Annotated in this window: 406 protein-coding genes, 8 tRNA genes, 4 pseudogenes and 1 CRISPR repeat array (1 of these 419 cut by a window edge); of the genes and pseudogenes, 214 read left to right on the plus strand and 204 right to left on the minus strand. The window is 62.7% G+C overall.

Annotated features, from left to right (window positions below):
• The 8 genes from RVAN_RS04095 to RVAN_RS04130 all read right to left on the minus strand — a co-directional run.
• Positions 1-386, minus strand: the start of a protein-coding gene (locus RVAN_RS04095) for a branched-chain amino acid ABC transporter substrate-binding protein (protein ID WP_013418499.1). 715 nt of this gene lie to the left of the window's left edge; the window shows 386 of its 1101 coding nt (coding positions 1-386); it begins with the start codon at positions 384-386; its stop codon lies off the left edge, out of view.
• Between the two features lie 51 nt (positions 387-437).
• A complete protein-coding gene (locus tag RVAN_RS04100; RefSeq protein WP_013418500.1) occupies positions 438-845 on the minus strand; it encodes a DUF6867 family protein in 408 nt (135 codons plus the stop codon).
• Between the two features lie 42 nt (positions 846-887).
• Positions 888-1619 (minus strand): ABC transporter ATP-binding protein, encoded by a 732-nt coding sequence (locus tag RVAN_RS04105; protein WP_013418501.1) that lies wholly within the window; start codon positions 1617-1619, stop codon positions 888-890.
• Positions 1616-2542 carry an ABC transporter ATP-binding protein gene (locus RVAN_RS04110; protein WP_013418502.1) on the minus strand — a complete coding sequence of 309 codons (927 nt, stop codon included), beginning with the start codon at positions 2540-2542 and terminating at the stop codon, positions 1616-1618. The genes RVAN_RS04105 and RVAN_RS04110 overlap by 4 nt, the downstream gene beginning before the upstream one ends.
• Positions 2542-4140 carry a high-affinity branched-chain amino acid ABC transporter permease LivM gene (gene livM / locus RVAN_RS19490; protein WP_013418503.1) on the minus strand — a complete coding sequence of 533 codons (1599 nt, stop codon included), beginning with the start codon at positions 4138-4140 and terminating at the stop codon, positions 2542-2544. Before livM ends, RVAN_RS04110 begins: the two co-directional genes overlap by 1 nt.
• 3 nt (positions 4141-4143) lie before the next feature.
• Entirely contained in the window at positions 4144-5058 is a 915-nt protein-coding gene (locus RVAN_RS04120; RefSeq protein WP_013418504.1) for an ABC transporter permease subunit, read from the minus strand.
• A 145-nt stretch (positions 5059-5203) separates the two neighbouring features.
• Positions 5204-5581, minus strand: a complete 378-nt coding sequence (locus RVAN_RS04125) for an ArsR/SmtB family transcription factor (RefSeq protein WP_013418505.1) — start codon at positions 5579-5581, stop codon at positions 5204-5206.
• Between the two features lie 123 nt (positions 5582-5704).
• A complete protein-coding gene (locus tag RVAN_RS04130; RefSeq protein WP_013418506.1) occupies positions 5705-7054 on the minus strand; it encodes a glutamate-1-semialdehyde 2,1-aminomutase in 1350 nt (449 codons plus the stop codon).
• Between the two features lie 396 nt (positions 7055-7450).
• Between RVAN_RS04130 and RVAN_RS04135 the strand changes: the two genes are divergently transcribed.
• Genes RVAN_RS04135 through RVAN_RS04145 form a run of 3 tightly spaced genes read left to right on the plus strand, consistent with a single transcriptional unit; the run spans position 7451 to position 11038 of the window.
• A complete protein-coding gene (locus tag RVAN_RS04135) occupies positions 7451-8641 on the plus strand; it encodes a GumC family protein (protein WP_013418507.1) in 1191 nt (396 codons plus the stop codon).
• On the plus strand, positions 8634-9935 hold the full coding sequence (locus RVAN_RS04140) for a lipopolysaccharide biosynthesis protein (RefSeq protein ID WP_041787270.1): 1302 nt from the start codon (positions 8634-8636) through the stop codon (positions 9933-9935). The genes RVAN_RS04135 and RVAN_RS04140 overlap by 8 nt, the downstream gene beginning before the upstream one ends.
• Complete coding sequence (locus tag RVAN_RS04145) at positions 9932-11038, plus strand: endo-1,4-beta-xylanase (RefSeq protein ID WP_013418509.1); 1107 nt, start codon at positions 9932-9934, stop codon at positions 11036-11038. The genes RVAN_RS04140 and RVAN_RS04145 overlap by 4 nt, the downstream gene beginning before the upstream one ends.
• Here the strand turns inward: RVAN_RS04145 and RVAN_RS04150 are convergent.
• Both RVAN_RS04150 and RVAN_RS04155 read right to left on the minus strand, forming a co-directional pair.
• Complete coding sequence (locus RVAN_RS04150; RefSeq protein ID WP_013418510.1) at positions 11035-12339, minus strand: O-antigen ligase family protein; 1305 nt, start codon at positions 12337-12339, stop codon at positions 11035-11037. The genes RVAN_RS04145 and RVAN_RS04150 overlap by 4 nt on opposite strands.
• Positions 12336-13499 carry a glycosyl transferase gene (locus RVAN_RS04155; protein WP_013418511.1) on the minus strand — a complete coding sequence of 388 codons (1164 nt, stop codon included), beginning with the start codon at positions 13497-13499 and terminating at the stop codon, positions 12336-12338. Before RVAN_RS04155 ends, RVAN_RS04150 begins: the two co-directional genes overlap by 4 nt.
• A 197-nt stretch (positions 13500-13696) precedes the next feature.
• Here RVAN_RS04155 and RVAN_RS04160 point away from each other — a divergent pair, with 197 nt between their 5' ends.
• Complete coding sequence (locus RVAN_RS04160; protein WP_013418512.1) at positions 13697-14737, plus strand: NAD-dependent epimerase/dehydratase family protein; 1041 nt, start codon at positions 13697-13699, stop codon at positions 14735-14737.
• A 2-nt stretch (positions 14738-14739) separates the two neighbouring features.
• Positions 14740-16062 (plus strand): DUF4910 domain-containing protein, encoded by a 1323-nt coding sequence (locus tag RVAN_RS04165; protein WP_013418513.1) that lies wholly within the window; start codon positions 14740-14742, stop codon positions 16060-16062.
• Between the two features lie 28 nt (positions 16063-16090).
• Here the strand turns inward: RVAN_RS04165 and RVAN_RS04170 are convergent, their stop codons facing one another.
• The 4 genes from RVAN_RS04170 to RVAN_RS04185 are packed head-to-tail and all read right to left on the minus strand — an operon-like array spanning position 16091 to position 19969.
• A complete protein-coding gene (locus RVAN_RS04170) occupies positions 16091-17140 on the minus strand; it encodes a hypothetical protein (RefSeq protein WP_013418514.1) in 1050 nt (349 codons plus the stop codon).
• A gap of 4 nt (positions 17141-17144) precedes the next feature.
• On the minus strand, positions 17145-18395 hold the full coding sequence (locus tag RVAN_RS04175) for a glycosyltransferase family 4 protein (protein ID WP_013418515.1): 1251 nt from the start codon (positions 18393-18395) through the stop codon (positions 17145-17147).
• A gap of 3 nt (positions 18396-18398) precedes the next feature.
• A complete protein-coding gene (locus RVAN_RS04180; protein ID WP_013418516.1) occupies positions 18399-19163 on the minus strand; it encodes a WecB/TagA/CpsF family glycosyltransferase in 765 nt (254 codons plus the stop codon).
• Positions 19160-19969, minus strand: coding sequence for a class I SAM-dependent methyltransferase (locus RVAN_RS04185; protein WP_013418517.1), 810 nt, complete (start codon positions 19967-19969; stop codon positions 19160-19162). The genes RVAN_RS04180 and RVAN_RS04185 overlap by 4 nt, the downstream gene beginning before the upstream one ends.
• Before the next feature lie 542 nt (positions 19970-20511).
• On the opposite strand from RVAN_RS04185, the gene RVAN_RS04195 reads away from it, so the two are divergent.
• From RVAN_RS04195 to RVAN_RS04205, 3 genes are all read left to right on the plus strand, one after another.
• A complete protein-coding gene (locus RVAN_RS04195) occupies positions 20512-21849 on the plus strand; it encodes a polysaccharide biosynthesis/export family protein (protein ID WP_155942343.1) in 1338 nt (445 codons plus the stop codon).
• Positions 21850-22102: 253 nt separating this feature from the next.
• Positions 22103-23479, plus strand: coding sequence for an undecaprenyl-phosphate glucose phosphotransferase (locus RVAN_RS04200; protein ID WP_169309515.1), 1377 nt, complete (start codon positions 22103-22105; stop codon positions 23477-23479).
• 25 nt (positions 23480-23504) lie between these two features.
• Positions 23505-24452 carry a glycosyltransferase family 2 protein gene (locus RVAN_RS04205; RefSeq protein WP_013418521.1) on the plus strand — a complete coding sequence of 316 codons (948 nt, stop codon included), beginning with the start codon at positions 23505-23507 and terminating at the stop codon, positions 24450-24452.
• A gap of 60 nt (positions 24453-24512) precedes the next feature.
• On the opposite strand, the gene RVAN_RS04210 is transcribed toward RVAN_RS04205, so the two are convergent.
• Genes RVAN_RS04210 through RVAN_RS04220 form a run of 3 tightly spaced genes read right to left on the minus strand, consistent with a single transcriptional unit; the run spans position 24513 to position 27251 of the window.
• Positions 24513-25169, minus strand: a complete 657-nt coding sequence (locus RVAN_RS04210) for a PIG-L deacetylase family protein (RefSeq protein ID WP_013418522.1) — start codon at positions 25167-25169, stop codon at positions 24513-24515.
• Positions 25162-25983, minus strand: coding sequence for a glucose-1-phosphate cytidylyltransferase (locus RVAN_RS04215; RefSeq protein ID WP_013418523.1), 822 nt, complete (start codon positions 25981-25983; stop codon positions 25162-25164). The genes RVAN_RS04210 and RVAN_RS04215 overlap by 8 nt, the downstream gene beginning before the upstream one ends.
• On the minus strand, positions 25983-27251 hold the full coding sequence (locus tag RVAN_RS04220) for a class I SAM-dependent methyltransferase (protein WP_013418524.1): 1269 nt from the start codon (positions 27249-27251) through the stop codon (positions 25983-25985). Before RVAN_RS04220 ends, RVAN_RS04215 begins: the two co-directional genes overlap by 1 nt.
• A gap of 140 nt (positions 27252-27391) precedes the next feature.
• Between RVAN_RS04220 and rfbC the strand changes: the two genes are divergently transcribed.
• Complete coding sequence (gene rfbC, locus RVAN_RS04225) at positions 27392-27943, plus strand: dTDP-4-dehydrorhamnose 3,5-epimerase (RefSeq protein ID WP_013418525.1); 552 nt, start codon at positions 27392-27394, stop codon at positions 27941-27943.
• Between the two features lie 31 nt (positions 27944-27974).
• Here rfbC and RVAN_RS04230 read toward each other — a convergent pair whose 3' ends face one another.
• Positions 27975-28373, minus strand: a complete 399-nt coding sequence (locus RVAN_RS04230; protein WP_013418526.1) for a metallopeptidase family protein — start codon at positions 28371-28373, stop codon at positions 27975-27977.
• Between the two features lie 323 nt (positions 28374-28696).
• Between RVAN_RS04230 and RVAN_RS04235 the strand changes: the two genes are divergently transcribed.
• From RVAN_RS04235 to ileS, 4 genes are all read left to right on the plus strand, one after another.
• Complete coding sequence (locus RVAN_RS04235) at positions 28697-31234, plus strand: acyl-CoA dehydrogenase (RefSeq protein ID WP_013418528.1); 2538 nt, start codon at positions 28697-28699, stop codon at positions 31232-31234.
• Positions 31235-31312: 78 nt separating this feature from the next.
• Entirely contained in the window at positions 31313-33331 is a 2019-nt protein-coding gene (locus RVAN_RS04240) for a 3-hydroxyacyl-CoA dehydrogenase NAD-binding domain-containing protein (protein ID WP_013418529.1), read from the plus strand.
• A 187-nt stretch (positions 33332-33518) separates the two neighbouring features.
• Positions 33519-34991 carry an acetyl-CoA C-acetyltransferase gene (locus RVAN_RS04245; protein ID WP_013418530.1) on the plus strand — a complete coding sequence of 491 codons (1473 nt, stop codon included), beginning with the start codon at positions 33519-33521 and terminating at the stop codon, positions 34989-34991.
• 171 nt (positions 34992-35162) lie between these two features.
• On the plus strand, positions 35163-38282 hold the full coding sequence (gene ileS, locus RVAN_RS04250) for an isoleucine--tRNA ligase (protein WP_013418531.1): 3120 nt from the start codon (positions 35163-35165) through the stop codon (positions 38280-38282).
• Positions 38283-38435: 153 nt separating this feature from the next.
• Here ileS and RVAN_RS04255 read toward each other — a convergent pair whose 3' ends face one another.
• From RVAN_RS04255 to rnd, 3 genes are all read right to left on the minus strand, one after another.
• Positions 38436-38678: a hypothetical protein gene (locus RVAN_RS04255; protein ID WP_013418532.1), complete on the minus strand. Its 243-nt coding sequence runs from the start codon at positions 38676-38678 to the stop codon at positions 38436-38438.
• A gap of 182 nt (positions 38679-38860) precedes the next feature.
• A complete protein-coding gene (gene ndk, locus RVAN_RS04260; RefSeq protein WP_013418533.1) occupies positions 38861-39283 on the minus strand; it encodes a nucleoside-diphosphate kinase in 423 nt (140 codons plus the stop codon).
• A gap of 110 nt (positions 39284-39393) precedes the next feature.
• On the minus strand, positions 39394-40545 hold the full coding sequence (rnd, locus tag RVAN_RS04265; protein ID WP_041788259.1) for a ribonuclease D: 1152 nt from the start codon (positions 40543-40545) through the stop codon (positions 39394-39396).
• A 329-nt stretch (positions 40546-40874) separates the two neighbouring features.
• Between rnd and aspS the strand changes: the two genes are divergently transcribed.
• From aspS to RVAN_RS04280, 3 genes are all read left to right on the plus strand, one after another.
• Complete coding sequence (gene aspS / locus RVAN_RS04270; protein ID WP_041788261.1) at positions 40875-42665, plus strand: aspartate--tRNA ligase; 1791 nt, start codon at positions 40875-40877, stop codon at positions 42663-42665.
• A 322-nt stretch (positions 42666-42987) separates the two neighbouring features.
• Positions 42988-44232 carry a DUF2254 domain-containing protein gene (locus tag RVAN_RS04275; protein WP_013418536.1) on the plus strand — a complete coding sequence of 415 codons (1245 nt, stop codon included), beginning with the start codon at positions 42988-42990 and terminating at the stop codon, positions 44230-44232.
• Positions 44233-44314: 82 nt separating this feature from the next.
• Positions 44315-45136 carry a TylF/MycF family methyltransferase gene (locus RVAN_RS04280; RefSeq protein WP_013418537.1) on the plus strand — a complete coding sequence of 274 codons (822 nt, stop codon included), beginning with the start codon at positions 44315-44317 and terminating at the stop codon, positions 45134-45136.
• A 38-nt stretch (positions 45137-45174) separates the two neighbouring features.
• Here RVAN_RS04280 and RVAN_RS04285 read toward each other — a convergent pair.
• Both RVAN_RS04285 and RVAN_RS04290 read right to left on the minus strand, forming a co-directional pair.
• Positions 45175-45260: transfer RNA gene (locus RVAN_RS04285), tRNA-Leu, on the minus strand.
• A 113-nt stretch (positions 45261-45373) separates the two neighbouring features.
• Positions 45374-46147, minus strand: a complete 774-nt coding sequence (locus RVAN_RS04290; RefSeq protein WP_013418538.1) for a ceramidase domain-containing protein — start codon at positions 46145-46147, stop codon at positions 45374-45376.
• Positions 46148-46430: 283 nt separating this feature from the next.
• Between RVAN_RS04290 and RVAN_RS18680 the strand changes: the two genes are divergently transcribed.
• Entirely contained in the window at positions 46431-46868 is a 438-nt protein-coding gene (locus RVAN_RS18680; RefSeq protein WP_013418539.1) for a hypothetical protein, read from the plus strand.
• 49 nt (positions 46869-46917) lie between these two features.
• Positions 46918-47145: a tautomerase family protein gene (locus tag RVAN_RS04300; RefSeq protein WP_245258031.1), complete on the plus strand. Its 228-nt coding sequence runs from the start codon at positions 46918-46920 to the stop codon at positions 47143-47145.
• A 71-nt stretch (positions 47146-47216) separates the two neighbouring features.
• On the opposite strand, the gene RVAN_RS04305 is transcribed toward RVAN_RS04300, so the two are convergent.
• The 5 genes from RVAN_RS04305 to RVAN_RS04330 all read right to left on the minus strand — a co-directional run bounded on the left by RVAN_RS04305 (position 47217) and on the right by RVAN_RS04330 (position 51178).
• Complete coding sequence (locus RVAN_RS04305; RefSeq protein WP_013418541.1) at positions 47217-47993, minus strand: sterol desaturase family protein; 777 nt, start codon at positions 47991-47993, stop codon at positions 47217-47219.
• Between the two features lie 338 nt (positions 47994-48331).
• Entirely contained in the window at positions 48332-48931 is a 600-nt protein-coding gene (locus RVAN_RS04315; RefSeq protein WP_013418542.1) for a thiamine phosphate synthase, read from the minus strand.
• A gap of 253 nt (positions 48932-49184) precedes the next feature.
• The gene (locus RVAN_RS04320; protein ID WP_013418543.1) at positions 49185-49988 is read right to left on the minus strand and encodes a thiazole synthase; all 804 of its coding nucleotides are present in this window, start codon (positions 49986-49988) and stop codon (positions 49185-49187) included.
• A gap of 4 nt (positions 49989-49992) precedes the next feature.
• Positions 49993-50181 carry a sulfur carrier protein ThiS gene (gene thiS, locus RVAN_RS04325; protein ID WP_013418544.1) on the minus strand — a complete coding sequence of 63 codons (189 nt, stop codon included), beginning with the start codon at positions 50179-50181 and terminating at the stop codon, positions 49993-49995.
• On the minus strand, positions 50168-51178 hold the full coding sequence (locus tag RVAN_RS04330) for an FAD-dependent oxidoreductase (protein WP_013418545.1): 1011 nt from the start codon (positions 51176-51178) through the stop codon (positions 50168-50170). The genes thiS and RVAN_RS04330 overlap by 14 nt, the downstream gene beginning before the upstream one ends.
• Positions 51179-51439: 261 nt before the next feature.
• Here RVAN_RS04330 and hemB point away from each other — a divergent pair, with 261 nt between their 5' ends.
• Together hemB and RVAN_RS04340 are read left to right on the plus strand one after the other, a co-directional pair.
• Entirely contained in the window at positions 51440-52486 is a 1047-nt protein-coding gene (hemB, locus tag RVAN_RS04335; protein WP_013418546.1) for a porphobilinogen synthase, read from the plus strand.
• A gap of 59 nt (positions 52487-52545) precedes the next feature.
• Entirely contained in the window at positions 52546-53817 is a 1272-nt protein-coding gene (locus tag RVAN_RS04340; protein WP_013418547.1) for a threonine ammonia-lyase, read from the plus strand.
• Positions 53818-53913: 96 nt separating this feature from the next.
• On the opposite strand, the gene RVAN_RS18685 is transcribed toward RVAN_RS04340, so the two are convergent.
• Positions 53914-54456, minus strand: a complete 543-nt coding sequence (locus RVAN_RS18685; RefSeq protein ID WP_013418548.1) for a hypothetical protein — start codon at positions 54454-54456, stop codon at positions 53914-53916.
• A gap of 301 nt (positions 54457-54757) precedes the next feature.
• Between RVAN_RS18685 and RVAN_RS04350 the strand changes: the two genes are divergently transcribed.
• Positions 54758-55210 carry a DUF2141 domain-containing protein gene (locus RVAN_RS04350; RefSeq protein WP_013418549.1) on the plus strand — a complete coding sequence of 151 codons (453 nt, stop codon included), beginning with the start codon at positions 54758-54760 and terminating at the stop codon, positions 55208-55210.
• Positions 55211-55293: 83 nt separating this feature from the next.
• Here the strand turns inward: RVAN_RS04350 and RVAN_RS04355 are convergent, their stop codons facing one another.
• From RVAN_RS04355 to RVAN_RS04365, 3 genes are all read right to left on the minus strand, one after another.
• Entirely contained in the window at positions 55294-56247 is a 954-nt protein-coding gene (locus RVAN_RS04355) for a TerC family protein (protein ID WP_013418550.1), read from the minus strand.
• Positions 56248-56540: 293 nt separating this feature from the next.
• Entirely contained in the window at positions 56541-57767 is a 1227-nt protein-coding gene (locus tag RVAN_RS04360) for a beta-ketoacyl-[acyl-carrier-protein] synthase family protein (protein WP_013418551.1), read from the minus strand.
• A gap of 73 nt (positions 57768-57840) precedes the next feature.
• Positions 57841-58110, minus strand: coding sequence for an acyl carrier protein (locus RVAN_RS04365; protein ID WP_013418552.1), 270 nt, complete (start codon positions 58108-58110; stop codon positions 57841-57843).
• A gap of 401 nt (positions 58111-58511) precedes the next feature.
• On the opposite strand from RVAN_RS04365, the gene RVAN_RS04370 reads away from it, so the two are divergent.
• Both RVAN_RS04370 and RVAN_RS04375 read left to right on the plus strand, forming a co-directional pair.
• Positions 58512-60251: a long-chain-fatty-acid--CoA ligase gene (locus RVAN_RS04370; RefSeq protein WP_155942344.1), complete on the plus strand. Its 1740-nt coding sequence runs from the start codon at positions 58512-58514 to the stop codon at positions 60249-60251.
• A 263-nt stretch (positions 60252-60514) separates the two neighbouring features.
• The gene (locus RVAN_RS04375; RefSeq protein ID WP_013418554.1) at positions 60515-61003 is read left to right on the plus strand and encodes a DUF421 domain-containing protein; all 489 of its coding nucleotides are present in this window, start codon (positions 60515-60517) and stop codon (positions 61001-61003) included.
• 239 nt (positions 61004-61242) lie between these two features.
• Here RVAN_RS04375 and mazG read toward each other — a convergent pair whose 3' ends face one another.
• Together mazG and RVAN_RS04385 are read right to left on the minus strand one after the other, a co-directional pair.
• Positions 61243-62109 carry a nucleoside triphosphate pyrophosphohydrolase gene (gene mazG, locus RVAN_RS04380; RefSeq protein ID WP_041788270.1) on the minus strand — a complete coding sequence of 289 codons (867 nt, stop codon included), beginning with the start codon at positions 62107-62109 and terminating at the stop codon, positions 61243-61245.
• 1387 nt (positions 62110-63496) lie between these two features.
• Positions 63497-65044, minus strand: coding sequence for a leucyl aminopeptidase (locus RVAN_RS04385; protein WP_013418556.1), 1548 nt, complete (start codon positions 65042-65044; stop codon positions 63497-63499).
• A gap of 239 nt (positions 65045-65283) precedes the next feature.
• Here RVAN_RS04385 and lptF point away from each other — a divergent pair, with 239 nt between their 5' ends.
• The 6 genes from lptF to rsmA all read left to right on the plus strand — a co-directional run bounded on the left by lptF (position 65284) and on the right by rsmA (position 73750).
• Positions 65284-66447 carry an LPS export ABC transporter permease LptF gene (gene lptF, locus RVAN_RS04390; protein ID WP_013418557.1) on the plus strand — a complete coding sequence of 388 codons (1164 nt, stop codon included), beginning with the start codon at positions 65284-65286 and terminating at the stop codon, positions 66445-66447.
• Positions 66448-66459: 12 nt separating this feature from the next.
• Entirely contained in the window at positions 66460-67551 is a 1092-nt protein-coding gene (gene lptG / locus RVAN_RS04395) for an LPS export ABC transporter permease LptG (RefSeq protein ID WP_013418558.1), read from the plus strand.
• Positions 67552-67723: 172 nt separating this feature from the next.
• On the plus strand, positions 67724-69919 hold the full coding sequence (locus tag RVAN_RS04400; protein ID WP_169309516.1) for an LPS-assembly protein LptD: 2196 nt from the start codon (positions 67724-67726) through the stop codon (positions 69917-69919).
• A gap of 337 nt (positions 69920-70256) precedes the next feature.
• On the plus strand, positions 70257-71354 hold the full coding sequence (locus tag RVAN_RS04405) for a SurA N-terminal domain-containing protein (RefSeq protein ID WP_013418560.1): 1098 nt from the start codon (positions 70257-70259) through the stop codon (positions 71352-71354).
• A gap of 483 nt (positions 71355-71837) precedes the next feature.
• Complete coding sequence (gene pdxA, locus RVAN_RS04410; protein WP_013418561.1) at positions 71838-72890, plus strand: 4-hydroxythreonine-4-phosphate dehydrogenase PdxA; 1053 nt, start codon at positions 71838-71840, stop codon at positions 72888-72890.
• Positions 72887-73750, plus strand: a complete 864-nt coding sequence (rsmA, locus tag RVAN_RS04415) for a 16S rRNA (adenine(1518)-N(6)/adenine(1519)-N(6))-dimethyltransferase RsmA (protein ID WP_013418562.1) — start codon at positions 72887-72889, stop codon at positions 73748-73750. Before pdxA ends, rsmA begins: the two co-directional genes overlap by 4 nt.
• Before the next feature lie 261 nt (positions 73751-74011).
• Here the strand turns inward: rsmA and RVAN_RS04420 are convergent, their stop codons facing one another.
• From RVAN_RS04420 to RVAN_RS04440, 5 genes are all read right to left on the minus strand, one after another.
• Positions 74012-74386 (minus strand): hypothetical protein, encoded by a 375-nt coding sequence (locus RVAN_RS04420; RefSeq protein WP_013418563.1) that lies wholly within the window; start codon positions 74384-74386, stop codon positions 74012-74014.
• A gap of 378 nt (positions 74387-74764) precedes the next feature.
• Positions 74765-74839: transfer RNA gene (locus RVAN_RS04425), tRNA-Gly, on the minus strand.
• Between the two features lie 505 nt (positions 74840-75344).
• Positions 75345-75419 (minus strand) — tRNA-Gly (locus tag RVAN_RS04430).
• Positions 75420-75599: 180 nt separating this feature from the next.
• Entirely contained in the window at positions 75600-75962 is a 363-nt protein-coding gene (locus tag RVAN_RS04435; RefSeq protein WP_013418564.1) for a rhodanese-like domain-containing protein, read from the minus strand.
• A gap of 28 nt (positions 75963-75990) precedes the next feature.
• A complete protein-coding gene (locus RVAN_RS04440) occupies positions 75991-76272 on the minus strand; it encodes an ArsR/SmtB family transcription factor (protein WP_013418565.1) in 282 nt (93 codons plus the stop codon).
• Positions 76273-76386: 114 nt separating this feature from the next.
• Here RVAN_RS04440 and RVAN_RS04445 point away from each other — a divergent pair, with 114 nt between their 5' ends.
• The 5 genes from RVAN_RS04445 (at position 76387) to RVAN_RS04470 (ending at position 82324) form a co-directional block, all read left to right on the plus strand.
• A complete protein-coding gene (locus tag RVAN_RS04445; RefSeq protein WP_013418566.1) occupies positions 76387-76740 on the plus strand; it encodes a carboxymuconolactone decarboxylase family protein in 354 nt (117 codons plus the stop codon).
• A gap of 654 nt (positions 76741-77394) precedes the next feature.
• Positions 77395-79068, plus strand: coding sequence for an L-lactate permease (gene lldP, locus RVAN_RS04455; RefSeq protein WP_013418568.1), 1674 nt, complete (start codon positions 77395-77397; stop codon positions 79066-79068).
• On the plus strand, positions 79068-79898 hold the full coding sequence (locus tag RVAN_RS04460; RefSeq protein ID WP_013418569.1) for an FCD domain-containing protein: 831 nt from the start codon (positions 79068-79070) through the stop codon (positions 79896-79898). Before lldP ends, RVAN_RS04460 begins: the two co-directional genes overlap by 1 nt.
• Before the next feature lie 10 nt (positions 79899-79908).
• Positions 79909-81042: an FMN-dependent L-lactate dehydrogenase LldD gene (lldD, locus tag RVAN_RS04465; RefSeq protein ID WP_013418570.1), complete on the plus strand. Its 1134-nt coding sequence runs from the start codon at positions 79909-79911 to the stop codon at positions 81040-81042.
• Positions 81043-81136: 94 nt separating this feature from the next.
• Positions 81137-82324 carry an NAD(P)/FAD-dependent oxidoreductase gene (locus RVAN_RS04470; protein ID WP_013418571.1) on the plus strand — a complete coding sequence of 396 codons (1188 nt, stop codon included), beginning with the start codon at positions 81137-81139 and terminating at the stop codon, positions 82322-82324.
• Positions 82325-82631: 307 nt separating this feature from the next.
• Here the strand turns inward: RVAN_RS04470 and RVAN_RS04475 are convergent.
• A tRNA-His gene (locus tag RVAN_RS04475) sits at positions 82632-82708 on the minus strand.
• A 298-nt stretch (positions 82709-83006) separates the two neighbouring features.
• Positions 83007-83387, minus strand: coding sequence for a phasin family protein (locus RVAN_RS04480; RefSeq protein WP_013418572.1), 381 nt, complete (start codon positions 83385-83387; stop codon positions 83007-83009).
• Positions 83388-83770: 383 nt separating this feature from the next.
• Here RVAN_RS04480 and RVAN_RS04485 point away from each other — a divergent pair, with 383 nt between their 5' ends.
• The 9 genes from RVAN_RS04485 (at position 83771) to RVAN_RS04525 (ending at position 93957) form a co-directional block, all read left to right on the plus strand.
• The gene (locus RVAN_RS04485) at positions 83771-84637 is read left to right on the plus strand and encodes a PAS domain S-box protein (protein WP_041787274.1); all 867 of its coding nucleotides are present in this window, start codon (positions 83771-83773) and stop codon (positions 84635-84637) included.
• An 84-nt stretch (positions 84638-84721) separates the two neighbouring features.
• A complete protein-coding gene (locus RVAN_RS04490; RefSeq protein ID WP_013418574.1) occupies positions 84722-85477 on the plus strand; it encodes an ABC transporter ATP-binding protein in 756 nt (251 codons plus the stop codon).
• The gene (locus RVAN_RS04495; RefSeq protein ID WP_013418575.1) at positions 85470-86231 is read left to right on the plus strand and encodes an ABC transporter ATP-binding protein; all 762 of its coding nucleotides are present in this window, start codon (positions 85470-85472) and stop codon (positions 86229-86231) included. Before RVAN_RS04490 ends, RVAN_RS04495 begins: the two co-directional genes overlap by 8 nt.
• 34 nt (positions 86232-86265) lie before the next feature.
• Positions 86266-87477, plus strand: coding sequence for an ABC transporter substrate-binding protein (locus tag RVAN_RS04500; protein ID WP_013418576.1), 1212 nt, complete (start codon positions 86266-86268; stop codon positions 87475-87477).
• 71 nt (positions 87478-87548) lie between these two features.
• Positions 87549-88667 carry a branched-chain amino acid ABC transporter permease gene (locus tag RVAN_RS20760; protein WP_013418577.1) on the plus strand — a complete coding sequence of 373 codons (1119 nt, stop codon included), beginning with the start codon at positions 87549-87551 and terminating at the stop codon, positions 88665-88667.
• Position 88668: 1 nt separating this feature from the next.
• Positions 88669-89718: a branched-chain amino acid ABC transporter permease gene (locus RVAN_RS04510; protein ID WP_013418578.1), complete on the plus strand. Its 1050-nt coding sequence runs from the start codon at positions 88669-88671 to the stop codon at positions 89716-89718.
• A gap of 911 nt (positions 89719-90629) precedes the next feature.
• Entirely contained in the window at positions 90630-91916 is a 1287-nt protein-coding gene (locus RVAN_RS04515; RefSeq protein ID WP_013418579.1) for a hemolysin family protein, read from the plus strand.
• 41 nt (positions 91917-91957) lie between these two features.
• On the plus strand, positions 91958-92827 hold the full coding sequence (locus RVAN_RS04520; protein ID WP_013418580.1) for an NAD(P)-dependent oxidoreductase: 870 nt from the start codon (positions 91958-91960) through the stop codon (positions 92825-92827).
• A 203-nt stretch (positions 92828-93030) separates the two neighbouring features.
• Positions 93031-93957, plus strand: coding sequence for a hypothetical protein (locus RVAN_RS04525; RefSeq protein ID WP_013418581.1), 927 nt, complete (start codon positions 93031-93033; stop codon positions 93955-93957).
• A gap of 36 nt (positions 93958-93993) precedes the next feature.
• Here RVAN_RS04525 and RVAN_RS04530 read toward each other — a convergent pair whose 3' ends face one another.
• On the minus strand, positions 93994-95241 hold the full coding sequence (locus tag RVAN_RS04530; protein WP_013418582.1) for a lytic murein transglycosylase: 1248 nt from the start codon (positions 95239-95241) through the stop codon (positions 93994-93996).
• A 280-nt stretch (positions 95242-95521) separates the two neighbouring features.
• On the opposite strand from RVAN_RS04530, the gene RVAN_RS04535 reads away from it, so the two are divergent.
• Complete coding sequence (locus RVAN_RS04535; RefSeq protein WP_013418583.1) at positions 95522-96907, plus strand: S41 family peptidase; 1386 nt, start codon at positions 95522-95524, stop codon at positions 96905-96907.
• A gap of 210 nt (positions 96908-97117) precedes the next feature.
• On the opposite strand, the gene RVAN_RS04540 is transcribed toward RVAN_RS04535, so the two are convergent.
• From RVAN_RS04540 to aroA, 11 genes are all read right to left on the minus strand, one after another.
• Positions 97118-98491 carry a bifunctional folylpolyglutamate synthase/dihydrofolate synthase gene (locus RVAN_RS04540; protein WP_013418584.1) on the minus strand — a complete coding sequence of 458 codons (1374 nt, stop codon included), beginning with the start codon at positions 98489-98491 and terminating at the stop codon, positions 97118-97120.
• The gene (accD, locus tag RVAN_RS04545; protein ID WP_013418585.1) at positions 98488-99510 is read right to left on the minus strand and encodes an acetyl-CoA carboxylase, carboxyltransferase subunit beta; all 1023 of its coding nucleotides are present in this window, start codon (positions 99508-99510) and stop codon (positions 98488-98490) included. The genes RVAN_RS04540 and accD overlap by 4 nt, the downstream gene beginning before the upstream one ends.
• A gap of 46 nt (positions 99511-99556) precedes the next feature.
• Positions 99557-100378: a tryptophan synthase subunit alpha gene (trpA, locus tag RVAN_RS04550; protein WP_169309585.1), complete on the minus strand. Its 822-nt coding sequence runs from the start codon at positions 100376-100378 to the stop codon at positions 99557-99559.
• A gap of 30 nt (positions 100379-100408) precedes the next feature.
• The gene (gene trpB, locus RVAN_RS04555; RefSeq protein ID WP_013418587.1) at positions 100409-101644 is read right to left on the minus strand and encodes a tryptophan synthase subunit beta; all 1236 of its coding nucleotides are present in this window, start codon (positions 101642-101644) and stop codon (positions 100409-100411) included.
• Positions 101628-102323: a phosphoribosylanthranilate isomerase gene (locus RVAN_RS04560; protein ID WP_013418588.1), complete on the minus strand. Its 696-nt coding sequence runs from the start codon at positions 102321-102323 to the stop codon at positions 101628-101630. Before RVAN_RS04560 ends, trpB begins: the two co-directional genes overlap by 17 nt.
• Before the next feature lie 327 nt (positions 102324-102650).
• Positions 102651-103013: a hypothetical protein gene (locus RVAN_RS04565; RefSeq protein WP_013418589.1), complete on the minus strand. Its 363-nt coding sequence runs from the start codon at positions 103011-103013 to the stop codon at positions 102651-102653.
• A 36-nt stretch (positions 103014-103049) separates the two neighbouring features.
• A complete protein-coding gene (gene ihfB, locus RVAN_RS04570) occupies positions 103050-103382 on the minus strand; it encodes an integration host factor subunit beta (RefSeq protein WP_013418590.1) in 333 nt (110 codons plus the stop codon).
• A gap of 4 nt (positions 103383-103386) precedes the next feature.
• Positions 103387-104373 carry a signal peptide peptidase SppA gene (gene sppA, locus RVAN_RS04575; RefSeq protein WP_013418591.1) on the minus strand — a complete coding sequence of 329 codons (987 nt, stop codon included), beginning with the start codon at positions 104371-104373 and terminating at the stop codon, positions 103387-103389.
• A gap of 77 nt (positions 104374-104450) precedes the next feature.
• Positions 104451-106181: a 30S ribosomal protein S1 gene (rpsA, locus tag RVAN_RS04580; protein WP_013418592.1), complete on the minus strand. Its 1731-nt coding sequence runs from the start codon at positions 106179-106181 to the stop codon at positions 104451-104453.
• Positions 106182-106371: 190 nt separating this feature from the next.
• Entirely contained in the window at positions 106372-107001 is a 630-nt protein-coding gene (cmk, locus tag RVAN_RS04585) for a (d)CMP kinase (RefSeq protein ID WP_013418593.1), read from the minus strand.
• Positions 106998-108377, minus strand: coding sequence for a 3-phosphoshikimate 1-carboxyvinyltransferase (aroA, locus tag RVAN_RS04590; RefSeq protein WP_013418594.1), 1380 nt, complete (start codon positions 108375-108377; stop codon positions 106998-107000). Before aroA ends, cmk begins: the two co-directional genes overlap by 4 nt.
• A gap of 208 nt (positions 108378-108585) precedes the next feature.
• Between aroA and RVAN_RS04595 the strand changes: the two genes are divergently transcribed.
• Entirely contained in the window at positions 108586-108978 is a 393-nt protein-coding gene (locus tag RVAN_RS04595) for a TIGR02300 family protein (RefSeq protein WP_037235386.1), read from the plus strand.
• A gap of 100 nt (positions 108979-109078) precedes the next feature.
• Here the strand turns inward: RVAN_RS04595 and RVAN_RS04600 are convergent, their stop codons facing one another.
• The gene (locus RVAN_RS04600) at positions 109079-110083 is read right to left on the minus strand and encodes a zinc-dependent alcohol dehydrogenase family protein (protein WP_013418596.1); all 1005 of its coding nucleotides are present in this window, start codon (positions 110081-110083) and stop codon (positions 109079-109081) included.
• 279 nt (positions 110084-110362) lie between these two features.
• Here RVAN_RS04600 and RVAN_RS04605 point away from each other — a divergent pair.
• Together RVAN_RS04605 and RVAN_RS04610 are read left to right on the plus strand one after the other, a co-directional pair.
• Positions 110363-110438: transfer RNA gene (locus RVAN_RS04605), tRNA-Ala, on the plus strand.
• 180 nt (positions 110439-110618) lie between these two features.
• Entirely contained in the window at positions 110619-110861 is a 243-nt protein-coding gene (locus RVAN_RS04610; RefSeq protein ID WP_013418597.1) for a DUF1150 family protein, read from the plus strand.
• Positions 110862-111279: 418 nt separating this feature from the next.
• Here the strand turns inward: RVAN_RS04610 and RVAN_RS04615 are convergent, their stop codons facing one another.
• The 3 genes from RVAN_RS04615 to RVAN_RS04625 are packed head-to-tail and all read right to left on the minus strand — an operon-like array spanning position 111280 to position 115215.
• Positions 111280-111492 (minus strand): SlyX family protein, encoded by a 213-nt coding sequence (locus tag RVAN_RS04615; protein ID WP_013418598.1) that lies wholly within the window; start codon positions 111490-111492, stop codon positions 111280-111282.
• Between the two features lie 4 nt (positions 111493-111496).
• Entirely contained in the window at positions 111497-113998 is a 2502-nt protein-coding gene (locus RVAN_RS04620; RefSeq protein ID WP_013418599.1) for a hypothetical protein, read from the minus strand.
• A 50-nt stretch (positions 113999-114048) separates the two neighbouring features.
• Entirely contained in the window at positions 114049-115215 is a 1167-nt protein-coding gene (locus RVAN_RS04625; RefSeq protein WP_013418600.1) for a TAXI family TRAP transporter solute-binding subunit, read from the minus strand.
• 222 nt (positions 115216-115437) lie between these two features.
• Between RVAN_RS04625 and RVAN_RS04630 the strand changes: the two genes are divergently transcribed.
• Positions 115438-116199, plus strand: coding sequence for a metallophosphoesterase family protein (locus tag RVAN_RS04630; RefSeq protein ID WP_013418601.1), 762 nt, complete (start codon positions 115438-115440; stop codon positions 116197-116199).
• Between the two features lie 27 nt (positions 116200-116226).
• Here RVAN_RS04630 and RVAN_RS04635 read toward each other — a convergent pair whose 3' ends face one another.
• From RVAN_RS04635 to cysQ, 3 genes are all read right to left on the minus strand, one after another.
• Positions 116227-117834, minus strand: coding sequence for a hypothetical protein (locus tag RVAN_RS04635; RefSeq protein WP_013418602.1), 1608 nt, complete (start codon positions 117832-117834; stop codon positions 116227-116229).
• Positions 117835-117996: 162 nt separating this feature from the next.
• Positions 117997-118953: a DUF1134 domain-containing protein gene (locus RVAN_RS18690; RefSeq protein WP_245258034.1), complete on the minus strand. Its 957-nt coding sequence runs from the start codon at positions 118951-118953 to the stop codon at positions 117997-117999.
• 163 nt (positions 118954-119116) lie between these two features.
• Positions 119117-119959, minus strand: coding sequence for a 3'(2'),5'-bisphosphate nucleotidase CysQ (cysQ, locus tag RVAN_RS04650; RefSeq protein WP_013418604.1), 843 nt, complete (start codon positions 119957-119959; stop codon positions 119117-119119).
• A gap of 199 nt (positions 119960-120158) precedes the next feature.
• Here cysQ and RVAN_RS04655 point away from each other — a divergent pair, with 199 nt between their 5' ends.
• Positions 120159-120812 carry a histidine phosphotransferase family protein gene (locus RVAN_RS04655; protein WP_013418605.1) on the plus strand — a complete coding sequence of 218 codons (654 nt, stop codon included), beginning with the start codon at positions 120159-120161 and terminating at the stop codon, positions 120810-120812.
• 93 nt (positions 120813-120905) lie between these two features.
• Here RVAN_RS04655 and RVAN_RS04660 read toward each other — a convergent pair whose 3' ends face one another.
• Complete coding sequence (locus RVAN_RS04660; RefSeq protein ID WP_037235330.1) at positions 120906-121307, minus strand: flagellar export protein FliJ; 402 nt, start codon at positions 121305-121307, stop codon at positions 120906-120908.
• 468 nt (positions 121308-121775) lie between these two features.
• Here RVAN_RS04660 and ctrA point away from each other — a divergent pair, with 468 nt between their 5' ends.
• The gene (ctrA, locus tag RVAN_RS04665) at positions 121776-122471 is read left to right on the plus strand and encodes a response regulator transcription factor CtrA (protein ID WP_013418607.1); all 696 of its coding nucleotides are present in this window, start codon (positions 121776-121778) and stop codon (positions 122469-122471) included.
• A gap of 339 nt (positions 122472-122810) precedes the next feature.
• On the opposite strand, the gene RVAN_RS04670 is transcribed toward ctrA, so the two are convergent.
• Both RVAN_RS04670 and RVAN_RS04675 read right to left on the minus strand, forming a co-directional pair.
• Positions 122811-123023 (minus strand): DUF1674 domain-containing protein, encoded by a 213-nt coding sequence (locus RVAN_RS04670; RefSeq protein ID WP_013418608.1) that lies wholly within the window; start codon positions 123021-123023, stop codon positions 122811-122813.
• A gap of 86 nt (positions 123024-123109) precedes the next feature.
• On the minus strand, positions 123110-124330 hold the full coding sequence (locus RVAN_RS04675) for a polyhydroxyalkanoate depolymerase (protein ID WP_013418609.1): 1221 nt from the start codon (positions 124328-124330) through the stop codon (positions 123110-123112).
• Positions 124331-124415: 85 nt separating this feature from the next.
• On the opposite strand from RVAN_RS04675, the gene RVAN_RS04680 reads away from it, so the two are divergent.
• Positions 124416-125069 (plus strand): glutathione S-transferase family protein, encoded by a 654-nt coding sequence (locus tag RVAN_RS04680; protein WP_013418610.1) that lies wholly within the window; start codon positions 124416-124418, stop codon positions 125067-125069.
• Between the two features lie 108 nt (positions 125070-125177).
• On the opposite strand, the gene RVAN_RS04685 is transcribed toward RVAN_RS04680, so the two are convergent.
• The 7 genes from RVAN_RS04685 to fabD all read right to left on the minus strand — a co-directional run bounded on the left by RVAN_RS04685 (position 125178) and on the right by fabD (position 131730).
• Positions 125178-125612 (minus strand): hypothetical protein, encoded by a 435-nt coding sequence (locus tag RVAN_RS04685; protein ID WP_013418611.1) that lies wholly within the window; start codon positions 125610-125612, stop codon positions 125178-125180.
• A 147-nt stretch (positions 125613-125759) separates the two neighbouring features.
• Positions 125760-126416: a guanylate kinase gene (gmk, locus tag RVAN_RS04690; protein WP_013418612.1), complete on the minus strand. Its 657-nt coding sequence runs from the start codon at positions 126414-126416 to the stop codon at positions 125760-125762.
• 343 nt (positions 126417-126759) lie between these two features.
• Positions 126760-128004 (minus strand): endolytic transglycosylase MltG, encoded by a 1245-nt coding sequence (gene mltG / locus RVAN_RS04695; RefSeq protein WP_013418613.1) that lies wholly within the window; start codon positions 128002-128004, stop codon positions 126760-126762.
• A 158-nt stretch (positions 128005-128162) separates the two neighbouring features.
• The gene (fabF, locus tag RVAN_RS04700) at positions 128163-129419 is read right to left on the minus strand and encodes a beta-ketoacyl-ACP synthase II (protein ID WP_013418614.1); all 1257 of its coding nucleotides are present in this window, start codon (positions 129417-129419) and stop codon (positions 128163-128165) included.
• Positions 129420-129541: 122 nt separating this feature from the next.
• Positions 129542-129784, minus strand: coding sequence for an acyl carrier protein (locus RVAN_RS04705; protein WP_013418615.1), 243 nt, complete (start codon positions 129782-129784; stop codon positions 129542-129544).
• 229 nt (positions 129785-130013) lie between these two features.
• Positions 130014-130751, minus strand: a complete 738-nt coding sequence (gene fabG, locus RVAN_RS04710; protein ID WP_013418616.1) for a 3-oxoacyl-[acyl-carrier-protein] reductase — start codon at positions 130749-130751, stop codon at positions 130014-130016.
• Between the two features lie 22 nt (positions 130752-130773).
• Positions 130774-131730 carry an ACP S-malonyltransferase gene (gene fabD / locus RVAN_RS04715; RefSeq protein ID WP_013418617.1) on the minus strand — a complete coding sequence of 319 codons (957 nt, stop codon included), beginning with the start codon at positions 131728-131730 and terminating at the stop codon, positions 130774-130776.
• 434 nt (positions 131731-132164) lie between these two features.
• Between fabD and rpsF the strand changes: the two genes are divergently transcribed.
• From rpsF to RVAN_RS04740, 5 genes are all read left to right on the plus strand, one after another.
• Entirely contained in the window at positions 132165-132689 is a 525-nt protein-coding gene (gene rpsF, locus RVAN_RS04720; RefSeq protein WP_013418618.1) for a 30S ribosomal protein S6, read from the plus strand.
• A complete protein-coding gene (gene rpsR, locus RVAN_RS04725) occupies positions 132686-132937 on the plus strand; it encodes a 30S ribosomal protein S18 (protein ID WP_013418619.1) in 252 nt (83 codons plus the stop codon). Before rpsF ends, rpsR begins: the two co-directional genes overlap by 4 nt.
• A 12-nt stretch (positions 132938-132949) precedes the next feature.
• A complete protein-coding gene (gene rplI / locus RVAN_RS04730) occupies positions 132950-133528 on the plus strand; it encodes a 50S ribosomal protein L9 (protein WP_013418620.1) in 579 nt (192 codons plus the stop codon).
• A gap of 282 nt (positions 133529-133810) precedes the next feature.
• On the plus strand, positions 133811-135328 hold the full coding sequence (locus tag RVAN_RS04735) for an acetyl-CoA hydrolase/transferase family protein (protein WP_174261947.1): 1518 nt from the start codon (positions 133811-133813) through the stop codon (positions 135326-135328).
• 219 nt (positions 135329-135547) lie between these two features.
• A complete protein-coding gene (locus RVAN_RS04740; RefSeq protein WP_013418622.1) occupies positions 135548-137401 on the plus strand; it encodes an SLC13 family permease in 1854 nt (617 codons plus the stop codon).
• Positions 137402-137521: 120 nt separating this feature from the next.
• On the opposite strand, the gene RVAN_RS04745 is transcribed toward RVAN_RS04740, so the two are convergent.
• Positions 137522-137953 carry a DUF2147 domain-containing protein gene (locus tag RVAN_RS04745; protein WP_013418623.1) on the minus strand — a complete coding sequence of 144 codons (432 nt, stop codon included), beginning with the start codon at positions 137951-137953 and terminating at the stop codon, positions 137522-137524.
• 268 nt (positions 137954-138221) lie between these two features.
• On the opposite strand from RVAN_RS04745, the gene RVAN_RS04750 reads away from it, so the two are divergent.
• The 7 genes from RVAN_RS04750 to speG all read left to right on the plus strand — a co-directional run bounded on the left by RVAN_RS04750 (position 138222) and on the right by speG (position 146076).
• Positions 138222-139742 (plus strand): replicative DNA helicase, encoded by a 1521-nt coding sequence (locus RVAN_RS04750; protein WP_013418624.1) that lies wholly within the window; start codon positions 138222-138224, stop codon positions 139740-139742.
• Positions 139743-139744: 2 nt separating this feature from the next.
• Positions 139745-140914 carry an alanine racemase gene (gene alr, locus RVAN_RS04755; protein ID WP_245258035.1) on the plus strand — a complete coding sequence of 390 codons (1170 nt, stop codon included), beginning with the start codon at positions 139745-139747 and terminating at the stop codon, positions 140912-140914.
• Positions 140907-142274: a DNA repair protein RadA gene (gene radA, locus RVAN_RS04760; RefSeq protein ID WP_013418626.1), complete on the plus strand. Its 1368-nt coding sequence runs from the start codon at positions 140907-140909 to the stop codon at positions 142272-142274. Before alr ends, radA begins: the two co-directional genes overlap by 8 nt.
• 56 nt (positions 142275-142330) lie before the next feature.
• Entirely contained in the window at positions 142331-142870 is a 540-nt protein-coding gene (locus RVAN_RS04765) for a CvpA family protein (protein WP_013418627.1), read from the plus strand.
• 60 nt (positions 142871-142930) lie between these two features.
• Positions 142931-144424: an amidophosphoribosyltransferase gene (gene purF / locus RVAN_RS04770; RefSeq protein WP_013418628.1), complete on the plus strand. Its 1494-nt coding sequence runs from the start codon at positions 142931-142933 to the stop codon at positions 144422-144424.
• Between the two features lie 98 nt (positions 144425-144522).
• Positions 144523-145266 (plus strand): SDR family NAD(P)-dependent oxidoreductase, encoded by a 744-nt coding sequence (locus tag RVAN_RS04775; protein ID WP_013418629.1) that lies wholly within the window; start codon positions 144523-144525, stop codon positions 145264-145266.
• A gap of 240 nt (positions 145267-145506) precedes the next feature.
• Positions 145507-146076: a spermidine N1-acetyltransferase gene (speG, locus tag RVAN_RS04780; protein WP_013418630.1), complete on the plus strand. Its 570-nt coding sequence runs from the start codon at positions 145507-145509 to the stop codon at positions 146074-146076.
• 168 nt (positions 146077-146244) lie between these two features.
• Here the strand turns inward: speG and RVAN_RS04785 are convergent, their stop codons facing one another.
• The 4 genes from RVAN_RS04785 to pepN all read right to left on the minus strand — a co-directional run bounded on the left by RVAN_RS04785 (position 146245) and on the right by pepN (position 153173).
• Positions 146245-147474 (minus strand): GNAT family N-acetyltransferase, encoded by a 1230-nt coding sequence (locus tag RVAN_RS04785; RefSeq protein ID WP_013418631.1) that lies wholly within the window; start codon positions 147472-147474, stop codon positions 146245-146247.
• A 342-nt stretch (positions 147475-147816) separates the two neighbouring features.
• The gene (locus tag RVAN_RS04790) at positions 147817-148467 is read right to left on the minus strand and encodes an exopolysaccharide biosynthesis protein (protein WP_013418632.1); all 651 of its coding nucleotides are present in this window, start codon (positions 148465-148467) and stop codon (positions 147817-147819) included.
• On the minus strand, positions 148464-150356 hold the full coding sequence (locus RVAN_RS04795) for a PAS domain-containing sensor histidine kinase (protein WP_013418633.1): 1893 nt from the start codon (positions 150354-150356) through the stop codon (positions 148464-148466). The genes RVAN_RS04790 and RVAN_RS04795 overlap by 4 nt, the downstream gene beginning before the upstream one ends.
• A 150-nt stretch (positions 150357-150506) precedes the next feature.
• On the minus strand, positions 150507-153173 hold the full coding sequence (pepN, locus tag RVAN_RS04800) for an aminopeptidase N (protein WP_013418634.1): 2667 nt from the start codon (positions 153171-153173) through the stop codon (positions 150507-150509).
• 198 nt (positions 153174-153371) lie between these two features.
• On the opposite strand from pepN, the gene ruvC reads away from it, so the two are divergent.
• On the plus strand, positions 153372-153893 hold the full coding sequence (gene ruvC, locus RVAN_RS04805) for a crossover junction endodeoxyribonuclease RuvC (RefSeq protein WP_013418635.1): 522 nt from the start codon (positions 153372-153374) through the stop codon (positions 153891-153893).
• On the opposite strand, the gene RVAN_RS04810 is transcribed toward ruvC, so the two are convergent.
• Complete coding sequence (locus RVAN_RS04810; protein ID WP_013418636.1) at positions 153859-154326, minus strand: cupin domain-containing protein; 468 nt, start codon at positions 154324-154326, stop codon at positions 153859-153861. The genes ruvC and RVAN_RS04810 overlap by 35 nt on opposite strands.
• Before the next feature lie 169 nt (positions 154327-154495).
• Here RVAN_RS04810 and ruvA point away from each other — a divergent pair, with 169 nt between their 5' ends.
• The 5 genes from ruvA (at position 154496) to RVAN_RS04835 (ending at position 159298) form a co-directional block, all read left to right on the plus strand.
• The gene (gene ruvA / locus RVAN_RS04815; RefSeq protein WP_013418637.1) at positions 154496-155125 is read left to right on the plus strand and encodes a Holliday junction branch migration protein RuvA; all 630 of its coding nucleotides are present in this window, start codon (positions 154496-154498) and stop codon (positions 155123-155125) included.
• 210 nt (positions 155126-155335) lie between these two features.
• Complete coding sequence (locus tag RVAN_RS04820; protein ID WP_013418638.1) at positions 155336-156463, plus strand: TRAP transporter substrate-binding protein; 1128 nt, start codon at positions 155336-155338, stop codon at positions 156461-156463.
• Between the two features lie 289 nt (positions 156464-156752).
• Positions 156753-157196 (plus strand): hypothetical protein, encoded by a 444-nt coding sequence (locus tag RVAN_RS04825; protein WP_013418639.1) that lies wholly within the window; start codon positions 156753-156755, stop codon positions 157194-157196.
• Between the two features lie 199 nt (positions 157197-157395).
• On the plus strand, positions 157396-157800 hold the full coding sequence (locus RVAN_RS19500) for a hypothetical protein (RefSeq protein ID WP_013418640.1): 405 nt from the start codon (positions 157396-157398) through the stop codon (positions 157798-157800).
• Between the two features lie 313 nt (positions 157801-158113).
• Positions 158114-159298 carry a DUF937 domain-containing protein gene (locus tag RVAN_RS04835; RefSeq protein ID WP_013418641.1) on the plus strand — a complete coding sequence of 395 codons (1185 nt, stop codon included), beginning with the start codon at positions 158114-158116 and terminating at the stop codon, positions 159296-159298.
• 74 nt (positions 159299-159372) lie between these two features.
• On the opposite strand, the gene RVAN_RS04840 is transcribed toward RVAN_RS04835, so the two are convergent.
• Positions 159373-159972 (minus strand): HdeD family acid-resistance protein, encoded by a 600-nt coding sequence (locus RVAN_RS04840; RefSeq protein ID WP_013418642.1) that lies wholly within the window; start codon positions 159970-159972, stop codon positions 159373-159375.
• Between the two features lie 153 nt (positions 159973-160125).
• Entirely contained in the window at positions 160126-160428 is a 303-nt protein-coding gene (locus RVAN_RS04845) for a hypothetical protein (protein WP_041787281.1), read from the minus strand.
• A 427-nt stretch (positions 160429-160855) separates the two neighbouring features.
• Between RVAN_RS04845 and RVAN_RS04850 the strand changes: the two genes are divergently transcribed.
• From RVAN_RS04850 to hypF, 20 genes are all read left to right on the plus strand, one after another.
• Positions 160856-161926, plus strand: coding sequence for a hydrogenase small subunit (locus tag RVAN_RS04850; RefSeq protein WP_013418644.1), 1071 nt, complete (start codon positions 160856-160858; stop codon positions 161924-161926).
• Positions 161926-163722 (plus strand): nickel-dependent hydrogenase large subunit, encoded by a 1797-nt coding sequence (locus tag RVAN_RS04855; RefSeq protein WP_013418645.1) that lies wholly within the window; start codon positions 161926-161928, stop codon positions 163720-163722. The genes RVAN_RS04850 and RVAN_RS04855 overlap by 1 nt, the downstream gene beginning before the upstream one ends.
• 95 nt (positions 163723-163817) lie before the next feature.
• A complete protein-coding gene (gene cybH, locus RVAN_RS04860) occupies positions 163818-164585 on the plus strand; it encodes a Ni/Fe-hydrogenase, b-type cytochrome subunit (RefSeq protein ID WP_013418647.1) in 768 nt (255 codons plus the stop codon).
• 569 nt (positions 164586-165154) lie between these two features.
• Positions 165155-165811: a HyaD/HybD family hydrogenase maturation endopeptidase gene (locus tag RVAN_RS04865; RefSeq protein WP_013418648.1), complete on the plus strand. Its 657-nt coding sequence runs from the start codon at positions 165155-165157 to the stop codon at positions 165809-165811.
• Entirely contained in the window at positions 165811-166140 is a 330-nt protein-coding gene (locus RVAN_RS04870; protein WP_013418649.1) for a HypC/HybG/HupF family hydrogenase formation chaperone, read from the plus strand. The genes RVAN_RS04865 and RVAN_RS04870 overlap by 1 nt, the downstream gene beginning before the upstream one ends.
• Positions 166140-166592 (plus strand): hydrogenase-1 expression HyaE, encoded by a 453-nt coding sequence (locus tag RVAN_RS04875; RefSeq protein ID WP_013418650.1) that lies wholly within the window; start codon positions 166140-166142, stop codon positions 166590-166592. Before RVAN_RS04870 ends, RVAN_RS04875 begins: the two co-directional genes overlap by 1 nt.
• Positions 166589-167431, plus strand: coding sequence for a hydrogenase expression/formation protein (locus RVAN_RS04880; RefSeq protein WP_013418651.1), 843 nt, complete (start codon positions 166589-166591; stop codon positions 167429-167431). Before RVAN_RS04875 ends, RVAN_RS04880 begins: the two co-directional genes overlap by 4 nt.
• Positions 167428-167658 carry a rubredoxin gene (locus tag RVAN_RS04885; RefSeq protein WP_041787282.1) on the plus strand — a complete coding sequence of 77 codons (231 nt, stop codon included), beginning with the start codon at positions 167428-167430 and terminating at the stop codon, positions 167656-167658. Before RVAN_RS04880 ends, RVAN_RS04885 begins: the two co-directional genes overlap by 4 nt.
• Entirely contained in the window at positions 167651-168184 is a 534-nt protein-coding gene (hybE, locus tag RVAN_RS04890) for a [NiFe]-hydrogenase assembly chaperone HybE (protein WP_041787283.1), read from the plus strand. The genes RVAN_RS04885 and hybE overlap by 8 nt, the downstream gene beginning before the upstream one ends.
• Positions 168181-169365, plus strand: a complete 1185-nt coding sequence (locus tag RVAN_RS18695; RefSeq protein ID WP_013418652.1) for a nickel-dependent hydrogenase large subunit — start codon at positions 168181-168183, stop codon at positions 169363-169365. The genes hybE and RVAN_RS18695 overlap by 4 nt, the downstream gene beginning before the upstream one ends.
• Complete coding sequence (hypA, locus tag RVAN_RS04900; protein WP_013418653.1) at positions 169365-169706, plus strand: hydrogenase maturation nickel metallochaperone HypA; 342 nt, start codon at positions 169365-169367, stop codon at positions 169704-169706. The genes RVAN_RS18695 and hypA overlap by 1 nt, the downstream gene beginning before the upstream one ends.
• Entirely contained in the window at positions 169706-170767 is a 1062-nt protein-coding gene (hypB, locus tag RVAN_RS04905) for a hydrogenase nickel incorporation protein HypB (protein WP_013418654.1), read from the plus strand. Before hypA ends, hypB begins: the two co-directional genes overlap by 1 nt.
• 3 nt (positions 170768-170770) lie before the next feature.
• Positions 170771-171025, plus strand: a complete 255-nt coding sequence (locus RVAN_RS04910; protein WP_013418655.1) for a HypC/HybG/HupF family hydrogenase formation chaperone — start codon at positions 170771-170773, stop codon at positions 171023-171025.
• Positions 171022-172134: a hydrogenase formation protein HypD gene (hypD, locus tag RVAN_RS04915; RefSeq protein WP_013418656.1), complete on the plus strand. Its 1113-nt coding sequence runs from the start codon at positions 171022-171024 to the stop codon at positions 172132-172134. Before RVAN_RS04910 ends, hypD begins: the two co-directional genes overlap by 4 nt.
• A 70-nt stretch (positions 172135-172204) precedes the next feature.
• Complete coding sequence (hypE, locus tag RVAN_RS04920; RefSeq protein WP_013418657.1) at positions 172205-173254, plus strand: hydrogenase expression/formation protein HypE; 1050 nt, start codon at positions 172205-172207, stop codon at positions 173252-173254.
• Positions 173255-173312: 58 nt separating this feature from the next.
• Positions 173313-174815, plus strand: a complete 1503-nt coding sequence (locus RVAN_RS04925; RefSeq protein ID WP_013418658.1) for a sigma-54-dependent transcriptional regulator — start codon at positions 173313-173315, stop codon at positions 174813-174815.
• Between the two features lie 68 nt (positions 174816-174883).
• Complete coding sequence (locus RVAN_RS04930; protein WP_041787284.1) at positions 174884-176263, plus strand: sensor histidine kinase; 1380 nt, start codon at positions 174884-174886, stop codon at positions 176261-176263.
• Complete coding sequence (locus tag RVAN_RS04935; protein WP_013418660.1) at positions 176253-177329, plus strand: hydrogenase small subunit; 1077 nt, start codon at positions 176253-176255, stop codon at positions 177327-177329. Before RVAN_RS04930 ends, RVAN_RS04935 begins: the two co-directional genes overlap by 11 nt.
• Positions 177326-178783 (plus strand): nickel-dependent hydrogenase large subunit, encoded by a 1458-nt coding sequence (locus RVAN_RS04940; protein ID WP_013418661.1) that lies wholly within the window; start codon positions 177326-177328, stop codon positions 178781-178783. Before RVAN_RS04935 ends, RVAN_RS04940 begins: the two co-directional genes overlap by 4 nt.
• A 1-nt stretch (position 178784) precedes the next feature.
• Entirely contained in the window at positions 178785-181256 is a 2472-nt protein-coding gene (gene hypF / locus RVAN_RS04945; protein ID WP_013418662.1) for a carbamoyltransferase HypF, read from the plus strand.
• On the opposite strand, the gene RVAN_RS04950 is transcribed toward hypF, so the two are convergent.
• Positions 181234-182190: an arginase family protein gene (locus RVAN_RS04950; RefSeq protein WP_013418663.1), complete on the minus strand. Its 957-nt coding sequence runs from the start codon at positions 182188-182190 to the stop codon at positions 181234-181236. The two genes, hypF and RVAN_RS04950, sit on opposite strands and share 23 nt — an antisense overlap.
• A 301-nt stretch (positions 182191-182491) precedes the next feature.
• Here RVAN_RS04950 and RVAN_RS04955 point away from each other — a divergent pair, with 301 nt between their 5' ends.
• Positions 182492-183115, plus strand: coding sequence for a DUF1013 domain-containing protein (locus tag RVAN_RS04955; protein ID WP_013418664.1), 624 nt, complete (start codon positions 182492-182494; stop codon positions 183113-183115).
• Between the two features lie 146 nt (positions 183116-183261).
• On the opposite strand, the gene mtnA is transcribed toward RVAN_RS04955, so the two are convergent.
• The 13 genes from mtnA to bchF form a co-directional block, all read right to left on the minus strand.
• A complete protein-coding gene (mtnA, locus tag RVAN_RS04960) occupies positions 183262-184359 on the minus strand; it encodes an S-methyl-5-thioribose-1-phosphate isomerase (RefSeq protein ID WP_013418665.1) in 1098 nt (365 codons plus the stop codon).
• Positions 184360-184505: 146 nt separating this feature from the next.
• Positions 184506-184688 (minus strand): DUF1192 domain-containing protein, encoded by a 183-nt coding sequence (locus RVAN_RS04965; protein ID WP_013418666.1) that lies wholly within the window; start codon positions 184686-184688, stop codon positions 184506-184508.
• A gap of 214 nt (positions 184689-184902) precedes the next feature.
• Complete coding sequence (gene puhE, locus RVAN_RS04970; protein ID WP_013418667.1) at positions 184903-185763, minus strand: putative photosynthetic complex assembly protein PuhE; 861 nt, start codon at positions 185761-185763, stop codon at positions 184903-184905.
• Positions 185764-185907: 144 nt separating this feature from the next.
• Positions 185908-186357 (minus strand): photosynthetic complex assembly protein PuhC, encoded by a 450-nt coding sequence (gene puhC / locus RVAN_RS18700; protein WP_013418668.1) that lies wholly within the window; start codon positions 186355-186357, stop codon positions 185908-185910.
• A gap of 21 nt (positions 186358-186378) precedes the next feature.
• Positions 186379-187065, minus strand: coding sequence for a photosynthetic complex putative assembly protein PuhB (puhB, locus tag RVAN_RS04980; protein WP_013418669.1), 687 nt, complete (start codon positions 187063-187065; stop codon positions 186379-186381).
• Complete coding sequence (gene puhA, locus RVAN_RS04985; RefSeq protein ID WP_013418670.1) at positions 187062-187829, minus strand: photosynthetic reaction center subunit H; 768 nt, start codon at positions 187827-187829, stop codon at positions 187062-187064. The genes puhB and puhA overlap by 4 nt, the downstream gene beginning before the upstream one ends.
• A gap of 22 nt (positions 187830-187851) precedes the next feature.
• Positions 187852-189252: a BCD family MFS transporter gene (locus tag RVAN_RS04990; protein WP_041788324.1), complete on the minus strand. Its 1401-nt coding sequence runs from the start codon at positions 189250-189252 to the stop codon at positions 187852-187854.
• Positions 189253-189503: 251 nt separating this feature from the next.
• Positions 189504-190202, minus strand: a complete 699-nt coding sequence (gene bchM, locus RVAN_RS04995; RefSeq protein WP_013418672.1) for a magnesium protoporphyrin IX methyltransferase — start codon at positions 190200-190202, stop codon at positions 189504-189506.
• The gene (bchL, locus tag RVAN_RS05000; protein WP_245258054.1) at positions 190202-191044 is read right to left on the minus strand and encodes a ferredoxin:protochlorophyllide reductase (ATP-dependent) iron-sulfur ATP-binding protein; all 843 of its coding nucleotides are present in this window, start codon (positions 191042-191044) and stop codon (positions 190202-190204) included. Before bchL ends, bchM begins: the two co-directional genes overlap by 1 nt.
• Positions 191045-191133: 89 nt before the next feature.
• Positions 191134-194910 (minus strand): magnesium chelatase subunit H, encoded by a 3777-nt coding sequence (locus tag RVAN_RS05005; RefSeq protein ID WP_013418674.1) that lies wholly within the window; start codon positions 194908-194910, stop codon positions 191134-191136.
• The gene (bchB, locus tag RVAN_RS05010; RefSeq protein ID WP_013418675.1) at positions 194885-196453 is read right to left on the minus strand and encodes a ferredoxin:protochlorophyllide reductase (ATP-dependent) subunit B; all 1569 of its coding nucleotides are present in this window, start codon (positions 196451-196453) and stop codon (positions 194885-194887) included. The genes RVAN_RS05005 and bchB overlap by 26 nt, the downstream gene beginning before the upstream one ends.
• A 3-nt stretch (positions 196454-196456) precedes the next feature.
• Positions 196457-197737 (minus strand): ferredoxin:protochlorophyllide reductase (ATP-dependent) subunit N, encoded by a 1281-nt coding sequence (locus RVAN_RS05015; protein ID WP_013418676.1) that lies wholly within the window; start codon positions 197735-197737, stop codon positions 196457-196459.
• Complete coding sequence (bchF, locus tag RVAN_RS05020) at positions 197734-198258, minus strand: 2-vinyl bacteriochlorophyllide hydratase (protein ID WP_013418677.1); 525 nt, start codon at positions 198256-198258, stop codon at positions 197734-197736. The genes RVAN_RS05015 and bchF overlap by 4 nt, the downstream gene beginning before the upstream one ends.
• A gap of 413 nt (positions 198259-198671) precedes the next feature.
• Between bchF and RVAN_RS05025 the strand changes: the two genes are divergently transcribed.
• The 7 genes from RVAN_RS05025 to RVAN_RS05055 all read left to right on the plus strand — a co-directional run bounded on the left by RVAN_RS05025 (position 198672) and on the right by RVAN_RS05055 (position 205272).
• Positions 198672-199346, plus strand: coding sequence for a cobalamin B12-binding domain-containing protein (locus RVAN_RS05025; protein ID WP_169309517.1), 675 nt, complete (start codon positions 198672-198674; stop codon positions 199344-199346).
• Between the two features lie 26 nt (positions 199347-199372).
• The gene (ppsR, locus tag RVAN_RS05030; protein WP_013418679.1) at positions 199373-200818 is read left to right on the plus strand and encodes a transcriptional regulator PpsR; all 1446 of its coding nucleotides are present in this window, start codon (positions 199373-199375) and stop codon (positions 200816-200818) included.
• A gap of 133 nt (positions 200819-200951) precedes the next feature.
• Positions 200952-201830 carry a chlorophyll synthase ChlG gene (chlG, locus tag RVAN_RS05035; protein WP_013418680.1) on the plus strand — a complete coding sequence of 293 codons (879 nt, stop codon included), beginning with the start codon at positions 200952-200954 and terminating at the stop codon, positions 201828-201830.
• Between the two features lie 6 nt (positions 201831-201836).
• Positions 201837-203195, plus strand: coding sequence for a BCD family MFS transporter (locus RVAN_RS05040; protein WP_013418681.1), 1359 nt, complete (start codon positions 201837-201839; stop codon positions 203193-203195).
• A 2-nt stretch (positions 203196-203197) separates the two neighbouring features.
• Entirely contained in the window at positions 203198-204391 is a 1194-nt protein-coding gene (locus tag RVAN_RS05045; protein ID WP_013418682.1) for a geranylgeranyl diphosphate reductase, read from the plus strand.
• Entirely contained in the window at positions 204388-204918 is a 531-nt protein-coding gene (locus RVAN_RS05050) for a TspO/MBR family protein (protein WP_013418683.1), read from the plus strand. Before RVAN_RS05045 ends, RVAN_RS05050 begins: the two co-directional genes overlap by 4 nt.
• 96 nt (positions 204919-205014) lie before the next feature.
• On the plus strand, positions 205015-205272 hold the full coding sequence (locus tag RVAN_RS05055) for a hypothetical protein (protein WP_013418684.1): 258 nt from the start codon (positions 205015-205017) through the stop codon (positions 205270-205272).
• A gap of 327 nt (positions 205273-205599) precedes the next feature.
• On the opposite strand, the gene RVAN_RS05060 is transcribed toward RVAN_RS05055, so the two are convergent.
• Positions 205600-205977 carry a c-type cytochrome gene (locus RVAN_RS05060; RefSeq protein WP_013418685.1) on the minus strand — a complete coding sequence of 126 codons (378 nt, stop codon included), beginning with the start codon at positions 205975-205977 and terminating at the stop codon, positions 205600-205602.
• A gap of 299 nt (positions 205978-206276) precedes the next feature.
• Here RVAN_RS05060 and RVAN_RS05065 point away from each other — a divergent pair, with 299 nt between their 5' ends.
• The 10 genes from RVAN_RS05065 (at position 206277) to RVAN_RS05110 (ending at position 217684) form a co-directional block, all read left to right on the plus strand.
• The gene (locus RVAN_RS05065) at positions 206277-207071 is read left to right on the plus strand and encodes a thymidylate synthase (RefSeq protein WP_013418686.1); all 795 of its coding nucleotides are present in this window, start codon (positions 206277-206279) and stop codon (positions 207069-207071) included.
• Positions 207068-207604 carry a dihydrofolate reductase gene (locus RVAN_RS05070; protein ID WP_013418687.1) on the plus strand — a complete coding sequence of 179 codons (537 nt, stop codon included), beginning with the start codon at positions 207068-207070 and terminating at the stop codon, positions 207602-207604. The genes RVAN_RS05065 and RVAN_RS05070 overlap by 4 nt, the downstream gene beginning before the upstream one ends.
• 198 nt (positions 207605-207802) lie before the next feature.
• Positions 207803-208930: an FtsH protease activity modulator HflK gene (hflK, locus tag RVAN_RS05075; protein ID WP_013418688.1), complete on the plus strand. Its 1128-nt coding sequence runs from the start codon at positions 207803-207805 to the stop codon at positions 208928-208930.
• Positions 208927-209874, plus strand: coding sequence for a protease modulator HflC (hflC, locus tag RVAN_RS05080; RefSeq protein ID WP_013418689.1), 948 nt, complete (start codon positions 208927-208929; stop codon positions 209872-209874). The genes hflK and hflC overlap by 4 nt, the downstream gene beginning before the upstream one ends.
• Before the next feature lie 216 nt (positions 209875-210090).
• Positions 210091-211521 carry a trypsin-like peptidase domain-containing protein gene (locus tag RVAN_RS05085; protein ID WP_013418690.1) on the plus strand — a complete coding sequence of 477 codons (1431 nt, stop codon included), beginning with the start codon at positions 210091-210093 and terminating at the stop codon, positions 211519-211521.
• Positions 211522-211525: 4 nt separating this feature from the next.
• Positions 211526-211852 carry a membrane protein insertion efficiency factor YidD gene (gene yidD / locus RVAN_RS05090; RefSeq protein ID WP_013418691.1) on the plus strand — a complete coding sequence of 109 codons (327 nt, stop codon included), beginning with the start codon at positions 211526-211528 and terminating at the stop codon, positions 211850-211852.
• Between the two features lie 183 nt (positions 211853-212035).
• Entirely contained in the window at positions 212036-212302 is a 267-nt protein-coding gene (locus tag RVAN_RS05095) for a hypothetical protein (protein ID WP_013418692.1), read from the plus strand.
• Positions 212303-212698: 396 nt separating this feature from the next.
• Positions 212699-214840, plus strand: coding sequence for an ATP-binding protein (locus RVAN_RS18705; protein ID WP_013418693.1), 2142 nt, complete (start codon positions 212699-212701; stop codon positions 214838-214840).
• Positions 214841-214850: 10 nt separating this feature from the next.
• Positions 214851-215231 (plus strand): hypothetical protein, encoded by a 381-nt coding sequence (locus tag RVAN_RS05105; RefSeq protein ID WP_013418694.1) that lies wholly within the window; start codon positions 214851-214853, stop codon positions 215229-215231.
• Between the two features lie 350 nt (positions 215232-215581).
• Complete coding sequence (locus RVAN_RS05110) at positions 215582-217684, plus strand: acyltransferase family protein (RefSeq protein WP_013418695.1); 2103 nt, start codon at positions 215582-215584, stop codon at positions 217682-217684.
• A 25-nt stretch (positions 217685-217709) separates the two neighbouring features.
• Here RVAN_RS05110 and RVAN_RS05115 read toward each other — a convergent pair whose 3' ends face one another.
• On the minus strand, positions 217710-218969 hold the full coding sequence (locus RVAN_RS05115) for a CPBP family glutamic-type intramembrane protease (RefSeq protein WP_013418696.1): 1260 nt from the start codon (positions 218967-218969) through the stop codon (positions 217710-217712).
• Positions 218970-219227: 258 nt separating this feature from the next.
• The gene (gene thrS, locus RVAN_RS05120; RefSeq protein WP_013418697.1) at positions 219228-221150 is read right to left on the minus strand and encodes a threonine--tRNA ligase; all 1923 of its coding nucleotides are present in this window, start codon (positions 221148-221150) and stop codon (positions 219228-219230) included.
• A 276-nt stretch (positions 221151-221426) separates the two neighbouring features.
• Here thrS and uvrA point away from each other — a divergent pair, with 276 nt between their 5' ends.
• Entirely contained in the window at positions 221427-224369 is a 2943-nt protein-coding gene (gene uvrA / locus RVAN_RS05125; protein ID WP_013418698.1) for an excinuclease ABC subunit UvrA, read from the plus strand.
• A gap of 12 nt (positions 224370-224381) precedes the next feature.
• Here the strand turns inward: uvrA and RVAN_RS05130 are convergent, their stop codons facing one another.
• The gene (locus RVAN_RS05130) at positions 224382-225344 is read right to left on the minus strand and encodes a hypothetical protein (protein ID WP_013418699.1); all 963 of its coding nucleotides are present in this window, start codon (positions 225342-225344) and stop codon (positions 224382-224384) included.
• Positions 225345-225578: 234 nt separating this feature from the next.
• On the opposite strand from RVAN_RS05130, the gene RVAN_RS05135 reads away from it, so the two are divergent.
• Together RVAN_RS05135 and RVAN_RS05140 are read left to right on the plus strand one after the other, a co-directional pair.
• Positions 225579-225884, plus strand: coding sequence for a nucleotidyltransferase family protein (locus tag RVAN_RS05135; RefSeq protein ID WP_041788338.1), 306 nt, complete (start codon positions 225579-225581; stop codon positions 225882-225884).
• Positions 225884-226228 carry a HepT-like ribonuclease domain-containing protein gene (locus RVAN_RS05140; RefSeq protein WP_013418701.1) on the plus strand — a complete coding sequence of 115 codons (345 nt, stop codon included), beginning with the start codon at positions 225884-225886 and terminating at the stop codon, positions 226226-226228. Before RVAN_RS05135 ends, RVAN_RS05140 begins: the two co-directional genes overlap by 1 nt.
• Before the next feature lie 6 nt (positions 226229-226234).
• On the opposite strand, the gene lgt is transcribed toward RVAN_RS05140, so the two are convergent.
• Complete coding sequence (gene lgt, locus RVAN_RS05145) at positions 226235-227083, minus strand: prolipoprotein diacylglyceryl transferase (RefSeq protein ID WP_013418702.1); 849 nt, start codon at positions 227081-227083, stop codon at positions 226235-226237.
• 321 nt (positions 227084-227404) lie between these two features.
• Between lgt and RVAN_RS05150 the strand changes: the two genes are divergently transcribed.
• Genes RVAN_RS05150 through RVAN_RS05160 form a run of 3 tightly spaced genes read left to right on the plus strand, consistent with a single transcriptional unit; the run spans position 227405 to position 230326 of the window.
• Positions 227405-228364, plus strand: a complete 960-nt coding sequence (locus RVAN_RS05150; RefSeq protein WP_013418703.1) for a hemin-degrading factor — start codon at positions 227405-227407, stop codon at positions 228362-228364.
• Between the two features lie 10 nt (positions 228365-228374).
• Positions 228375-229250 carry a heme/hemin ABC transporter substrate-binding protein gene (locus tag RVAN_RS05155; RefSeq protein ID WP_013418704.1) on the plus strand — a complete coding sequence of 292 codons (876 nt, stop codon included), beginning with the start codon at positions 228375-228377 and terminating at the stop codon, positions 229248-229250.
• Entirely contained in the window at positions 229247-230326 is a 1080-nt protein-coding gene (locus RVAN_RS05160; RefSeq protein WP_013418705.1) for a FecCD family ABC transporter permease, read from the plus strand. Before RVAN_RS05155 ends, RVAN_RS05160 begins: the two co-directional genes overlap by 4 nt.
• Here the strand turns inward: RVAN_RS05160 and RVAN_RS05165 are convergent.
• Positions 230318-232282 (minus strand): sigma-54-dependent Fis family transcriptional regulator, encoded by a 1965-nt coding sequence (locus tag RVAN_RS05165; RefSeq protein WP_210160454.1) that lies wholly within the window; start codon positions 232280-232282, stop codon positions 230318-230320. The two genes, RVAN_RS05160 and RVAN_RS05165, sit on opposite strands and share 9 nt — an antisense overlap.
• 332 nt (positions 232283-232614) lie before the next feature.
• Here RVAN_RS05165 and yiaY point away from each other — a divergent pair, with 332 nt between their 5' ends.
• On the plus strand, positions 232615-233766 hold the full coding sequence (gene yiaY / locus RVAN_RS05170) for an L-threonine dehydrogenase (RefSeq protein ID WP_013418707.1): 1152 nt from the start codon (positions 232615-232617) through the stop codon (positions 233764-233766).
• A gap of 99 nt (positions 233767-233865) precedes the next feature.
• Here yiaY and RVAN_RS05175 read toward each other — a convergent pair whose 3' ends face one another.
• Positions 233866-234804: a cation diffusion facilitator family transporter gene (locus RVAN_RS05175; protein ID WP_013418708.1), complete on the minus strand. Its 939-nt coding sequence runs from the start codon at positions 234802-234804 to the stop codon at positions 233866-233868.
• A 261-nt stretch (positions 234805-235065) separates the two neighbouring features.
• Between RVAN_RS05175 and RVAN_RS05180 the strand changes: the two genes are divergently transcribed.
• The 5 genes from RVAN_RS05180 (at position 235066) to RVAN_RS05205 (ending at position 238393) form a co-directional block, all read left to right on the plus strand.
• On the plus strand, positions 235066-235818 hold the full coding sequence (locus RVAN_RS05180) for an alpha/beta fold hydrolase (RefSeq protein ID WP_013418709.1): 753 nt from the start codon (positions 235066-235068) through the stop codon (positions 235816-235818).
• Positions 235819-235919: 101 nt separating this feature from the next.
• Complete coding sequence (gene cysE / locus RVAN_RS05185; RefSeq protein WP_013418710.1) at positions 235920-236783, plus strand: serine O-acetyltransferase; 864 nt, start codon at positions 235920-235922, stop codon at positions 236781-236783.
• A complete protein-coding gene (locus tag RVAN_RS05190) occupies positions 236780-236992 on the plus strand; it encodes a DUF3126 family protein (RefSeq protein WP_013418711.1) in 213 nt (70 codons plus the stop codon). Before cysE ends, RVAN_RS05190 begins: the two co-directional genes overlap by 4 nt.
• 12 nt (positions 236993-237004) lie before the next feature.
• Positions 237005-237538 (plus strand): gamma carbonic anhydrase family protein, encoded by a 534-nt coding sequence (locus RVAN_RS05195; RefSeq protein WP_013418712.1) that lies wholly within the window; start codon positions 237005-237007, stop codon positions 237536-237538.
• Between the two features lie 423 nt (positions 237539-237961).
• On the plus strand, positions 237962-238393 hold the full coding sequence (locus tag RVAN_RS05205; RefSeq protein WP_013418713.1) for a CBS domain-containing protein: 432 nt from the start codon (positions 237962-237964) through the stop codon (positions 238391-238393).
• A 214-nt stretch (positions 238394-238607) separates the two neighbouring features.
• Here the strand turns inward: RVAN_RS05205 and RVAN_RS05210 are convergent, their stop codons facing one another.
• The 3 genes from RVAN_RS05210 to folE all read right to left on the minus strand — a co-directional run bounded on the left by RVAN_RS05210 (position 238608) and on the right by folE (position 240837).
• Positions 238608-239555, minus strand: coding sequence for a patatin-like phospholipase family protein (locus RVAN_RS05210; protein WP_013418714.1), 948 nt, complete (start codon positions 239553-239555; stop codon positions 238608-238610).
• Positions 239556-239747: 192 nt separating this feature from the next.
• On the minus strand, positions 239748-240167 hold the full coding sequence (gene hisI / locus RVAN_RS05215; protein WP_013418715.1) for a phosphoribosyl-AMP cyclohydrolase: 420 nt from the start codon (positions 240165-240167) through the stop codon (positions 239748-239750).
• 7 nt (positions 240168-240174) lie between these two features.
• Entirely contained in the window at positions 240175-240837 is a 663-nt protein-coding gene (gene folE, locus RVAN_RS05220; RefSeq protein WP_013418716.1) for a GTP cyclohydrolase I FolE, read from the minus strand.
• Between the two features lie 193 nt (positions 240838-241030).
• Between folE and RVAN_RS05225 the strand changes: the two genes are divergently transcribed.
• Positions 241031-241474 (plus strand): iron-sulfur cluster assembly scaffold protein, encoded by a 444-nt coding sequence (locus RVAN_RS05225; RefSeq protein ID WP_013418717.1) that lies wholly within the window; start codon positions 241031-241033, stop codon positions 241472-241474.
• Between the two features lie 117 nt (positions 241475-241591).
• Positions 241592-244012: a phenylalanine--tRNA ligase subunit beta gene (gene pheT, locus RVAN_RS05230; RefSeq protein ID WP_013418718.1), complete on the plus strand. Its 2421-nt coding sequence runs from the start codon at positions 241592-241594 to the stop codon at positions 244010-244012.
• A gap of 54 nt (positions 244013-244066) precedes the next feature.
• Here pheT and RVAN_RS05235 read toward each other — a convergent pair whose 3' ends face one another.
• Both RVAN_RS05235 and RVAN_RS05240 read right to left on the minus strand, forming a co-directional pair.
• The gene (locus tag RVAN_RS05235) at positions 244067-245083 is read right to left on the minus strand and encodes a formylglycine-generating enzyme family protein (protein WP_013418719.1); all 1017 of its coding nucleotides are present in this window, start codon (positions 245081-245083) and stop codon (positions 244067-244069) included.
• Between the two features lie 152 nt (positions 245084-245235).
• Positions 245236-247341: a S9 family peptidase gene (locus RVAN_RS05240; protein ID WP_013418720.1), complete on the minus strand. Its 2106-nt coding sequence runs from the start codon at positions 247339-247341 to the stop codon at positions 245236-245238.
• A 192-nt stretch (positions 247342-247533) separates the two neighbouring features.
• Between RVAN_RS05240 and RVAN_RS05245 the strand changes: the two genes are divergently transcribed.
• The 5 genes from RVAN_RS05245 to RVAN_RS05260 all read left to right on the plus strand — a co-directional run bounded on the left by RVAN_RS05245 (position 247534) and on the right by RVAN_RS05260 (position 251460).
• Positions 247534-248169 carry a DsbA family protein gene (locus tag RVAN_RS05245; RefSeq protein WP_013418721.1) on the plus strand — a complete coding sequence of 212 codons (636 nt, stop codon included), beginning with the start codon at positions 247534-247536 and terminating at the stop codon, positions 248167-248169.
• Positions 248170-248381: 212 nt separating this feature from the next.
• Positions 248382-248504: a hypothetical protein gene (locus RVAN_RS20975; protein ID WP_280642119.1), complete on the plus strand. Its 123-nt coding sequence runs from the start codon at positions 248382-248384 to the stop codon at positions 248502-248504.
• 207 nt (positions 248505-248711) lie between these two features.
• Positions 248712-249626, plus strand: coding sequence for an alpha/beta fold hydrolase (locus tag RVAN_RS05250; protein WP_013418722.1), 915 nt, complete (start codon positions 248712-248714; stop codon positions 249624-249626).
• Positions 249627-249965: 339 nt separating this feature from the next.
• A tRNA-Ser gene (locus tag RVAN_RS05255) sits at positions 249966-250055 on the plus strand.
• Positions 250056-250185: 130 nt separating this feature from the next.
• A complete protein-coding gene (locus tag RVAN_RS05260; RefSeq protein ID WP_013418723.1) occupies positions 250186-251460 on the plus strand; it encodes a DUF6538 domain-containing protein in 1275 nt (424 codons plus the stop codon).
• Here the strand turns inward: RVAN_RS05260 and RVAN_RS19505 are convergent.
• The 4 genes from RVAN_RS19505 to RVAN_RS18710 form a co-directional block, all read right to left on the minus strand.
• Positions 251400-251612 (minus strand): hypothetical protein, encoded by a 213-nt coding sequence (locus RVAN_RS19505; protein WP_013418724.1) that lies wholly within the window; start codon positions 251610-251612, stop codon positions 251400-251402. The genes RVAN_RS05260 and RVAN_RS19505 overlap by 61 nt on opposite strands.
• Before the next feature lie 227 nt (positions 251613-251839).
• A complete protein-coding gene (locus RVAN_RS20030) occupies positions 251840-252205 on the minus strand; it encodes a hypothetical protein (RefSeq protein WP_041787287.1) in 366 nt (121 codons plus the stop codon).
• Positions 252206-252643: 438 nt separating this feature from the next.
• Positions 252644-253057, minus strand: a complete 414-nt coding sequence (locus RVAN_RS05270; protein WP_013418726.1) for a hypothetical protein — start codon at positions 253055-253057, stop codon at positions 252644-252646.
• A gap of 102 nt (positions 253058-253159) precedes the next feature.
• The gene (locus RVAN_RS18710; protein WP_013418727.1) at positions 253160-253759 is read right to left on the minus strand and encodes a helix-turn-helix domain-containing protein; all 600 of its coding nucleotides are present in this window, start codon (positions 253757-253759) and stop codon (positions 253160-253162) included.
• Positions 253760-253842: 83 nt separating this feature from the next.
• Here RVAN_RS18710 and RVAN_RS05280 point away from each other — a divergent pair, with 83 nt between their 5' ends.
• Entirely contained in the window at positions 253843-254160 is a 318-nt protein-coding gene (locus tag RVAN_RS05280; RefSeq protein WP_013418728.1) for a hypothetical protein, read from the plus strand.
• A gap of 67 nt (positions 254161-254227) precedes the next feature.
• A complete protein-coding gene (locus RVAN_RS05285) occupies positions 254228-257287 on the plus strand; it encodes a TOPRIM and DUF927 domain-containing protein (protein WP_013418729.1) in 3060 nt (1019 codons plus the stop codon).
• A gap of 427 nt (positions 257288-257714) precedes the next feature.
• Here the strand turns inward: RVAN_RS05285 and RVAN_RS05290 are convergent, their stop codons facing one another.
• The gene (locus tag RVAN_RS05290) at positions 257715-258680 is read right to left on the minus strand and encodes an IS481 family transposase (RefSeq protein ID WP_013418730.1); all 966 of its coding nucleotides are present in this window, start codon (positions 258678-258680) and stop codon (positions 257715-257717) included.
• Between the two features lie 199 nt (positions 258681-258879).
• Entirely contained in the window at positions 258880-259794 is a 915-nt protein-coding gene (locus RVAN_RS05295; RefSeq protein WP_013418731.1) for a LysR family transcriptional regulator, read from the minus strand.
• A gap of 138 nt (positions 259795-259932) precedes the next feature.
• On the opposite strand from RVAN_RS05295, the gene RVAN_RS05300 reads away from it, so the two are divergent.
• From RVAN_RS05300 to RVAN_RS05340, 9 genes are all read left to right on the plus strand, one after another.
• Positions 259933-260982 (plus strand): NAD(P)-dependent alcohol dehydrogenase, encoded by a 1050-nt coding sequence (locus RVAN_RS05300; protein ID WP_013418732.1) that lies wholly within the window; start codon positions 259933-259935, stop codon positions 260980-260982.
• 46 nt (positions 260983-261028) lie between these two features.
• Positions 261029-262258 (plus strand): NAD(P)-dependent alcohol dehydrogenase, encoded by a 1230-nt coding sequence (locus RVAN_RS05305; RefSeq protein WP_013418733.1) that lies wholly within the window; start codon positions 261029-261031, stop codon positions 262256-262258.
• Between the two features lie 82 nt (positions 262259-262340).
• Positions 262341-263147 (plus strand): SDR family oxidoreductase, encoded by an 807-nt coding sequence (locus tag RVAN_RS05310; protein ID WP_013418734.1) that lies wholly within the window; start codon positions 262341-262343, stop codon positions 263145-263147.
• A gap of 81 nt (positions 263148-263228) precedes the next feature.
• The gene (locus RVAN_RS05315; RefSeq protein ID WP_013418735.1) at positions 263229-264059 is read left to right on the plus strand and encodes an SDR family oxidoreductase; all 831 of its coding nucleotides are present in this window, start codon (positions 263229-263231) and stop codon (positions 264057-264059) included.
• 209 nt (positions 264060-264268) lie between these two features.
• Positions 264269-264670: a (R)-mandelonitrile lyase gene (locus RVAN_RS05320; RefSeq protein WP_013418736.1), complete on the plus strand. Its 402-nt coding sequence runs from the start codon at positions 264269-264271 to the stop codon at positions 264668-264670.
• A gap of 78 nt (positions 264671-264748) precedes the next feature.
• Positions 264749-265738, plus strand: coding sequence for an aldo/keto reductase (locus RVAN_RS05325; protein ID WP_013418737.1), 990 nt, complete (start codon positions 264749-264751; stop codon positions 265736-265738).
• Between the two features lie 57 nt (positions 265739-265795).
• Positions 265796-266536, plus strand: coding sequence for an SDR family oxidoreductase (locus tag RVAN_RS05330; RefSeq protein WP_013418738.1), 741 nt, complete (start codon positions 265796-265798; stop codon positions 266534-266536).
• Positions 266537-266538: 2 nt separating this feature from the next.
• Positions 266539-267819 carry a multidrug effflux MFS transporter gene (locus RVAN_RS05335; RefSeq protein WP_013418739.1) on the plus strand — a complete coding sequence of 427 codons (1281 nt, stop codon included), beginning with the start codon at positions 266539-266541 and terminating at the stop codon, positions 267817-267819.
• On the plus strand, positions 267816-269057 hold the full coding sequence (locus RVAN_RS05340) for a (R)-mandelonitrile lyase (RefSeq protein WP_013418740.1): 1242 nt from the start codon (positions 267816-267818) through the stop codon (positions 269055-269057). The genes RVAN_RS05335 and RVAN_RS05340 overlap by 4 nt, the downstream gene beginning before the upstream one ends.
• A 445-nt stretch (positions 269058-269502) precedes the next feature.
• On the opposite strand, the pseudogene RVAN_RS05345 reads toward RVAN_RS05340, so the two are convergent.
• Positions 269503-270941, minus strand: a pseudogene (locus RVAN_RS05345) (IS1182 family transposase).
• A 274-nt stretch (positions 270942-271215) separates the two neighbouring features.
• Between RVAN_RS05345 and RVAN_RS05350 the strand changes: the two are divergent.
• Positions 271216-271404 carry a hypothetical protein gene (locus RVAN_RS05350; RefSeq protein WP_245258037.1) on the plus strand — a complete coding sequence of 63 codons (189 nt, stop codon included), beginning with the start codon at positions 271216-271218 and terminating at the stop codon, positions 271402-271404.
• Positions 271405-271714: 310 nt separating this feature from the next.
• Complete coding sequence (locus RVAN_RS19515; protein ID WP_013418743.1) at positions 271715-272149, plus strand: helix-turn-helix domain-containing protein; 435 nt, start codon at positions 271715-271717, stop codon at positions 272147-272149.
• Between the two features lie 36 nt (positions 272150-272185).
• On the opposite strand, the gene RVAN_RS05365 is transcribed toward RVAN_RS19515, so the two are convergent.
• The 11 genes from RVAN_RS05365 to trbB form a co-directional block, all read right to left on the minus strand.
• Entirely contained in the window at positions 272186-273100 is a 915-nt protein-coding gene (locus RVAN_RS05365; protein WP_013418744.1) for a sulfite exporter TauE/SafE family protein, read from the minus strand.
• On the minus strand, positions 273087-274058 hold the full coding sequence (locus RVAN_RS05370) for a sulfite exporter TauE/SafE family protein (RefSeq protein WP_013418745.1): 972 nt from the start codon (positions 274056-274058) through the stop codon (positions 273087-273089). The genes RVAN_RS05365 and RVAN_RS05370 overlap by 14 nt, the downstream gene beginning before the upstream one ends.
• A 30-nt stretch (positions 274059-274088) precedes the next feature.
• Positions 274089-275381, minus strand: a complete 1293-nt coding sequence (locus RVAN_RS05375; protein WP_013418746.1) for a TrbI/VirB10 family protein — start codon at positions 275379-275381, stop codon at positions 274089-274091.
• A gap of 97 nt (positions 275382-275478) precedes the next feature.
• The gene (gene trbG / locus RVAN_RS05380; protein WP_013418747.1) at positions 275479-276402 is read right to left on the minus strand and encodes a P-type conjugative transfer protein TrbG; all 924 of its coding nucleotides are present in this window, start codon (positions 276400-276402) and stop codon (positions 275479-275481) included.
• A gap of 19 nt (positions 276403-276421) precedes the next feature.
• On the minus strand, positions 276422-277111 hold the full coding sequence (gene trbF / locus RVAN_RS05385; RefSeq protein ID WP_013418748.1) for a conjugal transfer protein TrbF: 690 nt from the start codon (positions 277109-277111) through the stop codon (positions 276422-276424).
• 66 nt (positions 277112-277177) lie between these two features.
• Complete coding sequence (gene trbL / locus RVAN_RS05390; RefSeq protein ID WP_013418749.1) at positions 277178-278506, minus strand: P-type conjugative transfer protein TrbL; 1329 nt, start codon at positions 278504-278506, stop codon at positions 277178-277180.
• A complete protein-coding gene (locus tag RVAN_RS05395; RefSeq protein WP_013418750.1) occupies positions 278506-279261 on the minus strand; it encodes a conjugal transfer protein TrbJ in 756 nt (251 codons plus the stop codon). The genes trbL and RVAN_RS05395 overlap by 1 nt, the downstream gene beginning before the upstream one ends.
• Entirely contained in the window at positions 279245-281749 is a 2505-nt protein-coding gene (locus RVAN_RS05400; protein WP_013418751.1) for a transporter, read from the minus strand. The genes RVAN_RS05395 and RVAN_RS05400 overlap by 17 nt, the downstream gene beginning before the upstream one ends.
• 8 nt (positions 281750-281757) lie before the next feature.
• Positions 281758-282045, minus strand: a complete 288-nt coding sequence (trbD, locus tag RVAN_RS05405) for a conjugal transfer protein TrbD (protein WP_013418752.1) — start codon at positions 282043-282045, stop codon at positions 281758-281760.
• Complete coding sequence (locus RVAN_RS05410) at positions 282045-282383, minus strand: TrbC/VirB2 family protein (protein WP_013418753.1); 339 nt, start codon at positions 282381-282383, stop codon at positions 282045-282047. Before RVAN_RS05410 ends, trbD begins: the two co-directional genes overlap by 1 nt.
• A 3-nt stretch (positions 282384-282386) precedes the next feature.
• The gene (gene trbB, locus RVAN_RS05415) at positions 282387-283352 is read right to left on the minus strand and encodes a P-type conjugative transfer ATPase TrbB (RefSeq protein ID WP_013418754.1); all 966 of its coding nucleotides are present in this window, start codon (positions 283350-283352) and stop codon (positions 282387-282389) included.
• A gap of 607 nt (positions 283353-283959) precedes the next feature.
• On the opposite strand from trbB, the gene RVAN_RS19520 reads away from it, so the two are divergent.
• The 3 genes from RVAN_RS19520 to RVAN_RS05425 all read left to right on the plus strand — a co-directional run bounded on the left by RVAN_RS19520 (position 283960) and on the right by RVAN_RS05425 (position 285030).
• Positions 283960-284202: a helix-turn-helix transcriptional regulator gene (locus RVAN_RS19520; protein ID WP_245258038.1), complete on the plus strand. Its 243-nt coding sequence runs from the start codon at positions 283960-283962 to the stop codon at positions 284200-284202.
• A gap of 38 nt (positions 284203-284240) precedes the next feature.
• Positions 284241-284513 carry a DUF1778 domain-containing protein gene (locus RVAN_RS05420; RefSeq protein WP_013418756.1) on the plus strand — a complete coding sequence of 91 codons (273 nt, stop codon included), beginning with the start codon at positions 284241-284243 and terminating at the stop codon, positions 284511-284513.
• A 121-nt stretch (positions 284514-284634) separates the two neighbouring features.
• Complete coding sequence (locus tag RVAN_RS05425) at positions 284635-285030, plus strand: GNAT family N-acetyltransferase (RefSeq protein ID WP_280642134.1); 396 nt, start codon at positions 284635-284637, stop codon at positions 285028-285030.
• Between the two features lie 42 nt (positions 285031-285072).
• On the opposite strand, the gene RVAN_RS21105 is transcribed toward RVAN_RS05425, so the two are convergent.
• The 5 genes from RVAN_RS21105 to RVAN_RS05450 all read right to left on the minus strand — a co-directional run bounded on the left by RVAN_RS21105 (position 285073) and on the right by RVAN_RS05450 (position 289101).
• Complete coding sequence (locus RVAN_RS21105) at positions 285073-285528, minus strand: S26 family signal peptidase (RefSeq protein WP_081449398.1); 456 nt, start codon at positions 285526-285528, stop codon at positions 285073-285075.
• Complete coding sequence (locus RVAN_RS05435; protein ID WP_245258040.1) at positions 285504-287414, minus strand: type IV secretory system conjugative DNA transfer family protein; 1911 nt, start codon at positions 287412-287414, stop codon at positions 285504-285506. The genes RVAN_RS21105 and RVAN_RS05435 overlap by 25 nt, the downstream gene beginning before the upstream one ends.
• 73 nt (positions 287415-287487) lie before the next feature.
• Positions 287488-288033: an LPD7 domain-containing protein gene (locus RVAN_RS05440; RefSeq protein WP_041787291.1), complete on the minus strand. Its 546-nt coding sequence runs from the start codon at positions 288031-288033 to the stop codon at positions 287488-287490.
• A gap of 10 nt (positions 288034-288043) precedes the next feature.
• Positions 288044-288622, minus strand: coding sequence for a relaxase/mobilization nuclease domain-containing protein (locus RVAN_RS21110; protein ID WP_081449399.1), 579 nt, complete (start codon positions 288620-288622; stop codon positions 288044-288046).
• Positions 288623-288720: 98 nt separating this feature from the next.
• Positions 288721-289101 (minus strand): hypothetical protein, encoded by a 381-nt coding sequence (locus RVAN_RS05450; RefSeq protein WP_013418760.1) that lies wholly within the window; start codon positions 289099-289101, stop codon positions 288721-288723.
• Positions 289102-289301: 200 nt separating this feature from the next.
• Between RVAN_RS05450 and RVAN_RS05455 the strand changes: the two genes are divergently transcribed.
• From RVAN_RS05455 to RVAN_RS05470, 3 genes are all read left to right on the plus strand, one after another.
• Entirely contained in the window at positions 289302-289577 is a 276-nt protein-coding gene (locus RVAN_RS05455) for a hypothetical protein (RefSeq protein WP_013418761.1), read from the plus strand.
• Between the two features lie 433 nt (positions 289578-290010).
• Positions 290011-290337, plus strand: coding sequence for a hypothetical protein (locus RVAN_RS05465; RefSeq protein WP_013418762.1), 327 nt, complete (start codon positions 290011-290013; stop codon positions 290335-290337).
• An 88-nt stretch (positions 290338-290425) separates the two neighbouring features.
• The gene (locus RVAN_RS05470) at positions 290426-290644 is read left to right on the plus strand and encodes a hypothetical protein (RefSeq protein ID WP_013418763.1); all 219 of its coding nucleotides are present in this window, start codon (positions 290426-290428) and stop codon (positions 290642-290644) included.
• Between the two features lie 336 nt (positions 290645-290980).
• Here RVAN_RS05470 and RVAN_RS05475 read toward each other — a convergent pair whose 3' ends face one another.
• From RVAN_RS05475 to RVAN_RS18715, 10 genes and pseudogenes are all read right to left on the minus strand, one after another.
• Positions 290981-292711, minus strand: coding sequence for a complex I subunit 5 family protein (locus RVAN_RS05475; protein WP_041787294.1), 1731 nt, complete (start codon positions 292709-292711; stop codon positions 290981-290983).
• Between the two features lie 8 nt (positions 292712-292719).
• Positions 292720-294219 carry a monovalent cation/H+ antiporter subunit D family protein gene (locus tag RVAN_RS05480; RefSeq protein ID WP_013418765.1) on the minus strand — a complete coding sequence of 500 codons (1500 nt, stop codon included), beginning with the start codon at positions 294217-294219 and terminating at the stop codon, positions 292720-292722.
• Positions 294220-294223: 4 nt separating this feature from the next.
• Positions 294224-295675, minus strand: coding sequence for a complex I subunit 5 family protein (locus RVAN_RS05485; protein WP_013418766.1), 1452 nt, complete (start codon positions 295673-295675; stop codon positions 294224-294226).
• Between the two features lie 5 nt (positions 295676-295680).
• Entirely contained in the window at positions 295681-295989 is a 309-nt protein-coding gene (locus RVAN_RS05490; protein WP_013418767.1) for a sodium:proton antiporter, read from the minus strand.
• Entirely contained in the window at positions 295986-296993 is a 1008-nt protein-coding gene (locus tag RVAN_RS05495; protein ID WP_013418768.1) for a hydrogenase subunit MbhD domain-containing protein, read from the minus strand. The genes RVAN_RS05490 and RVAN_RS05495 overlap by 4 nt, the downstream gene beginning before the upstream one ends.
• Positions 296981-297280 (minus strand): monovalent cation/H(+) antiporter subunit G, encoded by a 300-nt coding sequence (gene mnhG, locus RVAN_RS05500; protein WP_013418769.1) that lies wholly within the window; start codon positions 297278-297280, stop codon positions 296981-296983. The genes RVAN_RS05495 and mnhG overlap by 13 nt, the downstream gene beginning before the upstream one ends.
• Positions 297267-297545: a monovalent cation/H+ antiporter complex subunit F gene (locus tag RVAN_RS05505; RefSeq protein WP_013418770.1), complete on the minus strand. Its 279-nt coding sequence runs from the start codon at positions 297543-297545 to the stop codon at positions 297267-297269. The genes mnhG and RVAN_RS05505 overlap by 14 nt, the downstream gene beginning before the upstream one ends.
• A 6-nt stretch (positions 297546-297551) precedes the next feature.
• Positions 297552-298493, minus strand: a complete 942-nt coding sequence (locus RVAN_RS05510; RefSeq protein WP_013418771.1) for a universal stress protein — start codon at positions 298491-298493, stop codon at positions 297552-297554.
• A 10-nt stretch (positions 298494-298503) separates the two neighbouring features.
• Complete coding sequence (locus RVAN_RS05515) at positions 298504-299016, minus strand: Na+/H+ antiporter subunit E (RefSeq protein ID WP_169309518.1); 513 nt, start codon at positions 299014-299016, stop codon at positions 298504-298506.
• Between the two features lie 175 nt (positions 299017-299191).
• Positions 299192-300165 (minus strand): annotated as a pseudogene (locus RVAN_RS18715) (IS481 family transposase).
• Between the two features lie 556 nt (positions 300166-300721).
• Between RVAN_RS18715 and RVAN_RS05535 the strand changes: the two are divergent.
• Positions 300722-301680, plus strand: a pseudogene (locus tag RVAN_RS05535) (IS481 family transposase); the annotation flags it as partial.
• A gap of 3 nt (positions 301681-301683) precedes the next feature.
• Here RVAN_RS05535 and bluB read toward each other — a convergent pair.
• The 3 genes from bluB to RVAN_RS05550 form a co-directional block, all read right to left on the minus strand.
• Positions 301684-302337 (minus strand): 5,6-dimethylbenzimidazole synthase, encoded by a 654-nt coding sequence (gene bluB, locus RVAN_RS05540; protein ID WP_013418774.1) that lies wholly within the window; start codon positions 302335-302337, stop codon positions 301684-301686.
• Positions 302338-302342: 5 nt separating this feature from the next.
• Positions 302343-302864: a TIGR01244 family sulfur transferase gene (locus RVAN_RS05545; protein ID WP_013418775.1), complete on the minus strand. Its 522-nt coding sequence runs from the start codon at positions 302862-302864 to the stop codon at positions 302343-302345.
• A gap of 130 nt (positions 302865-302994) precedes the next feature.
• Positions 302995-303411 carry a TIGR01244 family sulfur transferase gene (locus RVAN_RS05550; RefSeq protein WP_013418776.1) on the minus strand — a complete coding sequence of 139 codons (417 nt, stop codon included), beginning with the start codon at positions 303409-303411 and terminating at the stop codon, positions 302995-302997.
• A 273-nt stretch (positions 303412-303684) separates the two neighbouring features.
• Between RVAN_RS05550 and guaB the strand changes: the two genes are divergently transcribed.
• The 3 genes from guaB to RVAN_RS05565 all read left to right on the plus strand — a co-directional run bounded on the left by guaB (position 303685) and on the right by RVAN_RS05565 (position 306701).
• Positions 303685-305181: an IMP dehydrogenase gene (gene guaB / locus RVAN_RS05555; RefSeq protein ID WP_013418777.1), complete on the plus strand. Its 1497-nt coding sequence runs from the start codon at positions 303685-303687 to the stop codon at positions 305179-305181.
• 313 nt (positions 305182-305494) lie between these two features.
• Positions 305495-305845, plus strand: coding sequence for a DMT family protein (locus RVAN_RS05560; protein ID WP_013418778.1), 351 nt, complete (start codon positions 305495-305497; stop codon positions 305843-305845).
• A 94-nt stretch (positions 305846-305939) separates the two neighbouring features.
• Positions 305940-306701 (plus strand): fused DSP-PTPase phosphatase/NAD kinase-like protein, encoded by a 762-nt coding sequence (locus tag RVAN_RS05565; protein ID WP_013418779.1) that lies wholly within the window; start codon positions 305940-305942, stop codon positions 306699-306701.
• 311 nt (positions 306702-307012) lie between these two features.
• On the opposite strand, the gene RVAN_RS05570 is transcribed toward RVAN_RS05565, so the two are convergent.
• Positions 307013-308860, minus strand: coding sequence for an ABC transporter ATP-binding protein (locus RVAN_RS05570; protein ID WP_013418780.1), 1848 nt, complete (start codon positions 308858-308860; stop codon positions 307013-307015).
• Positions 308861-309875: 1015 nt separating this feature from the next.
• Entirely contained in the window at positions 309876-310151 is a 276-nt protein-coding gene (locus RVAN_RS05575) for a hypothetical protein (protein ID WP_013418782.1), read from the minus strand.
• Positions 310152-310321: 170 nt separating this feature from the next.
• Here RVAN_RS05575 and RVAN_RS05580 point away from each other — a divergent pair, with 170 nt between their 5' ends.
• Positions 310322-311422: a hypothetical protein gene (locus RVAN_RS05580; protein ID WP_013418783.1), complete on the plus strand. Its 1101-nt coding sequence runs from the start codon at positions 310322-310324 to the stop codon at positions 311420-311422.
• A gap of 86 nt (positions 311423-311508) precedes the next feature.
• On the opposite strand, the gene eno is transcribed toward RVAN_RS05580, so the two are convergent.
• Positions 311509-312789, minus strand: coding sequence for a phosphopyruvate hydratase (gene eno / locus RVAN_RS05585; protein ID WP_037233320.1), 1281 nt, complete (start codon positions 312787-312789; stop codon positions 311509-311511).
• Between the two features lie 105 nt (positions 312790-312894).
• Here eno and queC point away from each other — a divergent pair, with 105 nt between their 5' ends.
• Together queC and queE are read left to right on the plus strand one after the other, a co-directional pair.
• Entirely contained in the window at positions 312895-313623 is a 729-nt protein-coding gene (gene queC / locus RVAN_RS05590; RefSeq protein WP_013418785.1) for a 7-cyano-7-deazaguanine synthase QueC, read from the plus strand.
• A gap of 6 nt (positions 313624-313629) precedes the next feature.
• Positions 313630-314271, plus strand: a complete 642-nt coding sequence (gene queE, locus RVAN_RS05595) for a 7-carboxy-7-deazaguanine synthase (RefSeq protein ID WP_013418786.1) — start codon at positions 313630-313632, stop codon at positions 314269-314271.
• A gap of 35 nt (positions 314272-314306) precedes the next feature.
• Here queE and RVAN_RS05600 read toward each other — a convergent pair whose 3' ends face one another.
• The gene (locus RVAN_RS05600; protein ID WP_013418787.1) at positions 314307-314690 is read right to left on the minus strand and encodes an ArsR/SmtB family transcription factor; all 384 of its coding nucleotides are present in this window, start codon (positions 314688-314690) and stop codon (positions 314307-314309) included.
• Between the two features lie 203 nt (positions 314691-314893).
• Here RVAN_RS05600 and RVAN_RS05605 point away from each other — a divergent pair, with 203 nt between their 5' ends.
• The 4 genes from RVAN_RS05605 to RVAN_RS05620 all read left to right on the plus strand — a co-directional run bounded on the left by RVAN_RS05605 (position 314894) and on the right by RVAN_RS05620 (position 318976).
• Positions 314894-316483: a lysine--tRNA ligase gene (locus RVAN_RS05605; protein ID WP_013418788.1), complete on the plus strand. Its 1590-nt coding sequence runs from the start codon at positions 314894-314896 to the stop codon at positions 316481-316483.
• 13 nt (positions 316484-316496) lie between these two features.
• The gene (locus RVAN_RS20035; protein ID WP_013418789.1) at positions 316497-316910 is read left to right on the plus strand and encodes a DUF952 domain-containing protein; all 414 of its coding nucleotides are present in this window, start codon (positions 316497-316499) and stop codon (positions 316908-316910) included.
• Positions 316907-317959: a quinone-dependent dihydroorotate dehydrogenase gene (locus RVAN_RS05615; RefSeq protein WP_013418790.1), complete on the plus strand. Its 1053-nt coding sequence runs from the start codon at positions 316907-316909 to the stop codon at positions 317957-317959. The genes RVAN_RS20035 and RVAN_RS05615 overlap by 4 nt, the downstream gene beginning before the upstream one ends.
• Positions 317960-318418: 459 nt before the next feature.
• A complete protein-coding gene (locus RVAN_RS05620) occupies positions 318419-318976 on the plus strand; it encodes a hypothetical protein (RefSeq protein ID WP_169309519.1) in 558 nt (185 codons plus the stop codon).
• 167 nt (positions 318977-319143) lie between these two features.
• On the opposite strand, the gene RVAN_RS05625 is transcribed toward RVAN_RS05620, so the two are convergent.
• From RVAN_RS05625 to RVAN_RS05680, 12 genes are all read right to left on the minus strand, one after another.
• On the minus strand, positions 319144-319680 hold the full coding sequence (locus tag RVAN_RS05625; protein WP_013418792.1) for a bifunctional adenosylcobinamide kinase/adenosylcobinamide-phosphate guanylyltransferase: 537 nt from the start codon (positions 319678-319680) through the stop codon (positions 319144-319146).
• Between the two features lie 7 nt (positions 319681-319687).
• A complete protein-coding gene (gene bioD / locus RVAN_RS05630; RefSeq protein ID WP_013418793.1) occupies positions 319688-320314 on the minus strand; it encodes a dethiobiotin synthase in 627 nt (208 codons plus the stop codon).
• Positions 320315-320526: 212 nt separating this feature from the next.
• Positions 320527-320946 carry a Rieske (2Fe-2S) protein gene (locus RVAN_RS05635; RefSeq protein ID WP_013418794.1) on the minus strand — a complete coding sequence of 140 codons (420 nt, stop codon included), beginning with the start codon at positions 320944-320946 and terminating at the stop codon, positions 320527-320529.
• 19 nt (positions 320947-320965) lie between these two features.
• Positions 320966-322807, minus strand: a complete 1842-nt coding sequence (gene nifA, locus RVAN_RS05640) for a nif-specific transcriptional activator NifA (RefSeq protein ID WP_013418795.1) — start codon at positions 322805-322807, stop codon at positions 320966-320968.
• 337 nt (positions 322808-323144) lie between these two features.
• Entirely contained in the window at positions 323145-323642 is a 498-nt protein-coding gene (locus RVAN_RS05645) for a ferritin-like domain-containing protein (protein ID WP_013418796.1), read from the minus strand.
• Between the two features lie 208 nt (positions 323643-323850).
• The gene (locus RVAN_RS05650; RefSeq protein WP_013418797.1) at positions 323851-324147 is read right to left on the minus strand and encodes a ferredoxin family protein; all 297 of its coding nucleotides are present in this window, start codon (positions 324145-324147) and stop codon (positions 323851-323853) included.
• 30 nt (positions 324148-324177) lie between these two features.
• On the minus strand, positions 324178-325482 hold the full coding sequence (locus RVAN_RS05655) for an FAD-dependent oxidoreductase (RefSeq protein WP_013418798.1): 1305 nt from the start codon (positions 325480-325482) through the stop codon (positions 324178-324180).
• A 31-nt stretch (positions 325483-325513) separates the two neighbouring features.
• On the minus strand, positions 325514-326623 hold the full coding sequence (locus RVAN_RS05660) for an electron transfer flavoprotein subunit alpha/FixB family protein (RefSeq protein ID WP_013418799.1): 1110 nt from the start codon (positions 326621-326623) through the stop codon (positions 325514-325516).
• A 30-nt stretch (positions 326624-326653) separates the two neighbouring features.
• The gene (locus tag RVAN_RS05665; RefSeq protein ID WP_013418800.1) at positions 326654-327505 is read right to left on the minus strand and encodes an electron transfer flavoprotein subunit beta/FixA family protein; all 852 of its coding nucleotides are present in this window, start codon (positions 327503-327505) and stop codon (positions 326654-326656) included.
• Positions 327506-327529: 24 nt separating this feature from the next.
• Positions 327530-327871 (minus strand): nitrogenase stabilizing/protective protein NifW, encoded by a 342-nt coding sequence (gene nifW / locus RVAN_RS05670; RefSeq protein WP_013418801.1) that lies wholly within the window; start codon positions 327869-327871, stop codon positions 327530-327532.
• 29 nt (positions 327872-327900) lie between these two features.
• Positions 327901-329184: a homocitrate synthase gene (nifV, locus tag RVAN_RS05675; RefSeq protein WP_013418802.1), complete on the minus strand. Its 1284-nt coding sequence runs from the start codon at positions 329182-329184 to the stop codon at positions 327901-327903.
• A 255-nt stretch (positions 329185-329439) separates the two neighbouring features.
• On the minus strand, positions 329440-330132 hold the full coding sequence (locus tag RVAN_RS05680) for a site-2 protease family protein (protein ID WP_013418803.1): 693 nt from the start codon (positions 330130-330132) through the stop codon (positions 329440-329442).
• A 251-nt stretch (positions 330133-330383) separates the two neighbouring features.
• Here RVAN_RS05680 and RVAN_RS05685 point away from each other — a divergent pair, with 251 nt between their 5' ends.
• The 6 genes from RVAN_RS05685 (at position 330384) to RVAN_RS05710 (ending at position 344088) form a co-directional block, all read left to right on the plus strand.
• Positions 330384-332885 carry a glycogen/starch/alpha-glucan phosphorylase gene (locus tag RVAN_RS05685; RefSeq protein ID WP_013418804.1) on the plus strand — a complete coding sequence of 834 codons (2502 nt, stop codon included), beginning with the start codon at positions 330384-330386 and terminating at the stop codon, positions 332883-332885.
• A gap of 124 nt (positions 332886-333009) precedes the next feature.
• Positions 333010-335208, plus strand: coding sequence for a 1,4-alpha-glucan branching protein GlgB (glgB, locus tag RVAN_RS05690; RefSeq protein WP_013418805.1), 2199 nt, complete (start codon positions 333010-333012; stop codon positions 335206-335208).
• A 206-nt stretch (positions 335209-335414) separates the two neighbouring features.
• The gene (gene glgC, locus RVAN_RS05695) at positions 335415-336677 is read left to right on the plus strand and encodes a glucose-1-phosphate adenylyltransferase (RefSeq protein WP_013418806.1); all 1263 of its coding nucleotides are present in this window, start codon (positions 335415-335417) and stop codon (positions 336675-336677) included.
• Positions 336674-338149: a glycogen synthase GlgA gene (glgA, locus tag RVAN_RS05700; RefSeq protein WP_013418807.1), complete on the plus strand. Its 1476-nt coding sequence runs from the start codon at positions 336674-336676 to the stop codon at positions 338147-338149. The genes glgC and glgA overlap by 4 nt, the downstream gene beginning before the upstream one ends.
• Complete coding sequence (gene glgX / locus RVAN_RS05705) at positions 338146-342297, plus strand: glycogen debranching protein GlgX (protein WP_013418808.1); 4152 nt, start codon at positions 338146-338148, stop codon at positions 342295-342297. Before glgA ends, glgX begins: the two co-directional genes overlap by 4 nt.
• 180 nt (positions 342298-342477) lie before the next feature.
• The gene (locus RVAN_RS05710; RefSeq protein WP_013418809.1) at positions 342478-344088 is read left to right on the plus strand and encodes an oleate hydratase; all 1611 of its coding nucleotides are present in this window, start codon (positions 342478-342480) and stop codon (positions 344086-344088) included.
• A gap of 237 nt (positions 344089-344325) precedes the next feature.
• Here the strand turns inward: RVAN_RS05710 and RVAN_RS05715 are convergent, their stop codons facing one another.
• From RVAN_RS05715 to RVAN_RS05760, 10 genes are all read right to left on the minus strand, one after another.
• Positions 344326-344685, minus strand: coding sequence for an ArsC family reductase (locus RVAN_RS05715; RefSeq protein ID WP_013418810.1), 360 nt, complete (start codon positions 344683-344685; stop codon positions 344326-344328).
• Entirely contained in the window at positions 344682-345614 is a 933-nt protein-coding gene (rlmB, locus tag RVAN_RS05720; RefSeq protein ID WP_013418811.1) for a 23S rRNA (guanosine(2251)-2'-O)-methyltransferase RlmB, read from the minus strand. The genes RVAN_RS05715 and rlmB overlap by 4 nt, the downstream gene beginning before the upstream one ends.
• Entirely contained in the window at positions 345611-346168 is a 558-nt protein-coding gene (locus RVAN_RS18720) for an NUDIX hydrolase (protein WP_013418812.1), read from the minus strand. Before RVAN_RS18720 ends, rlmB begins: the two co-directional genes overlap by 4 nt.
• Before the next feature lie 11 nt (positions 346169-346179).
• Positions 346180-348933: a [protein-PII] uridylyltransferase gene (locus RVAN_RS05730; RefSeq protein ID WP_013418813.1), complete on the minus strand. Its 2754-nt coding sequence runs from the start codon at positions 348931-348933 to the stop codon at positions 346180-346182.
• 108 nt (positions 348934-349041) lie between these two features.
• The gene (locus tag RVAN_RS05735; RefSeq protein ID WP_013418814.1) at positions 349042-352347 is read right to left on the minus strand and encodes a DUF2126 domain-containing protein; all 3306 of its coding nucleotides are present in this window, start codon (positions 352345-352347) and stop codon (positions 349042-349044) included.
• Positions 352348-352510: 163 nt separating this feature from the next.
• Entirely contained in the window at positions 352511-353416 is a 906-nt protein-coding gene (locus RVAN_RS05740) for a carbon-nitrogen hydrolase family protein (RefSeq protein WP_013418815.1), read from the minus strand.
• A complete protein-coding gene (locus tag RVAN_RS05745; RefSeq protein ID WP_013418816.1) occupies positions 353416-354000 on the minus strand; it encodes a GNAT family N-acetyltransferase in 585 nt (194 codons plus the stop codon). Before RVAN_RS05745 ends, RVAN_RS05740 begins: the two co-directional genes overlap by 1 nt.
• Positions 354001-354093: 93 nt before the next feature.
• On the minus strand, positions 354094-356115 hold the full coding sequence (locus tag RVAN_RS05750) for a protein meaA (RefSeq protein ID WP_013418817.1): 2022 nt from the start codon (positions 356113-356115) through the stop codon (positions 354094-354096).
• Positions 356116-356431: 316 nt separating this feature from the next.
• A complete protein-coding gene (locus RVAN_RS05755) occupies positions 356432-357367 on the minus strand; it encodes an outer membrane protein (protein ID WP_081449401.1) in 936 nt (311 codons plus the stop codon).
• A gap of 316 nt (positions 357368-357683) precedes the next feature.
• Complete coding sequence (locus tag RVAN_RS05760; protein ID WP_013418819.1) at positions 357684-357938, minus strand: GlsB/YeaQ/YmgE family stress response membrane protein; 255 nt, start codon at positions 357936-357938, stop codon at positions 357684-357686.
• A gap of 178 nt (positions 357939-358116) precedes the next feature.
• On the opposite strand from RVAN_RS05760, the gene RVAN_RS05765 reads away from it, so the two are divergent.
• A complete protein-coding gene (locus RVAN_RS05765; protein ID WP_013418820.1) occupies positions 358117-358467 on the plus strand; it encodes a DUF2613 domain-containing protein in 351 nt (116 codons plus the stop codon).
• 135 nt (positions 358468-358602) lie between these two features.
• On the opposite strand, the gene RVAN_RS05770 is transcribed toward RVAN_RS05765, so the two are convergent.
• The 3 genes from RVAN_RS05770 to RVAN_RS05780 form a co-directional block, all read right to left on the minus strand.
• Positions 358603-359136 carry a carboxymuconolactone decarboxylase family protein gene (locus RVAN_RS05770; protein ID WP_013418821.1) on the minus strand — a complete coding sequence of 178 codons (534 nt, stop codon included), beginning with the start codon at positions 359134-359136 and terminating at the stop codon, positions 358603-358605.
• Positions 359137-359261: 125 nt separating this feature from the next.
• Positions 359262-359816 carry a peroxiredoxin gene (locus tag RVAN_RS05775; protein WP_013418822.1) on the minus strand — a complete coding sequence of 185 codons (555 nt, stop codon included), beginning with the start codon at positions 359814-359816 and terminating at the stop codon, positions 359262-359264.
• A 280-nt stretch (positions 359817-360096) separates the two neighbouring features.
• A tRNA-Leu gene (locus RVAN_RS05780) sits at positions 360097-360180 on the minus strand.
• 163 nt (positions 360181-360343) lie between these two features.
• Here RVAN_RS05780 and RVAN_RS05785 point away from each other — a divergent pair.
• Complete coding sequence (locus RVAN_RS05785; RefSeq protein WP_013418823.1) at positions 360344-361876, plus strand: acyl-CoA carboxylase subunit beta; 1533 nt, start codon at positions 360344-360346, stop codon at positions 361874-361876.
• A gap of 171 nt (positions 361877-362047) precedes the next feature.
• On the opposite strand, the gene RVAN_RS05790 is transcribed toward RVAN_RS05785, so the two are convergent.
• The 5 genes from RVAN_RS05790 to ccmA are packed head-to-tail and all read right to left on the minus strand — an operon-like array spanning position 362048 to position 364984.
• Entirely contained in the window at positions 362048-362644 is a 597-nt protein-coding gene (locus RVAN_RS05790; RefSeq protein ID WP_013418824.1) for a DsbE family thiol:disulfide interchange protein, read from the minus strand.
• Positions 362641-362820, minus strand: coding sequence for a heme exporter protein CcmD (ccmD, locus tag RVAN_RS05795; protein WP_013418825.1), 180 nt, complete (start codon positions 362818-362820; stop codon positions 362641-362643). The genes RVAN_RS05790 and ccmD overlap by 4 nt, the downstream gene beginning before the upstream one ends.
• Positions 362813-363610: a heme ABC transporter permease gene (locus tag RVAN_RS05800; RefSeq protein WP_013418826.1), complete on the minus strand. Its 798-nt coding sequence runs from the start codon at positions 363608-363610 to the stop codon at positions 362813-362815. Before RVAN_RS05800 ends, ccmD begins: the two co-directional genes overlap by 8 nt.
• Before the next feature lie 34 nt (positions 363611-363644).
• A complete protein-coding gene (gene ccmB, locus RVAN_RS05805; RefSeq protein WP_013418827.1) occupies positions 363645-364304 on the minus strand; it encodes a heme exporter protein CcmB in 660 nt (219 codons plus the stop codon).
• A complete protein-coding gene (ccmA, locus tag RVAN_RS05810; RefSeq protein ID WP_245258041.1) occupies positions 364301-364984 on the minus strand; it encodes a heme ABC exporter ATP-binding protein CcmA in 684 nt (227 codons plus the stop codon). Before ccmA ends, ccmB begins: the two co-directional genes overlap by 4 nt.
• A 96-nt stretch (positions 364985-365080) precedes the next feature.
• Between ccmA and acnA the strand changes: the two genes are divergently transcribed.
• Positions 365081-367831 carry an aconitate hydratase AcnA gene (gene acnA, locus RVAN_RS05815; protein WP_013418829.1) on the plus strand — a complete coding sequence of 917 codons (2751 nt, stop codon included), beginning with the start codon at positions 365081-365083 and terminating at the stop codon, positions 367829-367831.
• A 328-nt stretch (positions 367832-368159) separates the two neighbouring features.
• A complete protein-coding gene (locus RVAN_RS05820; protein WP_013418830.1) occupies positions 368160-368414 on the plus strand; it encodes a hypothetical protein in 255 nt (84 codons plus the stop codon).
• Positions 368415-368481: 67 nt separating this feature from the next.
• Here RVAN_RS05820 and RVAN_RS05825 read toward each other — a convergent pair whose 3' ends face one another.
• Positions 368482-369603, minus strand: a complete 1122-nt coding sequence (locus tag RVAN_RS05825; RefSeq protein ID WP_013418831.1) for a site-specific DNA-methyltransferase — start codon at positions 369601-369603, stop codon at positions 368482-368484.
• A gap of 171 nt (positions 369604-369774) precedes the next feature.
• Here RVAN_RS05825 and RVAN_RS05830 point away from each other — a divergent pair, with 171 nt between their 5' ends.
• The gene (locus RVAN_RS05830; protein WP_013418832.1) at positions 369775-370449 is read left to right on the plus strand and encodes a DUF4145 domain-containing protein; all 675 of its coding nucleotides are present in this window, start codon (positions 369775-369777) and stop codon (positions 370447-370449) included.
• Positions 370450-370510: 61 nt separating this feature from the next.
• On the opposite strand, the gene rimK is transcribed toward RVAN_RS05830, so the two are convergent.
• Entirely contained in the window at positions 370511-371893 is a 1383-nt protein-coding gene (gene rimK / locus RVAN_RS05835) for a 30S ribosomal protein S6--L-glutamate ligase (RefSeq protein ID WP_013418833.1), read from the minus strand.
• A gap of 24 nt (positions 371894-371917) precedes the next feature.
• Between rimK and RVAN_RS20040 the strand changes: the two genes are divergently transcribed.
• The 7 genes from RVAN_RS20040 (at position 371918) to RVAN_RS05865 (ending at position 378295) form a co-directional block, all read left to right on the plus strand.
• A complete protein-coding gene (locus tag RVAN_RS20040; RefSeq protein WP_155942352.1) occupies positions 371918-372274 on the plus strand; it encodes a hypothetical protein in 357 nt (118 codons plus the stop codon).
• Positions 372275-372381: 107 nt separating this feature from the next.
• Complete coding sequence (locus tag RVAN_RS05840) at positions 372382-373101, plus strand: response regulator (protein ID WP_013418834.1); 720 nt, start codon at positions 372382-372384, stop codon at positions 373099-373101.
• On the plus strand, positions 373101-374546 hold the full coding sequence (locus RVAN_RS05845) for an ATP-binding protein (RefSeq protein ID WP_013418835.1): 1446 nt from the start codon (positions 373101-373103) through the stop codon (positions 374544-374546). The genes RVAN_RS05840 and RVAN_RS05845 overlap by 1 nt, the downstream gene beginning before the upstream one ends.
• A gap of 200 nt (positions 374547-374746) precedes the next feature.
• Entirely contained in the window at positions 374747-374989 is a 243-nt protein-coding gene (locus RVAN_RS05850; RefSeq protein ID WP_155942353.1) for a hypothetical protein, read from the plus strand.
• Positions 374986-375462 carry a hypothetical protein gene (locus tag RVAN_RS05855; RefSeq protein WP_013418837.1) on the plus strand — a complete coding sequence of 159 codons (477 nt, stop codon included), beginning with the start codon at positions 374986-374988 and terminating at the stop codon, positions 375460-375462. The genes RVAN_RS05850 and RVAN_RS05855 overlap by 4 nt, the downstream gene beginning before the upstream one ends.
• A gap of 272 nt (positions 375463-375734) precedes the next feature.
• Complete coding sequence (locus RVAN_RS05860) at positions 375735-377522, plus strand: adenylate/guanylate cyclase domain-containing protein (RefSeq protein ID WP_169309520.1); 1788 nt, start codon at positions 375735-375737, stop codon at positions 377520-377522.
• A 74-nt stretch (positions 377523-377596) separates the two neighbouring features.
• Positions 377597-378295 (plus strand): Crp/Fnr family transcriptional regulator, encoded by a 699-nt coding sequence (locus RVAN_RS05865; RefSeq protein ID WP_013418839.1) that lies wholly within the window; start codon positions 377597-377599, stop codon positions 378293-378295.
• Between the two features lie 160 nt (positions 378296-378455).
• On the opposite strand, the gene RVAN_RS05870 is transcribed toward RVAN_RS05865, so the two are convergent.
• Entirely contained in the window at positions 378456-379001 is a 546-nt protein-coding gene (locus tag RVAN_RS05870; RefSeq protein WP_013418840.1) for an adenine phosphoribosyltransferase, read from the minus strand.
• Between the two features lie 332 nt (positions 379002-379333).
• Between RVAN_RS05870 and RVAN_RS05880 the strand changes: the two genes are divergently transcribed.
• The 14 genes from RVAN_RS05880 to RVAN_RS05945 all read left to right on the plus strand — a co-directional run bounded on the left by RVAN_RS05880 (position 379334) and on the right by RVAN_RS05945 (position 391045).
• Positions 379334-379858: a TspO/MBR family protein gene (locus tag RVAN_RS05880; protein ID WP_013418841.1), complete on the plus strand. Its 525-nt coding sequence runs from the start codon at positions 379334-379336 to the stop codon at positions 379856-379858.
• 163 nt (positions 379859-380021) lie between these two features.
• Positions 380022-380813: an RNA methyltransferase gene (locus tag RVAN_RS05885; RefSeq protein WP_013418842.1), complete on the plus strand. Its 792-nt coding sequence runs from the start codon at positions 380022-380024 to the stop codon at positions 380811-380813.
• Between the two features lie 122 nt (positions 380814-380935).
• On the plus strand, positions 380936-381493 hold the full coding sequence (locus tag RVAN_RS05890; RefSeq protein ID WP_013418843.1) for a hypothetical protein: 558 nt from the start codon (positions 380936-380938) through the stop codon (positions 381491-381493).
• Positions 381494-381680: 187 nt separating this feature from the next.
• Positions 381681-382718 (plus strand): tryptophan--tRNA ligase, encoded by a 1038-nt coding sequence (gene trpS, locus RVAN_RS05895; protein ID WP_041788411.1) that lies wholly within the window; start codon positions 381681-381683, stop codon positions 382716-382718.
• Positions 382719-382904: 186 nt separating this feature from the next.
• Complete coding sequence (locus tag RVAN_RS05900) at positions 382905-383411, plus strand: universal stress protein (RefSeq protein WP_013418845.1); 507 nt, start codon at positions 382905-382907, stop codon at positions 383409-383411.
• A gap of 120 nt (positions 383412-383531) precedes the next feature.
• Positions 383532-384086: a NifU family protein gene (locus RVAN_RS05905; protein WP_013418846.1), complete on the plus strand. Its 555-nt coding sequence runs from the start codon at positions 383532-383534 to the stop codon at positions 384084-384086.
• Positions 384087-384153: 67 nt separating this feature from the next.
• Entirely contained in the window at positions 384154-384747 is a 594-nt protein-coding gene (locus RVAN_RS05910) for a malonic semialdehyde reductase (protein ID WP_013418847.1), read from the plus strand.
• A 71-nt stretch (positions 384748-384818) separates the two neighbouring features.
• On the plus strand, positions 384819-385502 hold the full coding sequence (gene tsaB, locus RVAN_RS05915; protein WP_280642120.1) for a tRNA (adenosine(37)-N6)-threonylcarbamoyltransferase complex dimerization subunit type 1 TsaB: 684 nt from the start codon (positions 384819-384821) through the stop codon (positions 385500-385502).
• Complete coding sequence (gene rimI, locus RVAN_RS18725; RefSeq protein ID WP_013418849.1) at positions 385495-385992, plus strand: ribosomal protein S18-alanine N-acetyltransferase; 498 nt, start codon at positions 385495-385497, stop codon at positions 385990-385992. Before tsaB ends, rimI begins: the two co-directional genes overlap by 8 nt.
• 38 nt (positions 385993-386030) lie before the next feature.
• Entirely contained in the window at positions 386031-386873 is an 843-nt protein-coding gene (locus RVAN_RS05925; protein ID WP_162173126.1) for a lysophospholipid acyltransferase family protein, read from the plus strand.
• A 3-nt stretch (positions 386874-386876) separates the two neighbouring features.
• The gene (gene miaB / locus RVAN_RS05930; RefSeq protein WP_013418851.1) at positions 386877-388286 is read left to right on the plus strand and encodes a tRNA (N6-isopentenyl adenosine(37)-C2)-methylthiotransferase MiaB; all 1410 of its coding nucleotides are present in this window, start codon (positions 386877-386879) and stop codon (positions 388284-388286) included.
• 84 nt (positions 388287-388370) lie between these two features.
• Positions 388371-389396 (plus strand): PhoH family protein, encoded by a 1026-nt coding sequence (locus RVAN_RS05935; protein WP_013418852.1) that lies wholly within the window; start codon positions 388371-388373, stop codon positions 389394-389396.
• A 24-nt stretch (positions 389397-389420) separates the two neighbouring features.
• Positions 389421-389990: an rRNA maturation RNase YbeY gene (ybeY, locus tag RVAN_RS05940; protein WP_169309521.1), complete on the plus strand. Its 570-nt coding sequence runs from the start codon at positions 389421-389423 to the stop codon at positions 389988-389990.
• A 95-nt stretch (positions 389991-390085) separates the two neighbouring features.
• Positions 390086-391045, plus strand: coding sequence for a hemolysin family protein (locus RVAN_RS05945; RefSeq protein WP_049779236.1), 960 nt, complete (start codon positions 390086-390088; stop codon positions 391043-391045).
• A gap of 104 nt (positions 391046-391149) precedes the next feature.
• Here the strand turns inward: RVAN_RS05945 and RVAN_RS05950 are convergent, their stop codons facing one another.
• Positions 391150-392253 carry a glycosyltransferase gene (locus tag RVAN_RS05950; RefSeq protein WP_013418855.1) on the minus strand — a complete coding sequence of 368 codons (1104 nt, stop codon included), beginning with the start codon at positions 392251-392253 and terminating at the stop codon, positions 391150-391152.
• 107 nt (positions 392254-392360) lie between these two features.
• On the opposite strand from RVAN_RS05950, the gene RVAN_RS18730 reads away from it, so the two are divergent.
• Entirely contained in the window at positions 392361-393182 is an 822-nt protein-coding gene (locus tag RVAN_RS18730; RefSeq protein WP_013418856.1) for a glycosyltransferase family 25 protein, read from the plus strand.
• A gap of 53 nt (positions 393183-393235) precedes the next feature.
• On the opposite strand, the gene RVAN_RS05960 is transcribed toward RVAN_RS18730, so the two are convergent.
• Genes RVAN_RS05960 through RVAN_RS05980 form a run of 5 tightly spaced genes read right to left on the minus strand, consistent with a single transcriptional unit; the run spans position 393236 to position 399020 of the window.
• Positions 393236-394345, minus strand: a complete 1110-nt coding sequence (locus RVAN_RS05960; protein WP_013418857.1) for an ABC transporter permease — start codon at positions 394343-394345, stop codon at positions 393236-393238.
• A gap of 1 nt (position 394346) precedes the next feature.
• The gene (locus tag RVAN_RS05965) at positions 394347-395549 is read right to left on the minus strand and encodes an ABC transporter permease (RefSeq protein WP_013418858.1); all 1203 of its coding nucleotides are present in this window, start codon (positions 395547-395549) and stop codon (positions 394347-394349) included.
• A complete protein-coding gene (locus RVAN_RS05970; RefSeq protein WP_013418859.1) occupies positions 395546-397342 on the minus strand; it encodes an ATP-binding cassette domain-containing protein in 1797 nt (598 codons plus the stop codon). The genes RVAN_RS05965 and RVAN_RS05970 overlap by 4 nt, the downstream gene beginning before the upstream one ends.
• On the minus strand, positions 397339-398349 hold the full coding sequence (gene hlyD, locus RVAN_RS05975; protein WP_013418860.1) for a secretion protein HlyD: 1011 nt from the start codon (positions 398347-398349) through the stop codon (positions 397339-397341). Before hlyD ends, RVAN_RS05970 begins: the two co-directional genes overlap by 4 nt.
• The gene (locus RVAN_RS05980; protein WP_013418861.1) at positions 398346-399020 is read right to left on the minus strand and encodes a TetR/AcrR family transcriptional regulator; all 675 of its coding nucleotides are present in this window, start codon (positions 399018-399020) and stop codon (positions 398346-398348) included. Before RVAN_RS05980 ends, hlyD begins: the two co-directional genes overlap by 4 nt.
• A gap of 153 nt (positions 399021-399173) precedes the next feature.
• On the opposite strand from RVAN_RS05980, the gene putA reads away from it, so the two are divergent.
• Both putA and RVAN_RS05990 read left to right on the plus strand, forming a co-directional pair.
• A complete protein-coding gene (gene putA / locus RVAN_RS05985; protein ID WP_013418862.1) occupies positions 399174-402791 on the plus strand; it encodes a bifunctional proline dehydrogenase/L-glutamate gamma-semialdehyde dehydrogenase PutA in 3618 nt (1205 codons plus the stop codon).
• A 95-nt stretch (positions 402792-402886) separates the two neighbouring features.
• On the plus strand, positions 402887-404062 hold the full coding sequence (locus tag RVAN_RS05990) for a linear amide C-N hydrolase (RefSeq protein WP_013418863.1): 1176 nt from the start codon (positions 402887-402889) through the stop codon (positions 404060-404062).
• A 47-nt stretch (positions 404063-404109) separates the two neighbouring features.
• Here the strand turns inward: RVAN_RS05990 and RVAN_RS05995 are convergent, their stop codons facing one another.
• Complete coding sequence (locus tag RVAN_RS05995) at positions 404110-404712, minus strand: hypothetical protein (protein WP_155942354.1); 603 nt, start codon at positions 404710-404712, stop codon at positions 404110-404112.
• Between the two features lie 191 nt (positions 404713-404903).
• Between RVAN_RS05995 and RVAN_RS06000 the strand changes: the two genes are divergently transcribed.
• From RVAN_RS06000 to RVAN_RS06020, 5 genes are all read left to right on the plus strand, one after another.
• Positions 404904-405698 carry a LysE family translocator gene (locus RVAN_RS06000; protein ID WP_013418865.1) on the plus strand — a complete coding sequence of 265 codons (795 nt, stop codon included), beginning with the start codon at positions 404904-404906 and terminating at the stop codon, positions 405696-405698.
• A 155-nt stretch (positions 405699-405853) separates the two neighbouring features.
• Positions 405854-407602 carry a heparinase II/III family protein gene (locus tag RVAN_RS06005; protein ID WP_013418866.1) on the plus strand — a complete coding sequence of 583 codons (1749 nt, stop codon included), beginning with the start codon at positions 405854-405856 and terminating at the stop codon, positions 407600-407602.
• A 36-nt stretch (positions 407603-407638) separates the two neighbouring features.
• Positions 407639-409246, plus strand: coding sequence for a bifunctional phosphoribosylaminoimidazolecarboxamide formyltransferase/IMP cyclohydrolase (gene purH / locus RVAN_RS06010; protein WP_013418867.1), 1608 nt, complete (start codon positions 407639-407641; stop codon positions 409244-409246).
• A gap of 311 nt (positions 409247-409557) precedes the next feature.
• Positions 409558-410187, plus strand: coding sequence for a helix-turn-helix transcriptional regulator (locus tag RVAN_RS06015; protein WP_169309522.1), 630 nt, complete (start codon positions 409558-409560; stop codon positions 410185-410187).
• Between the two features lie 253 nt (positions 410188-410440).
• The gene (locus tag RVAN_RS06020) at positions 410441-411325 is read left to right on the plus strand and encodes an outer membrane protein (protein WP_013418868.1); all 885 of its coding nucleotides are present in this window, start codon (positions 410441-410443) and stop codon (positions 411323-411325) included.
• Between the two features lie 143 nt (positions 411326-411468).
• On the opposite strand, the gene RVAN_RS06025 is transcribed toward RVAN_RS06020, so the two are convergent.
• Together RVAN_RS06025 and RVAN_RS06030 are read right to left on the minus strand one after the other, a co-directional pair.
• Positions 411469-411783 (minus strand): hypothetical protein, encoded by a 315-nt coding sequence (locus RVAN_RS06025; protein WP_041788441.1) that lies wholly within the window; start codon positions 411781-411783, stop codon positions 411469-411471.
• Between the two features lie 151 nt (positions 411784-411934).
• Positions 411935-412010: transfer RNA gene (locus tag RVAN_RS06030), tRNA-Ile, on the minus strand.
• Positions 412011-412144: 134 nt separating this feature from the next.
• Here RVAN_RS06030 and RVAN_RS06035 point away from each other — a divergent pair.
• Positions 412145-412873, plus strand: a complete 729-nt coding sequence (locus RVAN_RS06035) for an SIMPL domain-containing protein (protein ID WP_041788442.1) — start codon at positions 412145-412147, stop codon at positions 412871-412873.
• A gap of 29 nt (positions 412874-412902) precedes the next feature.
• Here RVAN_RS06035 and RVAN_RS06040 read toward each other — a convergent pair whose 3' ends face one another.
• Both RVAN_RS06040 and RVAN_RS06045 read right to left on the minus strand, forming a co-directional pair.
• Positions 412903-413625, minus strand: a complete 723-nt coding sequence (locus RVAN_RS06040) for an LrgB family protein (RefSeq protein WP_013418871.1) — start codon at positions 413623-413625, stop codon at positions 412903-412905.
• Positions 413622-414014: a CidA/LrgA family protein gene (locus tag RVAN_RS06045; RefSeq protein ID WP_013418872.1), complete on the minus strand. Its 393-nt coding sequence runs from the start codon at positions 414012-414014 to the stop codon at positions 413622-413624. The genes RVAN_RS06040 and RVAN_RS06045 overlap by 4 nt, the downstream gene beginning before the upstream one ends.
• A 188-nt stretch (positions 414015-414202) precedes the next feature.
• Here RVAN_RS06045 and RVAN_RS06050 point away from each other — a divergent pair, with 188 nt between their 5' ends.
• Positions 414203-416104, plus strand: coding sequence for a pentapeptide repeat-containing protein (locus RVAN_RS06050; protein WP_013418873.1), 1902 nt, complete (start codon positions 414203-414205; stop codon positions 416102-416104).
• A 75-nt stretch (positions 416105-416179) separates the two neighbouring features.
• Here RVAN_RS06050 and RVAN_RS06055 read toward each other — a convergent pair whose 3' ends face one another.
• The 4 genes from RVAN_RS06055 to RVAN_RS06070 form a co-directional block, all read right to left on the minus strand.
• Positions 416180-416827 carry a hypothetical protein gene (locus tag RVAN_RS06055; protein WP_013418874.1) on the minus strand — a complete coding sequence of 216 codons (648 nt, stop codon included), beginning with the start codon at positions 416825-416827 and terminating at the stop codon, positions 416180-416182.
• Between the two features lie 203 nt (positions 416828-417030).
• Positions 417031-418401, minus strand: coding sequence for a phosphoglucosamine mutase (gene glmM / locus RVAN_RS06060; protein ID WP_013418875.1), 1371 nt, complete (start codon positions 418399-418401; stop codon positions 417031-417033).
• Positions 418402-418608: 207 nt separating this feature from the next.
• On the minus strand, positions 418609-419670 hold the full coding sequence (folP, locus tag RVAN_RS06065) for a dihydropteroate synthase (protein ID WP_013418876.1): 1062 nt from the start codon (positions 419668-419670) through the stop codon (positions 418609-418611).
• Positions 419671-419936: 266 nt separating this feature from the next.
• Positions 419937-420107, minus strand: a complete 171-nt coding sequence (locus RVAN_RS06070; RefSeq protein WP_013418877.1) for a hypothetical protein — start codon at positions 420105-420107, stop codon at positions 419937-419939.
• A gap of 235 nt (positions 420108-420342) precedes the next feature.
• Here RVAN_RS06070 and RVAN_RS06075 point away from each other — a divergent pair, with 235 nt between their 5' ends.
• Complete coding sequence (locus RVAN_RS06075; protein WP_013418878.1) at positions 420343-420657, plus strand: hypothetical protein; 315 nt, start codon at positions 420343-420345, stop codon at positions 420655-420657.
• An 819-nt stretch (positions 420658-421476) separates the two neighbouring features.
• Complete coding sequence (locus RVAN_RS06080; protein ID WP_013418879.1) at positions 421477-422208, plus strand: outer membrane protein; 732 nt, start codon at positions 421477-421479, stop codon at positions 422206-422208.
• Positions 422209-422465: 257 nt separating this feature from the next.
• On the opposite strand, the gene panC is transcribed toward RVAN_RS06080, so the two are convergent.
• The 4 genes from panC to RVAN_RS06100 form a co-directional block, all read right to left on the minus strand.
• Positions 422466-423323, minus strand: coding sequence for a pantoate--beta-alanine ligase (panC, locus tag RVAN_RS06085; RefSeq protein WP_013418880.1), 858 nt, complete (start codon positions 423321-423323; stop codon positions 422466-422468).
• Between the two features lie 280 nt (positions 423324-423603).
• Positions 423604-423864 carry a 50S ribosomal protein L27 gene (gene rpmA, locus RVAN_RS06090; protein ID WP_013418881.1) on the minus strand — a complete coding sequence of 87 codons (261 nt, stop codon included), beginning with the start codon at positions 423862-423864 and terminating at the stop codon, positions 423604-423606.
• Positions 423865-423893: 29 nt separating this feature from the next.
• Positions 423894-424376, minus strand: a complete 483-nt coding sequence (gene rplU, locus RVAN_RS06095; protein ID WP_013418882.1) for a 50S ribosomal protein L21 — start codon at positions 424374-424376, stop codon at positions 423894-423896.
• A gap of 201 nt (positions 424377-424577) precedes the next feature.
• Entirely contained in the window at positions 424578-426389 is a 1812-nt protein-coding gene (locus tag RVAN_RS06100; RefSeq protein WP_013418883.1) for a glycoside hydrolase family 15 protein, read from the minus strand.
• Between the two features lie 342 nt (positions 426390-426731).
• Between RVAN_RS06100 and RVAN_RS18735 the strand changes: the two genes are divergently transcribed.
• The gene (locus RVAN_RS18735) at positions 426732-427091 is read left to right on the plus strand and encodes a hypothetical protein (protein WP_013418884.1); all 360 of its coding nucleotides are present in this window, start codon (positions 426732-426734) and stop codon (positions 427089-427091) included.
• Between the two features lie 382 nt (positions 427092-427473).
• Positions 427474-427971, plus strand: a complete 498-nt coding sequence (locus tag RVAN_RS06110) for a MarR family winged helix-turn-helix transcriptional regulator (protein ID WP_013418885.1) — start codon at positions 427474-427476, stop codon at positions 427969-427971.
• A 277-nt stretch (positions 427972-428248) separates the two neighbouring features.
• On the opposite strand, the gene RVAN_RS18740 is transcribed toward RVAN_RS06110, so the two are convergent.
• Positions 428249-428761, minus strand: coding sequence for a hypothetical protein (locus RVAN_RS18740; protein WP_155942355.1), 513 nt, complete (start codon positions 428759-428761; stop codon positions 428249-428251).
• Between the two features lie 586 nt (positions 428762-429347).
• On the opposite strand from RVAN_RS18740, the gene RVAN_RS06120 reads away from it, so the two are divergent.
• The 11 genes from RVAN_RS06120 to RVAN_RS06170 all read left to right on the plus strand — a co-directional run bounded on the left by RVAN_RS06120 (position 429348) and on the right by RVAN_RS06170 (position 448710).
• Positions 429348-431696, plus strand: coding sequence for a bifunctional DNA primase/polymerase (locus tag RVAN_RS06120; RefSeq protein ID WP_013418887.1), 2349 nt, complete (start codon positions 429348-429350; stop codon positions 431694-431696).
• Positions 431697-432716: 1020 nt separating this feature from the next.
• Positions 432717-434948 carry a CRISPR-associated endonuclease Cas3'' gene (locus RVAN_RS06125; RefSeq protein WP_013418888.1) on the plus strand — a complete coding sequence of 744 codons (2232 nt, stop codon included), beginning with the start codon at positions 432717-432719 and terminating at the stop codon, positions 434946-434948.
• 15 nt (positions 434949-434963) lie between these two features.
• Complete coding sequence (cas5c, locus tag RVAN_RS06130; protein ID WP_013418889.1) at positions 434964-435662, plus strand: type I-C CRISPR-associated protein Cas5c; 699 nt, start codon at positions 434964-434966, stop codon at positions 435660-435662.
• On the plus strand, positions 435659-437428 hold the full coding sequence (cas8c, locus tag RVAN_RS06135) for a type I-C CRISPR-associated protein Cas8c/Csd1 (protein ID WP_013418890.1): 1770 nt from the start codon (positions 435659-435661) through the stop codon (positions 437426-437428). Before cas5c ends, cas8c begins: the two co-directional genes overlap by 4 nt.
• The gene (gene cas7c / locus RVAN_RS06140) at positions 437425-438384 is read left to right on the plus strand and encodes a type I-C CRISPR-associated protein Cas7/Csd2 (protein WP_013418891.1); all 960 of its coding nucleotides are present in this window, start codon (positions 437425-437427) and stop codon (positions 438382-438384) included. The genes cas8c and cas7c overlap by 4 nt, the downstream gene beginning before the upstream one ends.
• A complete protein-coding gene (cas4, locus tag RVAN_RS06145; RefSeq protein WP_081449403.1) occupies positions 438312-439052 on the plus strand; it encodes a CRISPR-associated protein Cas4 in 741 nt (246 codons plus the stop codon). The genes cas7c and cas4 overlap by 73 nt, the downstream gene beginning before the upstream one ends.
• On the plus strand, positions 439049-440083 hold the full coding sequence (gene cas1c, locus RVAN_RS06150; protein ID WP_013418893.1) for a type I-C CRISPR-associated endonuclease Cas1c: 1035 nt from the start codon (positions 439049-439051) through the stop codon (positions 440081-440083). The genes cas4 and cas1c overlap by 4 nt, the downstream gene beginning before the upstream one ends.
• A gap of 9 nt (positions 440084-440092) precedes the next feature.
• Entirely contained in the window at positions 440093-440383 is a 291-nt protein-coding gene (cas2, locus tag RVAN_RS06155) for a CRISPR-associated endonuclease Cas2 (RefSeq protein ID WP_013418894.1), read from the plus strand.
• A gap of 225 nt (positions 440384-440608) precedes the next feature.
• Positions 440609-445548: direct repeats of the CRISPR family, unit length 32 nt; unit sequence GTCGCTCCCCGTGCGGGAGCGTGGATCGAAAC.
• Between the two features lie 302 nt (positions 445549-445850).
• Positions 445851-446645, plus strand: a complete 795-nt coding sequence (locus RVAN_RS06160; protein WP_013418895.1) for an ABC transporter ATP-binding protein — start codon at positions 445851-445853, stop codon at positions 446643-446645.
• Positions 446642-447655: a FecCD family ABC transporter permease gene (locus RVAN_RS06165; protein WP_013418896.1), complete on the plus strand. Its 1014-nt coding sequence runs from the start codon at positions 446642-446644 to the stop codon at positions 447653-447655. Before RVAN_RS06160 ends, RVAN_RS06165 begins: the two co-directional genes overlap by 4 nt.
• Positions 447652-448710, plus strand: a complete 1059-nt coding sequence (locus RVAN_RS06170) for a FecCD family ABC transporter permease (protein WP_013418897.1) — start codon at positions 447652-447654, stop codon at positions 448708-448710. The genes RVAN_RS06165 and RVAN_RS06170 overlap by 4 nt, the downstream gene beginning before the upstream one ends.
• Before the next feature lie 134 nt (positions 448711-448844).
• Here RVAN_RS06170 and RVAN_RS06175 read toward each other — a convergent pair whose 3' ends face one another.
• From RVAN_RS06175 to RVAN_RS06195, 6 genes and pseudogenes are all read right to left on the minus strand, one after another.
• Positions 448845-449795 (minus strand): ABC transporter substrate-binding protein, encoded by a 951-nt coding sequence (locus tag RVAN_RS06175; RefSeq protein WP_013418898.1) that lies wholly within the window; start codon positions 449793-449795, stop codon positions 448845-448847.
• Positions 449796-449913: 118 nt separating this feature from the next.
• Positions 449914-452001, minus strand: coding sequence for a TonB-dependent receptor (locus RVAN_RS06180; protein WP_013418899.1), 2088 nt, complete (start codon positions 451999-452001; stop codon positions 449914-449916).
• 356 nt (positions 452002-452357) lie between these two features.
• On the minus strand, positions 452358-453434 hold the full coding sequence (locus RVAN_RS06185) for a siderophore-interacting protein (RefSeq protein WP_169309523.1): 1077 nt from the start codon (positions 453432-453434) through the stop codon (positions 452358-452360).
• 186 nt (positions 453435-453620) lie between these two features.
• Positions 453621-453728: pseudogene (locus RVAN_RS21115) on the minus strand (IS481 family transposase); the annotation flags it as partial.
• 57 nt (positions 453729-453785) lie between these two features.
• A complete protein-coding gene (locus tag RVAN_RS06190; RefSeq protein ID WP_013418901.1) occupies positions 453786-454991 on the minus strand; it encodes a cytochrome-c peroxidase in 1206 nt (401 codons plus the stop codon).
• Positions 454992-455004: 13 nt separating this feature from the next.
• On the minus strand, positions 455005-457872 hold the full coding sequence (locus RVAN_RS06195; RefSeq protein WP_013418902.1) for a TonB-dependent receptor: 2868 nt from the start codon (positions 457870-457872) through the stop codon (positions 455005-455007).
• Positions 457873-458038: 166 nt separating this feature from the next.
• Between RVAN_RS06195 and RVAN_RS06200 the strand changes: the two genes are divergently transcribed.
• A complete protein-coding gene (locus tag RVAN_RS06200) occupies positions 458039-458860 on the plus strand; it encodes a HEPN domain-containing protein (RefSeq protein ID WP_013418903.1) in 822 nt (273 codons plus the stop codon).
• Here RVAN_RS06200 and RVAN_RS20045 read toward each other — a convergent pair.
• A complete protein-coding gene (locus tag RVAN_RS20045; RefSeq protein WP_013418904.1) occupies positions 458843-459004 on the minus strand; it encodes a hypothetical protein in 162 nt (53 codons plus the stop codon). The genes RVAN_RS06200 and RVAN_RS20045 overlap by 18 nt on opposite strands.
• Between the last annotated feature and the right edge of the window lie 201 nt (positions 459005-459205).

Here is a 459205-nt window from a genome sequence, read left to right on the forward strand (position 1 = left end):
TCGGTCAGCTTCGGGTTGGTTGAGCCGGGCGAGATCTGCACGATGCCCTGTTCATTATAGACGCTCGAAGCGGGGATCGATGAACTCGAACAGAAGTGGCCCGCTACGAACGCCACGCCGGAGGACGAGAGTTGCTCCGCCACCGCACGCGCCTGCTTCGGGTCGCACTGGTCGTCGCCCATTTCGAGCTTGAGCTGCTTGCCGAGAACGCCGCCCTTCGCGTTGATGTCGGCAACGGCTGCCTCGCCGCCCGCCTTGAACTGGGCGCCGAAGGTCGCTTCCTTGCCGGTCATCGGCCCGGCGATCGCGATCGAGATGTCGTCGGCCCAAGCCGGAGCGGCTGCTCCTAGACCGAGAAGCGTTAAACCTGCCAGAATTGCTCGCATTATGTCGTCCTCTCCAAGTGCTTTTTACTTATCGACTGCGGATGCGGAAGATCAGTCACGACGGGATTGCGGCGGGCTCTTGGCGTCGCGCAACGGTCGCCATGTCAGCGGGCTCGTTTCCACAGCGAGCCATCCATATTGCCGAAGCATTTGCACGGTGCGTTGCCGGGAAAACCCGATTGCCGCGAAAACGAGCAGTACAACTGCATCGACGAGATAGTAATGCAGCGATAGTAGCGAGCCTTGCGACTGACGCCAGCTTTCAAGCGTCGCACCCGCGAACAGTCCCCAATGCAGAAAGCGCACCGCCGCCGACAGCAGCATCACCTGAAGGAACGCCTGCCAGAACGGGTTCCAGCTGCGCGCCGCCGCCCGCCCGATCATGAAGGCCGCGCCGCCGCCCGCGAACACAGTCACGAACAGGAACGCCCAAGGCGATGTTTCCCAGATCACGCCCATGAAGCGGCCCCCGGAGTTTGCAGGCGGTATTCCGGCGATCCGTCAAGCATGAACGCCCCCTTCGAGATAGGCGGCCTTGATGTCGTCGCGCGCGAGAAGCTCGGCGGCGGGCCCCGACATCGTGATCTGGCCGTTGACCATCACATAGCCGCGATGGGCGAGCTTCAGCGCGTGGAAGGCGTTCTGCTCGACGAGGAACACGGTAAGACCCTGCCTGCGGTTCAGGTCGCGGATGACCGAAAAGATTTGCCGCACGATGAGCGGCGCGAGACCGAGCGACGGCTCATCCAGAAGGAGGAGTTTCGGTCGCCCCATGAGAGCGCGGCCAATCGCGAGCATCTGCTGTTCGCCGCCGGAAAGCGTGCCGCCGCGCTGGCCTTGTCTGCGTTCGAGCACGGGAAACAGGCCGAAGACGGTCGCGAGATCTTCCTTGATCGAGGCATCGTCGCCGGGGCCGAGCAGCGCACCCATGAGCAGGTTTTCGTAAACCGTCATGCGCGGGAAGATGCGGCGACCCTCCGGCGACTGCGCGATGGACAGGCGCATGATCTCGTGCGTCGGCATGGCGGTGATGTCGCGGCCGTCGAACACGATGCGGCCGGAGCGCGCGCGTGGATCGCCGCAGACGGTGTTCATGAGCGTCGTCTTGCCCGCGCCGTTCGAGCCGATCATCGTGACGATCTCGCCCTCGAACACGTCGATGTCCACGCCTTTCAGCGCGCGGATTGCGCCATAATAGGTCTCGACGCCGCGAACGGTGAGAAGCGGCTTCATGATTCCACCTCCGCGCCAACGCCTTCCACTTCATCGTCGGGCACGCCGAGATAGGCAGCGATCACGCGCGGATCGGCGCGGATTTCGTCAGGCGTGCCCTCGGCGATCTTCTTGCCGTAGTCGAGCACGGCGATGCGGTCGGAAATCTGCATGACGACGCCCATGTCGTGCTCGATGAGAAGGATGGACAGCGCATGCTCCTCGCGAATCTTGAGAAGCAGCGCGTTCAACTCGTGGCTTTCGCGCGGGTTGAGGCCGGCGGCCGGCTCATCGAGGCACAGGAGCACGGGATCGGTGCACATGGCGCGAGCAATTTCGAGCCGCCGTTGCGCGCCATAGGGGAGGTCGCCCGCCGGGTCGTCGGCGCGATCGACGAGACCGATCTCGCGGAGCCAGTACGCCGCCTTGTCGATGGCTGCGGCTTCGGCGCGCTTGAAACTCGCAAGGCCGAGCAACCCGCCGATGGTGTAACCCGAAGCGGCGTTCAACACCGTGTGTTGGGCGACAAGGAGGTTTTCGAGCAGCGTCATGCCCGCGAACAGGCGGATGTTCTGGAAGGTGCGCGCAACGCGGGCGAGCCGCGCGATTTCAAAGCCCGGCATGCGTTCGAGGAGGAAGACCGCGCCCGCGCCGTTCGCCTTCGTCCACTGCTTGCCCCGGAACGTCGCTGCGGGAAGCGCTTCGAACGCCGCTTCCGAACCGTGAGCGAGTGCGATGCGCCCCTCGGTCGGCTTGTAGAACCCGGTGACGCAGTTGAAGAAGGTGGTCTTGCCAGCGCCGTTCGGGCCGATGATGGCGGTGATATCGCCACGCCTGGCGGTGAAGGACAGCTTGTCGACGGCGACAAGGCCGCCGAAGCGCATGGTGAGATTCTCCACGCGCAGGAGATCGTCGCGAGTTGCGTCGCTTGCGCCGTCTGCCATCAGCCGCGCCCTTCCTTGACGAAGCTGCCCGATATGTTTTTCCTCGCATTGAGGAAGGCCGACGGCGTGCGCCCGGACATGAGCCCGCGCGGTCGCCAGATCATGACGAGCACCATGGAAAGGCCGAAAATCAGCATGCGGAAATCTTCGAGGTCGCGGAAGCGCTCGGCGCTACCGATGAGGATCACGGCCGCGATCACGACGCCGAGTTGCGAGCCGAGGCCGCCCAGCACAACGATGGCGAGCACAAGCGCCGACTCCATGAAGGTGAAGGACTCGGGGCTTATGAAGCCCTGACGCGCGGCGAAGAACGAGCCCGCGAAGCCACCGAACATGGCGCCGATGGCGAACGCGGTGAGCTTGGTCGTCACCGTGTTGATGCCGACCGACCGGCAGGCGATTTCGTCCTCGCGCAGCGCTTCCCAGGCCCGACCGATGGGAAGGCGGCGCAGACGCAATGTGATGAAGTTGGTGAGGAGCGCCAGCGCGAGGATGACATAATAGAGGAACAACATGCGGTGCAGCGGGTCGAACTTCAGCCCGAACACGCTCGCGAATGTGCCGTCGCCGGTGCGCTCGAAGGGCAGGCCGAAGAAGGTGAGCTTCGGAATCTTGTTGATGCCGTTCGGTCCGCCCGTCAGGCTCTGCCAGTTCAACAGCACGATACGAACGATCTCGCCGAAGGCCATCGTCACGATGGCGAGGTAGTCTCCGCGCAGGCGCAGCACAGGAAAGCCTAGCGTGATGCCCCACAGCGCCGCAAAAAATCCCGCGAGCGGCAGGCAGACCCAGAACGACCAGCCGAACTGCGTCGAAATCAGTGCGTAGGTGTATGCGCCGACCGCGTAGAACGCGACATAGCCGAGGTCGAGCAGCCCCGCGAGGCCGACGACGATATTCAGCCCCCAGCCGAGCATCACGTAAATCAGGATTTGCGTCGCCGTGTCGATGGCGTAGCGCTGCGATGGCCCCGCCGTGAGCATCGGCAGCGCGAGCGCGATCAGAAGCAGCGCGATGGGAAATTCGCGCCCGAAATCGGCCGTGAAGCGCCTGAGGATGCCATGCCCGACCGCTTCATCCGGCGTTTGCCCTATGACGAGGCGCGCCGCCCGCACGATGCTCATGGCCGCAATAACAAGGAAAGTGCTTTCGCATGCGAAGGTGATGAGGTCGGTTATTGCGCCGAGGGCAGGGTGGCCAGATCCCGCTCCCGCCACCAGCGAGGCGCGGAAGCCCGGAATGCTGTAGAGCGCCAGGCCGAACGTCACGCCGACCGCGCCCGCGACCTTCAAAACCGGCAGCGCCGACGGGATCAACGAAGCGAATGTGCGCCCATCCGTCAGGCGCCGCCAGATGAAGACGTCCAGCAGAAGGCGGCCCACGGCGACGGCGGTGGCAAGCGCCAGCGCCTTGCCGAATTGCGGAATGAGAACCAGCACGCCGTTCACGGTGTCGGTGCGCAGCCCCACGATGGAGCCGAACAGCAACAGCGCGATGACGAACGTGATGCCAGCGTCTTTCAGGACGTCGGCGGTGATGTGGCCCCGGGGAAGAGTTCGGGTGACGGGCGACGTTTCGGGCTGAAGCGTGTCCGTCATCGCCTAGACCTTCTCCACTTCGGGGCGGCCGAGAAGGCCCGATGGCATGAAAATGAGCACGATGGCGAGGATGGAGAAGGCAGCGACATCCTTGTATTGTGCGGTGAAGTAGCCCGCCCAGAACACTTCGATGAGGCCGATGAGGAGGCCGCCCAGCATCGCGCCCGGCAGCGAACCGATCCCGCCAAGCACGGCGGCCGTGAATGCCTTGATGCCCGCTACGAAGCCCACAAAGAAGTCGATCACGCCGTAATAGGCGAGGAACATCAGCCCCGCGACGGCGGCGAGCGCCGCGCCGATCACGAAGGTGAGCGAGATCGTGCGATCCACGTTCACGCCGCAGAGCGCCGCCATCTTGCGGTCCTGCTCGCAGGCGCGCTGCGCGCGCCCGAGCGACGTGCTGTTGATGAGGTACGAGAAGGCCGCCATCACCACCACCGTCGTCACGATGATGAGGATCTGCATGTAGGACAGGCTTACCGCGAAGCCATTGCCCTCGGACAGGGTGAAGCCACCCCGGATGACGGGCGGCAGCGGCTTCGAGCGCGCGCCCTGCGTCAGCGCCACGAAGGTTTGAAGCGCGATCGACATGCCGATGGCCGTGATGAGCGGCGCGAGGCGGAAGGAGTTGCGCAAGGGACGATAGGCGAGGCGCTCTATGGCCCAGCCCCAAAGCCCGGTTAGCGCCATGGCGATGACGAGCGCCAGAAGCAGCGCGAGCGGCACCGCCGTAACGCCGAGCGCGAACAGCGACAGGACGGCGATGAGCGCAATGAACGCGCCGATCATGAACACTTCGCCATGCGCGAAGTTGATCATGCCGACGATGCCATACACCATCGTATAGCCGATCGCTATGAGCCCGTAGATCGAGCCCAGCGTCAGACCGTTGATTAATTGTTGGGCGAAATAATCCATCGAGAGTTCCGCTCAGGTGCGGCCGGTTTTGTAAACCGACACGAACCCACAATGTAGTCTATTCCGGGGGGCTGCGACAACAATTACCGGCGGTGGGTCAGGGGCCAATACGCAGGATTCGTGCCGCATGGAACCGAACCGCTTGTCAGGCGCGGCTATCGAGAGCCTCCGCCGCCCTTCCGCGCCGCGTCGAACCCGGCGAGGCGGGCCTCTCGACGTCGAGAATGTCGAGGATTGCCCGCGCCCTCGCATTGCTGAGCGAGTAAAGGACGTGATGGCCTTGCCGTTCGGCCGCGACGATGCCATCGAGGCGCAGCCGCGCGAGATGCTGCGAGGCAAGGCTTTGCCGCAAACTCAGGCGCTCGCAAAGATCCATCACCGTATGCGGGGCCTGATCGAGAAGGCGCAGGATCTGAAGCCGGTGCGGATTGGCCAGGGCGCGCAACATGTTGGCAGCCTGCACCGGGCCGCGCCCCGCCGCGACATCCGTCTTCGGTCCGCCTGTCCTGTCGAGTTTTCCCATGTCCGCGCCCCGTAAATCCTTAACTTTGTCCGTTCTGAAACTTTCTCATTGGATGATACGGGGTTTCGAACATCGCCGGTTTCAGATGTTTGCCAGAACGGTTCAAATAAACGAGAGGCATATTCAGGCGCCCAAATCCTCGTCGAAAGCGCCGGGCACGTTGAAGCTTCGCTGCACGATTTGCGAAGGGCGCCCATGGAGGTGCCTTTCAAAGCCGTCATCGAGCGCGCGGGCGTAGACCGCAAGCGATGTATCCACTGCGTCAAGCGTCCGCGCGATATCGTTTGCGGTGTGCGAGTAGCAGACGGCGAGCGAAGGACAGATAATGCCGCCCCGAACCATCTCTTGCAGGAAAAGCGACCGGTATCCTTGCGAGGGTTTGCGGTCCCGGTCGAGCGTGGCGAAGACGAGGCAGCTATCGCGGCCAACGACGGAGACATAATCGCCGAGCCCGTGACGGCGGATCGCCTGTTCGAAGCCATCGCGGAGCGAAGCGCCAAGCCGGTGCAGCGTTTCGATGACCGGTTGTTGCTTGTAGGTCTCGATGGTGGCGATGGCTGCCGCGAGCGGCCCGGTCTCCCCTCCGTGGGTCGTGGAAAGCAGGAAGACGCGCGGCTTGTCGTAGTGGTGAAAGCCGCCGAGCCGCATAAATTCGTGTTTGCCGCATAGCGCCGACACGGAAAAGCCGTTGCCCAGCGCCTTGCCGAAAGTGCTCAGGTCGGGCTCAATGTCGTAATGCGCCTGCGCGCCGCCATTCGCCCACCTGAATCCCGTGATCATTTCATCGAGGACGAACAGCGCGCCATTGCGATGGCAGAGTTCCTTCAGCCGATGGAGGAAGTCGTCCTTCGGATCGGCGCCGCGCGACGGTTCGAGGATGATAGCGGCGATCTTGCCGGGATAGCGGTCGAAAAGCGCCGCCGCGCCGTCGATGTCGTCATAGCGGAACGTCAGCGTCAGGTCTTTCGTCGCCTGCGGCACGCCCGCGCCCATCAGCGTCGTGCCCATGAACCAGTCATCCACCGAAAAGAACGGGTGATCCGAGCAACAGGCGACGTAATCGCGCCCGGTGTAGGCCCGCGCAAGCTTCATCGCGCCGGAGGTGGCGTCTGAGCCGTCCTTGCAGAACTTCACCATGTCCGCGCCGATGAGGCTCAGGAACTGCTCGGCGCACTCGACCTCGATCGGGCTCGGCCGCGTGAAGTTGCAGCCCTTCGCGATCTCTTTCTGCACCGCTTCCACAACGGCGGGAAAGGCATGTCCGAGCGTGACGGCCCGATTGCCCATCCCATATTCGATGAACTCATTGCCATCGACGTCCCACACATGAGCACCGCGACCACGCGCGATGAAGCCGGGCGCAAGGACAGGATACTGATCGAGGCCCTTCGCGTAGGTGTGGCATCCTGCGGGGATGAGTTGCAGAGCTCTCGTCTGGAGCGCCTTCGATCTGGAGAAAGACTGAGCCGTCATATCCTGCCTCTTCCGCTGGCATCTGGTGCTAAAGAAAGTTGGTGTATCAATATAAATTAAAATTCTGCGGACATATTAACGATACCGCTTTCATTGCAGAGGTTAACTATAAGAATGCCGTTGATGAGATCCGCGCATAGTCACTGGAACGCAATGGAATGAGTGAGTGTGATATGCAAATGGTTTTATTTTATTTGGTTAAATGCCTTATCGCATATCCGTTGACTTGCAGTCGCTTGTGATTGTGCCTACAAGTGGACCTGCGCATACATCTGGTTTGGCCAGTTGTACGCGAAAATTGATAGATGGCTGTGTAGCGGCAAGACTCGACTGCGGCTTCAATGCCGGATCGGGGGACGATTTTGCTAGAGGCCGCGTTACTTTTTGAGTTGTCCGATGCATGACGTTGTCGCCCAGTCCGACGATCGCGAGATCAATTTCAGGAAAATTCTGGCCGCGCTTTTCGCTAACGTGCGTCTCGTCCTCGCTGCGGCGGGGACAGGCGTTGTGCTCGCCGTGCTTCTCATCTTGGTCTCGAACCCGGTCTACAAGGCGACGGCGAAAGTCCTCATCGACACACGGCAACAAAACATCCTTTCGAGCGAGGAACTGGTCAAGAGTGCCATCTTCGACACCTCCGCGATCGACACGCAGGTTGAACTTCTCACATCGGGAAGCGTGGCGCGCCGGGCGCTTGCCGACCTCTCGGAGAAATCGGCTCCCGGCGAGATGAAACGGCAAACCTTCACGGATAAGGAAATTCGCGCCTTTCTGGCCAATCTTTCGGTCGCGCGAAAAGGGCTGACCTACGTTCTCGACGTTACCTTCGCGGCGCGCAACGCCGCAGAGGCGGCCAACGCCGCCAACGTCATCGTGAAGGCCTATATCGATGAGGCTGCGAGCGCCGACATGAACGCCGCGCAAAAAGCCAACGCCTGGCTGCAAGGCCGGATCAAGACCCTCGAACCGGAGGTGATCCGGCTCGAAAAGCAAATTCAGGACTACAAGGCCGTGAACGGACTGGTCAGCCTGGGCGAGCAGACCGTCGAGGAGCGAAATCTCGTGGAGTACATCGGCCAGCTCGGCCTCGCGAAAGCCGCGCTCGCCGAGGCGCAGGCGAAGCGCGACCTCGACCAGTCGAAAAGCGCCATGTCGCTCCAGTCGCAGGACGCCTATTCGATCGCGCGAACGAAGGTCTCCCTGATGGAGCGGGGCCTCGAAACGCTGCGCGCCGAAGTCGTCAACCGCCGGGAAAAGGAACTCCAGCTTCAGGAAATGAACCGCGAGGCGACCGCCGCGAAAGAGCTCTATGCCTCGCTCCTGAAGCGGCAGCGCGAGATTGAAGCGCAGGAAAGCCGCAGCGCCGCCTATGCCCGCGTGGTGCAGGAGGCGCTTCCCCCTGCGTGGCCGTCCTGGCCGCCCAAAGCGCTGCTTCTTCTCGCGGGCGCGTTCATCGGTTTCGTGGCGGGCACGCTCCTCGTGGTGGCAAGGCTCGTTGCGCGCTTCAGAGGGATCACGCTGCGGTCGCTTCGCCTCGCTCTCGACGGCGGCACCCCTCATGCCCCCCCTGCGGGACGCAATGCGTAAGGCAGTCCTCTATTCCGTCATCGATCAGGCCGCGCTCAGCGCCTTCAACTTTGCGCTCGCCTTCGCGCTCATCCGTATCTGGAGCGACAATCCTGAGGTTTTCGGCGTCTATTCGATGGTATTCGCGGGCGCGCTCGCGCTGACGTCAGTGCAGAACGCGCTGATAAACGCCCAGTTCACAATCCTCCGCCCCAAGGCGACGAGCGACAACGACGAAGCCACTCTTCTTTCGATGTTCTGGACGGTGAACGTCGCGGTCGTGCTCGGCGCGATGATCCTGATGTTCGCCGCAATCCTCGCCACGGGCGGCCACCTCGCGCTGGCCGCATCGGCCGCAGCCTATGTCAGCGCAACGCTTCTGCGCGAATACACCCGCAGCCATCATTTCTCCAACATGAACGTACGAGCCGTGCTCGCCCTCGACGGTGTTTCGCTCGCGACAAGTATCGTTCTCCTCGGTGTCGCCTATGCGTTCGGGCCGCCGCTAGGCCTGCCGATCCTGTTCGCGATTTTAGCTGCGGGGCTGCTCATTGCTTCCGCGCTCGCGGCCGTCACTCAGCGCCAGCACTATCGCATTCTCTGCGACAGGAAGACCGCAGCCTTCTATCGCGATGTGTGGCGCAAGCATTCCTTTTGGGCGCTGATGGGCGTAATCACGTCGGAATTTCAGCAGCGAGGCTACGTTTTCGTGGTGGCGGCGGCGTTCGGTGCGGGAAGCGTGGCGCTAATTCAGGCGGCCGCCTTGCTGTTCCGCCCGATCCAACTCGTGACGCACGCCTGGGGCAAGCTCGCGCGCGCGGTTCTCGCCGACCATCTGGCCAACGGAGATATTGACCGCGCCCGCGCCTTCACGCTCGCAAGCTTCGCGGTGCTCGGCGGCCTCTTTCTCGCTTTCTCTGCGGCACTGGCGCTCGGCTGGCCCTTCATCAGCGAAAGCCTCTTTCGAGGGCGCTATACCGACCTCGGCGGGATCGTCGTGCTTTGGGGGATCGCGGCGGGCGTCATCATGGCGACGGGCATTTTCAGTCTCGAAGTGCAGACGCTCATGCGATTCAAGGCATTGAGCTTCGGCGCGGCGCTGGGCGCGCTCGTCTGCGCGCTGGTTCTAGCTGTCGTGGTGGTCCTCGGCGATTTCCGCGCATCGGTTCTTGCCGTGATCGCGGGCCAACTGGCGTTCTTCGCCGTGGTGCTGCGCCTCCTGCCGAAAACCGGCTCTGCGGCGGCGGTTCCGTCGGAAACCGCCCGTGACGCATCCATTCCCGCGCCTGTCGAAAAGGATGCGGCCACACCATGACGTTAACCCGCCGCGAAATCCTCCGTCTTGTCGCGCTCGGGGCCGTGAGCACCGCGCTCGATAGTGCAGGCGCCGAGGAGCAAAAGCCGAACTTGAGGCAGCTTGGTGCGGATAAAAGGCTCGCGATCGGCTCCGCGTTCTCGACGAACGAACTCAATCCCGATGACGAGAGCCTCTTCCGGCACGAACTTTCGCGGATCACGCCCGAAAACGAGCTGAAGATGACCGCCATCAGGCCGACGCGCGAGACATTCGACTTCGCACGGGCCGATGCAATCGCCGATTTCGCCCGGCGCGGCGGTCTGGAAATGCGCGGCCATGCGCTCATCTGGAACAATGACAGGCAGCCGGGTTGGCTTGCGACGCTCTCTGAAGCGGAGATGCGCTCGGCCATCGAGGAGCACATCGAACGCACCATGGGGCGCTATGAGGGCCGCATCGAGGTGTGGGATGTGATCAACGAGCCGGTCGGCACCGTCGCGTTCGGGGATTACATGCTGCGCGACGGCCCGTTCGTCCAGCGCCTCGGGCCGGACTACATCGCGCTCGCCTTCCGCGCCGCCCGCGCCGTCGCTCCCGCCGCAAAGCTCGTCCTGAACGAAACGCACACCGAACGTGACGACCGCTTCGGCCGGAACTATCGCAGACGCCTCCTTTATATCATCGACCGCCTCCAGGATACCGGCGTGCCGCTCGACGGAATCGGCCTGCAAGGCCATCTCCAACCCGACAAGCCCTTCGATCCGCACGGTTTCGGCGCATTCCTAGACGAGATCGCGCGGCGGAAGCTTTTCATCGAGATCACCGAACTCGATGTCAACGACGCGAGCTTTCCCGACGACATCGCGGCGCGCGATCAGGCCGTCGCCGCAACATATCGGCGCTTCCTTCGCACCGCGCTGGCAAATCCGGCGGTGAGGAGCCTCAGCTTCTGGCAACTCGGCGACGGCGCAAGCTGGTATTTCGCGCAGTCGGTGGACGAGAACCCGTTGGGCCAGCGGCGCCCGCGTCCGCTGCTTTACGATGCCGACATGCGGCCGAAACTCGCTTTCGATGCGGTGGCGGATGAATTGCGGCGAATGCCCGAGCGCCCTCGCGGCTAGCCGCCCGACGGTTCCTTGGGATCGCGCGAGGCAAGGCGCCGCGCCGTCATGAAACAAAGGGCAACCGTGATGATCCACGGCATGGCGAGGCCGCGCGCGAGCGACGATTCTGTGACGTTGTGCACGAGCAGAAAGATCAGCGTTGAAACGGCGAACAGGAAGAAAGCCTTGTCGCTGACCCGTAGGCGGTCGATAGCAAGGAGGACTTGCCACAGGAAGGCGAGCATGAGCGTAAGCCCCGCCGCGCCGACGGTCAGCGCAAGGTCGAGATATCCATTATGCGACTGCGTCAGCAGATGGATGAAGGACGGGCTCGCCTGAAGGTTCGGCGCATCGAAGCCTACGCCCCAGAACGACCCGTAGCCGAAGCCGAGAAGCCAATGCGCCTGCCATTGCTCGACGGAAAACGCCCAGATTTCGTCCCTCCCGGTGAAGGAAGCGTCCGGTAGTATCGTCCCGAGCGCTTCGGCCACGGTCATGTCGAGCACGACGGTCACGATAAGGAGCAGACACGCAATAAGCGCGCCCCCGAGCGCAAGGATCACGGGCATTTTGAGCCGTGTCTCCCTTGTCGCAAGGAGGATCAGCCAGGCGGCGGCGGGCGCGGCGACGACGAGCGCGGCAGCGGTCTTGTTTCCCGACAGGATGAGCAGCCCGACCCACGCCGCAAGATAAGCCGCGTTCATGGCGCGCGAGAACGATCCTGCAAGCCGCGTCCGCCACATCGCGCCGATGAAAAGCCCCGTCGTCGCGATTACACCGAGGAAGTTCTTGTCGCCGGACAGCCCCCGAAAAAGGCCGCGATAATCGAACGAGAACGGGAAGGCCATGCTTGCGAGATTGGCAACCAACGTGATCGCGAAGGCGAGATAGGCGACGCGGAGAATTTCATCCTCCGACCGGCAATAGGCGGTGGCGCCTGCGGCACAGTAAACGCCAATGATGAGCAAAAGAGTGCGGCGAAACGAGATGTCGGGATGCGTCGCCCATGCCGCCGAGATGAGGCAGAACGCGAGGAAAACCGGCAGGATCGAAAGTGGCGGCAGGAGGCGAAGCAGCCGCTCCGGCCCTTGCAACAGGACGACAAGCGTCACCAGACCCGCGATCGACAGCCAGACGAGCTGATTGGCGATGTCGCTGGTCGCCGTCGAAACGGCGAAGGCACCTTTCTGCAAATCCGTGAAATCGACCGGCGAGAGGTCGGGCGGAAGCATCTCGGCGACCCGAAGCAGGATGACGAGCCACAGGAATGCGGGCAGCCACGCAAGGGGCACCGGCGCGCGCGCGGTCGCTTCCGTCATGGCTTGCGAGCCTCGGCGACACGGAGACAGTCTCGGTACGCGGCTAGCGTGCGGGCGGAAATGCTCTCTGGGTCGTAGGTGTCGAGCGGGGCGTTCGCGCCCCGGCCGGGGCGTTCCGCGCGCGCGACGTTCAGAGTCTCGCGCAAGCCCTCCGCCGTGAGCGGCTGTGGCAACGGCACGAACCAGCGGCGGCCAAGCTCTTCGGAGAGCGCCTTGAGCGAGCCGAGTTGGGGCGCGAACACCGGCACGTCGTAGGACAGGGAAAGAAGCACGCTGCCTGAGTTCAGGATCTGTTTGAAATTGAACGCGCCGAGATCCGCAGCGGAATAAATCACCGCCACCTCGTCGTCGGAAAGGCGATGCGGGCGCACGATCACGCGCCCCGCGCTTCCGCTGGCGAGACCGGTGAGCGCCGCGAGATAGGCGGCATCATCGCATGCTCCCGCGATCAGGAGCCGTTCGTCGTCCCGCGCGATCTGGAGGAAAGCTTGCGCCAGTTCGAGGATGCCCTTGCCCGGCCGGATCGCCCCAACTGCCGCGAGAACGAAATCGGTCGCCGTCAAGCCGAGGGCGTCGCGCGCGCGGGCTGTGTCGATGCGCGGGGGATAAGCAGTGCGATAGTGCGGGTGCGGAATGACGATCCTGCGGGCGCCCGCGAGTTGGGGATACGCGTCGAGACAACGCCGCTCGGCTTCGGCGGTCAGGTTGATGACAAGATCGACCTTCGCCAAGAAGGCCGCCATGTAGGTCCGCCAGATGCGTTCGCGGCTGTCGCCAAGCGACTCGTGCGGCGCGATGTTGTGCGCCGTCCAGACGACGATACCGCCGCGCGCTCTCACCCGGTCCATCTGCTGCAACATGCGCGTCGCATAGAGTCGCGACAGAACGGGATGAATGCGCGAGATGCGCCCCCAGAAGATGCACTCGGGCCAATGGATGTGAAGAACGTTCGTATCGTCAGCGCACGCGCGGTAGAACGAAAACTCCGAGACGGAGCAGCCCTGGCTCGTCATGGGCTCATGGATCAGCCACGTATAGGGATTGACGGCGCGGTCGGCGAGGCCCGGGCAGGCGACGATGCGCAGCGCGCGGACGCAATCCCGTTTGACAAGGTGCGGCGGCGGAGCGAGTTCGAAAGCAGAATCAGGATTGAGTGGCACGGGTTCTCAATAAACGAATGGATGTTCCGTGAACCCTAGCATTCTAGTTCGCGCGGATCACATCGTTTATCCACTTCTGTTAAATATCTAAAATTAGACGATTAACCACGCCTCCAATACATCGGTCAGCGCCGGGTTGAGGCCGTTGCGATGCTCTGTAGCTTTGTCTAAACCGGGACGAAGACGGAGTTTGTAAGATGAAAATATTCTTGACCGGACATTTGGGCTACATCGGCACCATCATGGCACCCGTGCTCGCTGCTGCGGGCCACAGCGTTACCGGCTGCGACGCCGATCTATACGAGCGGTGCACCTACGCGGCGGGCGGACGCATCGGCGATTTCCCCACATTGCGAAAAGATGTCCGCGATGTTCAGGTGGAAGACCTCGAAGGCTTCGATGCCGTCATTCACCTCGCCGCGCTTTCCAACGATCCGCTGAGCGACCTCAATCCCGACATCACCTATGCGATCAATCATAAGGCGAGCGTCCGGCTCGCCGAGCTGGCGAAGAAGGCGGGCGTGAAGCGCTTCATCATGGCGTCTTCATGCAGCAACTATGGCCGCGCGGGTGAGGCCCTCATCGACGAGACAGGCGATCTCAATCCCGTCACGGCCTACGGACAATCCAAGGTCCGCTCCGAGCGCGACATCGGCCTCATCGCGGACGACGGTTTTTGCCCCGTCTTCCTCCGACCGGCGACGGCATACGGTGTTTCGCCGCGCATGCGTTTCGACATCGTGCTGAACAACCTCGTGGCCTGGGCGGTTACGAAGGGCGTCATCTACATGAAGTCGGACGGTACGCCGTGGCGGCCGGTGGTTCACATCCGCGACATTTCGCAGGCCTTCCTGCGCGCGCTCGAAGCGCCGCGCGATGTGGTCTTCAATCAGGCGTTCAACGTTGGCACCACGGAGCACAATTACCGCATCCGCGACCTGGCCGAGGTGGTCGCCGAGGTCGTGCCTGACTGCCGGATCGAATATGCCGCCGATGCTGGCCCCGACACACGCTCCTACCGCGTGAATTTCAGCAAGATTGAACGCGAACTTGGCTTCAAGGCGGAATGGGACGCTCGGAAAGGCGCGGAGGAACTCTACAAGTCCTATCGCGAGGCCGGGCTGACGCTCGAAGACTTCGAAGGACCGCGCTATCAGCGCATCGGCCACATCAAATCGCTGCTCGCGGCGGGCATCCTCGCATCCGATCTCAGACACGTGCCACGGGCGGCGGCCTGAGCGTGGGCGAGGCATCGAAACCGGCAGCGAACGCAGCGGGCGCTGAGGCCGATGCCGGCGCAACGATCCACGCGATTGCCGCCGAAATCTTTCCGCTTTGCCGCAGCATCACCGGAGACGGCGTAAGGGAGACCTTGCGCCGCCTCGGCCGTCACATTCCGCTGGATGTGGTCGAGGTGGAGTCCGGTTCGCCCGCCTGCGACTGGACGGTTCCGAACGAGTGGACCATTCGCGCGGCCTATATCGAAAATGCCGCCGGTGAGCGGATCGTCGATTTTCGCGCGAACCCGCTGCACGTGATGAGCTACAGCGTCGCCGTCGACGAGGTCATGCCGCTTGCCGAGTTGAAGCGGCTCATCTTCACGCTTCCCGATCAGCCGGACCTCATCCCCTACCGCACATCCTATTACGAGCCGCGCTGGGGTTTCTGCATGGCGCATCGCCAACTGGAGACGCTGCCGGACGGCCTTTATCGCGCCGTCATCGATGCCGATCTCGCGCCCGGCCATCTTACCTACGGCGAATGCTATCTAGCGGGTGAAACGTCGGACGAGGTGCTCCTTTCCGCGCATATTTGCCACCCCGGCATGGCGAACGACAATTGTTCCGGCCTGGCGCTGCTCACTTTCCTCGCGAGCCAGCTTGCGGGCGAAAGAAGGCGCTACAGCTACCGTTTCCTGTTCGCGCCGGGGACTATCGGTGCGCTGACATGGCTCGCTCGCAGCGGGGAGGCCGTTTCGCGCATCCGCCACGGGCTGGTGCTGTCCTGCGTCGGCGACGGCGGAGGGCCGTATTACAAGCGCAGCCGTCGCGGCAATGCGGCCATCGACCGCGCCATGGATCATGTGTTGAGGCTCAACAGCGCCGCGCCGGAAATCGTGGACTTCTTCCCCTATGGCTATGACGAGCGCCAGTTCTGCTCGCCCGGCTTCGATCTCCCGGTCGGGCTGTTCCAGCGGAGCCGCTATGCGAGCTTCCCAGAGTATCACACCTCCGCCGATGCGATGGACTTCATAGCGCCAGGACATCTCGCCGAGAGCTATGGGCTGGTGCGCGAAGCGCTTTTCGTGATCGAAAATGACCGCGTTTATCGCAATCTGTTTCCGAAGGGCGAGCCGCAGCTTGGTCGGCGCGGGCTTTACGATGCCCTCGGCGGCGATCCGAAGGGGGCCGACAAGAACCTGGCGATGCTTTGGGTGCTCAACCTTTCGGACGGAGTGCACTCGCTGCTCGATATCGCCGAACGCGCGAAGATGCCGTTCGCGACGATCTTCGCCACCGCGATGCTTCTGGAGAGGCACAAGCTGATTGCGCCCGTCGCCTGAAGGGCGCCGCCCAGTTCGACAGCGAAGCTCAAGCGGCTTCCCGGTGCTCGCCGTCGCGCTCCTCCAGCACCATCGGCTCGACGCGTTCAAGCCACGCCTCTCGCCACCAGCTGAAGATCTCGCGCGGGCAGAACATGCGCTGCCCGCTGTATTTCGACTGGCACACCACGCCATCGAGGATCACGGCGGGGGTTTTCAGCGTCCGCATCTCGCCGCAGGATTCATCGACGAAGCGTTCCACGCGCGTCATCACCCGGAAGACCTTGCCGCAATAGGGCACGAGTTCAGCATCGAACATGAGGCCACGGTGTGAGCCGTCCTTGCCGAGTGTCGCGAGGATTTCCTCGAAGGGCTTCACGCGCACGAATTCGCCGGGCTTGAGGTTCAAAACGGTCGTCGAAGCTGCGGATTTCTTCTGCGGAAACAGATCGGGACGGCGAGGGAAGGGGATACCGCCCCACACAAAGCGCGCCTTGTTGTACAGCCAGCGTGCGGGCGCACCTATTTTGGGACGATGCGCCCTCGTGCCGTAGGTGTAGCCGAGATAGGTCAGCCCTCGCAGAATTTGCGCGATGCTCCAGTTGCCGGACCGGTAGGCGTTCGCATATTGCCGGACATCCCACCACGCCATGGGCCGGGTGAATTCGAGGAGGCTAGTCGCCTGACAGCGATAGAGCTTCCGGCCGTCCACGTCGCGCGAAGTTGCGGCGAGTACGTCGGCTTCGGTGCAGCCGCGGGATGCGGATGCGGGAGACGACATGGGAACGTCACCCGCCTCATTCACCGGCTTCAGCCAAGCCGTCCGCCAGAAAAGCAGGCAGGCCGCCTGGCACCCGTCGAACGCCTTCCCATCGCAGCGAATGGGCAGGTGCACCGCGTCATCGACTTGAAGGCCGATGTATTTGCCGCTGACGGTATCGCAGGTTTTATACGCATTCTTGTAAACTGTGAAGCGTTTGCCACAGTATTCAAACATCTGTGGCATGAATGGCATGCCGTCGATCGTGGCGTTCTTGTCCAGAGACGCTAATATTTCCGCCTTGCTTCTGACTTCGACATATTCACCGGCCTTGATCATTTTCTTATCCACTTGAGGAATGGGGTTCATGGCATATGGAGAACACATCTTTGTTATACAAAGAAATATGGTTCTTCGTGCCGAAGCGAGCGATGAGTTCGTCGCGATTGCGGAGAAGCCAGTCGCGGCATTCTCGTTGATGCGCCGCCAGACGCACAATTCCGTCGCTGATGCTCGCGACCGAGCGCGGATCTACCGGAACCGCCGCCTCGATCCCGTCAACAAAACCGTCCACGCCGCATCCCTTCGAGTAAACGATAGGCACCCCAGCAAGCAGCGCCTCGATGAAGGACATGCCGAATGTCTCGTTCCGGCTGGGCAGGACGAAACCGGAATACTGGCCGAGGCGTCGGAGAAGCTCGGTGTGTTCGAGTGGCCCGACAAGACGGACGCTCTCGCCGAGCCCGGCTTTGTCGATGAGGCTCTGAATGTGAGCCAGCCGTTCAGGACTTCCCCGCCCGACCAGATCGAGCGTTATGCCGGGTTCCCTCTCAAGCGCGCGTTTGAACGCGGGCAAGAGCCGGTCCAACCCCTTGCGCTTGTAGACTTCGAAGCACAGCACGGAAACGAAGGCGTTCGGACGGCTCGCCGCATGCGGCTCGATGCCGTCGAGATCCACGAAATTGGGCAGCAGCCGCTGTTTCGCCTGGCTCGGTTGGAACGCCTTCTGGAGCGTGGGACGGTACCACGCCGAGACATAATAGAGGCGCGAGCTTCGCTCCACCACGCGTCTGTAAAGAAATCGGTAGTGCGGCTTGACTGCCAGAACCTTGCTTTCAACCTCGCCGCGCAGAGAACACACGAGTGGCTTTTCAAACCAGAGGGAAAGCCAGTACCCGGCAAGCCCCTCGAAAGTGAGCTTGTGGGCATGGATGACGTCGAAATCCTCGCCCCTCGTTTGCAGGATGCGCCGGGTCTGCCGAGCGACAAGATACATTGAGGCGGCGAGTTGAACACCGAACGGCAGGCCCCAATAGCGGATGGAGATCATGCGACTGTCGCCATTGCCACCGCCGGGCGTGACCCGCGCGCGCCATGGCAGGGACGTTCTGTCCAGCGTGACGATGATATGATCCGCCTCTGGATTGGCGTCGATGAAGTTCTTTACGGCGAGCGTGTTCAACGGCTTGTTGATGTTCGGGTAGTCTCCCGTCACATGAAGAATGCAGCGTCGTCGAGGGTGCGGCGCGGGCGCCGTTTCAGTTTTCGTGTCGCAACCGGCGGTCGAAGAAGCCGGGCTCGTCTCCACGTCCATGGTTCAAACTCCGGTGGGGGCTGAAGGAGCGGCCGCAGCGCTCGCGCGCTCCCGAGCGACACGGCCTAGGAATTTCCAGTTGCCGACGATGTAGCGGCCCCTGAGGCGACGCGGTTCGCGCGCGAGACGATAGAGCCATTCGACACGGCCGGCACGCACCCAACCCGGCGCACGTGGCAGCCGTCCCGATACAAAGTCGAACAGCGCCCCCACTCCCATCAAGACCGGGGCGGATGTCGCTTCGGCGTGTCGATCGATCCAGAGTTCCTGCAACGGGTTTCCCATCGCGACGAGCACGAGATCGGCCTGTGAGAGGCGAATGTCCGCGAGAACCCGATCCGCCGAACCGGCGTCGAAATAGCCGTGATGACAGCCCGCGATATCGTGGCGCGAGCCTGGGGGAACGAGCCTGTTGGCTGCCGCTTCGGCGACGCCGGGCGCACTGCCGAGAAAGAAAATACGCAAAGGATGGCGCGTCGTGCTCAGATAATGCGGCACGAAGTCCGTGCCGTTCAGGTTCTCCGGAAAAAATGCGCCGAATTTGATCCGGCTCGCGAGATCGACGCCGAGACCGTCGTTGAACACGAGAAACCGTGAAAGTGCGTTGCGAAAATCCTGCCGCTCGCTCGCGAGATTGAGCGTGTGCGCATTGGCGAACGCGAGCTTCAGCTGTTGGCGATCGACGAAGGCGCGGTCGATGCGAGCCACCGCTTCGTTCCGCGCGCAAACCTCGAAATCCACCCCGAGCAGGGTTCGGCTCTCGCTCATGCCAACCGCCAGAACATGGTCTTCAGCTGTTTGAGGAGCGGCCCGGCAGGTGAAGCGGCAACACGTCTTTTCAGCAAGCCGAACGTGCCATATCGGCGAACTCCCATGATGCTGACGGGGGAGCCGAAAAGCTCCGCATCCTTGTCGTGATACAGGCGGAGCCGATCGCGCAGGGTCGTGCGGTAGAATGCGTTGTAGTCCGGATCGCAAAGCAGGATCTTGTTAGGTGTCACGGCGAAGGGCTTGAGACGGCCGCCGCTGATAAAATACTGAACCGCGCCAACGCAGACTTCGGGCCAGACTTCGTTGAAGAAATCGTCGAGGACGACCACGCCGCCGGGGTGAAGCGTGGCCTCGGCGAGTTTCAGATCGTTCAGCGCGCATTCCGCCGTGTGTCCCCCGTCCACGGAGAAAACGGAAATTGGGCCGGCGGCCGAAAGGATCTCTTCCGGTGCGACTTCGAGCGATGATTTCTGGATGATCGCGACCCTCGACGGGTCGCCGCCCCACCGGACGAGATTTTCGAGAAATCTTTTCCTGTCGCCGCGACCGGACCTGTCGGTGTTCAGGTGCTGGTTGCCAAACACGTCGATCGCCACAGACAGATCTTCGCTCGCGAGGTGCAACAAGATGAACAGTCGACCATGGTGAACGCCGATTTCGGCGCAAGGGCCAAATCGTCCGCTTTCTCTTAACAGGAAGATGAGTTCCGCTATGTATCGCGCGCTGAAGGGGTCGAGCCAGCCTTCGACGCGTCTTTGGCCTACGCGCAAATAGCGGTTGAGCTGAGACGACCAATGTTGCATCCGGGTTGCATAAACCGATGCTGGCTTGACCGCCACCTTTTGGATTGCGAATACTTAACGGTGCGGGCTGATCATTTGACAATGGTTAACGCAGCCAAAATCAGTATGCGAATATCAGAGAGCCTATGAAAAGCCAGAAGACTACACCGGCGGCCGCGCAAAGGGTCCAAGCCAGCCACGTTGCAAGTCGGCTCGGCCTGATTTCGGCACTATCCGTGTCGAGAGGTTGATCGGTATCGACCTCGACCTGAGCCATAGAGTCGCTGCCGCGCCTTTTTAGGGCAGCCTCATCCGACGGTTCGCGTGAGAAATGCGTCGTGTTTCCAGAATGAATCATGGGCTTCGCATCCGCCAGATGCCGCATTTGGCGTCTCCTAGGGCCTGTCCAGCTTGAATAAAGGCTAGCAGATTTGATCAAAAAATAAAAAGAACATTTTCAATTCGCGTGATGTGGTTTCGAATTAGTGAGTTGACTGAGTGTCATCTGGATTGTAGCAGTAAAAGCGATATGCGCTCGTTAACCTTGCACAGGACTTGCTCCCGTGCGGTTGATCTACGACAAATTTTATTCAAGGAAACGTAGAATGTATCGGAAAGGGGCATTATTATTCACCGCTCTTTTTGCCCTGTGCTGCCAAAAGCTGGCTGTATTAGCAGCGGATGCGGCGAGGCCCCTCGGTGACGCCTCAATTCAGGCATCGAGAGCAGGTCCGCGCGATGAGCTGGGTATCGGCGACAAGCTGAAGGTCAGCTTTTTTGGCAATATCGACCTCTCCGGTGAAGTGAATATCCAGTCGGACGGCACCATTACCTTGCCGGTGCTCGGCACTTTTCAATCTGCCGGAAAAACCGTTGGCGAGCTGACGAAAAGCATCTCCGAACGCTTTTCGCAGGATCCCACCAAAGCTGCCGACAACGTAGTCGTGAGCGTTATCGAATGGCGCCCCGTCTTCGTCACCGGCGACGTAACCACATCCGGTTCCTATCCCTATACACCCGGCATGACCGTGCTCCACGCAATTTCGGTGGCTGGGGGCTTCTTCAGGCTGGGGAATTCCGATCCTGCAACCTTCGTCAATGTCGCGCAGAATACATCGCGGATGCGCGAGATACAGGAGCAGACGAAGTACCAGATTGTGCGCCGCGCGTCGCTTCTCGCCGAAAAGGCAGGCGAAACGTCGATCAAGCCGCCGCTGGATTCTGGCATGGTTGACGAACGGACCGCTCGAAAGCTTGTCGAGGACGAGACGCGAAGCCTGAGCCTGCGGCGTAAGGCGCTACGGGACGAAATCGAGATGCGCCAGCGCCAGGTCACCCTGACGCGTCAGGAAATCAACGATCACACAACACAGTTGAAGCGCTTCGACGAAGAATTGAGGTCAAAGAAAGCACATCTCGCGGAGTTGAACGGTCTTCTGTCCAAGGGCGTGGCCAAGCGCCCAGACATACTGAGCGTGGACAGCTATATCGCCACGCTCGAAAGCAATCGGCGTGAGCTATTCGCCTCGATCTCGCGCGCTCAGCGGGATCTCGCCCAACTCGAACAGGTGCTCACGGACTTGCCATTGCGCCGGCAGATCCAGATTGAAGAGGAACTCACCGCTCTCGATGAGAGAATCCAGTCGAACAAGGCGCTTTACGAAGCGGCACGGCAGATCGTCGAGCAGTTCAGAGGGCCGGAGAACGAGTATCGCACGATATCGGCGGAGGCGCCGAAGCGCTCGCTTCAGATCATGCGCAAAACCGAAGGCGGACAGATTTTCATCGCGGCCGATTATGAAACGAGCGTGAGGCCGGGCGATGTGGTCGTCGTCGGAGGGCAGGTGAAGCAAGCCGCCGAGTTACTAGCCTCGTGGCGTCCGACCGATCCGGTTCGTTAAGCTTCGAACCAATATATTTCCGACAATAACAGCAATTTTAAATATTAATAATACTTTCAATTCTCAGTTACTGCCCTGCTTAAGAAGATCGCTTTTATGAATCCTTGTGCTAAAACATATTTGTAAAGCTAACGATTGATTAATAAAGGCGGCAATAAGAGGTATGCGCAGCAAAGTGGTCGATGTTTCGGAAATCGTCGTCTCTGGCGGGCATGACCAAGCTATCACGCCGAGGATGTTCGAAGACATCGCAATGGTTGTCGATGTTGCCCTTGTGGTAGCGTCCGCCGTTTTAATAAAATATCTTTATATTTCAATATATCTCGATGCGGAAGCTTCTTCCTCCTACGCGAGTTGCATATTGATCGTCACCGTTTCTCTTCTCGCGGGGCTTCGGCGACAGAACTATTACGAGGACATCCTGAAGCCGGGCGTTTGGCGCGGCTATTTCAGCCTGTTTCTGATCGTCGCCTTCGCTTTCGGGCTCTCGCTTTTCGTGCTTTTCGCGATCAAGGCAAGCGAGCAGTTCTCGCGTGGATGGTTCACGAGCTGGTTGCTCGTCACGTATGCGATTCTGCTCGTTACGCGCGTCGGCTGGCGTACGGCATACGCCCGCCTGCTGAAAAACGGCTACCTCAGAACCGCCGTTATCGTGATCGGTTCAGGCGAACCCCTTCAGAATACGGTTGCGAGGCTAAGAGACGAAGAGCGCCGAGGCCCCGTCAGCATAGCGGCCGTCTATGCGCTCGACCCGAATGAGGCGCGCGAGTCCGAAAGTCAGATCGACCGCAATTCGCATCTCGATGGCTGTCTCCAGCAAATCGTCATGCAATGCCAGACCAACTCGGTCAGCGACGTTATCGTGGCCCTCCCCGCATCCGAAAAGGACACGCTGTGCCGGGCTGTCGCGCACCTGCGACTGCTGCCTGTGAACGTGAACATCGTGCCCGACTTCGGTGAACTCGACCTGTCATCCGGAACGGTGCGCAGCTACGGGCACTTCGGTGCCATTGGGGTGCAGCGTATCCCGATTTCGGAATGGGGCGTCTTCGTCAAGAAGATAGAGGATATCGTCATCGCGACGATCGCGCTTTTCGTTTTCGCGCCTGCGATGTGTCTCATTGCCATCGCGATCAAACTGGACTCGCCCGGCCCCGTTTTTTTTCGTCAGCGTCGCCACGGCTTCAACAACAAGATCATCCACGTGCTGAAATTCCGCACGATGACGGTGCTGGAGGATGGGCAGCAGGTCGTGCAGGCCTCGAAATCCGACAGTCGGGTGACCCGCGTCGGGCGCATCCTTCGCCGCACGAGCCTCGACGAGCTACCGCAGTTCCTGAATGTGCTCAAGGGCGACATGTCCGTCGTGGGGCCGAGGCCGCATGCGTTGGCCCACAACGATTATTATTCCCGTCTTCTTGAGAACTACGCCAGGCGTCATCGCGTGAAGCCCGGCATCACCGGTTGGGCCCAGATCAATGGCTTCCGCGGCGAAGTGCTGGAGGCGTCACAGATGGAACAGCGCGTCAAGCTCGATCTCGAATACATCGAGAACTGGGCGATCTGGCTGGACATCAAGATCGTTCTTATGACGCCGATCTACGGCTTCATATCCCGCAAGGCCTATTGATCTTGCAGAGTTTCGGAGGTTTGTAATGCGTTCCTTGCCGAAAATCTCGATCGGTGTTCCTGTCTATAATGGGCTGCCCTATGTCGGCGAGCTCATGGACAGCCTGTTGTCCCAGACGTTCGGCGACTTCGATATCGTGATCTCGGACAACGCGTCAAATGACGGCACGGAGGAGTTGCTTCGCGCCTATGCCACCGCCGACGCGCGCGTAAAATACTTCCGTAACGAGACGAATATCGGGCTGATCCCGAATTACAACCGGGTCTTCGAACTCGCGACCGCGCCCTACTTCAAATGGTCCGCAGCCGACGATCTCTACGAGCCCGAGTATCTCGCAGCGTGTTTTCCCGCGATCCGGGACGACGCGTCGGTCGCTGTCAGCCACAGCGAAACCGCTCTCGTCGATGGAGACGGGCGCGCTCTTCCCTATGATAGTGGCCTTCACGCCTGCGTCGATACGCAGAACGGCAGAACCTGGTTGCTCGATCGCGACGACTGCGCCTGTTCGGGAAGCCGGACGCGGCGCTTCCGTGACGTGCTCGCCAAGCAGATCATGTGCGCGCCGATCTACGGGTTGATGCGGCGGGAAACGCTGCTGAAGACAGTCCTGCATCAGAGCTTTTTCGGTTCCGACAAGCTACTTCTCGCCGAACTCGCGCTCCATGGGCGCTATTCCATCGCTCCCGGAAAACTCTTCAAGAAGCGCATGCATGCGGAAATGACGAGCGTGATGGGCAAGACATCGGTGCAATCGCGGATCGATCCGGCGATCCGCTTCAAGTCCGCCCAACTCGTGAAGCTCGGCCACTACATCGCGATGCTGCGGAAAACGGATCTGGGCGCGGCCGAAAAGAGCCTGTGCTTCGCGTATCTCGCCGTTCATTCCGCGTCATCAATGATCCCCGAGACGTTCCGCTACCGTCCCGAACTCATGTTTGGCCGCATCCCGTTCGTACGCGCCGCTCGCGCATAGACTTCGAGCACCGTTACAGCGTCGTGCCATAATTCAGATGCGGCACGACGCTTCAATCGATCAGGCGATGGCGAGGATGGATTTCCGAGCGGTGAAGCCTTCCGCGAAGCTTTCCGCAGCGCGACACTCCATACCACGCAGGCGCGCAAGGCCCCGGAAGGTTGCGGCGTCGAACCAGTCCTTCGAGCGCTGAGAACCGAAATGACGGTCAAGAAGCTCGATCTTGCGCTCGACCGTCGCGGCCGGAAGCGGCACAAACATATTGAGCGGCCGCATATCCCCGTCCCACTTCGGGATCTCGTATTCGAGGATGGTGTGATCGCGAAAGCTGTTCCAGGTGAGTTGCGATACTTCGCGATGATCCTGATGCGCATCCTCGCGGGCATGGGTGAAAATGATGTCCGGCGAGACGCGCCGTTTCAATCCCTCGAACCAGTCTTTCACCTCGGCGCAATAACTGAAATAGCCGTCGCGAAAAGCATGCACCTCGATCGTCGTCTTCTTCGCGCCGGCTAGAAAGTCCGCCGCCGACGCTTTTGCCTCACGGGCGCGCTCACCGTTCGCAGCCAGAACCGCCCAGTGCACATGAAGCTCCGCGCCGGTCGCGATCCAGTGGAGAAGGGTGCCGCCCGCGCCGATCTCGATGTCGTCGGAATGCGCACCGAGGCAGAGGATGTGAAGCGGCCGACCTCGAAGCGCAAGCTCAAGCTCAAGCACGCGAGACCTCGGAGAGCGATTGCGACAGCTTGCCGGGGCCCTTGCGTTCCACGCACCACGGCATCTGCCCCTTTTCGACCATGTCCTCCAGCGTCTGCCGGTCGCGCAGCGTGTCCATCGAGCGCCAGAAGCCCTCATATCGGTACGCCATCAACTGTCCATCGTCGATGAGCCGCTGGAACGGCTCAAGCACCAGTTCCTCTCCCGGCTGCATGTAGTCGAAGATCTTGGGCGTCATGATGAAATATCCGCCGTTGATCCACATTTCGGACCTGTTCGACGAACGAAACTCGCGCACGTTTCCCGCGCCGTCCATGTCAACGAGGTGGTAGGTGAGGGGAGGGCGCGTCGCGAGGAAGCAGGCGACCTTGCCGCTCCGCCTGAACTTGTCGATCATATCGTCGAGATCGACGTCGCAAAGGCCGTCGCTGTAATTGGCGAGAAACATATCCTCGTGGACGAGATGAGGCCGCACCTCCGTGAGGCGTTCGCCGATATTCCGCCAGATGCCCGTGTCGATCAACGACACGGACCAGTCGGCGGGCATCGCAGTGAGAAACTCTACCTTCTCGCCATGATTGGACACGACGCAGTCTGCAAAGAGCTGCGGTTTGTAATTCAGGAAAAATTCCTTGATGATGTTGGCCTTGTATCCGAGGCACAGGATGAAATCCCTGTGCCCGAAGTTGCTGTAATACCGCATGATGTGCATCATGATGGGCTGAGAGCCGACCGGAATCATCGGTTTCGGCACTTTTTCCGAATATTCGCGGATACGCGTTCCGAGGCCGCCACAGAACAGAACGACTTTCATCACCGCACCTTTTTCGGATCGACGATTTGCGCGCTCGGAATGGGCACGATGAACTTTCCGCCCCAGTCGGCGATGTGGCTCATCTGGTGCATGATTTCAGTCTTGAGGTTCCAGGGGAGGATGAAGAGATAGTCGGGCTTCACGGCGTCGATCTTCTCGACGGGGAAGATCGGAATGCGCATGCCGGGGGTGTAGCGGCCGTGCTTGTAAGGATTGCGGTCGACGGTGAAGTCGAGGAAGTCGGGGCCTATGCCGCAGTAGTTGAGGAGCGTGTTGCCCTTGCCCGGCGCCCCGTAACCGCAGATGCGGCCACCCGCGTCCTTGATGTCGCTCAGGCAGCGGAGGATGCCACGCTTCGTCTTCTGCACTTTATCGCCGAACCCCGTGTAGAATCCGAGCTCCGAAAAGCCGGCAGCATTCTCGCGGGCCTGAAGTGCCGCCACCGCTTCCGTTGCCGTGCGCCGCGACCCTTCACGAGCGAAGTGAACGCGGAGCGAACCTCCGTGCGTCGGCAGTTCCTCGACATCCACGACCTTGAGACCGTGCCGCCGGGCGAGGATCTGGATCGCCGTGAACGAAAAATAGGAGAAATGCTCGTGGTAGATCGTGTCGAACTGGTTTTCATCGATCAGGCGTTCGAGGTGCGGAAATTCCAGTGTCGCCACACCCTCCGGCTTTAACACGATAGCGATCCCGGCCACGAAGTCGTTAAGGTCCGGCACCTGAGCAAGGACGTTGTTGCCGACGACTAGATCGGCCGACTTGCCTTCCGCGACGAGCTTACGCGCGAGCGCCACCCCGAAAAACTCGGTGATCGTCGGGATGCCCTTGTCGATGGCGACCTTGGCCACGTTGATCGCGGGCTCGATCCCAAGGCACGGGATATCGAGCGGCGGGAAGTGTTGCAGCAAGTAACCGTCGTTGCTGGCCAATTCGATGACGAGGCTATCCCGCCCAAGGGAAAGTCGTTTGGCGATATCTTCGCAATAAGCTTTCGCGTGCGCTACCCATGACGATGAATATGACGAGAAATATGCATACTCACGAAAAATATCGTCGGGCGTTACATATTCCCGAAGCTGCACGAGAAAACACTCGCCACAGACAAGGGCATGAAGCGGATAATATGGCTCCATGGCGTCGACGCCGTCTTCGGCGACAAAGCTTTCGCAGAGTGGAGACATTCCGAGGTTTACGAAAGTCTCCGTGACAGGCGCTCCGCACAATCGGCAACGGAATACCTGGTATGACTCTGGACTTGATTCCATGATACGCTTAGCTGTCCTTCATCGATCAAATTTTAATTATCGGTCTAACGCGATTAAAATAACAAAATCAGCGGCAACGTGACCGTTCTCTTGCGCTCATGGTAAACTTGACCATAGCTCGTCTTATCCGGGATCGCAGAATGCTATTTCAGCCGGCCCTGCTTGAGGGCGCTTTCATGATCGAACCGGAACCCTTCCGCGATGAAAGGGGCTTTTTCGCCCGCACTTTCTGCACTCGCGAATTTGAAGCGAGGGGTTTGGTGTGCAATTTCGTGCAGCACTCGATATCCTCGACGATCCGCAAGGGCACGGTGCGCGGCATGCATTTCCAGACGCCGCCTCACGGGGAGGTGAAAGTGGTGACATGCACCCGCGGCGCGATTTTCGACGTGATCGTCGACCTGCGGCGCGCCGCGCCGACCTTTCTCAGATGGCAGGGTTTCGAACTCACCGCCGAAAACCGCAGGCGCCTCTATATTCCCGAGGGCTTCGCGCACGGCTTCCAGAGCCTGACGGACGATGTCGAGGTGTCCTATCTGATCTCGGCTTTCTACGCGCCGGAGAGCGCTGGCGGCGTCCCTCATGACGATCCGCTCATCGGCATCGAATGGCCGCTGTCCATCAGTTCGATCTCCGAGAAGGACCGGAACTGGCCGCCTTTTAATGCGTCGGCAGCGCCATTTCCCGCGTGAAAGCGTCGGGCGGCCATTTCGTGGAGAGCCGTTACCCCCCAGATTCGATTTCATCCATGTCGGCGTCGGAAAAACCGAAATGATGGCCGATCTCGTGGATGAGCACGTGGTGGATGACGCCACGCACCGGCTCGCGGTTCTCGCGCGCGTAATTCAGGATGGGGATGCGGTAGAGAAAGATCCTGTCCGGCAGACACATGGGGTCCGACACGCTTTTGGACGGCAGTCCCACGCCATGATACAGCCCGAGCAACTCGTAAGGATCGCGGATGGACAAGTCCTGCAGCGTCTCCGCGTCGGCAAAATCGGCCACCTCAACCGTCACATCACCCAGCACCGCGCGGAATTGCTCCGGCAGGTCGCGCCAGATTGCCCGAGCGGCCACCTCGAAATCCTCGTGCGTCCTTGGCTCGCCTGATGGCATGTGCATGCAGCCTCCCTTCCGCAACAACGATCCCGGCAAGCCCGAAATTGGGCTTGCTCCCTTGAAAGCCAAGAGAACGGGCGCGACTTTTCCGCCTGTGAACCCGCGTGAAAACTTTGGTAGCCGTCCGGCGAACCGGCGGTTAATGAGCTTTCAATCAATTTTCTACAATGCTCCGTTGCCTGAGAATATGAGGCGGCGAAGTGGATGCGGCTCATTGCGATCCCATCGGCCGGCGACTACCTCTTTGTAGGAATGAACGCGTCCAACCCACGCGAAACGGCGCCGCGGCATGTGGCGGCGGTGCGGCCGGAAAGGAAAAACTGCCAATGATCGGCTTTCTGTTCGTCGTCCTTGCGGTCGCCGCGGCCTTTGCCCTCGCCATCCGGCGCGAAGCGCTGTGGACGTGGGCGGCATGGCTCGCAGGCGTGACGCTCGTCTGGAAGCTCGGCCTGTTCGACGGTGATTTGCACGGCCTCGACTTCTCGACATGGGCGCTGCTCGGTTGGCTGCCCGCCGCCTTCCTCGGTCTTCTCGCGTGGCGGCCGGTGCGCCGCGCCGTGGTGACACGCCCCGCGTTCAAGACAGTGAAGCGCGTTCTGCCGCCGGTCTCAAAGACCGAGCAGGAGGCGCTCGACGCGGGCACCATCGGCTTTGACGCCGAAATCTTTTCGGGCCGCCCCGACTGGAACAAGCTTCGCGCCGTCGATCCCGTCGTGCTCACGCCCGAGGAGCAGCATTTCCTCGACCATGAGACGGAGGAGCTTTGCCAGAAGCTCAACGATTGGGACATTCGCCACAATCGCCACGGCATCCCCGACGACATCCTCACCTTCATCCGGGAGAAGGGCTTCCTCGGCATGCTCATCTCGAAGGAGCATGGCGGGCTTGGCTTCTCGCCTCAGGCGCAGTCGCTCATCCTCGGCAAGGTGTCGTCGCGCAACCCTGACGCGTCAATCGTCGTCATGGTGCCGAATTCGCTCGGGCCGGGCGAACTGATCGAAGAGTTCGGCACCGACGAGCAGAAGAAGCGCTGGCTCGAACCGCTGGCGAAGGGCCGGGAAATCCCGTGCTTCGCGCTGACGAGCCCCTCGGCCGGGTCGGACGCCGCCGCCATGCGGGACTTGGGCTATGTCACGCGCGGCACTTATGAGGGCAAGGAGACGCTCGGCATCCGCGTTTCCTTCGACAAGCGCTACATCACCCTCGCGCCCAAGGCGACGCTCGTCGGCCTCGCGTTCCACCTGTTCGACCCCGAGAACATCCTCGGCAAGGGCGACGATATCGGCATCACGCTGGCGCTCATCCCCGCCGACCATCCGGGCGTCGAAATCGGCAACCGGCACCTGCCCGCGGGTTCGTCATTTCCGAACGGTCCGGTGCGCGGCACCGACGTTTTCATCCCCATCGACTGGGTCGTCGGCGGCAAGGATCGCGTGGGCCAGGGCTGGCGCATGCTGATGTCGTGTCTCGCTGCGGGGCGCGCGATCTCGCTTCCGGCGTCGGCCACGGCGGGCGCGAAGCAGCTGCTGCGCGTGACGAGCGCCTACGCCCGCGTGCGCAAGCAATTCTCGATCCCGATCGGGCGCATGGAGGGCATTCAGGAGAAGCTCGCCGACATCGTTGAGACGGCCTACACGCTCGAAGCGGCGCGCGCGGTGACGTCGGCCATGATCTCCGCCGGCGCCAAGCCCGCCGTCATTTCGGCCATCATGAAATACCAGTCGACGGAGCGGATGCGGAAGGCGCTCGACGCCGCGCTCGACATCCACGGCGGCAAGGGCATCTGTGACGGGCCGAAGAACTATCTTCAGGCGGCGTTCCAGATTTCGCCCGTCTCGATCACGGTGGAAGGCGCGAACATCCTCTCGCGCAGCCTCATCGTTTTCGCGCAAGGGGCGCTGCGCTCGCATCCCTATCTCTATTCCGAAATCGAGGCCGCGCAGAACCCGGATCATGCGAAGGGCTTCGCCACCTTCGAGGACGCGTTCGAGAAGCACGCGGCGTTTTCGGTGTCGAACGTCTTCGGCGCGGCGTTCCACAACATCACGGCGGGCCTCTTCGCGCGCTCGCCCATCAACGCGCCAGTGCCTTATTATTATGCACAGCTTGAGCGCGCCGCGACCAACTTCGCGCTCGCGGCCGACTTCTCGGTGATGACGCTCGGCGGCGGCCTCAAGGTGAAGCAGCGCCTCACGGGGCGGTTGGCGGATGCGCTTTCCGAGCTTTACTTCATCGCCTGCCTGTTGAAGCGCTACGAGGATGACGGCGCGCTGCCGAGTGAGCGGCCGGTGTTCGACTATGCGGTGAAGTCGGCCTTCCACCGCTTTTACGCAGCGCTTTCGGATGCGTTCGACAATTACCCGTCGAAGGGCGGCGGCTATTTCCTGCGCGCGCTTGTCTTCCCGATCGGCAACCACTGGGCAAAACCGTCCGACGCACTGGCGAAGGAAGTTGTGACGGCGGTGCTGGAGCCGGGCGAGCTTCGCGACCGTCTTACGCGTTACATCTATGTGTCGAAGGATGAGAACGATTCGACCGGCGTGCTCGAAGCGGCATTCCTGAAAACTGTCGTCGCCGAGGACGCGGACAAGAAACTTGATAAAGCCGTTCGTGCCGGTCTCGTGAAGCGCTATCTCGGCAATGACTGGTTCAAGGAGGCCGTGGACAAGGCGATCCTCACGCCGACTGAAGCCGATGCGTTGCGGGAGGCGGAGCGGCTCGTGGCGAAGGTGATCGCGGTGGACGATTTCGAGCCCGTCGAGCTTGAGCCACATTACACGAGCGCAGCCCGGAAAGGCGCGCAAGCGGCGCCGGACAAGCGCGCGCCCGACCGTGTCAAGGCGGATGCGCCCGCCGCCGAGTAACACCGAGGCGGCGCAGGGGCAGCCGCAACCCGCCGTTTCGTGCGGGGCTCAGAGACGAACGAGGGAGTAGGAACGGAAATGTCAGCCGATATCGCGAACCTCAAGCACTGGCAGTACACGATCGATCTCGAAAGGATCGCCTGGGCGGTCTTTGACGTGAAGGGGCAATCGCACAATACGCTCGGCCGCGAGCAGTTCGCGGAACTCGACCGGATCGTGACGGCTGTGGCGCACGGCGCGCAGGATCGCACCGTGCGCGGCCTCGTCATCATGTCCGGCAAGGACAAGAGCTTCATCGCGGGCGCGAACATCAAGGAATTCGACGACCTCAAGACCGAAGAGGACGTGATCGAGGCCGTGCGCGCCGGAACCGCCGTGTTCGACCGCATCGAGGCGCTGCCCGTGCCGGTGGTGGCCGCGATCAACGGCGCGTGTCTCGGCGGCGGCCTCGAATTTGCGCTCGCCTGTCATTACCGCATCGCGACGCGCGAGGATGCCACCCGCATCGGCCTGCCCGAGGTGAAGCTCGGCATCATTCCGGGGCTGAACGGCTCGGCGCGATGGCTGCGCCAGGCTGGCCCGATGAGCGCGATGCCGCCCATGCTCGCGGGCAAGCTTCTCCGGCCGGGGCAGGCGAGGGCGGCGGGTGCCGTCGATCAACTCGTGCCGACGCGTCATGAGCTGAAATGGGCAGCGCGCAAGGCCGTCCTCAAGAACGCACACTCGCAGCCGTCGCGCGCATGGCAGCCGCTCCTGATGTTCGAGCCGGGGCGCGCCTTCCTCGCGAACCGCATGCGCAAGGAAACCGCCGCCAAGGTGCGCGCGGAGCATTATCCCGCGCCGTTCCGCCTGATCGACCTGTTCGAGAAGCACGGCGGCAGCTTCGACGACATGAAGCGCGCCGAGACGAAATTCTTCGCGCCGCTGATGATTTCCGACCAGTCGCGCAACCTGCGCCGCGTGTTCCGGCTGTCCGAGATGCTGAAAGCAGAAGCGCCGAAGGATGGCTGGCGTCCGGCGCGCGCGCATGTGATCGGTGCGGGCACGATGGGCGCGGATATCGCCATGGCCTGCGTGCGCGAAGGCATGGAGGTTTCGCTTCAGGACAATTCGCCCGAGGCGGTGGAGAAGGCGCTGAAGCGGGCGGATGCGTTTTTCAAGAAGCGTATGCGCTCGCCGCTTGAAGCCGAGAAGGCGAAGGCGCGGCTTCTGGCCGACCCGCAAGGCGCGCAGATCCACCGCGCGGATGTGGTGATCGAGGCGATCTACGAGAACCTTGACGCGAAGCGCGCGGTTTTCGCCGAGGTCGAGCCGAAGCTGAAGCCCGGCGCGCTGCTCGCCACCAACACCTCGTCGCTCAAGATCGAGGACATCGCATCAGCGCTGCAAGATCCGTCGCGCCTCATCGGACTGCATTTCTTCAACCCCGTCACCGTGCTTCCGCTCGTCGAGGTGGTGAAGGGCGCGGACAGCCGCGAGGAGGAAATCCGGCGCGGCGCGGCCTTCGTGACACGCATCGGCAAGCTGCCGCTCATCGTGAAATCGTCGCCGGGCTTCCTCGTGAACCGCACGCTCGCGCCCTATATGTTCGGCGCGATGCAGAAGCTCGCCGAGGGCACGCCGAAGGAGAAGATCGACGCGGCGGCTGAGGAATTCGGCATGCCGGTCGGGCCGATCGAGCTTGTTGATATCGTCGGCCTCGACGTGGCGCTGAGCGTGGCCAAAATTCTCAAGCTGCCGACGCCGGACGACCACCCGTTGATGCAACTCGTCGCTGAGAAAAAGCTCGGCAAGAAGACGGGCGAAGGCTTCTACAAATGGGTGGACGGCAAGCGCGAGAAGCCGGCCACCGCGCCGAATTTCGCCAAGGCCGATCTTTCGGTGCTCGGCCGCGAGCTGATCGCACCCCTGATCGACGAGAGCGAGAAGGCGCTGGCCGATGGCGTTGTGGCGGATGCCGATCACGTGGACGCGGGCGCGGTTTTCGGCGCGGGCTTCGCGCCCTTCCGTGGCGGGCCGCTGCATTATCGCGCGTCGCTGAAGGCGAGGGAAAACGGCGCGGCGAAGACGGGCGGCGAGCCTGTTCACGCGGGATGACGTTAGATCAACCCGCATTGAATCGATTCCAATCCAATGCGGAAAAGTTGATCGCATTTAAAGTGTTAGAGCGGCGTATACACGTCCAACCGGACGCGGGCCGCTCTGAACGGCGAAGCTTTCTGGCGCGGCCGCGCCAAGACCACAACACGCGCCAAGACCACAACAGATGTGCGGGGAGACTTCCATGGGTGAGACATTGCGCAAGGTGGCCGTGATCGGCGGCATCCGCACGCCCTTTTGTCGGGGCAATACGGGCTATGACGACCTGACCAACCTCGACCTTCTCACGGCGGCGCTGAACGGGCTTGTCGAGAAGTATCATCTTCAGGGCGAGCATATCGACGAGGTGGTCGGCGGTGCGGTCGTCACGCATGCGCGCGACTTCAACCTCACGCGCGAGGCGGTGATCGGCACGAAGCTCGCCGAGGATACTCCGGGCATCACGCTCAGCCAGGCTTGCGGCACGAGCCTTCAGGCGGCGCTCGGCAGCGCGGCGAAGATCGCCATCGGGGCTATAGACAGCGCCATCGCGTGCGGCACGGACACAGTGTCCGACCCGCCGATCGAGCTGAAGCGCGCGCTTGCAAAGCGGCTCGCCAAGGTGTCGAGCGAGAAGACCGTCAAGGGCAAGGCGACGTCGCTTCTCTCCGGCTTTTCGCTCGGCGACATCTCGGTCAACCCGCCTGCGGTTGCCGAGCCGCGCACCGGCCTTTCCATGGGCCAGCATTGCGAACTCATGGCAAAGGAATGGCAGATCCCCCGCGACGAGCAGGACAAGCTGGCCTATGAGAGCCACAAGAATGCGGCGGCGGCCTACGATGCGGGATTCCTCGACGATCTGCTCGCGCCGACGGCGGGCGTCTACCGCGACAACAATCTGCGCCCCGACATCAGCCTCGAAAAGCTCGGCACGCTGAAGCCCGCCTTCGACAAGGACAACGGTACGCTGACGGCGGCGAATTCCACCCCGCTGACCGATGGCGCGTCGGCGGTGCTGCTGGCGTCGGAAGATTGGGCGAAGGCTCACGGCCTGAAGCCGCAGGCCTGGCTCACCTTCGGCCAGCATTGGGGCATCGACTTTGTGGACGCTGGACGCGGCCTTCTGATGGCGCCGACCATTGCCGTGTCGAAGATGCTCGACCGCGCGGGGCTCAGCTTGCAGGACTTCGACTTCTACGAGATCCATGAGGCGTTCGCCGCGCAAGTACTGTGCACGCTGAAGGCGTGGGAAGACGCGGACTATTGCAAGACGATGCTCGGCAAGGACAAGCCGCTCGGTTCCATCGACCGCTCGAAGCTGAACGTCAAGGGATCGAGCCTCGCCTACGGGCACCCCTTCGCGGCGACGGGTGCGCGCATCATAGCGCAACTCGCGAAAATCCTTGAAGAGAACGGCGGCGGACGCGGGCTGATTTCCATCTGCACGGCGGGCGGCATGGGCGTCTGCGCGATCCTCGAACGCCCGCGCGACGATATTCGCGCCGAACAGACCAAGCCCGCGCATGAGGAGGAACCGGCCGTGTCGAAGGCGACGGAGACAGAGGCCGCTCGCGCCGACTTCGCGCCGCCCCCGGCGTCCGTGCCCGACGAGCAACCCGCGCCGCCCGAAGCCGCGGTCGATCCGACGAGCGAGGCCGTCCGCAAGCAGCTTTACTGACGGGGGGGGCGGGCGACCGCCCTTCTTCTTCAGCGCTCGCCACAACGGGTTCGGCTAAACATCGCGCCGCCGGATAGGTGCATCAACGTTCTTGCCGCGCTTTTGCGTTCGCTCTAATGCTAGGCAAAATTTCCTATGACCTGCGGCGCACACGCCGCGTTAGGCTATTCGATGACCAAGAAAGACGAGGCCGCCCGGCCGACCAAGAACGGCCCGGCGAAGGACGACGTTTCCGCTAAGGCGGCGAAAGCCGACGCCGCGGCACAAGGTGGGCGCGACTGGTCGAAGACGCTGTTTCTGCCGAAGACCGATTTCGGCATGAAGGCGGGGTTGCCGAACCTCGAACCGAAGCTTCTCGACCGCTGGGAGAAGATGGGGCTTTACGCACGCCTGCGCGAGGACTCGTCGGGCCGCGAAAAATTCGTGCTGCATGACGGCCCGCCCTACGCCAACGGCAACATCCACATCGGCACCGGCCTCAACAAGATCCTGAAGGACGCCATCGTCCGCTCGCAGCAGATGCAGGGCAAGGACGCGAACTATGTGCCGGGCTGGGACTGCCACGGCCTTCCCATCGAGTGGAAGGTGGAGGAGCAGTATCGCGCGAAGGGCAAGAACAAGGACGAGGTGCCGGTCAATTCGTTCCGCCGCCAGTGTCGAGAGTTCGCCGCGAAGTGGATCGGCGTGCAGATGGCCGAGTTCAAGCGGCTCGGCGTCGAGGGCGACTGGCCGAACCATTACTCGACCATGGCCTTCGAGGCCGAGGCGACCATCGCGGGCGAATTGATGAAATTCGCCATGAACGGGCTGCTTTATCGCGGCTCGAAGCCCGTGATGTGGTCGGTGGTGGAGCGGACCGCGCTCGCCGAGGCCGAGGTGGAATATCACGAGCACGCGAGCGCGGCGATCTATGTGAAGTTTCCGCTTCGCTACGTGCCACAAGTTGCACCCTTCGTCTTGCACAATCAGCCAGGCATCCCTCTGCACGGCGAGAAATGGACGGAAGAAGAGACGCGGCGCACATCCATCGTCATCTGGACGACGACCCCTTGGACCATCCCGGCCAACCGCGCGATCTCCTATTCGCGCCGGATCGGCTACGGCCTCTATGAGGTGACGGCAGCTCCCGACGACAATTGGACGAAGGTTGGCGAGCGTTTCATCCTCGCGAAGTCGCTGGCCGAGAATTTCTTCCAGGCTGCGCGTGTTGACGAATGGACGCTCATCGATGACGTCGATCCTGCGGGCCTCGTCGCGGCCCATCCGTTTCACGCGAGCGAGGGCTACGAATTTAGCGTGCCGCTGCTCGAAGGCGACCACGTCACCGAGGACGCGGGCACGGGCTTCGTACACACCGCTCCCGGCCACGGCGCGGACGACTTTGAAATCTGGATGGCGAAGGGCCGCGAAATCGCGGCGGCGGGCATAGACACGACCGTTCCGGATACGGTCGGCCCGGACGGCTATTATCGCGCGCATGTCGGCCTGTTCGGCGGCGCGGAGCCGAAGCGCGTGGTCGACGACAAGGGCAGCTTCGGCAAGCTCGACGATACGCGCTACGCAAACGCCGCCGTGGTTGAAGCGCTGAAGGCCGCTGGCGCGCTCGCGTCCATGAACCCGCGCCACAAGCACGACTATCCGCATTCGTGGCGGTCGAAGGCGCCGGTCATCTTCCGCAACACGCCGCAATGGTTCATCGCGATGGACAAGCCGGTGGCCGTGCCGGGCGACGTCGCGGGCGGGGAGGACGCAACCTTGCGCGCGCTGGCGCTCGCCGCGATAGACGACACGCGCTTTGTGCCGCCGCAGGGTCGCAACCGCATCGGCGGCATGGTCGCCGACCGCCCGGATTGGGTCATCTCGCGCCAACGCGCGTGGGGCGTGCCGATCACCGTTTTCGTGCAAAAGGAGACGGGCGAAGTCATCCCGAACGCGGGCTTCAACGGCGCGGCGGAGCTTCAATCGCGCATCGTGGCGGCGTTCGCGGCCGAGGGTGCGGATGCGTGGTTCGCGGACGGCGCGGCGACGCGCTTCCTCGATGGCCTCGTCGCCGCCCCGGACGAGTGGGAGCAGGTGCGCGACATCCTCGACGTGTGGTTCGACAGTGGCTCGACGCACGCCTTCGTGCTCGAAAAGCGGCCCGACCTGAAATGGCCCGCCGACCTCTATCTCGAAGGCTCGGACCAGCATCGCGGCTGGTTCCAGTCGTCGCTGCTGGAGAGTTGCGGCACGCGCGGCCGCGCACCCTTCGACACTGTGCTGACACACGGCTTCGTCAATGACGAGCAGGGCCGCAAGATGTCGAAGTCGCTCGGCAACACGGTCGCGCCGCAGGACATCATCAAACAATCGGGCGCGGACATCCTGCGCCTTTGGGCGCTGTCGTCGGACTACACCGAGGATTTGCGCATCGGGCCGCAGATCATCCAGTCGGCGGTCGATGCCTATCGCAAGCTGCGCAACACGCTGCGTTACGTGCTCGGCAATCTCGCGCATTACGAGCCGGGGCATGACGTCGCCGTGGCGGAGATGCCCGAGCTTGAGCGCTACATCCTGCATCGCGTCGCCGAAATCGACGCGGAGCTTCGCGCGGCCTACAATGCCTTCGACTTCCGCAAGGCGTATCGCGTGCTCGCCGAGTTTTGCTCGAACGACCTGTCCGCGATCTATTTCGACATCCGCAAGGACACGCTTTATTGCGAGGCGCATTCCAGCCCGAAGCGGCGCGCATCGCTCACCGTACTGAACACGCTGTTCGAAGCGCTGACCGCGTGGCTCGCGCCGATCCTGCCGTTCACGGCGGAGGAGGCTTGGCTCGCGCGGCACGGCGCGGACGCGGAAGGCTCGGTGCATCTGAGCCGCTTCCCGGCGATCCCGGCGGCGTGGCGCGACGATGCGCTCGGCGAGAAGTGGGAGAAGATCTTCGCCGTCCGCCGCGTCATCACGGGTGCGCTCGAAATCGAGCGGCGCGAGAAGCGTATCGGGTCGAGCCTCGAAGCCGCGCCCGACATCTACATCGGCAACAAGGAACTCGCCGCCGTCGCGAAAGCCGCCGACTGGGCCGAAATCGCCATCACGAGCGGCTTCGCGATCAAGTCCGGCGACGCGCCCGCGGATGCGTTCACACTCGACGAGGTTGAGGGCGTGGCCGTGGTGCCGAAACGCGCGGACGGGCGGAAATGCGCGCGCTCGTGGCGCATCACCGACGATGTCGGCAGCGATCCGGCCTATCCCGAGCTTTCGGCGCGCGATGCGGCGGCCGTGCGGGAGTTCGACGCGCGGGCGAGTTGAGAAACTGGCTGCGCGAGCATGGAGGGAGGCGCATTTCGTCCCCCTCCGATCCGGGACCGGCAGGAAACAGATCACAGAGCCGACGTTCAGACGTCGGTCCTCCTCGCCGTGTCGTACGCCATCTTCTTCTCGCTTCCAGCAGAAGCGGTGCCTCTAAAGTGCGGCTTCTCTCTGCCGAAGGTTCGCCAGCGCCTCCACCAGCAGCGCGCGCGGAATGACTACCGCAGCTTCGCCTTCGCCGATCCTCTCGCGCACCGAAGCCGCCTCAATGAGCCGCGAGGCACCATCGCCGACGATAACCACGTCGTCGCCCGCCTGCATGATGGTCGGACACCCGCAGCCGCATCCGCTGTCACCGCAGCGCGCCGCCAGAATTTCGAAGGTCGTTTCCCGCATGCCGCATCCTCCTATGTTATGAAGTAACATTACCTGAACGCGGGTGTCGCGTGAAGCTGAGAAAAGGCGGCGAGGGAAGCTGACAATCCCCAAGCGACGCCGATGCGAGCGAGGGAGCGGGGCGCAAAAAAAGGCCGGGACATGCCCGGCCTTCGTCGCGTCTGCCTAGCGTCGCGGCTTGTTCAGCCGACGATTTCGCTTTCCTGGAAGACGAGGCCGATTTCCTGAGCCGCGTTGTCCGCGCTGTCGGAGCCGTGCACGGAATTGCGCTCGATGTTCTCGGCGAACAGCTTGCGGATCGTGCCGTCAGCGGCGTTCTCCGGGTTCGTCGCGCCCATGATCTCGCGATATTTCGCGACGGCGTTCTCGCCTTCGAGCACCTGAACCACGATCGGCGCGGAGGTCATGTAGGTCACGAGGTCGTTGTAGAACGGGCGAGCCTTGTGCACGGCATAGAAGGACGCCGCGTCGCCCGCATCCCACTTCACTCGCTTCTGCGCGATGATGCGAAGGCCCGCACCCTCGATGACGGCGTTGATCTTGCCGGTGAGGTTACGCTCGGTGGCATCGGGTTTCAGAATGGAAAGGGTGCGCTCGACGGCCATGTGCTCGCTCTTTGTTCGGGTTGGTCGGGAATTTGGCTTGCGTCGGATGTAGTGCCGACGGTGCGAATCTTACAGGGCGGTGTATAGCGGAGCGGCGGAAACCGGGCAAGCTACAGCGGAAAGACCGCGACCTCGTTCTTCTTGATGCCGAGTGCGAGGCGGCCTTCCTTCAGCGCGAGCGCCTTGTCGCCGAACAGCGGACGCCGCCAGCCCTTTAGCGCGGGCACGTCCGGGTCGTCATATTGCGCGAGCTTTTCGAGATCCTCGGCGCTGGCGAGAAGCTTCGGCGCGATGTCGAGTTCGGCGGAGACGGCCTTGAGCAGCACGCGCAGAAGCTCGACGGTGGCGGAAGCCCCGGCCGAAAGATCGACATGCGCCGCCGCGTTCACCACGTCGCCCGGATCGCGGCCAAGTGCGGCCTCAACCGCGCGCAGGATCGCATCGCCGCGCGACCTGACGCTGTCGCGGACGGAGCGGAGCCGCGACAGGGTTTCGAGCGTACGCGGCGCGTGCTTGGCCACCTCGTAGATCGCTTCGTCCTTGAGCACGCGCCCTCGCGGCACGTTCTCGTCCTGCGCCGCACGTTCGCGCCAGGCCGCAAGCTCCATGATGATGGAGCGCGCCGTGCGCGACTTGCCGCCGAGCTTGAGGCGCTTCCACGCGTCGGCCGGATCGAAAGCGTAGGTCTTGGGATCGGTGAGGACGGCGACTTCTTCCTCAAGCCACGGTTCGCGGCCGGTCTGCTCAAGCCGCTGCTTCAGCTTGGCGTAGACGTCGCGCAGATAGGTGACATCGCCGAGCGCATATTCGAGCTGCTTCGGCCCGAGCGGACGTTGGCACCAATCGATGGCCTGATAGGTCTTGTCGTGGTTCTTCTTCAGCAGCTTCTTGACGAGCGCGCCGTAGGAGATCGCGTCGCCATGGCCGAGCGCCATCGCCGCGATCTGCGTATCGAACAGCGGCATCGGGATCACCCCCGCTTCCTGCCAGACGATTTCGATATCCTGACGGGCGGCGTGGAAGACCTTCACGACGGCGGTATTCGCCATCAGCGCGTAAAACGGCGACAGGTCGAGGTTCGGCAGCGGATCGACGACGGCCTCGATACCCGGCGCGGCCATCTGGATAAGACAGAGCTTCGGCCGGTAGGTCGTCTGCCGCATGAACTCGGTGTCAACGGTCACGTAGGGCTGGCCAGCAAGCGCATCGCAAAGCGTCTTGAGGTCTGTGATGGAGGTAATGACGGGCGGCAGATCAATCATTCTTTTATTGTAGCTCGGGCTGTGGGGCGGCTCTCGTGACTGGCTCGCATTCTTGACAAACATCGCGGTCCATGCGCTGGTTTGTCCGCGATTCAAGCGCTCTGGAACAGTGGGCGACCAGAACTGTGTCTCTTTTAAGCCGCTTTGCCGCCGTTCGGTCAAGAATTGCTGAACGGCGCCGGCTCCGATCCTGAAGGATGACTTCTGTGGAAAAAACCGCGTCTGGCGGGCGGGCAAAGTCCGCCATCTCCGGCAAGAAAACGAAGCAGGAAACCGAAGTGAACGCGGTTGACGCGAAAGGGGCGGAGGCGAACTCTGGCGCGGCGAAGCTGCATGCCTATCGTTCGACGACCTGCGGGGCGCTCAGGCGAGCCGACGCGGGCAAGACCGTGCGGCTTTCGGGCTGGGTCCATCGCGTGCGCGACCATGGCGGCCTCCTGTTCATCGACCTGCGCGACCATTACGGCCTGACGCAATGCGTGGTCGACCCGTCCGCTCCCGCGTTCAAGTCGGCCGAAGCGGTGCGTGCCGAATGGGTCATCCGCATCGACGGCGACGTGGTGATCCGCGAGGGCGACACCGTGAACCCGAACCTGCCGACAGGCGAGGTCGAGGTGCGCATCGGCACGCTCGATGTGCTGTCGAAGGCCGAGGAACTGCCGCTGCCGGTCTTCGGTGAGCCGGAATACCCAGAGGACGTGCGCCTGCGCTACCGCTTCCTCGACCTGCGCCGCGAGACGCTGCATCGCAACATCATTCAGCGCACGAAGATCATCGCCGACATGCGCAAGCGGATGGTGGACGCGGGCTTCACCGAATTTTCGACGCCCATCCTCACCGCGTCGTCGCCCGAAGGCGCGCGCGACTTCCTCGTGCCGTCGCGCATCCATCCCGGCAAGTTCTACGCGCTGCCGCAGGCGCCGCAGCAATACAAGCAGCTTCTGATGGTGGCGGGCTTCGACCGCTACTTCCAGATCGCGCCGTGTTTCCGCGACGAAGACCCGCGCGCCGACCGTCTGCCCGGCGAATTCTACCAGCTCGACCTCGAAATGAGCTTCGTCACGCAGGAAGACGTGTGGGACACGATGGAGCCCGTCATCCGCGCGGTGTTCGACGGCTTCGCGGGCGGCAAGCCCGTGACCGATGTTTTCCCGCGCATCGCCTATGACGACGCCATCACGAAATACGGCACAGACAAGCCCGACCTGCGTAACCCCATCGAAATGCAGGACGTGAGCGAGCATTTCCGCGGCTCCGGCTTCAAGGTGTTCGCCGGCATGCTGGAAAAGGACAAGAAAGCGCGCGTCTGGGCCATTCCCGGCAAGACCGGCGGCAGCCGCGCGTTCTGCGACCGCATGAACTCGTGGGCGCAACAGCAGGGCCAGCCCGGCCTCGGCTACATCTTCTGGCGCAAGGAAGGCGACGCGCTGGAAGGCGCTGGCCCGGTTGCGAAGAACATCGGTCCCGAGCGCACGGCGGCGATTGCTGCGCAGCTCGGCGTGGGCGATGGCGACGCGGTGTTCTTCGTCGGCGGCGACCCGGCGAAGTTCTACAAATTCGCGGGCGAGGCGCGAACGCGTGTCGGCGAGGAACTGAACCTCGTGGACCGCGACCGCTTCGAACTCGCCTGGATCGTGGACTTTCCGTTCTACGAATGGAACGAGGACGAGAAGAAGGTCGATTTCGCGCACAACCCGTTCTCCATGCCGCAAGGCGGCCTCGAAGCGCTCGAAACGCGCGATCCGCTCGAACTCAAGGCGTATCAGTACGACCTCGTCTGTAACGGTTTCGAGATCGCGTCCGGCTCGATCCGTAACCAGTCGCCCGAAACCATGGTGACGGCGTTCGAGAAGGTCGGCCTCACGAAGGCGGACGTGGAAGAGCGCTTCGGCGGCCTCTACCGCGCGTTCCAGTTCGGCGCGCCCCCGCATGGCGGCATGGCATTCGGCATCGACCGCATCGTGATGCTCATCACGGGCGCGAAGAACCTGCGCGAAATCTCGCTCTTCCCCATGAACCAGCAGGCCGAAGACCTGCTCATGGGTGCGCCCTCCGAGGCGGGCGCAAAGCAGCTCCGCGACCTGCACATCCGGCTCAACCTGCCGAAGAAGGAGGCTTGACGTAAAGCGATCAAGTGATTGGCTTTACGGTCTGGCTACGGCAGAACAGATCGAGGCGGCGTGACGGGGGCCTGTGCATCAATTGGCCATCGTTAACGCCGCCTTTTCGCGAGCTGAAAGCTCGCGACGCGCTTCCGCATCGCGGAAAGCGACAAGCGCTGGCTTCGGTGCCGCGCGGATCTTCGTGAACCCGAACAACGATTTGAGTGTTGCTCCTTAATCAGGTGATTATGTGGTTGCGCCTCGCGAGCCGCACGATCATCGGTGGTGCGGTCGATAGCGCATCCGCCGTGCCACGCAAAAAATCGATCGAGGAGAGTACATGCCGCGCTGGCGATGGATGCTGATGCAACTCACGCGCCAGCTTTGGGTGCGTGCCACGCTGATCGGGGCGATGGGTATCATCGCAGCGCTTCTTGCCACGGTAGCGGACCGCTTCATTCCCTGGCGCTTCCCGGTTTCCATCGGCGCGGATGCGGTCGACAGCATCCTCACCATCATAGCGTCGAGCATGCTGGCCGTGACCACGTTTTCGCTCAACGTCATGACTTCCGCCTATGGTTCGGCCACGAACAATGTCACGCCGCGCGCGACCAAACTGCTGATGGAAGACGCGGTGACGCAGAACACGCTGTCGACTTTCATCGGCTCGTTCCTGTTCGCGATCGTCGGCATCGTCGTGCTCAAGACCGGCGCCTATGGCGAGCACGGACGCAGCATCCTGTTCGTGGTGACGATTGCGGTCATCGCGCTCATCGTTGTCGCGCTTCTGCGCTGGATCGATCACCTCACGCGGCTCGGGCGCGTCAGCGAGACTACGGAACGGGTCGAGACGGCGACGAAATGCGCGCTCGAGGAGCGGCTCGAAGAGCCTTATCTCGGAGGAGTTCCGCTGCGCGACCGCAGCAATGTGCCGGACCACGCCGCGCCCCTTGTGGCGAATGTGGTGTGTTACGTTCAGCATATCGACATGGAAGCGCTATCGGCCTGCTGCGAAGAAGCAGACGCCGACATATATCTATCGGCGCTTCCCGGCACCTTTCTCTACAGCGATACGCCGCTGGCTTGGGTCGATTGGAAGAGCGGCGAGGGCAGCGAAGAGTTTCGGGGCGGCATCTTGAAAGCCTTCACTCTTCGCAGCGAACGCAGCTTCGATCAGGATCCCCGTTTCGGCATCGTGGTTCTGAGCGAGATCGGCACGCGAGCGCTTTCGCCCGCCACCAACGATCATGGGACCGCGATTGACGTTATCGGGCGCTTGACGCGGCTCATGACCATTTGGGCGAAGGGTTGCGAGGAAATGCGCGATAGCGAGCCGAAATATTCGCGCGTCCATGTTCCGCCGCTGAAATCGGAAGAACTCATGGAGGACGGCTTCATGCTGCTGGCTCGGGACAGCGCCGGTCTCGTCGAAGTGCAGCTGCGCCTGAGGAAGGCGCTTACGGCGCTGAGCCGCATAGGAGATCAGGATTTTCGGGCGGCCGCGCTGCATCAGGCACAATTGGCGCTCGACAGAGCCGAGCAGGGCTTGCCTCTCGATGCCGACCGGGCGCGGCTACGGGAATAGAGCGATGCAGCCTCGAATAAGGTTGAAAGTCTACTATAGAAATATTCGATAGCGACAAAGACTTTACCGATACGGGGATAAAATGGGACAGGCAAAAATCAAGGAAAATCCCCTTGAAGATGTCGAATACGGCGACGACAAAGCAACTTCCGCCGAAAGTGAATTGCGAGCGCTCTATATCGATCTCTTGCAGAAGACGCTGACCAATGAAATTTATGGCGATCTGCCGATGGACCCTTGGTCCGGCGGAAAATACGACGCCACCAAACGCGCGCTAGGGCGCGATTGGCCCTCTCAAGCCATGACCATGATTGGCGCCAAGCGAATGGCCAATCTGCGCCAGTTGACCGAGTCGGTGATCAATCAGGGCGTGCCCGGCGACTTCATCGAGACCGGGGTTTGGCGAGGTGGCGCCTGCGTCTTCGTGCGGGGGATCTTGAAATCTTATGGCGTGACCGACCGGCGGGTCTGGGTGGCGGATTCCTTTGAAGGCCTGCCACCTCCCGACCCGAATTGCCCGCAGGATGCCGGAGACAAGCACCACACCTGGGAGCCGCTGGCCATCAGTCAGGAACAGGTTCGCGACAATTTCAGCAAGTTGGGGCTGCTTGACGATCAGGTGAAATTCCTCAAAGGCTGGTTCAAGGACACCTTGCCGGGGGCACCCATCGAAAGACTGGCGATTTTACGTCTCGATGGCGACATGTACGGCTCGACCATGGACGCGCTCCTGCCTCTTTATGCCAAGGTGTCACGGGGCGGGTTCGTCATCGTCGATGATTTTGGTGCAGTGCAAGGATGTCGGCAAGCAATCGCCGATTTTCGCGCTGCCAATAACATCACCTCGCCGATTATCGACATTGATGGTGTGGGCGTGTTCTGGCAGGTCGGAGCGCAAGGCTGACTATATTGGCCCTTCAACAGAGCTATCGCGGCGCGTGGTGGTGCGGGCGGCCGGACTCGAACCGGCATGGCCTTACGGCCGAGGGATTTTAAGTCCCTTGCGGCTACCATTTCGCCACGCCCGCGTAGCAACAAGAAGTATGCGAAGCTTGGGTGACTCGCAACTGCCGATCCGCGAAGAGCGCGCTGAGCCTCTTCGCGCTCACCGATCGGCTTGATCCACCTGATAGGTTCGGCTCTAGCGCCGTCCTCGCAATGCTGCCGGGCGCGGCGGGATGATTTCGGCGCGCGGTAGGGTGCCGCGTCCGCAGCGGATCGCGGCGAGGAGCAGAAGCCACAGCGTCGTCGCGTTCAGAAGATGCCACAGGAAATGCGTGCCGAGGCGATAGCCCAGGAGCGTGAAGCTGTCGCACAGCGTGGGGTCGAGCGTGCGGAAGGTGAGCGACACGGCGAAGGTGATCGCCGCCGCGAAGACGAACGCCGTCGCGCGGTGCCGCCGGATCGCGAGCCAGCCCGATATAAGGAACAGCGCGATCACCGCCGGACCATAGGCGAGGCCACCGTTGAGACATGCCGCGCGCGCGCCTTCGGGCACGGCAAGCGCGAAGCCGATGCGCCCGCCATAGCATTGCACCTGCCCGGAGAGCGCCATCGCCGCCACGAACACCGCGATCAGCCCGGCGGTGACTGCCACGCCCGCACCCGCGAATCGCCTCAGCGCGAAGACGAGGTACGTCAGCATGAAGATGCCGATCGGGATCGTGTCCGCCGCGCCCGTGCTCGGGTTTGGCACCGTGTGGAACAGAAAGCTGCCGATGCCGATGGCGACGAAATTCAGTGCGAAGAAGATGCTCCACGCAGACCGCTCGGCGGGCGTTTGCCGCGCGATCATCACCGCGCCTACGATCCCAGCGGCGACAAACGCGGCGTTTGTGATCGCGTTCAACGGTTCCGCCCAGAAGGCCGGGCTCATGCCCCGCTCGCAATAGGCGAAAATCGTTGCTCCCTGCATGGCCGCTCCCCCCGTTTTCCGGCTGGCGCCCTGCCTCAGCCGACGCGCACGCCGCCTTCGCGAGCCGTATGCGCTTCATACAGGGGAGGTGGATTTTCGCGAAAAGACAAATGAAAAGGCAAAGCGCGCGGCGGTTTTCCCAAGCGCAGGAAATCGCATTTCGAGCTGATGGCGCGGCCCCGGGCTCACGGTTGCGAAATGTTACTCTTCGCCAGCTTGGCCAAGTTGGTTAACCATCATAAAGTAGGATCAGGCACATTGACGTCTTTTCGGGGGAATGGACATGATCTTTCGCGCACTGTTAACCGGCGCCGCCCTTCTCGGCCTCGCCGCTTCGGCCGAAGCCGGAGCATCCTTGACGCCGCGCTCCGATGGGGCCGCCGTTCCGCACATCAAGAAGGTTCGCGCCACGCCGCAACGCTCCTCGAAATTCTGCGGCGAGTGCAAGGACTGCTGCGGCGCTTACCGCGTCATCTATGCCGAAAGCTGGTATGGCTTCGAGCGCGTGATCGCGCCGGTGCGCCGCGCCGAGCATGGCGATCAGGTGCGGCTGCCCGGCGGCTCGTGGGTGTATTGCGAATTCTCCTGCGAGTACACTCTGAAGCGTCAGAGCCTCGACTTCTGGCAGGGGCAGGGCGCGGGCGGCGATGGCGACCAAAGCTCGCCCGGCTATTTCAGCTTCAACCTTTATCCAAACGGCGCAATCGAGAAGCGGCCTTGAGGGAATGGACGCGGGGCTGGGAGATTCTCGGTCCCGCGGGGTGGAAGGAATGATGCCGATCATAACAGTTCGCATCGCGAAGGGACGTCCAACCGAAACGAAGCGGGCGCTTGCAGCCGCGCTGACCAGATCGGCGGCGGAAACGCTTGATGTGCCTGCTGAGTGGGTGACGGTGCTGATCGAGGAATACGACCGCGAGAACTGGGCGACGGGCGGCGAGCTTCACGCCGACAAATTCGGGAAGGGCTTCGGACGCAAGGGATCGGACGAGGCCTGAAGCACCGCCGCAATTCCGTGGCAAAGACGCCGATGCCTGTGAACTCTCGGAGGAACAATCGGCAACCGCTATCAAGCCCGCTCGGGCCGCATCGATAGCCGCGAACCTTCACGCGCTTCGTCGGGCATCGCGTCCGTGCCCATGACCTTGTCCCAGAACCGGAAATAGAGCCCGTAATTCCGGTCGAAGCGGATGTGATGATAGCTGTGATGCGTGGCCGAGATGAGCTGGCTGCCGACCGGCCCGCGCACGAGGAAGCGCGGCAGCACCTCCCAGCCCGAGTGGTTCCACACCGCCACGAAGCTCATGAACATCAGCAGCCCGATGAGCACGCCGACATGGATCGGCACCACGAAAACCATCGCGGGCATGAGCCACGCCGTCAGCGCCGCCTCCGCAGGATCGAACGCGAAGGACGCGAAGGGCGTTGGCTGGCGCGAACGGTGGTGTCCGGCATGCGTCCAGCGGAACAGCCTCGGGTGATGCATCAGGCGGTGCGCGAAGTAATAATAGGTGTCCTGCACCACCAGATAGATGAAGAAGCTGAGGAAAAGGTAGGGGACACCGCCGTAAGCGCGCCAGTCGGTATAGATCGCCGTGCCGCCGTTCAGGAAGACGGTGAGCGCGAACGCAGCGGGCGCGGCGTAAACCGCCGATGAGAGCAGCGACAGCCGGATTTCCTTCATGACGATAGCGCGCATCGGCCGGTCGCGGTTGATCCGCTTCGCGCGCAATTTCTCACCGCCGCGCTGCCAAAGCAGCCAGTAGAACAGCCCGGAAAGAGCGAGATAGCGCGCGGCGATGATCGCGGTCAGCGCCGCCGTCAGCCCGAGGAATTGCCAAGCCATTCTGCCTCCTGAAGCGCGAAAATCGATCCGCGTAAAGCGTTGCAACCCTATCCTGAAGAAGATAGTTTTTTTCGCGTTTTCACAAGTCGTCCCGTACAAACAATCGCGAGCTATGAGGCGGAAAAGCCGAAAAGGCCGCCGCCGCTTCAATAAGGGCGATGTAGCCTTGGCGACCGCGCTAGCCGGAGGCGCGCTTATCATCGAAACCGATATCGTCGATGCCGTCTGCGTAATCATTGACGCGATCGCCGACAGCGGAGACGGAGGACACAGCGGCGACGGGGATGGAGCCGATGGAGGTGGAGGTGACGGGGGCGGTGGCGACTAGGCCGGATTTTCTAGGCGCTCAGCGCGAGCCAGTCCTGCGCGCGCGCCTCGGGATCGGGCGCGAACACCACGTCCGACACGACCGCGATGCTGTCCGCTCCCGCCGCGTAGACATCCGGCGCGCGTTCCAGCGTGATGCCGCCGATGGCGACGAGCGGGCGTTTCGCCAGCGCCTTCCATTCGCCGACCCGCGCCAGCCCCTGCGGCGCCCACGGCATGACCTTCAGCGTGGTCTGATAGACGGGGCCGAGCGCGATATAATCGGGATCGAAGGTGAGCGCGCGGTCGAGTTCCTCGTGGCTGTGCGTCGAAAGGCCGAGCTTCAGCCCGGCGCGGCGAATGGCGGCCACGTCGGCGGTGTCGAGGTCGCCCTGTCCGAGGTGCACCCACGGCGCTCCGCAATCGATGGCTTCGCGCCAGTGGTCGTTGACGACGAGAGCCGCACCATGGACTCGGCACGTTTCAAGCGCTTGCGTGATCGCGGGTGCGATCTCGGTGCTTGCAGCGTCCTTCATGCGCAGTTGGATCAGCTTGATGCCGACGCGCGCGAGCCGTTCGACGAAGGTGACGTCCGGCACGACGGGATAGAAGCGGGGCAGGGCGGTGGTCATTGGAAACCTCGCACGAATGATCGGCAAACAGCTCGGCACGCCTAGATGAACCTGCGTTAATCAAGGAAGCTTGTCGACAACCGAACGGGAACAGCGTCCTCGCACTCTGATATGGTGCTGTAACTTTGCAAAGGTTCGCGCCCCGCTGTGCCCTCTCGGATGCTAAACTGTTCTGGATTCAATAAGTTGCCCCCCACCGCTATGTTTCTTGAGAGCATGTGGCCGTTGGATCGAACACGCGCTTGGTGGCACGCTACAACAGAGCAAGCCCCGCCACCGGCGACGACGGGCTCGCCATGTCGCGCGGCGGCATGATGCCCGAACGATACGCCATGCGCCCCGCCTCGACGGCCTTCGCGAACGCGACCGCCATCGCAACGGAATCGGCGGCTTTAGCCACCGCCGTGTTGATCAGCACGCCGTCATAGCCCATTTCGAGTGCCAGCGCGGCATGGGATGGCGCGCCGAGGCCCGCATCGACGATGAGCGGCAGGTCGGGATAAAATGCGCGTAACGTCTTGAGGCCGTAGGGGTTCATCAGCCCGCGTGCCGAGCCGATGGGCGCGGCCCACGGCATGAGAACCTGGCAGCCCGCGCCCACAAGCCGCTGCGCCACGCTCAGATCCTCGGTGCAATAAGGCAGCACCTTGAACCCATCGCGTGTGAGCTTCTCGGCCGCGTCGACGAGGCCGTACACGTCCGGCTGAAGCGTGTCGTCATTGGCAATGACCTCAAGCTTGATCCAGTCCGTCTCGAACACCTCGCGCGCCATTTGCGCCGTGGTGATGGCCTCGCGCGCCGTATGACAACCTGCCGTGTTCGGCAGAACGCGTGCGCCGAAGCTCTTCAGGAGGTCGAAAAAGCGCTGACCGGTCTTCACGTCGCCGCTCGACTCCCGCCGGAGCGATACGGTCACGATCTCGGCGCCGCTTGCCTCAACCGACCGCCTGAGGGTGTCGGGCGACGGATATTGCGAGGTGCCGAGCAGCAGCCGCGAGCCGATGGCTTCGCCATAGATCGAAAGCGCGTCGGCGGTTCTGGTGTCAGCAAGTGTCATTTGTTCAGCCTCCCTGTCGGGGCGACAGGATTTCGACAGCGTCGCCATCGGTGAGCGACACCGTGATGCGTTCGGTTTTCGGCACGAACGCGCCGTTCAGAGCCGTTGCGATCTTTGCGTCGGCGAAACCCAGTTCGCGGCAGAGCGAATCAAGTGTCGTCGCGTCGGTCGCCAGCGCCTCACCATTCACCATTATCTTCAAGGAGAACTCCCGGAGCCTTTGCACCCGACTCTATATAGTCGGCCGTGATCTTCGCGAGGATAGGTGAAAGCAGAAAACCATGGCGGAAAAGGCCGTTCACGTAAAGGCGCGGCCGGCCGGACTGCGTTTTTCCGATGATGATTCTCGGCGCGTTGTCCGGGAAGGACGGGCGCACGTCCGCATCCATGAACGCGATGCGCGCCTCGCCGAGCGCCGGGATCAGCGCATAGGCCGCCGCCATGATCTCGGTTACGGAACGCAGCGTCGCCGGACCGCGATCGTCGCTTTCGATGGCTGTCGTGCCGATCATGAACTGGTTGTTCGACCACGGCACGATGTAGAACGGAATGCGCGGATGCGTCATGCGCACGGGCCGCGAAAGGGTAACGCCGGGGCAGTCCACCACAACGCGCTCGCCGCGAACGCCGCGCAACGTCTTCAGATGATCGCGCGCGGCGAGGCCCCGGCAGTCGACCACGACATCGGCGTCGGTCTCCTCCCACGCCTCGGCAACAAGCTTCGCGCCCGCCGCTGCGGCTTCCTGAATGAAATATTCCAGCGCGACGAACGGCTCGATATGGCCTTCGTCCTTATAGAAGAGACCGTCGCGGAAGCGGTCTTCGAGGGCTGGTTCGAGCGCGGAAATTTCATCCACGCCGACGCGGGTGTGACCCTGCGTAACGGCGCCGAAACGCTGAAGGTCGGCCACATCGCGCGGGGACGCTACCACGAGCGTGCCGTTCAGCTTGAGATGCGGATAGTGCTCTTTCCAGATCTCCATCGCTTCGAGACCGAGGTCGCGGGCCTCTTCGTGCCCAGGTTCGCCCTCGCAATAGGAGCCGAGCATGCCGCCCGCGCAACCGCTCGCGCAGTTCTGCGACGGGGTTCCCGCAGGGTCGTACAGCGTAACCTTGTGTCCACGGCGCGACAGGAGAAAAGCCTGCCACATTCCAGCGGCGCCAGCGCCAATGATGTCAATTTTTGCCATGCGCGAGGTTTGGATGACTCCGGGGAAAAAAGCAAGCAAGCGGCCAGTGGGGCGTTATCGTTTCTTTCGCGGGGGCGCAGAAGACACGATGCCGGCTTTGATGGGGGGATGCCGGGGGGTCTGGCTCGCCTGCTTGCTGCAACCATCGGACGGAGTTTGCGGCCACCACCGATGTTCTTCGTTTGTTCTAAGTCCGGTTCAGGCTTGTGTCAAGCAGAATTCGGGCGTACAGAACAGCCACTTTTTCAAGAGGTGCCAGCTGTGAAAAAAGAAAAACCAAACGCATACTACGACGCAGGCGCAGCGCTTCAGAATGCCCAGGCGGGCGGTTTTCCTCTCACGCGCTTGCGCCGGACGAGACAGGCCGCATGGTCGCGCGCGCTCGTCGCCGAAAACACGCTTTCCGCATCCAACCTGATCTGGCCGATCTTCGTCATGGACGGCCTGCGCGCGAAGCAGCCCGTTCCGTCGCTTCCGGGCGTCGACCGTATGTCGGTGGACCTCGCCGCCGAAGCCGCCGAACAGGCCGCCGAACTTGGCGTTCCGGCTGTCGCGCTCTTTCCCTATACGCGCCCCGATCTGCGCGACGAAGCAGCCACCGAAGCCTTCAATCCAGAAAACGTTGTCTGCCGCGCGGTACGCGCCATCAAGGCCCGCGTGCCGAACATGGGCATCATCTGCGACGTTGCGTTGGACCCCTATACGAGCCACGGCCAGGACGGCCTGATGGTGGGCGATGAGATCGTCAACGACCTGTCGCTCGAAGCGCTGACGCGTCAGGCGATGAATCAGGCGGAAGCCGGTTGCGATGTGCTCGCGCCGTCGGACATGATGGACGGCCGCATCGGCGTAATCCGCTCGGCGCTTGAGAGCCGCGGCTTCTACAACACCCAGATCATGGCCTATTCGGCGAAGTATGCCAGCGCGTTCTATGGCCCGTTCCGCGATGCGGTCGGCTCGTCCGGCACGCTCAGGGGCGACAAGCGCACCTACCAGATGGACCCGGCCAATTCCGACGAGGCGATTCGCGAAGTGGCGCTCGACCTCGCAGAGGGCGCGGACATGGTCATGGTGAAGCCCGGCATGCCGTATCTCGACATCGTGCGCCGCGTGCATGAGGAGTTCAAGGTGCCGACCTTCGTCTATCAGGTGTCGGGCGAATACGCGATGCTGCTCGCTGCGTTCCAGAACGGCTGGCTCACCCGCGACAAGGTGATCCTCGAAAGCCTGATGGCGTTCCGCCGCGCGGGCGCTTCAGGTATCCTCACTTATTTCGCACCGGAAGCCGCGCGACTCTTGAAGGCGTAACCGGGGAAGGTCAAATTCGCTCCACTGGGTGGCGGTTCGCCGCCAGAGGAGATGCGTGGATGACCGTACTCGCCGCACGGGTTTCTGAAGAGCCGCGCGTCAGCCTCGAGGATATTCGGGCGGCGCGCGAGGCTCTTCGCGGCGCGATCATCCGCACGCCCGCCGTGGAGGCGCCGAAGCTGTCGGCGCTTTCTGGCGCACAGATCTTCATCAAATACGAGAACATGCAGGCTACCGGCTCCTTCAAGGAGCGCGGTGCGCTGAACAAGTTGCTCTCGCTCGACGCAACGCAGCGCGAGCGCGGCGTGATCGCGATTTCGGCGGGCAATCACGCGCAGGCCGTCGCCCATCACGCGGCGCGGCTCGGCATTCCGGCGACCATCGTCATGCCGGAAGGGACGCCGTTCAACAAGGTCGGGGCCACGGAAGCCTTCGGCGCGAAGGTGATCCTCTACGGCGAGAGCGTTGCCGAATCGCGCGTCGCAGCCGACCGGCTCATCGTCGATCACGGCTTCACCCTCGTTCATCCCTATGACGACCCGGCCGTGATCGCAGGGCAGGGGACGGCCGCGCTCGAATTTCTCGAAGATTGCCCGGACCTCGATTGTCTCATCGTGCCCGTCGGCGGCGGCGGGTTCATCTCGGGCGTCGCCATCGCGGCGAAGGCGCTGAAGCCCGACATCGAAATCATCGGCGTCGAGGTGGAGAGCTATCCGTCCACCTACGCGGCGTTGCGCGGGCGCATCGCGGAATGCGGCGGCGCAACGCTCGCGGAGGGAATCGCGGTGAAAACGCCCGGTGCGCATACGCTGCCTGTCATGCGCGACCTCGTGACGGACGTGGTGCTCGTCAGCGAATCCATGGTCGAGAGCGCAATCTTTCTGCTCGCCAGCCTGCAGAAGACGGTGGCCGAAGGTGCGAGCGCGGCGGCTCTAGCGGCGGTGCTGTCCGACCGGCGGCGGTTCCACGGGCGCCGCGTCGGCCTGTTCCAGTCCGGGGCGAATATCGATAGCCGCGTGCTCGCCGCCATCATCATCCGTGGCCTCGAACGCGAATCGAAGATCCTGTCGCTGCGCATTCAGGTCGACGACCGGCCGGGCATGCTCGGCGAGCTTGCGAGCGAGCTTGGCCGCTGCGGCGCGAACATCCTCGAAGTGCATCACCGCCGCTTCTACCTCTATGTGCCGGCGAAATCGACGCTCGTGGATATCGTCATCGAGACGAAGGATGCGCGTCACGCCGAGGAAATCATCGGGAAGCTTCGCACGCATGGCTTCAGGGTGGAGCGGCTGAACGCGAGCGGCGGCGAGCCCGCGCCGCGCATGGAATAGGCGGCGGTTCGCCGGACGATGCGCGAAAACCTGAAATGAATCCGCCCCTCTCTCGCGGGAGAAAGGGGCGGCAGCCCAGCCGGCTAATCGGGAAATCTATTTGATCGGATCGCCGTCCTCGTCCGGCCCGTCGTCCCTATCGGAGTCGTAAGGCGGCGGGGGAGGGGGCGGAGCGTCGCGATAGCGCTCGCCGTTGAAACGCTCTTCGCGGGAATAGCGCTCATAACCATTGTAATAGCTGTAGTCGCGGCGCGGTGAGGAATAAGGCAGGTTCGCCATCACCACGCGGCGGCATTCGGAATTGAGGCTCTCGATGCGTTCGCCGAGGCATTCCACGATCTGACCGCCGCCGGGCCGCACGCCGTTGCAGAAGCGGCGATAATCCGGCATGCACACCTCGATGGCATAGGCGAACTTGATCGCCTTGAGGCAGCCGGGATTGAGCTGCGCCTCGTTGTCGAGCAGGCAGCGCCCCACGCGGCCGTCGCCCGGGAGGACATCGGAACAGAGCCGATGATAATCGGGCCGACACGATTGCATCACGCTGTCGAGGATTTCGGGTGGCAGGTCGGCTGCGGCGGCCGCCGAGGAACCGGCAATAAGACCGGCAAGGAAGACGTATTTTGCAGGGTTGAACATCGAAGTCTCCGGGGCGCGCGCGCCTCAACCGGCGCGAGCGAATCTAGGCGCAGTAAACCCGAAAATTCCGGCTGGATTTCGCCCTAACGAAGGCTAAACGCGGTGGCGGCCGTGCGGGGGCGCGGCGGCCTGTAACAGGATGTAACGCGCGCTGAACGGCTGTTCATGATGGGCGGCGGGCGCCTCGGATTGGCCCGACGTAGCCGCGCCGGCCTTACGCGAAGCGATTCCCGGCGAACCTTGACTTCTCGGGATAATCCGGCTTGGCTGCGATCATCCCTTCCAAAACCCAAGGTCTCCAATGTCAGTGCGTATTCTTCCGGCGGCTGCGGCTGCGTTTCTCGGCTGCGGTCTGGCGAGCGCCGCCGCCGCCGCCGATCTGACCATCGCCATCGACGGGCTTCGGTCCGACAAGGGCGAGGTCAAGCTCTGCGTGTTCTCCGCCGAGACCTCAAACAAGGCCGCTTTCCCCGATTGCGTCACCGGGCGTCCGGTGAAGCAGGGCAGCGCTGTCATTCGCGGCGGGAAGGTGGTCGTGACCTATAGCAGCCTCAAGCCGGGCGTTTACGCGGTAGCGTCGATCCACGATGAGAACGGCGACGGCAAGCTCGGCACGAATTTGGTCGGCATCCCGACTGAAGGAATCGGTGTTTCCAACAACCCGACGCTGTTCGGGAAGCCGGACTTTGCGAAAAGCGCCTTCGAGATCGCGGGCAACACGCGCATCGCGATCACCGCGAAATATTTCTTCTGAGCGACCGCAAAATCGCTCGACGGGCAAAAAAAAGGCCGCGCGAAGTTTCCGCGCGGCCTTTTTTTTTGTTGCGACGCCGGAGCCTATTGAGATGCGGCCTTTTCCTCGGCGCGGTTCTTGATGAGCGACAGCCCGATCGATCCGAAGATCAGGAGCGCGGTCACGCCAAGCGCCCATTCGGTCGGAATATCCGGCAACTCTTCCGGATAGTTGAAGATCATCTTGATGCCGATAAAGACAAGCGTAAGCGAGAGCCCGTATTTCAGATAGCGGAACTTGTCCACCATGCCTCGCAACGCAAAGAACAGGGCGCGAAGGCCGAGGATTGCGAACACGTTCGAGGTATAGACGATGAACGGGTCGCGCGTGATCGCGAAGATCGCCGGGATGGAGTCGAGCGCGAAGACGATATCGGTGATGTTCAGCACGATCAGCACGAGGAACAGCGGCGTTGCCACCCGCTTGCCGGTGCCAGAGAGCCGCACGAAGAACCGCTCCCCGTGATAATCCGTCGTCATCGGTAGTACGCGCCGCGTCCACCGTACGATGCGGCTGTTTTCGAGGTCGACCGCCTCCTCCCCGGATGCCATCGTCTTGAAGCCGGTATAGACGAGGAACGCACCGAGGAAGAGCACGGTGAAGTGGAAGTTCTCGATCAGCGCATAGCCCGCGAGAATAAATACCCCGCGCAGCACCAGCGCCGCGAGAATACCCCACAGGAGCACCCGCATCTGCAAATGCGACGGCACCTGAAAATAGGTAAAGATGATGACGAACACCAGAATGTTGTCCATCGACAGGGCATATTCTATGAAATAGCCTGTCAGGAACTCGACCGCTTTCTGGTTGCCGAACTCGAAATAGATCCACGCGTTGAAGCAGAGCGCAAGCGTGATGTAGCCCGCAGTCATGATCAACGCTTCCCGCACGGGAATCGCGCGCGCCTTCCTGTGGAAGAGGCCGAGATCGGCGGCGAGGATCGCGAGAATAAGGGCGGTGAACCCAAGCCACGCCCAGATAGAATGCTCTTCAAACATTGAAATGTGGATCCTTCACAAGGCACGCGGTCACGGTTGTTTCAGGCTCGCCTTACCCGAAAAGCGTTTACAGGCGATGCCTGACCGCCGTCCGGCCTCGTTGTTTCGAACCGGGGCAGAATCGCAGCAACCGCGCGAGAGACGAGGGGCAACAAATTCGCGATACACCGGACCAGCACGGCGGTTCGTTTCTGTCGCTCCCGGAAATGGGTGCCGCGATGGCGACCTTCTAGTTCCACCGCGACAGCTTCAGAGCATGGGAGAAATAAGGCCGGAAATCGGTGGGATTGTGGTCAGTTTATGGCAGGACCGAATACCAGAACGGCGTTGAGGCCGCCAAAGGCGAAAGAGTTGGACATTGTATAGCCGATGGCGCGACGGCGGCCTTCATGCGGCACATAGTCGAGGTCGCACCCTTCACCCGGCCCGTCCATCCCGATGGTCGCCGGAATGAAGCCGTCCAGCATCGCCTGCACGCAGACGACCGCTTCCAAGCCGCCGGCAGCACCAAGGCAATGGCCGTGCATCGATTTGGTGGACGAAACGGCGAGCCTGTCCGCATGCGCGCCGAAGGCCTTGCGGATGGCGCGCGTCTCGTTGATGTCGTTCGCGGCCGTGGCGGTGCCGTGCGCGTTGAGATAGTCGATATCGGACGGCGAGAGCCTCGCGTCGTCGAGCGCGATCTGCATCGCTCGCGTCGGGCCGTCGATGTCGGGGTTGACCATGTCGGCGGCGTCGGAGGTCATGCCGAAGCCGAGCACTTCGCCGAGCACGGTGGCGCCGCGCGCCATCGCATGCTCCATGTCTTCGAGCACGAGGATGCCCGCGCCCTCGGCGATCACCGTGCCGTTGCGCCGCTTCGAGAAGGGGAAGCACCCTTCCGGCGAAAGCACACGCATCGCCTGCCACGCGCGCATGCAACCGTAATTGAGCGGAGCTTCCGAAGCGCCCGCAACCGCCACATCCACCATACCGGAGCGGATCATCTGGAAGGCGAGGCCGATGGCATGCGCCGACGTTGAGCAGGCGCTGACCGTGCCGAACACCGGGCCCTTGATGCCGTGCTCGATGCTGATATGCGCAGACGAAGAGCTGATGATGGTTTTCAGAAGCGTAAGCGGGTGCGTTGCCTTCTTCTTGTGAGCGAAGATATCTTCGTATGCTTTTTCCTGCGTCGTAACACCGCCCGCGCCGGACCCTACGATGCAGGCGGCGCGCTCGCCGAGCGGACCTTCAAGCCCGGACTGACGCACGGCCTCCCATGCGGCGGCGGCGGCATATTGGGTGAAGCGGTCGGAAAGCTGCACGCCGCGGCTCATGCAAAGCTCGCGGGCATCGAAGTCGCGCACCTCGCCGCCGATGGTGATGTAAAGATCGAGCAGCGGGAAACTTTCGAGCGGCGCGATGCCATTCTCACCGGCCTTGATGGCGCTCCAGAACTTCTGGACCCCTGTGCCGAGAGCCGAGACGACGCCCGTCCCCGTGATCGCCACGCGGCGGCCGCTATTCCTCTGGCTCATTCGGGACTCCCCAAGGACTGATAAATTGGCGGGAGCGCGATCCCGTTCGTTCGATGACCGACCGCGCGAACCGTCACGCCGCCGCGTCGGACGAATTCTGTGATGCGAGCACGGTCGTGACCTTGTCGACCACCGAGCCAACGGTGCCGAAGTCCGCCATTTCTTCGTTGGCGTTATAGGGAATCTGAATTCCGAAGGTATCCTCGATATCGAAGACGATAACGGCAAGATCCAGCGACTCGATTTCAAGATCGGTAAGCTTGGTATCGAGAGCTATCTCTTTCTCCGGATGGCGCATGTTCTTGCGCAGGATGGCGATGATTTTTTCGGCGACGTCGTCCATTCGAGGCTCCCTGGCGGAACCGCAATTCATGCTGCGGTTTCGATTCCTTATGGCGCGTCGGGAACGATTAGCGGCAATCCCGCGTCAAGTCCAGCGAACTCGCCCGATGGCTTTGTCCCGGCTGGGGATATGTTACTTCGTCCTTTTGTAGGGTACCCCAGGAGCCGGAGCCGATCAGGTTCAATCACCGGATGGGTAAATCCGTCGCCGAACTTGAGTGTAGTGGCATTTTGCAACCGGATTGCAGGTCCAGTTCGATTGGAACGCCTTCCAGCGTTCTCGATGTCGCAGAGTTGAAGGTTCGCCGTTGGTAGGCATTTCGGCCTGTTTACTTAGATGATACCGTACGCGTCGAAAAAACAAGAAAAACGCATGTTTCAAGGCAGGGGATGGAAACGGGCATGGACGGTCATCAGAATCCGCAGATTTTGGAAACGAACGACAACGACACTCAAGCCGGAACGGCGGCGACCACCTATCCATGGCTGAGATCATATCCGGCGGGAGTTGACTGGTTTCAGGTCTTCGAGCCGAAGGCGCTGCCCGTCGCGCTCGAAGAGACAGTGGCGCGCTTCCCCGACAAGCCCGCGTCATGGTTCTTCGGCAAGACGATGACCTATGCCGAACTCGGCGCGGCTGTGGACCGCGCGACGAAGGCGCTGCAAGGTCTCGGCGTGCGCGAAGGCACGCGCGTGGGCCTGTTGTTCCCGAACTGTCCGGCCTTCGTCATCTTCTATTATGCGACGCTGAAGGCGGGCGGCACTGTTGTCAGCCTCAATCCGCTTTATACCGTGCCGGAACTCGCCTACCAGGTGAAGGACGCGGGCGCAAAAATCGTGGTGACGGCGGATCTCGCGGCCACGCTTCCGAAGGCGAAGGCGCTGGTCGATAACGGCACGCTCGATACTGTCATTGTCACGCCGTTCAAGAAGATGCTGCCGGGGCTGAAGGGCTTCCTCTTCGGCCTGTTCAAGGGCAAGGATCTTGCGACGTGGACGCCGGGCAGGGGCCTCCTTAGCGCGGAGGAGCTGCTCGACAATGACGGCCATTACGACCGCAGCGCGATCGACGTGAACGCTGTGGCGGCGCTGCAATATACGGGCGGCACGACGGGCACCCCGAAAGGCGCGATGCTCACGCATTCGAACCTCTCCATCAACGTGCAGCAGGCGGCGGCGTGGTTTCCGGGGCTCGCCATCCCCGGCGAGGAGCGCTTTTTCTGCGTGATCCCGTTTTTCCACTCCTTCGCAATGACCGGCCTGATGAACTTCGCGATCCTCAAGGGCGCGCAGATGATCATGCTGCCGCGCTTCGAGTTGAAGCTCGCGCTGAAGACCATCGACCAGACGAAGCCCACCATCATGGCGGGCGTGCCGACGCTGTTCAACGCCATGGCGAAGGTGCCGGACATCAAGAAGCACGATTTGTCCTCGCTGAAGTTCTGCATTTCGGGCGGCGCGGCGCTGCCTCTCGAAGTGCGGCGCGATTTCGAGAGCGTCTCCGGCTGCGGTCTGGTCGAAGGCTACGGCCTGTCGGAGACGTCCCCCGTCACGCATATCAATCCGCTGACCGGCCCGAAGAAGGAATGCTCCATAGGGCTGCCTGTGCCGGGCACGGAGATGTCGCTCCGAAAGCTCGGCGATCCGCAGGAGGAAGTGCCGCTCGGTGAGAAGGGCGAAATCTGCATTCGCGGCCCGCAGGTGATGAAGGGCTACTGGAACAAGCCGAAGGAGACGGCCGACACTTTCGTCGGCGAGTTCTTCCGCACCGGCGACGTGGCCTACATGGACGAGGACGGCTTCACCTACATCGTCGACCGCATCAAGGATCTGATCATCTGCTCGGGCTTCAATGTCTATCCGAGGCGCATCGAGGAGGCGATCTACGAGCATCCCGCGGTGGACGAGGTGACCGTGATCGGCGTGCCGGACAAATATCGCGGTGAAGCGCCGAAGGCGTTCGTGAAACTGCGCGAAGGCCAGCAGGTGACGAAGGAGGAGATGCTCGATTTCCTGAAAGAGCGCATCTCGAAGATCGAGCTGCCGGCCGATATCGAGTTTCGCGCCGAACTGCCGAAGACGCTGATCGGCAAGCTTTCGAAGAAGGAACTGAAGGCGGAGGAGGTCGCGAAGCCGCATTGAGGCAAGGCGCGGCGTACCTCGCCCGCTCTCTCATCGCGAAGCTGTCTTTAATCCGCTTCGTGGGAACGAAGACAGAGCTGGCATATTTTCCCATGAGATCGCTAAGCGGAATAAGCGCCGGTCGGCGGCAATTGGCGGAGGGAGAAGTTCGCCAGTGGCTGGTGACCGGTCATTTCCTAGCTAAACTTGAGTGCAGAAAGTTCAGCGGATGAGGAGCCGGCGACAACCGGCGTGCCGCAGCAGAAAACGAGCGAGCGAAAAGCATGAACTGGGGAGAGATGTTCTTTCATGACTGGGAAGGTATTCTCCGCACGATAATCGTCGGCGCATTGGCCTACGCCACGCTCGTTCTCTTTCTGCGTATATCGGGCAAGCGCACCCTTGCGAAGCTGAACGCGTTCGATCTGGTTGTCACCGTCGCCCTCGGGTCTACCCTTTCAGCCCTGCTTTTGCAGAAATCGGTTGCATTGGCTGAAGGCGCGACTGCATTGGCCTTATTGATCTTCCTGCAATTCCTGGTCACATTTATCTCAGTGCGGTCGCCAGGATTTGCGAGGCTCGTTCGGTCTGAACCGACGTTGTTGGCAAGACACGGAGCTTTCTGCGAAGCTGCAATGAGGCAGTCGAGAATAACGGAGGGTGAAGCATTGAGCGCGGTTCGCTCGTCTGGTGGAAGACACATCTCCGATGTCGAGACCCTTATTCTGGAGAGCGACGGGACCATCAGCGCGAGCCTCAGACGATCACCTTGATCTGTTCAAGACGGCGCTCGTTGACTGTAAAATATCTGGCAGGCTCGAACTCAAGCTTGGTCTTGGCGAAAGCGTCGCGACGGATTTCGCCTCGGTTGCCTAATCAGAGCGAAGCATTCTTCTGAGGTCGATCACTTCGGCTATTATCGGCGCGCGGCGCTGACGAAGGCATGGTGGAGCCCCGCCTTGCTCGACAAAAGCCCGGCGGGCATTGAGCCTGCGTAACGCAAACAGCCCGCCTATTTCCCGCCTTGCTCGCGCTCTTTGGCCTTCGCGCGATCCCAGTACACGCCCATCTCGTCGAGGCGCATCTCTTCGAGCTTGCGGCCTTCCTCCGCCGCGCCCTTCACGACCTCGCCCATGCGCCGCACGAATTTCGTGTTCGCCGAGCGGAGCGCCGCCTCGGGATCGATGTCTAGCCAGCGCCCGAGATTGACGACGACGAACATGAGGTCGCCGAATTCCTCGAAGCGGCGCTTGTCGGTTTCGGGGCCAGGAGGGGCCGCGATTTCCGCGCGCAGTTCCGCGAGCTCCTCGTCCACCTTTTCGAGGACAGGATCAATCGTCGGCCAGTCGAAGCCGACGCGCGCGGCGCGTTCCTGAAGTTTCGTGCTGCGAAGGAGTGCGGGAAGGCCCGCGCCGATGCCGTCGAACAGGTCGCGCGGGGCTGACCCCGCCGCCAAGTCGGTCGCTCCCCGCCGCTCGGCCTTCGCCTTGCGCTCCTCCGCCTTGATCGCCTCCCAAGTCGCCTTTGCACCCGAAGTTGCTTTCGCGTCTCCGCCGGTGCCCTCGAAAACATGTGGATGACGGCGGATGAGTTTCTCGCTGATGGCGTTCGCGACGTCGGCGAAGGCGAAATGCCCGGCTTCCTTGGCCATGCGCGCGTGAAAGACCACCTGCAACAAAAGGTCGCCAAGCTCGTCCTTGAGGTCGTCCATGTCGCCGCGCTCGATCGCGTCGGCCACCTCATAAGCTTCCTCGATCGTGTAGGGCGCGATCGTGGCGAAGCTCTGCTTCACGTCCCAGGGGCAGCCCCGTTCGGGATCGCGCAGGCGCGCCATGATGGCGATGAGCCGCAAAAGCTGCGCCTCGGCGGAAGAAGGCACGTCCAGCGTAGCATCATGCCCGCGCGTTTCTGATTCGTTCGTCACGCTTCCTCCACGCCCGCGGGCGGTTGACGGTCAAGGCCAAATCACCCTACGGTTTATATCCTTCGGGAAAAAGCGTGCAAGGACGTGTCATGCGGCTCGTCGCAGCCATCTTCCGCTCATTTTATCGGGCGATTCTGCGTCGCTTGCGGGCGATGTCGGCTGCGCGCAGAGCTTCGTGGAGTTTCGCCGCGCCGATGCGAGCGATTGGCACCCCGGCAGAAAATCCCGACCCCGTTGGCGTCATTGCCGATGCAGGCCAAGTCGCCGCGCACATCACAATCTTTCATCGCCCGAGCATAGTCTCACGCGATTCCGTGCTTCACCGGAAGCGCGAAGCTCAAACATTTCCCGCACGCTTTTTCTTCGGTCCGTTCGCCATCGGACCTCCTCGCCGGAAGATTGCAAGGACAACAGGACCGCCGTTTCTAGCGTTCTACGTATGTTCCTTGCCCGCCGACCGAGCCGCGTCAGCGCCGGGTGATTGACCACAATGGTCAGGCTTGCGGAGCCTCCGCCAAACAATTCGATTTTTCCACCATGACAATCGTCGCCCAAAAATCGGGTTCGTACGGTGCAGGGTTGGTATGCCCGTTTTTCGGATCAATCCGAGACGCGGAGGGGTATTTGTGTCTTCGCAATAAGCGGAGATGTTCGCCAAAAGTTCCGCCTACGGCCTAATTTGCTCGAATTATAATGAAATTCTTTGCGGTCTACTCTTGCCGCTACGCTCGCTTCAAAAAGACTCGTGAAACCATAAGCTTCAGCTGCCGCCGATTCCGCGCATCCACATGCAACAGACGGGGTGATGTGAACAAAACGAGGACAGACGGGGATAAGCGTCTCATCTCCCGCGCGGCCCGCGATGCGGATGGCGCTTATCGGCTGCTCATGTGGGGGAATGGGAACGCGGATGTCTGCGAAGCGCGATGGACGGGCCCAAATCCGGCGGGTCGCGTCGTCATCGGCTTGTAGACTGGGCGACGATCGATGCTGCATTACGGAAACTTTCCATAATGCATCTTATGCGAATTACACAAACATGCACGGCTCGCACGGTGGTGCCGAGTGGCTACCGCAAAAAGCAGCCGGGCAGCCCGGTTTGCACCGCAGCCGCGCTGCGCCCACCGAACATCATTTCATAATAATTGCTTGGTCTCGCCCGGTGCATAGCCGCGAGCGCGGAAGAAGGCGCGGAGGATCACTCGCGAGCGCCGCCAATATTGTGAAGCTTTGCGAGGCTCGATCCAGTCCCCAGCGGCGACCGGAGATGTCACCGCCGACCGGTGCGCACTTCAACTCAACCGCCGACTTGACGTCGGTTTGCCCGTTATCAGGCAGCCGCTCAGCTTTCCGCGGAGGGCGTCTCGTGGAACTTCGCGGAGAAGCGATCCAGCAACCGCACGCCGTAGCCCGATCCCCAGCTCGTGTTGATGTCGGTCGAGGGCGACGCCATCGCTGTGCCCGCAATATCGAGATGCGCCCAGGGCGTGCCATTCTTGACGAAACGCTGGAGGAACTGCGCAGCGGTTATGGAACCTGCGTCGCGGCTACCGATATTCTTGATATCGGCAAATTTGCCGTCGATCAGCTTGTTGTATTTCTTCGAAAGCGGCATGCGCCACGCGAGTTCGCCCGACTCCGCGCCAGCCTCGGCGATCTCGCTCGCAAGCTTGTCGTCATTCGAGAACAGCCCCGCATATTCCTTGCCAAGCGCCACGAGAATCGCGCCCGTCAGCGTGGCGAGCGTAATCAGAAGCTTCGGTTCGAGATGCTCCTGCGCGTACCACAGAAGGTCCGCAAGCACGAGGCGGCCTTCGGCGTCGGTGTTGAGAATTTCGATGGTCTGGCCCGAGGCCGAGGTGACGATGTCGCCGGGCCGCGTCGCCGTCCCGCTCGGCATGTTTTCCACAAGTCCCACGATGCCGACCGCGTTCACCGGCGCCTTGCGCAGCGCCAGCGTGGCCATTGCCCCCGCGACCGCGGCCGCGCCGCCCATGTCGCCCTTCATGTCCTCCATGCCGGGGCTCGGCTTGATCGAAATGCCGCCGGAATCGAAGCAGACGCCCTTGCCTACGAACACGACATTGCCGTCGCCCGCCGACCGCCCGACCGCGCCGTTCCACCTCAGCACCACAACCGATGTCGGCTGCGCACTCCCCTGCCCCACCGCCAGCAATGCGTTCATGCCGAGCGACTTGAGCTTCGGTTCGTCCAGCACTTCGACCGTGAGCCCGAGCGCTTCGAGCGCGCGCAACCTCGCGGTGAATTCGGGCGGCGTCAGGATATTGGCCGGTTCGTTGACGAGATCGCGCGCGAGATAAACGCCAGAGAGCGCCGCCTCGGTGTGTTGGAGCTTCGCCGCAAGCTTGTCGCCCCAGCAGGAAAAGATCGACAGCTTCGGCGGCGCGCGGCCTTCGTCCTGCTCCTCCTCGCCTCCGTCCGGGCTTTTTCCGGCTTTCGACTTGTATTTCTTGAAGGTATAGCTTCTGAGGCCGAAGCCCGCCGCGAACCCGAGCGGCGCTTCTTCCGGCAGGTGATCGACGCCCGCGAACACCACGTCGACCTCGGTCGTCTTCTTCGGCAGCTTGCCGCGCACGACGCCGCCAAGGTCCATCCAGTCGCGATGGGTCAGCGTCTTGGCGTCGCCGATGCCCACGAGCAGGAGCCGCGCCGCCTTGATGCCATGTGGCGCCAGAATTTCGAGCAGAGTCTTGCGCTTCGGCTTGAATCCGGCCACCTCGATTGCGCGCGATACCGCGCCGGCGCTCGCCTTGTCGAGCCGCTTGATCGGAGGCGGCAGCTCTTCGCCCTCCGTCACGAAATAGACGGCGGTCGGGCTTTTAGGCTCCGGTTGCAACGAGGCGAACGAAACGGCTGGAAGTTCTGTCATCGAGTGGGCGGACCGTTCTGGCGGGAAATCAGGATTCCAAAGCGTACAGGAAACGCGCGGCGTTGCAAAGTCCGCCTCGACAGGAAACAGCGCTCGAAATCGCGCCGAAAATGCGCCATGAACCCATGCGTAGTGGGCTGGCGAATTTCCTTTGCTGCCACCGGACGCAAATGCCGGACCAGGACCGCTCGGAAACGAGCAAAAGCCGGAGCGTGACCCGCCCGCTGGAGTGATCGTGAATGTTGATTAGCCGATATATCTTCCGTCAGACGGCGTCGGCGCTCATCATGATCCTCGTCTCGCTCACGCTTATCGTCTGGCTGACGTCGCTGCTGCGCGAGATCAAGCTCCTGACCGCGCAGGGACAAACATTCCTGCTGTTTCTCCAGATCACCGCGCTTGCTATCCCGAGTCTGATCGTCACGGTGGCGCCGGTCGCCTTCCTGATCGCAGCGCTTCACAGTCTCAACCGTCTTTCAGGCGACAGCGAACTTATCGTGCTGTCGGCGGCGGGCTCCTCGGTGTGGCGGCTGTTCTCTCCGTATCTCTTTCTCGCCGTCGTCGTGTCGATGTGCGTGCTAACCGCAAACCTGTTCGTGCTGCCGAACGCCGCGCGCCTCCTCGGCGATACCGTCTCGCAGGTGCGCGCGGACGTGCTTTCGCAGGTGATCCAGCCCGGCGAATTCTCCGACCTCGAACCGGGCCTCACCTTTCACATGCGCGCCAAGGGCGACAACGGGGAGCTTCTGGGCGTCGTGGTGCGCGACGAGCGCGATCCGAAGGCGGTGACGACCGTCATCGCCGAGCAGGGGCAGATCCTGCAGGATGGCGGGCGCGCATCCATGATGCTTCACGACGGCCAGATCATTCGTCAGCAGGCCGAGAAGACGGCCGCGCAGGTTGTGGTCTTCACGAGCTACGCCTTCGACATCGGCGATTTTTCCGCCAAAAAGGGGCCCCGCGAGCGCAAGCCTCGCGAGCGCGATATCGGCGAACTTCTGTTTCCCGACAAGGAAAGCCCCGCTTATACGAACACCAAGGGATCGTTCCGCTCGGAAATCCACGAGCGCTTTTCCGGGGCGCTCTATCCCATCGCCTTCGCTATCATCGCCGTGCTGTATCTCGGCCGCCCGAAAACCACGCGCGAGGGCCGCACCGGCAATCTTTTCACGGCCTTCACGTTGGGCGCGGCGATCCGCATCGCGGGCATCGCGGGGGTGAACATCGTCGGCAAGAAGGCATGGGCGCTCGGTCTTATCTACGGCATACCCGTCGCGGTAATCGTGGCGGGGCTTGTGATGTTGCGGCTGGACATCGGCGCACCGGTCATATCGCTGCCAAGCCTGCGCCTGCCCTCGTTTCTGAAACGCGGCGGTTCCGCCCCCGCGGCTCGGGCGTCCTGAGGATTTTGCGTCATGATGATTTTCACCACCGTCGGCCGCTACATGGCGAAAAGGTTCGCCATCACCATCCTCGGCGTCTTCTTCGTGACGTTGCTGCTGATCTTTTTCGTGGACTTCGTCGAGGTGCTTCGGAGCGGCGCCAGAAAAGACGTAAGCGCGGGCACGCTCGCGCTCATCACGCTTCTGCGCATCCCCATTTTCGCGGAGCTCACCCTGCCCTTCGCGATCCTGATCGGCACCATAGCCGCATTCCTCAGTCTCAGCCGCACGTCGGAGCTGACGATCATGCGCGCCGCCGGGCTTTCCGTGTGGCAGTTCGTTCAGCCGGCGCTTATCGTCGCGATCTTTTTCGGCGTCTTCGCGGTCACGGTTTACAACCCCGTTGCATCCGCCATGAAGGCCAAGTCGGAGAAGATCCAGGCCGAGATTTTCCAGTCCGAAAAATCGTTCGCGACCTCGCGCGGGACCGGCTCCTGGCTGCGTCAGGAAAGCGTGGACGGGCCGACGATCCTGCATGCGAAAACGTCCGCCGACAGAGGTTTGACGCTGGCTGGCGTGACGCTGTTGCAATTTGATCCCGCCAACAGATTTTATGAACAAATACAAGCGAACAAGGCTGAACTGCGGCAAGGTTACTGGCGGCTCGAAGGTGTGATCGTGCAAAGCTCAGGCGATGCCGTGCGGCGCTATGATGAATATTTTGTCAGTACATATCTGGGGCCTGCTCAGATCATGAACAGTTTAGGTTCGCTGGAAACCTTGTCATTCTGGGATTTGCCGGGTTTTATTGCCTTTGCAGGGAAAGCCGGTCTTCCAACACGTCAGTATGAACTTCAGCACCAGTTATTTCTCGCGCGACCTATTCTTATGGCGGCGATGGTGTTGATTGCTGCAACCTGTTCGCTGAAAGCCTTTCGTTTTGGCAAAATCCAAACTATGGTTCTGACGGGATTAACCGGGGGGTTCGGTTTTTTCATATTCTCTGAACTTTCGCGAAAGGTGGGCGCGTCGGGTTTGGTTCCTGTTACGGTGGCGGCTTGGGGACCGGCTCTCGTTGCCCTTCTCCTTTCAGCGACCGTACTCCTGTATCAGGAGGACGGGTAAGCAGGGCAGAGATTGAAATGGCCGGGGGGCTTGAGAGTGGTGGTCTTCAGTAAGAGAGCGGCGAGCGATGCCTAGCAAACTGCTGGCAGCAATGTTGGCATGCCTGATGTGCCTGGGCAGCTCTGCGTATGCGCAGACGCCAAGCAATCAGACGCGCGGTGGCGAGACCACCGTGGCCAAGAAGGTATCGCCCGACAAGGCGTCGCCGCTTCTCTTGCAGGCCGACGACCTCGTTTACGATCACCGCAACAACCGCGTGGTCGCGCGCGGCAACGTCGAAATCTATTACGACGAAAATATCCTGCTCGCCGACGAGGTCATCTACGACAAGTCGGCGAATACGCTGACGGCCATCGGCAATGTCCGGCTCAAGGAAGCCGACGGTTCGGTCGTTAACGCCGAGCGCCTTACGCTCAGCTCGAATTTCCGCGATGGCTTCATCCGCTCGATGAAGGCTCTGACGCAGGACGATAGCCGCATCGCGGCCTCGAACGCGTACCGCAAGGACGGCAAGACCGTTTACGAGAACGGCGTCGTGACGTCCTGCAAGCCTTGCGAGGCCAACCCTGACCGCGCGCCTATCTGGCGCATCAAGGCGACGCGCGTCATCCAGGACAAGCAGGACCAGAACATCTATTTCGAAGATACGCGCTTCGAGCTTTTTGGCGTGCCGATTGCGTGGCTTCCCTATTTCTACGTTCCCGATCCGAGCGTAAAGCAGCGCTCCGGCGTGCTCGCGCCGCAATACCGGCATGATACGTCGACAGGCTACGCCCTGACCGTACCCTATTATTACGCCATTTCGCCGAATTACGATCTGACGCTGTCGCCCACCTTTACCACCAAGGCGGGCTACCTGATGCAGGCCGATTGGCGGCAGCGCTTGTGGAACGGCGCGTACGAAGTGAAGCTTGCCGGCGTCTATAACGACAATGCGAACGACTTTGTCGGCCAGCGCTACTGGCGCGGCAGCGTTGAGACAAAGGGCGAGTTCGAGCTGAACAAGTTCTGGAAATTCGGCTGGAACGCGATCCTCGAAAGCGACGACACATTCCGCCGTTTCTACCACATCGACAGCATCTATTCGACGGAGCGCGTTTCGAGCGTCTATCTCACCGGGATGGGCGAGAGGAACTACTTCAACATGTCCGTGAGCCGATATGGTAATCTCGGCGGACAGCCTTATGATTACTCTACAGGCGATTATTTGAGCAACACTGGAGCGTCGTGGGCGTATCCAAGCATCGACTATAATTATGTGCACGACAAACCGGTGTTCGGCGGTGAACTGAAGTTCGATGCGAACGTGGTCGCGCTGTCGTCCGATGAACGGCGCACATATACAAACAATGTGGTCAACCCGTATTTCGACCGCACCGACCGCATTGTGACATCAGCGGAATGGCGTCGGACGTTGACGGACGACCTCGGCCAGCGCTTCACGCCCTTCGTCTTCGGGCGCGGCGACATTTATAGTGTGTCGAGCTTCAAGGACGTGAGCGGCGACGCTGGCGACAGCGATACCTTCACGCGTCAGATGGTCGGCGGCGGCCTCGACTATCGGTATCCCTTCGTGGCGCATACCGACACGGCCTCGCACGTCATCGAGCCCGTTGGACAGATCATCACGCGCACGAACGTGTCGAACAACGACAGGATGCCGAACGTCGATTCCCAAAGCCTTGTCTTCGACGACACGCTGCTTTTCGACATCAACAAGTTCTCCGGCTACGACCGAATCGAAACCGGGACGCGCGCAAATGTCGGCGTGCAGTACACGATGCAGACCTATAACGGCGTGAGCGTGCGTGCCGTCGGCGGCGAAAGCTTCCAGGTCGCCGGGAAAAACTCCTACGATCCGGCGACCGGCCTTTATAATACGCGTTCGGATTATGTGGTCGGCGGCTATGTCGACTACCTCAACATGTTCCGCTTTGTGACGCAGTTCCGTCTGGACGAGAGCGACTTCACCGTCGCCCGCCAGGATTACAGCGCGCAGGTGAAGCTCGGTATCTTCGAAGGCGCGCTGAGCTATGTCGCGGTGGCGGCGCAGCCTCTTCTCGGCTTTGACACGGCCCGCGAGGAAGTCGCCGGCTTCGGGGCTGTCAAGCTCACCGACGAATGGACCGTGTTCGGCGATGCGCGCTACAATCTGGAACTCTCGCAGTTCGTTCGCAATAGCGTTGGCGTCCAATATGCGGACGAGTGCTTCATATACTCGGTCACCTATCAGCGCACTTTCGTCGAATATTCCGATCTGAAGCCCGACACGTCGGTAATGGTCCGCATCGGCATCAAGGGTTTCGGTCAGCAAACCACGCCGAGTTCGATCGGCGATCTGTCGCCAGAAGCGGCGTCATTCCGCTAGAGCAGGATGCGCAAGGGCCGACCTTGGCTCTGCGACGAGCCTTGCTCTCGGCCACTCCGTTCTGGGGCCCGTGGCCGGTGTGAGCCGACGTCAGCGCCAGAGCCTTGATACAGAAGGTCGCGGTTGGTCCCTTGGGTTGATCGCGACGGGAAATGTTGGGTCGGACCTCTCAGCAGCCGAGCCGCCCTGCCTCAAGTGGGTGATTCCGAAGTGTTTGCCCCGTGTCTTGGATAGCAATTCAGACAAAATCGGCGGTGTATCCCGCCATCGCAACCGAAACGGGGATTATGGCAAAGGCAGGCACACTCTTGCCGCAAATGAAATCCAAGTTTCCTGCATGAGAATCGCAAAGCTTCATCGCGCCGCTCTCGCGGTTGCTGCAGTGCTGTCGGTGCTGGCCCTGGTCGCAACGGACGCCAAAGCGCAGAACATCGTTGTCCTCGTGAACGACGAGCCGATTACGTCAGGCGACATCGCGCAACGCACGCGATGGATGGCGCGGACGAGTGGCTTCGGGGATCGCATGAAAGCGCTTCTCACGGGCGATTCGATCAAGGAGCGCTTCCGGCAGCTCATGATAAAAGCGAACCCGCGCTCGCAGGCCGAGGCGGAACAGACCGCCGAGCGCATCAAGAAACAACTCGTCGAGGAAGCCAAAGGCCGCGTGCTGTCCGAAGGCGGCGGCACATCGCGCAAGCAGGTCATTGAAACGCTGATCGAAGACAAGCTGAAGCTTCAGGCCGCGAAAAGGCTTGAGATTACGGTCTCCGACAAGGAGGTCGAGGAGGTTCTCGCCCAGCGTGCAGGTGGCGGCGATGGCAAAAAGCCTCAACTCAATGAATTCTACCAGCAGTTCGAGGCTGACGGCATCAGCCGCAAGACCGTGCAGAACATCATTCGCGCGCAACTCGCCTGGCGCGACGTGATCCGCCGTCAGTACGGCCCGCGCATAGCGGCGATGCTCGCGGCGCTGCCCACCGACGACCAGAAGCCCGCCGACGGCGATATCCAGTTCGACGTGCGCGTTCTGAGGCTCGCTGTCGCGGGTTCGGACGAGCGTGCGGTAAGCCAGCGCATGATGGAGGCGGAGAATCTTCGCAGCAAGTTCACCTCCTGCGCCGACCTGCCCAAGCGCGCGAAGCTCGTGGCCGACGCATCCGTCAAAGCGGTCGACAAGGCGAAACTCGCTTCGTTCAACAAGGACGCGCAACCTCTGATCCTCAAGGCCAGCGAAGGCCAGATGACCCCGCCGATCCTCGTCTCCGGTGCGGTCGAAGCCTACGCCATATGCAAGAAAGGCGTCGTGCTCAAGCGAAACCCCGCAGCCGAGCAGAAGCCGGACGCGCGCGCGCAGGAATACGACCGTTTCTCTCGGCGCTACCTTCAGGAGTTGAAGAAATCTGCATCGATAGATTATCGCACGAAGGTGGACTGAGCTATTCTGGACGTGAAGATTCGACTCTTTGCAGTGTCGGAACCCATCTTTACCAGCGTAGCGCGAAAATCCTTTGTGCCTCAACTATCCAGGGCAGGCGGGCAGTTTCTGGTTGGCCGCGCCTGCGCGGCGTCGGTGCTGGCGAACTCCCCCGCGCCCGCTGCTCGCACTTGTCTTTCGCCTCCGCCAGATCAGCCCGTTGAATCGGACTCGATTTGACGCAGAGAAGCTGACCGATATCAGAAGCTTACAGCATCGAGCCACGTCTGATTTGCGGCACGATGCTGGAAAGAGCCATTTGCGAAAATCCGCAGGCGATCAACCGGAGCCGCCCGTTCTTTCCCTCGCACTTTCCTCGACGTCCCGCGTGATTTCCTGACATCATCTGCTGTCCATCATTTCAAGCCGGGGCCGAAGACGTTATAATCGCAGCCTTCGAACGCGCGGCCCCTCGCGCCGCTTGTTTAGCTCTGGAGCCAGTCCTTGGCGGTTTCCCTCGCGCATCCCGAATTGCCGCTCGCCGTCACCATGGGCGATCCCGCCGGGATCGGTCCCGATGTCACGCTCGCGGCATGGGCGCGGCGGCGAGACTGCGCGCTCGCTCCGTTCTTCGTCATCGCCGACCCTGCCCTTTTCGAGGCCCGCGCCGCGCTGCTTGGTATCGCCGTGCGTGTCATGCGCATCGCACGCCCCGAAGACGCCGCCCCCGTGTTTGATGATGCGCTGCCCGTTTTGCCTCTGCGCGCGCCGCTTGCATCCGTCGCGCCCGGAAAGCCGTCCGTGGCTCACGCCGTCGCTGTCATCGAATCGATCGAAGAGGCCGTCGCGCTCGCGCTATCGGGCCGCGCCGCCGCTGTTGTCACCGCGCCGATCGCGAAATTCGTGCTCATGGAAACCGGCTTCGCCCACGCAGGCCATACCGAATTTCTTGCCGAACTCGCCGTGCGCCACGGGCATCGACCGCGACCGCCCGTCATGTTGATGGCGTCGCCACGCCTCAAGACGGTGCCGGTCACGGTGCACATCCCGCTGAAGCATGTTTTCGCCGCGCTGACGCCGGACATCATTATCGACACTGCACGAACGACGGCCGAAGGTCTGACGCGCTTTTTTGGCATCGCGCGCCCGCGCCTCGCCATCTGCGGCCTGAACCCGCACGCAGGCGAAAACGGCGCGCTCGGCCATGAGGAGACGGACATCATCGCGCCTGCCATCGAGAGCCTCAAGGCGGAAGGCATCGACGCCACAGGCCCGCACCCCGCCGACACGCTGTTCCACGACGCGGCGCGCGAAACCTATGATGCGGTGCTTGCCATGTATCACGATCAAGCGCTGATCCCGTTCAAGACGCTCGCCTTCGACGACGGCGTGAACGTGACACTCGGCCTGCCCTTCATCCGCACATCGCCGGACCATGGCACCGCGTTCGCGCTCGCTGGCACCGGGCAGGCCAACCCGCAAAGCTTCATCGAAGCGCTTCGTCTTGCCAGGCGCATGGCCGCGAGCGCGGCAGCCGGCACGGGGCCTCGCACGTGAGCGCCGCCGCCATCGAATCGCTGCCGCCACTGCGCGAAATTATCAAGGACGCCTCGCTGTCCGCGCGAAAGTCGCTTGGCCAGAATTTCATCCTCGACCTCAATGTTACGCGCCGGATCGCGCGCGCCGCTGGACCGCTCAACGGCGCAACCGTGCTCGAAATCGGCCCCGGACCCGGCGGCCTGACGCGGGCGCTTCTCATCGAAGGAGCAAGCGGCGCCATCGCGATCGAGCGCGACGAACGCTTTCGCCCCGCCCTCGACCAGATCGCGGAGGCAAGCGGCGACCGTTTCCGTGTGACCTTCGCCGACGCGATGGGCATCGACTACCCCGCCTTCGCCGCCGAGACAGGCGCGAATCGCCTCGTCGCCAACCTCCCCTACAACATCGCGACGCCGCTCATCGTCGGCTGGCTGACCGAGGCGCGCTGGCCGCCATGGTTCGACCGGATCGTTGTGATGGTGCAAAAGGAAGTCGCCGAGCGGCTGGTGGCGGATGTCGGGAGCGATCATTATGGGCGGCTCGCGGTGATCGCGCAATTTCGGGCGCGCGCGCGTATCCTGTTCACCTTGCCGCCCTCGGTGTTCACGCCGCCGCCGAAGGTCGCCTCCGCGCTGGTGGAGATCGTGCCGCGCCCGCAAGCGCCCGACGCGGTCCCGACCTCCTGGCTTGAAAGGGTGACGGCCGCAGCTTTCGGGCAGCGCCGGAAGATGCTTCGGTCGAGCCTCGCCTCGCTCGGAGCCGACACGGCGCGCCTGCTCGCGGATGCCGGTATCGATCCGGCCGAACGCGCGGAGCGGCTCACGGTGGAAGATTTCATCCGCCTCGCGCAAGCGCTTCAACGCCAGCGCGGCGAGTGATCGACACTTGAAACTTACAGCGTCGGGCTGCTTCTGATTTACGGAACGACGCTGGAGTAGAACGATTTGGCATTTGAGTCCTGATCGCCGGAGATCGCACTCAACGCGAAATTAAAAAGCTCTGCTAGAGGCCGCTCCGATCTGATTGCATCAATCAGACGGTAAAACGGTCTCTGGCTCCAGAATGGAAAGTTACTGGCAGTCCTTGCGATTCGGACAAGTGTACTTCAAGGGATGCAAATCTCGGAAGGGACCACCAGACTACCGCGCCAGGCCGCCGAAAATAGAGGCGACACCGCGAAAGAACGGCGCGTTGGCGTTGCGGGTCTGATGGGAGCTGGGCTGCGTTCGCGCTCTTCTGCGCTGCCCGTTGGCCTGCTGGGGTGCCGCGCTGACGGCCGGTCTGGCCGCTGCGGCAGCACTCGCGCCCCCCGCCTGGCCGGTGGCTGACGTCTGCGAAGCGGTTGCGCCGTCCTTCTTCTGCATCCACGGCGGAAGGTACGACTTGCCCTCACCGCTTTCGGTCTGCGGCGCGGCGTTGGTGGGAGCCTCATCAGTCGCGGCAAACGCGGCGGCGTTGACCGACATGGTCAGCAGCAAGAGAGACGCGCCCAGAAGTTTCGCCTTGTCGACCATTGATGACCTCATTGAAAACGCCCAAGCCTCCGTTGCAATCGCGGAGCCGGATACAGATTGGCGACTGCGTTGGAGCGCACCCGTGCTTCCTTGCCCGCAGGAATAACACGCGACAATGCGATTGAGCTTAAGCTCGCAGCGCCAATCTCTGTGCGGAAAATTGTATCGCGCTTACCACTCCGCCGAGCTTTGACGGGTGATGCGAACATTTTCGCTCGCACGCGCGTTTGCACGCGTCGATTGCATCGGCTTCGGCCGCGGAACCGACGGGCGGCGCGGTGTGGTCAGTCGCGCTCCGAGGGGGTCATCGCAGAGGGGGTGAGGGCACATAAGAGTGCTTCCGCGCGACGGCATCAGTTTGTGATGGTCTGGGAAAATTGGAGCGGGCGAGGCGATTCGAACGCCCGACCCTAACCTTGGCAAGGTTATGCTCTACCCCTGAGCTACGCCCGCTCTGGCGAGGTGGCAACGTCTGAAGGACGTCGCCGCCGGGTTCGTGTCTTATTACGCAAACCCAACGGCGATGCAAGCCTCTTTTGCCAGCATCCTCAGCGAATTTCAGATCGCGGACCGCAGCATTGCTCGTTATTGCAACAGCCGGTAGCCGCAGCGGTACGCCCCATTTCAGATAATACGCGGCAAGCCGAACGCGCCGACTTCACGCCCGCTTCTCGACGCGAGTTCGTCGTCGGCGGGGTGCAATGCGTCGTCGCGAATCTGAACGGAAGGCCATGACTGCCATCGGAAAGCGGCCTCAAGGATCGCGGAAGCGACGCACGCGCCGTGAATCACCAAAGCGCTTTTGAGAGGAACGGAGTTGATTTGCGCGAAGGCTTTATCGCTTTCATGGCTAAAAAGCGCGCGCCATTCTTTTGTTCGGGCATCTCGGGCTCATGCTCGCAGCATCAACCGAGTTTTTCGCGATTTCTAAGGAGACACGAGATGTCTCTGAAAGTATTGGAGCGGGCGAGGCGATTCGAACGCCCGACCCTAACCTTGGCAAGGTTATGCTCTACCCCTGAGCTACGCCCGCTCTGGCGAGGTGGCAACGTCTTGAAGGACGTCGCCGCCGGGTCCGTGACTTATATTCAAATCCGAACGGAATGCGAGCCAAAACTTGCACGCCGCGCTATTTTTCGGGGAGAAGCGCCGTTTCTCCTGCTCAGACGGTTACAGCGCCGCGCCGTAAATTCAGACTTCGTCTCAGGCTGATCTAGCCGCGCCCGGTGAGCCAGTTCATGAACCCCCGGCGTGGCGCGCGCTCAACCGGCAAGCCCGCCTTTTTCCACGCTTCGATGCCGCCGTCGAGGTTGTAGACCACGGCGCGGGGAGGCAGTTCGCCAGCCAGCTTCTCGCAGGCTTTCCCGCCGCGCCCGCCGAGCTTGCACATGATGACGAGTTTTTTTCCGGTGTAATCGGGCAACTTTGCGCAACAGACCGTCCCCAGCGGGACGAGCGTCGCGCCCGCAACATGCTCCGCGGCGTATTCCTGAGGCTCGCGCACATCGACAAGGACAGCGTCGCCGCTTTCGAGCCAGGTGTTCAGCGAAGCGGCATTGACGGGTTGAATGGGCATGGGACTACCTTAGGGTTTTCTAATGCTTTCAGGGGCGACAGTAGATCAGATAGAGCGTCGAGAGCAAGGCGTGAACCTCCATGCTGCACAGCCGATAATAGACCATCTGGCCACGTTTCTCGGCGCTCACGATGCCGGACTCGCGCAATTTTGCAAGATGCTGAGACACGGCAGACTGCGATAAATCAATCACTTCGCACAACTCGCCGACCGACTTTTCTCCGCCGATGAGCTGGCAGAGAATGAGCAGCCGATGCGAGTTCGCGAGCTGCTTCAACATCTCGGCCGCGGCTTCGGCGTGGCCCTTCATGGCATCCGCCGCCCCCGCGACCGGGGATTCCTCTCGCTTCATCTTGACACCATATTAGCTGTATCTAATATACGACAAACACGCTCGCACACAAGCCCCGAAGAAGGATGTCCTATGGAAAAGGATTACGCCGAAATCACGCGCGCCATCTCCGCAAACATGAAGGAACTGCGCAAGGGCATACCCGAAACGATGCAGGGCTTTAGCGCGCTTGCGGCGGCCGCCACCAAGGACGGCTCGCTCGACAAGAAGACCAAGGAACTCATCGCGCTCGCGCTTGGCGTGGCCGCACGTTGCGACGGCTGTATCGGCTTCCATTCCGAGGCGCTCGTGAGGCTTGGCGCCACGCGCGAAGAGGTGCTGGAGGTGCTCGGCATGGCCATTTACATGGGCGGCGGACCCTCGCTCATGTATGCCGCCGATGCCATTGGCGCTTACGACCAATTCGCCGGCAAGCGCTCCGCCTGATCTGGCTACAGTCCGCGTCGCAGCCACGCGCGTGATGCATATAACCCGGAGCATGTTTGCGCTGCCAAAATGCTCCGGGGCCGCATGGTTTGGGCAATCGCACGGAAGCGGCGAGCTATCGCATCGGACCGTAAATCGGACCCGGCATGACCCTGTAAATTTCGGTTGTCGATCAGCCTCTCTGCGTCAAACCCCGATCTGACGCAGTGATCTGTGCAGGCATTTTACTTTCGATTCGCGCCCGCTTGTGCCCCGTCATCGATCGCTTACACTACACGTTGCCAGTGCTCTTCTGGCGCACACGTTTGAGTAAGAGCGTGCGCCAGAGCATCAAAAGATCGCTCCAGAGCACCAGTCGATCAGCCGCGTCCCCTCCCCCGCCGCGCACGCATGCGTCATGCTCGAAGCCCAGGTCGCAGACCTGAGGCTTGCACGTGGAATTGAACGCGGACCCAAGCGAACCACGCCTCCCGATCATCCCGCACGAAACCATCCCGGACGCTCCCCAGCGCCGAGCACATCGCTTCGTCGCGTTGCTTGGTCTGACCAACCCCTTGATATTCTACCATAGTCTCGTTTGACTTATCCGCTCTTTCCCAAGAATACACGGGCAGTGTCTGCTCCCGTTGGTCAGACCAAATCGAGGGATATGGAATGACAGTGTGGCAGCAGAATTACGATCCACTCGGCAATCTCTGGCTTTCGAGCCTTGTGGCCGCGATCCCGATCCTCTTTTTCTTCCTCGCCCTCACCCGATTGCGCCTGAAAGGCTATCTCGCCGCCACCATCACCTTGCTCCTCGCCATCGGGATCGCCATCGGCATGTATCGCATGCCCGTCGAATCGGCGGCGGCGGCTGGCGTATATGGCTTCCTGTACGGGCTCTGGCCCATCGCCTGGATCATCATCGCGGCCGTGTTCCTCTACCGGGTGTCGGTGGAAACCGGCCAGTTCGACATCATCCGCCGCTCGATCCTCCACATCACCGAAGACCAGCGACTCCAGCTTCTGCTCGTCGGCTTCGCGTTCGGCGCCTTCCTTGAGGGTGCGGCCGGTTTCGGCGCTCCCGTCGCGATCACGGCGGCGCTGCTCGTAGGGCTCGGCTTCCGCCCGCTTTATGCGGCGGGCCTTTGCCTCATCGCCAACACCGCGCCAGTCGCGTTCGGCGCGATGGGTATCCCGATCATCGTTGCGGGACAGGTGTCCAATATCGATCCGTTCCTGATCGGCCAGATGGCAGGACGGCAGCTTCCGCTGCTGTCGATCATCATCCCCTTCTGGCTGATCCTCATCATGGATGGCGTGAGGGGCGTGCGCGAAACGTGGCCCGCCATCCTCGTATGCGGCATCTCGTTCGCCACCGTGCAGTTTCTGACAGCGAATTTCATCGGCCCGGAACTTCCCGACATCACCGCCGCGCTCGCCTCGCTCGTTTGCCTGTCGCTGTTCCTGAAGGTCTGGCAGCCGCGAAACATCTTCCGCTTCGACGCGAAGGAAATCGCGGCGGATGGAGCCGTGCCCGTTCCCGTTCAGCATGAGCCGAACCAGCGCTATACGACCGGCCAGATCGTCAAGGCCTGGTCCCCGTTCCTGATCCTGACCGCCTTCGTCACCTTGTGGAGCATCCCGCCGTTCAAGGCGCTGTTCGCGGCGAACGGCCCGCTCGTTACCACGATCATGTCGATCCACGTGCCGTTCCTCGACATGCTCGTCGAGAAGATCCCGCCCGTCGTGGCGCAGCCGAAGCTGCTTGAAGCGGTTTACAAATTCAACTGGCTCTCCGCGACCGGCACCGCCATCTTCCTCGCGGCCATCGCATCCATCCTTCTTCTCGGCATGAGGCCCGGCAAGGCCATCGCGACCTTCGGCGGCACCCTGAAAAGCCTCGCCATCCCGATCTATTCGATCGGCGTCGTCCTAGCCTTCGCGTTCGTGGCCAATTTCTCGGGGCTCTCGACAACGCTCGCGCTGCTGCTCGCTCATACGGGGTCGGCGTTCACGTTCTTCTCGCCGTTCCTCGGATGGCTGGGCGTGTTCGTGACGGGTTCGGATACCTCCTCGAATGCGCTGTTCGGCGCGCTTCAGGCCACGACCGCGCATCAGATCGGCGTGAGCGACGTGCTTCTCGTCGCGGTGAACACGACCGGCGGCGTGACGGGCAAGATGATCTCGCCGCAGTCCATCGCCATCGCCTGCGCGGCGGTGGGGCTCGTCGGCAAGGAATCGGACCTGTTCCGCTTCACGGTGAAGCATAGTCTTGCGCTCGCGGCGCTCATCGGTGTCATTACCACCGTTCAAGCTTACGTGACGCCGTGGATGATCCCCTGATGGCCCAAGCCAAACCGGACCTTGCCAAACCCGACCTAACCCAGCCATCCCGCGTATCCGAGCGCGCCGAGGCCATGATCGAGACTTTCATCAAGGATCATGGCCTGCGCCCGGGCGACCGTCTGCCGTCGGAGCGCGCTCTCGCGGAAATGGCCGGGATCTCCCGCGCCAGCCTGCGCGAAGCGGTGGGACGCATGGCGGCGCGCGGACGCGTGACGGTGCGGAAAACGGGCATCCTGATCGCCGAGCCGACTGCCTCGCCCTCCGCCGCGGTCGCCGCCTCGTGGGCGAGAGAAACGATCAGCGCGCCGCTTGCACCTCTCGTCGCCTACGACGCGGGCTACGGTCACGATGTGCTGGAAATCCGTCAGGCGCTTGAGGGCGCGGCGGCCTATTACGCGGCGCTTCGCGCCGACCCCGACGACAAGACACGCATTCGCGATGCATTCGAGGCCATGGGCAAGAGCCACGGCGCCAGCACCCCGATAGAGGAAGCCCGCAAGGACGCGGCCTTCCATCTCGCCATCGCAGAGGCTTCACACAACGCCGTCCTTAAACAGGTGATGTCGAGCATGTTCGGCCTTCTGCAGGACAGCATCTCGCAGAGTCTCGAAAAGCTCTACACCGTGCCGCAGACGTTCGACGCCCTTTCGCAGCAGCATCGCGCGCTCATCGAGACGATCGAGGCGGGCGATGCCGAGGGCGCGAGACAAGTCTCGGACCGCCACCTCCGTTTTGTCGAAACGACGATCAAACGCATCGATGACGATCTGGCCCGGAAGGCGCGCTCGACCGTCGCCCGTTCCGCCGCACTTCAAGATAAAGGCTGAGTTCCTTTCCATGATAATATCCGCGACCACAGACTATCGAGAGGCGGCCCGCCGCCGGCTGCCACAATTCCTGTTCGATTACATCGACGGCGGCGCCTATGCGGAGCACACGCTTCGCCACAACGTGTCCGACCTCGCCAGCATCGCTCTTCGCCAGCGCGTGCTGAAGAACGTCGCCGATCGGAGCCTTGAGACCGAGATTTTCGGCCAGAAACTCGCGATGCCGGTGACGCTCGCGCCTGTCGGGCTCACGGGCATGTATGCGCGGCGCGGCGAGGTGCAGGCGGCGCGCGCGGCGGCCTCGCGCGGCGTGCCCTTCACGCTCTCGACCGTCTCCGTCTGTCCCATCGAGGAAGTGCAGAAAAAATCGCCCGCGCCGATCTGGTTCCAGCTTTACGTGCTGAAGGATCGCGGCTTCATGCGCAATGCGTTGGAGCGCGCACAGGCGGCAGGCATCACGACGCTGGTGTTCACGGTGGATATGCCCGTGCCCGGCGCGCGCTACCGCGACGCGCATTCCGGCATGTCGGGCAAGAACGCCCATTTCCGGCGCATGATCCAGGCGGTCACGCATCCCGGCTGGTCGTGGGATGTGGGCCTGCGCGGCCGCCCGCACGATCTCGGCAACATCTCCGCCTACCTCGGCAAGCCGACCGGCCTCGGCGACTATATCGGCTGGCTCGGCTCGAATTTCGATCCGTCGATCAGCTGGAAGGATCTGGAATGGATTCGCGAGTTCTGGAAAGGGCCGATGATCATCAAGGGCATCCTTGACGTGGAGGACGCGCGCGACGCGGTTCGATTCGGTGCCGATGGCATCATCGTGTCCAATCACGGCGGCAGGCAACTCGATGGCGTGCTGTCGTCGGCGCGCGCGCTGCCCGCCATCGCCGACGCGGTGAAGGGCGACATCAAGATCCTCGCCGACTCCGGCATCCGCTCCGGCCTCGATGTGGTGCGCATGCTGGCGCTCGGCGCGGATTGCACGATGATCGGCCGCGCCTATACATACGCGCTTGCGGCTGCGGGCGAGGCGGGCGTCGCCAACCTGCTCGACCTGTTCGCGAAGGAAATGCGCGTCGCCATGGCGCTGACCGGCGTTCGGAGCATTGCGGAGATCACGCGCGACTCGCTTGTCCATTAAAGGAGACGGGGAGACGCCCTCCCCCTCCCGCCGTCGATGACGTTTCGCGAAATTGCTGGTGCATCGAGGGCGCGCCGCCGTGTAGAACGAACGGATGCGCCAGAGCACCACAGATTTCGACGTCATTATTATCGGCGCTGGCGCAGCGGGGTTGATGTGCGCGCTGACCGCCGGACAGCGCGGCCGCAGGGTCTTGCTACTCGAACGCACGGACAAGGCGGGCGCCAAGATCCTTATCTCGGGCGGCGGGCGTTGCAACTTCACCAACCTCGGCATCGCGCCCGACCGCTTCGTTTCGGGCAACCCGCATTTTTGCGTCTCAGCGCTTCGCCGCTATACGCAATGGGATTTCATCGACCTCGTCGCGCGACACCGCATCGCCTATCACGAGAAAACCCTGGGGCAGTTGTTCTGCGATGGCTCTGCGCGCGCCATCGTCGCCATGCTGCTGGAGGAATGCGAACGCGGCGAGGTAACGTTGCGTTTCGGACAGAGCATCTCCAGCGTCTCGAAGCCGGACGGGTTCCGGGTTGAGACAAGCTCCGGCGTTTTCACCGCGCCCGCGCTGGTGCTGGCGACCGGCGGGCTTTCCATACCCAAAATGGGGGCCACGGGTTTCAGCCATGATCTGGCGCGGCGCTTCGGCTTGCGCGTTACCGAGACACGCCCCGGACTCGTGCCGTTCAAAGCGAAGGCGGATGCACCCGGCTTCGATGCCTCTCTCGCGGGAGTTTCCCTCGAAGCAATCGTTTCCTGCGGGGATCGCGCGTTCCGCGAGGCCATCCTTTTCACCCACCGTGGACTGTCCGGCCCGGCGATCCTGCAAATATCGTCGTACTGGCGACAGGGCGCTTCAATCGCCATCGACCTTCTGCCGGGACTTGATGCGGCCGGGTTTCTGAAGGAGCGCAAACGCACTCGGCCGAGGGCTTCGGGACGCGCCGTGCTCGCGGAGGTTCTGCCCGCGCGCCTCGCGCAAGCTCTAGCCGACGCGCATCTGCCGCCCGCCGAGATGGCCAATATCCCCGACCGGGTTCTGATGGCGCTGGCTGAGCATCTGAAGGGCTGGCGGTTCACGCCGCCGGAGACCGAGGGTTTCGCGAAAGCCGAGGTGACGGTGGGCGGCATCGACACGCGCGATCTGTCGTCGAAGACGATGGAGTCGCGGGAGGTGAAGGGACTTTATGCAATTGGCGAGGCCGTGGATGTCACAGGCTGGCTCGGCGGCTACAATTTCCAATGGGCCTGGTCGAGCGGTTGGTGTGCGGGACAGGCGGTGTGACCGATACGCCGCGCGCGCGGCCGCGAGAATTCGTCCGCAGACGGCATGGCTCATTCATAAAGGGCCTGAAAGGAGTGTGAAGAAGACCCACCTTCGGCCCGCTAAAAGCGTTTAAACGAGGACCGGCGCGTCAGGCTTCACGTCGGAGTAGCTTTGAGGAAGCTGTCGGCCGGTGGAAAAGGGAAATTATGCGCCCCGCGTAATAGTTCAGCTCGACACGTGCGCTTCACATGCCGGGCGAGGCCATAGGTTGGAAGCGAAACCACCGGTACGCAGTGGCGGTTCTTGGACCTGCCCTTGATTTGAATGGTACCGCTGCCCCGGCTCGAACGGGGGACCCCCAGATCCACAATCTGGTGCTCTAACCAACTGAGCTACAGCGGCGAAGGAGTGCGCAATAAACAGGGTTTCATTGCAAAATTCAAGGCGTGATTTCGCATTTTGCCAACGAAAAGGGGCGGCGTGTCAACGCACGGTGTTGGAGAGGAAAAACCGATGAAGCCTTGCCGATCGTCGCCAAGGCGAGGCACGTTTCGGAAAGCCGGTGCGCTGGATCGTCGATGTCGTCGCGTCGCGGAGGCACAATAACAATGCGACATAGGGCGAAAGGCCGGGCGGTTCGACCGGCCTTCACTCGATCAGAGACTGTCCGCGTTTTGTTGAATCAGCGATCTAGCCCCGCTTAGTATTGGTTGGTCGGATTGACCTTCTGAGCGGACTGCGCAACAAGGCGCGTCAATTCTTGAGCCTGCTGCGCATAGGCTTCGACCTGCTGGCGAGCGAACTGATTCTGGATTTCGATCGCTTCCTTGATGTCTTTCGCATTGACGAGACGCTGGGCCAGCTCGAACTGCGCCTGAAGATTGGCTTCGGTGAACTTCACGGCCTTCTCGTTGATCTCGCGCGCGCCGGTGGAGAACACGTCGGAAGACTTCAACATGACATCGTTCGCCTGACGGGCGGCTTCGATGAAGCGGTTGTAAGCTTCGCGGGTCTGCTCAACGCTCTTGGCGGCGAGATCGCGGACGGAGGACGGAATTTCAAAATCGAGGGGCTGGTTCATGGCGTTTCTCCTGGTGGAAGGCTCTGGGTCTGGGCTTCGACAGCGAGTCGTCTTCGCTGTTCCTTATATAAATATAGACTTGGTGCGTTGCAACGTAGATTTTTGTGCACCGCACCATTTTTCGCTCATTCCCTGTTTCGCTGCGGCAACTCGCCTCGGAAACGGCCGAAGCAGCGTTCCGCGCGCTTGCTTTTTGCGGCGAACACGTTTCCATGTGCGCATCCTGAGTTTGGTTGTACTGCTTGAGCACAACTCGGCAGGAATCTCGCGCCTTGGCAAAACGCCCGCATACAATAGCAGCCGGTCAACCTTCCCTGCCGGACCTCCTCTTTTCACCGCGCGCAGCCTTCATATGGAATGGCGCGCGGAATGCCGTTGCATGGATGAACCCGGCAGCGCGCGCTTCGTTCGAGCTTCGTGCCGAAGATTTTTCTGAAGCGCTTCCGAAGCGCTTCGTTCGCCAGCTCGCGCGGCTGACCGAGGCTGGCATCGGCGGCAGCGTCAGGCTCAAGCTTTCCGGGCGGCCCCCACTCGATTGCTTCGCGGAAGTCCTGCATCTCGCTGACGGCGAGAAGGGCCTTGTCGTCGCCGAAACGGACGAGGATTTCCGCCCGCATCCGGCCCTTACGGCGCCGAAGCTCTCCAGAAAGCCGGCACGCAGCAAGAAAAGCCGCGCGAAAACCGGCGCGCCACCACCGCCCGCGCCCTCGCTCACCGAAGCCGAGATGAGCGCTTTCAAGGCGCTTGGCCGCAAGATGAAACGATTGTGCGCGGAGAAGCAGAGCCGCCCCGCAGAGCCGCCGGCTGAACCGTCCTTTCCTCCCATCCGCGCCGAAACGCCCGCTTCTCCCCCGCCCGCCGAAAGCCTTCTGCAAGTTTTCGATCTCGTCCTCTTCCTCGGAAGCGACCTCGACGTCGTCCGCGTCTCGGGCCGCGCCGCGCGGTTTGGCTGGAAGAAGGCCGAGCTTCACGGCATGCCCGTTCTCGATCTACTTGCCGATGCGGACCGCGCGATCCTGCGTCGCATGTCGAGGCGCCTGGCTTCGCCGCGCACCCGCACCGCTAGCGAGACGCTGTGGATCGCAACCGGCGATGGACCGACGCTGCCGTGCCGCGCCGCACTCTGCCGCTGGCCCGGCGAACGCACCGCCTACGCGCTGTTGCTCCTCGCGCTCGACCCGCCGCAAAGGCTGAAGCGTTCCCGCGCACGGGCCGCGCCGATTTCGCTCGCCGCCCGCCGCGCCGCCTGAGCCCGCGTCATACCGCCGCGACTATCGTCGGGGATGACATTAATGCATGGCTAATGCACCTTCCCAGCATGCATGGGAGGGACGATGGCCGACGACATCGTTTTGCAGACAGCGGGCCTCACGAAGGAATTTCGTGGCTTCATCGCCGTGAATGGCGTCGATCTGAAAGTTCGGCGCGGCACCATTCATGCCCTCATCGGTCCGAACGGCGCGGGCAAGACCACCTGCTTCAACCTCCTCACGAAGTTCCTGACGCCGACGCGCGGCACGATCCTCTACAAGGGCGAGGACATCACGAAGACTTCGCCCGCCGACGTGGCACGCAAGGGTCTCGTGCGATCCTTCCAGATTTCGGCGGTTTTTCCACATCTGACGGCGCTCGAAAACGTGCGCATCGCACTGCAACGAAAGCGCGGCGACAGCTTCGATTTCTGGCGCTCCGAAGCCACGTTGCGCGACCTCGACGACCGCGCGCTCGATTTGCTTGAGGCGGTGGGGCTCGGCGATTTCGCCACGACGCTCGCGGGCGAGCTTTCTTATGGCCGCAAGCGTTCGCTCGAAATCGCCACAACCCTCGCGCTCGACCCCGAAGTCATGCTGCTCGACGAGCCGATGGCGGGGATGGCGCATGAGGATGTCGGCCGCATCGCGGCGCTGATCGCGCGGGTGGCTGAAAATCGCACCATCCTCATGGTGGAGCATAATCTTTCCGTTGTCGCCGACCTTTCCGATGTCATCACCGTGCTTGCGCGCGGCCGTGTGCTGGCGGAGGGCGACTACGACACCGTTTCGAAGGATGAACGCGTCATCGAAGCCTATATCGGGGTGGGCCATGCCTGAGCGGGGGTTGCCCGAACGGGGGTTAGCCGAGGCGAGAGCGATCCGGCAGGCGAGCGCGCCCCTGCTTGCCGTTTCCGGCCTCGAAGCGTGGTACGGCGAAAGCCACGTGCTGCACGGCATAAGTTTCGACCTTCGTCCCGGCGAGGTCGTCACGCTGCTCGGCCGCAACGGCGCGGGCAAGACGACAACGCTTCGCGCGATCATGGGCCTTCTCGCCAAACGTCAAGGCTCCGTCATTTTCGACGGTGCGGAAACCATCACCCTGCCCTCGCGGACCATCGCACGGCGCGGCATGGGCTATGTGCCCGAGGAACGCGGCATCTTCGCGAGCCTTTCGGTCGAGGAAAACCTCATGCTGCCGCCGGTGGTAAAACCGGGCGGGCTGGCGGTCGAACGCATCTACGACATGTTTCCGAACCTGCGCGAGCGGCGGAAAAGCCAGGGCACCAAGCTTTCGGGCGGCGAACAGCAGATGCTCGCCATCGCCCGCATCCTCCGCACCGGCGCGCGCACGCTCCTTCTCGACGAGCCGACCGAGGGTCTCGCCCCCGTCATTGTGCAACAGATCGGCCGCACGATCCGTGAACTGAAGAAGAGCGGCTTCAATATCGTGCTCGTCGAACAGAACTTCCATTTCGCGGCGACCGTCGCCGACCGCCATTTCGTGGTCGAGCAAGGCAAGGTTGTGGACATGATCCCGAACGCGGACCTTGAGGCGAACAAGGCTAAACTGCACAGCTATCTCGGCGTTTAAGATGTTGCTTAAGTAAAAATAGGGAGCAAAACGCATGAAATTCAGGACGGTATTCATCGCGGGAGCGGCGTTGCTTGCCGCCGCGACAGGGGCTGCGGCACAGACGCCGGTCAAGATCGGCGTCCTGAACGACCGCTCAAGCCTCTATGCCGATCTCGGCGGCGAAGGCTCGGTTGTCGCGGCGAAGCTCGCGGTGGAGGATTTCAAGGCGGCCGAGAAGGGCCTGAAGGTCGACGTGATCGCGGCGGACCATCAGAACAAGTCCGACATCGCGGTGAACACCGCGCGCGAATGGTTCGATCAGCAGGGCGTCAACCTCATCGTGGACACGCCGAATTCGGGCGTCGCGCTGGCCGTCAGCGAAATCGTCAAGGAGAAGAACAAGGTCTTCATCAACTCCGGCGCGGCGTCGTCCGACCTCACCGGCGCGAAATGCACGCCGAACACCATCCACTGGACCTACGACACCTGGCAGCTCGCGAATGGCACCGGTGCCGCCATCGTCAAGCAGGGCGGCGACAAGTGGTTCTTCATCACCGCCGATTACGCTTTCGGCCATGCGCTCGAACGCGACACCGCGAAGGTGGTGAAGGACGCGGGCGGCACGGTCGTCGGCTCGGTGAAGGCGCCGCTCAACACGCAGGACTTCTCGTCCTTCCTGCTTCAAGCGCAATCGTCGGGCGCAAAGATCGTTGGCCTCGCCAATGCGGGCGGCGACACGATCAACTCCATCAAGCAGGCATCCGAATTCGGCATCGTTCAGAGCGGCCAGAACCTCGCGGGCCTGCTGATCTTCCTGACGGACATTCATTCGCTGGGGCTGAAGACGGCGCAAGGCCTCATCTTCACGGCCTCCTTTTACTGGGATCTGAACGACGAAACGCGCGCCTTTGCCGAGCGCTTCCAGAAGCAGACGGGGCGCAAGCCGACCATGGTTCAGGCGGGCGTCTATTCCGGCGTGCTGCATTATCTGAAGGCGGTCGAGGCGCTGAAAAGCGCGAAGGATGGCGCGGCTGTCGTCACGCAGATGAAGGCGACGCCGACCGACGACCCGCTGTTCGGCAAGGGCGAGGTGCGCGCGGACGGCCGCAAGATCCACGACTCCTACCTCTTTGAGGTGAAGAAGCCGGAGGAGTCGAAAGGCCCGTGGGACTATTACAAGCTGCTCGCGACGACGCCCGCCGCCAAGGCGTTCCGTCCGCTCTCCGAAGGCGGCTGCCCGCTCGTCGCTTCGGCCGCGAAATAGACAGCGCGGTTCTGCAGGCAATCGCGGCGCCGTAACGACCTCGGCGCCGCACTTCGCGGAGAAGGAAAGCCATGTTCGACCTCATCGGCGTGCCACCGCAGGCGCTGTTCGGCCAACTCCTCCTCGGGCTGATCAACGGCTCGTTCTATGCGTTGCTGAGCCTCGGGCTCGCGGTGATCTTCGGCCTTCTCAACATCATCAACTTCGCCCACGGCGCGCAATACATGCTGGGCGCGTTCGCGGCGTACCTGCTCCTGAACAACCCGCTTTATTCCATCGGCTACTGGCCAGCCCTGATCCTCGCGCCCTTGATCGTCGGCGGCCTCGGCATGTTGCTTGAGCAGAACCTCATTTCGCAGCTGAATGTGCGCTCCAAGACGCGCCCGCTGATCTTCATCGCGAGTTTCGTCGCAATCTTCCTCGCGCTCGCGGCCTCGCATCTATCCAGCGGCGCGGTGCCGGACCTCGTTTCGCTCGCCGGTTACAAGCTCGACCCGGCGGCGGCCTACGGCATCGCGGCCATCGGCGCGCTACTGTTCACGTCGTTTCTTTCCGCGACGAACCTGCTGAACGCGCCGGACGCCGACCAGAACACCGACCACCTTTACGGCCTGCTCCTCACCTTCGGCCTCGCCATCATCATACAGGGGCTGTTCGTGAACCAGTATGGCTCGTCGGGCCTGCCTTACACGATCCCGGACGAACTCAGGGGCGGGCAGAATCTCGGCTTCATGTTCCTGCCGATTTATCGCGGCTGGGTGATCGTGGCGTCGCTCGTCGTCTGCATCGCGACCTGGCTCATCATCGAGAAGACGAAGCTCGGCGCGTATTTGCGCGCGGCGACGGAAAACCCGACGCTGCTGTCGGCCTTCGGCGTGAACGTGCCGCGCCTCGTGACGTTCACCTATGGCTTCGGCGTGGCGCTGGCCGGGCTCGCTGGTGTGCTCGCCGCGCCGATCTACTCGGTGAACCCCAACATGGGCGCGGATCTCATCATCGTGGTGTTCGCGGTTGTCGTGATCGGCGGCATGGGTTCGATCCTCGGCGCCATCGTGACAGGCTTCATGCTCGGCATCGTGGAGGGGCTTACGAAGGTCTTCTACCCCGAGGCCGCGTCGGTGGTGATCTTCGTCATCATGGCCATCGTGCTGTTGATAAAACCCGCCGGACTGTTCGGGAGGACCGCGTAAGATGAGCCTCGATCAACCGCGCGTCATCGCCTCGCAGGCCATCCGACCGTTCAAGGCGTCGCCTTCTTTCCTGCACGCGGCGCTGTTCGCCGGTCTCGCGGCCGTGCTCGCGATCCTGCCCCTGCTCGGCCTTTACCCGTTCGTGCTCGCGCAACTCCTGTGCTTTGCGCTGTTCGCCTGCGCGTTCAACATGCTGCTCGGCTTCGTCGGGCTTCTCTCCTTTGGCCACGCGATGTTCTTCGGCATGGCGTCGTATGTGGCGGCCTATACAGCGAAAAGTGGCATCGCCGCCCTGCCCTTCTGGCTCCCGGGCGTCGGGCGTTTCGACTTGCCCGTCGGGCTGCCGCCCTTCGCGCCCGAGCTTGCGATGCTCACGGGCGCGGCCGTGGCGGCGGTGCTCGGCCTCATCGTCGGCTCGCTCGCCATCAAGCGGCAGGGCATCTATTTCGCCATGATTACGCTGGCGCTCGCGCAGATGGTCTACTTCTTCTCGCTGCAAGCCCCGTTCACGGGCGGCGAGAACGGCATTCAGGGTGTGCCGCGCGGACATTTCCTCGGCTTCATCGACCTTCGCGACGACACCACGCTCTATTATGTGGTCGCTGCCATCTTCTTCGCGGGCTTTCTGCTGATCTACCGCATCATCCATTCGCCGTTCGGGCAGGTGTTGAAGGCCATCCGCGATAACGAGCCGCGCGCGATCTCGCTCGGCTACCGCACGCAGCGCTACAAGCTCGCGGTGTTCGTGCTTTCGGCGGCCCTCGCAGGGCTGGCGGGCGGCATGAAGGCCATCGTCTCGCAGATCGCCACGCTTTCGGACGTACACTGGACCATGTCAGGCGAGGTGGTGCTGATGACGCTCGTCGGCGGCATGGGCACGATATTCGGCCCAGTGGTCGGCGCGGTGATCGTCATCGCGATCCAGACCTACCTCAACAATCTCGGCGCTTGGGTCACGATCGTACAGGGCACGATCTTCGTCATCTGCGTGATGCTGTTCCGCGAGGGGATCGTCGGCAGGTTGAGCCGCTGGATCAAGCGCCCGCTGTGATGCTTCGATTCGGCCCGAATCGGTGTGCGGAGCGTGCCGCGAGCGACGCGCAAATTCCCGCGCCGGTTGAACGCGTTAACGCGATCTTAATGCACGTTAACCTTTTGTTAAGTCCGCGCAATGACGCTAGAATCGCGCTATCTTGAACATCAGTGCTTCACGATTTTTGCTTATAACGGCCAAGTCGCAGTCACCCTGTAAGGGTAGCGCAGGGTGTAGCGTCCGCGACGGCGAAAGCCGTCGTCGAGTGCCGCGCGGGCGTGCCGGTTCCGTGCGGGCGAAGGCGTCGGCGGCGAAGCGCCTCCGGCTTCCGAATGCCCGCAGAGCCTTCATTCCAGCGCGGAAAGCTGAGCGTGAGGAGGCTCATACGTCTGATCCGGGCTTTCTCCTCCACGAGACAAAGCCCAGGGCGACAGTCGGAGGACCGATGCTGAAAGCAGCTCTCGCAGGTCTCTTACGGTACCGTTCGCAGCAGATTTCCGGCAATGGAGGACGCAGGCGGTGCATCACGCTTCCGGAGAGCGATATTTTCCGAATGCATCAACATCTCTATCCTCCGAGTGGACGGGGGTAGTTTGGCCTTCGGGCGGCTCCTCGGACGCATGCTTCCCACGGGCTGCATGCGGAAGAAACGCTCCGCCCATGACGCTGGAAGCCGGGTTCAAGCCCGGTTTCCTCTGACGCTCTGGCCCTACGGCAGTGTCTCACAGGATGCCCGTTGAGGTGATAAAGCGGTCAAACAAATTCCGTCGACCGGCCGACTGCATGCCACCTCGATGCCGTCAAACTGGGTGAGCCGACGTCGATTGAAGCTCGCTACCATGCGGAAAATTGGCGCTGAACCCATATTTTATTACGGTTGTCGCGAACACCCGCTATAACATCCCCCAGAAGCGACACCTCACACATCGATGCCCTGGCCCGAACTCCTCGTCATTGTCTCTCTCATTCTGCTCAACGCCTTTCTGGTGGCGGCGGAGCTTGCGATCGTTTCCTCCCGGCCCGCGCGACTCCACAAGTTCGTCAGCGACGGCAAGCGCGGCGCTGTTGCTGCCGCCTCATTGAACGCGGACCCAGGCCGTTTTCTCCCCGCCGTGCAGATCGGCATCACGGTCGTTGCCATCCTCTCCGGCGCGTATGGCGAATTGACGCTCGCGCCCTCGCTTGCTTATGCGCTTGAAGGCGTGGAATGGCTGGGCTCCTGGTCCAGCTGGCTCGCCTCCTTCATCGTCGTGGCGACAATCTCCTACTTCTCGCTCGTGATTGGCGAACTCGTGCCGAAAAGGCTCGCGCTCGCAAACCGGGAAGTCATCGCCTGCCTCGTGGCGCCGACCCTGAACGTCTGGGCCACCATTTCAACCCCGATCTCCTTCTTCCTTCGCCTCTCGACGGATGCGGTGCTCAGGCTCGCAGGCCCGATGAAGGCCGAGCCGGAAGTCACCGAGGAAGAGGTGAAATCCATGATCGCGGAAGGCACCGAGGCCGGTGTGTTCGAGAAGGCCGAGCAGGAAATCATCGAGCGCGTGCTGAGCGTCGCCGACCGCTCGGTTCGCTCGATCATGGTGCCCCGGCGCGATATCATCTGGCTCGACGTCAACGACAGCGAAGAAGCCATATTCAACGACATCTTCTCTAGCGGTCATTCCCGCTTTCCCGTGTGCCGCGACGACGTGGACGAGACTTTCGGGGTCATCCACGCAAAAACGCTGCTCGAACAGTGCCGCCACGGCGGCAAGATCAATCTCGAAGCGGCGATCATGGCACCGCTCTACGTTCACGAGAGCACGAACGTTCTGAAGCTGCTCGAAATGTTCAAGAACACGCTCGTCCACATGGCGATCGTGCTCGACGAACACGGCACCGTTCAAGGCATCGTGACGCCCGCCGACATCCTCGCCGGGATCGCGGGCGAGCTGCCGGAAGAAGAGGCCGACATCGGACAGTCCGCCGTTCAGCGCGAGGATGGCTCGTGGCTGCTCGACGCGCAGATGCCGGTCTACGAGGTGGAGCGCGTGCTCGACGTGAACGGCATGGCCGTGGACGACGCGGAATATACGACGCTTGCGGGCTTCGTGCTCGCGCAACTCGGGCACATTCCCGCCGTGGGCGAGAAGTTCCGCTGGCGCTCATGGGTGTTCGAGGTGATCGATCTCGACGGCCGACGCATCGACAAGGTGCTCGCGTTCCGTCCCGTGTAAGCGAATCGGCCGGTTGGCCCATAATCTGAAAGAGCGCGCTCATGAGCAAGGTTGCATTCATCGGACTTGGCGTCATGGGCTATCCCATGGCCGGGCATATTTCCAAGCGCGGCCACGATGTGACGGTCTTCAACCGCACGGCGGCGAAGGCAGCGAAATGGGTGGCGGAGTTCGGCGGCCAGCACGCGCCGACGCCCGCTGAGGCCGCGAAGGGGGCGGATTTCGTCTTCTCCTGCGTCGGTAACGACAACGACCTGCGCGAAGTGACGACCGCTCCCGACGGCGCGTACGGTGCGCTTAAGCCCGGCGCGATCTTCATCGACAACACCACCGACTCCGCCGATGTCGCGCGCGAGCTTCACGCGGCCGCGAAGGCGCACGGCGCGCATTTCCTCGACGCTCCGGTTTCGGGCGGACAGGCGGGCGCGGAAAACGGCACGCTCACGGTGATGGTCGGCGGCGACGCGGACGCCTTCGCCAGTGCCGAACCGGTCATCGCCTCGTTCGCACGCGCCGTGAAGCATATAGGGCCGGCGGGCGCGGGCCAGCTCACGAAGATGGTCAATCAGCTCTGCATCGCGGGCGTTGTGCAGGGGCTCGCTGAGGGCATCCACTTCGCGCAGAAGGCGGGGCTCGACGTGCCCGCCGTGATCGACACGATCTCCAAGGGCGCGGCGCAGTCCTGGCAGATGGAAAACCGCTCGAAGACGATGGACGCCGGCCAGTTCGACTTCGGCTTCGCGGTCGACTGGATGCGGAAGGACCTCGCAATCTGTCTCGACGAGGCGCGTAAGAACGGCGCTCATCTGCCGCTCGCCGCGCTTGTCGATCAGTTTTATTCCGAGGTGCAGGCGATGGGCGGCAAGCGCTGGGACACGTCGAGCCTCATTGCGCGGCTGAACCGAAAATAATCGCGCGCACCAAAACGACAACCCAAGGTTTTTCCGTTATAATATAACCCACCAAAGATTGTTATTTGGTGTTCCAGAAGCAACAGTCGCTTTCTCATGACACGCCATTGACGGATATCAACAGGAGCAGCAAAGGGCGCGCCTTGTTGCTCGATAGCCGCCGTGTGTAAGCTTGCGCCGGGCTTGGGTCGGGGCATTCTTTCATGCGTATTGCGCAGTTTTTTTCCGTCGCCGCGTCATGTGCGCTTGTCGGGCTTGGCGGTTGCACAACGGTGCCCGCGCTCAGCCCCATCAACGGCACCGAGGCGCGCGAGGACGGCAGCATTCCGATCAACGAGGTCGTGAAGCGCGTCAAATGCGAGATCTACGACGCGACGCGCGACATTCCCAAGGAATACGCCTGGTTTCAGACCTGGGGCGCCAATGTCGACCTCGACCTGATCGCCAACGAGTCGTCTTCGATCACGCCTTCGGTCGCTGTGCTTGATCCGTTTCCGCCTTTCAGATCGGCTTCGCTCGGCACCTTCTCGCGCGGCTTTTCGCTTGGCCTCGGCGGCGGCGTCGCCACCACCGCTTCGCGGACCGAGAGCGTGAGCTTCTCCATGAATTTCACGGAGGTGCACGAGCAACTCAACCCGGCGAGCAAGGTCAACCGACGTGAAGCGTTCGACAATTGCAACCTTCCCAAGGGACGCGATCTGAACAGCGATCTTGGGCTCAGGCAGTGGATCAAGTCGGTGCTCGGTCCGCTGGAAGGCGGCAACCGCGCCCTGCTGTCGCCGCAGCCGAAGCAAAGCACTCGGCCCGCCGCGCCTCCGGCTTTCACGTGCCGTCAAAGGTCCGGCGCGCCTTCCGCAGACTGCGAAGCGCCGCTCAAGTCGATCACCCATTCCATCGAGTTCACCGTCGTGAAAAGCGCCAACATCAGCCCGAGCTGGACGCTGGTCCACTTCAAGGGCCACAACGGCAACAACTCACTCGCGAGCACTGGACGCACGGACACGCACCGGCTGAAGATCACCCTTGGTCCCACCAACGAAACGCGCTCGAATGCGAGCACGCAGCAAAGCCTGCGTGAGATTGCGCCGGCGATCTCGAACGCCGTTGGCCAAACGCTGGGCGCGCGCTAAGTGTTGGCGGCTGGGTCACCCGGCCACCATCCAGCTTTAGACTCCGCTAGCGCGCAACCGTGCCAGCACCTTCAGCCCGGCATAGCCGTCCGCTGGCTGCATACCGACCTTCAACTGGAAGTCGCGGATCGCCTTCATGGTGTCCTTGCCGACGCGGCCATCGGTGCCGTCGGTGTCGAAGCCCGCCGCAGTCAGCCGCTTCTGCAACTCCTGAACCTCCGCCAGCGTGGGTGCGCGCTCCCCGCCCGGGAACTGCTGCACGAACGGGCCTTCGCCTTTCAGGCGGTCGCCGAGATGGGCAATCGCCAGCGCGTAAGTGTTCGCCGGGTTGTATGACTTGATCGCATCGAAATTCCGCGTGAGCAGGAACGCCGGGCCGCGCGCCACCGGCTGCCACAGCCGCGCCTGTTCGCCGGGCCTCGGGAACGGCTTGCCGGTCGCCCGCGTCACGCCCTTGTCCTGCCATGCAGCGATGGACTTCCAGCCGCCCGCGCCGCCCATGCCTTCCGGCAGGCGCACTTCATAGCCCCAGCCCTCGCCGCGCCGATATTTCCCGCGCTTTGCGATATATTGTGCCGTGCCCGCAAGTGCATCGTCCGGCGGGCCGAAAGGCAAAATCTTGCCGTCGCCGTTGAAATCCACGCCCATGTTGAGCCAGACCTCGGGCATCCATTGCGTATGCCCCATCGCGCCCGCCCACGAACCGATCATCTCATCCGGCCTCGCCCAGCCGCGATCGACGATGACGAGCGCGTTCAGAAGCTCCTGCTCCCAATAGCTGCGGCGGCGCGGCTCGCCCCACGCGAGCGCCGCGAGCGCCGGGAACACGGGGCGCATATGCTTCGGGTTGGTAACGACATCGCCGAACGCGCTCTCCATGCCCCAGAGGCCGAGCATCACGTAGCGGTCCACGCCGTAGGTGCGCTCGATCTTCTCCAACAATGGCGCATATTCGCGGGCGCGCTCGATACCGATGCCGATACGCCAGTCGGACACGCGGCGATTAAGGTACTGCCAGACTTCTTCCTTGAATTCGGGCTGCGCCTTGTCGAGCGCGTAGACGGAGGTGTCGGGCTTGAGCGCTCCCATGACACGCGCATACGTCGCGCCGGAGATGCCGCGCGAGCGGGCGCGGGCGCCGAACGCCTCGACCCATTGCGGAAATGGCATGCGCGCCGATTGTGCAGAAGCTGAAGGGGTTAGGACGCCGCTGCCGCAAGCGCCTGAGACCAGAGTGGCGAGCGCGCCCTGAAGCACCGCCCTGCGTGAAAAATTCATAGCCATCGCGCCGAGGTTGCTGAAAACAACAGCAAAATTGTGGTCGCGCCTTTAATAACAAGGACATCATGGAATTTTGGTGAACGCCGCCTCGCGTCCCGGGCCACCAAATCGGTAGCTTGGCCACACTCAGAAGTGGCAAGAATTAACCAACCCCAACCTTGGCCTAAAAATTGCCTTTGATCGGGTGCAGGAAACCTGTTGTCGAAGCAAGGATTCGTTTACCTTTTCACCCGCTCAGGTGATCGGACCTTCAGCTTGCCTGATATTGGAAGGTTGAAAAGTAATGCGGAAAAAGGAACTCGCGCTCGGTGCGTTCCTCATCGCGCTGGTCGTGACCGGCGGATTTCTCTTCATGCCGCTCGTTCAGCGCGAAAGCGCGCAGGCGACGAGCCCTGAAATCTACAAGAACCTCGAACTGTTCGGAGTCGTGCTGGAGCGCGTGCGCGCCGAATATGTCGAAAAACCCGATGACGCGAAACTCATCGAAAATGCGATCAAGGGCCTCGTGAATGGGCTCGATCCGCATTCAGCCTATCTGACGCCCAAGGAATTTCAGGACGAGCAAGCCGACACGCGCGGCGAGTTCGGCGGCCTCGGCATCGATGTCATGATGGAAGACGGTGCCATCAAGGTCATCGCGCCGCTCGACAATATGCCTGCCGATCGGGCAGGCGTGCTCGCTGGCGATGCAATCACGGCGCTCGATGGTCAAACGGTGAAGGGGCTCAGCATGGATGCCGCCGTCGACCGCATGCGCGGGGCGGTCGGCTCGCCGGTTACGCTCACGATCCAGCGGAAGGGCGCGACCAACCCGATCACGGTGAAGGTCATCCGCGACATCATCAAGATCAATCCGGTGCAATATAGCGTCGAGGGTGATGCGGGCTGGATCAAGGTGAAGTCGTTCGAGAACGAACATACGACCGAATATCTTCAGAAGGCGGTCGAAGACATCAAGAGGACGCTCGACGGCAAGGTGTCGGGCTACGTGCTCGACCTGCGCAACAATCCGGGCGGTCTGCTCGATCAGGCCATCGACCTTTCCGACGCGTTTCTCGACAAGGGCTCCATCGTCGTGACGCGCGGGAGGAATGCCGAAGACATCGAGCGCACGACCGCTAAGCCGGGCGATATCGCTGACGGCAAGCCGGTGATCGTGCTTCTCAACGGCGGATCGGCGTCAGCCTCGGAGGTCGTCGCGGGCGCGCTTCAGGACCACAAGCGGGCGACGCTGCTCGGCACACGCTCCTTCGGCAAGGGATCGGTGCAAACGCTCATTCCGCTCGCCAACAAGGGCGCGATCCGAGTCACCACCGCACGCTATTTCACGCCGTCGGGCCGCTCGATCCAGGCGACCGGCATCGAACCTGATTATGTGGTGGAACCCGAGCTTCCGCCGGAGCTGAAGCTGCAACTCGCCAGCGTGCCCTTTGAATCCGAGGCTCAGTTGCGCGGCCATCTGAAGAACGCCGCCGCGACGGAAGAGGGGGGTGGCAGCATCTCCTACGTCCCGAAGGAGAAGGAAAAGGACAACCAGCTTCAGGCGGCGTTGGCGCTCCTCCATGGGCAACTGCCGCAAACGGGCAATAAGGCCATGGATTCGCTGGATCAGGCGCGTGCCACGACCCCGGCTTCAAGCCCGCTGGCGAACGGCCCGTCGGGCGGCTGAGCGTCGCGCGGCGGAGCGGCCGAGTCTCGGAGGGGGCCATCGCGGCGAAATGCGTGTGATCGCCCCATCCATCATAAGCGCAAGTCGTGCGTGATCCCGCAAAAGTGGAAGCCTACTGTGCGATAGGATCATGCTCGATAAACTTGGAGCGCGCTTCAGATGCCAGTCATGCTCTAGCAGCGCGGTGTACGTGCGATAACGCTCTGAAATTCAGTCGTGCGGTTCTTCGGCGTGGGCCGCGAGCACTTGCCCGGCGAGATAGAGCGAGCCCGCGATGACGATGCGGATGGGGCCTTTCGCGGCGGCGCGGCTTTTCGCAAAAGCCTCTTCGAGGCTCCCGGCTGGCTCGGCGGCAAGTCCCTCGCGGCGCGCGATGGCGGCAAGCTCGTCCGCCTTGTAAGCCGACGTCTGGCCCTCGATGTCGACGGTGGCCGTAAGCTCGGGCAGGCCCTGAAAGTGACGGAGAAAACCGCCCGCATCCTTGGTCGACAGCATTCCGACGATCAAATGAATGGGGCTCGACACGCGCTCTTCGAGGTCGGCCAGCGCGCGCGCCACCACCTCGCCCGCAGCTGGATTATGCCCGCCGTCCACCCAGATTTCCGAGCCCTCGGGCGCGAGCGCGTGAAGACGACCGGGGCCGAGGCGTTCGAGCCGCGCGGGCCAGACCGCCGATGTGATCCCTTTCGCGATGGCTGCCTCGGACACGTGGAAGCCTTCGAGGTTGCGCGCGGTGGCGATGGCCGTGCCCGCGTTCTCGAACTGGTGGTGGCCGAACAAGCGCGGAAGCGGCAGATCGAGCAGGCTTTCCTCATCCTGATAGACGAGGTGGCCCTGCTGCTCGAACACGTCCCAGCTTGCACCGGCCGCGATCACAGGCGCTTCGAGGGCTGCGGCGCGCATGGCAATGACGTGCATCGCCTCGTCCGACTGCCGCGAGACGATAGCGGGGCGTCCGCGCTTCAAAATGCCCGCCTTCTCGCCGGCGATGGCCTCGATATTATCGCCGAGATAGGAGCAATGATCGATCGAGATCGCCGTCAGCACGGTTGCCAAAGGCTCGTCGATGACGTTGGTCGCGTCAAGCCGCCCGCCGAGCCCCGTCTCCAGAAGTACGATGTCGGCCGGATTTTCGGCGAAGGCGAGGAACGCCGCTGCCGTGGTGATCTCGAAAAATGTGATCGGCTCGCCGCGATTGGCAGTCTCAGTGCGCGCCAGGACATCGGCCAGATGGCTCTCGCTGATCGGCCTTGCACCACCCTGCGCCGCGAGCTGGATGCGTTCATGGAAACGCACGAGGTGCGGCGAGGTGAAGACATGCGCGCGATAACCGGACGCTTCGAGCATCGCCTTCAGGAACGCGACCACGGACCCCTTGCCGTTGGTGCCCGCGACGTGAACCACGGGAGGAATGCTTCGATGTGGGTCGCCGAGCGCGCGGAGAAGCCGATGCACGCGGCCGAGCGAGAGGTCGATGCTTTTCGGGTGCAGCGTCTGAAGGCGCGCAAGCAGGCTGTCTGAGGGTGAGCTCAAGGAGATGTCCGAAGAATTGCGAGGGGCGCGAGTGTGCCCCGCTTTGCTCATGACGGCGATGCGGGCGCCGGGGCCTTGGTCGGCTCAGGCGAGGCAGGCTCGACGGTTGTCGCCGCGATCTGTTCCGCCGTCGCCGGCAGCTTGGCGTCGGAGGCCGCGCCGTTCAAATGCCGTGCGTTGGCCTCGGCCGTAGACGCAGCGCGCGCCTTGGCCACTCCGCGGCGCTCCGCCGTCAGCATCGCGCAGATCCGGGCGAGCGTGTCGCGCAGTTCGTGGCGGTGCACCACCATGTCGATCATGCCGTGGTCGAGGAGATATTCCGAACGCTGGAAGCCATCGGGCAGCTTCTCGCGGATCGTCTGCTCGATGACGCGCGGCCCGGCAAAACCGATGAGCGCGCCGGGTTCCGCGATGTGGATGTCACCCAGCATGGCATAAGACGCAGTGACGCCGCCCGTTGTCGGGTTGGTCAGCACCACGATATAAGGCAGGCCCGCGTCGCGCAGGCGCTGCACCGCAACCGTGGTACGAGGCATCTGCATGAGCGACAAGATGCCCTCCTGCATGCGCGCGCCGCCGGACGACACGAAAAGGATGTATGGCGCTTTCAGCTCCACGGCTTTCATCATGCCGAGGATGATCGCCTCACCCGCCGCCATGCCGAGCGAGCCGCCCATGAAGGTGAAATCCTGCACGCCCGCGACGACCGTCAGCCCATCGAGCAGACCGACGCCCGTTATCAGCGCATCCTGCATGCCGGTTTTCGCGCGCGCTTCCTTGATACGGTCGGCATAACGCTTCTCGTCGCGGAACTTCAGCGGGTCGGCGGGCACTTCGGGTGAGGGCAGCGTCTCGAACTTGCCGTCGTCGAAGAAGGTTTTCAGCCGCGGCACAGCCCCGATGCGCATGTGATGGCCGGATTGCGGAAAAACGAACTGATTCGCCTCCAGATCCTTGTGGAATACCATCTGCCCGGTTTCCGGGCATTTGATCCAAAGGTTCTCCGGCATCTCCCTTTTCTGCCAGAGACCGCTGATCTTGGGGCGGACGACGCTATTGATCCAGTTCACGGCTTTTCGCTTTCATTGCCTCGTGGGAGGCCATCTTCGCTAGTGTTCAGGCTGCCTTCAGGCCGGCGGAGAGCTTTTCGACCAGTGTGAGCACGGAGCTTACGGTTAGTTCGGTCGCACGCCCCTTGTCGTCAAGGCTCTGGGCGATGGCATCTACGATCGCGGAGCCGACGACGACACCGTCGGCGACGCTCGCGATGGACTTCGCCTGTTCGGGCGTGCGCACACCAAAGCCGACCGCGACGGGAAGCCTGGTTCTCGCCTTGATGCGAGCCACGTTCTTCGCCACCGCTTCGAGGTCGGGCGCGCGCGTTCCGGTCACGCCCGTGATCGACACGTAATAGACGAAGCCACTCGTGTTCGCGAGTACGGCGCCGAGGCGATGGTCGTCTGTCGTCGGCGTTGTGAGGCGAACGAAATTCAATCCGGCGTTCAGGGCCGGGATGCAAAGCTCGTCGTCCGCTTCCGGCGGCGCGTCGACCACGATCAGCCCGTCGACGCCCGCCTCGACCGCGTCGGCGAGGAAACTATCCACCGGATAGACGTATATGGGGTTGTAGTAGCCCATAAGCACAATGGGCGTCGTTTTGTTCGTCTCGCGGAAGGCGCGCACCATGGCGAGCGTCTTGTGCATGTCCTGACCGGCGTGCAGCGCCCGCAGCGACGCGCGCTGGATCGCCGGGCCGTCCGCCATGGGGTCGGAGAACGGCATGCCAAGTTCGATGACATCCGCGCCCGCCCCCGGCAGACCCTTGAGGATTTCGAGAGACGTGGCGGTGTCGGGATCGCCAGCCGTAATGAAGGTGACGAAAGCCTTGCGGTCTTGAGCCGCCAATTCTTCGAAGACTGTCGCGAGCCGATGCATGATCGCCTTGAGCCTTAAGAGCGCGCGTGTGCGCTAGATGTCCATTCCGAGATGACCGGCAACGGCGAAGATGTCCTTGTCGCCCCGTCCGCTCATGTTCATAACGAGGAGATCGTCCGGCGGCAAGGTGGGGGCAAGTTTTGTCACATAGGCGAGCGCGTGGGCGGGTTCGAGCGCGGGGATGATGCCCTCGATCCGCGTGCACAGCTGGAACGCATCCAGCGCCTCGCGGTCCGTCGCCGATACATAGGTCACGCGGCCGGTGTCGCGCAGCCAGCTATGCTCGGGCCCGATGCCCGGATAATCGAGGCCCGCCGAGATCGAATGTCCTTCAAGGATCTGGCCGTCGCCGTCCTGCAGCAGATAGGTGCGGTTGCCGTGCAGCACGCCGGGCTTGCCGCCGTTGAGCGAGGCGCAATGCCCGTTCGGCACATCGAGGCCCCTGCCCGCGGCTTCCACGCCGAACATCTTTACGCTCGGATCGTCGAGGAAGGGGTGGAAAATACCCATCGCATTCGAGCCGCCGCCGATGGCCGCAACCAGCGTATCCGGCAGGCGGCCTTCCGCCGCAAGCATCTGCTCGCGGGTTTCCTGCCCGATGACGGCCTGAAAATCGCGCACCATGGCGGGATAGGGATGCGGACCGGCCACCGTGCCGATGATGTAGAACGTGTCCTCGACATTCGACACCCAATCGCGCAACGCCTCGTTCATGGCGTCTTTCAGCGTGCCGGTGCCCGAGATGACCGGCCGCACTTCCGCGCCGAGAAGCCGCATGCGAAACACGTTCGGCTTCTGCCGTTCGATGTCCGTCGCGCCCATGTATATCACGCAAGGCAGGCCGAAACGCGCGGCCACCGTGGCCGTCGCGACGCCGTGCTGGCCCGCGCCCGTTTCCGCGATGATGCGCTTTTTGCCCATGCGCTTCGCCAGCAGGATCTGGCCGAGGCAGTTGTTTACCTTATGCGAGCCGGTATGATTCAGTTCCTCGCGCTTGAAGTACACCTTCGCGCCGCTGAGGTGCTGCGTGAGCCGTTCCGCGAAGTAGAGCGGGCTGGGCCGGCCTGCGTAATGGGCGTTGAGGTCTGCGAGTTCCGCGTGAAATGCGGGATCGACCTTGGCCGCCTCATACGCCGCTTCGAGTTCGAGGATGAGCGGCATCAGCGTTTCGGCAACAAAGCGTCCGCCGTAAAGCCCGAAATGACCCCTTTCGTCCGGGCCGGTGCGGTAACTGTTCAGATGCAGCGGCGTTTCAGCGATGGGGTCCATGTCGATCCTCTTCCGCCGCGGTCGCGGCGACTGGTTCAAGATGTTTGGCGGCGCGGACGAAGCGGGCGATGAGGTCCGGATCCTTGACGCCGGGAGCGCGCTCGACGCCTGACGAAACATCGACGCTTCGGGCACAACTCGTGGCAATTGCGAGCCGCACATTATCAGGGTCGAGGCCGCCTGAAAGCATAAAATCGGGTCTGGGTTGCGCCTTCGCGAGCCACGTCCAGTCGAACGAAATACCGTTGCCGCCGGGAAGTGCGTCGGGCGCGCGAGGCGGCGGTGCATCGAACAGCACGATGTCGGCGGTGGGTTCGAAAACGCGGGAGGCCTCGATATCGTCGAGGCTCCCGACCTTCACCGCCTTGATGATTCGCGTGCCGAAGCGGCGGCGGATTTCGGCCACGCGCTCGGCGCTTTCGCGGCCGTGAAGCTGGAAGAAGTCGGGCGCGACGCGGGTCTTGATCGCTTCGAGAAGCGCGTCGTCGGCATCGACCGTCAGCGCAACGATGGCGATACGCCCGCGCGCGAGCGTTGCAAGTTCCGCGGCCCGGTCGACCGAAACATTGCGCGGGCTTTTCGGGAAAAACACGAGGCCCGCATAGTCCGTGCCCGCGCAGATCGCCGCTTCGAGCGTATCCTCGGTTGAAAGTCCGCAGATTTTGACGGAAACGGTCATGCTCTCAAAAGCTGTCGAGATGGCTTATGTCTGCCTCACCAGATCGTGGCGGAGCGAAACCGCGCCATCTGTGATTTCACTCCGGCTTCCGCGTTCCTGGGAAGCGCGAAATCTTGGATTGCTATCGTTCGACGGCATCGCAACGCGCCGCCTGGTCATTGCTCAAGACTAAGATTTCACAAAACCCGCGCTCACTTTGGAACAGGCAATGCGCCTCAATCTGCCCTGGCATTCGCGACCGTCGAAACGCGCTAAGTCTCATACATCGATTGCCCGCGTAAACCAGCCCTCCAATCCGCCTGACAAAGCCTCGGCGGAGGAACGGCCCTAGCGGATGGAGCGAAGCGCTCGCTGCTGGGGCTGCGCGGCACCGGGCTTCGGCAAAGCCTGCTCGAGTCCGCGCTTGAGCTTCTCGGCCTCCTGCTTCCAGATGGCCGCCTCCCTGTGCGTGTCGCGGGCGGCCTTGCGCCAGTGGCCCTGACCGAGCCACGCGACGATCCAGCCTCCGATAGCGCCAAGGAAAGCCGCGCCAAACAGGAAGGCGTAGAACGGCAGGTTCACCTTGAACGCGATGTCGCGGTCGATGAACGGATCGACGACGAAGGAGACGTCGTGCCGGTTCGCGACCGCGAAAGCAGCGATGACCGCGCCAATGATCAGAAGAAGAACGAAGATGAGGAAACGTTTCATGGATGCATCGGCCGAAGCGGCCGCCTGTCGCCAGAGTTAGGATGCCTTCGCTGCCTTCTTGCGGCCTTTCGGCTTCTCGGCAGGAGCCTCGGGCGGATTAAGCCTGATTCTCAGCTCTTTGCCTGTCTTGAAATAGGGGACGAACTTTTCAGGCACGGAAACCTGATCCCCTGTCCTCGGGTTACGGCCGACCCTAGCGGGGCGGTGCTTGACGGAAAATGCGCCAAAGCCGCGCAGCTCGACACGGTCGCCCTTGGTCAGCGCGCCAGTAATCTCTTCGAAAATCACATTCACGATCTTCTCCACATCCCGGTGCATGAGATGAGGGTTCGTCGCGGCAAGTTTCTCAATCAGCTCGGACTTAATCATACATTTATCTCACATTGCTGAGCTGAGGGTGCCAAATGGAGAATAAGCCGTCAAGCGGACGGTCCTTCAGGATGTCCAGGCCTTCGAGCACAGCCGCGTCGACAAGAGACGCGACGCCGAGCTTCAGCGCGAGGCTCGACATCGACGCAGAAAGCAGTGAGGACACGGATTGTCCGGGCTTCCAGTCCCGCACTTTCAGGCCAGACGGCACTTTGCGGGCGTCGGTGAACCATTTGATGGCAACCTGCTCATCTCCGATCGCGTCAATAAGCCCGACCTGCGCCGCTTGCCTACCCGTGTAGATCCGGCCGGTCTTGATGTCTTCGAGGGACGATACTGCGGCTTTGCGCCGCTCCGCGACCAGCCCCACGAACCAGCCCTGGCTGTCCTTCACGAGCTGTTCCGTCAGCGCACGCGCCGCATCGTCCACGGGTGTGAACGGCGACGGCTTCGCCTTGAGCGCGCCGCTTCTCACCTCGTCGACCTTGACGCCAACCTTGCTGAGGAGCTCTGAGACGTCGGCCCACTGAAAGATAACGCCAACGGAGCCGGTGATCGTATTGCCGCGCGCGACGATATAATCCGTGGCGATGCCGCCGAGATAGGCCGCCGACGTCGCCATTGTGCCGAACACGGCAGCGACGGGCTTGGCATTCGCGAGTTCGCGCAGGTCTTCGTACAGGGCCTCGCCGCCGGTCGTGGTGCCACCGGGGCTATCCACGGCGACGATGACCGCCTTCACGTTGTCGTCCTTGCGAAGCTTTTCCAGCATGTCGTGCCGGGACTTCGAATCGCCGATAAAGCCCGAGATCGTGACGCGCGCGATGTGGTCGCGCCCGATCCCGAAGCCAGATGCGCCGTCGTCGCCGCCCGACCGTGCGCCCGCGAAAGCAAGCGCGGCGACGAACGCGACGATGGCAAGCACGCGCCAAACGGTCAGGCGACGCTTGAGACGGCGACGGTCGATGAGAATGTCTGAATCCAAGGTCATGCATTCACCTTCGAACGAGGCCCGCGCAATGATTTGCACGGGCCATGCCGCTCAAGCGCGCCTTCGCGCAATACGGCCTACTCCTTGTCCTTGGTCTGCGCCTTGAGCGCAGCGCCAAGGATGTCGCCGAGCGAAGCACCGCTGTCGGTCGAACCGAACTGAGCGACGGCTTCCTTCTCTTCGGCGATTTCCAGCGCCTTGATCGAAAGACCGATCTTGCGCCCGCCCTTGTCCACCTGTGTGACAACCGCATCGACCATGTCGCCGGCGGAGAAACGCTCGGGACGCTGTTCGCTGCGATCGCGGGACAGATCAGCGCGGCGGATGAACGCCGTCATATCGGTGCCCGCGATTTTCACGTCGATGCCGGCATCCTTCACCTCGATAACTTCGCAGGTGACGATGGAGCCCTTCTTCAGCGTCGAGGACGCGGACTGGAACGGATCGGTGGCCAGCTGCTTGATGCCGAGGCTGATGCGTTCCTTCTCGGGGTCGGTCTCAAGCACAACAGCGCGAACGGTGTCGCCCTTGTTGTATTCCTTGATCGCTTCCTCGCCAGAACGGGACCAGTCGAGATCCGACAGATGCACCATGCCGTCGATGCCGCCTTCGAGGCCCACGAACAGACCGAACTCGGTGATGTTGCGAACCTGGCCTTCGACCTCGGAACCCTTCGGATGCGTGTCCGCAAACGTGTTCCAGGGGTTTTCCTGCGTCTGCTTCAGGCCGAGCGAGATGCGGCGCTTGGAAGCGTCCACTTCGAGAACCTGAACTTCCACTTCCTGGCTCGTCGAAACGATCTTGCCGGGGTGGACGTTCTTCTTGACCCAGCTCATCTCGGAGACGTGGATCAGGCCTTCGACGCCGGGTTCCAGCTCCACGAACGCGCCGTAGTCGGCGATGTTCGTGACGGTGCCCGTGAACTTGCCGCCGATCGGATATTTCGCTTCGATGCCCGACCACGGGTCGGAACCGAGCTGCTTCATGCCGAGGCTGATGCGCTGCGTCTCGGGGTTGATGCGGACGATCTGCACCTTCACCGTGTCGCCGACGTTCAGGATCTCGGTCGGATGGTTGACGCGCTTCCACGCCATATCGGTGACGTGAAGCAGGCCGTCGATGCCGCCGAGGTCGATGAACGCGCCGTAATCGGTGATGTTCTTGACGACGCCGTCGACCACCTGGCCCTCTTCGAGCTTGGCGACGATTTCGCTACGCTGCTCGGCGCGCGTCTCTTCGAGAACGGAGCGGCGCGACACGACGATATTGCCGCGACGGCGATCCATCTTGAGGATCTGGAAGGGCTGCGGCACGTTCATGAGCGGCGTCACGTCCTTGATCGGACGGATATCGACCTGCGAGCCGGGAAGGAAGGCTACCGCGCCGTCGAGGTCGACGGTGAAGCCGCCCTTCACGCGGTTGAAGATCACGCCTTCGACTTTTTCGCCGGCGTTGAATTTCTGTTCGAGCTTCGTCCAGCTATCTTCGCGGCGAGCCTTCTCGCGCGAAAGAACCGCTTCGCCCATCGCGTTTTCGATGCGCTCGACGTAAACCTCGACCTCGTCGCCGACATGAATGGTCGGGTTGGCGACGGACGAGCCAAATTCCTTGAGCGGCACGCGGCCTTCGGTCTTGAGGCCGACGTCGATAACCGCCAAATCCTTTTCGATCGCGACGATGATACCCTTCACCACCGCGCCTTCGCTCGGCGCGGAGCCGGAAAGCGATTCATCGAGAAGAGCGGCGAAGTCGTCGACGGTCGGATTATACTCCTTGGCCTTTGGCTCTATTGTTTGCGTTGCAGTCATTAAAACTCCGATTTGGCCTTGTGGCCTGGGGTATGCGTTAGAGGTTGAAGACAGGCGGCCTCCGGGGGCGCGGTTTCCCCGATGCCGTCACAAATGCGAATTCAGATTTGCCGCCCGCCGGTCAACTCTGCGGATCGACTTTCGAGACGCGAACGGATCACGCCGAACCCGTTGGCGGGCTTAGCATGATTTATCCGCGACGCGCCACTTTATCAATAAGGTGAAGAGCGGCGGCAACGGCTTTTTCTATATCCAACTCGGTCGTATCGAGCAAGAGCGCGTCCTCAGCCGGTTTCAGCGGCGACACGGCCCTCTCGCTGTCCCGCTTGTCGCGCGCCTTGATCTCGGCGAGCACAACCTGCTCGGTTATTTCGACGCCGTAGCCCACAAGTTCGCGGTGACGCCGGGCTGCGCGGCTTTCCGCCGACGCGGTGACGAAGATCTTCGCTTCTGCGTCCGGGCAGACGACGGTGCCGATGTCGCGGCCTTCGACCACCGCGCCACCGGGCTGATTGGCGAACGCCCGCTGGAATTCGAGAAGCGCGGCGCGCACGTCCGGGATTGCCGCCACGACGCTCGCGGCCTCGCCATTGCCCCTGAGGCGGAGATTCGGGTCGCCAAGCGTCGACGGGTCGATTCTCTTTGCCGCGAAGGCCGCTGCGCGGGCATCTTCGAGCGAATGTCCCGCCGCCATCACGTCGCGCGCAACCGCGCGATAGAGCGAGCCCGTGTCGAGATGCGGCAGCCCGTAGGTCTGCGCTACACGGCGCGCGAGCGTGCTTTTTCCGGCCGCCGCCGTTCCGTCGATTGCGATTATCATTCGTGGTCTTTCCCACGCGCCTCGTTCGAAGCCTGCCCCGGCTCGTCGAGCGTCGCGCCCACCTGTTGCATCAGAGTGCGAAATTCCGGGAAGCTCGTCGCGATCATCGACGCGTCGTCGACAGTCACCGGCTCCTCGGTTGCAAGGCCCAGCACCAGGAACGACATCGCGATCCTGTGGTCCATGTGGGTCTTGATGGTAGCGCCGCCGCGCACCTTCGGCAAGCCCAGCACGGTGAGCGTGTCGCCGCGCGCATGCGCTATCGCTCCGCAGGCGACAAGCCCGTCGACCATGGCCGCGAGCCGGTCGCTTTCCTTTACGCGAAGCTCGGCGAGGCCTTCCATAAGGGTCTCGCCCTCGGCAAGGGTCGCGAGCGCCGCCAGCATCGGGTATTCATCGATCATGGAGGGCGCGCGGGCCGCTGGCACCGTCACGCCGCGAAGTTCGCTCGTCCGGGCGCGGATGTCGGCGACTGGTTCGCCGCTCACTTCGCGCTCGTTTTCGAAGCTGATGTCCGCGCCCATCTCGGCGAGCGTCTCGTAGAAGCCCGTGCGCGTCGGGTTCACCAGCACATTCTTCACGAGGATGTCGGACGCGGGCGTTATGAGCGCCGCCGCGACGAGGAACGCCGCCGAACTCGGATCCCCCGGCACCGCGACTGGCTGGCCTTGGAGCGTGCGCCGCCCTTCGAGCGCGATGCGAAGGCCGCCCTCGAACGGCTCGACCGAAATTTCCGCCCCGAAATAACGCAGCATCTTCTCGGTGTGGTCGCGCGACTTTTCGCTCTCGATGACGCTCGTCTCGCCGCTCGCGAACAGCCCCGCGAGCAGTACGGCCGACTTCACCTGCGCGGACGGCACCGGCAGGCGGTAGCTGATCGGCACCAGATCCCCCGTTCCGACAAGCGTCAGCGGCAGCGTGTTGCGGCCTTCTTCCTCGATGGCGAGGCCCATGCTTTGCAACGGCGCGAGCACGCGGCCCATCGGGCGCTTTTGCAGGCTCGCGTCGCCAGTGAAGCGCGCGGCGAGCGGGTGCCCGGCGACGACGCCCATCATGAGGCGTGCGCCGGTGCCCGAGTTGCCGAAGTCGAGGTCGCCCGCGGGCGCTGCGAGTCCGCCAAGGCCGCGGCCCGTGACGGTCCATGCGCCATCCGCGTCGCGCTCGACGCCCGCGCCCAGCGCTTCGAGCGCGCGCGCCGTACACAGGATGTCTTCGGCTTCGAGAAGCCCCGTGATTCGGGTGCGTCCTTCGGCCAGCGCGCCGAGGATCAGAGCGCGATGCGAAATGGATTTATCGCCCGGGACAACAACCGCCCCTTGCAATCGTCCCGACTTTCGCGACATTAGCGGCCTTACGTCGGCTGCGTGGGTGGACATCGGCGGAGAGCCCCTGTCTTTCTGTAGAAAACAAACGCAGCCGTCATAGACCCATCTCGGCGAAAACTGTCAATCGGCTTGGGGCGAATGCGGCACAATTTCTGCGCGCTTCGCGCTTTGCCTTTGACAGGCGGCGGCGATGCTGACTATCCGAAACACAATGCGGCGCGGCGCGCCATGGAAGAACCCTCAAGAAAGCTCAAAACCGATGTCCCTGAAAGCTGAGCGCGGCACCAAGCGGGTTTGCCAATCCTGCGGCTCCAAATTCTACGATCTCAACCGCGATCCCATCGTTTGTCCGGCCTGTCAGGCTGTTTATCAGGACGGCGGCGTGCCTTCGCGGCTCCCGGCTGGCAACAATCTCGACGCCGATGACGACGCGGTGCTGGATGCGGGCCGCGGCGGGCTCGAATTCGTGCCGCTCGACGAGGTGGCGCGCGAAGAGGAACTGCCCGATATCGAAGGCGGCGATCTCGCCGACGTTGCCGACGACGAGGCCGATATCGACACCGGCGCCGACGACGAAACCTTCCTCGAAGCCGAAGACGAGAGCGAAGCCGACGTGCCCTTCGTCAGCGGTGGCAAGGACGACGACGTCTGATCGAAGTGATTCGCGCTGGTGCCTGCCAGCGACGCTGTAATCGAGCGGGACGGCGGCGAAGAATGGTATTTTGGGAAATGCCGCCGTCTTGTCGAAGTAATTATCGCGGCGTGGGAAGCTGGACAGTCTGGCCCACAACATCGATCGCCACCTTACCTCGAAGCCCACGCGAGCCGCCGCCTTCGAGCAGTTCATGCGCTTCGCCGATCCGAGCCAGAGGAAGCACCGCGCCGATCACCGGCTTGATCAGGCCGCGTTCGACAAGGTTTGTCAGAGCGTCGAGCTTGCCTCGGTTTTGACGAGTGAACACGAAATGGTAGGCGGCGTTCTTACCCCAAGCCTCGATCAGGTTCTGCGGCTGCGCGATGTCGACGATGCTGACAACCCGTCCGGCATCCGCGAGGGCGAGCGCGCTTCTCGTCAGGGTGTCGCCGCCGATGGTGTCAAACACGACGTTCACCCCTTGCCCTTGCGTCAGATCCGCCACGGCGGTGACGTAGTCATCGGAGGCGTGGTCGATCACTTCGTCCGCTCCGAGCGAACGCACGAATTCATGGTTGCTACGGCGCGCCGTCGTGATGACCCGCGCACCCATCGCCTTGGCAAGCTGGATCGCTATTGTACCCACGCCGCCGGCGCCACCGTGGATCAGAATGGTCTCGCGAACGGCAAGCTGGGCACGGCTCACCAAGGCCTCCCAGACGGTGCCTCCAACGAGCGTCAGGCTGGCGGCCTCCAGATGGTTGATGTTGTGCGGCTTGCGGGCGACCAGATCGACATCCGCAACATGCTGTTCCGCGTACGAACCGGGGCCGCCGAAGATCTTTGGCGTGTAATAAACCTCGTCGCCTATGTCGAACTCGCTTACATCCGACCCCTTGTCCTTCACGATACCGGAAACGTCGTGACCGATAATGGCGGGGAGCGGCACGGAGTCGGCGTAGTCGCCACGCCGGATCTGATAGTCCAGGGGATTGATGGCGGTGGCGTGAACGCGCACCCGGATCTGGCGAGATCCGATGGCCGGTACGGAAACGTCGCGCATTTCAAAAGCGTCGAAGCCGCCGAATTTGCTGAGGACGATCGCCTTCATGGTGTCGGTCATGATCTTACCTTTCTCAACTTTAAGTAATGCCGGGAAGCTATTACGTCATCCCGCTTTCCTGTGGAAAAGCCCCCGCATCCAACAACCGTGCGTGAAAATTTGCGACGCGGTCGCTCGCGCTCGTCGAAGTTCGCGGGGCCTTCGAAAAACTTCGCGGAAGAACGCCTCAGAGCGCTGTTTTTGCTTGCGGTGCAGGCGCCAACGCTTTAAGTAGCTCCGACGCAACGGCGGCGCTTCCAAAGCCGCCCACCGCATTCTCCCAGAATGCGGGAGTCTTATGGGGCCATAGCTCAGCTGGGAGAGCGCTTGAATGGCATTCAAGAGGTCGGCGGTTCGATCCCGCCTGGCTCCACCAAAATCCCAGGTTGTGTGTTATTCTTCCTGATGCGGTCGCTTTTCTTGAAAGCGCGCGTGTCGAGCATATATGCCGCTTTAACACGTCACGTCCCACCTCGGACGGATTCTCTATCGTCTCGCCAAGCGGGCGGAGGGCAGACAGGCCGAAGTGTGCAGTTGGCACGAGGAGGTGCTTATCGTGGAAGAACCCCTGAAAGATTTCGAGCTCGAAGCCTGGGGCGAAGGCGAATTCGCTTACATCAAGCAGCTCAAGGCTAAGGAAGTTGCGGAGCTTTTCCCGCAACTTGGCGGCTTGCCTGAAGGCATCGATCTTTATGCCGTCGTGTCGGCCGATGGAACGCCCATGGTGCTGACCGATAGCCGTTCCGCCGCGCTTGAGAATGTCGAAGAGAGCGATCTGGAGCTTGTGACGCTTCATTAGGCTCGCATGGCGGACTGCTCGCGGTGCGCTAACTCGCGCTGTGGACAGAATGCGGTCGCCTTGGGGCGGCCGTTTTTTTATATCCTTCCTCTCATCAACTTTTTGCGACCGAGCGCGCATCAGTGGAAACGCCGATGGAAGGCGTCAACCGGAAGCAGGCGGCTTCGTTTGGCCGGCCCCGCGCAGCCTTGCGGCAGCGTTTAGTTAAGGAGGGGTCTACGACGTCAAGGGCCCCGGTTGGAGGTTGCCTTCGACAAGCACCTACTGGTTCTGCAGGAGGTTGGGGGCTATCGACACGAGTGCCGGGTCGCGCAAGAACCGCTGGATCAGGCATGGCATGACCCATATCAGGCGGCGAGGTCACCCGTCTGGGAATGCCATGCACCTGCGCTCCCGCCCTCCCACTTCGGCGGGCAGCTCAGTAATGCGGCGGCTTGGTGATGGGCGGAGCGCCGAGCGTCTGCTCTTCCACGGCCTGAAACCGCTCCGTCAGGCGCTCCAGTTTCCCCTTGAGCGAATCGATGATCCGCCACTGGCGCGCCATCTGATCCGACATCTCGTCGAGCGCGCGCGCCTGATGCGCCACGATCTCCTCAAGCGCCGTCAGACGCGCGTCCTTGTCGGCGGCCATGCGTCTACTCGTTCAGGAAGTGCTTGAGGTTCTCGATCCTGACCTTCGCGGTTTGGACCGCGCCGCCATCCATGGCCTTGCGATACCAATCGAAGGCCCTCGCCGCGTCCGGCTCCGCATTCTTCTTTTCGATGCGCGCGAAATAGATCGGATCGTAGGAGCGCCCCATGGCGAGCGCCGCCTCCGGGTCGCCCGAAATCACGGCCTTCTGATAGAACTGCCGCGCCTGAAGGATGTCGCCTTCGCGCATGCGCTTGTTGCCTTCGCGGATCAGATCCTCGATCTCCGTAACCGACGTTGCGCTTCGGGAGACCAAGCGTTCCGGCTCGGGCTGAGGCTGAGGCGCGAGCGCCGCCTGCCTGATGGGCGCTGGCGGAGCGACCGAAACCGGCCTTTCGGGCTCGGCGGCGGGCGAAGACGCAGCAGGTGCGGCAAGAGCGGATATCGACGGCTGATCGACCGCGGCGGGAGCGCGGCGCGGTGCTGGCGTCGCGGCTGAGACTGTCTGTGTGCTGAAGGACGGCGGCGAGGCTTGCGGCCTCTGCGACTCGGGGCCTGCCGTGATCTCGGACATCGCCATGCTGCTCACCGCGTTGGTGAAGCGCTCGGCCTCGGACGCGGCGAGTCTTGGCGCTCCGATGCGGACCGCGAATTCCTGCCGGTCGGAAAGTGGCGTGCGGGACTTTGTATCGACCAGTTCGACGGCAAGCGGCACCGTCTCGGGCGCGTTCTGCGGCAGGTTGATGGTAAGCCCGTTCAGGCGGTTCGGCGGCAGGAGCCAATTGCCGCCGCCTGCGTCCACGCCCGCGTTGAGACGTGCGCCCGAAGGCACGCCGGTGATGCTGACAAGGGCTTGTTCGCGCAATCGCTCGGGTCGCACCGTGATTGCGAGCGGCGCAGGTTGCCCTCGCGTCGCGGATGAGTCCGCGACCGCTATGCGGGCCGGCTCCGCCAGAGCGCGCGCTTCGAAGGAGGTTGCGGCCTGCTGATCGATGTCGAAGCGGATCGGCGGGCCGTATCCCGGTTCGGGCGAATCGGGCGCGCGTGTCGCCGTAGCTGTCTTGGCGAGCTGAGGTCCGTAAGCATTGATCACGAAGACCGCGAGAGACGCGGCGATGGCTATGCCGCCGACAAGGCCGATAGCAGCGGCGCCGAGAACCCGGCTGCTGCTTTGAGCAGCTGCAGGCGGAGGCGGCGCTACGACACCGGCCGGAACGGGATATGCGGGCGCGCCTTGATAGAGCGAGTTTTGCGGAGGCACCCATTGCGGAGCGGCGGAAGGCTCCGGCTCGGGACGATAGGTCCGTGGCTCGGGCTTGTAAGCCTCGGCAGCGGGACGCGTCGGCGTCTGCGTCGGTGCAGCGGACAAAACACTGTCGGCGCTGGGCCGCGCGGCCTGTTTTTTCGCCTCGTAATCGAAATAGCTGAGGATGACATCCTGCGGCGACAGCGATTCGCCCAGGCCGCCAGTGGAAGAAGCCGGTTCCGGTTTGCCCGCTGCGCTGGCACTGCGGCCCACGCCTGCGAACCCGAATGCCGCTCCGCCCGATTGAGCGAGCCCGGATGACATGCCGCCATAGATGCTTTCGAGCGCCGACTGCACGGCGTCGGCAAGTTCGTCATGCTTCTCGGACAATTTGTCGGGCTGGCTGCTCGGAAGGTCCGCAGCAGCCGACGCTGCCGAGGCAAGGCCGATTTCGGTAAGTGACTGATATCCCTGATCGGGTTCGTCTGACGCACCCTCCCGCGCGACCGTAGCGGCGGCCAGCGATTCGGCCGCTTTTGTGCGCGCGGCGTCCGATTCTCCGCCGTTGTCGCCCCACCCGGCGAAAAAGGCTTCGTGATCCTCGGGAAGACCGGGCTCGTCCGCCGCACGCCCGGCGAGCTGCGCTAACGAAGCGTCCGCGTCAATCGGAATTCCGGCCTGTTCGAGACCGGTCACGATGCTGTCGGCAAAGTCGTCGATGCCGTCCCAGTCGGTCAAATCGGGCGGAAGCTCACCCGATGCCTCTTCGACTGGAAAATCTGTTGCGGCTGCGGGCGTCTCATCGCCGGATTGATCGGGCGACTCCGCCTCAACCGTTGCTACCGCGACGGGTGCTTCATCGGGCGCCGCGTCTTCTATCGCCACGTCTTCGCTCGCGATCGCTTCTGGAGCAGCGACAACCGCCTCCGGCGCTGCCTCTGTAGGCGCGACATCTTCGGGGATGCTCGCATCAATCGTTGAAGCGTCTGACGGTGACGAAGCGTCGGCTGCGTCCTGCAGCTCGACCGGGATCTCCAGCGCGTCGTTCAGCAGCGCAAAAACAGCCGGAGTCTCGACCGGTTTCGTCGCCGCCTCGGCCGCGCCCTGAGTGGCGAGGATGTCCGCCTGCTCATCAAGTGCCTCGTCCCCCGACGGCGCGTCCGCCGCTTCCGTCGCGGTCTCGTCCTTCGTCTCGACGAGAGGCTCAAGCGTCTCGCGAGCCGTCTCGTTGTGCTCTTCGAGCTTGCCTGTCTCCGGCATGATCTGCTCCTGTCGGGAAATCCCGCCTAACGTCCCGTCCGGGCCCCTCATCACTGCTGGCGAGGTGGTGGTTGCGTTCCCTGCTGCTGATACCACCGAACGAACTGATTAAATAGCTCTTCTTCGTCCGCTCCACTGCCGCGTTGGCTCTCCACGAACTTTTGCAGCATCGTTTTTAACTGTGCCGCAGCCTGCGGAGAGGTCACCGTCTGCGCCTTCGCAGCTGCGTTGGCGACGAGCCAGCGCTCGGCGGGCTGGAACCGCGTCCACCCCTTAAGCGGCGCGCGAATATTGACCTCGCGCCACTTCGGGTTGAACGTGCCCGCCTTCAGCGTTTCGAAGTTCGTCAGGAACTTCTCGGCGAAGCGGGAAACATTGCGGAAGCGCTCCGATTGCGGATGCCAGTTGTGAACGAACAACACGGTCGAAACACCGACTGTCGCAACGCTTTCGTTCGGCGCCACCAGTTCTGGATAGTCTTCCTTCGTAATAATGGCAGGAAGATAGCTTTGCTGGAGGCTCGGCAAATATTCCACATCGAGAAAATGGACGCGGTCGCGGTGGCTGATCCGGTCGAAAGCGCGCGATGGCTTGCCGCTGACCGACACCAGCGCGTCGATTTCGCCTCTCTTGAGCTTCTCGATCGCGTCTTCATGGTCGAGATAGAGCACGTCCGGTCGAACGCCAGCCGCTTCGAACACCGACTCGGCCGTTATAGCGCTGCCGCTTTCGCGTGGGCCGAAGCTGACCCGGCGCTCGTTCAAATCCTGGAGGCAGGTAAATTGCATGCGCGAGAGAACGTGAAACTCCTCGGAATGGAGCTTCGCAATGTAAAGCATGCGCGTCTGGACGTTCGGCTGCCTGCCCGTCTTCAGGAAGTACGCCAGCACATCGGACTGGACGATGGCGGCGTCGATGGCGCGAAGCGAAAGAAGGTCGCTGATATTTTGCACTGGGCTTTTGCCGGCGATCGGAATGACCCGCAGATCATTGTCGCTGTCGAGGAGACGGGCGAGGTCGGCCGCCATCCTGATCCCGGTGCTCTCCACATCGCCGGTCACGATGCCCACCGCGCCCGCCGCGCTCGGCTTCTGAGCCTGAGGCGCACCGGTCGCCTGAGGAGCCGGAGTATTGGGACGCGCCGGAGCCTGCGCCAAAGCGGTGCCACTCTCAAAAAACAAGATGAGAAGGCTTGTCGCGAGAAGCCGGAGCACCATCCCTGATCCTCTTTACGTGATGATTGACCCTCACAACCACGCGGCTGCAAGGGACAACTTAAGCGGGAACAATCAACATCTGCCAGCGGCATGAATTCCAAACGCTAGCCACCATGATGACTGAGTGAGAAAAGCGGCGAAACTGTGCCATAATGCTGGCGGTTTGCCCTGCTTGGGCCAAGGAGTATCGCGCTTTGGCGCGGTATTGCAAGGAGACTTCGTTTGCGACTAACAGATAGCGGCAGCTTTGCCGCGAGCGTCCCCGACGGGATGCGCGTTTATGCCGTCGGCGATATCCACGGCCGTCTGGACCTCCTCGAAATCATGCTCGATCTTGTAGACGCGGACCAGCACGAGCGCGGCATCCGGCCCGCCTTGATTGTTTTTCTCGGTGATTACGTCGATCGCGGGCCTTCGTCGAAGGAAGTTGTGGATGCGTTCATCGGCGAACTGGGCGAGGCACTGTCGCCTGTCTTCATCAAGGGCAATCACGAGGCCCTGCTGATGTCCTTCCTTTACGACGCAACGCCGGACAATTTCTGGCTGAAGAACGGGGGCGATGCGGCGCTGCTGTCCTATGGCCTCGATCCCGATCTCGTGCGGTTCGCCACACGCGGCACGCCCACCGGGCTTCAGGAAGCTTCGGCCCGCTTTCGCGAGGCGCTGCCCGCGAGCCACCTTTCCTTCTATTGCAATCTCAAGCCAAGCTTTCGGATCGGCGGCTATTTCTTCGTCCACGGCGGCGTGCGACCCGGCGTCCCGCTCGACCAGCAGCGTGAAGAAGATCTGCTGTGGATACGCGATCCGTTTCTCACTTCGGATGAGGATTTCGGCGCTGTGGTCGTTCACGGCCATACGCCAGCACGCGAACCGCAGCTTCTCCCGAACCGCATCGGCGTAGACACCTACGCGTTCAAGTCGAACAGGCTTACGGCTGTGGGCCTTGAGGGGACGGAGCGCTGGATTCTATCCACGGCGAGCTGAGCCTCGGCGGAGAGACAGGCGCCGCCCCTAATCCTTCGCTTCCGCGGGCTCTTCCGAAGCCGCTCGCATGCGTTCTACGAGCGTCCGCGCGCCGGTCTTGTCCGAGGTTCGGAACGGAGGCCCGACGAACTCGACATCGTCCGCTACCGGAGATGCGGGATCTTCCGCCTTCGCAGCCAGCGGACGCGCTCCTCCGTTGACGGCGGCGATTGCGGCGAGCGTCAGCGCAGCGTTGTCGAATTCGATGCCCGCGAGAGCCTTGCCGTGCTTTCGCTCTTCCTGGATCGCCGGGAGGGAAGCGGAAGTCGAAGCCTCCGTGTCCGGCTTCGGCGGAATCTCCGCAGCCGCCTGCCCGGCTGGCGCCTCCCCGCGATCCGCTTGCATGCCGGCCTCGCCGGTGGCCTCGTCTGTCGTCGTTACGCCCTTGAGGAGCGACGAGCGGGAGGTTGTTTCGCTCGGAGGAGAAGCCGCGTCGCCCGGGGTATCGGAACGCACGCCCAACGCCTGATTTTCGCGATCAGCGGCGGCTGAGCCAGGCTGAGAGGTCTCGTGCTGCGCCGCACCGTTCAGCACGCGCTCGTCTGGTCCGGCGGCATTTGGAGACTTCGCGCCTTGTACGGGCTCCGCGCCCTCATCGCGCGTCGTTGCGACGGGAGCGAGAACCGGCGGGTTCGATGACGGCACCGCGAATGACGGAGCCGGTTGCGATGCACCGCTCGCCGCCTCGCCGTTGAGCCTCAGCCGAGCCGTCAGCGAAGCCGGTTGACCCTGCGGCAGCGGCTTCGGGCGGGCATGCGCGCCATGGCGGCGCTGTTCGGTAAGGATCGCGGCGCGACGCACCTGCGGCTCCGGCGGCGTCGGCTGGGGAGCGGGGCGCGGTTGCGCCGAGATCATGATGAGTTCGGCGAGCTTCTGCAATTCGCCCTTGATAACGCCAACCTGCTGCGAGTCGCGATCCTGAAGCTGCGCGAGTTGCTGGCGAAGCCTCGACAGTTCGATATTGAGCCGGTCATATTCGGCCTTGTAATCGTCGAGGGTCCATTGCGAGGCGCGCCGAAGTCTGCGACCGCCCTTGTCCGCGCCGCTGCTCCGTTCGAGCACCTCGCGCATGCGGCCAAGTTCTTCCTGATAGGATGCGGCCTCGCGTTTCGCGGCGTCGAGTTCCTCTTCGCGACGCGCCAGCCGATTCGTCACATCCTGAAGCTCATAGCCGCGCTCCTGCAACTCGGCCTTGGCGCGCGTGATTTCGCCGTCGAGTTCGGGGAAGCGCTTCGTGATCTGCTGTTCGAGAACCGTCGCCGCATTCCGCCGTTCGGAAAGCTGGAGGTCGATTTCGGCGATGCGGTCCTTGAGGCCCGCGATGTCCATCTGCAACCGGCTATTATCGACCAGCTGGTTCGCGGCCTTCTGCTTTGCGCTGGCGAGCGCCGTTTCGAGGCGGCGCATGCGGACGGCATAGGACGCGCGGAGTTGATCCTGCGCGGCCTGAATCTCTGACAGGGTAAGCGGGAGTGAGCTTTCGAGCTTCTTGCGCGAGAGACGCGTCGCGCGCGCCCACAATGACGGAGCGAGCAACACCCCGATCAGGCTCGCGATCAGAAATCCCAGTGCGATCAGCATGGCTGCCTGGATCATGAAACTGGGCTCCCCTCCTTGCAGCCTGCCACGGCGCGCGGCGACGAATGGAGCGCTGCCTCGCCGACTTGCCCCTTATCCGTCTGCGTTCCCGCGCGGAGTCCGCAAATCTCCGAAAGCCGAAAGACCGGGCGACGTCCGTCCGGTCGCGAGGCTGAGAGCCTAGAACGGGTTCCAGGTCGGCGACGGCGTGTATTTGAGATAACCGACATTGGCCCCAAAACGCAACCCCAGGCCGGCGCGAATGGGCGCGAGAATGACATCGTCGTGTTGCTGAAAGGTTATGCCGACGCCGCCCACGAGATAGGCCGAACCATCGACGCCCGCGAAGCGCTCGAAAATTTGCGCAGGATATGTAAGGTTGTAGACGAGTGTGAGCGTTTTTGAGCCGGCCGCGCCGAAATCGTAGCCGATCGACGGACCCTGCCAGTACACTTTCTGGGTCGGATACATTTTTGTGTGAAGCGTGCCTTCTCCGTACCGCAGGCCCGCGATGATCGCCCCGCCCGCGTCTTCACCAAGGATATATCCGGTCGGGCGGCCGTAGCGCTGGAACGCGTGCTCCACCACTTTCGCCAGCCCTTCCGACACGCCGCCGAAGAAACGATGCCCCTCGTCGAGGATCTCGCTCGAAGAATAGGTGGCGCGCTCGCGTGGCGGCGGCCCGCCGGGACCGTCGACTGGCTCGCCCCATTGCGCCGTCGGTTGCGCAGGCGGCGCGCTGTAAGGCTGGCCGTAGCCCGGGTTGTCGTTCGACGGCGGCACGTAGGTGTTCTGCGCCGTATACGCGCCATTACCCTGCGGAGGCGCGCCTGCGCCGCTGCCCTGCCCCGCATAGGCGCCGTTCTGCTGGCCTGACGCACCGGATTGCGGGGGCGTCGCCGTCGTCTGTTGCTGTGACTGTTGTGGCGGACGCAGCGAGCGAGGCGCCTCGCCCTGATATTGCTGCGGCGGGAGGTAGTCCTGAGCTTCGGCGCTGATCGCGTGAGCGGCTGCCAGCCCCAGAAGGGCCACGGTGCCGAAGGCGAGAAGCGAAATCCTGCGGTGGCGCGTCATGGTGGAAATCCGGTTGCATCGCCAGATTTGCAACTGGCGGTCTTTATCGGCGGCGCTTGCCACGGGGGCCGCATCCCGTGGCGAAACACGGCGCGACCGAAGGAAAGCGCGAAAGGCAGAATCGCCCCTACGCAGCACATCTTCGCTGGTGTCGTTTTTTTGAGGCCGAATTTTGGCCCCGCCGAAGAGTCCGTCACCTGTCCGCCGACGAACGCGTGAAAGCGCGTTACTCGGCCCGAAGCATCGCCTCGGCCTCGTCGCGCCGCCGCCACGCTATGAAGGACGGGTTAGCGAAGTGGCGGTCGACCTTGCCGTAAGCGAGCGGCGCGCCCGCTTCGGTGAGCACACACCCGCCAGCCGCGTTCACCAGCGCTTGGCCCGCCGCGATGTCCCATTCGGACGTCGGCGCAAAGCGTGGATACACATCGGCGTCTCCCCGCGCGAGAACGCCGAACTTGAGCGACGATCCCATGCGCATGCACGGCGGACCGCCGATGCGCCGGATAAAACGCTCGGCTTCGGGCGTCTGATTCGAGCGGCTGACGATGGCCGTGAAGTCGCGCGACCCCGGCCGCTCGCCGGAGATAGGCTCGAATGCGTAGTCTGGGCGCGGCTCGGGATGATGGTCCGGCACGAGCTTCACCCTCACCGCGCGGTCGGTCCCGAGCGTCACGTAGCAGTCCGAGAACGCGGGCGCATAAACGAGGCCGAACACCGGGGCGTGATTCTCCACCAGCGCGATGTTGACCGTGAACTCGCCGTTCGCCCGGATGAACTCCTTCGTGCCGTCAACCGGATCGACGAGGAAGAAGCGATCTTCGATCTTCGGCGCTGCGCCGCACGACAGCGCCTCCTCCGCGACAACCGGAATATCGGCGGCCAGCCTCGAAAGAGCCTTGAGGATTATATGTTCGCAGGCGACATCCGCGTCGGTAACGGGCGAGCGGTCCGCCTTGTAGCGCACCTCGGGACTCGTCGTATAGATGTCCATGATGACGGCGCCCGCCCGCTGCGCGAGGGGGAGACCCCATAGCCCGAGTTCACGTATGTCGGACGCGTCGAAGCTCACTGTGTGTCTTTCGTGATTAAGGGTAAGAGAGAGTCTCGCCCGGCGTGCTCGTAACTTTGTGCCGTGTGGCGCATTTTTTTAGTATGAGAGGTTGAAGAGCAAGGCCAAATCATGGTGCCTGTACGGCAGCGCCATGGCGGCTCTTGCCACAAGTGCGAGTGCGAACGCAACCCGCGTGCTTTCCGCAGGAGGAATGATCGTGACCGACGCGAGACTCGACGACACAGCCCTTGCCGCGCTGATATCGAGCAAGATCTGCCACGACCTCGCAGGCCAGATCGGCGCGATCAACAACGGACTCGAACTCCTCGAAGAAGAAAACGACGAGGACACGCGCTTCTATGCGCTGGAGTTGATCCAGAACAGCGCTAAGGCGGCCTGGGCGCAGCTCGACTTCAACCGTCTCGCATTCGGCGTATCATCGAGCCTCGGCGCGCTCGTCCCGGTCCAGCATATCGAACAGGTCGCCCGGCGCTACCTCGAAAACGGCAAGCGCCGCCTCCATTGGCAAGCGAATGTGCCCGAGATCGAGAAGGAGCACGCGCGGCTTCTGATGGCGCTGCTTGGCGTGTCGATCAACGCCCTGCCCGCTGGTGGAGACTATTATCTTGGGCTTTCCGCGTCGAAGACGAGAGCCGGGCGCAGCCGCTTCAAGCTCATTATCCTGTGCCGTGGGCGCGCCGCGCGCGTGCCGGAAGGTGTCGCGGAAGTGTTCGCGGGCGATATGACGCGCACCATCGACGGACGGCTCGTCATCGCATATTACGCCACGCGCCTCGCGACTGAAGCTTCGCTGAAGCTTTCAGCGCTGAAGGAAGGCGAAGATATCCTGTTCACGCTCGAACCGCGCTAGGGTTTGGGCGCGCACTGAAGCGCGGGCACGAAGCGGGCTTCGGTTCGCGCCGGTGTTGCGGCATGAAGGACGCGCTAATTCAATTTCGCACCTCTAGCGCGTGCTTGCGTGGCTTCCGAGATGCTTCGGCGGCTTCCTGCGGCTGCCGGGCTTCACCTGCCGCTGTGCTTCCAGATCGCCCGCCGATTCCGACAGTTTCAACTGCTCGAACGCGTCGAGCGCCTCCTGCCGCGCCCGGTCGAGGCGCTTTTCAAGCTCAGCGATGGACGACCGGAGGTTGTCGCGCCGCGTCATTGCAGCGCGGGCAAATGTCGGGTAGGCGAAGTGGTTTACGTCGGAGATACCCGACGTCTGTTGCTCGATCTTGATCTGCTGCTCAAGATCATTTGCCATGCGTGCGAAGTCCGCGATCATCAACTCCAGGTCGCTGACCTGCTGTCGCTTCTCCTCGTACTCAAACCGCTGGATTTGATTGGAATTAACTGTTTCCATCATACTCGTACGAGGCCCCGACTCCGGTTACGCTTCACTCGATGGGCTGTAACATCCAGTTCCAGGCCAGTTTCCCGCAAAACCATTAACCAACCGTGAAACGTCGCCTGTTTGCAACAGCGTTCGTCTTAGTAATTCCTAAAGGAATTGGCGGTTGGATCACTCGGCGAATTGGGTCACATTACCGGTGTCGTCGATTCGTCGTTGGGGGCACTTTTGATTTGCGACGAGGAGAGGGCACAACCTCAGGCAGCGTTTCTGCCGGCAAGTTTCTGATTTATTCACGATCTCAGTCCTATCCTTAAGCCTGCGCGCGAAATGTAGCGCGGGACACTCGTCTGCGTAGTAAGCTTAAGATTTCTTAACCTTTCATGCGTTAATGTCGGTTCTGAAGTTAAGCTTCACGGCGCGGAAAAGACCTTGAGTCTCGCGTCATTGCGGTATACACGTGTTGCTAGCGAGGGATTCCTTATGCGGGTGCTTCTCATCGAAGACGACAGCGCAACGGCTCAGAGCATTGAGCTCATGCTGCTGTCAGAGGGTTTCAACGTCTTCCAGACAGATCTTGGAGAGGAAGGCGTCGACCTCGGGAAAATCTACGATTATGATATAATTTTACTTGATCTTGGCCTACCTGATATCAGCGGCTACGAGGTTTTGCGCGCGCTACGCGTCAGCAAGATCAAGACGCCGATCCTGATTCTGTCGGGTTCGGGCGGTGTGGACGACAAGGTTCGCGGCCTCGGTTTCGGTGCCGACGATTACCTGACGAAGCCGTTCCACAAGGACGAACTCGTTGCGCGCATCCACGCTATCGTGCGCCGTTCCAAGGGCCATGCGCAGTCTGTCATCCAGACCGGCAGCCTCATCGTGAACCTCGACACCAAGACGGTCGAAGTTGACGGCAACCGCGTGCATCTGACGAGCAAGGAATATCAGATGCTTGAGCTGCTGTCGCTCCGCAAGGGCACGACGCTCACGAAAGAAATGTTCCTCAACCACCTGTATGGCGGTATCGACGAGCCTGAGCTTAAGATCATCGACGTGTTCATCTGCAAGCTCCGTAAGAAGCTCGCGACGGCGAACACCGGCCAGCACTACATAGAAACCGTGTGGGGCCGTGGCTATGTGCTTCGCGACCCGAAAGAAGAGCAGGCCGCCGCGTAACTCTCGCGACGTGTGTCCCGCTGGGGGGAACCCGCAATCCCCCCGCGTGAATCCCTTGACGAAAAGTTGATCGAGTCGCGCCGACGTGTTCGGCCAGTGTCAGTCGCGTTCGGATGTGTGTGCGTCCGTCGCGACCGGGCGCGGATCTGAGCCCCGGCGAGGATGTTTATTTGCGCCGCCCCTTGGTCCGTGACCGCCACCGGGGATTTGGTTTGTGTCAATGCCGGAGCGGCTTCGGCTGAGTTCTGAGCGCGCGATCAAATTTGCAAAAGCGCCTTCAGCGGTCCTATCGCAAAAAGCGAACCCCCTCATGCGCACGCGCCGAAGCCCCAGAGGCGCTCAGAAATCGGACGCAATCCCCTTCTTCTCCCAATCGCCGAACCGCGTAGGTTCGAGACCTTTGCGCGCGCCGATCTCGCGCGGCCTCTCCGGTTCGCCCGCCGCGAGCCTGCGCGCGTCCGCTTCGGCTAGCGCGCGTTTGGCCGCCTCTTTCCGACGTCGCTCGATTTCGACGTCGTCCGGCTCGGTCTTCTCGGTGTTTTCTGCTGTCATGAGGTGGAGAATGCGCAACTTGGGGCGCGATCGCAAGCCTTCAGGCGGCGTTCATGCACCGAAATGCCAGACGGCGCGGCGCGTCCTCAGTCCATCGCGAGGATGGTGTTTCTAACCTGGGGGTAGACCTGACTTTCCCAGCGACGGCCGCTGAAAACGCCGTAATGACCTACGCCCGCCTGCAGATGATGGCGCTTCATGTGCGGGCGCAGGCCCGTACAGAGGTCGTGCGCGGCTGTCGTCTGGCCGATGGCGCAAATGTCGTCGCGCTCGCCTTCCACCGTGAGAAGCATCGTGCGCCGGATCGCGCCGGGGTCGACCTTTTCGCCGCGATAAGTGAGTTCGCCCCTCGCGAGACGCGCCTCCTGAAACACCCACGCAACCGTTTCCAGGTAAAACTCGGCTGTCAGATCAAGCACGGCGAAATATTCGTCGTAAAAAGTCTTGATCGACTGCGCTTTCTCGACTTCGCCTTCCGCGAGATGCTTGTAGAGGTCGAGATGCGCCTTTTTATGCCGCTCCATGTTCATCGACATGAACGCCGTGAGTTGCACGAAGCCGGGATAAACGCGCCGCCCTGCTCCCGGATGCGGATACGGCACGCGCGAAATGAGCTTGCTCTCGAACCACGACATCGGCTTTTCGGTCGCGAGTTCGTTCACCTTGGTCGGATTGATGCGTGTGTCGATCGGCCCGGCCATCAGCGTCATGCTGCGAGGCTTCGCGGGATCGCCCGACTGGGCCATGATCGCCACGGCGGCAAGCACCTGCACGCAGGGCTGGCACACGGCTACCACATGCCCGCCGGGGCCAATGACGCGCATCCACTGGATCAAATGATCGATGTAATCCTCGAAGCCGAACCGGCCCGCCGAAAGCGGCACATCGCGGGCGTTGTGCCAGTCCGTGATGCACACATCATGATCCTGAAGGAGCGTCTCGACCGTGTTGCGCAGGAGCGTCGCGAAGTGCCCCGAGAGGGGCGCAACCACGAGGACGCGAGGCTGTGCGACGTCGATGTCCTTCCTGAAACGCAGCAGCGTGCCGAACGGCGTTTTCGCCAGCGGCTCCTCGGTCACGGCCACGTCGCGGTTGTCGACGCGCACGCTTTTGATGCCGTAAGGCGGCCGAGTATGCGTGAGCGTTGACCGTGAAATCAGCTCGCACGCCGCCGCATATTGTCGAATTGTCCCGCCGTTGCCGTTCAACTGTGCGGCGAAAGGAGCAATCGCGTTGAGCCCGAACTGCGCGAAACTGCGCGCCGGAGCCGTCGCATTCGTGTAGAATTGGTAGGCCTGATACAGCATTTCTGACCTGGCGCAGGAAAAACGGGCAACACAGACGTCGCAAATGGCGATGCAAGGTTCGAACCACAAGCGAAGGTTATGGTCTATGGCGGAGGCTCAGCTTACAATTAGCAACAAGAACTACTCCTCGTGGTCGCTCCGGGGCTGGCTCCTCTGCAAGCTCGCCGGACTCGATTTCGAGGAAGTGGCCGTGCCGATCGATGACCCGTCGATGAGGGCGGAACTTCTGCTGCTTTCGCCGTCGTTTCTCGTGCCCTGCCTCTCGCACAATGGCATCAAGGTCTGGGACACGCTTTCAATCGCGGAATACCTCGCGGAGCTGAAGCCAAACTCGCCTGTTCTTCCCAAAGATGTGAAAAAGCGCGCGCATTGCCGCTCGGTGGCGGGCGAGATGCATTCCGGCTTCTACAATCTACGTTCGGCGCTGCCGATGAACCTCAGGGCACATTATCCCGGCTTCAAGGTGTTCCACGGCGCGCAAGCCGACATCGACCGCGTGGCCGCGATCTGGCGCGAATGCCTCGCGGCCTATGGTGGCCCGTATCTGTTCGGAGAGCTTTCGCTCGCGGATGCGATGTATGCGCCTGTGGCGACGCGCTTTCTGACCTACGACGTGACGCTCGACCCGGTGTCGGCGGATTACTGCCGCTCGATCATGGTCTGGCCCGCGATGGAAGAATGGATCGCGGGGGCGAAGGCGGAGCCGGAAGAGTTCGAGGAACTCGACGTCGAGTTCTGAGACAGAGTGTCGGTGCGTGTCGCGGGGCTTACCCGAGGCACGCGTCGGCCTGACCGCCTGTTGCGCCCCTTACGACCGACCACATCGCGCGGCAGTCATCGCCGCGCCTCAGCTCGTGCAGTCGCGCCCCTGAAGCGCCCAAAGCTGTATGTCGCGCTTCACCTTGGTGCTGAGTTCGGTCGACATCGCATAGTTGCGCGTCACGATCAGCGTGTTGTCGTTGTATTTGTGGAACTGGATTTCGAAGAGTGGCGGACCGTCGCCCGGCTCGAACAGCTTGACGTTCGGGTATCCTTCCGGGCTTTGTGCGTCTTCGCCGGGATAGCGTTCGCCCGCTTCGTAGCGATAGCCGGCAAGCGTTTCACCCGTGCCGAACCAGCACAGTTTCATCTTCTCGACGAAAGTTTGCAGCACCTGCGGAGGCGGGCCGAAGGAAAGCCGCTGCGGCTCCGATCCGATCAGGCTGTCAACGGCGGGGTCTTTCCGCGCGCAACCCTGAGGGATAAAAGCCAAAGCAGCCAGAAGCGTAATGCGAAGCCACAAACCAGCCCCCTGACAAGAAATCCTCTGTGCCATTGGGCTTGTTCATGGCGAAACTTAGGCTCACGCCGGGTTTGCCGCACCGCCGCACAGATTTATGGCCGAGGGTGCTCGGCGATGGCGTTTCGGCGCGAATAACCGCCGCGAAGCTCAACGCGTGCGCGATGGCGGCGCGAGATGCGCGATCAACGTCCTCAGCCCAACCTGCCGATGCCGCCTGTGGCGCTCGGCGGTGACGATGCCCTTGAGGACGGCGAGGCTGTCCTCCACGTTGCGATTCACAAGCACATAGTCGTAATCGCCCCAATGCGAAATTTCCGCCTCCGCACCTTCAAGACGCGCCTCGATCACGTGCTCCGGGTCGGTGCCGCGAGAATAGATACGCCGGGAAAGCTCTTCGCCGGACGGCGGGAGGATGAAAACACGCACGGCGTCTTCCGGCAGAAGCGCCGCGATCGATGACGCGCCCTGCCAATCGACATCGAAGAGCATGTCCCGGCCTTCCGCCAGCGCGGCCTTGACTGGCTCGGCGGGCGTTCCGTAGAAATTGCCGAAGACTTCGGCCCATTCGAGAAGCTCGCCCGCATCGCGCATGGCCTCGAAGCGGTCGCGCGTGACGAAGTAATAGTCGACGCCATCCGCCTCCTGCGCGCGCGAGGGACGCGTTGTCACGGACACGGAATGCCCGAGCGACGCATCGGACGCCAGGAGAAGCCGCGCAAGCGTGGTTTTTCCCGCGCCGGACGGCGAGGAGAGGATGAGACAAAGGCCGCGCCGGTCAGGCGTCGCAATCGGATCGCTGCTCACGTTGAACTTTCCAAAGAAACACAAGACCGATTTAGATTGTGTTCGACCTTTTTGGAAGCGGAACGTTCAGATTCGCGGAAGAAAGCCGATAGCCGCGCCGCGTTTTTGGGAGCCGTTCGCGCTTCCTGAGCGGCAAATAGATTCTGGCATGCGCTTCTAACGCCGCCCCGGTCCACTTCATTCAGGCGGCGACTCCTGCGTCGCCGGACAATCGCCCAAACGCCGCTTCTCCCGAGGCACAAGCGACAGATGCCGAACGAGTTCCGGTGATATGCCGCACCTTGGCACGTTTGGTGCTCGTTCGATGCCTCCGAAGCAGCCCGACGCGCGGGCGTGCAACGCGTTACCGATGCGGATTGCGCTGGGGAAGCGGGATGTCGACGGCTTGCAGCTTGTCGAGCGCGACCGCATCCGCCGCTGGGTCCGCCGCCCTTTCCTCGCGCTGGTTGCGCTCGATCGCCCGCCAGCGCGCGACGTTCTTCTGGTGATCGCTATAACTCTCTGCGAACACATGCGCGCCCGTGCCATCGGCGACGAAGAACAGATCGGAGCTCCTTGCGGGCTTCAGAACGGCCTCGATGGCGGCGCGGCCGGGATTGGCGATCGGCGTCGGCGGCAGGCCCGCATTGCGGTAGGTATTGTACGGGTTCGTCTCGTCCTCGACTTCGCTCCTGAGGATCGGGCGGCCGAGCGTGCCCTTGCCGCCACTGGCACCGTAAATGATGGTCGGGTCGGCTTCGAGACGCATGCGCTTCTTGAGCCGGTTGAGATAAACTGCGGCCACGCGCGGTCGCTCGTCGGCGCGGCTTGCTTCCTTCTCCACGATGGCGGCGAGGTTGATGACCTGCTCCGGCGTCGTCAGCGCGAGATCGCGCGAGCGCGTCGCCCAAAGCCCCTCAATGAATTTCTTCTGTTCGCCCTGCATACGCCGGATCAATTCGTCGCGCGAGGTGCCGCGCGCGAAACGGTAGGTGTCGGGGAGCAGACTGCCTTCGGGCGGAATTTCGAGAATATCGCCGACGAGATCCGGGTTCGCCTTCAGCCGCTCGATTACCTGCCAACTCGTCAGCCCTTCCGGAACCGAGACGCTGTAGAGAATCGATTTGCCCTCGACGAGCGTATCGAGCACGTCGCGCAGGCTGGCCTCGGCCTTGATGTTGTATTCACCCGCCTTGATCTTGTCGTGAACCTTGAAGTAGCGGGCAGCGATGAAGAAGGTCCAGCGGTCGTTGATGATGCCTTCCTGTTCGAGGCGGCGGGCGATGGCGCTGACGCCCTCCCCGCGCGGCACCACGAACACCGTCGGATAGGCGAGCGGGCCCGGTTTGTCGAACTGGAGGCGAACGACATAGGACGTCGCCCCGACGGCTATCAGCAGCACGAGGAGAAACGTCAGAAGGCGGTTCAGGAATACAACGATGGGGTTTTGACGGCGTCCCCGGCTGCCTTCGGGCGGCTCGGGCGCGCGCTCGGGTTCAAGCGCTTCGGACGGGCTTCGCGGCAAAACGGAATAGTCTCGCTGACCGCGATAAGCGGCATTCTTCGAGTAGCGGCTGTTTCCATTTGCGTTGTAATAATCGCCCGGCATTTGATCAGACTACTCAGTGACCCCGATGGATTATTCAGCAATGTATTATGGCGAAAGAGTGTGGAGCCTTCCTCAACGACGTTAAACAGGAGCGATAAGCGAGGATAACGCGCGATCAGGGGCGGCGGGGCGCTGGTGCGCCACCGACCGCAGCCGCGTCAGGCGACGCGGCGTAGAATGAGGCTCGCGTTGGTGCCGCCGAACCCGAAGGAATTCGACAACACCGTATCGATGCGCTTTTCCTTCGCCTTGTGCGGCACGAGGTCGAGCGCCGTCTCGACCGACGGATTGTCGAGATTGATCGTCGGCGGGCAAACCTGATCGCGGATCGCCAACGCCGAGAAGATCGCTTCGACGGCACCGGCCGCGCCAAGCAAATGCCCCGTCATCGATTTGGTCGAGGACATGGCGCTGTTGGCGGCGTGGCTGCCGAGCAGACGCTCCACAGCGCCGAGCTCGATCCCGTCCGCCATCGTGGATGTGCCGTGGGCGTTGATATAATCGATGTCGGAAGCCGCGATTCCGGCGCGCTTGATCGCCGCCGTCATGCAGCGGAATGCGCCGTCGCCATCCTCCGACGGTGCCGTGATGTGGTAGGCGTCGCCGGACAGGCCGTAGCCGATGACTTCGGCATAGATCTTCGCGCCGCGCGCCTTGGCGTGCTCATATTCCTCAAGGACGACGACGCCCGCGCCCTCGCCCATCACGAAGCCGTCGCGATCCTTGTCGTAGGGGCGCGAAGCGCGTTCCGGGTCGTTGTTGAAATCTGTGGCGAGCGCCTTGCAGGCGGCGAAGCCCGCGAGCGCGAGACGGCACAGCGGGCTCTCGGTTCCGCCAGCGACCATGACGTCGGCATCGCCGAACGCGATGAGTCGCGAGGCATCGCCGATAGCGTGCGCGCCAGTCGAACAGGCCGTGACCACGGCGTGGTTCGGTCCCTTGAGGCCATGTTTGATGGAAACGTAGCCGGACGCCAGATTGATGAGGCGGCCCGGAATGAAGAACGGACTGACGCGACGCGGACCCTTGTCGCGAATCACGTTCGACGCGACTTCAATGCCCTGCAGGCCTCCGATACCGGAGCCGATAAGGACGCCCGTGCTGTTCTGCTCTTCGTCGGTCTTCGGCGCCCAGCCAGCATCGGCTAGCGCCTGATCGGCTGCGGAGATGGCGAAGACGATGAAATCGTCAACCTTCCGCTGCTCTTTCGGCTCCATCCAGTCATCCGGGTTGAACTCCCCGGCGCCTGTTCCGCGCGGAATGAAACAGCCGATCTGGCAAGCGAGGTCTGAAACCTCGAAGTCGGTGACCCGGCGCGCTCCGCTCTTGCCAGCGAGGATATTGGACCAGACGGTGTCCGCTCCGGTGCCCAGTGGCGTAACCAGCCCGATGCCAGTGATAACGACCCGCCGCATCTTGCCCTCCGAATACTACTGATCAAGGCTGCCGCGCAGTGAGCCGTGCTCACCGTCGAACGGCGGGAGGCAAAGAACCTCCGCCGCGACGGTGGACGTTATGCGCTGCTCTCGCGAGCCGCTTAAGCCTTCGTGGAATGGCTTTCCAGGAAGCGAATCGCGTCGCCGACGGTCTGAATCGTCTCAGCGGCGTCGTCCGGGATTTCCACGCCGAACTCTTCCTCGAATGCCATCACGAGTTCCACCGTGTCCAAGCTGTCCGCGCCCAGATCGTCGATGAAGCTGGCATTTTCAGTGACCTTGTCGGCTTCGACGCCAAGATGTTCGATGACGATTTTTTTAACGCGGTCCGAGATATCGCTCATTTTTTCCTCACGGTTCCCCAAGTGATCAAGCGCCTAACTTTACTTCGATTAAGCACAGAAGCTTTCTATTCCGCAACACATCGGACTTCGACTGCACCCGGGCGCGATGTGGCTGGTAGCATTGAAGCTTTGGAGGGGGAAGCCCTTTTTTGGGGCATCGCCACCCTCTTTCCACCTTATCTTCAACTTGCGCGCCTGGAAGTTTTCCGTCCGGGTGACAGGCATGGTCTCAGACCATCACCATACCACCGTTTATGTGGAGCGTTTCTCCGGTAATATAGCGGGCTTCCCCGCTTGCCAGAAAGACGACAGCTGCGGCGATGTCCTCCGGCTTGCCAAACACGCCGGCAGGGATCGTGGCGGCAATCGCCTCCGTCTGTTTTTCATTCAGCGCGTGCGTCATCGGCGTCTCGATGAAGCCCGGCGCGATGCAATTGGCGGTAATGTTGCGCGAAGCGACCTCGCGCGCGAGCGACTTCGTCATGCCGACGAGGCCCGCCTTGGACGCTGCGTAATTCCCCTGCCCCGGATTGCCGATCACACCCGATATGGACGCGATGTTGACGATGCGGCCGTAGCGCTTCTTCATCATGTTGCGCAGCGCCGCCCGGCAGAGAATGAAGGAAGACGTGAGATTGACGGCGATGACGTCGTCCCACTCATCGTCCTTCATGCGCATGAACAAATTGTCTTTGGTGATGCCCGCGTTGTTCACGAGAATGTCGAGCTGGCCCATCGCGGCTTCGGCCTGACCGACAAGCGCGGCCACCTGCGCGCGGTCCTTGAGATCGCACGGGAGCACATGCACGCGGCTACCGATCCGGCCCGCGACTTCGTCGAGCTTTTCGCGGCGCGTGCCCGATAGCGCAACCGTCGCACCCTGCGCATGCAGCGCGACTGCGACCGCTTCGCCGATGCCGCCTGACGCGCCGGTGACGAGCGCGGATTTCCCAGTCAAATCGAACATAGAGGCCATTCCCGCTTTGCCGTCAGCCTTCGCCGCGCGCCTTCAACCAGTCGCCGAAAGACTTGATGTCGTCTGCCGTGCCCACAGAGCGGGCGTCCGCTTCGCTGCGGATACGCTTCGCAAGTCCGGTCAGAACCTTGCCGGCGCCAACCTCGAATAACGTGGCGACGCCATGGTCGACCATGTACGCCACCGATTCGCGCCAGCGTACAACGCCTGTGACCTGCTCGACCAGTAGCGATCTTATCAGAGATGGATCGGAAACGGGAGCCGCCGTGACGTTGGTCACAACGGGCACCTCGGGAATTTTGAGATCGAGTGCCGCGAGCGCGGTCGCCATGCGTTCGGCGGCGGGGCTCATCAGCGCGCAATGGAAAGGTGCACTCACCGGCAACGGCACGGCGCGACGAATGCCATATTCGGGCGCGAGCTTCGCCGCGCGATCCATGGCCGCCTTGGAGCCGGAAATGACGATCTGGCCGGGTGCGTTGTCGTTCGCGACCTGCGCAACCTCGCCCTCGGCGGCTGCTGCGGCGAGCTTCTTCGCGGAGTCGATCTCCGCGCCGAGAAGCGCCAGCATCGCGCCCTGCCCTTGCGGCACGGCCTCCTGCATCGCTGTGCCACGCAACCTCAAAAGCCGCGCAGCGTCGGCGACGGAAAACACCCCGACGGCCGCGAGCGCCGAATATTCGCCGAGCGAATGACCGGCGACGTAGACCGGCTTGATCGCTTCCCAGCCATATTCGTTTTTGATGACGGCAAAAGCGGCGAGCGAAACCGCCATCAGCGCGGGTTGCGCGTTGAAGGTGAGCGTCAGCGTCGCCTCGGGGCCTTCCCACATGACTGCGGAAAGCTTTTCTCCGAGCGCTTCGTCGACTTCATCGAAGACGGCGCGGGCGACAGCGAAGTTCTGCGCCAGATTCTGGCCCATGCCGACAGTCTGACTGCCTTGGCCGGGAAATGTAAATGCGAAGGTCATGCGGTTTTTCGCGTCGTCAATCGCGGGTAAAATTTTACGTGATCGAGGTTAGTTCGCTCACGTCTCGTGGCGCCAGAGACACGTTTCCAAGCAGGCTGTCAAGGGCGCACGATCAACCGTCGCCGCGCCATTTTCGCGCCCGCGCAATGCCCGCAGGCGCGAAATGTCGAAGACAACGCCCGACAAGCAAAGGTGTTGCACCGCGCGCGCTTTCTCTTATAGTGCGCGCACCGTCCGGTTTGAGGCTGAACGGAACCGGGAGGCTATTCCCTGCTGAAACGCGCGCTTTTTTGCTCGTTTCGACGGTGTCCTCTTTCTAAGGTGGCTCTGCCGCCGTGGTTCCCGTGTCTCTGCTCTGCTTAAGATCCTTCTGGCCTTTCAAGGCTTGACGGGGGCTCTGCGCCGGACATTCGTTCAACCAGGGAAAGGCCGTTATGCCACTTTACGAGCATACCTTTCTTGCGCGTCAGGATGTCACGGCGCAGCAAGTGACTGGTCTTATGAACACCTACAAGGCCGTGATCGAAGAACACGGCGGCAAGGTGTCGAAGACCGAGTATTGGGGTCTGAAATCGACCGCCTACAAGATCAAGAAGAATCGTCGCGCGCATTACGCGTTCTTCAATATCGACGCGCCCCATCAGGCGGTGCTCGAGATGGAACGCCAGATGGGCATTTCGACCGACGTTCTGCGCTTCCTTACAGTGCGCGTCGAGGAACTCGACGAGAAGCCGTCCATCCAGATGCGCAAGCAGGACGAGCGCGACCGTGAACGCGGCGACCGCGATCGCGGCGGCGACCGTGGCCCGCGCGGCCCGCGTCGCGACTTCGGCGGCGGTGGCGGGTTCTCCCGTGACGGCGATCGCGGCGGATTTTCGCGCGATGGCGAAGGCGGTGGCCAGCGTTTCGGCGCCCGGCCCCCTCGGACTGAAACCGCTGCGCCGGGAGGTGACGAATGAGCATGCAAGGAACGAGCGGCGGCGCGCGTCGCCCCTTTTACCGCCGTCGCAAGACCTGCCCCTTCTCGGGCGAGAATGCGCCGGTCATCGATTACAAGGACGTGCGGCTTCTTCAGCGCTTCGTTTCGGAGCGTGGCAAGATCGTGCCGAGCCGCATCACCGCGGTGTCCGCGAAGAAGCAGCGCGAGCTGGCCAAGGCCATCAAGCGCGCGCGCTTTCTCGGCCTGCTCCCCTACGTGCTGAGATAGGAGCGAGGCGACATGCAAGTTGTTCTTCTTCAGCGCATCGGCCGCCTCGGCCAGATGGGCGATGTCGTAAAGGTGCGCCCGGGTTTCGCGCGCAACTTCCTGCTCCCGCAGGGCAAGGCGCTCCGCGCCACGAAAGAAAATCTCGTTCGCTTCGAAAAGGAGCGCGCGCAGCTTGAGGCCCACAACCTCGAACGCAAGCAGGAAGCCGAGGCCGTCTCGAAGAAGCTCGACGGTCAGCGCGTCATGGTGATCCGGCAGGCCGGCGATTCGGGCCAGCTCTACGGTTCGGTGTCGACGCGTGACATTTCCGACGCCGTGACCGCCAGCGGTTTCACCGTGGACCGCGGTCAGGTGCTTCTCGACCATCCGATCAAGACGCTCGGCATCCACGATGTCCGCGTCAGCCTCCACCCGGAGGTGTCGGTGCGGGTTTCCGTCAACGTGGCTCGTACGGAAGAAGAAGCCCTGCGTCAGGCGAAGGGCGAGGACGTGCTGCACGAGCGTGACGAATATGCCGCAGATTACGCTGCCGAGCAGGCGGCCATCGCGGCGGAGACGCTGTTCGAGGGCGAGGAAGCCGTCGAAGAGTAGTTGCGCAACAATTGTTATCCTATCTGAAGGCGCAAGATCGTTTCTTGCGCCTTTTTTTATTTTGCATGCATTCCATTGCTCATTGCGTTTCCCGCATGGCAGCATCCCAGAATCGCGAATTCTCCAGAAGTATAGTTGATCCGACTTTTGTCTAAGCCTAGCGTTCCCGAGCTGGCCCTGCGCCGTTCGACGCCCGGCCTGAAGCTATCACGAAAAAACAGCAAAGAAGGTGTGGCCGTGACAGGATCGCGCGTGCTCAACCGTGCGCTTCGAAGCAAGATTATGTCTGCTTCCGAAGCTGCGGCTCTAATCCCAGCAGGGTCTAACGTCGGCATGAGCGGGTTTACCGGCTCCGGTTACCCGAAGGAAGTGCCTGCGGCGCTGGCCGAGCGTATCAACGCGCTTCACGCAGACGGCTTCGATTTCAAGATCAGCGTCTGGACCGGCGCATCGACCGCTCCCGAGCTCGACGGCGCGCTCGCCGCGGTCGACGGCATCGAGATGCGGCTGCCGTATCAATCCGACCCGGCCTGTCGCGCGCGCATCAACGCCGGACAAATGGACTACATCGACATCCATCTGTCCCACGTCGCGCAGTTCGTCTGGTTCGGCTTCTTCGGCAAGCTCGACGTCGCGGTTGTGGAAGTCGCGGGTGTCCTCGAAGACGGACGGCTTGTTCCGGCTACGTCGATCGGCAACAACAAGACGTGGCTCGATCAGGCCGACAAGATCATCCTTGAGGTCAATAACCGCATCAACCCCGCCATGGAGGGGATGCACGATATCTATTACGGTACAGCGCTTCCGCCGCACCGGAAGCCCATCCCGCTCGTGACGCCGAGCGACCGCATCGGCGAGCCTTACTTCCGCTGCGATCCGTCGAAGATCATCGGCATCGTCGAGACGCACGCCTACGACCGCAACTCCGCTTTCACGCCGCCCGACGAGACGTCGCGTCTCATCGCCGGCCACATCCTGGAGTTCCTCGCTCACGAGGTCAAAAAGGGCCGCATGCCGGAGAACCTGCTGCCGCTGCAATCAGGCGTCGGCAACACGGCGAACGCCGTGATGGCGGGGCTTGAACAGGGCCCGTTCGAGAACCTCACGGCCTATACCGAAGTGCTTCAGGACGGCATGCTCCACCTTCTGAAGCGGGGCAAGATGAACTTCGCTTCCGCGACGGCGTTTTCGCTGAGCCCGGAAGCCGTGGACGACTTCAACCGCGACGTCGAATTCTACCGCGAGCGCGTGCTGCTGCGCCCGCAGGAAATCTCGAACCATCCCGAAGTGATTCGCCGCCTCGGCGTCATCGCGATGAACGGCATGATCGAGGCCGACATCTACGGCAACGTGAACTCCACGCACATTCGCGGCTCGTCCATCATGAACGGCATCGGCGGCTCGGGCGATTTCGCGCGCAACGCCTACCTGTCCTTCTTCATGACGCCGTCGACCGCGAAGAACGGCCAACTCTCCTGCATCGTGCCCATGGTCAGCCACGTCGACCACACCGAGCACGACGTGCAGGTGATCGTGACCGAGCAGGGCCTCGCCGATCTGCGCGGGCTCACGCCGAAGCAGCGCGCGAAGGTCATCATCCAGAACTGCTCGCACCCGAGCTATCGCCCGGCGCTGCAAGCGTATTACGAGCGCTCGCTGCGTGAATCTCCCGGCCGCCATACGCCGCACATGCTGAACGAAGCGTTTTCGTTCATTCAAAGCTGGAAGGCCGAGAAGGCTGCGATGGAGGTGGAGAAGGCGATCCACTCCGGCCTCGCCGCCACGAAAGTGCCGGCCTGACGGCCTGGCGACCTTATGGCCGGGGCGTAGGTGGTCCCGGTATCGCCTTGCCGGCGACAAAATACCGACTGATTTCAATGGCTCGAAAATCGCTTTGCGGCTTTCGGGCCATTTTTCTTGACCGTAGCGGTCACCATCGCAGCGCAATCGAGAGTGCCGACAGGCGCTTCGCGGGGACGCCTTCGTCCGCGCAAATCGAGAACCGGAGTGTTTCAACGCATGACCGCCGATCTGGCCGTGGTGCTGGCGTTACTCGCCATCACCGTGGCGATGTTCAGCCTCAATCGTCCCAGGATGGACGCCGTAGCGCTTATCATGATGACTGCCCTGCCGCTTACGGGCGTCATAACGATGAACGAGGCGCTGGCCGGCTTCAGCGACCCGAATGTCATCCTCATCGCGGCGCTTTTCGTGATCGGCGAAGGGCTGGTGCGCACGGGCGTCGCCCAGCGCCTCGGCGACTCGCTTGCGAAAAGCGCTGGGCGGGACGAGACCCGCATGATCGCTCTCCTGATGGTCCTCGTGGCTGCCGTCGGCGCATTCATGAGTTCGACCGGCGTCGTCGCGATCTTCATTCCCGTCGTCCTGCGCATCGCGCAGAACTCGGGCGTGGCGCCGGGGCGTCTGCTGATGCCCCTCAGCATGGCTGCGCTCATCAGCGGCATGATGACACTCGTGGCGACCGCACCGAACCTCGTCGTCAACAGCGAACTCGCGCGGCAAGGACATGAGGGCTTCGGATTCTTCGCTTTCACACCCTTTGGCCTGCCCATCCTTATCCTGGCCGTGGGCTACATGGTCTTCGCGCAGCGCTTGCTTCTCTCCCGCGCCGACGCGAACGAAAAGGCGACGATGCTTCCCCGCTTCGCGACCTGGGTCGGCGAATACGGCCTTGCCGGACGCGGGCACCGGCTTGCGATCATGGATGGCTCGCCCTTCGCGGGCAGGCGCCTCGAAGAGCTTCAGCTGCGCGCCACTGCGAGCGTCGACATCATTGCCATCGAAAGGCGCACGCATTTCAACCGACAGACCTTGAAGCCCTCCGCCAACGTGCAACTCGAATTGGGCGACATCCTTTTCGTCGCGACCGCCCCCGCCTACGACATCGCGGCGTTCGCCCTTGAAAATGCTCTCCAGATCCTGCCGATCGAAGGGCGCGACTTGGCCGACCGCTCGCATGCGGTGGGCATGGCCGAGCTTATCGTCCCGGCCACGTCGAAACTCATCGGCAAGACCATCGTCCAATCAGCGATCCGCACGCATTACGGCCTGTCTGTGGTCGGGCTCAAGCGAGGCAAGAAGGCATTTGCCGGCAATCTTCGCGACGAGCCTCTGAAACTCGGGGACACGCTGCTCGTGGCCGGACCATGGCACGCGATAGAGCTTCTCCGGTCACCGGCGGACGATCTCGTCATTCTGAAGGTTGCCGCCGAAATCGACGAGCAGGTGCCGGCCGCGATGCGCGCGCCTTTCTCTCTCGGGGTTCTCGCCCTCGTCGTGGCCGCGATGATGACGGGGATCGTGCCGAATGTGCAGGCGGCGCTGATGGGCTGTCTTCTTCTCGGGCTGTTCCACTGCGTGGACATGAACGCCGCCTATCGTTCGATCCACTGGCAGACTCTTGTCGTCATAGTCGGGATGCTGCCCTTCTCGCTTGCGCTTCAGAAGACAGGCGGAATCGACCTCGCTTCCGGCTTGTTGATCGACGCGCTCGGCAACGCGCAACCGCATGTGATGCTGGCGGCGCTCTTCGCGACGACCGCTGCGCTCGGGCTCTTCATCTCGAATACCGCGACGGCGGTGCTGATGGCGCCTGTCGCGCTGTCTGTTGCGGCGCAGCTTGGCGCGTCGCCCTATCCCTTCGTGATGACAGTGGCGCTTGCCGCATCGGCGGCCTTTATGACGCCAGTGTCCTCGCCGGTAAACACCCTGGTGGTCGGTCCCGGCAACTACACCTTCCTCGATTTCGTTCGGGTGGGCGTGCCTTTCACCCTCGCCGTCATGGTGACGGTGGTGATCCTGGTGCCGCTCGTGTTTCCGTTTCAGGCTGCGGCGCTGGTGGCGGGGTCATGATGAACAGGCACGCTCCAAACGAACAGATCGGACGATAGAAAGACGGCGCGGGTTTGCCCGCGCCGCCTCGGTCGAATTGCTCCGTGTCACCCCGGAGCGATTCGTCCCCCCAAATCATCCCTACTGCACGCGTTTCCAGGTGCGCGATTTACAGATCATGCCGCCCAGAACGCAGCCTTCGAGCTTCAGTTCGTCTTTGCCGGACGACGTCAGATAGCCGGTGTACGTCTCGCCGTCCTCGCTGTTGTAGAGCTTGCCCTTCCACTTGTCCGCGCCGGCTTTCGTCGCGCCGTTCATGAGCACGACACCCGCCATGGAGCGGCCCTTGAGCTGCGGGTTGGGGTTTGCGTCGTCCTTCTCGCGGCCCTTGCCGGGCTTGACGACCTTCACGCAGATGCCGCCGCCACACGAATAAACCGAAACGATGCCGCCCGAATCCGCGTCGCGCCAATTGCCGATGGCGTCTTCGGCCGCGCCCCAGGCCGAAAGCGGCAATGCGACGGCAAGCGCGCAAGCGCCCGCGATGGCGCGGATGCGCCGTCCCTTGATCATCTCCATCCCCTGTAGTTCTTGTGCGTTATTCTGACAAAAATGTCAGTGTGCCGCTCACGCTATCACCGGCGGAAAATTCCTCAAGTCAAACTTCAGTTGAAGGACGCGCTATCCCGCACGTGCTGAGTCGGGTTGCGGCGTGCACACTGTCAAGGCGGCGCTCGCAACATCAAGGACTCGTCCAGCGGAATCATTCGGCTGTGCACGCTTGGCGAATCGAAGCCGGGTCGCCTTCGGGAAGGATCGCGAATCGGGTCTTATCGCGCTCATGAGACGTTCCCCCGCCCTTTCCGCCGTTCCTGCCAGGTCCGCCCTGGCGGATAGCATCGAGTCCCTGCCCTTCCGGCAGGCCCCGCATAACATCGAAGCCGAGCAGGCGCTGCTCGGCGCGGTGCTGATCAACAACGAATCGTTCGACCGCGTGTCCGGCTTCCTTGAGCCGAATCATTTCTTCGAGCCGCTCCATGGCCGCCTGTTCGAGATCATGGGCAAGCTGATTCAGTCCGGCAAGCACGCCTCGCCGATCACGCTCAAGACCTTCTTCGACAACGAGCCGCCCATCGGCGAAATCACCGTCGCGCAGTATCTCGGCCGCCTCGCCGCCGCCGCCACGACCATCATCAACGCGCAGGCCTATGGCCGCACGATCTACGACCTCGCCGTGCGCCGCGAACTCATCCTCATCGGCGAGGACATGGTGAACGTCGCCTATGATTCGCCCATCGAGCAGCCGCCGGAGCGGCAGATCGAGGAGGCCGAACAGCGGCTCTACGACCTCGCCGACAAAGGCAAGTACGGCTCCGGCTTCATGTCGTTCGGAGACGCGACCATCGAAGCCGTCGAGATGGCGGCGCGCGCCTATGAGCGCGACGGCGGCCTGTCGGGCCTCTCGTCCGGCCTCACCGACCTCGACCGCATGATGGGCGGCCTGCAAAACTCCGACTTGCTGGTGCTCGCGGGGCGCCCGTCGATGGGCAAGACCGCGCTCGCCACCAACATCGCCTTCAATGTCGCGAAGGCTTACCGCACGCGCCAAAAGGAAGACGGCACCACAGAGGCTCTCGACGGCGCGGTGGTCGGCTTCTTCTCCCTCGAAATGTCGTCCGAGCAGCTCGCGACGCGTATCCTCGCCGAGCAGGCGCAGATCCCGTCCGAAAAGATCCGGCGCGGCAATATCTCCGACGTGGAGTTCCAGCGCCTACAGCAGGCTGCGATGGAATTGCAAACCTTGCCGCTGTTCATCGACCACACGGGCGGCATCTCCATCGCCCAGCTCGCGGCGCGCGCGCGGCGCCTGAAGCGGCAGAAGGGCCTCGGCCTCATCATCGTCGACTATCTCCAGCTCCTCACCGGCTCCGCGAAGCGCTCGCAGGAAGGCCGCGTGCAGGAGGTTTCGGAAATCACGGTCGGCCTCAAGGCGCTCGCCAAGGAACTCGCGGTGCCGATCATCGCGCTGTCGCAGCTCTCGCGTCAGGTGGAAAACCGCGACGACAAGCGCCCGCAACTGTCAGACCTTCGCGAATCAGGCTCGATCGAACAGGATGCCGACGTCGTGATGTTCGTCTTCCGCGAGGAGTATTATGTTTCGCGGAAGGAACCTTCGATGACGAAGGTGGAAGAGCACCAGAAATGGCAGGATGAGATGGATCAGGTGCAGGGCCTCGCCGAAGTGGTCATCGGCAAGCAGCGCCACGGCCCGACGGGCACGGTCCGACTGCAATTCCAGTCCGAAATCACGCGCTTCGGCGATCTGGCCGATGACCGCCGCGTGCCCGAACGGTACGAATAGCCATGGTGGTGACAGGCATGGACACGGGGTTTTCAGAGGCGGTGGAACGCGCGCTGGCTGCGGCTCCAGCCTCCGCCAACGGCGTGCTGGTGATCCGGCTTCCCGCGCTGCGCCGCAACTACCGGCGCGCGGCCGAGGCCTCGCTCAAGGCGGAGACGGCGGCGGTGGTGAAGGCCAACGCGTACGGCCTCGGCATCCAGCCGGTCCTGACGGCGCTGCAAAAGGAAACTGCCCGCACCTTCTTCGTCGCGACGCTCGACGAGGCGCTGGCCCTTCGCACATTCGCGAACGACGCCACGATCTACACGTTGAACGGGCTGATGCCGGGCACCTCCGCCGTCTACCGCGACGCGCGGCTGCGCCCGGTTCTGAACAGCCTCGCCGAAGTTGAGGAGTGGTCCGCCTACTGCCGCGAGCACGAGGCGCGCCTCCCCGCCGCGATCCAGTTCGACACCGGCATGTGCCGCGTCGGCCTCGAACCGGAAGCCGCCGACGCTCTGGCGGAAAAGCCGGAGCTGTTGCAGCCGTTTCGCCCGGCCGTGCTGATGAGCCATCTCGTGCGCGCGGATGAGCCGATGCACCCGCTGAACGAAGTTCAGTTCAAGCGCTTCGAGGCGGTGACGTCGCTGTTTCCCGGCATCGCGAAGAGCCTCGTCAATTCGGCGGGGTGCCTGCTTCGCCGCAAGTATCACCTCGACCTCGCGCGCCCCGGCATTGCGATTTATGGCGGCAACCCGCAGAAGGTGGAGCCGTCGCAATTCGAGCCGGTCGTCTGGCTGTTCGGACGCATCGTTCAGGTGCGGCACGGCGAGAAGGGTTTCACGGTCGGTTACGGCGGGACGGAGACGCTGAGGCGCGACAGCCGCATCGCAACCGTTGGCGTCGGTTACGCGGACGGGTATTTCAGGGGCGTTTCGTCGTCGGACGCGAAGCCGGGCGCGGTCGGCCATATCGGCGAGCACGCGCTTCCGCTTATCGGCCGTGTGTCGATGGACCTGACGACCTTCGACGCGACGGATGTGCCCGAAGCGCTCGTTCATCGCGGCGGCTTCGTCGAGTTGCTCGGTGAGAAGACCACGGTAGACGACCTCGCGCGCCACGCTGGCACCATCGGTTACGAAGTGCTGACATCGCTCGGGCGGCGCTATCACCGGGTCTATGTCGATGAGTAAGGGCGCGGCGGATTACGTCTGCCAGTCGTGCGGCGCCGTCTCGCCGAAGTGGCAGGGCAAGTGCCCCAGCTGCGGGGACTGGAACACGCTCGTGCAGGAAATGGCGGCCGTGTCCGCGCCGGGCGGCGTCGGGCTGAAGGCGAAGCGCCGCGCTAAGGCCTGCGCCGTCGAAAGCCTCGACGCGGAAGGCCGCGACGTGCGCCGCATCTCGTCCGGCATCGGCGAACTCGACCGCGCGGTCGGTGACGGCTTCGCGCAAGGCTCGGCGGTGCTGCTTTCGGGTGAACCCGGCATCGGCAAATCCACGCTCCTGCTGCAAGCCGCCGCCGCCATCGCCGAACAGGGCCACAGCTCGCTCTATTTTTCCGGCGAAGAGGCGACCGACCAGATTCGCCTGCGCGCCCAGCGCCTCGGGCTCTCGAAAGCGCCGCTCGGCCTCGTGGCGGAAACCTGCGTGGAACGCATCCTCGCTACGATAGAACAGGGCGCGCCGCCCGATTTCGTCGTCATCGATTCGATCCAGACGCTTTGGACCGAGAGCATCGAATCCGCGCCGGGCACCGTCAGTCAGGTGCGCGCAAGCATGCAGGCGCTAATCGCACTGGCAAAGACGAAAGGCCCTGTGATTGTCGTCGTCGGCCACGTGACGAAGGACGGCCAGATCGCCGGGCCGAAGGTGGTCGAGCACATGGTCGATACCGTCCTTACCTTCGAGGGCGAGGGCGCTCATAATCTCCGCCTGCTCCGCGCGACCAAGAACCGTTTCGGCGCGTCGAACGAGATCGGCGTCTTCGACATGCATGGCGACGGTCTTCGCGAGGTGTCGAACCCGTCCGAGCTGTTCCTCAGCCTCGATCATTGCGACGCGGCGGGAAGCGCGATCTTCGCCGGGATCGAGGGCACGCGCCCGATCCTCGTCGAGGTGCAGGCGCTGCTTGCGCCGTCGCCCTATGCCGCGCCGCGCCGCGCCGTCGTCGGCTGGGACACGAACCGCCTCGCAATGATTCTCGCCGTGCTCGAAGCGCGGTGCGGCGTCAAGATCGGCCCGCAGGACGTTTATCTGAATGTCGCCGGCGGTCTTCGCATCACGGAACCCGCCGCGGATATGGCCGTCGCCGCCTCGCTTTTGTCGGCATTTACCGGCATTGCGCTGCCTCGTGACGCAGTCTATTTCGGCGAAGTCGGGTTGTCGGGTGCGCTGCGCCCAGTGCAGCAGATGAGTGTCCGGCTGAAGGAAGCGCAGAAGCTCGGCTTTCGCCAAGCGTACCTTCCATCGGCCGGAGAAATCTCCGCAAGCGGTGTTGCCGTGAAATTAACCCGGCTTCCGCAATTGAAAGATTTGGCTACTCTTTTCGCGTAAACCGCCGTAGAAGGTGCATACGTGAACGGTCGCAATCTGCATGAAAGGGAAGGCTCATGCCGATTCAAGGGCTCGACATCATACTCGTTGGAATCATGATCTTTTCAGGCTTCCTCGCCATGCTGCGGGGCCTGACGCGCGAAATGCTGTCCATCATGTCATGGGCGTTGGCCGCCATCGTGACGCTGCTCGCCTATTCGCACTTCAAGGACGACGTGCGGGGCATGATCGACACGCCCATGCTCGCGGATGCGACGCTGATCGCGCTCGCCTTCATCACGAGCCTCATCCTTTTCAGCCTCCTCACCGCCAACATTTCGGAGCGCGTGCTCGACAGCCGCGTCGGCGCGGTGGACCGCACGCTCGGCTTCGTTTACGGCCTCGTGCGCGGGCTTATCCTCGTCGTGATCGCCTTCCTGATCGTGAGCCAGATCGTCGACCGCCCCAACCTGCCGAAGTGGGTGCGCGAAGCGCGCTCGCTGCCGCTCATTGAAAGCACCGGCGATACCATTAAATCCTTGTTGCCAGACAACCCAGAGTCGCTGTTCAAACGCGACCGGCCAGCTTCGCCCGCGCCCGAAGCTGAACGGGGTTGAGGCCTATTCTGAAGGGCGCCCCTCCGGCACTGCCGGAGACTGCTAAAAGGACGAAGCCACGTGGACGAGATTGCCGGCATTCCGCCTTTGCCGACGGAGCCTTTCGGGCTGGCTGACGACAAGTTGCACGAAGAATGCGGCGTGTTCGGCGTTTTCAATCACCCGGAGGCCGCCGCGCTCACCGCGCTCGGTCTTCATGCCCTTCAACATCGCGGACAGGAAGCGGCGGGCATCGTCACCTTCGACGGCACGCAGTTCCATGCGGAACGCCGCCTCGGGCTCGTCGGCGATCACTTCAACCGCAAGGGCGTGATCGACAATCTGCGCGGCAATATGGCGGTCGGACATGTCCGTTATGCGACAGTTGGCGAAACGGCACTCCGAAATGTCCAGCCGCTGTTCGCGGACCTCGACATCGGCGGTTGCGCGCTCGCCCATAATGGCAACCTCACCAATGCACTGACGCTTCGCCGCGAACTCGTCTCCTCCGGCTCCATCTTCCAGTCCACGTCCGACACCGAAGTCATTGTCCATCTCATCGCGCGAAGCCGCGAGCGTCGCGACGGTTTCATGAGCCGCCTGTTCGACGCGCTACGCCAGATCGAGGGCGCCTATGCGCTCGCCGCGCTGACCCGCAAGCGACTCATCGGCATCCGCGACCCGCTCGGCATCCGGCCGCTCGTCATCGGCAAACTCGGCGACGCGACGATCCTTTCGTCCGAGACCTGTGCGCTCGACATCATCGGCGCGCAGTTCGTCCGCGAGGTCGAAAACGGCGAGGTGGTGGAAATCTCCGATCAGGGTATCGACAGCCACCGCGCCTTCCCGGCACAGCCCGCGCGGCCCTGCATCTTCGAATATATCTATTTCGCGCGTCCAGATTCCATCATGGGCGGGCATTGCGTCTATGACGTGCGCAAGGGCCTCGGCCGCGAACTCGCGCGAGAAGCCCCCGCCGACGCGGATGTCGTCGTGCCAGTGCCGGACTCGGGCGTCCCCGCCGCCATCGGCTATGCGCATGAGGCGCGCATCCCGTTCGAACTCGGAATCATCCGCAATCACTATGTCGGCCGAACCTTCATCGAGCCGGAACAGCGCATCCGCAAGCTCGGCGTGAAGCTGAAGCACAACCCGACGCCGTCGATCAGCGTCGAAGGCAAGCGCATCGTGCTCATCGACGATTCCATCGTGCGCGGCACCACCTCGACCAAGATCGTCGCCATGATGCGCGAACATGGCGCGCGCGAGGTGCACATGCGCATCGCCTGCCCGCCGATCAAATACCCCGACTTCTACGGCATCGATACGCCGGACACCGGTTCGCTGCTTGCCGCCAACCACGATGTAGAGGGCATGCGCCGCATCCTCGGCTGCGACAGCCTCGCCTTCCTCACAGTAGACGGCACCTATCGCGCCCTCGGTCAGCCGCGCCGCGATCCCGACCACCCGCAATTCACCGACCATTGCTTCACGGGCGACTACCCCACGCCGCTTCGTGACTGGGACGGGCCGGAACCGGGCCAGCAGCACCGGCTTTCGCTGATGGCGGTCTGATTTTCAGTCAGGGCACCTTCACTGAAGATGCTCCAAGGTTTTGTTTCGTCGCGCTTGTCCGTGCGGAAAGCGCTCCAGCTCAAAAACGGTTGAAAAACGTGACATCCGAATCTTCCCTGCCGCGCTTCGACGGCAAAGTCGCGCTCGTTACGGGCGCATCTCGCGGCATCGGGCGCGCTATCGCCAAGGCGCTCGCCCTTCAGGGTGCGCATGTGGTCGCCACGGCCCGCACGCAAGGCGCGCTTGAGGAACTCGACGACGAGGTGCGGACCGCCGGCGGCGTGCCGCTCTCGCTCATGCCGTTCGACCTCGACAAGCAGCTCGACGAAATCGACACGCTCGGGCCGACGCTCTATCAGCGCTGGCAGAAGCTCGACATCTTCGTCGGCAATGCAGGGCTCCTCGGCCCGCTTTCGCCGCTCGGGCACATCAAGGAGGGCGACTGGGCGCTCACGCTCCAGATCAACCTCACGGCCAACTGGCGGCTGATCCGCACGCTCGATCCTGTGCTGAAGCTGTCGCCCGCGGGCCGCGTGCTGTTCCTCACCTCCGGCGCAGCGCAGCGCGCCCGCGCCTATTGGGGGCCGTATTCGGTCTCGAAGGCCGGCCTCGATGCGCTCGCGAAGACCTACGCGCACGAAAACGCCTCGACCAACATCCGCGTGAACCTGCTCGATCCGGGCAAGGTGCGCACGCACATGCGCGCGAAAGCCTATCCCGGCGAGGAGCCGAACACGCTTCCCGCGCCGGACGCGCTCGTGCCGCTCGCGCTGTCGCTCCTGACGCCCGAAACTACGGCGTCGGGGGAGATCTTCACCTTTACGCCGGAAACGTCGCTCTAGTGGTCCGATTCCGACATTTGCATTCGTTTGCAGCACCCTCGCAAGCAAATGACGGAATCAGAGGACCACTAGCAAATCCTTGATTCTAGTGGAGCTTCTTAATTTGACATTTGAGCGAAAGCTTTCAGCAGCCGGGACTCAAATGTCAAATTCGCTCCACTAGCTTCGCAGTCCTCCTTCATCGTGCGGCGTGGCGTCTTACATAAGCGTGAGGCCGCAACGCGAAGAGGAACCGGTTTCATGGCGTCGAACCGTTCGATGAAGGAGAACAAGCTCGACGTGCGAACGGGCGGGCTTCTCCTGCGGCCGCTTGAGAAAGACGATCTGCTGTTCGTCCACAAGCTCGATAACAATTCGAGCATGATGCATTACTGGTTCGAGGAGCCGTACGAGGCTTACGTCGAGCTTCAGGAGCTTTACGAGAAGCACATCCACGACCAGACGGAACGCCGCTTCGTGGTCGAGGTGGAGGGCCACCGGGTCGGCCTCGTGGAACTCGTCGAAATCAACTACATCCACCGCCGCGCCGAGTTCCAGATCATGATCGCGCCGGAGTTTCAGGGGCGCGGCTACGCGAAAAAGGCGACGAGCCTCGCGATGCAATACGCCTTCTCGACGCTCAATCTCTACAAGCTCTATCTCGTCGTGGACGCCGACAACGAGAAGGCTATCCACATTTACGAGCAGATGGGCTTCATCAAGGAAGGCGATCTGATCAAGGAATTCTTCGTGGAGGGCGAATATCACAACGCCCTGCGGATGTGCATCTTTCAGGACCAGTTCTTCCGCGATCACGCGCGCAGGAAGTAGCGGCGCGCTTGGAACGCCGCCGCCTCGCGGTTTCCTTCGCGCGCGCCGCAAACGCATCGTGGCGCGATCGGACGCGGCACCGGCGCCAACAGCTTGTCAGCATCAAATCGCGTCCGACTTGACGCGGGTGCAACCTGGCTCGCGCTCGCTTAAGTCACAGCCGCGCCGCTACCGCCGATCCGGCGAAAGATCCGCGTAATTCGGGAACTTCTGCAACGTCTCCTCGCCGCGCGTCGGCTCAAGATACGGCAGCACGCGCCTCAGGATCGCGTTGGCGATGGGCGATGTGTGGCGCACATACAGGTCGAGCGGGCGCAGTTCATGCCGCATTTGCAGCTTCGGGCCGTAGCCGAGGCTCGTGCTGACGATCTCCTTGAAGCCGTTCTCAATTGCCCATGAAATCGTGTCGCGCATCACGTAGAAGTAAAGGTGAAGCTGCAATGCGATGGTGTAATCGAGGCCGAGATATTCGCCGTAGAGCTTGTCGCCCTCGATGAGGCAAAGCGAAAACGCGATCACCCTGCCCTCTTGCCGCCAGATGAAGAACCGCGCCTTGTCGGGCATGCGGCGGCCAAGCTCGGCGAAGTACGCTTTCGTGAGCTTCTCGAACTTCATGTCCGACTTTTCGTAAACCTGCTCGTAAAGCGCGAAAATCTGGTCGAGCGCATCGCCAGCATTGTGGCGCACTTCAAGCTCGATCGGCGCAGACTGTTCCGCAGCCTTGAACTTCTTGCGAAATTCGGTACGGCGCTTGCTCTTGATCGCCTTGTTCAGATAGTCGTCAAAGCTCTTGTATGTGGAGATGTCGAGCCGCGTCATCGGCATGCTCGGAATCGCCGTGAAGCCCTTCTCGCGGAATGCGGACAGCGCCTCGCGATACTCGGCCGGGAACTCCTTCAGCACGATCAGCGACGCCTTCTCCGCCCGCGCGAGGCGAACGATATCGGCCGAGAGCACCTCGGCTTCGCGCGCCCGCGTGGCCTGATCCTTCGCGGCGAGATGACCTTCGCCCGCTGCGCACCCCATCATCAGCGTGCGCATGGTCAGAAAGCGTGGCCAGACGCGACGCACGCGGTCGACGAACCCTTTGAGGCGCTGCCCGGAGCCCGCGACCAGATCCTGATCGAGCACAAAGAACGGCTGCACCGCCATGGCGCGGCCAAAGCGGTCGGTCAGGGCAAAATAGCGATAGCGAAATTCCGGGCAGACCGTGTCTTCGACGATCTCGTAATAGCGGCTGTCTTTCCTCAGATGCGCGAAGGCATTCGACCAGGCAGGCATGCCCACCAGCGAGCGCCGCTCGACAACGGAAACGCTACCCTTGGCCGGAACGCCCAGTTCGGCGGAACGCGCCACGGGGCCGCGAACATACTCGACCCGCTCCAATAAACTCGACATCAAGAACGCCCCACGCTTATGGTCGAATCGATGGACAAGCCCAATGCGCCATCGAAGTTCCCTTGGTATAACTGCTGTTTAATGATCGGAGCGGGAATCGCAAAGCCGAACTTGTCGCAAAACTTAATGCTCGCGCGAGAGTGATGGCCGCGTGTAACGCTCTGAAAGGGTGCGGATCAGCCCCGCCGCGACCCAGCAAGCGCCAGCGCAATCGCCCGCACCGCGCATTGCGAGCAACCGCCGACGAGACAGCGTCGCGCATTCCCGCCAATGCGGTGTGACGCTTCAAGCTGCTGTCTTCGAAGGCTTTTCACGCGCGAAGCCGCGACCCGGCGGCTCTATCTAAAGCATGCCGATGACGGCCTTTAGGGCCTGTATGCCGATTGCGAATGCGAGGACCAGATAGAGAACGCCGAGGAAGCCGAGCGCCGCGCCGAGGCTCGCCGCCTTGCCGTCCTTCTCGATAATACCGACCGACATGAAAGCTATGCCGAAAGCGGGCAGGATGTTGCCGAACGGCATCGGCAGCATGAGGAAGGCGGCGACGATGGCGATGTAGAGGCCGAGGAGCCGCTCGCCGCCGTCGCTGACCACCACCTGCCAGCGCGGGCGGGCGCGCTTCTCGATCCAGATGAGAAACCGCTCGGCGCGGTCGGCGACGGCTTCGAAGATCGCGGACGGGATGACCTGCCGGCGCATCACCTGCGGAAGCCAGACCTTCTTGCGGCCGGAGGCGAGTTGAAGCCCCAGCAGCACGACGGGCGCGCCGAGTATGAAGGAAATTCCCGGTATCACGGCATTCGGCAGCGCGAAGAGGATCATCAGCACGCCGAAGCCGCCGTCTTCCAGCGCATCAAGCACCTCGCCGACGGTTACGGGCCGACCGCGCGTTCTCTCCGCGAGGTCGCGAACGGCTTGCGACGTCGCCGGACGTTCTTCGACGATGGTTGCAGGAAGGAGCGGCTGGGGGGCTTTGGTGTCTTCGAGCGTCACGCAGCCTCGCGCCCGACAATGTCCTTCTCGTCCTGAACCGGCAGAATGCACGTGACCGTGGTGCCCTCGCCGACGCGACTCTTGATGTCGAGCTTGCCGCCATGCATCTCGACCAGAGACCGCGAAATCGCCAGCCCGAGACCGGTTCCTTTGTGTCCTTTGGTCAACTGATTGCTCACCTGTTCAAACGGCCTGCCGAGGCGACCGAGGTCGTGCTTCGGGATACCAACACCTGTGTCCGCAATTGCGATCCGTATGCTGCCGCGATAGCGGTAGGCGCGCAGCGAAACCTTTCCGTCTTGCGGCGTGAATTTCACTGCGTTCGACAACAGATTGATCAGCACCTGTTTCAGCGCGCGCCGGTCTCCGTACAGCGAAATGCTCGTGTTGCCCGACTGGCTCAATTCCACGTTGCCTTCCATTGCAACAGGACTGACCACCGAGAGACACTCCTGAAACACATCGCTCATGGTGAACCATTCGGGCGAAAGCGTCCAGCGGCCGGCCTCAATCTTGGACATGTCGAGGATGTCATTGATCATTTCGAGGAGGTAGCGCCCGCTGTTGTGGATGTCCTTCACGTAGGATTCGTATTTCGGGTTGCCGATGGGGCCAAGCACACCGTCGCGCATCATTTCCGAAAAGCCGATGATGGCGTTCAGCGGCGTGCGAAGCTCGTGGCTGACATTGGCAAGGAATTCCGACTTCGCCTGATTGGCGGCTTCGGCGCGGATCTTCTCTTCGTTGTAGGACTCCGCGAGTTCGCGAAGCTGCCGCGCCTGAATTTCCAGTTGCCTGCGGCTTTGCTCGAAGCCGTCCACCCTCGCTCGCATCTGCTGCTCCCGTTCGAGAACCCGGTGCTGCGTCTGCTTCTGCATGGTTATGTCCGTGCCGAAGCTCACCAAGGTTCCCTCCCCCGTCCAGTATTCGCCGATCTGGAGCCAGGTACCATCGCCGAGTTGCCGTTCCTGAAGCTGGAACCGACCCACCACGCCGCGCCCTTCCGGCGGCCGCTGCGCGATGGCCTCCTGCGTCTGCGCCTGTATCGCCTCGTAGGATGTGCCGGGCAGCGCCGCCGCAGCCGACACGCGATAAAGCTGGCGAAACTTGCGGTTGCACAGCACGAGACGGTTTTCACGATCCCAGATCGCAATGGAAATAGGTAGCGATTCCACGATTTCGGGCAACGACGGAAAGCCCTCGAGCCCCTGCGGGCTCTGGCTTGGGTCTATGGGAACGAGAAGGCCCTCGAAGGCGGGAGCGCCTTGAGGCGTCGAAGATATTTCCCCTCTTAGCTGGAAGGTGCGCCAGCCCTTTTCCGCATCCTTGATACGCACAGGCCAATTGACGCGCTTCTGGCCGCTTTTCAGCGCCTGCGATATCGAGGCGTAGAGGAAGTCGTCGGGATGGAGCCAGTGGCGCAAATCGCGGAAGCTTGCCGGCCGACTTTCGCCGGTTGGAAAAACGCCGCCCGCATCGCCCGACCAGACGAGATCGCCGGTAACGAGATCCCAGCGCAGCCCAAGCGCGCCCGCCGCCTCCACGCCCTGCGCGTGCCTCGCGATCGCAAGCCGCGCGGCCTCGGCACGATCGAGGCAGCGGCGGCACATCCAGAGGCAGGACACCAGAGACAGGGCGGCCGCACTAAGGCAGAACGCGACCGCCTCCGGCTCTACCGGCGTCGAGCCGAAGCAAAGCACGGCGAGTAGCCCGAGGGCGGCAAGGCCGGTGCCACCGAGAACCGTCAGCAATTGCCTGGCCTGGACGAGAGCGCCCGGCACTTGAGACGGTCCCGGCGTTGTGTCCGATTTCAGCGAAAGGTCTACCGTGCGCGGCGCCTCGACAGCGCGCGCATTGGAAAAGGTCTGGCTCAGCTCATGAAGCGCCATGTCTTCCCGCCGGTAGATCAGCCCCGGAATTAGTCTTAGTCACCGTAATCTTAACATGAGCAGGATTAGTTAAGAAAGAGTCACCGTGTGTATACAGGTCTCGCCACAACCGGAAGTATTCCACATACCAATGCGGCGACTCGAACCGCTTCAGGCTGCCACTTCGCCTTCGCGCTCGCCAACGATTTTTGACACGATCTCGAAGACGTCAGGAGAGAGCTCCTTCTGGTCGAGGATGCGGCCAAGCGCCCTCTCCGCGAGCGCGCGGCGTTTCGGCTCGAAGATGCGCCAACTCTCGAACGCGCCGACAAGCCGCGACGCCATCTGCGGGTTGAAGCCGTCGATCTCGATCACGGCGTTGGCGATGAGGTCGTAGCCAGCCCCGCTCGCATCGTTGAAACGCACCTGATTTCCGTGCGCAAATGCGCCGTAAACCGAGCGCACGCGGTTCGGGTTCTGGATTGAAAACAGCGGGTTGGCCACGAGGTCGGCCACGCGCGCGAGGGTATCCGGCGAGGGCGACGACGCCTGCAACGCGAACCACTTGTTGATGACGAGCGGCTCGTCCTTCCACTTCCTGTGGAAGCGCTGGAGCGCCTGATCGTAGGCTTCGCCGCCCACCTGCGAGAGGATCGAAAGGGCACCGAAGGACTCGGTCATGTTGGTTGCGGTCTTCGCCTGTTCCTTCACGCGCGCGATGCCGAAACGGCTTTTTCCCGCCGCGAGCAGGCTCAGCGCGGATTGTCGCAGCGCGCGTCTGCCCGCGCTTTCCGCGTCCGGGTTGTAGGGTTCGGCCGGGGCGCTCCGCTCGTAAACGCTTTCGAGAATCGCGCGCAGGCTCTTTCCCATCGCCGCGCGCAGCAGGGTACGCGCCTGATGAATGGCCTCCGGGTCGACGTTCTCGCCGATCGCCAGCGCCACATCCGATTCGGAAGGAAGCGCGAGGAACGCCGCGCGGTAGGCATGTTCGAGCGTGTCGTCGTCGGCGACTTCGCCGACAGCCGCCACGAAACGGGGCTCGACACGCGCGTTCTCGCCTTTCGCGATGGCGCTCGCGAGGGCCACGATATGCTTCAGCGCGAAGGCCTGCGCATTCTGCCAGCGGTTGAACAGATCGGTATCGGCGCGAATGAGCGTGAGCATGTCCTTGTCGCGCGCGCCTGCATTGAGGTTGACCGGCGCGGAGAAGTCGCGCAGCAGCGACAGTACGGGCCGCGAGCCGACCTTCTCGAAGGTGAAGACCTCCTTCTTCTTCGAGAGCACCACGAGGCCGCCATCGACGGGCTTGCCCTCGACTTCGAGCGGGATCTCGCCACCATTCGGGCCGAGCAGGCCGAGCTTCACCGGAATAGGCACGGCCTTGCGTTTTGGCTGCCCCGGCAGGTCGGGGAAGGTCTGGCTGAGCGTAAGCCGCGCCTCCTTCGCGCCCTCCGAATACGAAAGGCGCGCGTCGAGCGTCGGCGTGCCCGCCTGATTGTACCAGAGAAGATAGGCCGAAAGGTCCGCGCCATTCGCATCGCCGAGCGCCGACACGAAGTCTTCCACCGTCACCGCCTGCCCGTCATGGCGATCGAAATAGAGGTCGAGGCCCTTGCGAAAGCCATCGCGCCCGAGCACGGTTTGCAGCATGCGGCACAGCTCGGCGCCCTTGTTGTAGACGGTGCGCGTATAGAAGTTGTTGATCTCGATGAAGGACGACGGGCGCACGGGGTGAGCGAGCGGCCCCGCGTCCTCGGTGAACTGCATGCTTCGGAGCCAGCGCACATCCTCGATGCGCTTCACAACGGCGGAGCGCTGGTCGGCGGTGAATTCCTGATCGCGGAAAACCGTCAGCCCTTCCTTGAGGCAAAGCTGGAACCAGTCGCGGCACGTGACGCGGTTGCCCGTCCAGTTGTGGAAATATTCGTGCGCGATCACGCCTTCGATGCGCTCGTAATCGGAGTCGGTCGCGGTATCGGGCCGCGCCAGGATCAGCGCGTCGTTGAACACGTTGAGCCCCTTGTTCTCCATCGCGCCCATGTTGAAGTCCGACACGGCCACGATCATGAACATGTCGAGGTCGTATTCGAGGCCGAAGCGGTCCTCATCCCACCGCATGGCGCGCTTCAGGCTTCTCATGGCCCAGTCGCAGCGATCTTCCTTGCCGGGTTCGACATAGATGCGCAGCGTGACGGCACGGCCGGACCGCGTCATGATGCTGTCCTCCACCATGGCGAGTTTGCCCGCCACGAGCGCAAAGAGGTAGGAGGGCTTCGGGAACGGGTCTTCCCACACCGCGAAGTGGCGCTTGCCCGGAAGGTCGCCCGTCTGCACGAGATTGCCGTTCGACAGCAGCACGGGCGTGTCCGGCTTCACACCTTCGATGCGGACGCGGAACTTCGACAGCACATCCGGCCGGTCGAGATAATAAGTGATGCGGCGGAAGCCTTCGGCCTCGCACTGCGTACAGTAGACGCCGCGCGAGAGATAAAGGCCGGACAGCGCCTTGTTCGCGGCCGGGTCGCAGATCGTCTCGATTTCGAGCGTGAAGGGTTTGGCGGGCACATCGCGGATGGTCAGATCCTTGTCCGTCGCCACAAGGCGCTGCTCATCGACGGGCACGCCATCGATGCACACGCGCAGAAGCCGCAGCAGCTCGCCGTCGAGCTTGATCTCGGTCGCGCGCCGCTTCAGCGCCGGATTAGGCACCACGGACAGCCGCGATTTCACGCGCGTCTCGGCCGGATCGAGCACCACATCGAGATAGGTTTCGGAGATGAGGAACGCGGGGGGAGCGTAATCCTTGAGATAGATTTGCTTCGGCGTGTCGGTTTTCATTGCGTCTCCCCTTCAACTTATGGCGGCAGAGATAGCCCTTTGCCGCGAGCACAGCAAACGGACGCGAAAGTTTTCCTCATGACAACATGGTGTTCGAACGCAAACTTCGCACCAAACGTGCGCGGCGCAACGCGAAAGGCTTGACCCAACAGCCCGACGCAGAAGACGGTGCGGTTTGAATTCAACCGGACTCCACCCATGCCGAAACCTCCTGTCCGCATCCTCGGGCTCGATCCGGGCCTCTGCCATCTCGGCTGGGGCGTCGTGGATTGGGATGGCCAGCGCCTGACCTTCGTCGCCTGCGGCACCATCGATACGGGCGCGGGCGAGGCCATGGGCCAGCGGCTTACCGCCCTGTTCGAAGGGCTGAACGAGGTGGTGCGCGCCCATGCGCCCGACGAGGCCGCCATCGAGGAAACCTTCGTCAACACGAACGCGCGCGCCGCGCTGAAGCTCGGTCAGGCGCGAGGCGTGGCGCTTCTGGTCCCGGCAAGGCTCGGCCTCAGCGTCGCCGAATACGCGCCCAATTCGATCAAGAAGACCGTGACCGGGGCGGGACATGCCGACAAGGTGCAGATCCGCACGATGCTGCGCTATCTCCTGCCCAAGGCGCAGCCCGCCACGCCCGACGCCGCCGACGCGCTCGCCGTCGCCATCTGTCACGCTCATCACCGGCGCGCGCTCGCTATTCGGGCTGCGGCGCTTTCAACTCCGGCTTGAGGTCGCCGGACTTCAGCGCGGCGATGATTTCCTCCGCGAGCGGTTCCAGGTCCGGCAGCAGAACGACGCTTTCCTGCTCGCTCGCGTCCGTCCGCGCGATCACAGCCGAAGTCGGCTTGTCGCTCAGGTTTACGGGCAGGTGCGGCACGCCCGCAGGGATATAAAGCAGGTCGCCCGCACGCGTCAGAGTCCGATGCTGAAGTCGGTCGCCGTGAAGCGTCCACGCCTCGCCATCGAGAACGTAGATGGCCGTCTCGTGCTTCTCGTGCAGATGCACTTTCGCTCGGCCGCCCGGCGGGACCGTCAGCAGATGCATGCAGATAGCCTCGGAGCCGACGGTCTCGGCGGCAATGCCGCGCCGGTAAGTCAGCCCCTGCTTTCCATCGTAAGTCGTCTCCGCCCTTACGAGCCTGCATTCTGGTTCGTTGCTCATGAGCCTCCCTATGTCTGGTTATTTTCCTGATCATGTAAGCGTCGTTCGCCCGCGTGCCGTCACTGTGCACGGAGAAATCGAGAAGAATTGAAGCCGTGACGAGGTCGATGCTCCACGGCGCGCAAAAACCGTCTCGCGCCCACGATGCCGACTCGGGTTATGCTGAGGCATGATTGGAAAGCTCAAAGGCATCGTCGACGCGGTGGGCGCGGACCACGCCATCATCGATGTTGGCGGCGTCGGTTATGAAGTCGCATGCTCGCCGCGCACGCTCGGCGCGCTGAAGCCCGGCGAACCGGTCGCGCTCTCCATCGAAACCTATGTCCGCGAAGACGCGATCAAGCTTTACGGCTTCCTCTCCGAAGCCGAGCGTGGCTGGTTCCGCCTCCTGCAAAGCGTGCAAGGCGTCGGCGCGAAGGTGGCGCTGTCCATTCTCGCGACGCTCGATTCGGCGCAGCTCGCGCAGGCCATCGCCATGCAGGACCGCGTGAGCGTGACGCGTGCGCCGGGTGTCGGCCCGAAAGTGGCGCTCCGCATCGTGAACGAACTCAAGGACAAGGCTCCGCCTCTCGCTTTCAGCGTCGCAGCCATCGCCGCGCCCGCCTCCGGCTCGGCATCGGCCGCGATACCCGCCTCCGCAGCGCCCTCTCCCGCGGCGGAGGCGGTTTCCGCCCTCGTGAACCTCGGCTATGCGCCGCTTCAGGCGAATGCCGCGATCTCGACCGCGCTCGGCAAGGCAGGCGAGGACGCGCGAACCGAGGATCTCATTCGTCTTGGCCTCAAGGATCTGGCGCGCTGAAGCTTGATGCGCTTCGTCCATCCTGGAAGGCACCCGGTCGCCTGTTCTTGCAGGCCTTTCTCACCTGAAACCGGCATCCCGCAGCCCTCCCAAATCGAGTCGTCCGCCCCGAACCTTGCGCTTTGCGCGAGGTTGGCGAACGAAATCGCGCTCGTGTTGCTTGAGACTGCCTAAAACTTATCGTAAATGCTCCTGAGACCGGGAGGGGCTATGACGGGCACATTCACGATTCTGCGCGCGGCAGCGTTCGCGCTTGTTTGCGTGGCGGCGGGGGCATTCGCGGTAACGCCTGCGCGCGCTCAGGCTCCTGCCGAAGGGCCGCTTGAGCTCCATTTTTCTCATATCGGGTCGGAAGGCACGCTGTACTACATTTCAGCGGAAGAATACGCGCGACGCGTGGAAGCGATGTCGCGCGGCAGAATTCGCATCGTGCTACACCCGAAAAGCGGGCTTGGCGGCGACGCCGAAGTGCTGAAGAAGATGCTGAAGAACGAGGTCGACATTTCGATCATCGGCACGCCGATGTCGAATGTTGCGGGCGAATTCGGCGTGTTCGAAATGCCGTTCCTCGTGCGCAACCGCACTCATGTGCGGCAGTTCCGCGACCGGATCATGAAGCAGTATCTGCATCAGGCAGCCAATGCGAAAGGCTACCAGTTGCTCGCGATGTGGGAACTCGGCTTTCGCCATGTGCTCAACAACAAGCGCCCCGTGGAGGGGCCCGGAACGCTGAAGGGCCTCAAGCTGCGGGTACCCAAGGGCGAATGGCGTATCAAGATGTTCAAGGCCTACGGCGTCGAGCCGTTCCCGGTCGAGTTCAAGGATGTCTACGCGGGCATTCAGCGCGGCGAACTGGACGGCATCGAATCGACACTCGACCTGATCTACGGCGCGAACATCCATCAGGTGCAGCAATATCTGACGCTCAGCTATCACCTTTATACGCCGGGCTTCCTCATCATGCCGAAGGACCGTTTCCAGGCGCTCCCCACCTCGGTGCGTGCGATCCTGACCAAGGTCGGTTTGGAGATGCAGGAGTGGGTTTTGGATAAGGGCGAGCGCATGGATGCGGAAATCGTCCAGAAAATGGGATTGAAGACCAATGAGGCCGACCGCCTTGCCTTCACGATCCAGAGCCTGACAATCTACAAGGAGTACGCGCAGGTTCCCGCGCAGAAGGCGCTCATCAAGCTCATCTTCGAATCGGACGTGAACCCGCTCGCGATCGACGCGCTGAGGGGCCGGGGATCGTTCGCTGCGGGGGCGGGCTCGAAAGGCGACGACGTCAGGGCCGACGATGCGGGCACCGATGCCAAGAACTCCTGGGCGCCTCGCTGACAATCCTCGGCGCCCGCTGATTGCACAGTCTGTCGACTCGACCATATACCTGTAAGCTGTGGCAACCGGTCAGATGGCATATCTTCGAGTTGCGGCCGAGAACTCCGCATGAACCCGCTCAATTCGATTCCATTGCGCGGATGGTGCATCGTGGAAGCAAGGTGACGCTTGCGTCGCGCGGGGCGAAGCGGCTGCGGCGGCGTCGCCCGGCAAAAGACACGGCAGACGGCGACGATTCGAGGCGCTGATATTTCGCTTCGGAGCCCCTGCCATTGCGAGGAGGCTTGATATGTCCCGTCGGGAACAAGATCTGATCGACTATATCGACGACAAGTCGCAGAACGAGGACGAAACCGCGTTCCTCCCCGTGCGCCCGGATGGCTATCCGGACAGTTGGACCGTCTTTTTCCTCGGCATCCTGTTCGGCGTCGCTGCTGGCGCTCTGATCTCGGTCTCGCCCTGGCTGGGCGGAACGCTCGTATTCGGCGGTTACGGCGCGGCGGCGTTGACGATGACCGGAACGCGGAATCGCGTCTCGCGGGCGCTCCGCTTCGGCTTTGCCGTTTTCGCCGCGATTGGCGCCGCGATCGTCACGGGCATGATCGCGTGGCCGATTATGACACGCTCCGTGGTCGACGCGGCAGCAGAGACGAACCTCGTGTTCCTCTCTGTCGCGTTCCTGCCCTGGCTCCTCGCAACGTTCCGTTACATCCACATCCGCATTCCAGACTGAGACAGGCTTCTTGCCGTTGCGGGGTTCGCGTTGGCAGGTGCGTCGAGGCAGATTGTCCGGGCTGCCCCCTGCCGACTTGTCCCGGTGATCGCCAGATCTAGGCCTTGAGACAAGTTGTTACAATCTGAGCGATGAAAGGCCACAATCCTTCGCCAGATTGATCGTGCCGAGGGGGTTCCGTCATTCGGAGACCACCTGAATGAAAAAAATCATGTATCTGACGCTCGCCCTGCTAGCCGGGGCCTTTACGTGGAGCGTCGGCCAGACGTCTGCGATGGCGAATGCCGCCGCGATGGGCGTTGGCGCAGTTCAGATCGAAGCCGCGCAGAAGAGCGATGTCATCAAGGTTCACGGACCTTGGGGCGGCGGCGGCTGGGGTTATGGCGGCGGCGGTTGGGGTCGCGGTCCCGGCTGGGGTCGCGGTCCCGGCTGGGGTCGTGGTCCCGGTTGGGGTTACGGCGGCGGCTGGCGCCGAGGCCCTGGATGGGGCGGTCCGCGCTATTATGGGGGCTGGGGTCCCTATTACGGTTGGCGTCCGCCGTATTATGGACCTGCCTGCCGCTGGCGCTGCGGTCCCTATCGCTGCTGGCGCGTCTGCTGGTAAGCGCCGCTACAGCCTCTCGCCGAAATATCAGACACAAAGGGCCGCTTCGTGCGGCCCTTCTTGTAGCCGAATACCACGCGGCTGGAATAAGTCTCCGATCTGACCGGGCGCAATATTATCCCTTTTACTTCAATATCTTTTTGGCATATACTTACATTTCGGTTTCGGATTGCTAGAAGGGCATAGAATTTATTTAGATAGTGATAATGAAATTCCGTATTCGACCTTGCACGGATAGCCGTCAGAAGCGAGTTTAGCGCAGGCCTGTACTTTGCAGGTATCGTTGTTTGCGCGAACACTGGAGAGGCTTCGAATGGCCACCAATCTTTTATCGACCATCATGCAGTCGTTTACTCCCGATGTCGTCGGGAAACTGGCTTCGACGCTTGGACTTGAACAGCAGGCGGCTCAAAAAGGTATCTCGGCGGGCGTTCCCGGCATTCTGAGCGGCCTCGCGAACATGGCGCAGGGCTCGGACGGTCCGAAGCGGATCGGATACGCCCTCTCCCAATCGGAAAATATCGTCGGCCGCGACGCCATCAGCAGCGGCGACATCATCGGCAGCCTTCTCGGCTCGAACCGCGACATCCTGCAGACCGGCTGGAGTCTCATATCGTCGCTCATCGGCGGCGGAACGCTCGACACGCTTTCGTCCCGCCTCGCCCAGTATGCCGGTCTCGGCCAAGGCTCCGCGAAAAAGCTGATCGGCTTCCTTGCGCCCGTCGTGCTCGCCTACCTGAAACGCCATCAGACGACCGCGGGTCTCGACAATCAGGGCGTCGCCAGCATGCTTGTCAGCCAGAAAGGCGAGTTCGAGCGTGCCATCCCCAGCGCTTCGGCCGGGCGCCCGGTGCAGGACACGCCGCACGAAGCGCGCAGCTCGTCTCCGGCCCATCATCAGCGCACGGCCGCCGCCGGTGGCACGAACTGGGCCTATTGGCTGCTTCCGGCGCTCATCATCGCGGGTGCGGCGCTTTACTTCTGGCCGAACGAAAACAAGGTGCAGGAAGCCCAGCAGATCAACCGGAACACGCGAATGGTCACCCCCGCGCCTGAATCGGCGACCGGCTCGGCCCCGTCAGCGACCCCTTTCCCGTCGCGAACCGATACGCAACAATCGGCCACGAACAATAGCGCGGCGCCCATGCCCCCCCAGCAATCCGTGGTCGCGGGGACGTCGGCCGTCGCTCTCCAAAACGATATTCTAGACAACATTACCCGCCTTCAGGCGGCGCTCAATCGTATCAAGGATACCGGGTCCGCTCAGGCGGCAATCGGCGAAATCCGCGATATATCGGATCGCTTCGCAAGCCTGAAGTCCAAGGCGCAGGAACTCACGCCAGAAGCAAGGCAAGCTCTGGCCCAGGCGGTGCAGCAAAGCGTCCCCAACCTCAACTCTACGCTCGACCGTATCGGCAACGAGATCAACCTCGGTGGCGAGGCAAAGCCGGTTATGGATACACTCAAAAACCAGATCGCCAATCTTTCGAAGGCGTGAAATGACGGTCTAACTGCCGCGCGATTTGGTTCCTGCGTTCAGGTGAGAAGCCTGAACGCAGGCCGTTCGGCGAATCACGGGCGATACTCGACCTCTTCCGGGCTGACGTCGCGGCTGGCTAGTGCCGTCATGATCAGCGCGATGCCGTACATCAGAAGATAAACGCCAACGAGGACGCCCAACACCCACGCGGAATCCAGCGGGAAGCCGCTGATGATGATGCCGGCGAGGATGAGATCCACCAGCCCGCTGAACAGCATCCAACCCCACGAATTGAGCACGCGGCGGTGGGAGAACGCGGCGAGGATCTGCGTTATCCCTTGCGCGAAGAAGAAAGCCGCGAGGATGAGCGTCAAGGACAGGACGCCGACAAGCGGCTGGCGCAGAAGATAGACACCGACCGCGATGGCGAGCGCCGCGCCGAGGAAAGACCAGATCGAGCCGGGAACTTCGCGGCCGGTGAAGAACGTGGCCAGGCCGATGATCCCGCCAAAGATGAAGAACCAGCCCGCCAGCTTGACTGCGACGACGGTCGTCAGATACGGCGCGCCGATAGCGAGGGCGCCGAGCACGGCCAGAAGGACGCCCTGAATGAGAAAGAGAATCCAGTGATCGTGAATGACCTCCCGCTCACGCTGGGGGGTGACGTTCAAGTCGGAACTTGCGCTACTCATTGTTACACCTTGCGATTGCGCTTCTTGACGCGGCGTCGCGCGGTGCCTTTCGGAAACGCTCCGCGCCGCCCGCGTCATGCTGCCGCATTCGGGTTAGAGCAGCCGTAAGGGTGGGATCTGAAACTTAATAAAATGAGGGCCTTTGGAACAGGCTTACATCACGCGACCGCCAGAGCCGAGTTCGAGAACCGCGTCGACGACTGCATCCATCTTTTCGCGCGCGACATCGGCGAACGTGTCGGCGACGGCGAAAGGCTCGTGCTTGCGGGCGTCTTTCTCGGCCTCGAAGTGTAGGAGCGCCGCAACCACCATTATGGCGTCCCTCAGGCAGGCTGGACAGGCCGAAACTTGCGTCTCGTTCAGGTGCTCGTCGATGGTGCCGAGGAGCTTCTGCACGAGTGCATATTGATGGCTTTCCTTGAAGCCGCAGTCATGCCGATCGGCGAGATCCGACATTCGTTCCAACATTGATTGCAACCTTGAGGATGGAGCACACGGAATTGTGAAATGTCTCCCCTGAAAAGGCGCGTTTTTTTGGGACGCAAAATTGTATAATTCGCGACTATTTGTCCTACCCATTGTATGGAACAATGCGAGAGGCAACGCCACAAGGCTAAGCCCGGTCGTGAGCGCCAGCAGATGACGCAATATCATGCGCAACGTGTGCGGCGAAACTGCCTGCGACAAAGTGGAAGAAGAGTGACCGCTTTGGCAAGCAGCCTACCCTGGAAATAGAGGAATTCGAAACCGGCAGCGCGCCGCTTAGCACCAACATCCTGTTTCAATTGATATTTTAACTTTGGCATGACCGTTGCTTCAAAGGTGGGGAAATCGGCCGAGGGATGCCGGTCAAACGAACCATCGCGCGAAGGAAACGCCGGTCATGGACGAAACTTTCTACGATGTCTTGCGGCGGCAAGGGGTGTCACGCCGCAGTTTCATGAAGTTCTGTAGCCTCACGGCGGCAGCGCTCGGCCTTGGCCCGCAGCTTGCGCCCACGCTCGCGCATGCGCTCGAAACAAAGCCGCGCATCCCCGTGCTCTGGCTCCATGGCCTCGAATGCACCTGCTGCTCGGAGGCGTTCATCCGCTCGGCGCATCCGCTCGCGTCCGACGTCATCCTCTCGATGCTCTCGCTCGACTACGACGACACCATCATGGCGTCGGCTGGCCACGCGGCGGAGGCCATCGTGGAAGAGATCGTCACCAAGCATAAGGGCAATTACATCCTCGCCGTGGAAGGCAATCCGCCGCTCAACGAAGACGGCATGTATTGCATCATCGGCGGCAAGCCCTTCGTCGAGCAGCTGAAATACGCTGCAGCGAACGCAAAGGCCGTCATCTCCTGGGGGTCGTGCGCCTCTTGGGGCTGCGTGCAGGCCGCGAAGCCGAACCCGACGCAGGCTGTTCCCGTCCACAAGGTCATCCACGACAAGCCGATCATCCGCGTTCCGGGCTGCCCGCCGATCCCGGAAGTCATGACCGCCGTCATCACCTACATCCTCACTTTCGAGCGCATCCCCGAACTCGACCGGCAGGGCCGCCCGAAGATGTTCTACTCCCAGCGCATCCACGACAAATGCTATCGCCGCCCGCATTTCGATGCAGGCCAGTTCGTCGAGGCGTGGGACGACGAGAACGCGCGCAAGGGCTACTGCCTCTACAAGATGGGCTGCAAGGGTCCGACGACCTACAATTCCTGCTCGACGACGCGCTGGAACGGTGGCGTGTCCTTCCCGATCCAGGCGGGTCACGGCTGCATCGGCTGCTCGGAAGACGGCTTCTGGGACAACGGCTCGTTCTATAACCGCCTCACAAACATCAAGCAGTTCGGCGTTGAAGAGAATGCGGACGTCATCGGAGCGACCGCCGCCGGCGTCGTCGGCGCCGCGATCGCGGCTCACGCCGCCGTCAGCGCCATCAAGAACGCGCGCTCGAAGGGAGATAACGAATAATGGCGACGATCAGCACACCCAACGGCTTCACGCTCGATAACAGCGGCAAGCGCGTCGTCGTCGATCCCGTAACACGCATCGAAGGCCATATGCGCTGCGAGGTGAACGTCGACGACGACAACGTCATCCGCAACGCGGTGTCGACCGGCACCATGTGGCGCGGCCTCGAAGTGATCCTCAAGGGCCGCGACCCGCGCGACGCCTGGGCCTTCACGCAGCGCATTTGCGGCGTTTGTACCGGCACGCACGCGCTCACCTCGGTGCGCGCCGTGGAAGACGCGCTGAAGATCCAGATCCCGGAAAACGCGAATATTATCCGCAACATCATGCAGCTCACGCTGCAAACGCACGATCACCTCGTGCATTTCTATCACCTGCATGCGCTCGACTGGGTCAACCCGGTTTCCGCGCTGAAGGCCGATCCGGTGGCGACGAGCGAGCTTCAGAAGAAGGTTTCGCCGCATCATCCGAAATCGTCTCCCGGCTACTTCCGCGACGTACAGAACCGGCTGAAAAAGTTCGTGGAGTCGGGCCAGCTCGGACCGTTCAAGAACGGCTATTGGTCAAACCCCGCCTATCTCCTTCCGCCGGAAGCGAACCTCATGGCGGTGACGCATTATCTGGAAGCGCTCGACTTTCAGACGCACATCATGCGCATCCGCACCATCTTCGGTGGCAAGGACCCGCATCCGAACTGGCTCGTCGGCGGCGTGCCGTCGGTCATCAATATCGAAGGGCCGGGCGCGTCGACCTCCATCAACATGGAGCGCCTCAACATGGTGCGCTCCATCATCAACCAGTCGATCGAGTTCGTCGAAAACGTCTATATCCCCGACCTTCTTGCGGTGGCGCAGTTCTACAAGGGCTGGCTCTACGGCGGCGGATTATCGTCGAAGAACGTGCTGTCCTACGGCGATATCCCGGACCGTGCGAACGACTACTCGGCCGAAAGCCTGCTTCAGCCGCGCGGCGCGATCATCAACGGCAATTTGAAGGAAGTCTTCCCCGTCGATCTTCGCGACCCGAACGAGATTCAGGAGTTCGTGCCGCATTCCTGGTACGCCTACGCGGACGAGAAGAAGGGCCTTCACCCGTGGGACGGCGTCACGGAGCCGAACTTCAAGCTCGGGCCGAACCTCGTCGGCACGCGCACCAACATCAAGGAGATCGACGAAAGCGCGAAATACTCCTGGATCAAGGCGCCGCGCTGGAAGGGCCACGCCATGGAGGTCGGCCCGCTCGCGCGCTACGTCATCGGCTACGCCAAGGGCGACAAGGAAATCACCGAGCAGCTGACGCTCGTGCTGAAGACGCTCGACGTGCCGGTGTCCGCGCTGTTCTCGACGCTCGGGCGCACGGCCGCGCGCGGCCTCGAATGCCAGTGGGCGGCGCACAAGATGAGCTACTTCCTCGACAAGCTCATCGCCAATGTGAAGGCGGGCGACACCGCCACCGCCAACACCGCATCGTGGGATCCGTCGACATGGCCCGCGGAGGTCAAGGGCGTCGGCTTCACCGAAGCGCCGCGCGGCGCGCTCGGCCACTGGATCAAGATCAAGAACGGCAAGATCGAGAATTACCAGTGCGTCGTGCCGACCACCTGGAACGGCTCGCCACGCGATAACGAGGGCAATATCGGCGCATTTGAAGCCGCGCTCCTCAACACGAAGGTGGAACGGGCGGAAGAGCCGGTCGAGATCCTGCGCACGCTGCACAGCTTCGACCCGTGCCTTGCCTGCTCGACCCACGTCATGAGCGAAGATGGCCGCGAGCTGGCCGAAGTCACCGTCCGCTAAGGGAGAGGTCCGCATGAAAAAGTCTTCCATCGTTCTCGCGGCGGCGGCGGTCGTTGTGCCGGGCGTCAGCCCTTTCGTGATGTAAGGAGCACGCCATGGTCATCGCCACCGACTTCGATCCGCCGCCCTCGGCCCAGCCTGCGCCGAAGCCCAACGGGAACGGCAACGGGTTCCAGCCCGCGATTTACGTCTACGAATTCCCGGTTCGTATCTGGCATTTCGTGAACGCCTTCGCCATCGCGGCGCTGCTCATCTCGGGCTATTTCATCGGTAGCCCTCCGCCCACGCTTTCGGGAGAAGCGAGCGACCACTTCCTGATGGGATATATCCGCTTCACGCATTTCGCGGCCGGGTACATCCTCATCATCGGCATGGCCGCGCGCACTTACTGGGCCTTCGTCGGCAACAAGCATGCCCTGGAAATCTTCGCCCCGCCGATCTTGACGGCGAAATTCTGGGACAATACGTGGCACGAGTTCAAGCGCTATGCCTTCCTCGAAAAGGAAGGGCGCAAATATGTCTGCCATAACCCCATCGCTGTACTCACCATGCACTTCATGTTCCTGTGGGGGATCACCTTCATGATCTTCACGGGGCTTGCGCTTTATGGCGAAGGCACCGGCATGGGAACGTGGCAGCACACGCTGTTCACGAGCTGGATCATTCCGATCTTCGGCAACAGCCAGAACCTGCACACTTTCCATCATCTGGCGGCGTGGTCGATCCTGATTTTCGTGATGATCCACGTCTATGGCGCGGTGCGCGACGAGCTGCTCGGCCATCAGAGCATCTTCAGCACCATCGTCTCGGGCTACCGGACCTTCAAATCGCCGGGCAAGCCAGAGGATATGGATCGCGCCTGAACGAGTTGGACCTGAGTGAAACTGGCGCGGGCATGTCCCGCGCTTTTTTTGTTCGCGCGCGCAAAAAAAGCGTTTCGCTTCATACTTTTGTCGCGCAAAGCACACAACCGGTGTAGGCTTTGTGTGGAAGCCGCGTTTCCACTTCGCTGCGGATTTGAAAAGGCGGACGTCACCTTCCGCGAGTCGCGATATGCGCGACGGGAAACATCCGGCGGGAGCATCCGGGCGCCGCTGTGGCGTCGTTAGCCGTAACGCCCTGTTCTGGCGATACATTCAGGCGAGGCGCGCGGCGCGATGCATCCTCCCGGCGCGGCGTCGCCCTCGGCAAAGAGTATAAATCGCCGCAACGGCGCGGCAATTTGGCCTGAAGCTTGCTGACGCACCCCTCATCCGCTAAGAACGAGGATAATTCCAGGGAGCGATATACCTAGTGAGTTTTACATCTGATTCACACTCGCCGATGGCATCCCGATCAAATGTAACGTTCGAAACTGCACAAGAATCAACAAGGTGCAAGTGCTCGTCAGGCGCATGCATTTGCTTGAGAGCGCTTAGCGAGGTGGAGCAAAATGCGGCAGAGCACTAGGGTGCTGGTTCTTGGCATCGGCAACCTGTTGTGGGCCGATGAAGGTTTCGGTGTTCGCGCGGTCGAAGCGCTGAACCGCGATTACGCATTCCCGGATAACGTCCGGCTCCTCGATGGCGGCACGCAAGGGCTTTACCTCCTCGATCACATCACCTCCACCGACATTCTCGTCGTGTTCGACGCGGTGGATTACGGGCTGCCGCCCGCCACACTGAAGCTCGCGGAAAACAAGGACGTGCCGCAATTCCTCGGCGCGAAGAAGATGAGCCTGCACCAGACGGGCTTTCAGGAAGTGCTGGCCACCGCCGACCTTCTCGGCAAGCTGCCGGAGCATCTGTTTCTGATCGGCGTACAGCCTGTGGAACTGGAAGACTATGGCGGCAGCCTCCGCGACGAGGTGAAAGCGCAGATCCCCGCCGCCATCGACCACGCGCTCGCCTATCTCGCGCGCTTCGGCATCGACGCGCAGCGCCGCGAAACACCGTTGCCCGAAGCCGAAACGATTGCCTGCGAACGCATGGTGCTATCGCGCTACGAAGACGAGCGTCCCGACGAAGATGACGCCTGCCGCGTCGGCGATGATCGCGTGCTCGCCATGGCTGCGACGAGGGTTGCTGCCGAACGGGAGGGCCAGCGCTGATGTGCGTCGGCATTCCCATGCAGGTCGTCGAGCCGAAAGGCCGCTTCGCGCTGTGCCGCGCCGAGGGCAACGGGGGCGGCGAGCTTCGCGAGATCGACATGATCCTTGTCGGCGAGCAGCCCGAAGGTGCGTGGGTGCTGACCTTCCTCGACGCCGCGCGTGAGATCGTCAGCGAGGAACACGCCCGCCAGACCGCCGACGCGCTGAAGGCGCTGGCGCTCGTTATGCAGGGCGAAACCTCCATCGACCACCTGTTCGCCGACCTCATCGGCCGCGAACCGCAGCTTCCCGAGCACCTTCGCAAACCCGAGCCGGAGGGCGCCGCCTGATGTCTTCGCCCATGATCGAAGCGCTTCCCGCGCGCCACGGCTTCACCACCGTCACCGAGGCGACGCTCGACGCGTTCCTCGCCGCGCATGCCGACAGCGTGCTGTTCTTTCCGGGCGACACCGACCGTCTCGTGGAAAGCGCCGATGTCGCCGTGATCCTGCCGGAACTGTTGAAGAGCTTCCCCCATGTCGCGCCCGCGCTCGTTGAGAAGGCGTCCGAGCGGCCGCTGCAACTGCGCTTCCGCTTCAACGCCTTCCCTGCCCTCGTCTTCCTGCGCGGCGACGGCTATCTCGGCGCGATCACTCGCGTGCTGAACTGGCCGGAATATATGCGCGAAATCGGCGCGATCCTCGCGAGCGAGCCATCCGCGCCGCCGCCTTACAAGTTCCCGGAACATTGCGTGCCTGCCGCGAACGGCAGCGCGCCCCTCGCGGAGGACCATTCCGAATGAGCATCACGCGCCCGCTCGCCGGCCCCGGCAGCCAACCCGACGACGAAGACGGCGATCTCGCCTTCATGGAGTTGCCGAAGGGCATGGCAACCTTTTCGATGCCGCAGATCCCCGAGCCGGAGGTGGCAGCGGCGCACGCTGCGGCGCTGGAGAAGCTCGACGCGGCGCTCGAAGCGCTTCGCGCCGCGCCCGCACCCGGCACGTCGATCACCATCGACCTTCTAGACCTCGACGCCGACAACCGCGCCTTCGTCGATCAGATGCTCGGCGAAGGCGAGGTAAGCATCGTCGCGGGCTCGCATGTGCAAGCGCAGGAATCGGTGCTGGCGGGCGTCTGGCGCATCCATGTTGTCGGCAGTGACGGCGCCCTGATCGCCGACGCCATCGAGGTTGGCGAGTTTCCGCTGTCGGTGCTCGCCGCCGCGCAGGATGCCGGTGCGCCGACCTTGCGCGCGCTCGATGCGGTCGCCGAAGACGACCTCATGAACGCGCCCTCCATCGCCGCCGAACTCGCCGACAAGCTCGCGGCCTTTGCTCCCGGCACGCCGCCCCACGCCATCAACCTTACGCTGCTGCCGGTCAGCGACGGCGACCTCGCGTATCTCGACGCCCGTCTCGGGCAGGGCGCGGTCACCATCCTGTCGCGCGGCTACGGCAATTGCCGCATTTCCTCCACCGGCGTCCGAAATGCGTGGTGGGTGCGCTACTTCAATTCGCGCGAAATCCTGATCCTCAACACCATCGAGGTTTGTCGCGTGCCGGATGTGGCGTGCGCCGCGCGCGAAGATCTTGAAGACAGCGCGGAGCGGCTCGCGGAAATTCTGGGGGTCTACCGGTGAAGGACCATTTCTTCGCGGGCTCGTTCGGCGGCGACGTGACGAAGCTTGGCGATGACGCCCGGCTCGAATGCGGCATCTGCTGGCATGTCTATGATCCCGCCGAAGGCTGCGATGAATGGCAGGTCCCGCCCGGCACGCCCTTCGCGGCGCTGCCCCCGCAGTGGTCGTGCCCCGTTTGCGACGCGCCGAAAGAAAAGTTCCTGCTGCTGGAGGCGCGCGATGAGTGAGGCGCAGGCGGACGAAGCGGCGGCGGTGGCGCGCCGTCTCGAAGCCGTCTTCGAGCGCATCCACGCCACGCGCATGGCCGACGTGCCGTTGTTGAACCCGCGCCTTGCCGTCGCCGCCGTCGGCCCGCGCGACGTGGGCGGTCTATGGCTCGCGGTGCTTGTCACGCCGTGGTTCATCAACGCGATGCTGCTGCCGAAAACCGCAGAGGACGTCGAAAGCTGGGGCGAAGCGCCGAGCGGCGCGAAGATCTCGCACGCGTTGCCCGCCGGTATGTTCGAGTTCATCGCGGGCGGCGAGGCGGGGCTTGGCCCCTATCGCATGTGCTCGCTGTTTTCGCCGGTGACGCAGTTCGAAGACCAGAACGCGGCGCTGATCGCGGCCGAGGCGGCACTCGCGGCGCTGCTCGACAGCGGACATCACCCCGATGCGGAAGCGGCGCGCCGCAAGCCGCAGCTTTCGCGTCGCGGCCTCATTTTCGGGCGCGCCCCCGAGAGCGGAGACTCTTCAAGCGGAGACCCGGCGTGACAGCGGAAGGGCGCATCGAAATCGACCTCTATCCCCGCGCGCCACACAGCCATTGCGTGCGCATCGAATCGAGCCGCCCGCTCTCGATCACGCGCCAGTTCACCGGCCACAGCCCGAGCGAAATCGCGCAAACGGTTTCGCTTCTGTTCGCGACCTGCAAGGCGGCGCAGTCCGTCGCCGCGGCCGTGGCCCTTGAGGAAGCGCACCGCATCGTCGTGCCGGAGAGCACGCGCCGCGCGCGAGAGATGCGCGTCATCGCTGAAAGCGCGCGCGAGCATACGCTTCGCATCCTCATGGACTGGTCGCAGTTTCTCTATAAGCCGGGGTTGCCACCCGCCACCGAGCTTCGCGCCGCCATGCAAGCGGAACGCGACCTCGCGCGCCATCTCGACGAAGGTAGCGCGGCGCTCCGCTTCGCCGGCACTTTCATCTATGAGAAAGACGGCGTCGAAAAGGACATCGCGGCCAACGAAGCGCTGCTCGAATGCGCAATCTTCGGCGAGCCTCTGCGCATCTGGCGGGCGCGCGAAACAAAGGCCGACCTCATCAACTGGGCCGAGCAACGGCACACCGTCGCGCAGCTGCTGTTCGACCAGATCGCAACCGATGGCTTTCTCGACGCGGGCGCAGCTCCCGTTTCGCCGCTTCCCGCTTTCGACCGCGACCGCCTCGCCCAGCGGCTCTTCGACGACAGCCAGGCTCATTTCGTCGCCGCGCCGGATTGGGAGGGCGCACCGCGCGAGACATCGCCGCTTGCGCGCTCGCTCGATCATCCGCTGATCCGCGCGCTCGAAACGGACGACGGTTTCGGCCTCGGTGCGCGGCTCGCCGCCTGCCTCGTCGAACTCGCGAGCGTCCCGCGGCGTCTGCGCGATGCGGCGGCGACGCTTGACGCCCCCAACCACGCGGCGCCGGAGCGTGACGAAACCGCGCCCGGCATCGGCCTTTCGCAAATCGAAGCCGCGCGCGGGCGCCTCGTGCACGCCGTCGAAATGAGCGGCGGCAAGGTTTCCCGCTATCGCATCCTTGCGCCGACCGAATGGAACTTCCACCCCGAAGGCGCGGCCGCGCGCGGTCTCGCCCGCATCGCGCAAGGCGATTCTCACGATGTCGCGAGAATCGCTCGCCTTTTTGTGACCGCCGTCGACCCTTGCGTCGGCTATGAAGTGAGGGTGCATTGATGCACGAGATGGCGTTGGCGCAAGGTGTCGTGCGTATCCTCGAAGAGCAGGCGACCCAGCAACATTATTCCCGCGTGCGCGTTGTGCGGCTCGAAGTCGGGCCGTTTGCAACCGTCGAGCCGCAGGCGCTGCGGTTCTGCTTCGACGCTGCAACGCGCGGCACCATCGCGGAAAATGCCACGCTCGACATTGTGGAGACGGCGGCTGCGGCGTGGTGTTTCGCATGCGGCGAGAGCGTCATCATAAAGGAGCGTAGCGGAACCTGCCCAAGTTGCGGCAGCTTCCAGTTGCAGGTAACGGGCGGCGACGAATTAAGAATAAGAGAGCTGGAGGTTGACTGATGTGTGGGACGTGCGGATGCGGAGACGGCGAAACGAAGATCGAGGCTGCGTCCGTCAATGCGGCGGGCGCGCATCAACACGGCGATGCGCACAGCCACGACCACACACACGATCACGACGGCCATCACCACCACGACCACACCCATAACCACGCCCACGAACACACCCATGAAGACGGCGTGACGCATTCTCACCCGCACGAGCATCATCACACCCACGACCACGAGCACGGCGAAGGTCACGAACACCCGCACGAGCACGGCGAGGGCGACCATCACGATCATGGACACGGGCACGCCCACAGCCATGGCGGCGACGATCATCATCACGACCACGAGCATTCGCACGAGCACGGCCATACCCACGAGCATGACCACAAGGCGCGCGTGGTGAAGATCGAGCAGGACGTGCTGTCGAAGAACGACGCGTTTGCCCGCGAAAACCGCGCCCGCTTCACCCGCGACGGTATCCTCGCGCTAAACCTCGTCTCGTCGCCCGGCTCCGGCAAGACGACGCTTCTCGTCGCCAGCATCGAGCGGCTCAAGGCGGACGTGCCCGTTGCGGTCATCGAGGGCGACCAGCAGACGACGAACGACGCCGAGCGCATCCGCGCGACGGGCGCGCCCGCGATCCAGATCAACACCGGCAAGGGTTGTCATCTCGACGCGCACATGACGGGCCATGCCGCCGACCACCTCGCGCTCGAAAAGGGCGCGGTGCTGTTCATAGAGAATGTCGGCAATCTCGTCTGCCCAGCGATGTTCGACCTCGGCGAAGAAGCGCGCGTGGTGCTCTGCTCCGTTACCGAGGGCGAAGACAAGCCGCTGAAATACCCCGACATGTTTCGCACCTCGCATCTGATGCTCATCACCAAGGTGGACCTGCTGCCGCATCTCGATTTCGACGCCGACCTGCTTGCCGCCAACGCGCGCGCCATCAACCCGCGCATCAAGATCCTGCGCGTGTCGGCCAAGACGGGCGAAGGCATGGACGCGTGGGCGGCTTACATCAAGGCGCAGCGCGCGCTCGCGCTGACGGGCCTCGAAGCGCCGGGAGTGTAGCCCGTGTGCCTCGCCATCCCCGCCGAGATCGTGTCCGTGAACGAAGCCGCCGACACGGCAATTGTCGCGCTCGGGCCGGTGCGCAAGGAGATCTCCATCGCGCTGATCGAGGACGCGAAGCCCGGCGAGTTCGTGCTCGTCCATGTCGGCTATGCGCTGCACAAGGTTTCGCCTGACGAGGCCGCACGCACGCTTGCCATGATGCGCGAGGCGGGTCTCGATGCGGAGTTCGCCGAATTTGGGGAGGCCGCGCGATGAAGTTCGTCGACGAGTTTCGCGATCAGGCGCTGGCTATGGGCCTCGCCGCCGCCATCGCGCGGGAAGCCGACCCGGCGCGGCGCTATTCCATCATGGAATTCTGCGGCGGCCATACGCATGCGATTTTCCGCTACGGCGTGCATGATCTGATGCCGGAAAATGTGGGCTTCGTGCACGGCCCCGGCTGCCCCGTCTGCGTGCTTCCCATCGGGCGCATCGACAACGCGCTGGAACTCGCGGAGAAGCACGGCGTCATCCTCTGTTCCTATGGCGACATGCTGCGCGTGCCCGCGTCGAAGCGCCGGAGCCTGCTCAAGGCGAAGGCGGAAGGCGCGGATGTGCGCATGGTCTATTCGGTGGACGACGCGCTTCGCATCGCGCGCGACAACCCGAGCCGCGAAGTCGTGTTCTTCGCCATCGGTTTCGAGACGACGACGCCGCCGACCGCCGTCGCGCTGCGCACCGCGAAGGCCGAGGGCCTGAAAAACTTCTCCGTCTTCTGCAACCACGTGCTGACGCCCGCCGCGCTCAATCACCTGCTTACGGCAGCAGGCCTCGACGTAGACGCCTTCATCGGCCCGTCGCATGTGAGTTCGGTGATCGGCAGCCGCCCCTATGAATATTTCACCGAGACGTTTCACCGCCCGGTCGTGATCGCGGGCTTCGAGCCGCTCGACGTGATGCAGGCCGCGCTGATGGCGATCCGCCAGTTGAACGAGGGCCGCGCGGAGGTGGAAAATCAGTATATCCGCGTCGTCACCCGCGACGGCAACGCGAAGGCGCGCGCGATCGTCGACGAAGTGTTCGAGCGCCGTGAGAGCTTCGAGTGGCGCGGCCTCGGCGCGGTGCCCGACAGCGCGCTCCGTATCCGCGACGCCTATGCCGCCTTCGACGCCGAGAAACGCTTTGCCATCGTCACACGCTCCGCACCGGATGCGAAATCCTGCGAATGCGCGGAAATCCTGCGCGGCGCGAAGAAGCCGGTCGACTGCAAGCTGTTCGGCAAGGGCTGCACGCCTGACAGCCCGGTCGGCTCGTGCATGGTGTCGTCCGAAGGCGCTTGCGCCGCATATTGGACCTATGGCCGCTTCCGGCAGGAGGCAGCATGACCCGCGCGCCGCTTCTTCAGCGTCCCTTTGGAGCAAGCCGCCCCCTGATGACGAAGCGGAGCGCCATCCGATGAGCGTGATCGAGGCACGGTTCGGCGCGCGCGACGCGAAGCTTTCCGGCGCGGTCGAGATGATCCACGGCGCGGGCGGTCGCGCCACCGCCGAACTGATCCGCACGCTGTTCCGCCGCCACCTCGACAACTCGCTTCTCGCGCAAGGAAACGATCAGGCCGCGTTCGCTGTCAAGGCAGGCCGCATGGTGATGACGACCGACGCGCATGTGATCGCGCCGCTGTTCTTTCCCGGCGGCGACATCGGCTCGCTCGCGGTCCACGGCACCATCAACGACGTGGCGATGGCGGGTGCGCGACCGCTCTATCTCTCGGCGGCGTTCGTGCTTGAAGAGGGCTTTCCGCTCGCCGATCTCGACCGCATCGTTGCCAGCATGGCGGCGGCGAGCCGCGCGGCAGGCGTGCCCATCGTCACCGGCGACACGAAGGTGGTCGAAAAGGGCAAAGGCGACGGCGTCTTCATCACGACAACCGGCATCGGGGTTGTCCCCGATGGCGTCGAGATTTCGGGCGACCGTGCGCGGCCGGGCGATATGGTGCTGCTTTCGGGCAGCATCGGCGACCACGGCATCGCGGTGCTGTCGAAGCGCGAGAACCTCACCTTCGAAACGGAAATCCTCTCCGACAGCGCGGCGCTTCACACCCTCGTCGCGGACATGGTCGCGGCCGTGCCCGGCATCCGCGTGCTTCGCGATCCGACGCGCGGCGGCCTTGGCGCGACGCTGAACGAGATCGCGCAGCAATCCCGCGTCGGCATCCGGCTGGACGAGGCCGCGATCCCGATCAAGCCCGACGTCTCCGCAGCGTGCGAACTCCTCGGCCTCGATCCGCTTTACATCGCGAACGAAGGCAAGCTCATCGCCATCGCGCCGCCCGATAAGGCACAGCTCTTGCTTGCCGCCATGCGCGCGCATCCTCTGGCGCGTGACGCGGCCATCATCGGCGAGGCCATGCAAGACCCTCACGCCTTCGTCCAAATGCGTACGAGGTTCGGCGGAAACCGCATGGTAGATTGGCTCGCGGGCGATCCGCTCCCAAGGATATGTTGATGCCAGACTGTCCCCGTCACCCCCCCTTTCTCCGCCGCCGCGCCTCTCGGAGAGCGCCATGACCGCGCTTCCTCCGGTGCTCGTAATCGATGACGAAGTTCGCAGCGTCGAAGCCCTCGAACGCATCCTCGAAGACGACTTCGACGTAAAGAAAGCGACGAGCGCGCGCGAAGCCGAAGCCATCCTCGCCGACGAAGCCATTCAGGTAGTGCTGTGCGACCAGCGCATGCCGGACATCTCGGGCGTCGATTTCCTGAAGGGTGTGCGCGAGCGCTGGCCCGATGTCGTGCGCATGATCATTTCGGGTTACACGGACGCGGAAGACATCATCCAGGGCATCAACGAGGCCGGCATTTATCAGTATGTGACGAAGCCCTGGCAGCCGGATAGCCTGACGCTTACGCTCAAGAACGCCTCGCGGCTCTACAAGCTCCAGCGCGAGAACGAGCTTCTGGCGGTCGAGCTGAGGATGTCCTCGACCCGCGCCGAACGCGTCGTCGCGACCCGACGTGCGGATCTGCGCGAGCATTACGCGGGCGACGACGGCATCGTGCGCGAAAAGTCGAGCCCGATGAACGACGTTTGCGACCGCATGCGGCGCGTCGCCCCTTTCGATGTCTCGGTGATGATTACGGGCGAATCCGGCACCGGCAAGGAGCTCATTGCGCGCGCTCTCCACTATAAGAGCCTGCGCTGGAACAAGCCGTTCGTGGTCGAGAACTGCGCGGCCCTGCCCGACGAACTCCTCGAAAGCGAACTCTTCGGCCACAAGCGCGGCGCGTTCACGGGCGCGGTGGAAGACCATATCGGCCTGTTCCAGCGCGCCGATGGCGGCACCGTCTTCCTCGACGAGATCGGCGAAGTGTCACCCAGGCTTCAGGCGAAGCTGCTCCGCGTGTTGCAAGAGGGCGAGATCCGCCCCGTCGGCGGCCAGAAGACGCGAACCATCAACGTACGCGTCATCGCCGCCACGAATCGCGACCTCGAAGCCGAGGTTCAGGCTGGCCGCTTCCGTGAAGACCTTTATTACCGCCTCGCGCCGGTCACGATCCACCTGCCGCCCTTGCGCGAGCGCCTGTTGGACATCCCGCCGATTGCGCGCGCGCTCATCGACAAGGCGCAGAAGCAACTCGGGAAATGCGTGAAGGGCCTGTCGCCGGAAGCGGTGGCGTGCCTCAAGGCTTACCCATGGCCGGGCAATGTCCGCGAGCTTCAGAACGAGATCCAGCACGCGCTCATCATGGGGCCACAGGGTGGAGTGATCGGCGCGGAGCATCTGTCCCGGCGCGTGCAGCAGGCGGCAGCCGGACCCTCGCCCTCGAAGCTCGATTTCGCGGGCGTCGATCTTTCGCTCGCTGGTCTCGAAGGCACGCTGCGCGAGCGCATCGAGTCGGTTGAGGCGCAGATCCTGAAGGAAAGCCTCATCCGCCATCGCTGGAACAAGAGCCGCGCGGCGAAGGAACTCGGCCTGTCGCGCGTCGGCCTTCGCGCCAAGCTCGAACGCTACGGCCTCGAAAAGATCGAGGCGCTGCCGCTGGAGCCCGCCAAGAAGCGGGCCTAGAGCCGATCCCGATTCTTTCAAGATAGAGCGTTCCAATGGGGAACCGCTCTGACCGAAAGCGACCGCCCATGCTGAAGCAGCCCGCGCGCCCTGAAGACAGCCGAAGCCTCGTCGCGCGGGCGGGCGTGGCAGGCGCGCTCGGCGATGGCGAAGCGGGCGAGGACGCTTGGATCGAAGTCATCCAGAAGATGGATGCGGTCTATGCCGAGCTTGTCGAAAATCAGGTCGAGCTTGAGGCGAAGAACGCGGCCCTCGAAGAGGCGCAGGCGCTCATGGCGAGCGTGTTCGCCTCCATGGCCGATGTGCTCGCCGTGTGCGACCGGGGCAACCGCATCGCCCGCGTGAACCGCGCCCTCGAAGCCGTCACCGGGCGACACGAGGCGAGCCTCTCGGGCGAACCCTTCGCGTCGCTGTTCGCGACCGAGAACGCCGCCGCCGTGGACGACATGCTCGCCCGCGCCCGCGAAGACGGCGCGGTGACGGACTGCGAACTGTCCTTGCGCGATACGGCGGGCGCGCCCTCGCCCTTCGTCATGAACTGCTCGGCGCGCTTCGACCACAAGGGGCGTTTCGCTGGCGTCGTCGTGGTGGGCCGCCCGCTCGGCGAGCTTCGCCGTGCCTATAAATCGCTCAACGCCGCGCACCGCGAGCTTCAGGAAGCGCAACAGCACCTCATCTTTTCGGAGAAGATGGCGGCGCTCGGCCGTCTCGTCGCGGGCGTAGCGCATGAACTCAACAACCCCATCAGCTTCGTTTTCGCGAACATGCATGCGCTGAAGAAATACGGCTTGCGCATCCGCACCTATCTCGAAGCCATGAACGACGGCGTGTCCGGCGACGCGCTCGCGGCGCTGCGCAAGGAGCTCAAGATCGACCGCATCCTCGCCGATATCGAGCCGCTGCTCGACGGCACGCTCGAAGGCGCAACGCGCGCGAGCGAGATCGTGCAGGATCTGCGCCGCTTTTCGGCCAATCAGACGGAAACACCGGAAGATTTCGAGCTTCTTCGCGTGGTGCAGACGGCGGCGAACTGGGTTGTGAAGATCGCGCGCTCGCGGCAGGACGTGGCGATCCATGTGCCCGAGGGGCTATCGGTGCATGCGCCGCGCGGCGCGATCCATCAGATCCTCGTCAACCTCATCCAGAACGCGCTCGACGCGATGGACGGCGATCCGCATCCGCTGATCGAGATCGACGCGACCGAGGACGGCGGCTTCGTCGCGCTCCGCGTCCGCGACCACGGCCCCGGCATCGCGCCCGACGGCATGCAGAAGCTGTTCGAGCCGTTCTTCACGACGAAGCCCGTCGGCAAAGGACTCGGCCTCGGCCTTTATCTCAGCTTCGGGCTTGCGCAGGATTTCGGCGGGAGGCTCGCGGCGGCGAACCATGAAAGCGGCGGCGCGGTGTTCACGCTGAGCCTGCCGAAGGGGGCGTGGCATGGCGCGTGATTTGCCGTGCGATCCGGTCAGGAACGTCGCGCGCGATGCCACGGGCCGCCCCGCGCGCCTGAGCCTGCTGTGGCTGCAATCCGGCGGTTGCGGCGGGTGCTCCATGTCGCTTCTCAACGCCGATAGCCCGGACCTGTTCGCGGCACTCGACCTCGGCCGCATCGACGTGCTCGCCCATCCCTCGCTCAGCGAGGCATCCGGCGAAGATTATCACGCGCTTATCGCGCGCATCCTGTCCGGCCAGCAGCCGCTCGACATCCTCTGCGTCGAGGGCGCGATCTTGCGCGGGCCAAACGGCACCGGGCGCTTTCATCTCCAGCCCGGCACGGGCAAGCCCGTGATGCAGCTCGTCGCGGAGCTTGCGGCCTGCGCGGGCCATGTCATCGCCATCGGCTCATGCACGGCCTATGGCGGCGTTTCGGCGGCGGGCGACAACGTTACCGAGGCATGCGGCCTCGCCTTCGAGGGCGCAGAACCGGGCGGCCTTCTCGGCCCCGGCTTCCGCTCGCACTCCGGCCTCCCCGCGATCAACATCGCAGGATGCCCCACCCATCCGGGTTGGATCGTCGAAACGCTCGTACAACTCGGCGACGGCACGTTCAGCGCATCCGACCTCGATACATACGGTCGCCCCCGTTTCTACGCGGATCACCTCGTACATCACGGCTGCACCCGCAACGAGTTCTATGAGTACAAGGCGAGCGCGAAGGAGCCGGGTCAACTCGGCTGCCTGATGGAGCATCTCGGCTGCATCGGCACGCAGGTTCACGGCGATTGCAACATGCGGGCATGGAACGGCGAAGGCTCGTGCATTCGCGGCGGCTATCCGTGTATCGGCTGCACCGAGCCGACGTTCGGCGAACGCGACGCGCCCTATCTCGAAACGCCGAAGCGCGGCGGCATTCCCGTGGGCCTGCCGACCGACATGCCGAAGGCATGGTTCGTGGCGCTGGCCTCGCTCGCCAAGGCCGCAACACCGGAGCGCCTGCGCAAGAATGCGCTCGCGGAGCGCATCGCGGTGCCGCCGGGCCAGGCATCCGGCAAGGCATCGGGGAAACCCAAATGACGCGCCTCATCGTCGGGCCGTTCAACCGCGTCGAAGGCGACCTCGAAATCCGGCTTGACGTGGAGGATGGGCGCATCGCGGCGGCTTACGTAAATTCCCCGCTCTATCGTGGTTTCGAGCAGATCCTTGTCGGCAAGGCGCCCGCCGATGCGCTCGTTTATGTGCCGCGCATCTGTGGCATCTGCTCGGTGTCGCAGTCGATAGCGGCAGCGGCGGCGCTCGCCAATTCGCAAGGACTGACGCCGCCCGAAAACGGCACGCATCTGCAAAACATCATCCTCGCCGCCGAGAACGTCGCGGACCACCTCACACATTTCTACCTGTTCTTCATGCCGGATTTCGCGCGCGAGATTTACGCAGGCGAGCCATGGGCAAAGGCGGCGGCGCGCTTTCGGGCGATGGGCGGCGATGCCCAGCGCGAGTTTCTACCGGCGCGCGCGGCGTTCCTGCGCATCATGGGCCTGCTCGCGGGGCATTGGCCGCACACGCTCGGCCTGCAACCGGGCGGCACGACCCGCGCCATCGGCCGAGCGGAGCAGACGCGGTTGCTAGGCCATATCGCGGGGCTTCGCCGCTTCCTTGAGGCGACATTCTACGGCGATGCGCTGGAAGCGGTGGGGGCACTCGACAGCGCCGATGCGCTCGATGCGTGGGCTGCTGAAGGCGCGGCTGAAGCGAGCGGCGGCGATTTCCGCGCGTTCCTCGCCTTCTCGCGCGACGCCGGGCTTGAAGCGCTCGGCCCCGGTCCTGGCCTCTATATCAGCTTCGGCGCGTATTCGCTGAACGGCGGCCACGCCTTCGCGCACGGGGTCTGGCAAGGCGGCGCGGTCGGCCCGCTCCGCTGGGAAGACATCGCCGAGGACCACGCCCGCGCATGGATGGTGCGCGCGGCGGAAGGCCCGCGTCCGCCCTCGCGCGGGATCACGCTACCCGATGCCGACGCGGCCGACGCCTATAGTTGGTGCAAGGCTCCGCGCCTCGGCGGGCGCGTGGCGGAAACCGGCGCTTTCGCCCGACAGCTCATCGACGGCCAACCGCTCGTGACGAGCCTTGCCGCGCGCTCCGGCAGCAACGCGCGAAATCGCATGATCGCCCGCGCCGTCGAGGTAGCGCGGCTCGTCCTCCTGCTGGAGAGCTGGGCGGCGGCGATCCGTCCCGACGAGCCGTTCTGCCTCGCCACGCCCATGCCCGAAGAAGCGCACGGCATCGGCATGATCGAAGCGGCGCGCGGGAGCCTCGGCCACTGGCTCGACATCCGCAAGGGCCGCATTTTCAACTATCAGATCATCGCGCCGACGACGTGGAACTTCTCGCCCCGCGACGGCGGCGGGCAACCCGGTGCCTGCGAGGCGGCGCTTGTCGGCGCGCCCGTGCGGCGAGGCGAAACAACGCCCATCGCGGTGCAGCATATCGTGCGCTCGTTCGACCCCTGCATGGTCTGCACGGTGCATTGAGATGGCGGACGCGGACGACATCAAGGGTGTATCGATCCGGGTGCGTGGCCTGGTGCAGGGCGTGGGCTTTCGCCCGCATGTGTGGCGGATCGCGCGCGAACTCTGGCTCACGGGCGATGTGCTGAACGACGCCGAGGGCGTTCTGATCCGCGCCTTTGGACCGCGCGCGGCGCTCGACGCGTTCATTGCCGCGCTTGCCGACCGCGCGCCGCCGCTCGCCCGCGTCGAGTGCATCGAGACCGCGCCGCTGAACGGCCCCGCGCCTGATATGTTTCGCATCGTCGAGAGCGGCGCGGGCGATGTCACGACCGGCATTGTACCCGACGCCGCCACCTGCCCTGCCTGTCTCGCGGACATCCGCGACCCCGAAAACCGCCGCTACCGCTACCCCTTCACCAATTGCACGCATTGCGGCCCGCGCTTGTCCATCGTGCGTGCGATTCCGTATGACCGCGCGACGACGAGCATGGCCGCGTTCGAGATGTGCCCCGCCTGCCGCGCGGAATATGAGGACCCCGCCGACCGGCGCTTCCACGCGCAGCCGAACGCATGCCCTGTTTGCGGGCCGAGGCTGTGGCTCGAAGGCGCGGACGGGGCAGCGCTTCCGCTTCGAGGCGCGCGCGACGAGATCGAGGCCGCCGCCGCACTCATCCGCGATGGGGCCATCGTCGCGATCAAGGGGATCGGCGGGTTTCATCTCGCCTGCGATGCCGCGAATGAGGATGCGGTGACGCGGTTGCGCGCCGGAAAGCGGCGAAGCGGCAAGCCGCTCGCGCTCATGGCGCGCAATGTGGCGATGGTTACGCGCTATGCCCACATCGCGCCGCCGGAGCGAGCCGCGCTCGAAAGCGCCGCCGCGCCCATCGTGCTGCTCTCGCGCCGTGCCGACGCGCCGCCGCTCGCATCGAGCATCGCGCCGGGCCAGACGACACTCGGCTTCATGTTGCCCTACACGCCGTTGCATCATTTGCTGATGGAAGCCCTGCCCGGCCCCATCGTGCTCACCTCGGGCAATGTCAGCGACGAGCCGCAAAGCATCGCGAACGACGACGCGCGCGAGCGACTGTCCGAAATCGCCGACGCGTTCCTCATGCACGACCGGGACATCGTGAACCGGCTCGACGACAGCGTGGTGCGGCTCGCGGCGGGCCGCGTTCGCACCGTCCGCCGCGCACGAGGGCTTGCGCCCGCGCCGCTTCCGCTGCCGCTTTTCCAGGGCGCCCCCGCCGTGCTCGCCATGGGCGCGGAGCTGAAATCCACCTTCTGCCTCGCAAGCGGCGGTCGCGCCATCGTCTCGCAGCATATCGGCGACCTCGAAGATGCCGCCACACATGCGGATTGCCGCGCGAACCTCGCGCTTTATAAGCGCCTGTTCCGCTTCGCGCCGGACGTGGTGGCGGTGGACGCGCACCCCGATTACCATGCGACGCGATTGGGTGAGGCGCTCGCGGCGGAGCGCGGTTTGCCCATTGCACGCGTGCTGCATCATCATGCCCATGTCGCGGCGGTGATGGCGGAACATGGCGAGCCGCTCGACGCGACGCCGGTGCTGGGCATCGCGTTCGACGGCCTCGGCATGGGAGACGACGTGCCCGATCAACCCGCGCTCGAAGCGCCGCATTTGAGCACGGGCAAGTTGATCGATAACAAGGGAGAGCGGAGCGACGCGTTCCAACGAACGCATCGCCCGCTGTGGGGCGGCGAGTTTCTCGTCGCGGACTATCGCGCCTGCCGCCGCGTTGCGAGCTTCGCGCCGGTGCCGCTGATCGGCGGCGCCAAAGCCATGCGCGAGCCATGGCGCAACCTGCTGGCGCATCTCGACGTCGCGCTCGGCTGGGACGAGGCGTCAGCGCGCTTTGGCGACCTCTCGATCCTGCGCCGCCTCGCCGCGAAGCCCGTCGCGCCAGCGCTGCAAATGATGGCGCGAGGCGTGAACGCGCCGCCCGCCTCGTCGGCAGGACGTCTGTTCGACGCCGTCGCCGCCGCGCTCGGGATCTGCTTCGACGAAGCGACCTATGAGGGTCAAGCCGCGGTGGAGCTTGAGGCGCTAGCGGCCTCGGTCCGGTGCCGGGATTTCGGACGCTGGCCCATCGCTGCCCGGAAGCTTCCCTCGCGAGGCATGGGCGAGGACGGCGGCCCTATTCGCCTCGGCTGGGGCGAACTCTGGCAGGCCGTTCTCGATGACCTCGCCCGCGATGCGCCGCCCGCGATCGTCGCAGCGCGCTTCCATGCCTTCCTCGCCGACACGGTGGCGGACACTGCGCGCGCGCTCGCCCGACGCGATGGGTTGCGGCGCATCGTGCTGTGCGGCGGCGTGTTCCACAACCGACTGCTACTCGAAGGCGTCCTGGAACGGCTCGCGGGCGATTTCGAGGTGCTCGCCCCTGCCCTGTGCCCAGCGGGCGACGGCGCGATTTCGCTGGGGCAGGCGGTTATCGCGGCCGCACGCGCTATCCCCGCATCGCCTCGGTGAAAGCGTCGAGCAGGCGCAAATTCGTGGCCTCGTTCGTCGCCGCGACCGCCGACGCCGCCAATGCTACGCGCGGATGATCGATGATGCTCTCGCCCCATTTCCGAACGTAGGGCCACACGCCGCCCGCATAAGCCGGCGCGCTGTAATCGCCCACCACATCCGCGCCGACGATGATATGGCGCTCCGCGAGGCGGCCGATGAGGCGGAGCACATCGTCGAGCGAGAGCTTGCCCTGATCCCAGTTCGTCACCGCGTCGGCGGGCGCGAGCGCGTCCTTGTCGAGCGTGATGTAGATGTCCGCCGTTTCGATGCGCGACAGGAGAAGCTCGCCGAATGCCGCGAGTCCAATGTCTTCGATGCAGGTCCAGCGGACGTGGCCGCCCTCCTGCCGGTGGCTCGCGCCCGCGCCATAGTCGCCGCTCACCTTCGACGGGGCCTGCGCGAACGGAAACAGCTCAAGCCGCCCCTCCTTCAGCGCCGCGAGGTTGCCGCCCTTCCATTCCGGATGCTGGAGATCCTTGCTGCACACGCCGACGGTGACGATTTTCGCGACATTCGGAATGCCAAGCGCGCGGTTCACCCACGAGCCGCAATGCATGCCGCTCGAACAGCGCACCCAGTCGGGATGGTTGTCGAAATGCACGACGGTGAAGGGCCGCGATCCTGTCGCCGCTGCGCGCGCAATCAGCATGGCGCTGACGTGATGGAAATCGCCCGACCCGAGAAAAGCGAGGACCGGGCCGCCATCGGCACCGCCCGCGCTGGCGCCAAGCTTCGCCTCCAGCCGCGCGAGGTCGGCGTCGTAGCCCCATAGCCGCACGCGAGGGCCGTCCGCCGTCGCATCCACCGAAACAGCCCTGCGCTCGGCGCACGCGTCGAGGAAGGCGCGCTGGCCCACAAAGGCGTCGTCAAGATGAATGAGTTCCAACCGCATTCCGAAACGCTCCCCATCCGCCCCGCCGCTGACCACACCCCTTTTCGACGGTCGCTTGACCCTTAAACGCGTCGGCGGCGCTTGCAAGCGTTTCGCTGTTTCCCGAGCCCCACCCAGACGCACCTTCGCGCCGAAAGTCTCGGCTCCGAGCCGCCAGCCCCGGACAATCCAGAGTTTGCACAAAGACACACCAGCGACTATATTATGCGCTAACCCTTCGATTGCGGGTTCCCCCACACAATCGGAAATTGAATGCCCAGGAAGCGGAGAGGGCTCGCGCTTCCAGGACCGGAGGAAATTTATGAGCGACATACCCTTGATGCCGAAGGCGACGGCCGTCTGGCTCGTCGAGAACACCTCGCTGACATTCGACCAGATCGCCGATTTTTGTGGATTGCACGTGCTCGAAGTGAAGGGGATCGCAGACGGCGACGTCGCGGCCGGCATTCGTGGCGCCGATCCGATTGGCGCGGGCCAACTCACCCGCGAGGAAATCGCCCGCGGCCAGAAAGATTCATCCTATCGGCTCAAGCTGGCGCGCTCCAAGGTGCACATCCCGGAGATCAAGACGAAGCGCGCGCCGAAATACACGCCTGTTTCGCGCCGTCACGACCGCCCGAACGCGATCCTCTGGCTTCTGCGCCATCATCCCGAGTTGCGCGACACGCAGATCATGCGCCTTGTCGGCACGACGAAATCGACCATCGAGAGCATCCGCGAGCGCACGCACTGGAATTCCGCCAGTCTTCAGCCGCAAGACCCGGTCGCGCTCGGCCTTTGCTCGCAGATCGACCTCGATAATGAAGTGAAGAAGGCCGCGAAGCGCGTCGAGGAAGAGCAGCCGGAAGCCGCGCTGGAAACCGCGGGCGTCACCATCGCGCCGCCGTCCGAGCAGCCTTATCTCGACATCGAGGAGTGGAAGTAGCATAACACGGCGCGTGTTGGGATAAGCGAAGGCCGTTTTGTCGGGCCTTTTGCAGCATCCGTAGGCACTTCGCTCGAAACATTCGGAAAATCAAACGGCCGGTTTTACCCGGCCGTTTTCATGCAAGCCGTCAGGCGTGCAAGCCGCTACGCCGCCGTGCGCGCGTATTCCGGATACGTCGCAGCGAGCCCCTCACGCGAGGCAGGCGAGACACCCCGCTCGGTGATGATGCCCGTGATGAGCCGCGCGGGCGTCACGTCGAACGCAGGGTTCGCGCCCGCGCTTCCCGGTGCCGTCACCTGCACCGTGACGATGTCCCCGCCGTCCGTGCGGCCGGTCATATGGGTTAGCTCGCGCGCGTCGCGCTCCTCGATCGGGATATCGCGCACACCATCGAACAGCGTCCAGTCGATCGTCGACAGCGGCAGCGCGAAATAGAACGGCACGCCGTTATCCTTCGCCGCCAGTGCCTTGAGGTACGTGCCGATCTTGTTCGCCGCGTCGCCCGCCGCCGTGAGGCGGTCGCAGCCGACGATGCAAAGGTCAACGTCCCCATGCTGCATGAGATGGCCGCCCGCATTATCCGCGATGACGGTATGCGGCACGCCATGCGCGCCAAGCTCGAACGCCGTCAGCGCCGCACCCTGATTGCGCGGGCGCGTCTCGTCCACCCAGACATGCACGGGAATGCCCGCGTCGTGCGCCTGATAGATCGGGGAAAGCGCCGTGCCCCAGTCGACGCAAGCGATCCAGCCGGCGTTGCAGTGGGTCAGCACGTTCACCGGGCCGTCCTTCTTCTTCGCGATGTCCTCGATGATCGCCTTGCCGTGCGCGCCAATGCGGCGGCAGGTTTCGACGTCCTCGTCGGCGAGCTGGGCGGCCTTGGCGAAAGCGGCAGCGGCGCGCTCGGCGGGTGCGATGGGGCGCAGGAATGTCAGCATCTCGTTCAGCGCCCAAGCGAGGTTCACCGCCGTCGGACGCGTGGCGGCGAGCGTCTTCGCTGCGCTTTCGAGGCCGGCGTCTGACGCATCCGCGCGGAGCGCCAGCGCGAGACCGTAAGCCGCCGTCACGCCGATCAGCGGCGCACCACGCACTTGCATGACCCGGATGGCGTGGGCCGCGTCCTCAAGCGTCGAGAGCTTCAGCGTCTCGAAGGCATGCGGGAGTCGCGTCTGGTCGATGATGCCGACCGCGCCGTCGCTTTCCGGCCAGATCGTGCGATAATGGGTGCCGCCGATTTTCATGTCTCACTCCTGCGCCGAAGGGGGTGCTGCTTGCGTCTTTCGAAATAACGAAATCGCCTTTTTGCGCGGTGAACGCAACCCCTGCCGACGCGTGGCCGTTGCGGCAGATGTGGCGCGCGCCGAAATTCGCCGACGCCCGGTTCGCTTTACTTCTTGAAGAAAGCGCTCGCCGCGTCGAGATGCGCGGACTTTTTCGCGATGGTCTCTTCCGCCCGCGCGATTTCAGCTTTCAGCGTCGCGATGTAGACACGAAGCTCGTCGACCGAGTAAACTGCAAGGTCTTTCGGCTTCGAAATCTGTTTGCGGGGTTCGAGGTCGTCTATATCCATGGCGGTTCTTCAGGCGGCGTTTCTTGTCCGCTCATCATAAGGGTTCGCGCTCGCCCCGCAAAGCACGGAGCTTCTCGCCCGGCATTTGCAGCTCGCACCGTGATAACTGACGTTGCGATTGTGTTACAGCGCTGTGCCGTAAAAGACGCAGCTTGCGCTATAAGTTTCTGCTTCCTATCAGCTTTCTGCAATCGGTCCGATTAACAGAGGCTGACTAGATGTCGCCACGGCTTGCAACGACGCGAAGTCGCGCGGGTGCGTTCTTGGTCATATCGACGATTTCGGGAAGTCTCACTGGCTCGGGCTTTACGATCACCTTCTTCGCTCTCACGCTCCAGTTCCAGAGCGCCTCAGCCGGAATGGGGAGCACCAGAAACCAGTGCTCGATAATGCCGAGCGTGAGGATCACGATCGAAAAGGTAAGCGCGAGCGCCTCAAAGGGTGAATGCTGCATCTCGACCGCCTTATGAACGAGAGCAGCCGCGAAGGCCGTCGAAACGGTGATCGAAACCGGGAAAAGCAGGTTCATCGGCCTCTTGCGCAGAAACGAGCTGAGATAACGCAGGTGCTCGGGAAAGAAGTGGTCGTTGAGGTTGCGGACGCCGAGGACCGCGTTCACCTTCGCGCTCGCATGCATGAGCCAGATCACGGTGTAGGTCCAGGAGCCGATGTGGTTCGTGCCGTTGAGCGTCGCGAAGCATACGGCGACGCCGAGAAGCGCCGCGCTCGCCTCATGATAGAGGCAGGTTTCGGCGGCATGCCAGAGATGACGCGGGCCGGAGCAGCCGGGAGGGCAAGCCGTCTTGCGCGGTCCGGTGATCACGCCCGTGTAGAACGTCAGCTGCGTCCACGCCCACGCGAGCAGACCGCAGGTGAAGCTGACATAGGCAGCGAGCACCGTCTGGCTCTGGCTCGCGGCGTAAAGGCCGTAGAGCGAGCCCAGCATCACGAGCGTCCCGCCGAGCACACTCCATTTGTACGTACGCTTCGGCAGGTTGTTGAGATACAGGACAGCCCCGGTGCTGAACCACCAGACGAAGAGAACGTAGAGGGTCGGAAGCCCGTAATGTATCACTGCCCTGCCCTCGTTAGCACACTGTTCGCGGCCTCGCCGACTGCGGCGCGCGAAGCGCCACGACCGGCAAAGGCGAGCACCCGGCCGCGCTCCCGGAAAACACGAGTTTCCTTGATGAACGACCGCTCACCTCGTGAACCAGCCTCATCGAGGCACGCTCGCCTGGGGGAGGAGTTGCGAAAAGGTATCGGCGTTCCTCTGCCCGTAAGCGGCAAGTTCCAGTGTTTCACCCGTTGTCGGATCGGTCAGCGTCAACTTGCCGTCGCTCCACTGGGTGACGACAAATGGCGTTTCGGGCCCAGCCTTGGAACGCGTCTGACGCACTTGGCCAAGAAGGCGGAGCGACGTTGCCATGAATGTGTTCTTCTCGCGCTCCAGAACCTGGAAAGGCTCGGTTGCCCCCTGATCAAAGGCGGCAATACCTCCCGAAGGAGCGTCCCGGAACACGACAGCGCGCGAGACGAGCGGACGGCGCGACGCATCCGCAACGCCTCCGCCATGTCTATCGATGACGCTTGTGCCTATTACTATAACGAGAAGAGCGGCCACCGCCACGCTTCCCAGAAGCAGCGCTTTGTTCACACCCTTGAACATGCCGGTGCGTTTCCAATTCGTTTACGCTGCCTCGGCAGCCGGCTGACCGATGTCAGACTCTTTTTTTTCCGCACCCTGCTGATCGGTCGCGGTCTGCGTCTCTCTATTTTCATTCTCATCTAAGCTCTGTGCGGCAAATGGCGCAAGAGCCGTTTTGAGGATTTCGGCAACCTTTTCCGCTTCCGGGACCGAACGCAACATCGGCTGCGTCGGCGAGACACGCCATGGCCTCGTATGAGGCCACAAGATGAGATAGGCGATGCGGTCTTTGCCGCTCGTTTCGAAAGCGACGTCCGCGCAGCCGTTCGAATGCCTGTTCATGGCGACATTCTTGACGAGGCGGAGCGGCACATTGACGGCTTTGGTGAAGGCGATCCCGTAACGCAACACCACACGCCGAGACGTTATCGTGTAGATCGTCGTCTTGGCTAGAAGCAGCGACCAGATCACCGCCATAGCGACAACGATACCGTTCAGAAGCGCGAGAAAGGCCGCGAGTTCGAACGCGTCCGAAACCGGCTTTCCGTCGAGAACGGGAACCAGAAGCCGCCACGCAATCAAAACCGCGAAGTAGAGCGTTATCGTGCGCACGTGGCAGAGATGAACGGCCAGGGACCGCCATTTAGGCGACCCCTGCCAAAGGATTTTTTCATCCTCGGGAAGCTGGTACGGGAGTCCCCGTACCGGCTCGTAGTCGTATTCACTCATAAAAGGGGCTCCTGGCGGGCCGGGGTGGCATACAGGATGCCGCCTGCGAAATACGCGCAGACCTTGTCTTCTTCGAGTCGCGTGATGCGATCCGGGTTGGCGAGCTTCGGCGCGTCTTCGATCTGGGCGCCGAGGATCGATTCGAGCACGACCTTCCCCTTGCCCTGGTCGATCTTGGACAGCGTGAAGGGCACGAGAACATTGCGGCCCTTCGGCGTCGTCACTTCGAGATAGCGGATGATGACTTCCGAACGGTCGAGCCACGCATCGCGGATCTTACCGGCCTTGACGCCATCGGCGCCGTAAACCGTGAAGCCGCGCGGGTCGCGGTCGTGCTCGTCGATCGCGTGGTCTGTGGCTACGCGCAGGGGAGCGATGCGGGTCAGACCGTCATAGGTCAGATCCGGAACGTCCTGACGCTGCACCCACGAAGCCGGGCCCACGCCGTCGATCATCGGGTTGCCGGTCGGCACATACGGCGAGCCGGGATGATTGGTGAGGGGCTTCAGCTTCAGGTCGCGTTGGGGCTTGGCTGGCTGAGGAGAGGTCGTCGTGCCGCCGTGGAAAAGACGGAAGATCTTTTTGTCCGGGATCGTGAGATAGCCGTCATTCTGCGGCTGGCCCGTCGATTCGTTGATGAGGGGATAACCCTCGCGCCGGTCTTCGCGGCGCAGGTAAAGGATCAGAAGCGCGAAGAAGATCCAGAACGCGTACAACGTCACCTGGGCGACGTCGAGATGTGATGTCAGTGCGCCGGTTGGCATTAATACCTCCAAAGTTTTTTCTTCAACCCGGATAATCAGCTAGGCCGAATTGCGGCGGCTTTTGCCTTGATGCATTACCCGCTGTTCGCACCAGGGGGCCGATAGCCACGAGCGTCGCGAACAACAGGGCAATTTCGATATGATAGACAATGAGGTAACTTGTGTCTGTGCGCATTAGCGCCTCACCGAGGCTACCGTTCGCCGCAAGGGTCGCGCTAACGTCGCGGATCGCGCCGCCGAGTGCAATTCCGCCTCCTGTCGCAGAGGCACCGACCGCACCCCACGCACCAAGCGCTAACCCCGCCTGAGAGGCTTTTGCAAGCTCCATCGCGGCGGTAAGCGTGCCTGCGGCAAAAAAGCCGCTGCCGAAACCGAGCGCAACGACACCCACTTCGAATAGGAGTGGTTCGCCGACGGGGGCGGAAAAAACGAAAGCGGTGAGTGCCAGGAGGCCGACCAATACACCTTGTGCGGCGAGCCGATGCGGGTTGGCGCCAGCGTCGAGTCGGCGCGCGGCAATGGCGAGCGAAACGAGGGCGCCAAGTGCGAAAAACGCCGTCAACGCAGTGGTTTGCGCGACCGTCATACCGAGAACCTGACCGCCATAAGGCTCGATCAGGATGTCCTGCATGCTGAAGCCGACCGTACCGAGGCCCAACGCCACGAAAATGCGCTTCCAGTTGCCCGTCGCCATGAACGTGCGCCACGCTTCGCCGAAATCGGGCTTCGGCTCGTCATCGGCGAGGCGGCGCGGCCTGCGCGGCTCCTGCTTCCACAGTGCGACAATATTCAGCACCATGGTCGTGAGCGCGGTGCCCTGAATCACCTCGATGAGCCGCAGCTGACTGAAATTCGTGAGGAGGTCGCCCAGAATCAGCGCGCTGACGCTCATGCCGATCAGCAGCATCACGTAGAGAAAGGCGACGACTCGCGGCCGCTTTTCAGCGGGCGAGAGATCCATTGCGAGCGCAAGCCCGGCTGTCTGAGTCGTATGCATGCCTGCGCCGACGAGCAAGAATGCCAGCGCAGCGGCGAATTGTCCGAGAATCGGCGGTCCTTGCGTGTCGCCCGACAGCAGAATCAGCGCGAACGGCATGATGGCGAGCCCGCCGAATTGCAGCAGCGTGCCGAACCAGATATAGGGCACGCGCTTCCAGCCGAGCAGCGAGCGGTGCGTGTCGGACTTGAACCCGAGAAGTGCGCGGAACGGTGCGAAAACCAGCGGGATCGCGATCATGAGCGCGACGAGCCACGCCGGCACGCCGAGGTCGAGAATCATGATGCGGTTCAGCGTGCCGTTGACGAGCACCAGCGCCATGCCGACCGTCACCTGAAACAGCGAAAGGCGCAGAAGCCGGTGCAGCGGAAGTTGCGGCGTGGCCGCGTCCGCGAAGGGCAGGAATTTCGGTCCGAGGCCCTTCAGGAAGAGGTACGCCCCGCTTGGGTGCGTGGCCGATGTGCCCCGCTTGGCTTCGGACGCGACAGCAGCTTGCGACTGATTCGCGGCCGAATCCTTCGCGCCAGCGCTCTCGATTGCGTCTCCCCCGCGATGCGGAGGAGCCTCGGCGGGTTGCGTCGTGAAAGAAGCGGCCGGATCGCGCAGGGCGCAGGGATCTTCCGGCGCCTCTTTCGAAGTTCCGGGCGTTTCCACGTTCCTATGACCGCCGACATCCGTCACGAGGCAGACAACTCCATCGCATTCGAGGTGTAGAACCCGTTCACGATTCGCTCCGAGCGCCCCTGTGCAAAGCCCGCGAGGCGACTATCCTTCGCGATCATCCCTGAAAGTTTGGCTTCCGCAATAGGTTCGATGGCTGGCGACCGATCCGAGCGGGGGAAAAGTTTGCCCGCGCTGTGCATGACCGAGAGCGCAAGCGTCCTCGGGGCGAAAGTAAAGAGCACCTTCTGGTCGGCGAGAGCCGCGAGGCCCGAAAGCGCGCTCACAAGGTCGTCGGCCTTGTAATGGATGAGCGAGTCCATCGCGACGCAGAAGTCGTAGCGGCCGCGCGAAGCATCCAGCATATCGCCGGAGTAGAACTCGATGCGGTCGGCGACATCTTCAGGCATGCGCTCCTGAGCGATGCCGACGAGCGTCGGGGACAGGTCCACCGCCACGACATGCGCGCCGCGCCGCGCCGCTTCCACCGAGAGAAGCCCCGTGCCGCAACCCGCGTCGAGAAGGCGCGCGCCGGAGAGGTCGTCGGGAAGCCAGCTCATGAGAGTCGCGCGCATGCGGTCGCGACCCGCGCGAACCGTCGCGCGCACGCCGCTGACGGGGGCATCCGCCGTCAGCTTCGCCCACGCATCCGCCGCCGTCCTGTCGAAATAGGTCTTAAGGTCGTGGCGGCGATCGAGGTAGGACTGCGTCGTCATCAGTTGAATCCTAGGAATTCGAAAATATCGCGGTCTTTCATCGGCTTGGCCTCAAGCGGCTCGGAGCCGTCCCACATGGCCTTCGCAAGCTGCAGATATTCGGCCTGCGCGCGCTCCACGTCTTCGGACGGGTCCATTTCGAACAGCGTCTTCTTCTTGAGGCGCGAGACGCGGATGCAATCGAGGTCGGGGACATGCGCCATGCGCTTCAAACCGATGGCCGCGTTGAAGCGGTCGATCTCGTCCGTCGCGCGGCTACGGTTCGCGATCACGCCGCCGAGGCGCACGCGGTAGTTCTTCGACTTCGCCTGAATGGCCGCGACGATGCGGTTCATCGCGAAGATCGAATCGAAGTCGTTCGCCGTCACGATCAGCGCGCGCTCGGCATATTGCAGCGGAGCCGCGAAGCCGCCGCACACGACGTCGCCCAGCACGTCGAACACCACGACATCGGTCTCGTCGAGCAGGTGATGCTCCTTCATGAGCTTCACCGTCTGGCCGACGACATAGCCGCCGCAGCCCGTGCCCGCCGGCGGTCCGCCCGCCTCGACGCACATGACGCCGTTATAGCCCTCGAACATATAGTCTTCGGGGCGCAGCTCTTCGGTGTGAAAATTCACCGTTTCGAGCACATCGATCACGGTCGGAATCATGCACTTCGTGAGCGTGAACGTGCTGTCGTGCTTCGGATCGCAGCCGATCTGGAGCACGCGCTTGCCGAGCTTCGAGAACGCGACCGAAAGGTTCGACGATGTCGTGCTCTTGCCGATGCCGCCCTTGCCATAGACCGCGAAAACCTTGGCGTTCCCGATCTTCATGTTCGGATCGAGATGCACCTGCATGCTGCCGTCGCCGTCGCCTTCGTCCTGGCCTGCGGCGCCCTTGGCGCGATATTGCGGGATCGGCTGCGCCGGGATGCGCGTGTACATGCTCATGCGGCTTCCTCTACCATACCAACCCCTTCGATCTGGTCTTCGAGTTCTTCAGACGCCTTGCGAAGAGCATCGAGGGTCTCGTCGTCCGGCTTCCAGTAGTTGCGTTCGTAAGCTTCATTCAGGCGGTTCACCATGCGCGCGGTGGCCGTCGGGTTCAAGGCCGCTAGCCGCTTTCGCATTGTCTCGTCAAGCACATAGGTTTGCGTCAGGCGCTGATAGACCCACGGATCGACCTGCCCTGTCGTTGCCGACCAGCCCATCGTGTTGGTGACCGTCGCTTCGATCTGACGCACGCCTTCATAGCCGTGCTCCAGCATGCCCTCGTACCATTTCGGGTTGAGAGCGCGCGTGCGCGTTTCCAGCGAAACCTGCTCGGACAGTGTGCGAACCTTGCCCTCGCCGCGCGTCTGGTCGGCGATATAGACTGGCAGATCCTTGCCGCCCTTCGCGCGCCTGACCGAGCGCGTGATGCCGCCCAGCGTATCGAAATACTGGTCGATGGTCGTCACGCCGAGATCGACCGAATCGAGGTTCTGATAGGCGAGATCGACGTCGGCGAGCATGGTTTTCAGCAGCGCGGGTTGCGCCATCGGCTTGCCCTGCCGCCCATAGGCGAAGGACTTGCGGCGGCTGTAGGTTTCGGCGAGTTCGTCCTCGTCCTGCCATGCCCCCGAATCGACGAGCAGGTTCACATTCGCGCCGTAAGCGCCGTCGCCGTTCGAGAAGACGCGCAGCGCGGCTGTTTCCATGTCGCATTTCTGCGACGCCTGATAGGCGAGCGCGTGTTTGCGGATGAAATTCTTGTCGAGCGGTTCGTCCGCGATGGCGGCCTCGTAGGACGCTTCCGCCAAGAGCTTCATCTGCAGCGGAAGCAGGTCGCGGAAGATGCCCGACATGGTCATCACCACGTCGATGCGCGGTCGGCCGAGTTCTTCAAGCGGCACGAGCGAGGCACCGGACACGCGGCCATAGCTGTCGAGGCGTGGACGCGCGCCCATGAGCGCCAGAGCCTGCGCAATCGGCTCGCCTTCCGTCTTGAGGTTGTCGGTGCCCCACAGCACGAACGCGACCGATTCGGGTAGCGCGTTGCCCTCCGCCATGTGGCGGTCGAGAAGCCGCGCGGCCTGTTTCTCGCCTTCCTTCATCGCGAATACGCTCGGGATGCGGAAGGGGTCGAAGCCGTGGATGTTGCGGCCGGTGGGCAGGATGTCAGGATTGCGGATGATGTCGCCGCCCGCGACAGGCTTGATATAGCGGGCGTCGAGCGCGCGCACGATGGCGGGCAGTTCCGCGTCCTCGCCAAGATAATTGTACATCTGCGCGAGCTTTGCGAGCTTGCCGATGTTCTGCTCGGAGCGTTCGAGGCCGGCGCGTTTCAGCGCATCCTCAGGCGACTGGCCGCCCGCTACGGCGCGGATCAGGTCGTGAGGCGGGCTGAAACCGTCGAGCGCCTCGGCGGCGAAGGTCAGAAGATCGCGCCGCTCGTCGTCGGTCGCGGTCTTTCCGACGACGTGGAGGCCGTGCGGAATCAACGTCTCTTCAAGCTCGATCACGGCATTGATGAGCGCCGCAACCTTGCCCTCGACATCGGCGGCGGGCCATTGCGGCTCGGCCTCAGCCAGATCGACGGCAGCGGCCTGCGCCTGAATGAGCGTCGCCAGCGCTTCCTTCTCGGCTTCGGCCGTGTCGGGCACGAACTCGCGCCAGCGTTGCACCGAAGCCTTGAGGTCGAGCAGCCCGCGATAAAGCCCAGCCTGCGTGACGGGCGGCGTCAGATAGCTGACGACCGTCGCGGCGCTGCGGCGCTTCGCGAGCGTACCTTCGGACGGGTTGTTCGCGGCATAGAGATAGAAGTTCGGCAGGTCGCCGATGAGGCGGTCCGGCCAGCAATCGCCCGAAAGGCCGGTCTGCTTGCCCGGCATGAATTCGAGCGCGCCATGCGTGCCGAAATGCAGGAGCGCGTGCACGCCGAAATCGTCGCGCAGCCAGCGGTAGAAGGCCGAGAAGGCATGCGTCGGCGCGAAACCGCGTTCGAACAGCAACCGCATCGGGTCGCCCTCGTAGCCCATCGCGGGCTGAATGCCGACGAACACATTGCCGAACGTCTCGCCGAGCACGAACACCGTCGCGCCATCGGTCTGCTGGCGGCCTGGCGCGGAACCCCACGCCTTTTCGATCTGCGGCAGCCACTTCTCGGCGCGAATGTAATCGTTGACCGGGATGCGGGCGAGCACGTTGGCGGGCGTGCCGTAGCGGGCCGAATTGCCGCCGATGACGCGCTCGCGCAGCGCATCGACCGACTCCGGCACCTCGACCGTATAGCCCTCGGCCTTCAGTCGCGTAAGCGTGTTGTAGAGCGACTCGAACACCGCAAGCGACATCGCCGTGCCGATATTGCCGGCGTTCGGCGGGAAGCAGAACATCACCACGCCGAGCTTGCGCTCCGCACGCTCGCTCTTGCGAAGCGCGATCAGACGCTCGATGCGCGAAGAAATCATTTCGGCGCGCTCGACGCAGGAATGCATATCGCGCGCGGTCGAGGTCGGGAAGACGCAGCCGAGTTCGCAACCGGAGCACGGCGCGTCGGTGCAGTCGGAACGGCCGCCGAACACCGCCGGACCCGTGGCGCCGTCAAGCTCGGGGATCGCCACCATCATGGTGCTTTCCACCGGCATGAGGCCGCGCACGTCGCCCGCCCATTGCTGGAGCGTCTGGAATTCCACCGGCTGGACGGAGATATAAGGAACGTCGAGCTTGGCGAGGATTTCCTGCGCGCCCTTCGCGTCGTTGTAGGCCGGGCCGCCGACGAGCGAGAAACCCGTGAGCGACACGAGCGCGTCGATCTTCGCGCTGCCGTTCTCGATGAAGTACCGCTCGATCGCCTCGCGCGCGTCGAGGCCGCTCGCGAAGACGGGGATCACGTTCAGGCCGCGCTTTTCCAGCGTCTCGATCATGCCGTCGTAATGCAGCGAATTGCCCGCGAGCACATAGGAGCGCATGACGAGCACGCCAACGGTGCCCTTGTCGCTGCCCTTTGCGTGCGGCAGTTCGTCGATGCTGTGGCCGACGCGATGCTTCAGCGTCGGATGGTAGACGCCGACCTCCGGATATTCCACCGGCTCCGCCGCGCTGATCTTGCCGCGCAGCGCCTGACGCGGGCCGCTCGCATAGCGGTTCACGAGGTAGCGCACCATGTGCGCGATGTTGTCGTCGGAGCCTGCGAGCCAGTATTGCAGCGTGAGGAAGTACGCCCGCACGTCCTGCGCGGCGCCGGGGATGAAGCGCAGGATCTTCGGCAGGCGGCGGAGCATCGCCATCTGTTTCGCGCCGGCGTTCGCGGGCTGGCTCTCGCCTTCCTTCTTCTTCGGCTTCAGTTTCTTCAGCAGCGACAGGACGCCCTTGTCGGAGCCGTCCATGTTGAAGCCGCCCATCTTGGTGACGCGCGCAACTTCACTTGCCGACATGCAAGCGATCATGGCGTCGCAATGGTCGCGGCGCGCTTCGAGCGCAGGCAACACCGCTTTGATGTGCTCCTCGATGAACAGCATCGTCGTGAGGATGATGTCGCCCTCGCGGATGTCGTCGAGGCACTCGTCGAGAAGCTCTGGGTTCTGGCCCCACTCGCTCGCGGCGTGAAGCGTGATGCGAAGGCCCGGCAACTCGTCTGCCAGCGTCTCCTTGGCGCGCTCGACCGCGCTCGCCAGATGGCTGTCGAGCGTTACAATGACGAAGCGCACTGGTGTGCTGCTAGCGGCTGAAGTGCGCTTTTGCATCGTAAAGTGTCTCTACCGTGATGTTCGAGATGCCTTTTTCGGCGGCGTAGCGCTCAGTGTTCCGTTTCGCTTTGCCGCGAACGAAAAAAGGAATTTTGCGAAGCTCGGCCTCGGCGTCAGCGAGCCATACGAGCGCGGACGGCGTGGCGGGTGTGTCGGCGAGCGCGACCTCTGCCGGGGCAGCGACCGCGAGTTCCCGCGCGGCAGGCGCTTCCTTCGGGGCTTGCGGCGCGGCGCCGAGATGCGAGGGGGCCTCCTGAAACTCGAAGTCCTCGCGGAACATGCGAAGCAAATGCTCCTCAAGGCCCATCATGAGCGGATGCACCCAAGTGTCGAACAGCACGTTCGCGCCTTCGAATCCCATCTGCGGCGAGTAGCGCGCGGGGAAATCCTGCACATGGACGGGTGCGGAGATCACGGCGCACGGAATCCCGAGGCGCTTGGCGATATGCCGCTCCATCTGCGTACCGAGCACGAGTTCCGGGTTGCTGTCGCGCACCGCGGCTTCGACTTCGAGGTAATCGTCGGTGATCAGCGGCTCGACGCCATATTCGGCGGCGGCGGCGCGGATCTCGCGGGCGAATTCGCGGCTGTAGGTGCCGAGGCCGACGACCTGGAAGCCGAGTTCCTTCGAGGCCACCCGGGCGGCGGCGAGCGCATGCGTCGCGTCGCCGAAGATGAAGACGCGCTTGCCGGTGAGATACGTCGAGTCGACCGAGCGCGAGTACCACGGCAACCGCGTGCGCTCCGGCACGTCGGCGGAGACGCCGGCGATCTGCGCGACCTCGGCGATGAAGGCGCGCGTCGCGTTCACGCCGATGGGAACGGTCTTCGTATAGGGCTGCTTGAACGCGCGCTCCAGCCATTGGGCGGCAGACAGCGCATGTTCGGGATAGAGCACGAGGTTGAAATCGGCATCCGGGATGCGCTGGATGTCGGCGGGCGAGGCTCCGAGCGGCGCCACCACATTGACGCCGATGCCCATGCTGTCGAGGAGGCGCGTGATTTCGACGATGTCGTCGCGATGGCGGAAGCCCAGAGCGGTCGGGCCGAGCAGGTTCGCGAGCGGTCGCTCGTTCTTCGGGCGCTCCTGCCCCTGACGGGGTGACGCCAGCGTGCGAACGATGCGGTAGAAGGTTTCGGCCGCGCCCCAGTTCTCTTTCTTCTGATAGGCGGGCAGTTCGAGCGGGATCACGGGAACGGGCAAGCGCAGCGCGTCGGCGAGGCCGCCTGGGTCGTCCTGGATGAGTTCGGCCGTACATGACGAGCCGACAAGCATCGCCTGAGGCTTGAACCGCTCATACGCATCGGCGAGCGCCGACTGAAAAAGCTCCGCCGTGTCGGTGCCGAGATCGCGCGCCTGAAATGTCGTGTAGGTGACGGGCGGACGCTTGTCGCGACGCTCGATCATCGTGAACAGAAGGTCGGCGTATGTGTCGCCCTGCGGCGCATGAAGGACATAATGCACGCCCGTCATCGCGGTCGCGACGCGCATCGCTCCGATATGCGGGGGGCCTTCATAGGTCCATACGGTAAGTTGCATCCGTTAAACCTCCAGCCGCGCGCGACGATTGAGCGGCCGTGCAAAAAGCTCCGCGAGGTCGCCAGCCTGATCGTAGCCTTGTATCGGCGTAAAAAGAAGCTCGATTGACCACTTCGTGGCCAAGCCCTCTGCTTCGAGCGGGTTGGCAAGGCCGAGGCCGCAGACGGTGAGATCGGGCCGCGCCTCACGGCAGCGGTCGAGTTGGTGTTCCACGTCCTGCCCCTCGTAGATAATGACATCCTTGTGAAGCAGGTCGAGTTCGGCAGCGAGATGCTGGCGGTGAAGGTAGGGCGTGCCCACTTCCGCGAGCGTCATGTCAAGTTCGCGGCTCGCGAAGCGCGCGAGCGGCACTTCGAGCTGCGAATCCGGGAAGAAGAAGATGGACTTGCCTTCGAGCTTCGCCTTGTGGGCGGAGAGCGCGCGTCTGGCGCGTTCACGCGGTGCGGCGATAACGGCTTCCAAGCGCTCGTCCGGAACGCCGAATGTCCTGGCGGCGGCGCGCAGCCAGCCTGTCGTGCCCTCTTCGCCGAGCGGGAACGGAGCCGGAATGTGCCGTGCGCCGCGACGTTGGAGCGTGCGGGCGGTCTCGGTCAGGAACGGCTGCGCGAGCAGGAAGTGCGTATTCTCACCCACAGGCGGCAGATGCTGGCTGTCACGCGGGGGGAAGAAATGCACGTTTTCGAGGCCGATTTCGCGGAAAAGGCGGGCGAACTGGTCCTCGACCACATCCGCAAGCGTGCCGACGACCATCAGCGAACGCGCGGCATCCCGCTTCGCTTCGGGCAAGACCGGCGCCAGCGCGGCGAGACAGGTGTCCTCGCCCTGCGTGAACGTCGTGTCGAGGCCGCTGCCGGAATAGCTGAAAATGCTGACGCGGCCTGCGAAGTCGGCTGAGAGCCGCTGCGCCGCGCGGTCGAGATCGAGCTTGATCACCTCGGACGGGCACGACGCGACGAGAAACAGCATCTTGATGTCCGGGCGGCGTTCGAGCAGCCGGTTCACCACGCGGTCGAGTTCCTCGTTCATGTCGGCGAGGCCCGCGAGATCGCGCTCTTCTATAATGGCGGTGCCGAAGCGGGGCTCTGCGAAGATCATCACGCCGGCGGCCGACTGGATCAGGTGCGCGCAGGTTCTGGAGCCGACGACGAGAAAGAAGGCGTCCTGAATTTTGCGATGCAGCCAGACGATGCTGGTGAGCCCGCAGAAAACGGCGCGCTGGCCGCGTTCGTGACGAATCTGCCGGTCTTGACAACCGGTGTCGGCGACGGCGTCTTCAATGCTCATTGCGCCATCTCCGGCTCGACTGCGACTTGCACTTCGGCGGCCTTTCTTGCCTCATCGAGGCGGGCGGCGCGAAGCTTGAGAAGGAATTGCACCGCGTTCACGACATAGGCCGTGTAGGCCGCGAGCGCGATGAACATCTGGGTGCGCGTATCGAACACCCCGTAGATGAGGGCGACGAGATAGGCGGTGTGAAGCGCGATGACGAGAAAACTCATCACGTCTTCCCAGAAGAAGGCCGGGGCCAGCAGATATTGCCCGAAGACTTTCTTCTCCCAGATCGCGCCTGTTATCATGATCGTATACAGGACGAACGTCTTGACGACGATGGACACCGTCGCCGCATATTCGCCGTTGCCGGTCGCCAGAAAACGAAGGACGAGCCCAAGGCTTACGAGAAAGACGAGAAACTGCAATGGCGCGAGCACGCCCTGAACGAGCGTCCAGGGAGAGGCGTCGCGGCGGATGCGTTCTTCAGGCGTATAAAGCGGGCGTCGCGGTTTTTTGCCCAGCTTTTGTTGCATGCGCTATCCCCACATCATGTCGGTGGCATTTAGAACTGCTGTCAATCGACTGTCAACAAAACTTGACGTAAAGTCCGATTTACAGTTACCTTAAGCTGCGTCGTTCGGAGAGCCCTGCGTGACGGTGGGCTAGCGGCTCGTTGAATTCGTTTGATGAGGCGCACCCCTTTAGCTTAAGCCTCACCCAAGTTTCAACCCGTCGTGGTTGCGGGCCGGGTTGCTAGGCCGGGCTTGAAGATCGTGTCACTTATCGCTGGCAGGAGGAAAAGGCAAGCAGACGTGAAGGCGCAGGATCTCGCGCTCATCGCGATCGCGGTTCGTCCGGACGACTTGCCAAACGATGAGAGGGTGAGACCATTTCACAGCTTCTTGTTGCTCTTCATGCCGACATGCCCAAGCCCGCAGCAGCAGGCATGGCAGAATTCACACCCGGCGACATCGAGCGCTTCACTTCTCTTCTTCTGTCGCCCGACGGCGCGGGAGCGGCTGCCTTCGTCGACCGCACTCGCAGGGAGGGCCACGAGGTTGAGGCCATCCTTCTCGACCTGTTCGGGCCTGCGGCAGTTCGTCTCGGCCATCTCTGGGAGTCGGATCGCTGCGGTTTCGCGCAGGTCACGATCGCAGCTTCGCGCCTTCGGGAACTGCTGCGAACACGGGCCGTTTCCTTTGAAAACAACGTTCACGTGTGGCATCACGGCCGCCGCGCGCTTCTCGCCTCGACGCCCGGCGATCAACACTCACTGGGTTTGTTCGTGGTCGAATCTTTTTTTCGTCGCGATGGCTGGGATGTGTACGGGGGCCAGATTGACTCGAGCGATGAAATTACCCACTTAGTCGACAGGCAATGGTTCGCCGTCGCCGGATTTTCTCTCAGTTCAGAGCGATTCCTGGATCGGCTTTCGTCGCTGATCCGAAGCGTCCGGCGGCACTCGTGCAACCGCGATATAGGCGTGCTTGTAGGCGGCGCAGCGTTTCTTCAGCGGCCCGATCTGGTGGGACAGGTCGGAGCTGACGCATTTGCCCCCGACGGGCGCTTGGCTGTGTCACGCGCACGGGCTTTGCTCGCGCACAAGCCTCTGCGCAATTAGCGAGGCGAGAGGATATTGGCGCAACAATGGAGATCCTGGTCTCTCGCACCGTGAACTCGTTTCAATCACCGAAGAAGTCGCTTGGTTCGCTGAACGCAAGCGTCGTCGCACGGCTGATTTCCGCCGCGGCCGATGTCGCGCTCGTTGTCGACAAGAGCGGCATCGTCAAAGACATCGCGGTGGGCAGCGAGGATCTTGTCAACGCCGGTTTCGGCGAATGGATCGGTGTGTCCTGGGTCGACACGGTAACGCCGGAAAGCCGTCACAAGATCGAGGAGCTGCTGCGCGAGGCCGCGCTCAAGGTTCCCACGCGGTGGCGCGAAGTCAACCACACGGCGCCGGGCGGCGACCTCGTCCCGGTGCGCTATTCGGTCATCCAGATCCGCCCCGACGGACGCGTCGTTGCCTTCGGACGCGACCTTCGCGCGCTGGCGAGTCTCCAGCAGCAGCTTGTCGACGCGCAGCTTTCGATCGAGCGCGATTATGCGCGGCTCAGGCAGTCCGAGCTTCGCTACCGGCTGCTCTTCCAGATCGCTTCCGAGGCCATCGTCATCGCCGACGCCTGGTCCGGCCGCATCACCGAGGTGAACCCGGCCGCGCAGACGCTGATCGGCGAATCCTCGAAAAAGCTCACCGCGCAGACGCTCGCCGATCTCGTCGATCCGGCCGACGCGGCCGCGCTTCAGGATCTTCTCGCGACGGTTCGATCCACGGGCGTCGGCGACAATGTCGTCGTACGGCTCGCCGGTCTCGATCGGCGGTTCACCTTTTCCAGCTCGTTCTTCCGGCAAGGAGCCAGCGCGTTCATTCTCGCGCGAATTGCGCCCGTCGACCCCGATGTCTGCGAATGCATGCCCGGCAAGACGGGGACGCTCGACCGGATTCTCGAACGCCTGCCCGAAGGTTTCGTCATGACCGACGCCGATGGGCGGGTGATTTCGGCGAACACGGCGTTCCTCGACCTGGCGCAGCTTTCCAATCCCGAGCAGGCGCAGGGCCACGCGCTCGAAAACTGGCTCGGCCGCTCCGGCGTCGACATGAATGTGCTGATGGCGAACCTGCGCGAGCACGGCTCCGTGCGCGGCTTCCCGACCATCGTGAACGGCGCCTATGGCTCGCTCGAAGATGTCGAAGTGTCTGCCGTGTCCGTGCCGAACGGGCAACAGCCCTGTTTCGGCTTCGTGATCCGCTCATCCGCGACGCGCGCCGCCCAGCAGAAGGCCGCGCGTCCGGCAAATCTGGCGCGCTCCGTCGACCAGCTCACCGAACTCGTCGGTCGGGTTTCGCTGAAAGACCTCGTGCGCGAATCGAGCGACCTCATCGAGAAGCTCTGTATCGAGGCCGCGCTTGAGCTCACCGGCGACAACCGCGCCTCGGCCGCCGAAATGCTGGGGCTGTCTCGCCAGAGCCTGTATGTGAAGCTTCGCCGCTACGGCCTCGGCGATCTGCAGCCGGAAGGCAGCGGCGAGTAACAGGGCACGCCCGACGCACCGAAAATCAGCGGCTTCCCGACAAGCTTCAGCCGGATAGGGTTTTTTGCCTCACAGCCCTCACGGCCTGTAAACCCAAATTGACAGGCGTCGATGTAAAATCTAGTGTCCGGCCATGAACCGGCCTGACTTTGCAACCATCCTCGAATACATGAAGCCCATCACGTGGTTTGCACCCATGTGGGCTTTCGGCTGTGGACTGATCTCATCAGGCTTCAGCTTCGGCAGCAATTGGCAAATCGTGGTCGCGGGCGTGTTGCTCGCGGGGCCCATGGTCTGTGGCACAAGCCAGGCCGTCAACGACTGGTACGATCGCCACGTCGACGCCATCAACGAGCCGAATCGGCCAATCCCGTCCGGGCGACTGCCCGGAAACTGGGGCTTCTATATTTCCGTCACATGGACGATCCTCTCGTTGATCCTGGCGACCACGCTCGGTTTCTGGGGTTTCGCAGCGGCAACCCTCGGCCTCATCCTCGCGTGGATGTACAGCGCGCCGCCCTTCCGCCTGAAGCAGAACGGCTGGTGGGGGAATCTCGCGTGCGGGCTCGCCTATGAAGGGCTGCCATGGATCACGGCTGCCGCCATCATCGCGGCTGCCCTGCCCGACTGGCGCATCCTGACCGTCGCGCTTCTTTATAGCCTCGGCGCGCATGGCATCATGACGCTGAACGACTTCAAGTCCGTCGAGGGCGACATCAAGATGGGCGTGCGCTCCCTGCCCGTGCAGCTCGGCGTTCGCAAGGCGGCGTGGCTCGCCTGCGTCGTCATGGCACTGCCGCAGGTGATCGTGATCGGCCTGCTCTTCTCCTGGAATAGCCCTTGGCATGCGGGCATGGTTTCGGCGCTTCTCGTCGTGCAGTTCGTGCTGATGCGCCGGTTCCTCGGAAATCCCCGCGAACAGGCCATCTGGTACAACGCCACCGGCACCACCCTTTATGTTCTCGGCATGCTCGTCACCGCTTTCGCATTGCGTCCGCTGTTGCAGGGTTAAATGTAAATGTCCACGACACTCGGCTGGTTTGGCATCGTCCGGCTCGGACTCGTGCAGATGGCGCTCGGCGGCATCGTTGCGCTGGCCACTTCGACGCTGAACCGGGTGATGGTGGTGGAGCTTATGCTTCCGGCGACGCTGCCGGGCTTGCTGTTCGGCATACATTACGCGGCCGAGATGCTCCGCCCACGTTGGGGCCACGGCTCCGACAAGGGCGGCTCGCGCACACCGTGGATCATTGGCGGCATGGCCGTCCTCGCGCTCTCGGGCGTCGGCGCAGCGGGGTCCATCGGGCTCATGTCGACGAACACGACCGCGGGCATCGCCTGCGCGGTCCTCGCCTATATCGGCATCGGCATCGGCGCGGGCGCGGCGGGAACCTCGCTTCTCGTCCTCGTCGCAAAATCGACGGCCCCCGACCGCAAGGCCACGGCCGCCGCCATCGTCTGGACGTTGATGATCGCCGGCACCGCGCTCGCGGCGGGCTTTGCGGGCTATATGCTCGCGCCGTTCTCGATGGAGCGGCTCATCGCCGTCAGCGCGTCAATCTCGGCCATCGCATTCACAATCGCCGTGCTCGCCATCTGGGGCGTCGAGCGGCGTGTGGTCGACGGAGCGGAGAAACCGAAGGAAAAGCCGGCGCACAGCTTCATCGATGCCATGAAGGATGTGCTGTCCGAGCGTGACGCGCGTCGCATGACGATCTTCATCTTCATCTCCATGCTCGCCTTCAGCGCGCAGGAGCTGCTTCTCGAACCGTTCGCGGGGTCAGTCTTCGGGCTCACGCCAGCCGAAACGGCGAAGCTGTTCGGCTCGCACCGCGCGGGCATCGTGCTCGGCATGGTGGCGGGCGGCCTTCTCGGCATTTTCTCCGCGAAGAGCAGTTCCCTCGGACGATATTGGGTGGCGGGCGGTTGCTTCGCCTCGTCGGCTGGGCTTTTCGCGCTCGCGGCTGTCGGCCTCGGAGCCGAATCCGGGCTCCTCAAGACCGTCGTCTTCTCACTCGGAATGGCGAATGGCGTCTACGCGGTCGCCGCCATCGGCACCATGATTTCGATGGCAAGCATCGGCAAGGGCTCTCGCGAGGGCGTCCGCATGGGCATGTGGGGCGCGGCGCAGGCCGTGGCCTTCGGGCTTGGCGGCGTCGTCGGCACGGCATCCGTGGATGTGGCGCGCGTGGCGCTCGGCTCGGCCGCCGCCGCCTATTCGCTCTTGTTCATCATCCAGGGCGTGCTGTTCGCGTTCTCCACCTACCTCGCCTTCAGGCTGACTGCCGCTACGCAAGTCCCTGACGAGTCGCATCACGAAGCAGACCTTTCTTATCATCAGAATGCCCCGTTACGGGTCCATCCGGAGCAAGTTTGACTATGACCGATCTTGACACTTTCGACGTCATCGTGGTCGGCGGCGGCCCCGCCGGTGCTACGGCAGCAAACGATCTCGCGCGAATGGGCCATCACGTGCTTCTGCTCGACAGGGGGCACCGCATCAAGCCTTGCGGCGGCGCAATCCCGCCCCGGGCGATCAAGGATTTCGCCATTCCCGGCGAATGCCTCGTCGCGCGCATCACCTCCGCCCGCATGGTGGCGCCATCGGGCAAGGAAGTGGACATGCCCATCGACGGCGGCTTCGTCGGCATGGTCGATCGCGCAACCTTCGACGAGTGGCTTCGGAACCGGGCGGCGGATTCGGGCGCCGAGCGTCGGAAGGGCAAGTTCGAGAAGTACTGGCGCGACGAGAAGGGCCGCGCCGTCATCACCTACAAGACAGCGGATGGCGAGCACGTCAGCGTGGCGGCCAAAGCCGTCATCGGCGCGGACGGCGCGAACTCGGAAGTGGCCAAGCAGGCGCTGCCCGACGTGAAGAAAGTGCCGCTCGTGTATGCATATCACGAAATTGTGAAGACTCCGGTTGGCGGGCTGACGAACTACGATCCCACCCGCTGCGACGTCTATTATCAGGGCAAGCTCTCGCCCGACTTCTACGCCTGGATCTTCCCGCACGGCGACACGGTCAGCATCGGCACCGGCACCATGATCAAGGGCTTCGACATGCGTCAGGCCGTGGCCGACCTTCGCAAGCATGTCGGCCTTGACGAAGAGCACGCTGAAACGCTGCGCTGGGAAGGCTCGCCGATTCCACTCAAGCCCTTGAAACGCTGGGACAATGGCCGCGATGTCGTGCTGGCGGGCGACGCGTCCGGGGTGGTCGCTCCGGCTTCGGGCGAAGGCATCTATTATGCGCTGCTGGGTGGCCGCCTCGCCGCCGAAGCCGCTGCCGAGTTCCTCAAGACCGCCGACGCGAGGGCGCTCGCTACCGCGCGCAAGCGGTTCATGAAGGAGCATGGGAAGGTGTTCTGGGTGCTCGAACTCATGCAGCACTTCTGGTACCGGAACGACAAGCGCCGTGAACGCTTCGTGAACATTTGTCAGGACAAGGACGTTCAGCGCCTCACGTGGCAGTCCTATATGCATAAGGAACTAGTTCGCTCGAATCCCGTTGCTCATGCTAGGATCTTCTTCAAGGATCTGGCTCACCTTCTGGGATTGGTACGAACGTGACGTATACACACACGGACACTGCGGAAGCGCTCGCTGGGCCCCGGCCGGGGTTCTGGAAGCCCTTTGGAATCGCATTTCTTCTCGCCATGGTGGTCGGCGGCCTCGGTGCGCTGACGACCGACCTTTCGTCCTGGTATCTTTCGCTGAACAAGCCGTCGTGGCAGCCGCCGGACTGGGCGTTCGGCCCGGCCTGGACGATAATTTATGCCTTCACCGCTCTCGCCGCCGTCTATGCGTGGCGCGAGGCTCCCACGCGCGACGACAAGCTGACAATCATTGTCCTGTTCCTCTGCACAGCGTTCTTTAACCTGCTGTGGAGCCTTTTGTTCTTCCGCCTTCAGCGGCCCGATTGGGCGTTGATTGAGGTGGGCGCGCTCTGGGCGTCGGTGTTCATTCCGATCATCGTTCTGGCGCGTTACTCGAAGACGGCGAGCTGGCTCCTCATGCCCTATCTGGTATGGGTTACGTTCGCGGGCTTCCTGAATTATACCGTGGTTCAGCTGAACCCGCAGGTCATCGCGCAATAGCTCGGCATGGCCGGGTAAGCCCGGCCATCCTGATCCCGCCTCACCATTCCATTCGCCCGGCCCCGCTTCCGGGCGTTTCCGTCATGCGATTACTCAATGACAACGCTTCTCGACATCATCCTCGTGCTAGTTGTTGCGGAGGCCGGCTTACTCGCGGCGCTCCGCGTCCGGAATAACGAGGCCTCGGCGATCACGTCGGATCTTGCTTATCTCGCGTCGGGTTTTTTCCTCATGCTGGCGGTACGTCTCGCCTGGACCGAGTCGTCGCCGGTGCTACCGGTGCTGGCCCTCGTCACGCTCGCCGGTATTTCCCATATCTTCGACATCATGCGGCGTTTCAGGAAGTCGGCCTGAGCGATCAGCGTTCCCGACCGAAAAGCACGCCGCGTTTCACCGCTCAGCGCAATCGTAATCGGCTAGCTTCGGGTAGCTTGAGCGGACCGCATCCGTAACTCTCGCGGAGTGGTTTGCCCGCACGTCGCCATTCCCAGAAACACACGCGACCCCGCGCGGGCAAAAGAAAGTTATAACGCGCGCGCTCCATAGTAACCCGCCCGGGCGGTCGCGTGAGCAGTTGGCCGTTCCCGCTATGCAAACGATCGCCTATCCTGCCCACGCGACCGCGCGAGCAACAAAAAAGGCACCCTCGCGGGTGCCTTTTTCCAAAAACCGGCGAGCGGCTTACTGGCCGTGCTGCGTCGCAAGAAACGCGATGACGTCCGCGCGATCCTGCGGGTTCTTCAGACCGACGAACACCATCTTCGTGCCCGGAACAACGGCCTTCGGGTTCTCGAGATACTTGTCGAGGGTGGCTTCGTCCCACGTCAGGCCCGAGTTCTTCATGGCATCGGAATAGTTGAAGCCCGGGCGCGAGCCAGCCTTCGAACCGACGACATTGTTCTGCACGGGGCCGACGCCCGGCTTCGCCGTCGGGCCAACCTGATGACAGATCTTGCACTGCTTGAAGACCTGCTCACCCTTCACCGGATCGCCGGCGGCATAAGCCGAAGCCGACCAGACGAGGGCCGCGCCGACCATAGCGATTTTGATAGCTTTCATGATTTCACCCTGCACCGTTTAAGGTCACTCTGATGGCGTGTGTTTCAATCAGAAAAATGCCTGAAACACAATAATTCTAAACGTCACCTTAAAGAATTCGGAACGGCCTACCGCGTTTCAAGCCGCAGAGAAAATAAAAAAGAATTCAGGTATAAGAAGGCGTTGCGACAAAGTGCCCTCTTGGGTAAACGCGTATCGACGCATGCGGTTTCACCGGCTTTCTCTTGAAGCGCGCGGCACGATCTGATCCACTCGACCCGACGCTGCGCCCCCCGCCAGGAATCGCGTATTCTAACGCCATGCAAACTTACCTCGACCTCCTGCGCGACGTGCGCGACCATGGCACCCGGCGGGACGACCGCACAGGCACGGGCACGCTGAGCCTTTTCGGCCGCCAGCTGCGTTTCGACCTCGAAGCGGGTTTTCCACTGGTTACGACCAAGAAGCTGCACCTGAAATCCATCGTGCATGAGCTTCTGTGGTTTCTCGCGGGCGACACGAACACCGCGTATCTGAAGGCGAACGGCGTTTCGATCTGGGACGAGTGGGCCGACGCGAATGGCGATCTCGGCCCGGTCTATGGGGCGCAGTGGCGCTCGTGGCCCGAGCGGGACTGCGGCACCATCGACCAGATCGCGGAAGTCATTCGCGCAATCCGCACCGACCCGAATTCGCGCCGCCTTGTCGTATCGGCCTGGAACCCCGCCGACCTGCCGCGCATGGCGCTGGCGCCGTGTCACTGCCTTTTCCAGTTTTACGTCGCGGACGGCCGCCTTTCCTGCCAGCTCTACCAGCGCTCCGCCGACATCTTCCTCGGCGTGCCGTTCAACATCGCCTCCTACGCGCTGCTGACCATGATGGCGGCGCAAGTGACGGGCCTGCGCCCCGGCGACTTCGTGCATACCTTCGGCGACGTACACCTCTACCTGAACCACAGGGAGCAGGCCGACGAGCAGCTTGGCCGCGAACCGCGCCCGCTGCCGCGCATGACCCTCAACCCAGCCGTGACATCGATCTTCGATTTCGCCTATGCCGACTTCAAGCTCGAAGGCTATGCCCCACATCCGGCGATCAAGGCGCCCGTGGCGGTATGAGCGAGGCGCGCCCGTTCACTCTCGCGCTCGTGGTGGCGGCCGCCGAGAACGACGTCATCGGCCGCGAGGGCAAGCTGCCCTGGCGGCTGAAAAGCGATCTCAAACGGTTCCGCAGGCTCACGATGGGGCATCCGCTCATTATGGGCCGCAAGACATTTGCCTCCATCGGCAAGCCGCTCGACGGGCGCGATTCCGTGATCGTCACGCGCGATGCCGCGAGCGTTTCCCCGCAGCCGGGTGTGTTCGTCGCGACGTCGATCAAGGATGCGCTGGACATCGCACGGGCGCGCGCTGCGGAACGCCGCGTCGCTGAGGCTTTCGTCATCGGCGGGGCCGAAATCTTCGCTCTGGCGTTGCCTTACGCAGACCGTATCCACCTCGCCCGCGTCCACGCCAGCCCCTCCGGCGACGCATATTGGCAAGCGCCTCCCGCCGAAGAGTGGCAGGTCGTATCGCGCGAGGAATGGCCTGCGAACCAAACCGACGAATTTTCAGTCACCGATCTCGTGCTGGAGCGGTCGCCGCGCGCTTGACGCGAGCGATAGCGGAAGCCATATGCGAAGCACCTTCCGAGTGTGTCCGGCCCCGCACCCGAATGTGGCGGTCGCCCCAAAATTGACACGCAATTGTCAAACGCGGGCCACATTCGAACACCCTGTTACTAAGCAATTCTGGCCTCGCTTGCCGAGGTGAAGCGGGACTAAACCCGCCGATCGTAAAGGAAAACGCATATGCCGTGGAATCAGAGTGGCGGCGGAGGCTGGAAGGGCGGCCCGAGCGGCGGCCCTTGGGGACAAGGCCCCGCCGGCGGTGGTTCGCCTCCCCCCGATCTCGAAGAAATACTGCGCCGCAGTCAGGACAAGCTGCGCCAGGCCGTGCCGGGAGGCGTCGGCTTTGCTGGCGTCGGGCTTCTCCTGTTGGTTCTCGCCGCTGCGGTCGGCTATTTCGGCTTCACGGTCCGCATCAATCCGGACGAGCGCGGCGTCGTTCAACGGTTTGGCGCGTACGACCGAGAGCTATCGAACGGCCTCAATTTCCGCTGGCCGTACCCCATTGAGGAAGTGACCGTCGTTCCGTTCACGCGCCAGAACCGCGTCGAGGTCGGCTTTTCGAGCGGGCCTACCGGCCCATTCGGCGCAATCCGCTCCTCCGCCCGCAATGAGGAAAGCCTCATGCTGACCGGCGACGAGAACATCGTGGAGCTGAACTTCAACGTCTTCTGGAACGTCAAGGACGCCCCCGCCTATCTGTTCAACGTCCGCAATCAGGGCGACACGCTCGACGCGAGCCCGAACGTGAAGGCCGTGGCCGAGAGCGCCATGCGCGAAGTGATCGGCCAGAACGATATTCAGCCGATCCTCACAAAGAGCAGGCAGAACATCGAGGAGTCGGTGAAGACGCTCATCCAGCGCACGCTCGACAGCTACAAGTCCGGCATCAACATCAACCAGGTGAACCTGCAAAAGGTCGATCCGCCGACCGAGGTCATCGCGGCCTTCCGCGACGTCCAGGCCGCGCGCGCCGATCAGGAGCGCTTGCGAAACGAGGCGGAGGCTTACGCCAACCGCGTCGTACCCGAAGCACGAGGCGAAGCGCAGCGCATCCTTCAGGGCGCGCAGGGCTACCGCGAGCAGGCCGTTGCCGAGGCCACGGGCCGAACCGAGCGCTTCCTCAAGGTATTCGACGAATATCAAAAGGCACCGGATGTGACGCGCAAGCGCATGTATCTCGAAACGCTTGAACGCGTGCTGGGTGGCATGGACAAGATCATCATTGACGAAAAGTCCGGCTCCAACGGCGTGGTGCCCTATCTTCCCTTGAACGAACTTCAGCGCACCCAGAGCGGAGGCCAGCGATGAGAACCGCAGCTGTCGGATTCCTCATTCTCCTTGTCACCGGCGTGGTGATCGCGGTGGGCTTCTCCGCCTTCATCGTGCCGCAGACGCATCGTGCTCTCGTGCTGCAATTCGGCGAGCCAGTCCGCGCGATCGACAAACCGGGCCTCTACTGGCGGATGCCGTTCGTGCAGACGGTCGTGCAGTTCGACCGCCGTATCCTCGATCTTCAGACCGAGGAGCAGGAGGTCATTGCGTCCGATCAGAAGCGTCTCATCGTCGATGCCTTCGCGCGCTACAGGATCAGCGATCCGCTCGCGTTCTACCGCGCGTTCCGCAACGAAATCGCCGCGCGGCAGCGCCTCACCGCCATCGTGGATTCGACGATCCGCAGCGTGCTTGGCCGATCCACGTTCATCGACCTTGTGCGTAACCAGCGCGAGGCGCTCATGAAGCAGACCATCGCTTTCGTGAACAATGACGTTCGCGGTTTCGGCGTGGAAGTCGTCGACGTCCGCATCCGCCGCGCCGACCTGCCCGAGGCGAACAGCCAGGCCATCTTCCGCCGCATGCAGACCGAGCGTCAGCGTGAAGCAGCCGAACTGCGCGCCCAAGGTGCTGAGCAGGCGCAGCGCATCCGTTCGACCGCCGACAAGGAAGTGACCGTTGTCACCGCGAACGCGAATCGCGATGGCGAGCGTACCCGAGGCGAAGGCGACGCGGAAAGGAACCGCATCTACGCCGACGCATTCGGACGCGACCGCGACTTCTTCGCCTTCTACCGCTCCATGCAGGCTTACGAAGAATCGCTCAAGGGTAGCCACACTCGCATCGTGGTCTCGCCCTCGTCCGAGTTCTTCCGTTATTTCAACGAGCCGATGAGCGCGGCGCCTGATGCCATCAAGAGGCCGGCGCCCGCCGGTCAGACGGGATCCAGCGCCGCTGCGGCCACGCCTGCAGTGCGCTGAATCAATCGTTGAGAACGGAATATTACCTTTCACTACCTATCGTCGAGTGCATGAACATTGCACTCGACGCCTTTATGTCTCACTTTATAGGCAGGCATGGATTCCCCGCCCCTGCGGCGGACCAGGTAACCCGAGGGTCGAGAACCCCGGGAGCATGGAACTCGAGTGGCATGGCGCGGTTTGCAGCATTGTCTCGTGTGTTTTAAGGTGAGGCTCATGGCGATCCACCATCATCTGCGGCTGCTTCTCGGGGCAAGCCTTCTGGCGTTCGGTGGCGTTGCTGCTGCCTCCCCTACGTTCGCGGTCGAGATGAAATCCGGCGAATCCTTCTCCGATGTCGCAGCGCGCGTCCGCAATTCGGTCGTCAGCGTATCGGCACAGGTCACGGAGGAACTCGGCAGTTCGAGCGCCAGGCGCAGCCGTGGCGAGGGTTCGCGCGGCCCGAAGAAGGGTCAGAGCGTCCTGCAAAAGACTTCCGTAGGCTCGGGCTTCATCATCGATGCAAGCGGCATCATCGTCACCAATAACCACGTGATCGAGGATGGCAACACCGTGTTCGTGGTGTTGCCCGATGGATCCGAGGTGAAGGTCGATAGGGTTATCGGGCGCGACACCAAGACGGATATCGCCGTACTCAAGATCACGCCCAGGGCCAACAAGCCGCTGACGCCCGTTTCCTTCGGCGACTCATCTCACATGCGCATCGGCGATTGGGTGATTGCGGTCGGCAATCCGTTCGGCTTCAAGGGCTCCGTGACGGCGGGCATTCTCTCAGGGCGCGGCCGAGACATCAGCGCTGGCCCGTATGATGATTTCCTTCAGACCGATGCCTCCATCAACAGCGGCAATTCCGGCGGCCCGCTCTTCAATGCGCGCGGCGAGGTTATCGGCATAAACACCGCAATTTTCTCTCCTTCGGGCGGCAGCATCGGCCTTGGCTTCGCGATCCCGTCGAACACGGCGAAACGCATCGTCGAGCAGTTGCGCAAGCACGGGGAAATCCGCTGGGGCTGGATCGGCGCGCGGCTGCAAACGCCGAGTGACGACATTGCTGAACATCTCCATCTCGACCATGCCGAGGGCGCGCTGATCGCCCGCGTCGACAAGGGCAGCCCGGCCGAAGCGGCTGGCTTGCAGGAAGGCGACGTCGTGCTGGCGTTCGCCGGAACGTCGGTGAAACACGCGCGCCAACTTCCGCGCTTTATCGCGCAATCAAACGTGGGCGAAGACGCCGACGTGCTGATCCTTCGCAACGGTGAGAAGAAGACGGTCAAGGTGAAGGTCGGCCGCATGATCGAGGCCGACTGGTCCGGCGCTCTCCCCCTGTCGCAACAAAAAGCCAAGCGGCAAAAGCTCGGCAAGATCAGCTTCGCGCCATTGTCCGACGATTTGCGGTCGCGGCTGGGCCTCTCGTCGGATGCGGAAGGCGCCGTCGTATCGGCCGATGAAAGCCGGGTGGTCGCGCGGGGGAACCTCAATCCGGGCGATGTCGTGATCGAGGCGGCCCATGGGCCGGTTCGGACCGCCGACGAGCTTGACCAGCGCCTCACGCAGCTACGCGCACTGTCGCGCAGCCAAGCAACGCTAACTGTGAGAGACGCGAGCGGCGCCATCCGCTTCGAGAGCGTCTCACTCGATCAAGACTAGGCCGTTGGAACTCCATCCTGCCAAAGCGCTCAAGGTGATCGCGAAATCGCCGATCTACGTCTATCGATACGCGATCTCGCCGATCATCGGGCCGCGTTGCCGCCATCTCCCGACCTGCTCGCAATATGCGCTCGACGCCATCGACGTGAATGGCGCGTGGCTCGGCGGCTGGCTGACGCTCGGCCGCATCCTGCGTTGCCACCCGTGGGGCAGTTCAGGCTGCGATCCCGCGCCCGATCTCCGCGCTGAAAAGATCCCCTTCTGGGCCCCTTGGCGCGTCTGGCGCTACCGGCGCGCTCGCGCCGCCGCCGATCAGATCGAAACAACGTGATCGGTGAAGTCTCTATGGATGTTCGGTTCGTATTGACGTGCAAGCTGATCGTAGCTCTTGCTCGCTGCGGATCAGGTAACCCGCTGATAGCGCCTGTAAAATTGCCACCACCGCTTTAGCTGGCCATTATCGCTTCCCCCCTATTATCGATTGCATCAAATCGTTCGAAGCGGGGGAACCGTTATGCGTCTCGTCAAAACCGCGCTCTTCTCCGGCCTTGCCATGGCTTGCGCCGGGGCACTTTCATCGGCCAGCGCCCAGTGCGTTCAGGCCTATACCATCACCACGTTCAACGGGTCGCCGTGGAACTACCTTTGCGGCGACTGCCCGCCGCCGGTCGTTGTGAAGAAGGTCAAGCCCGCGCCGGGCAAATGCGGTGTCGGCAAGTTCTATCAAAAAGGAAAATGTATCTCCCCGACCAAGGCCGCCGTGTGGGAAAGGATCCGGTAACGCCAAACGAGCGATGCCGGAATCAGGAGCGCGACCATTCAACGGGATCGCGCTCCGACTAGCGCGTCGAGCGGGCCGCTCCCGACGACGCAACCCTTTACGGCGACGCCTGTCGAGCGCTCTTGGCGCCACATCATTAACCTTTCATAAGCGACGCTCTAGATGCCGCCGGAGGCGCGTGCGGGCCTCTTCTCGAAAGCCCTGTCCTTATCAGGCCGAATTTGGCCGCGGGTCCGGCGAAAGGGCTTTCAAGCGGAGTGCGCTGCTTTGTGCGTGGATCAACCCGACTGCCCCGCTCGCGTCCGCTCAACCAACATCCCGACCTGCGATTAACCCATTTGCCAGAGTGCCTGAATCCCCACAAGGTCTTATGCTAAGCAAAGATCGAGGTGATCCATGCAGCCGCAGGCGAAACGCTTCATGTCCGGGATCGAGGAAGAAACGGTGGCGCTTCCGCGCGATCAGGCAATGCCGTCGCTAGTCGATGAGCTGATGGCATCGTCACGGGATTGCATGGCGTTACTCGACGAAAGCGGCGCTATCCTCGCGATCAATCCGTGGGCCTGCGAAACGATGACCCTCGGCGCGGCCGAGGGCGTCAAAGGCAAGGCGTGGCGCAGGCTCTGGCCGGACGAAGTTCAGGCCCAGGCGGACCAATTGCTCGCCGACGCTCGCAGAGGCAAGCGCGCGACCGCGATATTGTTTCATGCATCGGCCAAGGTTCCACCGACCCGAGATAACCACGCGCCTTCCTGGTGGGCCGTAACGCTCAGCCCCATAAAAGATGCCGCGTGTCCAGCGGCGCGCTTTCTCGTCTTCGCGCAAAGTCTAGGTGGAAGCGCCGCTTCGCAGACCGAGCTTTCGAGCCTGATCGCGCAGCAACGCGCGACCCTCATAGGTCTCTCACGCCAGCTCGCAGACCAGACCGACCGACTCGCCGAGACCCGCAAGCAGGTCACCCAATCCGAAAAGCTGACGCTTCTCGGGCAATTCGTCGGCAGTGTGGTGCACGACATCAATAACGTCCTGACGGTCATGGCGAGCGCCTCGCGATTTCTGCGAAAGGGCGACCCGACGAAAGCTGCGGTGGCACTCGAACATGTCGATGCCGCCATCGCGCGCGGCGCAACGCTCGTGCGTCAGCTTCTCGATTTCTCGCGAAACGACCCGGCGCCATCGGAAGTCGTCGACATCGACCGTGTCCTTACCGAAGATGCCGATTTGCTGCGCCATCTCGCCGGCCCCCGCGTAACCATCGATTTCGCTGGCGAGGGGGAAGTTTGGCCTGTGCTCGCATCGCGGGGAAGAGTTCAGGCGGCGGTCTTCAACCTCGTCGCTAATGCACGCGATGCGATGCCCGACGGCGGCCGTTTGACAATCGCCATCGCGAATTGCCGCGCCAACGAGAGGCCGCTCGGGCTTGCCGCAAACGACTACGTCATGCTTTCCATCGCCGACACCGGAAAGGGCATGCCACCGGAGGTTCTAAAGCAGGCGGGCCGACCGTTTTTCACCACGAAAGCCAAGGGCGAAGGCAGCGGGCTAGGCCTGGCCTCGGCCTTCAGCCTCGCGGAGCAGGCGGGCGGCGGCGTCCGCATCGACAGCACGCCGGGACAGGGCACGCGAGTTTCGCTCTATCTGCCGCGAGCCGCACTCTCCGACGCGAGATCTTCGACGGATTCGAGGCGTGAGCCCGACCTGCACGGCAACGCCCGCATCCTCGTTGCCGAGGGCGATCGCTCCGCAAGGGAAGCACTCGCCTCATTGCTGAGAGGGCTGCGATACGCGGTGGCCGAGGCTGGCACACCCGACCAGGCTGCGGCCGAGGCGTTGGCAAACAGGCCGGATCTCATCGTCTGGTCTTTTGACCCAGCCTCACGCACAAGCTTCGATCTGTTGCAGGCGGCCGAAGGTAGCGCGCCTCCGTGCCTCTACACCGCGACGACGAATGCGGCCTTGCATCTTCCCACAGGCGAGACCGTCCTGCGCAAGCCGGTGCCGGAAGATCTTCTTTGCCGCGCGGTGCTTGAAAAGCTCGGGCGCATTCCGCCTGCGATTATCCCTGAGGAAGCGCTCAGGCTCGCCGACCGCGTTCGCGAGCGGGTCCGAGGCGCCCGGGTGCGAGCGATCTACGAGCTTTGGCGCACGGTTTTCGCAGACAAGGCGCGACTTCCGCTTCTCGCCGAAGCCAGGATTTTCGAGGCGCGCGATGTGGCCGATACCTTTCTCATCGAGGTCATTGGCGAATGGTCCCGGCCCTCTTTCCGCTTCGTTCGCGTCGGAAGTGCGCTGACCGAAAGATATGGCGCACCACTCGATGGGGTCACTCTTGCCGACGACGAGGCGGACGCCTTCGGCCCGATCGCCCGCGCCTACAAGAGATGCCTTCAGGGCGTCGCCTATTTTGATTACTCGCGTGTCTCGCTTGGCGACGGCAAATTGACGCTTTTCGAGAGAATGGTTTTGCCAATTTCTGACGATCAGCTGACTATTACCCATCTTTTCGGCATCGCAACCTTTTGCGACATAGACCCGTGAAGGGCAGCCCATGTCCGTTTCGTTCGCCGATCCGAAGCTAGCCCGGAAGCTCGAAGCGCTTTCCGACGAGGAGCGGCACGACCTCCCCTTCGGCATAATAAAGCTCGACAGCAACGGGGTCGTTTCCTTCTTTAGTCGGACGGAGGCTAGGGAATCGGGTTGGAAAAAGCGGCCCGCACTCGGCATCGATTTTTTCGTCGGCATCGCGCCCTGCATGGCCACGCCCGAGTTCAAGGGACGCATCGAAGAAGCGGCCCGTCACGGTGCGGTTGATATCGAACTCGGCTGGGTCGGCGATTTCGACGATCCGAATGGCGAAATGACCGTGCGCATTCAATCGGCGGCGGATGGCGGCATCTGGATTTGCCTCGACCGACCGGATCAAGGCTAACCCTCGCCGGAAATCGCGCGCGTATCCGCCCACCCTCCTCCGCCTTCGCAGCGGCCTGCGCGGACGCGCACCGAGCGGCCTCTCCTCCCCACTTGTTCCACATCGTAATATCAGTCGGTTTCCACAGAAAAAGATCGGGACGCGCTGTTCTCTTCCGCTGGAGAGAAATACGGTAGCCACAACTAGTGGTCAGACTCCGATTGCAGCACGCTCGCGAGCAGATGTTGGAATCCCAACCACTAGCAAATCCCGGGTTTCCAGTGGAGCCTTTGAATTTGACGATTGAGCGAGAGGCTGACAGCAACCGGGACTCAGATGTCAAACTCGCCCCACCAGGGGTGGAGCGCCGCATGATCAATTATCGCCCGGAGGTGGACGGCCTTCGCGCCGTTGCCATCGCGTCCGTGGTTCTGTTCCACACCGGAAGCCCCGTCTTCGCGGGCGGCTATGTCGGCGTGGACATCTTCTTCGTCATCTCCGGCTATCTCATCACGTCCATCATGTTGAAGGCGCGAAACGAGGGCGGATTCTCCTATCTCGACTTCTACGCCCGCCGTGCCCGGCGCATCCTGCCGGCATTATTCGCGATGCTGGCGCTTGTGTCGGGGGCGTGCCTTCTGCTTTTGGCGACGAACGACCTCGCGAGCTACGGGAACGTGCTGGCCTATACGGTGCTGTTCGCAGCAAACATCCGCCTCATGGGGAGCATGTCCTATTTCCATCCCGATTCGCAGCAAAACCCGCTGCTGCACATGTGGTCTCTTGCGGTCGAGGAGCAGTTCTACATCCTCTGGCCGACGCTCCTGCTCGGCGTCCTCGCCTTGATAAGCGCGCGGCGGGCGAAGGTGCTGTTCGTGGCGCTCGCCGTGGGCTCGCTGATCGTCTCGGAAATCCACATGGTCCTGCGGCCGGAATTCGCCTTCTATCAGCTCCCCTCGCGCGGCTGGGAGCTTCTCGCGGGCGCGTTGCTCGCCGTGGGCATCGCTCCGCCCATCCGCTCGCACAAGCTCGCAGAAGCTGTGTCCCTCACCGGCCTCTCGCTCATGATCGCGCCGGTCTTGTTCTACGACAAGACGACATCGTTCCCCGGCTTGGCGGCTCTGCCCCCGGTGCTCGGCTGCGCCTTCGTAATCTGGGCCGAGACGGGACGCCGGACGCGCTTCGGATCGCTGCTGCGTCTGAAGCCCGTCGTGTTCCTCGGCCTCATTTCCTATTCGCTATATCTTTGGCACTGGCCGGTGTTCGCGCTCACCAAATATGTGATGATCCGCGAGCCGACACACGCCGAGAGCGCCCTCCTCGTCGCGCTGGCGGTGCTGGCGGGTTGGGCCTCGTGGCGTTTTGTCGAGCGCCCGTTCAGGCATCGCCCCGCGTCCGCCGCGACTTCCGTTGGCCGGGAGCGGTCTGGGCCGAGAGTTTTTGCGCTGCCATTCACCCTGCCCGCTTATGGCGCGGGGGCGTTTGCGGCCGTTCTCGTCGCCACCGGAGCCTATTTTCAGCTGTCGGGCGGGGCCAGTTGGCGCTTCTCGCCCGACCTGATCGAAAAGCTGGACGCCGCCTTCCTCGCGCCCCCGATGTCTTGTGCGAGATCCGCGGAAATCGCGCCGGGGCTTGAGAAATGCGAGACGGGCCGTCTCGACGGTGGCACCAAGAACGATGTCGTGATGTGGGGTGATTCTCACGCGCGGCATTATCAAGCGCTCATCGCCGCCGTATACGGGGACACCACGACGCTTTACCGGCCGCGCTGCACGCCCGTTGCGGGCGTCTATCTCACTTTCGAACGGCGCAATGCCGACGTCTTGCAGTGCTTCGAGCAGAAAGCCGCCGTGCTCGCCGATCTCGTGCAAAAAAGACCGCGGGTCGTCATCCTCGCCGGGCGCTGGGGTTTTGCGGAAACCGCGACCGCTACGCGCACCCTTTACGAAAGGCCGGACATGCGCCGGTCGCGCGATGTCTTCGCCGCAGCGCTGCGCGAAACGGTTTCGCGGCTTACCGATGCGGGCATCAAGGTGGTGCTTATGGCTCAAGTGCCGGAGATCCGCGTGCCGACAAGCCACTGTCTCGGCGTCTACAAACATGTTTTCGGCTGGACGGACTGCTATTTCGTGTCGCGCAACGACTATGTCGCCCAATTCGGCTGGACGAACGATCTCCTGCGATCCATCGCCGACGACACTCCCAACGTAGCGGTTTTCTGGCCCGCAGAGTCCCTGTGCGAGGGCGATGTGTGTCGACCGGTACGCGACGGCAAGCACCTCTATTCCGATAATAACCATCTGACGGCGGAAGGCGCGCTATCGCTCGTGAGCGCCTACAGGTCGACGGTCCCGGCGGCGTTTCTTCCTTTACCCGAGCCGCGGTCGGTCGACAGCGCGTGGGCTCCCTCTCCGATGGAGACGGGCAATCTCGCGGCCAGCACCTTCCAACCCGAGGGAGGCGCTTCCCGATAGAGCGGCGGCGATGGGCGCGACAGCCTCAGGCCGAAAGCCTCTCGACCATAGTCTCCACGCCGAAAAGGAACATCCCCGAGCCGCCGATGAGGATATGCGAGACGGTCGCCGCCATCAGCGAGTTCGTCCGGGCGAAGATCCAGCCCCACAAGATGCCGGGCAGGAACGCGGCGAGCGCGAAGGCGAGACTGATATGCGCGTGAGCCGCCGCAAACACGAGGTTTGATGCCAGGATCGACGCCCAGCGGCGCTTCAATTCGCTGCCATGAAGGAAGGCGTAGAGCGGCGCCTGAATGCCGGAGCGCGCCACGAACTCCTGCATCGGGGTCAGCAACAGATAGACCGCGAGCGCGACCCAGTACCACGCCGAATTCGTCCCAAGGTGCCCTTCCATCTGGACGTCAGCGCCGTCGATCAGCGACACGTCCGCAAAGCTTTGGGTGGTATGGATCAGCACCCACTTCACCGCGAGGAAGAACAGGATGAACAGCAGCGACATGCGTAGCGAGTAAGCTAATGCAGGACGCCAGTTGCGCAGTTGGAGCCCGAAGAAGCTCAAAGGAAAACCGCTTGTCGCGATGATTGGGATGAAGGACAGGCTGAACAGCAGGATGATCAGCGGAGAAAGCGCGAAATTCGCGTGCGCCACACTCTTGAAGGCGGGCAGAAAGCTGAGCGTCAGCGTGTAGAACGACAGAAGACACAAGGTGGTGACGACGATGTGTCCGACGCCGTTGCGGTAGGCGGAGAATTCGTTTTCGAGCTGAAGGGTGTTCACGCGCAAGGTCACCGAGTCGTCGGCGTGCCGGGCGATGCGATGGCGAAGCTTGCTTGTTACGATCTCCCTGAGCCGCCTTGTGGTGCGTCGGCGGGCCGAACCGCTGAGGTCGAGCACCGCGACCGTCGCCTCAACCGTCGCCGTGAACGTCAACGCGCTCGGCTTTCCGTCAACAAAAGACAGTTCGCCGAAGATGTCGCCGCGGCGCATCAGGCCGATCTCGTAGGATGTCGGCAGCCCTTCGATGGGCGAAAGCCCGAGTTTCGTGGCCGCCACCTGCCCTTCGATGACGATGAAGATTTTTCCGGGGTTTCTTTGCCCCTCGGACAGGATTTCGCGTCCGGTCTTGAAGCGCTTATACTTGATATGCGGGAGGATGATCCTGATCTGCTGCCGCGTAAGGCTGGAAAACAGAGGGTTTCTGGGAATCTCGATAGAGTTGTTTCTTACCCTCGCGTGAAGGCGAGGCAGAGCCGGGGCGGCCAGAGTGTTTGCCAATTCAACCATATGTTCCAAAAACCGTTCTTCAGGTCCAGCTTATCGTTTTTCTCCAGTGTATGCTCTTCAAAACCACGTAATGATAAAACGATCCCGATGCGCATGCCTGTTATGCTTTCGTATGCTACCAAGAGTAGCTGAATCGGAAGCGCTTCGCGTTTCACATTTCATTACAATTGGACACGTTGACGCTGCGGCCAAGATGGAGCAGCGCGCACAAAAAAGGCCGGGAATGCCCGGCCTTTCGCTCAGTTCTTGTTGCCGACGCTACCGGCGCAGATCCGGCGGCACCGCCTCCGTCGCGATCCGCGCGATTGCCTCGTCGAGCGACAGCGTCTCCTGCGCCTGACTGCCGAGCCTGCGCACCGAAACGGTCCGCTCCTCCGCCTCGCGCTTGCCGACGACGAACATCACCGGCACCTTCGCGAGGCTGTGCTCACGCACCTTGTAGTTGATCTTCTCGTTGCGAAGATCGGTCTCGGCACGGACGCCCGCCGCAACCAACGCCGCCTCGACCTCGCCCGCATAGGCATCGGCGTCGGAAACGATGGTCGCCACCATCGTCTGCACCGGCGAGAGCCACAGCGGCAGGTGCCCGGCGTAGTTCTCGATCAGGATGCCGATGAAGCGCTCCAGACTGCCGAACAGCGCGCGGTGGATCATCACCGGCGTATGCTTCGCGCCGTCCTCGCCGATGTAAAACGCGCCGAGCCGCACCGGCAGGTTGAAGTCGAGCTGGATCGTGCCGCACTGCCATTCGCGGCCGATGGCGTCGCGCAGCGTATATTCGAGCTTCGGCCCATAGAACGCGCCTTCGCCGGGGTTGAGCGTATAAGGCTCGCCCGCGGCTTCCACGGCGGCTTTCAGCGCCGCTTCGGCCTTGTCCCACACCTCATCGGAGCCGACGCGCTTCTCGGGCCGCGTCGATAGCTTGATGACGACGTCCTCGAAGCCGAAGTCGCGATAGATCGACAGCAGGAGGCTGTTCAGATGCACGCATTCTTCCGTGATCTGCTCCGGCGTGCAGAAGATGTGCGCGTCGTCCTGCGTGAAGTGGCGCACGCGCATGATGCCGTGGAGCGCGCCCGACGGCTCGTAGCGGTGCACCTTGCCGAACTCCGCGATGCGCAGCGGCAGGTCGCGATAGCTCTTCAGCCCGTTCTTGAAGATCTGGATGTGGCCGGGGCAGTTCATCGGCTTGCAGCAGAACACGCGCTCGTCGGGCGTCTCGGTGACGAACATGTTCTCGCCGAACTTTTCCCAGTGGCCGGATTGCTCCCAGAGCTTCCGTTCCATCATGTCGGGCGAGTTCACCTCGACATGGCCGCTCGCATGCTGGCGGCGACGCATGAACGCGATGAGCGCCTGGAACACCGTCCAGCCCTTCGGGTGCCAGAACACCGAACCCGGCGCTTCCTCCTGAAGGTGGAACAGATCCATCTCGCGTCCGAGGCGGCGATGATCGCGCTTCTCGGCTTCCTCAAGCATGGTGAGATAAGACTTGAGCTGCTCGTCGCTCGCCCATGCGGTGCCGTAGATGCGCTGGAGCTGCTCGCGGTTCGAGTCGCCGCGCCAATAGCTGCCGGCGAGGCGCATCAGCTTGAACGCCTTGCCGACCTTGCCGGTGGAGGGCAGATGCGGGCCGCGGCACAGGTCGAGCCAATCGCCCTGGCGGTAGATCTTGAGATCCTGCCCCTCGGGGATGGCGTCGATCAGTTCGACCTTGAAGCCCTCGCCTTCCGCCGCGAAGAAGTCCTGCGCCTTGGCACGCGACCACACTTCCTTCACGAAGGGCTTATCGGCCGCGATGATCTCGCGCATCTTCTCCTCGATCTTGGCGAGGTCGTCGGGCGTGAAGCTCTCGGCGCGGTAAAAATCGTAATAGAAGCCGTTCTCGATGACGGGGCCGATGGTGACCTGCGTGCCGGGGAAAAGCTCCTGCACGGCCTCGGCCATCACATGGGCGGCGTCGTGGCGGATGAGTTCCAGCGCTTCGGGGTCGTCGCGGGTCACGATCCTGACGCGCGCGTCGGTCGCGATCGGGTCAGCGAGGTCCGCGAGCTGCCCGTCGAGGACGACCGCGACGGCCTTTTTCGCCAGCGATTTCGAGATGGATGCGGCAAGTTCCGCGCCTGTGATGGCGGCGTCGAATGAACGTGCGGAACCGTCTGGGAAAGTCAGTGTAATCATGGTGTGCCTCTCACTCCCGCCTACTTGCGCGGGTAAGATATTGGGATGGCACCGTATTGGCGTTTGCGTCGCCCGATGTCAAGACCGCGGGGGTTGGGGGCGGCAGGGCTGGGACAAGACTTGCAAGGCGCGGCAAAATCGCAACTTATGACAATTCGCTCCGGTTGCGCTGCCATTGCAAAGCCGGGCACAATCGCCTTCCCCTTTAAATTCCGCGCGACCGGACCGAGCTAAGGCGCTATAACCTGCGGCAGAACGCGCAGGGACAGGAATTCCTTGACACAGACACATATCGCGATACGCGGCGCGCGCGAGCATAACCTCAAGAACGTCTCGCTCGACATTCCGCGCGAAAAGCTCGTGGTCATCACGGGCCTGTCCGGCTCCGGCAAATCGAGCCTCGCCTTCGACACGATCTATGCCGAGGGCCAGCGTCGCTATGTCGAAAGCCTGTCGGCTTATGCGCGGCAGTTTCTGGAGATGATGCAGAAGCCGGACGTCGATCTCATCGACGGCCTGTCGCCCGCCATCTCCATCGAGCAGAAGACGACGAGCCGCAACCCGCGCTCCACCGTCGGCACCGTCACCGAAATCTACGACTACATGCGTCTGCTGTGGGCGCGCGTCGGTGTGCCCTATTCGCCCGCGACCGGGCTTCCCATCGAGAGCCAGACCGTCAGCCAGATGGTGGATCGCGTGCTCGAATTGCCCGAGGGCACGCGGCTTTACCTGCTCGCGCCGATGATCCGCGGCCGCAAGGGCGAATACCGGAAGGAACTCGCCGACCTCCAGAAGCGCGGCTTTCAGCGCGTGAAGATCGACGGCACGTTCTACGAAATCCCGGACGCGCCGGCGCTCGACAAGAAATTCAAGCACGACATCGACGTTGTCGTGGATCGTATCGTGGTGCGCGGCGATATCGGCACGCGGCTTGCGGACAGCTTCGAGACAGCGCTGGAACTCGCGGACGGCATCGCCATCGTGGAATTCGCCGACGCGCCCAAGGCCGAGCCGGATGCGGGCGGCAAGAAGAAAAAGTCCGCGCCGAAGCCCGACGAGCCGCGCCGCATCACCTTCTCGCAGCGCTTCGCCTGCCCCGTCTCGGGCTTCACCATCGACGAGATCGAGCCGCGCCTGTTCTCGTTCAACAACCCGTTCGGCGCCTGCCCGAAATGCGACGGCCTCGGCACGGAGCTTAAGTTCGAGCCGCAACTCGTCGTGCCCGATCAGTCGCTCAGCTTGCGCAAGGGCGCAATCGTCCCGTGGGCGCGCACGGGCAACACCTCGCCCTATTACACGCAGACGCTCGACGCCATCGCCGCGCACTTCAACGTGTCCATGGATACGCCGTGGAGCAAGCTGCCGAAAAAGGTGCAGGACACGATCCTGTTTGGCTCGGGCGGCGAGGTGATCGCGTTCATTTATGACGACGGCATGCGCACCTACACAACGCGCAAGGCTTTCGAGGGCGTCGTCACGAATATCGAGCGGCGCTGGAAGGAAACGGACAGCCAGTGGGTGCGCGAGGAGCTTTCGCGCTATCAGTCGAACCAGCCCTGCGAGGAATGCAACGGCTTCCGCCTGAAGCCGCAGGCACTCGCGGTGAAGATCGACGGGCTCCATATCGGCGAGGCGTCGCGCCTGTCGATCAAGGCGGCGAACGACTGGTTCGCGACGCTGTCGGGCAAGCTGACCGCGAAGCAGAACGAAATCGCGACGCGCATTCTGAAGGAAATCCGCGAGCGCCTACGCTTCCTGAACGACGTCGGCCTCGATTATCTCGCGCTGTCGCGCAACTCGGGTACGCTGTCCGGCGGCGAAAGCCAGCGCATCCGCCTCGCCTCGCAGATCGGGTCGGGGCTGACGGGCGTGCTCTATGTGCTCGACGAGCCGTCCATCGGCCTCCACCAGCGCGACAACGCGCGCCTGCTCGACACGCTGAAGCATCTGCGCGACCTCGGCAATTCGGTGATCGTGGTCGAGCATGACGAGGACGCGATCCTCACCGCCGACCATGTGGTCGACATCGGCCCCGGTGCGGGCGTCCATGGCGGGCGCGTGATCGCGGAAGGCACGCCCGCCGACATCAAGGCGCACCCAGAGAGCCTCACCGGGCAATATCTCACCGGCAAGCGCGAGGTGCCGCTGCCGACGGCGCGCCGCAAGATCGACAAGCGCCGCATGCTGACCGTGCGGGGCGCGCGCGGCAACAATCTGAAGGACGTCACGGCGTCGATCCCGCTCGGCTGCTTCACGGCGGTGACGGGCGTTTCGGGCGGCGGCAAGTCCACGCTCCTCATCGAGACGATCCAGAAAGCAGCGTCGCGGCGGCTCAACGGCGGCGGCGAGACGCCCGAACCGTTCGACGCGCTCGACGGCATCGAGTTTCTCGACAAGGTCATCGACATCGACCAGTCGCCCATCGGCCGCACGCCGCGCTCGAACCCGGCCACCTACACGGGCGCGTTCGGCCCGATCCGCGACTGGTTCGCGGGGCTGCCCGAATCGAAGGCGCGCGGCTATCTGCCGGGGCGCTTTTCGTTCAACGTGAAGGGCGGGCGCTGCGAGGCGTGCCAGGGCGACGGCGTCATCAAGATCGAGATGCACTTCCTGCCGGACGTCTATGTGACGTGCGACGTCTGCAAAGGCCACCGCTACAATCGCGAGACGCTCGACATCAAGTTCAAGGGCAAGTCCATCGCCAACGTGCTCGACATGACGGTGGACGAGGCGGCCGAGTTCTTCAAGGCAGTGCCCTCCGTGCGCGACAAGATGGAGACGCTGCAACGCGTCGGCCTCGGCTACATCAAGGTGGGCCAGCAGGCGACGACGCTGTCGGGCGGCGAGGCGCAGCGTGTGAAGCTGTCAAAGGAGCTGTCGCGGCGCGCCACCGGCAAGACGCTGTACATCCTCGACGAGCCGACCACGGGGTTGCATTTCCACGACGTGGCGAAGCTGCTCGAAGTGCTGCACCAGCTAGTGGACGCGGGCAACACGGTGGCTGTGATCGAGCACAATCTCGAAGTGATCAAGACCGCCGACTGGGTGATCGACCTCGGCCCCGAGGGCGGCGACGGCGGCGGCCGCATCGTGGCGGAGGGCCGCCCGGAGGACATCGCGGAGGCGGGGGGCAGCTATACCGGGCAGTTCTTGAAGGAGCTGCTCAAGCGCCGCCCCGCCGCGAAGGGCAAGGCGAAGGTGGCGCGGGCTGCTGAGTGATCATTTAGCTTTTCAAGCTTGAAGTGCTCGTCCGTAGGACTGCATTAGGGAGTGACAAGAACCATCGTGACTCATGATCGCATCTGCAGATATATTAAAGGTTGATTGAATTTTTGAAATAATATATTTTCGATCTCCTTCGGAGGAGCCGAGCGCTGTGAAGAAAATGCGCCTATCTCGCATAACCAATTCATTTATTTCTAAAAGCTCGATATTTTGTTTATGGAAGTGAAATCCGAGAAAAACAATTATATCTGCCTTACTTAGAGTATTTCTAATACGAATTTTATCACTAGCGTATTTTATTTGCTCAGAGAACGTTTTAATCCCAGAGGATATCTCAATGAGCTTCTTCCCATTAGCTTCACCGCCAAAATGCAGGTTATTCCCTGATTCAGCAAGCTTTCCGATGTGGCCATACGGATATATCACCGTGAGCTCGTCAACCAACTCAAGCGCCCTAGCGCTATCAATGTTATAGTATTCCTGTATCGCCTTGCAGAGATATTGCTGTATACATCGGTCATAATTATAATTAATAAAAGAAACTCCGTGAAAAATTTTTCGCAGATTATCTGACGAAACGTCGGCGCATAGCATTCTAAAAATATCCAAAAACCAAGTTTCTTCCATCTTATTAGCTAGTTCAGTTCCACTTGAGCAATATATCTGAGAATGCCTTTCAGCCTCTAATATGCATTTACAGATGGCCATTTTTCCGAACAATTTTACCATTTCATTGGATTCATGGGCTGATAGCAAATTGTCGATGGAGGCAGCGTGTGGTGCGCCTCTTCTGATTATCTCAAACGCCTTGCTATATGGAGACAGGTCTTTTCTCCAGTCACCCACGGCTTCCACATGTTCCGTGATCGCCTCCCGAATCGCGCGATCCGCAATCGGCCGTCCAAAGGAATCGATTTCGAGGTGCAGGCAGGAAGCGACTTGGGTCTTTAGGTCTTTACCAAGGGGCATACCTGCCTCGTGACTTTGAACCGGCCCCCAGAATGAAAACAATATTTGATTGGAACATGAATCACCTCTGCTCGCTGGAAGAGGTCAGATTTTTATTGTCCTGTTAAGTGACCCGGCATTCGCTCCACAAGAAATTTTCGAGGCCGCTCCACATTGGCGGGTGAGGCGTGCGCTCGGCTGCGATCGTACCCGCAACCGCTTGACAACCATCCGCACCCCGCCAAAATCATCGCCATGAGCCACAACGACATCATCGCCACGCTTTCCGCGCAAAGAACGCTGTTGCAGGCGCGCGGCGTGCAGCATCTCGCGCTGTTCGGCTCTTATGTGCGCGGCGATGTGGGAGAACAGAGCGACCTCGACGTGCTGATCGATATCGACCCCGCGCGCGAGCGGTTTTCGCTCGTCGATCTGGCTGGGATCGCCAATCTGTTAACGGACATCACCGGGATCGAAACAACGCCCGTCGAGCGAAAGATGGTCAATCGCGACCTCCATTTCGCGCGACGCGTCGCCGACGACATTGTCGAGGTATTCTAATGGCGCGAGCGTCCGTCGGAGATCGGCTTCGTCACGTTTCACGCTCCATCGCGGCAATCGAGGGCTACTGGAGCGGCAAAAGCCTTCAGGATTTCGAAGCAAGCGAGCCGCTCCGTGCGGCAACCGAGCGCCATCTGCTCATCATTTCCGAAGCCGTCCGGCATATCCCGCAAGAGGATAAAGACCGGTACCCGCACATTCCGTGGCGCGATATTGCTGGCATCGGCAACATCCTGCGACACGGCTATGACGCCGTCGACCCCGCTCGGATCTGGGCAGTTGTCGTGGCCGATTTGCAGCCGCTGAAAGCGGCGGTTGAAGACATTGCAAGCCGCCCCGAATAAGCGTGCTTACGCCGTCACCGGCTCCGCCCTCCCCCGCCGCGCGGTCGCCACAAACGTCACCCCCAGCGCGATCATCGGCAGCGAATACACCACGCCCTCCGAGAAAAACGCCGTCGTGAAGAATTGGCCGTAGTCCCACTCCTTGAAATACTCGGCGAAGATGCGGAAAACGCCATAAGCGGAGAGGAAGACGCCCGTCACGAGCCCCGGCGCGCGCAGCGCGAGGCGGCTGTGCGTTAAGTAACGTAGCAGGACAAACATCACCAGGCCCTCAAGCGCGGCCTCGTAAAGCTGCACCGGGTGGCGCGGCCCGGCGGCATCGCCCGCCAGCAGCACGCGCGCGGGAAACTCCACCGCCCACGGAACATCGCTGAGCCGCCCGTAAATCTCGCCGTTGATGAAATTCGCCAGCCGCCCGAAGAACAGCCCGAACGGCACCGCCGCCGCCGACAGGTCCATCAGCGAGCGCACGGGGATGCGGTTCAGCCGCGCGAAAATCCAGATCGCCACGCCGACGCCGAGGAGCCCGCCGTGGAAAGCCATGCCGCCTTCCCAGATGCGGAAGAAGCGCAAGGGATCGTGAAGGAGCATCGACGGCTCGTACATCAGGAAAAAGCCGATCCGCCCGCCGATCACCGTGCCGAGCGTCGCCCAGAAGAGGAAGTCGTCGGCCTGATGCGGCGTCACCGGCGAAGCGCCGCCCCAGAGCCGAGGCTCCGCGCAAAGCCGTCGCATATAAAGCCAGCCGAGCAGCAGCCCGGCCATATAGGCAAGGCCATACCAGCGCACGCCGAGCGGCCCGATATGAACCGCCACGGGGTCGTTGAACGGGAATGCAATCGCCATCAGGTCCATCGCCAGCCTCCGCGCGCGCTTCGCTGGCTCCGCTTTAGCAGGTGACGGGGCGAGCGCCAACCGGCGGTTGATGCGGCGAAGGCGGGCGTTCCGGGATGGACGGCCGAGCGATACCCTCGCGCAAGGTCCATCGTTCAGAAGGGTTGGGCCAATTCTGCTGCGCCAAGAAAAGCGAGTTTTCGCGGCCTTGGTCGCGCTTCGTTACCCGCGCGCTATTTGGACTATATTAAAAGTATTATCGTTCTAAATTAAATATTTACCATTGAAGACAGCCCTCGCCCCAGACTATACTCCGGCAAGATTCAGGCGGAGGAGGACCGGATGTTGGACGACGGCATCCCGGCCCGTGGCGAGCGGCTTCGGGGCGGCGCACTCAGGGAAGCCATGCTTCGGCTGAGGGAAGAGGAAAAGCTTCGCGCGCGCGATGCCGCCACGCGTCTCGGCGTCAGCGAGGCGGAATTCGTGGCGGCGAAGGTCGGTCACGAGGCCATCCGTCTCAAGCCCGATTTCCCGGAGATCCTGCGCGCGCTGTCTGGCGTGGGCGAGGTTCTGGCGCTGACACGCAACGAGCACTGCGTCCACGAGAAGCAAGGCACGTTCGAAACCGTCGTCATCGAAGGCGAAACGGCCAGCGTGCGCGATGGCGGCGGGCTGGAGTTGCGGCTGTTTCTGAACCGCTGGCATCATGCCTACAAACTCACCGACGAGGGCGAGATGGGCATGATCATGACCAGCCTTCAGTTTTTCGATGCCGACGGCACGGCGGTGCACAAGGTCTATCTCACCGAAAACAGCGACCGCGTCGCCTTCGATGCCATCGTCGGGCGCTTCATGCATGCCGACCAGTCGAACGAACTGAATGTAACGGCGGACGAGCGCGCCCCCGATACGACGCCCCCCGCCGAGGGTACCCGCGTAGCGCCGGGCGCGCTGCGCGTGGCTCTCGAAAAGGCGGCGGAAACGGGCGCGCCGATCAGCGTCGTTGTCGGCAATCCCGGCGCAATCCAGATCCACACCGGGCCGATCTCGAAGGTCATGGCGACCGGCCCCTGGTACAACATCCTCGATCCGCGCTTCAACATGCACCTGCACGAAGCCGGGGTCGACACGGCGTGGTTAGTGCGCGAGCCCTCCGCCGATGGCGTCGTCACCTCGCTTGAACTTTTCGACGCCACGGGCCGCCGCATCGTGCAGATTGCTGGCGAGCGTAGCCCCGGCACGCCTCAATCCCCGACGTGGCGCGCGATCGTGGACAGCCTCTCCCTTTCTCATGCAGCGTAAAGAGGTTCGAATGAAGCCTGTATCGCGGCTCCTGTTGCTCGCGGCCGCTCTTGTTCTGGCCGCGCTTTCCCCCAGTCGCGCGGCCGACAGCGGCAAGCGGGTTGTCACCGTCGGCGGCGACGTCACCGAGATCGTGTTCGCGCTCGGCGAAGGCGGCCGCATCGTCGGTCGGGACACAACTTCCTCCTTTCCGCCCGAGGCCGGACGCGTGCCCGATGTCGGCTACATGCGCCAGCTGGGCGCGGAGGGCGTGCTTTCGCTCAAGCCCGACATCGTGATCGCTTCCGCCGGGGCGGGCCCTGCCGAGGTTCTGAAGCAAATCGAATCCGCAGGCGTGCGCGTGGTGCGCGTTCCCGATCCGCACAGCGTCGAAGGTCTTTTCCAGAAGGTGACGACCGTCGCGGATGCGCTCGATGCGAAGGCGGCTGGCGCAGCACTCACCGCGAAGCTTGCGCAAGACCTCACGAAGGCCAAAGCCGAGATCGCGGACCTGCCGGGCCACCCGCGCGTTCTCTTCATCATCACCGCTGGTGGAGGGCCTCCGATGGCCGCCGGGACGGGCACCGCAGCTGACTCGCTGATCCGGCTTGCGGGCGGCGAAAACGTCTTCGCCGCACATACCGGCTACAAGCCGATCTCGCTGGAAGCCGCTGCCGCCGCGTCGCCCGAAGCCATTGGGCTGATGGACCAGACGCTTCAACAGATGGGCGGCGTCGACGCTGTGGCGAGCAATGCCGCGCTCCGGCTCACACCCGCCGCGAAGGAGAAACGCATCTTCGGCCGCGAAGGCAGCTACCTCCTCAGCTTCGGCCCGCGCCTGCCGCAGGCTTTGTCCGATTTCGCCCACGCCATCCGCGAGAAAGCGGCGGAGAAAGGAGCGCTGTGACAAGCGCCGCCATCGATGTGAGTGCCCGCATCCGCGACATGCGCGCGGCGCAGAACAGAACCAGACGGCTTTTCCTCGTGTGCCTCGCAGCGGGGCTATGCGTGGCCTCACTCGCGGGGCTGGTGATCGGGGCCGTGCCGATCCCGCTCAGCGATGTTTTCGGCGCGCTCTCGCCGTTCCATGACGCGCAAGGGCAATATGGCGAGATCGTGCAGTCCATCCGCATGCCGCGCCTCGCTCTCGGGCTGTGCGTCGGCGCGGTGCTGGGCCTTTCCGGCGCGGCTTTGCAAGGGCTGTTCCGCAATCCGCTGGCCGACCCGGGTATCATCGGCGTGTCGAGCGGGGCGGCGCTCGGCGTCGCGTTCGTGATCGTGCTCGGCAACGCAGTCATGCCGGGCGCGCTCGCCATCGCCGGACCTTTCGCGCTTCCAGTCGCGGCGTTCGGTGGCGGCATGGCGGCACTGCTCGGCGTCTACGCCCTGTCGCGACGCGCGGGCGCGTTGTCCGGCTCGTCGCTGATCCTCGCCGGCATCGCGATCAATGCGATTGCGGGCGCGGCGCTCGGCTATCTTTCCTTCGCCAGCACGGACGAACAGCTGCGCCAGGTCACGTTCTGGACGCTCGGCAGCCTCGGCCGCACGAACTGGGCGAGCCTCATCCCCGCCGCCATCGCGATGATTGCGGCGTCCGTGCTCCTCCTGCGCCTCGCGCCGGTGCTGAACGTCTACCTGCTCGGCGAGCGGGAGGCGGAGCATCTCGGCGTGAATGCCGGTCGCCTCAAGAACCAGGTCATCATGCTGTCGACGCTCGGTGCCGGTGCGGCCGTTGCCGTCTCCGGCATTATCGGTTTCGTGGGGCTTGCCGCGCCGCATATCGTGCGCCTGTTCGCGGGCGCGGATCACCGCGTGGTGCTGCCGGGATCGGCGCTGCTCGGCGCGCTGCTGCTCGTCTCGGCGGACCTTATCGCGCGGACAGCGGTTGCGCCTGCGGAGCTGCCGGTCGGCATCCTCACAAGCGCGCTCGGCGGACCTTTCTTCCTGTGGCTGCTCGGTCGCTATCGCCGCGAGCTATTGTAGCGGCGGTTCGCCCGACCGCATTTTCGGGCGCGGTCGCGGGCAAGACTTGAGCCTGCGATAGAGCGTGTTGCGGCTGATGCCGAGGCGGCGCGCGGCCTCCGACATGTTGCCCTCGCTCGCGAGCACCGCCCGCTCGATCATGCTGTCGGAACTGGCGCGAAGCGATGCGGCCTCGCTGCCATCGTCACCCTCCGACGCGGCGGGGGCGTCGATGTCTTGCAGATCCTCGATCAGATCGTCCGGCAAATGCCGCCAGCCGATCATCACCTCGCCCGGATCGACCACGGCGCAGGCGAACAGCAGCGCATTCGATAGCTGGCGCAGATTGCCCGGCCAGCGATAACGCGCGAACGCGGCCGCGACGTCGGGGGCCAGCATCAGCGACTTGTCCGGCTCAAACGCCGCGAGCATCCGCGCCACGATGGCCATGAAATCGGTGCGCGCACGAAGCGCCGGAAGCTTCAGCGTGAGGCCGTTCAGCCGGTAATAGAGGTCGGAACGGAAACGACCCGCCTCGACCTCGGCCTTGAGCGGCTTGTGGCTGGCTGCGATGAGCGCGAAATCCACCTTCGCGGGCTTTCCTCCACCGAGCGGCACGACCTCGCGTTCCTGAAGCACTCGCAAAAGGCGCGATTGCAGCGAAAGCGGCATGTCTCCAATCTCGTCGAGAAACAGTGTGCCCCCGTTCGCCTCGCGGATGCGACCGGGCGAGCCCTCGCGGCGCGCGCCGGTGAAAGCGCCGGGCGCATATCCGAAAAGCTCTGACTCGATCAGATGCTCGGGCAGCGCCGCGCAGTTCACCGCGATGAAGGGCGCGTCCTTGCGCGGGCCCGAAGCATGGATCGCGGCGGAAACGCGTTCCTTGCCTGCACCCGACTCGCCCTGAAGCAGGATCGGGATCGGCTTGCCAGCCACCTTGCGCGCGCGCTCGATCACGAGCTTCATCGTCTCGTCGCCCGTGTCGAGGTCGGCGAGCGCGTCGCGAAGCGGCAACTCGCGGGGCGCATCCCGCCGATGCGCGGGCGCGATTCGGCTGCCCGGTTCGATGCGAAGGCAAAGCTGCCGCCCGGCGCGGGTCACGGTAGGCGCCACGCGGCCATTCTGGCGATGGGCGAGATCGCAAAGGCTCGGCATGTCGAGCGACAGGAAGGAGCCGATCGCTTTTCGGCCAATATCTTCGGCGCGGAGGTCGAGAAGCACCCGCGCCGCGTGGTTCGCGCCCGCGATGCGACCGTCCTCGGCGAGCGCGACAAGCCCTTCCGCGAGCGTGCCGATACCTTCCGCCTGCGGATGAAGGCGCAGCCGCATCTGGCTCTCGTGATGAAGCTCGAACAGCCGGTTCTCGATCATATGGCTCGCCGCGCTGACGAGCCCCGACGTATGCGGATGGCGCACGCGATGGTGGCCCGACACGTCGATGACGCCGAGAATCCGCCCGTCGGAGCCTGTCACGGGCGCGGCGGCGCAGGTCAGAAAGCGGTTGTGCTCAAGGAAATGCTCCGCGCCATGCACAAGCACGGCAGTTCCTTCAACGATGGCGGTTCCGATGGCATTCGTGCCCCGGTTCGTTTCGTGCCACGACGCACCGGGCTTGAGCGCCACGCGAGATGCTCGCTCCACGAACTCGGCGTCGCCCAGCGCCTCGATCAGCACGCCTTGCTCGTCGGCGAGGACAACCATGCTGCCGGAGCCGCGAACCTGCGCATAGAGATAGTCCATCACCGGCCGGGCGCGTGTCAGAAGCTCGCGCCGACGCTCCAGCGTTTCCTTCAGGCGGGATGTGGAGATGCGGTCTTCGGCATTGAGCCGCCCGAACGGAACCAGCCCGGCGCCAAGACATCGCTCCCAGCTTCGCGAGACGGTCGCGCCGACGAGGGCGGCGGGCGGAATTTCTCCGCGGTCGAGCATCCTGCGGGCGCGATCCATCGACGACGCGCCTCGTGCAGCGTTCTCCATCGGCATGTCTCCCTGGCGGGATGCACTTCGAGGGCATCCTTAGTGTTTGGTAACATTCTCACCGAAAGAGCAGCTGCAACGCAAGAAAAACATCGCGACCGAAGAAACAGCTGTCCCGTTTCGGGACAGTGTAACGAAATGCCACAGAGTGGCGAGGCGGCGCAGACATCGCGAATTCACGATATTTCAGCGACTTAGCACTCTGGCACGGTCCCTGCTATCAGGGCCCGCAGCAAGGGCGCTCGACCGTCCCTGCTTTTGGAGAACGGGAGAAGCCGCGTTGGCGCACCAGCTTCCGCCGGACAAAAAAACTCTCATGGAAGGAAAGCACCATGGCGGAAACCACTTTTTTCATCCCCTCGCTCAATCTCTTCGGCGCGGGCTGCCTCTCGGGCGCTGCTGATCATGCGAAGGCCAAGGGTTTCAAGCGTGCGCTGATTGTAACGGACATGGGTATGTTCAAGCTCGGCGCGGCGGAGAAAATCGCCTCCCTCCTTATCGAGCGCGGTGTGTCGAGCGCGATCTTCCCCGGTGCACAGCCGAACCCGACCGTTAAGAACGTCGAGGACGGGCTCGCGCTGCTCCTGCAGGAAAACTGCGATGTCGTGATCTCGCTCGGCGGCGGCTCCGCGCACGACTGCGCGAAAGGCATCGCGCTGACAGCCACCAACGGCGGCAGCATCAAGGATTACGAGGGTGTCGACAAATCGCCCAAACCGCAGCTCCCGCTGATCGCAATCAACACCACGGCCGGCACGGCGAGCGAAATGACGCGCTTCTGCATCATCACCGACGAGGATCGTCACGTGAAGATGGCCATCGTGGATCGGCACACAACGCCGATCCTCTCGGTCAACGATCCCGTGCTGATGCTCGGCAAGCCTGCGCCGCTGACCGCCGCCACCGGCATGGACGCGCTGACCCATGCCATTGAGGCCTACGTTTCCATCGCCGCCACGCCCATAACGGACGCCTGCGCGCTCAAAGCCGTGTCGATCATCTCGAACAACCTTCGCGATGCGGTCGCCGACGGGCAGAACCTCGCCGCGCGCGAGGCGATGTCCTATGCGGGCTTCATGGCGGGCATGGCGTTCAACAACGCATCGCTCGGCTATGTGCATGCGATGGCGCATCAACTCGGCGGCTTCTACGACCTGCCGCACGGCGTCTGCAACGCAATCCTGCTGCCGCATGTTCAAAGGTATAACGCGCAGGTCGCAGCGACGCGGCTCAAGGATGTGGGACACGCCCTGGGCGTCGACACAACGGGTATGTCGGACGAGAAAGGCGCCGATGCGTGCATCCATGCGATCCAGCGGCTCTCAACGGATATAGGCATTCCGCCAAACCTCACCGGACTTGGCATGAAGGATGAGGATGTGCCCATACTCGCCACGAACGCGCTGAAGGACGCCTGCGGCTTCACCAATCCGAAGCAGGCCAACCAGGCCGAGATCGAGGCGATCTTCCGCGCGGCGGCCTAGGCTCAAACGGTTTCCGTCCGCCCCTCCCACTCAGGACGGATTGGCTCGGGGTTGGCGTTTGGCCCCGAGCCTCTTTCTGCCTGGGAAGAGCGCGTAGGCTCAAACGACGTTATCGGGAGCGAGCGCGCACGACTCGGCATCGCCGCGCTCGATTTGCAGCGTCACATGCTCGATGCCGAATTCCTCGTGCAAGTCGTGACCGGCGCGCGCGATGAAGGCGTCGCCCGGATGGCCTTCCGGCATCACGAGATGACAGGTCAGCGCGGTTTCGGTGGTGCTCATCGCCCAGATATGCAGATCGTGGATGCAGGCGACGCCGGGCAGCGCTTCGAGATGGCGGCGCACCGCGACCGGATCGATACCGGGCGGCACAGCTTGCAGCGCCATGTTCACCGAATCGCGCAACAGGCCCCAGGTTCCCGCCACGATGACGCCCGCAATCGCGAGGCTGACCAGTGGGTCCACCCACATCCAGCCCGTCTGCCAGATCAGGAAAGCCGCCAGCAGCACGCCGACCGACACGCCCGCGTCTGCCGCGAGATGCAGGTAAGCGCCGCGAATGTTGATGTCCCCGTGCCGCCCGCGCATGAACAAAAGCGCTGTGCCGCCGTTGATGACAATACCGATGGCGGAGGCGATCATCACGCCGCCAGCAGCCACCGGCTCGGGATAGAAAAACCGCCGCGCGGCTTCGAGCGCGATGGCACCCACCGCGATCAGCAGGATGATGGCGTTGGCGAGCGCTGCGAGGATCGACGTTGAGCGATAGCCATAGGTGAAGCGCTCCGTCGGCCGTTTTTTTGCCGCCGTCGCCGCCCCCCAGGCCAGCAGAAGGCCGAACACATCGGACAGGTTGTGTCCGGCGTCGGCGAGGAGCGCCACGGAGTTCGCGATCACGCCATAGACGACCTGCGCCGCGACAAGCGCGATATTGAGCCCCACGGCGATGGCGAAAGCCGATTGAAAGTTCTGCGGGGCGTGGCCGTGAGCATGGGCGTGCGAGTGGCCGTGACTGCTATCGTGATTATGTCCGTGCATGCGACCCGCCGAGTTTTTCTTGCTTTCGGGACACCGTAGCTTGCGGAGACGTTGGTGGATACTAAAGAATTCAGCTCTTCGGTTGATGCGAGATGAACAAAGACTTGGCGCGCGCGGGGTGGCGGGGGAGCGACACCGCCAGCGGAGCGATTTTGACGTTCGAGTCCCGCTGCGCCTGCCGCAGCCCAAACTTGCCTTGGACGCCCACTTTACTTTTCCGGCGCCATCGTCGAAATTCCGCGAGGCGCGGTTGGAGGCTTCATGAGCGTATTTTCATCGGATGGCGTGGACATAGCCTACACGGTCGAGGGCGAAGGCGATCCGATCCTGCTCATTCACGGCTTCGCGTCAAACGCGGCCACGAACTGGAAAGACACGGGCTGGACCCGCTGGCTTACCGGTAACGGCTTTCGCGTCGTGACCTTCGATAATCGCGGCCACGGCGCAAGCAGCAAGCTCTACGAGCCGGACGCCTACGCGGGGCCAGTGATGGCGGAAGACGCGCGCCGCCTGCTCGATCACCTCGACATCGCCCGCGCGGACGTCATGGGCTATTCCATGGGAGCACGCATCGCGGCGTTCCTCGCGCTGGCCCATCCCGAGCGGGTGCGGCGGGCGATCTTCGCGGGGCTCGGCGCAAACATGATAAGCGGCGTCGGCGACCCGCAGCCCATCGCCGACGCGCTTATGGCCGACGATCCGGCAGCCGTGGCCGACGCAAACGCGCGCGGCTTCCGCATCTTCGCGGACCAGACGAAGAGCGACCGGCGGGCGCTCGCCGCGTGCATCAAGGCATCGCGCGACCGCATCCCCGGCGACGAACTCGCCACGCTGACAATGCCGGTCCTCGTCGCGGTCGGCACCGACGACACCATCGCCGGACCGCCCGGACCGCTGGCCGACGCGATCCGGGGCGCGAAAACGCTCGATATTCCGGGCCGCGACCACATGAAGGCCGTCGGCGATCGCGCCTTCAAGGACGGTGTGCTGACCTTCCTGCGACAGGGATCATGATTATTTTCTATGCAACTGCAACGACTGGCAAAACTTTGCACAGTTCGAAGCGATCGGTTAGACTGCGGGAACTTTTACGGGCGTGAGAGGGCTTTCGCCACATGTTGAAAAATGAGCGGAAGGGCAGATCTGCGAAAGTGGCGCCCTACGATCCCGTTTGGGAGGTGATCCGCGACGAAGCGCGCGATATCGCCCAGCGAGAGCCGGAGCTGACGGCGTTCGTTTATGCCACGGTGCTCAATCAGCGGACCCTTGAACAGGCGGTCTGCCACCGGCTTGCTTCCCGCCTCGGTCATGAGGACGTGAATTCCGATCTAATCCGCCAGATCTTCAACGGCGTGATCGAGACGAATCCCGAACTCGGCGTCGTTTTCCGCGCGGACCTCTCGGCCGTCTACGACCGCGATCCGGCATGCAGTCGCCTCATCGATCCGCTTCTCTATTTCAAGGGCTTCCACGCGCTGGAGACGCAGCGATTCGCGCACGCGCTTTGGCAACAAGGTCGCCTTGACTTCGCCATGTACCTCCAGAGCCAGTCCTCCCGCGTCTTCGGGATCGACATCCACCCCGCCGCGAAGATCGGGCGAGGCATCATGTTCGACCACGGGTCGGGTATCGTCATCGGCGAAACGGCCGAAATCGGCGATAACACCTCGCTCCTGCATAGCGTCACGCTTGGCGGCAGCGGCAAGGAAACGGGCGACCGCCATCCGAAGATCGGGCGCGGCGTGATGATCGGCGCGGGCTCGAAGATCCTCGGCAACATCCATGTCGGCGACTGCGCGCGCATTGCGGCTGGCAGCGTCGTTTTGAAGGACGTTCCGCCGAAAACGACTGTTGCGGGAGTGCCTGCGAGAGTGGTAGGCGAAGCGGGCTGTGCGCAGCCCTCCCGTATGATGGATCAGGCGCTCAACGGAAATTGCGGCTGCTACGAAGAAAGCGCCGAACAGACAGGCAGATCATGACGCCCGCAGAAACAAAGGCCCTCGAAAAATACCTCCGGAAAACTTTCAGCCTGGAGGCCATTGAGGTCAAGAAACGCCAGAAGAAACAGGACTCCGTCGAAGTGTTCGTGAAAGAGGAGTTCGTCGGCGTTATCTACAAGGACGACGAGGATAATGAAGTCAGCTATCAATTCCAGATGGCGATCCTCGAAGACGATCTGAAGGAATAGGAAAGGCGCGCCATGGCGATCTACGCTCTCGACGGTATTTCCCCGGAGTTGCCGCCTGAGGGCGATTACTGGATCGCGCCGACAGCCGTGCTTCTCGGCCGCGTTGCGCTCGGCCGCGACGCTTCGGTTTGGTTCGGTTCGGTTCTGCGCGGCGACAACGATCCCATCGAGATCGGCGACGGCACGAACATCCAGGACATGACGATGATCCACACGGATCTCGGCGCGCCTACAAGTGTCGGACGCGGCTGCACCATCGGCCACCGCGTCACGCTGCATGGCTGCACTGTGGGCGACAACTGCCTCATCGGCATGGGTGCGACAATCCTCAATCACGCCGTGATCGGCGACAATTGCCTCATCGGAGCAGGCGCGCTCATCACCGAGGGCAAGCAGATCCCCGCGGGATCGGTGGTGCTCGGATCGCCCGGCAAGATCGTGCGCGAGGTCACAGCAGCGGAGATCGAAGGGTTCAAGCGATCGGCTGCGGGCTACATGGCCAACGCACGCCGTTTCCGCGCCGGTCTCGCCTCGGGGAGCGTCTGATCGCGACGTTGGCAGCGCGGTGTCGTCCAAAACGAGTGGTAGACAAAAATTTGGCCGGTCCCTTGGCGTGAGGCACCGGCCATATCCTTTGACACCGGCGGGGACGGGACTTGGGGGGCAAGGGAGCCGGCGTCATCGGTTCGTGTAAATAACGCTTGCGAGCCATCGGGGTTCCGGCGCGTTTGAAAATTCTCTCAGCGCCCGCTCGAACGCGCTATCGAGGCCCGTTTCGCATGAAGAAGCGCGGTCGCGACACGTCCTTTCCAGAAGCGAAAGCTCCCCCGAATTGGCGCGGAAGGCATGCGCGATGGCATGCTTGCGCGTTTCCCGCTTCGCGCGCATCATGAGAGTTGCCCGAAACGCAAAAATGCGGCGGGCACTGCGGCATCAGGCTCGCCGCGACCGTATTCTGGGAGGAATACCATGAGCGTTGCAGGAATTCTCAAAGGCAAAGGCCGCAAAGTGCTCAGCGTGCTGCCGGATCGAACGGTTTTCGAGGTCGTTCGTCTGCTCCACGCCAACCGCATCGGCGCCGTCGTGGTGGTCGACGAGCAGCACCATGTGCTCGGCATCGTTTCGGAACGAGACATCGTGCGCATCCTGGCGGAACGCGGAGCCGCTGCACTCGAAGAGACGGTGGCCGACCACATGACCCGCCCCGTCTCCACCTGCTCGGAGCATCACAGCATCGATTGGGTCATGGAGGAGATGACACAGCATCGCTTCCGGCATGTTCCCGTCACCGAGAAGGAGCGCCTCGTCGGCATCGTTTCTATCGGCGATGTGGTGAAGGCCAAGCTTGACGTAGCGGAAGCCGAAGCGGCGCAGATGCGACAGTATTTCGCCGCCAGCTAAGCCCGGTCGTCCACGCGAAGGCGCCTCGCTTTCCTGACATCCCCCTCCGATTGAGGAAAAGCGCATCGGGCGCTTTTCCTTTCGAATGGCCGCTTGGGCGCAGCCTTCGCGAGCGGGATTCCAAACTTTACGCGTGCCCAGGTGCCAGCCCTTCAGGCGTAAGCGGTTGCTTGGCGGCATGCAGCCAGGCGGATGAAGCATATGCGCCAGACCACTAGGCGCTGATGCTCGGCCGCTCAACGCCTTCACGCCGGAGCGAGGCAAGGTAGCGCTGCGCCGCAAGACGCCCCTGCTCGATGGCCTGTTCGGCCTTGTGGAAATCGAACAGCCCGATGCCGTCGAGATGAACCTGAATGGTGGCGTCCGGCGGATCGCCCGCGAGCCTTGAACGCGCGATGCGGTTCTGCGTGATGTTGAACGCTTCGAGCACCACGCGCGGAATTCCCGGCGATGCATCGCGGTCGCGCTTGCGCCCGCCGCTGCCGCCCCACACCTGCCGCCGCACCAGCGCGAAGCGGCTTTTCCTCGGGCGCTCGTCCACCTCGGCCCGTTCCGGCTGCTGGTCGAAAGACGCTTCCGCTTCGACAGGGTACAGCGTATTGCGGACGTAGTGGCCGGAATGAAGCGTCACCGCGATCACGAAATGCGCGCCCATTGCGCGCGCCGCTGTCACGGGAACCGGGTTCACGAGCGCGCCGTCCATGAGCCAGCGCCCGCCTATCCGCACAGGCTTGAAAATGCCAGGCAGCGCGTAGGACGCACGAAGCGCCGCCGCGAGCGACCCCTTCGTGAGCCACACTTCCTGCCCTGTGCCGAGTTCGGTCGCGATGGCGGCGAATTTCTTCGGCAGTTCCTCGATGTGAAGATCGCCGATATGCGAAGCGAGCGTCTTTTCCAGCCGCTTGCCGGACACAAGGCTCGATCCCGCGAGATTGACGTCGAGATACCGGATCAGCTTGCGCATCGTCATTTCGCGCGCGAAACTTTTCAGGTCGCTGAGTTGGCCCGCCGCGTAATATCCGCCGGCGACCGCACCGATCGAAGTGCCCGCAACGATGTCCGGTTCAAACCCGGCTTCGATCAGCACTTCAAGCACGCCGATATGGGCAAGCCCGCGCGCCGCGCCGCCGCCAAGAGCAAGTCCGACCTGTGCCTTCCTCATGCCCTGTCCCGCCTGTGAATCGCCATTCCAACGGACAAGGAACGGGATTTAAGGAGCGAGTGCGACGTTCTGACGACAGTTCTGTGGTTCACGGTTCGGTGGCTTGACATTGGTCCTTCGTTTCGACCGGTGTCTCCGCACTGTAACCTATCCCGCGATAAGAAACGGGTTAAACCCTTCTTTCCGGGCACTTTATTTTGTAACGAATTCGAGAGCGACCCCATCGGCGCCCGCATCGACGCGCCGGTAGAAGCACGAGTGGCGGCCCGTGTGGCAGGCGGCTTCACCCTGAAGCGCCACCTTCACGAGGAGAATGTCCTGATCGCAATCGGTGAGAAGCTCGCGAACGCGCAGCACGTTGCCGCTCGTTTCGCCCTTCTTCCACAGCGATTTGCGCGAACGGCTGTAGAAATGCGCCTCACCCGTTTCAAGGGTCAGCCGCAGCGCCTCCGCGTTCATGAAGGCGAACATGAGGACGACGCCATCCGCGCCCGTCACGATGGCCCCGATCAGGCCGTGTTCATCGAAGCGCGGCGTGAAAGCCGTGCCTTCCTCAAGCTCCGCCTTGCTCGTGGACGGCTTGGCGAACGAAAGTTTGCTGTGGGCGCTCATTATTCCCTCATCGGCTCGCCAGAACGCGCGTGCCGTTCACAAGTTGCATGAAGCGGTCGCGCTCGGCCTTGTCTTCGCTGAAGACACCGGTGAAGCGCGTGGTGATCGTCGTCGTGCCCTTTTTGTGCACACCGCGCATCGTCATGCACTGATGCAGCGCGTCGATCATCACGGCGACGCCCTTCGGCTTCAACGCATCCTGAATGCAATTCGCGATCTGGGCCGTCATCGTTTCCTGCGTCTGCAAGCGCTTGGCGTAGATGTCGACCACCCGCGCGAGCTTTGAAATGCCGACGATGCGCCGATCGGGGATGTAGGCCACATGCGCGACCCCGATGATCGGCACCATGTGATGCTCGCAATGCGACGCGAAATCGATGTCGCGCAGCATGACGATGTCGTCATAGCCCTGCACGTCCTCGAAGGTGCGCGAAAGCTCATCCACCGGATCGCCGTCATAGCCCCAGAAATATTCGGCATAGGAATCGACGACGCGCTTCGGCGTATCGATCAGCCCTTCGCGGGTTGGATCGTCGCCCGTCCATGCGAGGAGCGTGCGGACGGCGGCTTCCGCTTCCTCGCGCGAAGGACGTTGCGAGTCAGCCGATGCGCGCAAGCCGGTCTGCGGTTCCCGCAATGGCGGTACCGGCGCTGACGCTTTTCTTTCCATGAAGCGAACCTCTGCGCGGGGCGCGGGCGTAAAAAACGGGGCCCCGCGATGATCGGTGAAACCGGACGAAGAACCACCTCCAATTGGTGACGATTGCATGCGTCGCGTCAAAACAGCATATAATCGTAACGGAGAGGGCGGCAAGTCCGCAAGGCCGCGCTTCAGGCGGGCGGGTGCCGAGTTCAGGATCAGGATGGCCAATCTGGAAGACATCTACACCGGAAGAGTGCTTGAGCTTTCGGCGAACATGCCTCGCGCGGGGCGCCTCGAAAGCCCGGATGCGACGGCATCTGCGCATTCGCGGCTTTGTGGCTCGCGCATCACGGTCGACCTCAAGATGGAGGGCGACCGCGTGACGGACTATGCGCAGGACGTGCGCGCATGCCTGCTCGGCCAGACGTCGGCGGCGGTCATGGGCGCGAACATCGTCGGCTCCACGGCGGCGGAGCTTCGCGCGGTGGGTGCAAAGATGCGGCGCATGCTTAAGGACGGCGGCGAGCCGCCGTCCGGGCGCTGGGCGGACCTCGCCATCCTCGAAATGGTGCGCGATTACAAGGCACGGCACGCCTCCACGCTCCTCGTGTTCGACGCGGTAGAAGACGCGATTGCCGAGATCGAGGCAAAGCGCCAGCGCTGACGCGACACTTTTGAACCGCGCGTCGCGCCACCGCTGTTGCAAGCGCCGGGCGTTCGTGGGAAAGCTTTCGCAAAATTCCCGCCCAGTTCCAACGGCACGCACCCAGGCACGCTCCCCATGAAATTCACGCTTTCCTGGCTCAAGGACCATCTCGAAACCGATGCCACGCTCGACGAGATCGCGGCGAAGCTCACGCTCATCGGCCTCGAAGTCGAAGGCATCGAGAACAAGGCCGCGAAGCTCGAAAGCTTCATCGTCGCGCGCGTCGTCGAGGCGGAGCCGCATCCGAACGCCGACAAGCTGCGCGTGCTGAAGGTCGACAACGGCACTGAGCTGTTGCAGGTCGTCTGCGGCGCGCCGAACGCGCGGGCTGGGCTTCTCGGCGTGTTCGCGCAGCCCGGCACCTATGTTCCCGGCCTCGACGTGACGCTCGGCAAGGCGAGCATTCGCGGCGTCGAGTCGCTCGGCATGATGTGTTCCGAGCGCGAGCTTCTGCTTTCCACCGAGCATAACGGCATCATCGAGTTGCCCGAGACGGCGGCGGAGCATGTCGGCAAGCGCTTTGTGGATTACGCCGGGCTTGACGATCCGGTGATCGAAATCGCCATCACGCCGAACCGCCCCGATTGCCTCGGCGTGCGGGGTGTGGCGCGCGACCTCGCGGCGGCGGGTGTTGGCACGCTGAAGCCCGCGCCGGAAGTCTTCGAGGGCGGCGCGTTCCCCTCCCCCATCGCCATCGAATTGCCGCTTCCCGAAGGCGCGGAAAACGCCTGCCCGCATTTTGTCGGCCGCCTCGTGCGCGGCGCAAAGGTCGGCCCATCGCCCGAGTGGCTGCAACGCCGCCTCAAGGCCATCGGCCTGCGCCCGATCAATGCGGCGGTAGATGTCACGAACTACGTCTCCTACGACCGCGCGCGCCCGCTCCACGTCTACGACGCCGACAAGCTCGAAGGCCCCATCGCGGCGCGTCTCGGTCGGGCGGGCGAAAGCTTCATCGCGCTCGACGGCAAGACGTATGAGGTGGACGACACCATGTGCGTGATCGCCGATGCGGCGCGCGTGCTGGGTCTCGGCGGCGTCATGGGCGGCGAAGCCTCCGGCACGACCGAAGCGACGACCTCCATCTTCATCGAAAGCGCGTATTTCGACCCCGCGCGCACAGCTGCCACCGGCCGCAAGACCGGCATCAATTCGGACGCGCGCTTCCGCTTCGAGCGCGGCATCGACCCGCAAAGCCAGTTCGAGGGGCTGGCGCTGGCAACGAAGCTGATCCTCGACTTCTGCGGCGGCGAGGCGAGCGAGGTGGTTTCGGCTGGCGTCGCCCCGTCCGGCAAGCCCGCCGTGTCGTTCGATCCGGCGCTCGTGCAGAAGCTGTCTGGCGCGCGCTTCTCGGGTGCGGAGATCGCCACGGCGCTGAAGCATCTCGGCTTCACCATCGCGGGCACCGGTCCGGCCTTCACCGTCACCCCGCCGTCATGGCGACCGGACATCAACGGGGCGGCCGACCTCGTTGAAGAGGTGGTACGTCTTTCTGGCGCCGAGCGCATCCCCTCGACGCCGCTGCCGCGCGATCCCGGCATTGCCCGCGCCGTGCTCACGCAGAGCCAGAAGCGCGTGCTCGCCGCGCGGCGCACACTCGCCACGCGCGGTCTCGTCGAAGCCGTTACGTGGTCCTTCATCTCCGAGGCCGAAGCACGCCATTTCGGCGGCGGTGCTGCGGCGCTGAAGCTCGCCAACCCGATTTCGAGCGAAATGACCGACATGCGGCCGAGCCTCCTGCCCGGCCTTCTGGAAGCGGCGCGCGCGAACGCCAATCGCGGCTTCGCGGACGTTGCGCTGTTCGAGATCGGCCAGTTTTTCCGGGGCGCTCGGCCCGAGGATCAGGCCAACGCGGCGAGCGGCGTCCGCACCGGCACCGCTCGAATCGGCGGCGCGGGCCGGCACTGGGATGGCGCGGCCAAGGCGGTCGACGTGTTCGACGCGAAGGCGGACGCGCTCGCCGTGCTCGAAGCGCTGGGCCTCGACCCCGCCCGCGTGCAGGTTACGCGCGAAGCGCCCGCATGGTATCACCCCGGTCGCTCGGGCGCGCTGAAGCTCGGGCCGAAGACCGTGCTCGGTCATTTCGGCGAGCTTCACCCCGAAACGCTGAAGGTGCTCGACATTTCCGGCCCTGTCGCCGTGTTTGAAATCTTCCTCGACGCCGTCCCCGCGCCGCGCAAGAAGGGCACCGCCAAGGGCGCGCTCGTCGTCTCCGGCTTCCAGCCCGTGCAGCGCGACTTCGCCTTCCTCGTCGACAAGGATATCGAGGCCGCAGCCGTCCTGCGCGCCGCCGAGGGTGCCGAGAAGGCGCTCATCAGCCGCGTCGCCGTGTTCGACGTGTTCGAGGGCAAGGGCGTGCCGGATGGCAAGAAATCGCTCGCCATCGAGGTGACGCTCACCCCGCCCGACCGCACGCTGACGGAAGCCGAGATCGAGGCCGTATCGCAGAAGGTCATCGCGCAGGTGCAGAAAGCCACCGGCGCGGAACTACGCGGGTAGCGACTGCGTTGGAGCGGCCCGTCAGAGCGCGTGACGCGCTGACGGGCAAGGTAATCAGGCAATCGACCGCGCCACGCGGAAGCCGTAATAGCCGAGGCGTATGTCGCCATAGAGCCGCGAACGGCTTGCCGCACGAAGGAATTGCGGGCCGTCGCCCCACGAGCCGCCGCGCAGCACATGGCCGGAATTGCCGTTGACCTGCGGGCCGCCGCTCGCCTTCAGATGGTCCTTCTTTTCCCAGTAGCCGCGGTGCCACTGATCTGCGCACCATTCCGAGACATTGCCGTGGACCTGATACAGGCCCCACGGATTCGCCTCGAACTCCAGCACCGGCACCGTGCCGTTGCGATGCACGCCCGCCTCGCCGCCGCCTTCGTAGACGTGCGTGCCGTCGTAATTCGCCTGCTCCGGCGTGATCGACGCGCCCCACCAGAACGGCGTCGTCGTGCCAGCGCGGGCGGCGTATTCCCATTCGGCCTCGGACGGCAACCGGTACTGCTTGCGCGTGATTTTGCTCAGCCATTCCACATAGGCGGTGGCGTCCCTCCAACTCACACCGACGATGGGGTGGCTGTCATCCTGCGGGAAACTTTGATTGCGAAGCGTGCCCGCGTCGTGGCCAGTTGCCGCGACGAACGCCTTGAACTCTCCGCGCGTGACCGCCGCGCGCCCAATGGCGAACGGCTTCGGGATGGTCGTCTCGTGTTGCGGGCTCTCCGCGCCGACCTCCCACGCCTCGCGCTGCGGCTCGTCGTTCGGCGCGCCCTGCAGGAAGCGGCCCGCAGGCACGACGACCAGCTCCGGCCCCGCCTCGATATCCTTGAACCATTCGGTCTTGCCCACGCCCGGCACGAACCAGCGCCCGTGCTCGTTCGTCGGGTGCGGCGCGTCGACCTCGATCCGGCCTTCCTCCTTGTAGAGCGTTTCAAGCCGCTCGCGCTCGGCGCGCTCCTCCTCGGTCTCGACGCGGGCGGGCGCGGCGGGAGCCTCCACCACGGGCGCGAACGCCGGCAGGTCGTCAGCGGCCGGAGACTGCGATCCGAAGATGATCGAAAGAATTGAACGGCCCATTTCCCGGCTCCCTTGCCCGCTCCTGGCCCGCCCGTTCCACGCCGAACGGCGGAGCCGCTGAAAATCGTATCCTGCCCATCGGGTACGACAAGCCGCGCGAGAGCGCAAGGCGGAGGCGGCGACAACGTCAACGCCGCCCGGCTGCGGCTGGGCTACACGCCCGCGCCGCCCGTCACCTTCACCGCGAAGGCATAGGCCAGCGCGTCCTCCTTCAACTGCTCGAAGCGGCCGGACGCGCCGCCGTGGCCCGCGTCCATGTTGATCTTGAGCAGCAGGATATTGTCGTCCGTCTTTGTCGCGCGGAGCTTCGCCGCCCATTTCGCGGGCTCCCAATAGGTCACGCGCGGATCGGTGAGGCCACCTGTAATGAGCGTCGCCGGGTAAGTCTGCGCGCGCACATTGTCGTAGGGCGAGTAGGCCGCAATGGTGCGGTAATCCTCCACGCTCGCGATGGGGTTACCCCATTCGGGCCACTCAGGCGGGGTGAGCGGCAGCGTGTCGTCGAGCATGGTGGAGAGCACGTCCACGAAGGGCACATCCGCCACGACGCCCGCGAACAGCTCCGGCGCCATGTTCGCCACCGCGCCCATCAGCATGCCGCCAGCCGAGCCGCCATGCGCCACGATGCGCCCTTCGCCCGTGAAACGCTCCCCCGCGAGATAGCGCCCGGCCGCGACGAAGTCCTTGAAGGTGTTCGTCTTCTTCGCGAGCTTGCCGTCCTTGTACCAGCGATAACCCTTGTCCTTGCCGCCGCGAATATGCGCGATGGCGTAGACGAAGCCGCGATCGACGAGGCTGAGGCGCGTGGTCGAGAAGCCCGCCGGGATGGACATGCCGTAGGAGCCGTAGCCGTAGAGGAGGCACGGCGCGGTGCCGTCGAGCGGGGTGTCCTTGCGGTAGAGGAGCGACACGGGCACGGTCTCGCCGTCCCACGCGGGCGCGTAGACGCGGCGCGTGACGTAATCGGCCGCGTTGTGGCCGCTCGGCACTTCCTGCGTCTTGCGAAGCGTCCGCTCGCGGGTGCGCATGTTATAGTCGAACACTTGGCGCGGCGTCGTCATCGAGGAATAGACGAAACGAAGCGTGTCGGTGTCGTATTCATAGCCTTCGGCAAAGCCCAGCGAATAGGCTTCCTCGTCGAAGGCGATGGCGTGCTCGGTGCCGTCCGCCGCATTGCGGATAACGATGCGCGGCAGCCCGTCCTCGCGTTCGAGCCGCACGATCCAGTCCTTGAAGCAGGTCGCGTCGAGGATGAGGCGCCCCGGCTTGTGGGGCACGAGATCGCGCCAGTTCGCGCGGCCGGGCGCATCGACCGACGTTTGCATGATCTTGTAGTCTTCCGCGCCGTCCGCGTTCGTCAGGATGATGAAGCGGCCTTCATGATGATCCACGCTGTAATCGTGGTTGACCTCGCGCGGCGTGACAACGCGCAAGCCCTGCTCCGGCGCGGCGAGGTCGAGGAAATGCACTTCCGCCGTCTCGTGATCGCCCGCGCTGATGAAGATGAAGCGCTTGTCGAGGCTTTCGCCAACGCGGGTGAAGAAGCCCTGATCCTTCTCGCGATAGACAAGCTCATCCTCGCTCGCGGGCGTGCCGAGACGGTGGCGCATCACCTGAAGCGGGCGGCGATGCTCGTCAACGCGGATGTAGTAGAAGGCGCTCGCGTCCGGCAACCATGCCGCACCACCTTCGGAGTCGGGCACGAAATCGGCGGTATCTTCCCCGGTTTCGAGGTCGCGCACGCGGAACGCGTAAAACTCCGAGCCCTTGTCATCATAGGCATAGGCGAGCTTCTTGTGATCCGGGCTCCAGTCGATCGCACCGAGCGAGAAATAGGGCTTGTCCTTCGCCAGCGCATCGCCGTCGAGCAGCACGTGCGGTGCACCGCCGCCACGCGGCTCGCGGATGAAGCGCGGATGCTGTCCGCCGACAACAAAGTCGGTGAAATAGGCGAAGGGACCGTCCGGCGCGGGCACCGAGGAGTCATCCTCCTTGATGCGGCCCTTCATCTCGCGGAACAGCGTATCCTGAAGCGCTTCCGTGTCCGCCATCGCGGCCTTGGTGTAGGCGTTCTCGGCTTCGAGATAGGCGCGCACATCGGCCGCCAGCGCGGACGGATCGCGCATCACCTCCTGCCAATTGTCTACGCGCAGCCACGCATAATCGTCGACGCGTTCGATGCCGTGATGGATGTCGCGGGCGGGCCGCTTCTCGGCAACGGGCGGTTGGGAGGGGGTCTCGTGCGCGTGGCTGTCCATGGCCTGCCCTTTCGTTGCGTGAGGTGGTGCATCGTTATTAAGCGCTCCGGGCCTCCATCTCAACGGCAGTCCGGGCGATAATCCGTGCTCTCCCGCCCGTGATCGCGAAAATCTGACTTCGTTTTCATGAAGCGCCATCGAAAGCGATGCTAGAACGGCATGCTGGACCAACAACTTACGGATGAAAACCGCATGATGACCCTGCCGCGCCGCCTCGCCGCCGCTTTCGCATTCGCCGCCTCGACGGCGTTTCTTTTCGCGCCGCACGCAGCCGCCGCGAAGGACGATCCGCTCTCGCGCGAGGCCATGTACGAAGACCCCGACGCGCCGGTGAGCGGCAACCCGAAAGGCGACGTGACCATCGTCGCGTTCCTCGACTACAACTGCCCCTACTGCAAAAAGTCGGTCGGCGACCTCAAGCGCATCGTCAAGGACGACGGCAAAATTCGCCTGATCTACAAGGAATGGCCGATCCTCGGAAACGCGTCGAAACTTGCGTCGAGGCTTGCGCTCGCGGCCAATTATCAGGGCAAGTACGAAGCCGCGCATGATGCTCTCATGCGGGCGGTCAACCACTCATCGACGAAGGCGCAGCTCGTGAAGGCGCTCGGCAACGCCGGCATCGACACGCCACGGCTTGAAGCCGACCTCGCGGCGCATGGAAAGGACATCGACCGGGCGCTCGCACGCAACGACGCGCAGGGCGACATCGTCGGCTTTCAGGGCGCGCCCACCTATCTCATCGGCCCGCTCGTCTCCTCGACGCTCGATTACGCGGGCTTCAAGCGCGCCGTAGCCGATGCGCGGACGCGCCAGGCGGCGCAATAGCCGGAGCGGCGCGGATTGTACAAAGCCGAGCAAGGAGCGGTTAGCGCGAGGCGGTCATAATCAGCGAAAGCGCGGACGGCGTGAGTGCCGATGCCGCGCGCTATGACCAAGGCGCGCGACACGCCGCAGGAAAGGCCATCGCATGAAGTCCCTTCCGCCCTCTCTGGGTTGCGCTGGCCCTTCTCACGGCAGCGGCGGTTTTCTATTCGTGGGTGCAGGCGTGGACCACCGACTATTCCGCATGGCATATCGTCGGCCTTGGCCTGAGCGTAGTGTTCCTCGCGCTCGTCTGGCTTTATCCCGGCGTCCGCCAGCCGACGAAGCCACCGCGCTGAGGCGGCCTGCCGAAGCGCGCCGCGTTGACATCCGCCTACGGAATTGCTAGTCACCGCCTCGGTTGGCAGTTCACCAAGGCGTTGCCGCCCCGCAAGGGGAGCTAAACCTGCCATATATTCGGTGTCACGGACTCTTATCCCGCGCCAGGTCGCAAGACGGCAACCCCGACAATCCAGCATGGATCGGCGCATGTCGAGGGGTAAGCCATGCCGAATCTCGTCCAACGCCAACGCGCGGGCACCTGCGCGCATTTCGTCTCACCAACCATGATCCAGACGGCCCTCGGGCCTGTCGAATGCGCCTCTTACGGCGAAGGTCCGGCCATAATCGCCTTGCACGGCGGATTGGGCGGGTTCGACCAGAGCCTGCTTTTGGCGCGTGCCGCCATCTCCCCGCCTAGGTTTCGAATACTGGCCATATCGCGTCCCGGCTATCTCGGAACGCCGCTGAGCGCAGGCGCTACGCCGGAGAAACAGGCGGATCTTTGCAGTGCCCTTCTCGATGCGCTCGGGATCAACAGCGCCGCAATCATAGCTGTCTCGGCCGGAGGGCTCGCCGCGCTTCAGTTTGTCCTGCGCCATCCAGAACGGTGCTGGGGCTTGGTGCTGGTCTCCGCCGCGACAGGCCATCTCGACGCGCCGCCCGAGGTTCCCGACCGCCTCACCGCGATGAGGCTACTGTCGCGCATTCCCTTCGCAACGGCCCTGATGCGATGGCGCATGGGGCTCACGCCTGAAGCCTCAGCACGACGCTCGATCGCAGCGGCCGACTTGCGGCAGAGCACCCTCGCCCATCCCGAGGCCGGCCCGCTGATGCACGCGCTTTCGTCGAGCGTGCTCCAAAGGCTGCGGGAACGTCTGCCCGGCGTCACGAACGACATGGCACAGTTGGAAGCAATGGATGGCTATCCGTTGCAGGATATTGCCGGGCCGGTCCTTGTCGTGCATGGCACCGGCGACCGCGTTGTGCCCTTTTCGCATGCGCTGGAAGTTGCGAACAGGATGGAGCGTTCGGAACTCATGGCGATCGAGAACGGCGAGCATGTAAGTCTGTTCACGCATCTCGACGCCATAAGGGAGCGCGTCGGGATCTTTCTCGCCCGTCATACCCCTGTGCGGTGACGTCGTTCACACACGCTGACGGCTCCTGATTATCCGACCCAGTGCTCTGGCGCACAGGTTTGCTTCCCACGCGCAACCAGATGGTCCAAACGTGTGCGCAGGGAGCCGCCGCAAGTGTCGATCGGTGCCGAGAACCGCTGAATACGGAGCGATCTTCAGCCACCCGGCCCTTTTCGCCTGCCGCACGCAAACTTCTTTCATCCCGGGATGACATAACGGGCGATCATATGTTGCCTAGTTCCCGAACTCTTGATATGAGGATGCGCGCGCGGCAGGCGGCATGCGAAGTGGCCCTTCGGGTTCGCCGTTATTATTCGTATGTCCGCGTTCCCCCGCTACGGAGAGGTGCTAGAGTGGTTGAATAGGCCGGTCTCGAAAACCGGAGTACGGGCAACCGTACCGTGGGTTCGAATCCCACCCTCTCCGCCAAATTCTCGCCGCAAAAATTTCCGTAAGCACCTATTCCAATTCACTGTTTTGCCTTAGAGCGAATTACTTCAGACTTGCTTTGCCCGGATGTGCTATACATTTTGATGCACAATTTGGGAGAGGCGCGGCTGTGAAAGACACAACCATTTTCAAGCGGGCCGATACGTGGCAACTCCGCCGCCGCGTGCCCGCGCGCTATGCCCCCGTCGAAGAGCGCAAGGTGATCTGGCTCAGCCTTCACACAGATTCGGAAAGCGTGGCGCGCCGCAAGGCCGCTGCTGCATGGGTGCAACTCGAAGAGGCCTGGGAGGCCCGTCTCGCGGGCGACACGAACGATGCGGAGAAGCGTTACGCGGCGGCCCTGAACCTTTGCGGAATGCGCGGCTTTCGCTACCTGCCTGCCGAAAAGATCGCGGCCTTGCCGGAGGAAGAGCGCATCCGGCGCGTGGAAGCCGTCGCTTCCGGCAAGCCGGAACGCTTTGAAGCGGCGGCTTTGCTCGGCGGCATAGCGAACCCGCCGCTCACGGTGACGCGGGCGCTCGATCTCTATTGGACGCTTGCCAGGGATCGAACATTGGGCAAGAGCGAGGACCAGCTTCGCCGCTGGCGCAACCCGCGCATGAAGGCCGTAAAGAACTTCGCCCATGTGATCGGCGCGAAGCCACTCGCCGAAATCACCGCCGACGATGTACTTAACTTCCGTGAATGGTGGATCGAGAAGATTGAGGCCGAAGACCTGTCGCCCAGCAGCGCGAACAAGGATTTTACCCATCTCGCGGACATGGTGCGCACGCTCAACCGCATGAAGCGGCTCGGCCTGCCGGACCTGTTTCGTGGTGTGGCGCTCAAGGAAGGCGCCAAGCGCACCAGGCCTCCGTTCTCAACCGAATGGACAAGGATGCGCCTCATCGCTCCCGGAGCGCTGGACGGCCTCAACACCGAAGCCCGCTGCATTGTGCTGGGCATGGTCAACACCGGCTACCGGCCAAGCGAGGCGGCAGGATTGCTGCCGGACCATATCAGGCTCGAAGGCCCGATCCCCTTCATCTCGATCGAACCTGTAGGGCGGCAACTCAAGAACGAGACGAGCAAGCGTATCATCCCGCTCGCGGGCGTGTCGCTCGAAGCGTTCCGGGAGTGCAAACAAGGCTTTCCACGTTATCGAAATTCCAGTGCGACGCTGAGCGCAACGGTGAACTCATATTTCCGCGAGAATGGTCTGCTCGAAACGGAAGATCACAGCCTCTATTCCCTTCGCCATTCTTTCGAGGATCGGTTAATCGCCACGCATGCGGACGAGCGCATCCGGCGCGACCTGTTCGGGCACGCCTATAACCGCGAGCGCTACGGCAAGGGCGGAAGCCTCGAACGCTTGCGCGAAACGATTTTGGCGGCAGCGCTCTGAGCGACTTCGCGGGCGCGCTCCCACGCCTTCGCCTTTTCCATGTCGCGCTCGAAGGCCATGAAGACGGGCAAGAGCGCGGGGTTCTGAGTAGCGAGCCGTGCAACTTTCGCATGGGCTGCCTTCAGGCGCTCGATGTCCTTGAGGGTGCGCATGGCTCACACTCCCACGTTGCGGGCGAACCGTCCGAACTCGTCACGGCGTACCGCTCCAGATGACCCAGACATGTTGCAGCTTGCAGCCTTCCAAGCGCTGCGTGTGCGTTGCACGCGCCTCAGGCCCACGCCGAGCCCTCGGCTTGGTGTCTCGTGAGAACCGCGCCATTTCCCCTTTTTGGAAATGCCTTGGGCAGGGAGGAAGGGATGCGGAGAGACATGCGGCCTCATCGAACCTTCCTTTCACGATTATAAACGGGGCAATCAAAGATCAGCTCTCGTCCCGTCCGCACCTCAACGCCGAAGACTTTCGCGGCGAGGTCTGCGCCATGCGCCCGCGCAAAGGACGTAATCAGCTCATCCCAGTAAAGCGCTCGGCCGGAGGCCGTCTCCGGATAAGGTCGCGCGAAGGCGGCGATGGACGCCGCATGGATCCGTTCGAATTCGTTCGAAGAGCCGGGTTCTGGTACGTCGCTTGGTGGCTTGACGCGGGCTCTTTTCCTGGGCTTGCCGCGCACCGGGGGCTTGTGCCCTGCAGAAGCAACCGCGAGGGCATCCACGCCGATAGACTGAAGCCACAGCAATTCCGCCACCGGCCCAAGCGGCGAAGCCAGGTTCAGGCAAACGCGGCACAGTGGCAAGGCCCAGACCGGTTTTCGCGGGGGTATTCGGATTTTCAATGCATGAAGGGCGATTGCCGGCTGCTTTCGGCACGCAACGCAGCCGGCTTCTGTCGGGGCTTGACGAGGGACGCGATCACTCGCCGCCTGTACACATGTGATCGACGGCGTTTGTCGCGCGCCGGCGGGCGAAACTCGCCCTTTGGAAGCAGGAACTCTGCCTATCATGCTGGCAACCCCAAGACACGGTACGAAGCAAGAAGCCAACTGCCTGATACGCTCTAGGCTTGCCCAATATTGTCTAAAAAGCAAAAAATAAAAATCGTCCAAAATAGGGCAACTATGGCATGACTCGCCTCAAGCAAAAGACGCCGTTTGGGAAAAGGCGCGGCGAACAAGCTGGGGAAAAGATTACTTGGCGGGCGCGATCCTCGCGGGCGGCTGAGCCCAGGGCGCAGCGGCAACGAGCCGGACATTTGGGCCAAGAACCAGAGGCGGGAGTTCGAGACAGCTGGTGTTGATGGTGAGTTGCCGGGGCGGCACGAACAGCCGCAACAACAAGAGCTGTCTGGGTGGTGATCCGACGGTGACCGCCGCGAAGGAAACCACCGAAGGCGTCTCACCCTCATCAAGGAGGCGCAAGGTCAGGAGATCGCCAGGAAACACGCCGCTGTCGGACAGAACGCGAGAGCGAACTTCGTAGACCTGGCAGGAGGGATCGGATCCAGATCTGGCATGGCTGCGATCGAGCGCGATCAGATCGTCATCGAGACCGCTCTGCCCCTCGGCCGCCAAAGCCGACGCCCACGCACGCGCAAGTCTCATAGGCCGCTTTTCCGCTTCGTTGCCTTGGACTTAGACTTCTTCATTTATATTGAAACTGCAATCTGAGATCCGATGCAGTTCAAAGAATGTGCGCGGACCTATTCAAAGAAGGACGCGGCCGATCACGGTCGCTTTTGCTCTAAGCCTATGAATAGGCATGGCATTTTGATCATCGCTGTTGGTAATCAAAAGGTGCGGCCCGATGTATTGCCGCAACAGCAAAACGCCTTCTGGGCAGTTACTGGTAAAGATTTGGGCAATCACCAACTGGCCAAGCTCCAATTTCTGCAATCCCTTAGGGTCCATATCCGCGATGATCGGATCGCCCTCGGTGATGCCAAGCTCGCTCATCACGTTCGACAGAACCTTGAACATCTCTTGCGTCGAAGATGTCAGCGCCTTTTCGATTGCCGAGCCTTTGGGCGGGATATAGGGCGCAAGGTCGGCCATGTAGCTCAAGCTCTGAACCGAGAGAATTTCGGTCACAGGCACGCCCAACGCGCCGGCGAGCGCCTCCATTTTGGAAAGATGCAGCCCCCGCGCGCCCGCTTCGACCCGCGACAAATGACTTTCCGAGATGCCGATTTTTTTCGCGAGCTCGGTGAGCGACAAGCCGCGTTCAAGTCTCAGTTGCCGGATTCGATTGATTGCCATGGAGGGCTTCTTGCCAGCTTTCTTGGTGGCAATCCAGAGTTTGTCCAAAAAAAGACCTTGGCTGAGGATTGTCTAACAGGCAACAATCGGCAAGTCAAAGCTAAAACCTGTCAGGGAGGCGCGGGGCACGCATGAACTTGGCGACCAAATTCCAGAGCGTTTTGCAAGTGACGGGACATACCCGCACGAGTTTCGCGAAGCGCGCAGGCGTCACGCCCGCGATGTTATCGCGGCTCATCCCCCAGGATGGGAGGGAGCCAGAGAGAAAAGCCACGCTCGCAACCCTGCTCCGGCTGATCTCGGCCTCCGAAGGCCTACTCACTATCCAGGACTTCCGGGCGCACCGCGCCACGCGCGAACGGCCCTTCCTGATGGAGACCGCCTGCCCGCTCTGCGGGCGCGCCATCGAGGGCGATGCGAAGCACCCCAAGTGCAGATCAGCCGGATGAGCGCGGCCTTGCGATAGGCCCGAGCCAAGCGCGGCTCGCATGCAAGCAGGAAAGCAAAGGATGTCGCATGAAACGGGGATCGGGCGGCAAGGCTAAAGCCCGCGACGGCGACACGTCGCCAGGCAAGACATCGCCAAGCGAGACATCAGGTATGGCGTCATCAGGCCGATGGGAGTCCGTAAAAGCCGACCTCGCCGGCCGGGAGCTCGATATCCTGCGCTGGATCGGCATCGCCTGGCCACCGGCAAGGCGTCAAACCCATATCCATTGCCCCTTTCCGGGCCACGACGACAAGAACCCGTCCTGGCGATGGGACACGCGAAAGAAGGCATGGTTCTGCAGCCAGTGCGGCGGTGGCGACATCCTTCATGCCGTCGAGCGCATGAAGGGACTGTCCTTTCAGAAAGCCCTCGATTTGATCGAGACGGAGCTTCTCGGCCGCGCTTACGAAGCGCCGAAGCCGGAGCGAAAAACACGCCGCATCAGCCAGCAGCAGCCCGCTGAACGCGCCTTACAAAATAGGGCTGAGGCCGAAGCTTTTGGCGATTTGCCCAAAGCGCTCGATGAAAGCGCCGATGCTGCTACCGGTGGGCCGACCGGGCGACCGGTCCTTGATGCAGCCGATGACGACATCGAGAGGAGGCGCCAGCGCGCATTCCAGCTCTGGAGCGAGGCCAAAGCCGTCGCCGGCACGCTCGCTCAGACCTATTTCGAGCAGCATCGCGGCATTGTGCTCGATTGGCCGCTCCTTCACACGGCGATCCGCTTTCATTCCCGTCTTTGGTGCAGCGAGCGCGACGGATATTATCCGGCCATCCTGTTCCGGGTCTCGGACGCCTATGATGGGGAACTCAAGACCCTCCACCGCCTCTATCTCGGCGAGGATGGCGGCAAGGCCAAGATCGCAAGCCCGAAAAAGGCCTATGGCGAGTATGCGGGCGGAGCCATCTGGTTTGGCGCGCCGCAAGAAGGCGGCGAGCTTGTAAAAGCCGAGGGGCCTGAAAACGCGCTTGTCTGTTTCATGGCGGGGCGCCCCTTTGTTGCCTCCGCCATTAGCGGCGCGAATCTGAAGAACGTCGTGCCTCCGTCCATTATCAAGACCGTGCTTGTCGCCGGCGACCGGGGCCGCGGCGTCGGCAAGGGCAAGGCGGGCGAGGACTATGCCGAGGATGCAGCCAACGCCGACCGCAAAAGAAAAGTCTCGGCCGCCATCACCTATCCGCCGGCGCGGCCGAAGCCGGACGGCAAATGGCAGGATTGGAACGACCTTCTCGTAAGCGATGGGCTCGATGCCGTGCGCGAAGCGCTGGCCCAAAGCGAGCCCTGGGAAGATCTGCCCTTCGGGTTTCGCTGGCAGGAGAACGGCCGAGGCCTCGAATTCTTGAGCCGCATCGTGAAGGGTGAGGACGGCGAGGAGGAGGATGAGTGGGATTGGCTGTGCTCCGAGGTGAGGTTCCTCGCCACCACGCTCAACGCCGACAGCAAGGACTGGGGCCTCTATCTCGAAATCAGGACGCGCAACGCCGTCTGGCACAAGGCCGCCATCCCGAAAACCGACCTCGTGACGAGCTCCGAGGATATTTTCAAGCACCTAGCCTTTCACGGGCTCGATTTCAACATCACGCCAAGAGCGAAGACGAAGCTCCGGGAGCTGCTCGTCCGCACTCGGCCCAAATCCTATGCGCTGTGTGTTCCGAAGGTCGGGTTTCACGACGGGGTGTTTGTGCTCCCCGATGAGACCATCGGGGAGAGCAAAGGGCGCGCCGTCGTCTTTCAGCCGCACAAGCCGGTCGAGCATTTCTACCGAAAAGGCGGGAGCCTGAAAGGCTGGCAAGACGGCGTGGCGGCTTACGCGCGCGGCAACGACCGGCTCATGTTTGCGATCGCCGCCGCGTTAGCGCCGCCGCTCCTCGAACCGATCGGCATGGAAGGCGGCGGCATTCATTTCCGAGGCGGGTCGACGGCTGGCAAGACCACCATCCTCCGCGCCGCGGGCACCGTCTGGGGCGGCGGCGGGCAATATGGCTTCATGCGCACCTGGCGGGCTACCGACAACGCGCTCGAAGCTGTCGCCGCCATCCACAACAATGCGTTTCTTGCCCTTGATGAGATCGCCGAAATCGAGCCGAGAGCGCTCTTTCGGGCGGCCTACGCGCTCGCGAATGGTCGGCAGAAAGAGCGGATGCAAAGAACCTCCGATCTTCGAAGCGCGTGCACCTGGCGGCTGCTCTTCATGTCCACAGGCGAAATCGGCATGGCCGAAAAGCTCTCCGAAGACCGCATGCGCGCAACGGGCGGCCAAGCGGTGCGGCTTGTCGAAATCAGCGCCGACGCAGGCCACGGCATGGGCATGTTTCAAACTCTGCACGGATTCAAGGAACCAAAGCAGCTCGCCGAGGCGCTCAATGCGAGCGGGCGGGAGCATTACGGCCATGCCGCACCCGCCTTCATTCGCCATCTCACAGGCGATCTCGAGCGGCTGACCGAAGGCGCGAAAGCCTTTATCGGCCGCTTCGTGCAACAAGCCTGCGCCAAAGACGCTGACGGCCAGGTTGCGCGCGTGGCAGGCCGCTTCGGGCTTATCGCTGCCGCCGGCGAGCTTGCGATCGCGGCCGGCATCGTGCCTTGGCGCCGCGGCGAGGTGCGCGAGGCTTGCAAGCGGCTGTTTCTCGAGTGGCTCGCCGCGCGCGGCACCTCGGGGCCGATCGAGACGCAGAACGGAATCCTGCAGGTAAAAGGCTTCATCGAGCTGCATGGCTCCTCGCGCTTCAGCTCCTGGCATACGCCCGGCCAGCCCACCCTGAACAGGGTTGGCTTCTACCGCATCTTCGATCAGGGAGCAGATGACGAGAAGGTCGTCTATTACGTGCTGCCCGAAGGGTGGAAGGAGATCTGTCGCGGTCACGACGCGCGATCGATCGCCAGCGCCATGGTCAAGCGCGGCATTATCAACCCCGACAACGATGGCAAGTACCAGCGCGTTGTCCGCCTGCCCGGCATGGGTCCGAGGCGGTGCTACGAGATCGATGCGTCGCTTCTGTTTGGCGATGAGGATGAGCCTTCAGCGCAATTCAATGGCAGCGCTTGGGTGCCCGTCGGGCCGGATTTCACGGCGACGGACCAATAGGGTGATCGCTTTTTTAGGGTAACAGGTGAAACAGGTGTCACATTATTGATATGCCGTAACTTTTTCAGTTACACGGGAAAGAGGAACTCGCGTAACAAGTGTAACATCGCTGCGCGTTTCGCAGAACCCTGATCGCGGCATTCTCGCTTTAAGCCGGGTGTGTTACGCCTGTTACGCCTCGTCAGTTTTCGAGTGTAACGGATATTTCTTCGTGATTTCAGTACTGTAACGCCTGTTACACGCGTTACACGGAAAAGGAGACCATGCTTGCGGACGAACCGGCGTTTGGGCGGGGTGCTTTATTCAGGGTCTTCACGGGTCCCGGCGATAGCTGCAAGAGGCCGAGAGCTGACTATGCGGTATTAGAAGTGTTTTTAGATCGGTGGGCCCGCTTTCCGATCGTTTTGCGGACTATCATCGATCGAACCTAGATGTTCAGTCCCGGCATTTGATGGATTGGATCGATCTTGAATCTTTCCGGCTCATTCGTCCAGCATTTACAGATGAACTCATAAGGCGTGAGGCCTTTGAGGGTCTTTAGTCGGCGAGCAAAGTTATAGGCGTTGATGAAGTCCGATAGGTGGGTTTCGAGCTGCTCGTGACGGTCGTAGTGATAGCGTTTGACCGTCGCCTCCTTGATCGTCCGGTTCATTCGCTCGACCTGGCCGTTTGTCCAGGGATGCTTGACCTTGGTGAGGCGGTGCTCAATGCCGTTCTCGCTGCATCGCATGTCGAACATGTGCGTCATGTATCTGGCCGTTGGTCCATCGGCATAACGCGGCGGAAACGTGAACTGGATGCCGTTGTCGGTGAGCACCGTGTGAATCTTGTAGGGAACTGCCTCTATCAGGGCGACGAGGAAGGCTGAAGCGGACGTCCTGCCGGTCTTTTTGACGAGTTGCACGAAGGCGAATTTGCTCGTGCGGTCAATGGCGACGTAGAGATAGAGCTTGCCTTCGGCCGTCTGCACTTCGGCTATGTCGACATGAAAATAGCCGATCGGATAGGACTTGAACTTCTTCCTGGCGGGCTTGTCGCCTTCGACGTCCGGCAGCCGAGAAATACCGTGGCGTTGAAGACAGCGATGCAGCGACGAGCGAGTCAGATGCGGTATCGTCGCCTGTAGCGCATAGAGGCAATCGTCGAGCGGCAAGAGCGTATGCTTGCGGAAGGCGACGATTATCGCCTCTTCCTCGACCGACAGAACCGTGGATTTCGGCTCTTTCGGTCCAGTCGGCACATCGGCGACGGATGAGCGCTTCTTCCATTTCGAGACCGTCTTCGTGTTGATGCCGTAGCGCTTGGCCAGGGCCCTCAAGCTCTCTTGACTATGCTGTATCGCTCGACGGACCGCCTCAGTCGTTGTGGCGCTCCCATGAAGAATTTGTCCCATAGCGCATCCTTCCAGCCGAGGGAGAATAATGCTCCATCAAATGCCGGGATCAAACACCTAGATGGTGAAGGTGGGTCGGTTTTGAACAATCGACCTCATAGAACTCCGCCGGAAAGCGGACGTCAGGTCCGCCGCATTTTTCCGCCTCCCCAGCGCAGCCCAGGCTCGCGACACACCGTGTCGCAGGCGCATCATGCGATCAGCTTACCTCGCGCCTCAAGCGAGAGCTGCTGCGCAGTGCTTCGACAAGCAGCACGAACGCGGGCGAGGGCTGCCGACGGCTTGGGTAATATAAGTGATAACCCGGAAACGGTGGACACCAGTCTTCGAGAACCCGGACGAGGCGCCCTTCCTCGATCAGGTCTTTAAACTGATCGTCGGGGAGGCAGGCTAGCCCCAGACCATTGACGGCCGCATGTATGATCATCGGCACGTCATTGCAGGTGAACTGGCCATCGACGCGGACGTTCAGGGGACGGCCGTTTTTTTCGAACTCCCAGGCATAAAGCCCGCCGAGCGTCGGTAGCCGCAGATTGATGCAGACATGCTGCGTCAGGTCGTGGGGGGTCGCGGGTTTGGGATGCTGCGCAAAATAGGCCGGGGATCCCACAACCGTCATCCGCAGCTCCGGACCGATCTTGACGGCGATCATGTCCTTTTCGACCTGCTCGCCGAGGCGCACGCCCGCATCGTACCGCTCAGCCACGAGATCGGTCAGCCTCTGGTCGACCGAGATCTCCACCTTGATGTCGGGATAATCGGCCATGAGCTGCATCACCGCAGGCATCAGGATCGTCTCGGTCGCATGACGGCTCGATGTGATGCGGATAGTACCGGCCGGCTTCTGCCGCAGGGCGCTCATCGAATCGAGCCGTGTCTGGATATCGTTGAAGGCCGGACGAAGCGTCGCGACGAGTTGCTCACCGGCTTCCGTGGGCGCGACACTGCGCGTTGTCCGGGTCAGGAGCCTGACCCCCATGCGCTCTTCCATGCGCCTAATCATATGGCTCAGCGATGATTGCGACGTGCCAAGCCGGGCGGCCGCGCGGGTGAAGCTGCGCTCCTCCGCCACGGTCAGGAATCCGAACAGGTCTCCAAGTTCGTCCCGCTTCATTTATGAATCTCAAGCATAGGCTCATGCAGAACATACCATCTATTTTACATAAGTTTCCAATGATAAATTGCGTTCTCCGTCCCTTCCGATCCGACGCTGTGTCGAAGGCGTCGGTCCGAAACAACGAATGGATGAACGATGAAGACCCTCGGTTTTGCCTGCACATCTGCTGATGCCCCGCTTGCTCCCTTTTCGTTCGAGCGTCGTGCGCCGCGCTCAAACGACATTGTCATGGAAATCCTCTATTGCGGCGTTTGCCACTCGGATCTGCACTGGGCGCGCAACGATTGGGGCTGGACTGTTTTTCCGGCCATTCCAGGCCACGAGATCGTCGGCCGCGTTATCGGGCTCGGCCCCGACGTCACGAAGTTCAAGATCGGCGATCATGTCGCCGTCGGTTGCATGGTCGACAGCTGCCAGCACTGCGACCAATGCGAGAAGGGCGAAGAGCAGCTCTGCCGAGAGGGCAACACCGGAACCTATGGCGGCTTCGACCGGCACACAAAGGAGCACACGCTTGGCGGCTATTCGAAGCATCTCGTCGTGCGTGAGGAATTCGTCCTGCGGATGCCAGACGGCCTCGACCTTGCCAAGGCCGCGCCGCTGCTCTGCGCCGGGATCACCACCTGGTCGCCGCTGAAGACCTGGAATGTCGGTCCCGGTAGCCGCGTCGGCGTGATCGGCCTCGGCGGACTCGGCCATATGGCCGTAAAGCTCGCCGTAGGCTTGGGCGCCCACGTCACGGTCTTGAGCCGCACGCCCGACAAGGCCGCGGACGCCCGTGCGCTCGGCGCCGATGCGCTGCTGGTCTCAACGGACGAGGATGCGATGGCGAAGGCTGCCGACGGCTTCGATCTCATCATCGACACCGTGCCGGTCAAGCATGATCTCAATCCTTACATGCCGCTGCTCGATGTCGACGGCACGCTGGTGATCGTAGGCCAGATCGGCCCCGTTGCCGAGCCGAGCACGATACCCCTCGTTCTCGGCCGTCGCCGGATCGCGGGCTCGCCGATTGGCGGCATTCGCGAGACGCAGGAGATGCTCGATTTCTGCGCCGAGAAAAACATCCTGCCCGATTGCGAGATGATCCGCATGGACGAGATCAACGAAGCCTTCGAGCGGCTGGAGAAGTCGGACGTCCGGTATCGGTTCGTCATCGACATGGCGACGCTGCAAGCCGCGTGAAGCCCCTCGAAAAATAGCTCGAAACAACAAGGCTGGAGATGTCGTCATGACTGGATCTGAACACGACCATGGGAATTGCCATGGCAAATGCGAGATGGACCGCCGGACGCTTCTCGCGGGTGTGGCGGGGCTGGCTGCGGCCCCCGTGCTCGGCGGCGCGACGCTCGCGGCGGCCGAGGCTTCTGACCGTCCGCTCGGCAGCGTTCCGTTCACAGCCCGGGCCTATGGCGCGCGGAGTGCGACCAGCGGCCTTGCACCGATAACGATAGAGCGCCGCGCGGTCGGCCCGCGCGATGTCCTGATCGAAATTCTCTATGCCGGCATCTGCCACTCCGACATCCACCATGTGCGCGAGGAGTGGCGCAAGGAGACCTATCCGCTGGTCCCCGGCCACGAAATCGTGGGTCGCATCGCGGCGATCGGCAGCGAAGTCACCAAATTCAAGGTCGGCGACATCGGCGGCGTCGGCTGCATGGTTGCGTCCTGCCGTGTCTGCGAGAATTGCATCGTCGACCGCGAACAGAACTGCCTCAATGGCGTCACCCTGACCTATGCGTCTTCCGACAAGGTGTCGGGCGGCCAGACCTATGGCGGCTATTCGGAGCGCGTCGTCGTCGACCAGCATTTTGTGATCCGCATGCCGCCGGGCGCGGATCTGGCGGCGATGACGCCGCTGCTGTGCGCCGGGATCACCACCTTCTCGCCCCTGCAGCACTGGAAGGTCGAGCCGGGCCAGCGGGTCGGCGTGGTGGGGCTCGGCGGGCTCGGCCATGTGGCCGTCAAGCTTGCGGTGGCGAGACGCGCGCAGGTGACGGTCTTCACCACAACCCCGGCCAAGGTCGCGGACGCCCAGCGCCTTGGTGCGCGCGAGGCGGTGCTGTGGAGCGATGCCGAAGCGATGCGCCGGGTCGCAAACCAGTTCGACTTCATCATCGCGACCGTGCCGCAGGCGTTCAACGCCAAGCCCTTCCTCGACGCGCTCAAACTCGATGGAACGCTGGTCAATGTCGGAGCCCTTGCACCTCTCGAAGGCGTCGACAGTATCGCCCAGATCATGGGCCGCAAGAGCCTCGCCGGCTCGCAGATCGGCGGCATCGCCGAGACGCAGGAGGTGATCGATTTCTGCGCCGCGCGCAACATCACGGCCGATATCGAGATGATCGGCGTCGAGGATATCAACCGTGCCTATGACCGGGTGGTGGCCAAGGATGTGCGCTATCGGTTCGTCATCGACATGGCGACGCTCAACGGCGGGAAACCGGCGCGCCGAGGCTGAGGCGCGGGCCCGCGCGCCAGCGGTCGGCCGCATCTGAAAGCGGTCGAACGCACGGCAAGCCCGAAGAAAAATTGGAGATGTCATGAAAATCGCCCCGTTGACGGTTCTGGCCGTTGGCGCAACAGGAAGTATTGGACGCCTTGTCGTCGAAGTGGCGCTTGCGCAGTGCCATGCCGTGCGCGCGCTTGTCCGTAGCGAGGCAAAGGCCCGCCTGCTCCCGGCGCAAGCGCAGGTGGTCGTTGGCGACGTGACGAGGCCGGAATCGCTTCGGGCCGCCGTCGATGGTGTCGATGCCATCGTTCTGACGCTGGGCGCGGATGGCCTGGGGAAGGCCGGTGCGGAGCAGGTGAGCTACGGCGGCGTGCGCAATGTGCTGGCGGCTCTTGGATCCCGCCGCGCCCGTATAGCCCTCATGACTGCAATAGGCGTCACCGACCGCCTTAGCCGGTACAATCTTTCCACCGAGGCCCACGACTGGAAGCGCCGATCCGAGCGGCTCGTTCGCGCGAGCGGCCTGCCCTACACCATCGTGCGGCCCGGCTGGTTCGATTACAACGCCGCCGACCAGCATCGCATCGTTTTATTGCAGGGCGACCGGCGGCACGCGGGCGACCCGAGCGACGGCGTGATCGCGCGGCGCCAGATTGCGCAGGTGCTGGTGTGCAGCCTGTCGTCGGATCAGGCGCTCAGGAAGTCGTTCGAACTGGTCGCCGAGAAGGGCCCCGAACCCAAAAGTTTCGACACCTTGTTTGCCGCGCTCGATGCCGATCCTCAAGGCGCGCTCGATGGCGTGCGGGATCTGCCGAACATGCCGCTTCAGGACGAACCGCAGTATGTGCGCGGCGACCTCGCAGCCGTGGCTGCGCTGAGGGTCGCAGACGCAGTCTGAAGAAGGATGGATTGCAGAGAAGGCAAAGGTCGAGGCACCGGCAATGCCCGATCGCTGCTATTTCGCGAAAAGGAAAGAACAATGACCAATGTCATCGTCGTTATCGGAGCCGGATCGATCGGTCAGGCGATTGCCCGACGGGTGAGCGCAGGCAAGCATGTCTTGCTGGCGGACCTACGCAAGGAGAATGCCGACGCGGCGGCAAAGGTGCTGAGCGAAGCAGGCTTCGAGGTAAGCACCGCGACCGTCGACGTGTCATCACGCGAGTCGGTCGGCGCGCTGGTCAAGGCCGCGACGGCTCTCGGAGATGTCACAGGTGTCATTCACGCCGCGGGCGTCTCTCCGTCGCAGGCAACGCCGCAAGTCATTCTGAGGGTCGATCTCTACGGCACGGCACTGGTGCTCGAAGAATTCGGCAATGTCATCGCGCCCGGCGGCTCTTGCGTCGTCATCGCGTCGATGTCCGGCCACCGCTTGCCCGCGCTGACCCCCGAACAGGACAAGGCCCTTGCGACCACGCCAACCGACGCGCTGCTGGCGCTGCCTATGCTGCAGCCGGATCAGGTGACCGATTCCCTGCATGCCTATCAGATCTCCAAGCGCTGCAATTCGCTGCGGGTGATGGCCGAGGCGGTCCGCTGGGGCAAGCGCGGCGCGAGGGTCAATACGATCAGCCCGGGCATCATTATCACCCCGCTCGCAAAGGATGAGCTGACCGGCCCCCGCGGCGCAGGCTATCAGCGCATGATCGACCTGTGTCCGACCGGCCGTGCCGGCACCCCGGACGAGGTCGGCACCGTCGGAGCGCTGCTGATGGGTGCCGACGGTGCGTTCATAACGGGTAGCGATATCCTCATGGATGGTGGCGTTACCGCGTCCTACTGGTACGGCGAACTCGCGCCAAAGCAATAGGCGATCGGCATGCGTGATTGACCCGGAGGCGTGTCGCATGGGCGCCATGCCAAAGGATGTGGCTCCGTCGCGGTGAACCTGAGCAGCGACATATGAATATCCAGCATAAGCCCATTTGGAATATATGATCTAATCGAAACAAAGGTTTGGGCGTATCTTCTGTCTGGCATGACGTCCTTGCCGTTTGCGACGGCCGACAGGAGAAGATGATGAAGATCACCAGGCTGGGCTCGATTTCCTCCGCGAAGGGGCCGACCGAATGGTTTACCGGGATCGTGCGCATCGACGGATGGTTCCAGGCGGATGCGCCGGCGCAAGTCGGCGGCGCAACGGTGACGTTTGAGCCCGGCGCCCGCACTGCCTGGCATACCCATCCGCTGGGACAAACGCTGATTGTCGTCACCGGCCTCGGTCGCGTGCAGCGCGAAGGTGGCCCGATCGAGGAGATCCGGCCCGGCGACATCGTCTGGTTCGAACCGGGCGAGAAGCACTGGCACGGAGCTTCCCCGAACACCGCCATGAGCCACATCGCCATCGCCGAGGCCAAGGACGGCAAATCCGTCGAATGGCTGGAGCATGTCACCGACGCCGAATATCAGCCTGCAAGCTGATCCTGCGACGGCAGGTCGCCGACACGAACGATTTGCTTCGGTGCGGGTCGATCCAAAACGAATCAAAGGAGAAAACAGATGCAAAAACGGAAACTCGGCAACAGCGGCCTCGAAGTCTCGGCCATCGGGTTCGGCTGCATGGGGCTGAATTTCAGCTATGGCACAGCCCTGAGCAACCAGGACAGCATCACGCTGATCCGCCAGGCCGTGGAACGCGGCGTCACCTTTTTCGACACGGCGGAAATCTACGGCCCTTACACCAATGAAGAAATCGTCGGCGAAGCGCTGAGGCCGGTCCGCGATCGGGTCGTGATCGCCACCAAGTTCGGCTTCAACATCGTCGACGGCAAGATGGCGGGCACCAACAGCAAGCCTGAGCGCATCCGAGCGGCCGCGGAAGGATCGCTGAAGCGGCTTGGCATCGAGCAGATCGACCTTTTGTACCAGCACCGCGTCGATCCAAACGTGCCGATCGAGGATGTTGCCGGCACGGTCAAGGACTTGATCGCGGAGGGCAAGGTCAAGCATTTCGGCCTATCCGAGCCAGGCGCGCAAACGCTTCGCCGTGCCCATACGGTTCAGCCGGTCACCACCCTTCAGAACGAGTACTCGCTCTGGACGCGCGGCCCGGAGACCAACGGCATCCTCGAAGCGTGCGAGGAACTCGGCGTCGGCCTCGTCCCGTATAGCCCGCTCGGCAAGGGCTTCCTGACCGGAGCCATGAGCAAGGATACCAAGATTGCCGAGAACGACTTCCGCAAGATCCTGCCGCGCTTCACGCCGGAGGCGATGGAACGGAATCAGGCGCTGATCGATCTGTTGAAGCGCATTGCCGCTGAGAAGGGCGCGACGCCTGCCCAGATCGCGCTTGCGTGGCTGCTGGCGCAGAAGCCGTGGATCGTGCCGATCCCGGGCACCACGAAGCTTCATCGCCTTGAAGAAAATATCGCTTCAGCAGACGTCGTGCTGACGGAAGGCGATCTCGCGGAGATCGAACGCGCCGCCGCCGCGATCAAGATCGAGGGGGAGCGTTATCCCGAACAGCTTTTGAAGACGACCGGGCTTTGAGCACGAAGGTGCGCCGCCGAGGCGCACCGTCTGCCGCCATTCCATCTGGAGACTATCATGACAGAGAATATCACAGGTAAAGTCGTCGTCATTACCGGCGCAAGCAGCGGGCTGGGCGCGGAGACTGCCCGCCATCTGGTGAGGAATGGCGCCAAGGTCGTGCTGGGCGCCCGGCGCGTCGATCGGCTGAAGGCGCTGGCCGCGGAATTGGGCATCGGCACTGACGCGATTGTCGGCACCGATGTCGCCGACCCATCTCAGGTGCAAGCCCTCGTCGACAAGGCGATTGCCATCCATGGCCGCATCGACGTGATGATCAACAATGCAGGCACCATGCCGCTGGCGCCGCTCGAACTCCGGCAGATCAAGGAGTGGAGCAACGTTATCGACGTCAACATCAAGGGCGTGCTCTACGGCATTGCCGCAGCCCTTCCCTACATGAAGGACCAGAGGAGCGGACACTTCATCAACGTGTCTTCGGTCGCCGGTCACAAGGTCAGGCCCGGCAACGTCGTCTACGCGGCGACGAAACACGCCGTTCGGGTAATTTCGGAAGGACTGCGCCAGGAGGTCAAGCCCTACAACATTCGCACGACGATCCTCTCTCCGGGCGCCGTCGACACGGAACTACCGGCCAGCATCACTGCACCGGAAGTCGCCAAGGCTACACAGGGATTTTATGCGCAGAATGCAATACCGGCTTCGAGTTTTGCCCGTTGCGTGCTGTTCGCGATGAGCCAGCCGGAAGACGTCGACATCAACGAGATCCTGTTTCGTCCGACAAGGCAGGAGCTTTGATCTTGGCTGATACCGTGATGGTCGCCGACGCGCCCGACAGCCATGCTACCGTCCTCCACGAGGTGACGGCAACTCCCATCAACGCGCCCAGCCAATGGCATGTGCTTGCCATCCTGAGCGCACTGATGGGGTTTGCATCGATCTCCACGGATTTCTACCTGCCGGCCATGCCGACGATGGCGCGTGCGCTCAATGCAACGACCGGCAGCGTGGAATACACCATCTCGGGCTTTCTGATCGGCTTCAGTCTCGGACAACTGGTCTGGGGTGCTGTCAGCGATCGCTATGGCCGCCGAGTCCCGCTGGCTGCGGGGCTCATCCTGTTCGTCATTGGCTCGGCCGGATGCGCGCTGTCGGGAAGTGTCGAGACGATCATTATCTGGCGCATCGTGCAAGCGCTCGGCGCTTGCGCCGGGGTCGTGTTGTCCCGGGCCATGGTGCGAGACCTGTATCAGGGGCCGCGCGCCGCCCAGATGCTCTCGACCCTGATCGCCATCATGGCGATCGCACCGCTGCTCGGCCCGATCCTTGGCGGGCAGATTGCTGAATTGGCTGGCTGGCGCGCCATCTTCTGGACGCTGGTCGGCGTCGGCATCTTGACGCTTGCGGCCCTGTTTACTCTTCCCGAAACCTTGCCCGCGGCGCGGCGTCAGACAGCGCCTCTCATGGGCGCATTTGGCGAATACGGCAGGCTTCTTCTGAACCGCAAGATCCTCGGTTACGCTGGCGCTGGCGCGTTCTTCTATGGCGGCATGTACGCCTATATCGCCGGTACGCCATTCGCCTTCATCACCTATCATCACGTGGCCGCCGAGTTTTACGGCTTCCTGTTCGGCGCAGGCATTCTCGGCATCATCGCCACCAATATCCTCAACACGCGACTGGTGCTCCACTACGGCATCGACAGGATGCTGGTTAGCGGAACGGCAGCGGCGGCGCTTGCAGGGATCATTGTTGCAGCGACTTCCTTTACCGATTGGGGCGGCCTCTGGGGTCTGTTCGTGCCTCTACTGCTGTTTGTTTCGGTCACCGGCTTCATCGTTGCAAACTCGATAGCTGGGGCAATGGCGGATTTCCCGGAGCAGGCTGGCGCCGTGTCGGCTTTAGTGGGCGCTCTTCAATACGGCGCGGGTATCGCCAGTTCGGGCCTCGTCGGCGGCTTTGCCGATGGCACACCCTGGCCGATGGGATGGGTCATTGCAGTGACCGGCATCGGCAGCCTGCTGTGCGCGTTCCTCGTCGTCCACAAGAACGTACCCGCAATCAATGAGGTGACGACATGAAGAAGATAGCGGCCAGCATTGCGATCTCGGCTCTTGCAGCAGCCGGTGCCGAGGCGCAGCAATACCAGCGGCCTCGCGTTGCTCCGCCAGAGGTTAACCAGGTGGCGCCCGGTCTCGGCCATTTCACCGACGATGTGCTCTTTGGCGAGGTATGGCTGCGAGAAGAACTCGCACCGCGCGACCGCAGCCTGATCACCGTGGCCGCGCTCGTTTCTACCGGAAAGACCGCGCAAATCGGCGGTCACGTTCGCCGCGCCCTCGACAACGGCGTGAAGCCGGGCGAGATCGGCGAACTCATCACCCAGCTCGCATTTTATTCCGGTTGGCCGAATGCGATCTCGGCTGTGACCGAAGTAAAGAAGGTGTTTGACGAGCGCGGGATCGGTCCGATGGCGGAGGGCGGTGGTGTCCCGCCGATCGACCTCGAAGCGGCTGCCGAGACGGCCCGCATGTCCATCATCGAGCGCTCGGTGACACCAACCGCCCCGGCGCTGGCCGAGTTAACCAACCGCGTGCTGTTCGGCGACCTCTGGCGCCGGGCGGAGCTTTCTCCACGCGACCGTAGTCTGGCCACCATGGCGGCCCTGATCGCCACCGGACAGCCCGAACAACTGCCATTCCACCTCAATCGCGCGATGGACAACGGGCTTACCCGCCGCGAGGCGGCCGAGGTAGCGACACATTTGGGCTTCTATGCCGGGTGGCCGCGTGCGATGTCGGCGGTGCCTGTCCTCGAACGTGTCTTTGCCGGTCGCGAGGCTGCGGCGAAGCCCGCAAGCCCAATGCCCGGCGCTGATCTGCGGATCATTCGCGCCGCGCCCGAAACCGCGTCCCCTGGTCCAACAGACCGCTTCTCCGGCGAGGTGCGGGTGTACGGCTTGTACCGGGGTGACGAGCCCGCGCTGATCGGCGGCGGCACCGTGGCCTTCTCGGCCGGTGCACGGACGGCTTGGCACACCCATCCGCTGGGGCAAACCCTGTTCATTATCTCCGGCCGCGGTTGGGTGCAGAAGGAAGGCGGACCGAAAGAGGAAGTGGATCCCGGCGACGTCGTCTGGATTCCGCCGAACGTCCGCCATTGGCATGGCGCGACGACTGACCAGCCGATGACTCACTTCGCCGTTGCCGAAGCGCTTGACGGAAGCGCCGTGACCTGGATGGAACTCGTCGCTGACGAAGCCTACCGCGCCGGCTCGCCATCTGAACCGAGGGAGCCGACAAAATCGCGGGGTCGATAGCTGCGCTCCTCGTTTGCCGCTATCACAATTGATAACACCCCCTCCCCCGATCCGCGATACGAATACCCATGAGAAAATTATCTCCTGAATCGGCAAGGGCATGCTTCCGGTCGAGACAGTCCTCACCAACAAGACCGTATCTTGGGGCCCCAACGAAATAAGGCCTCTATCGGTTCTTCGTCGCTCTTCAATCGGGGCGTACAACGGTTCAACGTCCGCATTTGGAGATCACAGCCAGGTCAAGAATGGGTCAAAGGCGGGATTGGGTGGCATTTCGGAAAAGACCGCATTGGGATCGGGAAGCCGACTTGACGAACATGAGATCGCGAGAAAGCCGGCAGGACCGCTATCGACCGAGGCCGTGGGAAAACGCGATGAAGCGAACGGTGGGGCTGGCGTTGCCTTTGCCCTCCGAGCAAGGAAATGATGTTTCAACCTGCTCCCGCTAGGCGGCGATCGCCTTCATCAGCGGCTTGACCCCGAACATGTTGATCATGCGCTTCATATTGTAGGCCAGCACCTGCAAGCTCATCTCCGTCCGCACGTTTTTGAGCGTTTTGGTGAGGAAGTGGGTGGCGCCCATCCAGGCTTTGAGAGTTCCGAAGGCGTGCTCGACAGTCTGGCGGCGGATCTTCATGGCTTCGGGCAGACGGTCGAGCCTTGCCTGCATCTTGTCCAGGACGCCTTCGTGCTGCCAGCGTTTGACGCGTCGGATCTTGTCAGTCGTGCATTGGGGCTTCAGCGCGCAGGTCAAGCAGGCCGTAAGATTGCGATAGTGATCGATATTATCCCGACGATCTGAGCGTACCGCGCCTTTGGTCAGATGTTCGCCCGCGGGGCAGGTGTAGCGGTCATGCTGGGCATCGTAGATAAAGTCCTGCCCGCTAAAAAGCCCGCGGTTTGGATTGTTTGAAGTTTGCGTCTTGGGCACGCAAGGCAGGACGCCCGTTCCGTCCAGCGCCAGCACCTCCTCGCCGTTGTAATAGCCGCGATCGGCCAGCGCTGTGATTTCCTCCTGCCCCGTTGCTTCCAAAGCCTTTTTGCCCATTGCGGCGAGTTGGGAGCGGTCGTGACCCTCGTTGATGACCTCATGGGCCACAATCAGATGGTGCTTGGCGTCGACGGCCATTTGTACGTTGTAGCCGACCATGCCAGTGCCCCTCCCGCTTGTCGCCATTGAGCGCGCGTCAGGATCGGTGAGGGAGATCTGTTTATCGGGCGCAGCCTCGACCTGCTTTCCCATCTCTTTGAAGCTTTGCATCTGCCGTTTGAGGCCCGCGATCTTCTCCTTCAAGCGGCCCGTCCTGGCCTCGGCCACATCGCTGTCTTCACGGTCCGCGCGCTCCAGTGCGTCGAGATAGCGCGCGATGGAAGCCTCCACCTGCTCCATGCGTTTTTGAACTTTGGCTCTCGTGAAATTCTTATCCCGGTTGTTGACTGCTTTGAACTTGCTGCCATCGATGGCGACGATCGCCTGAGTGAACAGGTTCAGCCGGCGGCATAGCGCAACGAACTGCGTGCAGACCGCGCGGATCGCAGGGCCATTGTCGCGACGGAAATCGGCGATGGTCTTGAAGTCGGGCATCAAGCGGCCCGTCAGCCACATCAGTTCCATGTTGCGTTGGGTTTCCCTTCCAGCCGGCGGCTCGACGGGATGCGGTTCAAATAGCCGTAAAGGTAAATCTTCAAAAGCGCTGCCGGATGATAGCCAGGCCGCCCTGTCGCTGCTGGCGCGACGCCTTCGAAGCCGAGAGCCCTAAGATCGAGTTCGTCAATAAAAGCCTTGATGACCCGGACGGGATTATCGTCTGAGATATAGTCTTCCAGGCAGTCAGGAAGTAGCGTCGCCTGCCGGCGATCCTCGCCTTCGATGAAACGTTTCATTCCGACCCCCGCAAATCACTTGCAGAAGCCTACAGGATTCAAGCGTTTCCACACAGCCTCGACCCGACTCGGAAGAACTCGGCGATCGGGGATAAACGCCTGTCGGGCCGGCATTTGCGTTTAACCGTCGCGGCGCAATGGGGTCTGGTAAGAAGCTCGATCAGGGACGAAAGCGGTGAGAGTGATACCCTTGACGCCAGAAACTTCGAGGATCGCTAGGCGGATCATCTGGTTCGAGCCGGCGTCTGCTGCGCTTTCAGATCCCGTTCGTTTCATGGCCTACGCCATGGCGCGCGCCACCCATGAGGACATGCAGGTGCTTCGCCGATATGTCCTGCCGGAAGACTTGGTCGAGGCGCTCGATCGGGCGCCGCCTGGGATCATCGATGCGCGATCCTGGGCGTATTGGAACCTGATTGCCGGCCGTTATCCCGCGCCTCCTTTGCCGAAGAGGCAGCTTTAGAGAGTCGCTGTTCGGTTGAATTTGGCGTCGCGATCACGATTTGGCGGCACGTTCCGCGGCTGCAAGAGACTGAGCGAGACTGTCGAGTTCATCGTCGACTTGGCGGGATAGGCTTCGAAGCCTAATGTGACGCGCGGTATCGTCTGCCGCTCGGGAGGTGTTCGCCGCGTCGTCGATCAGTTCGCGCGCATATCGCAGCAAAGCCTTGAGACTTTTGAGGTCCGCAACAGTAAGCTTCATGGGCATACCCCCACGCTCGCCAATGTGTTAGCGTCACAATGCTTATGGCTATGAATGTATATATGATACAATGAAGGTGTCAACGATACAATTGAAGATGGCGCGCGCGGCTCTAGGCTGGACCATTCGTGAGCTGGCCGAAAAGGCTCGCATTCACGTCAATACCGCCCAGCGCATCGAGGCCGGTCTTCCGGCGCAGAGCGCAACGCTGCAAACGGTGCAGCGCGTCTACGAGGACGCTGGACTGGAATTCATTTTCGCCGATAGCGGCGGTGGGCCAGGCGTCCGTCTGAAATTGAACGCCGAGATCCCGGCGCCTGGAGGGCGCTCGGATGAAGGCGAAGGCAACGAGCCCGACGGCCTGAAGGCTCTCGATTGCGAGTTGGTCGACCATTGGCGCAAGCGGCCACAGCTTTGGCACTCGCTTTCGGAGACAGGTCAGCGTGTGTTGTCCCGCGAAATGTTTGGCGAGGATTGCGCAAACGAGGTGCGCCCCGGAGAATGAGGCGCGACCCCTGATCCTTCGTCGTGTCCTCCCGAATCAAGGACGGTGGAGCCCTTGAAGGCTGAGCTTCGCTTCCGCCCGGTCCCGGCAAACAGGCTCGGCGAGACGAAGCAGGGCAGCTTTCAGGTGAGGGGCTGGACGCGGGATCTGGGGCGTGATTTTGAGCGTGAGAGACGCGGCGGTGAGAAGCAGGAGCACGGCGAAGACACGTTTCAGAAGGGCAACGGGTAAGCTATGCGCAAGCCTTGCGCCAACGGGCGCGGTCAGAACGCTTGCGACGCCGATTGCCGGCATGAAAATCGCGCCCGCGCAAGCGGTGGAACAGCCTTCGGGCGAAGGCGCCAGAAGATAGCCCGCAACGCCCGCCGCAGCGAGCGGAAGGCCGAGCGCGGACGCCGTTCCGATCGCCTTCTTCATGGACACGAAGCGCGACAGGATCGGGACGCAGAAGAAGGCTCCGCCAAACCCAAGGAGTGCAGCAAGCGCCCCGCCGCTCACACTCTTCAGCGCGGTCTCTGCCAGGCGTTTGGCGCCAAGTCTGTCCGGGGTGGCGGCGGCTCTCGCCCTTTCGGGCCTCAGCACCCCCCATGTGAATACAATCGCGTAGAGGACGAAGACCGCGACGATCATGCGCGCATCGAGAAAGGGCGCGAGCATTGTTGCCAGAAAGGCGCCTGCGATCAGGGCGGGCGCCAGGAGGGCGGCACATCTGAGACAGACGGCGCCCTTTGCCGCATGGGCCTGGGCGCTTGCAAGCGCGGTTGGAATGACGAGCGCCAGCGAAGTGGCGGTAGCGATTTTCGGCACGTCGGGCCCGGAGATGCCCAACAATGGCAGCCCGTAGATGAGGCTCGGCACCACGACGAGGCCGCCGCCGATACCCAACAGTCCTGCGGAGAGACCTGAGATGCAGCCGACGGCGGCGAGCAGGACCCAGTCAAAAGGCGTCATTGCCGCTCCCCGCCGGTCGAGGTGTGGCCAAGGTTTTCTCACTTATGAAGATTGGCGCGGCGGGAGCGGGCTGTGGCTCGCAAAGCGAACCCAGCACAAGGTCGAGAGCGCTTTCTCGAGTCTCTGCCAAAAGGCTGCCAAGGCCCTCAGAGCGAAGGCCGACTGTGCACAGAAGTGCCATGGCGAAGACCGCCATCAGCCGGCTCGCCGGGCCCGACAGCAAGAAGGGTCTGAGCCGCAGCGCAAGCGGCGCGATGAGGACGGCACTCATGCCGATTGCGGCCAGCGCTGGTAGGAAGAGGACGCCGGCGCAGGCCGGCCCGCAGGTCAGGGGCGCCGGGACCAAGAGAGCGCCGACCGAGGCGGTGAACGCAAAGGGCAAGGTCAAGGCGCTCGCGGTGGCGGTTGCCTTTGCGGAAGGCAGAGCCCTGGCGAGCGCGGGCGCCAAAACCAAGCCCGCGCTCACACCAGTAAGGGCGGCGAACGCTCCGCCCGCGACCGTTTTCAGCGTCAGGGCAATGAGCGAAGGATTGCGCGGCTGACCATCGGCTCCGCCGCCGCCCGCATGCCTCGAGAGTCGAAGGGCCAGAAGGATGGGTCCTGAACCGAGAAGAAGCGCAACGATCCGGCCGTCCACATTATCCGCGACCATCGCGGCGATCACCGCGCCCACGGCAGCACTTGGCGCAAGAAGGAGGATGAAGTCCCAATCGATCGCCTTCCAGGAGTTCTTGCCCTCCGCTTGGCCGATCGTCACGGGGATCAAGATCGCAAGGGCGGTCGCCGCGGAGAGCCGCGGCGCTGCCTCGGCGGTCACGCCGCAAAGGGGAAGCACAATCAGAAGGGCCGGAGCGAGGGCAAGGCCGCCGGCCTGGCCGAACAGCCCGAAACAGAGGCCGATAAAACCGCCCGTCAGGATCAGAAGTCCCCAGGCGGATGGATCAAGGGCAATTTCCATGGCCATCTCCCTGCGTGGGTTCGGATGGCCTCATCGCTGCACCCCGTCGCGATAGGGATACCCGCCGAAAAACACCGTCGCCTTGTCGCCTGGGACCCAGGGCCGAAGGATCAAATCCTTGGTCACCTGCACCACGAAGCGGTAGCCCGGTCTCACCTCGAGCGTCGGCTGGATTTGCAGATTGCGCTTGGCCATTTCCTGGCCGAGCTGGCCCAATTGCTGGCCGGTGGACGCCGCGATGGTCTGCGTCGCGTTGAGCCCGCCGCTCGTCTGGTTGTTGCCATTGCCCTGGCTGAGCTGAATGCCGGCCGAGAAGGCCGAGAGCAGGATGGCGTTGCTCCAGATCTTCCAGACATGATTGTTGACCTGATCTTTGAAGCCCGCGTAACCGCCTTCGTCGGCGCCGGGCATCCGGCCAAGATCGAGCGAGGACGCATCGGGATAGATGATCCGCGTCCAGGCCACGAGCACCCGCTCCTGGCCGGTGGTAATGCCGGAATCATAGGTGCCGACGAGCTTTGATCCTTGCGGGATGACAATGAAGCGCCCGGTGGCGGTGTCGTAGACGTTCTCTGAAACCTGGGCCAGAAGCTGGCCCGGCAGATCGGAATTTACCCCGCCGATCATGACGGTTGGGATCACAGTGCCGGCGCGCACCTCGTAGGGTGAGCGCGGCGCTTCGCGGCGAGCCTTGAGCGTGTTCTGGTCGGCTGTTTTCGGATCCTGGTCCGCGAGGAAGGCGCGCTTGTCGCGCTGCCTGTTGAGGTCGCGCTCGCGTTCGGCATCGCCGCCGAGCTGCGAAAGTCGGTCCGCCGCCAGTCTTGTAAACTGTTCCGAAGCCGAAAGCGGCGCGGTCTCGCTTGCTGGCGAAGTGGGTCGTCTTGGAAGATTGGCCTCGATTTCGGAACCGGCTCCGAGCGCTGTCAGCGCGAGCTTCTCGCGGGCCTCGCGCAAGTGTTCGAGGCGTTTGTAATAGGCCTCCCAGGCAAGACGATTGGGATCGGGCGCGTTCAGAACAGGCGGCGCGGGTTGGAGCGCGACCGGTTGCGGCAGCACCGGGATGGTCTCGGGCGCTTTGGGCGGAATGTAGCCCGCGTCGGGAGCGTTCGCGAGAATGCCGATCGGTGTTTGCGTCGGGCCGCCCCTGCCGGGATCCTGTTTCGAGGCCTGCAGGCGCAAATGATAGGTGTAGGCGATGGTTGCCATGATAAGCGCCAGGATCGCCATGGCGATCATGAGCGGAACGCGGTTCAAGCGCCGGACGCCTGCGCCGCGCGACGGCGGCCCACCCAGGAGATCGGGGGAGGAAGGAGTTTTGTTCACCGTCTGACCTCTCGAAGCGTCGAGCTGCTGCTGAAAATGGCGGTGCTGCCGGCGCATTCGCCTGGTTCGAAGAGCGCAGCCGAGGGTGTTTGCATCATCAATCCCTCCGCGTGCGGGTGATGGTGACACTGCTCGCGCTGGTGCCCACACCCGAGGTGAGCCGCGCCAGGGTCAGGACCTTGTCGACTTCGAAGCGGTGCTCGACGAAGCGGTAGTTCACAAGCCGCGTCGTCGGCCCGTTGAAGAGGCTGTCGAGGCCAAGGAAGCTCGCGTCTTCGGCGATCTCGACAAGGGCCGGAAGCTCGCTCGAGCCAACCTCGGGCGGAAACAGAATGTAGGTCTTGACGCCGTCGGCATAGACGCGCGTCGGCTTCCAGGGCGCGTCGCCCGAAACAGCGAACTCAAAATCGAGTTTGCCGGGCGCGGGCGCCACGGCCGCCGCCGCGCGCATTTCGCGGGTCTGCTCGACCTTGGTGCGGTACGCCTTCCACTGGCTGCTGGCGTCATCGGGATAGTCGAAAGAAACGCGCGGCATCCAGTCTTGCGAGCGGCTCACAAGCTTGATGATGTAGGTGCGCCGATTGGTGGTGATGACGAGATTGGTGATGAGCCCCACATCGGTCGGCTTGATGATCACATGGGTGATGATGGCCTCGCCCGCCCCTTGCGTCGCCGGCGTAATCTTCCAGCGCACGCTGTCGCCGACATTCAGATCATTGACGCTTTCGCCTTCCTGCAGAGCGAGATCGCAGACGTAGAACGGCGCGCAAACAATCGTCGGCAGCGTGGAGCCGAACACGAACACGGTTGCACCCTCGTCGCCGCGCGCAGGACCTGCGCGATTGCCGGCCCATTCCTTGCCATAGGCCACGCCCTTTTGCTCCTTCGGCGCCAGAGGCGGCTGCGGCCCGGCCAACAGCGGCACGCGCGGCGGTGGTCCTTCGGGAAAGCTCTGAGGCGCCTGCGCCAGCGCCGCGCCAGAAAGCAAGGCTGATAGTGCAAAAACAATCACTGCGCGCATGACAAAGTTTCCCCTCGCGTCAAAGCCGTTGCGACCAGCTGTAGCTGTTGATGTAAATGCCAAGCGGGTTGAGGCGGATGGTGGCCTCGTCCGATGGCGGGTTCAGCGTGATGGCGATCGTGGCCTGCCAATGCTGGGTTTGAGGCTTCGAGCCGTCGCGGGTTCGGGTTTCTTCGCGCCACTCGACGCGCCAGCTATCGGCGGACAGCGGCAGAACGCTTTCGACTTCCACCATGACGGTTTCGGTCTTGGCGCGCTCGAACGGATCGTGGGCGCGCATATGGTCGTTCAGCCGCGCATAGGCGTCGCCCCGCTCGTTGATCATGGCATAGGCTTCTTTCAGGAGCGCGCGCTCGGCGCCCGCATCGGTGTAGACGCTTCTTATGTTGGCGATGAAGCGCGCAAGGCTCGCGACAATGAGCTGATGGTCCGGCTTGACGAGCCGGTCGGCGCGATCCACGGCGGCGGCGGAGCCGAGCTTGTCGACGCGCACGATATAGGGAACGATCTGGCTTTGGCTCGCGACATAGACGAGGCCTGCGCCCGTGATCAGCGCCACGACGAGGGCTAGAATGGCGGCCAGCCGCCAGTTTCGGGCTTGCGCGATGTAATCGCCATAGCGCTCGTTCCATTCGCGGCGCGCATTGAGATAGGGATTGGTCCCTTCCTCACGGGAAGAACCGAAACTCCCGTCGTGATGGCTGCTCATGATCCCTCTCGATGGCTCATAGACAATCTTGATAACCGCGCGCATTTCGCATTGCTGGACCGCGGCTTAAGGCTTTTTCGGCGGCTTGCCGCCTTGGCTCGGCTGTGCCGGTTGGCCCGCGCCCGTGACCGATCCTTGCGGCTGGGCCGGCTCGCTCGCGCTTCTCGCCGCCTGCCGGTCGACGGTTCGTTCTTTCAAGGCCTCGGCCATCTGCCCCGCCCAGGTGCCGTAATGGATGCGACCGCTAAGCCGCATGCCAAGCGTATCGCCGGCCGCCATGGCGGTATTGCCGGCCATGCGAACCACCCTCCCTGGTCCGAAGCTGCCCGAAATGCGTGCATCTTGCATTTGCTCGCTCGCAAGCGCCGAGCTTCGGGCTGCCACCATGCCAGCACCAACGCCGCCCTTGAACGCGCCCCAGCCAACACCGGCAGCGCCCGCGGCAACACCGGCGAGTGCGCCGCCGCCGCTTATTTGCGTGCCATTGATGAGGCCCTGGATCATGTCGGGAATGATCTTGGTCAGCGCCAGCATGACGATGGCCGAGCCGACCGAGACGAGAAGATCGGACGTATTCGTCTCGAAATTCTGGATCAGCGCATTGAAGATTTGCTGGCCAAGCCCAATCAGGAGCTGCAGCACGAACAGCTTCGCGCCGACGCTCAGCGCGTAGATGATCATTTTCAGCGCGTAATCCTTGGTCCAGCGCGATCCGCCGAAGCCCATGAACAGGATGCCGGCCGAGATCACGATGTAGGATTCGACGAGCGCGAGAATGAGGAAGGCGGCGATGAGGGCGAAGCAGATCAACAAAACGAGCGCGAAAATGATGAGGCCCACGCTCGCGCCGGGGCTCCAGATGCTCGACTGATCGAGCACCTTGTTGGCCATGCTGAGCCCGATTGCAAAAATGTCCGACGGCGCGATCAGGCTCGTGCCGCCCGAGGCCTGCACGGCCTCATTGGCGGCGGTCCTGAAGCTGTTGACGATCGCCGCCGCCCAGGCGCTCGAATTGACCAGCAGCGCCAGGAAAAAGCCGATGAACAGGATCTGGTTGACGAGTTCGGCCATCCATTCGCTGACATCGGCGCCGCGAAAGGCAAGCCGGATGGCGGCATAGGACATCTCGATCACGGCGAGCAGCCAGAACAACGTTTGCGCGTAAGTCGCAAGCGTCGCCTCCCATTTCTGCGCGTTTTGTTGGTACAGCCGCACGATCCCATCGAGCGCGTTGGTCGTAGGCTCCGCGGCCTCGGCCGGGCTTGCTGAAATGATGCCGAGGACAACCACGCCAACGGCAAGGCCGATCAGCGCGCACCCCGCTCGGGCCGCAGGCGATGAGCCAAGAGGAGAGCGAAACTCTCTCGGCGGCGTTCTTGGCCGGAGCCGCCTCATCAAAATCGCGCTCCCCCGCTTGTTGGGATCGTCGTTTGCGTTTTGATGAACGTCCGCCAGGCCGCCTGCTGGGAGGCACTCTGGTCGGCCTCAGTCTGGATGGCGTTCGCCTTGAGGCTCGTGTCGGCCAGGATGAGTTGGCGCTGCTTCTGCAACTGCTCGATATTGAGAAGCCCTACTTGAGCAAGCGTCTGCAGAGCCTCAAGATTGCCTTGCACCGCACCGGTCTGGATCTTGAGGCGGTTGATGAGCGCAAGCTCGTCGCCGCCAATCTGGCCCGACTGAAGGGAACCCGCTTCAAGCGTCGAGAGCACGCTCGCATTGGCGTTGGTAGACCATTGCTGATATTTGCCGGCAAAGGCTGCGCTCGTCGCGGGCGAAGTCAGGTAGCTGTCGTAAGTGCCATAGTGCTGGCTAAACTGCGCCGTGAGCCCCGACTTGGCGAAGGACAGCGAATTGGCGCTCGCCAGCGTCGTGTTGACGGATTGGATGTTCGCCGCTCCATCCCCCCATTCGAGCGAGGGCCAAGGCGTCGTGTTCACCGTCATGGTCTGGAACTGATTGGTGTTCGTCTGAAGGATATTGCCTTGCGTACCGAGCTGATCGACGAGCCGCGCCAGATTCATAAGCTGCGTGATTTCGCTCGCGCAATTCGTGCAATAGACGGCCTGGGCCAGGCTTTGCCTGACGCCCGCGACTGACAGCCAAGCGATTGCGGCAAGCGCAAGCGCCGCCGCCTTAAGCTGCTTCTTCATGGCTACCTTCCTCCGTTGCTCCGAAAATGTCTTTGGTATCGAGGCCCCGCTCGGCGAGCCAGGCTCGCGGCCAGTCCCTGCCGTGGGCCTCGATGAGCGCGCGCACGCGGGCCACGTCTTCACGGGATGAGACGGCGGTGAAAGCCAGGGCCACGGGACCAAGTCCGAGCTCGAACAGCCTGCGGCCTTCCGGGCTCGTATAGTAGTAGTGGCGTTTTTTGACCGCGCTTTTCAGAAGCGCGATTTCGGTCTCGTTCAATCCGATCAACCGGTAAAGATCGAGGGGACCAGCGATGCCGTTCGCCCCGCCCTTGTCCGCTTCCTCGTTCGGCAAAAGGATCCTGGTCGGGCAGGATTCGAGGAGAACATCGAGGATGCCGGAGCGCGCCGCGTCCGAAAGGCTCTGGGTTGCCAGCACCACCGCGCAATTGGCCTTGCGCAGCACTTTCAGCCATTCGCGGATCTTTTCCCGGAAGACGGGATGGCCGAGCATCACCCAAGCCTCATCGAGGAGGAGAAGGGCTGGCGCGCCCGTGAGCGAGCGCTCGAAATGGCGAAACAGATAGAGAAGCACCGGGATCAGGTTCTTCTCGCCGAGCGCCATCAGTTCCTCGATCTCGAAGACCGTGAACGAGGCCGCTTCGATGCCGTCGGACCGGGCATCGAGAAGATGGCCGAGCGCGCCTTCGATCGTATAGGTGCCAAGCGCCGCCCGGATGTCCTTGTCCTGAACGGTAGCGATAAAGTCGGTGAGGCTTCGGCCCTCGCCGCTTTTGGTTTCGCGCATCAGCCGCACGGCGCGATGGATTTCTTCTTTCTGCCGCGGTGTGGGCGCGCCTCCCTGTTGAAGCTCGTAGCAGGTGGCAAGCCAGTCTTCGGCGAACGCCACATCTAGAGCCGTCTCGAGTCTGCCGAGCGGACACAGGCCCGGGCTTCCCGTATCGCCCGCCAGATCATAGTGCTGCGCGCCGGCCGCATGAGCGAGAGCGAAAAGCGAACGACCCTTGTCAAAGACCGTGATGCGGGCATGCCGGTAGCGGCGGAACTGCGCGGCGATGAGTGCGAGCAGCGTCGACTTGCCGGCGCCGGTCGGCCCGAAGATCAGCGTATGGCCGACATCGCCCACATGCAGATTGAGCCGGAATGGCGTCGAGCCGGTGGTGGCGCCGTAAAGGAGCGGCGGCGAGCCTTCCGGGAAAAGCGGGCTCGGGCAGACGGGAAGTCCCGGCCAAATGGACGACGCGGGCATAAGGTCGGCGAGGTTCAAACTGTGGAGAAGCGGCCGCCTCACATTCGGGACGGCATGCGCCGGCAGGCTGCCGAGAAAGGCCTCGAGCGTGTTTACCGTCTCGACGCGGCTCGCAAAACCTTCGCGCCGAAGCTCGCGGGCTATTAGGCGCGCCTCATCGAGAAGCGCGTCCCTGTTCTCGCCCATCAAGATGAGGACCGGCGTGTAATAGCCAAAGGCGACGAGGTTGGAGCTGGCGTCGGTGATGGCGTTCTCGGCCTGCGCCGCCATCAGAGCGGCATCCTCATTCACGACGCCGCCTTCCGTGCGGAACACTTGCGCAAAGAACCCCCGCATCCATTGCCGCCATTTGCGCCGGTAGGCGCGAAGGAGCCCGAGGCTTTCATGGGCGTCGAGCGGGATGAAGCGCGAGGAAAAGCGAAACGCGATCGCGAGCGTCTCGAGCCGTGCCAGCATGTTGGGACAGGATTCGGCCGGGAAGCCTTCGATGGCTACGGCCGCGATGAAGTGATCGCCCATTTTCGGGGTATCGCCGCCATAAAGCTCCTGGCCACCGAGCCAGGCATCGCAATACATCGGGCATGGCGGCACGTTGAGGGGGCTGAGATGCCCCGTGACCGCGAAGCTCACATAATTGATGAGTTCGTCCTGCAGATGCGAACGCCCGCTTTCATCGCTCACGCGGTAGGCCTTCATGCGCCGTAACCGCAAGATATCCGACAGGCCGTCTTCGAGATCGCGAAGCACGCGCTCGAAGATCTTGATCTGACGGTCGCCGGGGCTTTCGGGCTCGCTCTTCGGATCGTCGTCGTAAATGAGATCGGCGATCTTGGTGGTGCGGCGAAGCGGCGGCGTGTAGGCGATGAGAAGCGCGTATTCCGTCTCGAAATGAGCGCCTTCGCTCAGGAACTGGCGGCGCCGCTCGGCATCGATGGCAGCCGTGATCGGGTCCGGAAAATGCGAGGCGTCGGTCTCCGGGTAAGCGGCGGCTGGAAGGCGCACGGCGTCGATCCAGAGCGCAAAACCGCTGCCGAGCCTCGCGAGGCTCGCATTGATGCGGCTTGTCACAGAGTTGAGCTCGGCGGGCGTTGCGCTTTGGCTGTCGGGGCCGCGGTAGAGGAAGCCGGCCAGGAGCGAGCCGTCCTTGCAGAGCACAAGGCCATCGCCGATGAGGCTCGCATAATTCAGAAGATCGGCGGTGCCTTTGGCGCGATCGCGGAACTGTTTCAGGCGCAGCATGAGAACCCCTAATCGAGCCTTGAAGCGCGCGACCGCGCCGGAAAATACGCGCCGTAGCGGAGTTGCCGCAGATAGACCCTCGTCATGAAGGGGTCGGCCTTCGCCATCATGCGGAACGCGCCGATCAGGACGAGCCAAAGGCCGGCGCCGATCATGATCGCGATAAGGTTGAGGCTTGAGACGGCGAGGCCGGCGCAGATGATCGCCGTCAACAGCACGGGCTCGCGCTCGCCGCCGAGGAACAGGTTCGGCCGGTGCAGGGCGCGATAGAGCGGAGTGCGTCTGAGCTCGCCCATCAGATCACCGCTCCGGCGCTGAACAGCGTGCTCAAGAGGTCGGTGGCAAACACCATGAGCGAGACGACGAGCACGAGCATGATGACGCGGCGCACGAATTCATTGATCTCGCCGCCAAAGACGAGAATGGCGCCTGTTACGACGATGCCCATCAGCGAGACCGCATAAGCGACGGGGCCTGTGATGCTGTCGCGGAGTTTTTGCAGGGGCGTTTCCCATTGGAGCCCGCTGCCGGTCGAGGACGCAAATGCGTGCTCGGGAAAGGCGATCAGGAGAAAAAGCAGCGCCGTCAGCGCGAGGCTCCAAAATGCGGTGAAATCGCTTGGGGCTTTTCGCATGGGTTACTCCTCGGCTTCGGTGACGTAATCGCTGCCATCGTGATCGATGACGCGCAGCAGCTCCTGCACTTGGCGGCCGGATTTGGTGGCGGCTGTCTTCGCAATGACAATGATGAGGTCGACGGCGGCAGCGATCGTCTTTTGCATGGCGGCCGCGGTGACTTCGCCGATGAGATTTTCGAGGCGGATCAGGCCACCCTTCGCGTTATTGGCGTGGACGGTGGCGACGCCGCCCGGATGGCCGGTATTCCAGGCCTTCAAGAGATCGAGGCATTCGCCGCCCCGCACTTCGCCGACAAGTATCCGGTCCGGCCGATAGCGCATGGTCGAGCGGAGAAGCCGCCGTAAATCGATGGTTTCGGTGGTGCGCTTGAACACGTGATTGGGCGCGGCGCATTGGATCTCGGGCGTGTCCTCGATGATCAGCAAACGCTCGCCTGGAAGTTCGGCGCCGATCAGATGGATGACGGCGTTGACGAGCGTCGTCTTGCCAGAGCCGGTGCCGCCAACAATGAGGATGTTCTGGTGACCGAGCGCTGCTTCCCGGATCAAGGCCCGCTGGCGCTGGCTCATGGTCCCGGCGCTCACATAATCGTCGAGGGTGAAGATGCGGGTGGCGCGTTTCCTGATGCAAAAACTCGGGGCTGCCACCACGGGCGGGATCAGCCCTTCGAAGCGGCTGCCGTCGAGCGGCAACTCGCATTCAAGGATCGGGTTCTCGCGAGTGATGGTGGTCTTGTGAAGCGCCGCGATGGTTGCCATGGCGGCCTCGGCTTGATGCGGGGGTATCTCGCCGAGGCGCGCCATGGGGTGCCCAGTACGCTCGACCCAAAGGACACCATCGGGGTTCAGCATGATCTCTATGACCTCCGGGTCTCGAAGACAGCTGAGAATCTGTTCGCCAAGCTCGCGTTCGAGCTTCTGGCCGACGCGGACAGCGTGTTCGGACGCGGAACGATAAGGGGCCATGAACGCATCGGCTCGGATCGGCTGTGTTACGATGTGCTCGCTTGTAGGCTATCGAGTGGAGGAGGGCAAACTTGCAAAACCCGGTGTAGGTTCTGAACGCCTTCGCACTCCTAGCCTCCATGGCCTTTATTGCCAAAGTCTTCGGTAAGGCCAGCGCTCGGATGCCAGCCTTCTGTTGAGTTCATGTGTCGAGCGGTGAAATCACTATTACAATAATAGTCGCCGTCAAATCAGCGCGTATCTCTACCGTTAATTCCCGCCTCGTTGCCATCGTGAAACACGATAAGCCATGAACGATAATCAATGTATGATATTATTGCATATTGGCGACGAACGACTTGCGACAATACACCATCGAACACTGTGTCTCTGGTGCATCATAGATCGTTCAAACACTATCGTATGTTGATAGACTGTGCCGCGGAGTGCTCTAGCCTTATCCCATCAAGCCCATTTCCCGGGTCCGGCCTTGCCTCCCAGGCAAGAGCGCCTATAGTGCACACACGATAGTAGCCCCTCGGCCCTGTGCCGCTCAGAGCCATCAATGTCCGACAAAAGTCCGTCCTCTGAAACAAGCCCCGCTGAACCGCCGAAGCGGAAGCGGGCGTTGCCGGTCCTCGCCAAGAAGAGGGCGCCAGACAGCCAGCCGGAACGGGAGATATTTGCGAGGAATTTGCGCAGGGCTCGCATCGATGCGAGCCTGAGCCAGCGCGAGCTCGCCGCGGTCACAGGCATCGCCCAGGCTCATATTTCCGAGCTGGAAAACGCGATGCACAATGTCTGCATCGACACCATGGTCAAGCTCGCCCAGGCCGTGAAGAAGCCGCTTTTCCAGATGTTTCAGCCTTAGATTGCTCCGCCCCGTTCCTGTATGCTATTGTCATACGCATGAGCGAAACATCCACATCGATCTTGAGCATTCGTGTGAGCCCAGATGAGCGGGCCATCCTTGAAGCGGCCGCCGAGCAATCGCGCACGACATTAAGCGACTTCATGCGCCGAAAGGCTTTGGAGGCAGCCGAAATCGATGTGCTTGGCCGGACGGTGGTGACGATTCCCGCCGAAAGCTGGGAGCGTTTCGAGGCCTGGATCGGCGAACCCGCGAAAGAAATTCCCGGGCTCCAGGACCTGAACCGGACCAAACCAAGCTGGAGCAAATAGCTTGGCGGTTAAGCGGCCGAGGCCACTGGCCGAGAGCGATGACCGTGCCTCTTTCGATTGCGGCCGGCCTTCGCTTAATGCGTGGTTCCAGCGAAATGCGTGGGGCAATCACGTCAACGGAGTGTCGCGCGTCACCGTTTTGGCCGATGACACGAGCTGCGGACGGATCGTTGGCTTCGTGACTTTGAGCGCAGCGCAAATCGAGCGCGCTTGGATGCCCAAAGCCGACCAGCGCAATCGCCCCGATCCCGTTCCCGTCACGCTCCTCGGACAGCTTGCCGTGGACCGCCAAGATCAAGGGCTGGGACATGCGCGCTCGCTCCTCCTCTTCGCCTTGCGGACCGCGCTTCAAGCATCAGGACTGATCGGCAGCACGGGCGTCATCACGCATCCACTCGACGACAGCCTTCGCGCGTTTTACAGGCGCTGGGGCTTCCAGGATCTCCCTTTCGATCCCCGCCGCGCTATGATTGTGCGGATGGTCGATTTGCGCGCGAGCTTTTCGGGAGCCGAGTAAGGCTGACAGAGTGGAGACGATAAAGTGGATCGCCCCCTTAAATCATCTATTTGCGCTGTGCAGGCTTCCTGCCTTTGCGCAATCGAGCCGATGCCCGCGATCGAGCGGACTTCCTATCATGGCTTGCTTTGGGAATGCCGAGGAATGAGGCAGAAGCCGGCCGTTCATGCGTAAGCCCTCGCCTGTCTGTTCGACGACGTCACCTTCAAGCGCGGCAATGGGCTTCAACATGGGCTCGAGTCCTCCCGGACAAGAGCCCGTTGACAAATAGCCCCGTGCTTTCGCCTCCAGGAAGACACCGGTTGGCGGCGGACACACGCTGACGATCTGGCCGCGCTCCAGCGGGCCATTGACCGGCAGGACCCGCCAAATCCCAACCGGCACGGAAGGGGTTTCATTGAAGCGATAGCCCAACCTGTCCGCGACGCCTGTGAGCACGAACACTATCGCGGCCGCCATCCAGGCGGCGAGTCCTACTCGGCGGCTTTGGGATCCCATTGAAAGGCCGGTGTTTGCCTGCGGTGAAGGCTGTCGGTCGCGGGAACAGGCAGCTTCGCCCGCTCGCGGAACACGGGATCAGAAAAATAAAGGCTCTGCGTGCCGAAGATCGGCGCGTGCCCCGCGACAAAGATGAGCATGTCGCCCGGCTCGATGATGAGGTCGCCGCTGTCCTTCAATGGCGATTTCAAGCGCATGATCTCATCGGCGGTGAGCAGCGACCGGCTGACCTGGTGATAGGTCTTCGAAACCTGCGTCAAGACCGCGCCGAAGCGCCGGCCGCTCGTGGTGATGTCCTCCTTCACGATGGTGGCAGTGCCGACCATGCGCGACAGCCATTCGGCGGTCTCGACCCTGTTCGGCGCATAGGCGATCCGCACATGGCAATTGGACGTGATGCTCTCGTCCTTGCCATAGGCGCCCCAGAGCTGGGACATGTCCTGCATGATGAGATAGGCCTTGATGCCGTAGCCCGCGATATAGGCGAGCGCCTCCTGGAACACTTCAAGTTTGCCGTAGGATGGAAATTCATCGAGCATGAGGAGCAGCCGGTGCTTGTGCGGCGCCTGCGGCTGGCCATCGACGAAGGTGATTTCCGGGCGCAACAGCACGCGGACAAGCTGGTTGATGATAAGCCGCATCAAGGGCCGCATGCGGTCCTTGTCTTCGGCGCGGACCACGAGATAGAGCGTGACGGGGCGGTCGTGGTTCATCAGATCGCCCACCTTGAAGTCGGAGCGCGCCACGTTCCTGGCGACGAGCGGATCGCGATAGAGCGACAGGAACGACATCGCCGTCGAGAGCACCGAACCGCGTTCCTCGTCGGGCCGATTCAGCATGTCGCGTGCAGCACTCGCGATGGTGGAATGGGTTTTCTCGCCCTCGCCCCAGCTGTTGGCGATCATCTCGAAATAAAGGCTCTCGATGCGCTGATCCGGATCGGACAGCGCGGCGGCCACATCGGGGAGCGAGCCGACCTTGCCTTCCGCGCGCTTCTTATAGAGAACGTGGAGGACCGCGCCGGTCAGAAAGGCGTGGCTCGTCTTTGCCCAATGATCGACGAGGCCTTTGCCTTCCGGGTCGACGAGGATGGTCACGAGGTTCTGGACATCGCCAACCTCGTGAAGGCTGCCCAGCCTGATCTCTTCGAGCGGGTTGAAGCTGACGCTGCCCGAGGAAGCGCCCGGATCAAACTTCATGACGGCATTGCCTGCCTCTTTTTTCCGCCAGGCCGCCGTCAAATTCCAGAGTTCGGCTTTCTGATCGTTGACGACGACGCTATGGGGCCAGGAGAGAAGCGTCGGCACGACAAGCCCGACGCCTTTGCCCGATCGCGTCGGTGCAATGGCGGCGACATGCTCCGGGCCGTTGTGGCGCAGGTAACGAAGCCGTTTGCGTTCATCGCGCCAGCCGCCGACATAAACGCCTTCGCCGCGCCGTCCCTTCTTTGGCAAAAGCCCTGTCGCCTCGATTTCAGCCTGGCTCGCCCAATGAGCGGTCCCGTGAATGCCTTCGTGCCGTTCCGCGTTCCGCCCGCTTGCCGCGAGCAGGCCGAACAGGCCGCAAGAAAGCGCAAGCGCCATGCCTGCCGAGACGGTTCGGAACACGCTGTGGGTCTGGCCGCCGAACTTCTGCTGCCAGATCAGCCACTCCCAGGGTGGATAGAGAGGACCGATGAGAGGCGCGCCAAGAGCGGGATGATGGGCGAACCGTGAAGCGACATACTGCGTCGCTACGCCGTTAAGGACGATGAGGCCGATCAGGACGGCGATCGCGAGCGCTTTTCTGTCAGGCTTCGGACGCTCCGCCCCGATCATCGCCATTCCCGTTCGTTGCCTGATCAAATCGGACAGCGTGAGCGAGCCTGCCTTCCCGCTGGCTTTCAAGTGTCGTCCTCTCGCCGCAAGCCAGAATAACGGCATGATCGTCTATAGACAATCGCTTTATCTAACGCCTGCGCTATGGACGCGAGAGGCGAGGACGCGGCGTGTTCTTCATCATGAGCCGCTGCCGTTCGGCCTCCATGGCGGGATCGCTGAACGTGATGGCAAGTGAAAGCGCTGCTGCGGCCTCGACCGCTTGTCTCTTGAAGGCGCCTGTTCCTTCGACCGCCAGGGCCTGGCCGGCAAAACGCTGCGCCCCGAGCGTCAGGGCGACGATGGCGGCCTGATAGGAGGCCTTGTCGATGCGGATGCGCAGGCTCTCGTCGGCGACCGCGCCGCCGTCGGAGAGGCGATAGACAAGTTCGCCGTTGCGCTGGCAGACGGGGTTCAAGTCCTGCAAGATGACGGTTCTTGCGGCCTCCGCATCCTTGGCGGTGAGGAAGGCCGCCGCGGTCTTTGCTCCGGCTGTCCCGCTCGCGCGCAAAGCCCGAAGCGCATCCCCGTCGCCTGCCTTCGCGCGCGCCTGCAAATAGGACACCCAGGTGAAGAAGTACGCCTCTTCGATCGCGGCCTCGCGCTCGCGCCGCTTGGCGGCGAGCGCGGCCAGCGCTCGCGATCGCACCAGGCGAAGCTCAGCCCGTCTCGATGTCTTGCCCGCCCGGGTAAGCCCCGAGCGCTTGATATCGGCCCAGCCTTTTGCGAATGCCGCGTAAGCCCCGTTCCGGGCTGCGGCGCTGGCCGCGCGGGATTTTCGCCGGGCTTCGAGGCCTTGCTGGCGCTGGCGGACATAATCCGCATAGAGCGTCGAGGTGTTGAGAGGGTGCAGCGGCGCAGGGCCATAGGCGTCCTTGGCGGCCGCAGCGCCCAGGGCGCCAGGCTGAAAGGCGCCAAGACGCGATGTGAGCTCCGGGTGTCGGTGTTTCTCCGGGCTCGAACGACACGACGAGATGGTAGGTGCGATCCGATCGGCTGCGCTTGTTGAGCGCTTGGGTGGCGAGAATCTCCTTGATCGCGAGATCAGGGGCCTCCGACATACAGTTCGAGACCCGGACGGCCCCAACCCGCCCAGCGTCCTCTTCTCCATCGAGAATATAGCTGAAGGTGTGCGTCGCGAGCGTCTCGCTCGGCGCTCGACCGTCGTCAAGGATGTAGGCGCCGAGCCGACCGAAATTTGAGGCGGCTTTAGGCCTCAGGATTCGTTTCGCGATCATCGCTTAACGCGCCTTTGCGGCTTGCTCGAAGGAGCTATCCACCGAACCTGCGGCCGCGATCCCAGCAGCCTTGCTGCTCCACGTATCGGATCGGGGATTCACAGGCCGCGCCGATCGCGCATGATCATGAAGGGGGCAAGAAACGCGCCCAGCACGAGCTGAACGAGCGTAGCCACGACGCCGTAAAAGACATTGGTCAGCCGGATGTTGACGACGAAAGCGAACAGGAGACCGGCCCCGCCCAAGCCCAACAGCGCAAGGCCGTTCGACAGGTTTTCGTGCTTCGCAAGGGCATCGCTATAATAGAGGACGCCCTCCCAGAAGATGATGGCGGCGATGCCGACGCCAGCAAAGGCAGGCAGCGTCAGCAACTCGACACCAAACCGCTTCAAGCAAAACGCATTGTAGTGCGTGCAAGAGACGATAATCGCCCCAAAAGCGCCGACTGCCATCGCGGCATAGGCGGTGATTTCCAACATAGCATGGCGCCTCCCGGCCGGCTACCCGGCGCGTCCAACGACGATCCTGTTGATGGCGCGGATCGTTCCCGCAAGCGTGATCGTATATAAGATATCATACCTAAAATGCACAGGTCGTCTATGGCGCCTATCGGCCGCACCGGCGTAGGTTAGCTACGATTGTACTTGTACCATTAAAAGACACTGCTTGTGGAGAAACCATGGCCCGCAAGCCCAGTAAAGCGGCCATCGCTGCAGCCGCTCTGAAAGAAGCCCGGTCCTTTATTGCGGCCCGCGATCGCGCCCGCACAAGAGCGGAGGCGCCAGGCGGCGGCGACCCGTTCTTCCGCAATTACGAAATCGCCCAGGGCCATCTGGCGCGCCTGAAGGACCTCGTCGGCGAGAAGCGAGCGCGCGATCTCATCCGAGCCGAGGAGCAAAAAGGCTTCCGCTATGTCTTCGAGGAGAGCAAGACGCCGCCCGCGCGAAAGCGCTAGAGCGGCTGCCAGCGTGATCGTCGAGTTCGACGGGCTGGCGTCTTAACCTCCGTAATGATAGCATGTGAACAATCATATATGTGCTGGGGCGTCCCATGCCGGCTTCCGACCACACAAAGCCTTCCATCATCTGGAAAGGACTGGATAGCGGGGGATATTTCCGGGGCGTGTTCCGTGATGGCGAGCAGCTTCTCCCCATCAGCATCGCTGTTCCAGGAGAGGGCGATCCGCCCCATGCGGGGCCGCTCTTTCAGGTTTTCATTCGAGGCGAGAAGGCAGGGAGCATGCCGAACTTGAAGGGCGCTCAGGCGCTTGCCGAGCTTCATGTGCTCGGTTTTCCGCGATCGCGAAAGTCAACATGCCATCGCCGGTAACTGCGCAGGCGGCAACGCATCAGGCGAGCACGGGACTGAAGAGAGGGAGATGAGGAAACATGGACAGGACATTCGTCTGGCGAGGCATTGATGGTGCTGGTTTTCTCTACGGCACCTGCAGTGAAGGCAGCCGCCGCTTTCGGCTCGATATTGCCCTTCCCGGCCGTGGCGGAAATCCCAAAGGCACCGATCATCGGATCTATGTCGATGGCAACGAAGTCGGCAAGGCATCCTCGATCGAAGGCGCGCAGAAGTTCCTGTCGAACTTCTTCGACAGGGGATTGCATGAGCATCTCGGCCGCGACGAGCCCCGCAAGCGCCGATCGCTCGCCGACACGCTCAAGGCTGCCGCCGGGCTCACAGGCGGCAAGAGCCGGGGCCGATGAGCAATGCGTCCGAGATCGCGCGGCTTCCGAGGCGCTGCCAAAGGTCGTGCCGAAGTCCGGATAGTTGGGCCCAGAACGGAAAGACCCCATGTCACAAGACCGCGTTGTCTATCTGCCCGAGTTTGTCGTCGAAGAGCATCTCGGCCGCAGACTGCCGGAAGCCATCGGGCAGGAGTTCGACTATAACGGCCACCGCTACCGCGTCCGCCAGCGTGACCCGCTGCGCCCGGAAGCGGAGATCCCGTGCGAACTCATCGAACAGCCTCACGAAAGGAAGATGGCACGCTCGAAGTCGCGCCGTCGCTAAGCAGTTCTGGAACGCCAAAAGCCCGTGGTGCTCCACGGCTTGATTCAGGGTTCCTGCCGGGCAGGAACCCTCTGCCTCGCGGCGAGTACGGGTGTGCAAGCGGAAAACGGCTTCGCGGGGAACCGTCTGCAGGAAGCGAAGCGACCGAAGATGGGCGGAAGCCGGTTCGAAGCGACTGACGGACCTTGAATGGTCAATCCTGCAGCCTTTACTGCCGAACAAGCCGCGATGCGTGACTTTGCCTAATACCCGGCATCAGGGCCGGAACTGGACGCCGGGAGCGCTAAGGCCATTACGGCGGAGACTGTCGTCACGGCCGACAGGCGGTTTCCGAGCTTACCGCAACGATGTCCACACGGGTGATGCCATCAGGCTCGCGGCCAGGATGATGAGGATCACGAGTTGCGCCGCCACGCGCCAGCGTGTAAGTCTGGCCTCGGTCCGGCCTAAAGCGGCGCTCGCTGCTTCCGCGAGGACGGGAACGCGTGCGGACAAACGCTGAAATGCAAGTTTTTGCGATGAAATGACGGCCAGCTGCTGCCGCCATGCGCGGCACAGCGCCTCAAGGCCGCTCTCAACCCAGATCAGATTATCTCCCGCCGGTATTGAGGGCGCGCCCCGGAACAGACCCCACCGCAACACGATCAGAGCGATAGCGGCACTCGCAAGCACCGGCCATAGAGTGTCCATGATGGCTTTCATATCCAATAACGGCATCTGCGGGACGAACCACCAGGCCGAGAACGCGACGCTGACAAGTGCGAGAAACCATGGCCATGCAAGCGCCCATGCCGGCGATGCACTCTGCGCGTCGGGCACGGGCCGCACGAGATAAAGCAGCCGCGCCATGAGGATTGCCGTAGCGAGCGAACTCACGGGGATCAGCACGTGCAGCGCGGCTTCCCATGGTTCAGGCGCCTGAAGGAACTGCGCCTTCATTTGCGATTTGGCCAGCATGCCGCTGGTGAAGGGAGCGCCCGCCAGCGAGAGCGCCGGAAGCCACAGGGCAATCCACGCCCATCGCCACCGCATTCGGAAGTCATTGTCGGCAAATCCCAGGCCGAGAAACAGCGTGCCCTTGCTCAGTCCATGGTTCACTGCATAGAACACGACGGCTGGAAGGAGCAGTGCCCATGCGGACGGCGCGATCAGGCCGACCCCGATAGCGGCGCTCATGATGCCCATCTGGCTCATGCTGGAATAGGCGAGCACCGTCTTGGGATTGCGCTGGAAAAGGCCGACTGCCACGCCATAGAACGCAGTAACCAGGCCCAATATAAGAAACACCGACGCCGCGACGGGGAATGCATTCTCGCCCAGCGGCAGCAAATGGACCCAGCCCAGGAGACCCGCATTGATCATCGCGCCCGCCAGAACGGCGCTGGCAGGAATTGGCGCGGATGTATACGCCAGAGGCATCCATACATGCAGGCCAAGCAGCCCGGCCTTGATGCCGAAGCCGACCAACGCCAGCGCGATCACCAGCGGACCTGTTTCCGCCGTCCCGAGGCTGTCACGTATTGCGGCGAAGGAGGTGCTCCCGGCAGTCTTTGCGGCAAGCAGCAGGGCCACGAGTATCATCGCTTCGCCGAGCACGACCAGCAAGATATACACGCGCCCGGCCCTGAAAGCGGCGGCGTTGCTGTCGAATATGACCAGCCCGTAAGCGGCGAAGCTCATCAAGGCGAAGCCGAGATAGAAACTGAGCCCGTCGAGCGATATGACGAGCAAAAGGTTTCCAGCCATCGTCAGCAAGAATAGGGCGTAGAAGCACGGCTGGCGATCCGACTGGCCGAAATAGCCGCGCGCGAAAACGCCTGCTAGCAGCCACAACAGCGCGGTAGATAGCAGGAACGACTGCCCCGTGGCGTCGAGGCCAAGTTCGCTGCCCAGCAACAGGAAAGACATGCGCACTTCGCCCTGCCCCGCCAGAAAGCCTGCCGCCAGTGCGGGTAGAGCGCCCCACGGAGCGAGCGTTAGCGCCAGCGGGGTCGTCGCCCGAAACGCGAACAGGCAAGTGCACAGTAGCGGCCACAGCACACCAGCCAAAAGCAGATTGTCTGACATTGTAGAGTTCATTGCCCCAGAAACTCCCGCTGCGCGATCAGGCGAACCCACTCCAACGGGCTATAAGGCGCCGCCGCCAACAATCCGAATGCCAATGCGAGCACCCCCGTCGCGATCAAAGGCAACAGGAGCGCCCAGCCCTTCTTCGTGCGCGTGAGATTTTGTTCGCGAGGCCACTCCGGCGACGGCGCGGCGAACCAGGCGCGATTCAGGATCGGCAGGAAATAGGCCGCGTTGAGCAAGGTGCTGCCAACCAGCACCAGGATCACCCAGCCCTGTTGAGCTTCGAGCGCTCCAAGACCGAGATACCACTTGGTTATGAAGCCGGCGACCGGTGGCGCGCCTATCATGCCGAAAGCGCCAATCGTGAACGCCGCCATGGTCCACGGCATCCGGCCGCCGATGCCGTTCATTTCGCTTACTTTGTGGACCCCGAGGGTCTGTGCGAAGCTGCCTGCGCAGAAAAACAGCGTTATCTTCATGACGCCCTGATTCACAAGATGCACGAGCCCGCCGATGGTGGCGATGGGGCTGGCGATGGCCACGCCGAGGATTATGTAGGCAACCTGACTGACCGTCGAATAGGCAAGCCGACGTTTGAGGTCGTCCTGAAAAAGCGCGCGCAACGAGCCGTAGATTATGGTGACCGCCGCCAGCCAGGCGAGAGGGCTAAGAACGCCCAAACTCGCTGCAAACTGGACGCCGAAAACCTCGTACACCACGAGGACGATGCCAAATGCGCCCGCCTTCACCACCGCGACGGCGTGCAACAGAGCGCTCACAGGCGCTGGCGCGACCATGGCTTCGGGCAGCCAGCCATGCAAGGGCACCAGCGCCGCCTTGACGCCAAGTCCCGCTATCAGCAACACGAAGATGGTCACGAGCGTCGTGTCATGAAGCGGCGAGAGATGCTGGACGAACCCCTGCGATACGAAGTCCAGCGTGCCCGTCAGCGTGTAAAGCCAGATCGTGCCGAGCAGCAGTAACGCGCCGCCGGACATCGTGTAAGCGAGGTAAATTTTTCCCGCGTGCCTTGCGGCCTCCGTCCCGCGATGAACGAGCAGAGGATAGGTCGCCAAGGTCAGCAACTCGTAAAAGAGCACGAAGGTAATGAGGTTGCCCGATAGCGCGACGCCGACTGTGGCTGTCACGCACAGGCTGAAGAAGCCGAAGAACCGGCTGCGATGCGGCTCACCTTCCAGATAGCCGATGGCATAGATGGTAGTGAAGAACCATAACACCGTCGACAGAGTAACGAAAAGCAGTGCGAGTGGGCTTGCGCTCAAAACCAGATCCAACCCCGGCAGGAATGGAACTCGCGTCTCGAATTGACGCTCGTTATACACCCCCCAAAGCATCAGGCCGACCAGCGACAATTTAAACAGGGCACCGAACATATTGAGCGTGGTACGCAGGCCCACACGATTCTCAGGCAAGCCGAAGATAATCAGCCCGGGAAGCAACGAGCTCGCGATGACCAGCGGAGGAACCCATGAATCCAAGGTCATGGCGTCATCCTCCGCCCTTGAAGAGATGCCCCGTTCCGACCAGCTCCAAAAGCGGCAATGCCAGGAAGCCCATCAGAATGGCGCCGGAAGCAAGCAGCATCGCAGCCCACTCCATCGTCGCGGGCACGGTTGCCACTTCGCCCGGCTCCTCGCCCCTGGTGAAAGCGTGGCCCAACACCTTGAAGACATACCCCGCAGCCAACACCCCGCCGATTATGATCACCACGACATAAGCCCAAAGCGCCTGAGACACCGCCGCCTGCAACAGCAGCCATTTGCCGATGAAGCCGCCGCTCGGTGGAAGCCCCATGATGCTGACGCCCGCCAGCGCAAACGCGCCGACACTGAGCGGCAGGCGCTGCACCACGCGATCGAGATCGGCGATGCGGTCGTGACCGCCGACCTTCATCAGATTGCCGGCGGCAAGAAACATCGCTGCCTTGGCAAGGGCATGGGAAAGGATCAGGCAGGCTAGAGCGTTCCACGCGGTCACGCCTGCGGCGGCGGCCAGCGGAAAGGCGAGGAACATGTAACCGATCTGAGCGACGGTTGAGTAGGCGATCAGCAGCTTCAGCCGCTCTTGACGTAGTGCTTGCGCCGATCCCCACAGGATCGCCCCGGCCCCAAGCACGCCGAAAACTACGGCGAGGCCGCCGGATATCCCTGATATCATCTCCAGCCAGAGCCGCACTATTACGTAGAGGGAGGCCTTTACCACCAGCGCCGACAAAAGTGCGCTCACAGGTGCTGGCGCGCTGGCATGCGCTGGGGGCAACCAGAAATGCAGCGGAAAAAGCGCAGTCTTCAACATCAGCCCGGCGATAAGAAGGCCGAAAGCTGCCCACGTAACGGGTGATGACGCCACGCGCTCGGAAAGAAGGGCGATATCGACGGTGCCGTAGCTATGATAAAGCAGCGCCACGCCCGAGAGATAGACGAGCGATCCAAGCAGCGCGGCCAGCAAATAGCGCATGGCCCCGGTCAAGGCTTCGCGATCGCCTTGCAACGCAGTCAAAGCGACTGCAGGCAACCCGATCAGTTCCAGCGAGACGTAAATGTTGAACAGGTCGCCGGAAAGGAAAAGCGCGCTCAGCGCCGTGAGCAGAAAATGCCATTGCGGCCAAAACCGCGCGGCATACGCGCCCTTGAAATAAGCGCTGGCGTAAAGGGTGATGCCCGCACCTACCACCGCCGTGGTGCCCAGCATGAGCAAGCTCAATCCGTCGGCGTATAGATCGATACCGAGCGGCGCGCCCCAGCCGCCTACCGGATAACGGGTGCTGCCACGGTCGACAAGCTGCCAGCCGAGCCCTATTACCGCCAGCGCATAGGCTAGCGACAGCGAAAGCCCCAACGTCCGTGCAAAACTCGGCAGCAGGAAGCTGGCGATGGCAGCCGCCAGCGGTAACACTATGAGCAGGGGCGCCCAGGGAACCTGAGAAACAATCGCATCCATGCGCCTCAGCCCCCATCCCGAGCGGGCGGTTCGGCTCGTTCGGAGGAGGCGTACACCCTCAGCATCAGGCTGAGCGCGAGGGCGGTGTTCGAAACCGCGACGACGATTCCGGTAATCACCATGGCTTGCGGCACAGGGTCGGTCGGAACGTCAAGTCCTCGCCTTCCCAGCGCGACGAAAAGTAGAAAGATGCCGCTGCCCATCACGTTGATCGCCAGGATCTTGCGCAACAAATGGCGGCGAACGATCAGCGCGTGAAACCCGAGGCAGAATAAGCCCACGCCTGACAGCGCATAAAGGAACGCAAGGCTCATTGCTTTTGCTCGTCAGCCGGATCGGCGCCCAGGAAAAAGCCTACCAGCGTCGCGCCGATGGAGACCGAAGCGAATATCTCGATGACCAGGATCAACATGCCGGCGTTTGCTGGTGGGTATTCCAGCAGCGAGCGGCCACCCGCCATGACCAGCACGGCGACAGCGAGGAAGACGACGACGCCCATCACGAGTGCAATGCGAAACGGCGCTTTGGCGAGGTGGCGCGGCAGTTGCCAACCCGACAGCAATAACAAGATGCTTGCCGCTCCCAGAACAGCTCCGGCCTGGAACGCCCCGCCGGGCGCACCCGTACCGACCCAAAGCAGATATCCCGCGACAACAATCGACACGGGCGTCAGCGAGCGGGTCAGGATGTCGAGCACGGAGTCCGGCGCCCGCTCGAAATTCGCGGTTCGCAATCCGCCTAGCGACCATGCGCCAAGCAGCGCCGATAACAGCACCACAAGTTCCAGCAGGGTGTCATAGCCACGAAAGTTGAGCAAAACGCCCGTGACCGGATGTTCAACGCCGCTGCTTTCCATCCGACCGGCGACTTCAGGATGCAGGCCCGACGCCTGCGGGGGAAGCGACAGCACGACATAACCGAGGCCTATGGCGAGCGCCGACACAAGCAACAGCGGCACATACTTCCCGAGCAGCGTCTCGGGTTCACCCGGCGGGCGATTGCCATTGCCTCGTTGCGTGACATCGCTGCTTGAGCCGCCGCCAGTCCCGCTTGCAACCGACACGCCGGGACCGCTCAGCCGCGACAGAGCCGACATCAGCAGTGTTCCCGTGATGCCGGCGCCGATCGTGGCCTCAGCCAGTCCAACGTCCGGTGCATTGAGCCTTACCCAGGCGATGGCCATGAAGACGCCGAAGATGACAAACAGCGCACAGGCCTTGAAAAGGTCGAAAGAGGCCAAGGCTTGCCAGGCGAGCAATAGCAGACTGACAGCAAGCACCCCATCGAAGGCCCAGTTCACCAGCGTCACCGCCTCCATGGACTGATCCCTCTGCGCAATGCGGCTCTCGCCACCAAATGGGCTACGCAGGCCCCGGACATCAGCACCAGCAGCCAGATAGCCAGGAGTTTTGCGGCGATAGCCCAGGATACCGCCTGGATCGCCAGACCGGAGACGATCAGCCCCAAACCGACATTGTCAGCCTTGGTCAAGGCATGCAGCCGGGTGTAAACGTCGGGAAAACGCAGTAGGCCGACTGTACCGGCGAAAAAAAAGCCGCCGCCGAAAATGAGAAGCGCAGCCGAGAGGTAATCAAACACGGTCATTCTCATCCTCCGTGCCGGACCATGCCATGCGGACAAACGCGACTGCCGTCATCGCGGCCAAAAGGGCGAAAACAAGTGCGATGTCAAAGAGTGCCGGTGCCGATCCCGATGCGGCGAGCAAGATCAATATCGCCACCGCGTGAGTACCGAACAGTTGCGCGGCAAGCATGCGATCGGCTGCGGTCGGTCCTTGAAATACGCGCCACATCCCTGCCCCGAGATTCAGCAACAGGAAGAACGCTAGGGAATCGTAAAGTGCCTGCATATCTGATCAATTTTCCAGCGCGACCGGCGTCTCGAAACCCGGCGGCTTTATCGCGAGGACCGAGCAATCGACTTGCTCGAGAACGCTTTCAGCCGTATTGCCCATGATGAACCCGCGAATCCCGGTGCGCGCCACCGTGCCCATGACGATGCAGTCGATCCTGAGCCGTTCGGCAAGCTCGGGTATCTCCTTGCTCGCCGCTCCTTTTGGCGTATGCACCGTGAGATGCAGCGCTGGATTCGCGTCGAAGCCCTTCAGAAAGGTGTCCAGCAATCGAGCATGACGTTCCCGGATGTGCTCGACGAAATCATCGACCTGACCTTCCGGCGTCTTCAGCAAATTGCTGTCGCGCAGGGAGCTTTCTTCCGCGACCTGCCAGGCATGCACCACTTGCAGTTCCGCGGCCTCCGATAGGGCAAGAGAGACGGCCAGTTCCATGACCCGCACATTGAGAGCATGCCGTGTTGCCAGTTCGGACGAGGGATAGTCATCGTCGACGTCGACCGCTGCAAGGATGCGTTTGGCGGCACTGGATGCTTCATCAGGTTTTATGAGCCATACAGGGCAAGGACATTCACGCAACAAGGATATATCCTCGCTGGAGAGCAGCCGGTCGACCCAGCCGGGCGAATTGTGGCATTTGATGACGAGATCATGCCGGCTGCGCAACACCTCGCGAATCACCTCCAGAAAGGCGATCCCCTTCAGTAATTTCGTCTCGATATCAAGGCCGTCGCGATGCGGTTGAATGAGGCGCGCCAGCCGCTTTTCGCGCTCGTCCACCATCGTCGCCAGCACATCCTGCAAGACGCGGCCCGAACGGGGCATCACATCCACGACGGTCAAGCTCGCCTTGTTGTTCTCGGCCAATTTCACCGCCCGCTGCAGCGCCGTGTCACTGCCCTTTTCTTGGTCCGCCACGCAGAGAATCTTCTTGAAGCCTTTCATCGGAAGCCCTTCATCGGTCGCTGTCTACTTGCAGGCGCAGAGAAGCACCGCCCATTTGTATTACCCTCCACTCCAGATTCTTGAGTTCGGCCATAGGATTGCTATCGCCATCCAGAACGTGGACCTTCAACACCTCCCCTTCCAGATCAACACTTAGCGTGCCAGGCAGCAAACATGCACTATTGGCTAGGATCACTCGTAGCAAACCCGGAGGCACGCGAAGCGGAAATTCGATGACCTCCGGTGAGATGGGCAGACGTGGATCGATGGCTCGAAGCGCCACATCGGTGCCGCCCCGGAGCGATTGCCAAACGAAGAATGCAGCGAAGCTGAAGACTCCCTTCAGGGACCATGAAGACGACGATAACATCGACGCACTCGTCAGCGTCGCTACCAACACTATTGGGGCGCCCACCAGCCATGAAGCAACGTCGCCGCCAGTCATGATCCACCAAAGGAGTGCAAAGAAGGGGGCGCGCACAAGAACGGCGCGTTTATCGATAGTCGCAATAATTTTCGACACGTTACTCACTCTGCGCATACGTTGAGTTGCAGCATGTGACAGGCTCGCAAGGTCAACGCCCATCGCCGGTCAGCGACCGTCATCCTTAAAACACAAGCCGCCGCCAGTGTTCCCGGCGGCGGCGCATATCGGCTATAATCGTCTGACAAATTGCAATATTCATTGCAGGTTAATCCTAGCTGTTCAGTTCCATGCTGTGATGGTCTGGCTTTCGGGTGAAGAGGTCTGGCTTTTCCTCGCTGAGTTTCCGGATAGCCTCGAAGGGTGTTCGGAAGCGTAAGGCCCTGAGTTGCTTGGCAAAGTTATAGGCCGACAGCCAGTCCCGGACGTGACGGCGGAGATCGTCGATCGAGCCATAATGGAAGGTTCTCGTCGTCCCGTCCTTGATGGTTCGCACCATGCGTTCGGCCTGACCGTTCGTCCAGGGATGGTAGGGTGAGCCGGTGTTCGATGCCATGCTCGTCGCAGACCCTGCCGAAGACGTGAGCGACGAAGTCGCCGGACCTGTCGCGCTGGACGAACTGTACGCCGAACCTGAGCGCTTGTGCTCAGGATAAACCTTCGCTCCTGTGAGCACAGTGTGCACCTTGTAGGGAACGGCCGCGACGAGCACCTTGAGGAAGGCTGCAGCCGCGAGCCTGGTCGCCTTGCGATAGATGCGGGCGAACACGAGCTTCGAGGTGCGGTCGACGGCGACGAACAGGAAGCCCTTGCCGCCTTCGTAGCGAAGCTCGGCGATGTCGATGTGGAAGTAACCGATATCGTAGGCCCTGAATTGCTTCGGGTTTTCACGATTCGGCCTTGGGCAGCCGCGAGATGCCGTGGCGCTGCAGACAGCGGTGCAGCGAAGAGCGCGTCAGATGCGGGATGACGTCTTTCAGGGCCACGAAGACATCGTCGAGCGGCAGCCTCGCCTGCACACGCAGGGCGACGATCGCAGCCTCTTTCATCGGCGACAACACCGTGCTGCGGCGTTCCTTCGGCCCCATCGGCCGATCTTCGACGGAACTGCACGCACGCCACTTTCTTACGGTCTTCTCGTTGAGCCCGCAGCGCCTTGCGAGTTCCGCGACCGGAGCTTCCCGATCCCTGTAGTTCCGCTCGAACGGCGTGCGTACTCCTGGCGCCACCCGTGGAGAACCGGCGCATAGTTCCTCCCGCTGTGATGGCGTTACCGATACATTACAAGCCGAGACTGAATAGCTAGGCACACCATCATGATCGCCCCCTTCCTTGCTCCCTGTCGGTCACGTGTTCGAGCCTATGCAATGTGGCTCCGCGCGCAACCTTCGCGAACGCCTCTGCTTCGTGCAGGGTGACGGGCTTGACGATATAGCTGTCGCCTTGCCGGAGCACGATTGCTGGTCGGCCATCCTTCAGCGTCCTGCGTCCGCGATAGACGAACGGGCCGCGATCGCCGGCGAAAAGAGACGAGGGCCGGAAAGCCGCGGCTGCGCGACGGTGAGTTCTGAACGGCGGCCAACAGCCGTCTGTCCACCTGTCGTCGACTACGGCCGTGAAGAGCAGCAGCGGGTGGCTGAAGAGGTCGAAGGGCTACCGAAGGGCAGCGTTATCGTTGAATGGCTTGCAGATTATGCTGTCCTAAGGAGGCAGGTGCGGGGTGTGGGGCAATGTTCACCTCACTTAGATGTTTAATCCCAGATTTTGATGGTGCATTATTCTCCCTCGGCTGGAAGGATGCGCTATGGGACAAATTCTTCATGGGAGCGCCACAACGACTGAGGCGGTCCGTCGAGCGATACAGCATAGTCAAGAGAGCTTGAGGGCCCTGGCCAAGCGCTACGGCATCAACACGAAGACGGTCTCGAAATGGAAGAAGCGCTCATCCGTCGCCGATGTGCCGACTGGACCGAAAGAGCCGAAATCCACGGTTCTGTCGGTCGAGGAAGAGGCGATAATCGTCGCCTTCCGCAAGCATACGCTCTTGCCGCTCGACGATTGCCTCTATGCGCTACAGGCGACGATACCGCATCTGACTCGCTCGTCGCTGCATCGCTGTCTTCAACGCCACGGTATTTCTCGGCTGCCGGACGTCGAAGGCGACAAGCCCGCCAGGAAGAAGTTCAAGTCCTATCCGATCGGCTATTTTCATGTCGACATAGCCGAAGTGCAGACGGCCGAAGGCAAGCTCTATCTCTACGTCGCCATTGACCGCACGAGCAAATTCGCCTTCGTGCAACTCGTCAAAAAGACCGGCAGGACGTCCGCTTCAGCCTTCCTCGTCGCCCTGATAGAGGCAGTTCCCTACAAGATTCACACGGTGCTCACCGACAACGGCATCCAGTTCACGTTTCCGCCGCGTTATGCGATGGACCAACGGCCAGATACATGACGCACATGTTTGACATGCGATGCAGCGAGAACGGCATTGAGCACCGCCTCACCAAGGTCAAGCATCCCTGGACAAACGGCCAGGTCGAGCGAATGAACCGGACGATCAAGGAGGCGACGGTCAAACGCTATCACTACGACCGTCACGAGCAGCTCGAAACCCATCTATCGGACTTCATCAACGCCTATAACTTTGCTCGCCGACTAAAGACCCTCAAAGGCCTCACGCCTTATGAGTTCATCTGTAAATGCTGGACGAATGAGCCGGAAAGATTCAAGATCGATCCAATCCATCAAATGCCGGGACTAAACAGCTTAGCGCCGAATGACGACGGTGGCCGGGTCGCTGCGGCGTTCCCAATTCACGCGCTCAAGTTCGGGTGTGCTCGCCTCTTCCAGCGGGTAGCCGATGCAGAAATAGCCGATGAACTGCCAGTGCGGCGGCACGTCGAGGTCGCGCGCCACGCGGACGGGATCGAGGATCGACACCCATCCCATGCCGATGCCTTCGGCGCGCGCGGCGAGCCACAGCGTATGCATCGCGCTGACGACCGAATACGCGACCGTTTCCGGCATGGTGCGACGTCCCACGGTGCGGCCCTTCCCCGGGTCCGGCTCGGCGAAGGCGGCGAGTTGCACGGGGGCCTCGCGAATGCCCTCAAGCTTCAGCGAGGCATAAAGCGACGCGCTTTGGCCCGTGTAGGACGACAGCGCCTCAGCGTTCGCGTCCTCGAAGTTGGCGGCGATCAGCCTGCGCTTCTCGGCGCTTTCCACGAGTACGAAGCGCCACGGCTCGCTGAGGCCGACGGACGGCGCAAGACAGGCGAGGCGCAACAGGCGCTCCACCGCGCCATCGGGGAGCGGGTCGGTCCGGAAGCGCCGCACATCGCGCCGCCACACAATGAGATCCTCAAGCGCTGAGCGAAAGCCCTCGTCGAAAACCGGAGGCGCGCCCTTTTCCGCCCGCATGTCCCTCACTTCTCCAGACGCGTCAGGATCGGGCTGACGTCGTAGCCCGCTTCAGCCGCCGTTTGCACGATGTCCTGAGCGGAACGCTTCCCAGCCTGGGAAAGGGACCAAAGGAGCGTGGCGCGTGTGCCGGAACGGCAGAAAGCCAGCGTCTTGCCTTTGCTTTCATCGAGCGCCTTGCCGAAAGCCGCTGCGTCCGCATCCGTGATCGCGCTCGGGCTTGTGATGGGGATATGGATGGCCGTCATGCCGTTTGCCTCGGCGGCCTTCTTTATTTCGGCGAATGTCGGTTGATCGGGGGCCTCGCCATCGGGCCGGTTCGAGATGATGGTGGTAATGCCTTGCGCGGCGTAGGCCGGGATGTCGTCCAGGCGGATTTGCGGCGCGACGGAGAGTGTCTTCGTTAGCGGTCTCGCGGGGATGGAAGCGCTCTTCTCCGCGACGAAATGAATGTCGGACGGACGCGCCAGGTCGGGCGGAGTTGCGGTCGTAAGCAGATAGATCCCTAAACAGGCCTCACAGATCACGGCGTACCTCCCTTTGCGATGCGGTCAGCTTTATATAGCGCTCTTTCAGGACGCAGCCACCGCGCAAAAGGCGGCCATCTGGCGCGGATCGGGGCCGAAGCCCCGTCTCTGTGCCCCCGCTTCTCGGAACCTACTTTTCGAGGCGCTGATAGACCGGGCTGATGTCGTATCCGGCGCGCATGGCCGTCAGCGCGATCTGCTGCGCGGGAATTTTGCCCGCCTGCGAGAGCGACCATATGAAAGTACTTCGCGTGCCGGAGCGACAGAAAGCGAGCACGGGTTTCTCCGCCTCGGCCAGTTCCTTTTCAAAGATCTCGGCATCGGCGTCGCTGATCGCGTTGGCCGCGCGGATCGGGTGATAGATCGTCTTGATGCCGTTCTCCTGGGCGATTTTGTCGATTTCGCCGAAGGTCGGCTGACCGGGCGACTCGTTGTCCGGGCGGTTGCAGATGATCGTCTTTATCCCTTTCGACGCGATTTCGGGAATATCCGACGGCTCGATCTGGCCCGCGACGTCGAGATCATCCGTGAGCTTGTGGAGTTCCATGCAACTTTTTTCCTTTCATCCATCGGATTTACAGTCATAACGAAAACATATGCTCTGTCTTGGCCGATCTCAACCGTCTTGAAGCCGTCCAAAGACGAATATCGGTGATCGCGAATTGATGCGTTGCGCCTTCTTGCGACAGCGGTCGCGATGGCCTTGGGAAATGACAGGCGCCGCTCCATTTTACAGAATGCCGCGGGGATGCTAAACCGCAGGAAATTCCACGCAAAACGGCAGCGCCGGATCTGATCCCCGGCGCGCAAGGATTCATAGATGGCCATTATCCGGCAGAAGACGGGGCTTACCTTCGACGACGTGCTTTTGCGTCCCGGACATTCCGAGGTGCTGCCCTCCGAGACGGACGTCACGACTTTCCTCACGCCCACAATCAAGCTCACCATCCCGATCATCTCTTCCGCCATGGATACCGTGACCGAGGGGCCGCTCGCCATCGCAATGGCGCAGGCCGGCGGCATCGGCGTTATCCACCGAAATCTCAAGCCGGAAGAACAGGCGCAGCATATCCGCCAGGTGAAGAAGTTCGAGAGCGGCATGGTGGTGAACCCCGTCACCATCGAGCCGACCGCCACGCTGAAGGACGCGCTCGAACTGATGAAGGCGCACGGCATTTCCGGCATTCCGGTGGTCGAAGGCGTCGCGAACGGCAATGGCGCGCCCGAAGGCAAACTCGTCGGCATCCTCACCAACCGCGACGTGCGCTTCGCGAGCAACCCCTCGCAGCCCATCCACGAGCTGATGACGAAGGAAGACCTCATCACGGTGAGGGACGGCATACCGCGCGATGAGGCGAAGCTCCTGCTTCATAAATACCGCATCGAAAAGCTGATCGTTGTCGACGACAAATACCGCTGCATCGGCCTCATCACGGTGAAGGACATCGAGAAGGCCGAGCGCTACCCCTACGCCAGCAAGGACGAGCAGGGCCGTCTTCGCGTGGCGGCAGCGTCATCGGTCGGCGAAGACGGCTTCGCGCGGAGCGAAATCCTCATCGACGCTGGCGTGGACGTGCTTGTGATCGACACGGCGCACGGCCATTCCCAGCGCGTGCTCGACGCCGTGGCGCGCATCAAGAAGCAGACGAACTCGGTGCAGATCATCGCGGGCAACGTCGCAACGGCGGAAGGCACCAAGGCGCTGATCGACGCGGGCGCGGACGCGGTGAAGATTGGCATCGGGCCCGGCTCGATCTGCACGACCCGCATCGTGGCAGGCGTCGGCGTGCCGCAGCTCACCGCGCTGATGGAAGCCGCCGAGGCGGCCGACAAGCACGGCATCCCGGTGATCGCGGACGGCGGCATCAAATATTCCGGCGACATCGCGAAGGCGCTCGCCTCGGGCGCATCGTCGGTGATGATCGGCTCGCTGCTCGCGGGCACGGATGAAAGCCCCGGCGAGGTCTATCTCTATCAGGGCCGCTCCTACAAGGCGTATCGCGGCATGGGCTCGCTCGGCGCGATGGCGCGCGGCTCGGCGGACCGTTACTTCCAGGCGGAAGTGAGCGACACGCTGAAGCTCGTGCCGGAAGGCATCGAGGGGCAAGTGCCCTACAAGGGGCCGGTCGGAAGCGTGCTGCATCAACTCGTCGGCGGGCTTCGCGCGGCGATGGGCTACACCGGCACGCGCACGATCAAGGATCTCCACGAGAAGGCGGAGTTCATTCCGATCACCAATGCGGGCCTGCGCGAGAGCCACACGCACGACGTGACGATCACGCGCGAGTCGCCGAACTACCCGATCGGCAACCACTAAGCGCGCCGAACATGCGATGGCGTAGGTCGACGCCATCGCATCGTTAAGCGCGTAAGCTCATCGACCCCAAGCGGAGTCCGCTATCTCGGCGGACTTTTAACGCGCGCCGTCGAGGAACTCTCGCAAGCGCCCCACGGTTTACTTGAGCATGAGCATATCGCAAAATCTGCGTCCCATTCGGCTCCTGCTCGGGATCGACCGCCTTCGAATCGACTTATGACTTGATGCGGCGCCGCGCTGGCCTTACGCGCGGCGACCAGGAAAGGCGTGCGCATCGCCAGGCGAGGCTGCGCAAAAGAAAAGGACAATACGGATGGTCTCTGCGAATATCCTGCCTGTTCTTCTGCTCCTCGCCTCCAACGTCTTCATGACTTTCGCCTGGTATGGTCACCTTAAATTTACCGACCGGCCGCTCTGGATCGTGATCCTGGTGAGTTGGTCCATCGCATTTTTCGAGTATTGCCTCGCGGTTCCAGCAAATCGTATCGGAAGCACGGTCTATTCCGGCGCGGAACTGAAGGCGATGCAGGAAGTCATCACGCTGATCGTCTTCGCAGTGTTCGCGATCACCTATCTCGGCGAACGGTTCACGATCAATCACGTCATCGGGTTCAGCTTTATCGCTCTCGGCGCCTTCTTCGTTTTCAAAGCTCCTATCTCGTAAGACGCGCACGATGTGCATAAATTTTTGACGCTTGGACGCGCGCCCAGAAGCGGGCTATATCGAAAGTCAGAGAAATCTCAACGCCACAGGTTGCATGGCCTTCAATCCGTTCCGCTCCGTCAAGCGCTTGCTGAAGCCCTATTCCAAGGCAATAGGCGGCAGATACCGTCTTTGGCGGCATAAACTCGACGCGCGCGCGCCGGAACGGATCAGGCGACGAGCGAACCACGTGCTCGACTATTTCGACCTGTTCTTCATGGATCACCATTTCTTCCGCTCGATCTATTCGAACCGTCACCAGATCGCGCCGGGCGTTTGGCGTTCCGCGCAGCCAAGTCCCGCGCATATCGCGTGGCTCGCCAAGCGGGGCATCAAGACCGTTGTCAACCTGCGTGGAGAGCGCGATTGCGGCAGCTACCGGCTTGAAGCCGAGGCCTGCGAGCGCCACGGCATTCGGCTGATCAACTTTCAGCTCCAGTCGCGAATGGTGCCGCGCGTCGACGTGATCCGGCAGGCGCGCGCGCTTTTCGACGAGATCGAATATCCCGTGTTGTTCCACTGCAAGTCGGGCGCGGACCGCGCCGGGATGATGAGCGCGCTGTTGATGTATATGAAGGAGGGCCAGCCCATCGAGCAGGCCGCGAAGCAGCTCAGCCTCAAATTCGGGCACATCCGAAGTTCCGAGACGGGTGTTCTCGACTATCTCTTCGAGCGCTACCTCGCCGACAACACGGAAGAGCCGATGACCTTCTTCGAGTGGGTCGAGACGCGTTACGATCCCGGCGAGATCAAGCGCGGCTTCAAACCGAGCCACTGGGCGAATTTCGTGGTCAACCGCGCCCTCCAGCGGGAATAGAGGCTGCGGGGCGGCGGCTTCCGCGACCGTCTTTTTGTCTGACCTAGCGTGTCGGCTCACATTCAACCCGCGTCAGGTGCAGCGGCAAGCAGCGCTCCGTGAGATGCGTGGTGGTCGAAATGAGTAGGGTTTCGCGACGAAACGGAGCGTCGTATCAGATAGGCTGCGTCAAATCGGACTCGATTTGACGCAAGGAAGCCGATCGACAACAGGACTACAGCGTTGTGCCGCGTCTAATTCAAGGCGACGCTGTAACCCGCAGCGGAACAACGCCGCAATTCAGCCAACCGCGCAAATCCTCATTGCGCCGATCAGGCCGCGCTCTCTTCCGACGCCCTCGCCTGCTTTCCGCCCAATGCCGCGATGTGCTTCGCATAGTCTTGATCTTCCGGCGTGAGCATCTGCGACTTGCAGAACTGAGCGTAAGCACCGTCGCGCGCCAGAAGCTCGGCATGCCTGCCCTTCTCGGTGATGAAGCCATCCTCCATCACGCAAATCATGTCAGCGTTCTTCACCGTCGATAGGCGATGCGCGATGACGAGGGTGGTGCGCGACTCGCTGAACTTGGCGAGAGCTTCCTGCACGAGCCGCTCGGATTCGGCGTCGAGTGCGCTCGTCGCCTCGTCCAGCAGCAGGATGGGTGCGTCGCGCAGGATCGCGCGGGCGAGCGCCACGCGCTGACGCTGGCCGCCGGATAAACGCATGCCCCGGTCGCCCAGACGAGCGTCGTATCCCTCGGGCAACCGCTCGATGAAGTCGTGCGCGTTGGCGGCCTTCGCGGCGGCTACGATATCCTCGTGCGTCGCGTCGAGCCTGCCGAGCGCGATATTGGCGGCGACGGTGTCGTCGAACAGGGTGATGTCCTGGCTCACGAGCGCCATCTGATCGCGAATCGATGCGACCGTCACCTGTTGGATGTCCTGACCGTCGATCAGGATGCGGCCGCTCTGCGGATCGTAGAGACGCGGCACGAGATTGAAAATCGTAGACTTGCCGGCACCGCTCTTGCCGACGAGCGCCACTGTCGTGTTCGGTTCAATCGTGAGCGAGAAATCCCGGACCGCGTTCCGACCGTCGTTATTATAGGAGAACGAGACATTCTCGAACTCGATCCGGCCGCCCCCAATGAGCGTGAGCGGCTTGGCGTCTGGCGGCGAGACGACGGTCGGCTTCTCGGTGAGCACCTGATAGAAGCGCTCGGCCGCGGCAAGCCCTTCCTGAATACGGTTGTTGAGGTTGCCGAAAGAGCGGATCGGTTGCGCCGCCATGAGAAGCGCCGCGATGAAGCCGGTGAAATCGCCGACCGTCTTCGAATCCTGCGAGATCCGGTAGGCGGCGAGCCCAACGACCCCCGCGACGGCAAGCCCGCCGAAAACTTCGAGTATCGGGTTCAGCGCCGCCTTGACGCGGACGGTCTTGCGCTGAAAATCCACCGCTCTTTCGAGTTGGTCGCTCACGCGATTGTAGGAGTATTGTTCGAGGCGGTAAGTCTTGATCAGCCGCAGCGATGAGAGATGCTCGATCAGCACGGCGGTTGTGTTGCCAATCTGCGCCCAGCCATGCGAGGCATATTTCCGCACGATGCGCCCGACTTGGGCGATGGGGAAAACGGCGAGAGGATAGAACAGCAAGATGACGACCGTCATCACCCAGTCGAGATAGAGCATGGAGACGACGAGCGAGAAGACGGTGAGCACATCGCGAATCGCGACCGTAAACACTGCCATGATGGCGCCTTGTACGGTTACGAGATCGCCATTGACGCGCGTGACGAGGTTTCCGGGCGACTCGCTGCTCAACCGCTTGAAATCGGCCTGCATGAGATGCGCATAGAGGCGCTTTTGCATGTCGAGGCCAAGCGTGATGCTGATTCGGTTCGTATAGACCGCCTGCAGATAATCCAGCAGCCCCTTCAGCGCCGTCACCCCCACCATGGCGAGCATGATGATCCAGAGATAGCTCATCTCGCCTTTCGCGAGCAGGTCATAGGAATATTTGATGACGATGGGATAGAGGCCCGTCACACCCGCGAGGATCGAAATCAGAATGAAGGCGCCGACCAGCCGCCAGAGATAGTTCCTGATATGATCGGCCCACAGCTGGCGTATGAGCCAAAACGAGTTTTTATGGATCGGACGATTTTGTGGACGTTTCGACATGTAACCGCGCGAGATTGAGGCGCGGTTACATGGCCGCGCACAAGCCTTGGCGTCAGCTTGCACAAGTGCCGTTCGCTGTCAAACGCCGCCCTACCGGCGGTTGATAAGTGCGGGGATATCAACTTTGATGGCCCGGATCGGCTTCGCAACCAGCAGCGAACAAACGGCGGAGTTCAACGCGCCGACACGAAAAGAAAACGGCCCCCGAAAGGGCCGTTCGAAGCGATAACAGGGTAGCGCTACCAGCGCGAGCCCCAGCGCCAATGGCTGTGACGGGGGCCATGGCCCCAACCCGGGCGCGGACCCCAACCCGGGCCGCGCCAGCCAGGACCGCGCCAGCCAGGACCGCGCGAACCCCAGCGCCAATGGCTACGGGCGCGATTATGAAAGCCGCCCGAACCCCAACGCCAGTGCTGGACCTTCACCACCGCGTCGGCCTTCGCAACTTCGCTCTGGATAACCGAGGCTTGAGAAGAAACGGGAGCAGCTTGCACCGACGCTCCAAACAGAGCCGTGCATGCGACCGCAATCGCAACGACGTATTTCTTCATTTTAACAGACCCTATTTAAACGCTCCTTTTCTCGGCACACTGAGTATATGGTATGCAAAAAAGAAATCCAGCCCCCGCGACCATGACATTTTTTTTATGAAAAGCGGCGATTTCCGTCACAGAAGCACCGTAACCTCGCCAGAATTCTTGTTGGACGCTTTAGCGCGAGACATGTTATTTTTTCTTACGGAATATCAATAACATGAGCGGCGGCAACGCTCGCGCGTTACTCGGAACCGCGCAAAATAAAACCTGCGGCCAAGCGAGGAGCCCGACCGCAGGTCATCAGATCGTCATGCGCCTATTGAACGCACCGCAAGACATGCGCCCATTTGGTACTGCTCGCCCTAGTGCAGTGAAATTTACATTTGACTCACGCCAGCTGGTGGCACCGTCATCAAATGCAAATTCGAAACCGCACTAGAACCAATTGATTGCTCGTGCTCCTGGTATGCGCCAGAGCACTAGCGGCGCGAACCCCAGCGCCAATGGCTGCGCGCGCGATTGTGGAAGCCGGGGCCACCCCAACGCGGACCGCGCGACCCGGCGCGCCAATGGCTGCGGTCGCGCCCGTGATAGCCGCGCGAACCCCAACGCCAGTGCTGCACCTTCACCGTAGCGCCCGCCACGACGGCTTCGGCCTGAAGCACCGGGGCCACGGACGAGGCCGGCGCGGCTTGGGCCGAAAGTCCAAACAGCGCGCCGAACGTAATGGCGGCCGCGAATGCAAATGCCTTCATGAGAAAATTCCCTCTCGTGATCGTTACGTTGGTAAGTATACGGAAAAACACTACTCAAAGCTATCAGTTCCAATCAACATTAATTTTACGACAGATTTCCATTCGCGCATCAGCTCGCCGTATTGCATTGTTAGCCAGTCGTGCCGAGAAAGAAAAAGAGATGCTTCATCATGACGGCTTACAGCCAATTCCTCTCCAAGGCTTTCGCCTTCGCTTTCCCCACAATCCTTCTGGCGACGCCCCTTGCCGCCGCTGACGCTGCCACGCTCAAGCTTCGCACGAACCAGCAGATCATCGAGGATCTGACGCGGCAAGAGCCCGAGATCGACATGACCAATGTCGATGCCGTATTCGCGTCCGTGTTCGAGGCGCTGCCCGAAAAAGCGGTCGTGTACCCGACCGAGAGCTATTACTATTTCACGTTCCCCTATAAAGGCATGGTCTATGCGGGCAATCTCCGCTTTGACGCGTGGGACCAGTTCGACGGCAAGGTGCATTTCGCCTATTTCCCCGAATATGCCTTCTGGCGGAAACCGCTCGATCCCGCTTACAAGAAGCTTGGCAAGGAAGACGGCGTTGACGTGAAGCAGATCGACAAGCTGCATTACACGGTCACGTTCAAAGGGAAGACTGTCGCGTTTGAATTGCCCGACCTGTCGAAGACGAAGCCAGCGCCGGGCGTTGTTCGCGACGACGAAACCTATATCGGTCCGATATGGGACGAGTCCGGCGTGAAGTTCGACCTCGTGTTCAACAAGCCGTCGAAGACGTTCCTCTACGTGCTGAACGATGCGCCGAAGGTCGATCAATATGAAGACGCGACTATACCCGGCGTGACAGTCGGCAATCGGACGAGTTTCGCGTTCTACAAGGACAAACTCGCCGACCGCCGCATCCTCATCGGCGTGTTCATGGGCAATACGCAGCTCAACAATTATTTCGACGGCCCCTTCGACCAGTTGCCGGATAATTTCATCGAAGGCGATGCGCTGCGTAACGCGCTGATCGAAATCGAGCCGAGCATGAAGGGCAAGATGGACCGCTATGGCTCCGATCCCAGCGGCGAGGTTCGCTACGCGATCACGACTTACATGTATTACGGCGATGTCGAAGATCTGAAGCCGATCGTCGATTGCGCGGCGAAGGAGACCGACGCGCCGAAATATTACGCATGCTTCGACGCCAAGCAGGCGGGTGAGGACGGCCCCGAGCAGGGCGACGGCAAGGGCGATACTCCGGCAGCGTCAAAAGATCCTGCCGAGAAGAAATAAAAAAAAGGCGGCCATTGGCCGCCTTTTTTTTATATCGCCAAGGTCTCGTCTGATCGGCGCGAAACCTGCTGCGTCGACTTATCGAATTAATGCGCGCCGCGCAGGATGCTCCGCCCCGCGAACACCGCCGTATCGCCAAGCTCTTCCTCGATGCGGATGAGCTGATTGTACTTCGCGATGCGGTCCGAACGCGACAGCGAGCCGGTCTTGATCTGGCCAGCGTTCGTCGCCACCGCGATGTCGGCGATGGTCGAGTCCTCGGTCTCGCCCGAGCGGTGCGAGATGACCGCCTTGAAGCTCGCGCGCTGGGCGATGTCCACGGCGTCGAGCGCCTCGGACAGCGTGCCGATCTGGTTCACCTTCACGAGGATCGCGTTGCCCGCGCCCTTCGCGATGCCCTCGCGCAGTCGCTTCGGGTTCGTCACGAACAGGTCGTCGCCGACGAGGTTCACCTTGCCGCCGATTTCGTCCGTAAGCGCCTTCCAGCCCTCCCAGTCGTCCTCGGCCATGCCGTCCTCGATGGAGATGATCGGATAGCGCGAAACGAGGTCGCGGTAGAGCGCAACCATCTGGCCCGCGTCGAGGCTCTTGCCTTCGCCCGCCAGCTCATACTTGCCGTTCTTGTAGAACTCGGTCGAGGCCGGATCGAGCGCGATGGCAATCTCCTCGCCCGGCTTGTAGCCCGCCTTCTCGATGGCGCGCACGACGAAGGTCAGCGCCTCGTCGGCCGACTTGAGGTTCGGCGCGAAGCCGCCTTCGTCGCCGACGTTGGTGCTGTGACCGCCGTCCTTCAGAAGCTTCTTCAGCGTGTGGAACACCTCCGCGCCCCAGCGCACGGCTTCGGCAAGCGTCGGCGCGCCGAGCGGCGAAATCATGAACTCCTGAAAGTCGATCGGATTGTCGGCATGCGCGCCGCCATTGATGATGTTCATCATCGGCACGGGCAGCACGCGGGCGTTGACACCGCCGAGATAGCGATACAGCGGCGCATCCGCTGCAATGCTGGCCGCCTTCGCGACTGCAAGCGACACGCCGAGGATGGCGTTCGCGCCGAGCCGGCTCTTGTTCTCCGTGCCGTCGAGGTCGATCAGCGTCTGGTCGATGCGGCGCTGGTCCTCGGCGTCGAAGCCCTGAAGCGCGTCGTAGATTTCGCCGTTCACCGCGTCGACGGCCTGAAGCACGCCCTTGCCGAGATAACGAGCGCCGCCGTCGCGCTTCTCGTTCGCCTCATGCGCGCCGGTCGACGCGCCCGATGGGACGGCTGCGCGGCCAACGGCGCCGTCTTCGAGCATCACGTCCACTTCGACGGTCGGATTGCCTCGGCTGTCGAGTATCTCGCGGCCGATGATGTCAGTAATGGCGGTCATGTAAACCTCTGGAAACGGAAGCGTGAGCGGACTTGCGTCCGGCTGGAAACTCGCGGTTGTCATAAAGGACTCGCACGCCCTCTTAAAGCGGTTTAATCGGTTAGCATGACAGGTACACCCGAAAGCGCGACGAAAAGTCTTGTTCTTCTGTCCGGCGGGCAGGATTCCGCCGTCTGTCTTGCCTGGGCGTTGACGAATTACGCGCAAGTCGAAACGCTGGGCTTCTCCTACGGCCAGCGCCACAGCGTCGAACTCGAATGCCGCCCGAAGCTGCGCGAGGCCCTGGCGGCGCTATCGCCCGAATGGGCGGCGCGGCTCGGTCCCGATCATGTGCTCGACCTTTCGATTCTGGGCGCGGTGAGCGATACGGCGCTGACGTCCGACGCCGAAATCGCGTTTGGCGCGAACGGCCTGCCCAATACTTTCGTGCCGGGCCGCAATCTCCTGTTCTTCACACTGGCGGCGGCGCTCGGCTATCGGCGCGGCATCCGCGACCTCGTCGGCGGCATGTGCCAGACCGACTATTCCGGCTACCCCGACTGCCGAGACGAAACGCTACAGACGCTGGCGTCGGCCATAAACCTCGGCACGGACGAGCAATTTCGCATCGTGACGCCGCTCATGTGGCGCACCAAGGCCGAAACCTGGGCCATGACGCACGCGCTCGGCGGCAATCCACTTGTGGATATCGTTGCAGAACATTCACACACTTGTTACAAAGGCGTTCGCGATCACCGGCACGAGTGGGGTTATGGATGCGGAGCGTGTCCAGCCTGTGATCTTCGCGCAAAGGGCTATAAGGCCTGGCGCGACATGGTGGCTTCGCAACAATAAGACGGCATGTACACGGTCAAGGAAATCTTTCCAACGCTTCAAGGCGAAGGCGCGCAAGTGGGCCGCGCGGCCGTTTTCCTGCGTTTCGCGGGCTGCAATCTCTGGACCGGCCAGCACAAGGACAAGAGCAAGGCGTTCTGCCGGTTCTGCGATACGGATTTCGTCGGCTATGACGGGCCGAATGGCGGCAAGTTCGAGACCGCCGACCAACTGGCCGACATCGTGCTCGGCATGTGGAATTCGCTGACGAAGGGCAAGACCGCATCGCCCTACGTGGTCTGCACGGGCGGCGAGCCGACGCTTCAACTCGACACCCCGATGATCGATGCGCTGAAAAAGCGCGGCTTCACCGTGGCCATCGAGTCGAATGGAACGCGCCCGGCACCGCGCGGCCTCGACTGGATCTGCATCAGCCCGAAGGCGGGCGTGCCGCTCGCCCAGCGCGAGGGCAACGAACTGAAGCTTGTCTATCCGCAGACCGGCGCGCTGCCACAGCTCTTCGAGCGGCTGAAGTTCGAGCACTTTTTCCTTCAGCCGATGGACGGCCCGCAGCATCGCGATAACATCGAGGCGGCCATCCGCTATTGCATGGCGAACCCGCCGTGGCGGCTGTCCATGCAGATGCACAAGCTCGTCGGCATCCGCTAGCTCTGCGGGCGAAATGCGTCTGGCAAGCTGGCGCCTCAGCCGTACGGATCGCCCTCGGCCGGCGCTGATCCGCATTGCTCCGCATGAGACCTCGCGGCGGCGCAGGTATCCATATTCCTGAGCACGGCGTCGAGAAGTCCAGGAAAGCGCGCGTCGATTTCCCCGCGCCGAAGCGCCGTGATGAAGCACACGCCTTCCTTCCGCTGCGCGATGATCCCCGCCTCGCGAAGCACGCGGTAGTGATGGGATTGCGTGGACTTCGCGATATCGAGGCCCGTCACCGCCGCGTAACAGGCGAGTTCGCCGCGTTCGGAGAGGTTTCGCACGATGTGCAGCCGCACAGGATCGCTCAAGGCATAAAGTACCGCTTCGAGCCTGAGCGGGGCGCATGTTTCGCGGATGGGATCGTCCTCGGCCATGGCCTAAAGATGGCGCGCCCGCGGCCGAGTTCAACGCTTCGAAACCATGGATCAGGCCCGCTTGTGCCGCGTTTTCGCCACACCGCATCAAGGGGGGTGAAGCCGTTCAATGCGATGGCGGTTGACGCAACAGGCGCGGCTTTCCATAGTCCGCCCGACAACCTTTTGCCGCAAACATCCCGTCAGCACGAAATCCGGACACCATGACCACCGCCGACACCCTCGCCGAACTTGCGCACAACTCCAAGGCATGGCCCTTTGAAGAGGCGCGCAAGCTGCTGAAACGGCTTGAGAAGGCGGACCCGGCGCGCGAGGTCGTGTTCGAAACGGGCTACGGCCCGTCCGGCCTGCCGCATATCGGCACGTTTGGCGAGGTGGCGCGCACGTCGATGGTGCGCCACGCGCTCGAAGCGCTGAAGCCAGGCGTGAAGACGCGGCTCGTCTGCTTCTCCGACGACATGGACGGCCTTCGCAAGGTGCCGACGAACGTCCCGAACCAGGAGCTTCTGCAAGCCGCGCTCGAAAAGCCGCTGACCGCCGTGCCCGACCCGTTCGGCACGCATCCGAGCTTCGGCGCGCATAACAACGCCCGGCTGCGCAGCTTCCTCGACAGCTTCGGCTTCCAGTATGAGTTCCTCTCGGCGACGGAGTGCTATCGCTCCGGCATGTTCGACGAGACGCTGCTTCGCATGCTCGCCGTCTATGATGACGTGATGGCGATCATCCTGCCGACGCTTGGCCCGGATCGCCGCGCCACCTATTCGCCCTTCCTGCCGATCTCGCCGAACTCGGGCAAGGTGCTGCAAGTGCCGATCGAGGCGCGCGACCTCGCCGCCGGAACCATCGTTTACACCGACCCCGACACGGGCAAGCGCGTCGAGACGCTCGTCACCGGCGGGCATGTGAAGTGCCAGTGGAAGGCCGATTGGGCCATGCGCTGGGTCGCGCTCGGCGTCGATTACGAGATGGCGGGCAAGGATCTGATCGACAGCGTGACGCTCTCGTCGAAGGTGGCGCGCGCGCTCGGCGGCCGTCCGCCCGAGGGCTTCAACTACGAGCTGTTCCTCGACGATCAGGGCCAGAAGATTTCGAAGTCGAAGGGCAATGGCATCGCGGTGGAGGAGTGGCTGGCCTACGCCACGCCGGAAAGCCTCTCGCTGTACATGTTCCAGAAGCCGAAGACGGCGAAGCGGCTTCACTTCGACGTCATTCCGAAGGCGGTGGACGAATATTTCACCCTGCTCGGTGCATTTCATAAGGAAACGCCGCAAAAGCAGATCGAAAACGCCGTCTGGCACATCCATGGCGGCACCCCGCCGCAGCATAGCGTGCCCTTGACCTTCGGGCTGCTGCTCAACCTCGTCAGCGCGTCCAACGCCCACACGAAGGACATCCTCTGGCAATTCGTGAAGAACTATGCGCCCGAAGCGAACGCGGAGGACTTTCCCGAGCTCGACCGGCTCATCGGCTTCGCGATCCGCTATTTCGATGAGCAAGAGAAGCCGTTCAAGGTGTATCGCGCGCCAAGCGATCTCGAACGCGCCGCGATGCTCGACCTGAGCGAGCGCCTTGCGACCGCCGACGCATCGCTCGACGCGGAAGCCTTGCAGGGCATCGTCTACGAGGTCGGCAAGTCGCACCCGTTCGAGAATTTGCGCGACTGGTTCAAGGCGCTTTACGAGGTGCTGTTCGGCGAGAGCGCGGGGCCGCGCTTCGGCTCGTTCATCAAGGCCTACGGAATCGACAACACGCGCGCGCTGATCGCGGAACGGCTTGCTGCGACGCGGGCGTAAGCGGGAGGCAGTGGTGACCGACAGGCCGCGCATCATTTACAAGCTCGTGACACGCGGCGAATGGGAAGCCGTGCGTTCGGGCGGCATCTTTGCAGGCTCGGACGTGGATCGCCGCGATGGGTTCATCCACTTCTCGACCGCAGCGCAGGTGGCCGAGACAGCGCGGCGCCATTTCACGGGCGTGCCGAACCTCGTGCTCGTCGCGTTGGACGCGGACATGCTTGCCGCCCTCCCCTCGCTCGTGCTCGATACGGCGAGCGCGAGAAACGCCGCCGAAACCGGCCAACTCCGCTTCGAGGCTTCGCGCGGCGGCGAGTCGTTTCCGCACCTTTATGCCCCGCTGCCGTTCGCGGCTGTCATCGGCGAAACCGACGTCGCGCTCGGGCCGGATGGCGCGCCGCTGGTCCCGAAAGATCTTGCGTCGTGAGCCTGTGGCGGGCAGCGCAGGCGGGGCTTTTTCTCCTTGATCCCGAAACGGCGCATGAGGCATCTCTGCGCGCGCTCGAAGCGGGCGTCCATCCGCGCGCCGCAGCCGACGATCCGCGCCTTGGCGTCGACCTCTTCGGCCTCCGCTTCCCGAACCCGGTCGGCGTCGCGGCGGGCTACGACAAGGATGCGCGCGTTTACAATCCGCTGTTCGCCATAGGCTTCGGCTTCGTTGAGGCGGGCACCATCACGCCGAAGCCGCAGCCCGGCAATCCGCGCCCGCGCTCGTTCCGGCTCATCGCCGACCGCGGCGTCATCAACCGCTTCGGCTTTAACAGCGAGGGCCACGCGGCGGCGCTGAAGCGGCTTGCGGCACATCCGCCGCGCGGGCTTCTCGGCGTGAACATCGGCGCGAACAAGACGAGCGAAGACCGCATCGCGGATTATGTCGCGGGCGTCGTCGCCTTCGGGCCGGTGGCGGCGTATCTCACCATCAACATTTCCTCGCCGAACACGCCGGGCCTGCGCGATCTGCAAGCACCGGACCAGCTCGCGGCGCTGCTCGACGCGGTGATGGATGCGCGCGCGAAGCTCACCCGCGTGGTGCCGGTGCTCGTCAAACTCGCGCCCGATCTGCACGACGACGACATCGCCCCGACGATGCGCTGCCTCACCGATCACGGCGTCGATGGCGCGATCCTCACCAACACGACGCTGTCGCGCGAAGGCTTGACCGACCGGCGGCGCGGCGAAACCGGCGGGCTGTCCGGGCGGCCGCTGTTTGCGCGCTCCACGCGGTTCCTCGCGCGCTGCTTCATCGAAACGGGCGGGCGGCTGCCGCTGATCGGCGTCGGCGGCGTCGATTCCGGCAAGACGGCGGTGGCGAAAATCCGCGCGGGCGCATCGCTTGTGCAGCTTTATACCGGCCTCGTCTATGAAGGCGCCGGGCTTCTGCCCGCCATCAAGGCGGCGCTTGTGGCGGAAACCGTCGCCTCGCGCACGCCGCTCGCCGCACTTGTCGGGGCCGACGCGGAAAAATGGGCGGCATAGTTAACGCTCGATTCCTTTCACAACGCCTCCAATCCCACAGCTATTTCAGCGTTGAAAACGCCGCAAACACCCAGCCTCGCGCAAGCTTGGCTCGCGACACTTTCCGTGCGCGATAGCACCCGGAACAAAAGCCGGTTGCGGCGATTAGTCCGATGCAATCCAAATCTCGACAGATTTGCGAGTCACAAGGTTGCGTACAAGTATTGCGACGCTATACGCCTCGCATAGTGTAAATCTGGCTTTGGTCGCCTCTCGTATACATTGGATATACGAACAAATACGGCGAATTTTAGCGCAAATTTGCGGCTAATATTACGGAGCCATGTTCGAGGACTGTTCATGTACAATCTGAAACGCGGGTTTGCGATCGCGGTTCTGCTTGCTGCGACTTCGTGCTATCTTGGTACTCATGTATCTGCTTACGCCTCACACGATCCCGCCGCCGGGCAAGGCATGACGATGAGCACTTTCAAGAAGACCATGACGACCGTCTTTTGGGTGGGCGAAGACGCGAACGACGACAATGGCCATATCCACAATCACGCCAGCTACTGGGACCCGCATTGGCTCAAGAGCTTCGGCGGGATCGACAGCCCGAAACATCGCAAGGGCTTCATGCCCGCCGGATTCAGACCGAAGGAAAATCCGTTCTACATAGCGCTGCCCTTCGCCGAGGTGGACCAGAACGGCAAGTTGAAGCCCGTGGCGAAGAAAATTCCCGGCTTCGGCGAGGGCAAGCCGCTCACGAAAAACCGCTGGGTCGAAGTGCGCTACAAGGGCAAGTCGGTCTATGCGCAATGGGCGGATGTTGGTCCGTTCGGCGAAGACGATTTCGACTGGGTCTTCGGCTCGGCGGCCAAACCTCGCAACAAGGAAGGCGAGAAGGCCGGGCTCGATATCTCGCCCGCTGCCGCGCAATATCTCGGCATGTCCGACAACGACAAGACCGAATGGCGTTTCGTTGAAGAAAACGAGGTGCCGGACGGCCCGTGGAAGACCGTCGTCACGCGGTCGTAACTGACTCTTGGTCGACGGGGCGGGCTTGGCGCGTTGCTTTTGATGACAAAAGCTAACGCTCCAAGTTTATTGTGAGGATGAGCGTTATCGCAAAACCGGCGGCACTTTTGCGGATTATGCTCTCCAGATCCGATCGGGTTGAGTAAACCTGATCGGTGAATTCGTCTCTATTTCAGCCGGACGCCGCAGCCCGCCACCATGAGCCACGCCTCGCTTGCCGCCGCTGCGGTCCGCTGGCCGAGGAAGCCAGCGAGGTCGCGGAAGCGGCGCAGGTCGGCGTCCATCGGCACAAGGCTCCAGCCCACCTCATCGCCGATTATTACCGTCGGCCAGGGCGCGGCGCGGAACCCATCAAGCTCGCGGCTCCAGGCAGCGAGAATTGCATCGTCGGTCATGCCCTCGCGGCCGCCGAAGCCGGTGCGGAAGGCGAGCCACGTCACGAGGCTGTCGATCAACACACAGGACGGCGCGGGATCGAGTGCGGCAAGCGCCGCCACGATGTCGTCGGGCGCTTCGAGCGTGCGCCATGTCGCGGGCCGCTCGTCCTGATGGCGACGCACGCGCTCGGCCATTTCGGCGTCGGCGGGATCGCGCGCGTAGGTGGCGACAAACGCAACGCGGTCGCCGTAGCTTTCGGCGATGTCGACCGCGCGGCGGCTTTTGCCGCTCCGCACCGGTCCCGTGAGAAAAATGATGTCGCCCATGCTGGTCCTACCTGAACGCGTCGAGATCGAAGCTCTGCCGGAATGCGAGCGCAAGCGTCGGCGCGTCGAGCGGATCGACGCGCGGCAAGCGCCCGAGTCGGCGCGCGCCGCTGAAAGCCGTCACCGCCGCTTCCTCTTCTTCCGCCGGATCGCCAAGAAAAGCAACGCCGTGGACGGGAATGCCGCGCCGCGCCAGCGCTTCGAGCGAGAGCAGCGTGTGGTTGATCGTGCCGAGCGCCGTCCTCGCGCAAAGGATAACCGGCAAGCCCATGCGCGCGAAAATGTCGATGGTGAGAAGCCCCGGCGCCAGCGGCGCGAGCAACCCGCCCGCACCTTCAACGACGAGCGGCCCGTCGACCTCCGGCAATTCGAGGCGCGCGGCCTCAATGGTAACGCCCTCGCGCGCCGCCGAGATATGCGGCGAGGCGGGCAGCGCCATGCGATAGGCCTCGGGCAGAATGCGCGTCGGCGGGAGGCCGGATAGGCGGCGAACGGTGTCGCTGTCGGTCTCTTCTTCAAGGCCCGATTGCACCGGCTTCCAATAGAATGCGTCGAGGGCACCGCCAAGCGCTGCGCTGAACACGGTCTTGCCGATGCCCGTGTCGGTGCCCGTCACGATGAATCGCGCGCTCATTTTGCCTCTCAGGTTTATTTATGATCGAAGGATCTTGCTTGCGGCCCAAATGTGGGCTGGGGCCGAAATTACCCGCGCTCCGAGCGAGCGGTCAGGGACGCCTCCCGACATGCTGAAATCTACATGTCTCCAACCGGTCGCGCAAAGCCCAGCGCAGTAGCCTACTAAACGGCTAAAGCGGACTGGAAATCATCGCCGGGTGCTCCAGCGGCTCAGGGCGACGGCGGCGACGCACTGCGCGCGGCTTCCTCGTCATCCTCGTCGGGCAGTTCGGCGAGCTCTACACCGACGACGCAGATATCGCCGTCGAGCACGCAAACCGACACCGGTTCGAGGTCTTTTCCAACGCACGGCCCGTCGAAGCATTTGCCCGACGCTAGCTCGAAGAGTGAGCCATGCTTACCGCAAACGATATTCTTCGTTCCCGGCTCGAAAAACTGGTTGGTTTCCCAATCGAGATTGACGTTGTTGTGCGGGCAGCGGTTCACATAGGCGAACACCTGCTTGTCCCAGCGCACGACGAAAATGGGCCACGGCTTTTCCGCGCCATCGACGACGCGCACAAGCTCGAAACCGCGTCCGCGGCGGTTCGGGATGTCCGACACGGAGCATATGGCGTAGGCGACAGTCATCGAGTTTCCCTCAACCGCATCAGTAGCGTTTCATCTCGATGCCGTGCTTTTTGAGCGCGTAACCGACCTGACGCGGCGTCAAGCCGAGGATGCGCGCGGCCTTCGCCTGAACCCAGCCTGTCTTTTCCAACGCGTTGATCAGCGTGTCCTTGCTGAGTTGCGCATAGCCGCCATCGGCATCCTCATGCGCATCGCTGCCGTTTCCGTGCGAAGCACCATTATGCGACGTGCCGTTTTGCGAGGCGCCATTATGCGTCGCGCCGTTTCCGTTCGAGGCTCCGTGCGCGTGCCCGTTCCCGTTCCGGCCTTCCAACGGCTCCGGCGCGGGCGGCGTGTAGGGCGATGGAGCGGATGGCGGGTTCGCGCGCGGCTGACTGCTGTTGCCCTCGGTAAAGCGATGCTGCTGAGGCGGCATATAGGTCACCTCCCCGCTCGCCGGGCCTTTCCACAGCATCGACGACAGGCAATGTCCGTGCTGACAGGCAAAATCGGCGGCGTGGATCTCGTCGCCAAGCGTCATCGCGGCGGTGCGCCGAATGCAGTTTTCCAGTTCGCGGATATTGCCGGGGAAGTAGCACTTGCACAGCACATCCATCGCGTCCGGGCCGAAGGTCAACTGATAGCCGTTCTCTTCGGCGAAGCGGCTGAGGAAGTGCTGAGCGAGTTCGGGGATGTCGCCTTGCCGCTCGCGCAACGGCGGCAGCATGAGCGGCACCACGTTGATACGGTAATAGAGGTCGGCGCGGAATTTGCCATCGGCGACCATCTGTTCCAGCGCGCGGTTCGTGGCGCAGACGAGGCGGAAATTGATCTTCAGCGTATGCTGGCCGCCGACGCGCTCGAACTCGCCCTCCTGAAGGATGCGGAGAAGCTTTGCCTGGAACGAGGGCGAGATTTCGCCGATCTCGTCGAGGAAGATCGTGCCCCCGTCCGCCAGTTCGAAGCGGCCCTTGCGAAGGCCGACAGCGCCTGTGAACGCACCCTTCTCGTGCCCGAAAAGTTCGGACTCGATGACGCCTTCGGGCAGCGCCGCGCAGTTCACCTTGACGAACGGCTTACCCTTGCGGCGCGAAAGCTCGTGGATCGCGCGGGCGAAAAGCTCCTTGCCGGTGCCGGTTTCGCCGCGAATGAGAACCGGCGCGTTGGACTTCGCGACCTGTTCGATGCGCTCCGTGACCGCGCGGATCGCGCGGCTTTTGCCGAGGATGCCCGTCATCTTCGGCGGCGGCGCCTTGGCCTTGATGTTCGACAGTTCCTTGGCGAGGCGGTGCTGCTCGTGAATGAGGCGCTCGCGGTCCTCGGCGACGACGCGATGCAGCTTCAGCGCCTGGCCGACGAGGTTCGCCACCATGGTTAGGAAGCGCACATCGTGATCGATGCGCACATCCATGCTGCCTTGCCACACGCGTTCGATGGCGAGCGTACCAACCACCTTCGCATCGACGCGGATCGGCACGCCGATGAACGTCTGCACGACATTCGGCCCGGCGCTGCCTAGGCGCTTCCAGCCGGCGAACGACGGGTGAAGGGCGCAGTTCTGCACCACCAGCGGCGAGGCGGTAGCCACGATCTGGTCGATGACGGCGAGCGGCAGATCGCCATCTTCGTTTGAGTCGATGCTGGCTTCCGTCGATGCCGACACCTTGATCTCGGGATCGCCAGCCTTGTCCAGCAGCATGAGCGTCGAGAGCCTCATATCGAGGAACGAACTCATGACCGAGACGACGTTGTTGAGCATCACCCTCAGGCTTGAGGGCGACGTCACGATCTTCGAGATCTCGTAGATGCCGCTCAGCGCTGTGTCGCTGTATCTCACGCTTCCCGGAACCGTGACGGTGCCCGCCGGTGCGGAAGATGTCATAAATAACCTCATCCGACAAACTGAGGCTGGGCCGAAGGCCAACCCACAAGCTTGCTTGGTAGTTTCACGTTTGAAGCTATTATAACAATGGCATGCGACAATGTCGCGTCCATAGAATAGTCAATTCTCCGCCCGCCTACCCGCCCATCTCGCGAAAAAACGCGAAATAATGCAGCGGTAACAACGGCTAAGGCGGAGATTGCCTCATAAGCGGGCAAAAATTATTTTTTGATCAATTCCAGGCTACGTTGCCTTGGCGGTCGCGCAGCCTGTTCTCGATATGGCAACGAGAAGGGTGGTCCGTTCTCAACGCGGTGCTGAGAACGGTGGTCCGTTCTCAATGCGGGGCCGTGAGATTGGTTTCCTCGGGAAGCGTCTCGCCCGCCTTGTGCAGTGCCATCCACCGCTTCAGCTCCGCGACGTGCTCTTCTTCCTCGGCGACAAACTCCTTCGCGAGGACTTTGATCTCCGGGTCGGTCGTCGTGTCGTAGACGTGCTTGTAGAACTGATAGCCACGCATCTCGGCGTCGAGCGCGATTTCAAGCGCCTGCTCGCGACCGATCATTGGGTCCGTTCCCCAGATCGCCGCCGCTTCGGGGCTTTCGAGGTCCGGCCATTCGAAATCGCCCGGTGCCTTCTTGGGGATGTCGCGATAACCGGCGCGGGCCATGGCGTCGCCCATGTGAAGACGCGAATAGTCAGAAAGCTGGCGAAAGAGCTTTCCCACTTCACGATTGCCAGCGCCGTCCATGGCGTCGGCGAGTTGCGCGAAACGAAGCGTGGCTTCCTGTTCGAGCTTGATGGAATAGGCGAGAAATTCCTCGACGGAATCCATGATCAGTCCCCTTGTGTATCTGCGGAAAGCGCCTGCTCGGCAGGCCTGAACTGCCGATGCGCTGAACGCGACGCTATTATAATCGAAATTTCGGTCGCGTTCCCAAGTAATTCTGCGGGCGGGCACCGCGCATGACGACGCTCGCGCAAACCGGAAGCCCGGCAGCTTTCGGAGACCCCCCGAAAGCGCCGCGTCTGGCTTCCGAAGCTTAGCCGAACTTGAACAGAATGCCGTAGCCGCCGCGAGGATACGTCCACGTCAGCGCGCCCGAGCCTTCCGCCAGCACGCGGCAGGTGCCGCATTCGAGGCAGCCGTCGGGGCTCACCTCGACCTGACCCTTGCCGTTTATGTCATAGCAGTGCGCGGGGCAAAGCTTGACGAGGAGCAGAAGCTCCTTCGACGGCTTCTCGTGCGGCGCGACCACGATATGAGGGCGCCCGGCATCGACGAGATAGCGGTTCTGATAGAGCTTCTCTTCGACTCGCACCGTTGGTGTCTCAGCCATTCCAGTGTTCCTTTCCTGTTCCCGACCGACCTAGCGCCACGACCTTGCGAGCTTCCAGGCGTCGCTGGCGAGACCTCTCACCCCGCGCGCCTTGACGAAGGAACGAAGGATTTCCTTTTCCTTGCTCTTCTTGTCCTTGCCGTCCACGCGGAACCAGTTCTGCGCGGCCTTGGACACGAGTTCGGGATAGCTGCCGAAGAGACGATCGCGCGCGCCGTGCATGAAATCGGGCAAGCGCTTGTACTTCTTGAGATCCTTCATGACGAAGGAGCTTTCGAGCATCTTCTGATAGATGGAGAGGTTCTCAGCCGAGAACTTGTCCTTGCGGGACTTGATCTGGAAGATCGCTTCCGCGGCGATACGGCCCGTCGTCATCGCGAGGTTCGATCCTTCGCGATGGACGGCGTTCACGAACTGCCCCGCGTCGCCGACGATCAGCCAGCCGTCACCGAAGAGTTGCGGCACGGCGTTGTAGCCGCCTTCGGGGATGAGATGCGCTGCGTATTCCTTCACTTCCGCGCCCGCGATAAGCGGAGCCACCGCCGGATGCTTCTTGAAGGTTTCGAGCAGTTCGTAAGGCGCAAGCCCGGTATGCGCGAAGTCCGAGACGAGGCAGCCGATGCCGATCGAGATGCTTTCCTTGTTGGTGTAAAGGAAGCCCGTGCCGGCCATGCCCCTGGTGATGGTGCCAGCGGCTTCGATGACGACGCCTTCGTCGCCCGAGATGTTGAAGCGGCTCTCGATCACGTCGGACGGCAGGAAGTGCATTTCCTTCACCGCGAGCGCCACCGTGTCCGGCTTCGGACGCGGACGCAGACCCGCCTTCGTGCCGAGCACGCCGTTCACGCCTTCGGCCATCACGACCACGTCGGCGAGAATGGTGCCGCCCGCGCGGTCGGTCTTCACGCCGATCACCTTGCCGCCCGAGAAGCAGAGATCGGTGACGGTCGTCTCAAGGATGAGGAGCGCGCCCGCCTCCTGCACCTTCTTCGAGAACCACTTGTCGAACTGCGCACGGATGATCGTGTAGCGGTTCGGCGCTTCCTCGTTGAAGTCGTCGGAGCGGTAATGGACACCCGTGTAGGAGGAGTCATCCATGTACCAGAGGCGCTGCTCGATCAAATGGCGCTCAAGCGGAGCATCGTCCCGGAAATCCGGGATGATCTTCTCCAGCATGTTCGCGTACATGATCGCGCCCTGCACGTTCTTCGAGCCCGGATATTCGCCGCGCTCGATCTGGAGCACTTTCAGGCCGCGCTTCGCCAGAGTGTAAGCACAGGAATTGCCGGCCGGTCCGGCCCCCACGACGATAACGTCGAATTTTTCTGCGGGCATGCGAGTTCTCCTTCGAAACCTTTCCGCTCAATCAGCCGACGAGGCGCGAGCGCGTGTTGGGGGCGATCCGCTGGCGGACTTCCTTCGCGAGCGCGGGGAGGAAGCGGACGGCGTCGGTAATGATGGCGAGATGCGCGAAGTCCATGATCGGCGCGTTCTTGTCGGTGTTGATCGCGAGGATCAGGTCCGCGCCTTCGACACCCACGCGATGCTGGATCGCGCCGGAGATGCCCGCAGCGATGTAGAGTTTCGGACGGATGGTCTTGCCGGTCTGGCCGATCTGGCGGTCGGCCGGGATCCAGCCGCGCTGCACGAGCGGACGCGAGCCGCCCCAATCCGCGCCGAGAGCCTTCGCGAGATCCCTCACGAGCTGATAATTTTCAGCGCTGCCGAGGCCGAGACCGCCCGCGACGACCACGTCGGCATAGGCGAGGTTCGACTTGTTCGAGTCGCGGTCGGGGATGAACTGAAGAAGCTTCGTGACAATCTCGTCCTCGATCATCGTGAATTCATATTCGATGACCGGGCCGGACTTGTCGTCGAGGCGCTCCGGCATCGAGAACACGCGAGGCCGAACGGTCGCCATCTGCGGGCGGAAGTTCAGCGTGTAGATCGTGCAGAGAAGCGAGCCGCCGAAGGTCGGGCGCGTCGCGGCGAGGGAGCCATCGGCGTCGACCGCGAGTTCCGTGCAGTCGGCCGTGAGGCCGGTCGCGAGCGTCGTCGCAACCGAGCCCGCGAGATCGCGGCCGAGCGTGGTTGCGCCAAGAAGCAGGATTTCCGGCTGGAACTTGTTAACCAGTTCCGTCATGCAGCGGGTGTACGGCTCGTTGCGGTAGTCCGCGAGAACCGGGCTTTCCACGAGATAGGCCACGTCCGCGCCGTAGGCGTAACATTCCTGAACGGCGTGGCGGGTGTCTTCTCCAGCGCCGCCAAGCACGACGCCGGCGAGCTGCACGCCGAGCTTGTCGGCGAGCTTGCGGCCTTCGCCCATGAGTTCCCACGAGACGGGATGCACGTGACCGCGCTCAAGCTCGATGAAAACCCAGACGTGCTTGTAGGACCTGAACTTCTCGGGAAGTTCTTTCTTCATTCCGGCGCGGCCGCCAGCTGCGGCGGGCTTCGGGGCGGGTGTCGTCGTCATAACCAAATCTCCGTATTGCGCGCTGCTGGCTTAGCTTTGGGCCATGGCCGTGAGTTCTTTTTCGATGGTCGGCAGGCGGCCGAAGATCTCGTCCAGCGCCTTGCTTGCCATCGCGTCCGGCGCAAGGCCGCCGATGTCGATGATCTTCGCCTTCTCGGCGCGAGCCGCCGGCGCGAACACACGCTTCACCACGGTCGGCGAGCCCTTGAGGCCGCACTTGCCCATCTCGGCGACGCCAGCCGCGGCGGCGTTCCAGGTCACGATCTCGGCGCGGGCGGCCGCGAGCGCCACATCGATGGAGCCGCGACGAATTTCGTTCGTGCCTTCGAGCATGGTGATGAGGCAGGGCAGCTTCGACTTGAGCACCTGCACGCCGCCCTCGGCGCGACGCTCGACGGTGATGGTCTTGCCCTCAAGGTTAACTTCGCTGATGCCCGAAACGTAAGTGAGCTGATGCAGGTCGAGGCGCTTGGCGATGCCGGGACCGACCTGCGCGGTGTCGCCGTCGATGGTCTGCTTGCCGGTGAACACGATGTCGACCGGCTCATAGGTCTTGCCGATCTTGATGATGGCCTGCGAAAGCGCATAGCTCGTTGCGAGCGTATCGGAACCGGCGAAGGCGCGGTCGGTGAGGAGCACGGCGCGGTCGACGCCATAGGTCAGCGCGCGGCGAAGGCTATCCTCGGCCATTGGCGGACCCATCGTCAGCACCGTCACGTTGCCGCCGTGCTTGTCGCGCAGGCGAAGCGCCGCCTCGATGGCGAACAGATCATACGGGTTGATGATGGTCGGCACGCCCTGCCGCATGATGGTGTTCGTCACCGGATGCACGCGAATTTGCGCGCTGTCCGGAACCTGTTTGATGCAAACGACGATATGCATGGTTCAACCCTTCCTGCGTGCCGCCTAGCGGCCAATGATGGTTAGTGAGTCAAGGGGCACGAAAGCCTTCGGCGCTTCTTCCTTCGGCCGGTCGGGGTGGTGCTCCTGCAAAACCTTGAAGACGCGCTCCTGAAGCGGCGTCGACTTTACAAAATCGTCATAGGCATGAGCCAGCGTTTCGCGCGCGGCCGCATAAATCTCTTCGTCGGTCGCGCCGGCAAAATCGCGCTGCGCGAGATACTGCCCCATGCGCTTCAGAATATGCAGACGAGCCACCTTGAGGCGATCAGGATCGTAATCGACGTTGAGATACGCGAAGAAATCTTCCGCCGAGGGAAGCTTTTCGAGATCCGACAAAACGCTCATTGATGCCAACCTTTCGTTTCCACCGCGCGTCACGATACCGCCTTCAGACGAGACGACGATGCCGACCGCTTTATGGGACAAACGCCCGTGTTGCCGTCTGACCGCTCGTCCACGAGGGCGGCGGCGAGCCTCAGCAGGGTGAAAGACGGAATGCAGGCTTTGTGCTTTTCCGCATAGCCCCTGACAGCGGCAAGAAGACGGCGTTCCTCGTCCTCGGTGAGTTGCAAGCCCAGATAAGACAACTCGTGACGCAAACCCGCAAGCCCTGAATGCTTGCCGACGACGAAACGATGGTTTCGGCCGAGGCGGCGCGGCGACAGCGCCTCGTAGCAGTCCTTGCTCTTGAGGATGCCGTCGACGTGAATACCGGATTCGTGCGTGAAGACGTCCTTGCCGACGATGGGAGCGGAGCGCGCGATTTCGCGGCCGCTGCACCGGGCGACGAGTTCGCTCAGATGGCCGAGGGCGGGCAGATGGATGCGCGTGGCCTGCGCGAAGAGCGAGTCGAGCGCAACCGCAATCTGTTCGAGGGGGGCATTGCCCGCCCGCTCGCCCAGACCGTTGACGGTCACGCTGGCCGCGCTCGCTCCTGCTTCCAACGCGGCCAGCGTGTTGGCTGTGGCCAGACCGAGATCGTCATGGCCATGAAATTCGATGGGAAGATCCGTGATGCGCCTTACGGCTTCGATGGCGGCACGGATGGAAATCGGGTCGAGCACGCCGAGCGTGTCGGCGAAACGGTAGCGCACCGCACCGGCTCTGGCCGCCGCTTCGAGAATGGGTTCGAGCGTGTCCCGCGTGGCGCGCGACGAGTCCTCGCCGCCGAAAGCGACTTCAAGGCCTTTCGCACGGGCATAGCCGATGACGTCGGTGACGGCTGCCACTACGCGCGGCAGCGAACCGCCGAATTTTGCGGCAATCTGGAAGCGTGAGACGGGCGCGGATAGGTTCACGATGGACACGCCGGAAGCGATGGCATCGTCCACGTCGCCGCGACGCATGCGACACCACGCAATGACGCGCAACGGCAGGCCAGCTTTCGCGATCCGGCGGATTGCCTCCTGCTCGTCGCGGCCCATGGCGGGCGTGCCCACCTCGATCTCGTCCACGCCGACATCGGCGAGCGCGGCCGCGATCTGCATCTTCTCGGCGGCCGTGAAGGCGACGCCCGGCGTCTGCTCGCCATCCCTGAGCGTCGTGTCGTTAATGGCGACGCGGCCCGAAAGGGTGCGGCGGATGAACAGCGCGTTGTCGTCGCCTGCAACCCCGTCGCCGTCGTTCGTTCCGTTGAGACCGTTTGAGAGGTCGCGCATCCCGCATTCCGCCTGGTAAAACCGCCGCGTCGATACGCAGCGCGCAACTCGTAAAGCAGGAGACGTGCCAAACGCCTAAGCGGCTGAAAAGTGCGGAATAGTTTTAAATCCACGGCGGTGTCGAAAGTCCGACACGTGTCGCACATGCGACATATCGGGAAATTGAGGTCGGAAAGGTAAAAAAGATGCGCCCGGAGGTAAAGCCGAGCGCATCCGAAAACGATCACGCTTCGATCAAATGTCGATGATCGGTCGCTATCTGATACCGGTGATCGACAGGATCGCGTTGACCACGCCGCTCGACGCCCACATCAGATATCGCGAGAAGAAATCGAGGTCGAGCCCGGCGCTCCGCCCTGCGAAAGGCAGGAGGAAGATCAGCGTCAGGATCAGGAGCAGCCCGTAAGGTTCCAGCCCCTCGAAGCGATAGGCGAGGCGGCGAGGCAGAAGCCCGGTCAGCACGCGGCCGCCATCGAGCGGCGGGATCGGCAGCATGTTGAACACGGCGAGGATCGCGTTGATCAGGATGCTGTTCACAAGGTTCTGTGCGACCCACGCATTCGCAGGCGATGGCAATTCCCGCGCGACGTAAAAAAGAAGCGCCGAAACCACCGCGAGAAAGATGTTCGCGCCGGGGCCCGCAAGAGCCACGATAATCATGTCCCGGCGCGGATTGTTCAGATTGCGGAAATTCACCGGCACCGGCTTCGCCCAGCCGAACAGGAACGGCGCGCGTGCCAGAAGCAGCATGGCAGGTATGAGCACAGTTCCGACCGGATCGACGTGCTTGAACGGATTTAGCGTGACACGGCCGAGCATCCATGCGGTGTTGTCGCCAAGGCGGCGGGCCGCGAAGCCGTGCGCCGCCTCATGGAGCGTAATCGCGAGCAATAGCGGAACGACCCACGTCGAAACCGTATAAAGGATCGCGTTCAAATCTCCGCCCATGGTTCGTCCCCGCTGCGCTGTCGCCTGCCGCCACTCTCAGGATAAAGTGTTTACGCGGGGTGTCCGGGACAAGCCGTCATTTTTATCGTTCGCGCGGGCGTCGCGTTCACAATCAGGAAAGCGTCTCGCGACGGCCCGACGCTCTTGTTTTATTATCCAGCGGCGGCTATCGAGCTAACGCTCTCGGCTTCACAGCCGTGTCAAAACGGCGCCGCATTATCAGTCGATGCGGACCGGGGAAAAAAGGGACCATGACCGAAACGAAGTCGCAAGCAGAATTGAGAGTGCACGCCGCTGAAGGCGACGAACGCGAAAATGCGCAGGAACGGATCGTGGAGCTTCGTGAGCAGATTCTCGCGCATCTCATTTCGAAGACGGGGCGGGACCGCTCGTCCGCCAGCACGCGGGACTGGTTCCTGGCAACCGCGCTCACCGTGCGCGACCGCATCGTGGAGCGCTGGATCGACTCGAAGCAGGAGAGCTTCGATCAAGGCCAGCGTCGGGTCTATTATCTCTCGCTGGAGTTTCTCATCGGCCGCCTGCTGATGGACTCCCTCAACAATCTCGGCCTCACAGCCTCCGTACGCGAGGCGCTGTCCGGCCTCGACGTGGACCTCGAAGAACTGCGCGAGATCGAGCCGGACGCGGCACTCGGCAATGGTGGCCTCGGGCGCCTCGCAGCGTGCTTCATGGAAAGCATGGCGACGCTCTCGGTCGCGGCATACGGCTACGGCATCCGCTACGATCACGGCCTGTTCCGGCAGGCGATCAAGGATGGCTGGCAGCATGAATATCCCGAAGACTGGCTCGCCTTCGGCAATCCTTGGGAGTTCCCGCGGCCCGAAATCGAATATGAGATCGGCTTCGGCGGCTCCGTAGAGGCCAAGGCAGACGGCCGCGCCGCACAGATCTGGAAGCCGAATGAGATCGTCGAGGCGGTCGCCTATGACACGCCCGTGGCGGGCTGGCGCGGCGCTTCGGTGAACACGCTCCGCCTGTGGCGGTCGCGCGCGCCCGATCCGCTCCGTCTCGACGTGTTCAACGCCGGCGATTACGTGGCGGCGCAGGCCGACCAGGTGCGCGCGGAAAGCATCTCGAAAGTGCTCTACCCGAGCGACTCGACGCCAGCCGGGCTGGAACTTCGGCTTCGGCAGGAATATTTCTTCGCGGCGGCCTCGCTGAAAGACCTGATCCGCCGCCATCTCGCCCAGCATGGCGACATCACGACCCTTGCTGAAAAGAACGCCATCCAGCTCAACGACACGCATCCCGCGATCGCCATCGCAGAGATGATGCGCTTGCTCGTCGACGTGTACGCGCTCGAATGGGACGAAGCGTGGCGCATCACGCAGCAGACATTCTCCTACACCAATCACACGCTTCTGCCGGAGGCGCTCGAAAGCTGGGCCGTTCCGCTGATGGAGCGGCTGCTCCCGCGTCACATGCAGATCATCTACCTGATCAACGCGCTGCATCTCGACCGCCTGCGCTCGGCGGGGCACCATGACTGGGGGCTTCTCTCCAGCGTGTCGCTGATCGACGAACACTCCGGCCGGCGCGTGCGTATGGGCACCCTCGCCTTCCTCGGCTCGCACAAGGTCAACGGCGTGTCGCAGCTTCACACGGACCTCATGAAGGAAACGGTGTTCCGCGACCTCCACAGCCTTTATCCCGACCGCATCGTGAACAAGACGAACGGCATCACCTTCCGCCGTTGGCTGTTCGAAGCTAACCCCGGCCTGACACGCCTCATTTCAGAAACGATAGGCCCCGCCTTCCTCGACGACCCGGAAGCGCTTCGAAAGCTTGAAGCCGTCGCCGCTGACAAGGAGTTCCAGGCGCGCGCCATGAGCGTGAAGCAGAAGAACAAGGAGGCGCTTGCGAAGATCATCACCGACCGCCTCCTCATCAAGGTGGACCCGGACGCGTTGTTCGACGTGCATGTGAAGCGCATCCACGAGTACAAGCGCCAGCTTCTGAATGTGCTGGAGACCATCGCCTGCTACAATGATATTCGCGCGCATCCCACCAAGGATTTCGTGCCGCGTGTGAAGATCTTCGCGGGCAAGGCGGCGGCGAGCTACCATCAGGCGAAGCTCATCATCAAGATGATCCACGATGTCGGCCGCGTCATCAACAACGACCCGTCCGTTCGCGGGCTGCTCAAGGTGGTGTTCCTGCCGAATTTCTGCGTGAGCCTCGCCGAGCGGATCATTCCGGCCTCCGACCTGTCGGAGCAAATCTCGACAGCCGGCATGGAGGCGTCGGGCACCGGCAACATGAAGTTCGCACTGAACGGCGCGCTTACCATCGGCACGCTTGACGGCGCGAATGTCGAACTCCGCGAGCGCGTGGGCGATGAGAACATCTTCATCTTCGGCCTCACCGCCGAGGAGGTGCAGAACCACCGCGCTCAGGGAATCGACGCGCGAGCGACCATCGCCGGTTCGCCGGTGCTGAAGGATGTGCTCGACTCCCTGGCGTCGGGTGTGTTCTCTCACGACGACCGGGATCGCTACAAACAACTGGTGGATATCCTCACCTACCATGATCATTTCATGGTGACTGCGGATTTCGACGCCTATTGTGAGGCGCAGCGGCTGGCGGATATTCGCTGGCGAGACCGCAAATCGTGGTGGCGTTCGAGTATCCTGAACACCGCGCGCGTCGGGTGGTTTTCCTCCGACAGGACCATCGCGGAATATGCGGAAGACATCTGGCGGGTTCCCGTCCGTACCGTCAGCAAAAGCTAGAAGCGGATCCGATCAGGTTGACCGACCTGATCGGTGAATCCGTCTCTTAACCTAAAAGAAGAGACCACTTTACCGGCCAGAATTGCGATGCAATCGGATCGGAACGGGCTCCAAGGGTGATATTGTGACCGAAGCCAGCTGGCGAGTGCGAGAAGAGGACGTTTCAAAGATCGCGTCCGCCACGCATGGCGATCCCTTCTCCGTGCTAGGCCTGCATCGCGCAGGCAACGGAATGGCGATTCGCGCTTTCGTGCCGGGCGTCGAGCGTCTCGGAGCCGTCCTCGAAAGCGGCGTGACAGTCCCGCTGGAGCGGCGCGGCTTCGGCGACTTCTTCGAGGCCTTCGTTCCGGGAGCGGCGGAGCGCTTTCGCTATCGGCTCCGCGCGGTGATCGCCGGACACGCGTTGGACTTTCAGGATCCTTACGAGTTCGGCCCTGTGCTTGGCCCGATGGACGATTACCTGCTCGTCGAAGGCACACACAAGCGGCTTTATGAGCGGCTTGGCTCGCATCCGATTCACCATGAGGGCGCTGACGGCGTGCTGTTCGCGGTCTGGGCGCCGCACGCACGCCGCGTCTCTGTCGTCGGCGACTTCAACCAGTGGGACGGTCGCCGCCACACGATGCGCAAGCGCGTCGACAGCGGCATCTGGGAGTTGTTCGCGCCCGGCATCGACGAGGGCACCGTCTACAAATACGAGATAATCGGGGTGAACGGCGATATTCAGCCGCTCAAGGCCGATCCGTTCGGCTTCTCCGGTGAGATGCGCCCCTCCACCGCCTCCGTCGTCGCGCGAACCGACGGCCATAAATGGGGCGACGAAGCGCATATGGCCTGGCGGCCGACGGTCGAAGCCCGCCGCGGGCCGATGTCGGTCCTTGAGGTGCACGCCAGTTCGTGGCGGCGCAAATGGGACGGCGGTTTCCTGTCCTACGACGAGCTTGCGGACCAGCTCATTCCCTATGCCGTGGACATGGGCTTCACGCATATCGAGCTCATGCCGATTTCGGAGCACCCTCTCGACGCATCATGGGGCTACCAGCCCATCGGGCTTTTCGCTCCGACGCGGCGCTTCGGCGACCCGGCGGGCTTCCAGCGCTTCGTCGATGGCGCGCACCGGGTAGGTCTCGGCGTAATCCTCGACTGGGTGCCCGCGCATTTCCCGACCGACGAGCACGGGCTTGCAAAGTTCGACGGCACGGCGCTGTACGAGCATCCCGATCCGCGTCGGGGCTTCCATCCCGACTGGAACACGGCGATCTACGATTTCGGCCGCGCCGAAGTCGCCAGCATGCTCGTCTCCAACGCGATCTACTGGCTCGACCGCTACCACATCGACGGCCTGCGGGTGGATGCGGTCGCGTCCATGCTCTATCTCGACTATTCGCGGAAAGCGGGCGAATGGCTGCCGAACCCGGATGGCAGCAACCAGAACCACGACGCCGTGCGGTTCCTCCAAGACGCGAATGCAAGCGTCTACGGCACCTATCCCGGCATCGCGACTATCGCCGAGGAATCGACCTCTTGGCCCGGCGTGTCGCAGCCGACAAGCGCGGGCGGCCTCGGCTTCGGCTTCAAGTGGAACATGGGCTGGATGAACGACACGCTGTCGTACATCGCGCTCGATCCGGTCTACCGAAAATATCACCATCACAAGCTCACCTTCGGGCTGCTCTACGCCTTCTCCGAAAACTTCATCCTGCCGATCAGCCACGACGAGGTGGTTCACGGCAAGGGCTCGGTGCTCGGCAAGATGCCCGGCGACGATTGGCAAAAATTTGCCAATGTTCGCGGCTATTACGGGTTTATGTGGGGCTATCCGGGGAAAAAACTTCTCTTCATGGGGCAGGAATTTGCGCAGCGGGCCGAGTGGAATTTCGACGCGGGGCTGGACTGGTGGTCGCTCGACCATGCGTCGCATCGCGGGGTGCAATCGCTGGTCCGCGATCTGAACCGCCTCCATCGCGAGAAGCCCGCGCTCCATGCGCGCGACTGCGAGCCGGAGGGCTTCCAGTGGATCGTGGTCGACGACGAGGCGCAATCCGTTTTCGCATGGGTGCGCTATGGCGGACCGGGCGCGAAGCCGGTGCTGGTCGCGTCCAACTTCACGCCGGAACCGCGCTATAATTATCGCATCGGGCTGCCCTTCGCCGGGCGCTGGCGCGAAATTCTCAACACGGATGCGCCGGAGTATGGCGGTGCGGGTATCGGCAATTTCGGCGAAGTCCACGCTTCGATGCAGGAGAGCCACGGTTTGCCCGCATCGGCGGAAATCACTCTGCCACCCCTCGCAACTGTTTATTTCGAACATGACTCGGTTTAGACCCGGATTGTGTGCATCGTTCAAAAAACTGTGATGGTTCTCCTTCACTTTCGAAGGGATCGGTAAGCGCCACAGCGCACTGTTTCGGGAATGGTTCCGAAACTTCCCCGGCGTTCGCGCGAGGCGCCAGCCGAATTAACACGAGTGCAGTTCTGTTTTCGTGCCGCCTTCGGTATGGCAGGCAGAAGCTCGACTCGGAGGACACAATGAGACCGGTTGGAAGCTCCCCTCTTGCACGTCACGCGATGGCCTATGTCCTCGCGGGTGGACGTGGCAGCCGCCTGTTGGAATTGACCGACCGGCGCGCGAAACCCGCCGTCTATTTCGGCGGCAAGTCGCGAATTGTGGATTTTGCGCTGTCCAATGCCTACAATTCCGGCATCCGTCACATGGCGGTGGCGACACAGTACAAGGCGCACAGCCTGATCCGCCATCTGCAACGCGGCTGGAATTTCCTGCGCCCGATTCGGAACGAAAGCTTCGACATCCTGCCAGCAAGCCAGCGCGTCTCCGAGTCGCTCTGGTATCTCGGCACCGCCGACGCCGTTTATCAGAACATCGATATCATCGAAGACTACGGCACCAAATATATCGTCGTCCTCGCTGGCGACCACGTCTACAAGATGGACTATGAGTTCATGCTCCAGCAGCATGTCGATCAGAACGCGGACGTGACCGTGGGCTGCATCGAGGTGCCTGTCGCCGAGGCAAGCAGCTTCGGCGTGATGCATGTCGACGAGACGGACCAAATCATTTCATTCGTCGAAAAGCCTGCCGATCCGCCGACGATGCCCGGCAACACGGATGTTTCGCTCGCCAGCATGGGCATCTATGTTTTCGAACAGAAATTCCTCTTCGACCTGCTGCGTCGCGACGCCGCCGATCCGAATTCGAGCCACGATTTCGGCAAGGATCTCATTCCATACATCGTGAAGAACGGCAAAGCTGTTGCGCACAGCTTCAACCGCTCCTGCGTGCGGTCGGAAACCGAGCCCGGCGCCTACTGGCGCGACGTCGGCACCGTTGACGCCTACTGGCAGGCCAATATCGACCTGACGCATGTCGTTCCCGACCTCGACATCTACGATCAGAACTGGCCGATCTGGACCTATAACGAAGTCACGCCGCCCGCCAAATTCGTGCATGACGAGGACGGGCGTCGCGGCTCCGCGATCTCCTCGCTCGTCTCCGGCGGCTGTATCGTGTCCGGCGCGACAATCCGCAACACGCTCCTTTCAACCGGCTCGCGCATCAACTCATTCTCCAAGGTCGAAAACGCGGTCATCCTGCCCTATGTGCACGTCGCGCGCTCCTGTCACCTTCGCAATGTTGTCATCGACGCAAATGTAAGAATACCCGAGGGGCTTGTCGTCGGCGAAGATCCGGAAGAAGACGCGCTGCGCTTCCGCCGGACTGAACGCGGCATCTGCCTCATCACCCAGCCCATGATCGACAGGTTGGAAGCGTGAGCCGTCTCAAGGTCTTATCCGCCGCTTCGGAGCTTTATCCGCTCGTGAAAACGGGCGGCCTCGCCGATGTCACCGGCGCGCTGCCCGGCGCGCTCTCCGGCCTCGAAATCGATGTGCGCTCGCTCATTCCCGGCTATCCGTCCGTGATCAGCGCGCTCGAAGGCGGCGAAACAGCCCTTTCGATCCCCGACCTGTTCGGCGGCCCGGCGCGCGTGCTCGCGGCGACCGCCGGCGCGCTCGACCTTTTCGTGCTCGACGCGCCGCATCTCTACGACCGCCCCGGCAATCCCTACACGCAGCCCGACGGCACGGACTGGCCCGACAACGCGTTCCGCTTTGCCGCACTCGCGAAGACGGCCGCGCTGATCGCCGAGGGCGCGATCCCCGCCTTCCAGCCCGACATCCTGCATGTGCACGATTGGCAGGCGGCTCTTGCACCCGCCTATCTGCGGTATGGTGGCAAGGGCGGCGCGGCCACGGTCGTCACCGTCCACAATCTGGCCTTTCAGGGCCAGTTTCCGGCCGAATTGCTCGGGCCGCTCGGCTTCCCGCCCGAGGCCTTTTCCATCGGCGGCGTCGAACATTACGGCATGATCGGCTTCCTCAAGGCCGCCTTGCGCCTCTCGGACCGTATTACCACCGTCTCGCCTTCCTACGCGCAGGAGATCCAGCGGACAGAGACAGGGATGGGCTTCGATGGCCTGTTGCGCGAACGCGCTGCCCGGCTCTCCGGCATCCTGAACGGCATCGACACCGGCGTGTGGAACCCGGAGACGGACCCGCGCATCGCCGCCCACTACAGCGCCAAAACCTTCGACGCGCGGGCGAAGAATAAAACGACGCTTCAAGGCATCTTCGGCCTTGACGCCGAACCGGGCGCGCTGGTGGTTGGCGTGGTCAGTCGCCTGTCCTGGCAGAAGGGGCTCGACATCCTCGCCGAGGCGCTGCCGGTGCTTCTCGGCGAAGGCATGCAGCTTGCGCTTCTCGGCGCGGGCGACGCGGACCTTGAAGCACGGTTTCGTGCGGCGGCGGTCGCACACCCCGGTCGCGTCGGCGTGCGGATCGGCTATGACGAAGCGGTCGCGCACCGCATTCAGGCAGGATCGGACGCGCTGGCCGTGCCGTCGCGCTTCGAGCCATGCGGCCTGACGCAGCTCTGCGCGCTGCGCTATGGCGCGGTTCCGCTCGTGGCGCGTGTCGGCGGCCTCGCAGACACCATCATCGACGCCAACGAAATGGCGCTCGCGGCGGGTGTGGCGACGGGCGTCATGTTCCAGCCCGGCACGCGCGAAAGCCTCGAACTCGCGCTTTGCAAGGCGGCAAGCCTGTTCCGCGACCGCGACACGTGGCGGCGGCTTCAACTCAACGGGCTGGCGACGGACGTGTCGTGGCGCGCGCCCGCAAAACGCTACGCTCTGCTCTATCGCGAGCTTGTCGCGGAGCGCTCGACGGCTTCGGGCGCGACGGCGTGACGGCCATCCGCGTCGGCGATGGCTCGCCCGAGCCGCTTGGCCTGACGCTCGATGGACGTGGCGCGAACTTTGCCGTGTTCTCCGCGCATGCGACCGCAATCGAATTTTGCCTGTTCGATGCGGCGGGCGAGCGCGAGATCGAGCGCATCCGCCTGCCTTCTCGCACGGGCGATGTGTGGCACGGCCGCGTCGAGGGGATCGGCGCGGGGACGCGTTACGGGCTTCGCGCACACGGGCCATATGATCCCGCGAACGGCCATCGCTTCAACCCGGCAAAGCTTCTCGTCGATCCGTATGCGCTGACGCTCGACCGCCCGTTCAAGCTTCATGCGTCGATGTTCGGCTATCGGCCCGGCACCGACGACCTCACGCGCGACGATACCGACAGCGTCGCCGCGATGCCGAAGGCTATCGCGCTCGACCTTTCGCATCAGCCGCGCGATGCGCGCGCCTTCGCCGCGACCGGCGCGCCCGCCATCCTCTACGAACTGCACGTCAAGGGCTACACGAAGCGGAACCCGCACGTGCCGGAACCCGTGCGCGGCACCTTTGCCGGGCTGGCCGACCCCGCCGCCATCGAGCACCTTGTGAAGCTCGGCGTGACGGCGGTCGAGCTTCTGCCCTGCGCGGCGTGGATCGACGAGCGACACCTCGCGGCGGTAGGCCTCACGAATTATTGGGGCTACAACCCCGTCGCCTTCATGGCCCCAGACCCGCGCCTTGCGCCCGACGGCTGGGCCGAGGTGCGCGCGGCGACGGATGCGCTGCACGCAGCGGGCATCGAGATCATCGTGGATGTGGTCTTCAACCACACGGGCGAAGGCGACGAACTCGGTCCAACGGTGAGCTTTCGCGGCCTCGACAACGCAAGCTACTATCGGCTTCGCGCCGACGATTCGCGCTTCTATGTGAACGACGCGGGCTGCGGCAACATTCTCGCGGCCGACCGCCCCGCCGTGCTGCGCCTCATCATGGATAGTCTTCGCGCCTGGGCGACGCTCGGCGGCGTGGACGGCTTCCGCTTCGACCTTGCGACCACGCTCGCGCGCCGCGAGACGGGCTTCGACCCCGAAGCGCCGCTGCTTGCGGCCATTGCGCAAGATCCGGTCCTGCACCGCCTTCGCCTCATCGCGGAGCCGTGGGACATCGGTCCCGGCGGCTATCAGGTCGGCGCGTTCCCGGCAAATTGGAGCGAGTGGAACGACAAGTTTCGCGATAGCGTGCGCCGCTTCTGGCGCGGCGACAGCGGGCTTGCGTCGGAAATGGCTACGCGGTTTTCCGGCTCGCAGGACGTCTTCGGCAAGCGCGGCCCGTCCGCGAGCGTGAACTTTGTCATAGCCCACGATGGCTTCACGCTGGCCGACCTCGTCAGCCACGAGCGAAAGCACAACGCGGCCAACGGCGAGCAGAACCGCGACGGCACGAACGACAATCTGTCGTGGAATAACGGCGTTGAGGGCGCGACCGACGATGCCGCCATCCTCGCGGCGCGGCGGCGCGATGAGCGCGCGCTTCTCGCGACGCTCCTTTTCGCACGCGGCATGCCGATGCTCGTCATGGGCGCGGAAACCGGCCAAACGCAGCACGGCAACAACAACGCCTACGCGCAGGACAATGAAACCGCGTGGCTCGACTGGGCCAAGGCCGACGCGGCGCTGACAGCGTTCACGGCCCGTGCGATTGCGCTGCGGGCGGCGCACCCGGCGCTGTGGCGCGACCGTTTCCTGTCAGGCGAACCGCAAGATGCGAGCAGCGTCCCCGATGTGCAATGGCTGTCGCCGTCCGGCGCGCCGATGCGGGCTGAAGACTGGACGCGCGGCGACCTTCACACGGTGATCGCTGCACTCTACGCGCCGCAGACCGACGGCATCGCGGCGGATCGCGTGCTGGTTGCGCTTCATGCCGGGCGGGACGCGGTGCGGGTTGGGTTGCCGGAACCGCGCGAGGGCTTTGCATGGCGCACCGTGCTCGATAGTTCGGACGAAACCGGCGAGCCGCGAAGCGCATCGGCGGATGGGGTCGCCGAAATCGCGCCGCGCTCGGTTGTGATCCTGACAGAGGAACGAGAAACGGACGAGCGGACGAAGCGCCGCAACGCCGAGCCAGGGCTTCTCGACCACCTCGCGCGGGCGGCGGGCATCGCGCCGGACTGGTATGACATCACCGGCGAACGCCATGTCGTGCCGGACGACACGAAGCGCGCGTTGCTCTCCGACATGGGCTTTCCCGCCGAAACGGGCGGCGAGGCGCGGGCGAGCCTCGGCCGCCTCTCGGATGAGCGCTTCCGCCGCAAGCTGCCATTTTCGCTTGTCGCGCGCGAAGACGAGGCGGCGACGCTTCGCATCGCAACCGATGACCGCCGCGCACCGCGCTGGCTGATCGTCGGGCGCGAGGACGGCGGCGAGGATGCCGTCGCGCTTGAAGTGGCCGCGTCCGAAACGATCAACGCGCCGGACGGCCGCCGCATCGACACGATCCGCGCGCCCCTGCCCTCGCTCGCGCCCGGCCGCTACACGCTCCGCCTTGAAACCCACCCCGACGCCGCGTGCCGCCTGACGGTTGCGCCGCGCCGCTGCTATCTGCCCGAGCGGCTCCGCGATGGCGGAAAGGCAACCGGCCTCGCCGCGCAGCTCTATTCGCTCCGACGAGATGGCGATCAGGGCATCGGCGATTTCACGACGCTTGGCCGGATCGCTGAAGACACCGCGCACGCTGGCTATGCCACGCTCGGCCTGAACCCGCTGCACGCGCTGTTTCCGGGCGATCGCGAGCGCGCCAGCCCTTATTACCCGTCTGACCGGCGCTTCCTCGATCCGCTTTATATCGATGTCGCATCGCTCGAAGGCGCCCGCGCGCGCGATGCATTCGCACAGCATGCCGCCGCCTTCGCCAAGCTTTCGGGCACGCCGACCGTCGATTACGCGGGCGTCTGGAATGCCAAGCGCGCCGTTCTTGAGGCGGCGTTCGCGGATTTCGAGGCGGCGGGCGACAAGACGAGTTTCAACGCCTTTGTCGCGGCGGGCGGCACAGCGCTCGCAGGCTTCGCGCTGTTCGAGGCAATCGGCGAGACGCGCCCCGGCGAACCTTGGCCCGCATGGCCCGACGCGCTTCGCAACCGCGATCCGTCCGCGCTCGCGTCCTTCGCGGCGGAGCATGCGCCACGCGTCCGCTTCCATCAATGGACGCAATGGGTCGCCGAGACGCAGCTCAATGAAGCCGCGCGGCGCGGCGCTGACGCCGGGCTGTGGCTCGGCTTTTATCGCGACCTCGCCGTGGGCGCTGCACCGGACGGCGCGGAAGCCTGGGCGAACGCGGATCAGATGCTCAAGCGCGCAGCCATCGGCGCACCGCCCGATCCGCTAGCCGAGGGCGGCCAGAACTGGGGGCTTCGGCCGCCGAACCCGCTGGCCTGGACGCGCAACGGCTACGATGTGTTTCGCGGCGTCATCGCGGCAAACATGCGTCACTCGGGCGCGCTTCGCATCGACCACGCGATGGGCCTCGCGCGGCTTTTCGTAATTCCCGAGGGCGCGAGCGGCCGCGAAGGCGCGTATATCGGCTTTCCCGTGGACGATCTCATCGGCGAACTCGCGCTGGAAAGCCAGCGCGCGCGCTGCGTCGTCATCGGCGAAGACCTCGGCACCGTGCCTTGGGGCTTCCGCGAGACGATGGAAGCGGCGGACGTGCTGAGCTATCGCGTCTTCTGGTTCGAGCGCGACGGCGAAGGCTTCGCTCCGCCCCGCACCTACCCTGCGAAGTCCGTAGCGTGCATATCGACGCACGATTTACCGACGCTGAAAGGCTGGTGGGAAGGCGTGGACATCCGCGAGAAGGAAGCGCTCGGCCTCATCGCACCGGAAGAAGCGGCGGCAGCACGCGACCGGCGCTCGAACGACAAGGCCGCGCTCATAGAGCTTCTTGCGGCGGAAGGCATCGCGTTCGATGCATCGCACGATGCGCCATTCGATCCTGCTCTGACGGACGCCGCGCATCGCCTCGTCGGCACCGCGTCCTCGCTTATCGCCATCGAGCAGATCGACGACCTCGCGGGCGAGACGACCGCCGTCAACCTTCCCGGCACCGACCGCGAGCGCCCGAACTGGCGGCGCAAGCTCTCCGCGATGCCTGCGCTGGGCAAACAGCGGTAGGCTCACGTCGAACGTGACAGTGCCATGACAGGGGCGTGACAGCGGCGGTTTCGCCGTCAGAGACTTTGCGGTGACTTTTGCGTTATCGCGACACCCGAACCGATTGCTTCAGGGCAGCAGCAAGAATAGTTTGCTTCATTCGTGATCGACACGCGATTTGCGATCCTAGGGAGCTTGGCCTTGAGCATAGAACCGCAAACGGAAAAGTCCGACTTTCCCAATCCTCATGAGGCCCGTTTTCATCTGATCGGGGCGGGTATCTCCTCTCTTGCGGCCGCAGCTTTTCTCATACGCGATGGCAAGATCGCCGGACGCAACATCACCATCTACGGCGACCAGCCGAGGCCTGGCGGCAGCCTCGATCAGGCTGGCTCCGTCGAAACGGGCTATGTCGCGCGCGGCAGTCGCGTGCTCGAACCGCATTATGTGTGTACGTTCGATCTGTTCTCGACCATTCCTGCGCTCGACGGTTCGCGCTCGGTCACGCAGGACATTTTCGCCTGCAACGAGGCGCTGAAAACGAACGCGCATGCCCGCATCGTGCGCGGCGGCAAGAAGGTCGATTCGCCGGCATTCGGCCTCAGCGAGGAACATCGGCTCGCCATCATCAACATCGCGTTGAGCCCCGAAAGCGTGCTCGGATCGAGCGCCGTCAAGGATCACTTCGACGAGGCGTTCTTCTCGACCGGCTTCTGGACGCTGTGGGCCACCACATTCGCTTTCCAGCCCTGGCACAGTGCGGTTGAGATGAAGCGCTATCTGATGCGCTTCGTGCATATGATGCCGGGCTTCAGCCGCCTTCAGGGCTTCATGCGCACGCCCTATAATCAGTATGACACCATGGTGCGGCCGCTCGCGCGCTGGCTCGAGCAACGCGGCGTGCGCTACAAGACCGGCGCGGCCGTCACCGACATACGCTTCGAGCGCATGGAGGATGCGCAACGTCCCGCCTCCCTCATTCTGGAAAGGGACGGCGCGGTCGAAGAGGTCAAGCTCGACTCGAACGACTACACCATCGTTACGCTCGGCTCGATGATCGACTCCGCGTCCACCGGCGCGATGGACAGGCCCGCACCGTTCGAGCCGAACCGGCGGGGCGCGGCGTGGCGGCTATGGGAGAAGATCGCCGAGGGCCATGCGGAATTCGGCAAGCCAGCGGCGTTCGACAACCGCGTCGACCAGTCGAAATGGGTGTCTTTCACGGGCACGATGCGCGATCCGGCCTTCTTCCGGCTGGTGAAGGACTTCACCGGCAACGTACCGGGCGAAGGCGGGCTCATCACCTTCGCCGACTCCGGCTGGCTCCTCTCGATCACCCTGCCCCAGCAGCCGCACTTCATCGGCCAACCCGATGGCGTCGAGGTGTTCTGGGGCTACGGGCTTACCGTCGACCGCCCCGGCAATTTCGTAAAGAAGCCCATGGCGGAATGCACCGGCCGCGAGATCATGATGGAGGTGCTGGGCCATCTCAAGGCCGAGGACAAGGCCGCGCAGGTTCTCGACAACGCCATCGTCATTCCGCGCACCATGCCCTACATCATGGCGGAGTTCCTGACGCGCGCGCCGGGCGATCGGCCACATGTGATGCCTAAGGGCTGGTGGAACCTCGCCTTCGCCGGGCAGTTCTGCGAGCTTTCCGACGATACCGTGTTCACGGTGGAATATTCCGTGCGCTCGGCACAGACGGCGGTTTACTCGCTGCTTCAGCTCGATAAGGCACCGCCGCCCGTCTACAAGGGCCATCATAATCCGGTCGTGCTCTATAAGGCCTTCGCGGCGCTGATGAACTGAACACGGCGCGGAGAGCGGGATCGCTGCTGACGGAAATCTCGCTCCAGCGCGCCGCACTTTGAATGCGACCCACGGACGGGTCAGCGGCTTCAGTCGCATTCAAAGTCCATGAGGCGCTCTGAAATCGCAGTGTTAGAGCGGCATATGAATTGAAATCGGCGAGGCACTCGCCACAAAAGTGAGGCCGATTTCAAACTCGCCGCTCCAACTACCGCAAGACCGGCCGCCATTTGCGCGTCATGCTCTGGTGGCTGGCACCGCCGCCTCATAGACCTCCGGCTTGAACCCGACGAGCGTCTTCTTGCCGAGGTCGAGCACCGGCCGCTTTATGACCGACGGATTCGCCAACATCAGCGCGATGGCCTTTTCCTCGTCGATATTTTCGCGATCCGCCTCGGGCAGCTTGCGGAACGTCGTGCCCGCGCGGTTCAGCAGCGCTTCCCAGCCATGCTCCTTCACGAAACGGCGCAGCAGCGCCTCGTCCGCCCCTGCCGTCTTGTAGTCGTGGAAGGTGTAAGCCACGCCGCGCTCTTCAAGCCAGGTCCGCGCCTTCTTCACGGTGGAGCAATTCTTGATGCCATACATGCTTATGGTCACTTCGCGTCCCCCTGCCCTTGTGCCCGCGCGTGAAACACGATGGCAGCGGCGTTCGAGATGTTGAGGCTCTTGATCGGGCCGGGGGCGGAAAGCGCCGCAATCGCGTCGCAGCCCTCGCGCACCAGCCGCCGCAGTCCCTTATCCTCGGCGCCGAAGACGAACGCCACGCGCCGGCCGCCCGCCAGCGCCGCATCGAACCGCTGCGCGCCCTCGGAATCGAAGCCGATGCAAAGAAAGTCGCGCTCCTTCAGCTTTTCGAGCACGCGCGCCAGGTTCACCACCTCGATCACCGGGACATGCTCCAGCCCGCCGGACGCCGACTTCGCGAGCGCGGCGGTCAGCGGCGGCGAGTGTCGGTCCTGCACGATCAGCGCGCCGATACCGAACGCCGCCGCAGAGCGGAGCACCGCGCCGACATTGTGCGGGTCCGTGACCTGATCGAGGATGACGACGGTCGCGGGCGCATCGCCAAGCGCGTCGAGAAAATCGTCGAGGCCGGGCTGGGCCAGCGGTTCGACTTGAAGCACCGCGCCCTGATGCACAGCGCCCGGTCCGGTCAGCGCGTCGAGGTCGGCGGGCAGCGCGAGCGTCGCGGCGATTTTCCGGGCGTCTAGAAGCGGAGCCAAGCGGGCGGCGGCGTTTTCGGTCAGCCATGCGTGACGGATGCGCCGCTTCGGGTTCGCGAGCGCCGCCTCCACGGAATGAAGGCCGTAAAGCGTTTCTCCGGCCGCGAGCTTCGCGAAGCTTTCGCCAGCGGTTTTCGGTCGGCGGGCGCTTTTCCGCGAATCGCCGAAACGGGAAAAGGCCCAAGCTTCCTGCTTCGGCGCGCCGTCGCGCGGACCGGTGTCAGCGTCCTTCGCTCCAGCGGCGCGGCCTTGCTTTCGCGATTCGTCGTGACGCGGTTTCGAGGGTTTTACGATGCGCGTCATGAATGCGTCCTCTTCGACAGAAGCTCTTGCAGTTTCGGAACCGCGTTTATAAGTCCGCTCGTCGCGAAAGGATAATCGAGAGGCACCCACCGAAAGGCATCGACCTCGCTTTCATCGATGCGCACGTCGCGGCCCAACGGCTCGAACAGATATTGGAAATCATAATGCCAGTGCTCGCACTGGTCGCGGTCTGGGCGCGCGCGAATGATGTGCGCGTCGATGTTGAACGGTACGCAGCCCGGAAACAGCGGCGACGGCGCAACGCCAAGGCCCGTTTCTTCCAGCACCTCGCGCCGCGCCGCATCGTAAATCGACGCGTCCCCGCTTTCGACATGGCCGCCCGGCTGGAGAAACCGCGCCGATTTCTTGTGAAAGATCAGCAGCAAGGCGTTGCCATCGAAGACGAGACCGCTTGCGGTGACATGACCGGCCGGATTCGACCTGAGGATGTCGTCGGGGTTACGAGCAAGGAAGTCCTTAACGCTATCGACCGCCTCACCGGGAAAGATCCGGCGGTATTCGGCGAGCGCGGTCGTCGCGTCGGCATGGAGCATCGCGTCTGCCCTCACTCTTCGAGAAGTTCGAGGATCTGCCCGCGAATCCGGCTCTTGGTCGCTTCGTCCGTCACCTTCTGCTTGCCCGGCCCGGTCACGTAGAACACGTCCACCGCCTTCTCGCCGAAGGTCGCGATATGCGCCGACGCAATGTCGAGGCCCAAATCGTCGAAGCATCGCGCGAGGTCGTAGAGAAGGCCGGGACGGTCCAGCGCATGCACCTCGATCACGGTCGTTTCTTGCGATGCCGTGTTGTCGATGACGATGTCGGGCGGCACGGTGAATGCGTCCACCTTCGGCTTCAGGCGAAGCGAGCGGACCTTCGCTTCATCCAGTGCCCGCGCGCCGGAAACGACATCCGTGATGGAGCGCCCGATCTTCTGGCACTGCGAGATTTCTTCATGATCGTCGACGAACTTGCGCTGGAACAGCAGCGTGTCGAGCGCCAGCCCGTCGCGCGTGGTCCCGATCTGGGCAGATGCGATGCTGGCTCCCGAGGCCGCGCAGGCACCCGCGCTTTGCAGCAGAAGGCGCGGATGGTCGCCCGTGACAAAGGTCAGTTCCGGGATCGGTCGAACGATGTCGCAGCACCGCACATCGTAGACGAGCGGCGCGGCTTCCGTCTCGTAGCGACGGATCAGGCTTGCATGCAGGATCTGCCGTTCAAGGTCCGTTCGCACCCAATAGTCGGGCTCGTGCCGCTCGATGAAGCGGTCCACATCGGCGGCGGGCCAGTCGCGCAAGACCTCGCGGAGGCGGGTCTTGGCGGCGGCGATGCGTGCCTGACGCGGCACGCGCGTATGGCCGCCCGCGAGCAGAGGCTCGGTATCGTAGTAGAGCTGGCGCAGGAGCTGGCCCTTCCAGCCGTTCCAGACGCCGGGGCCGACGGCGCGAATGTCTGCCACGGTGAGCAGCAAAAGCAGCTTCAGCCGCTCGGGGCTCTGGACGAAGTCGGCGAAGTTGCGGATCGTCTGCGGGTCTGAGATGTCGCGGCTTTGCGCCGTCTGACTCATGAACAGGTGATATTTGACGAGCCAGGCGGCGGTTTCCGCTTCGGCAGCCGACAGGCCGAGGCGCAGCGCGAGCGAGCGCGCCAACTCTGCGCCGACGATGGAATGATCGCCCTCGACCGCCTTCGCCACGTCATGCATGAGGAGCGCCACGTAAAGCGCGTTGCGGTTCTGGATGTCGTTGATGATTTCGGTGGAGAGCGGAAGCTCCTTGCCGAATTCGCCCTTCTCGATCCGAGACAGGATGCCGATCGCCTGAAGGGTGTGCTCGTCGACCGTGAAGTGGTGATACATGTTGAACTGCATCATCGCCACGCAGCGGCCGAACTCCGGGATGAAGCGGCCGAGCACGCCTGACTCGTTCATGTAGCGGAGCGAGGTTTCCGGCGCCTCCCGCGAGGTGAGGAGATCGAGGAAAAGCCGGTTCGCCTCCCTGTTGCGGCGGAAGTCGTCATCGATGAGCTTCATTGATGCGCGGATGAGGCGCAGCGCCTCGGGGTGCATCAGCAGATTTTCCCGCTCTGCCTCGATGAAGAAGCGGATCAGGTTCAGTGGGTCTTTTCGGAAGACGTCCGGCTGCTTGACGTTCAGACGCTTGTTGTCGAGGCGGAAATCGGTCGTCGCGGCGATCTTCGCTTGCGGGCTCCACGGCAGCGCGCCGACGAAATCGCTCAGCGTGGGCACGCTCTTCAACTGCCGCAATTCGAGGCTCGAACAGACGGTTCGCGTGAGGTCGCCGACGTCCTTCGCGATCAGAAAGTAATGCTTCATGCATCGCTCGACGGCGAGCAAGCCGCGGCGTTCATGATAGCGGAGCCGCTGCGCCATGTCCGGCTGCACGTCGAAGGAAAGCCGCTCCTCCGCCTTTCCGGTGAGAAAATGCAGGTGGCAGCGTACCGTCCAGAGGAAGCCTTCGCAGTGATTGAAGGTGGCAACCTCGCTATGCGTGAAGATCGCGTTTTCCGCCTTCTGGCCGTTGCGCGCCGGGTTGAGGTAAACCGCGAGCCAGTGCAACACGTTCAGGTCGCGAAGGCCGCCCTTGCCTTCCTTGATGTTCGGCTCGACGCGATAGCGCGACTGGCCCGCGCGCTTCAGGCGTTCCTCGCGCTCGGCGAGCTTAGCCGCGATGAACTCCCGCTTCGTGCCGCTGACGACGCCGTTGATGAAGCGCGTCCACATTTCCTGAAACAGCGCGTCCTCGCCGTGGATGAGCCGCGCGTCGAGGAGCGCCGTGCGGATCGTCATATCGGATTGCGCGGCCTTCAGCGTCTGGTCGACATTGCGCGTGGCGTGGCCAACCTTGTAGCCTAGATCCCAGAGGAAATAGAGCACGGACTCCACGATGCTCTCACCCCATGCCGTCTGCTTGTACGGCAGCAGGAACAGGAGATCGACGTCCGACTTCGGGGCCATCAGCCCGCGCCCATACCCGCCTGTGGCGACGAGCGCCATATGTTCGGCGGCGGTGGGGTTTCGCGCGCGATAGAGGTGCTTCGTCGAGAAATCGTAGATGAGCTTGATGAGTTCGTCCTGGAACAGCGCGAGCGCCGCCGCGCAGGTCCGACCGTCGCCCGTGCTCATCAACAGCGCCTCGGCCTCGGCTTGCGCCGTCGCCTTCAGTTCCTTCAGGCGGCGCACCACACGCGGGCGCATCTGCGCGGGATTGTCGGCGCTTTCCTTCCAATAGGACGAAAGCTCCTCGCGTAGGCTCGCGGGGTCGAAGAAAGGCGGCGGGGTGGTGATGATCTGGTCCATCGGAGCGACTTCACGTTTGCGCCCACCTTACAACGGTTCGCCGCTCCGGCCTATGGTCGCGTTGGGTGAAGCGGGAGAGCGTCGGACGGCAACCGCCCGACGCGAAGTTTAAAAGCCGATGCGCCGCAGGTCGAGCGTATGCGGGAAGCTCGGATTTGGCCCCGGATTATAAGGCTTCGTCGTGCCCGGCGTGTGCCCGTAAAGCTCGAAGCGGGCGAGGCGGCGCGTCTCGGCTTCCAGCGCGTTGACCGGGAAGCTGTCGTGCGCGCGGCCGCCCGGATGCGCGACGTGATAGCGGCAGCCGCCGACGGAGCGCCCGGCGTGGCTGTCGTACAGGTCGAACACGAGCGGCGTATGCGGCGGGATGGTCGGCTGAAGGCAGCTTGAGGGCCACCACGCACGGAAGCGCACGCCCGCAACCGCCTCGCCATGCGTGCCGGTCGGCTTCAGCGGTACGGTCACGCCGTTGCAAAGCAGCTGATAGCGACCGCCGAGATTGCCCTTCACCTTCACCTGAAGGCGTTCGAGCGACGAGTCCACATAGCGGACGGTGCCGCCCGGCGAGCCTTCCTCGCCTAGTACGTGCCACGGCTCCAGCGCCTGCCGAAGCTCGATCTCGATGCCCTGATAGTCGACGCTGCCGTAGAGCGGGAAGCGGAACTCGAAATGCGGCGCGAACCACTCGGCCTCGACCGGGAAACCCGCGTCCTTCAGATCGCCGATCACGTCCTTGAAGTCGGACCAGACGAAATCAGGCAACATGAAGCGGTCGTGCAACTCGGTGCCCCACGGGATGAGGCGGCGCTTGAAGGGCTTCTCCCAGAACCACGCGATAAGCGCGCGAAGCAGAAGCTGCTGCGCGAGGCTCATCTCGGCATGCGGCGGCATTTCGAAGTTGCGGAACTCGACGAGGCCGAGGCGGCCGGACGACGAATCCGGCGAGTAGAGCTTGTCGATGCAGATTTCCGCGCGGTGCGTATTGCCCGACGAGTCGATGAGCAGGTTGCGGAAGACGCGGTCTACGAGCCACGAAGGTATCCAGCCGTAATCCTTGTCGGGGATCTGGCTGAGCGCGATTTCCATCTCGTAGAGCGAGTCGTTCCTCGCCTCGTCGATGCGCGGCGCCTGGCTCGTCGGCCCGATGAACAGGCCCGAGAACAGATAGGACAGCGACGGGTGGTTCTGCCAGTAGGCGATGATACTGCCGAGCAGGTCCGGGCGGCGCAGGAAGGGGCTGTCGGCTGGCGTTTTCGCGCCGAGCACGATGTGGTTGCCGCCGCCGGTGCCGGTGTGACGGCCATCGACCATGAATTTCTCGGTGCCGAGCCGGGCGAGCCGCGCCTCCTCATACACCGTCTCGGTGATGTTCACCGCCTCGTCCCAGTTCGAAGCAGGCTGAATGTTCACCTCGATGACGCCGGGATCGGGCGTGACCTTGATGACGTTGAGGCGCGGATCGTGCGGCGGGTGATAGCCTTCGACATGGACCGGCTGGCCCGTAATCTTCGCGGTTTCCTCGATGGCGGCGGCAAGCGCGGCGTAATCTTCCGCGTCGACGAGCGGCGGCATGAACACGCACAGATGCCCGTCGCGCGGCTCTATGACGAGCGCCGTGCGGACATTGCCGAACACCTCGGTCGGCACGAGCGGCGCAGGCGGAGCGGGGGGCGCAAGCAGCGTCACCGACTCGCGACGACTTCTGAGAAGCACCTCACGCGACGGCATGGACGCGCGCGCCGCGAACGGATCGGTCGGGATGATGTGCGGATAGTTCGACGGCACGATGTAGGGCGTGGACGACAGCGGCAGGCGATAGCCCACGGGTGAATCGCCCGGCACGAGATAGAGCCTGCGGCGGCGGAAGTTCCACTTCTCCGTCACCCATGTGCGGCCGCGCGCCTGACTGTGCCACACCTGAATCGGCATGACGTAGCCGGACGGCTTGTCGAGGCCGCGCTCGAACACGCGGATGACGCGATCGCGTTCCTGCGGATCTTCGAGCTTGTTGTCCTCGGGCTCAACGTTGATCGGCAGCTTCTGCTCGATGAGAAGAAAATGCGCCGGGTCTTCATAAGCGGGCACGCCTGCATCGACGGGAAGGCCGAGTTGTTCCGCCAGCACTTCCGTGAAGCGGCCCGCGTCTTCCTGCGTTGCAGGCTTCACGGGGACTTCATGGTCGATATGCGCTTCGTTTTCCCACAAGGGATGGCCATCGGCGCGCCAGTAAACCGAGAACGACCAGCGCGGAAGCTGTTCGCCGGGATACCACTTGCCCTGCCCGTAATGCAGCAGGCCACCCGGCGCGAAGCGGTCGCGCAGGCGGCGGATCAGTTCTTCGGCATAACGGCGCTTCGTCGGACCGACGGCGTCCGTGTTCCACTCCGCGCCGTCAACGTCGTCGATAGAGACGAAGGTCGGCTCGCCGCCCATCGACAGGCGCACGTCGCCTTCATCAAGCCGCCGGTCAACCTCATGCCCAGCCGCCGCGATAGCCTTCCACTGTTCGTCCGTGTAGGGCAGCGTCACGCGCGGGCTTTCATAGATGCGCTGGATCTGCATGTCGAAGCCGAACGTGACCTCCGCCTCCTCATGCTCGCCGGAAATGGGCGCGGCGCTCTGCGGCGAGGGCGTGGCAGCAAGCGGAATGTGGCCTTCGCCCGCGAACAGACCGGATGTCGGATCGAGGCCGATCCAGCCCGCGCCGGGAAGATACACTTCCGCCCATGCGTGCAGGTCGGTGAAGTCCACTTCGGTGCCAGATGGCCCATCGAGCGACTTCTGGTCCGCCTTCAACTGAATGAGGTAGCCGGACACGAAACGCGCGGCGAGGCCGAAGTGCCGCATGATGTGCACGAGCAGCCAGCCGGAGTCGCGGCACGAGCCGGACCGATTCTTCAGCGTCTCCTCCGGCGTCTGAACGCCCGGCTCCATGCGTATCAGATAGGCAATATCCTTCTGGAGCTGCAAATTAAGCGCCCAGATGAAATCGATGGAGGTCTTCGCATCGATCTTGAGACCGGCGATATACTCTTTCAGCAGCGGCCCCGGCGTCTCGGCCTTGAGGTAGGGCGCGAGTTCTTCCTTCAGCGACGCGTCGTAGTCGAAGGGCCAGTTCTGCGCATATTCCTCGACGAAAAAGTCGAAGGGGTTGATCGTGGCCATGTCCGCGACGAGGTCCACCACCACCTTGAACTCGCGCGTCTTTTCAGGAAAGACGAGCCGCGCCAGATAGTTGCCGAACGGATCTTGCTGCCAGTTGATGAAATGTTCTTCGGGCGTGATCCTGAGCGAATAGGACAGGATCGGCGTGCGGCAGTGGGGCGCCGGGCGCAACCTCACAACCTGCGGGCCAAGCCCGGTCAGGCGGTCGTAATCGTATTCGGTCCGATGGGTCAGCGCGACATGGATGGCCATCGTTTCTCCTGACGGCGGGCGTGAGTCGAGTGCGGGCGCACAATGCTTCGCCTTGACACACCGTGCAAGCGTCATGCCTGAGGAACAGGGACGTTTTTCCGTTACGGGGATTTGACGGGTCGGGCGGAGGCGCTTTCGCTCCGAGGCGCGTCCTTGCGAGCGCCTATTTGAACGTGACGACCTTGGCTTGCGGAAGCTCCGACGCGCCGGGCTGCAAATCCCAGTCGCGGGCGTTGAGAACGTCGCCGTTTTTGCGCACCTCGGTCAGAACGTCGAGGTCGAGCGTCGCAAATACCCATTGCGGCGCGTTCATCGTGCCTTCCTCCAGCACGCCGGACGGCGACGGAAACAACGGGTCCGAGGGCGCGAAAAAAGCCGCCGCGCCGGAGTTGTGATCGACCGCGGCCGACCAGTCGGCTTCACCCACCGTGCACGATTGAACCACGTACACCTGGTTTTCGAGCGCTCTCGCGGCGCAGCCGTTGCGCACGCGGTAGTAGCCATAGGCCGTGTCGGTGCAGGATGGCACGAGGATAACCTCCGCGCCGGCGTTGTACATCGCGCGCACGATCAGCGGAAACTCGGAGTCGTAGCAGATGGCGATGCCGATTCTTGCGAGGCCGATGTCGAAGACGCAAAGGCCGGTGCCTGCGTCGATGCCCCAGTCCTCCAGCTCCGAGCGTGTGAGGATCTGCTTCTGCTGGGTGCCCGTCTCGCCGTGCGGCGTGAACAGGCGCGCGCGGTTCACGACACTACCGTCGGCGAGGCGCGTCGGCGCACTGCCGGCGAGGATATGAACGCCGTGCCGTTTCGCGAGGTTCGCAAATTCGGCTTCATAATCCGCGATGTAATATTGCATGGCCTCGATCGAGGCGTGGAGATCGCGCGAGACATGCCGCCCGGCGATGCGCGCAAGTTCCATCGACGCGTATTCGGGGAAGATGAGCAACTGCGCGCCCTTGACGACGGCCTGCTCGACCCAGCGAGCGAGCTTGCCCGCAAAGGCCGACATCGACGTCAGTTCATCAATGGGATACTGCGCCGACGCGATGCGAATGGTTCGGGCCATCAGTCGAGTTCCCGTATCCAGAATTGCATGGGATGCGCCGTTTCCTCCGGCCGATCGATGTCCTTCCAGGTGAAGGTCGCAATCAGCCCCTCCGCCTTGCGATACCCGCGCTTGGTCCAGAACGGATCGAGCGGTGAAAAATCGGACGGTTTCAACGGGTGATTATCGGGGCGCACGACGCCGCAGAATGCCGACGAGCGATAGCCGCGCGCTCTCGCATGGGCCTCACGCGCGTCGAAAAACGCGTGGCCTATGCCGCGCCCGCGAAACGCCGGGTCGAGCACCGACTCGCCGCAATAGAAAATCTGCGACGCATCAATGCCTCGCGCGCGGAAAGGCTCCCCGAACTGGTCGTTATGCCCTTCGAGCGCCGAGCCGGTTGCGCAGCCGACGATGCGGCCGTCTTCTTCCGCAACCACTGCTATGCTGTCCTTCGCTTCGGCGAAGGACGCGAGATAGCTTTGCTCGTAGTCGAGGGAGCCGTCGTAGAGATAAGGGAAGGCGCGGAAAACCTCGATCCTGAGCCGCGCCAGTTCCGGCAGCGCGCGCTCAAGGTCCGGCCCTGTGAGTATCGAAATCCTCATGCGTTGAAAGCGTCCCGTTTGCTTCGAGCGTGAGAACCCCTCTCCGGCTTTCTCGTTCCGCTACGGTAACGCTTTACTATGCGTGTGCGGCATTCAGGACGCAAGCATCCTGAGATCCGGGTCGGTGAGCTGCACGAGCCCCGCCATGATGTCATTCAGTTGGAAGTCTTTCGGCGTATAGATCGCCGCGACCCCGCAAGCCTTGAGCGTCGCTTCGTCCTCCAGCGGGATGATGCCGCCGACGACCACCGGAATGTCGGAGAGGCCCGCAGCGCGCATGCGGTCCATCACGTCGCGCACGAGCGGCACGTGGCTACCCGACAGGATCGACAGGCCGACGATGTGCACGCTTTCCTCAAGCGCGGCGTTGACGATTTGCGCGGGCGTCAGGCGGATGCCCTCATAGACGACTTCCATGCCGCTATCGCGCGCGCGCACGGCGATCTGCTCGGCGCCGTTGGAATGACCGTCGAGGCCGGGCTTGCCAACGAGAAGCTTGAGCCTGCGTCCGAGCTTGGCCGAGAGGCGTGCCACATCGGCGCGGATGGTGGTCAGGTCGGCGCGAGCGCCCTGTGCCGCCGCGCGCGAAACGCCCGTCGGCGCGCGATATTCACCGAACACCTGGCGCAGCGTGTCGCCCCATTCGCCCGTCGTGACGCCCGCCTTCGCGCAGGCAATCGACGGCTCCATGATGTTGCGGCCTTCCTGCGCCGCCTCGCGAAGCGCGGTGAGCGTGGCGTCGACTGCCTTTGCGTCGCGGGCCGCGCGCCATGCCTTCAGCGCCTCGACCTGCTCGCGCTCGACCCCTTCGGGTACGGTCATGATCGAACCGCCCACACCGCCCGACAGCGGCGACGGCTCGGTTTCGGTCCAGCGGTTCACGCCGACGACGACCTGCTCGCCCGACTCGATCTTCTGGAGCCGCGCCGCATTCGCCTCGACGAGCCGCTGCTTCATGTAGCTCGAATCGACCGCCGCAATCGCGCCGCCCATGGCCTCGATCCGCGTCAGTTCCTCGCGCGCCTCTGCCTTCAGCGCCTCGACCTTCGCATCGATCTCGCGGCTGCCGTCGAAGATGTCGCCATATTCCAGAAGGTCGGTCTCGTAGGCCACGATCTGCTGCATGCGCAGCGACCATTGCTGATCCCACGGACGCGGCAGGCCAAGCGCCTCGTTCCACGCCGGAAGCTGGACCGCACGGGCGCGCGCCTTCTTCGACATCACCACGGCCAGCATCTCGACGAGAATGCGGTAGACGTTGTTTTCCGGCTGCGGCTCGGTGAGGCCGAGCGAGTTCACCTGCACGCCGTAGCGGAAGCGGCGAAGTTTCGGGTCGGTGACGCCGTAGCGCTTCTCGGCGATCTCGTCCCACAGTTCGACGAACGCGCGCATCTTGCACATCTCGGTAACGAAGCGCATCCCTGCGTTCACGAAGAACGAGACGCGCGCCAGCGCCTGGCCGAACTCCTCTTCGGGAATTTCGCCGCTGTCCCTCACCGTATCGAGCACGGCCTGAGCGGTGGCGAGCGCATAGGCGAGTTCCTGCACCGGCGTCGCACCCGCTTCCTGCAAATGATAGGAGCAGACGTTCATCGGGTTCCACCTCGGCACCTCGCGGTAACAGAAGACCGTCACATCCTTGATGAGGCGCATGGACGGCTGCGGCGGGAACACATAGGTGCCGCGCGAGAGATATTCCTTGATGATGTCGTTCTGCACCGTGCCGGTGAGCTGGTTGCGGCTGACGCCCTGCTCGTCGGCGATGGCGACATAGAGAGACAGCATCCACGCCGCTGTCGCGTTGATCGTCATCGACGTGTTCATCTTGCCGAGCGGGATGCCCGCGAGCAGCGTGCGCATGTCGCCGATATGCGCGACCGGCACGCCGACCTTGCCCACCTCGCCCTTCGCGAGCGGATGATCCGAATCGTAGCCCGTCTGCGTCGGCAGGTCGAACGCGACCGAAAGACCCGTCTGCCCCTTCGCCAGGTTCTTCAGGTAAAGCTCGTTCGAGGCCTTGGGCGTCGAATGTCCAGCGTAGGTGCGGAAGATCCAGGGCTGGTCGGGCTTGCGGGCATCGGGCTTGGCTTGGTCGGGCTTGCGTTCGTCGGACATGGGGCCGGTCTCGTTCTTTTTGATCCGTTTGCAGTGCACAATAGCACGCTGACTGCTAACGCCCCACCCTCCAAAAGACGAAAGCGCCCCCGCCAATGGTAGCGGGGGCAACGGTTCATGCCTCAATGGAGCGCCTCGCGGAACGCTTTTGCGTAGCGGGAAGTCGGCCATCGGTGCGCCCCTTTTTCGGGCAGCCCTCGCTGGCTTGCAGCCCCGCCCGACCCAAAAAACGCAAAAGCCTCCGCAGACGGATGGCGGAGGCTCGCGGTTCGAGGCGCGCCGGCTGGCGAACGCGCGTGTTTTGGCGAAGGTGCGGCTATTTCAGGCCGACATATTCGCCGCCGCCGACATGGTAATTCAGGCCGACCGTGACAGCATCGGCTGTGAAGTCGACCTTCGTCTTACCGTCGAGGGTGGAGTGATAGTGCCCACCACTGTAGTCAACGTTGTTTGCAGGGATCTTATAGGAATCGTTATAGCTGTAAGATATACTACCGAAATTGAAATGCTGATATTCTGCTTTGAGCGACCACGATGGTGTCAACTTATATTCGACGCCTACTCCGATCGTCCAGCCGACAAGCGTCTCACTGTGACTATAGTCGAATTTGGATAAAGCGTTTCCTAGGCAGTGGCTATCACTGCCTAACGATGCGCAGTTCTGGCCAAGATATTTGGCATCAAACTCTCCGTTCAGAAACGCGACGCCGCCCTTTGCATAGAAAAGCGTGCGATCAAATGCGTAGCCGAGACGCCCGGTGATGTCCCCGTACAAGTCGCCGGAAGCAGAGTATTTAGTGTCCACCGCACACATTTTCGGGTCATAGTTGACCGTGTAGGGCGCGGACGTATAGGTGCCGACACAACTCGTTGGACGGAAAGCCACGTCTTTGCTCGCGTCCACCTTGAGGTAGCCGATGTCGCCCTCAACGCCGAAGACGAAGTTTCCGCGCTGGAAGTTATAGCCGAGCTGTCCACCGCCCGTGAGGCTGGTGGTGTTCAGGTCGCCTTTGTACGTCGGATCGCCCACGTAAATGAAGGTGTCGTCGACGTCGGCCTTGCTCCACGCTGCGCCGACATGGCCGCCGAGATAAAAGCCCTGCCAAAGAGCGGGCGCTTCGTAAAAAGGTCCATCCTTTAGCCCGCCGCCACGGCCGTAAAGATCGGCTGCAAGCGCTGAATTTCCAGCGACCATTAATCCACAGAAAGCAACGCCACACGCGAAGCGTGTAGACCTGAAAACAGTATTCATGTTCCCACCCCAATCTACTCACATACCCGGTTCGAATTGCCCAATTCAGAACCGGTGAGCCAGTCGATCCGCGACCGTCTTTCTATTCATTAACGGCACGCGGATTTTTGGGCTAGGGCAACTGCTTGTGATCGAGCGTTTGGCTTGTGGAATTGTGATTATTTTATCACGAGAGTCGCGATATGCTAAATATTTGGAGAATAACCTTCATTTGAATGGAATGAATACTGCGACGAACAGTCCTTCACGGGGAAATCGCGCACCAACCGGCGACCCAGCCGGTCGATGCTCGCGCGCCATCAAACCTGCATACAGTTCATCGGCGGACAAAGCGGAGAAGTACGAGCAGCAAAATTGCGCCAACCGTCGCGGTTATGATCGAGGCAACGGTGGGATTGGTAGTCACGTGCGCGCCCAGCGCCGGGAAAAGATAGAAGCCGATCGCCGCGCCGATAATGCCGACTACGATTGCGCCGAGAAGGTCGAGGCCGGTCGGCACGACGAGGCTTGCAAGCACGCCCGCTGCGAGACCGATCAGAACGATATAAAGAATTGAATTTGCGTCGGCCATGGTGTCCTCCGTTGATGAGCCGAAACCCGCGCTTCGCGGGTAGACGGAGCAATTCCGCCATCCCGTTAACGACGCGCTTCACAAAATCGTTCCGCTCCGCATAAAAGTGATTTTATTAAAATGACGACGCATCTCCGTCGCGAGTTAAGCGCGCGCGTGTGCCAACAAAGGCCAGATCATGAAGCTGCTGCAGTCGCTTTTGCTTTTTACGTTCACGATGATCGCGTCGCTGATCGCGTTTACCTATACAGCGATCCACTTCCCGACGACGATGCGCGAACTTCTTTCCGGCGCGCAGCACGTCCGCGACCAGATGCAATCTCTTTATCTGCCCGATAACTTCATGGTGTGGGTCGATATCTTTTTGCAGCCCAACCAGATCGTGCTCGTGGGCATCTCGATTGCCATGAGGTTGGTGATCGGGATCATTGGAAGCTTCGTGTCGCGCAACCGCACGCCCACGCCAACGGCGCGGAGCGGCCCAGCGCCGAGCGCCTCGGCCAATTCACCGTTCAGCCGGTGGGGCTGAGGCCCGTCGCATCACATCGTACGGGCGACGTTGAGGGAACGAACGCGCGCCCCGCCGCGAACGCGGCGAGGCACAGGCGTCAGGCTTGCCGGGTCAGGCTTGCCGCGTCAGGCTTGCCGCGTCAGGCTTGCCGGATCAGGCTTGGGCCGGCGTGCTCGCTTCGAGCGCCACGGCCACGGACTGCACGATTGCCGCGAAACGCACCGCCGTCTGGATCGTCTCCGACGTCACGCCGCCCTCGCGCAGGACCTTCTCATGCGCGTCGATGCACATGCCGCAGCCGTTGATCGCCGACACAGCGAGCGACCACAACTCGAAGTCGTTCTTGTCCACGCCCGGATTGGCGATGACGTTCATGCGAAGCCGCGCGGGCTTCGTGCCGTATTCCTTGTTCGATGCGAGATGCACGAAGCGATAATAGACGTTGTTCATCGCCATGATGGACGCAGCGGCCTTGGCGGCTTCAAAGGCGGCGGGCGACAGGTGCTTCGCGGCCTCTGCCTCGAACGCGGCGGCAACGTGCGCGTTGCGCGTGGAGATCGCGGAGGCGAGCAGAAGCCCGTATTTCGTCTGCTCCGAAAGCGTCTGGTCGTTGAGCGTGGATGAGAGATTGAGCTTCACGTCCTTGGCGAAGTTGCCGAGGCGGTCTTTGATGGCATCGATCGACATCGCGTGGTCCTGTAGGAAGAGTTGGAACTGTAGGGAAGTTGGAAAACTGTCGGAAAGTTGACATGGCAAAGCCCGGACTGTCGCAATCGCGACACCCGGGCCGTGAGTTCAGAAAGCGGTCGCTGTTACGCGGCCTTGAGCGTGTCCCCGCCAACGGCGCGATTGCACGGGCAAAGCTCGTCGGTCTGAAGCGCATCGAGAACGCGCAGCGTATCGGACGGATTGCGGCCGACATTCAGGTTGTTGGCGTAAACGTGCTGGATGACGTTCTCGGGATCGACGACAAACGTGTACCGATACGCGACGCCGGCATCCGAGCGCACGCCAAGGCCGTCGATCAGCGAGCCGGTCGTGTCGGCGAACTGCCAAAGGTTGAGGTTATGCAAGTCCTTATGGTCGCGGCGCCATGCGAGCTTGCAGAACTCGTTGTCGCTCGATCCGCCGAGCACGATGGCATCGCGGTCGGCGAACTCGCTGGAGAGGCGCGCGAATTCGGCGATCTCTGTCGGGCAAACGAACGTGAAATCCTTCGGATAGAAGAAGATGACTTTCCACTTGCCCGGGAAGCTGGTTTCCGTCAGCGCCTCGAACGCGCTCACACCGTTCTCTTCGTGATAGTTGAAGCCCGGCTTCACACCCGTGACCTCGAAAGACGGCAGCTTGTCGCCGATTCCCAACATAGCGAATTTCCCTTCCGGTTTTTGAACTCTCGGATTTGATTTAACGCAAACCGCGTGCCACTGGCATCACGTTGCGGTGCAACATGGCTGCTATGACTTAACCGCAAGTCGGTGTGTCTACCAGCACTTTTCGCGCTTCGCTCATGCGAAAGAAGACCGAGTCGCCGCGTCACGCGCGACCGCGCGCAAATCCGCTCCGTGCGCAGATGGGCAGCGTGTTTGTGGCAAACGACCGAATTATCTGGTGGCTTGGTGCGCCTCCCGGCGGGGGAAGCGAAAATGGTGCGGTCGAGAAGACTCGAACTTCCACGGGTTGCCCCACTAGCACCTCAAGCTAGCGCGTCTACCGTTCCGCCACGACCGCAGCGCCCCGTGATGTAATCGCCGGGGAGCCGCTTGTCTAACAAAAGATTCTCCCGGGCACAAGCCGCGACATGACATTCCAATTACGAATTTGCGGCAACCGGCCTTCAGCGCTAGTGTGCGCCATTCTCAAGCATGCTCCTAGCCCGCATACCGGAAAAACCATGAAAGAAATCATCGCCGAACTCGAACGCCGCCGCGCCGTCGCACGCCTGGGCGGTGGCACAAGACGCATCGAAGCCCAGCACAAGCGCGGCAAACTGACCGCCCGCGAGCGGATCGAGTTGCTCCTCGACGATGGCTCCTTCGAAGAATACGACATGTTCATGGAGCACCGCTGCACCGATTTCGGCATGGACTCCTCGAAAATCCCCGGCGACGGCGTCGTCACCGGCTGGGGCACGATCAACGGCCGCGTCACTTATGTGTTCGCGAAGGACTTCACGGTGTTCGGCGGATCGCTTTCCGAAGCGCACGCGCAGAAGATCATGAAAGTTCAGGACATGGCGCTCAAGAACCGCGCGCCGATCATCGGCCTGTTCGACGCGGGCGGCGCGCGCATTCAAGAAGGCGTCGCGGCGCTTGGCGGCTACGGCGAGGTGTTCCTTCGGAACGTGCAGGCCTCGGGCGTGATCCCGCAGATTTCCGTTATCATGGGCCCCTGCGCGGGCGGCGACGTCTATTCCCCCGCGATGACCGACTTCATCTTCATGGTCCGCGACACGTCCTATCTCTTTGTGACCGGCCCGGACGTGGTGAAAACCGTCACGAACGAGGAAGTGACGGCCGAGGAACTCGGCGGCGCGAGCGTCCACACGACGCGGTCCTCCATCGCCGACCGAGCCTTCGACAACGACGTGGAATGCCTGCTCCAGATGCGGCGGCTGATGGACTTCCTGCCGCAGAACAACAAGGGCACCGTGCCGCACCTGCCGACGCATGACGATATCCGCCGTCAGGAGCCCTCGCTCGCAACGCTCGTCCCGCCGGACGCTACGAAGCCATACGACATGAAGGAGCTCATCACGAAGGTCGCCGACGAGGGCGACTTCTTCGAGATCCAGGAAACCTTCGCGCGGAACATCATCACCGGCTTCGCGCGCCTCGGCGGCTATCCCATCGGCATCGTGGCGAATCAGCCGATCATGCTCGCGGGCGTGCTCGACAGCGACGCGAGCCGCAAGGCCGCACGCTTCGTGCGCTTCTGCGACTGCTTCAACATCCCGCTCATCACGTTCGTCGACGTGCCGGGCTTCCTGCCGGGCACCGCGCAGGAATATGGCGGCCTCATCAAGCACGGCGCGAAGCTGCTCTTCGCCTATGCCGAGGCTACCGTTCCGAAGATTACCGTCATCACCCGCAAGGCCTATGGCGGCGCTTACGACGTCATGAGCTCGAAGCATATCGGCGGCGACGTGAACTACGCATGGCCGACCGCCGAAATCGCGGTGATGGGCTCGAAGGGCGCGGCGGAAATCCTCTATCGCGCAGAGCTTGGCGACAAGGACAAGATCGCCGCCCGCGTCGCCGAGTACAAGGAGCGCTTCGAGAACCCGTTCATCGCGGCGGAGCGCGGCTATATCGACGACGTGATCATGCCGTTCAACACGCGCTATCGTCTGGCGCGCGCGCTCAACATGCTACGCCACAAGCAACAGGAACTGCCGTGGAAGAAGCACGACAATATTCCGCTGTGAGGAATAAAAAAACGGCCGGGTTTTCCCGGCCGTTTTTTTATTGAGATTACGGATGAAAGTCTGACGCCGCTTTGCCGAGGTGGTCAGACGCGCCTCTGATGGCATCAAAAGCGCATATGCTCTGTTCTGTCGCGCGTTTCAGGAAAACCGCTTCACACTTCCGCACGCACTTCAAGACTGCGGCGGAGCCTTGGCGGCCTTCTCCATCGCGGGCTTGATCTTCTGCGCGATGACTTCCTCGGTGAGCTGCCCGGCGTGGCGGTATGCGATGCGGCCCGCGCCGTCGATCACGAACGTCTCGGGCACGCCGTACACGCCGAAATCGATGGCCACGCGGCCGGTGTCGTCCACGCCGACGGCTTTATACGGGTTGCCAAGGCGGGACAGAAACCGCTTCGCGCCCTCAGGCGTATCGCCCTTGTAGTTGATGCCGTAGACCGGAATGCCCTGTCTCGCGAGGTCCGTGATAAGCGGGTGCTCGACCTGACATGGCGCGCACCACGACGCCCACACATTGATGAGCGAAACGCGGCCCTTCTTCAACTCGTCGGACGAGAAGCCGGGCACGGGCAAACCCGTGGGGCTCGGCGCGCCGGGAAGCGCGGCAAGCTGGAAGTCGGGGACCGGCTTGCCGATCAGCACGGACGGCAGGCTCTGCGGGTCTCCGGTGCGAAGCTGGTAATAAAGCAGCGACAACACCGCTACGACGATGACGACGGGCAGCACCAGACGGCGCGGCTTGGTCTGTTTTTCGGGTGTATCGGTCATGAATTTCCCTGTCCCTGGCCGGAGCGCCGCTTGAGCCCGCGCCGTTCGAGATCGGCGAGGCGCTTCGCCTGACCGCGCTCATCGCCCCATGCCCACAATGCAAGAGCAACGATGCAAAACGCCGCCGCGCCGTAGGATATCCAGATGAAGGCCGCGTGAGGTCCGAGATCAAGCATTGGCCGCTTCCTCCGTGCCAGCGCGCGCCGCATCGCCGCGCACATGCCGCGCGATCAGCGCATCGCAGCGCCTCCGCAGAATTTCGGCGCGCATCGCCTTGAAATGCAGCACCACGAAAAGGAGTGTGAACGCAATCGCCATCACGAGCAGCGGCCATAGCAGCGACGAGTGGATCGTCGGGCCATCGGCGCGGATCACGCTCGCGGGCTGGTGCAGCGTATTCCACCAGTTGACCGAATATTTGATGATCGGGATGTTGACAGCGCCGATCAGCGCAAGAATAGCGGCGGCGCGCCCTGCCCGGCCCGGCTCGTCGACCGCCTGCCGAAGCGCGATGAGGCCGAGATAGAGGAAGAACAGGATCAGCACGCTCGTGAGCCGCGCGTCCCACACCCAGTAGGCGCCCCACATGGGCTTGCCCCAGAGGGAGCCGGTGACGAGCGCGAGCAGCGTGAACGTCGCGCCGATGGGTGCCGCCGCCTTCGCCGACACGTCAGCCAGCGGGTGCCGCCAGATGAGGTAGCCCGCCGACGAGATGGCGATGATCGTGTAGCACATCATGGCCAGCCACGCGGACGGCACATGGATGAACATGATGCGAACCGTCTCGCCCTGCTGGTAGTCCGGCGGAGCGAGGAATGCGCCCGTGAGGCCGACGGCGAACAGCAGAAGCGTCGCGACCGTAAGCCATGGCAGCACCTTTCCCGACAGCCGCATGAAGGTTGTCGGATTGGCGAGCGTGGAAAACCACCCCGGCCGTATCGTTTCGGTGTTCGTCAGGTCTGCCATAAGCGTCTCGTCCCCACTTTGTGTCTTATATAACTCACTCCAAACTCAGGCGAAGGGCAAGGGCAGCGGCAAATGGCATCGCCGCAACCGAAAACAGCGAAAGCGCCGCAAGCAGGAGGATGCTCTGCGAAAATGCCCCGGCCGCGCCGGACAAGGCACCGACGCCGAAGATGAGGAAAGGAGCGAAAAGCGGCAGGATCAAGAGCGGCAGCAGCAACGCGCCGCGCCGAAGCCCCAGCGTCAGCGCCGCGCCCGCTCCCGCGACGAAACTGATGCCGAGCGTGCCGACCGCCAGCGTGGCGAGCAGCTTCGGCACCGCGTCGAGTTCCATGTTGAGGAGCAGCCCGGCGAGCGGCGTCACCACGATCAGCGGCACGCAGGTGGTCAGCCAATGCGCGAGGCTTTTCGACGTGGCGATGAGTTCGGCCGGCAGCGGGCCGATGGCGAGCGCGTCGAGCGAGCCGTCGTCGCGGTCCTCCTGGAACAGCGCATCCACCGAAAGCACGGCCGAAAGCAGGAACGAAATCCAGAGGATACCCGGCGCGATGCGCGACAGAAGCGCGAGGTCCGGGCCGAGTCCGAGCGGAATGATCGACACCGCGATGAGATAGAAGCCGAGCGCGGTCCCGATGGCCGAGCCTTGTCGCAGCGCGAGCGTCAGGTCGCGGGTGAGGAGCGCGAGGAAGGCATTCATGCTGCAAACGCCCGCCCAGGCTTGAGTTCGAGAACGGTCGCGGCGTCGCCGAGCGCAAGGTCGAGATGCGTCGAGACGAGCGCGATGCCGCCTTGCGCGAGATGGTCCCGGATGGCCGTTTCGAGCCGCCGCGTGGAGGCCGTATCGAGCGAGACGGACGGCTCGTCAAGGAGCCAGACCGCGCGCTTCGCCGCCAGCAGCCGCGCGAGGCCGAGGCGACGCGCCTGCCCTTGGCTGAGATGGCCCGCGCGATACTCCGCGAGGTCGAGGAGGTCGAACGCTTCGAGCGCGTTCTCGGCCGCCTCCGCGTCTTGCGCGCCGGAATAGAAACTTTGCCAGAAGCTCACATTCTCAACGACGGTGAGGCGCGGCTTGATGCCGTTCGTATGGCCTATGTAGTGGAATTGCCCTTCGCCTGTGCCCTCCCCCTTGTCGTCCGACACCGCGACGCGGCCGGACTCCGCCGGCAGATAGCCCGCGATGGTGCGAAGGAGCGTCGTCTTGCCCGCCCCGTTCGGCCCGCGGAGGATCAGCGCGCACCCGGCCTCGACCTTGAACGAAAGCGCGGGCACCACAATGCGCCCGCCGCGCTGACAGGCAAGCCCCACCACCGCGAGGCTCAAAACCGGCATCGCGCGAGCAGAAGCGGAACCAGAACGGGTGAGCGGGGTAATACTCACAGATGAAATTCTCGTGTCGAAGGGAGGCCGAACCTCTCTTTATGGTACTCTGCCGCATGCCCACAAGAAGCATTTTCGCACAGATGGAGAATCGCTGTGGCTTCCTTAACTCCGCGCTCGCTCGACAGCTTCCGCAGCCGGAAAACGCTCACCGTCGACGGCAAGCCCTATGAAATTTTCTCGCTCGCCGATGCGGAGGCGAACGGCCTTTCCGGCGTCTCGAAGCTTCCGTTCTCGCTGAAGGTGCTGCTCGAAAACCTGCTTCGCTTCGAGGACGGGCAGACCGTCACCGCCGACGACATCCGCGCCGTCGCCGCGTGGCTCACCGAGCGCCGCTCGACGCGCGAAATCGCGTTTCGCCCGGCGCGCGTGCTGATGCAGGACTTCACCGGTGTGCCCGCCGTCGTAGACCTCGCGGCGATGCGCGACGCGATGGCGAAACTCGGCGGCGATACCGCGAAGATCAATCCGCTCGTGCCCGTCGACCTCGTCATCGACCATTCGGTGATGGTGGACAGCTTCGGCAATGCCCGCGCCTTCGAGATCAATGTCGACCTTGAATATGAGCGCAACCGCGAGCGCTACGAGTTCCTGCGCTGGGGCGCGCTGGCCTTCGACAATTTCCGCGTGGTGCCGCCTGGAACCGGCATCTGCCATCAGGTGAACCTCGAAAATCTCGGCCAGACCGTGTGGACGAAGGGCGCGGACGGCATCGAACAAGCCTTCCCCGACACGCTGGTCGGCACCGACAGCCACACGACCATGATTAACGCGCTCTCGGTGCTCGGCTGGGGCGTCGGCGGCATCGAGGCGGAAGCGGCCATGCTCGGCCAGCCGATTTCGATGCTGATCCCCGAGGTGATCGGCTTCCGCTTCACGGGCAAGCTCAACGAGGGCGTGACCGCTACCGATCTCGTGCTGACCGTGACGCAAATCCTTCGCAAAAAGGGCGTCGTCGGCAAGTTCGTGGAATATTTCGGCCACGGCCTCGATACGCTCTCGGTCGAGGATCGCGCGACGATGGCGAACATGGCGCCCGAATATGGCGCGACCTGCGGCTTCTTTCCGACCGACAAGGACACGCTCGCCTATCTCCGCGCGACGGGCCGCGACCCGCACAGCGTGGCGCTCGTCGAGGCTTATGCCAAAGCGCAAGGCCTGTGGCGCGAGACGGCGACGCCCGATCCCGTTTTCACCGATGTGCTGGAACTCGATCTGGCAAAGGTCGAGCCGAGCCTCGCCGGGCCACGCCGCCCGCAGGATCGCGTTGCGCTCGCACAGGCGGCGGCGGGCTTCTTCGACACCTTGGCCGAGATGCGCGCGCCGAAGCCCGGAAGCGAAGCGGCGGAGATGGTCGCTGAAGGCGGACCCAACGGCGAGCTGATCGACCGCGCTATTACGGTTGAAGGCGCGAATTACAGCATCGCGGACGGGCACGTCGTCATCGCGGCCATCACATCCTGCACCAACACCTCGAACCCGAGCGTGCTGATCGCGGCGGGGCTTGTCGCCCGCAAGGCGCGCGAGAGGGGCCTCAAGCCGAAGCCGTGGGTGAAGACATCGCTCGCGCCGGGAAGCCAGGTGGTGACGGACTATCTCACGATTTCCGGCCTGCAAGCCGACCTCGACGCCCTGGGCTTCGGCCTCGTCGGCTATGGCTGTACCACCTGCATCGGCAATTCCGGGCCGCTGCCGGAACCAATCTCCAAGGCCATCGCCGAGAAGGATCTCATCGCCGCCGCCGTGCTGTCGGGCAATCGCAATTTCGAGGGCCGCGTGAACCCTGATGTGCGCGCGAACTACCTCGCGTCACCGCCGCTCGTCGTCGCCTATGCCCTGGCTGGCTCGATGAAGATCGACCTCACCACCGATCCGCTAGGCACGGACAGCGACGGCAAGCCGGTCCATCTCGCGGACATCTGGCCAAACTCGGTCGAGATCGCGGAGATCGTGCGCACGGCCATCACGCCCGAGCTGTTCAAGACGCGCTACGCCCATGTTTTCCGAGGCGACGAACGCTGGCAGGCGGTCGGCGGCAGCCAGACCGGCAAGACCTACGATTGGGACGACGCTTCGACCTACGTCCGCAACCTGCCCTATTTCGAGCATCTGACCGGCGACGCGCCCGCCCCTATCACGGATATAGAGAACGCGCGCGTGCTCGGCCTCTTCCTCGACTCGATCACCACCGACCATATCAGCCCGGCGGGGTCCATCGCTCGCACGAGCCCGGCCGGCCGCTACCTCATCGAGCACGGCGTCGAGCCCCGCGACTTCAACTCCTACGGCTCCCGGCGCGGCAATCACGAGGTGATGATGCGCGGCACCTTCGCCAACATCCGCATCAAGAACCAGATGGTGCCGGGCGTCGAAGGCGGCGTGACGCTGCACCAGCCGGACGGCGAGCGCACAGCGATCTACGACGCGGCGATGACGTACAAAGCGGACGGCGTGCCGCTCGTGGTCTTCGCGGGGCGTGAATACGGCACAGGCTCAAGCCGCGACTGGGCGGCGAAGGGCACGCGGCTGCTCGGCGTGCGCGCGGTCATCGCGCAGAGCTTCGAGCGTATTCACCGCTCGAACCTCGTCGGCATGGGCGTGCTGCCGCTCGTGTTCGAGGATGGCATGTCGTGGCAGGCGCTGGGGCTGACCGGCTCGGAGACGGTGACGATCCGCGGCCTTGGCGAGCTTGCGCCGCAAAAGCGCATGACGGCGGAAATCGCCTTCGCGGATGGTGCGTTGAAGAACGTGCCGCTCTTGTGCCGGATCGATACGGTTGACGAACTCGCCTATTTCCGCGCGGGCGGCATCCTGCCCTATGTGCTGCGGAAGCTTGCGGCGGCCTGACCGATTCGCATCACGTTTTCGCGACAAGCCTCGCGCGTTGCGGGGCTTTTTCATGCAATCGCGGCGAGATTGTGCGCAACGATCCGCACACGGCGCGGAAAACGCATCCGACTGCGACAAAAAAGCCAAGTGTTTCGAGTGCGTTACCAAAGTCGTGGGGAGCGACAAAGAAACGCTTGCGACTCCGAAATCGGCCTGCAACACTTGTCATATATCAAATAGATACAGGCTGGCCGGCGCTCGCAGCTTCAAGAATTCGCGGGTGCAGGCGAAGCATTTTTAAGAAAAAAACCGCCGCCAAGAAACGGATGAACCGGGAGTGAGCGCCATGGCGCAGAACACGAAAGCCCCCTTCAATCAATGGGTTGAGACAGCGAATAGCCTCGGCCGCCAATCCGCCTCAAGCGTCGCCTGCCCCTGCTGCGGCTCAACCTCGCTCAGCGTGCGCGATGTCGAATACGGCTTCGGCCATGATCGCGGCGTGCAGCGCTACATTTCCTGCGGTCATTGCGGCGCGTTTACAGGCGTCGCCGTGCGCCATGCTGGCGAGGTCGAAAGCCCCACCCTTCGCGCGGCGGAATAAGCGCCGAAATCAATTTCGGGCGACTTGGCCGGGCATGACCCCGGCCATTTTTGTCTATGCGCCGCGCTTAAGCCGCCGCCCGCATGCCCATGGTCTTGCGCACTTCCATGCGCAGCAGGTCGATCGGCGCGAGCCCGTCCTTCGGTTGCTCGAAATGCCAGAACGTCCAGCCGTTGCACGCACCGCGCCCCTGCGCCTTCGCACCAACCGAATGGATGGAGCCGCGCGTTCCGTTCCACATCAGCGACGCGTCCGCCATCACCTGCGCGCGGATTTCCGCCTTCGCGTCGAACAGCACATCGCCCGGCCGCAGCATGCCGCGTTCCAGCACCATGCCAAAGGGCACGCGCGGCTCGGCGCGCTTCGAGGTGATGAGCGCGGCGGCCTTTGCGTCGCACGGCTCGATGGCCGCGATGCGCGCGCTGGCGGCCGCCACGTAATCCGGGTCGCGCTCGATGCCGATGAAACGGCGCCGCAGCAGCTTCGCCACCGCGCCCGTGGTGCCCGTGCCGAAGAACGGATCGAGCACGAGGTCGCCCGGCTTCGTCGTCGCCATCAGCACGCGCGCGAGCAGCGCCTCGGGCTTTTGCGTCGGATGCGCCTTGCGTCCGCCGTCGTCGCGCAGCCGCTCCGGGCCGGAGCAGATCGGGATGAGCCAGTCCGAGCGCATTTGCAGGTCGTCGTTGAACGCCTTCATCGAGTCGTAGTTGAACGTCGGCCGCGCCTTCTCGTCGCGCGCCGCCCAGATCAGCGTCTCATGCGCGTTGGTGAAGCGCGTGCCCTTGAAGTTCGGCATCGGGTTGGTCTTGAGCCAGATGACGTCGTTCATCATCCAGAAGCCGAGATCCTGCAACGCCGTGCCGAGCCGGAAGATGTTGTGATAGGTGCCGATCACCCAGAGCGCGCCGTTCGGCTTTAGCACGCGGCGGCACTCCGAGAGCCAGGCGCGGCTGAAACGGTCATAGGTCGCGAAATCGGCGAAGCGGTCCCACGCGTGGTCTACGCCATCGACGCGCGTGTTATTGGGGCGGAGCAATTCGCCGCCAAGCTGGAGATTGTAAGGCGGATCGGCGAAGACGAGATCGACCGAGGCCGACGGCATGCGCCGCAGGATGTCGAGGCAATCGCCCTGAAGAATACCTTCCGCGGCAAGGGGCGCCGCCCCGCCGGACACAACACAAGAACGCATGACTCACCACTGAAACGGATACCGGAACACGTGGGAATTTAGCAGAATCCGACGCAAAAAGGGTTAACGGATTGGGAAAGAGAGGCAAGACCCGGTGCGCAGGGCTAGCAATATGGAGCGAGGAGCTTACCGTCCAAAGGGGGACAGCTTTCCGAAGTTGAAGGATCAGCTATGACCAAACAATTTGTGAATGATCGCATCATCAAACGCTTCGATGAACTCATTTCTGAGGGGTACGACCGCTGGGAAGTTTTCAAAAATGACCGGACGGGCATAGTTAAAGATATCGTTGGCTTCACACAATGGTCCACAAGTTGCCTCAACCTGCTTGATAAGCTCTCGATCTCAACCAATCGTTTTGTCTCTCAATTCGAAGTGTGGGCAATTGGTGGTCCTGGCAGACAGGTGAACATCGGAGCGGCGCTCGGCGTCCTCAAGTCTGCGAGGCACGAGTATTCTTGCGGTCTCGCCATTGAATACCAGCTTTCTATATCTGCGACAGTCTTCAGTGGATTACTTGATGAAGCCGCGTACCTCCTTCAAAAGGGGTATATCCGAGCGGCAGCCGTGCTTCTTGGAGCCGCGCTCGAAGAAGGGCTGAAAGCCCGCGCCCGTGCCGTGCCAATTGTCTTATCGCCTCGAGATACGTTATCACCAGTCATCGTTAAGCTTAAATCTCCGGAGGTAGGCCTGCTCACTGAGTTTGAGGCCAAGCGCCTCGAAGCCATTGCTCGCCTGAGGAACGATGCCGCGCACGGGGGTGAGTTTACGTACCAAAAAGAAGTCGTTGAGACTGCGATACAGGAAGTCGAGGCGACACTCGGAAGGTTACTATCCGCCGCCTAACAGGGCAGCCCTGAAGGTTAGCCGCTCGCCCCGGACTTCCTACCAACCCAACACCCGCCCGCTAAGCCGCCTTCCTCATCCGCGGCCGCGTGCCGAAGCTCCTCTGCTCGATATAGTCGAGGACGAGGCCCGCGACATCCACGCCGGTTGTGCGTTCTACGCCTTCGAGCCCCGGCGAGGAATTCACCTCCAGCAGCAGCGGCCCCTTCGACGAGCGCAGGATGTCCACGCCCGCGAATTTCAGCCCGAGCCGATGCGCGGCCTTGATCGCGAGCTTGCGCTCCTCGGCGGTGAGCTTCGCCTCGAAGGCAAGGCCGCCCTTGTGAAGGTTCGCGCGAAATTCGTCGCCCGCCGCGCGCCGCACCATGGCCGCGATCACCTTGCCGTCGAGCACGATGCAGCGCAGATCCTGCCCCGCCGCCTCGGAGATGAATTGCTGCACGAGGAAACTCGTCTCGGTGCTTTGGAGCGCGTCGATGAGCGACACGGCCGACTTGCGGTTCTCGGCGAGCACCACGCCCTTGCCTTGCGACGATTGCAACAGCTTGATCACGAGCGGCGCGCCGCCGACCATCTTGATGAGGTCGTCGGTGTCGTGATGCGAGCTGGCGAACGCCGTGTCGGGCATCGGCAGCTTGTGCATTGCGAGAAGCTGATGCGCGAAAAGCTTGTCGCGGCTCTGCACGATGGATTGCGCGGAATTGAGCACGCACGCGCCCGTCATCTCGAACTGCCGCACGACGGCGGTGCCGTAGGCGGTGATCGACGCGCCGATACGCGGGATGACGAAATCGTAATCGGGGAGCGCCTTGCCTTCGTAATGAACCGCGCTCGCGATGGACTTGATGTTCATGTAGCAGCGCAGCGTGTTGATTGGCTCGATCACATGATCGCGCTTCTCGGTTTCCTCGATGAGACGGCGGTTCGAGAAATTGCCGGGCTCCATGGTGAGGAGCGCGATGCGCAGCGAGCGCTTCTTCGGCTTGCCGGCCTGCTCGCCATACACGTCGTAGGAAAGCTGCGCCTGACGATATTCCGACCATGGCAGGATGGTGGCCGACGCGCCTTCGAGCGCCGTGCGCCCGAGAAGCATGCGATGCGCCATGGTGTAGCGGTTCGAGAGCGAAATCTCGATCGGCCATTCCCGGTCGCCGATCTTGATCGGCGTTTCGATGATGAAGCGGTTCTCGGCCTGACCGTTGGAGCTTCGCACCATGCGCCGGTCGACGATCTTTGCCGTGCACCAGATCTCGATGTCGTCGCTGTAATCGGCGGGATGGACGCCGAAGCGGACGCGGGGCGCATCGATCGGACCGAAGGTTTCGATCGAAAAGGCGTGTAACGCGGAGGTGCGCGCGCCCGTGTCGATCTTGGCCTTCACCGCAGGCAGCCCCAGTTCGGGAAGCGCGACCCATTCGCGCCAGCCTAAAACGAACGGCTCCATCGAAACCTTCTCCGGTTATGAGAAATGGTTGCTGTCTGTATTTATATCAACGACATGCGCCTGGCGCTGCACGGTCTTTCGACCGGGAGGAGAGCGCTCGGACTAACGCTGCGTGCTTGTCACTTGTTCCGCGAATCGTCTCTGCTTGGAATGTTAAGTAAGGCAGGCTGCGGTTTTATGACAAAAAGGAAAAGGCTTGCTTCCATTGCCGGGATCCTCTCCCTTCCTTATCAACATCGCGGAACCCGACCGCGTTTCTCTCGCACCCTGGAAACCACGACCCTCACCATGAAAAACTGTGTCGCGATTTGGCGGAATCGTCCAGTGGCGCGCTTTTTTACGGCAAAGACCAGCGGCATCGTGTCTTTTGCGCAACTTTGACAAATTCCGGTCGGACAAAAGGCGCAGCCAAATCGCGCGACACCGGCCCGGCGCGTGACAGCGACTTCGCTCGCGGGCGCTTGCATTCACGCCAGAGGGAGAAGCCAATGGACACATCAACTCATATTCTCGTCGTCGACGATCACAAGGACATCCGCGACCTTCTCGCGAAATTCCTCGTCAAGCATGGCATGCGTGTGACGGTCGCGGCCGATGCGGCGGAGGCGCGGCGTCATTTGAAGGCGGGCGCGTTCGACCTGCTCGTGCTGGATATCATGATGCCCGGCGAGGATGGGATTTCGCTTTGCCGCGATATCCGCGACAGCAACAGCGCCCCCATCATATTCCTCACGGCCGTAGCGGAAGATACCGACCGCATCATCGGCCTGGAACTCGGCGCCGACGACTACGTCACGAAGCCGTTCAATCCGCGCGAACTCCTCGCGCGCATCCGCGCCGTGATCCGCCGAGCGCAGAGCATGCCACCGAGCCGCGACACGCCGCCCGGTGAGCGGATCAGGTTCGGGCAATTCCTCTTCGACGCCGACCGGCGCGAACTCATCGACGGCAACCAGATGGTTACGCCCTTGTCCTACGGCGAACATCTGCTGCTCGCGGCCTTCCTGCACCGGCCCAACGTCGTGCTGACCCGCGACCAGCTCCTCGACATCACGCGCGGGCGCGCGGCCAATCTGTTCGACCGCAGCATCGATAATCAGGTGAGCCGCCTTCGCCGCAAGATCGAGGAAGATCCGAAAGATCCGAAGATCATCCAGACGATCTGGGGTGGCGGGTACAAATTCGTCGGCACGGTCGAGCGCGTGTAATGCAAATTTTCCCGAAAAGTCTGAAGGGTCAGCTCGTCGTGCTCGCCATCGCGGGGCTTATCCTGGCGCAAGCCGTAGGGTATGTCGTCATCATCCGCGACCAACAATCCCGGATGATGAAAGACTGGCTCAGCAGCATTTTCGCGCGCGTCGAAACCGTGGCGGATATCGTCGACACCACGCCGTCGCAATATCATGACACCATCCTCAAGGCGGCAAGTTCGCCTGTCCTTCAGTTTTCAGTCGACGATAAGCCCATTGCGAAGGAACCGGCGGACAACGCGAAGGACGAACCGGCTGGCGCGCGCGAAATATTCGGAAACCGGGCTGACAGCGTGGTCGTCGCTTATTATGATCCCTTCCGCGCAGAGTTTCGCCTCGGAACGCTGGCGCGCGGTTTCGAGCGAGCTTATGAACGCCTGCAAGGGGCGAGCGGCACGAAGACCGCATCCGAATATCCCGTTTATGCGCAAATCTCGGTCCCGCTCGAAAAGGGCGCCTGGCTGAATGTCGCCGTAAGGCCTCGCGGCGCGCCGACGCACGCGCCTACCCTTTTCGTTCAGTTTGTCATCATGGCCGCCATCGGCGCCTTCGGCATCATGTTCATCATGATCCGCGTCGTGCGCCCGCTGAAGGAACTTGCGGACGCGGCCACAGCCCTCGGCAGGCGCGAATACACCGCGAAGATCGAGGAAAAGGGGCCGACGGAAGTCGTCGAGACGATCCGCGCCTTCAACGACATGCAGGACAAGCTCTGCACCTTCATGCAGGACCGGACGAAGATGCTGGCGGCGCTCAGCCACGACCTTCGCACGCCGATCACGAGTCTGCGGCTTCGCGCCGAGTTCATCGAAGACGACGAGATGCGCCGGAAAATCCTCCAGACGCTGGCCGAAATGTTCCAGATGACGGAAGCCGCGCTCGCCTATGCCAAGGGCGGCGAACTGGAGGAACTGGAAGAATCGCGGCTCGTGGATGTCGGCGCGCTCGTTTCGTCGGTCTGCGCGGACCTCGAGGACATGGGCGCTCCCGTCGAATGCAGCGACACGCCGAGCTTCAGCCTCCATTGTCGCGCCTTCGCCCTGAAACGCGCGCTTCGCAACATCGTGGTGAACGCGGTCGCCTATGGCACCCACGCGCGCGTGACCACGCAACTCACGGGCAACGAAGCCTTGATCGTCGTCGAGGACGACGGTCCCGGCATCCCGGAAGACGACATGGAAAAGGTCTTCTCGCCGTTCGTCCGCCTCGAAAATTCCCGAAACGCCGACACGGGCGGCATGGGGCTCGGGCTTGCGATCGCGCGCGGCATCGCGCGTTTCCATGGCGGCGACGTCATCCTGAAAAACCGGCCGGAAGGGGGCCTTCGCGTCACCATCGCTCTGCCGGGCGCATCGGTCATCGGGAAGCCGTCAACAGCTCAGTTGGAGCCCGCGAAGGTTTAGCTGACAAGAGGGCGCGCGGCAGCCATTCGATGGCGCTCCGCGCCTTCGCGCCTCACGCTTGGCATAAGCGTCGCGTGCGATAAGCAGCGGCGCTTGCAGTCTGCCACGAAGAGGATGTGATGTACCAGTTTGCTTATTCTTTCATCTGCGAGGAGCCGACCTCGCAGGATGTTCCAACCGCGCGCAAACTGGCAAACGCCGTGGAATTGTTCGACGCCACGAACGGCGCCGCGATGCCTCAGCATCATCGTCACGAGGCCTTGTCCGAATTCCGCCGAATCTGGGTTGCCGTCGCCGACCAGCTTCCCGCTGGCGGGCCTGATGCGCGGCATGATGCGGCAGAGGTCAAGACCGCAATCCTCGAAGAGGTAGAGCGCCGCCGTTTCTCGCGCGCGCAGAAGATGCTTGCCTCGCGTTTTTTTTCCGGGAGCGGGGTCCAATGACAGCGGAGGGTGCGTTTTTTGTGGAAAGCGCCCCGGATCTGGAAGTGGACTTCGCCGCCATGGAGCGGATTCTGGGCGCCGCGCTTGCCGGTTTCGCCTCGGATCTTCGCCTCGTCGACGCGCTGGATTTCGCCGCCTTTATCCGCATCGGCCAGATGGCGAACCTCCGGAGCCTCGTTCACTCTTCGGCCGAACCCTATTTCAAACCGGGAACGATCGAACTGTGTGAACTCGGACAAGCCTTGCTCTCGTGGGCGGAGCCACCGGAGATCCTCCTGCCTATGACCTTTCGCCACGCAGGGGTGCGCGTCTATTTTCGCCTGCGGCTCGCGGCTCGATCGGCTTCGGTCGAACTCGAATCCGTCGCCATCGAGGACGACGACAGCGGCCAGCCTGAAGCCAGACTGACAAACGCCGTTGAATCCGCAGCGCTTCAACCACTGCGAACCCAGAGAACTGATGCTGCTACCTAAGGTCGCATATTTGCGAGCGCGTCTTTTTCATCCATTGGCACCATTGACGCTACTACCGACAATTACAATAATTGATCTGCATTCTGAGGGTTGTCCGAGGCCTCCCCTGCTGGCGATCAGGGCGGTACAACCATCGATATCGCTAAACTTTTTATAAAGTTTTCTTGAATGACCGTTAAAGTCTTGACGGAGGTCGTCTCATTCGTTGAAAAAAGCGGCATAATCAAAAAGCGGAATAAAAGCTTCGCCCTGGTAGTCAAAAAATGAATACGGTGAACAGGCGTGCTTGGCAGTTTGAACGGCGCATTGTCACGATCATGGCAACCGACGTGGCGGATTATTGCCGTCTCATGGGAGCGGACGACGAACTTACGTTGTCGCGTTTTCTGACCTATCGTCAGATCACCGAGCATGTAATCCGCTCGAACCGGGGACGCATGTTCGGCGTTGCGGGCGATTCATGGATGGCCGAATTTCCGGTCCCCCTCGACGCGGTGCGTGCCGCGATAGAGACGCAGCGCGCCATCAAGCGTCGCAATTGCCTTTTGCCCGAGGAAAACCGCATCCGCCTTCGGATCGGCCTCCATATGGGCGACGTCATCGTCGATTCCTCTGGCCTCTTTGGCGACGAGGTGAACATCGCCGCGCGGTTGCAGCAAATCTGCGCGCCCGGTCATCTCGTTCTCTCGGAAGCGGTGGTCCGCTCCGTGGAAGGGCAGATCGATGTCGCGTTCGATCCGCTTGGGCCGCGCCAGCTGAAGAATATCCTTGCTCCGGTCTCCGCATTCTCCGCAAATCTCGGCGCTACGGCAGCCGAGACCGGAGACGTTGCGTGCGAGGCGGCGATGCAGCCGCCGCAGGGCCACGACCGCAAGCCCGTGCTCGCAGTTCTCCCCTTCCAAATCCACCGGAACGGGCCAGTGGATGAATTCTGCGGGGAAGTCTTCGCCGACTCCCTCGTCAACGGTCTTTCGCGGTTGCGGTGGCTTCCAGTACTTTCGCAGTGGTCCAGCTTACGGTTTCAGAACGGCCAGCGGAGCCCCTGCGAGATCGGGCGAGCGCTTGGCGCGCGTTATCTGGTGACGGGTCGCCTGAAACTTTCCGGATCACAGCTTGACGTAACGGTCAATCTGATCGACTCGAGCAACTGTCACAATCTTTGGGGACGCACATTCGCGCTCGATCCCACGTCGCTTGCCGAGGCGCAGAATGACTTCACGACTGCGGCGGTCAGCGCCCTCGAACTCGAACGCGCGGAATTTGCTCGCCTGAGTGTCAAGAAGAAGGAAGACCTGAACCCTTGGGAACTGGTGCGCCGAGGCACCTGGCATCTCAAGAAACTGACCGAGGACCACCTCGCCATCGCGGCCGAATTTTTCCAAACGGCCGTCGAGGGCGATCCCGGTTCGAGTGAGGCGCTGATTCAGCTAGCTACCTGCCATTTCTCGGACATCTGGATGCACAGCAGGGATGCAGCCCTCCTTCGAGAAACCGAGGAACTCGCGCGCAAGGCCTGCCTTCTCGATCCGCAGGACGCGCGCGTCTACCTCGTCATCGGCCTCGTTAAACTGGCAACAGAAATGCCGGAGCGCGCGCGGTCCTATTTCCAGCGTTCGCTCGAACTCAATCCGAGCTTCCCTGCGGCCCATTGCTGCCTGGGAAGCAGTTACACGCTTGCGGGCGAGCCGGGGATTGCGATCGCCCATTTCCAGCGGGCAATGCGCCTCAGTCCGTGCGATCCGCTGACCTTTCACTTCCTCGGCGAAACCGCGCTTGCCTACCACCTCATCGGCGAGTGGGCGGCGGCGGCCGACCACGCCGAGCGCGCTCTCAATCTTCGGGCGCGCTATCGGCTCGCGAAAGTCGTCCAGATCGCGACCTTTGCACGAAGCGGCGAGGTGGCGAAAGCGCGCGCCGAAATAGAGAAGTGGCCCGGCGCGTTCTTTGTGCGCGAGGTCGAACGGTTGCCATTTAACGACAGAAGCTGGAACGCCACCCTCATCGAGGGGCTCAGGCTTGCGGGGTGCGATGCTACTGATGACGGGCGGGATGAGGATTAGCGGAGCGGGCTCGCTGCTTCGCATGCGCGGGGGCGCTCGTTTGCCGAAGGATCTCGGGCAAAGGAGCGCGTCCATTGCCCTTTAGAATGGCCACTCTCAAGCGATGTGAGGTTCTGCGAGACCTCCCCGACACCGTCGTTCGCGACATCGCCCGCAGCTGCATCTGGAATTCCGTTGCAGCCGGCAAGCAGATCGTGATGGCCAATGAACGCACACGGGACGTCTACTTCGTGACGAAGGGAAAACTGCGTGCTCTTCTCTATTCGGCGGCGGAGGGAAAGCCCGTTCTGTTCGCAACCATAAGCGCGGACGAAATGTTCGGCGAACTTTCGGCTCTCGACGGCGAACCGCGCTCCGTCACCATCGAAGCCAGCAGCGACTGCATGCTCGCCATCCTGTCCAAGGATCAATTCCTGAGACTCCTTGAAACGCACCCGGAGTTTTCGCTCCTCATCATGCAAAAACTCGCGAGAAAGGTTCGCGCGCTTTCGGATCGGATTTTCGAATTCAGCACGTTGAGCGTTCAGGCGCGGGTTCATGCGGAACTTCTCCGCCTCGCGGTGCTCGCAGGAGACAAGAACGGGCAGGCGCTCATTTCTCCCGCGCCGTTGCTGGCCGATTTCGCGGCGCATATAAGCACGCACCGCGAGGCGGTTTCCCGCGTGCTGAGCCGCATTCAGGATATGGGCATCGCTCGTCGCGAAGGGCCCGATTTGCGCATTCTCGATTTGGAGAGACTGCGCGCGCTTCATCGGGACGCGCGCGGCGAGTAGCGGACCGTTATCGGCCTCAGTGCCCGTCGAATGCGATCAAGGCGTGGGAGCGAACGCCATGCGCGGAAAGCTTCGCAACACCGCCGAGCTCCGGGAGATCGATGACGAAGGCCGCGCCCGCGACCTCGCCGCCCACGAGCTTGATGAGCTTGACCGCCGCTTACGCCGTGCCGCCCGTGGCGATCAAGGCGTGGGAGCGAACGCCATGCGCGGAAAGCTTCGCAACACCGCCGAGCTCCGGGAGATCGATGACGAAGGCCGCGCCCGCGACCTCGCCGCCCACGAGCTTGATGAGCTTGACCGCCGCTTCCGCCGTGCCGCCCGTGGCGATCAAGTCGTCTACGATCAGCACGCGCTCGCCCGGCTTCACGGCATCCTCGTGCATCTCGATGATGTCGGTGCCGTATTCGAGCTGGTAATCCTGCCCGACGGCGCGCCACGGCAGCTTGCCCTTTTTGCGGATCGGGATGAAGCCGCAGCCGAGGCGATCCGCCACGGCGCCGCCGACGATGAAGCCGCGCGCTTCGATACCCGCGACCGCGTCGATCTTCTCGCCCTCGTAAGGAGCAGCCAAGCGCCGGATCGCCGCGCGAAAGCCGTCCGCATGGCCGATCAACGTCGTGATGTCACGGAACATGATACCGGGCTTCGGATAATCGGGGATCGTGCGAACCAGAGATTTCAGATCGAGAGTGTCGAGGCTCATGCGAATCCCTTTTCCGCAACAGGCAAGTACCGCCGTTTTCGCAGGCGTATCCTTGGCGTTTAGCAGATGCGGCCCCATCTCTTCAATGACTTTCGGAGGATCGTTTTGACGCGCGCATGGCAAAGCGCGGAACCGGTCATCATCCGGGATGTTCCGTCTCAGTTGAGTCAGGAAAGGTGCCGAAAGATGTCTCAGCAAATCATCGCCTCGTCGCTTCTCGTCCTCGCCGCTCTTGCGGCCGCTGCGGCAACGTCAGCGGCAACAAAGGCCGCCCGCGCGGAGAAGCCGAAGCGCTGAAGCCCCGCGCGACGTAGAAACCGGCAAGGATCGACATGACACTCACAATAATCGTGGTAGTGGCCATCGTTGGGGTGGTCTTCATTCTGGGCGGCATCGCGAGCCGGCCGGGCGAATGGTATCGCAATCTCAAGAAGCCGTCGTGGAATCCGCCGAACTGGGCGTTTGGCCCGGCCTGGACCATCATTTTGTCGCTGGCGGGTGCGGCGGGGGTGTTCGCGTGGACGGCGGCGGCCGATAGTGGAGAGCAAACGCGCGTCGCGGTGCTGTTCGCGATCAACATCTTTTTTTACGTCATCTGGAGTCCGCTGTTCTTCGCGGCGAAGCGGCCGGATTGGGCGCTCGCCGAGGTGCCTTTTCTCTGGCTTTCCATCCTGGCGCTGATCGTCGGCCTATGGGACATATCCTCAACGGCGTCATGGCTCCTCGTGCCATTTCTCCTTTGGGTCACGTTCGCCGCGTTCCTCAATTGGAGGATCGTGCGATTGAACGCGCCATTCGGCTCGAAAGCAGAAGCGTCGCACACACTCCATGGCGAGCACGCGCGCGAGCGACGTTGATGGATGCCCGGCGGGAGGCGCTTCCGCCGGCACGCTTTGCAAGTACTCGGAAAGTCGCGGTTCCCGGCTTGGACGCATTTTTTTCTTGCCGCGAACCGTGCCCACTTCGCACGAAACCGCGCTATAAACCTGTTTGCGCAAGCCTGCGAACAGGACTCCTGCAATGACATCGGCTCCATCGCCATCCGCTCCCGCCATCATCCTCGTCGAGCCGCAACTCGGCGAAAACATCGGTGCTGCCGCGCGCGCGATGGCGAATTTCGGACTGCGCGAGCTTCGCCTCGTAGCGCCGCGCGACGGCTGGCCGAACGAAGCGGCGCGCGCGTCGGCGGCGCTTGCTGTGGAAATCGTAGACGGCGCGCGGCTTTATCCCGATCTCGCCACCGCTGTGGCCGATTTGCACTACATCGTGGCCACAACGGCACGCAGCCGCTTCCTCGCCAAGCCCGTGCTCGCCCCGGACACCGCTGTTACCGAAATCGCGGAGCGACAGGCGGCCGATCTGCGCTGCGGCGTTCTCTTCGGCAAGGAGCGGACGGGGCTCGAAAACTCGGACGTCGCCATCGCCGACGCGATCATGACGGCGCCCGTCGACCCGGCTTTCGCCTCGCTCAACCTCGCGCAGTCGGTGCTGCTTTTCGCCTATGAATGGCGCAAACTCGTGAACCCGCACTCGCTCGGCCGCACGCTGCCCGACGCGCCTCTGGGCGCAGGCCACCGCTTCAAGGCGAGCCGCCCGGCAGAGCGCGGCGAACTCATCGCCTTCTACGAGCACCTCGAAGGCGAACTCGACCATTGCGGCTTTCTCTTCCCGCCCGAGAAGCGCGAAACGATGGTCAACAACATCCGCACGATGTTCGCGAGAATGGCGCCGACGGAGCAGGAGGTGCGAACGCTGCGCGGCATGGTCGCGATCCTTCGGCGCGGACCGTGGCAGGGCTCCAACAAGGCGTGACCCGCCTGCACCGAGGCCATAGTGTTGCCGCGTTTTTCCCGTTGCCATGAGCCGGGGTTTGACGCGTCGAACGCCGATGGCGAGGCGCAGGTGTTCAGTCAATCAGGGGATTCGGGGCCGTCATGATTTTGCGATCGATCATCTTAGCTGCGACGTTGTTTGCCACACCGATTGCAGTCGCGCAGACGCAGACGGCAAAGGGTGAAATCAGCGACAAGACACTCAAGACGCTGAAGGCCCTCGCCTGGCAGTCGCTGCCCAACAAGATCCTCCAGCCGGACAAGTCGGTGACCGTGATCGACAAGTCCGATCCGTCGAAGATCGTCATCCCCGACGCCGACGCGCGCGAAGTCATCCGCGCCGCCTATCTCAGCGCCCGCGCCCAGAAATGCGACCTTCAGGAGCTCGTGATCGCGAACCGCGATGCGCTGCTTCTTCGCGAGAAGAAGACCGGCAAGTGGTCGTCGAGCCAGCTTCAGTACATCAACACGCTTCACCTGTTCACCGTTCAGCTTCTTGTCGGCAAGGTGCAAGTCGTCGATCAGGAAGAGGCCGCAAAGCGCGATCCGAATACCATTCCGATGCCGCCCGCGAACACGGTCAATTGCAACGATAAAGAAAAGCAGGACATCTCGGCCGCCGTCGCGGAGAATGAAAAGCTCGTTCTCGGGAAGTCCTGATCCTGAACGCTCGAACAGCGTAAAGCCCGGCCGACCACCGGCCGGGTTCGATAAACGTCGGGCTTGACGGTGGAATGGATCGCTGCCGCTGCGGCGGCAGGGCGCTGTTTACGGGAGAAAGCCGGGCTTGCATTTTGCCTCCGGCGCGGCTCATAACAACGCCTCGATCATCAAGGCCAGCACCACAATGAAAGAGCTCGTCTTTTCCGGCGTTCAACCGACCGGCAATCTGCATCTCGGCAACTATCTCGGCGCGATCAAGAACTTCGTCGCGTTGCAGGATCGGACCGACTGCATCTATTGCGTCGTGGATCTGCACGCGATCACGGTCGCGCAGAATCCCGCCGACCTGAAGCGCTCCACGCGCGAAGTGACGGCGGCGTTCATCGCGGCGGGCGTCGATCCCAAGCGGCATATCATCTTCAATCAGTCGCAGGTGAGCGCGCATGCCGAACTCGCCTGGGTGCTGAATTGCGTCGCGCGGATCGGCTGGCTGAACCGCATGACGCAATTCAAGGACAAGGCCGGCAAGGATCGCGAAAACGCGAGCGTCGGGCTTTACGTCTATCCCGTGCTGATGGCGGCCGACATCCTCGCCTATCGCGCGACGCATGTGCCCGTTGGCGAGGACCAGAAGCAGCATCTGGAGCTTTCCCGCGACATCGCGCAGAAGTTCAACAAGGATTTCGCGGAGACGATTGCGGCGGAAGGCTTCAACGACGGGTTCTTCCCGCAGCCCGAGCCGATCATTTCCGGCCCCGCGACGCGCGTCATGTCCCTGCGCGACGGCACGAAGAAGATGTCGAAGTCGGACCCGTCCGACCTTTCGCGCATCAACGTCGCCGACGACGCCGACACCATCGCGAAGAAGATCCGCAAGGCGAAGACCGATCCGGAGCCGCTGCCGACCGATCCGAAAGGCTTCGAGGGACGCCCCGAGGCGGAGAACCTCGTCGGCATCTATTCGGCCCTGTCGGGTGAGAGCGTGGAGAAGATCCTCGCAGAGTACGGCGGCTCGCAATTCTCGGCATTCAAGAACGCGCTCGCCGACCTCGCGGTCGCCAAGCTCGGCCCCATCGGCGACGAGATGAAGCGCATTTCGACCGACGCCGCCTATATCGACGCGGTGCTGGCGGATGGCGCGGATCGGGCTGACGTGATCGCCTCCGAAACGCTGCGCCATGTGCGGAACATCGTCGGCTTCGTTACGAAGGCGCGGCGCTAGAAGCCGCGCGCCATCGCCTCCTCAATCCGCAGACTCCGCCGGTGCCGTGGCCAACGGCTCGGCAAATCTTGTTTGCCAAATCGCAGATCGTGATAAGCTTTGCTCCAAGTGTGGCGCGAAGGCCCGGAAACGAGCACCGATTTCCGCAAGCCCCGATTTGCCGGCTGTCCAGCAGGGGACGCAAACATGGCGAACCGTGAGCCTCGCGATCTTTTCACCGCCGGTCACATGCGGAAATTCCTCGTCATCGTGGACGAGTCGCCAGAGGGCGAAACCGCACTCTATTACGCCGCGCGCCGCGTGCATCGCACAGGGGGCGGGCTTTCGCTGCTTTTCGTGATCGAGCCGATGGAAATGACGCATTGGCTCGGCGTCGAGGAGACGTTTCGCGAGGAACAATATCACAAGGCGCGCGCCGTATTCCGGCTCCGAGCGCGCAAACTGAAGACGTGGGGCTTCGAGGAAATCGTGCCCGAGGAGATCATCCGCGAAGGGCACCTCGCCGAAGAGATCGTGAAACTGATCGAGGAGGATCGCCAGGTCGGCATCCTCGTCCTCGGCGCCTCCACTGATCCCAAAGGGCCGGGGCCACTCGTGTCGTCGCTCGCCGGCGCGAAGGCGGGCACCTTCCCGATTCCCATCACTATCGTGCCCGGCAATCTCACCCTCGAAGAAGTGAACGGGCTCGCCTGAGGCAGAGGCAGTTTCCGACTTCGCCGGTCGGCTTTTCACTTGAAAGGCGGCGGCAACCCTGCCTTATTAATCGGCGGTTGGGTGATGGCGCCGGGGGAAAGGGCGCAAAAGAGGAAAAACATGTTCATTCAGACAGAGATGACGCCGAATCCGGCGACGCTCAAATTTCTACCGGGCCGCACGGTGCTCGAAGAGGGCACGCGCGAGTTTCTCACGAGCGACGACGCCGAGGGGGTCTCGCCGCTGGCGGCACGGCTGTTCGAGGTCGAAGGCGTCACGGCCGTGTTCCTCGGTTCGGACTTCGTGTCCGTGACAAAGGATCGCGGCGACTGGGAGAGCCTCAAGCCTCCGGTCCTTGGCGTCATCATGGAACACTTCATGTCAGGGCAACCGGTGCTTTCGGACGAGAGGCACGTTGCGGAAGACGAAGATTTCGACGATGCCGACAAGGAAGTTGTTACGACAATCAAGGAGTTGATCGAAACGCGCGTGCGCCCGGCCGTGGCGAACGATGGCGGCGACATCACCTTCAAGGGGTTCCGCGATGGCGTCGTCTACCTCAAGATGCAGGGCGCATGCTCTGGCTGTCCGTCCGCGACCGCAACGCTTCGCCATGGCATCGAAAACCTGTTGAAACACTTCGTTCCCGAGGTTCAGGAAGTCCAGCCCGTCTAGTGCTCCGAGTCGCGATCCTCTATATGTTGTGCTGCCCTTGGTCGGGGCACACAATAAGAGGTAATACATGGGGCGCCCCATCGTCGCGGAATGCCTTGACCAGATTTTTCTGAAGGCCCGCACACACACCAAATGGCAGGACAGACCCGTCGCGGACGATCTTCTGCGACGGATCATCGATCTCACGGTTCTCGGGCCGACGAGCGCCAATCAATCGCCCGCGCGCTTCGTGTTCGTGAAATCGCCCGAAGCCAAGCTCCGCCTCATCCCGCTTTTGTCGGAAGGTAACCGCGCGAAGACGCTCGCCGCGCCCGTCTGCGCGATCATCGGTTACGACATGAAATTCTACGACCATCTCCCGCGACTTTTTCCGCACGAGAACGCGAAAGCATGGTTCGAAGGCAAGGGCGCCTCGGTGCTGGAGACGACCGCGCTTCGCAACGGAACGCTTCAGGGCGCCTACTTCATCATCGCCGCACGCGCGCTCGGCCTCGACACCGGCCCAATGTCGGGCTTCGACCAGGCTGGCGTGGACCTCGAATTTTTCGGCGGAACGCCCGTCAAATCGAACTTCCTGTGCAATTTGGGCTATGGCGACCCGGCCGCGCTACGCCCGCGTTTACCTCGCTTCGTCTTCGATGAGATTTCAGCAATCGTATAATCGTATTCTATCCCTCCATCGATAGGCTCCCTTATCGTTCCCGCCAGTAACAAGAGTTGTGTCCATAAGTCGTGAGAGTTCTAGCAATCGAAACAAGCATGGGCCGCACCTCGGTCGCCGTGACATCCGCGCGGCAAGGTGAGGCTGCGCGCGTCAAAAGGCTTGAGAGCGTGCGCGGGCAAGCCGAGCAGCTCATTCCGCTCATCGGGTCGCTCATGGCCGAAGCAGGTCTGGCCTTCGCGGGCCTCGACCGCATCGCGGTGTCGGTCGGACCCGGCGGCTTCTCCGGCATCCGAACGGGCGTCGCTGCGGCGCGCGCTTTCGGGCTTGCCGCAAAGCTTCCCGTCGTGGGCGCGACGAGCTTTACGATCATGGCCGAGGCGTTCGAGCAAGGCAGCCATGCGAAGGGTGCCTACGGCCTTGCCGCGCCTGCGGGCGTTAACGCGGTCTTTTGTCAAATTCTGAAGCCGGGCCGAGAAGCCGTGACCGAAATCGTGGCCCTGCCGCAAGCTGATTGCGCGGCCTTCTTCAACGGCAAAGCCGATGTCCTTTCCGGTCCCGCCGCCACTGCGCTGATAAACGGCGGCTTCGTTGCCCTTCCCATCGCCGCGCCGGATCTTTTCCCGGATGCGCTCACTCTCGCCGAGCTTGCGCCAGCGCTTGACCCCGCGCGCGACCTCCCCACACCGTTCTACGTCCGTCCGCCCGACGCCAAGCCCCAGACGCGCAATATCATCGCCCGCAAAGATGAGTAAGCGATCTGATTTCCTGATCGGCCGCGCATCGCCCGAGGACGCAGCCACCATCGCGGCGCTCCACGCGGAAGCCCTGCCGCCCGGATGGCCCGAATCCGACTTCGCCGAATCCGCCCTCGACGCGAATCGCGCCCTTCTGAAAGCCACGGATCGCGACCGTCCTTGCGGTTTCACGCTGTTCCAGTTCGCCGCCGACGAGGCCGAAGTCCTCGCCATCGCAGTCGCGCTGGACGCGCAAGGTCGCGGCCATGCAACGCGGCTGATGCAAGCCGCTTTCGAGCTGTGCCGCGAGCGATTCATCGCTTGCATTTATCTGGAAGTGGCGGAAAGTAATGGCAAAGCGCGCGGCCTTTACGAAAAACTCGGTTTCCGCGTCGTCGCGCGGCGTGACAACTATTATCGGCACGAAAGCTCTGCGTCGGAAACAGCCCTCGTGATGAGGCTGGATACAGTGCGTTCGGCCGTTGACCCGGAGATAAGCAGCCCGTAATGAAGCGATCGTTGAACGCGCTCGGAAGTGAAGGCGGCATGGATACTCTCGTTTTTCACGGCTTTATGATGCGACTGCTCGGTTCGATCAGGGCGACGGTTCTGCTTGCCGCGTTCATCGCCGTGACGTTGCCGCTCATGCTCTTGCAATGGTTGTTCCTGAAGCTTGGGCTCAAGCAGGCGAAGACGCTGCCGAACAGCTATCACAAGCTTGTCTGCCGCATCCTCGGCATCCGGGTGCATGTCGAGGGCAAGCTCGCCAGCGATCGCCCGGTGCTGCTCGTCTCGAACCATATTTCGTGGCTCGATATTCCCGCTCTGTCGACCGTTGCGCCGCTGAGTTTCGTCGCCAAGGCCGAAGTGGGCGTGTGGCCCTTCGTCAGCCTGCTCGCTAAGCTTCAGCGCACGGTGTTCGTGGACCGCACGCGGCGCACGCTCGTGAAAGACAAGGCGGGCGAGATCGCCGAACGCCTCGCCACCGGCGACACCATCGTGCTCTTCGCGGAAGGCACCAGCAGCGACGGCAACCGCATCCTGCCGTTCCGAAGCTCGCTTTTCTCCGCCGCCTCGCTCGCGCCGAATGCCGCCAACGACAACGGCCCGGAACCCGTGGTGCAGACTGTTTCCATCGCCTACACACACCTTCACGGCCTGCCGATCCTTCGCCATGAGCGCCCTTTCATCGCGTGGTACGGCGACATGGACATGATGAGCCACGCGTGGAACGTGCTGAAAAGCGGCCCCATCGACGTGACCGTTCGCATCGGCGAACCGGTGCGGCTTGCATCGTTGCGCGACCGGAAGGCTCTCGCCGCGTTCTCCGAAGCGGAGGTTCGCCAGTCCTATGTCGAACAGGTGACGGCGCGTCCGCGCGCGGCTTGAGATATGCAGGACGCTTGCGCCCCCGGGATTGAACAAGACGCGCGGCCCACCGCTAACGCGCCCGAAAAGCGCGTCTTCATCAAGACGTTCGGCTGCCAGATGAATGTCTACGACAGCGAGCGCATGGCAGACGCGCTGGGCGCGGCCGGTTTCGTCGAGACGGGCGCGCCGGAAGACGCCGACCTCGTCATCCTCAACACGTGCCATATCCGCGAGAAGGCCGCCGAAAAGGTATTCTCGGAACTCGGCCGCCTGCGCGTGCTCCGCGAGGCTCGCCGCCAGGACGGCGGCGGCAACCTCATGATCGCGGTCGCGGGTTGCGTTGCGCAGGCCGAGGGCGAGGAAATCGCAAGGCGCGCGGCGGTTGACATCATCGTCGGCCCGCAGAGCTATCATCGTCTGCCCGAACTGATCGAGCGGCGGGCTAGCACGCGCGGACCGGTCATCGAGACCGAATTTCCCGCCGCCGAAAAATTCGCAAGCCTGCCCGCGCCGAAGCTTCGCGCCGCGCCCTCAGCCTTCCTCACCGTGCAGGAAGGCTGCGACAAATTCTGCACTTTCTGCGTGGTGCCCTATACGCGCGGCGCGGAATATTCGCGGCCCGTGGCGCAGATCATCGAGGAAGCGAAGCGCCTCGCCGAGCGCGGCGTCCGCGAGATCACCCTTCTCGGGCAGAATGTGAATGCGTGGGCCGGGGAAGGCCCGTCGGGGAAGACATGGACGCTGCCGGACTTGCTGGCCGCGCTGTCCGAGGTCAACGGCATCGCGCGCCTCCGCTTCACGACAAGCCACCCGAACGACATGAGCGACGCGCTCATCGCCGCGCATCGCGACCTGCCGAAGCTGATGCCTTATCTGCATCTGCCGTTCCAGTCCGGCTCGGATCGCATCCTGAAGGCGATGAACCGCAAGCACCGCATGGAGGATTACCTCCGCATCGTGCACCGGCTGCGTGACGCGCGCCCCGACCTCGCGCTGTCGACCGACATCATCGTCGGGTTTCCCGGCGAGACGGACGCGGATTTCGAGGAAACCATGCGCATGGTGGAACGCGTTCACTTCGCGCAGGCTTATTCATTCAAGTACAGCCCGCGCCCCGGAACACCCGCCGCCGACCGCGCCGCGCAGGTGCCGGAAGACGTGAAGTCCGAGCGTCTCGCGCGGCTTCAGGCGCTGCTTTTCGCGCAGCAGACCGCCTTCAATGCCGCGATGGTGGGACGGACGCTTTCGGTGCTGTGGGAATCGCGCGGGCGCAATGAAGGACAGGTCGTCGGCCGCTCGCCCTACCTTCAGCCGGTGTACGCGGAGGGCGACCCGGCGCTGATCGGACACATCGCCGATGTGGAAATCGTGGCTGCAAGCCAAAATAGTCTTCGGGCTGTCATAAAAAATCTGGACGTTGACGCTACATAAAGGGACAATAGTGAGAGAGCGCTCGGCAAGCAGAATGCGGAGAAATACTTTTTGCCAGGTGTCGACATACCGCCACGGCGATCGATGAGCGCAACCTCGCGTCAGGCTTGGCGTGCCGGCTCGAAGCCGTCGCAATCGTCTCAATCCCTTTACCGGATTGAAATCACGTTCGACGATAACCGAAAGCTCGCCGATGTGTTGGGCGAGTTCGATGTCAATCTCGCCCTCATCGAAAACAGGCTCGGCCTTCGCGCTGTGGTACACGGCAATGTTGTCGTGCTCGACGGCGAAAAGGATACGTGTCTTCAGGGGAAAACGGTGTTGGAAACGCTGTATGGCCGCGCCAAGGGCGATGGCACCCTGTCGCAGGGCGACGTCGACGGTGCGATTCGCCACCTGACCGGCGGGCCCGGTTCAGGCGGCTCTGGGCTTGCGGTGGCGCAACCTGTGCCGAATGTCGGCGAACTTAAGACACGCAAGCGCACCATCGTCGCGCGAACGCCCGCGCAATCAAGCTATATCAAGGCTCTTCAGTCCCGCGAAATGGTCTTCGGCACCGGCCCGGCGGGCACCGGCAAGACGTACCTCGCGGTCGCCCACGCGGCGGGTTGCCTCGAACGTGGCGAGGTCGACCGGCTGGTGCTTTCGCGCCCCGCAGTGGAAGCCGGTGAACGCCTCGGCTTCCTGCCCGGCGACATGAAAGAGAAGGTCGACCCGTATCTTCGTCCGCTCTACGACGCGCTTTATGACGTGCTCCCCGCCGAAAAGGTGGAACGCGGGCTTGAGACGAAGTCGATCGAAATCGCACCGCTCGCCTTCATGCGCGGCCGCACGCTCGCGCATTCCATCGTCATTCTCGACGAGGCGCAGAATTGCACCGTCATGCAGATGAAGATGTTCCTGACGCGCCTCGGCGAGGGCAGCCGCATGATCATCACCGGCGATCCTTCGCAGGTCGACCTGCCCGCTGGCCAGCATTCAGGCCTCGCCGATGCACTCGGCGTGCTCGACGGCGTGGAAGGCATTGCGCATATTGCTTTCACGCGTGCGGACGTGATTCGTCACCCGCTTGTCGGGAGAATTATTGAAGCATACGAAACAAAGCGCTAAATCAAGAAGACCATGACACCGCATATGACAGTTTCCGAAACGAATACCTCCTCGGACCCCGATCCGAGCGGGGAAGGCGAGCCCTACCGAATAGGCACGGATATCTCGATTGAAGACGATCGCTGGGTATCCGTTGATGGGTTGGAAGACCTCATCCCCAAGCTCGTAGCCGAAACCTTGCGCGAGGCCGGTCTGACGCCGGAGGACGCCTGCGTCAGCGTGGCCCTCATGTCCGGCGAGCAGGTTCGTTCGCTGAACAAGGTGTTCCGCAGCAAGGACGCCGACACCAACGTGCTGTCGTTCCCGTCGCCCGAAGCTGCACGCTCTGCCGTTCTCGAAGATGAACCCGCGTTCCTCGGCGATGTTGCGCTGTCTTACGACGCGGTCGTGGGCGAGGCGCAAGCACAGGCGAAGACGCCTCTCCAGCATACCGCTCATCTCGTGGCGCACGGCGTTCTGCATCTGGTCGGCTTCGACCATGAAGCCGATGCCGACGCCGACGCAATGGAAGCCGCCGAGCGCGTCATCCTTGCCCGCTTCGGCATTCCCGATCCTTATCGGGATGATACGAGCAACTCCGCTCAGACACTTTGACCTCCATAACAGGGCTCACACACCTCAAAGCCATGCCTCCACAAATATTGCTCGACACGGGGAAATCGAAGCCTTCCGCTGGATGGTTGCAGCGGATGGCGGCCAATCTCGGGTTCGCCAGCAACGAGACGTTGCGCGACACGCTTGAAAGCGCCATCGCCGAAAGCGTAGGCGAAGACGACAAGTCAATGTCGCAGCAGGAGCGCATGATGCTCCTCAACGTGCTGGGATTCGGCGAATCCAAGGTTTCCGAGATCATGCTCCCGCGCGCGGACGTGGTGGCGGCTGAGGAACAGCAAACGGTCGGCGACCTGCTCGCGCTTTTCGCGCAGGAAGGCCACGCACGTATCCCCGTCTATCGCGAGAGCCTCGACGACGCCATCGGCATGGTCCACATCAAGGACGCCATGGTGTGGGTGATGAAGCACGGCGCCAAAGAGGGCCAAGTGGACCTCAGCCAGGACGTGCTGAAGACGACCATCGCGGATTCGAAGCTGGTCCGGGAGGTTCTGTTCGTGCCCGCTTCCATGTCGGCGCTGGCTCTCCTTGCGAAGATGAAGGCGAAGACGACGCATCTCGCCATCGTGGTGGACGAGTTCGGCGGCACCGACGGTCTTGTCACCTTGCAGGATCTGGTGGATTCCATCGTGGGCGACATCGCCGACGAGCATGACGATGCCCATCAGTTCTCCATCGCGGTCAAGGACGAAACCTTCGTCGCGAGCGCCCGCGCACCGATCGAGGATGTGGAGCAGGTGCTCGGCCTGTCCCTTGCCACGCCCGGCGTGACCGACGATGTCGATACGCTCGGCGGCCTGATCCTCGCAATGGTTGGAAGTTTCCCGAAACGCGGGCAGCTCATTCACCATCACTCGGGGGTCACGTTCGAGATCATGGAAGCCGGGCCGCGCCGCCTGCATACCGTGCGCATCTTCAAGCAGCGGGTGCTCAACGGACCGGAAAAGCCGCTTCTGCTGCCCGCACCCGACGGCGATGTCAGCCATGGCGGTGAGACTGCCACCCGCACGGAGCTTCGCGACGCAAGAGCCGCTTAGAGCGTGAGCCGCAGGTTGGCGCGAATTGCCCTAAGAACAAGCTTGGAGCGCGCTTTTGGGAAGCCGCTCCTTGAGCTTTATCGGCTGACTATCCGCAGCGTGATCTAGCGCGGCGTAGCGAGCCGCTCGAACAGCGCTTCCCACTCACCCGTGCGTGCATCCCAGGTCGCGAGCGCGCTGTCCGCGAGGCAAGCGCGGTGCATCCTTGTCCACAGCGCGTCATCGGCGAGAAGCGCTGCGCTGCGTGCGATGAACTCGTCCCTGTCCTTCGCGATAAACCCCGTTTCGCCGTCGCGCACGCGTTCGCTCAGCGAGCCTTCACCGAGCGTCACCACCGGTACCCCCGATGCAATCGCTTCGGCTGCGGCGAGGCAATAAGTCTCGTCGCGATGTCCGGGGATGAGCTGAACGCGCGCGCTCGCCAGTTCCTGCACAAGCGCACCGCGTGCGACGCTGCCCCGGAACAGGACGCCCTCCAGCGCAGCCTTGGCGGCGTTGGCGTTCGCCTGATGTGCCTTCGGTGCAAAAACGTCGAACCGCGCACCCGGCACCCTGGCCCGCACCTCCGGCCACAGACCGAGAAGCCAGTCGAGGCCGCGATAGGGCTGCGAGGTGAAGATCGCGCGCGGCTGAGGCGCTGCGTCGGTGGTGCCTTCCCGGTGAAACTCGTCGGCGATACCGTGATGGATGATGCTTCGACCGCTCGACGGTAGCCAGCGCGGGACGTTGCGCGAATGATAATCGCCGAGAAGCACGAAATGCGGCCGCGCCTTCAGCATCGGCAGCACGGTGCCACGGCGAACCTGCCGAAATCCCTTCAGCGGATTGTGCAACCACAGGATGGAGACGCGGAACGAGGTCGTCCAGAAAGCCCTGGGGGCTGCAACCGAAATCCCCACGTCGCCCCGCGTTTGCCCGCGGGCATCCTCGATCGGCAGGTATTCGACGCCGAATGTGCGCTGTCGGCTCGCGACGCCATTGAACACGCGCACGTCGTGCCCGCGCTCCGCGAGCGCCTCCGCAAGATGCACGACTGAGCTTTGCGTGCCGCCCATCGAGCCGGTCCTGAGCGTTTCGCCGGTGTAGGCGCTGCCTGGATGCAGGAAATCGATGCCAGAGGCTGCGCGGCCGACGCGCTCCCATAACGGAAATTGCTGGGCCGGCGCGGGACGCGCCCGCGCGTCGGAGAGCCTTAGAGTGATCACCATGTCCGATGGATACCAACCAACGCATTACCGAAGCTTGCGACATGGCTATTGTGCTACTTTTAGTTGAATGTTAATAACCGCACATTTCACGGAGGGATCGCAGCCTGATGCCGCAGTTGCCGGTTTTCCTGCTTAACCTTGACAGCGCTCCGCACCGCCTTGCCGCGATGAAGGAGCAACTCGACGCGCTCGGCCTCGCGTTTGAGCGCTTTCCCGCCGTCGCCGGCAAATTGTTGAGCGCGGACGAGCTTGAAGCCGTCGCACCGTCGCACCTCTGGGAAGGACGGCGGCGCCGCAATCCGGGCGAGATCGGCTGCTTCCTGAGCCACCGTGCGATTCTCGAAACCATCGTCGCGCGGAACCTGCCCCTCGCTTGCATCCTCGAAGACGACGTGCACCTGTCGCCCGATTTCGCGACCATCCTCGACGCCGCACGGCATCTGCCCCCGCAGGTCGATGTGCTGAAGCTGGAAATCGCGCTGCCCCGTGCGAAAATACCTTTCATCGAGGTATCGGCTTTCGCTGGTCGCGATCTTGTGTTTCTGCCGTCAGGCGGCTGGCCGGGAGCCGCCGCCTATATCGTGACACAGCGTGGAGCGAAGGCGCTGATAGCTCGCATGCCGGTGATGATCGCCTCGAACGACCGCCAGGCGTTCGACCCGCCCGCAAAGGATCTCGCGATTTTTCATCTGTTCCCGCTCCCTGCGGTGCAGGAGGGAGAAAGCGAGATGGGCCGCGCACCGAATCCACCGAAAGCGCCAAAGCCGCACCGCCCACCCGCTCGCATGCTGCGTGATGCCCTTGGAAAGGGCGTGCGCTCGGTCAACAAACGCGCCGCGCAACTGCGCTTCCAGATGAGCCTCCTCGGTGCGAGGAAAGCGCTGCTCGGTCGCCGCACCCGCAAGCGCGCCGACCTCGTGCGTATCTGAGGCACATCCCGCGAACGGCCGTCCGGCAAAAGCTGCGTTGGCGCGCAGCCGCTCTACGAAATCTTCCGCCGGAATAGCCACCCCGCCGCAGTCAGCGTGAACACCGCGATGAACAGCATCGGCCAGATGCGCTCGGCGACGAGCGCCATCGGCATGTCGCGCAAAAAGACGCCGCGCACGATCACCAGAAAATGCGTCAGCGGGTTCATGAGCGCGACGGGCTGGAGCCAATCCGGCATGTTCTGCACCGGGCTTGTGAAGCCCGAGAGCATCATTGCTGGCATCATGTAGACCATGGCGCCCAGCATCGCCTGTTGCTGCGTCGAGACGAGCGAGGATATGAACAGGCCCACGCCGATGATGGCGAGCAGGAACACGAACAGCCCCGCATAGAGCACCAGCGGCGAGCCGAGCATCGGGATGTGGAAAAACTGCGTCACGATGAGCATGATCGCGGTCGCCAGCACGAAGCCGACGATGAGGCCCGGCATCGCCTTGCCGATGAGGATTTCATGCGGCTGAAGCGGCGACACGAGAAGCTGCTCGAAGGTGCCGAGTTCGCGCTCCCGCGCCACCGACATCACCATGATCATGAGCACGGTGGTCATGGTGAGCGTCGCGACGAGGCTCGGCACCATGGTCGTGGCGTAGTCACGGTTCGGGTTATACCAGGAGCGCTCCACCACGGTGCTGATGTCGGGCGGATCGGTGCCCCCCATGGCCTGATCGATCGCGAACTGGGTCACGATGCTGCCGATATAGCCGTTCAGGATCTGCGCGGTGTTCGACCTCCGCCCGTCGAGGATCACCTGCACGGTCGCCGGTTCGCGCGCTGCCACCAGTCGCGAAAAGTCCTGCCCTATGCGGACGACGGCCACAACGCGTTGGCTGTCGATGACGGGCACGATCTCGCGATCGCTCTTGAGCCAGAGGATCGGCGCGAAGGCGGACGAACGCTCGAAGCGGGTCACAAGCTGACGCGAGGTTTCGCCCCAGTCCTCGTTCAAGACCGCGATGGAAGCGTGCTTCACCTCAAGCGTCGCGGCGTAGGCATAAAGAAACACCTGCATCAGCGGCGGAATGATGAATGCAATGCGCGCCTTCGGGTCGCGAAACGCAGCGAGCAGTTCCTTGACGATGAGTGCGAACAACCTCGGCGGCATCTCAGTCGAGCCTCATTTTCGAAAAACGCGCAGTCAGAAGCATCAATACCAGGCTCATGAAGGCGAGGATCAGGATCGAAGGCACGAGCACTGCGGCGACGTCGCCCGCGAGGAAAATCGTCTGGAGGCTCCGCACATAATACTTCGCGGGGATGATGGCCGAGAACGCTTGTAACGGGGTGGGCATGCTCGAAATCTCGAAGATGAAACCCGAGAAGAACAGCGCGGGAAGGAAAGCCGTGATCATCGCGATCTGGCTCGCGAGGAACTGCGAACGCGCGAGCGAGGATATGAGAAGCCCTGAACTCAGGGCCACGAGCAGGAAGGCCGTCGAGGCTGCGAGCAGCGCCCACATCGAGCCGCGCATCGGCACGTCGAACACGAAGATCGCGAACAGCACCGAGACCGCCATCGCGCATAGCCCAAGCACGAAGTTCGGCACGACCTTGCCGACGAGAAACTCCGTCACGCTGGCAGGCGTAGCAAGCAGCGCCTCGATAGTGCCGCGCTCCCATTCCCGCGCCACGACGAGCGCCGTGAGCAGAGAGCCGATCATCATCAGGATCAGCGCGATGGAGCCGGGCACGAGAAAGCGGCGGCTCTCAAGCTCCGGGTTGAACCAGAAACGCGGGTCGGTGGAGATGGGCGCCGCGCCTTCCTTGCCGCCCGATAGCGCGGATTGCAGGAGCCAGCTTTGCCACGCGCCCTGCGCATAGCCGTTGACGAGCGAGGCGGTGTTCGGGTCCGTGCCGTCGGTGATGATCTGCACGGCGGCGGAATCGCCCCGGCCGAGCCGCTCGGAGAAGTCGCCCGGCAGCACGATCACGCCTTCGAGGCGCGAGGCGGTGAGATCGTCGAGAAACGCGCGCCGGTCATGCGCGACTTGCACCCTGAACCACGGCGTATTGCTGAGTGAAGCCTCGAACCGCGCCGTTTCAGGGGTCGGCTCCTCGATGACGAGGCCGATGCGCATCTTCGTCACGTCGAACGACACGCCGAAGCCGAACAGGAACAGGAGGAGGATCGGCAGAACCACCGCAATCACGAGGCTGCTCGGGTCGCGCACGATTTGCAGCGTCTCCTTGCGGATGAGCGCCTTCATGCGGCGGAAGCGGCCGCTGCGGTCGCGCAGCGCTGCATCGGGTTCGGCTGGTGCGGCTGCCAAGGGGGCCGCGTCTATTGGTGTGCGTTCGAGCGTCGTCATGCCGCCGTCCCGAGGCGCGCTCCCGCGCCTTCCGCCTGCCGTTGGCTATCCTGCTCTTCGACAAGCGCGATGAATGCATCCTCGAGCGTCGGGTTAGGAAGCTCGGGCGTTTTCACCCGCGCCTGCAATGCATCCGGCGTATCGAGCGCGATGCAGCGGCCGCGATAGATCAGCGCCACGCGGTCGCAATATTCGGCTTCGTCCATGAAATGCGTCGTCACCATCACGGTCACGCCGCCGGACACCATGGCGTTGATCGTGCCCCAGAACTCGCGCCGCGTAATTGGATCGACGCCGGAGGTCGGCTCGTCGAGGAACAGCACGGGGGGGTTGTGCAGGATCGCGGCGGCCAGCGCGAGGCGCTGCTTGAAGCCGAGCGGCAGTTGCCCTGCATTGCTGGAAAGGTGCGGGCCGAGGTCGAACGCGGCGATGGCGCGCTCGATGGCTTCGCTTTTTGCGCGTCCCATGAGTCCGTACGCGCCGCCGAAGAAGTCGAGGTTCTGGCGCACGGTCAAATCGCCGTAGAGCGAGAATTTCTGCGCCATGTAGCCAAGGCGGGACCGCGCGGCCGCAGGCGCGCTGTAGAGGTCGTAGCCGTCGACGCGGGCGGTGCCGGACGTTGGGCGCAGGAGCCCGCACATCATCTTGAATGTGGTGGACTTGCCCGCGCCATTGGGGCCGAGCAGTCCGAAGATCTCGCCGCGCCGGATCGAGAAGGAAATGTTGTCCGCGGCGGTGAAGTTGCCGAACCGCCGCGTGAGGTTCAGCGCCTCTACAGCGGGGCCTTCGCGGTGCTCGATCTGCTCGGCGGACTTCATCTCGCGTGTGCGCTTCGGCTGGCCGCCGAGCATGACGACGAATGCATCCTCAAAGCGCGGTTTCGCGGGCCTGATGGTGATCGGCTGCGCCGTCTCGATGTCCTCGGGCGTCGGCGGCAGCGCTCCTTCCTTCGTCACGAGGCGCACGGCCGCGCCTTGCAACACGCCGTCGATGATGTCGGCCCTGGCCAGCGCGCGTTCCAGCACGACACGCCGCTCCGCCCCCGCGCCTTCGAGCAGGAAAGCACGGTCGCCGATGCGCGCCGTCATTGCCTTCGGCTCGCCCTGATAGAGCAGCTTGCCCTCGTTCAGCACGATGACCTCGGCGCAATTCTCCGCTTCGTCGAGATAGGCCGTGGTCCAGACGACGGCGACGCCCTCGCCCGTCAGTTCGTGCACCATCTGCCAAAGCTCGCGCCGCGAAATCGGATCGACACCCACGCCCGGCTCGTCGAGAAGCAGGATGCGCGGCGCCTTCAGCATGGCGCAGGCAAGCCCGAGCTTCTGCTTCATGCCGCCCGACAGCGCGCCCGCGAGGCGGTCGGTGAAGCGCGCAAGATCCGTGAAGGCGAGGAGGCGCTTGAAAGTGTCGTCGCGCTCCTTGCCGACGACGCCGCGAAGGTCCGCGTAGAGCGTGAGATTTTCGAGAACGGTCAGGTCCTCGTAGAGGCCGAAGCGCTGCGGCATGTAGCCGATGGACTGATGCAGCGCGATACTGTCGCGGATCGTGTCGAAGCCGCAGACGGTGAGCGAGCCTGAGGTGGGCGTCAAAAGCCCCGCCATCAGCCGCATGAGCGTGGTCTTGCCTGCGCCATCCGGCCCCGCGACGCCTGTCACCTGCCCCGGCTTGATGGCGAAGGAGAGCGTATCGAGCGCTGGCGGCCCGTCCGGCGTGAAGCGCTTCACGAGGTCGCGCGCAATCGCCATCGGAGCCGCGCCCGGCGCTTTCGCCTCGATGGCGGAATCGCCCGTCATGGCGCGCGGCTCGCAACCGGCGTGCCCTCGGAGGCAGGCGCAAGTTCCACCGTCACCGGCATGCCCTGCCGAAGTTCTTCATCGTTCCCGTCGACCACGACGCGCAAGCGATAGACGAGTGAGGTGCGAAGTTCGTCGGTTTGCACGGTCTTCGGCGTGAACTCGGCCGCCGTCGAGATGAAGCCGACCTTGCCACGATAGACCTTGCCGCCCGGCGTGTCGGTGTGAACCGTCACCGGCATGCCCGGCCTGATGCGGCCGAGGTCTGGCTCCGTCACGTACGTGCGCACCCACACGGGACTCGTGAGGCTCACGACGAAAACCGTTTCGCCCGGCTGCACGATCGCGCCGACCTCGCGAACGCGCGAGAGCACAGTTCCATCGCCGGGTGCGATGAGGTCCGCATCGGCAAGCTGCCGCTCGATGGTGGCAGTGACCGCCTTGCGCTCGTCGAGTTGCGCCTTGGCGTAGGCGATATCTTCCTTGCGGTAGCCCGCTTCCTGAAGCCTCAGCGCCTCACGCGCGGAATTGAGCAGCGCCTCGGCCTGCCGCTCCGCCGCCTGCGTGTCGTCGAACACTTTCTGTGATCCGGCGGGGGTCTTCAGCAGCGACTCGGCGCGCTTGCGTGTGATGGTGGCGTTCGCAAGCGTGGCCTCGCGCTCGGCGACCGCAGCGCGTGCCTGCGCGATTTCCTCAACGCGGTAGCCCGCCTTGAGCTTCGCGTAATTCGCCGCCGCCTGATCCGCCTGCGCGCGCATCTGCGCCAGCGATTCGCGGAAGTAGATCTTTTCGAGCGAGGCGAGCGTCTGGCCGGTATGGACCCTGTCCCCCTCGTCAACCGCGAGCGTCTCGATGCGCCCCGCCACCTTGAAGCCGAGGTTCACCTGCCGCACCTCGACATTGCCATGGAGGCGCAATTCGCCCGTGGTCTCGTGGCTTACCCTGTACCACCAGTAGCCGCCGCCTGCCGCGACAATGGCAAGAGCGATGAGAAGGATGCGTTTCATTCCGGCTTCTCCTTCGTGACGAGGCCGAGCAGATCCCGGTGGGCGTTGACAGCGGTCGCGACGTCGAGCGGGTCGAAACGTCCGAACAGCGACCGCCAGATGACAACGCCCAGCAGCGGCCAGAAAAACAGCTGCGGGCATTTTACCAGTGCGTCGCTGCGAAGTTCGCCCCGCTCGAAGCCGCGCTTGGCCACCGCGCGAATTGCCGAAAGCCCCCGCGAAACCACTTCGCGGTGATGAAACTCGGCGATGCGCGGGAAGCGCGGACCTTCCGAGATGAGAAGCTGAAGCATCTTCTCGCGCTCCGTCCCGAGGATTTCGGTCTGAAACAGCGCGATGATGCGCTCCAGAATCACCGGCGCGGGCACATCGGGCAGGACCGCGATGGCATTGATGCGAGAGAGCAGCGGGTTGGCGAAGCTTAGCAGAAGCTCTTCGAACAGCGCTTCCTTGTCCGGGAAATAGAGATAGAGCGTGCCCTTCGCGACGCCAGCCTTGCGGGCCACGTCTTCGAGACGCGCGGCGGCGAAGCCATGATCGGCGAAGACCTCGAAGGCGGCGGCGAGGATTGCCGCGCGGCGCTCGTCCTGCGAGGGACGTTTGCGCTCCGTCGCGGCCGTGTCCGCCTCGCTCCGGGAGGCTACGTTTTCGGGGCGATCATCTTGCGTCATTGCTAAGCTATTTGATGTTTTGTCGCAGGCAACAAGAGCGGCGAAGCGAGAAAGGCGTTGCGAGCGGGCAGAATGAGTATAAAGTGACTCCAAGGTAGTGCTTCGGTCAGGTGCGGGTTCGCGGGCGAGCTGCGCGCGTTGCGGAGGGTCGAAATGAACATCATGGATCGGGTTTTCGAAGCCGGCGGAAGCGCTGCCCTTCGCGCGGAAATCCGCAAAGCCACCCGCGCGCCGGAATCCGACATTCTTCCGCCACTTGTCGCCCGCGCGCGCCTTGACTCCGAAACAGCCGCGAAAGTTGCCGCCCTCGCGCGCCGCCTCGTGATCGAGCTTCGCGCGGAGAAGAAGGGCGGCTTCGGCGTCGAGGCGCTGATGAAGCAATTCGCGCTGTCGAGCCGCGAGGGCGTCGCGCTGATGTGCCTTGCCGAGTCGCTGCTTCGCATCCCGGACGCGAAGACGCGCGACCACATCATCCGCGACAAGCTCGCGAAAGGCGACTGGGGCGCGCATGCCGGCAAAAGCTCGTCCTTCTTCGTGAACGCGTCGGCCTGGGGGTTGCTTGTGTCCGGGCGGCTCGTTTCCGCGCAGGAGGCGGAGGGTTTCGGCGCGGCGCTGACGCGTGCTGTTGGGAGGGGTGGCGAACCGGTCATCCGCAAGGCGCTGGATCTCGCGATGCGGCTCGTCGGTCGCCAGTTCGTCACCGGGCAGACGATCGAGGAAGCGCTCGACCACGCGGCGCCGTTCGAAGCCCAAGGCTTCAGCTATTCCTTCGACATGCTGGGCGAGGCGGCCATGACCGACGCCGACGCGCTGGCCTATCTCGCATCGTACGAGCATGCCATCCGCGCCATCGGCGGGAAGCGGCAGGGCCGGAGCATATACGAAGCGCCGGGAATCTCGGTGAAGCTCTCTGCGCTGCATCCGCGCTATACTTACGCGCAGATGGACCGCGTCGGGGCTGAGCTTTACCCGCGCCTCTTGCGGCTTGCGACGATGGCGACGGAGCGCGACATCGGCTTCAACATCGACGCGGAAGAAGCCGACCGGCTGGAACCGTCGCTCGACCTTATGGAGCGGCTCGCCTTCGACCCGGCGCTCGGCGAATGGCACGGTCTCGGCTTCGTCGTGCAGGCATATCAGAAGCGCGCCGCGCCCGTGATCGACTGGATCGTAGACCTCGCGGAGCGCTCGGGCCGCCGCATCATGGTGCGGCTCGTGAAGGGCGCGTACTGGGACAGCGAGATCAAGCGCGCGCAGGTGGATGGCCTGCCGGGCTTCCCGGTCTTCACGCGCAAGCCTTATACCGACGTGAGTTATCTCGCCTGCGCGAAGCGTATGCTGGCGGCGCGCGACCGCGTGTTCCCGCAATTCGCCACGCACAACGCGCATACGCTGTCGGCGATCTACCACCTCGCGGGGTCGGATTTCCGCGTTGGCGACTATGAATTTCAATGCCTGCACGGCATGGGCGAGGCGCTTTACAGCCGCGTCGTCGGCGGGGACGCGCTCGACCGCCCCTGCCGCATTTACGCGCCCGTCGGGACGCATGAAACGCTGCTCGCCTATCTCGTGCGGCGGCTTCTCGAAAACGGCGCGAACTCCTCCTTCGTGCATCAGCTCGTCGACGAGAGCGTGACCATCGACGACCTCATCGCCGATCCGGTGGAGGACTCCGCCCGGCTCGGCGGCGCGCCGCATCCCGAGATCGCCGCCCCTGCCGAGCTGTTCGCGCCGCGCCGGAATTCGCGCGGGCTCGATTTTGCCGACGCGGGGGAACGAGACGCCTTTGCGCGCGCCATCGAGGCAAGCCGGGCGATAGCGTTCGGTGCCGCACCCGCTCCGGCGAGCGAGGCGAAGGACGCAGACGCGCCCCGCGCCATCGTCAATCCCGCAGACCCCGCCGACATCGTGGGTCATGCCGCCGACGCAACCGCCGCCGACATAGAGGCCGCGCTCGCCAAAGCCACCGATGCGGCTGAACGCTGGGCCGCGACGCCCGCCGCAGAACGCGCTTCCATGCTGGAACGCGCCGCCGACCTGATCGAAGACGCACGCCCGCACCTCGGCGCGCTCATCGTGCGCGAGGCGGGCCGCACCATGCCGAACGCGGTGTCGGAAATCCGCGAGGCTGCGGATTTCTGCCGGTATTACGCCGCCGAAGCCAGAAGGCTCGCCGCCGCGCCGCTCGGCCCCGTTGCCTGCATCAGCCCGTGGAATTTCCCGCTCGCCATCTTTACCGGCCAGATCGCGGCGGCGCTCGCAGCAGGCAACATCGTGCTCGCCAAGCCCGCCGAACAAACGCCGCTCGTCGCCGCCGAAGCGGTGCGCATCCTCCATGAAGCGGGCATACCGCAAGATGTGCTGCACCTCCTGCCAGGCGCGGGCGATGTCGGCGCGGCGCTCGTGTCGGACGCACGCGTGAAAGGCGTCGTCTTCACCGGCTCAACCTCGGTCGCGAAATCCATCGAGCGCACGCTTGCCGAGCGCGGGCCGGTGCCGCTCATCGCCGAGACAGGCGGCCAGAACGCGATGATCGTCGACTCGTCGGCGCTGCCCGAACAGGTGGTGGCTGACGTGCTCGCCTCCGCCTTCGACTCAGCCGGCCAGCGCTGCTCGGCGCTCCGCGTGCTGTGCCTTCAGGACGACATCGCCGACGATATGCTCGCCATGCTGCAAGGCGCGATGGCCGAGCTTCGCGTCGGCGACCCGGCCCGAATCGAGACGGATGTTGGCCCGGTGATAGACGCGGAGGCGCGCGACGCACTGGCGGCTTATATCGACCACAAGCGCGACCGCGTGCTCTGTCAGACGCCGCTTCCCGAGACGGCAAGCGGCACCTTCATAGCGCCGACACTCCTCCGCATCGACCGCATCGCCGACCTCAAGCGCGAGGTGTTCGGCCCCGTGCTTCACGTGCTGCGCTTCCGCCGCGAGGATACCAGCGCGGTGCTCGACGCCATCAACGCGACCGGCTACGGCCTCACGCTTGGCGTTCATTCGCGCATCGACGAGACGCAAGCCGCCATCGCGGCGCGCGCCCTCGCTGGCAATATCTATGTGAACCGCAACATGATCGGCGCGGTGGTCGGCTCGCAACCATTCGGCGGCGAGGGGCTGTCCGGCACCGGGCCGAAGGCGGGCGGGCCGCTTTATCTGCGCAGGCTGGTGAAGGACGCTGCCCCGCCCCGGCTTGATGGCCCACGCAACGAGGAAAAGTTCGCGGCGTTCGACGCACTGGCCGCGTGGGTGCGCTCAGGCGCGGGCGGCCTTCTCGGCACAGCGGATCGCGCGCTTCTCTCCGGCGTGCTGCACGCCTATCGTGAAGCAACGCCGTTCGGGCGCGAAGTCGCCCTCCCCGGCCCTGTCGGCGAAGACAACCGGCTTGGCTTCCATCCGCGCGGGCGCGTTCTAGGCGTGGCCGAGACGGTTATGGATTTGCTTCACCAGTTCGGCGCCGCCCTCGTTACCGGCAATGATTTCTCATCCCTCGACATCAAGGCGGCTCATGCGCTCTGCGATAAAATTCCGGGCGAGCTAGCGGCGCATTGTACGATGGCGCGCTCGATCCGGGGGATCGATATCGCGGCGGTGCTCGCCATCGACGCGAGGGCGGCAGAAGCGGCGCGTGCGGCTTCGGAGCGTGAAGGGGCGATTGTGCCCGTGTTGGCCGGTCCGCCCTACCCTCTCGCGATGCTCGTGCGTGAAAAGACCGTATCGACCAATACGGCGGCGGCGGGCGGCAATGCGAGCCTGATGGCGCTCGGCAAATGAACTGTCGAATCTTACTAAAAGCGCAGCACCGGCACAGGCGGGAGCGTTAAAGCCTCCGCCTTACGCTCCACATTCCGCAGAAAACGGAGTGTCCCATGAAGCCTCGCGCCCTTGCCCTGCTCGCCGCCGCGTTCGCGCTGACATCGGCGGGAACGGCGAGTCCCTGCACACGCATCCTGTTCACCGGCGAAGACAAAACCGTGCTCACTGGCCGCACGCTCGACTGGATGGAGGACATGGCCTCCGACCTGTGGGCGTTCCCGGCGGGCCTTGAGCGCGACGGCGCGGCCGGACCGCGTTCGCTGAAATGGACCTCGAAATATGGCAGCGTCGTCACCGCGAGCTACAACGCGGGCAGCGGCGACGGCCTGAACGAGAAGGGTCTCGTCGCGAATTTGCTCTATCTCGCGGAGGCGGATTACGGATCGACGGACAGTCAGAAGCCGCTTCTTTCCAACGTCGCCTGGGCGCAATACGCGCTCGATAATTTCGCCACCGTCGCCGAAGCCGTCGAGGCGCTCCGCAAGGAGCCGTTTGCCCTTCTCGCGCCGACCTTCCCGAACGGCTCGGCCTCCACGCTGCATCTGTCGCTTTCCGACGCCTCGGGCGATTCCGCGATCTTCGAATATGTCGGCGGCAAGCTCCTCATCCATCACGGCAAGCAATACACCGTAATGACGAACTCGCCGACCTACGACAAGCAACTCGCGATCAACGGCTATTGGGAGGATGTAGGCGGCTATGCGTTCCTGCCGGGCACAAGCCGCGCTTCCGACCGTTTCGCGCGTGCATCCTTCTTCCTGAACCGCCTGCCGAAGAAGATCGACCCGAACTACATCAAGAGCGTGCCGGACCATAGCTTCGAAAATCAGGCGGCCGCGAGCGTGCTGAGCACGGTGCGCAGCGTGAGCGTGCCGCTCGGCCTCGCCGCGAGCAAAGACGAGCCGAACATCGCCTCCACAATCTGGCGCACCGTCGCCGATCAGAAGGACCGCGCCTATTATTTCGACTCCGCCACGCGCCCGAACACCTTCTGGGTTTCGCTCGACAAGCTCGATTTGAAGCGCGGCGCGCCGGTTAAGAAGCTCGCGCTTGCGAATGGCGAGGTTTATGCGGGCGAGACTGCGGAGAAGTTCAAGGACGCCGCGCCGTTCAAGTTTCTCGAAGCGACGGCCACGGCCCGCGCCGATACGGGTGAAAAACGCAGCGACACCGCGAAGCGGCGGGATGATCGCAGCGACGAACGCCGCCCCGTCGAGCGCGTGCGGTAGTCCCGACACCTAAGGCGCGGGCGGAGCGGCGTCGCTCACCGCCCCGCTCAATCGTCCTTCGAGAACGTATGCCAGACGCCATCTGGGCTGATCTCGACGCGATACCAGCCGTATTTTCCGGCTGCCGCCATTTCCTTCACGCGCGCGGGCGAAACAAAGCGGTAGATCTCCACCTCCTGGCTCGGCGTCAGCTTGTCGAGCGAAAGCGCGGCGTGATAGGGCCACACGATCATCTCGTCTTTCGTGCCCTGGTTCTTGATCGCGTAGCCGGTCGTCAGAAGGCTGTACAACACGGCCAGCATTTCGCGGCCGTTGCCGTCGGCCGAAGTCCCCTTCAGATATGCGATCCGGTCCGGCGTGCGTTCCTTGGCGAACACGGGCGGCAGTTCGTTCATCTCGATGGGAAGGCGCAGCGCCTCGATGTCGCCGCTCGTTACTGCCTGAAGGATCGCCTGCCGCATGCGTTGGACCGGCTGAGGCAGCTTCGTCGCGTCACGTCCAAGCTGAACCTCGGCAGCAGGTTGAGCGGGCTTCGCCCCGGCGAGCGCGCCAGCGTCTTGCGAAAGCGCAGGCGGAGCGGCAAATGGCATCAGCACAAGCGCGAGCGCCGCCGCGAATGCCGCTGAACGCGGGAGTAACCGGCCTCTCATCCTAAAGAAAATTGTTTCCGGCGATGCTTTCACGTTCGTCTCCTGTTGCATGACGTCCCCGTTTCGCGGCATGCATGTGTGCTTGCGGGCGCTGCGAATCCGGTGTGACCTCGCGAGCGTTTTTGGGCGCGAGAATGGCGGAAGCGCTCCTTCTCGTGACACGGGACTTATCGAGGGCTAGAAGCGGGCCTATGTGGGCAGAGTCGATCATCGATCCGACGCGATTTGCCATCATCGGCCTTGTCATCGGCGTGCTGATCGCAGCCCCCGTTGGGCCGGTGAACATCGTGTGCATCCAGCGCACGCTTGAGCGCGGCTTCTGGGGCGGTTTCGCCGCCGGGCTCGGGGCTGTGCTGGCGGACGGGCTCATCGCATCGGTGGCGGCCTATGGCGCGACGGCGATCTCCGGCTTCATGCGCGCGCATCAGCTCAAGATCGAGCTTGTCGGCGGCATCATTCTCGTCGCCTTCGGCTTCAGCATCTACCGTTCGCAGCCGAAGATCGTGGCGACCGCGACGACCAATATCGCGCGGCTGCGGCGGCTGTCGAACACGATCCCACCGTTTTTCAGACCCGCGCTGCGCTTTCGCATCTGGCGAATCGTGCCGCATCTCAACATCGTGCCGCAGACGTTTTTCCTCACCATCACCAACCCCGGCGCGATCCTCGGCCTGTTCGCTCTATTTGGCGGGGCGACGTCGATCATGGGCGGCATCGACACCTGGATTCAGGCCGTAACGGCTGTCACCTCGATCATGACGGGAAGCCTGTTGTGGTGGATGGGGCTGTCGCGGCTCATCAGCCGTGTGCGCCACAAGCTGACCGAGAGCCGCCTGAAGCGCATCAATCAGGCGTCGGGCGTGGTGCTTGTCATCTTCGGGCTGGCGCTGTTCGCGCAGTTCGCCTACGGCCTCGCGGGGCATCGCTTCGGCGAGTCCGAGGCCGGCGCGGCGCCTCCCGTCACGGCGTTCAGCATCCTGCGATAGGCGCGCGTGTCGCGGCAGGGGACAACCTCCGAAAAAGATCCGCAAATGCCTCGAATCAGGTTTAGCTTCGGAGATGTTAACTTTGGCAGGCGTGTTGCTGCCCGCCGGTTACAAACAGGCCTTGCTTGCGCAGGGACGGATCGCCTAAAAAGTTAATGATGCCACCTCAGATTTCAGATCAGGCGCGACTTGCAGCGCTCGCCGTGAACAGGGCGGGCCGGTCGGCGCTCAGGCTTGCGCTGAAATCGCCGTTCTCGCGCTGGATGTCCGGCATTCCCGCCGCCTATCACCTTCTCATCCTGCCGCACGACTTGCGCACCGGTGACCCGAGCTTCGCGGTCGAGCTTTACGACGGGTATATCGGGCTGGCCGGAGCGACTGCGCCCGTCGGCTCCGAATCGCCGTTCCTCGTGATGCCGCCGACGGTTCCCTGGCAAAAGGAGCTTTACGGCTTCGGCTGGCTGCGGCACCTGCACGCCGCCGAGGACCAGATCGCCCGCGAGAAGGCGCGCAAGCTCACGCTCGACTGGATCGCCTTCGCAAGCAGCGCGCCGCCGCTCGGCCGCGACCGCGACATCACCGCGCGGCGTGTGATCGCGCTGCTCTCGCATGCGGCCTTCCTGCTCGACGGCGCGGAGCCGGACTTCTACGACGCCGTAATGCGCATGCTCTCGCGCGACCTGCACGACCTCACCGTCGTCTATGGCGACGGGTCGGGCGTGCCGAAGCTCAGGGCGCTGACGGCGATCCTGCTCGCCGGGCTTTGCATCGCCGAACACGAGACCTATCTGACGTCCTATCTACCCACGTTCTCGGCTGAACTGGACCGGCAGATCCTTGAAGACGGTGGCCACGTCTCCCGCGATCCGGGCGAACTCATCGAACTCCTGCTCGAACTTCTGCCGCTTAAGCAGTGCTTCGTCGCGCGCCAGCTCGAACCGCCGGAAAAGCTTTACTCCGCCCTGAAGCGTATGCAGGCCATGGTGCGCTTCCTGCGCCTCGGCGACGGCAGCCTCGCGCGGTTCAACGGCATGGGGCCGACCTTCCTCGATCAGGTTTCGGCCGTTCTCGCCTATGACGATCTTGGCGCCACCTTCCCCGACCTCCACGCGCCGAATTCGGGTTATGCCCGGCTCGCGGCGGGCGAGGTCGTCATCATCGCGGATGCGGGCGCGCCGCCGCCGCTGCATCTCTCGGCGCGGGCGCATGCCGGTTGCGGCGCGTTTGAAATGAGCGTCGGGACGGAGCCGCTGATCGCCAATTGCGGCGCGCCTCAGGACGAGACGGGCGACTGGTACGTCGTTTCGCGGTCCACGGCGGCGCATTCGACGCTCAGCATCGACGATCTGTCGTCGTCGCGGCTCATCAAGGCGCAGGAAAGCTTCGTCGCGGGGCGGGAACTGTTCTGGCTGTCCGGGCCACGCAGCGTCCATCACGAGATCATCGAAAACGACGCGTCCATCGGCGTGCGCATCGGCCATGACGGCTACCGCGAGCGCTTCGGCATGAACCATCGCAGGCAGATCGCGCTCCACAAATCGGGCAATGAATTCGCGGGCCACGACCAGCTCATGCCCGCCAACCAGACCGGCATCGAGGCGAACGCGCACTTTGCCATCCGCTTTCATCTGCATCCGCGCGTCGCGGCGCAGCTTTCGCGCAATACGAACGCCGTCACGCTCACCTTGCCCTCGGGCGCAACGTGGCGCATGGTGGCGGAAGGTGCGGACCTCGACATTGAGGAGAGCATTTTCTTCGCAGATCCGATCTGCCTTAGACGCTCACTTCAGATCGTCCTCAAGGGACCGTGCTCGGCGGCAACGTCCGTCCATTGGAAATTCGAGAAGGTGGCGCAGCAGCAGAAGCCCGTAATTCAGGGCGCCTACCCTCGCCGTCTCGTCTGATCTTGATCTTATCTCGCAGCATCACACTTACGAGCCATGTCCGCACAATCCACGAAACCGCAAGTTTTTCCGGTGCGCCGCGCACTGATTTCCGTTTCCGACAAGTCGAATCTTGCGGAATTCGCCAGGAAACTCGACGCGCTCGGCATCGAGATCGTCTCCACGGGCGGGACCGCCGCCTTCCTGCGCGACAATGGCATCGCCGTCGTGTCGGTCTCCGATGTGACGAAGTTCCCGGAGATCCTCGAAGGCCGGGTGAAGACCCTGCATCCCGCCATCCACGGCGGCATCCTCGCCAATCTCGAACAGTCGAGCGCGCGCGAGGCGCTGGCGCAGCACAACATCGCGCCCATCGGCCTTGTGGTCATCAACCTCTATCCGTTCGAAGAGACGCTTAAAAAGCACGCGGCCCATTTCGACACGATGATCGAGAATATCGACGTCGGCGGCCCGGCCATGCTGCGCGCGGCGGCGAAGAACCATAATTGCGTGACGGTCGTCACCGACCCGGACGATTACGACGCGGTCGCAGCCGAACTCGCGGGCGAGGCACGCGCGACGAGCGACGCAACGCGCCGCAGTCTCGCGGCCAAGGCATTCGCGCGCACCGCCGCTTACGACACCGCGATTGCGACGTGGTTCGCGGGGCAGACAGGTGCCGCGCCGTCGTCCTGCACCATCACGGGCACGCTGAAGCAGAGCCTGCGCTACGGCGAAAACCCGCACCAGAAGGCCGCGCTTTACGAATCGGCCGACCGGAGCGGGCCGGGTATCGTCGGCGCCGAGCAGGTGCAGGGCAAGGAACTCTCCTACAACAATCTCACCGACGCCGACGCCGCCTTCGAGCTGATCTCGGAATTTCCGGGCGCCGAGCCTGCGGTGGCGATCGTCAAGCATGCCAATCCGTGCGGCGTGGCGCTCGGTTCGTCGCTCGTCGAGGCCTACAGCAAGGCGCTCGCCTGCGATCCGGTCAGCGCGTTCGGCGGCATCGTCGCCTTGAACGGGCGTCTCGAAGAGGAGGCGGCCCGCGAAATCCTCAAGATCTTTACAGAAGTCGTGATCGTGCCGGACGCATCCGATGCAGCGCGCGCTGCGTTCGCGGCAAAGCCGAACGTGCGGCTTCTGGTGACGGGCGGCCTGTTGCCGGTCGCGCGGCAGCCCTATTTCCGATCCGTCGCGGGCGGTTTCCTCGTGCAGGATGCGGATGTCGGCGGCTTCGAGGGCAAGACGTTGCGCACGGTTACGAAGCGTGAGCCGTCCGAGGCCGAGCGCGCCAACATGGTCTTCGCCATGCGCGTCACGAAGCATGTGAAATCGAACGCCATCGTGTTCGCGAAAGACGGCGCGACGCTGGGCATCGGCGCGGGCCAGATGAGCCGCGTTGACAGCGTGCGTCTCGCCGTGTGGAAGGCTCGCGAGGCGGCCGAGCACGCCGGGAAAAACCCCGACGAAGCGCTGAAGGATACCGCCGTCGCATCGGACGCGTTCTTCCCCTTCGCGGACGGGCTTCTCGCCGCAGCCGACGCGGGCGCGACTTCGATCATCCAGCCGGGCGGCTCGATGCGCGACGAGGAAGTGATCCGCGCGGCCGATGAACGCGGCCTCGCCATGGTGTTCACCGGCGTGCGACACTTCCGGCACTGATCGGGCGCGTCGGCCAATTCAACGCTGACGCACCTTTTAGTCGCGATCCATTCCCTGCCTTGTAAGCTTAGGCGTGCAAGGCAGTTTTTATTTATTATCCGAAATTGCAATTATCTTGGCAAATATTGCGCCTCAGAGCGTCATGCGCCAATGCAATATCCACATGCGCCGGGTTTGGAATTTCGAGTTGCGCGTGTGCGGCTTTTGCTTTTTCATCTCTAGGGGATGATGAATTGTCTCGTGCCAACTTGCAACTTGTCTCCAGACCAGTTGTACCTGATTGTTTTTGAATGCACGCTTCAGCACAACCAATGTTTAGTCCATTGATCGATATCCGTCTTGATTCCCTTTTGGGGCTCGCTCTCGACCAGTTCCTCGCAGGATTTGCCGTTTCGCTCGCCGATGGCGAACTGGTGCACGCAAACAGTGCCGCGCGCGCGATGGCGGAAGCCGGCTGGCCGATACAGATCGCGGACGGTCGCTTGCGCGCGCAAAGTGCCGAGCACTCGGCGCTCCTGCTGAGAGGGATTTTCGAGGCGGCGCAGGCGGCATCCCTGGCGCGGGATAAGCCGTTCGAACGCGAGTTGCCTCTCTCGGCGATGCCGCATCACGGCTCCCTGGCCATTGCAATGATCGCTCCACTCGATGCGGCGCTCGACGGGCGCGCCTTGGTGGCAATCCACATCGCCACTTTCCCCTCGCTGAACGATTGCGAACTGCCGGTCGTGACGAAATGCTTCGGGTTGACCAAGGCCGAGGCGCGGACGCTCGATCATCTCGCGAAAGGCCTATCGGTGGCGGCAGCAGCGACGGCGCTGTCGCTTTCCGTAAATACCGTGAAGACGCATCTGCAAAACATCTTCGCGAAGACCGGCACCGCGCGCCAGAAAGACCTGATGAAGCTTGTTGACGACCTCCGGTCGCCGCTCGCTCATATCTAACGCCTCCGAAGCAACCTGACTGACTTTCTGCGTGTACTACGCAGCTACTGTTGCCGGAAATCAACAACACAGCTCATGTGATCGCAGCAAATCATTGTTGCAAAAGTGCTCTTTCTTGCAACACCAGCACTGTCACTCTCGCAAAACGACAATTCACCAAAAATACAACTTTAAGTTTAGTATTTTTGCGAGTATCGCAAGACTAGGCGTTCGGCGTTGATTCTACTGGCAACTCAAGCGAGAGAAGAGAGAGATGGCTCTCAAGCACACGATTCTGGCAGGCGCCGCCGCAATCGGCGCAGCGGCAATCGCTGCGATCCCGGCTCATGCAGACGGCATTCCCGCCAGCTACAAGGATATTGCGCCTCCGCCGCCGCTTTGGACGGGCTTCTACGTCGGCGCGCATCTGGGCGGCGGCTGGACCGACTTCGACCTGGGCCGCAACAGCTATTATTATTGGCCAACCTCAACGACGTACGACCGGTACGACTACAATGGCGGCCTGAGCGGAACGGGCATCTTCGGCGGCCTCACCATCGGCTATAATTGGCAGTTCGGCCAATGCTGCAACTACGTCTACGGTATCGAACTCGACATCGGCGGCTGGCGGGACGACGCGAGCAAGACGATCTACATCGATGACGACCGGCGCGGCCTCGATCCCGACGCTTCCACGCGCATCCGCTTCACCAACAAGGGCGGCTTTTACGGCGACATCACGGGTCGCATCGGCTACGCGGCGGGCAACACGCTGATTTACGCCAAGGGCGGCTTCGCGTGGCTGAACAACTCCTTCCGCGTCGGCGTGCTTCGCGAGAACGGCGCCACAGGGTACAACTACGATTGGAGTTCCACGACCGACAACGGCAACACTCTTGCCGGCTGGACTGTGGGCGGCGGGCTCGAATACAAGTGGAACTACAATTGGTCCGTGAAGGCCGAATATCTGTACTTCAATTTCGGCGAGCCAAATGTCGGCGGAAACTGCTGCTATGACTATAGAAACGGCATCTCGGCAGATGCGCAGACCGAGCGACGCTACAGCGCCGATTTCAAAAACCTCAGCGATCTGACAGCCAACTCGGTGAAACTCGGCGTGAACTATGCCATTTTCACGCCTCCGGCTCCGCTGAAGTAGCGGTCCGGCTACACTCGCTGCCAGTATAGGGCGCCGTGCGTTTCAGTCGCGCGGCGCTTTTCCGTGGCTGAAGCTGCCCAAGCCGAGCGAGACGCAGTTCGCATGAAGAACGCGCGCCAACCGGGGGGCGGCTTGCGGATCGATCAATCGCCGACGATTTCGGGCGGCGGTGACCGATAGCCCGCGAGAAAGAGCAGCGTGCCCGCAACGCCGAAAAGCAGGAAAATTGGCAGCACGAGCAGCGGTTCGACAATACCGTTCCACAGATAAGACGGCGCGTTGTCCAGAAAGAACCGCTGGAGCGCATCGTGAGCATCGGGCGCTCGATCGAGTTGCGCCGAGAGCGACGTGAGCGGCAGGCCCCGCCCCGGACTGCCGACCAGCCGAATGCCGTCATAGACGAGCGCCGCGAAAGCGCCGAACAAGAGCGTCAATCCTGAGACACGCAGAAATAGCATCGCTTCCATCCGAGCCTTCGCCGTGGATTTAATACCGACGCCCATAAGACGCAAGCGGTCTGGGCTGGCGTTGAGTTGCGGAAGCAGCTGGCGGCGACGACCGGCGGCCTTTGAAGTGCGGACTCTTTGCCAAAGCCGCGTTCAGCGATTGTGGTGGGCGCGGCAGGACTCGAACCTGCAACCAAGCGGTTATGAGCCGCTAGCTCTGACCATTGAGCTACACGCCCGTTATGCGAGACATCGCTTTCGTCCGGCCGGTCTCGGAGAAGCCTACTGAAACTTAATGGGCGGCATAGCTAACGCTGCCCGACGCAAAGTCTCATATGCAGTGCCGGTTATGATTCTTAGCGAAGAAAGCACCATGAGAAAAGCATTCCTTGTTCCTGTTGCGGCCTTTGCAGTCGCCTTTTCGACAGCAGTATCGGCAGAGCCGCAGGAATTGAGCCTCCCCGCGCAGAAGATGCCGACGATCGAGGTCTCGGGCACGGGCGGCGTGCAGGTCAAACCCGACATCGCGGTGATCCGCATCGGCGTTGCGACCGAGGACGCCAACGCCGCAACGGCCGTCGCGAAGAACAGCGCGGCCACGGCGAAGGTGCTGTCCGAAATCGCAGCCGCTGGGATCGAACAGAAGGACTTGCAGACCTCGCAGTTTTCTCTCTATCCGCAGACGGCGACGGCCAGTTACGCGAGCAAGGGAGCGTCCGGCACGTTCACGTTCCGCGCCTCGAACACTGTGAGCGTGACCGTGCGCAAACTCGACCGGCTGGGGGAAATCCTCGGCGCGTCAGTGGCGGCCGGGTCGAACCAGATTTCCGGGCCGGACTTCGCCGTGTCGGAGCCCGAGAAATATCTCGGCGACGCTCGCCGCAAAGCGGTAGAGCACGCGCTTGCGAAGGCGAAAACCTACGCGGAAGCGGCCGGGCTGAAGCTGGGCGCCGTGCTTTCCATCGTGGAAGAGGGCGCCGGAGGGCCTGCGCCGGTTTTTCGCGGGGCCGCATACGCGAAGGCACAGTCCGTGCCGGTCGAAGTCGGTGAGGAGACGCTCTCGGCGCAGGTGCGCATCGTGATCGAACTCGTCAAGCCGTAGCGACGGGAGGCGGAATTAGGCCGCATCGCCTATCCCCCGAAGATCAGATGCCACGCGGCGGGGATCAGCAGCGCCGACGCGAGCGCGTTCAGCCCCATCGCAAGCCCCGCGAACGCGCCCGCGACCTCGTTCACCTGAAGCGCGCGCGCCGTGCCGATGCCGTGCGACGCCGTACCCATGGCGAGACCGCGCGCGGCCCAGTCCTTGATGCCGAGCGCATTCAGGAGCGGCGCGCCGAGCATCGCGCCCGTGATGCCGGTGAGGATGACGAACATCGCCGTCAGCGTCGGCAGGCCGCCGATCTGCTCGGTTATGCCCATGGCGACCGGCGTCGTCACCGATTTGGGCGCCATCGACACGAAAGAATCGCGCGTGCCGCCGAGCACCCACGTGATGAACACCGCACTTGCCGCCGCCGTGATCGAGCCAACGAAGAGGCTCACCGTCACCGCGAGCGCCGACTTCCTAACCCGCGCGACCTGACGATATAGCGGGATCGCGAGCGCCACCGTCGCCGGGCCGAGCAGGAAATGCACGAACTGCGCGCCCTGGAAATAGGTCTGGTAGCTGGTATGCGTCACGAGCAGGATCGTCACCAGAATGATGATCGCGATCAGCACCGGGTTGAAAATGGGATTGAACTTCCGCCACCGATAGACCGCGTAACCCGCCTGATACGCCACGAGCGTTAGCGCGAGATGCAGGAGCGGACTCGCGGAGAGGTAAACCCAGATGTCGGCGATGCTGGTCATGAGCGCGCCTCGGGCTCCGGCGCGGCTGGCTTCGGCTCCGGTGCATTCCCGGATGCCTTGCGCGACAGCCACGCCATCAGCGCCGCCGTGACCGCGATGGTGAGAAGCGTACTCAGGATGAGCGACGCGCCGATAGGCAGCAAGTCGTGTTCCAGCACGCCGAAATGCAACATGACGCCCGCGCCCGCTGGCACGAACAGCAGCGACAGGTTGGTCAGCAGGCCTTCGGCCGTTTTCGCCAGGCCGTCGGGCACGCGTCGGTAGATGACCAGCGCGAGAAACAAGAGCACCATTCCGCACACAGGGCCCGGCACGGGCAGCTTCGTCGCCGCCGACAGGACTTCCCCCGCGAGCTGGAAAACAACGAGGACGGTGAACCATTCGACCATGGCAAGGCTCCTGTTGGCGGGAAATTCGGCGAGAAGGGTAAGCACAACTGCAAGGCGCGGTTCAAAGACTAATTTCCGGGGGAATACCTCACGCCCGCCCAATTCATGATGGAAAGGCTGTTCAAGGATCATCTCGGTATAATTTTGTTCGGGAAGTCGCCGCGGCGGGCGATGGGGCTTGGGACGGCATGAATGGGCAGGAGACGCGGGCGCTGTTCGACATGGGCCGCGCGGCGTGGAACGACTGGGCTTCGCAGGTCCTGAAATCGAAGGCGAATTTCGAGGAGGCGGGGACGCTTTCGCTGAACTGGTTCGGCGAGGGCGACAACGACGAAACGCGCCTCTGGCTCAAGGTGGCGAAGGCGGACTTCGCGAATGAGCGTTTCGAGGACGCCGTCGATTTCGAGGGCTTCATATTCCCCGGCCCGGTGAACCTGACCGGCGCGGTGTTCGAGCGCCCGGTTTCGTTCGCGGGCGCCGAGTTCGGGCTTTCCGCCACTTTTGCGCGCGTGCATTTTCAGGCCGACGCGACCTTCAAGGCTGCGAAGTTTTCGGGGCAAGCGGTTTTCGACGACGCGCTTTTCGACGGTGTGGCCGATTTCGAGCGCGCGGAGTTCCTGAAGGAGAAGAACGGCCCGCTGAGCCACGGCGTGAAATTCCAGCGGACGCGCTTCACGGGCAAGGCCGATTTCCGCTCCAGCCTGATTTCCGGCAGCGCCGACTTCTCCAAAGCGCAGTTTGCCGCCGCCGCGCGGTTCGATGAGGCGCGCTTCCTGTCCGATACGATGTTCGAAGGTGCGGTGTTTTCCGGCTCGGCCGGTTTCAACGCCGCGCAATTTCTTGGCAATGCCGGGTTCGCGGAGGCGCAGTTCACGGGCGAAGCGCGGTTCGCTGAAGCCGCCTTCAAGGGCGAGGTGCGGTTCGATCGCGGCCAGTTCTGGAACGACGTTTCGTTTCGCGACGCGCGGTTCGATAAGCCCGCGTCCTTCGTGGACATGCGCGCGGAAGGCAAGGCGCGCTTTCCCGGTACGAAGTTCGCGCTCGACGCAACCTTTACCGACGCGCGCTTTTCGGGCGAGGCCGATTTTTCGGCCGCCGAGTTCGGCGCACCCGCGATTTTCCGCCAGTCCGGGTTCACGGGCGGCGTGACCTTCGCAGGCGCGCGCTTTCTCAGTCAGGCGGATTTCGCGAGCTTCAGCCTCGGCAAGACATCCACCTTCGCCGAAAGCCGGTTCGAGGGCGAGGCGGTCTTCCGCGAGGCGCGATTCGAAGCGCCGGTTTCGTTCGCCTCGGCCGCCTTCCTCGCAAAGGCCGACTTCAGCGCCGCGCAGAGCCGCGTCGCGTTCGTTCTCGCAGGAGCGAATTTCAAAGCCGTGCCGGATTTCCTGGAGGCGAACTTCCACGAACCGCCTCGCCTCGACAACATGACGGTGGCCGATCCGCTGAAGCGCTTTCACTCGTGGAAAAAGGCGGGCATTTCCGATCCGCGCGGGCCGTTCTTCAAGGCCGCGAAGGTGTGCAAGGACCCGGACGCCTCCGCCAAGTTCCGCCGCCTGAAGAAGCTGGCGTCGGAGGCGCAGGATCTACCCCGCGAGCAGGAATTTTTCGCGCAGGAGTTCCGCTGCCGGAGGTTTTGGAGCGACAAGCCGTTCGGCTCCGGCATCGGTCGCTTCTGGCTCGGCTACATTTACGGCGGCGTTGCGAATTTCGGCCGCTCGCTGCTGAGACCGGCGGCGCTGTGGCTGCTGTCCGTTGTGGTGTTCGCGTGCTTCTATCTCGCCGCGCGCGGGAGCGCCGCATCGTTCCTGAAATGGCCGCCCGCCGCAATCGGTTCGCCCTGCGCCTCGGGCACCTCGAACCCGATCCTCGAAGCCATCTATCTCTCGCTTAGAAGCGCGTTCCTGCAAATCGACTGGCACGATTCCATTAACGCCCGCCGCGTGTTCGGCTGCCTCTATGGCGTCGAGCCGGGCGGAACGCCCATCATGCCGCTCGTCGTATCCTCGCTGGCGCTCTTTCAGGCGATCCTGAGCGCGGCGCTGATCTTTCTTTTCCTGCTCGCGCTGAGAAATCTGCTCAAGGTTCGCTGACCGGGCGGCGCAGCGGCAGCAAAAAAGGGCGGCTCGTGGCCGCCCTTGCGAGATTCGCTATCGGTGCGTGGCTATTTAATGCCGCCGCCAGCGCAGATATTCATCGAGGCGCACGATGTTGGCTTCGAGCGACATCGGCGTTTCCATCATCGGAGACGACGCCACGGCGCGCGCGAGTGCGGGCTCCCTTACCGGCGCGAAGGCCATGCGCGGCAGCGGCACCGATGCGCGCCACAGCGCCGAGAAGCTCGCAATGGCTTCGGCGAGCACAACCGGCGTGCAATCTTCCACGCGGTCGATCGCGCTGCGCGTATCCTCGGAGCGGCGCATGGAATCGCCCGTCCAGCACAGCGTGCGGCCCAGCGTCAGGCGCTCATGCGCATCCAGAAGCGCGCGATTTTTGGCCCAGCGGACGATGATTTCGGGGGCTTCTCCGCAGGCGTTGGCGAGCGAGCGCACGAAGGACTCAAGCTCGTCGGCGGGCGCGATCTGCGAGAAGATGACGTTGACTTCGACGGAGCGCGGCTGGAAGCGGGCGAGGTTCAATGCCAGCGCCTTCGCACACGGGGAAACAGGGGAGCGCGCTATCAGAGTGACGGTTCGCTGCACCTCGTCGGCCTCTTGCTTGAGGCTCAGGCCGTAAACGTCGAAATAGGCGTCGAAGCGGCTGGCCGCTCCGAGCAGGCCCTCGGGAGTAGCGTCGTAATCTGACATAAAGCTCATGGTTTTATCCACTGATGCGGCATGGGACGGGCTAAATCGGTCTGGCATCATTGGTAAACCGGTAAGGTTAAATATCACTTTCGGGACGGCCCTTTTTACTGGAAAACGCCATCACTAATTTTAATGGTTACTGAAGGATGAAGTAATCGTAAGTATTTCGTGAAGGCGCGGCGGGGGCCGGAGACTGCCCCGCCGAGGCCGTTTTACGACGCCGAAACAACGCCCTCGCCCTGCCCGGCCGCCTGCACGGCGGCGACGATCTCCGCCACGACGCCGCTGATGAGCGTCTGGTCCTCGCCCTGCGCCATGACGCGAATTAACGGCTCGGTGCCGGATTTGCGGATCAGGAGCCGCCCGGCCCTTCCGAGGCGCACTTCCTGCGCGGCGATGACGCTTTTGACCGCCTCGCTTTCGAGCGGGCTCGGGCCTGAGAAGCGAAGGTTCTTCAAAAGTTGCGGCACCGGCTCGAAGCGGCGGCAGACCTCGCTGACGGGCTTGTCGCTCTGGATCACGACGCTCAGCACCTGAAGCGCGGTCACGAGGCCGTCGCCCGTCGTGGTGAAGTCCGACAGCACGACGTGGCCGGATTGCTCGCCACCGACATTGTAATCGCCGCGCCGCATTGCCTCGACCACGTAACGGTCGCCAACCTTGGTGCGGATCAGCGACAGGTCGAGCTTCTCGAAATGGCGCTCCAGGCCGAGATTGGACATCACCGTCGCGACGACGCCGCCTCCGCGAAGGCGTCCCGTGTTGCGGAAGTTTTCTCCGATGACGGCGAGGATCTGGTCGCCATCGACGATCTGGCCGTTTTCGTCGGAGATGATGACGCGATCGGCGTCGCCGTCGAGCGCGATCCCGATATGTGCGCCTGTCTCGAGAACCTTGCGGCAGATGTGATCGGGCACGGTGGAACCGCATTCGCGGTTGATGTTGCGGCCGTCCGGCGCGACGCCTAGCGCCACCACCTCGGCGCCGAGTTCCCACAGCGCGGCGGGCGCGACGCGATAGGCCGCGCCGTTCGCGCAGTCGATGACGATCTTGAGGCCGGAGAGGCTGATCGTGCGGTCGAGCGTGCGTTTGGCGAATTCGATGTAGCGGTCCACGATGCCGTCGATGCGCCGCGACTTGCCGATGTGGTCGGGCTCGGCGAGCAGCCTGTCGATGTCGCCGAACACTTCGGCTTCGATCTCGGTCTCCACCTCGTCCGAGAGCTTGTAGCCATCGGGGCCGAAAAGCTTGATGCCGTTATCCTGATAGGCGTTGTGCGATGCGGAGATCATCACGCCGAGGTCCGCGCGCAGCGACCGCACGAGCATGGCAACAGCGGGCGTCGGGATCGGGCCGAGTTGCACCACGTCCATGCCGACCGACGTAAAGCCGGAAACGAGCGCGTTCTCGATGGTGTAGCCGGATAGCCGCGTGTCCTTGCCGATCACGACGCGGTGGCGACGGCCGCCATTCGTGAACATGTGGCCAGCCGCCATGCCGACCTTCAGTGCAATCTCAGCCGTCATCGGCCAGGTGTTTGCCTGTCCGCGAATGCCGTCCGTGCCGAAGAGTTTTTGCCGCATGTCCATTCCCAAGAAGTCTGTTATCCCACCAAACCGATGGCCACCCGGTGCCGGCTCACCATTATATTTAAATATTTGACGGAATTGAGCCTGGTTGTTCCAAGGCTACAATGAATACTAGCGGTGGTGTCTCGCATACAATCCGCGACCGCATCCTGCAAGCGCTTCAGAAGCATGGCAGCCGCCCATGCGATCAAATTCACTGCACTATGGATTGCGGCCGTTGAGCCAGCGCCAGACCGCGAGCGCCTGCGCCGTGGCTCCGACATTATGCATACGGACGATCTGCACGCCCCGCGAGGCCGCGTCGAGGGCTGCAGCAACGCTCGCGGCGTCGATGTCGCCCGGAAGCTCGGCCACCGCCACGCGCTGAAGCGACCGCTTGCGAGAAGTGCCTACGAGCAGCGGCACGCCGAGACCGTGGAACAGCGCGATGCTTCGCAGCAGGGCCGCGTTGTGGGCGAGCGTCTTGCCAAAGCCGATGCCCGGGTCCGCGACGATCTTCGCGCGGTCGATCCCCGCCGCAACCGCCGCCTCGATCCGCGCTTCGAGCCAGTCGAAAACATCGGTCACGACGTCGGCGTAGGACGGCGCGTCCTGCATCGTTTTCGGATCGCCCTTGGCGTGCATCAGCACCACGGGCTTGCGGAGTTCGGCCGCCGTGGAAAGGCTGTCGCTTGAAAAGGTGAGCGCGGACACGTCGTTGATGATGTCGAGCCGCGCTCCCGCCACCGCGCGCATGACTTCAGGGCGTCGCGTATCCACGGAGACCGGCGTCTGCCATGCGGCGAGTCCTTCGAGCACGGGCAAGATGCGTCGCACCTCTTCCTCGACGTCCACCGGATCGGAACCGGGCCGCGTCGATTCCCCGCCGACATCGATAAAGTCGGTGCCATGCCGCACCAGATCCGCCGCATGCGCCAACGCCGCATCCGTCGCAAAATGGTAGCCGCCATCCGAAAAGCTGTCCGGCGTGACGTTCAGAATGCCCATGATGCGCGGGCCGTCCATCGGCACGCCTGCGATGTCGGCGCGGGGTTCTATGATGCGCGCGAGCAGATCTTTCACACGCGGCTCGCTCAGCTGCGGCAGGGCCGATGCGCGCAGAAAGATGTTGCGGATGCCGCCGGGCCCGCCCTCCTGAAGCCGCGCCGCCGAGAACGCGATGCGCGGGCTTCCGGCAAGCGGCAGCGCCTCGCCCGCCGCAATCGCCTGGCGCGCAATCTCGCCATAAAGGAAGCCGGTCGGTTCCAGATAAAGTCCGGGCATCTCATCTCCAGAGAGGGAAGCGGTGTGACCGCGCGCTCGTGAAAGCGGCAGCCATCGGAAGCGACGGCGCAATGACGGCAGAAGCCGAAAACGCCGCGAGTGTTCGACAACCCAATGGTCGCCTTCTGCTGGCGCTTGCGGGTGAACGTCGCTCGAACAATCGCGATGCGCGTATCGATACTACGCTTCAAGCGTTTGACAAGACGGTAACGCGGTATGGCGAGCCACAGGCGCTATTGCGAAGGCTTCGGCGACAGCGCGCCAGATCAATTGATCGAGTTCGTGGGCTCGGCTGCGAGCTTCAACGCGAGCCACTCATAAGCCTGCGCCACATCTTCAAGTGCGTTCTTCAGCCAGATCTCTTCGAGCGCATCGGCCTGGTCGCGCGTCTGCTTCGCGCGGCGAATGAGCGTGTCGGGCGAGCGGTCTTTCGACATGATCATCATCCTCCGTTGGAAGCGAGCAAGGTGCACCCATCTTTCCGCGGGAAAAAGCGCAATGTGAATAAATCGTTAAGGAGCGCTGACGCTAGAACGGCATTCCGGTGCGTGTGCCTCCCCCTCCCGGGTGGCGAGGTAGCCTGTTCGTGATCGTTACAACTTTAGCGATAATCTGTACAAAGTGCCGCGGAGCATGTTAGGAAAGCGCCAGCAATTGCGAGCGAGGGAAAAAATGCGCAAGGTTGCTTTTGCAGGTCTGGCCGCGGTCGCGGTTTCTCTTTTGACGCCGGTGCAAGTGTGGGCGTGGTCGAGCGAGCCCGTGCAGCAAAACAGTGATGCCGCAGCCGCTCTCAACGACGATGACAAGCTGAAAGCGCTTCAGGACAAGGTCGACGGCAAGGGCGAATTCAAAAGCGGATTCTACGTGTCGGGCGGCGCGGCGAGCGGGTCATTTGCGAGCCCCTTCGGCTCCCAGCAGAACACGATGAACAGCGGAGTGCCCTACGGATATTCGCCGATGCCCGGCTTCCGCGGAATTTCTCGCTAGGCCCGCCCGATCAGCGACGGCAACCGACCAGTGCCGTGAGTCTTGATTTGATTCACGCCCGCTGGGGGTGCCGTCATCAAATGTAAAATTTGAAACCGCAGTAGAATCAATCGGCGGCTAGTGCTCCGCCGCATATTTTTGCTGGAAAGCGTTCAGCAACGTGTATGCGCCAAGGCACTAGCACCGCCAACGACCCTTCCCTCATCGGTATGGTGACGCGATCGGGCGACAAACGCGGCCGTGGGTGGCGCAGCTTCATGGGCTATCACGCGCTACGGCAGGTGCTGACGCAGTGAAGCGCGTTCGAGGCTAGGGCGGAAGCTTCAAGGATCACCCCGCATCGAGCGGAGCGCTTTGCGTTTGCGCTCGCAAGCGTCGAGCGCGGCGGAGCGACGACACCAGAACGCGGCGAAACGCGCCCCCTTGCGGTACATGGACGGCGTGTGCACCCTCGTGACGCCGTCAGGCGCGATGCCCCCCGCCCCATCCAACGCCGCGCGAATCACATCGCCTCCAGACGTATTGCCCCCGCGCTGTCGGCAACCGTTACGGTTCGTATCAGAAAACGTTCGTGAAATATGGCATACCTGTATGCCAGTCGCCTCATTCTGTAAGAATAGTTATAATTTTCAATAAATTAAACCCAGGGTGGAGACAAACTCCGGTCTTATAAAAGGCTTTCCCGACTGCTTTCGGTCAATTTGCCGACAATCAAATCAGCAAACGTAATCCCGTTGCTAATCTCTCTTATTTCCGGCTGAATCGGAAGAATTCGTGCGTCCTATATTGGCGACGGTTCTTCCATATCTGGAGAGAACAATGGGCTACAAAGCCATTCTTACGGTTGTAACACTTACGGTTGCAGCGACGGGCGGGGTTAATGCTACGGATATTGCCAAGTCGGCACCGGGCGGCTTGAAGGATGCTCCTTACGTCGAGGTACCATGGAACTGGGCGGGCGCCTACTACGGCGCCACGATCGGCTACGGCTCCGGCGGCTCGAAAGCGTCCGTCACCGCCAACGCCAACGATGAGCATGGCGTCGATACAAACGACCCGGACGGCGTCCTCCTCGGCGGCACCATCGGCTACAACTATCAGATCGCACCAACCTGGCTGATCGGCGCTGAAGCCGATTTCAGCTGGCTCGGCCTGCAAGGAGATCAGGGCAAGGCTGTTTTCGACGGGCATTACTGGACGGGCGGCTGGGACGGCCTGTTCACGTTGCGCGGCCGCCTCGGCTACACGATGGGCCGCACGCTCATCTACGGCACAGCGGGTTACGCGGCGCTTCACACCAACGAGACGATTTCCGGCAACAACACGAACGAAAGTTCGTTTGGTACGGACTGGCGGTCGGGCTGGGTGGTCGGCGGCGGCGTGGAGCACTTCCTGACCGAGCGCCTGTCGGTGAAGGCGGAATATTTGCATGCGGGCTTCGAAGACCTGACCGGAGCCACCGGCTTTCCGGGCAACTATAGCGCGACCCAGAATTACAAACTGGAAAGCGATCTCGACCTCGTCCGCATCGGCTTGAACTACAAGCTGTGAGGCACAGTTCGGCCCCCTGCCAGCTCTGGTATCGAGGACCGATCGGCGAATAGCGCGTCTTCAAGCAGTTGAAGCGGTTTCAGGCGAAGCGGCATACCGGCTCGCGGGAAAATCGTGAAGGCATGATTGACGACGCGACAACGGCTCCGCGCCCATAGAGGGCGTGCGAGGGCTGGCGGGTCTTCCCACGCCCGCCAGCTTCGCTCTTCCAAGGCAGGAGGGCGCCGCTCGCGCATCACGACGCTTCGGCGGCCGAGTTATTCGGGGACGACGGCGACATTATCGATGAGACGCAAGCGGCCGAGATAGACGGCGGCGAGCACGCGTGCGGGCTGGCTCACGATCCCTTCGAGGGGGAGCAGCGTCTCGGCATCGCGAATTTCGAGATAGTCCACACGGAAACCGGCGCTTTCGAGCCGCGCGACGCCCTGCGCCAGCGTCTCATCAACCTCGCGCTCGGCGACGAGATCGAATGCCATATCCTTGATGACGGCATGAAGCTGCGGAGCGAGCCCGCGCTCGCGTGCATCGAGATAGACGTTGCGCGACGACATCGCGAGGCCGTCCGGCTCGCGGAGGATCGGGCCGGGCACGATGACGATGGGGAAGTTCAGATCCTTGACCATGCGCTTGATGACGAGAAGCTGCTGGTAGTCCTTCTCGCCGAACAAGGCGACGTCCGGCAGACATTGCAGGAAGAGCTTCGCGACGATCGTCGTCACGCCGGAGAAGAAATGCGGTCGCGAGATACCTTCGAGCGTCTGCGTAACGCCCGCCACCTCTACGCGCGTGGCGAAGTCGCCCGGGTAGATTTCGTGCACATTGGGCGCATACATCGCGTCCGCACCGCCAGCGGCCAGCTTGTGCCAGTCCTGCTCTTCGGTGCGCGGATAGGAATTGTAGTCTTCATGGGGCGCGAATTGCGTCGGATTGACGAAGACGGAGACCACAACGCGATCCGCGTACTTCTTCGCGAGCTTGATGAGAGACAGATGTCCCTCGTGCAGCGCGCCCATGGTGGGCACGAGCGCAACCTTCTCGCCGTGCTTGCGCCAGCCTTGAACGGTCTTGCGCAGTTCGCCCGCAGTCCGGACCAACGGTAACCGATTGCTCATGTCGCCCGCCCCTCACAATGCGGCATGCTCGCCGGAGCGGGAAGCGCCACGGCGGCGCCAGATCTCAAATTGTCGCGCAACGGAAACGCTGCACTACAAACGCGCCACTCGGTCGTAGCCGAGCAATGTGCGGCGGGCGAAACGAGCCGCCAGCCGCGAAACTTTTTGCGTGAAGTCTGCTCCGAGGGCGCGCGCGAAGACCGGTGGCTTTCGCTTGCCCCCCCTCGAAGCACAAACGGCGGCACCGCGGCTTTCGCCGCGATCCGCACCGCGCGCTTCCTTATTCGCCCGCGTCGATCACGGACACGAAGGTCCGGCCGTTGCGCTTGGCCTTGAACTCGACCACACCCTCGCGGATTGCGAAGATCGTGTGGTCCTTGCCGAGGCCGACGCCATTGCCCGGATGCCACTCCGTGCCGCGCTGGCGAAGGATGATGTTGCCCGAGATGACCTTCTCGCCGCCGAATTTCTTGACGCCGAGGCGCCGGCCTTCGGAGTCGCGGCCGTTACGGGACGAACCGCCTGCTTTTTTATGTGCCATTGTCCTGTGCCTCTATATCTGCGCCGCGATTACTCGGCCTTGTCCGCTTTCTTGGCGCGGGGCTTCTTCGGAGCCTCCTCGCCGCCTTCCGCCGGAGCGGCTTTCGCCTTCGCGGCCTTCTTCGGAGCTTGTTCCGCAGGCGCGGCTTCGGCCTTCGGAGCCTCAACGGCGGCCTTCACGGGAGCGGCCTTGCCGTCCGTCAGGATGTCGACGATCCGCACAGTCGTCAGAAACTGACGATGGCCGTTGCGGCGGCGCGAATTCTGGCGACGGCGCTTCTTGAAGATGATGATCTTCGGGCCCTTGCCCTGCTCGACGATCTCTGCGGAGACCGCCGCGCCACTGACGAGCGGCACGCCGAACTTCGGCTCGCCTTCGCCGCCGCCGAGCGCCAGCACTTCCGCGAAGTTTACCGAGTCGCCCGCGGCCCCTTCGATTTTTTCGATCTGCAGCACGTCCTGCGGCGCAACCTTGTATTGCTTTCCGCCCGTGCGAATAACGGCGTAGACCATGGTTTCCCTATCGTTGTAAGCGCACCGATCGGCGCCGCGTCACTTGAATGTCAAGGTCGGCGGACTTGGTTTCTCGGATGAGAGGGGGCCTTAGGTCGCGCGGATTTCACGTATCAAACGCTAAGCGGTTTATATCCGGCGTTTTGAAGGGAAAGTCAACTTGCCGGTTGAGGCTCGCGGCGCGCTTTTCGCATGGCTTCATCAGGGAGCATCCCGGAGCGTCGCGCCGGCACGCTCCTCGAAAGGCTTCCGCGCGGCAGCGAGGTTGCACGCGGTATTGACGAGCGCAACATGCGAGAACGCTTGCGGAAAATTGCCAAGCATCCGCCCACGCGCCTCATCATATTCTTCGGCGAACAGCCCGACATCGTTGCCGAGCGTGACGAGGTAATCGAAATAGTCCTCGGCCTCGGCGAGCCGTCCCTGAAGCACGAAATTGTCCGCATACCAGAACGAGCAGGCCAGAAACGCGCCCTCGCCGCCGTCGAGCCCGTCATCCGTTCGCTTCGTATCGTATCGGCGGATCAGGCGGCCGCTGCGCAGATGATCGCCAATTGCGCGGACCGTGGACTGCACGCGCGGATCGCACGGCGGCAGAAAGCCGACGATCGGGATGAGAAGCGCGCTTGCATCCAGCGCCGTAGACCCATAGCTCTGCACGAACGCGCCCACCGTCCCGTCATACCCCTCCGCGCAGACCTGTGCGTGGATTTCATCGCGCGCAACGCGCCAACGCTCCACCGGCCCTTCCACGCCGAAGCGCTCCACCGACTTGACCGCGCGGTCGAACGCAACCCACGCCATGACTTTGGAATGCACGAAATGGCGCGCGCCGCCGCGCACCTCCCACAATCCTTCGTCGGGCAAACGCCAGATCCGCTCCAGATATTCGACAAGGTTGCGTTGCAGGTGCCAGGCTTCGCCCGTCGGTTCGAGCCCGCATTTGCTCGATTGATACAGCGCGTCCATCACTTCGCCGAAGATATCGAGCTGCAACTGCCCGGCCGCCGCGTTGCCGATGCGCACGGGCCGCGAATTACGGAAGCCCGGCAGCCACGGAATGGTGCTCTCCACGAGATGGCGCTCGCCCGCGATGCCGTACACGATCTGTACCTGCTGGGCGCTGCCCGCCACCGCACGCATCAGCCATGTGCGCCATTCCTCGGCCTCGAAGCGGAAGCCGGTATTCATCAACGCGAGCAGTGTGAAGGTCGCGTCGCGCAGCCAGCAGAAGCGGTAATCCCAGTTGCGTTCGCCGCCGATGGCTTCGGGCAGGGACGTCGTCGGCGCGGCGACGATTGCGCCCGTGGGCTGGTAGGTCAGGCCCTTGAGCGCGATCAGCGAGCGGCGGACGATCTCGGCGTGCGGGCCGTCATAGATGCACTGGCCGGTCCACTCGCGCCAGGCGGTTTCGGTCTGGTCGAGCGCCTTGAAGGGATCGATTGCCGGAGGAACGGGCTGATACGAAGCCCCGTGCGCGAGGACGAACGGCACCTTGTCGCCCGCCTTCACGGTGAACGAGCCGAACAGCCGCCCCCCTTCGGCCGCGATGGGCGCCCCCGAAGTCAGCACCGCCTTGTCGGGTCCGGCGATAGCCTCGAAACCGTCGCCGTCGACGCGCGTGATCCACGGCACGATGAGCCCGTAGTCGAAACGCAGCCGGAACCCGGTTTCCATATCGACCTCCCCGGTAAGGCCTTCCACGATGCGCACCAGGCGGCGCGTATTGCCGGGGCCGAGCGGCATGAAATCGATCACGAGTGCGCTGCCGGTCGCTGTTTCGATGACGGTATCGAGAATCAGCGTCCCCTCGCGGTAGGCGCGCCGTCGCGATTTTTCATCCTTGGCGGCGAGACGCCAGCATCCATTATCGTCGTCGCCCAGGAGCGACGCGAACACCGCGCCGGAGTCGAACCTCGGCCAGCACAGCCATTCGATGGTCCCATCGAAACCGATCAGCGCCGCGCTTTCGCAATCGCCAAGCAATGCGTAGTCTTCGATGCGTTTCGTCATGAAATAAAGTTGGTTAACCCCCAGTGAAGGTGACAGCGAAACACGCCGCGGCGTCCATGGTTTCTTCGCTACGAACGGAACTCGATACGCGCATCGTTAGTGCATCTGCGAATTTACACAACCCCCGCCGCTTGCGAATAGGGCGCCGAGACACCAAATCATCAAAATCGTTAAGAAGCGGCAGCCGATGTCGGGTCTGCCGCCTGGATCGGCATGATGCGCGTGCCGCCGACGCGCCGCCTGTCGCACGCGGAGCGTTCTGGATCACAGCGAGCGGTCTAATCCGCGATCAGGGCCGACCATTTGCGTTTTGCACGAGTGAGCAAGAACAAGGACATCCCTATGGCCTCATCCACGAAAACGAAAGCCGCCGATCGCTTCGCTGCTCTTCAGAAGCGCGATCAGGCCGTCAGACATGATATCGAGGCTGCGGCCCGGCTGCGCGCCGAAAAAATGGCGAAGCTCCGCGCGTTGCGGCTGGCGAAGGAAGCGGAAGAGGCCGCCGAGCAGAAAAAGCAGGCTGAGGCGAAGGCCGACGCAGCAGCGGCGAAGGCCGACGCCGCCATCGCAAGGAAAGCGCCCAAAGCTTCAAAGGCCGTCGCCGCCAAGGATGCGAAGCCCGCAGCCGTGAAAGCGGCTACAGTAAAGACCGACGCGCCCAAGAGAAGCCGGGCGCGTACCGCCGCTCCGGCGCCGCATTGAGGCTGCGCCGCGGTTGTTGCCGAATCGTTCGCTAGTGTGCCGAGTGCCGCTGAGGCGGCATCTCGTGCGATAGCCGCGCCTCACAGCGTACAATCCAGCGCACTGACAGATGGCATCGCGCCTTCCGTTCACCCCCGCTCACCCTGGCGCGTTTTTGCTCCCGCTTCGACAGTTGCGTTCGGATGGAGAGCGGGCCCCGGTGTCGCGGGATAAATTATTCTCAAATCGACAAAAATTCTATCTGGCATATAAACCGGTTGCATACCCTTCTGATTGCATTGGCTTGCAATATTTCTCGTAAAAGTTGCTACAATTAAGGTGATTTTTACTGATCGCCTCTAGGTTGCGTAAGAGGCTCCTATACAACTCAGGATGGTTGGCAATGATCGCCGATTTCGTACGCGTCCAGCCGGACGACCAGTCGTTGAAATCCAATTATCTGGTGACGCTGCGCATGATCGAGCGGCTGCACCGTCTTCTCCTCGATCTCATCAAGGACGAGTTCGAGCGCGTCGGCCGGACCGATGTCAACAGCGTGCAAGCGCTCCTCCTGTTCAACATCGGCGACGTTGAACTCACCGCAGGGGAACTCAAGACACGTGGCCTCTATCTCGGCTCGAACGTGTCTTACAACCTCAAGAAGCTCGTCGAGAGCGGCTACATCCATCATCAGCGCTCCCGCACGGACAAGCGCTCCGTGCGCGTGAAGCTGACGGACAAGGGCAAGGCCATCTCCGAAATGGTGAACCGCCTGCTCGAACGGCAATTGAACATGCTCGAAAAGGTCGGCGGCGTTTCTGTGCCGGACCTCAAGCACTTCAACCAGATTTCGGTGAAGCTCGAGCGTTTCTGGGGCGATCAGATCCGCTACCAGCTTTGAGCGTTTCGGGTTTCCTGCCGCCGAGCCTCCGAGGCAGATCAAAGACACCCATCCGACACACCCCGGGGCAGAAAATCCCCGGCGCCCTGCTTGCATCGCCATCCGCCCATTGCGATTTCCGCCGCCGCCGCGCTAATTGCGAAGGTCAGCGTCCCGCGCTGGGCATACGGTTCGGGGCTTTTCTCGTTGACCTCGGCTCAACGGGAAATAGCCCCTAACCTCTTAATTTAAAAGCGTTTTTTATTTACCCCCAACGCATCGTACCTTCAATTGTACCTCAATTTGCGAGTGATCGGGCGAAGTCGCTTTTAAAATCGACGATCTTCGACAGGGTTACACCGCCGATGAGGATGCCCTTCGATTTCTCCTCGACTTCGATGTCCGTTGATGGACCTCTAAGGACGCCATGGCGCTCGATGAGCTGCGGCGGGATGAGGTACATGTCGATTGAGCCGATGCCTGTCTGCACTGCGCCTATGACCATGCACCTTTGATATTCGTTCGTGACGCTGAAGCGGAGCTTTCCGTTCTCTTGAGGCTTCGCGAGGGAAACGGCAAGCGAGCGCTGGCGATTGCCAAGGATGGCGTAGACGTCAACGAAGCTGTTTGGGTCGTCCGCCTCGGGGAAGGCGCAATGGCCGCCAGCGAGCTGGATGAAGCCTGCGACGAGATTGGCAGCGGCGCTTTCTGCGAGCACACGCACGGTCCGCTTCTCCACATCGAGTTCGGGCCTTATCCCGAAGGCAAGCCACCCATAATCCACCGATAGAAGCTCGGCCAGCGCCTTCATCTTGTCGTTTCGCGGGATGGTTTCGCCGGTATGCCACTTCCGAACGGTTTCTCGCCCGACAATTATGCCGAACCGAGCCTCGAGCTCATCGCGAATCCAGCGATAACGCCCTCTTGAAAATTCTGGAACTTCCGGATGGTTCTCGCAGACGTTTTCAAAACGCTTGGCGAAGGCTTTGTGGGGAGGATCGTCCCTTTCAGCTGGGCCTTCCTGCATCGGTCTTCTCCGTGTCACACCGGATGCGACATAGAAGAGATGCCTCAATGTGTCAATTATAACGTGTTATTTGCATTGATTGGGCAGGCAATAATATAGCACAGCGTTCCAAGTCTGCCCTTTTTGTCACGTTTATTGGCGTCGTAAGTTGACTATACCCCTTTAAGGTGACATACGTCTCGTCAAAACGGCGTGTAGAGACGAGTGGCCAAATGGCTCGTTAGAGGGAAGCGAGACAGCCGAATCGAGTCTCGGATTCTTCCTTTTGGCTTCCGACTCTACGCTGACCGTAAGAAGCTTACCCCGCACATCAACTTTGGTTGAGTGGGCGCAAGCCCGTCATCGTCGATAAAAATCTGGGTATGGATAAATGATCGAGGAAGTAAAACCTCTCGTCGAGGCCGGTTTCTCCGTCCATTTACTGCGGCCTAAGTCGAAGATACCTGCGAATGACGGTTGGTCCGAGGCTCCGGTCTACACGTTCGACCAGTTGCGGAAGCTCTATCGGGATGGTCAGAACGTCGGAATCCGGCTCGGGAAGCCGTCGAAGGTCGAAGGGCTATACCTACATGCCATCGACCTCGATATCCGGGTTCCCGAGGCCAAATCCGAGGCTCTGGATCGCCTCGACGAGCTGATTTCGGACGGGGATTTGAAGGAACTGCCGTGCGTGCAGTCGGGTTCGGGCGGGGCCTCACGCCATTTCTACTTTCTGACCGAGGACGCCTTCCGATCCAAGAAACTCGCCCACAGCAAGCACAAATTCACCGGCGACGACGGCAAAGAGCATTGGGAATGGGAAATCGAGCTGTTCGGGACCGGAAAACAGGTCGTCTTGCCGCCGAGCATCCATCCCGACACCGGCAAGGCTTACAGATGGGTGCTCCAACCTGATCTGAAGCGCGGAATACCGCGAATCTCGGCCGACCTCATCGACGAGTTGGTCGGCGGCGACGAAAGCACCGGCTTCTATGAAAATTCCGAGCCGCTGAACCTCACCATCAACGAGGCCCGCGACTATCTCGACGCGATACCCGATTGGGCCGATGACCGGGACAGTTGGGTTCGCGTCGGAATGGCGCTCAAACACGAATTTGCCGACGACAAGGCCCTCATCAAGGAAGCATGGGAGCTGTTCGACGAATGGTCACGACGCGGATACGGCTACAACCGCGCCAAGAACCTCGCCCAATGGCGGGGCTTCACGTTCGACCGGGAGGAACTCGTCACCATGCGCTCCATCGTTGCCGAGGCGAACGACCGCGCCCTCTACGAGACCATCGAAGAGCTTGACGACGAGGACGAGGAACGCCCGCCAGCGCCGCCGAGCGCGAAGGTGCTCATGTCGATGTTCGACGATCTCGACGGTCCTCCTACGCCGCCGAGAGACCAAGACGCAGACCCCTACGCCATACTCAAGCGCGAGGGCGTTCCCGATCACGTGCTAAGCATCCCCGGCGTGCTGCAAGAGGTCGTCGACTATTACAACGCCACAGCGATCAAATCTCAACCGCAGTTCGCCGTACAGGCGGCGCTCGCCTTCGGATCGGTCGTGCTCGGCCGACACTGGTCGACGAACCGCAAGAACTTCACGAGCCTCTACTTCCTCAATCTAGCGCCTACGGCGGGCGGCAAGGAGCACGCCAAGCGAGTCATCGAAGAGTTTCTGACGGAGGCCGGTCTCGACACCCTCACCGGCCCGAAGAACTACGCGTCAGAGGCCGGTGTCTTCTCGACGCTCCTGACCAAGCCGAGACACATCTGCATCACCGACGAGTTCGGTCGATACCTGTCGTCGGCGCGCGGCGGGGCGGGAAACGCCAACAAGTCCGAAGCTCAAAGCGCGCTGATGGAGGTGTTTGGCCGTCTCGATGGGACGTGGCAGACGAACGGCTACAGCACGCGCGGCATGACGAAAGAGCAAGCTGACGCTCAGAACAACGCGAAGGTCGTGCGACCCGCCCTGACGCTCCTCGGCATGACCACACCTCAGAGCTTCTACGATGCCCTCGGCCAGAAAGACATCCTCGACGGCTTCCTAAACCGCTTCCTGATCGTCGAAAGCCCGCTCGGACGACAGTCGAGTCGCGAGGTCGATGGCAGCTCCTTGCCGAAGCGCGTCGTCAGATGGGCACGGCAGAAGGCATGGGAGATCGGAGGCGACGATGATGACCTCGAAGGCATGCGGGCGATGGTCGAGCCGTCGTTCGCGCCTGAGCCGATCCTCGTCCCCTTCTCGAAGGCGTGCATGCCGATCCTTGCCGAGATGGAGCAGGCTGTGAGCCGGGAGATGGATCGGCTCGACGCGTGCGGCATGGCCGAACTCTACGGTCGAACGCGGGAGATCGCGATGAGGATGGCGCTTATCGTGGCGGTGAGCGACGGCTGCGACGTGATCAAGCCGAGGCATGTCGAATGGGCGCGCGACTACGTGTTCTTCTATCAGGCCCGGATGGCGAAACTGTTCGAGGGCAACATCGGGAAGACCGACATCGAAAAAGCTTGCGATGCAGTCTGCGAATATCTTGAGACGTGCGGGGACGACGGCGCTCCCGAGCATCAAATCTCCCGTCAACGGCGAAAGAAATTCGGGAAATTGTCGACGAGGGAACGCGACGAGGTGTTCGCCCTTTTGCTCCGCGACCGTCGAATCCGGGTGACGGATCGCACCGCGAAACGAGGTTCGAAAAAGCCGTGGTACGCGCTCGTGAAATCCTGACGAAAACAACCCCGCTTCGGCGGGGTTTTTGCTATTTCATCAGTTTCACCTAATTAGCGCTAGTTATTCTGGTGTAAACCATTGATTTATAAGGGTTTTTTCGATATTAGTGTATTCGTGCAAATTGGTGTACCACTTTGGGCCTCCGAGGGGTCCGATGGGCTTCTACGATGAATTTCAGGGATGACAGAGGGTGTGGGCGCTAATTACACTAATATAAATAAAATAATATATTTTTCCTTATGAATCAAGGATCTAAAGCTTAAAAAACTAGGGTAAAAACTAGGGTAAACTAGCGCAAACTCACGCAACGCGTTTGCACACTCGAAATATCGCGATTTAGCCCGTTCGCACACTCGAACATCGAAGTGCTGCCCGAGAAATATTTAAAATTTTAATCGAAAAGGCTCGAATACCGGGCTCGGTGCGCGCCCCCGGTCGACCCATTCGACGGGAAGGACCCGGAGCGGCCCACCTTGACCCGCTTCGACCTGCCAAGGCTCAACCCGTCCCCGCGCGTTCCACGGCTCCACGGCTGCGCCTATCCCGATGCATCCCCATAGACACGGCGACGTTTCAACCCGTCCCATGGGACGCCCTGAGACAGCGGCCAAGGCGCAGCACCAAGGCGTAGCACCACGCGGCGCAGTAGCCATCTACACGCGGATCGAGACAGCCAAGCTGGATACAGTCGATCTCCGCGCCTAGCTCCCCATTGTCCTTACGCCGGCGGCGCGCGCAGCCAGGCGCATCGCTGACCTCCTGTCAAGGAATGAAAGCCGGCCGCATTCGCAAACTGCCTGAATGCCTGTCTCCTCGGTCCTGGGGATGCTTACGATGTGACGCCGCCCAAGCCCTGGCGTTCTGTATACCACGAACAGAGAAGGTCGCGACGCTCGATAGAGGTCTCAGTATCGTGGCCCACTCAGATTGATTGGTTGTGGAAATGTCGAATAATACCATACGGGAGGAACACGACTTCTGGCATTATTGTGCTTACTTTAATAATATCGTAGCGACATGTTTTTTGCTCATTCCTCAAAAGACGCCAGCAAGTGCGATTGGCAATCCCTTGCGCAGCATTTGTCGGAAGTTGCGGCGCTTGCTGCGCAATTCAGTGCCCCGTGGGGAGGAGATCGAGCGGCCCGCATAGCCGGGCTGTTGCACGATCTGGGCAAATACCATCCCGATTTTCAACGCCGCCTCGAGGGAAGCGACATCCGTGTCGAGCATTCGATTGCCGGTGCGGCATATATCCTGACGAACGCTGCGTCTGGCGACAAGGCGATGGCCGAACTGATCGCCCATGCCGTCGCAGGCCATCACGCTGGCTTGCCGGACCGCATCGGCGACGGGTCTTCCCTGAATCAGCGCGTGCAGGACGCCGATCCGAGCCGCCTAAATCCGGCCTGGCGCGGTGAACTGGCCATCGATCTGGGCAACCTCAACCCAGCCTTTTCCTTCAAGAGCAAAGAAGCCACCGAGTTCGGGCTTTCGTTTCTCGGGCGCATGCTGTTCTCGTGCCTGGTTGACGCCGATTTCAAGGACACCGAAGCGTTCTACAATCGAATCGAGGGGAGGAAGGCAGATCGCGACTGGCCAGCGCTGCGTGATGTTCTGTCCGCGCTGAGCGAGCGGCTTGATGCTGAACTATCGCGCAAGGCAGCGGTTGGGAGCGACACGCACGTCAACCACTTGCGTCAGCAAGTGCTCACACATGTGCGCGGCAAGGCAAACGAAGCGCCTAGCCTTTTCACGCTCACGGTGCCGACCGGTGGCGGCAAGACGTTAACCTCGCTCGCCTTCGCGCTCGACCATGCCCGCGCCCATGGCATGCGGCGTATCATTTACGCGATCCCCTTTACGTCCGTCATCGACCAGACTGCCGATATTTTCCGCAAACTCTTCGGCGACGACATTGTGCTCGAGCACCATTCTGCCATCGACGAGGAGAAAGTCAGAAACCTCTCCAGCCGCGACAAGCTTCGCCTCGCCATGGAAGACTGGGCCGCCCCCGTGGTCGTCACCACGACGGTGCAGTTATTCGAAAGCCTGTTCTCGGCGCGCCCGTCGCGCTGCCGCAAGCTGCACAATATCGCGGGGTCGGTGATCGTTCTGGACGAGGCGCAGACGCTGCCGCGTCACCTGTTGATCCCGATCATGCGGGCGATTGAGGAACTGGCGGCCAATTACGGGTGCACCGTCGTTCTTTGCACAGCGACGCAGCCTGCACTCGGCGCGCGGGAAGGCTTCCCCGGCCTGCCGCTGGACGGCCGCGAGCTTGCGCCGGACCCGGCTGGCCTCGCTCGCGAACTCCGGCGAACGCGGCTCGACTTTGCGGGGCCGAAGGACAACGCGGCGCTAGTGGATGCGCTTGGCCGCGAGCGACAGACGCTCGTCATAGTCAACAGCCGTGCCCATGCGCTCGACCTCTATCGCGACGCAGTCAAGGCCGGGCTCGACGGCGTTTTGCATCTTACCACGCGGCAATACGCGGTGAATCGGCGCGAAATCCTGAAATATGTGCGCGCGCGACTGGAGAACGACCTTTCATGTCGGCTGATCGCTACATCCCTGGTGGAGGCCGGTGTCGACGTCGATTTTCCTCGTGTCTTCCGGGCCGAGGCGGGGCTGGACCAGATCGCGCAGGCCGCCGGGCGCTGTAATCGTGAAGGTCGCCGCGACCCCGACGCGAGCGTCGTCACCGTGTTCGAGGCTGTGGGCTATTCGGTGCCGAGCGAGATCAAGGGGCTCATCGGCGATTTTGGACGTATCAGACACAAGCATGCTGATCTGTTCGCGCCCGCCGCCATTCAGGACTATTTCGAGGAAGTTTTTTGGCGCATGGGCGACAAGCTCGACGGCAAGAACATCCTCAAACAGTTCATCGTCGACCGCACAGGGACGCATTTCCAGTATCGCACGGTCGGCGAGAAGTTTCGCATGATCGAAAGCGGTCTCTTGCCGGTGATCGTGCCGCACGACGATGATGCAGCGAAAAGGGCGGTCGCCGATCTCGGCAATGCGGCAATTCCCTCGGGCAAACTCGCCCGGCAGTTGCAGGGCTACATCGTGCAGGTGCCGCCGGATGCCCGCGCGCTGCTGATGGCGAACAGGCATGTGGCGCTCAAGGCTGAGGACATTCGCGGCGACCAGTTCGCGGTGCTCCAGGCGCCGCATCTCTACACGAAGGAAACAGGGCTGCTCTGGGAGGATGGCAGTCTTCTCGGAAATGACCAGACGTTCATCTAGGGGAAGTGAGCCCAAATGCCCTACGGCATCCGACTATTAGTATCCGGCGAACGTGCCTGCTTTACGCGCCCCGAGATGAAAGTGGAGCGCGTCTCCTATGATGTGATGACGCCGTCTGCTGCGCGCGGCATCCTCGAAGCCATTCACTGGAAGCCCGCAATCCGCTGGATCGTCGATGAGATCCACGTGCTGAAGACGATCCGCTTTCAGTCGATCCGGCGCAACGAGGTGGGCCACAAGGTGCCGGCTGGCAGGATCAAACAGGCGATGAACCGGGGCGATCTGGGCGACTTGCAGATTGTGGTGGACGAGGATCGCCAGCGGCGCGCCGCGACCGTTCTGGTCGACGTCGCCTACGTGATCGCCACGCATTTCGAACTGACCGAGCGCGCTGGCCCCGATGACAATGAGGGCAAGCACCTCGATATCTTCAACCGCCGTGCCGAGCGCGGCCAGTGCTTCCATCAACCATGCCTCGGCACGCGCGAGTTCGACGCTCGCTTCGAGCTTCTGTCACCGGATGCGCCGACGCCCCTAGCCGCTTCGGAACACCGTACGTCCGCGCTTGGTTTCGGCGCGCCGCGCGACCTCGGCTTCATGCTGTTCGACATCGACCACGCCGCCCCCGGTCGCCCGTCGCTTTTCTTCCGCGCCGAGCTCCGGGACGGTGTGATGACGGTGCCGCATCCCGACGCGCCGGAGGTACGCCGATGAGCATTCTCGCTTCGCTTGCCAAGGCCTACGGGCGGCTGCCCGACGCGCCGCCTTTCGGGTTCTCGTCCGAGAAGATCGGCTTTCTTATCTCGCTCAACGAGGACGGCACGGTGGCCTGCCCGCCGGTCGACCTGCGCCAAGACGACAAGAAGCGGACGCCGCGCACAGTCGCGGTTCCGGCCTCTTTCAAACGCCCTGGGATCACTCCCCGTTCGTTTTTCCTTTGGGACAATAGTGCCTATGCGCTGGGAGTGACAGGCGCCGAGAGCAAGGATGCCGCTTCTCGGCACAAAGTATTTTGCGAGTGCCACCTGGGAGCGCTTCGAGATACGACTGATCCTGGGCTCAAAGCTCTCGTCATTTTCTTGAAGACGTGGTTCCCCCGCCGTTTCGACGAATATGGCTGGCCAGAAGAGATGAAGGACCAGAACATCATCTTCTGTCTTGAAGCCGACCGAAGGGCGAATATCTGGTTGCACGACCGACCGGCGGCAAAGGCGCTGTGCGCGCGGCTTTCAGCAGAGGGCGCCAAATCGGAAGCGGTTTGCCTCATTTCCGGCCAGCGCGCGCCCGTTGCAAGGCTGCATCCGGCGATCAAGGGCGTTTGGGGGGCACAGTCGGCGGGCGCCTCCATCGTTTCATTCAATCTCGACGCCTTCAGTTCTTACGGCCACGAGCAGGGTGATAACGCTCCGGTGTCCGAAGCGGCCACATTCGCCTACACGACCGCGCTGAACCGCTTCCTGGAAAAGGACAGCGGGCACCGCATTCAGATCGGCGATGCGTCCGTCGTCTTTTGGGCCGATGCGTCCGCCGCGAAGGCCGCCGAAGCCGAAAATATCTTTGCCGGTTTCTGGGATGATAGCGGCGACGAACCGCTCGGCGTCGATGAAGGAACACAGGCGCAGATCGTCGGCGCAAGGCTGAAGCAAATCCGCAATGGCGAGCCGCTCAGGAACGTCGCACCCGACCTAGCCGAAGGGGTTCGCTTTTACGTCCTCGCGCTGGCGCCCAACGCCGCGCGCCTCTCCATCCGCTTCTACTTCGAGGACGATTTCGGCGCCATCGCCGCAAATTATCAGCGCTTTCTCGCCGACATGCAGATCGAGCCGCCGCCCCGCGACGGCCAGCCAGCGCTGTGGAAATATCTCGCTGAAACCGCCGTGCTCAAGAAGCGCGAGAACGTGCCACCCAATCTCGCCGGCGAATGGATGCGCGCGATCCTCGGCGGGACCCGCTATCCGCAGACGCTGCTCGCGACCGTGCTGATGCGTCTTCGCGCCGACAAGGACGTCAACGCGCTTCGGGTGGCGATCTTGAAGGCGCTCCTCATTCGTAATAACAACAGGAAGGATACGCCCGTGGCCTTGAAGCCCGATTATCCAAGCAAAGGCTATCAGCTTGGCCGCCTGTTCGCTGTCTACGAGCGCATCCAGTCGGACGCTCTTGGCGCCAAGGTGAACGCCACCATCAAGGACAAGTTCTACGGTTCTGCCTCGGCGCAACCCCGCAAGGTTTTCGGACTGCTGGAGAAGGGCTCAGCCAATCATCTGAGCAAGATCGGCAAGCAGTCGCCGGGTCGCAAGGTCAACCTCGAAAAGCTTGTGGGAGAAATCATGGGAGCGATGGACCCGTCCGCCGACCCCTTCCCGAACGCCTTGTCGGCTGAAGATCAGGCCCTTTTCGGCCTCGGCTACTACCACCAGCGCAACGAATTTTTCAAATCCACCAAGAACGGTACGCCCGTCGAGGAGACCGCCCCATGACCGCCATCGCCAATCGCTACGATTTCGTCCTGTTGTTCGATGTTACCCGCGGCAATCCCAATGGCGACCCCGATGCGGGGAACATGCCGCGCATCGACCCGGAGACCAATTTCGGTCTCGTCTCCGACGTCAGCCTGAAGCGCAAGATCCGCAATTATGTCGAACTCGCCCATCGCGGCGAGGAAGGTCGACATATCTATGTGCAGGAAAGCTCAATCTTGAACGAGCAACACCGCAAAGCCTACAAGGCGGTGGCTCCCTACAAGGACGACCCGAAGACCGACAAGGCCGCCAAGCTCAATCCCAGGACCGATGATGAGGCGCACGCGCTCACCGCGTGGATGTGTGCCAACTTCTATGACGTCAGAACCTTCGGCGCGGTCATGTCGACCGGCATCAACTGTGGGCAGGTGCGCGGCCCCGTGCAAATCGCCTTCGCCCAGTCCATAGAACCTATCATCGCGCAGGAAATCTCCATCACGCGCATGGCCGCCACGAACGAAGCCGAAAAGAAGCAGAAGGCCGAGGGCGACGACAGCGTCGACCGCACCGACAACCGCACCATGGGGCGCAAACACATCGTGCCCTACGGTCTTTATCGTGCCCATGGCTTCATTTCGGCGAAGCTTGCCGAGCGGACCGGGTTCGACGAGGGCGATCTCGACCTGCTGTTCACTGCGCTCGCCGAAATGTTCGAACATGACCACTCCGCAGCACGCGGGGAGATGGCGAGCCGCAAGCTGATCGTATTCAAGCACAATACCGCGCTTGGCAAAGCATCCGCTCATGCCTTGTTCGAGCGCGTCCGCGTCGGCCGCAACATCGACGGCGAGTTCCGCGATGTCGATGACCGAAGGATCGACAACGCGCCGCCAGCCCGCAAATTCACCGACTACAAAGTGGAGATCGATCGCACCAATCTGCCAGACGGTGTCGAAATCATCGACCGGCTGTGACAGAGAACGATGGCTCCGGTTCGCTGATGGAAGAGCGGGAGCCGATCCCGCTCTCAGCATTGCAGCACGCCGTCTACTGTCTCCGCCAGGCGGCGCTGATCCATCTCGAACGTCTTTGGGAGGAGAACCGCTTCACAGCCGAAGGTCACGTGCTGCACGTCGCCGCCGATAAGCCAGGCGGTCGACGCGTTCGCGGCGTGCGGCGCGTGACGGCGCTTGCCATCGGCTCGTCGCGCCTCGGCATCGCAGGCGTCGCCGATCTCGTCGAGTTTCGTGCGGAGGGCGATCACGAGATTGCGTTTCCGGTGGAATACAAGCGCGGCAAGCCGAAGCCCCATCGGGCCGACGAGGTGCAGCTTTGCGCGCAAGCGCTTTGCCTCGAAGACATGACCGGGCACGCTGTGCCCATCGGAGCGCTTTTCTATGCCGAGACGAAACGGCGCGTCGAGGTCTCCTTCGACAACGATCTCAGGGCGCTGACGCTGTCCACCATCGAGGCGTTGCGAGATGTGTTCGCATCGCGCCTCACCCCATTGCCGACGCAGCAGCGCAGCCGCTGCCGCGCCTGCTCGCTCGCGGGTCTCTGCCAGCCGGAAATCGCCGGCCGCACCGTCCGCGACTGGCGGCGCCGAACGGTCGACCGCATGCTGGCGGGAGAAAGCCGATGAAGAAGCTGCTCAACACCGTCTACATCACCACCGAGGGAGCGAGCCTTCGCAAGGATGGCGAGAACCTCGTGGCGGAGGTGGACGGCGCGGAACGGGCGCGGGTGCCCTTCCATATGCTGTCTTCGTTGGTGCTCTTCGGCGCGATCTACATTTCGCCTGCGCTGATCGGTGCCTGCGCGGCTTCTGGGATAACCATTGTCCTTCTCGACCGTGCTGGCCGCTTTCAGGCTCGCGTGGAAGGGCCGGTGAGCGGCAACGTGCTTCTGCGCCGCGCGCAATATCGTGTCTCGGATGCGCCAGCGGAGATCGTCCGTTCGCTGGTGGTCGGCAAGATCGCCAACCAACGGGCCGTTTTGATGCGAGCCCTGCGCGATCACGGCGACGTGTTTGCAGTCGAACGAAGAGCCGCCATCGAAGGTGTCGTCGATCGACTTGCGCATATCGTCGCCCGCGTCGAGCGGAAGGACGACGGCGCCGATGCGATGCGCGGCTCCGAGGGCGAAGCGGCTCATCTCTATTTCTCGGTCTTCGGCGATCTGATCCTCAGTCCGTCCCCTGATCTTCGTTGGCGCGGGCGGTCGCGCAGGCCGCCGCTCGATCCCATCAATGCATTGCTATCTTTTCTGTACGCGCTCCTGACCCACGACTGCCGCTCGGCTGCGGAGGCCATCGGCCTCGATCCGGCCGTCGGCTTCCTGCACCGAGACCGTCCGGGGCGGCCATCGCTCGCTCTCGACCTCATGGAAGAATTGCGGCCGGTGCTGGCTGACCGGCTGGCGCTTTCGCTGATCAACCGCCAGCAGCTTCAGGCCAGCGATTTCGTGACCGAGGACAGCGGCGCAGTCCGCCTCAAGGACGACGCCCGTAAAGTTGTCCTGACCGCGTGGCAGGAGCGCAAGAAAGACGAGCGCGTGCATCCTTTCCTCGACGAAAAGGCACCGCTTGGCCTCGTGCCCTATTTGCAGACGCAAATGCTCGCCCGCCATCTGAGAGGCGACATCGACGCTTATCCGCCCTGGTTCTGGAAATAGGAGGCGCGCTTGCTTGTGCTGGTGACCTACGACGTCAACACGATCGAAGGCGACGGCAAGGCGCGCCTCAGATCGGTGGCCAAGGCTTGCCGCGATTTCGGCCAGCGCGTGCAGTTCTCCGTCTTCGAGATCGAGGTCGATCCCGCACAGTGGACGCGCCTGAAGGCGCGGCTTGAAGCCATCATCGACCCCAAGCACGACAGCCTGCGCTATTATCATCTCGGGGCGAACTGGCGGCACAAGGTGGAGCATGTCGGCGCCAAGCCGGCCGCCGACCTTGGCGGTACGCTCATCGTTTGATGAGATATCAGCTGCGCTGGCTCAAACCGTCGGTCAGCGCCTCTAACGGCGCGAACCTCAAGCGTGCCATCATTTACCGGCACGTTCGCGCAAGATCAGCTCTTTGAAATCGTGAGTAATCCCTTTCTGGTGAGGGGAAGCATGCGCCCAATCTTGCTCCGTGACCGGAGGTTCGCGCTTATCGTCGGCTTTCGAAAGTCGTGCCAATGCGTTAATTAGATGACAGTCGCTCCCCGTGCGGGAGCGTGGATCGAAACGCCGTGTTCGGCGTCGGATATAGGCGCAGCGCTCGTCGCTCCCCGTGCGGGAGCGTGGATCGAAACTGGGTGCCGTCGATGTCATGTGGGAGGTGAAAAGTCGCTCCCCGTGCGGGAGCGTGGATCGAAACTGCATCAACCTTTACAAGCTTTCGCAGCGTGCTCGTCGCTCCCCGTGCGGGAGCGTGGATCGAAACGACGCCAAGCTCATGCAAGTGCAGGACACGGCCTGGTCGCTCCCCGTGCGGGAGCGTGGATCGAAACGCCTGAATGCGGAGCACCTTGCGGCTCTGCTTGTGGTCGCTCCCCGTGCGGGAGCGTGGATCGAAACGTCAAACGTCGCCCATGTCGTCGGATCGCTCACAGTCGCTCCCCGTGCGGGAGCGTGGATCGAAACATTTCAAAGCCGTCATCCTCGCTCGTGTAAAACTGTCGCTCCCCGTGCGGGAGCGTGGATCGAAACAACATTCAGGGTATGATCGAGCTCTAACTTGTCGCGTCGCTCCCCGTGCGGGAGCGTGGATCGAAACAGGCCAGAGCGCTTGGCCTCTGTCATCGATGGCGGTCGCTCCCCGTGCGGGAGCGTGGATCGAAACGATGGGGATTAGTACCAAATCGGTGTCACATCGGTCGCTCCCCGTGCGGGAGCGTGGATCGAAACGCGCGACAGACAGGAAAAGACCTGTCAACAATGTCGTCGCTCCCCGTGCGGGAGCGTGGATCGAAACGCAGCCGGATACCCCGTCGCGGCGCTACTGGCGGTGTCGCTCCCCGTGCGGGAGCGTGGATCGAAACAGTTTAAAAAGAGTGCTTGATACTGTTTGCGAAGTCGCTCCCCGTGCGGGAGCGTGGATCGAAACGCCTCGAATGTCGCGCCATCACGCGTGAATGAGAAGTCGCTCCCCGTGCGGGAGCGTGGATCGAAACTGATACCGCCGCTCATGCCGCCAGCCTCATGACGGTCGCTCCCCGTGCGGGAGCGTGGATCGAAACATCAAACACAAGGCCCCGAACCGCGCCGCTTTCCAGTCGCTCCCCGTGCGGGAGCGTGGATCGAAACAATGCTCCGCAGTCGTGTAAAGCTGACGATACAGTCGCTCCCCGTGCGGGAGCGTGGATCGAAACCGTGAAACATGGCGCGCGGTTGAGCAAGCGCTATCGTCGCTCCCCGTGCGGGAGCGTGGATCGAAACACGCATGAACCAGTCGGCCACAAGACGATCGCGGTCGCTCCCCGTGCGGGAGCGTGGATCGAAACAAGCTGCTGGTGGGCGGAAAGACCGGCGCCTTCGGTCGCTCCCCGTGCGGGAGCGTGGATCGAAACGCTAACTCCAGGACCCGTAGCGGCCAAATAAAACGTCGCTCCCCGTGCGGGAGCGTGGATCGAAACCCGCTCCAAAGCTACCATCTCAGCCGCCCGTTTCATGTCGCTCCCCGTGCGGGAGCGTGGATCGAAACATGGCAGGCGTCACGACGCGCATGCGCGAAGGCTCAGGTCGCTCCCCGTGCGGGAGCGTGGATCGAAACCTACCCCTTTCCTCGTAAAACGCGTACCCGTGATGTCGCTCCCCGTGCGGGAGCGTGGATCGAAACTGGTCGACCGGGATAACGTGCGTTGGGGGCTGGACGTCGCTCCCCGTGCGGGAGCGTGGATCGAAACGCCGTTGTAGTTGCTGTCCAGCACTTCCCCCAGGTGTCGCTCCCCGTGCGGGAGCGTGGATCGAAACACGCTTGGCCTCCTGATCCTCTGCCGCGACGGCTCGTCGCTCCCCGTGCGGGAGCGTGGATCGAAACGCTTTGGGCCTGCTCTCCGTCTATGAGCACTATAGTCGCTCCCCGTGCGGGAGCGTGGATCGAAACGGCGACATCGGGCAACTCGACCGTCTGCCCGGCGGTCGCTCCCCGTGCGGGAGCGTGGATTGAAACATCGCGCGTAACAGTCACACGGTCAGGGTGTCGCGGTCGCTCCCCGTGCGGGAGCGTGGATCGAAACCCCTTGGATCGCGATTTTCTCATGTGGCGGATAATGTCGCTCCCCGTGCGGGAGCGTGGATCGAAACTCTTTGGAAATGACGCAATCCGCCCTCGCCGCCAGTCGCTCCCCGTGCGGGAGCGTGGATCGAAACTCTTTGGAAATGACGCAATCCGCCCTCGCCGCCAGTCGCTCCCCGTGCGGGAGCGTGGATCGAAACGCTATCGCCGCATAGTAGGCCGCGATTTTGTCCGCGTCGCTCCCCGTGCGGGAGCGTGGATCGAAACATCAGTTTGCCCTCCGCTTGGCTTCTTCTTCTCGCGTCGCTCCCCGTGCGGGAGCGTGGATCGAAACCACGGCATGCGCGGGAAATCACGCTGCACCTGTGGTCGCTCCCCGTGCGGGAGCGTGGATCGAAACACGCCAAGCTGATCGAACGGATAGGCCTCGCCACGTCGCTCCCCGTGCGGGAGCGTGGATCGAAACGACGCGAGCATAACACGCGCCGCCTTGGCGCGGGGTCGCTCCCCGTGCGGGAGCGTGGATCGAAACCTCGCGATGGCCGCGATTAAACAGGCGTTGCAATGTCGCTCCCCGTGCGGGAGCGTGGATCGAAACGGCGGTTTGCGCGGCATCGCCTGTATAGGCCAGAGTCGCTCCCCGTGCGGGAGCGTGGATCGAAACGCACTGTTTACGAGTGTGCTATAGATCCGACACTGTCGCTCCCCGTGCGGGAGCGTGGATCGAAACACGTTGAAGGTCTTGTCTGCGTCTTCGCCGTCGTGTCGCTCCCCGTGCGGGAGCGTGGATCGAAACGCAGTCGTGGCGATGTACATGGGCACCACCACAGTCGCTCCCCGTGCGGGAGCGTGGATCGAAACTCCGACAAGGCGCGCGCCGTCATCGTTGTGCGCTCGTCGCTCCCCGTGCGGGAGCGTGGATCGAAACGGCAGATCGTCAAGATTTAAGTCTTCGCTCATTGGTCGCTCCCCGTGCGGGAGCGTGGATCGAAACTTTTCCCCGAGCGGAAACTTGCATTGGCCGTGGAGTCGCTCCCCGTGCGGGAGCGTGGATCGAAACGCGCGTCATGAGGCGCGGCGCGTTATCGCCGCCACCGTCGCTCCCCGTGCGGGAGCGTGGATCGAAACGTCGCCTGTACGCTCGTGAGCAACTTCTGAGCCGCAGTCGCTCCCCGTGCGGGAGCGTGGATCGAAACACCAGAAGAACCGCGCCGGACGCCGCGCCGTCGCGCGTCGCTCCCCGTGCGGGAGCGTGGATCGAAACTAACCGTTAAATCCGCGAGAAAACCCGGCGGCCGCGGTCGCTCCCCGTGCGGGAGCGTGGATCGAAACTACCGAGGATACGGTTTAGCTCTTGATGAGGCATGGTCGCTCCCCGTGCGGGAGCGTGGATCGAAACTTTTATGGAGGGAGACCGATGGCTTTGAGCCCGGTCGCTCCCCGTGCGGGAGCGTGGATCGAAACCACGCAAGTGTGCGGCTACCGGTGGCGTCCTGTGTCGCTCCCCGTGCGGGAGCGTGGATCGAAACCACTTCAGCGGCTGCAAGAGGATGTGCTCAGGCGGTCGCTCCCCGTGCGGGAGCGTGGATCGAAACAACAGCCTGTCGCCATAGAGGTTGAGCAGCCGCGTCGCTCCCCGTGCGGGAGCGTGGATCGAAACCTCTGCGAGTACAAGGGCAATAGAGCGGCGGCGGGTCGCTCCCCGTGCGGGAGCGTGGATCGAAACATCAGGGCGATTGCGTCACTCAGCGCGTTGTGCGGGTCGCTCCCCGTGCGGGAGCGTGGATCGAAACTGTCAACATCACGCAGGCCCCGGCAGTTGCCGGGTCGCTCCCCGTGCGGGAGCGTGGATCGAAACTTGACCTGCGGATTGAAGATGGACCGAGCCACGACGTCGCTCCCCGTGCGGGAGCGTGGATCGAAACTGCATTCAGCGCGGCAAGCTCCTGAGGCGACAAGGTCGCTCCCCGTGCGGGAGCGTGGATCGAAACGCAGGCGTATACGTCACCTGTGCAGGCGCGGCGGGTCGCTCCCCGTGCGGGAGCGTGGATCGAAACGCCCTTGGCCATCTCACTGGCGACCGACGTCACGAGTCGCTCCCCGTGCGGGAGCGTGGATCGAAACCGGTCACACGGTACAAAGGGCTGGCGCAAGGGTTGTCGCTCCCCGTGCGGGAGCGTGGATCGAAACGGCAGTTCAGCCGCGACCGTCCGCTGGAAGGCGGCGTCGCTCCCCGTGCGGGAGCGTGGATCGAAACCGATCATCCTTGACATCATCGCCAAATCTCTTGGGTCGCTCCCCGTGCGGGAGCGTGGATCGAAACTTTCTTGTGTCGGCTCAATTGCCGTTAGATAGCGTCGCTCCCCGTGCGGGAGCGTGGATCGAAACAACTACAGCGTGGCAATGAGCGTGACTGAATATGTCGCTCCCCGTGCGGGAGCGTGGATCGAAACTGTACTTGAGCACAGGTTTTGTGGCGAAACCGCCAGTCGCTCCCCGTGCGGGAGCGTGGATCGAAACACCAGACGACGCGACAACATACGCGCGCGTGCTTGTCGCTCCCCGTGCGGGAGCGTGGATCGAAACGCAGCACTCATGCGAGCCAGCTTGAACCGCTGCGGTCGCTCCCCTTGCGGGAGCGTGGATCGAAACACCAGACGACGCGACAACATACGCGCGCGTGCTTGTCGCTCCCCGTGCGGGAGCGTGGATCGAAACGCAGCACTCATGCGAGCCAGCTTGAACCGCTGCGGTCGCTCCCCTTGCGGGAGCGTGGATCGAAACGTGATGATGAAACCCCTTGGTGCGCGACGTTCGTGTCGCTCCCCGTGCGGGAGCGTGGATCGAAACCCGTTTTAGCGATGTTGATTGACGGCGCTTTAGCTGTCGCTCCCCGCGCGGGAGCGTGGATCGAAACGGCCGTGACGCATCCAACCTCGCGCAAGCCCGCGTCGCTTTTGGCGCGCTATTCTGTCTGGTAATAAGCCCCTTGAAGTCGATGGTGACCCTCCAGCCTGCGAATGGTGAGCGCCGTTTTCGAAATATTCATAGGTTTGCTTCATTCGGCTTGGAATTATTATAAATTTAACTTCTGTAACGCAAATGCAATCCATCGGATTGCTTTCCCTCATGCCCAATAAGCTACGAATATCCTTGTGAGGTAACTTCGACCTGATCTACCTTGGGCCTTGCGAGAATTCGGAAGATCACGGAGATCGAATGCCGGTGCTCAGGGTAACAAATGTCACAGCGGGTTATGGCCGGCTCGTCGTCCTGCATGCGTTGTCAGCGAACTTTGGGCGTGGCCGGGTGACGGCGTTGGTCGGGCCAAACGGCTGCGGCAAGTCCACGCTTCTGAAGGCCATCATGGGGTTCCTGCCTGCAAGCGGTGGCGAGATCCTGATCGAGGGTCAGCCCATCAGGCTGATCGGGCGCAAGGCGCTCGCCAAGCGGATCGCCTACCTGCCGCAGGAGTGCCAATGTCCCGACTACATGACGCTCGGCGAGTTGATCGAACTGGCGGGATACTCGCGCTATTCGCTCGTCGGCGGCCCGTCAGCGCGCGACCGGCAGCTTTTCGCGGAGATCCTCGACCTCGTCGGTCTTGCGGATAAGGCCGGGTGCCAGGTCAATTCCTTGTCCGGCGGTCAGCGGCAGCGGGCCTGGATTGCCATGGTGCTGGCCCAGGAGGCGGACGTCATCCTGATGGACGAGCCGGTGAACCATCTCGACATGAAATATCAATATGCGGTGCTCGGTCTCGTGCGCGAGCTTTCGGCGCGCCATGGCAAGACCGTGATCGTCGTGCTGCACGATCTCAATCTGGCGTCGGCCTTCGCCGATGACGTCGTGATGCTGCGCGATGGCAAGGTCGTGGCCGCGGGGCCTGCGCAGGAAATCATGACGGCGGCGAACGTGGAGCGGGCATTTGATTTTGAAGCCGACATCTTCTCGCGTGACGGACGCGTCGTCTGCCTGCCGCGCATGTCGCACGCGGAAGCGGTCGCGGCATGACGCGGCGGAGCCGCGTTCTCGCGAGCACGCCTCTTGTCCTCGCACTCGCATTCCTCGCCAATATATCCCTCGGTCCCGGCTCCATTTCTCCAGCCGATGCGATCGGCGCGCTTTTTCGCATGGAAGCCGACAGTTATGAAGGGGCCGTTGTCCTCTACCAGCGGCTTCCGCGCGCGCTCATCGCGATCTACGTCGGCGCCACCATGGCGGTGAGCGGCGCGGTGCTGCAAGGGCTTGTGCGCAATCCGCTCGCCTCGCCCTCGACGCTTGGCATGAACGCGGGCGCGACAGTCTTCGTCGTCGCCGGTGCCTATCTTTTCGATTTCGGCATGACGGCGCAGGGAATTGCCGCGCTTGTCGGGGCACTTTTCGGGTTTTTCGCCTGCGTCGCCATCGCGCGACTGGCCGGCGGCTCGGCTGATCCGCGCGGACTCGCCCTCATTCTATCGGGAGCGCTCGTGTCGATCCTTTTCATCTGCATCGCGAATGCGTTCCTGCTGTCGGACCCGGCTCGGCGTATGGATTTCCTCGGCTGGGTGACGGGCAACATCAACCATGTCTACGGCGACCGCCTTTACGCATTCTGGTGGATCGGCGCCGCAGCGCTGGTGCTCCTCGCTGCGCTCTCCCGGTCCTTGACATTGATCCTTCTCGGCCATGAAAAGGCAGCTTCGGCGGGCGTGAGGGTCGATCTCGTCTCGAATCTCGCCATCGGAGCGACGGTTCTGGCCTCTGGATCGGCGGTCGCGATCTGCGGGCCGATCGGTTTCGTGGGGCTCGTCGTGCCGCATATCCTGCGTCCACTCGTCGGCTCCAATCTCTCAGCGCTCCTTCCCGCCTGCATGGTGACTGGGGCAAGCGTTTGTCTCCTCGCCGACCTTTGTGCACGCGCGGCCTTGCACCCTTATGTGCTGCACACCGGCGTCCTGATGGACCTGCTTGGCGGCCTGGTGTTCATCGTCATCGTGAGGCGGTTCTATCTGTCCGGCTCGGCGAGGGGGCTTGCATGAGGCGCGAGCGCGCGACCGACGGGAAGGCGGTGTTCCGTTTTTCGACCGGCCTCGAAATCCCGACGGGCAATTTGCTGGCCGCGTCCGGTCTCCTCGTTGCGGCAATTCTGCTCGCGGCGCTCTCGACAGGGCTCGGCAGGACAGACGCGGGAATTTCGGACCTCGTGCGCCTGTTCTTCGGTCGTGAAATGACCGACGAGCAGGTTTATGCCCTATGGACGGTGCGCCTGCCGCGAATCGTCATGGGCTTCATGGCGGGGTGGTGCGTTGCGCTCGCGGGCGCGATCCTGCAATCCATCGCACGCAATCCATTGGCCGACCCTGGCCTGTTCGGGCTGAGCCAGGGAGCCATGACGATGATCATGCTGCTCGCCGTCATCGCTCCCGGCGCACCCCGGGAATTTGTCGCGTTCGCTGCGATGGGAGGCGGGCTCGGCGTTGCGCTGCTGCTGATCTGGCTCGTAGGCGGCGAGCGGTCGAGCGGGCTTTCTATCCTGCTGATGGGCATCGCGATTCAAACCGTACTCTCGTCGGTCGACGCGCTCCTTCTCCTCTATACCCCGCCCGAAACCTCCTATGCCTTGTCCGACTGGATAGCGGGCTCGCTGTTCGGCGCGAGTTGGCCGGGGATCGCGAGCTTTGCGGTCGTCTTCGTTGCAAGCCTCGTCGGTATTTTTTTCGCCGGGCGCGCGCTTCAGGCCTACGATCTCGGAAGCGAGATGGCGATGGCGCTGGGCGAGCCGGTCGGCCGGTCCCGGCCAGTGTTCCTCGTGTTCGCCGTGATGCTGGCCGCGTCGGCCGTCACTGCCGTTGGTCCGCTGACATTCCTCGGAGTGCTGGCCCCGCATCTCGCGGGCTTCATATCCCCCGCAGTCGGTCGGCCGCGGCTACTGCTGTCCGGGCTGATGGGCGGCATTCTCGTCGTGGCGGCGGATGCTCTCGCTCGCAGCTTGCTCGGCAATCTTCCCCTGCCGATCGGCCTCAGCCTGACGCTTATTGGCGTGCCGCTTTTCATCGTCACGCTGTCCGTTTCAAGCAGGCGCAGGCGGGGATAGATGCGTTTAGCCTGAATTTCGCAGAAAAAGACGAAGCGTCGTGCCGTAATTGGACGGGGCACCCCGCGCGGTAGTTTTCTGTTGTCGAGCAGAGTCTTTGCGTCGATCGGGTCCAGGTCCAAACGCATGCCGATCTAGCGGCGCTTCTTCGCCCAGACCTCGATGGCGTCCAACGTGTGCAGCGCGCTCGCCACCGTCGGGGTCGTAACCTTCGACGAATCGAGAAACACCACATTTCCCTCGCGGACCGGCTTCGTGAACCGATCCCAACCCGGCACGATGCGGTCCAGGGCGGCGCGCGTTCCGGCTTCATCACGTGCGCCTATATAGGTGTTCATGACGATCAGAAGATCGGGGTTCGCCCGCGCGAAGACCTCGGGGTTCATCGGTGCGAGCAATGTCGAGCCCATGCCGGATGCGGACGATTGGGGCAGCTTCAGCGGCGTGTAGCCGAGATCCTCAATCGCCTGGATCGCGCCCGACATGTCGCCGACCGCGTTGAGCTGATCGGTGAGGAATACCGCGAGATAGGTCTTGCCGGTCGGATCAGTGGGCAGCACCTTTCGAACCGTCTCAAGGCGCGCGCGGTAGATTGCCATCCGCTCCGCGAACGCCTGCTGCCGACCGAGAAGGCGCGCGAGTTCTTCCTCGACGCGGATGCCGCGCGTCTTGCCGTTGCTGACCTTCTGGAGATAAACGGGCGCGACCGTCGAAAGCTGCGCCACCTTGTCGACGTCGATCTCCATCCCGATGATCAGGTCGGGGTTAAGCGCGCGCAGGCGTTCGAGGTCGACCTGTCCGAACGGTCCGATACCCCTCGGTTTGGGCAGTCCCATGCCGAGAACCGTGTCGATGAAATCGATGCTGACAAACTTGCCGTCATCGGTGCGGCCGTAACCGCCGACAACGCTGACGCCTAGGTCCATCAATGGCACGCCGAGCAGCGGCTCATGCATGACGACGATGCGCTTGGGTTCATCGGGGATCGTGACGGTTCTTCCGACGTCGTCGGTGACCGTGCGTTCTCCCGCGAAGGCGGCGGTGTTGATGGCGAAAACGAGCGCAAACAGGATCGGCAATCGCATGGATGGTCCCTTTTTTGAAACGAAGACGATCCGGGGCGCTCTGAGGCACTCCGGATCCTCCCTCTGAAAAGTCCCGCCGCACGCATCACCTGAACCGGCGGAAAACTTGATTTGGGCGTCAGAACTTGCCCTTGATGCCGACGCCGATCATGCGCGGTTCCAGCATATTCGCCGCTACACCGCCTATCGAGCGGTCCTGATACTTCCAAAGCGGGGTGCGCTCGTCGAAGACGTTGTTCACATAGGCGTAGAGTTGTGTGTTGTCGGTCCAGTCGTAGGAAATCCGGCTGTTGGCGACGGTAAAATTATCGACGTGGTAGAGTGGGTTATTGTCGTCTGCGGAATAGTAGCCGTCCGTATGGCGCACATCGATGCTCCACTTGACCTTCTCGATGATATCCCAATCGATGCCCGCGCTCAGCGTGTAGCCGGGAGCGTTTCCGAATTTGTTGCCCTCGTTGACCGCATTACCGGCCGCGTCGGTATATTCGCTGATCCGGGTGTGAAGCAGGCCAGTGCCCGCCCTAATGCGGAAGTCGTCTCGAAGTTGATAGGTTCCAGAGACTTCAAGGCCGTACGCCTCGGCGCTATCGGCGTTAACGACTATGGCACCATACAAAATGCTTCCAAGATAATCGTCTTGAAGTCTTTGGGCATTGGAATAGTCCGCGTAGAAAATGTTGCCGGTCAACGTAAGCTTGTTGTCCAGCATTTTGGCGCGAGCAAAAAGTTCATAATTGTTAACCGTCTCCGGATCGAACGTAAGATACTTACTGTTCGCAAAACTCAAATTTACGCCACCGGGGGTATAGCCCTTGTTGAACAGGACGCCGACCGTCACGTCCTGGATGAGCTCATAAGCGAGCGAGACCTTCGGTAACCACGCGTCGTAAGTTTCATCGAAGTTGAGATACTGACCGGGCGCGAAGCCTGCCGAACTGCCCCAACGTTGGGTATTGTCGCGCTGGTAGCGCAGACCGCCGGTTAGCGTCCAGCGATCCGTAAGCTTGTAGGTCGACTCGGTGTAGATGCCGACATTCAGCTTCTCGTCGTCGAAGCTGGATATGCCACGGTTGTTGAGCCAGTCTTCCGACGTGGTGTGGGCGATAAAGACACCTGTGACGCCGCTGAGCCGCGAGCCGACGTCGCCGTAAGTCACTCGCGCTTCGTTCGTGATGTTTTGCTGATCGATGGTCGCTGCGCCGAGAGTTTCCGGTATGATCGTGCGGGCGATATGCGAACTCGAAATCTGCGACTGATTGAAAAGCTTGATCTCACCGCCAAGATCGTAGGACAAGTCGAGGACGCCGCTGTCGGTATCCTGCTCGTAGGCCGGCATTGATCCTGTCCGGTTCTTGAGATCTTCATACGGAGCCGAGGCGGCTTCGTAGGTTGGACGGCTATTATAGGTGTGTGCATATGTCAGCTTAGCCGTCAAGCCGGGGATGTCCGTCGGTGTCCAGAGGAGTTTGGCGCGACCGTTCAAGGTTTTGAAATTGACGCCGTTGTCACCCGTCGCAAAAGTCGGATTGGTATAGTCGATGAAGGTCGAACGACTCCAGTAATCGAGAGTAAAGCGCGCGGCGAGTTCGTTGTCGATAATGGGACGGTTAACCATCAGCGACGTGCGGCGCTTGTCGTGGTTTCCGACTTCGACCTGATATGCCCCTTCCGTATTGAAGGTCGGATCGTTGGTGTTGACGATGATCGCGCCGGCGATAGCATTTGCGCCCTGAGTGGTCGTTTGCGGACCGCGAAACACCTCGATGCTCTTGACATCCCAGATCGAGGTTCCCCCGTATACAAGCTCATAGAAGTTCGAATAGTGGCCGTCGAGATTGACGGTCGCGCGCGGTATAGTGCCGCCGAAGAACGCCGTCGACCCGAAATTCGACCCTTGTGTATCCTGCCCGCGGATGATCGGTGCACCGACTGTGCCAGGATAGACAACATTGGGAATGTCGTTGATTGCATCGGCGACGGTTGCTGCGCTTTGCTTCTTGGCGAGATCCTCTGCACTTATCACGCTTACCGAAGACGCCGTCTCCATGATATCGCGCTCGATCTTTTCGCCGGTGACGGTGATCGTGTCGAGGGCGACCGTCCCTTCCTGCGCGAACGCTTGTTGTCCGCTTGCCGATACAACAACCAACGTCGACGCAAACGCCATCGTTGCGGCATAAGCCGCCCTGCTGCCCCACAACATGCCCAATTACTCTCCCAAGTGCCTGTTAGAAATGCCCGGCACAAAGGATGAATTGCGGAGACAATTATTTCAACTCTCTGCGATCAGTTTGGCGAAGGTTTCTTAGTTAGTGTGGCTTATATATTTATAATATTTTATAATTGGACTATACAACTATAGTTAAATTATTTCTATAATTGCTGCCACCATCAAACTATTTCATATGGAGCAAGCGATTTCACGGCAGCGACAACAGCTCCCGTTCTTGCAGCAGAAATGCCGCCTATTCGGCGGACGCTGGTCTGTCCGCCGATGGCGTGCTGATACGAAAAGGAGCTTTGCGTTGGATCTGGGCGCGATGTGCGCTCCCGGGTGCCTCAGTCGTCCCGCTGGGGCGTTTCCGCGACTTCTTCATCGCTCGCGCCTTTCCGCCAATAGGCGACGACGAGTTGCTGCCCTTTCTTCAACCCGCGCTCCTTGCGCAGGTGGGCGCGGATGGCTTTGAACGCATCGAATTCACAACCGACCCATGCGTAGACGGAGGAAGGATCGGCGGGGAACTCGATGCTGCGAACGGCATCGGTCAGAAGGGTCGTCGTGCCGGGAGCCTCGCCGTTGCGGTGCAGCCATCGCAGCTCGATGCCCGTGCGGTTCGCGATTTCCACTTCGCACGCTTCGTCCGCGACCTCGATCAGCGCTACGCCGCGCGCGGTCCCCGGCAGAAACTCAAGCATCCGCGAAATAGCGGGAAGCGCCGTTTCGTCGCCCGCGAGAAGATACCAGCCGCGATCCTGTGGAACCGAACTGCCGAAGGGGCCGGCCACACCGACCACGTCGCCCGGCTTGCAGTTTGCGGCGAAGGCCGCGCCAGGCCCGGCGTCGTCGTGCAGAACGAAATCGACCTCCATCGTGCCGGACTGCGGATCGCAGCGCCGCGTCGTGTACCGGCGTATGCCAGGCCGCGCCATCCCCTCGGGCCAGCACAACAAACCGTCCTTGCCGATCGTCGGTACAACCATCGTTGTACCCGGCTGCGGGATGACGAGGCCCATATGAAGATCCTCGTCTGAGGCGAAGCGGGCGAGGTCCGACCCCGCGAAGGCGATCCGCCGCATGTGCGGAGTGATGTCGCGGATTGCACGAACCCGGATCAGTCGGAAATTCGGCGGCGTCATGATTTCGCCTCCGTCGCCAGACCAGACGATGTCCGGCTCCGGATCGCCAGCCAGTTCCTTGACGTGGCCAGCGAGCGCCATCCGCATATAATAGAGACCCAGCATCTCGTCGGCTTCCGCGCGCAACGAGATCATGTCGAACTCCGCTGACAGATAGCCAGTGCCAAAGGGAAAGGTTACGACATAAGCGGCCTCTTCGCGTCGCACCTCCGCGTCATGATCCGAAAAATGTTCGCACACGCTTTCGATGACGCGGATTGGATCTTTGACAGTAGCCACTGCTGTCGCAACGAGGCGCATTCTTCCCCATGTCTTTAACGCCGAAATCATCTATCGGCGTTACAGCCTATCGACAACAATAATCACAAGCAACGATGTTCTTAGTTTCAGAATTACAATTATTTTAACTATCACAGGCGAATAACCATCGAGCATATTCGCAACATTTTAGCATTAAACGCGTTAACTTACGGGATGCGCGGGACCGAGGATCCTCAGGCTCTCTTGACTATTTTGTATCGCTCGACGGACCGCCTCTGTCGTTGTGGCGCTCCCGTGAAGAACCTGGACCATAGCGCATCCTTCCATCCCAACGAAAAGATTGCACCATCAAAACCTGGGATCAAACAGCTAAAGCGCTTTGAGGAATTCGATGAGTGCCTGGCGCTCTGCTGGCGTGAAGTTGAATTTTTTAACGAGCGGCGAGGTCTTCGCGGCAGCGCGCATGAGATCGTCCGTGGTTTGTTTGTCGTTGATGGGACGCGTCTTGCCGCCTCCAATCTCGTAGAAGATGACGACGCGCCGAAGATCCGGGATCAATCCGTTGTGCATGTAAGGCCCCGTCTTCGAGACATGCCGCAGGCTGGCTGTGCGGAACCGGCCAACATCGTCCTCAAGCCCTGTCACTGCTTGACGGCCGAGGTCGCCCAGCGGTCTGCCGAGCAGGGAAAGACCGAGATTGTGATAGCGCTCGTCGGTGAGAAGCGGGCCGCTGTGGCAGTTCATGCAACCGGCTTTCGTGCGGAAAAGATGCATACCCCACACTTGTTCATCGGTTAGCGCTGCCGTATCGCTCTTGAGGAAGCGATCGAAGCGCGTCGGGCGCTCAAGAGTCGTTTCGAAGGCGGCGACGGCGTCTGCTACCCATGCGATATCGATCTGATCCGAACCATAAATGCTGCGGAAGCGCTCTCGATAGATATCGTCCTTTCCGAGACGCGCGGTCACTGCGCTGAAATCGTGAACCGCCATCTCGATCGGATTCGTCATGGGCCCGAGCGCCTGCTCCTCAAGCTTGGTAACGCGACCATCCCAGAAAAGAGCCGGACGATAGGCGGCACTGAACAGCGGCGGCGCATTGCGCTTGCCACGCTTGCGGTTGTGGCCGAAAGAGGAACGCAAACCATCGCCCCAGCCGAGTTCCTGGTTATGGCAATTCTGACAGGCGATCTGCCCGGAGACGGACAGGCGCGGGTCTTCGAACAGCATTCGGCCAAGCTCGACCTTCGCGATTGCGATACCGCTTGGCTTCGGCCGGATTTCGAGCGGCGCGAATTCGGCGACTTTGGCGTCTGGAAGCAAGATGGGCGCGGGCCAGGCGGCCCGTGCCCTTTCGTAAGCCATGCGAACGCGACCGAGCGCTTGAGCGTCGGGATCGGCCGGAAAATCCGCTACCAGTTGCTCGGCCTCTGCCTTCAGCGCCGCAAATCGCGCCGCTTCCGTGCGGACGACCTCAGCCTTGTGGTCTTGTTCATGGGTGTGGATGAGGAACGACACGGCGACCGCAGCGGCCGCCACGCCGAAGAAGAGACGTCGGGAAAAGAGCATGTGTTTCATGTGATCGCAATCTTCAGAAGGTTGCCTTCGCCCCGACCCAGACCGTGCGCCCGATAATCCAGGGGCGCGCGTTGGTGGCGGTGGCATTACCCGTCTCGTTGAAGACGTTGTCGATACGCCCGTCGACGGTGAAGCTTGTATCGCCTTCCTTGAAGAAGGTGTACGCGCTCGCAACGTCCACCGTGAAACGAGAACTATAGTCAAAATCCTCGTATATATCGTGGGTTACACCATCGATACTGATTTTTTCTTCTGTGTCGCGAATGCCGCGGAAGGCAAGGTTGTAGTTGCCGAAGATATCGAATGACAACGCGTCGTCGAACCACTTGCTGGTGAAGCCCATCTGAAGGCGCATCGGAATATCGAGGTTTCCAAGCACAGCGCCGAACCCACCGAGTGAGTACGATTTGCCATTGTACCAGATGCGATCGTCGATAAGATCATCCACGTAATAGTTGTTGTGTGAAACCCTCTGGCGGGACCAGGTGAAAGACGCGTTGAAGGCGAGCGCGTCCATGTGCGGGATTGTCAAAGGATTGAGGCGCTTCAGATATTCGCCCGTCACCGACTCATAGAAGCCCTTGCCGTTATTCGTGAGAGTGTACGTCGTGCCGTTAGCGTCGGAGGCATATTGGTCGAACGACCGACGGTCGAGGAAACGGATACGCCATGAGCCGTCGAGAAGCGGTTCCTTTCCCGCCACGGAAATCGTGCGCTCGTCGCTAAAAGGCGTGTCGAGGCCGGACGCGCTGTTGGTGTAATTGCCGGTGATGACTCGTGCCGTCCAGCTGTCGCTGACAGTGCCAGACTCATGCGCTCTGATGTAGGCCTGCCCGCGCGGTTGCTGATCGCGGATGGCATAGGCGAGGCTGTTGGCATTATAGTATCGATTGTAGCCCGCAGATACGGATAAGTCCTCGAAAGGTGTCACGGTTGCGACCAGGCGAGGCGCGATGTCGAGATTGTGCATGTAGCTGTCGAGGCTCACACGCGCACCCGCCCGCACGTTGAACCACCGCCATGTCTGGTCCAGTTCCGCGTAGCTGCCGAAGTCGTGCAATTGGGCGTCGATGTCATAGGCGCGCCAAACCGTCTTTATGTTTGAGAACTGCTCCTTGCTGCATTCCTCGGACGTTTTGCTGCAATCGAACCGAGAGACCTTCGCGGTGTAAGCGGTCGTGTACTGGCTATAATAAATGAAGTCCTCGGGGCGCATGCGTTGCGCATCGGTATAGGCATAATCTGTACCGAAGGAGAACTTTCCGAGAAAAACATCGCCCGTTACCGCTTCGGACCACGAGACCTGTTTTTGTTTCTGAAGGGAATCTCCCCACGCGCCATCGTAGCAGAGGGTCGCCTGCTTTAGAGTTGGGTCTGTTCGACACCAGTCCGACAGCTCGGTAGACGTCCAAACGACTTTTCCGTTAGCGCCGGCCGGCGACCACTCGGTCTGCTTCATCTGGCGCGCAATATTGCCGCTGGCGTCGTCAGTTGTTTCGCTGCCGCTGTAGCTCATCCGCGAGGTGAGCTTCACATTGCCGAAACTGATGCCCGCAAACGCCTGATCTCCGATTTTGTATGTGTTTTCGAGCTTCGCCGTGAGCGTATCCTTGCCGATATCCATCTTGAAATCCCGGTAGGTGTGGCTCTCCCAAAGCTGCCGGTACGTATCGTAGATGACTTCGGCCGAGAATTCGCCGTAGCGGGTGTCCGCATTTGCCTTGAAGCGGTAGAAATTCTTGTCTGAATCCTCCTCCGCACGCTGGGAATAATACCGATACTGCTTATCCTTATGGGTGAGAGCCTCTTCATGCGAGACCTGACCCAGGATCGACAACCAGTCGTTGACAGGGCCGGAGACGGTGAGGCTCCCGCGCTTCTTGATAAAGTCCGGTTGCTGGACATTGTTCGGGTTGGTTTTGGTCTCAGTCTTGAGGTTGTATTCGGCCCAGTCGCTCGTCGAATAGTCGGTCGTGACCGTTGTACGCAGGCGATCTTTCGCCGGTTCGTTCAGTTTGTAGGATACGACGCCGCCCTGGAAGTTGCCGTACTGCGCGGACACGTTGCTATCCATGACCGTTGCGGTATCGAGAAACTCGGCCGGTACATAGACCGTCTGCGAATGAAGACCGTAGATGCGGTCTGCGACAGGGGTGCCATCAGACAGATCTTCATCGCCATAGCGTTCGACACTACCGGCGACGTTGTTGGTTGGCATGCCGTCGATTATGAAGTTGTTCTCGTAAACTCGCGCACCGGAGATGGACATTTCCTTCGGCTTGAGGTCGATCACGGACTGATCGTCATCGCCGCCATCCTTCTTCGCTTCGTTCTGATACTGCACGTTTGGAAGATTTTTCAGGATGGCGTTGGCATCGCCGGTTCCATCCTTCCTGACCTGCAGAAGGTCTCCGGACATGACGGTTGTCCCGGTGTCCGCTGGTGCCGTGCCGAAGAATTGCTGCCCTGCGCCATCCTCCACCACGATCTCGTCCAGCGTCTCACTCCCGTTGAGAGGGGTGACTGCTCCTCCAGCGACAACCTTCGCTGAGGTCGCGGAGGTAAAAGTGTAGGACAACCCGGTGCCTGCGAGCAGAGTGCGCAATGCTGCATCGGGCCTCATGTTGCCCCCTACTGAAGATGAGCGCTTACCCGAGGTCGCCGATGAAGGTGCGAAGATTGCAACCCCTGTTTGTCGCGAGAAAGCGACGAGCGCCGAAGCCAGTGGCTGCGCCGGGATGCTGATTTGTCTGCTGGCGCTTTGCTGCCCAGACTGCGCCAGAACACTCTCGAACGACGTTGAAAAGAAGAAACCGACCCCCGCGACGCAAGCCGCGATGGCTCTCGGCGCGCGCTTTGCGCGCACGCGTGCCTTACTCATGCCCCAACCCCTTGCCCAGTTTCGAGGAGGCGGCCCAGTGCCTCCATTTACGGAGACACCAGCCGCGGGCGGAGCAATTAGCGGCTGCGGTCTTTTTTTGGCGATATTATACTTGCCAAACCCGCCAGACTCAAACTAAGCATTTCCAGCTTTCAGGAGGTTCGCTATGACCGCGCCTGAAGCTGGGCCGCCCGTCCCATTTCAACCCTACGGGCTCGTGAGCCTGTGGGATATGTTGGAAATTGATGCTCAAGCCTTTGTGGTGGCTGTCGAGTCACTGAATGCAATAGATGCCCATTTGGCACATCTAGACCTTAGCGATGATAAGATCATAAACGACGAGGATACGATTGCAACCATTGCAAGTCTTCTGCTTGATCTCAATAAAGCGACGGATGCCATATATGCACCCGTAACCGAGCAAGCACTAGCTCGCCTAATGGAGCTATTAGTAAACAAGAAATGCAAAGAAACAGAGCTATCAGGAAAACTTAGTGACATCAGGCAAAGACTTAGAGATGAACTTAATGGCACCACTTTTTTTGTCCTAGAGGAAGTATACGCAGATCTTTATAACGGAACTATTGATTATTTCGGCTTCGACATCGGGGTAACTTTTTCGAGTCAAGCAGAGGCGGACATCGAAGAAGCTGGTAAGTGTTTAGCTCTTGGACGTGGAACCTCTTGCGTTTTTCATTTGATGCGCGCCATGGAAGCTGCGGTCAAGGTTCTTGGCTCCAAACTCGGTGTAACAAATACTGAAAAGGAATGGGGAAAGATTCTTAGTGATTTGGGGCGCAAGATTGAAGATATGCCTAAAGGACCATCGCGTGATGAATGGTCAGCCTGCCACGTAAACCTCTACCACGTTAAACAGGCGTGGCGAAATTCGACCATGCACCCGAAAGAAACATACACTGCGGAACAGGCAAGAGAAGTGCTTCTCTCCGTGCGTATTTTTATGCGCCAGCTAGCGACACTGGTCTGATGTTTTCTTCTTGGGCTTCGATAGCTTGTCAAAAGCCTTCTCAATTTCAGGAAGCCGCTTTTCTATTTCATGCTCTTTTGCGGCTTCCTGAAAGCGTTTGAACTGCTCTTCAGACGTGAGGTCAGGCTCTTTCTTCTTAGGCATCTTGTCCTTCTTGTCTATCCGGGGCTTGTGGTTTCTTACCCTTCTCAATGAGGGTGAAAACTGGAAAGGTGGTGCTATTCCAACTTGCCAATTCGTGTCCGCATACGATGCAATTGGCGCTATCCTTATCTCGAACGGGCAAGCGATGCTCTACAACTGAGTAGAGGGAGCCGCACTCTTCACAGGCCGTGGTTCCCTTAT

Source organism: Rhodomicrobium vannielii ATCC 17100, assembly GCF_000166055.1.
Classification (GTDB): Bacteria; Pseudomonadota; Alphaproteobacteria; order Rhizobiales; family Rhodomicrobiaceae; genus Rhodomicrobium; species Rhodomicrobium vannielii.

What these genes read in the sequence shown, in the direction of transcription:
- RVAN_RS04540 (WP_013418584.1), bottom strand. Translation starts at nt 98,491, where the DNA reads ATGAGCAAAGCGGGGCACACTCGCGCCCCTCGCAATTCTTCGGACATC.
- RVAN_RS04255 (WP_013418532.1), bottom strand. Translation starts at nt 38,678, where the DNA reads ATGCGGGAAACGACCTTCGAAATTCTGGCGGCGCGCTGCGGTGACAGC.
- RVAN_RS05750 (WP_013418817.1), bottom strand. Translation starts at nt 356,115, where the DNA reads ATGTCCGACGAACGCAAGCCCGACCAAGCCAAGCCCGATGCCCGCAAG.
- RVAN_RS05510 (WP_013418771.1), bottom strand. Translation starts at nt 298,493, where the DNA reads ATGAAAGGCTTCAAGAAGATTCTCTGCGTGGCGGACCAAGAAAAGGGC.
- RVAN_RS04130 (WP_013418506.1), bottom strand. Translation starts at nt 7,054, where the DNA reads ATGACGGCTCAGTCTTTCTCCAGATCGAAGGCGCTCCAGACGAGAGCT.
- RVAN_RS05820 (WP_013418830.1), top strand. Translation starts at nt 368,160, where the DNA reads ATGGCGCAGAACACGAAAGCCCCCTTCAATCAATGGGTTGAGACAGCG.
- RVAN_RS05485 (WP_013418766.1), bottom strand. Translation starts at nt 295,675, where the DNA reads ATGGATGCGATTGTTTCTCAGGTTCCCTGGGCGCCCCTGCTCATAGTG.
- queE (WP_013418786.1), top strand. Translation starts at nt 313,630, where the DNA reads ATGTACACGGTCAAGGAAATCTTTCCAACGCTTCAAGGCGAAGGCGCG.
- RVAN_RS05840 (WP_013418834.1), top strand. Translation starts at nt 372,382, where the DNA reads ATGGACACATCAACTCATATTCTCGTCGTCGACGATCACAAGGACATC.
- RVAN_RS04145 (WP_013418509.1), top strand. Translation starts at nt 9,932, where the DNA reads ATGACGTTAACCCGCCGCGAAATCCTCCGTCTTGTCGCGCTCGGGGCC.
- RVAN_RS05190 (WP_013418711.1), top strand. Translation starts at nt 236,780, where the DNA reads ATGACGCCCGCAGAAACAAAGGCCCTCGAAAAATACCTCCGGAAAACT.
- RVAN_RS04460 (WP_013418569.1), top strand. Translation starts at nt 79,068, where the DNA reads ATGGCCCAAGCCAAACCGGACCTTGCCAAACCCGACCTAACCCAGCCA.
- RVAN_RS05790 (WP_013418824.1), bottom strand. Translation starts at nt 362,644, where the DNA reads ATGACCGATACACCCGAAAAACAGACCAAGCCGCGCCGTCTGGTGCTG.
- alr (WP_245258035.1), top strand. Translation starts at nt 139,745, where the DNA reads ATGGTGGTGACAGGCATGGACACGGGGTTTTCAGAGGCGGTGGAACGC.
- mtnA (WP_013418665.1), bottom strand. Translation starts at nt 184,359, where the DNA reads ATGAAAATCGGCGGCACCCATTATCGCACGATCTGGCCGGAAAGCGAC.
- RVAN_RS04480 (WP_013418572.1), bottom strand. Translation starts at nt 83,387, where the DNA reads ATGAACCAGCCCCTCGATTTTGAAATTCCGTCCTCCGTCCGCGATCTC.
- panC (WP_013418880.1), bottom strand. Translation starts at nt 423,323, where the DNA reads ATGAGCAATCGGTTACCGTTGGTCCGGACTGCGGGCGAACTGCGCAAG.
- glmM (WP_013418875.1), bottom strand. Translation starts at nt 418,401, where the DNA reads ATGCGGCAAAAACTCTTCGGCACGGACGGCATTCGCGGACAGGCAAAC.
- trbF (WP_013418748.1), bottom strand. Translation starts at nt 277,111, where the DNA reads ATGAGCAGCCATCACGACGGGAGTTTCGGTTCTTCCCGTGAGGAAGGG.
- lldP (WP_013418568.1), top strand. Translation starts at nt 77,395, where the DNA reads ATGACAGTGTGGCAGCAGAATTACGATCCACTCGGCAATCTCTGGCTT.
- RVAN_RS04275 (WP_013418536.1), top strand. Translation starts at nt 42,988, where the DNA reads ATGCCGCGCTGGCGATGGATGCTGATGCAACTCACGCGCCAGCTTTGG.
- RVAN_RS05785 (WP_013418823.1), top strand. Translation starts at nt 360,344, where the DNA reads ATGAAAGAAATCATCGCCGAACTCGAACGCCGCCGCGCCGTCGCACGC.
- folE (WP_013418716.1), bottom strand. Translation starts at nt 240,837, where the DNA reads ATGGAAAGAAAAGCGTCAGCGCCGGTACCGCCATTGCGGGAACCGCAG.
- RVAN_RS06055 (WP_013418874.1), bottom strand. Translation starts at nt 416,827, where the DNA reads ATGAGCTTTATGTCAGATTACGACGCTACTCCCGAGGGCCTGCTCGGA.
- RVAN_RS06025 (WP_041788441.1), bottom strand. Translation starts at nt 411,783, where the DNA reads ATGCTATTTCTGCGTGTCTCAGGATTGACGCTCTTGTTCGGCGCTTTC.
- hypB (WP_013418654.1), top strand. Translation starts at nt 169,706, where the DNA reads ATGTGTGGGACGTGCGGATGCGGAGACGGCGAAACGAAGATCGAGGCT.
- ndk (WP_013418533.1), bottom strand. Translation starts at nt 39,283, where the DNA reads ATGGCCGTCGAGCGCACCCTTTCCATTCTGAAACCCGATGCCACCGAG.
- rimI (WP_013418849.1), top strand. Translation starts at nt 385,495, where the DNA reads ATGAGTAAGCGATCTGATTTCCTGATCGGCCGCGCATCGCCCGAGGAC.
- RVAN_RS05910 (WP_013418847.1), top strand. Translation starts at nt 384,154, where the DNA reads ATGGGGCGCCCCATCGTCGCGGAATGCCTTGACCAGATTTTTCTGAAG.
- hybE (WP_041787283.1), top strand. Translation starts at nt 167,651, where the DNA reads ATGAGTGAGGCGCAGGCGGACGAAGCGGCGGCGGTGGCGCGCCGTCTC.
- RVAN_RS05315 (WP_013418735.1), top strand. Translation starts at nt 263,229, where the DNA reads ATGACCAATGTCATCGTCGTTATCGGAGCCGGATCGATCGGTCAGGCG.
- RVAN_RS04735 (WP_174261947.1), top strand. Translation starts at nt 133,811, where the DNA reads ATGTCTGCTTCCGAAGCTGCGGCTCTAATCCCAGCAGGGTCTAACGTC.
- RVAN_RS05225 (WP_013418717.1), top strand. Translation starts at nt 241,031, where the DNA reads ATGGCCAATCTGGAAGACATCTACACCGGAAGAGTGCTTGAGCTTTCG.
- ihfB (WP_013418590.1), bottom strand. Translation starts at nt 103,382, where the DNA reads ATGATTAAGTCCGAGCTGATTGAGAAACTTGCCGCGACGAACCCTCAT.
- RVAN_RS06040 (WP_013418871.1), bottom strand. Translation starts at nt 413,625, where the DNA reads ATGACCAGCATCGCCGACATCTGGGTTTACCTCTCCGCGAGTCCGCTC.
- RVAN_RS05965 (WP_013418858.1), bottom strand. Translation starts at nt 395,549, where the DNA reads ATGACGACGCTCGAACGCACACCAATAGACGCGGCCCCCTTGGCAGCC.
- RVAN_RS05775 (WP_013418822.1), bottom strand. Translation starts at nt 359,816, where the DNA reads ATGTTGGGAATCGGCGACAAGCTGCCGTCTTTCGAGGTCACGGGTGTG.
- cas8c (WP_013418890.1), top strand. Translation starts at nt 435,659, where the DNA reads ATGAGCATTCTCGCTTCGCTTGCCAAGGCCTACGGGCGGCTGCCCGAC.
- RVAN_RS04935 (WP_013418660.1), top strand. Translation starts at nt 176,253, where the DNA reads ATGGCGCGTGATTTGCCGTGCGATCCGGTCAGGAACGTCGCGCGCGAT.
- putA (WP_013418862.1), top strand. Translation starts at nt 399,174, where the DNA reads ATGAACATCATGGATCGGGTTTTCGAAGCCGGCGGAAGCGCTGCCCTT.
- RVAN_RS04355 (WP_013418550.1), bottom strand. Translation starts at nt 56,247, where the DNA reads ATGTTTGAAGAGCATTCTATCTGGGCGTGGCTTGGGTTCACCGCCCTT.
- RVAN_RS05885 (WP_013418842.1), top strand. Translation starts at nt 380,022, where the DNA reads ATGACATCGGCTCCATCGCCATCCGCTCCCGCCATCATCCTCGTCGAG.
- RVAN_RS04680 (WP_013418610.1), top strand. Translation starts at nt 124,416, where the DNA reads ATGGCGGAGGCTCAGCTTACAATTAGCAACAAGAACTACTCCTCGTGG.
- RVAN_RS04950 (WP_013418663.1), bottom strand. Translation starts at nt 182,190, where the DNA reads ATGCGGTTGGAACTCATTCATCTTGACGACGCCTTTGTGGGCCAGCGC.
- RVAN_RS06075 (WP_013418878.1), top strand. Translation starts at nt 420,343, where the DNA reads ATGCGCAAGGTTGCTTTTGCAGGTCTGGCCGCGGTCGCGGTTTCTCTT.
- RVAN_RS04490 (WP_013418574.1), top strand. Translation starts at nt 84,722, where the DNA reads ATGGCCGACGACATCGTTTTGCAGACAGCGGGCCTCACGAAGGAATTT.
- RVAN_RS04560 (WP_013418588.1), bottom strand. Translation starts at nt 102,323, where the DNA reads ATGACCGTTTCCGTCAAAATCTGCGGACTTTCAACCGAGGATACGCTC.
- hypA (WP_013418653.1), top strand. Translation starts at nt 169,365, where the DNA reads ATGCACGAGATGGCGTTGGCGCAAGGTGTCGTGCGTATCCTCGAAGAG.
- RVAN_RS05055 (WP_013418684.1), top strand. Translation starts at nt 205,015, where the DNA reads ATGACAACGCTTCTCGACATCATCCTCGTGCTAGTTGTTGCGGAGGCC.
- trbL (WP_013418749.1), bottom strand. Translation starts at nt 278,506, where the DNA reads ATGAGGCGGCTCCGGCCAAGAACGCCGCCGAGAGAGTTTCGCTCTCCT.
- RVAN_RS04500 (WP_013418576.1), top strand. Translation starts at nt 86,266, where the DNA reads ATGAAATTCAGGACGGTATTCATCGCGGGAGCGGCGTTGCTTGCCGCC.
- RVAN_RS20760 (WP_013418577.1), top strand. Translation starts at nt 87,549, where the DNA reads ATGTTCGACCTCATCGGCGTGCCACCGCAGGCGCTGTTCGGCCAACTC.
- ppsR (WP_013418679.1), top strand. Translation starts at nt 199,373, where the DNA reads ATGGAGATCCTGGTCTCTCGCACCGTGAACTCGTTTCAATCACCGAAG.
- trpS (WP_041788411.1), top strand. Translation starts at nt 381,681, where the DNA reads ATGAAAGAGCTCGTCTTTTCCGGCGTTCAACCGACCGGCAATCTGCAT.
- RVAN_RS04835 (WP_013418641.1), top strand. Translation starts at nt 158,114, where the DNA reads ATGGCCACCAATCTTTTATCGACCATCATGCAGTCGTTTACTCCCGAT.
- RVAN_RS05205 (WP_013418713.1), top strand. Translation starts at nt 237,962, where the DNA reads ATGAGCGTTGCAGGAATTCTCAAAGGCAAAGGCCGCAAAGTGCTCAGC.
- RVAN_RS04740 (WP_013418622.1), top strand. Translation starts at nt 135,548, where the DNA reads ATGACCGCCGATCTGGCCGTGGTGCTGGCGTTACTCGCCATCACCGTG.
- RVAN_RS04230 (WP_013418526.1), bottom strand. Translation starts at nt 28,373, where the DNA reads ATGCACATGCCATCAGGCGAGCCAAGGACGCACGAGGATTTCGAGGTG.
- RVAN_RS04855 (WP_013418645.1), top strand. Translation starts at nt 161,926, where the DNA reads ATGGCGACGATCAGCACACCCAACGGCTTCACGCTCGATAACAGCGGC.
- RVAN_RS04745 (WP_013418623.1), bottom strand. Translation starts at nt 137,953, where the DNA reads ATGATCAAGGGACGGCGCATCCGCGCCATCGCGGGCGCTTGCGCGCTT.
- queC (WP_013418785.1), top strand. Translation starts at nt 312,895, where the DNA reads ATGACAGGTACACCCGAAAGCGCGACGAAAAGTCTTGTTCTTCTGTCC.
- RVAN_RS05175 (WP_013418708.1), bottom strand. Translation starts at nt 234,804, where the DNA reads ATGCACGGACATAATCACGATAGCAGTCACGGCCACTCGCACGCCCAT.
- RVAN_RS05270 (WP_013418726.1), bottom strand. Translation starts at nt 253,057, where the DNA reads ATGAGACTTGCGCGTGCGTGGGCGTCGGCTTTGGCGGCCGAGGGGCAG.
- RVAN_RS05730 (WP_013418813.1), bottom strand. Translation starts at nt 348,933, where the DNA reads ATGGACCAGATCATCACCACCCCGCCGCCTTTCTTCGACCCCGCGAGC.
- pheT (WP_013418718.1), top strand. Translation starts at nt 241,592, where the DNA reads ATGAAATTCACGCTTTCCTGGCTCAAGGACCATCTCGAAACCGATGCC.
- lldD (WP_013418570.1), top strand. Translation starts at nt 79,909, where the DNA reads ATGATAATATCCGCGACCACAGACTATCGAGAGGCGGCCCGCCGCCGG.
- nifV (WP_013418802.1), bottom strand. Translation starts at nt 329,184, where the DNA reads ATGCGCGACCTCTCAAACGGTCTCAACGGAACGAACGACGGCGACGGG.
- RVAN_RS06020 (WP_013418868.1), top strand. Translation starts at nt 410,441, where the DNA reads ATGGCTCTCAAGCACACGATTCTGGCAGGCGCCGCCGCAATCGGCGCA.
- RVAN_RS04385 (WP_013418556.1), bottom strand. Translation starts at nt 65,044, where the DNA reads ATGACAGAACTTCCAGCCGTTTCGTTCGCCTCGTTGCAACCGGAGCCT.
- RVAN_RS04100 (WP_013418500.1), bottom strand. Translation starts at nt 845, where the DNA reads ATGGGCGTGATCTGGGAAACATCGCCTTGGGCGTTCCTGTTCGTGACT.
- RVAN_RS05025 (WP_169309517.1), top strand. Translation starts at nt 198,672, where the DNA reads ATGGCAGAATTCACACCCGGCGACATCGAGCGCTTCACTTCTCTTCTT.
- RVAN_RS21110 (WP_081449399.1), bottom strand. Translation starts at nt 288,622, where the DNA reads ATGATCGCGAAACGAATCCTGAGGCCTAAAGCCGCCTCAAATTTCGGT.
- hlyD (WP_013418860.1), bottom strand. Translation starts at nt 398,349, where the DNA reads ATGAAACGCATCCTTCTCATCGCTCTTGCCATTGTCGCGGCAGGCGGC.
- RVAN_RS04180 (WP_013418516.1), bottom strand. Translation starts at nt 19,163, where the DNA reads ATGAGCGAGAGCCGAACCCTGCTCGGGGTGGATTTCGAGGTTTGCGCG.
- RVAN_RS04150 (WP_013418510.1), bottom strand. Translation starts at nt 12,339, where the DNA reads ATGACGGAAGCGACCGCGCGCGCGCCGGTGCCCCTTGCGTGGCTGCCC.
- RVAN_RS05620 (WP_169309519.1), top strand. Translation starts at nt 318,419, where the DNA reads ATGAGCACTTTCAAGAAGACCATGACGACCGTCTTTTGGGTGGGCGAA.
- RVAN_RS21105 (WP_081449398.1), bottom strand. Translation starts at nt 285,528, where the DNA reads ATGGGATCCCAAAGCCGCCGAGTAGGACTCGCCGCCTGGATGGCGGCC.
- RVAN_RS05240 (WP_013418720.1), bottom strand. Translation starts at nt 247,341, where the DNA reads ATGGACAGCCACGCGCACGAGACCCCCTCCCAACCGCCCGTTGCCGAG.
- RVAN_RS06000 (WP_013418865.1), top strand. Translation starts at nt 404,904, where the DNA reads ATGTGGGCAGAGTCGATCATCGATCCGACGCGATTTGCCATCATCGGC.
- RVAN_RS05180 (WP_013418709.1), top strand. Translation starts at nt 235,066, where the DNA reads ATGAGCGTATTTTCATCGGATGGCGTGGACATAGCCTACACGGTCGAG.
- RVAN_RS05550 (WP_013418776.1), bottom strand. Translation starts at nt 303,411, where the DNA reads ATGGAACTCCACAAGCTCACGGATGATCTCGACGTCGCGGGCCAGATC.
- RVAN_RS05825 (WP_013418831.1), bottom strand. Translation starts at nt 369,603, where the DNA reads ATGCGTTCTTGTGTTGTGTCCGGCGGGGCGGCGCCCCTTGCCGCGGAA.
- RVAN_RS04375 (WP_013418554.1), top strand. Translation starts at nt 60,515, where the DNA reads ATGAACTGGGGAGAGATGTTCTTTCATGACTGGGAAGGTATTCTCCGC.
- RVAN_RS04365 (WP_013418552.1), bottom strand. Translation starts at nt 58,110, where the DNA reads ATGGACGACGTCGCCGAAAAAATCATCGCCATCCTGCGCAAGAACATG.
- RVAN_RS04420 (WP_013418563.1), bottom strand. Translation starts at nt 74,386, where the DNA reads ATGGTCGACAAGGCGAAACTTCTGGGCGCGTCTCTCTTGCTGCTGACC.
- RVAN_RS04875 (WP_013418650.1), top strand. Translation starts at nt 166,140, where the DNA reads ATGTCTTCGCCCATGATCGAAGCGCTTCCCGCGCGCCACGGCTTCACC.
- puhB (WP_013418669.1), bottom strand. Translation starts at nt 187,065, where the DNA reads ATGAGTGAATACGACTACGAGCCGGTACGGGGACTCCCGTACCAGCTT.
- RVAN_RS05935 (WP_013418852.1), top strand. Translation starts at nt 388,371, where the DNA reads ATGAGCGCAACCTCGCGTCAGGCTTGGCGTGCCGGCTCGAAGCCGTCG.
- RVAN_RS05310 (WP_013418734.1), top strand. Translation starts at nt 262,341, where the DNA reads ATGAAAATCGCCCCGTTGACGGTTCTGGCCGTTGGCGCAACAGGAAGT.
- RVAN_RS05855 (WP_013418837.1), top strand. Translation starts at nt 374,986, where the DNA reads ATGACAGCGGAGGGTGCGTTTTTTGTGGAAAGCGCCCCGGATCTGGAA.
- ruvC (WP_013418635.1), top strand. Translation starts at nt 153,372, where the DNA reads ATGCCGAAACCTCCTGTCCGCATCCTCGGGCTCGATCCGGGCCTCTGC.
- RVAN_RS04825 (WP_013418639.1), top strand. Translation starts at nt 156,753, where the DNA reads ATGTCCCGTCGGGAACAAGATCTGATCGACTATATCGACGACAAGTCG.
- RVAN_RS04520 (WP_013418580.1), top strand. Translation starts at nt 91,958, where the DNA reads ATGAGCAAGGTTGCATTCATCGGACTTGGCGTCATGGGCTATCCCATG.
- aroA (WP_013418594.1), bottom strand. Translation starts at nt 108,377, where the DNA reads ATGTCCACCCACGCAGCCGACGTAAGGCCGCTAATGTCGCGAAAGTCG.
- RVAN_RS05990 (WP_013418863.1), top strand. Translation starts at nt 402,887, where the DNA reads ATGAAGCCTCGCGCCCTTGCCCTGCTCGCCGCCGCGTTCGCGCTGACA.
- puhA (WP_013418670.1), bottom strand. Translation starts at nt 187,829, where the DNA reads ATGCCAACCGGCGCACTGACATCACATCTCGACGTCGCCCAGGTGACG.
- RVAN_RS06200 (WP_013418903.1), top strand. Translation starts at nt 458,039, where the DNA reads ATGACCGCGCCTGAAGCTGGGCCGCCCGTCCCATTTCAACCCTACGGG.
- RVAN_RS04675 (WP_013418609.1), bottom strand. Translation starts at nt 124,330, where the DNA reads ATGCTGTATCAGGCCTACCAATTCTACACGAATGCGACGGCTCCGGCG.
- speG (WP_013418630.1), top strand. Translation starts at nt 145,507, where the DNA reads ATGGCGTCGAACCGTTCGATGAAGGAGAACAAGCTCGACGTGCGAACG.
- RVAN_RS05765 (WP_013418820.1), top strand. Translation starts at nt 358,117, where the DNA reads ATGAAGCTGCTGCAGTCGCTTTTGCTTTTTACGTTCACGATGATCGCG.
- fabD (WP_013418617.1), bottom strand. Translation starts at nt 131,730, where the DNA reads ATGACCTTCGCATTTACATTTCCCGGCCAAGGCAGTCAGACTGTCGGC.
- RVAN_RS19505 (WP_013418724.1), bottom strand. Translation starts at nt 251,612, where the DNA reads ATGCGCACCCTCAAGGACATCGAGCGCCTGAAGGCAGCCCATGCGAAA.
- RVAN_RS05880 (WP_013418841.1), top strand. Translation starts at nt 379,334, where the DNA reads ATGACACTCACAATAATCGTGGTAGTGGCCATCGTTGGGGTGGTCTTC.
- nifW (WP_013418801.1), bottom strand. Translation starts at nt 327,871, where the DNA reads ATGAGCGTTTTGTCGGATCTCGAAAAGCTTCCCTCGGCGGAAGATTTC.
- RVAN_RS19515 (WP_013418743.1), top strand. Translation starts at nt 271,715, where the DNA reads ATGAAGGTGTCAACGATACAATTGAAGATGGCGCGCGCGGCTCTAGGC.
- RVAN_RS04525 (WP_013418581.1), top strand. Translation starts at nt 93,031, where the DNA reads ATGCGTATTGCGCAGTTTTTTTCCGTCGCCGCGTCATGTGCGCTTGTC.
- RVAN_RS05980 (WP_013418861.1), bottom strand. Translation starts at nt 399,020, where the DNA reads ATGACGCAAGATGATCGCCCCGAAAACGTAGCCTCCCGGAGCGAGGCG.
- rpmA (WP_013418881.1), bottom strand. Translation starts at nt 423,864, where the DNA reads ATGGCACATAAAAAAGCAGGCGGTTCGTCCCGTAACGGCCGCGACTCC.
- RVAN_RS06045 (WP_013418872.1), bottom strand. Translation starts at nt 414,014, where the DNA reads ATGGTCGAATGGTTCACCGTCCTCGTTGTTTTCCAGCTCGCGGGGGAA.
- RVAN_RS05685 (WP_013418804.1), top strand. Translation starts at nt 330,384, where the DNA reads ATGACCGAAACGAAGTCGCAAGCAGAATTGAGAGTGCACGCCGCTGAA.
- RVAN_RS05295 (WP_013418731.1), bottom strand. Translation starts at nt 259,794, where the DNA reads ATGAAGCGGGACGAACTTGGAGACCTGTTCGGATTCCTGACCGTGGCG.
- RVAN_RS04405 (WP_013418560.1), top strand. Translation starts at nt 70,257, where the DNA reads ATGAGAATCGCAAAGCTTCATCGCGCCGCTCTCGCGGTTGCTGCAGTG.
- RVAN_RS05470 (WP_013418763.1), top strand. Translation starts at nt 290,426, where the DNA reads ATGTCACAAGACCGCGTTGTCTATCTGCCCGAGTTTGTCGTCGAAGAG.
- cysE (WP_013418710.1), top strand. Translation starts at nt 235,920, where the DNA reads ATGTTGAAAAATGAGCGGAAGGGCAGATCTGCGAAAGTGGCGCCCTAC.
- nifA (WP_013418795.1), bottom strand. Translation starts at nt 322,807, where the DNA reads ATGACATCTTCCGCACCGGCGGGCACCGTCACGGTTCCGGGAAGCGTG.
- RVAN_RS04940 (WP_013418661.1), top strand. Translation starts at nt 177,326, where the DNA reads ATGACGCGCCTCATCGTCGGGCCGTTCAACCGCGTCGAAGGCGACCTC.
- RVAN_RS05370 (WP_013418745.1), bottom strand. Translation starts at nt 274,058, where the DNA reads ATGGAAATTGCCCTTGATCCATCCGCCTGGGGACTTCTGATCCTGACG.
- RVAN_RS05130 (WP_013418699.1), bottom strand. Translation starts at nt 225,344, where the DNA reads ATGCCCCTTGGTAAAGACCTAAAGACCCAAGTCGCTTCCTGCCTGCAC.
- RVAN_RS04370 (WP_155942344.1), top strand. Translation starts at nt 58,512, where the DNA reads ATGGACGGTCATCAGAATCCGCAGATTTTGGAAACGAACGACAACGAC.
- RVAN_RS04620 (WP_013418599.1), bottom strand. Translation starts at nt 113,998, where the DNA reads ATGCCGGAGACAGGCAAGCTCGAAGAGCACAACGAGACGGCTCGCGAG.
- RVAN_RS05365 (WP_013418744.1), bottom strand. Translation starts at nt 273,100, where the DNA reads ATGACGCCTTTTGACTGGGTCCTGCTCGCCGCCGTCGGCTGCATCTCA.
- RVAN_RS06015 (WP_169309522.1), top strand. Translation starts at nt 409,558, where the DNA reads ATGTTTAGTCCATTGATCGATATCCGTCTTGATTCCCTTTTGGGGCTC.
- rpsR (WP_013418619.1), top strand. Translation starts at nt 132,686, where the DNA reads ATGAGCATGCAAGGAACGAGCGGCGGCGCGCGTCGCCCCTTTTACCGC.
- RVAN_RS05900 (WP_013418845.1), top strand. Translation starts at nt 382,905, where the DNA reads ATGGCGAACCGTGAGCCTCGCGATCTTTTCACCGCCGGTCACATGCGG.
- RVAN_RS05845 (WP_013418835.1), top strand. Translation starts at nt 373,101, where the DNA reads ATGCAAATTTTCCCGAAAAGTCTGAAGGGTCAGCTCGTCGTGCTCGCC.
- RVAN_RS05300 (WP_013418732.1), top strand. Translation starts at nt 259,933, where the DNA reads ATGAAGACCCTCGGTTTTGCCTGCACATCTGCTGATGCCCCGCTTGCT.
- rlmB (WP_013418811.1), bottom strand. Translation starts at nt 345,614, where the DNA reads ATGACGCGCATCGTAAAACCCTCGAAACCGCGTCACGACGAATCGCGA.
- RVAN_RS05115 (WP_013418696.1), bottom strand. Translation starts at nt 218,969, where the DNA reads ATGGTTGAATTGGCAAACACTCTGGCCGCCCCGGCTCTGCCTCGCCTT.
- glgC (WP_013418806.1), top strand. Translation starts at nt 335,415, where the DNA reads ATGAGACCGGTTGGAAGCTCCCCTCTTGCACGTCACGCGATGGCCTAT.
- ruvA (WP_013418637.1), top strand. Translation starts at nt 154,496, where the DNA reads ATGATTGGAAAGCTCAAAGGCATCGTCGACGCGGTGGGCGCGGACCAC.
- RVAN_RS18730 (WP_013418856.1), top strand. Translation starts at nt 392,361, where the DNA reads ATGCCGCAGTTGCCGGTTTTCCTGCTTAACCTTGACAGCGCTCCGCAC.
- RVAN_RS04280 (WP_013418537.1), top strand. Translation starts at nt 44,315, where the DNA reads ATGGGACAGGCAAAAATCAAGGAAAATCCCCTTGAAGATGTCGAATAC.
- fabG (WP_013418616.1), bottom strand. Translation starts at nt 130,751, where the DNA reads ATGTTCGATTTGACTGGGAAATCCGCGCTCGTCACCGGCGCGTCAGGC.
- RVAN_RS05575 (WP_013418782.1), bottom strand. Translation starts at nt 310,151, where the DNA reads ATGAAGGCATTTGCATTCGCGGCCGCCATTACGTTCGGCGCGCTGTTT.
- RVAN_RS20040 (WP_155942352.1), top strand. Translation starts at nt 371,918, where the DNA reads ATGGTTGCTGTCTGTATTTATATCAACGACATGCGCCTGGCGCTGCAC.
- hflC (WP_013418689.1), top strand. Translation starts at nt 208,927, where the DNA reads ATGAGAACCGCAGCTGTCGGATTCCTCATTCTCCTTGTCACCGGCGTG.
- chlG (WP_013418680.1), top strand. Translation starts at nt 200,952, where the DNA reads ATGAACCGGCCTGACTTTGCAACCATCCTCGAATACATGAAGCCCATC.
- RVAN_RS04750 (WP_013418624.1), top strand. Translation starts at nt 138,222, where the DNA reads ATGAGACGTTCCCCCGCCCTTTCCGCCGTTCCTGCCAGGTCCGCCCTG.
- sppA (WP_013418591.1), bottom strand. Translation starts at nt 104,373, where the DNA reads ATGACCTTGGATTCAGACATTCTCATCGACCGTCGCCGTCTCAAGCGT.
- RVAN_RS06170 (WP_013418897.1), top strand. Translation starts at nt 447,652, where the DNA reads ATGAGGCGCGAGCGCGCGACCGACGGGAAGGCGGTGTTCCGTTTTTCG.
- guaB (WP_013418777.1), top strand. Translation starts at nt 303,685, where the DNA reads ATGGCCATTATCCGGCAGAAGACGGGGCTTACCTTCGACGACGTGCTT.
- RVAN_RS04135 (WP_013418507.1), top strand. Translation starts at nt 7,451, where the DNA reads ATGCATGACGTTGTCGCCCAGTCCGACGATCGCGAGATCAATTTCAGG.
- bchL (WP_245258054.1), bottom strand. Translation starts at nt 191,044, where the DNA reads ATGCAGGTGCATCTCGATCCGAACATGAAGATCGGGAACGCCAAGGTT.
- RVAN_RS05680 (WP_013418803.1), bottom strand. Translation starts at nt 330,132, where the DNA reads ATGGGCGGAGATTTGAACGCGATCCTTTATACGGTTTCGACGTGGGTC.
- RVAN_RS05870 (WP_013418840.1), bottom strand. Translation starts at nt 379,001, where the DNA reads ATGAGCCTCGACACTCTCGATCTGAAATCTCTGGTTCGCACGATCCCC.
- RVAN_RS04435 (WP_013418564.1), bottom strand. Translation starts at nt 75,962, where the DNA reads ATGCCCATTCAACCCGTCAATGCCGCTTCGCTGAACACCTGGCTCGAA.
- RVAN_RS05290 (WP_013418730.1), bottom strand. Translation starts at nt 258,680, where the DNA reads ATGGGACAAATTCTTCATGGGAGCGCCACAACGACTGAGGCGGTCCGT.
- mnhG (WP_013418769.1), bottom strand. Translation starts at nt 297,280, where the DNA reads ATGACCGTGTTTGATTACCTCTCGGCTGCGCTTCTCATTTTCGGCGGC.
- RVAN_RS05605 (WP_013418788.1), top strand. Translation starts at nt 314,894, where the DNA reads ATGACCACCGCCGACACCCTCGCCGAACTTGCGCACAACTCCAAGGCA.
- rnd (WP_041788259.1), bottom strand. Translation starts at nt 40,545, where the DNA reads ATGATTGATCTGCCGCCCGTCATTACCTCCATCACAGACCTCAAGACG.
- hflK (WP_013418688.1), top strand. Translation starts at nt 207,803, where the DNA reads ATGCCGTGGAATCAGAGTGGCGGCGGAGGCTGGAAGGGCGGCCCGAGC.
- RVAN_RS05140 (WP_013418701.1), top strand. Translation starts at nt 225,884, where the DNA reads ATGGCGCGAGCGTCCGTCGGAGATCGGCTTCGTCACGTTTCACGCTCC.
- RVAN_RS05325 (WP_013418737.1), top strand. Translation starts at nt 264,749, where the DNA reads ATGCAAAAACGGAAACTCGGCAACAGCGGCCTCGAAGTCTCGGCCATC.
- RVAN_RS05420 (WP_013418756.1), top strand. Translation starts at nt 284,241, where the DNA reads ATGAGCGAAACATCCACATCGATCTTGAGCATTCGTGTGAGCCCAGAT.
- RVAN_RS05395 (WP_013418750.1), bottom strand. Translation starts at nt 279,261, where the DNA reads ATGAAGAAGCAGCTTAAGGCGGCGGCGCTTGCGCTTGCCGCAATCGCT.
- hypF (WP_013418662.1), top strand. Translation starts at nt 178,785, where the DNA reads ATGGCGGACGCGGACGACATCAAGGGTGTATCGATCCGGGTGCGTGGC.
- RVAN_RS05480 (WP_013418765.1), bottom strand. Translation starts at nt 294,219, where the DNA reads ATGACCTTGGATTCATGGGTTCCTCCGCTGGTCATCGCGAGCTCGTTG.
- rpsA (WP_013418592.1), bottom strand. Translation starts at nt 106,181, where the DNA reads ATGACTGCAACGCAAACAATAGAGCCAAAGGCCAAGGAGTATAATCCG.
- RVAN_RS06110 (WP_013418885.1), top strand. Translation starts at nt 427,474, where the DNA reads ATGATCGCCGATTTCGTACGCGTCCAGCCGGACGACCAGTCGTTGAAA.
- RVAN_RS04925 (WP_013418658.1), top strand. Translation starts at nt 173,313, where the DNA reads ATGACCGCGCTTCCTCCGGTGCTCGTAATCGATGACGAAGTTCGCAGC.
- RVAN_RS05040 (WP_013418681.1), top strand. Translation starts at nt 201,837, where the DNA reads ATGTCCACGACACTCGGCTGGTTTGGCATCGTCCGGCTCGGACTCGTG.
- RVAN_RS04850 (WP_013418644.1), top strand. Translation starts at nt 160,856, where the DNA reads ATGGACGAAACTTTCTACGATGTCTTGCGGCGGCAAGGGGTGTCACGC.
- RVAN_RS05455 (WP_013418761.1), top strand. Translation starts at nt 289,302, where the DNA reads ATGGCCCGCAAGCCCAGTAAAGCGGCCATCGCTGCAGCCGCTCTGAAA.
- RVAN_RS04705 (WP_013418615.1), bottom strand. Translation starts at nt 129,784, where the DNA reads ATGAGCGATATCTCGGACCGCGTTAAAAAAATCGTCATCGAACATCTT.
- thrS (WP_013418697.1), bottom strand. Translation starts at nt 221,150, where the DNA reads ATGATTACACTGACTTTCCCAGACGGTTCCGCACGTTCATTCGACGCC.
- RVAN_RS05060 (WP_013418685.1), bottom strand. Translation starts at nt 205,977, where the DNA reads ATGAAAGCTATCAAAATCGCTATGGTCGGCGCGGCCCTCGTCTGGTCG.
- RVAN_RS05600 (WP_013418787.1), bottom strand. Translation starts at nt 314,690, where the DNA reads ATGGCCGAGGACGATCCCATCCGCGAAACATGCGCCCCGCTCAGGCTC.
- RVAN_RS05745 (WP_013418816.1), bottom strand. Translation starts at nt 354,000, where the DNA reads ATGAGGATTTCGATACTCACAGGGCCGGACCTTGAGCGCGCGCTGCCG.
- RVAN_RS04105 (WP_013418501.1), bottom strand. Translation starts at nt 1,619, where the DNA reads ATGAAGCCGCTTCTCACCGTTCGCGGCGTCGAGACCTATTATGGCGCA.
- RVAN_RS06070 (WP_013418877.1), bottom strand. Translation starts at nt 420,107, where the DNA reads ATGTCGAAAGACCGCTCGCCCGACACGCTCATTCGCCGCGCGAAGCAG.
- bluB (WP_013418774.1), bottom strand. Translation starts at nt 302,337, where the DNA reads ATGCGGGCGGAAAAGGGCGCGCCTCCGGTTTTCGACGAGGGCTTTCGC.
- trbD (WP_013418752.1), bottom strand. Translation starts at nt 282,045, where the DNA reads ATGGGCGAGCTCAGACGCACTCCGCTCTATCGCGCCCTGCACCGGCCG.
- RVAN_RS04330 (WP_013418545.1), bottom strand. Translation starts at nt 51,178, where the DNA reads ATGGCAAAAATTGACATCATTGGCGCTGGCGCCGCTGGAATGTGGCAG.
- RVAN_RS05735 (WP_013418814.1), bottom strand. Translation starts at nt 352,347, where the DNA reads ATGGCCATCCATGTCGCGCTGACCCATCGGACCGAATACGATTACGAC.
- RVAN_RS05950 (WP_013418855.1), bottom strand. Translation starts at nt 392,253, where the DNA reads ATGGTGATCACTCTAAGGCTCTCCGACGCGCGGGCGCGTCCCGCGCCG.
- RVAN_RS18735 (WP_013418884.1), top strand. Translation starts at nt 426,732, where the DNA reads ATGGCCTCATCCACGAAAACGAAAGCCGCCGATCGCTTCGCTGCTCTT.
- RVAN_RS04240 (WP_013418529.1), top strand. Translation starts at nt 31,313, where the DNA reads ATGTCAGCCGATATCGCGAACCTCAAGCACTGGCAGTACACGATCGAT.
- RVAN_RS04965 (WP_013418666.1), bottom strand. Translation starts at nt 184,688, where the DNA reads ATGGATATAGACGACCTCGAACCCCGCAAACAGATTTCGAAGCCGAAA.
- RVAN_RS05760 (WP_013418819.1), bottom strand. Translation starts at nt 357,938, where the DNA reads ATGGCCGACGCAAATTCAATTCTTTATATCGTTCTGATCGGTCTCGCA.
- RVAN_RS05400 (WP_013418751.1), bottom strand. Translation starts at nt 281,749, where the DNA reads ATGCTGCGCCTGAAACAGTTCCGCGATCGCGCCAAAGGCACCGCCGAT.
- RVAN_RS05740 (WP_013418815.1), bottom strand. Translation starts at nt 353,416, where the DNA reads ATGGCCCGAACCATTCGCATCGCGTCGGCGCAGTATCCCATTGATGAA.
- RVAN_RS04600 (WP_013418596.1), bottom strand. Translation starts at nt 110,083, where the DNA reads ATGACCGACACCATGAAGGCGATCGTCCTCAGCAAATTCGGCGGCTTC.
- RVAN_RS04595 (WP_037235386.1), top strand. Translation starts at nt 108,586, where the DNA reads ATGTCCCTGAAAGCTGAGCGCGGCACCAAGCGGGTTTGCCAATCCTGC.
- RVAN_RS04160 (WP_013418512.1), top strand. Translation starts at nt 13,697, where the DNA reads ATGAAAATATTCTTGACCGGACATTTGGGCTACATCGGCACCATCATG.
- RVAN_RS05350 (WP_245258037.1), top strand. Translation starts at nt 271,216, where the DNA reads ATGGCCTACGCCATGGCGCGCGCCACCCATGAGGACATGCAGGTGCTT.
- RVAN_RS04245 (WP_013418530.1), top strand. Translation starts at nt 33,519, where the DNA reads ATGGGTGAGACATTGCGCAAGGTGGCCGTGATCGGCGGCATCCGCACG.
- RVAN_RS04445 (WP_013418566.1), top strand. Translation starts at nt 76,387, where the DNA reads ATGGAAAAGGATTACGCCGAAATCACGCGCGCCATCTCCGCAAACATG.
- cas5c (WP_013418889.1), top strand. Translation starts at nt 434,964, where the DNA reads ATGCCCTACGGCATCCGACTATTAGTATCCGGCGAACGTGCCTGCTTT.
- RVAN_RS04955 (WP_013418664.1), top strand. Translation starts at nt 182,492, where the DNA reads ATGAGCGACATACCCTTGATGCCGAAGGCGACGGCCGTCTGGCTCGTC.
- folP (WP_013418876.1), bottom strand. Translation starts at nt 419,670, where the DNA reads ATGCCCGGACTTTATCTGGAACCGACCGGCTTCCTTTATGGCGAGATT.
- RVAN_RS18680 (WP_013418539.1), top strand. Translation starts at nt 46,431, where the DNA reads ATGATCTTTCGCGCACTGTTAACCGGCGCCGCCCTTCTCGGCCTCGCC.
- RVAN_RS04340 (WP_013418547.1), top strand. Translation starts at nt 52,546, where the DNA reads ATGACCGTACTCGCCGCACGGGTTTCTGAAGAGCCGCGCGTCAGCCTC.
- RVAN_RS06005 (WP_013418866.1), top strand. Translation starts at nt 405,854, where the DNA reads ATGATGCCACCTCAGATTTCAGATCAGGCGCGACTTGCAGCGCTCGCC.
- RVAN_RS06195 (WP_013418902.1), bottom strand. Translation starts at nt 457,872, where the DNA reads ATGAGTAAGGCACGCGTGCGCGCAAAGCGCGCGCCGAGAGCCATCGCG.
- RVAN_RS05925 (WP_162173126.1), top strand. Translation starts at nt 386,031, where the DNA reads ATGGATACTCTCGTTTTTCACGGCTTTATGATGCGACTGCTCGGTTCG.
- RVAN_RS05560 (WP_013418778.1), top strand. Translation starts at nt 305,495, where the DNA reads ATGGTCTCTGCGAATATCCTGCCTGTTCTTCTGCTCCTCGCCTCCAAC.
- RVAN_RS20045 (WP_013418904.1), bottom strand. Translation starts at nt 459,004, where the DNA reads ATGCCTAAGAAGAAAGAGCCTGACCTCACGTCTGAAGAGCAGTTCAAA.
- RVAN_RS05095 (WP_013418692.1), top strand. Translation starts at nt 212,036, where the DNA reads ATGCGTCTCGTCAAAACCGCGCTCTTCTCCGGCCTTGCCATGGCTTGC.
- RVAN_RS04140 (WP_041787270.1), top strand. Translation starts at nt 8,634, where the DNA reads ATGCGTAAGGCAGTCCTCTATTCCGTCATCGATCAGGCCGCGCTCAGC.
- RVAN_RS06100 (WP_013418883.1), bottom strand. Translation starts at nt 426,389, where the DNA reads ATGACGAAACGCATCGAAGACTACGCATTGCTTGGCGATTGCGAAAGC.
- RVAN_RS05475 (WP_041787294.1), bottom strand. Translation starts at nt 292,711, where the DNA reads ATGTCAGACAATCTGCTTTTGGCTGGTGTGCTGTGGCCGCTACTGTGC.
- RVAN_RS04205 (WP_013418521.1), top strand. Translation starts at nt 23,505, where the DNA reads ATGCGTTCCTTGCCGAAAATCTCGATCGGTGTTCCTGTCTATAATGGG.
- RVAN_RS04565 (WP_013418589.1), bottom strand. Translation starts at nt 103,013, where the DNA reads ATGAAACGTTTCCTCATCTTCGTTCTTCTTCTGATCATTGGCGCGGTC.
- RVAN_RS04315 (WP_013418542.1), bottom strand. Translation starts at nt 48,931, where the DNA reads ATGACCACCGCCCTGCCCCGCTTCTATCCCGTCGTGCCGGACGTCACC.
- RVAN_RS05450 (WP_013418760.1), bottom strand. Translation starts at nt 289,101, where the DNA reads ATGTTGGAAATCACCGCCTATGCCGCGATGGCAGTCGGCGCTTTTGGG.
- RVAN_RS05330 (WP_013418738.1), top strand. Translation starts at nt 265,796, where the DNA reads ATGACAGAGAATATCACAGGTAAAGTCGTCGTCATTACCGGCGCAAGC.
- hypD (WP_013418656.1), top strand. Translation starts at nt 171,022, where the DNA reads ATGAAGTTCGTCGACGAGTTTCGCGATCAGGCGCTGGCTATGGGCCTC.
- RVAN_RS04350 (WP_013418549.1), top strand. Translation starts at nt 54,758, where the DNA reads ATGTCAGTGCGTATTCTTCCGGCGGCTGCGGCTGCGTTTCTCGGCTGC.
- RVAN_RS04840 (WP_013418642.1), bottom strand. Translation starts at nt 159,972, where the DNA reads ATGAGTAGCGCAAGTTCCGACTTGAACGTCACCCCCCAGCGTGAGCGG.
- RVAN_RS04495 (WP_013418575.1), top strand. Translation starts at nt 85,470, where the DNA reads ATGCCTGAGCGGGGGTTGCCCGAACGGGGGTTAGCCGAGGCGAGAGCG.
- RVAN_RS05665 (WP_013418800.1), bottom strand. Translation starts at nt 327,505, where the DNA reads ATGCATATCGTCGTTTGCATCAAACAGGTTCCGGACAGCGCGCAAATT.
- RVAN_RS04670 (WP_013418608.1), bottom strand. Translation starts at nt 123,023, where the DNA reads ATGACAGCAGAAAACACCGAGAAGACCGAGCCGGACGACGTCGAAATC.
- RVAN_RS05625 (WP_013418792.1), bottom strand. Translation starts at nt 319,680, where the DNA reads ATGGGCGACATCATTTTTCTCACGGGACCGGTGCGGAGCGGCAAAAGC.
- RVAN_RS04120 (WP_013418504.1), bottom strand. Translation starts at nt 5,058, where the DNA reads ATGGATTATTTCGCCCAACAATTAATCAACGGTCTGACGCTGGGCTCG.
- RVAN_RS04235 (WP_013418528.1), top strand. Translation starts at nt 28,697, where the DNA reads ATGATCGGCTTTCTGTTCGTCGTCCTTGCGGTCGCCGCGGCCTTTGCC.
- rplU (WP_013418882.1), bottom strand. Translation starts at nt 424,376, where the DNA reads ATGGTCTACGCCGTTATTCGCACGGGCGGAAAGCAATACAAGGTTGCG.
- ileS (WP_013418531.1), top strand. Translation starts at nt 35,163, where the DNA reads ATGACCAAGAAAGACGAGGCCGCCCGGCCGACCAAGAACGGCCCGGCG.
- rimK (WP_013418833.1), bottom strand. Translation starts at nt 371,893, where the DNA reads ATGGAGCCGTTCGTTTTAGGCTGGCGCGAATGGGTCGCGCTTCCCGAA.
- RVAN_RS05890 (WP_013418843.1), top strand. Translation starts at nt 380,936, where the DNA reads ATGATTTTGCGATCGATCATCTTAGCTGCGACGTTGTTTGCCACACCG.
- RVAN_RS06190 (WP_013418901.1), bottom strand. Translation starts at nt 454,991, where the DNA reads ATGAAACACATGCTCTTTTCCCGACGTCTCTTCTTCGGCGTGGCGGCC.
- RVAN_RS05995 (WP_155942354.1), bottom strand. Translation starts at nt 404,712, where the DNA reads ATGAGAGGCCGGTTACTCCCGCGTTCAGCGGCATTCGCGGCGGCGCTC.
- RVAN_RS05490 (WP_013418767.1), bottom strand. Translation starts at nt 295,989, where the DNA reads ATGAGCCTTGCGTTCCTTTATGCGCTGTCAGGCGTGGGCTTATTCTGC.
- RVAN_RS05495 (WP_013418768.1), bottom strand. Translation starts at nt 296,993, where the DNA reads ATGGAGGCGGTGACGCTGGTGAACTGGGCCTTCGATGGGGTGCTTGCT.
- RVAN_RS04765 (WP_013418627.1), top strand. Translation starts at nt 142,331, where the DNA reads ATGCCGATTCAAGGGCTCGACATCATACTCGTTGGAATCATGATCTTT.
- lptF (WP_013418557.1), top strand. Translation starts at nt 65,284, where the DNA reads ATGTTGATTAGCCGATATATCTTCCGTCAGACGGCGTCGGCGCTCATC.
- RVAN_RS04615 (WP_013418598.1), bottom strand. Translation starts at nt 111,492, where the DNA reads ATGGCCGCCGACAAGGACGCGCGTCTGACGGCGCTTGAGGAGATCGTG.
- RVAN_RS04200 (WP_169309515.1), top strand. Translation starts at nt 22,103, where the DNA reads ATGGTTGTCGATGTTGCCCTTGTGGTAGCGTCCGCCGTTTTAATAAAA.
- rplI (WP_013418620.1), top strand. Translation starts at nt 132,950, where the DNA reads ATGCAAGTTGTTCTTCTTCAGCGCATCGGCCGCCTCGGCCAGATGGGC.
- hypE (WP_013418657.1), top strand. Translation starts at nt 172,205, where the DNA reads ATGAGCGTGATCGAGGCACGGTTCGGCGCGCGCGACGCGAAGCTTTCC.
- RVAN_RS06160 (WP_013418895.1), top strand. Translation starts at nt 445,851, where the DNA reads ATGCCGGTGCTCAGGGTAACAAATGTCACAGCGGGTTATGGCCGGCTC.
- RVAN_RS04510 (WP_013418578.1), top strand. Translation starts at nt 88,669, where the DNA reads ATGAGCCTCGATCAACCGCGCGTCATCGCCTCGCAGGCCATCCGACCG.
- RVAN_RS04820 (WP_013418638.1), top strand. Translation starts at nt 155,336, where the DNA reads ATGACGGGCACATTCACGATTCTGCGCGCGGCAGCGTTCGCGCTTGTT.
- ybeY (WP_169309521.1), top strand. Translation starts at nt 389,421, where the DNA reads ATGACAGTTTCCGAAACGAATACCTCCTCGGACCCCGATCCGAGCGGG.
- RVAN_RS05285 (WP_013418729.1), top strand. Translation starts at nt 254,228, where the DNA reads ATGAAACGGGGATCGGGCGGCAAGGCTAAAGCCCGCGACGGCGACACG.
- RVAN_RS04185 (WP_013418517.1), bottom strand. Translation starts at nt 19,969, where the DNA reads ATGCAACATTGGTCGTCTCAGCTCAACCGCTATTTGCGCGTAGGCCAA.
- eno (WP_037233320.1), bottom strand. Translation starts at nt 312,789, where the DNA reads ATGACCGCCATTACTGACATCATCGGCCGCGAGATACTCGACAGCCGA.
- RVAN_RS05110 (WP_013418695.1), top strand. Translation starts at nt 215,582, where the DNA reads ATGATCAATTATCGCCCGGAGGTGGACGGCCTTCGCGCCGTTGCCATC.
- bchB (WP_013418675.1), bottom strand. Translation starts at nt 196,453, where the DNA reads ATGCAACTTACCGTATGGACCTATGAAGGCCCCCCGCATATCGGAGCG.
- RVAN_RS05085 (WP_013418690.1), top strand. Translation starts at nt 210,091, where the DNA reads ATGGCGATCCACCATCATCTGCGGCTGCTTCTCGGGGCAAGCCTTCTG.
- RVAN_RS05250 (WP_013418722.1), top strand. Translation starts at nt 248,712, where the DNA reads ATGCCGAATCTCGTCCAACGCCAACGCGCGGGCACCTGCGCGCATTTC.
- RVAN_RS04865 (WP_013418648.1), top strand. Translation starts at nt 165,155, where the DNA reads ATGCGGCAGAGCACTAGGGTGCTGGTTCTTGGCATCGGCAACCTGTTG.
- RVAN_RS05305 (WP_013418733.1), top strand. Translation starts at nt 261,029, where the DNA reads ATGACTGGATCTGAACACGACCATGGGAATTGCCATGGCAAATGCGAG.
- RVAN_RS04360 (WP_013418551.1), bottom strand. Translation starts at nt 57,767, where the DNA reads ATGAGCCAGAGGAATAGCGGCCGCCGCGTGGCGATCACGGGGACGGGC.
- RVAN_RS05755 (WP_081449401.1), bottom strand. Translation starts at nt 357,367, where the DNA reads ATGAATACTGTTTTCAGGTCTACACGCTTCGCGTGTGGCGTTGCTTTC.
- RVAN_RS05015 (WP_013418676.1), bottom strand. Translation starts at nt 197,737, where the DNA reads ATGAGCATTGAAGACGCCGTCGCCGACACCGGTTGTCAAGACCGGCAG.
- RVAN_RS05105 (WP_013418694.1), top strand. Translation starts at nt 214,851, where the DNA reads ATGTCCGTTTCGTTCGCCGATCCGAAGCTAGCCCGGAAGCTCGAAGCG.
- RVAN_RS04635 (WP_013418602.1), bottom strand. Translation starts at nt 117,834, where the DNA reads ATGATCCAGGCAGCCATGCTGATCGCACTGGGATTTCTGATCGCGAGC.
- RVAN_RS04530 (WP_013418582.1), bottom strand. Translation starts at nt 95,241, where the DNA reads ATGGCTATGAATTTTTCACGCAGGGCGGTGCTTCAGGGCGCGCTCGCC.
- radA (WP_013418626.1), top strand. Translation starts at nt 140,907, where the DNA reads ATGAGTAAGGGCGCGGCGGATTACGTCTGCCAGTCGTGCGGCGCCGTC.
- purH (WP_013418867.1), top strand. Translation starts at nt 407,639, where the DNA reads ATGTCCGCACAATCCACGAAACCGCAAGTTTTTCCGGTGCGCCGCGCA.
- RVAN_RS05065 (WP_013418686.1), top strand. Translation starts at nt 206,277, where the DNA reads ATGCAAACTTACCTCGACCTCCTGCGCGACGTGCGCGACCATGGCACC.
- lgt (WP_013418702.1), bottom strand. Translation starts at nt 227,083, where the DNA reads ATGGACCTGATGGCGATTGCATTCCCGTTCAACGACCCCGTGGCGGTT.
- RVAN_RS04660 (WP_037235330.1), bottom strand. Translation starts at nt 121,307, where the DNA reads ATGATGGAAACAGTTAATTCCAATCAAATCCAGCGGTTTGAGTACGAG.
- RVAN_RS04170 (WP_013418514.1), bottom strand. Translation starts at nt 17,140, where the DNA reads ATGATCAAGGCCGGTGAATATGTCGAAGTCAGAAGCAAGGCGGAAATA.
- fabF (WP_013418614.1), bottom strand. Translation starts at nt 129,419, where the DNA reads ATGCGGCGGGTCGTTATCACTGGCATCGGGCTGGTTACGCCACTGGGC.
- RVAN_RS06180 (WP_013418899.1), bottom strand. Translation starts at nt 452,001, where the DNA reads ATGTTGTGGGGCAGCAGGGCGGCTTATGCCGCAACGATGGCGTTTGCG.
- rpsF (WP_013418618.1), top strand. Translation starts at nt 132,165, where the DNA reads ATGCCACTTTACGAGCATACCTTTCTTGCGCGTCAGGATGTCACGGCG.
- rfbC (WP_013418525.1), top strand. Translation starts at nt 27,392, where the DNA reads ATGCTATTTCAGCCGGCCCTGCTTGAGGGCGCTTTCATGATCGAACCG.
- RVAN_RS05635 (WP_013418794.1), bottom strand. Translation starts at nt 320,946, where the DNA reads ATGACTGTCGCCTACGCCATATGCTCCGTGTCGGACATCCCGAACCGC.
- RVAN_RS05655 (WP_013418798.1), bottom strand. Translation starts at nt 325,482, where the DNA reads ATGCCCGCAGAAAAATTCGACGTTATCGTCGTGGGGGCCGGACCGGCC.
- RVAN_RS04300 (WP_245258031.1), top strand. Translation starts at nt 46,918, where the DNA reads ATGATGCCGATCATAACAGTTCGCATCGCGAAGGGACGTCCAACCGAA.
- trpB (WP_013418587.1), bottom strand. Translation starts at nt 101,644, where the DNA reads ATGGACCCCATCGCTGAAACGCCGCTGCATCTGAACAGTTACCGCACC.
- cas1c (WP_013418893.1), top strand. Translation starts at nt 439,049, where the DNA reads ATGAAGAAGCTGCTCAACACCGTCTACATCACCACCGAGGGAGCGAGC.
- ccmD (WP_013418825.1), bottom strand. Translation starts at nt 362,820, where the DNA reads ATGCTTGATCTCGGACCTCACGCGGCCTTCATCTGGATATCCTACGGC.
- RVAN_RS05195 (WP_013418712.1), top strand. Translation starts at nt 237,005, where the DNA reads ATGGCGATCTACGCTCTCGACGGTATTTCCCCGGAGTTGCCGCCTGAG.
- RVAN_RS05045 (WP_013418682.1), top strand. Translation starts at nt 203,198, where the DNA reads ATGACCGATCTTGACACTTTCGACGTCATCGTGGTCGGCGGCGGCCCC.
- RVAN_RS05570 (WP_013418780.1), bottom strand. Translation starts at nt 308,860, where the DNA reads ATGTCGAAACGTCCACAAAATCGTCCGATCCATAAAAACTCGTTTTGG.
- trbB (WP_013418754.1), bottom strand. Translation starts at nt 283,352, where the DNA reads ATGGCCCCTTATCGTTCCGCGTCCGAACACGCTGTCCGCGTCGGCCAG.
- RVAN_RS04470 (WP_013418571.1), top strand. Translation starts at nt 81,137, where the DNA reads ATGCGCCAGAGCACCACAGATTTCGACGTCATTATTATCGGCGCTGGC.
- RVAN_RS04845 (WP_041787281.1), bottom strand. Translation starts at nt 160,428, where the DNA reads ATGTCGGATCTCGCCGATCGGCATGACTGCGGCTTCAAGGAAAGCCAT.
- RVAN_RS04880 (WP_013418651.1), top strand. Translation starts at nt 166,589, where the DNA reads ATGAGCATCACGCGCCCGCTCGCCGGCCCCGGCAGCCAACCCGACGAC.
- RVAN_RS05970 (WP_013418859.1), bottom strand. Translation starts at nt 397,342, where the DNA reads ATGACGGGCGATTCCGCCATCGAGGCGAAAGCGCCGGGCGCGGCTCCG.
- bioD (WP_013418793.1), bottom strand. Translation starts at nt 320,314, where the DNA reads ATGAGCGCGCGATTCATCGTGACGGGCACCGACACGGGCATCGGCAAG.
- thiS (WP_013418544.1), bottom strand. Translation starts at nt 50,181, where the DNA reads ATGGTGAATGGTGAGGCGCTGGCGACCGACGCGACGACACTTGATTCG.
- RVAN_RS04930 (WP_041787284.1), top strand. Translation starts at nt 174,884, where the DNA reads ATGCTGAAGCAGCCCGCGCGCCCTGAAGACAGCCGAAGCCTCGTCGCG.
- RVAN_RS05960 (WP_013418857.1), bottom strand. Translation starts at nt 394,345, where the DNA reads ATGCCGCCGAGGTTGTTCGCACTCATCGTCAAGGAACTGCTCGCTGCG.
- RVAN_RS04290 (WP_013418538.1), bottom strand. Translation starts at nt 46,147, where the DNA reads ATGCAGGGAGCAACGATTTTCGCCTATTGCGAGCGGGGCATGAGCCCG.
- RVAN_RS05645 (WP_013418796.1), bottom strand. Translation starts at nt 323,642, where the DNA reads ATGGATTCCGTCGAGGAATTTCTCGCCTATTCCATCAAGCTCGAACAG.
- cybH (WP_013418647.1), top strand. Translation starts at nt 163,818, where the DNA reads ATGGTCATCGCCACCGACTTCGATCCGCCGCCCTCGGCCCAGCCTGCG.
- hisI (WP_013418715.1), bottom strand. Translation starts at nt 240,167, where the DNA reads ATGAGCGCCCACAGCAAACTTTCGTTCGCCAAGCCGTCCACGAGCAAG.
- RVAN_RS05565 (WP_013418779.1), top strand. Translation starts at nt 305,940, where the DNA reads ATGGCCTTCAATCCGTTCCGCTCCGTCAAGCGCTTGCTGAAGCCCTAT.
- RVAN_RS18740 (WP_155942355.1), bottom strand. Translation starts at nt 428,761, where the DNA reads ATGAAGGCGCTGGCCGAGCTTCTATCGGTGGATTATGGGTGGCTTGCC.
- RVAN_RS18705 (WP_013418693.1), top strand. Translation starts at nt 212,699, where the DNA reads ATGCAGCCGCAGGCGAAACGCTTCATGTCCGGGATCGAGGAAGAAACG.
- ccmB (WP_013418827.1), bottom strand. Translation starts at nt 364,304, where the DNA reads ATGAATGCCTTCCTCGCGCTCCTCACCCGCGACCTGACGCTCGCGCTG.
- RVAN_RS05580 (WP_013418783.1), top strand. Translation starts at nt 310,322, where the DNA reads ATGACGGCTTACAGCCAATTCCTCTCCAAGGCTTTCGCCTTCGCTTTC.
- cmk (WP_013418593.1), bottom strand. Translation starts at nt 107,001, where the DNA reads ATGATAATCGCAATCGACGGAACGGCGGCGGCCGGAAAAAGCACGCTC.
- RVAN_RS04810 (WP_013418636.1), bottom strand. Translation starts at nt 154,326, where the DNA reads ATGAGCAACGAACCAGAATGCAGGCTCGTAAGGGCGGAGACGACTTAC.
- RVAN_RS05905 (WP_013418846.1), top strand. Translation starts at nt 383,532, where the DNA reads ATGTTCATTCAGACAGAGATGACGCCGAATCCGGCGACGCTCAAATTT.
- RVAN_RS06165 (WP_013418896.1), top strand. Translation starts at nt 446,642, where the DNA reads ATGACGCGGCGGAGCCGCGTTCTCGCGAGCACGCCTCTTGTCCTCGCA.
- RVAN_RS18720 (WP_013418812.1), bottom strand. Translation starts at nt 346,168, where the DNA reads ATGCTCCATGCCGACGCGACGACCGCGCTCGCCGAATACCGCCGGATC.
- RVAN_RS04795 (WP_013418633.1), bottom strand. Translation starts at nt 150,356, where the DNA reads ATGGCGCTTCATGAGCTGAGCCAGACCTTTTCCAATGCGCGCGCTGTC.
- trbG (WP_013418747.1), bottom strand. Translation starts at nt 276,402, where the DNA reads ATGCGCGCAGTGATTGTTTTTGCACTATCAGCCTTGCTTTCTGGCGCG.
- cas7c (WP_013418891.1), top strand. Translation starts at nt 437,425, where the DNA reads ATGACCGCCATCGCCAATCGCTACGATTTCGTCCTGTTGTTCGATGTT.
- mltG (WP_013418613.1), bottom strand. Translation starts at nt 128,004, where the DNA reads ATGCCGGGCGATTATTACAACGCAAATGGAAACAGCCGCTACTCGAAG.
- RVAN_RS05830 (WP_013418832.1), top strand. Translation starts at nt 369,775, where the DNA reads ATGACCAAACAATTTGTGAATGATCGCATCATCAAACGCTTCGATGAA.
- RVAN_RS05280 (WP_013418728.1), top strand. Translation starts at nt 253,843, where the DNA reads ATGAACTTGGCGACCAAATTCCAGAGCGTTTTGCAAGTGACGGGACAT.
- RVAN_RS04220 (WP_013418524.1), bottom strand. Translation starts at nt 27,251, where the DNA reads ATGGAATCAAGTCCAGAGTCATACCAGGTATTCCGTTGCCGATTGTGC.
- RVAN_RS05945 (WP_049779236.1), top strand. Translation starts at nt 390,086, where the DNA reads ATGGCGGCCAATCTCGGGTTCGCCAGCAACGAGACGTTGCGCGACACG.
- RVAN_RS04125 (WP_013418505.1), bottom strand. Translation starts at nt 5,581, where the DNA reads ATGGGAAAACTCGACAGGACAGGCGGACCGAAGACGGATGTCGCGGCG.
- RVAN_RS04535 (WP_013418583.1), top strand. Translation starts at nt 95,522, where the DNA reads ATGCGGAAAAAGGAACTCGCGCTCGGTGCGTTCCTCATCGCGCTGGTC.
- RVAN_RS05005 (WP_013418674.1), bottom strand. Translation starts at nt 194,910, where the DNA reads ATGCAAAAGCGCACTTCAGCCGCTAGCAGCACACCAGTGCGCTTCGTC.
- RVAN_RS06175 (WP_013418898.1), bottom strand. Translation starts at nt 449,795, where the DNA reads ATGCGATTGCCGATCCTGTTTGCGCTCGTTTTCGCCATCAACACCGCC.
- RVAN_RS04175 (WP_013418515.1), bottom strand. Translation starts at nt 18,395, where the DNA reads ATGGACGTGGAGACGAGCCCGGCTTCTTCGACCGCCGGTTGCGACACG.
- RVAN_RS19500 (WP_013418640.1), top strand. Translation starts at nt 157,396, where the DNA reads ATGAAAAAAATCATGTATCTGACGCTCGCCCTGCTAGCCGGGGCCTTT.
- RVAN_RS05165 (WP_210160454.1), bottom strand. Translation starts at nt 232,282, where the DNA reads ATGGAGAACGCTGCACGAGGCGCGTCGTCGATGGATCGCGCCCGCAGG.
- RVAN_RS05505 (WP_013418770.1), bottom strand. Translation starts at nt 297,545, where the DNA reads ATGCAGGCACTTTACGATTCCCTAGCGTTCTTCCTGTTGCTGAATCTC.
- RVAN_RS05770 (WP_013418821.1), bottom strand. Translation starts at nt 359,136, where the DNA reads ATGTCGATCGATGCCATCAAAGACCGCCTCGGCAACTTCGCCAAGGAC.
- bchF (WP_013418677.1), bottom strand. Translation starts at nt 198,258, where the DNA reads ATGCAACAAAAGCTGGGCAAAAAACCGCGACGCCCGCTTTATACGCCT.
- RVAN_RS05235 (WP_013418719.1), bottom strand. Translation starts at nt 245,083, where the DNA reads ATGGGCCGTTCAATTCTTTCGATCATCTTCGGATCGCAGTCTCCGGCC.
- miaB (WP_013418851.1), top strand. Translation starts at nt 386,877, where the DNA reads ATGCAGGACGCTTGCGCCCCCGGGATTGAACAAGACGCGCGGCCCACC.
- RVAN_RS05210 (WP_013418714.1), bottom strand. Translation starts at nt 239,555, where the DNA reads ATGAGGAAGGCACAGGTCGGACTTGCTCTTGGCGGCGGCGCGGCGCGC.
- bchM (WP_013418672.1), bottom strand. Translation starts at nt 190,202, where the DNA reads ATGACGACGCAGTCCTACCTCGATCGCCGCCACGACCTTAAGACCTAT.
- pepN (WP_013418634.1), bottom strand. Translation starts at nt 153,173, where the DNA reads ATGAAAACCGACACGCCGAAGCAAATCTATCTCAAGGATTACGCTCCC.
- RVAN_RS05320 (WP_013418736.1), top strand. Translation starts at nt 264,269, where the DNA reads ATGAAGATCACCAGGCTGGGCTCGATTTCCTCCGCGAAGGGGCCGACC.
- RVAN_RS05800 (WP_013418826.1), bottom strand. Translation starts at nt 363,610, where the DNA reads ATGGCAGACCTGACGAACACCGAAACGATACGGCCGGGGTGGTTTTCC.
- RVAN_RS04870 (WP_013418649.1), top strand. Translation starts at nt 165,811, where the DNA reads ATGTGCGTCGGCATTCCCATGCAGGTCGTCGAGCCGAAAGGCCGCTTC.
- RVAN_RS06050 (WP_013418873.1), top strand. Translation starts at nt 414,203, where the DNA reads ATGAATGGGCAGGAGACGCGGGCGCTGTTCGACATGGGCCGCGCGGCG.
- RVAN_RS05135 (WP_041788338.1), top strand. Translation starts at nt 225,579, where the DNA reads ATGAGCCACAACGACATCATCGCCACGCTTTCCGCGCAAAGAACGCTG.
- lptG (WP_013418558.1), top strand. Translation starts at nt 66,460, where the DNA reads ATGATGATTTTCACCACCGTCGGCCGCTACATGGCGAAAAGGTTCGCC.
- RVAN_RS05410 (WP_013418753.1), bottom strand. Translation starts at nt 282,383, where the DNA reads ATGCGAAAAGCCCCAAGCGATTTCACCGCATTTTGGAGCCTCGCGCTG.
- RVAN_RS06080 (WP_013418879.1), top strand. Translation starts at nt 421,477, where the DNA reads ATGGGCTACAAAGCCATTCTTACGGTTGTAACACTTACGGTTGCAGCG.
- RVAN_RS05070 (WP_013418687.1), top strand. Translation starts at nt 207,068, where the DNA reads ATGAGCGAGGCGCGCCCGTTCACTCTCGCGCTCGTGGTGGCGGCCGCC.
- RVAN_RS05340 (WP_013418740.1), top strand. Translation starts at nt 267,816, where the DNA reads ATGAAGAAGATAGCGGCCAGCATTGCGATCTCGGCTCTTGCAGCAGCC.
- RVAN_RS04320 (WP_013418543.1), bottom strand. Translation starts at nt 49,988, where the DNA reads ATGACACTTGCTGACACCAGAACCGCCGACGCGCTTTCGATCTATGGC.
- RVAN_RS04110 (WP_013418502.1), bottom strand. Translation starts at nt 2,542, where the DNA reads ATGGCAGACGGCGCAAGCGACGCAACTCGCGACGATCTCCTGCGCGTG.
- RVAN_RS04485 (WP_041787274.1), top strand. Translation starts at nt 83,771, where the DNA reads ATGAACCCGGCAGCGCGCGCTTCGTTCGAGCTTCGTGCCGAAGATTTT.
- RVAN_RS18685 (WP_013418548.1), bottom strand. Translation starts at nt 54,456, where the DNA reads ATGTTCAACCCTGCAAAATACGTCTTCCTTGCCGGTCTTATTGCCGGT.
- RVAN_RS04305 (WP_013418541.1), bottom strand. Translation starts at nt 47,993, where the DNA reads ATGGCTTGGCAATTCCTCGGGCTGACGGCGGCGCTGACCGCGATCATC.
- yiaY (WP_013418707.1), top strand. Translation starts at nt 232,615, where the DNA reads ATGGCGGAAACCACTTTTTTCATCCCCTCGCTCAATCTCTTCGGCGCG.
- RVAN_RS04785 (WP_013418631.1), bottom strand. Translation starts at nt 147,474, where the DNA reads ATGTCGAGTTTATTGGAGCGGGTCGAGTATGTTCGCGGCCCCGTGGCG.
- RVAN_RS04440 (WP_013418565.1), bottom strand. Translation starts at nt 76,272, where the DNA reads ATGAAGGGCCACGCCGAAGCCGCGGCCGAGATGTTGAAGCAGCTCGCG.
- RVAN_RS06120 (WP_013418887.1), top strand. Translation starts at nt 429,348, where the DNA reads ATGATCGAGGAAGTAAAACCTCTCGTCGAGGCCGGTTTCTCCGTCCAT.
- RVAN_RS05650 (WP_013418797.1), bottom strand. Translation starts at nt 324,147, where the DNA reads ATGGCTGAGACACCAACGGTGCGAGTCGAAGAGAAGCTCTATCAGAAC.
- RVAN_RS05660 (WP_013418799.1), bottom strand. Translation starts at nt 326,623, where the DNA reads ATGACGACGACACCCGCCCCGAAGCCCGCCGCAGCTGGCGGCCGCGCC.
- RVAN_RS04625 (WP_013418600.1), bottom strand. Translation starts at nt 115,215, where the DNA reads ATGGTGCTCCGGCTTCTCGCGACAAGCCTTCTCATCTTGTTTTTTGAG.
- puhC (WP_013418668.1), bottom strand. Translation starts at nt 186,357, where the DNA reads ATGTTCAAGGGTGTGAACAAAGCGCTGCTTCTGGGAAGCGTGGCGGTG.
- RVAN_RS06035 (WP_041788442.1), top strand. Translation starts at nt 412,145, where the DNA reads ATGAGAAAAGCATTCCTTGTTCCTGTTGCGGCCTTTGCAGTCGCCTTT.
- ctrA (WP_013418607.1), top strand. Translation starts at nt 121,776, where the DNA reads ATGCGGGTGCTTCTCATCGAAGACGACAGCGCAACGGCTCAGAGCATT.
- RVAN_RS06125 (WP_013418888.1), top strand. Translation starts at nt 432,717, where the DNA reads ATGTTTTTTGCTCATTCCTCAAAAGACGCCAGCAAGTGCGATTGGCAA.
- RVAN_RS05155 (WP_013418704.1), top strand. Translation starts at nt 228,375, where the DNA reads ATGAAGCCTGTATCGCGGCTCCTGTTGCTCGCGGCCGCTCTTGTTCTG.
- livM (WP_013418503.1), bottom strand. Translation starts at nt 4,140, where the DNA reads ATGACGGACACGCTTCAGCCCGAAACGTCGCCCGTCACCCGAACTCTT.
- RVAN_RS04515 (WP_013418579.1), top strand. Translation starts at nt 90,630, where the DNA reads ATGCCCTGGCCCGAACTCCTCGTCATTGTCTCTCTCATTCTGCTCAAC.
- RVAN_RS05245 (WP_013418721.1), top strand. Translation starts at nt 247,534, where the DNA reads ATGATGACCCTGCCGCGCCGCCTCGCCGCCGCTTTCGCATTCGCCGCC.
- RVAN_RS05150 (WP_013418703.1), top strand. Translation starts at nt 227,405, where the DNA reads ATGTTGGACGACGGCATCCCGGCCCGTGGCGAGCGGCTTCGGGGCGGC.
- RVAN_RS05465 (WP_013418762.1), top strand. Translation starts at nt 290,011, where the DNA reads ATGGACAGGACATTCGTCTGGCGAGGCATTGATGGTGCTGGTTTTCTC.
- RVAN_RS04215 (WP_013418523.1), bottom strand. Translation starts at nt 25,983, where the DNA reads ATGAAAGTCGTTCTGTTCTGTGGCGGCCTCGGAACGCGTATCCGCGAA.